The 461,373-nt window shown below is 43.1% G+C and carries 391 protein-coding genes, 19 tRNA genes, 2 rRNA genes, 2 pseudogenes, 1 riboswitch and 2 other annotated features (2 of these 417 only partly in view); of the genes and pseudogenes, 210 read left to right on the forward strand and 204 right to left on the reverse strand.

The window, feature by feature from the left end:
- From ACL6C3_RS27065 to ACL6C3_RS27080, 4 genes are all read right to left on the reverse strand, one after another.
- Nucleotides 1–553: ribosomal RNA gene (locus ACL6C3_RS27065) — 23S ribosomal RNA — on the reverse strand; it reaches 2,327 nt to the left of the window's first position.
- 185 nt (nucleotides 554–738) lie between these two features.
- Nucleotides 739–811, reverse strand: a tRNA-Ala gene (locus tag ACL6C3_RS27070).
- A gap of 24 nt (nucleotides 812–835) precedes the next feature.
- Nucleotides 836–909: transfer RNA gene (locus tag ACL6C3_RS27075), tRNA-Ile, on the reverse strand.
- Nucleotides 910–1,027: 118 nt separating this feature from the next.
- Nucleotides 1,028–2,516: ribosomal RNA gene (locus ACL6C3_RS27080) — 16S ribosomal RNA — on the reverse strand.
- Together the 16S and 23S rRNA genes with 2 tRNA genes alongside form the textbook arrangement of a ribosomal RNA operon.
- Nucleotides 2,517–3,130: 614 nt before the next feature.
- Here ACL6C3_RS27080 and ACL6C3_RS27085 point away from each other — a divergent pair.
- Both ACL6C3_RS27085 and ACL6C3_RS27090 read left to right on the forward strand, forming a co-directional pair.
- On the forward strand, nucleotides 3,131–4,981 hold the full coding sequence (locus ACL6C3_RS27085; RefSeq protein WP_413162816.1) for a caspase family protein: 1,851 nt from the start codon (nucleotides 3,131–3,133) through the stop codon (nucleotides 4,979–4,981).
- Nucleotides 4,982–5,418: 437 nt separating this feature from the next.
- The gene (locus ACL6C3_RS27090; protein WP_413162818.1) at nucleotides 5,419–7,686 is read left to right on the forward strand and encodes a glycosyltransferase; all 2,268 of its coding nucleotides are present in this window, start codon (nucleotides 5,419–5,421) and stop codon (nucleotides 7,684–7,686) included.
- A gap of 38 nt (nucleotides 7,687–7,724) precedes the next feature.
- Here ACL6C3_RS27090 and ACL6C3_RS27095 read toward each other — a convergent pair whose 3' ends face one another.
- Entirely contained in the window at nucleotides 7,725–9,359 is a 1,635-nt protein-coding gene (locus ACL6C3_RS27095; protein WP_413162819.1) for an HD domain-containing protein, read from the reverse strand.
- Nucleotides 9,360–9,661: 302 nt separating this feature from the next.
- Here ACL6C3_RS27095 and ACL6C3_RS27100 point away from each other — a divergent pair, with 302 nt between their 5' ends.
- Nucleotides 9,662–10,546 (forward strand): 4-hydroxybenzoate solanesyltransferase, encoded by an 885-nt coding sequence (locus ACL6C3_RS27100; RefSeq protein WP_413162820.1) that lies wholly within the window; start codon nucleotides 9,662–9,664, stop codon nucleotides 10,544–10,546.
- Nucleotides 10,547–10,563: 17 nt separating this feature from the next.
- Here ACL6C3_RS27100 and ACL6C3_RS27105 read toward each other — a convergent pair whose 3' ends face one another.
- Nucleotides 10,564–11,610, reverse strand: a complete 1,047-nt coding sequence (locus ACL6C3_RS27105; protein WP_413162822.1) for a DUF389 domain-containing protein — start codon at nucleotides 11,608–11,610, stop codon at nucleotides 10,564–10,566.
- Nucleotides 11,611–11,711: 101 nt separating this feature from the next.
- On the opposite strand from ACL6C3_RS27105, the gene ACL6C3_RS27110 reads away from it, so the two are divergent.
- The 3 genes from ACL6C3_RS27110 to ACL6C3_RS27120 all read left to right on the forward strand — a co-directional run bounded on the left by ACL6C3_RS27110 (nucleotide 11,712) and on the right by ACL6C3_RS27120 (nucleotide 14,060).
- Complete coding sequence (locus ACL6C3_RS27110) at nucleotides 11,712–12,194, forward strand: TIGR00725 family protein (RefSeq protein WP_413162824.1); 483 nt, start codon at nucleotides 11,712–11,714, stop codon at nucleotides 12,192–12,194.
- Between the two features lie 162 nt (nucleotides 12,195–12,356).
- The gene (locus ACL6C3_RS27115) at nucleotides 12,357–13,250 is read left to right on the forward strand and encodes a class I SAM-dependent methyltransferase (RefSeq protein WP_413162826.1); all 894 of its coding nucleotides are present in this window, start codon (nucleotides 12,357–12,359) and stop codon (nucleotides 13,248–13,250) included.
- A gap of 102 nt (nucleotides 13,251–13,352) precedes the next feature.
- On the forward strand, nucleotides 13,353–14,060 hold the full coding sequence (locus ACL6C3_RS27120) for an HAD family hydrolase (protein WP_413162828.1): 708 nt from the start codon (nucleotides 13,353–13,355) through the stop codon (nucleotides 14,058–14,060).
- 204 nt (nucleotides 14,061–14,264) lie between these two features.
- On the opposite strand, the gene ACL6C3_RS27125 is transcribed toward ACL6C3_RS27120, so the two are convergent.
- From ACL6C3_RS27125 to ACL6C3_RS27145, 5 genes are all read right to left on the reverse strand, one after another.
- Nucleotides 14,265–15,155 (reverse strand): HEAT repeat domain-containing protein, encoded by an 891-nt coding sequence (locus tag ACL6C3_RS27125; RefSeq protein WP_413162830.1) that lies wholly within the window; start codon nucleotides 15,153–15,155, stop codon nucleotides 14,265–14,267.
- A 49-nt stretch (nucleotides 15,156–15,204) separates the two neighbouring features.
- Nucleotides 15,205–15,444 (reverse strand): hypothetical protein, encoded by a 240-nt coding sequence (locus ACL6C3_RS27130; protein WP_413162832.1) that lies wholly within the window; start codon nucleotides 15,442–15,444, stop codon nucleotides 15,205–15,207.
- Between the two features lie 126 nt (nucleotides 15,445–15,570).
- Nucleotides 15,571–16,182 (reverse strand): HEAT repeat domain-containing protein, encoded by a 612-nt coding sequence (locus ACL6C3_RS27135; RefSeq protein ID WP_413162833.1) that lies wholly within the window; start codon nucleotides 16,180–16,182, stop codon nucleotides 15,571–15,573.
- Between the two features lie 150 nt (nucleotides 16,183–16,332).
- Entirely contained in the window at nucleotides 16,333–16,827 is a 495-nt protein-coding gene (locus ACL6C3_RS27140; protein ID WP_413162834.1) for a bleomycin hydrolase, read from the reverse strand.
- 54 nt (nucleotides 16,828–16,881) lie between these two features.
- Entirely contained in the window at nucleotides 16,882–17,436 is a 555-nt protein-coding gene (locus ACL6C3_RS27145; RefSeq protein WP_413162836.1) for a bleomycin hydrolase, read from the reverse strand.
- A 617-nt stretch (nucleotides 17,437–18,053) separates the two neighbouring features.
- Here ACL6C3_RS27145 and ACL6C3_RS27150 point away from each other — a divergent pair.
- The 8 genes from ACL6C3_RS27150 to ACL6C3_RS27185 all read left to right on the forward strand — a co-directional run bounded on the left by ACL6C3_RS27150 (nucleotide 18,054) and on the right by ACL6C3_RS27185 (nucleotide 24,794).
- Entirely contained in the window at nucleotides 18,054–18,788 is a 735-nt protein-coding gene (locus tag ACL6C3_RS27150; protein WP_413162838.1) for a 15,16-dihydrobiliverdin:ferredoxin oxidoreductase, read from the forward strand.
- A 39-nt stretch (nucleotides 18,789–18,827) separates the two neighbouring features.
- Nucleotides 18,828–19,571, forward strand: coding sequence for a phycoerythrobilin:ferredoxin oxidoreductase (locus ACL6C3_RS27155; protein ID WP_413162840.1), 744 nt, complete (start codon nucleotides 18,828–18,830; stop codon nucleotides 19,569–19,571).
- 10 nt (nucleotides 19,572–19,581) lie between these two features.
- A complete protein-coding gene (locus ACL6C3_RS27160) occupies nucleotides 19,582–20,850 on the forward strand; it encodes a HEAT repeat domain-containing protein (protein WP_413162841.1) in 1,269 nt (422 codons plus the stop codon).
- A gap of 464 nt (nucleotides 20,851–21,314) precedes the next feature.
- Nucleotides 21,315–22,190 carry a phycobilisome rod-core linker polypeptide gene (locus tag ACL6C3_RS27165; protein ID WP_413162843.1) on the forward strand — a complete coding sequence of 292 codons (876 nt, stop codon included), beginning with the start codon at nucleotides 21,315–21,317 and terminating at the stop codon, nucleotides 22,188–22,190.
- Between the two features lie 219 nt (nucleotides 22,191–22,409).
- On the forward strand, nucleotides 22,410–23,159 hold the full coding sequence (locus ACL6C3_RS27170) for a phycobilisome rod-core linker polypeptide (protein ID WP_413162845.1): 750 nt from the start codon (nucleotides 22,410–22,412) through the stop codon (nucleotides 23,157–23,159).
- A 119-nt stretch (nucleotides 23,160–23,278) separates the two neighbouring features.
- Nucleotides 23,279–23,806 (forward strand): phycobiliprotein lyase, encoded by a 528-nt coding sequence (locus tag ACL6C3_RS27175; protein WP_413162847.1) that lies wholly within the window; start codon nucleotides 23,279–23,281, stop codon nucleotides 23,804–23,806.
- Between the two features lie 14 nt (nucleotides 23,807–23,820).
- Nucleotides 23,821–24,432 carry a chromophore lyase CpcT/CpeT gene (locus ACL6C3_RS27180; protein ID WP_413162849.1) on the forward strand — a complete coding sequence of 204 codons (612 nt, stop codon included), beginning with the start codon at nucleotides 23,821–23,823 and terminating at the stop codon, nucleotides 24,430–24,432.
- Nucleotides 24,433–24,488: 56 nt separating this feature from the next.
- Entirely contained in the window at nucleotides 24,489–24,794 is a 306-nt protein-coding gene (locus tag ACL6C3_RS27185) for a CpeR family transcriptional regulator (RefSeq protein ID WP_413162850.1), read from the forward strand.
- A gap of 23 nt (nucleotides 24,795–24,817) precedes the next feature.
- Here ACL6C3_RS27185 and ACL6C3_RS27190 read toward each other — a convergent pair whose 3' ends face one another.
- Nucleotides 24,818–25,417 (reverse strand): phycobiliprotein lyase, encoded by a 600-nt coding sequence (locus ACL6C3_RS27190; protein WP_413162851.1) that lies wholly within the window; start codon nucleotides 25,415–25,417, stop codon nucleotides 24,818–24,820.
- Between the two features lie 53 nt (nucleotides 25,418–25,470).
- Nucleotides 25,471–26,331: a pentapeptide repeat-containing protein gene (locus ACL6C3_RS27195; protein WP_413162852.1), complete on the reverse strand. Its 861-nt coding sequence runs from the start codon at nucleotides 26,329–26,331 to the stop codon at nucleotides 25,471–25,473.
- 449 nt (nucleotides 26,332–26,780) lie between these two features.
- On the opposite strand from ACL6C3_RS27195, the gene ACL6C3_RS27200 reads away from it, so the two are divergent.
- Nucleotides 26,781–26,948, forward strand: coding sequence for a hypothetical protein (locus ACL6C3_RS27200; RefSeq protein ID WP_413162854.1), 168 nt, complete (start codon nucleotides 26,781–26,783; stop codon nucleotides 26,946–26,948).
- A gap of 41 nt (nucleotides 26,949–26,989) precedes the next feature.
- On the opposite strand, the gene ACL6C3_RS27205 is transcribed toward ACL6C3_RS27200, so the two are convergent.
- A complete protein-coding gene (locus ACL6C3_RS27205) occupies nucleotides 26,990–28,018 on the reverse strand; it encodes a Gfo/Idh/MocA family protein (RefSeq protein ID WP_413162856.1) in 1,029 nt (342 codons plus the stop codon).
- Nucleotides 28,019–28,095: 77 nt separating this feature from the next.
- Nucleotides 28,096–28,935 (reverse strand): YwiC-like family protein, encoded by an 840-nt coding sequence (locus tag ACL6C3_RS27210; RefSeq protein WP_413162858.1) that lies wholly within the window; start codon nucleotides 28,933–28,935, stop codon nucleotides 28,096–28,098.
- Nucleotides 28,936–29,461: 526 nt separating this feature from the next.
- On the opposite strand from ACL6C3_RS27210, the gene ACL6C3_RS27215 reads away from it, so the two are divergent.
- Together ACL6C3_RS27215 and ACL6C3_RS27220 are read left to right on the forward strand one after the other, a co-directional pair.
- The gene (locus tag ACL6C3_RS27215) at nucleotides 29,462–29,755 is read left to right on the forward strand and encodes a 2Fe-2S iron-sulfur cluster-binding protein (protein WP_413162860.1); all 294 of its coding nucleotides are present in this window, start codon (nucleotides 29,462–29,464) and stop codon (nucleotides 29,753–29,755) included.
- Nucleotides 29,756–29,900: 145 nt separating this feature from the next.
- The gene (locus tag ACL6C3_RS27220) at nucleotides 29,901–30,194 is read left to right on the forward strand and encodes a ferredoxin (RefSeq protein WP_413162862.1); all 294 of its coding nucleotides are present in this window, start codon (nucleotides 29,901–29,903) and stop codon (nucleotides 30,192–30,194) included.
- Between the two features lie 227 nt (nucleotides 30,195–30,421).
- On the opposite strand, the gene ACL6C3_RS27225 is transcribed toward ACL6C3_RS27220, so the two are convergent.
- Nucleotides 30,422–32,116 carry a SpoIID/LytB domain-containing protein gene (locus tag ACL6C3_RS27225; RefSeq protein WP_413162864.1) on the reverse strand — a complete coding sequence of 565 codons (1,695 nt, stop codon included), beginning with the start codon at nucleotides 32,114–32,116 and terminating at the stop codon, nucleotides 30,422–30,424.
- Nucleotides 32,117–32,291: 175 nt separating this feature from the next.
- Here ACL6C3_RS27225 and egtC point away from each other — a divergent pair, with 175 nt between their 5' ends.
- Together egtC and ACL6C3_RS27235 are read left to right on the forward strand one after the other, a co-directional pair.
- A complete protein-coding gene (gene egtC, locus ACL6C3_RS27230; protein ID WP_413162865.1) occupies nucleotides 32,292–33,083 on the forward strand; it encodes an ergothioneine biosynthesis protein EgtC in 792 nt (263 codons plus the stop codon).
- On the forward strand, nucleotides 33,055–34,317 hold the full coding sequence (locus ACL6C3_RS27235) for an SUMF1/EgtB/PvdO family nonheme iron enzyme (protein WP_413162867.1): 1,263 nt from the start codon (nucleotides 33,055–33,057) through the stop codon (nucleotides 34,315–34,317). The genes egtC and ACL6C3_RS27235 overlap by 29 nt, the downstream gene beginning before the upstream one ends.
- A gap of 156 nt (nucleotides 34,318–34,473) precedes the next feature.
- On the opposite strand, the gene ACL6C3_RS27240 is transcribed toward ACL6C3_RS27235, so the two are convergent.
- The 5 genes from ACL6C3_RS27240 to hemW form a co-directional block, all read right to left on the reverse strand.
- The gene (locus ACL6C3_RS27240) at nucleotides 34,474–35,946 is read right to left on the reverse strand and encodes an MBOAT family O-acyltransferase (protein ID WP_413162868.1); all 1,473 of its coding nucleotides are present in this window, start codon (nucleotides 35,944–35,946) and stop codon (nucleotides 34,474–34,476) included.
- A 145-nt stretch (nucleotides 35,947–36,091) separates the two neighbouring features.
- On the reverse strand, nucleotides 36,092–37,648 hold the full coding sequence (locus ACL6C3_RS27245) for a hypothetical protein (protein WP_413162870.1): 1,557 nt from the start codon (nucleotides 37,646–37,648) through the stop codon (nucleotides 36,092–36,094).
- A gap of 148 nt (nucleotides 37,649–37,796) precedes the next feature.
- A tRNA-Met gene (locus tag ACL6C3_RS27250) sits at nucleotides 37,797–37,873 on the reverse strand.
- A 259-nt stretch (nucleotides 37,874–38,132) separates the two neighbouring features.
- Entirely contained in the window at nucleotides 38,133–38,447 is a 315-nt protein-coding gene (locus ACL6C3_RS27255) for a DUF1830 domain-containing protein (RefSeq protein ID WP_413162872.1), read from the reverse strand.
- A gap of 564 nt (nucleotides 38,448–39,011) precedes the next feature.
- A complete protein-coding gene (gene hemW / locus ACL6C3_RS27260) occupies nucleotides 39,012–40,274 on the reverse strand; it encodes a radical SAM family heme chaperone HemW (RefSeq protein ID WP_413162873.1) in 1,263 nt (420 codons plus the stop codon).
- Nucleotides 40,275–40,560: 286 nt separating this feature from the next.
- Between hemW and ACL6C3_RS27265 the strand changes: the two genes are divergently transcribed.
- The 4 genes from ACL6C3_RS27265 to ACL6C3_RS27280 all read left to right on the forward strand — a co-directional run bounded on the left by ACL6C3_RS27265 (nucleotide 40,561) and on the right by ACL6C3_RS27280 (nucleotide 45,079).
- Nucleotides 40,561–41,646, forward strand: coding sequence for a PIN/TRAM domain-containing protein (locus ACL6C3_RS27265; RefSeq protein WP_413162874.1), 1,086 nt, complete (start codon nucleotides 40,561–40,563; stop codon nucleotides 41,644–41,646).
- A 191-nt stretch (nucleotides 41,647–41,837) separates the two neighbouring features.
- Nucleotides 41,838–43,244, forward strand: coding sequence for an HD domain-containing phosphohydrolase (locus tag ACL6C3_RS27270; RefSeq protein WP_413162876.1), 1,407 nt, complete (start codon nucleotides 41,838–41,840; stop codon nucleotides 43,242–43,244).
- Between the two features lie 640 nt (nucleotides 43,245–43,884).
- A complete protein-coding gene (locus ACL6C3_RS27275; protein WP_413162878.1) occupies nucleotides 43,885–44,304 on the forward strand; it encodes a DNA-binding protein in 420 nt (139 codons plus the stop codon).
- Nucleotides 44,305–44,446: 142 nt separating this feature from the next.
- A complete protein-coding gene (locus ACL6C3_RS27280) occupies nucleotides 44,447–45,079 on the forward strand; it encodes a pentapeptide repeat-containing protein (RefSeq protein WP_413168425.1) in 633 nt (210 codons plus the stop codon).
- A 39-nt stretch (nucleotides 45,080–45,118) separates the two neighbouring features.
- Here the strand turns inward: ACL6C3_RS27280 and ACL6C3_RS27285 are convergent, their stop codons facing one another.
- Nucleotides 45,119–46,093, reverse strand: coding sequence for a calcium-binding protein (locus ACL6C3_RS27285; RefSeq protein ID WP_413162879.1), 975 nt, complete (start codon nucleotides 46,091–46,093; stop codon nucleotides 45,119–45,121).
- 209 nt (nucleotides 46,094–46,302) lie between these two features.
- Here ACL6C3_RS27285 and ACL6C3_RS27290 point away from each other — a divergent pair, with 209 nt between their 5' ends.
- Nucleotides 46,303–47,325 (forward strand): calcium-binding protein, encoded by a 1,023-nt coding sequence (locus ACL6C3_RS27290; protein ID WP_413162881.1) that lies wholly within the window; start codon nucleotides 46,303–46,305, stop codon nucleotides 47,323–47,325.
- Between the two features lie 236 nt (nucleotides 47,326–47,561).
- Here ACL6C3_RS27290 and ACL6C3_RS27295 read toward each other — a convergent pair whose 3' ends face one another.
- Genes ACL6C3_RS27295 through ACL6C3_RS27305 form a run of 3 tightly spaced genes read right to left on the reverse strand, consistent with a single transcriptional unit; the run spans nucleotide 47,562 to nucleotide 49,594 of the window.
- Nucleotides 47,562–48,158: a hypothetical protein gene (locus ACL6C3_RS27295; RefSeq protein ID WP_413162882.1), complete on the reverse strand. Its 597-nt coding sequence runs from the start codon at nucleotides 48,156–48,158 to the stop codon at nucleotides 47,562–47,564.
- Entirely contained in the window at nucleotides 48,145–48,657 is a 513-nt protein-coding gene (locus ACL6C3_RS27300; RefSeq protein WP_413162883.1) for an EF-Tu/IF-2/RF-3 family GTPase, read from the reverse strand. Before ACL6C3_RS27300 ends, ACL6C3_RS27295 begins: the two co-directional genes overlap by 14 nt.
- Nucleotides 48,658–48,691: 34 nt before the next feature.
- A complete protein-coding gene (locus tag ACL6C3_RS27305) occupies nucleotides 48,692–49,594 on the reverse strand; it encodes a GTP-binding protein (protein ID WP_413162884.1) in 903 nt (300 codons plus the stop codon).
- Nucleotides 49,595–50,318: 724 nt separating this feature from the next.
- On the opposite strand from ACL6C3_RS27305, the gene ACL6C3_RS27310 reads away from it, so the two are divergent.
- The 3 genes from ACL6C3_RS27310 (at nucleotide 50,319) to ACL6C3_RS27320 (ending at nucleotide 55,300) form a co-directional block, all read left to right on the forward strand.
- On the forward strand, nucleotides 50,319–52,241 hold the full coding sequence (locus ACL6C3_RS27310; protein ID WP_413162886.1) for a S8 family serine peptidase: 1,923 nt from the start codon (nucleotides 50,319–50,321) through the stop codon (nucleotides 52,239–52,241).
- Nucleotides 52,242–52,370: 129 nt separating this feature from the next.
- Nucleotides 52,371–54,074 carry an alpha/beta hydrolase gene (locus tag ACL6C3_RS27315; RefSeq protein WP_413162887.1) on the forward strand — a complete coding sequence of 568 codons (1,704 nt, stop codon included), beginning with the start codon at nucleotides 52,371–52,373 and terminating at the stop codon, nucleotides 54,072–54,074.
- A 467-nt stretch (nucleotides 54,075–54,541) separates the two neighbouring features.
- Nucleotides 54,542–55,300 carry a DUF2993 domain-containing protein gene (locus ACL6C3_RS27320; protein ID WP_413162889.1) on the forward strand — a complete coding sequence of 253 codons (759 nt, stop codon included), beginning with the start codon at nucleotides 54,542–54,544 and terminating at the stop codon, nucleotides 55,298–55,300.
- 28 nt (nucleotides 55,301–55,328) lie between these two features.
- On the opposite strand, the gene ACL6C3_RS27325 is transcribed toward ACL6C3_RS27320, so the two are convergent.
- The 3 genes from ACL6C3_RS27325 to arsS are packed head-to-tail and all read right to left on the reverse strand — an operon-like array spanning nucleotide 55,329 to nucleotide 57,797.
- Nucleotides 55,329–56,018, reverse strand: coding sequence for a TVP38/TMEM64 family protein (locus tag ACL6C3_RS27325; RefSeq protein ID WP_413162891.1), 690 nt, complete (start codon nucleotides 56,016–56,018; stop codon nucleotides 55,329–55,331).
- Nucleotides 56,019–56,024: 6 nt separating this feature from the next.
- A complete protein-coding gene (locus ACL6C3_RS27330) occupies nucleotides 56,025–56,786 on the reverse strand; it encodes a TVP38/TMEM64 family protein (protein ID WP_413162892.1) in 762 nt (253 codons plus the stop codon).
- Nucleotides 56,787–56,810: 24 nt separating this feature from the next.
- Entirely contained in the window at nucleotides 56,811–57,797 is a 987-nt protein-coding gene (gene arsS, locus ACL6C3_RS27335) for an arsenosugar biosynthesis radical SAM (seleno)protein ArsS (RefSeq protein WP_413162893.1), read from the reverse strand.
- Nucleotides 57,798–58,195: 398 nt separating this feature from the next.
- Here arsS and ACL6C3_RS27340 point away from each other — a divergent pair, with 398 nt between their 5' ends.
- The gene (locus tag ACL6C3_RS27340) at nucleotides 58,196–59,542 is read left to right on the forward strand and encodes an ion transporter (protein ID WP_413162894.1); all 1,347 of its coding nucleotides are present in this window, start codon (nucleotides 58,196–58,198) and stop codon (nucleotides 59,540–59,542) included.
- Between the two features lie 21 nt (nucleotides 59,543–59,563).
- Here the strand turns inward: ACL6C3_RS27340 and ACL6C3_RS27345 are convergent, their stop codons facing one another.
- The gene (locus tag ACL6C3_RS27345; RefSeq protein WP_413162895.1) at nucleotides 59,564–59,848 is read right to left on the reverse strand and encodes a hypothetical protein; all 285 of its coding nucleotides are present in this window, start codon (nucleotides 59,846–59,848) and stop codon (nucleotides 59,564–59,566) included.
- 101 nt (nucleotides 59,849–59,949) lie between these two features.
- Nucleotides 59,950–61,416 (reverse strand): DUF697 domain-containing protein, encoded by a 1,467-nt coding sequence (locus tag ACL6C3_RS27350; protein ID WP_413162896.1) that lies wholly within the window; start codon nucleotides 61,414–61,416, stop codon nucleotides 59,950–59,952.
- Between the two features lie 108 nt (nucleotides 61,417–61,524).
- Here ACL6C3_RS27350 and ACL6C3_RS27355 point away from each other — a divergent pair, with 108 nt between their 5' ends.
- Nucleotides 61,525–62,610, forward strand: coding sequence for a metallophosphoesterase family protein (locus tag ACL6C3_RS27355; RefSeq protein WP_413162897.1), 1,086 nt, complete (start codon nucleotides 61,525–61,527; stop codon nucleotides 62,608–62,610).
- 329 nt (nucleotides 62,611–62,939) lie between these two features.
- The gene (locus ACL6C3_RS27360) at nucleotides 62,940–63,836 is read left to right on the forward strand and encodes an all3515 family Zur-repressed PEP-CTERM protein (RefSeq protein WP_413162899.1); all 897 of its coding nucleotides are present in this window, start codon (nucleotides 62,940–62,942) and stop codon (nucleotides 63,834–63,836) included.
- 68 nt (nucleotides 63,837–63,904) lie between these two features.
- On the opposite strand, the gene ACL6C3_RS27365 is transcribed toward ACL6C3_RS27360, so the two are convergent.
- Both ACL6C3_RS27365 and ACL6C3_RS27370 read right to left on the reverse strand, forming a co-directional pair.
- Entirely contained in the window at nucleotides 63,905–64,504 is a 600-nt protein-coding gene (locus ACL6C3_RS27365; protein WP_413162901.1) for a hypothetical protein, read from the reverse strand.
- Between the two features lie 217 nt (nucleotides 64,505–64,721).
- A complete protein-coding gene (locus ACL6C3_RS27370) occupies nucleotides 64,722–65,969 on the reverse strand; it encodes an FIST N-terminal domain-containing protein (RefSeq protein WP_413168426.1) in 1,248 nt (415 codons plus the stop codon).
- Between the two features lie 410 nt (nucleotides 65,970–66,379).
- Here ACL6C3_RS27370 and ACL6C3_RS27375 point away from each other — a divergent pair, with 410 nt between their 5' ends.
- Both ACL6C3_RS27375 and ACL6C3_RS27380 read left to right on the forward strand, forming a co-directional pair.
- The gene (locus ACL6C3_RS27375; protein ID WP_413162902.1) at nucleotides 66,380–66,607 is read left to right on the forward strand and encodes a Calvin cycle protein CP12; all 228 of its coding nucleotides are present in this window, start codon (nucleotides 66,380–66,382) and stop codon (nucleotides 66,605–66,607) included.
- Nucleotides 66,608–66,793: 186 nt separating this feature from the next.
- Nucleotides 66,794–67,360, forward strand: a complete 567-nt coding sequence (locus ACL6C3_RS27380; RefSeq protein WP_413162904.1) for a DUF3177 family protein — start codon at nucleotides 66,794–66,796, stop codon at nucleotides 67,358–67,360.
- Nucleotides 67,361–67,786: 426 nt separating this feature from the next.
- Here ACL6C3_RS27380 and ACL6C3_RS27385 read toward each other — a convergent pair whose 3' ends face one another.
- Nucleotides 67,787–68,689 carry a type II secretion system F family protein gene (locus ACL6C3_RS27385; RefSeq protein ID WP_413162906.1) on the reverse strand — a complete coding sequence of 301 codons (903 nt, stop codon included), beginning with the start codon at nucleotides 68,687–68,689 and terminating at the stop codon, nucleotides 67,787–67,789.
- Between the two features lie 74 nt (nucleotides 68,690–68,763).
- Nucleotides 68,764–70,464 carry a tetratricopeptide repeat protein gene (locus ACL6C3_RS27390; RefSeq protein WP_413162908.1) on the reverse strand — a complete coding sequence of 567 codons (1,701 nt, stop codon included), beginning with the start codon at nucleotides 70,462–70,464 and terminating at the stop codon, nucleotides 68,764–68,766.
- A gap of 498 nt (nucleotides 70,465–70,962) precedes the next feature.
- On the opposite strand from ACL6C3_RS27390, the gene ACL6C3_RS27395 reads away from it, so the two are divergent.
- The gene (locus tag ACL6C3_RS27395) at nucleotides 70,963–71,349 is read left to right on the forward strand and encodes a Mo-dependent nitrogenase C-terminal domain-containing protein (protein ID WP_413162910.1); all 387 of its coding nucleotides are present in this window, start codon (nucleotides 70,963–70,965) and stop codon (nucleotides 71,347–71,349) included.
- A gap of 189 nt (nucleotides 71,350–71,538) precedes the next feature.
- On the opposite strand, the gene ACL6C3_RS27400 is transcribed toward ACL6C3_RS27395, so the two are convergent.
- From ACL6C3_RS27400 to ACL6C3_RS27425, 6 genes are all read right to left on the reverse strand, one after another.
- Nucleotides 71,539–71,877, reverse strand: coding sequence for a Dethiobiotin synthetase (locus ACL6C3_RS27400; protein ID WP_413162912.1), 339 nt, complete (start codon nucleotides 71,875–71,877; stop codon nucleotides 71,539–71,541).
- 378 nt (nucleotides 71,878–72,255) lie between these two features.
- Nucleotides 72,256–73,875: a glutamine-hydrolyzing GMP synthase gene (guaA, locus tag ACL6C3_RS27405; protein WP_413162913.1), complete on the reverse strand. Its 1,620-nt coding sequence runs from the start codon at nucleotides 73,873–73,875 to the stop codon at nucleotides 72,256–72,258.
- A 534-nt stretch (nucleotides 73,876–74,409) separates the two neighbouring features.
- Complete coding sequence (gene cbiD / locus ACL6C3_RS27410) at nucleotides 74,410–75,603, reverse strand: cobalt-precorrin-5B (C(1))-methyltransferase CbiD (RefSeq protein WP_413162914.1); 1,194 nt, start codon at nucleotides 75,601–75,603, stop codon at nucleotides 74,410–74,412.
- A gap of 197 nt (nucleotides 75,604–75,800) precedes the next feature.
- Nucleotides 75,801–76,826, reverse strand: a complete 1,026-nt coding sequence (locus tag ACL6C3_RS27415; protein WP_413162916.1) for an ATP-binding protein — start codon at nucleotides 76,824–76,826, stop codon at nucleotides 75,801–75,803.
- Between the two features lie 25 nt (nucleotides 76,827–76,851).
- Nucleotides 76,852–77,463: a hypothetical protein gene (locus tag ACL6C3_RS27420; RefSeq protein ID WP_413162917.1), complete on the reverse strand. Its 612-nt coding sequence runs from the start codon at nucleotides 77,461–77,463 to the stop codon at nucleotides 76,852–76,854.
- A gap of 27 nt (nucleotides 77,464–77,490) precedes the next feature.
- Nucleotides 77,491–77,874: a hypothetical protein gene (locus ACL6C3_RS27425; RefSeq protein ID WP_413162919.1), complete on the reverse strand. Its 384-nt coding sequence runs from the start codon at nucleotides 77,872–77,874 to the stop codon at nucleotides 77,491–77,493.
- 466 nt (nucleotides 77,875–78,340) lie between these two features.
- Here ACL6C3_RS27425 and ACL6C3_RS27430 point away from each other — a divergent pair, with 466 nt between their 5' ends.
- Nucleotides 78,341–78,832, forward strand: coding sequence for a helix-turn-helix transcriptional regulator (locus ACL6C3_RS27430; protein WP_413162920.1), 492 nt, complete (start codon nucleotides 78,341–78,343; stop codon nucleotides 78,830–78,832).
- 251 nt (nucleotides 78,833–79,083) lie between these two features.
- Here ACL6C3_RS27430 and fghA read toward each other — a convergent pair whose 3' ends face one another.
- Nucleotides 79,084–79,941: an S-formylglutathione hydrolase gene (gene fghA / locus ACL6C3_RS27435; RefSeq protein WP_413162921.1), complete on the reverse strand. Its 858-nt coding sequence runs from the start codon at nucleotides 79,939–79,941 to the stop codon at nucleotides 79,084–79,086.
- 139 nt (nucleotides 79,942–80,080) lie between these two features.
- Between fghA and ACL6C3_RS27440 the strand changes: the two genes are divergently transcribed.
- Nucleotides 80,081–80,635 carry a ribonuclease III domain-containing protein gene (locus ACL6C3_RS27440; protein WP_413162922.1) on the forward strand — a complete coding sequence of 185 codons (555 nt, stop codon included), beginning with the start codon at nucleotides 80,081–80,083 and terminating at the stop codon, nucleotides 80,633–80,635.
- A gap of 108 nt (nucleotides 80,636–80,743) precedes the next feature.
- Here ACL6C3_RS27440 and ACL6C3_RS27445 read toward each other — a convergent pair whose 3' ends face one another.
- The 8 genes from ACL6C3_RS27445 to ACL6C3_RS27480 all read right to left on the reverse strand — a co-directional run bounded on the left by ACL6C3_RS27445 (nucleotide 80,744) and on the right by ACL6C3_RS27480 (nucleotide 86,936).
- Nucleotides 80,744–81,403 carry a Na(+)/H(+) antiporter subunit B gene (locus ACL6C3_RS27445; RefSeq protein ID WP_413162924.1) on the reverse strand — a complete coding sequence of 220 codons (660 nt, stop codon included), beginning with the start codon at nucleotides 81,401–81,403 and terminating at the stop codon, nucleotides 80,744–80,746.
- Entirely contained in the window at nucleotides 81,403–81,972 is a 570-nt protein-coding gene (locus tag ACL6C3_RS27450) for a DUF4040 domain-containing protein (protein WP_413162926.1), read from the reverse strand. The genes ACL6C3_RS27445 and ACL6C3_RS27450 overlap by 1 nt, the downstream gene beginning before the upstream one ends.
- Nucleotides 81,965–82,246, reverse strand: a complete 282-nt coding sequence (locus ACL6C3_RS27455) for a monovalent cation/H(+) antiporter subunit G (RefSeq protein ID WP_413162928.1) — start codon at nucleotides 82,244–82,246, stop codon at nucleotides 81,965–81,967. Before ACL6C3_RS27455 ends, ACL6C3_RS27450 begins: the two co-directional genes overlap by 8 nt.
- Nucleotides 82,243–82,497, reverse strand: a complete 255-nt coding sequence (locus ACL6C3_RS27460; protein ID WP_413162931.1) for a hypothetical protein — start codon at nucleotides 82,495–82,497, stop codon at nucleotides 82,243–82,245. Before ACL6C3_RS27460 ends, ACL6C3_RS27455 begins: the two co-directional genes overlap by 4 nt.
- 76 nt (nucleotides 82,498–82,573) lie before the next feature.
- Nucleotides 82,574–82,966, reverse strand: a complete 393-nt coding sequence (locus ACL6C3_RS27465) for a cation:proton antiporter (RefSeq protein WP_413162933.1) — start codon at nucleotides 82,964–82,966, stop codon at nucleotides 82,574–82,576.
- A complete protein-coding gene (locus ACL6C3_RS27470) occupies nucleotides 82,963–84,390 on the reverse strand; it encodes a cation:proton antiporter (protein ID WP_413162934.1) in 1,428 nt (475 codons plus the stop codon). Before ACL6C3_RS27470 ends, ACL6C3_RS27465 begins: the two co-directional genes overlap by 4 nt.
- Before the next feature lie 26 nt (nucleotides 84,391–84,416).
- Entirely contained in the window at nucleotides 84,417–84,761 is a 345-nt protein-coding gene (locus ACL6C3_RS27475) for an NADH-quinone oxidoreductase subunit K (protein WP_413162936.1), read from the reverse strand.
- Nucleotides 84,762–85,364: 603 nt separating this feature from the next.
- Nucleotides 85,365–86,936, reverse strand: a complete 1,572-nt coding sequence (locus ACL6C3_RS27480; protein WP_413162938.1) for a metallophosphoesterase — start codon at nucleotides 86,934–86,936, stop codon at nucleotides 85,365–85,367.
- A 339-nt stretch (nucleotides 86,937–87,275) separates the two neighbouring features.
- On the opposite strand from ACL6C3_RS27480, the gene ACL6C3_RS27485 reads away from it, so the two are divergent.
- From ACL6C3_RS27485 to topA, 7 genes are all read left to right on the forward strand, one after another.
- Nucleotides 87,276–91,352 carry a response regulator gene (locus ACL6C3_RS27485; RefSeq protein WP_413162939.1) on the forward strand — a complete coding sequence of 1,359 codons (4,077 nt, stop codon included), beginning with the start codon at nucleotides 87,276–87,278 and terminating at the stop codon, nucleotides 91,350–91,352.
- Between the two features lie 83 nt (nucleotides 91,353–91,435).
- Complete coding sequence (locus ACL6C3_RS27490) at nucleotides 91,436–92,125, forward strand: hypothetical protein (RefSeq protein WP_413162941.1); 690 nt, start codon at nucleotides 91,436–91,438, stop codon at nucleotides 92,123–92,125.
- Nucleotides 92,126–92,623: 498 nt separating this feature from the next.
- Entirely contained in the window at nucleotides 92,624–93,985 is a 1,362-nt protein-coding gene (locus ACL6C3_RS27495; protein WP_413162942.1) for a serine hydrolase, read from the forward strand.
- Nucleotides 93,986–94,605: 620 nt separating this feature from the next.
- Nucleotides 94,606–95,577, forward strand: a complete 972-nt coding sequence (locus ACL6C3_RS27500) for a metal ABC transporter solute-binding protein, Zn/Mn family (protein ID WP_413162943.1) — start codon at nucleotides 94,606–94,608, stop codon at nucleotides 95,575–95,577.
- On the forward strand, nucleotides 95,574–96,332 hold the full coding sequence (locus tag ACL6C3_RS27505; RefSeq protein ID WP_413162945.1) for a metal ABC transporter ATP-binding protein: 759 nt from the start codon (nucleotides 95,574–95,576) through the stop codon (nucleotides 96,330–96,332). Before ACL6C3_RS27500 ends, ACL6C3_RS27505 begins: the two co-directional genes overlap by 4 nt.
- A gap of 813 nt (nucleotides 96,333–97,145) precedes the next feature.
- Nucleotides 97,146–97,964 (forward strand): metal ABC transporter permease, encoded by an 819-nt coding sequence (locus ACL6C3_RS27510; RefSeq protein WP_413162946.1) that lies wholly within the window; start codon nucleotides 97,146–97,148, stop codon nucleotides 97,962–97,964.
- 564 nt (nucleotides 97,965–98,528) lie between these two features.
- Entirely contained in the window at nucleotides 98,529–101,216 is a 2,688-nt protein-coding gene (gene topA / locus ACL6C3_RS27515; RefSeq protein ID WP_413162947.1) for a type I DNA topoisomerase, read from the forward strand.
- Nucleotides 101,217–101,610: 394 nt separating this feature from the next.
- On the opposite strand, the gene ACL6C3_RS27520 is transcribed toward topA, so the two are convergent.
- The 4 genes from ACL6C3_RS27520 to ACL6C3_RS27535 all read right to left on the reverse strand — a co-directional run bounded on the left by ACL6C3_RS27520 (nucleotide 101,611) and on the right by ACL6C3_RS27535 (nucleotide 103,938).
- Complete coding sequence (locus ACL6C3_RS27520; RefSeq protein ID WP_413162949.1) at nucleotides 101,611–101,952, reverse strand: ACP S-malonyltransferase; 342 nt, start codon at nucleotides 101,950–101,952, stop codon at nucleotides 101,611–101,613.
- A gap of 2 nt (nucleotides 101,953–101,954) precedes the next feature.
- Complete coding sequence (locus ACL6C3_RS27525; RefSeq protein ID WP_413162951.1) at nucleotides 101,955–102,320, reverse strand: DUF433 domain-containing protein; 366 nt, start codon at nucleotides 102,318–102,320, stop codon at nucleotides 101,955–101,957.
- Nucleotides 102,321–102,434: 114 nt separating this feature from the next.
- The gene (tatC, locus tag ACL6C3_RS27530; RefSeq protein ID WP_413162953.1) at nucleotides 102,435–103,268 is read right to left on the reverse strand and encodes a twin-arginine translocase subunit TatC; all 834 of its coding nucleotides are present in this window, start codon (nucleotides 103,266–103,268) and stop codon (nucleotides 102,435–102,437) included.
- A 217-nt stretch (nucleotides 103,269–103,485) separates the two neighbouring features.
- Nucleotides 103,486–103,938, reverse strand: a complete 453-nt coding sequence (locus ACL6C3_RS27535; protein WP_413162955.1) for a DNA-binding protein — start codon at nucleotides 103,936–103,938, stop codon at nucleotides 103,486–103,488.
- 647 nt (nucleotides 103,939–104,585) lie between these two features.
- On the opposite strand from ACL6C3_RS27535, the gene ACL6C3_RS27540 reads away from it, so the two are divergent.
- Nucleotides 104,586–106,016, forward strand: coding sequence for a CHAT domain-containing protein (locus ACL6C3_RS27540; RefSeq protein WP_413162957.1), 1,431 nt, complete (start codon nucleotides 104,586–104,588; stop codon nucleotides 106,014–106,016).
- Between the two features lie 164 nt (nucleotides 106,017–106,180).
- Here the strand turns inward: ACL6C3_RS27540 and hpf are convergent, their stop codons facing one another.
- Complete coding sequence (gene hpf, locus ACL6C3_RS27545) at nucleotides 106,181–106,819, reverse strand: ribosome hibernation-promoting factor, HPF/YfiA family (protein ID WP_413162959.1); 639 nt, start codon at nucleotides 106,817–106,819, stop codon at nucleotides 106,181–106,183.
- A 233-nt stretch (nucleotides 106,820–107,052) separates the two neighbouring features.
- Here hpf and lipB point away from each other — a divergent pair, with 233 nt between their 5' ends.
- From lipB to ACL6C3_RS27565, 4 genes are all read left to right on the forward strand, one after another.
- The gene (gene lipB / locus ACL6C3_RS27550) at nucleotides 107,053–107,739 is read left to right on the forward strand and encodes a lipoyl(octanoyl) transferase LipB (RefSeq protein ID WP_413162960.1); all 687 of its coding nucleotides are present in this window, start codon (nucleotides 107,053–107,055) and stop codon (nucleotides 107,737–107,739) included.
- A gap of 65 nt (nucleotides 107,740–107,804) precedes the next feature.
- The gene (locus ACL6C3_RS27555; RefSeq protein ID WP_413162961.1) at nucleotides 107,805–108,593 is read left to right on the forward strand and encodes a pentapeptide repeat-containing protein; all 789 of its coding nucleotides are present in this window, start codon (nucleotides 107,805–107,807) and stop codon (nucleotides 108,591–108,593) included.
- Between the two features lie 46 nt (nucleotides 108,594–108,639).
- Nucleotides 108,640–110,379: a hypothetical protein gene (locus ACL6C3_RS27560; RefSeq protein WP_413162963.1), complete on the forward strand. Its 1,740-nt coding sequence runs from the start codon at nucleotides 108,640–108,642 to the stop codon at nucleotides 110,377–110,379.
- 107 nt (nucleotides 110,380–110,486) lie between these two features.
- A tRNA-Ser gene (locus ACL6C3_RS27565) sits at nucleotides 110,487–110,578 on the forward strand.
- A gap of 22 nt (nucleotides 110,579–110,600) precedes the next feature.
- On the opposite strand, the gene ACL6C3_RS27570 is transcribed toward ACL6C3_RS27565, so the two are convergent.
- The 3 genes from ACL6C3_RS27570 to cysH all read right to left on the reverse strand — a co-directional run bounded on the left by ACL6C3_RS27570 (nucleotide 110,601) and on the right by cysH (nucleotide 118,632).
- Nucleotides 110,601–114,275, reverse strand: coding sequence for an ATP-binding protein (locus ACL6C3_RS27570; RefSeq protein WP_413162965.1), 3,675 nt, complete (start codon nucleotides 114,273–114,275; stop codon nucleotides 110,601–110,603).
- Between the two features lie 17 nt (nucleotides 114,276–114,292).
- Nucleotides 114,293–117,337 (reverse strand): hypothetical protein, encoded by a 3,045-nt coding sequence (locus ACL6C3_RS27575; protein ID WP_413162967.1) that lies wholly within the window; start codon nucleotides 117,335–117,337, stop codon nucleotides 114,293–114,295.
- A gap of 461 nt (nucleotides 117,338–117,798) precedes the next feature.
- Nucleotides 117,799–118,632: a phosphoadenosine phosphosulfate reductase gene (gene cysH / locus ACL6C3_RS27580; protein ID WP_413162968.1), complete on the reverse strand. Its 834-nt coding sequence runs from the start codon at nucleotides 118,630–118,632 to the stop codon at nucleotides 117,799–117,801.
- A gap of 707 nt (nucleotides 118,633–119,339) precedes the next feature.
- Here cysH and ACL6C3_RS27585 point away from each other — a divergent pair.
- Nucleotides 119,340–119,732: a hypothetical protein gene (locus tag ACL6C3_RS27585; protein WP_413162970.1), complete on the forward strand. Its 393-nt coding sequence runs from the start codon at nucleotides 119,340–119,342 to the stop codon at nucleotides 119,730–119,732.
- A gap of 170 nt (nucleotides 119,733–119,902) precedes the next feature.
- Nucleotides 119,903–120,955: a YgfZ/GcvT domain-containing protein gene (locus ACL6C3_RS27590; RefSeq protein ID WP_413162971.1), complete on the forward strand. Its 1,053-nt coding sequence runs from the start codon at nucleotides 119,903–119,905 to the stop codon at nucleotides 120,953–120,955.
- A 435-nt stretch (nucleotides 120,956–121,390) separates the two neighbouring features.
- Here ACL6C3_RS27590 and ACL6C3_RS27595 read toward each other — a convergent pair whose 3' ends face one another.
- The 8 genes from ACL6C3_RS27595 to ACL6C3_RS27630 all read right to left on the reverse strand — a co-directional run bounded on the left by ACL6C3_RS27595 (nucleotide 121,391) and on the right by ACL6C3_RS27630 (nucleotide 126,644).
- On the reverse strand, nucleotides 121,391–121,684 hold the full coding sequence (locus ACL6C3_RS27595) for a (2Fe-2S) ferredoxin domain-containing protein (RefSeq protein WP_413162972.1): 294 nt from the start codon (nucleotides 121,682–121,684) through the stop codon (nucleotides 121,391–121,393).
- 296 nt (nucleotides 121,685–121,980) lie between these two features.
- Entirely contained in the window at nucleotides 121,981–122,919 is a 939-nt protein-coding gene (locus ACL6C3_RS27600; protein ID WP_413162974.1) for a succinylglutamate desuccinylase/aspartoacylase family protein, read from the reverse strand.
- A gap of 13 nt (nucleotides 122,920–122,932) precedes the next feature.
- Nucleotides 122,933–123,229, reverse strand: a complete 297-nt coding sequence (locus tag ACL6C3_RS27605) for a putative quinol monooxygenase (RefSeq protein ID WP_413162975.1) — start codon at nucleotides 123,227–123,229, stop codon at nucleotides 122,933–122,935.
- A gap of 45 nt (nucleotides 123,230–123,274) precedes the next feature.
- On the reverse strand, nucleotides 123,275–123,898 hold the full coding sequence (locus ACL6C3_RS27610; protein ID WP_413162977.1) for a ParA family protein: 624 nt from the start codon (nucleotides 123,896–123,898) through the stop codon (nucleotides 123,275–123,277).
- A 272-nt stretch (nucleotides 123,899–124,170) separates the two neighbouring features.
- Nucleotides 124,171–124,371 carry a 30S ribosomal protein S21 gene (gene rpsU, locus ACL6C3_RS27615; protein WP_413162979.1) on the reverse strand — a complete coding sequence of 67 codons (201 nt, stop codon included), beginning with the start codon at nucleotides 124,369–124,371 and terminating at the stop codon, nucleotides 124,171–124,173.
- A gap of 120 nt (nucleotides 124,372–124,491) precedes the next feature.
- Nucleotides 124,492–124,797: an RNA recognition motif domain-containing protein gene (locus ACL6C3_RS27620; RefSeq protein WP_413168427.1), complete on the reverse strand. Its 306-nt coding sequence runs from the start codon at nucleotides 124,795–124,797 to the stop codon at nucleotides 124,492–124,494.
- A gap of 208 nt (nucleotides 124,798–125,005) precedes the next feature.
- Entirely contained in the window at nucleotides 125,006–126,343 is a 1,338-nt protein-coding gene (locus ACL6C3_RS27625; protein ID WP_413162980.1) for a tetratricopeptide repeat protein, read from the reverse strand.
- Nucleotides 126,344–126,443: 100 nt separating this feature from the next.
- The gene (locus tag ACL6C3_RS27630) at nucleotides 126,444–126,644 is read right to left on the reverse strand and encodes a hypothetical protein (RefSeq protein ID WP_413162981.1); all 201 of its coding nucleotides are present in this window, start codon (nucleotides 126,642–126,644) and stop codon (nucleotides 126,444–126,446) included.
- A 558-nt stretch (nucleotides 126,645–127,202) separates the two neighbouring features.
- On the opposite strand from ACL6C3_RS27630, the gene ACL6C3_RS27635 reads away from it, so the two are divergent.
- Nucleotides 127,203–127,634: a hypothetical protein gene (locus ACL6C3_RS27635; RefSeq protein ID WP_413162982.1), complete on the forward strand. Its 432-nt coding sequence runs from the start codon at nucleotides 127,203–127,205 to the stop codon at nucleotides 127,632–127,634.
- Between the two features lie 135 nt (nucleotides 127,635–127,769).
- Here the strand turns inward: ACL6C3_RS27635 and ACL6C3_RS27640 are convergent, their stop codons facing one another.
- The gene (locus tag ACL6C3_RS27640) at nucleotides 127,770–128,414 is read right to left on the reverse strand and encodes a histidine phosphatase family protein (protein WP_413162983.1); all 645 of its coding nucleotides are present in this window, start codon (nucleotides 128,412–128,414) and stop codon (nucleotides 127,770–127,772) included.
- A 176-nt stretch (nucleotides 128,415–128,590) separates the two neighbouring features.
- On the opposite strand from ACL6C3_RS27640, the gene ACL6C3_RS27645 reads away from it, so the two are divergent.
- Entirely contained in the window at nucleotides 128,591–128,953 is a 363-nt protein-coding gene (locus ACL6C3_RS27645) for a DUF4864 domain-containing protein (protein WP_413162984.1), read from the forward strand.
- A 67-nt stretch (nucleotides 128,954–129,020) separates the two neighbouring features.
- Nucleotides 129,021–130,748, forward strand: a complete 1,728-nt coding sequence (locus ACL6C3_RS27650; RefSeq protein ID WP_413162985.1) for a mechanosensitive ion channel family protein — start codon at nucleotides 129,021–129,023, stop codon at nucleotides 130,746–130,748.
- A gap of 273 nt (nucleotides 130,749–131,021) precedes the next feature.
- On the opposite strand, the gene ACL6C3_RS27655 is transcribed toward ACL6C3_RS27650, so the two are convergent.
- Nucleotides 131,022–131,801, reverse strand: a complete 780-nt coding sequence (locus ACL6C3_RS27655; protein WP_413162986.1) for a DUF4079 domain-containing protein — start codon at nucleotides 131,799–131,801, stop codon at nucleotides 131,022–131,024.
- Between the two features lie 206 nt (nucleotides 131,802–132,007).
- Between ACL6C3_RS27655 and ACL6C3_RS27660 the strand changes: the two genes are divergently transcribed.
- Both ACL6C3_RS27660 and ACL6C3_RS27665 read left to right on the forward strand, forming a co-directional pair.
- Nucleotides 132,008–133,342 (forward strand): FAD-binding oxidoreductase, encoded by a 1,335-nt coding sequence (locus tag ACL6C3_RS27660; RefSeq protein WP_413162987.1) that lies wholly within the window; start codon nucleotides 132,008–132,010, stop codon nucleotides 133,340–133,342.
- A gap of 57 nt (nucleotides 133,343–133,399) precedes the next feature.
- Entirely contained in the window at nucleotides 133,400–134,809 is a 1,410-nt protein-coding gene (locus ACL6C3_RS27665) for a (Fe-S)-binding protein (RefSeq protein WP_413162988.1), read from the forward strand.
- 96 nt (nucleotides 134,810–134,905) lie between these two features.
- On the opposite strand, the gene ACL6C3_RS27670 is transcribed toward ACL6C3_RS27665, so the two are convergent.
- Nucleotides 134,906–135,526 carry a PEP-CTERM sorting domain-containing protein gene (locus ACL6C3_RS27670; protein ID WP_413162990.1) on the reverse strand — a complete coding sequence of 207 codons (621 nt, stop codon included), beginning with the start codon at nucleotides 135,524–135,526 and terminating at the stop codon, nucleotides 134,906–134,908.
- A 775-nt stretch (nucleotides 135,527–136,301) separates the two neighbouring features.
- Between ACL6C3_RS27670 and ACL6C3_RS27675 the strand changes: the two genes are divergently transcribed.
- Nucleotides 136,302–137,645 carry an NAD(P)/FAD-dependent oxidoreductase gene (locus tag ACL6C3_RS27675; protein ID WP_413162992.1) on the forward strand — a complete coding sequence of 448 codons (1,344 nt, stop codon included), beginning with the start codon at nucleotides 136,302–136,304 and terminating at the stop codon, nucleotides 137,643–137,645.
- A 154-nt stretch (nucleotides 137,646–137,799) separates the two neighbouring features.
- On the opposite strand, the gene ACL6C3_RS27680 is transcribed toward ACL6C3_RS27675, so the two are convergent.
- Complete coding sequence (locus ACL6C3_RS27680; RefSeq protein WP_413162994.1) at nucleotides 137,800–138,021, reverse strand: hypothetical protein; 222 nt, start codon at nucleotides 138,019–138,021, stop codon at nucleotides 137,800–137,802.
- A gap of 127 nt (nucleotides 138,022–138,148) precedes the next feature.
- On the opposite strand from ACL6C3_RS27680, the gene ACL6C3_RS27685 reads away from it, so the two are divergent.
- The 7 genes from ACL6C3_RS27685 (at nucleotide 138,149) to ACL6C3_RS27715 (ending at nucleotide 145,875) form a co-directional block, all read left to right on the forward strand.
- A complete protein-coding gene (locus tag ACL6C3_RS27685) occupies nucleotides 138,149–140,578 on the forward strand; it encodes a protein kinase domain-containing protein (protein ID WP_413162996.1) in 2,430 nt (809 codons plus the stop codon).
- Between the two features lie 310 nt (nucleotides 140,579–140,888).
- Nucleotides 140,889–141,227, forward strand: a complete 339-nt coding sequence (locus tag ACL6C3_RS27690) for a hypothetical protein (RefSeq protein ID WP_413162997.1) — start codon at nucleotides 140,889–140,891, stop codon at nucleotides 141,225–141,227.
- A 320-nt stretch (nucleotides 141,228–141,547) separates the two neighbouring features.
- Nucleotides 141,548–142,333, forward strand: coding sequence for a DUF928 domain-containing protein (locus ACL6C3_RS27695; RefSeq protein WP_413162998.1), 786 nt, complete (start codon nucleotides 141,548–141,550; stop codon nucleotides 142,331–142,333).
- 11 nt (nucleotides 142,334–142,344) lie between these two features.
- Nucleotides 142,345–144,579, forward strand: coding sequence for a CHASE2 domain-containing protein (locus tag ACL6C3_RS27700; protein WP_413163000.1), 2,235 nt, complete (start codon nucleotides 142,345–142,347; stop codon nucleotides 144,577–144,579).
- Nucleotides 144,580–144,838: 259 nt separating this feature from the next.
- Complete coding sequence (locus tag ACL6C3_RS27705; protein ID WP_413163002.1) at nucleotides 144,839–145,147, forward strand: type II toxin-antitoxin system HigB family toxin; 309 nt, start codon at nucleotides 144,839–144,841, stop codon at nucleotides 145,145–145,147.
- Nucleotides 145,122–145,337, forward strand: a complete 216-nt coding sequence (locus tag ACL6C3_RS27710) for a hypothetical protein (protein ID WP_046282417.1) — start codon at nucleotides 145,122–145,124, stop codon at nucleotides 145,335–145,337. Before ACL6C3_RS27705 ends, ACL6C3_RS27710 begins: the two co-directional genes overlap by 26 nt.
- An 88-nt stretch (nucleotides 145,338–145,425) precedes the next feature.
- Nucleotides 145,426–145,875, forward strand: coding sequence for an NUDIX hydrolase (locus ACL6C3_RS27715; RefSeq protein ID WP_413163003.1), 450 nt, complete (start codon nucleotides 145,426–145,428; stop codon nucleotides 145,873–145,875).
- Between the two features lie 204 nt (nucleotides 145,876–146,079).
- On the opposite strand, the gene ACL6C3_RS27720 is transcribed toward ACL6C3_RS27715, so the two are convergent.
- The 3 genes from ACL6C3_RS27720 to ACL6C3_RS27730 all read right to left on the reverse strand — a co-directional run bounded on the left by ACL6C3_RS27720 (nucleotide 146,080) and on the right by ACL6C3_RS27730 (nucleotide 150,126).
- Complete coding sequence (locus tag ACL6C3_RS27720) at nucleotides 146,080–147,642, reverse strand: hypothetical protein (RefSeq protein WP_413163004.1); 1,563 nt, start codon at nucleotides 147,640–147,642, stop codon at nucleotides 146,080–146,082.
- A gap of 72 nt (nucleotides 147,643–147,714) precedes the next feature.
- A complete protein-coding gene (locus ACL6C3_RS27725; RefSeq protein ID WP_413163005.1) occupies nucleotides 147,715–148,386 on the reverse strand; it encodes a nitroreductase family protein in 672 nt (223 codons plus the stop codon).
- Between the two features lie 756 nt (nucleotides 148,387–149,142).
- Complete coding sequence (locus tag ACL6C3_RS27730) at nucleotides 149,143–150,126, reverse strand: GntR family transcriptional regulator (RefSeq protein WP_413163006.1); 984 nt, start codon at nucleotides 150,124–150,126, stop codon at nucleotides 149,143–149,145.
- A 181-nt stretch (nucleotides 150,127–150,307) separates the two neighbouring features.
- Here ACL6C3_RS27730 and ACL6C3_RS27735 point away from each other — a divergent pair, with 181 nt between their 5' ends.
- The 5 genes from ACL6C3_RS27735 to ACL6C3_RS27755 all read left to right on the forward strand — a co-directional run bounded on the left by ACL6C3_RS27735 (nucleotide 150,308) and on the right by ACL6C3_RS27755 (nucleotide 156,080).
- Nucleotides 150,308–151,057, forward strand: coding sequence for a dienelactone hydrolase family protein (locus tag ACL6C3_RS27735; protein ID WP_413163007.1), 750 nt, complete (start codon nucleotides 150,308–150,310; stop codon nucleotides 151,055–151,057).
- 180 nt (nucleotides 151,058–151,237) lie between these two features.
- The gene (locus ACL6C3_RS27740) at nucleotides 151,238–152,125 is read left to right on the forward strand and encodes a S1 RNA-binding domain-containing protein (RefSeq protein WP_413163008.1); all 888 of its coding nucleotides are present in this window, start codon (nucleotides 151,238–151,240) and stop codon (nucleotides 152,123–152,125) included.
- A 530-nt stretch (nucleotides 152,126–152,655) separates the two neighbouring features.
- Entirely contained in the window at nucleotides 152,656–153,639 is a 984-nt protein-coding gene (locus ACL6C3_RS27745; RefSeq protein WP_413163009.1) for an N-acetylglucosamine kinase, read from the forward strand.
- Nucleotides 153,640–153,796: 157 nt separating this feature from the next.
- A complete protein-coding gene (locus ACL6C3_RS27750; protein WP_413163010.1) occupies nucleotides 153,797–155,131 on the forward strand; it encodes a cytochrome P450 in 1,335 nt (444 codons plus the stop codon).
- A gap of 130 nt (nucleotides 155,132–155,261) precedes the next feature.
- On the forward strand, nucleotides 155,262–156,080 hold the full coding sequence (locus tag ACL6C3_RS27755) for a nucleotidyltransferase (RefSeq protein WP_413163011.1): 819 nt from the start codon (nucleotides 155,262–155,264) through the stop codon (nucleotides 156,078–156,080).
- 41 nt (nucleotides 156,081–156,121) lie between these two features.
- Here ACL6C3_RS27755 and ACL6C3_RS27760 read toward each other — a convergent pair whose 3' ends face one another.
- The 4 genes from ACL6C3_RS27760 to ACL6C3_RS27775 all read right to left on the reverse strand — a co-directional run bounded on the left by ACL6C3_RS27760 (nucleotide 156,122) and on the right by ACL6C3_RS27775 (nucleotide 160,546).
- The gene (locus ACL6C3_RS27760) at nucleotides 156,122–157,942 is read right to left on the reverse strand and encodes an ABC transporter ATP-binding protein (protein ID WP_413163012.1); all 1,821 of its coding nucleotides are present in this window, start codon (nucleotides 157,940–157,942) and stop codon (nucleotides 156,122–156,124) included.
- A 764-nt stretch (nucleotides 157,943–158,706) separates the two neighbouring features.
- Nucleotides 158,707–159,867 (reverse strand): cupin domain-containing protein, encoded by a 1,161-nt coding sequence (locus ACL6C3_RS27765; RefSeq protein ID WP_413163014.1) that lies wholly within the window; start codon nucleotides 159,865–159,867, stop codon nucleotides 158,707–158,709.
- Nucleotides 159,868–159,885: 18 nt separating this feature from the next.
- Nucleotides 159,886–160,296, reverse strand: coding sequence for a DNA-binding protein (locus tag ACL6C3_RS27770; protein ID WP_413163016.1), 411 nt, complete (start codon nucleotides 160,294–160,296; stop codon nucleotides 159,886–159,888).
- A 31-nt stretch (nucleotides 160,297–160,327) separates the two neighbouring features.
- Nucleotides 160,328–160,546 carry a hypothetical protein gene (locus tag ACL6C3_RS27775; RefSeq protein WP_413163017.1) on the reverse strand — a complete coding sequence of 73 codons (219 nt, stop codon included), beginning with the start codon at nucleotides 160,544–160,546 and terminating at the stop codon, nucleotides 160,328–160,330.
- 155 nt (nucleotides 160,547–160,701) lie between these two features.
- Here ACL6C3_RS27775 and ACL6C3_RS27780 point away from each other — a divergent pair, with 155 nt between their 5' ends.
- Nucleotides 160,702–161,433 (forward strand): phosphatase PAP2 family protein, encoded by a 732-nt coding sequence (locus ACL6C3_RS27780; protein WP_413163018.1) that lies wholly within the window; start codon nucleotides 160,702–160,704, stop codon nucleotides 161,431–161,433.
- A 95-nt stretch (nucleotides 161,434–161,528) separates the two neighbouring features.
- Here ACL6C3_RS27780 and ACL6C3_RS27785 read toward each other — a convergent pair whose 3' ends face one another.
- Both ACL6C3_RS27785 and ACL6C3_RS27790 read right to left on the reverse strand, forming a co-directional pair.
- Nucleotides 161,529–161,855 carry an RNA recognition motif domain-containing protein gene (locus ACL6C3_RS27785; RefSeq protein ID WP_413163019.1) on the reverse strand — a complete coding sequence of 109 codons (327 nt, stop codon included), beginning with the start codon at nucleotides 161,853–161,855 and terminating at the stop codon, nucleotides 161,529–161,531.
- A 385-nt stretch (nucleotides 161,856–162,240) separates the two neighbouring features.
- Entirely contained in the window at nucleotides 162,241–162,846 is a 606-nt protein-coding gene (locus ACL6C3_RS27790) for a phosphate-starvation-inducible PsiE family protein (protein WP_413163020.1), read from the reverse strand.
- 495 nt (nucleotides 162,847–163,341) lie between these two features.
- On the opposite strand from ACL6C3_RS27790, the gene ACL6C3_RS27795 reads away from it, so the two are divergent.
- The 4 genes from ACL6C3_RS27795 to ACL6C3_RS27810 all read left to right on the forward strand — a co-directional run bounded on the left by ACL6C3_RS27795 (nucleotide 163,342) and on the right by ACL6C3_RS27810 (nucleotide 167,818).
- The gene (locus ACL6C3_RS27795; RefSeq protein WP_413163022.1) at nucleotides 163,342–163,575 is read left to right on the forward strand and encodes a hypothetical protein; all 234 of its coding nucleotides are present in this window, start codon (nucleotides 163,342–163,344) and stop codon (nucleotides 163,573–163,575) included.
- A 199-nt stretch (nucleotides 163,576–163,774) separates the two neighbouring features.
- Nucleotides 163,775–164,158 (forward strand): DUF2358 domain-containing protein, encoded by a 384-nt coding sequence (locus tag ACL6C3_RS27800; RefSeq protein ID WP_413163024.1) that lies wholly within the window; start codon nucleotides 163,775–163,777, stop codon nucleotides 164,156–164,158.
- Nucleotides 164,159–164,200: 42 nt separating this feature from the next.
- The gene (locus ACL6C3_RS27805) at nucleotides 164,201–165,388 is read left to right on the forward strand and encodes a TRC40/GET3/ArsA family transport-energizing ATPase (RefSeq protein WP_413163025.1); all 1,188 of its coding nucleotides are present in this window, start codon (nucleotides 164,201–164,203) and stop codon (nucleotides 165,386–165,388) included.
- A 174-nt stretch (nucleotides 165,389–165,562) separates the two neighbouring features.
- Nucleotides 165,563–167,818, forward strand: coding sequence for a Na-K-Cl cotransporter (locus ACL6C3_RS27810; protein ID WP_413163027.1), 2,256 nt, complete (start codon nucleotides 165,563–165,565; stop codon nucleotides 167,816–167,818).
- Nucleotides 167,819–167,963: 145 nt separating this feature from the next.
- Here ACL6C3_RS27810 and ACL6C3_RS27815 read toward each other — a convergent pair whose 3' ends face one another.
- Nucleotides 167,964–168,155 carry a hypothetical protein gene (locus ACL6C3_RS27815; protein ID WP_413163029.1) on the reverse strand — a complete coding sequence of 64 codons (192 nt, stop codon included), beginning with the start codon at nucleotides 168,153–168,155 and terminating at the stop codon, nucleotides 167,964–167,966.
- A 669-nt stretch (nucleotides 168,156–168,824) separates the two neighbouring features.
- Nucleotides 168,825–169,190: a hypothetical protein gene (locus tag ACL6C3_RS27820; RefSeq protein WP_413163031.1), complete on the reverse strand. Its 366-nt coding sequence runs from the start codon at nucleotides 169,188–169,190 to the stop codon at nucleotides 168,825–168,827.
- A 267-nt stretch (nucleotides 169,191–169,457) separates the two neighbouring features.
- On the opposite strand from ACL6C3_RS27820, the gene ACL6C3_RS27825 reads away from it, so the two are divergent.
- The gene (locus ACL6C3_RS27825; protein ID WP_413163032.1) at nucleotides 169,458–170,603 is read left to right on the forward strand and encodes a serine hydrolase; all 1,146 of its coding nucleotides are present in this window, start codon (nucleotides 169,458–169,460) and stop codon (nucleotides 170,601–170,603) included.
- Between the two features lie 43 nt (nucleotides 170,604–170,646).
- Here ACL6C3_RS27825 and ACL6C3_RS27830 read toward each other — a convergent pair whose 3' ends face one another.
- The 9 genes from ACL6C3_RS27830 to rplS form a co-directional block, all read right to left on the reverse strand.
- A complete protein-coding gene (locus ACL6C3_RS27830; protein ID WP_413163033.1) occupies nucleotides 170,647–171,099 on the reverse strand; it encodes a DNA-binding protein in 453 nt (150 codons plus the stop codon).
- A 274-nt stretch (nucleotides 171,100–171,373) separates the two neighbouring features.
- The gene (gene rplL, locus ACL6C3_RS27835) at nucleotides 171,374–171,781 is read right to left on the reverse strand and encodes a 50S ribosomal protein L7/L12 (protein ID WP_413163034.1); all 408 of its coding nucleotides are present in this window, start codon (nucleotides 171,779–171,781) and stop codon (nucleotides 171,374–171,376) included.
- 63 nt (nucleotides 171,782–171,844) lie between these two features.
- The gene (gene rplJ / locus ACL6C3_RS27840; protein WP_413163036.1) at nucleotides 171,845–172,417 is read right to left on the reverse strand and encodes a 50S ribosomal protein L10; all 573 of its coding nucleotides are present in this window, start codon (nucleotides 172,415–172,417) and stop codon (nucleotides 171,845–171,847) included.
- A gap of 94 nt (nucleotides 172,418–172,511) precedes the next feature.
- Nucleotides 172,512–172,687: a sequence feature (ribosomal protein L10 leader region), on the reverse strand.
- Between the two features lie 105 nt (nucleotides 172,688–172,792).
- Nucleotides 172,793–173,509 carry a 50S ribosomal protein L1 gene (gene rplA / locus ACL6C3_RS27845; RefSeq protein WP_413163038.1) on the reverse strand — a complete coding sequence of 239 codons (717 nt, stop codon included), beginning with the start codon at nucleotides 173,507–173,509 and terminating at the stop codon, nucleotides 172,793–172,795.
- A 97-nt stretch (nucleotides 173,510–173,606) separates the two neighbouring features.
- Nucleotides 173,607–174,035 carry a 50S ribosomal protein L11 gene (gene rplK / locus ACL6C3_RS27850; RefSeq protein ID WP_413163040.1) on the reverse strand — a complete coding sequence of 143 codons (429 nt, stop codon included), beginning with the start codon at nucleotides 174,033–174,035 and terminating at the stop codon, nucleotides 173,607–173,609.
- 3 nt (nucleotides 174,036–174,038) lie between these two features.
- Entirely contained in the window at nucleotides 174,039–174,671 is a 633-nt protein-coding gene (gene nusG / locus ACL6C3_RS27855; protein ID WP_413163041.1) for a transcription termination/antitermination protein NusG, read from the reverse strand.
- A gap of 37 nt (nucleotides 174,672–174,708) precedes the next feature.
- Nucleotides 174,709–174,969 carry a preprotein translocase subunit SecE gene (gene secE / locus ACL6C3_RS27860; RefSeq protein ID WP_413163043.1) on the reverse strand — a complete coding sequence of 87 codons (261 nt, stop codon included), beginning with the start codon at nucleotides 174,967–174,969 and terminating at the stop codon, nucleotides 174,709–174,711.
- Between the two features lie 259 nt (nucleotides 174,970–175,228).
- A tRNA-Trp gene (locus tag ACL6C3_RS27865) sits at nucleotides 175,229–175,301 on the reverse strand.
- A 118-nt stretch (nucleotides 175,302–175,419) separates the two neighbouring features.
- Nucleotides 175,420–175,803: a 50S ribosomal protein L19 gene (gene rplS, locus ACL6C3_RS27870; RefSeq protein ID WP_413163045.1), complete on the reverse strand. Its 384-nt coding sequence runs from the start codon at nucleotides 175,801–175,803 to the stop codon at nucleotides 175,420–175,422.
- A 553-nt stretch (nucleotides 175,804–176,356) separates the two neighbouring features.
- Here rplS and ACL6C3_RS27875 point away from each other — a divergent pair.
- The 6 genes from ACL6C3_RS27875 (at nucleotide 176,357) to ACL6C3_RS27900 (ending at nucleotide 185,121) form a co-directional block, all read left to right on the forward strand.
- Nucleotides 176,357–178,078: an EamA family transporter gene (locus ACL6C3_RS27875; RefSeq protein WP_413163047.1), complete on the forward strand. Its 1,722-nt coding sequence runs from the start codon at nucleotides 176,357–176,359 to the stop codon at nucleotides 178,076–178,078.
- Between the two features lie 242 nt (nucleotides 178,079–178,320).
- Nucleotides 178,321–178,557 carry a CDGSH iron-sulfur domain-containing protein gene (locus tag ACL6C3_RS27880; protein WP_413163049.1) on the forward strand — a complete coding sequence of 79 codons (237 nt, stop codon included), beginning with the start codon at nucleotides 178,321–178,323 and terminating at the stop codon, nucleotides 178,555–178,557.
- A gap of 275 nt (nucleotides 178,558–178,832) precedes the next feature.
- Nucleotides 178,833–180,425, forward strand: a complete 1,593-nt coding sequence (locus tag ACL6C3_RS27885) for a hypothetical protein (protein WP_413163051.1) — start codon at nucleotides 178,833–178,835, stop codon at nucleotides 180,423–180,425.
- A gap of 289 nt (nucleotides 180,426–180,714) precedes the next feature.
- Nucleotides 180,715–181,497 (forward strand): dienelactone hydrolase family protein, encoded by a 783-nt coding sequence (locus ACL6C3_RS27890; RefSeq protein WP_413163052.1) that lies wholly within the window; start codon nucleotides 180,715–180,717, stop codon nucleotides 181,495–181,497.
- Between the two features lie 5 nt (nucleotides 181,498–181,502).
- Nucleotides 181,503–183,221: a hypothetical protein gene (locus ACL6C3_RS27895; protein WP_413163054.1), complete on the forward strand. Its 1,719-nt coding sequence runs from the start codon at nucleotides 181,503–181,505 to the stop codon at nucleotides 183,219–183,221.
- A 550-nt stretch (nucleotides 183,222–183,771) separates the two neighbouring features.
- Nucleotides 183,772–185,121 carry a glycosyltransferase family 4 protein gene (locus ACL6C3_RS27900; RefSeq protein WP_413163056.1) on the forward strand — a complete coding sequence of 450 codons (1,350 nt, stop codon included), beginning with the start codon at nucleotides 183,772–183,774 and terminating at the stop codon, nucleotides 185,119–185,121.
- An 18-nt stretch (nucleotides 185,122–185,139) separates the two neighbouring features.
- Here the strand turns inward: ACL6C3_RS27900 and ACL6C3_RS27905 are convergent, their stop codons facing one another.
- Complete coding sequence (locus ACL6C3_RS27905) at nucleotides 185,140–186,888, reverse strand: hypothetical protein (protein ID WP_413163058.1); 1,749 nt, start codon at nucleotides 186,886–186,888, stop codon at nucleotides 185,140–185,142.
- 124 nt (nucleotides 186,889–187,012) lie between these two features.
- Between ACL6C3_RS27905 and ACL6C3_RS27910 the strand changes: the two genes are divergently transcribed.
- From ACL6C3_RS27910 to ACL6C3_RS27925, 4 genes are all read left to right on the forward strand, one after another.
- Complete coding sequence (locus tag ACL6C3_RS27910) at nucleotides 187,013–187,801, forward strand: class I SAM-dependent methyltransferase (protein WP_413163060.1); 789 nt, start codon at nucleotides 187,013–187,015, stop codon at nucleotides 187,799–187,801.
- A 10-nt stretch (nucleotides 187,802–187,811) separates the two neighbouring features.
- Nucleotides 187,812–189,563, forward strand: a complete 1,752-nt coding sequence (locus ACL6C3_RS27915; protein ID WP_413163061.1) for a hypothetical protein — start codon at nucleotides 187,812–187,814, stop codon at nucleotides 189,561–189,563.
- A 118-nt stretch (nucleotides 189,564–189,681) separates the two neighbouring features.
- Nucleotides 189,682–191,175, forward strand: coding sequence for a DUF6798 domain-containing protein (locus tag ACL6C3_RS27920; protein ID WP_413163063.1), 1,494 nt, complete (start codon nucleotides 189,682–189,684; stop codon nucleotides 191,173–191,175).
- Between the two features lie 516 nt (nucleotides 191,176–191,691).
- Nucleotides 191,692–194,400 (forward strand): MASE1 domain-containing protein, encoded by a 2,709-nt coding sequence (locus ACL6C3_RS27925; RefSeq protein ID WP_413163064.1) that lies wholly within the window; start codon nucleotides 191,692–191,694, stop codon nucleotides 194,398–194,400.
- Between the two features lie 307 nt (nucleotides 194,401–194,707).
- Here the strand turns inward: ACL6C3_RS27925 and ACL6C3_RS27930 are convergent, their stop codons facing one another.
- Nucleotides 194,708–195,166, reverse strand: a complete 459-nt coding sequence (locus ACL6C3_RS27930) for a peroxiredoxin (protein ID WP_413163065.1) — start codon at nucleotides 195,164–195,166, stop codon at nucleotides 194,708–194,710.
- 49 nt (nucleotides 195,167–195,215) lie between these two features.
- On the opposite strand from ACL6C3_RS27930, the gene ACL6C3_RS27935 reads away from it, so the two are divergent.
- From ACL6C3_RS27935 to ACL6C3_RS27950, 4 genes are all read left to right on the forward strand, one after another.
- Entirely contained in the window at nucleotides 195,216–195,353 is a 138-nt protein-coding gene (locus ACL6C3_RS27935; RefSeq protein WP_413163067.1) for a hypothetical protein, read from the forward strand.
- Between the two features lie 270 nt (nucleotides 195,354–195,623).
- The gene (deoC, locus tag ACL6C3_RS27940) at nucleotides 195,624–196,307 is read left to right on the forward strand and encodes a deoxyribose-phosphate aldolase (RefSeq protein ID WP_413163068.1); all 684 of its coding nucleotides are present in this window, start codon (nucleotides 195,624–195,626) and stop codon (nucleotides 196,305–196,307) included.
- Between the two features lie 3 nt (nucleotides 196,308–196,310).
- Nucleotides 196,311–197,222, forward strand: a complete 912-nt coding sequence (gene recO, locus ACL6C3_RS27945; RefSeq protein ID WP_413163071.1) for a DNA repair protein RecO — start codon at nucleotides 196,311–196,313, stop codon at nucleotides 197,220–197,222.
- Between the two features lie 673 nt (nucleotides 197,223–197,895).
- Nucleotides 197,896–199,395: an MFS transporter gene (locus tag ACL6C3_RS27950; RefSeq protein WP_413163072.1), complete on the forward strand. Its 1,500-nt coding sequence runs from the start codon at nucleotides 197,896–197,898 to the stop codon at nucleotides 199,393–199,395.
- Between the two features lie 113 nt (nucleotides 199,396–199,508).
- Here the strand turns inward: ACL6C3_RS27950 and ACL6C3_RS27955 are convergent, their stop codons facing one another.
- Nucleotides 199,509–199,730: a hypothetical protein gene (locus tag ACL6C3_RS27955; protein WP_413163073.1), complete on the reverse strand. Its 222-nt coding sequence runs from the start codon at nucleotides 199,728–199,730 to the stop codon at nucleotides 199,509–199,511.
- Between the two features lie 4 nt (nucleotides 199,731–199,734).
- On the opposite strand from ACL6C3_RS27955, the gene ACL6C3_RS27960 reads away from it, so the two are divergent.
- Complete coding sequence (locus tag ACL6C3_RS27960) at nucleotides 199,735–200,961, forward strand: glycosyltransferase family 4 protein (RefSeq protein WP_413163074.1); 1,227 nt, start codon at nucleotides 199,735–199,737, stop codon at nucleotides 200,959–200,961.
- 61 nt (nucleotides 200,962–201,022) lie between these two features.
- A complete protein-coding gene (locus ACL6C3_RS27965) occupies nucleotides 201,023–201,718 on the forward strand; it encodes a GUN4 domain-containing protein (protein WP_413163076.1) in 696 nt (231 codons plus the stop codon).
- A gap of 137 nt (nucleotides 201,719–201,855) precedes the next feature.
- On the opposite strand, the gene ACL6C3_RS27970 is transcribed toward ACL6C3_RS27965, so the two are convergent.
- On the reverse strand, nucleotides 201,856–202,455 hold the full coding sequence (locus ACL6C3_RS27970; protein WP_413163077.1) for a signal transduction histidine kinase (STHK), LytS: 600 nt from the start codon (nucleotides 202,453–202,455) through the stop codon (nucleotides 201,856–201,858).
- Nucleotides 202,456–203,029: 574 nt separating this feature from the next.
- On the opposite strand from ACL6C3_RS27970, the gene hemE reads away from it, so the two are divergent.
- Nucleotides 203,030–204,094, forward strand: a complete 1,065-nt coding sequence (hemE, locus tag ACL6C3_RS27975; protein WP_413163079.1) for a uroporphyrinogen decarboxylase — start codon at nucleotides 203,030–203,032, stop codon at nucleotides 204,092–204,094.
- 78 nt (nucleotides 204,095–204,172) lie between these two features.
- The gene (locus ACL6C3_RS27980; protein ID WP_413163081.1) at nucleotides 204,173–205,123 is read left to right on the forward strand and encodes an NAD-dependent epimerase/dehydratase family protein; all 951 of its coding nucleotides are present in this window, start codon (nucleotides 204,173–204,175) and stop codon (nucleotides 205,121–205,123) included.
- Nucleotides 205,124–205,176: 53 nt separating this feature from the next.
- On the opposite strand, the gene ACL6C3_RS27985 is transcribed toward ACL6C3_RS27980, so the two are convergent.
- The 5 genes from ACL6C3_RS27985 to ACL6C3_RS28005 all read right to left on the reverse strand — a co-directional run bounded on the left by ACL6C3_RS27985 (nucleotide 205,177) and on the right by ACL6C3_RS28005 (nucleotide 209,477).
- Nucleotides 205,177–206,643 carry a Fic family protein gene (locus ACL6C3_RS27985; protein WP_413163084.1) on the reverse strand — a complete coding sequence of 489 codons (1,467 nt, stop codon included), beginning with the start codon at nucleotides 206,641–206,643 and terminating at the stop codon, nucleotides 205,177–205,179.
- Nucleotides 206,585–206,911: a DUF433 domain-containing protein gene (locus ACL6C3_RS27990; protein ID WP_413163085.1), complete on the reverse strand. Its 327-nt coding sequence runs from the start codon at nucleotides 206,909–206,911 to the stop codon at nucleotides 206,585–206,587. Before ACL6C3_RS27990 ends, ACL6C3_RS27985 begins: the two co-directional genes overlap by 59 nt.
- Before the next feature lie 96 nt (nucleotides 206,912–207,007).
- Complete coding sequence (locus ACL6C3_RS27995; RefSeq protein WP_413163088.1) at nucleotides 207,008–207,565, reverse strand: peroxiredoxin; 558 nt, start codon at nucleotides 207,563–207,565, stop codon at nucleotides 207,008–207,010.
- Between the two features lie 170 nt (nucleotides 207,566–207,735).
- Nucleotides 207,736–209,001 (reverse strand): glycosyltransferase, encoded by a 1,266-nt coding sequence (locus ACL6C3_RS28000; RefSeq protein WP_413163090.1) that lies wholly within the window; start codon nucleotides 208,999–209,001, stop codon nucleotides 207,736–207,738.
- Nucleotides 209,002–209,039: 38 nt separating this feature from the next.
- Nucleotides 209,040–209,477 carry a MarR family winged helix-turn-helix transcriptional regulator gene (locus ACL6C3_RS28005; RefSeq protein ID WP_413163092.1) on the reverse strand — a complete coding sequence of 146 codons (438 nt, stop codon included), beginning with the start codon at nucleotides 209,475–209,477 and terminating at the stop codon, nucleotides 209,040–209,042.
- 243 nt (nucleotides 209,478–209,720) lie between these two features.
- On the opposite strand from ACL6C3_RS28005, the gene ACL6C3_RS28010 reads away from it, so the two are divergent.
- Together ACL6C3_RS28010 and ACL6C3_RS28015 are read left to right on the forward strand one after the other, a co-directional pair.
- Complete coding sequence (locus tag ACL6C3_RS28010; protein WP_413163095.1) at nucleotides 209,721–210,356, forward strand: hypothetical protein; 636 nt, start codon at nucleotides 209,721–209,723, stop codon at nucleotides 210,354–210,356.
- A 470-nt stretch (nucleotides 210,357–210,826) separates the two neighbouring features.
- Nucleotides 210,827–213,193, forward strand: a complete 2,367-nt coding sequence (locus tag ACL6C3_RS28015; protein WP_413163097.1) for a PhoX family protein — start codon at nucleotides 210,827–210,829, stop codon at nucleotides 213,191–213,193.
- 502 nt (nucleotides 213,194–213,695) lie between these two features.
- Here the strand turns inward: ACL6C3_RS28015 and ACL6C3_RS28020 are convergent.
- From ACL6C3_RS28020 to thrS, 3 genes are all read right to left on the reverse strand, one after another.
- Entirely contained in the window at nucleotides 213,696–213,983 is a 288-nt protein-coding gene (locus ACL6C3_RS28020) for a type II toxin-antitoxin system RelE/ParE family toxin (protein ID WP_413163100.1), read from the reverse strand.
- Nucleotides 213,968–214,156 carry a hypothetical protein gene (locus ACL6C3_RS28025; RefSeq protein ID WP_413163102.1) on the reverse strand — a complete coding sequence of 63 codons (189 nt, stop codon included), beginning with the start codon at nucleotides 214,154–214,156 and terminating at the stop codon, nucleotides 213,968–213,970. The genes ACL6C3_RS28020 and ACL6C3_RS28025 overlap by 16 nt, the downstream gene beginning before the upstream one ends.
- Nucleotides 214,157–214,514: 358 nt before the next feature.
- Nucleotides 214,515–216,341 carry a threonine--tRNA ligase gene (gene thrS, locus ACL6C3_RS28030; protein ID WP_413163106.1) on the reverse strand — a complete coding sequence of 609 codons (1,827 nt, stop codon included), beginning with the start codon at nucleotides 216,339–216,341 and terminating at the stop codon, nucleotides 214,515–214,517.
- Between the two features lie 716 nt (nucleotides 216,342–217,057).
- Between thrS and ACL6C3_RS28035 the strand changes: the two genes are divergently transcribed.
- From ACL6C3_RS28035 to ACL6C3_RS28045, 3 genes are all read left to right on the forward strand, one after another.
- Nucleotides 217,058–217,387, forward strand: coding sequence for a DUF2605 domain-containing protein (locus ACL6C3_RS28035; RefSeq protein WP_413163108.1), 330 nt, complete (start codon nucleotides 217,058–217,060; stop codon nucleotides 217,385–217,387).
- 310 nt (nucleotides 217,388–217,697) lie between these two features.
- Nucleotides 217,698–218,009, forward strand: coding sequence for a DUF2973 domain-containing protein (locus tag ACL6C3_RS28040; protein ID WP_413163110.1), 312 nt, complete (start codon nucleotides 217,698–217,700; stop codon nucleotides 218,007–218,009).
- A 471-nt stretch (nucleotides 218,010–218,480) separates the two neighbouring features.
- Entirely contained in the window at nucleotides 218,481–222,422 is a 3,942-nt protein-coding gene (locus ACL6C3_RS28045) for a DUF4912 domain-containing protein (protein ID WP_413163113.1), read from the forward strand.
- Nucleotides 222,423–222,567: 145 nt separating this feature from the next.
- Here the strand turns inward: ACL6C3_RS28045 and ACL6C3_RS28050 are convergent, their stop codons facing one another.
- The 16 genes from ACL6C3_RS28050 to ACL6C3_RS28125 all read right to left on the reverse strand — a co-directional run bounded on the left by ACL6C3_RS28050 (nucleotide 222,568) and on the right by ACL6C3_RS28125 (nucleotide 226,312).
- Nucleotides 222,568–223,014 carry an NADAR family protein gene (locus ACL6C3_RS28050; RefSeq protein WP_413163116.1) on the reverse strand — a complete coding sequence of 149 codons (447 nt, stop codon included), beginning with the start codon at nucleotides 223,012–223,014 and terminating at the stop codon, nucleotides 222,568–222,570.
- Between the two features lie 354 nt (nucleotides 223,015–223,368).
- Nucleotides 223,369–223,424, reverse strand: a sequence feature (23S ribosomal RNA rRNA prediction is too short).
- A 171-nt stretch (nucleotides 223,425–223,595) separates the two neighbouring features.
- Nucleotides 223,596–223,678, reverse strand: a tRNA-Ser gene (locus ACL6C3_RS28055).
- A 6-nt stretch (nucleotides 223,679–223,684) separates the two neighbouring features.
- Nucleotides 223,685–223,758 (reverse strand) — tRNA-His (locus tag ACL6C3_RS28060).
- Nucleotides 223,759–223,763: 5 nt separating this feature from the next.
- Nucleotides 223,764–223,836: transfer RNA gene (locus tag ACL6C3_RS28065), tRNA-Ala, on the reverse strand.
- Nucleotides 223,837–224,033: 197 nt separating this feature from the next.
- A tRNA-Asp gene (locus tag ACL6C3_RS28070) sits at nucleotides 224,034–224,104 on the reverse strand.
- A gap of 99 nt (nucleotides 224,105–224,203) precedes the next feature.
- Nucleotides 224,204–224,833 (reverse strand): hypothetical protein, encoded by a 630-nt coding sequence (locus ACL6C3_RS28075; RefSeq protein ID WP_413163117.1) that lies wholly within the window; start codon nucleotides 224,831–224,833, stop codon nucleotides 224,204–224,206.
- A 35-nt stretch (nucleotides 224,834–224,868) separates the two neighbouring features.
- Nucleotides 224,869–224,944: transfer RNA gene (locus ACL6C3_RS28080), tRNA-Met, on the reverse strand.
- A 2-nt stretch (nucleotides 224,945–224,946) separates the two neighbouring features.
- Nucleotides 224,947–225,020, reverse strand: a tRNA-Leu gene (locus ACL6C3_RS28085).
- Between the two features lie 4 nt (nucleotides 225,021–225,024).
- Nucleotides 225,025–225,124, reverse strand: a tRNA-Lys gene (locus ACL6C3_RS28090).
- 224 nt (nucleotides 225,125–225,348) lie between these two features.
- A tRNA-Leu gene (locus ACL6C3_RS28095) sits at nucleotides 225,349–225,425 on the reverse strand.
- Between the two features lie 24 nt (nucleotides 225,426–225,449).
- A tRNA-Gln gene (locus tag ACL6C3_RS28100) sits at nucleotides 225,450–225,525 on the reverse strand.
- 5 nt (nucleotides 225,526–225,530) lie between these two features.
- Nucleotides 225,531–225,634: transfer RNA gene (locus tag ACL6C3_RS28105), tRNA-Phe, on the reverse strand.
- Nucleotides 225,635–225,641: 7 nt separating this feature from the next.
- Nucleotides 225,642–225,715: transfer RNA gene (locus ACL6C3_RS28110), tRNA-Phe, on the reverse strand.
- Between the two features lie 6 nt (nucleotides 225,716–225,721).
- Nucleotides 225,722–225,821 (reverse strand) — tRNA-Arg (locus ACL6C3_RS28115).
- Nucleotides 225,822–226,121: 300 nt separating this feature from the next.
- Nucleotides 226,122–226,192: transfer RNA gene (locus tag ACL6C3_RS28120), tRNA-Trp, on the reverse strand.
- Between the two features lie 45 nt (nucleotides 226,193–226,237).
- Nucleotides 226,238–226,312 (reverse strand) — tRNA-Cys (locus tag ACL6C3_RS28125).
- A gap of 433 nt (nucleotides 226,313–226,745) precedes the next feature.
- On the opposite strand from ACL6C3_RS28125, the gene ACL6C3_RS28130 reads away from it, so the two are divergent.
- On the forward strand, nucleotides 226,746–227,462 hold the full coding sequence (locus tag ACL6C3_RS28130; protein ID WP_413163119.1) for a cytochrome b/b6 domain-containing protein: 717 nt from the start codon (nucleotides 226,746–226,748) through the stop codon (nucleotides 227,460–227,462).
- 24 nt (nucleotides 227,463–227,486) lie between these two features.
- On the opposite strand, the gene ACL6C3_RS28135 is transcribed toward ACL6C3_RS28130, so the two are convergent.
- On the reverse strand, nucleotides 227,487–228,191 hold the full coding sequence (locus tag ACL6C3_RS28135; protein WP_413163121.1) for a diacylglycerol/polyprenol kinase family protein: 705 nt from the start codon (nucleotides 228,189–228,191) through the stop codon (nucleotides 227,487–227,489).
- Nucleotides 228,192–228,429: 238 nt separating this feature from the next.
- Between ACL6C3_RS28135 and ACL6C3_RS28140 the strand changes: the two genes are divergently transcribed.
- The 3 genes from ACL6C3_RS28140 (at nucleotide 228,430) to ACL6C3_RS28150 (ending at nucleotide 232,125) form a co-directional block, all read left to right on the forward strand.
- Nucleotides 228,430–229,344, forward strand: a complete 915-nt coding sequence (locus ACL6C3_RS28140) for a radical SAM protein (protein ID WP_413163123.1) — start codon at nucleotides 228,430–228,432, stop codon at nucleotides 229,342–229,344.
- On the forward strand, nucleotides 229,337–230,677 hold the full coding sequence (locus ACL6C3_RS28145; protein ID WP_413163125.1) for a PspA/IM30 family protein: 1,341 nt from the start codon (nucleotides 229,337–229,339) through the stop codon (nucleotides 230,675–230,677). The genes ACL6C3_RS28140 and ACL6C3_RS28145 overlap by 8 nt, the downstream gene beginning before the upstream one ends.
- 86 nt (nucleotides 230,678–230,763) lie before the next feature.
- On the forward strand, nucleotides 230,764–232,125 hold the full coding sequence (locus tag ACL6C3_RS28150; protein ID WP_413163127.1) for a serine/threonine protein kinase: 1,362 nt from the start codon (nucleotides 230,764–230,766) through the stop codon (nucleotides 232,123–232,125).
- Nucleotides 232,126–232,156: 31 nt separating this feature from the next.
- Here ACL6C3_RS28150 and ACL6C3_RS28155 read toward each other — a convergent pair whose 3' ends face one another.
- Both ACL6C3_RS28155 and ACL6C3_RS28160 read right to left on the reverse strand, forming a co-directional pair.
- On the reverse strand, nucleotides 232,157–233,374 hold the full coding sequence (locus ACL6C3_RS28155; protein WP_413163129.1) for a DNA double-strand break repair nuclease NurA: 1,218 nt from the start codon (nucleotides 233,372–233,374) through the stop codon (nucleotides 232,157–232,159).
- A gap of 94 nt (nucleotides 233,375–233,468) precedes the next feature.
- Nucleotides 233,469–234,248 carry an HAD family hydrolase gene (locus tag ACL6C3_RS28160; protein WP_413163130.1) on the reverse strand — a complete coding sequence of 260 codons (780 nt, stop codon included), beginning with the start codon at nucleotides 234,246–234,248 and terminating at the stop codon, nucleotides 233,469–233,471.
- Between the two features lie 172 nt (nucleotides 234,249–234,420).
- Between ACL6C3_RS28160 and ACL6C3_RS28165 the strand changes: the two genes are divergently transcribed.
- From ACL6C3_RS28165 to ACL6C3_RS28180, 4 genes are all read left to right on the forward strand, one after another.
- Entirely contained in the window at nucleotides 234,421–234,591 is a 171-nt protein-coding gene (locus tag ACL6C3_RS28165) for a chlorophyll a/b-binding protein (protein WP_413163133.1), read from the forward strand.
- A 3-nt stretch (nucleotides 234,592–234,594) separates the two neighbouring features.
- Nucleotides 234,595–234,738 carry a hypothetical protein gene (locus ACL6C3_RS28170; RefSeq protein WP_413163135.1) on the forward strand — a complete coding sequence of 48 codons (144 nt, stop codon included), beginning with the start codon at nucleotides 234,595–234,597 and terminating at the stop codon, nucleotides 234,736–234,738.
- A 66-nt stretch (nucleotides 234,739–234,804) separates the two neighbouring features.
- Nucleotides 234,805–235,098 carry a hypothetical protein gene (locus ACL6C3_RS28175; RefSeq protein ID WP_413163137.1) on the forward strand — a complete coding sequence of 98 codons (294 nt, stop codon included), beginning with the start codon at nucleotides 234,805–234,807 and terminating at the stop codon, nucleotides 235,096–235,098.
- Between the two features lie 28 nt (nucleotides 235,099–235,126).
- The gene (locus tag ACL6C3_RS28180) at nucleotides 235,127–235,582 is read left to right on the forward strand and encodes a heavy metal-responsive transcriptional regulator (RefSeq protein ID WP_413163139.1); all 456 of its coding nucleotides are present in this window, start codon (nucleotides 235,127–235,129) and stop codon (nucleotides 235,580–235,582) included.
- 753 nt (nucleotides 235,583–236,335) lie between these two features.
- Here ACL6C3_RS28180 and ACL6C3_RS28185 read toward each other — a convergent pair.
- Complete coding sequence (locus ACL6C3_RS28185; RefSeq protein WP_413163142.1) at nucleotides 236,336–238,906, reverse strand: EAL domain-containing protein; 2,571 nt, start codon at nucleotides 238,904–238,906, stop codon at nucleotides 236,336–236,338.
- 200 nt (nucleotides 238,907–239,106) lie between these two features.
- Here ACL6C3_RS28185 and dapB point away from each other — a divergent pair, with 200 nt between their 5' ends.
- The 3 genes from dapB (at nucleotide 239,107) to ACL6C3_RS28200 (ending at nucleotide 241,038) form a co-directional block, all read left to right on the forward strand.
- A complete protein-coding gene (gene dapB / locus ACL6C3_RS28190; RefSeq protein ID WP_413163145.1) occupies nucleotides 239,107–239,934 on the forward strand; it encodes a 4-hydroxy-tetrahydrodipicolinate reductase in 828 nt (275 codons plus the stop codon).
- A 116-nt stretch (nucleotides 239,935–240,050) separates the two neighbouring features.
- A complete protein-coding gene (locus ACL6C3_RS28195) occupies nucleotides 240,051–240,734 on the forward strand; it encodes a phosphate ABC transporter permease (protein ID WP_413163146.1) in 684 nt (227 codons plus the stop codon).
- A 133-nt stretch (nucleotides 240,735–240,867) separates the two neighbouring features.
- Entirely contained in the window at nucleotides 240,868–241,038 is a 171-nt protein-coding gene (locus tag ACL6C3_RS28200; protein WP_413163149.1) for an NblA/ycf18 family protein, read from the forward strand.
- 44 nt (nucleotides 241,039–241,082) lie between these two features.
- On the opposite strand, the gene ACL6C3_RS28205 is transcribed toward ACL6C3_RS28200, so the two are convergent.
- The 4 genes from ACL6C3_RS28205 to ACL6C3_RS28220 form a co-directional block, all read right to left on the reverse strand.
- Nucleotides 241,083–241,709: a precorrin-8X methylmutase gene (locus tag ACL6C3_RS28205; protein WP_413168428.1), complete on the reverse strand. Its 627-nt coding sequence runs from the start codon at nucleotides 241,707–241,709 to the stop codon at nucleotides 241,083–241,085.
- A gap of 266 nt (nucleotides 241,710–241,975) precedes the next feature.
- The gene (locus tag ACL6C3_RS28210) at nucleotides 241,976–242,779 is read right to left on the reverse strand and encodes a TPM domain-containing protein (protein WP_413163151.1); all 804 of its coding nucleotides are present in this window, start codon (nucleotides 242,777–242,779) and stop codon (nucleotides 241,976–241,978) included.
- Between the two features lie 389 nt (nucleotides 242,780–243,168).
- Entirely contained in the window at nucleotides 243,169–248,520 is a 5,352-nt protein-coding gene (locus ACL6C3_RS28215) for an eIF2A-related protein (RefSeq protein WP_413163153.1), read from the reverse strand.
- A gap of 405 nt (nucleotides 248,521–248,925) precedes the next feature.
- Entirely contained in the window at nucleotides 248,926–250,206 is a 1,281-nt protein-coding gene (locus ACL6C3_RS28220) for an ATP-binding protein (RefSeq protein ID WP_413163154.1), read from the reverse strand.
- A 337-nt stretch (nucleotides 250,207–250,543) separates the two neighbouring features.
- Between ACL6C3_RS28220 and ACL6C3_RS28225 the strand changes: the two genes are divergently transcribed.
- From ACL6C3_RS28225 to thiD, 3 genes are all read left to right on the forward strand, one after another.
- Complete coding sequence (locus ACL6C3_RS28225) at nucleotides 250,544–251,356, forward strand: cell division protein FtsQ/DivIB (protein ID WP_413163155.1); 813 nt, start codon at nucleotides 250,544–250,546, stop codon at nucleotides 251,354–251,356.
- 205 nt (nucleotides 251,357–251,561) lie between these two features.
- Nucleotides 251,562–252,851, forward strand: a complete 1,290-nt coding sequence (ftsZ, locus tag ACL6C3_RS28230; protein ID WP_413163157.1) for a cell division protein FtsZ — start codon at nucleotides 251,562–251,564, stop codon at nucleotides 252,849–252,851.
- Between the two features lie 32 nt (nucleotides 252,852–252,883).
- Nucleotides 252,884–253,747 carry a bifunctional hydroxymethylpyrimidine kinase/phosphomethylpyrimidine kinase gene (gene thiD, locus ACL6C3_RS28235; protein ID WP_413163160.1) on the forward strand — a complete coding sequence of 288 codons (864 nt, stop codon included), beginning with the start codon at nucleotides 252,884–252,886 and terminating at the stop codon, nucleotides 253,745–253,747.
- Here the strand turns inward: thiD and ACL6C3_RS28240 are convergent.
- Together ACL6C3_RS28240 and dndE are read right to left on the reverse strand one after the other, a co-directional pair.
- Entirely contained in the window at nucleotides 253,744–254,175 is a 432-nt protein-coding gene (locus ACL6C3_RS28240) for a late competence development ComFB family protein (protein ID WP_413163162.1), read from the reverse strand. The two genes, thiD and ACL6C3_RS28240, sit on opposite strands and share 4 nt — an antisense overlap.
- A gap of 113 nt (nucleotides 254,176–254,288) precedes the next feature.
- Nucleotides 254,289–254,678 (reverse strand): DNA sulfur modification protein DndE, encoded by a 390-nt coding sequence (dndE, locus tag ACL6C3_RS28245; RefSeq protein WP_413163163.1) that lies wholly within the window; start codon nucleotides 254,676–254,678, stop codon nucleotides 254,289–254,291.
- Between the two features lie 389 nt (nucleotides 254,679–255,067).
- On the opposite strand from dndE, the gene ACL6C3_RS28250 reads away from it, so the two are divergent.
- From ACL6C3_RS28250 to rnc, 4 genes are all read left to right on the forward strand, one after another.
- Nucleotides 255,068–255,886 carry a PHP domain-containing protein gene (locus tag ACL6C3_RS28250; RefSeq protein ID WP_413163166.1) on the forward strand — a complete coding sequence of 273 codons (819 nt, stop codon included), beginning with the start codon at nucleotides 255,068–255,070 and terminating at the stop codon, nucleotides 255,884–255,886.
- Between the two features lie 97 nt (nucleotides 255,887–255,983).
- Entirely contained in the window at nucleotides 255,984–256,391 is a 408-nt protein-coding gene (locus tag ACL6C3_RS28255; RefSeq protein WP_413163169.1) for a thiol-disulfide oxidoreductase DCC family protein, read from the forward strand.
- 547 nt (nucleotides 256,392–256,938) lie between these two features.
- Nucleotides 256,939–257,706: an NYN domain-containing protein gene (locus ACL6C3_RS28260; RefSeq protein ID WP_413163170.1), complete on the forward strand. Its 768-nt coding sequence runs from the start codon at nucleotides 256,939–256,941 to the stop codon at nucleotides 257,704–257,706.
- 143 nt (nucleotides 257,707–257,849) lie between these two features.
- On the forward strand, nucleotides 257,850–258,539 hold the full coding sequence (gene rnc, locus ACL6C3_RS28265; RefSeq protein WP_413163171.1) for a ribonuclease III: 690 nt from the start codon (nucleotides 257,850–257,852) through the stop codon (nucleotides 258,537–258,539).
- A gap of 230 nt (nucleotides 258,540–258,769) precedes the next feature.
- Here rnc and ACL6C3_RS28270 read toward each other — a convergent pair whose 3' ends face one another.
- Entirely contained in the window at nucleotides 258,770–259,687 is a 918-nt protein-coding gene (locus ACL6C3_RS28270) for a LysR substrate-binding domain-containing protein (protein ID WP_413163174.1), read from the reverse strand.
- Nucleotides 259,688–259,865: 178 nt separating this feature from the next.
- On the opposite strand from ACL6C3_RS28270, the gene ACL6C3_RS28275 reads away from it, so the two are divergent.
- The 4 genes from ACL6C3_RS28275 (at nucleotide 259,866) to ACL6C3_RS28290 (ending at nucleotide 266,354) form a co-directional block, all read left to right on the forward strand.
- On the forward strand, nucleotides 259,866–261,623 hold the full coding sequence (locus ACL6C3_RS28275) for a SulP family inorganic anion transporter (protein WP_413163176.1): 1,758 nt from the start codon (nucleotides 259,866–259,868) through the stop codon (nucleotides 261,621–261,623).
- A 318-nt stretch (nucleotides 261,624–261,941) separates the two neighbouring features.
- Nucleotides 261,942–263,321 (forward strand): cation:proton antiporter, encoded by a 1,380-nt coding sequence (locus ACL6C3_RS28280; protein WP_413163179.1) that lies wholly within the window; start codon nucleotides 261,942–261,944, stop codon nucleotides 263,319–263,321.
- 243 nt (nucleotides 263,322–263,564) lie between these two features.
- Nucleotides 263,565–265,673, forward strand: a complete 2,109-nt coding sequence (locus ACL6C3_RS28285; RefSeq protein WP_413163181.1) for a cation:proton antiporter — start codon at nucleotides 263,565–263,567, stop codon at nucleotides 265,671–265,673.
- Between the two features lie 420 nt (nucleotides 265,674–266,093).
- Nucleotides 266,094–266,354, forward strand: coding sequence for a hypothetical protein (locus tag ACL6C3_RS28290; protein ID WP_413163184.1), 261 nt, complete (start codon nucleotides 266,094–266,096; stop codon nucleotides 266,352–266,354).
- Between the two features lie 234 nt (nucleotides 266,355–266,588).
- Here the strand turns inward: ACL6C3_RS28290 and ACL6C3_RS28295 are convergent, their stop codons facing one another.
- Nucleotides 266,589–269,093, reverse strand: a complete 2,505-nt coding sequence (locus ACL6C3_RS28295) for an NACHT domain-containing protein (RefSeq protein ID WP_413163187.1) — start codon at nucleotides 269,091–269,093, stop codon at nucleotides 266,589–266,591.
- 174 nt (nucleotides 269,094–269,267) lie between these two features.
- Here ACL6C3_RS28295 and ACL6C3_RS28300 point away from each other — a divergent pair, with 174 nt between their 5' ends.
- Nucleotides 269,268–269,972 carry a hypothetical protein gene (locus tag ACL6C3_RS28300; protein ID WP_413163189.1) on the forward strand — a complete coding sequence of 235 codons (705 nt, stop codon included), beginning with the start codon at nucleotides 269,268–269,270 and terminating at the stop codon, nucleotides 269,970–269,972.
- A gap of 84 nt (nucleotides 269,973–270,056) precedes the next feature.
- Here ACL6C3_RS28300 and ACL6C3_RS28305 read toward each other — a convergent pair whose 3' ends face one another.
- The gene (locus ACL6C3_RS28305; RefSeq protein WP_413163191.1) at nucleotides 270,057–271,637 is read right to left on the reverse strand and encodes a photosystem II high light acclimation radical SAM protein; all 1,581 of its coding nucleotides are present in this window, start codon (nucleotides 271,635–271,637) and stop codon (nucleotides 270,057–270,059) included.
- A gap of 379 nt (nucleotides 271,638–272,016) precedes the next feature.
- Here ACL6C3_RS28305 and ACL6C3_RS28310 point away from each other — a divergent pair, with 379 nt between their 5' ends.
- Nucleotides 272,017–272,409: a DUF1830 domain-containing protein gene (locus ACL6C3_RS28310; protein ID WP_413163193.1), complete on the forward strand. Its 393-nt coding sequence runs from the start codon at nucleotides 272,017–272,019 to the stop codon at nucleotides 272,407–272,409.
- Between the two features lie 228 nt (nucleotides 272,410–272,637).
- A complete protein-coding gene (locus tag ACL6C3_RS28315; protein ID WP_413163196.1) occupies nucleotides 272,638–273,225 on the forward strand; it encodes a hypothetical protein in 588 nt (195 codons plus the stop codon).
- Nucleotides 273,226–273,423: 198 nt separating this feature from the next.
- Here ACL6C3_RS28315 and ACL6C3_RS28320 read toward each other — a convergent pair whose 3' ends face one another.
- Nucleotides 273,424–273,612: a hypothetical protein gene (locus ACL6C3_RS28320; RefSeq protein WP_413163197.1), complete on the reverse strand. Its 189-nt coding sequence runs from the start codon at nucleotides 273,610–273,612 to the stop codon at nucleotides 273,424–273,426.
- An 84-nt stretch (nucleotides 273,613–273,696) separates the two neighbouring features.
- Complete coding sequence (locus tag ACL6C3_RS28325) at nucleotides 273,697–274,104, reverse strand: type II toxin-antitoxin system VapC family toxin (RefSeq protein WP_413163199.1); 408 nt, start codon at nucleotides 274,102–274,104, stop codon at nucleotides 273,697–273,699.
- Nucleotides 274,105–274,339: 235 nt separating this feature from the next.
- On the opposite strand from ACL6C3_RS28325, the gene ACL6C3_RS28330 reads away from it, so the two are divergent.
- From ACL6C3_RS28330 to ACL6C3_RS28340, 3 genes are all read left to right on the forward strand, one after another.
- Nucleotides 274,340–275,074, forward strand: a complete 735-nt coding sequence (locus ACL6C3_RS28330; protein WP_413163201.1) for a hypothetical protein — start codon at nucleotides 274,340–274,342, stop codon at nucleotides 275,072–275,074.
- 484 nt (nucleotides 275,075–275,558) lie between these two features.
- The gene (locus tag ACL6C3_RS28335; RefSeq protein ID WP_413163202.1) at nucleotides 275,559–276,233 is read left to right on the forward strand and encodes an ester cyclase; all 675 of its coding nucleotides are present in this window, start codon (nucleotides 275,559–275,561) and stop codon (nucleotides 276,231–276,233) included.
- Nucleotides 276,230–277,060, forward strand: coding sequence for an ABC transporter ATP-binding protein (locus tag ACL6C3_RS28340; RefSeq protein ID WP_413163204.1), 831 nt, complete (start codon nucleotides 276,230–276,232; stop codon nucleotides 277,058–277,060). The genes ACL6C3_RS28335 and ACL6C3_RS28340 overlap by 4 nt, the downstream gene beginning before the upstream one ends.
- A 224-nt stretch (nucleotides 277,061–277,284) precedes the next feature.
- Here the strand turns inward: ACL6C3_RS28340 and ACL6C3_RS28345 are convergent, their stop codons facing one another.
- A complete protein-coding gene (locus ACL6C3_RS28345) occupies nucleotides 277,285–278,034 on the reverse strand; it encodes a response regulator transcription factor (protein ID WP_413163205.1) in 750 nt (249 codons plus the stop codon).
- Between the two features lie 274 nt (nucleotides 278,035–278,308).
- Entirely contained in the window at nucleotides 278,309–278,452 is a 144-nt protein-coding gene (locus ACL6C3_RS28350) for a hypothetical protein (RefSeq protein ID WP_413163208.1), read from the reverse strand.
- Between the two features lie 236 nt (nucleotides 278,453–278,688).
- On the opposite strand from ACL6C3_RS28350, the gene ACL6C3_RS28355 reads away from it, so the two are divergent.
- Entirely contained in the window at nucleotides 278,689–278,943 is a 255-nt protein-coding gene (locus ACL6C3_RS28355) for a DUF6761 family protein (protein WP_413163210.1), read from the forward strand.
- Between the two features lie 129 nt (nucleotides 278,944–279,072).
- On the opposite strand, the gene grxD is transcribed toward ACL6C3_RS28355, so the two are convergent.
- The 3 genes from grxD to ACL6C3_RS28370 all read right to left on the reverse strand — a co-directional run bounded on the left by grxD (nucleotide 279,073) and on the right by ACL6C3_RS28370 (nucleotide 280,466).
- On the reverse strand, nucleotides 279,073–279,396 hold the full coding sequence (grxD, locus tag ACL6C3_RS28360) for a Grx4 family monothiol glutaredoxin (protein ID WP_413163213.1): 324 nt from the start codon (nucleotides 279,394–279,396) through the stop codon (nucleotides 279,073–279,075).
- Between the two features lie 95 nt (nucleotides 279,397–279,491).
- Nucleotides 279,492–279,752, reverse strand: coding sequence for a BolA family protein (locus ACL6C3_RS28365; RefSeq protein WP_413163216.1), 261 nt, complete (start codon nucleotides 279,750–279,752; stop codon nucleotides 279,492–279,494).
- Nucleotides 279,753–279,794: 42 nt separating this feature from the next.
- Nucleotides 279,795–280,466, reverse strand: coding sequence for a hypothetical protein (locus tag ACL6C3_RS28370; RefSeq protein WP_413168429.1), 672 nt, complete (start codon nucleotides 280,464–280,466; stop codon nucleotides 279,795–279,797).
- Between the two features lie 225 nt (nucleotides 280,467–280,691).
- Here ACL6C3_RS28370 and ACL6C3_RS28375 point away from each other — a divergent pair, with 225 nt between their 5' ends.
- Together ACL6C3_RS28375 and ACL6C3_RS28380 are read left to right on the forward strand one after the other, a co-directional pair.
- The gene (locus ACL6C3_RS28375; RefSeq protein ID WP_413163217.1) at nucleotides 280,692–282,815 is read left to right on the forward strand and encodes a S8 family serine peptidase; all 2,124 of its coding nucleotides are present in this window, start codon (nucleotides 280,692–280,694) and stop codon (nucleotides 282,813–282,815) included.
- 61 nt (nucleotides 282,816–282,876) lie between these two features.
- Nucleotides 282,877–283,623 carry a DUF3386 family protein gene (locus ACL6C3_RS28380; protein WP_413163219.1) on the forward strand — a complete coding sequence of 249 codons (747 nt, stop codon included), beginning with the start codon at nucleotides 282,877–282,879 and terminating at the stop codon, nucleotides 283,621–283,623.
- Between the two features lie 107 nt (nucleotides 283,624–283,730).
- Here the strand turns inward: ACL6C3_RS28380 and ACL6C3_RS28385 are convergent, their stop codons facing one another.
- Nucleotides 283,731–284,627, reverse strand: a complete 897-nt coding sequence (locus ACL6C3_RS28385; RefSeq protein WP_413163222.1) for an NAD(P)-dependent oxidoreductase — start codon at nucleotides 284,625–284,627, stop codon at nucleotides 283,731–283,733.
- 261 nt (nucleotides 284,628–284,888) lie between these two features.
- Nucleotides 284,889–285,533, reverse strand: coding sequence for a PD-(D/E)XK nuclease family protein (locus tag ACL6C3_RS28390; RefSeq protein ID WP_413163225.1), 645 nt, complete (start codon nucleotides 285,531–285,533; stop codon nucleotides 284,889–284,891).
- A gap of 230 nt (nucleotides 285,534–285,763) precedes the next feature.
- On the opposite strand from ACL6C3_RS28390, the gene ACL6C3_RS28395 reads away from it, so the two are divergent.
- Nucleotides 285,764–286,663, forward strand: coding sequence for a hypothetical protein (locus tag ACL6C3_RS28395; RefSeq protein WP_413163226.1), 900 nt, complete (start codon nucleotides 285,764–285,766; stop codon nucleotides 286,661–286,663).
- A gap of 561 nt (nucleotides 286,664–287,224) precedes the next feature.
- Here ACL6C3_RS28395 and ACL6C3_RS28400 read toward each other — a convergent pair.
- Complete coding sequence (locus ACL6C3_RS28400; RefSeq protein WP_413163229.1) at nucleotides 287,225–287,812, reverse strand: Uma2 family endonuclease; 588 nt, start codon at nucleotides 287,810–287,812, stop codon at nucleotides 287,225–287,227.
- Between the two features lie 98 nt (nucleotides 287,813–287,910).
- Here ACL6C3_RS28400 and ACL6C3_RS28405 point away from each other — a divergent pair, with 98 nt between their 5' ends.
- The 3 genes from ACL6C3_RS28405 (at nucleotide 287,911) to ACL6C3_RS28415 (ending at nucleotide 295,076) form a co-directional block, all read left to right on the forward strand.
- Nucleotides 287,911–291,072, forward strand: coding sequence for a CHAT domain-containing protein (locus ACL6C3_RS28405; RefSeq protein WP_413163232.1), 3,162 nt, complete (start codon nucleotides 287,911–287,913; stop codon nucleotides 291,070–291,072).
- 431 nt (nucleotides 291,073–291,503) lie between these two features.
- Nucleotides 291,504–294,494 carry a tetratricopeptide repeat protein gene (locus ACL6C3_RS28410; RefSeq protein WP_413163235.1) on the forward strand — a complete coding sequence of 997 codons (2,991 nt, stop codon included), beginning with the start codon at nucleotides 291,504–291,506 and terminating at the stop codon, nucleotides 294,492–294,494.
- Between the two features lie 18 nt (nucleotides 294,495–294,512).
- The gene (locus ACL6C3_RS28415) at nucleotides 294,513–295,076 is read left to right on the forward strand and encodes a 2'-5' RNA ligase family protein (RefSeq protein WP_413163237.1); all 564 of its coding nucleotides are present in this window, start codon (nucleotides 294,513–294,515) and stop codon (nucleotides 295,074–295,076) included.
- 55 nt (nucleotides 295,077–295,131) lie between these two features.
- Here the strand turns inward: ACL6C3_RS28415 and ACL6C3_RS28420 are convergent, their stop codons facing one another.
- Nucleotides 295,132–296,058, reverse strand: a complete 927-nt coding sequence (locus ACL6C3_RS28420) for an alpha/beta fold hydrolase (protein WP_413163238.1) — start codon at nucleotides 296,056–296,058, stop codon at nucleotides 295,132–295,134.
- A 160-nt stretch (nucleotides 296,059–296,218) separates the two neighbouring features.
- Here ACL6C3_RS28420 and infC point away from each other — a divergent pair, with 160 nt between their 5' ends.
- The 4 genes from infC to ACL6C3_RS28440 all read left to right on the forward strand — a co-directional run bounded on the left by infC (nucleotide 296,219) and on the right by ACL6C3_RS28440 (nucleotide 301,599).
- On the forward strand, nucleotides 296,219–296,752 hold the full coding sequence (infC, locus tag ACL6C3_RS28425) for a translation initiation factor IF-3 (RefSeq protein ID WP_413163240.1): 534 nt from the start codon (nucleotides 296,219–296,221) through the stop codon (nucleotides 296,750–296,752).
- Nucleotides 296,753–297,005: 253 nt separating this feature from the next.
- Nucleotides 297,006–300,047, forward strand: coding sequence for an MFS transporter (locus ACL6C3_RS28430; protein ID WP_413163241.1), 3,042 nt, complete (start codon nucleotides 297,006–297,008; stop codon nucleotides 300,045–300,047).
- A 56-nt stretch (nucleotides 300,048–300,103) separates the two neighbouring features.
- The gene (locus tag ACL6C3_RS28435) at nucleotides 300,104–300,589 is read left to right on the forward strand and encodes a Crp/Fnr family transcriptional regulator (RefSeq protein WP_413163244.1); all 486 of its coding nucleotides are present in this window, start codon (nucleotides 300,104–300,106) and stop codon (nucleotides 300,587–300,589) included.
- 62 nt (nucleotides 300,590–300,651) lie between these two features.
- The gene (locus tag ACL6C3_RS28440; RefSeq protein ID WP_413163245.1) at nucleotides 300,652–301,599 is read left to right on the forward strand and encodes a bestrophin family protein; all 948 of its coding nucleotides are present in this window, start codon (nucleotides 300,652–300,654) and stop codon (nucleotides 301,597–301,599) included.
- A 21-nt stretch (nucleotides 301,600–301,620) separates the two neighbouring features.
- Here the strand turns inward: ACL6C3_RS28440 and ACL6C3_RS28445 are convergent, their stop codons facing one another.
- From ACL6C3_RS28445 to ACL6C3_RS28455, 3 genes are all read right to left on the reverse strand, one after another.
- The gene (locus ACL6C3_RS28445) at nucleotides 301,621–301,959 is read right to left on the reverse strand and encodes a DUF4870 domain-containing protein (RefSeq protein WP_413163248.1); all 339 of its coding nucleotides are present in this window, start codon (nucleotides 301,957–301,959) and stop codon (nucleotides 301,621–301,623) included.
- Nucleotides 301,960–302,242: 283 nt separating this feature from the next.
- Entirely contained in the window at nucleotides 302,243–302,578 is a 336-nt protein-coding gene (locus tag ACL6C3_RS28450; RefSeq protein WP_413163249.1) for a DUF4870 domain-containing protein, read from the reverse strand.
- A gap of 47 nt (nucleotides 302,579–302,625) precedes the next feature.
- Nucleotides 302,626–305,376 (reverse strand): PAS domain S-box protein, encoded by a 2,751-nt coding sequence (locus ACL6C3_RS28455; protein WP_413163251.1) that lies wholly within the window; start codon nucleotides 305,374–305,376, stop codon nucleotides 302,626–302,628.
- 707 nt (nucleotides 305,377–306,083) lie between these two features.
- On the opposite strand from ACL6C3_RS28455, the pseudogene ACL6C3_RS28460 reads away from it, so the two are divergent.
- A pseudogene (locus tag ACL6C3_RS28460) lies at nucleotides 306,084–307,713 on the forward strand (peptide chain release factor 3).
- Nucleotides 307,714–307,928: 215 nt separating this feature from the next.
- On the opposite strand, the gene aqpZ reads toward ACL6C3_RS28460, so the two are convergent.
- From aqpZ to hisD, 3 genes are all read right to left on the reverse strand, one after another.
- The gene (gene aqpZ / locus ACL6C3_RS28465) at nucleotides 307,929–308,678 is read right to left on the reverse strand and encodes an aquaporin Z (protein ID WP_413163254.1); all 750 of its coding nucleotides are present in this window, start codon (nucleotides 308,676–308,678) and stop codon (nucleotides 307,929–307,931) included.
- Between the two features lie 241 nt (nucleotides 308,679–308,919).
- Nucleotides 308,920–309,339, reverse strand: coding sequence for a universal stress protein (locus ACL6C3_RS28470; protein ID WP_413163256.1), 420 nt, complete (start codon nucleotides 309,337–309,339; stop codon nucleotides 308,920–308,922).
- Nucleotides 309,340–309,450: 111 nt separating this feature from the next.
- Entirely contained in the window at nucleotides 309,451–310,785 is a 1,335-nt protein-coding gene (hisD, locus tag ACL6C3_RS28475; protein WP_413163259.1) for a histidinol dehydrogenase, read from the reverse strand.
- A gap of 550 nt (nucleotides 310,786–311,335) precedes the next feature.
- On the opposite strand from hisD, the gene rpsT reads away from it, so the two are divergent.
- The 11 genes from rpsT to ACL6C3_RS28530 all read left to right on the forward strand — a co-directional run bounded on the left by rpsT (nucleotide 311,336) and on the right by ACL6C3_RS28530 (nucleotide 331,469).
- Entirely contained in the window at nucleotides 311,336–311,650 is a 315-nt protein-coding gene (gene rpsT / locus ACL6C3_RS28480; RefSeq protein ID WP_413163260.1) for a 30S ribosomal protein S20, read from the forward strand.
- Between the two features lie 546 nt (nucleotides 311,651–312,196).
- Nucleotides 312,197–313,027 carry a TatD family hydrolase gene (locus ACL6C3_RS28485; protein ID WP_413163261.1) on the forward strand — a complete coding sequence of 277 codons (831 nt, stop codon included), beginning with the start codon at nucleotides 312,197–312,199 and terminating at the stop codon, nucleotides 313,025–313,027.
- Between the two features lie 292 nt (nucleotides 313,028–313,319).
- Nucleotides 313,320–316,619 carry a DNA-directed RNA polymerase subunit beta gene (gene rpoB / locus ACL6C3_RS28490; RefSeq protein ID WP_413163263.1) on the forward strand — a complete coding sequence of 1,100 codons (3,300 nt, stop codon included), beginning with the start codon at nucleotides 313,320–313,322 and terminating at the stop codon, nucleotides 316,617–316,619.
- 293 nt (nucleotides 316,620–316,912) lie between these two features.
- Nucleotides 316,913–318,799 carry a DNA-directed RNA polymerase subunit gamma gene (locus tag ACL6C3_RS28495; RefSeq protein WP_413163264.1) on the forward strand — a complete coding sequence of 629 codons (1,887 nt, stop codon included), beginning with the start codon at nucleotides 316,913–316,915 and terminating at the stop codon, nucleotides 318,797–318,799.
- A gap of 240 nt (nucleotides 318,800–319,039) precedes the next feature.
- A complete protein-coding gene (locus ACL6C3_RS28500; RefSeq protein WP_413163266.1) occupies nucleotides 319,040–323,131 on the forward strand; it encodes a DNA-directed RNA polymerase subunit beta' in 4,092 nt (1,363 codons plus the stop codon).
- A 367-nt stretch (nucleotides 323,132–323,498) separates the two neighbouring features.
- A complete protein-coding gene (locus ACL6C3_RS28505; protein WP_413163268.1) occupies nucleotides 323,499–323,855 on the forward strand; it encodes a metal-sensing transcriptional repressor in 357 nt (118 codons plus the stop codon).
- Between the two features lie 16 nt (nucleotides 323,856–323,871).
- Nucleotides 323,872–324,552 carry a DUF2834 domain-containing protein gene (locus ACL6C3_RS28510; protein ID WP_413163271.1) on the forward strand — a complete coding sequence of 227 codons (681 nt, stop codon included), beginning with the start codon at nucleotides 323,872–323,874 and terminating at the stop codon, nucleotides 324,550–324,552.
- Between the two features lie 309 nt (nucleotides 324,553–324,861).
- Nucleotides 324,862–326,493: an efflux RND transporter periplasmic adaptor subunit gene (locus tag ACL6C3_RS28515; protein ID WP_413163272.1), complete on the forward strand. Its 1,632-nt coding sequence runs from the start codon at nucleotides 324,862–324,864 to the stop codon at nucleotides 326,491–326,493.
- A 360-nt stretch (nucleotides 326,494–326,853) separates the two neighbouring features.
- A complete protein-coding gene (locus ACL6C3_RS28520) occupies nucleotides 326,854–330,207 on the forward strand; it encodes an efflux RND transporter permease subunit (RefSeq protein WP_413163275.1) in 3,354 nt (1,117 codons plus the stop codon).
- A 32-nt stretch (nucleotides 330,208–330,239) separates the two neighbouring features.
- Nucleotides 330,240–330,908, forward strand: a complete 669-nt coding sequence (locus ACL6C3_RS28525) for a GUN4 domain-containing protein (protein WP_413163278.1) — start codon at nucleotides 330,240–330,242, stop codon at nucleotides 330,906–330,908.
- A 345-nt stretch (nucleotides 330,909–331,253) separates the two neighbouring features.
- Nucleotides 331,254–331,469, forward strand: coding sequence for a hypothetical protein (locus ACL6C3_RS28530; RefSeq protein ID WP_413163280.1), 216 nt, complete (start codon nucleotides 331,254–331,256; stop codon nucleotides 331,467–331,469).
- Nucleotides 331,470–331,581: 112 nt separating this feature from the next.
- On the opposite strand, the gene pyk is transcribed toward ACL6C3_RS28530, so the two are convergent.
- From pyk to ACL6C3_RS28555, 5 genes are all read right to left on the reverse strand, one after another.
- Complete coding sequence (pyk, locus tag ACL6C3_RS28535) at nucleotides 331,582–333,006, reverse strand: pyruvate kinase (protein ID WP_413163281.1); 1,425 nt, start codon at nucleotides 333,004–333,006, stop codon at nucleotides 331,582–331,584.
- A 153-nt stretch (nucleotides 333,007–333,159) separates the two neighbouring features.
- Nucleotides 333,160–334,158 (reverse strand): L-lactate dehydrogenase, encoded by a 999-nt coding sequence (locus ACL6C3_RS28540; protein ID WP_413163283.1) that lies wholly within the window; start codon nucleotides 334,156–334,158, stop codon nucleotides 333,160–333,162.
- Nucleotides 334,159–334,538: 380 nt separating this feature from the next.
- Nucleotides 334,539–335,291, reverse strand: coding sequence for an arylamine N-acetyltransferase family protein (locus ACL6C3_RS28545; protein ID WP_413163285.1), 753 nt, complete (start codon nucleotides 335,289–335,291; stop codon nucleotides 334,539–334,541).
- Nucleotides 335,292–335,301: 10 nt separating this feature from the next.
- Nucleotides 335,302–335,463, reverse strand: a complete 162-nt coding sequence (locus tag ACL6C3_RS28550; protein WP_413163288.1) for a hypothetical protein — start codon at nucleotides 335,461–335,463, stop codon at nucleotides 335,302–335,304.
- A gap of 99 nt (nucleotides 335,464–335,562) precedes the next feature.
- On the reverse strand, nucleotides 335,563–336,192 hold the full coding sequence (locus tag ACL6C3_RS28555) for an isocitrate lyase/PEP mutase family protein (protein WP_413163290.1): 630 nt from the start codon (nucleotides 336,190–336,192) through the stop codon (nucleotides 335,563–335,565).
- Nucleotides 336,193–336,265: 73 nt separating this feature from the next.
- On the opposite strand from ACL6C3_RS28555, the gene ACL6C3_RS28560 reads away from it, so the two are divergent.
- Nucleotides 336,266–337,327 (forward strand): AbrB family transcriptional regulator, encoded by a 1,062-nt coding sequence (locus ACL6C3_RS28560; protein WP_413163292.1) that lies wholly within the window; start codon nucleotides 336,266–336,268, stop codon nucleotides 337,325–337,327.
- 88 nt (nucleotides 337,328–337,415) lie between these two features.
- On the forward strand, nucleotides 337,416–338,921 hold the full coding sequence (locus ACL6C3_RS28565) for a dihydroorotase (protein ID WP_413163294.1): 1,506 nt from the start codon (nucleotides 337,416–337,418) through the stop codon (nucleotides 338,919–338,921).
- Between the two features lie 23 nt (nucleotides 338,922–338,944).
- Here ACL6C3_RS28565 and ACL6C3_RS28570 read toward each other — a convergent pair whose 3' ends face one another.
- Nucleotides 338,945–339,952: a hypothetical protein gene (locus ACL6C3_RS28570; protein ID WP_413163297.1), complete on the reverse strand. Its 1,008-nt coding sequence runs from the start codon at nucleotides 339,950–339,952 to the stop codon at nucleotides 338,945–338,947.
- A gap of 314 nt (nucleotides 339,953–340,266) precedes the next feature.
- On the opposite strand from ACL6C3_RS28570, the gene ACL6C3_RS28575 reads away from it, so the two are divergent.
- The 8 genes from ACL6C3_RS28575 to ACL6C3_RS28610 all read left to right on the forward strand — a co-directional run bounded on the left by ACL6C3_RS28575 (nucleotide 340,267) and on the right by ACL6C3_RS28610 (nucleotide 347,294).
- Complete coding sequence (locus ACL6C3_RS28575) at nucleotides 340,267–341,061, forward strand: Uma2 family endonuclease (RefSeq protein WP_413163300.1); 795 nt, start codon at nucleotides 340,267–340,269, stop codon at nucleotides 341,059–341,061.
- A gap of 67 nt (nucleotides 341,062–341,128) precedes the next feature.
- On the forward strand, nucleotides 341,129–341,302 hold the full coding sequence (locus ACL6C3_RS28580; protein ID WP_413163302.1) for a hypothetical protein: 174 nt from the start codon (nucleotides 341,129–341,131) through the stop codon (nucleotides 341,300–341,302).
- A gap of 274 nt (nucleotides 341,303–341,576) precedes the next feature.
- A complete protein-coding gene (locus tag ACL6C3_RS28585) occupies nucleotides 341,577–342,626 on the forward strand; it encodes a nitrilase-related carbon-nitrogen hydrolase (protein WP_413163303.1) in 1,050 nt (349 codons plus the stop codon).
- Nucleotides 342,627–342,628: 2 nt separating this feature from the next.
- Nucleotides 342,629–344,035 (forward strand): aldehyde dehydrogenase family protein, encoded by a 1,407-nt coding sequence (locus ACL6C3_RS28590; protein WP_413163305.1) that lies wholly within the window; start codon nucleotides 342,629–342,631, stop codon nucleotides 344,033–344,035.
- 102 nt (nucleotides 344,036–344,137) lie between these two features.
- Nucleotides 344,138–344,584 (forward strand): DUF3598 family protein, encoded by a 447-nt coding sequence (locus tag ACL6C3_RS28595; protein ID WP_413163308.1) that lies wholly within the window; start codon nucleotides 344,138–344,140, stop codon nucleotides 344,582–344,584.
- Nucleotides 344,585–344,623: 39 nt separating this feature from the next.
- Nucleotides 344,624–345,433 (forward strand): alpha/beta fold hydrolase, encoded by an 810-nt coding sequence (locus ACL6C3_RS28600; protein ID WP_413163310.1) that lies wholly within the window; start codon nucleotides 344,624–344,626, stop codon nucleotides 345,431–345,433.
- 28 nt (nucleotides 345,434–345,461) lie between these two features.
- Nucleotides 345,462–346,274, forward strand: a complete 813-nt coding sequence (locus ACL6C3_RS28605; RefSeq protein WP_413163313.1) for an alpha/beta fold hydrolase — start codon at nucleotides 345,462–345,464, stop codon at nucleotides 346,272–346,274.
- Nucleotides 346,275–346,286: 12 nt separating this feature from the next.
- Complete coding sequence (locus ACL6C3_RS28610; protein WP_413163315.1) at nucleotides 346,287–347,294, forward strand: zinc-binding dehydrogenase; 1,008 nt, start codon at nucleotides 346,287–346,289, stop codon at nucleotides 347,292–347,294.
- 12 nt (nucleotides 347,295–347,306) lie between these two features.
- Here the strand turns inward: ACL6C3_RS28610 and ACL6C3_RS28615 are convergent, their stop codons facing one another.
- On the reverse strand, nucleotides 347,307–347,738 hold the full coding sequence (locus ACL6C3_RS28615) for a RidA family protein (protein WP_413163318.1): 432 nt from the start codon (nucleotides 347,736–347,738) through the stop codon (nucleotides 347,307–347,309).
- A 344-nt stretch (nucleotides 347,739–348,082) separates the two neighbouring features.
- Between ACL6C3_RS28615 and ACL6C3_RS28620 the strand changes: the two genes are divergently transcribed.
- The 3 genes from ACL6C3_RS28620 to ACL6C3_RS28630 are packed head-to-tail and all read left to right on the forward strand — an operon-like array spanning nucleotide 348,083 to nucleotide 349,948.
- Nucleotides 348,083–349,213 carry a methyltransferase domain-containing protein gene (locus ACL6C3_RS28620; RefSeq protein ID WP_413163321.1) on the forward strand — a complete coding sequence of 377 codons (1,131 nt, stop codon included), beginning with the start codon at nucleotides 348,083–348,085 and terminating at the stop codon, nucleotides 349,211–349,213.
- A gap of 17 nt (nucleotides 349,214–349,230) precedes the next feature.
- Nucleotides 349,231–349,509, forward strand: a complete 279-nt coding sequence (locus ACL6C3_RS28625) for a hypothetical protein (RefSeq protein ID WP_413163322.1) — start codon at nucleotides 349,231–349,233, stop codon at nucleotides 349,507–349,509.
- A gap of 46 nt (nucleotides 349,510–349,555) precedes the next feature.
- Nucleotides 349,556–349,948: a nuclear transport factor 2 family protein gene (locus ACL6C3_RS28630; RefSeq protein WP_413163325.1), complete on the forward strand. Its 393-nt coding sequence runs from the start codon at nucleotides 349,556–349,558 to the stop codon at nucleotides 349,946–349,948.
- 18 nt (nucleotides 349,949–349,966) lie between these two features.
- Here ACL6C3_RS28630 and ACL6C3_RS28635 read toward each other — a convergent pair whose 3' ends face one another.
- From ACL6C3_RS28635 to lgt, 4 genes are all read right to left on the reverse strand, one after another.
- Nucleotides 349,967–350,758 carry a DUF3598 family protein gene (locus ACL6C3_RS28635; protein ID WP_413163328.1) on the reverse strand — a complete coding sequence of 264 codons (792 nt, stop codon included), beginning with the start codon at nucleotides 350,756–350,758 and terminating at the stop codon, nucleotides 349,967–349,969.
- A 42-nt stretch (nucleotides 350,759–350,800) separates the two neighbouring features.
- Nucleotides 350,801–351,658, reverse strand: a complete 858-nt coding sequence (locus ACL6C3_RS28640; RefSeq protein ID WP_413163331.1) for an SDR family oxidoreductase — start codon at nucleotides 351,656–351,658, stop codon at nucleotides 350,801–350,803.
- 249 nt (nucleotides 351,659–351,907) lie between these two features.
- Nucleotides 351,908–352,735 carry a precorrin-4 C(11)-methyltransferase gene (gene cobM, locus ACL6C3_RS28645; RefSeq protein ID WP_413163333.1) on the reverse strand — a complete coding sequence of 276 codons (828 nt, stop codon included), beginning with the start codon at nucleotides 352,733–352,735 and terminating at the stop codon, nucleotides 351,908–351,910.
- A gap of 445 nt (nucleotides 352,736–353,180) precedes the next feature.
- Nucleotides 353,181–354,044 (reverse strand): prolipoprotein diacylglyceryl transferase, encoded by an 864-nt coding sequence (gene lgt, locus ACL6C3_RS28650; protein WP_413163336.1) that lies wholly within the window; start codon nucleotides 354,042–354,044, stop codon nucleotides 353,181–353,183.
- Nucleotides 354,045–354,177: 133 nt separating this feature from the next.
- Here lgt and ACL6C3_RS28655 point away from each other — a divergent pair, with 133 nt between their 5' ends.
- The 4 genes from ACL6C3_RS28655 to ACL6C3_RS28670 all read left to right on the forward strand — a co-directional run bounded on the left by ACL6C3_RS28655 (nucleotide 354,178) and on the right by ACL6C3_RS28670 (nucleotide 356,509).
- Complete coding sequence (locus tag ACL6C3_RS28655) at nucleotides 354,178–354,915, forward strand: Uma2 family endonuclease (RefSeq protein WP_413163338.1); 738 nt, start codon at nucleotides 354,178–354,180, stop codon at nucleotides 354,913–354,915.
- 210 nt (nucleotides 354,916–355,125) lie between these two features.
- On the forward strand, nucleotides 355,126–355,869 hold the full coding sequence (locus ACL6C3_RS28660; protein ID WP_413163339.1) for a Uma2 family endonuclease: 744 nt from the start codon (nucleotides 355,126–355,128) through the stop codon (nucleotides 355,867–355,869).
- 56 nt (nucleotides 355,870–355,925) lie between these two features.
- On the forward strand, nucleotides 355,926–356,291 hold the full coding sequence (locus ACL6C3_RS28665) for a type II toxin-antitoxin system HicB family antitoxin (RefSeq protein WP_323221296.1): 366 nt from the start codon (nucleotides 355,926–355,928) through the stop codon (nucleotides 356,289–356,291).
- Nucleotides 356,291–356,509 carry a type II toxin-antitoxin system HicA family toxin gene (locus ACL6C3_RS28670; RefSeq protein ID WP_323221294.1) on the forward strand — a complete coding sequence of 73 codons (219 nt, stop codon included), beginning with the start codon at nucleotides 356,291–356,293 and terminating at the stop codon, nucleotides 356,507–356,509. Before ACL6C3_RS28665 ends, ACL6C3_RS28670 begins: the two co-directional genes overlap by 1 nt.
- A gap of 33 nt (nucleotides 356,510–356,542) precedes the next feature.
- Here the strand turns inward: ACL6C3_RS28670 and ACL6C3_RS28675 are convergent, their stop codons facing one another.
- Both ACL6C3_RS28675 and ACL6C3_RS28680 read right to left on the reverse strand, forming a co-directional pair.
- Complete coding sequence (locus ACL6C3_RS28675) at nucleotides 356,543–356,785, reverse strand: UPF0175 family protein (protein WP_413163342.1); 243 nt, start codon at nucleotides 356,783–356,785, stop codon at nucleotides 356,543–356,545.
- A gap of 474 nt (nucleotides 356,786–357,259) precedes the next feature.
- Nucleotides 357,260–357,430, reverse strand: a complete 171-nt coding sequence (locus ACL6C3_RS28680) for a hypothetical protein (RefSeq protein WP_413163344.1) — start codon at nucleotides 357,428–357,430, stop codon at nucleotides 357,260–357,262.
- 273 nt (nucleotides 357,431–357,703) lie between these two features.
- Between ACL6C3_RS28680 and ACL6C3_RS28685 the strand changes: the two genes are divergently transcribed.
- The 3 genes from ACL6C3_RS28685 (at nucleotide 357,704) to ACL6C3_RS28695 (ending at nucleotide 363,156) form a co-directional block, all read left to right on the forward strand.
- Entirely contained in the window at nucleotides 357,704–359,266 is a 1,563-nt protein-coding gene (locus tag ACL6C3_RS28685; RefSeq protein ID WP_413163347.1) for an NB-ARC domain-containing protein, read from the forward strand.
- A 174-nt stretch (nucleotides 359,267–359,440) separates the two neighbouring features.
- Nucleotides 359,441–361,948 (forward strand): M48 family metalloprotease, encoded by a 2,508-nt coding sequence (locus tag ACL6C3_RS28690; RefSeq protein WP_413163349.1) that lies wholly within the window; start codon nucleotides 359,441–359,443, stop codon nucleotides 361,946–361,948.
- A gap of 734 nt (nucleotides 361,949–362,682) precedes the next feature.
- On the forward strand, nucleotides 362,683–363,156 hold the full coding sequence (locus ACL6C3_RS28695; protein ID WP_413163350.1) for an RNA recognition motif domain-containing protein: 474 nt from the start codon (nucleotides 362,683–362,685) through the stop codon (nucleotides 363,154–363,156).
- A 122-nt stretch (nucleotides 363,157–363,278) separates the two neighbouring features.
- Here ACL6C3_RS28695 and crtB read toward each other — a convergent pair whose 3' ends face one another.
- On the reverse strand, nucleotides 363,279–364,208 hold the full coding sequence (gene crtB / locus ACL6C3_RS28700) for a 15-cis-phytoene synthase CrtB (RefSeq protein WP_413163351.1): 930 nt from the start codon (nucleotides 364,206–364,208) through the stop codon (nucleotides 363,279–363,281).
- Nucleotides 364,209–364,252: 44 nt separating this feature from the next.
- Entirely contained in the window at nucleotides 364,253–365,707 is a 1,455-nt protein-coding gene (pds, locus tag ACL6C3_RS28705; protein ID WP_413163354.1) for a 15-cis-phytoene desaturase, read from the reverse strand.
- A 348-nt stretch (nucleotides 365,708–366,055) separates the two neighbouring features.
- Here pds and dnaK point away from each other — a divergent pair, with 348 nt between their 5' ends.
- The 5 genes from dnaK to ACL6C3_RS28730 all read left to right on the forward strand — a co-directional run bounded on the left by dnaK (nucleotide 366,056) and on the right by ACL6C3_RS28730 (nucleotide 369,891).
- A complete protein-coding gene (gene dnaK / locus ACL6C3_RS28710) occupies nucleotides 366,056–368,059 on the forward strand; it encodes a molecular chaperone DnaK (RefSeq protein WP_413163357.1) in 2,004 nt (667 codons plus the stop codon).
- 67 nt (nucleotides 368,060–368,126) lie between these two features.
- Nucleotides 368,127–369,128: a DnaJ C-terminal domain-containing protein gene (locus ACL6C3_RS28715; protein ID WP_413168430.1), complete on the forward strand. Its 1,002-nt coding sequence runs from the start codon at nucleotides 368,127–368,129 to the stop codon at nucleotides 369,126–369,128.
- A 131-nt stretch (nucleotides 369,129–369,259) separates the two neighbouring features.
- Entirely contained in the window at nucleotides 369,260–369,514 is a 255-nt protein-coding gene (locus ACL6C3_RS28720) for a hypothetical protein (RefSeq protein WP_413163359.1), read from the forward strand.
- A 3-nt stretch (nucleotides 369,515–369,517) separates the two neighbouring features.
- On the forward strand, nucleotides 369,518–369,736 hold the full coding sequence (locus tag ACL6C3_RS28725; protein ID WP_413163361.1) for a hypothetical protein: 219 nt from the start codon (nucleotides 369,518–369,520) through the stop codon (nucleotides 369,734–369,736).
- 20 nt (nucleotides 369,737–369,756) lie between these two features.
- Nucleotides 369,757–369,891: a hypothetical protein gene (locus ACL6C3_RS28730; protein ID WP_413163364.1), complete on the forward strand. Its 135-nt coding sequence runs from the start codon at nucleotides 369,757–369,759 to the stop codon at nucleotides 369,889–369,891.
- 112 nt (nucleotides 369,892–370,003) lie between these two features.
- Here the strand turns inward: ACL6C3_RS28730 and ACL6C3_RS28735 are convergent, their stop codons facing one another.
- Nucleotides 370,004–370,270 (reverse strand): hypothetical protein, encoded by a 267-nt coding sequence (locus ACL6C3_RS28735; RefSeq protein ID WP_413163366.1) that lies wholly within the window; start codon nucleotides 370,268–370,270, stop codon nucleotides 370,004–370,006.
- A gap of 293 nt (nucleotides 370,271–370,563) precedes the next feature.
- On the opposite strand from ACL6C3_RS28735, the gene ACL6C3_RS28740 reads away from it, so the two are divergent.
- The 6 genes from ACL6C3_RS28740 (at nucleotide 370,564) to ACL6C3_RS28765 (ending at nucleotide 376,502) form a co-directional block, all read left to right on the forward strand.
- Nucleotides 370,564–371,997, forward strand: coding sequence for a NupC/NupG family nucleoside CNT transporter (locus ACL6C3_RS28740; RefSeq protein ID WP_413163368.1), 1,434 nt, complete (start codon nucleotides 370,564–370,566; stop codon nucleotides 371,995–371,997).
- A gap of 27 nt (nucleotides 371,998–372,024) precedes the next feature.
- The gene (locus tag ACL6C3_RS28745) at nucleotides 372,025–372,744 is read left to right on the forward strand and encodes a hypothetical protein (protein ID WP_413163370.1); all 720 of its coding nucleotides are present in this window, start codon (nucleotides 372,025–372,027) and stop codon (nucleotides 372,742–372,744) included.
- Nucleotides 372,745–372,842: 98 nt separating this feature from the next.
- Nucleotides 372,843–373,454 carry a DUF3318 domain-containing protein gene (locus ACL6C3_RS28750; RefSeq protein WP_413163372.1) on the forward strand — a complete coding sequence of 204 codons (612 nt, stop codon included), beginning with the start codon at nucleotides 372,843–372,845 and terminating at the stop codon, nucleotides 373,452–373,454.
- A 68-nt stretch (nucleotides 373,455–373,522) separates the two neighbouring features.
- The gene (locus tag ACL6C3_RS28755; RefSeq protein WP_413163374.1) at nucleotides 373,523–374,518 is read left to right on the forward strand and encodes a YhdH/YhfP family quinone oxidoreductase; all 996 of its coding nucleotides are present in this window, start codon (nucleotides 373,523–373,525) and stop codon (nucleotides 374,516–374,518) included.
- A 69-nt stretch (nucleotides 374,519–374,587) separates the two neighbouring features.
- Nucleotides 374,588–376,081: a dolichyl-phosphate-mannose--protein mannosyltransferase gene (locus tag ACL6C3_RS28760; protein WP_413163376.1), complete on the forward strand. Its 1,494-nt coding sequence runs from the start codon at nucleotides 374,588–374,590 to the stop codon at nucleotides 376,079–376,081.
- A 265-nt stretch (nucleotides 376,082–376,346) separates the two neighbouring features.
- A complete protein-coding gene (locus tag ACL6C3_RS28765; RefSeq protein ID WP_413163378.1) occupies nucleotides 376,347–376,502 on the forward strand; it encodes a hypothetical protein in 156 nt (51 codons plus the stop codon).
- A gap of 47 nt (nucleotides 376,503–376,549) precedes the next feature.
- Here ACL6C3_RS28765 and ACL6C3_RS28770 read toward each other — a convergent pair whose 3' ends face one another.
- The 11 genes from ACL6C3_RS28770 to ACL6C3_RS28820 all read right to left on the reverse strand — a co-directional run bounded on the left by ACL6C3_RS28770 (nucleotide 376,550) and on the right by ACL6C3_RS28820 (nucleotide 388,547).
- A complete protein-coding gene (locus ACL6C3_RS28770; RefSeq protein WP_413163380.1) occupies nucleotides 376,550–377,509 on the reverse strand; it encodes an ATP-grasp domain-containing protein in 960 nt (319 codons plus the stop codon).
- 3 nt (nucleotides 377,510–377,512) lie between these two features.
- The gene (locus ACL6C3_RS28775) at nucleotides 377,513–378,208 is read right to left on the reverse strand and encodes a hypothetical protein (RefSeq protein ID WP_413163381.1); all 696 of its coding nucleotides are present in this window, start codon (nucleotides 378,206–378,208) and stop codon (nucleotides 377,513–377,515) included.
- A 14-nt stretch (nucleotides 378,209–378,222) separates the two neighbouring features.
- A complete protein-coding gene (locus tag ACL6C3_RS28780) occupies nucleotides 378,223–379,032 on the reverse strand; it encodes a hypothetical protein (RefSeq protein WP_413163383.1) in 810 nt (269 codons plus the stop codon).
- A 325-nt stretch (nucleotides 379,033–379,357) separates the two neighbouring features.
- Nucleotides 379,358–380,155 (reverse strand): hypothetical protein, encoded by a 798-nt coding sequence (locus ACL6C3_RS28785; protein WP_413163385.1) that lies wholly within the window; start codon nucleotides 380,153–380,155, stop codon nucleotides 379,358–379,360.
- A 189-nt stretch (nucleotides 380,156–380,344) separates the two neighbouring features.
- The gene (locus ACL6C3_RS28790) at nucleotides 380,345–381,616 is read right to left on the reverse strand and encodes a glycosyltransferase (protein ID WP_413163387.1); all 1,272 of its coding nucleotides are present in this window, start codon (nucleotides 381,614–381,616) and stop codon (nucleotides 380,345–380,347) included.
- A gap of 85 nt (nucleotides 381,617–381,701) precedes the next feature.
- Nucleotides 381,702–382,595: a TauD/TfdA family dioxygenase gene (locus ACL6C3_RS28795; protein WP_413163389.1), complete on the reverse strand. Its 894-nt coding sequence runs from the start codon at nucleotides 382,593–382,595 to the stop codon at nucleotides 381,702–381,704.
- Between the two features lie 126 nt (nucleotides 382,596–382,721).
- Complete coding sequence (locus ACL6C3_RS28800; RefSeq protein WP_413163390.1) at nucleotides 382,722–383,483, reverse strand: class II aldolase/adducin family protein; 762 nt, start codon at nucleotides 383,481–383,483, stop codon at nucleotides 382,722–382,724.
- A 222-nt stretch (nucleotides 383,484–383,705) separates the two neighbouring features.
- A complete protein-coding gene (locus ACL6C3_RS28805) occupies nucleotides 383,706–384,593 on the reverse strand; it encodes a GUN4 domain-containing protein (protein ID WP_413163391.1) in 888 nt (295 codons plus the stop codon).
- Between the two features lie 87 nt (nucleotides 384,594–384,680).
- Entirely contained in the window at nucleotides 384,681–385,184 is a 504-nt protein-coding gene (locus ACL6C3_RS28810; protein WP_413163392.1) for a hypothetical protein, read from the reverse strand.
- A 92-nt stretch (nucleotides 385,185–385,276) separates the two neighbouring features.
- Nucleotides 385,277–387,577: a PP2C family protein-serine/threonine phosphatase gene (locus tag ACL6C3_RS28815; RefSeq protein WP_413163393.1), complete on the reverse strand. Its 2,301-nt coding sequence runs from the start codon at nucleotides 387,575–387,577 to the stop codon at nucleotides 385,277–385,279.
- A gap of 634 nt (nucleotides 387,578–388,211) precedes the next feature.
- Entirely contained in the window at nucleotides 388,212–388,547 is a 336-nt protein-coding gene (locus tag ACL6C3_RS28820; RefSeq protein WP_413163394.1) for an NAD(P)H-quinone oxidoreductase subunit M, read from the reverse strand.
- An 83-nt stretch (nucleotides 388,548–388,630) separates the two neighbouring features.
- On the opposite strand from ACL6C3_RS28820, the gene ACL6C3_RS28825 reads away from it, so the two are divergent.
- Nucleotides 388,631–389,443, forward strand: a complete 813-nt coding sequence (locus ACL6C3_RS28825; RefSeq protein ID WP_413163396.1) for an inositol monophosphatase family protein — start codon at nucleotides 388,631–388,633, stop codon at nucleotides 389,441–389,443.
- Here the strand turns inward: ACL6C3_RS28825 and ACL6C3_RS28830 are convergent.
- Nucleotides 389,433–390,836, reverse strand: coding sequence for an amidase (locus tag ACL6C3_RS28830; RefSeq protein ID WP_413163397.1), 1,404 nt, complete (start codon nucleotides 390,834–390,836; stop codon nucleotides 389,433–389,435). The genes ACL6C3_RS28825 and ACL6C3_RS28830 overlap by 11 nt on opposite strands.
- 320 nt (nucleotides 390,837–391,156) lie before the next feature.
- Here ACL6C3_RS28830 and ACL6C3_RS28835 point away from each other — a divergent pair, with 320 nt between their 5' ends.
- Complete coding sequence (locus ACL6C3_RS28835) at nucleotides 391,157–392,437, forward strand: type IV pilus twitching motility protein PilT (RefSeq protein WP_413163398.1); 1,281 nt, start codon at nucleotides 391,157–391,159, stop codon at nucleotides 392,435–392,437.
- A gap of 168 nt (nucleotides 392,438–392,605) precedes the next feature.
- Nucleotides 392,606–393,403, forward strand: a complete 798-nt coding sequence (locus ACL6C3_RS28840; RefSeq protein ID WP_413163400.1) for a circadian clock KaiB family protein — start codon at nucleotides 392,606–392,608, stop codon at nucleotides 393,401–393,403.
- A 1-nt stretch (nucleotide 393,404) separates the two neighbouring features.
- Here the strand turns inward: ACL6C3_RS28840 and ACL6C3_RS28845 are convergent, their stop codons facing one another.
- The gene (locus tag ACL6C3_RS28845; protein WP_413163401.1) at nucleotides 393,405–394,997 is read right to left on the reverse strand and encodes an Hsp70 family protein; all 1,593 of its coding nucleotides are present in this window, start codon (nucleotides 394,995–394,997) and stop codon (nucleotides 393,405–393,407) included.
- Between the two features lie 482 nt (nucleotides 394,998–395,479).
- On the opposite strand from ACL6C3_RS28845, the gene ACL6C3_RS28850 reads away from it, so the two are divergent.
- The gene (locus ACL6C3_RS28850) at nucleotides 395,480–399,226 is read left to right on the forward strand and encodes a PAS domain S-box protein (RefSeq protein ID WP_413163403.1); all 3,747 of its coding nucleotides are present in this window, start codon (nucleotides 395,480–395,482) and stop codon (nucleotides 399,224–399,226) included.
- Nucleotides 399,227–399,407: 181 nt separating this feature from the next.
- Here the strand turns inward: ACL6C3_RS28850 and ACL6C3_RS28855 are convergent, their stop codons facing one another.
- The 3 genes from ACL6C3_RS28855 to bcp all read right to left on the reverse strand — a co-directional run bounded on the left by ACL6C3_RS28855 (nucleotide 399,408) and on the right by bcp (nucleotide 401,430).
- Nucleotides 399,408–400,235 (reverse strand): alpha/beta fold hydrolase, encoded by an 828-nt coding sequence (locus ACL6C3_RS28855; RefSeq protein WP_413163405.1) that lies wholly within the window; start codon nucleotides 400,233–400,235, stop codon nucleotides 399,408–399,410.
- 247 nt (nucleotides 400,236–400,482) lie between these two features.
- Nucleotides 400,483–400,953, reverse strand: coding sequence for an NUDIX hydrolase (locus ACL6C3_RS28860; protein ID WP_413163406.1), 471 nt, complete (start codon nucleotides 400,951–400,953; stop codon nucleotides 400,483–400,485).
- Nucleotides 400,954–400,965: 12 nt separating this feature from the next.
- Nucleotides 400,966–401,430, reverse strand: coding sequence for a thioredoxin-dependent thiol peroxidase (gene bcp, locus ACL6C3_RS28865; RefSeq protein ID WP_413163407.1), 465 nt, complete (start codon nucleotides 401,428–401,430; stop codon nucleotides 400,966–400,968).
- Between the two features lie 182 nt (nucleotides 401,431–401,612).
- On the opposite strand from bcp, the gene ACL6C3_RS28870 reads away from it, so the two are divergent.
- Entirely contained in the window at nucleotides 401,613–403,055 is a 1,443-nt protein-coding gene (locus tag ACL6C3_RS28870; RefSeq protein ID WP_413163409.1) for a sensor histidine kinase, read from the forward strand.
- Between the two features lie 169 nt (nucleotides 403,056–403,224).
- Nucleotides 403,225–404,850 carry an FG-GAP-like repeat-containing protein gene (locus ACL6C3_RS28875; RefSeq protein ID WP_413163410.1) on the forward strand — a complete coding sequence of 542 codons (1,626 nt, stop codon included), beginning with the start codon at nucleotides 403,225–403,227 and terminating at the stop codon, nucleotides 404,848–404,850.
- A 168-nt stretch (nucleotides 404,851–405,018) separates the two neighbouring features.
- Here the strand turns inward: ACL6C3_RS28875 and ACL6C3_RS28880 are convergent, their stop codons facing one another.
- Nucleotides 405,019–405,348: a hypothetical protein gene (locus ACL6C3_RS28880; RefSeq protein ID WP_413163411.1), complete on the reverse strand. Its 330-nt coding sequence runs from the start codon at nucleotides 405,346–405,348 to the stop codon at nucleotides 405,019–405,021.
- A gap of 187 nt (nucleotides 405,349–405,535) precedes the next feature.
- Between ACL6C3_RS28880 and ACL6C3_RS28885 the strand changes: the two genes are divergently transcribed.
- Nucleotides 405,536–406,144, forward strand: a complete 609-nt coding sequence (locus ACL6C3_RS28885) for a hypothetical protein (protein ID WP_413163412.1) — start codon at nucleotides 405,536–405,538, stop codon at nucleotides 406,142–406,144.
- 374 nt (nucleotides 406,145–406,518) lie between these two features.
- Nucleotides 406,519–408,234 carry a sensor histidine kinase gene (locus ACL6C3_RS28890; protein ID WP_413163413.1) on the forward strand — a complete coding sequence of 572 codons (1,716 nt, stop codon included), beginning with the start codon at nucleotides 406,519–406,521 and terminating at the stop codon, nucleotides 408,232–408,234.
- On the opposite strand, the gene ACL6C3_RS28895 is transcribed toward ACL6C3_RS28890, so the two are convergent.
- From ACL6C3_RS28895 to hisG, 3 genes are all read right to left on the reverse strand, one after another.
- Nucleotides 408,235–409,188, reverse strand: a complete 954-nt coding sequence (locus ACL6C3_RS28895) for an MDR/zinc-dependent alcohol dehydrogenase-like family protein (protein WP_413163415.1) — start codon at nucleotides 409,186–409,188, stop codon at nucleotides 408,235–408,237.
- A 62-nt stretch (nucleotides 409,189–409,250) separates the two neighbouring features.
- Nucleotides 409,251–411,077 (reverse strand): ABC transporter ATP-binding protein, encoded by a 1,827-nt coding sequence (locus ACL6C3_RS28900; protein ID WP_413163416.1) that lies wholly within the window; start codon nucleotides 411,075–411,077, stop codon nucleotides 409,251–409,253.
- Between the two features lie 468 nt (nucleotides 411,078–411,545).
- Entirely contained in the window at nucleotides 411,546–412,190 is a 645-nt protein-coding gene (hisG, locus tag ACL6C3_RS28905) for an ATP phosphoribosyltransferase (protein ID WP_413163418.1), read from the reverse strand.
- Between the two features lie 157 nt (nucleotides 412,191–412,347).
- Here hisG and ACL6C3_RS28910 point away from each other — a divergent pair, with 157 nt between their 5' ends.
- Complete coding sequence (locus ACL6C3_RS28910; RefSeq protein WP_413163420.1) at nucleotides 412,348–413,007, forward strand: glutathione S-transferase family protein; 660 nt, start codon at nucleotides 412,348–412,350, stop codon at nucleotides 413,005–413,007.
- Nucleotides 413,008–413,084: 77 nt separating this feature from the next.
- Complete coding sequence (gene rppA / locus ACL6C3_RS28915) at nucleotides 413,085–413,765, forward strand: two-component system response regulator RppA (RefSeq protein WP_413163421.1); 681 nt, start codon at nucleotides 413,085–413,087, stop codon at nucleotides 413,763–413,765.
- Between the two features lie 20 nt (nucleotides 413,766–413,785).
- Here the strand turns inward: rppA and ACL6C3_RS28920 are convergent, their stop codons facing one another.
- The 3 genes from ACL6C3_RS28920 to ACL6C3_RS28930 all read right to left on the reverse strand — a co-directional run bounded on the left by ACL6C3_RS28920 (nucleotide 413,786) and on the right by ACL6C3_RS28930 (nucleotide 415,915).
- Complete coding sequence (locus tag ACL6C3_RS28920) at nucleotides 413,786–414,523, reverse strand: class I SAM-dependent methyltransferase (protein WP_413163422.1); 738 nt, start codon at nucleotides 414,521–414,523, stop codon at nucleotides 413,786–413,788.
- Nucleotides 414,524–414,540: 17 nt separating this feature from the next.
- Nucleotides 414,541–414,972 (reverse strand): DUF29 family protein, encoded by a 432-nt coding sequence (locus tag ACL6C3_RS28925; RefSeq protein WP_413163424.1) that lies wholly within the window; start codon nucleotides 414,970–414,972, stop codon nucleotides 414,541–414,543.
- Between the two features lie 112 nt (nucleotides 414,973–415,084).
- A complete protein-coding gene (locus ACL6C3_RS28930; protein WP_413163426.1) occupies nucleotides 415,085–415,915 on the reverse strand; it encodes a metallophosphoesterase in 831 nt (276 codons plus the stop codon).
- Between the two features lie 162 nt (nucleotides 415,916–416,077).
- Between ACL6C3_RS28930 and ACL6C3_RS28935 the strand changes: the two genes are divergently transcribed.
- Nucleotides 416,078–416,659, forward strand: coding sequence for a thioredoxin family protein (locus tag ACL6C3_RS28935; protein ID WP_413163428.1), 582 nt, complete (start codon nucleotides 416,078–416,080; stop codon nucleotides 416,657–416,659).
- Between the two features lie 172 nt (nucleotides 416,660–416,831).
- Here the strand turns inward: ACL6C3_RS28935 and ACL6C3_RS28940 are convergent, their stop codons facing one another.
- From ACL6C3_RS28940 to ACL6C3_RS28950, 3 genes are all read right to left on the reverse strand, one after another.
- Nucleotides 416,832–417,209 carry a VOC family protein gene (locus ACL6C3_RS28940; protein WP_413163430.1) on the reverse strand — a complete coding sequence of 126 codons (378 nt, stop codon included), beginning with the start codon at nucleotides 417,207–417,209 and terminating at the stop codon, nucleotides 416,832–416,834.
- A 64-nt stretch (nucleotides 417,210–417,273) separates the two neighbouring features.
- A complete protein-coding gene (locus ACL6C3_RS28945) occupies nucleotides 417,274–417,687 on the reverse strand; it encodes a hypothetical protein (protein ID WP_413163432.1) in 414 nt (137 codons plus the stop codon).
- A 36-nt stretch (nucleotides 417,688–417,723) separates the two neighbouring features.
- Nucleotides 417,724–418,233 (reverse strand): DinB family protein, encoded by a 510-nt coding sequence (locus tag ACL6C3_RS28950; RefSeq protein WP_413163434.1) that lies wholly within the window; start codon nucleotides 418,231–418,233, stop codon nucleotides 417,724–417,726.
- Nucleotides 418,234–418,469: 236 nt separating this feature from the next.
- Between ACL6C3_RS28950 and ACL6C3_RS28955 the strand changes: the two genes are divergently transcribed.
- On the forward strand, nucleotides 418,470–418,688 hold the full coding sequence (locus tag ACL6C3_RS28955; RefSeq protein ID WP_413163436.1) for a hypothetical protein: 219 nt from the start codon (nucleotides 418,470–418,472) through the stop codon (nucleotides 418,686–418,688).
- Here ACL6C3_RS28955 and ACL6C3_RS28960 read toward each other — a convergent pair.
- Complete coding sequence (locus tag ACL6C3_RS28960) at nucleotides 418,685–419,167, reverse strand: pentapeptide repeat-containing protein (RefSeq protein ID WP_413163438.1); 483 nt, start codon at nucleotides 419,165–419,167, stop codon at nucleotides 418,685–418,687. The genes ACL6C3_RS28955 and ACL6C3_RS28960 overlap by 4 nt on opposite strands.
- Nucleotides 419,168–420,141: 974 nt before the next feature.
- On the opposite strand from ACL6C3_RS28960, the gene ACL6C3_RS28965 reads away from it, so the two are divergent.
- Nucleotides 420,142–421,539 (forward strand): diguanylate cyclase domain-containing protein, encoded by a 1,398-nt coding sequence (locus tag ACL6C3_RS28965; protein WP_413163439.1) that lies wholly within the window; start codon nucleotides 420,142–420,144, stop codon nucleotides 421,537–421,539.
- Here ACL6C3_RS28965 and ACL6C3_RS28970 read toward each other — a convergent pair.
- The 4 genes from ACL6C3_RS28970 to ACL6C3_RS28985 all read right to left on the reverse strand — a co-directional run bounded on the left by ACL6C3_RS28970 (nucleotide 421,525) and on the right by ACL6C3_RS28985 (nucleotide 427,773).
- Nucleotides 421,525–423,402, reverse strand: coding sequence for an ATP-binding protein (locus tag ACL6C3_RS28970; RefSeq protein ID WP_413168431.1), 1,878 nt, complete (start codon nucleotides 423,400–423,402; stop codon nucleotides 421,525–421,527). The genes ACL6C3_RS28965 and ACL6C3_RS28970 overlap by 15 nt on opposite strands.
- Nucleotides 423,403–423,405: 3 nt before the next feature.
- Nucleotides 423,406–426,330 carry a chemotaxis protein CheB gene (locus ACL6C3_RS28975; RefSeq protein WP_413163441.1) on the reverse strand — a complete coding sequence of 975 codons (2,925 nt, stop codon included), beginning with the start codon at nucleotides 426,328–426,330 and terminating at the stop codon, nucleotides 423,406–423,408.
- Nucleotides 426,331–426,778: 448 nt separating this feature from the next.
- The gene (locus tag ACL6C3_RS28980; RefSeq protein WP_413163443.1) at nucleotides 426,779–427,198 is read right to left on the reverse strand and encodes a helix-turn-helix domain-containing protein; all 420 of its coding nucleotides are present in this window, start codon (nucleotides 427,196–427,198) and stop codon (nucleotides 426,779–426,781) included.
- Between the two features lie 410 nt (nucleotides 427,199–427,608).
- A complete protein-coding gene (locus ACL6C3_RS28985) occupies nucleotides 427,609–427,773 on the reverse strand; it encodes a hypothetical protein (protein WP_413163445.1) in 165 nt (54 codons plus the stop codon).
- Nucleotides 427,774–427,996: 223 nt separating this feature from the next.
- Nucleotides 427,997–428,147: riboswitch (cyclic di-AMP (ydaO/yuaA leader) on the reverse strand.
- A 395-nt stretch (nucleotides 428,148–428,542) separates the two neighbouring features.
- On the opposite strand from ACL6C3_RS28985, the gene bchD reads away from it, so the two are divergent.
- The gene (gene bchD / locus ACL6C3_RS28990) at nucleotides 428,543–430,537 is read left to right on the forward strand and encodes a magnesium chelatase ATPase subunit D (protein WP_413163447.1); all 1,995 of its coding nucleotides are present in this window, start codon (nucleotides 428,543–428,545) and stop codon (nucleotides 430,535–430,537) included.
- A 980-nt stretch (nucleotides 430,538–431,517) separates the two neighbouring features.
- Complete coding sequence (locus ACL6C3_RS28995) at nucleotides 431,518–433,317, forward strand: response regulator (protein WP_413163448.1); 1,800 nt, start codon at nucleotides 431,518–431,520, stop codon at nucleotides 433,315–433,317.
- Here ACL6C3_RS28995 and ACL6C3_RS29000 read toward each other — a convergent pair.
- Nucleotides 433,314–434,219 (reverse strand): LysR family transcriptional regulator, encoded by a 906-nt coding sequence (locus tag ACL6C3_RS29000; protein WP_413163450.1) that lies wholly within the window; start codon nucleotides 434,217–434,219, stop codon nucleotides 433,314–433,316. The genes ACL6C3_RS28995 and ACL6C3_RS29000 overlap by 4 nt on opposite strands.
- A gap of 160 nt (nucleotides 434,220–434,379) precedes the next feature.
- Here ACL6C3_RS29000 and ACL6C3_RS29005 point away from each other — a divergent pair, with 160 nt between their 5' ends.
- From ACL6C3_RS29005 to ACL6C3_RS29025, 5 genes are all read left to right on the forward strand, one after another.
- Nucleotides 434,380–434,664 (forward strand): hypothetical protein, encoded by a 285-nt coding sequence (locus ACL6C3_RS29005; protein ID WP_413163451.1) that lies wholly within the window; start codon nucleotides 434,380–434,382, stop codon nucleotides 434,662–434,664.
- Nucleotides 434,665–434,726: 62 nt separating this feature from the next.
- Nucleotides 434,727–434,930, forward strand: a complete 204-nt coding sequence (locus ACL6C3_RS29010) for a hypothetical protein (protein ID WP_413163453.1) — start codon at nucleotides 434,727–434,729, stop codon at nucleotides 434,928–434,930.
- Nucleotides 434,931–435,649: 719 nt separating this feature from the next.
- Complete coding sequence (locus ACL6C3_RS29015) at nucleotides 435,650–436,654, forward strand: phosphoribulokinase (protein ID WP_413163455.1); 1,005 nt, start codon at nucleotides 435,650–435,652, stop codon at nucleotides 436,652–436,654.
- Between the two features lie 102 nt (nucleotides 436,655–436,756).
- On the forward strand, nucleotides 436,757–437,965 hold the full coding sequence (locus tag ACL6C3_RS29020; RefSeq protein ID WP_413163456.1) for a filamentous hemagglutinin N-terminal domain-containing protein: 1,209 nt from the start codon (nucleotides 436,757–436,759) through the stop codon (nucleotides 437,963–437,965).
- Complete coding sequence (locus tag ACL6C3_RS29025) at nucleotides 437,916–438,467, forward strand: hypothetical protein (RefSeq protein WP_413163458.1); 552 nt, start codon at nucleotides 437,916–437,918, stop codon at nucleotides 438,465–438,467. The genes ACL6C3_RS29020 and ACL6C3_RS29025 overlap by 50 nt, the downstream gene beginning before the upstream one ends.
- Here the strand turns inward: ACL6C3_RS29025 and ACL6C3_RS29030 are convergent.
- A complete protein-coding gene (locus ACL6C3_RS29030) occupies nucleotides 438,464–438,799 on the reverse strand; it encodes a LiaF transmembrane domain-containing protein (RefSeq protein ID WP_413163459.1) in 336 nt (111 codons plus the stop codon). The genes ACL6C3_RS29025 and ACL6C3_RS29030 overlap by 4 nt on opposite strands.
- A gap of 308 nt (nucleotides 438,800–439,107) precedes the next feature.
- Here ACL6C3_RS29030 and ACL6C3_RS29035 point away from each other — a divergent pair, with 308 nt between their 5' ends.
- Nucleotides 439,108–440,040, forward strand: a complete 933-nt coding sequence (locus ACL6C3_RS29035; RefSeq protein ID WP_413163460.1) for a DMT family transporter — start codon at nucleotides 439,108–439,110, stop codon at nucleotides 440,038–440,040.
- Nucleotides 440,041–440,558: 518 nt separating this feature from the next.
- Here ACL6C3_RS29035 and ACL6C3_RS29040 read toward each other — a convergent pair.
- Together ACL6C3_RS29040 and ACL6C3_RS29045 are read right to left on the reverse strand one after the other, a co-directional pair.
- A complete protein-coding gene (locus ACL6C3_RS29040) occupies nucleotides 440,559–440,699 on the reverse strand; it encodes a hypothetical protein (protein ID WP_413163461.1) in 141 nt (46 codons plus the stop codon).
- 50 nt (nucleotides 440,700–440,749) lie between these two features.
- Nucleotides 440,750–442,378 (reverse strand): transglutaminase domain-containing protein, encoded by a 1,629-nt coding sequence (locus ACL6C3_RS29045; protein ID WP_413163463.1) that lies wholly within the window; start codon nucleotides 442,376–442,378, stop codon nucleotides 440,750–440,752.
- Between the two features lie 310 nt (nucleotides 442,379–442,688).
- Between ACL6C3_RS29045 and ACL6C3_RS29050 the strand changes: the two genes are divergently transcribed.
- The 7 genes and pseudogenes from ACL6C3_RS29050 to ACL6C3_RS29080 all read left to right on the forward strand — a co-directional run.
- The gene (locus ACL6C3_RS29050) at nucleotides 442,689–443,561 is read left to right on the forward strand and encodes a DUF928 domain-containing protein (protein WP_413163464.1); all 873 of its coding nucleotides are present in this window, start codon (nucleotides 442,689–442,691) and stop codon (nucleotides 443,559–443,561) included.
- A 506-nt stretch (nucleotides 443,562–444,067) separates the two neighbouring features.
- Nucleotides 444,068–445,969: a ShlB/FhaC/HecB family hemolysin secretion/activation protein gene (locus ACL6C3_RS29055; protein WP_413163466.1), complete on the forward strand. Its 1,902-nt coding sequence runs from the start codon at nucleotides 444,068–444,070 to the stop codon at nucleotides 445,967–445,969.
- A gap of 718 nt (nucleotides 445,970–446,687) precedes the next feature.
- Nucleotides 446,688–447,554, forward strand: a complete 867-nt coding sequence (bchL, locus tag ACL6C3_RS29060) for a ferredoxin:protochlorophyllide reductase (ATP-dependent) iron-sulfur ATP-binding protein (RefSeq protein ID WP_413163468.1) — start codon at nucleotides 446,688–446,690, stop codon at nucleotides 447,552–447,554.
- Between the two features lie 34 nt (nucleotides 447,555–447,588).
- Nucleotides 447,589–448,887 (forward strand): DUF5331 domain-containing protein, encoded by a 1,299-nt coding sequence (locus ACL6C3_RS29065; protein WP_413163470.1) that lies wholly within the window; start codon nucleotides 447,589–447,591, stop codon nucleotides 448,885–448,887.
- Nucleotides 448,888–449,270: 383 nt separating this feature from the next.
- Nucleotides 449,271–450,668: a ferredoxin:protochlorophyllide reductase (ATP-dependent) subunit N gene (locus ACL6C3_RS29070; protein ID WP_413163471.1), complete on the forward strand. Its 1,398-nt coding sequence runs from the start codon at nucleotides 449,271–449,273 to the stop codon at nucleotides 450,666–450,668.
- Nucleotides 450,669–450,957: 289 nt separating this feature from the next.
- Complete coding sequence (locus ACL6C3_RS29075; RefSeq protein WP_413163473.1) at nucleotides 450,958–452,271, forward strand: GTPase family protein; 1,314 nt, start codon at nucleotides 450,958–450,960, stop codon at nucleotides 452,269–452,271.
- A 56-nt stretch (nucleotides 452,272–452,327) separates the two neighbouring features.
- Nucleotides 452,328–452,849, forward strand: a pseudogene (locus tag ACL6C3_RS29080) (Uma2 family endonuclease); the annotation flags it as partial.
- Between the two features lie 302 nt (nucleotides 452,850–453,151).
- Here the strand turns inward: ACL6C3_RS29080 and ACL6C3_RS29085 are convergent.
- Complete coding sequence (locus ACL6C3_RS29085) at nucleotides 453,152–453,781, reverse strand: CatB-related O-acetyltransferase (RefSeq protein WP_413163474.1); 630 nt, start codon at nucleotides 453,779–453,781, stop codon at nucleotides 453,152–453,154.
- A 363-nt stretch (nucleotides 453,782–454,144) separates the two neighbouring features.
- Here ACL6C3_RS29085 and ACL6C3_RS29090 point away from each other — a divergent pair, with 363 nt between their 5' ends.
- On the forward strand, nucleotides 454,145–454,756 hold the full coding sequence (locus ACL6C3_RS29090; RefSeq protein WP_413163476.1) for a fasciclin domain-containing protein: 612 nt from the start codon (nucleotides 454,145–454,147) through the stop codon (nucleotides 454,754–454,756).
- Between the two features lie 220 nt (nucleotides 454,757–454,976).
- Here ACL6C3_RS29090 and ACL6C3_RS29095 read toward each other — a convergent pair whose 3' ends face one another.
- The 3 genes from ACL6C3_RS29095 to ACL6C3_RS29105 form a co-directional block, all read right to left on the reverse strand.
- The gene (locus ACL6C3_RS29095; RefSeq protein ID WP_413163477.1) at nucleotides 454,977–455,360 is read right to left on the reverse strand and encodes a PH domain-containing protein; all 384 of its coding nucleotides are present in this window, start codon (nucleotides 455,358–455,360) and stop codon (nucleotides 454,977–454,979) included.
- Nucleotides 455,361–455,714: 354 nt separating this feature from the next.
- Nucleotides 455,715–456,695 carry an aldo/keto reductase gene (locus ACL6C3_RS29100; RefSeq protein ID WP_413163479.1) on the reverse strand — a complete coding sequence of 327 codons (981 nt, stop codon included), beginning with the start codon at nucleotides 456,693–456,695 and terminating at the stop codon, nucleotides 455,715–455,717.
- A gap of 60 nt (nucleotides 456,696–456,755) precedes the next feature.
- On the reverse strand, nucleotides 456,756–457,496 hold the full coding sequence (locus tag ACL6C3_RS29105; RefSeq protein WP_413163480.1) for a hypothetical protein: 741 nt from the start codon (nucleotides 457,494–457,496) through the stop codon (nucleotides 456,756–456,758).
- Nucleotides 457,497–457,545: 49 nt separating this feature from the next.
- On the opposite strand from ACL6C3_RS29105, the gene ACL6C3_RS29110 reads away from it, so the two are divergent.
- The 3 genes from ACL6C3_RS29110 (at nucleotide 457,546) to ACL6C3_RS29120 (ending at nucleotide 460,523) form a co-directional block, all read left to right on the forward strand.
- Nucleotides 457,546–458,148 (forward strand): 2OG-Fe(II) oxygenase family protein, encoded by a 603-nt coding sequence (locus tag ACL6C3_RS29110; protein ID WP_413163482.1) that lies wholly within the window; start codon nucleotides 457,546–457,548, stop codon nucleotides 458,146–458,148.
- 176 nt (nucleotides 458,149–458,324) lie between these two features.
- Entirely contained in the window at nucleotides 458,325–459,479 is a 1,155-nt protein-coding gene (locus tag ACL6C3_RS29115; protein ID WP_413163483.1) for a DUF262 domain-containing protein, read from the forward strand.
- Nucleotides 459,480–459,485: 6 nt separating this feature from the next.
- Entirely contained in the window at nucleotides 459,486–460,523 is a 1,038-nt protein-coding gene (locus tag ACL6C3_RS29120) for an MAE_28990/MAE_18760 family HEPN-like nuclease (RefSeq protein ID WP_413163485.1), read from the forward strand.
- Between the two features lie 61 nt (nucleotides 460,524–460,584).
- Here the strand turns inward: ACL6C3_RS29120 and ACL6C3_RS29125 are convergent, their stop codons facing one another.
- Entirely contained in the window at nucleotides 460,585–461,007 is a 423-nt protein-coding gene (locus tag ACL6C3_RS29125) for a hypothetical protein (protein ID WP_413163486.1), read from the reverse strand.
- A 77-nt stretch (nucleotides 461,008–461,084) separates the two neighbouring features.
- Nucleotides 461,085–461,373 carry the 3' portion of an HHL1-like protein gene (locus ACL6C3_RS29130; RefSeq protein ID WP_413163487.1) on the reverse strand. It continues 137 nt past the right edge of the window, so the window shows 289 of its 426 coding nt (coding positions 138–426); its start codon lies beyond the right edge, outside the window; it ends in the stop codon at nucleotides 461,085–461,087.

The following is a 461,373-nucleotide window of genomic DNA, read 5'->3' on the forward strand; positions in this document are numbered from 1 at the left end:
ACTGCTTGTAAGCTAACGGTTTCAGGTTCTATTTCACTCCCCTCCCGGGGTTCTTTTCACCTTTCCCTCACGGTACTGGTTCTCTATCGGTCACACAGGAGTATTTAGCCTTACCTCGTGGTCGAGGCAGATTCACACGGACTTTCACGGGCTCCGTGCTACTCGGGATTCAGCTCAGTTGCTTCGATTTTCAACTACAGGACTTTCACCTTCTCTGGTGCAGTTTTCAACTGCTTCGTTTAACTTCCGCAATCCTTTGATGCTGTCCCACTACCCCTTCTGTATTTACAGAAGGTTTAGGCTGTTTCCCTTTCGCTCACCACTACTTAGGAAATCGCTTTTGCTTTCTTTTCCTCCAGCTACTAAGATGTTTCAGTTCGCTGGGTTCGCTCTCACTCGCCTATGGATTCAGCGAGTAGTTTCTAGGTTGCCCTATTCGGAGACCTCCGGCTCAATGCTTGCTTCCAGCTCCCCGGAGTGTTTCGTCGGTCGCCACGTCCTTCTTCGCCTCTGTGTGCCTAGGGATCCACCGTTAGCTCTTTGTAGCTTGACCACTTTTTAATGTCGTCTGTTACGGTTCTACCTTTTTTCCTGATTCTCTATGCAGTTTTCTAGGTTCTGGCTGAACTTTCGTCCAGCATCCTAACGTCATTTCTAACTTTTAGGTGCTGTACAGTTTTGATGATTCTCTACTCGATTTTTAAGCTTTGAACTCTCTAAATTTCAACTTCTAGAGAGTGGAGGTAAGCGGACTCGAACCGCTGACTTCTGCCGTGCAAAGGCAGCGCTCTACCAACTGAGCTATACCCCCATCTTACTCTGAATAAGTAGTAGGTGGGCTATCCTGGACTTGAACCAGGGACCTCACCCTTATCAGGGGTGCGCTCTAACCACCTGAGCTAATAGCCCTTATCCGAACCAAGAGTTTGAAAGCCTGTTTAATGCTGTTGTCCTTGACCGACCTAGGATGACCTTAGCGAACCTGAATCGTTTTTGGGTTGGCTCGACTAAAGTTAGGTCTCCCTAAAAAGGAGGTGATCCAGCCACACCTTCCGGTACGGCTACCTTGTTACGACTTCACCCCAGTCATCAGCCCTGCCTTCGGCACCCTCCTCCGCGAACGGTTAGAGTAATGACTTCGGGCATGGCTAACTTCCATGGTGTGACGGGCGGTGTGTACAAGGCCCGGGAACGGATTCACCGCAGTATGCTGACCTGCGATTACTAGCGATTCCTCCTTCATGCAGGCGAGTTGCAGCCTGCAATCTGAACTGAGGCAAGGTTTTCGGGATTAGCTCCTCCTCGCGAAGTGGCTGCCCTCTGTCCTTACCATTGTAGTACGTGTGTAGCCCAGGACGTAAGGGGCATGATGACTTGACGTCATCCCCACCTTCCTCCGGTTTGTCACCGGCAGTCTCCCTAGAGTGCCCAACTTAATGATGGCAACTAAGAACGAGGGTTGCGCTCGTTGCGGGACTTAACCCAACATCTCACGACACGAGCTGACGACAGCCATGCACCACCTGTGTTCCGGCTCCCGAAGGCACCTCCGAGTTTCCCCAGAGTTCCGGACATGTCAAGCCCTGGTAAGGTTCTTCGCGTTGCATCGAATTAAACCACATACTCCACCGCTTGTGCGGGCCCCCGTCAATTCCTTTGAGTTTCACACTTGCGTGCGTACTCCCCAGGCGGGAAACTTAACGCGTTAGCTACGGCACTGCCTGGGTCGATACAGGCAACACCTAGTTTCCATCGTTTACAGCTAGGACTACTGGGGTATCTAATCCCATTCGCTCCCCTAGCTTTCGTCCCTCAGTGTCAGTTGCGGCCCAGCAGAGCGCTTTCGCCACCGGTGTTCTTCCCGATCTCTACGCATTTCACCGCTACACCGGGAATTCCCTCTGCCCCTACCGCACTCCAGCTCTTCAGTTTCCACTGCCTTTCAGGAGTTGAGCTCCCGTCTTTGACAGCAGACTTGAAGGGCCACCTACGAACGCTTTACGCCCAATCATTCCGGATAACGCTTGCCTCCTCCGTATTACCGCGGCTGCTGGCACGGAGTTAGCCGAGGCTGATTCCTCAGGTACCGTCACTTTCTTCTTCCCTGAGAAAAGGGGTTTACAACCCAAAGGCTTTCCTCCCCCACGCGGTCTTGCTCCGTCAGGCTTTCGCCCATTGCGGAAAATTCCCCACTGCTGCCTCCCGTAGGAGTCTGGGCCGTGTCTCAGTCCCAGTGTGGCTGATCATCCTCTCAGACCAGCTACTGATCGTCGCCTTGGTAAGCCTTTACCTCACCAACTAGCTAATCAGACGCGAGCTCATCTCTAGGCGATAAATCTTTGACCTTCCGGCTCATCCGGGATTAGCAGAAGTTTCCCTCTGTTGTCCCCGTCCTAGAGGCAGATTCTCACGCGTTACTCACCCGTCCGCCACTAACTCCGAAGAGTCCGTTCGACTTGCATGTGTTAAGCAGACCGCCAGCGTTCATCCTGAGCCAGGATCAAACTCTCCGTGTTGATTTCACCACTGAGTTGAGTCCGCTTTTCCATTACAATCTTAGTAATGACTTGCGCTTCCTCTTCTGGCTAGTATCTTTGATTTGTTACGATTCGATAACTCTTGGTTTCCCAAGACTCTCAAAAGAATTTCTTCAAGGACCTGTGCTTAGGCTTTCAAACTCTTATGTTTTCTAGGTTCGGGCGCTTTCGATGTCGTTTCCGTTTCTCGAGCGCATTTACTAATGTAGCGGACTCTTCTGGGATTGTCAACACTTTTTGGAAAATTTTTTTGGATTTCTTTTTTAGAGGCGGCTTTTGTGGGACTGAAATCAAGATAAAGAGGGGGTTTAAGCGATTTTGTAATTCGGGGAAAAATTAGAGATTAATCTCTTTTCCCCTAACGGTGGCCCAACAATAGAGAATCGGCGGCCCGATCCTGAAAAGACATCCTCCGATCTTTTGGGTCAACTCTTGTGTGACCTTCTCCCTGGGTCCAACAGTCCTAACACTTAAGAACAGCTACTCCAAACCCAGACCCGATATTTATATATATGAAGTTGGTGAGAGAGTCCCGCCATTGAGTGTGTTATCGTTTTTTGAGAGATTCAGACCTATACGTGAAGGTGTCAGTGATGAAACATCACGCTTGCATCGCAATCGGAATTAACCAGTATCAGTATCTACAACCCCTCAGCTACGCCCAAAAAGACGCAGAAGCTCTACATCGCTTCTTAGTAGACCGAGGGGGATTTTCACCAGACAAAAGCTTATTAATCAGCGACACCTCACCGGAAGTGTGGGGAATTGGGACTTATCCCAATCGCGATAACCTCCAGCATTGGATCGAAGCTATCTGTAAAGAACAACTGCACTCGGGCGATCAACTCTGGTGTTTCTTTAGCGGCTATGGTCTAACCCATGAAGGCCAAGATTACCTAATGCCCATTGACGGCAACCCTGCAAATCTAGAAGCCACAGCAATACCCCTAAAGCAGATCTTCGAGACACTTAAAGAAGCTCCCACATCAGAACTACTGGTTCTGCTCGATATCAACCGCAGTCAAGGCGCACGAGCCGGAAGTACAGTCGGAGCCGCGACCATGGAACTAGCCAATCAAATGGCAATACCCACCCTACTCTCCTGTCAGCCCGATCAAGTCTCTCGGGAAACCTCCGCTTTACGTCACGGATTTTTTACCGCAGCAATTTTGGAAGGACTCAACTCAGGACAATGCAAAACCATTCAACAGTTGTGTCATTACCTGAGTAACTACTTACCCCAACTCACCGATCAACACCTGCGACCCAAACAAAACCCAGTCTTCGTACTCAATCCCGCAGGTAACATCGATCAAACCCTACTCCCCGATCAACTTCCTGCCACTGCCACGATCGCCAGTCATAATGGAAGAAATCTGGTTAATTCAGTTGTAGATGAAAAAAACAATGGCACCGGTCCGAAAACCCCCAATACCCGAGTCAACTTTCCGTTAAGATTTGGTAGCAATCACACCAATCACACCAATCAAAAGTCTTCCGAGAAACCGACTCCAACGACAAGCACTCATTCATCTACTGACTCAACCCCAACTCAGATCGACCCCCCGGCTCAAAAAAATTCTACAAAAGAACCTATGTCGGACAGATCGTTTTTCCAACAACTTCTTCTCTGGAGTGGAGCCACCGCCCTCTTATTACTACTCGGTGTGTTCTATACCAATAAATCTATCTTTCTGGGTCAAAACACAACCGAAGCTATATCAACCACTCCCACAGAATTAGTCGAAGACTCATCAACCCCCGGCTCAACATCAGCGCCCTCGACCTCAGCCAACGATAGCGCCAACCCACAGCCCAACTATCAAACCGTTCTAGAACGTTCCAAAGCCTCTTTACAAAGTGCTTCTGCATCTAGCTTTAGCAATGCCATCGGTTTAGCCAGTCAAATTCCCCAACGAGATCCTCTTTATCCGGCAGCCCAAGAGAATATAGAACGTTGGAGCCAAACCATTTTAGATATCGCTGAGGGACGAGCAGAAGCGGGCAATTTTTCCGATGCCATTGCTGCTGCTAAACTTATACCTCAGACGAACCGCAAAATTTATGAACGGGCGCAAGTTGATCTCAAACAATGGCAACAAAAGCAACAAGAAATTGATCAGAGTTTTGCACCGGTGAAAGCTGCACAAGCGGCAATTAAACCCGGACAAGCTTCGTCTTATAATCAGGGGATTACCCAGTTGCGTAAAATCAAGCCAGAAGAACCCAGTTATCAGCAAGCTCAACAATTAATTACTCAATGGAGCGCTGAGATTTTGAATATTGCTCAATCTCGCGCTCAAAACAAACAGTTGAATAGTGCGATCCAAGCGGCTCAGTTAGTTCCTCAGGGGACACCTTCTTATAATGCGGCTCGAAAAGCGATCGCCAACTGGCAAACTCAACTTAAGACTAACAACAACAATAACAACAATAACAATTGATCATTGTTGACGGGGATAGGTTAATATCCACACATCGGAATAAATAAGAAAAAATATAGTATTGAGCGGGTTGATTGTTATCAAAGATTGATCGGATAGCAATCTAGAAAAATGAGGGGGAAAAAATGGGGTAGGCTGTGCCTATCCTATTTATTTGTGAACCGAGAGTCAAACTTTCAGTTAACTCTCCGTTTCAACTTGCGAATTTTTCACAAATATGAAGTTTAATTTTTAGTGTTGAAGGCGATTAATTCCTCGCCCATACTGACTTCTAGGGTTTACACAGTATTTTCATAGACATTTCTCATTCAATTTTCAGAAAAATGTTAAATAATGTAACAGAGGAATCAATCAAGTAACTTTTTTTGAAATTTTAGTCACGGTCTGATTAGATTCCTCTCTCAATCAATACAGCAAAATTCAGGAGTTTTCTGGGTATGACATCTGGCTATAATTACCAACGCTTGAGACTTGCTTTATGGCGTTTTAGTCGTCCTCACACAGCTACATTCGTCTTACTGGGTATTCTCGGCTTATTTGCTGCGATCGCCGGAGGATGGGTTTTAGGAGAACAAACCCTTAGCGAATTTTTTGCTTACATTCATCTGGCACAACAGAATCCTCCCATTTGGATACAACCCCCTGAAATTTCCCAAGAATATCTCTTGTTACCGACGATTGTATTAGTAACAACCGCTTTTGCGGCGATCAAAATCTCTCGTAAACCTAAATTATGGTCGCGGACAATTATTATAGCAATTGTCTTGGCTTTAATGATTCGCTATATTTTATGGCGATCGCTATCAAGCTTAAATTTAAGCGATCCGGTTAGTGGAACATTGAGTTTGGGATTACTCTTTTTAGAAGTTTTAATCTGGATTTCCGGCGGAATTCGACTCTGGTTGGTGTTAAGAATGAAAGATCGGACTCGGCAAGCCAATCAAATGGAAATCAATGTTGAGAAAGGAAAATTTACCCCTACAGTTGACATATTGATTCCAACCTACCAGGAACCTACCTTTATTTTAAAACGAACAATCATCGGCTGTCAAGCTCTAGACTATCCCAACAAAAAGGTTTATTTACTCGATGATAGTCGGCGTTTAGAGGTCAAAAAACTGGCTCAAGAATTAGGATGCGAGTATATAACTCGACCCGATAATCTTCATGCTAAAGCGGGCAACTTAAACCACGCACTCCCGCTAACAAACGGCGAACTGATTGTCATTTTTGATGCAGATTTTATTCCAACCCGTAACTTTTTAACTCGAACTGTTGGTTTTTTTCAAGAGGAAACAGTCGCTCTAGTTCAAACCCCCCAAACCTTTTACAACCCCGATCCAATTGCTAAAAACCTGGGTTTAGAAAAGATTTTAACCCCTGATGAAGAAGCATTTTATCGACATATTGAGTTACTGAAAGACGGAATTTACAGTACAGTTTGTGCGGGGACATCATTTGTAGTGAGGCGGAAAGCTCTCGAAAAAATAGGCGGATTTGTAACAGAATCCATGTGTGAAGATTATTTTACCGGAATTCGTTTGTCCGCCGAAGGTTATCAGTTAATTTATTTAAGAGAAAAACTCAGTTCGGGTTTGGCAGCCGAAGATACAACGAACTATTTTGTACAACGAGAACGATGGGGACGGGGAACTTTACAAGCCTTCTTTATCAATTCTAATCCTCTGACAATTCGCGGTTTAAAACTCTCTCAAAGGTTGGGGCATTTAGAAGGATTAATCCATTGGTTAAGTGTTTGGGCTTATCCCTATTTCTTGTTCATGCCCTTAGCTTTTGCTTTTTTCGGGATTCTTCCGGTGCAAGCAACAGCAGAAGAATGGCTGTATTTCTTTTTACCTTACTATTGGGTTCAAGTCGTTGTTTTTAGATGGCTAAATGAACGAAGTAGTTCGGTTGTTATTGCAGAAATTTATAAAACGGTTCTCTGTTTTCCTTTATCTGTCAGTATGTTTCTCGCCATGCTTAATCCATTTAAGCAGAAATTTCAAGTCACTGAAAAAGGACTTTCAAGCCGGCGATATTCATTCAATTGGAGTCTGGGGTGGCCGTTAATTGTGCTATTTATTGCTACATTAATCGGACTTTTAAGAATTTTAGGAGTTTGGGGAACAGTACCCCTAACTCCTGAACTTGCTGAACTTACTGAAGGTTTCAACTTGGGTTTAATCTGGAGTTTGTACAATTTATTGAGTATTGGAGTCGCAATTTTAGCTTTAATTGATGCTCCCAAATCAGAACATGATGATGGGTTTGAACTGCAAAAAATTGTGCGTTTAAAACTTGGCAATCAAACCCTTTGGGGAATCACAACCAAAATCTCTGAAGTGGGAGCAAAAATTCAGCTAACGCAAAAATTCAACAGCCAAACTCAAGGCGAAAATCGGCTAATTTCCCATGAACCTTTACCCGTTGAGTTAGACATGGTTGACGAAGAATTAACGCTAACGGGAGAAATTACCAATTACACGTTAGTCGATTCATTTCCGACTTTAGAAGTGAAATTTCAACCCGTTACCCTTTCCCAACATCGAAAGTTAGTTACAATGTTGTTTTGTTGTCCGGGTCAATGGAAAGAACGGGAAACACCCGGAGAAATTTACTCATTATTCCTGATTTTCAAGACATTTATCAATCCTCCAATTTTGCAACATTGCTATAGAAAACTAGCAAAATTGACAAAATAAAGGCGATAAAATCCCTAATTAACCCGGTCAAACTTTAATCACGAAACAACAGCTACCGATTCTAAAGATGCAATGACTTTTAACTTGTACTGGGATTCAAAAGCTTCTTTTTTGAAATCCAAACTCCATAACTCCAAAGCACAATCATCTTTAGGATCGGCAGGTTTTAGCTTTAAATGAAATTCCTGTGATTCCCAATGACACTGACAGCTAACCCGAGCAACGGCACCGATTTGACGCCGATCCAAAGCCACCGCAAACCTCAATAAAGGACTCAACTGATCGACAATTAAACGGTGAACTTTCGGAAGATTCTGATAATTTTCGTGTTTTTTCTTCGGCGAACTTTTGCGATGATAACGGGCTAAATTCGCTATCGTTTCAATTTCAGTTTCGGTATATCCGAGAAGTTCACCGTGCCGAATTAAATAATAAGAATGCTTGTGGTGAGCCGAATGACTAATATACAAACCGCAGTTATGTAAAATTCCAGCCGCCCATAACAATTCCCGTTCTTCTGGACCCCAATCGTGAAGAATAGATTTAGTTTGGTCAAATAAATTTAAAGCAAAAGCAGCAACTCGTTCACCATGATCCAAATTAACTTGATATTTTTGAGCAATTTTGAGGATACTTCGCTGACGAATTGAACTCCCATAACGCAAACGATCTTCAATTAACCCGTGAGTTAACATCCAATCAACAATTACCCCTTCTCGCAGACTCCGTTCACAAACGGTTAAAGAATCAATATTCAGCAGTGTCATTGCTTCTTGTAAAATCAAAGCACCTGCTAAAATAATCTCGGCTCGTTTATCGGAAATCCCCGGAATTGCTAACCGTTCAGAATAAGACATTTTCCGAAAACGATTTACCAAATCCTGTAAATCACTCAATGTCAACTCATAACCGGTTAAAGGAGTGGGTTCTGTTCCCAATTTTTCCCGCGCATGAATAACGGCTAAAGTTTCAATCGTTCCCGATGTTCCCACCAAACGAATCGGTTCTTTATTGCTCAGAGTAGACGCCAGTTCATCAACGGTGCGTTCCAACATTCCGCGAATATAAGCTTGTAAATATAGAAACTCATTGCGACTAATTGGATCGCTTTTAACATACTCTTGAGTCAGACGAACCGCCCCCACTTTTGTACTGCTCAAAAACGTCGGTTCTCGACCTTCTCCTAAAATTAACTCGGTCGAACCGCCCCCGATATCAATAATAACATGAGGCTGATTATTAAACTCCATTGCGGATAAAACACCCAAATAAATCCGCCGAGCTTCTTCTTGACCCGAAATCAAACTAATTTCTAAATTTAATTCATCGGAAACTTGCTTGATAAAATCTCGACCGTTGGGCGCTTCTCGAACCGCACTGGTGGCGACGGCAACAATTTGTTCGGCATTGTACGTTTTAGCAATTTCTTGAAACCGACGCAAACAGATAATTCCCCGTTCCATCACCTCGGGCTTTAAGCGACCTTTGGGGCCACAATCTCCAAGCCGAACCATTTCTTTATCTCGCGCAATAATCGTAAAACTCGGCAATGTCGGATCGATTTTTACAATCACCATGTGAAAGGAATTGGTACCCAGATCGATAGCCGCGAGAATTCGATCTTTACTGTTAGATACAGAAGAAATTTTAGCTGAAGAAACTGAATTCACCATGAAACTTAAATTTGAGCGTTCATTATAACGATCATCTCATACGATCGAGCCGGATGACTGTCCGGTTTTTTTGATCGAGAGACATTCTGACTCAAATCTACCAGAATTTTCCAGAAAATACAGCATTTTAATTCGGCACTGAGGAACTTAATTTCAACTGAAATCCTCAGAGATTGGATCTGGACACCTGAAAACAGTCAACCCATCGCCATCAAAACTCAATTGCTGATTATCGATGACAGCCTAACGCAGAAACTATAGAATAAAAGCTGAAAACTCAGTGCAAATTCCAACTTCTTGAGATGGTGATTCAATCGGAACCTCAACCGCAATCAACTTTAATTGAGATTATTCGATTATTGAGATGGGATAAACCCGCAGGACGGTTAATTTTAATGATTCCTGCACTTTGGGCGGTGTTTTTAGCCTCTCACGCCACACCCCCGACGCTTTTAGTTTTGGTGATTGTGTTTGGAAGTGTTGCCACCAGCGCCGCCGGATGCGTGGTTAACGATCTCTGGGATCGCGATATTGACCCCGAAGTTGAACGGACTCGCAGTCGTCCCCTGGCTTCCCGTGCGTTAACGGTCAAAACCGGTATTGTTGTTGCTTTTGTTGCCTTTGCTTGTGCGGCTGGATTGGCTTTTTATCTCAATTCTTTGAGTTTTTGGCTGTGCGTCGCTGCCGTCCCCGTAATCATTTGTTATCCCCTCGCCAAGCGCTTTTTTCCGGTTCCCCAATTGGTTTTATCTATTGCTTGGGGTTTTGCAGTTTTAATTAGTTGGACGGCTGCGGTGGCGCGTTTAGAACCTGCTACTTGGTTACTTTGGGGCGCGACGGTGGTGTGGACTTTGGGCTTTGATACGGTTTATGCGATGAGCGATCGCGAAGATGACAAACGCATGGGAGTTAATTCTAGTGCGTTATTTTTTGGAGATCAAGCGGCTAATGCTGTCGGGATTTTCTTCTTAGCAACGGTGGGTTTATTGGCTGCATTGGGAATTGAGATGAAATTACATTGGGAATATGGGCTGAGTTTGGCGATCGCTTTTGTATTTTGGTTTCAACACTATCGTCAATTAAAACAACCCGAAATTCCCAAACCCGTCTACGGTGAAATTTTTCGTCAGAATGTTTGGGTGGGTTTTATTTTGTTGGCGGGAATGATCTCGGGAACTTTATTTTAGGAAGAAACAACCCCCTTTTAACGCCAGAATTTCTTTTTTTTCAGATCGATTGGCTGGATTGGTGAGTTGATTTTCTTCTTGCTCATTGATTTTTTATCGAGTTCGGGTAACTCCGTTGGCAGTTGTTCGGCTTTGACTTCTGTAATTGAGTCTAACAGTACAATGAGTTCAAAATTTCGCCCCATTCTTTCCTCTAGAAATTCTTGAACTAAACGGACTTGTTTGGGAGTAATCGGATCTTTTGAGCGAACTTTTAGATAAACCGACACGGGCTGTCTTGTCCAAATCATGTCAGTATCGAGTAATTCCACTCGCTGACCGGTGAGTGTATTTCGGGTAAAAATTCGGGTAAGATTATATTCAACTTGACCTTGAATAATCAACCGAATTAAACTCAACCCCAAGGGGAAAAATAACAATCCAGTTAGTAAAATCGCCCAACCCAAAGCAATATTAACTCGGGTATACCCTGCCATGATAAACACAATCATACAGGCCAGGGTAATCCCCAAAAGGTTGGTAAAATACAATAAAAAAGCACCGTAACTCTGACTCCAAAGTCCTTGAGACAGGGTTAAACCAACGGCACACAAAGGAGGCATTAAAGCAACAGCAATAGCCGTCCCCGCGACTGCATCGCTAATTCCTTGTCTAACTTTTGAAAAACCGCTCAATCCGCCCGCAACAATTGCTACACCCAAGTCAATTAATGTCGGTTGAGTCCGGGCGATCACCTCGGTTCCAAAAAGTTGAAAACCCGTTAAACGTCCTAACAACATCGATAAACTAAGGGCGACTAAAGTCGCAGCAACTAAGGAGGTAAAACTGCGGCGAAATAACTCCGGATCGCCTTCTAAAGCCCCAAAAGCTAAACCTCGAAGCGGTAACATTAAAGGAGCAACTAACATCGCCCCAATAATCACCGCCGCACTGTTACTCAGCAACCCAAAGGTGGCAATTAAACAGGAGGTAACAACCAAAACCATGAAGTTAAAATTCAGTTCGGAGTCTGCCATTAAATCTTGGCGCATTTGAATAATGGCAGGGGCAGAGATTTTCATCATATGCTGAGGGATAAAAAGGATAAAAACAGGATAGCATTTCTGAGATTTTTTACAAAAATTTCAACAAAAATTAAGGTTTAAGCTTAACGTTTTAACTTAAAATGAAAAAAACAATCATCGGTGTAATGGGGCCAGGTGAAACGGCGACTTCTGTTGATTTAGAAAATGCTTATCAACTCGGTCAATTAATTGCTAAACAGGGATGGATTTTGTTAACCGGCGGGCGAAATATTGGCGTGATGGAAGCGGCAAGTCAGGGGGCAAAATCCGCCGAGGGTTTAACGTTGGGAATTTTACCCGGTGCCACGTCCTTGGGAATGTCTGAAGCCGTTGATATTGCCATTTTTACCAACTTAGGCAACGCTCGAAACATAATTAATGTTCTATCTAGCGATGTAATTATCGCCTGCGGAATGGGTGCGGGAACAGCTTCAGAAATTGCTTTGGGAATTAAACAACAGAAAACGGTTATTCTGCTGAATAATAATCTAGAAAGCCAAGTTTTTTTTAAAAGTCTATCTCCCGATCGCGTTTATATAGTAGAAACCCCGACTGAAGCAATTGAAACCGTTATTTATTGCTGATCTTAGCACCCAACTCCGCAGCAAGCATCCGCAGCAAAAACGGATTGATTCTCCGACAGACTTAAAAATTTCAGCCCTCCGACAACCGCCGCGATCGCGAATGATCGGTTAACTTAAATAATAAAACCCAATAGCAGTTAGCGTAACTTCCAACCCATTCCTATGTCCGTTCGTAAAGATACAATTTTCCAACAGTTTCTCGCCCCCCTGTTTGAGAACTTTCTCATCGATGGAGAAGCCCTCAAACAATTTAAACAAAGCATCAATTGGGAAAAAGAAAGCGATCGCCTCACCAACCCCAGTGTAACCTATCCCGACTATTACCAAAGTCAAAATTTTCACGGGATAAAAGGCGGATATCTCAACCCAGAAGCGCCCGTTTCCTACGACCCCATCACCCAACACGTTTTACCCCCCAACGAAACAATTGTTCGCCAAGGATTAATCGATAGAATACGAGTTAAACCCCGACGAATTTTAGACTTGGGATGCGGTACGGGTTCAACAACATTACTCTTAAAAAAAGCCTTTCCCAACGCCGAAGCGATCGCCGTAGACTTATCTCCCTATATGTTAGTCGCGGCGGAACTCAAAGCCAAAAAAGCCGGATTAGACATTCAGTTTCGCCACAGCAACGCCGAAGCGACCGGTTTCCCCGATCAGTCTTTCGATCTGGTCACTGCGTCTCTATTGTTCCACGAAACCCCCCCAGAAGTCGCCCAAACCATCCTCAACGAAAGTTTTCGTCTGCTGCGGGTGGGGGGAGAAGTTATCGTTTTGGATGGAAACCAGAAGGCGTTACGACAGACCGAATGGTTGACAGAAATCTTTGAGGAGCCTTACATTAAAGCCTATGCTGCCGCCAGTGTCGATAAATGGATGACCAAAGCCGGATTTGCTGAAGTCCAAACCGATGATTGGTGGTGGGTTCATCAAATTAGCCGGGGAATTAAACCCATTGTTAAAAATACCTCAACATCTGCGAGTTCTCAGACTCGGGTAAGTTACAATAACCCCACAAATGATCATTCTGCGGGACTACCCGCACCGGCTTAACTCCAGAGGGCGAATCATTTTTTGGTGAGAAATTGAGGAGTTTTTCCCCTTTTCTCACTTCGACTCTCAGAAGGTTTGAATGTCTAGATTTTGTGTTATTGTATGACTCTCAAAGCAGTTCTGTTTGACTTCAACGGTATAATTATTAATGATGAACCCCTTCACGAGCGACTCATTCAACAGTTGCTTATTGAAGAAAACTTACGGACTAAACCCGAAGAATTTCGAGAATTCTGTTTGGGACGTAGCGATCGCGCTTGTTTGAGAGACTTGCTCACCCATCGGGGTAGAATGGTGACAGATGAGTATCTCGAAAGGCTAATTGTTCGCAAAAGTCAAGCCTATTGTCAACAGATGGAAGCTTTAGAAGAATTACCCGTTTATCCGGGAGTTCAAGAGTTTGTTTCCCAAATTCACGCCGCCGAGTTTAAAATAGCAGTTGTTAGCGGAGCGGTGCGACCGGAAATTGAATTAATATTAAATCGGATTAATATTGCCGAATATTTTTCTGTAATTGTCGCCGGAGATGAAATTACCACCAGCAAACCCGATCCCGAAGGTTATTTATTAGCGGTTGAACGACTTAATCAAAAATATCCTCAATTGAATTTACATCCCTGTGAATGTTTGGCGATCGAGGATACATATCCCGGAATACAAGCCGCCCAAAATGCTAAAATTCCGGTTGTTGGTGTGGCTCATACCTATCCCTTGCATATGCTTCAACGTTTGGCGAATTGGGCTGTCGATCGCTTTTCTGATTTAGAATTAGAGCGAGTTCAACAAAGTTATGAGTTAGAAGTTGCTTAATTCCAATAAATTTAGAAGCGGCTATTTCGGGTTAATCCGGATGATGAATGTAAAATTATAAATTCAAAAAAAGGGAAAAAATTATGAATGATCAGTGATAAAAATGGGTTTATTCTTAGAGAACAAAGCTCTCTGTCCTCTAAGAATTAATCTTTTTTAGAATTCATAATTGATCAGTCATCATTCATCATTTTGTGATAACTTTTACAGTCGTTCCAGTTGATTAACAGCCAGTTGCATCACCGGTTGAAGATCCCCTTCCGACTCTTGAGCGAGGGCAGATTTCAACGGTTCTAAAGCAGTTTTATCGTTGATTTTCATTAAAGCTAAAGCCGCTGACTTTCGGGTTTGAGCGCTAGAATGTTGGAGTAAATCAATAAGCTGAGGAACAGCAGGTTGATAAGCTAAATTTCCCAAAACCGCAGCCGCTTCACTGCGAACATCTTCAGCCGAATCATCCAAAGCTTGTAAAAGAATTTGAAAAGACTGTTCTTCGGGTTCGTTAGCAACAATATTGGCAATTGCTCCCACGACAGCAGCCCGAACCTCATCGGAGTCGGAAGAGAAGGCTTGATACAAAGACTCTTTGGCTTCTACTCCCATAAAAGCCAACGCCCAAGCTGCGTGTCCTTTAATACTTTCTGAATGGTCGGGTGTTTGTAGAATTTCTAATAAACAAGGAATGGCCGGTTTTCCTATTCTCGCTAATGCTCCGACCGCCGATCCCTGAACGACGGTATCTTGATCGTTGAGCAGTGCGTGAACCAAGCCAGCAATTGCACTGGGATCGGCAATTAACGTTAAAGTTTTAGCACAAGCTCGACGAACAACGGGGTTGGGATGATCGGCTAAACCCTCCAATAAAACCGGAGTAGCAGGTTTACCAATCATTTCACCGAAGGTTTCCGCGATCGCCAACCGAGTCATACCCCGAGAATCGGAAAAACTGTTAACCATTTGTCTCATTAACTCTAGGTTATTGAAATCAAAGGTTTGGGCTTGGAGTTGCTCGCGAACCTCTTGAATGAGAGTATCCGTTTTTTGTTGAGCCACAGCAACGAGATCGTCTGTCAAGTCAGTTGTAGAGTGAGACATATTATTCATCTGAAAATTATTCATCTGAACATCAGCAGTTCAATCCGAACTAAGTATTAGGATTTAAACTCGCTTGACGCTGCCGCAATTGTTCCAAAACAGAATCAATTTTAGCAAGTTCGGGTTCGAGTCGAGCCATCGTTGCGGTTTGAGAAATTTTAGCTCGCTTTGCCGTTTCTAAAGTTTCGTTGAGGAGACGTTCACGATACTGTTGGTATTCTTCGAGCAACTCGGCAATGTCTTGAGCCGAGATAGTTTCGTTATTTTGGGGTTCGGATGCTTCAGTCATCTGTTTGATTTTTGAGGTTTACAAGTTAGCTTTTATCTTCTCAAATCAAGTGGACTGATGTAAATAGGTATTCCCCCAACTTCTAGCGGCTTGCGCTAACATTAAATTTGGCAGTTAGATTGGCGATTACTCGCGAGCTTGATATTGACTCATCAGATCAAATCGAGACACTGCACTGGTTGCCGATTCGCGCACGTAGGCATCCACCGATTCATCTTGAGCGATCTGATTGAGGATTTCACCGGCTCGCGGATCATTAATCGAACTAATCGCATTCACAACAGCAATTGCCAGAGCGGGGTTATCTGTCGTTTGCACCGCTGCAATTAAAGTATCGAGAGCCGGTACACCGATTTCGCCGAGCGCCATTGCTGTGGCAATATTCACCACCGGGTTAGGATCGTGAAGAACCGTTGCGAGCGCCTGTAGACCTTCTTCTGGAAAGGGGGTATCGGGATGATTAAAAGCCACCTGAGCCAGAGCCTTGACACAACTGGCGCGAATGGTCATATCCTCACTCTTGAGCAGGACACCGACGACAGGGGAAACCGAATCAATGCCAATCACTCCGAGCGCTTTGACGGCGGAGCGGCGATAGTTGACATCGGGTTCTCCCAAGATATCCAGTAAGCGGGGAATCGTCTGTTCATCGCGCACCTCTGCCAATTCTAACATCGCTCGTTCTCGCAGTCGGGGGTTAGGATGCTTTAGCTGTTCAAACAGTGAATCAGTAGCCATGAGGAAATATTTTAACCAGAGAAGTTCTGGAGTTTAGCAGGAACTAAGGGACTCTAAGTTGATTACTTAACGGGGTTAAGGCAAAGCAATCAACCCAGAATCCCCGATCACTACTCTAAAACCGAAATGAACTCAAGTTAATCCCACAGATTAGGACAAGGAGTTGATCACATAATCGAGCAGAGCATTGTACTCAACCAAAGCTTGAGCAGACATATCGCGAGGAGCGCAACCCCGGTTGCGAGCAAAGGTTAAAGCGGCAACATAGGGAGCGGTGGGCAGGTTCAGAGCGCGATAAACTTCACGCTGACCGGCAATACCCCACTCATCGAGAGGACCGGTACCACCAACAACTAAGCAGTAGTTGATTAAGCGCATATAGTGCTTGATGTCACGCAGACACTTCTGCTTGTAGGTATCGGTGGAGTTGGCTTCACCTTCGTTGTTCAGGTAAGGATACTTTTTGATGCAAGCATCGTAAGCTTCTTGAGCAACGGAATCGAGGTTAGACGCGAGTTTTTCAGCAGCTTCCATCCGAGCGGCCGCACGTTGTAAGCTACCTTGTACGGATTCTAAGTCAGATGTGGTGGGGAAACGTCCCGCTGCATCCGCAGCAGAAACAACTGTAGTAACAACTGATTTCATCTTTGTTTTCTCCAGGTTAGATTAAATCGAATATCAAAAATTGGGCTTGAGCAATTAGCTCAGAGCGGCAATTACACGGTCAAAATAGCTTGCGGCTTCAGCAGTGATCGCAGAGCAATCTCCTTGAATCATCTCCATTTTCTTGTAGCGACCGCCAGCTTGACCCGGAGTATTGGTACCATTGATATGAGCCAAAGAAGCAGCTTTCATAATCTGAACGGCACGAACGGCAGAGGTTGCGGGTACGCCCAGAGCAGTATAGGTTTCTTTTAAGCCGTTTAAGCAGCGATCGTCGAGAACCGAAGCATCACCGGCTAACAAAGCATAGGTGATGTAGCGCAGAACGATTTCACCATCACGCAAACAAGCCGCCATGCGACGGTTCGGGTAGCAGTTACCACCCGCTTGGATCAAACCTGTGTTCTCACAGATCATTCCAGCAATCGCATCAGAAACGATACAGCTTGCATTGCTAGAAACTGCGTTCACAGCGTCGAGACGCTTGTTTCCTTCACTAACAAACTTTTTGAGTTGCTCCAGTGAGCTACCGCCAATGCAGGAAGTGCTAGCATCTGCCGTTACTACGGCTCTTGAAAAAGCGTCAAGCATTTCGCTCTCCTTAGTAAAAAATTGACAAAAATAAAACTAAAGTCTTAGCTCTAGCCAGAGTCTTAACTGACTGTGCCTCAAGATAGAGGGGTTTGATTCTTCTTGTCTCGATTCTTGGAAAGAAAGTTACATTTCGTAATTTTTTAGTCTGACTTTTTCCTTCTTGGGATCGGGTCGAGAATGACTAAAAGCGTTAATTCAAAAAGGTTTCATCGGGTATTGTCTCCCCAATACCCCACAGAACTGTATAACATTCTCCTCTCCCCTGGGTTGGCCGTTGGATGAGACCCAACCGGATCTTCCCAAAGATTTTTTAAGATTTCTTAATATATCTTTACAAATTATTCATTTTTATTCGGACGGTCGATGCAGTCCAGGAACTCGCGAAAATTGGCCCGAACATTGAACGGATCGTCGCAGCCAGAGGCTTTGTTAACCAAAACTCTAGCGATCGGCCGTTCCATCATCGACTCCTCTACCGCCTGAATAGTCAAACTGACCGGAAGCAAAATGAGGCGTTATATTAAGTTTTGTTACTTTCTGGAGAAAAGATGAGACAGAGGCGATTGCTCTCCTCTATTGTAAAACAATCATCATTACTCATTTAATATTTTATTATGTTTCAACCCTTTCAAGTCTTTTTGGAACAGGAAATTTTTAAGCATTTTGACTTGCAAAGTAGTCCCATTCCTCCCGGCTTAGAGATGAAAGTCAGTGAGAAAGGGAAAAATCCAGCCACGATTAGAAGCTGGTGTTATCAGTGTTCAGAACTCCGTAAAATTCGCTATACCTACATCGATGGGGGAGAAACCTCTCAAATTTTCAACAGCGTTATTTATCCGAGCCATTGTTACGACCTCCCGCTATTAGGAATAGATTTCTTAGCCTTTGGAAAAAAGAAAATTTTAGTGGTATTAGATTTTCAACCCTTATTTCAAGACCAAGCTTATTTAAACAAATATATTGAACCGATGCGTCCCCTTCGCAACAAGTACAAGAACCTGGCGCAGAACCTAGAAATGAAATATTATGATTCCAATCAATACTTTTCCAAAAATATCCTCTTTGCCAAAACCGACATCGACACAGTTGTCACCCAATTATTTCCGGCGTATCAAGAATATATTAACTTATATTTTAAACTCTTAAAAGAAGCCCAACCTTTGACCGATCCCGAAGATATTCAGCGGATCGTTAAAGCCCAAAAAGACTACGATCAATACAGCGCCGATCGCGATCCGGCGTCCGGTCTATTTAGCAGTTATTTTGGGCATGAATGGGCCGAACGTTTCCTCTATGAATTCCTGTTTGAAGATGCTGTTTCTTTAGCGGTTCCGGCGGTCGAACGGTAAGATTTCCCCCAAGCTCAATCAGTAAATGTCAAACTTAAAATGACTCTCTATCAACCCTTTTTAGACTACGCTCTCCAACTGCTCACAGAGCAGCTAGAACTCCAGCCTTACCCAATTCCAGAAGGATTTGAACGGAAAGAAGGGGTGATGGGAAAAGGAAAAAAACAAGACGCTGTTGTGACCACGAGCTATGGGTTTAAAAGCAAGAAATTGAGACAAATTCGAGCCGCCCACGTTCAAGGGGGTGACTCACTTCAAGTCCTCAACTTCGTAATTTTTCCCGAATTAAGCTATGATTTACCCTTTTTTGGGGCTGACCTCGTAACCTTACCGGGAGGACATTTAATCGCCCTTGATATGCAGCCGTTATTTCACGATGCAGCCTATCAACAAAAATATACAGAACCCCTGTTATCAACCTTCAAAACCTATCAAACCCATTTACCTTGGGGAGGAGATTTTCCCGAAGAAGCTAAACCGTTCTTTTCCCCCTGCTTTTTATGGACTCGACCTCAAGAAACGGAAGACGTAAAAACCCACGTCTTTGCAGCGTTTAAAGACTACCTTCACGCCTATTTAAAATTTGTCGCCCAAGCCGAACCCATCCCAGCCGAACAACAACGGCAACAAATCCTCAACGCCCATCGATGCTATATTAAGTATCGGGCCGAAAAAGACCCGGCACGGGGAATGTTTACCCGTTTATATGGTTCAGAATGGACGGAAGAATATATTCACGGGTTTCTGTTTGATTTAGAAAGAAAATTAGTTGAAGTGAGTTAGAAGTAAATGAATGGATAGGCGTTTTTTTAATCTGTTTAACTTGACGGAAGAACAGGCAATTGCTCTGTTAAAAACACCCTCAGAACAATTAGAAGATCCTTCAGAACGTTATGTAGCAGCCGCTCAGTTGGCTTACTTTTCCACTGAATCTTCCGTCAATGCGCTGATCGAAGTTGCCCAAGAACAAGACACCGATCTGTATAATCGAATTACCCGACGCAAAGCATTAGAAAGTTTAGGGCGACTGAAAGCAACTCAAGCGCTTCCGGTGATTTCTTCTTGCTTGTCGGATGAGGATTGTTACACCGTAGAAAATGCGGTGTGGGCGGTTGGTGAAATCGGTATTCCCGATGATAAAATCTTAGCAGAAATTACCCAGTTACTCAACAAACCCAATCAAAATTATCGGGTGATTATTCAAACTTTGGGTAAGCTAAACTATCAACCGGCAGTTCCATCGATTGAGCAATTTTTTCAGGCAGAAAATCCCAATATTGCCAGCGTAGCGATCGCCACAGTTGCTCGATTAAATAAAGATTATCGGGCGATCAATCAAGTGGTTGAATTCCTCCAACATTCCAATGTAGAAACCCGGCGGGGCTGCATTCAAGATTTAATCGATGCTCAATATTACCCCGCCATTCCAAATATTGCTCAATGTCCGGTTTCTTTAGTCTTTCGTTTGCGAGGAATTCGCCTGTTAGCCCAATCGGGATTTTTGGAACAAAAAATTACCTTTGCAGAGGTTGAACCCCATCTTGATCGAGTCATCAACGACCATCCCAATGATTTAGAACTCGTCCATGAATACGACCAAAAGCCAAGTTTAGACTTTTTAATTCAAGAACTATACAATACCGACTTTGGACGGTGTTATTTGGGCAGCAAAACCCTTTTAGAATGCTATCCGGATGAAGCTGCATCGGCCTTATTAAAAACCTATGATGAACAAGCTCATAAAGATTACGGCGCTCATTATCATGTGATTAAACTGTTAGGTTGGTTGAACTATGCTCCCGCTTATGATTTAATAGTAGAAGCACTCTATAATTTAGCCCCTCAGTTTCAAAAATCGCGGGTAGCTGCGGTGATAGCCTTAGGTCAACTCGGCGATCAACGGGCGATTCCTCTGATTCAAGAAACCTTACAAACCCATATTTTTGAGTTAAAATATGCGGGTTTAATGGCTTTAGAAAAGTTGGGTGATTTCAGCCGGAGAGAAATTCTGGCTAAGGATTCAGATTGGTTAATTCGGGCTAAAACCGGTTGCCAAACTTGATAGACATAAAAGATCAAATCTGACCGGCTTTGTGTCGTTAAGAATACTTGTTCCAATCTGTTTTGAATTTGAGCGCTCTAGACCGGGTAAATTTTGGCGATGAGCGAGGCGACAATGCTTTCAAAAGCGCCGACAGCAAAGGTTCTGAAATCAAAAAATTTTAGAATCAAATCGCTCTGGCCCCGTCTCCCCGATTGACCTGACTCGCGTGGCTGAATTGAGGGAATATTAATTTTATATTTCTTTATATTAAGTGGGTTCAGAAAATTGTATAAATAGACGTATTGAGGAGATTTGTAACTTTTTACAGTCGAATCAAGGTTTCAGGGGCTTTTTGAAAAAAACCTTAGCTCAAAACTCCAGAAATCAAGACTTTATGGAAAACTGCACAACGGGCTGTTGACGGCAACAGCAACTCTTTTTCCAAAAACCTTTCTTGACAATATACTTAAGGAGATTCCCTAATGGCTTTTGGACCTGCGTCTCAGTTAGGCATAGAGCAGTTTGACCAAACTCCTCCTGTTAGAGTGACACCCGGGTGTTCAGCAGTCGAACTAGAAACCATCATTCGTGCTGTGTATCGACAGGTTCTAGGAAATGCTTACGTCATGGAAAGTGAGCGGGCTATAGTACCGGAATCCCAATTTAAGCGAGGAGAACTCAGTGTTCGCGAGTTTGTCCGAGCGGTTGGGAAATCAGCCCTCTACAGCACTCGCTTCTTTGATACCTGTCCCCGCTATCGGTTTATCGAACTCAATTTCAAACATTTTCTCGGTCGTACTCCCAATGGACTAGAGGAAATGAGAATGCACAGCACCATCCTCGATAATGAAGGATTTGCCGCAGAAATCGATTCTTACCTCGATAGCGACGAATATCAAAATAACTACGGCGAGGATATTGTTCCCTACTACCGGGGTTACAAAACTCAACCCGGTCAAACTATGGTTGGCTTTACTCACCTATTTGCCCTCTATCGGGGAGCTTCTAGCAGTGATTTGAAAGGCAGCCTTTCCGGTAAAACTCCCGTTCTCAATAAATACGTCATTCAAGAAACTCCGTTGGCTGTCATTCCGCCCTCTGGAGGAGTACCGGGTGACGGTTGGTCATTTCAAGATACAGCGCGTGGGTCTCGGACTCGACACGGTGCGGGTGCCGGTGATGAAGGTAAGGTCTTCCGTATCGAAGTTACAGGCTATAGCTCCCCCGGTAAAGTGAATCGAGTTTCTAAATACCGTCGCAGCAACAAGGTCTTCCTCGTACCTTATGAAAAGCTGTCTCAAGAATACCAACGGATTCACAAAGAAGGCGGCGTCATCGCCAGTATTACCCCCGTGTAGTTAATCGATTTTCATCAAATATTGGCTGAGAAATTCACTCCTCCCGCCATCCTTTTCGACTGAGGACAAGCCTGGGGAAACTCGCCTAAAAATGAGTTGCAAATTATTTCAATCCACCCATTTTTAGCAAAAAGAAAAGGGAAAACCGGAAGAGTTTACAGCTAAAACCTTTTTTGATGGGAAAGCTTAGTTAATGTTTCATTTTTAAGGAGAACTTTAATGGGCGTTGTATTAGATACACCAATCGAACTTAAAGAAACGAGCAGTGTAGAAATTCGTGAAATTGTGATTCGAGCGGTTTACAAACAAGTTTTGGGAAATCCCCACATCATGGAAAGTGAACGGTTAATCACCGCTGAATCCAAGTTGTGCAATGGGAATTTAACGGTCAGGGAGTTTGTTCGCGCTGTCGCCAAGTCCAATTTTTATCGGAGTCGCTATTTTGAATCTTGCGCTCCTTATCGCTTTATCGAACTCAATTTTAAACACCTTTTAGGTCGCGCTCCTCAAGATCAAAGCGAGATTTCTGAACATATTTATCGCTGTGTTGAGGAAGGCTATGATGCCGAAATTGATTCCTATATTGATAGCGATGAGTATCAACAAAAATTTGGCGACAACATTGTTCCTTATTATCAAGGCGCAACCAGCCAAATCGGACAAAAACAGTTAGGCTACAATCGCACACTCTCTCTCTATCAAGGCTTTGCCGGAGTAGACAGCGCCTTTAAATCTTCTCGTCTCGTGAAAACGGTGGCGGCAAATAAAGGGAACAAAATTGTTTTACCGAAAACAGGCGCTCGGGGGGCCGCGGAAAAAATGTTTAAAATTGTAGCCACAGGCTTCAAATTTGACAGTCCGCGTCGCGTCAGCACCACCGAATATACCGTTTCCGGTGCAAAAATGACCCCTCAAATTCAGCGAATTCAACGTGCTGGTGGCAAGATTGTCAGCATCACCGAAATTTGAATTTAGATGATTAAATCCAATAGAGGCGTGACGGTTTGCGTCTCTATTGGTGTTCGCACGGCTCGGGAATTTTTGAAGAATTAATTTAAAAAAAAAGTCATCTTTAAAACAGTGGATTTATGGATATTGTTGAGTTTGTTGAACGTTCTATAGGTGAATGGCGATCGCAGCGTAGCGTTCATCATTTAGCATTTAGCTATTTTGAAGAAGTTACTTCTACCATTCATATTATTCCGGTCAGCCCCGATGATCCGGAGGTGATTGCTCTCTGTAATTCCTATGAAATTGATCCCCAAACGATTACCCATCCTTTTCGTATGACTTGGGAAGGAGAATCGGATTGGGATGAAAAGGAAAAAGTCGAGGGAAAAACCCTTTTGATTCCCGTTCCTGATGCTGATAATTCCCCTCGGGGAAGGCTGCTACGAGATCAAGGCTATGCAGAAACAATTCCGGCTGTTGCTCACTATCAAATCGGAGAAGATGGGGTTTTTGTACTCCTAACCGAATACGATCGAGCCATGGCAGAGGAAAGAATTTGGTTTGCTTCTGATCATATTCGTTTTCGGGTTTCTATGATTAAAACCAGTAGCGGAACGGGTATAACGACGGCTTCTTTTTCTTCAGAAATTCGTTCTTTAAGTTAAGTTAAACTGAATCAATGGCTGAAAATTTATCTCCAACTCAAGGGACTGACACGCCTTTGATCCTCAAACTGGCTCGGTGGATTGCTGGAGATTTTAGCAATCAAAAACAAGCTTTTGAGAATCCCAAAGATTATGCACATATTCGGGTGTTTTTTCGTCCTTTACCCTTTGATTTTTTCTCGGGAATCGGCTTTTATTCGGAACAGAGTTATGATTACGATCTTTGGACTCCTTACCGCCAGGGAATTCATCGTTTTGTTGGCCAAGATGATCGGGTTTATATCGAAAATTATAGCCTGAAAGATGCTTTTCTCTATGCGGGTTCGGGACATGAACCGGAAATTCTCAAAACTATTAAACCGGATTGTATCGAACGCCGTCACAACTGTTCGATGATTTTTAAGCCGGATGGAGAGCGATTTCTAGGAGGTGTTGAAGGAAAGTGCTGTTTCATCGAAAGAAATGGGATAAAAACCTATTTAGTCAGTGAAGTTGAACTTACAGAAACAACCTTTATCAGTTGGGATAGAGGATTCGATCTCGACACCCACGAACAAGTTTGGGGTTCGGCTAAAGGGCCATTAAAGTTTGAGAAAAGGCAAAGTTTTGCTCACGAACTCAATTAATTCAATCATATTAGAAAAAAAGGGTTATGAATGAATTTAGTTCTGCTTTAACTACTATGCTACCCCCCATAGCAAATAAAAAAATGCAGGCTTGGATTAGGAGTCGTCACCTGATTTGTTCGGGAAACTTTTTTATCTTTGAAAGTTTAGAATATTCAACCATTGAGCGATTTGAGGAGTGTGTTAAAAGCTTGGGTGGCACTTTGATTTCTGTCGAACCTGCCCGACTGATTTGGAGGGGGAATCACCGCCAAGTTGTTCTTTTTCAAGCCAAAGCTAGCCTCAACACACCCCACCATAATCTCAAACAGTATTGGTTCAAATACGGTAGTTTCTACACTCGATTTGACGAAAATTGTTAAAACAGACTCTAATTTTCAAATCGCTAATGACTCGAAGAGGTTCCCACTCTCGCCCGATTTTTTTCAACAAACGCTTCTAACATCCCTTGAGTTAAGCAACGGCGTTCTGAAGAATAACTCATTAAACTCACCCCATTTGCCATCTTAACCGTACTCACTCTCACCCGAAAATCATCCGTTAAAAACCAGCACCGTTCCTGTCCCTGATTTCTTTCATATTCGGTATCAATGGTTAACACTCCGTCATCGGCAAAATGATAAATTCCCACCACTGGAATTCCCTCAACATAACCTCGGTTGCGGAGAAATTTTCCCGTTCTCGGATTGTCAGGATTCGGAACATCAACTAAAATTGCCGCATAATTGGGAGGAGGTTCGTCAGTATCTAAGTTATCTTGCCAAGAAAAACTTGCTCCACCACTCACTAAATTCGGATCGCTATTTTGCTGCTGACAAACTTCAATTACTCTCGGATCATCCTTGGCTAAAACTTTGACAATAAAATTGGATTCTCCCGACTCATTAACAACATCATCAAAATGATGAACCGCCCGTTGCGAGAACCAAACGCCCTCACTTTTGCGAAAGAAATCCATCATGGTCATCGGAACTTTAACTTGCATACATCTCTCCCAATTTTCGGCAATCTTTTTAGCTTTATTTTGTCAACCTTGACTTACAAACTGGTATTCTGTGGAGCATTCAGCTTCACGGTAGAACAGCCCAAACTTTCCGCCGTATTCGTGCGAGTAAACCTGTTCCAAGTTCCTAAATCTTTCCCCGAATGACAACAAAGCATTGCTTTGGTTTCAGCACTCAGTCCTTGAGCGAGAGTAAAATCAGCCCCCGCAATACTTTGAAGCTGTTCTAAATTAGCATCCGTTAAATCAGTTGCTCGCAAGTCAGCCCCTTGCAGTTCCGCCCCATTTAAACGCGCATTTCGCAAAGATGCTCCCGTCAAAATTGCTAACTTTAAGTTAGCCCCGCTCAAAGCCGCCCCCTCTAAATTTGCTCCCGTTAAATCCGCTCCGCTGAGGTAAGCTCCCCGCAAATTGGCTTCTTGCAGATCAACATTTTTCAGGTTAGCGGTGTTGAGAAATGCTCCACTTAAATTGGCTTTCGGGCCAATTGCACCCGATTTTCGATAGTCGTAACCCTCAGGCCAAATGGTTTGAGAATCATAAATTGCTAACTTGATTTTTGCCGATTCTAAATTAGCATTTTCCAAATTACAACCTTGCATTTGAGCGCGAAATAAATAACATTCTCGCAAAGTTGCGCCCGCTAAATTTGCACCCGCTAAATTTGCACCTCGCAAATCGGCTCCGGTAAGATTGGCATGGCTCAGATTTGCTCTCGATAAATTAACACCTATTAGGTTCGTCCGAGTCAAATCGACACCCGTTAAATTTGCTCCCTCTAGGTTAACCCCGCGAAGGTTTGCTTCAACGAGACTTTTTCCCTGTCGAACGGCATCTAAAATGTCATCAATTGTCGGTGAACTACAGTAAGGGTCGCTAGAAAAGTAGGTAGCCATTACATTTGTCAAAAGATTGATGGATTTAAGGAAAAAACAGCTTTTAGTGTTCTTTATTTTAGAACTGCTCTGAACCCAAATTTCATTTTGTTTATTTTTCTTAAAATACTGAAGCCGGATTGAGTTGGCTGTCTGCCTCTACGGACAAGAACCTTTGATAACGGTCAAAGGATGATTGAACAGCAAAAGTAGCCGCTCGCACTGGCCAGACAACAACCGCAAGATTTTTTAAGTATGACAATTTTCAGTTTGTACTCTTGAGATTGCCCATTCATGGCCTGAAAACCTGATTCCATTTAAGCCTTCATCCCTCTACTCAAGCCTTCAATCTCTTAGCGTACCCAAACAAGCCAACCAATCAATACAGTGTCATAATTTGCGATTTTCAAAGGAGTTATTTCCCCTAGATTAGATCCTAGAAACAGAATACATCGGAGAAATTAATCGTTATGCCACCGGGGAAATCTATCTTTTGTTCTACATTGTACCAGGTTGCCAAAGTACGAGCCACCAGCAATATTTTACTCGTTAAACATTACGACAAACTGACTCAACTCCTCAATAACGCCCCCAAAATCTCATTTGTCGTTAATGTAATGATCCGACTCGCTTTTTAATCGGCTGTCTGATTTCTGATGGTAAAATGATTCTGCTCACCTCAATTTGAATCCTCTAGAACAACAATTTTACCCGTTTGCGCGGACTGTTTAACCGCATCCGCAACCTTCAAAGTATAAGCACTTTCAGAAGCCGTAACGTAGAGGGGAGTCTGATGTAATAGATGCTCCAATACAATTTGAGTATCCTTAGCAAATAATCCCCGACGGCTCCCCACTTCTATCGTTTGGGAACTTTCACCTTGAATGAGTTGACCTTGTTGGGGAGTGAAAATTAACGTTCCATTCTCACCATAAAGGGTAAATGTATTTTCACTTTCCCAAAAGACTTCCCCTTTCCCATAAACCGCTTCTGCTAAAATACCATTTTGAAACTCTAGTTGAGCGGTACACAAACAAGCTTTATAATGATTTTGTTGTTGGTCGGCTTGTTCAGACCAAAAGCGGCTTTGACCGTTAACCGTTTTCACTTGACCAAATAAATCGGTTAAACGATGCAAGCGGGAAAGCGCACCCGAAAACGGAAACCCAAACAGCGACTGTTGATAAGTCCATTTCTCCGGAGCCGGATGTTTGGGGCTGATGGTAATATAACGAGCATAGAAGACTTGACCGATATCGGCGATCGCTTTTTTAATGGCAGTATGCAAGCCCCCCAACAGTTCAATATGTTCGACGTGTAGCATTTTTTGTTGCTGTTGAGCCAGTTCGATCAGTTCTTCGGCTTCGTTGGGATCTAAACTGAGGGGATATTCAACAATAACGTGTTTGCCATGTTTTAAAGCCGCTCTGACAATGGTACCATGATCGCGGTTAATGCTAGAAATCACCACCAAGTCGAGATCGTCGCGTTCAACGAGGTCTTCCCAAGACTCACAAGCTTCGACATTCAACCGTTGACAGAGGGCTTTGGTTTTATCCGAAGTATGACCGGTCAGCGCCACCAATTGCGATCGCCAATCCGATTTTAACGTTTCGGCTCGGGTTTGAGCGGCGTATCCGGTTCCAACGATACCAACTCGAATGGGTGTTGTACTGGGAGTATAAGAGAAAGGATCGTTTTGCACCATAAAAAACTGCTTTTTGGATCTTCGGCTCTCTTATTGTCGCCTGTTGTCGTGATTTGCGATAGATAACCTCAGGAAGATTAGGAAGCCGGTAAATGAGCCGGAAGAACGCTAATCGCTGCGATCGCAATATACATCAACGCCCATCGAGTTTCAAAGATAGCCACATGATGAAATCGAGTCGTGCGATACCATTCAAAGCGCCAGCAGACCAAAATAAATTTTAACACGGCGATCGCGAATGCCAAAGCAGTGACCAGAGACAGACAGTTTAACCCGTAAAGCAGGATAACGATCGCGCTGGCAATCGTATGATAAACGCTTCCGGCTTTGCGCGAACAGGCGTTTTTCTTTCGCAGTTTGAACGTAAAGACCGCACTCCCAAAAAATAAAGTATTCAGTATCCACAGTGCAACTGCATCTAAAGATAGATGTCCGGTTGTCGCAGTATAGGCTAAAGGCGCTGCTAAACAAATAGCGGCGAAGCCATTGAGTTCATTTAAAATCGATTTTTGTTTTTGGTAATAGACGTAAGTCGCATCTACCAAAAGGGCGATCGCGGCGCCGAGGTAAACCCAAAGTAACTCGGGAGTCTGGAGGTACAGCATCAACGCGATCGCCCCCGCGACAGTCCCGTAGAGTCCCGTCCAGACTACAAACCGGGGTTTCCAACTGCGCCGCTGCTTAATTTGCAAAATCAGGGGATATTCGGCTTGGAGGGCGAAGAAAGCACAGATCCCGGCTAAAGTGGTGGCTGTTGTCCAATGTTGGGCCAAGGCCGAGCCGGTAATCACCGATCCGAATAAAATTAACAAAATCCCTTGTTCTGGAGAGACCGTCGGGCGATACCAGGCTTGCAAGTTGGGTTTAACTCGTTTCTGTTGTTGAACGGGGGTGGACTCTAGGGTGGATACTGTCATGGTTCGTGGGTCTGTGAGGAGTGCAGGAGCAGCATTTATTGCAACTTATTTTCAATAATACGATAAAAATTTTTTTAAAAAAAGTATCTCAGTCTACGTAAATCCTTGTTTTTTTGAGGTTTTTTCTAAAAAAACCTGGATTTACTCAAAAAAATAAGTATATTTACTTGAATATTTTTTTCAATAAACGGGAAAGATTTTCAAAAGGGTCGGCGAGGAACGCCGGGGAGAGCGGCGGGTCGGGTCGTGGCTAAAACCCGCTCAGTGTGAAGATTTGGGCGGGGTTGGGGGAGAGTTCATCCCCGTTTTCTGGGGGTCAGGTATAAGCAATTAGGATGTAATTAGAAAAATTTATAATAAAAACCATTCAAACTATCCGCAAAATTGATTGTACAAGGTGGGTTTTTTCCCTTAATATCAAAAGATAAAGAAAGTCTGAAGTATAAGCACGAAGGCTAATCATCCCTTCGTCTTTGCATAAGCGCAGCTTATATTTCTGGACGTTCAACCTAGAGAGGAAGACAAAATGGCAAGCTATAACGTCAAACTGATCACCCCCGACAGTGAACAAACTATTGAAGTTGCAGATGACGTGTATATCTTGGATGCAGCCGAAGAACAGGGCTTGGATTTGCCTTTTTCTTGCCGTGCAGGTGCTTGCTCTACCTGTGCGGGTAAACTGGAAGAAGGTACCGTTGACCAATCGGATCAGTCTTTCTTAGACGACGATCAGATTACAGCGGGATACGTTCTAACTTGCGTTGCTTATCCGACATCGGACTGCACCATTACCACTCACAAAGAAGAAGATCTGTACTAAATTCGGTACAGACTCACCCGGCGCCGATTTTGTGAGAATATCTAGATCAAACCCAAGTCTCCAATAAAAAACCAAGACTGGTAAACACTGAGTATTGGTGGGGGACTCGATCAAACCCTAATTGAAAATTACAGAGGAAACTAACATGGCAACTTACAAAGTGACACTGAAAATGCCCGATGGAGAACAAACCATTGAGTGTCCCGATGACGTGTATATTCTCGATCACGCCGAAGAAGAAGGCTTAGACCTGCCTTATTCTTGCCGTGCGGGTGCTTGTTCGACTTGTGCGGGTAAACTCGAATCCGGTACCGTTGACCAATCCGATCAATCTTTCTTAGACGACGATCAAATTGAAGCCGGATTTGTTCTGACTTGCGTTGCTTATCCGACATCCGACTGCACGATCGCCACTCACAAAGAAGACGAAATGGGGTAATGTAATGATTCCAAGTCAGAGGGACAGAGAAATAATTGGCAAACAGGAAATAGCGACCAGTTAGGGCTATAACTGGTCACTGAGATTCCATAGATAGTGACCCAAAATCGACCCTGTGTCCCTCAACTTGGGGAGTCAAAATTGGGGACTAGGTTACGATCCGATCAACTCGTGACGGAGTTGAAAAGATCTTCAGAATCAGATCACGAACTCTGTATTATTCTAACCTAGTCCCTCTCAACTGTTGTCTGCTTCTCAATCATCTGTAACGGTTGCCAAAAAATAATCGATTCGCTCAAACGCTTAAGTTCAGTCCCCGGAAAATAGAACTTCAGAATCTGTTCGCTCGACCACCCCAACTCGGAGAGTTTGTAAGATCCGGTTTGGCTCAAGCCCACACCATGACCAAACCCGCCCCCAACAAAGACATAACCATCCAGTTTTTTATCTTTATCGTAAATCGGGTCAATATAGAATAACGTACTCACCGGCGGCCAGAAAGCATTTTGAATTTCATCCTTTTCAATTTTAAGCGTATCTTTATCGGTTTGCACTTCCATTTGCAGAACCCGTCCCGAGGGCGATCGCTGTGTCACCTTCACCTGTTTAATCGTCTTGAAATCGGGTTTAATACTATATTTGCGCTCCAAATAATACTTTAAATGAGCCGTCATCGCCTCCAAACTGGTAGCTTCCCGCCAGCGAAAATCGCCCCAACCGTCCTCATTAAAGCCCTTTTGCAAACTCATAAACCGCCGAAAATTCTGCTCGTCGGCCAAACTATTCGTTGATAAATCCCAAACCTTACCGGGTGCATCAACCACCGATCGCAGATAAGAACGTTCTGGCCCATTCCAAACATCGTGGAAATTCGCCGTTACTCCCCCGCTCGACGAGAAATAAACCGCATCGGCGAGTTCATTATTGTAGGTTAATACCAAACCCTCCGTAACCGCAACGCCGCGATCGGTAGACGGATAAACTTCCGTCAACCCCTTGTAAACCTGACAGTCGGTATTGGCGCAGAGTTGATAATTATCCGCCTCAAACCGTCGCAAATTTCTAAGAGCGTAAGTTCTCGATAAAATCGCCTGCGCCTCAATGGAAGCATCCGGAGGCCAAGCGCCCATTTCGTGGGGGACCACACCCCGCAAATAAGTTTCTAACCGAACATGGTTGACTAACGTATAAGTTCCATAAGCATCGGGTTGCAGTTCCAAACTTCCCCCGTAGGTCATCGGTTTGGGGTCTTTGCTGCTTTTGTGAACCTCAATCACATTTTGAGTCGCAGTCACTTCAAGTTCGTGGCGGTTATAACGAAAACCCCCCAACACCCAATAAGGAACCCGGCGCTGTTTGAGAACTTGAGTTTCTAAACGAACTTTGGGATATCCTTGAGCTTGAATACTTTCGAGCAACCAGCGTCGCAGTAAAGGCGTATTGTAGACGCTACGCTTGGCCCAAACTTGCCACAAGTCCGGTTGAGCTAGTTCCACCTCAACCCCCATTTGACGCCATTTTTGGGCTTGTTCCTCGGCGGTTTCATAGCTGCGATGGCTGCTGAGAACAATTCGTTCATCAACAAAAGGTTCGGGTAGGGGTTGGGTTTCGGTTTTGAGAATAACGCTGAGAGTGTGGAGAACTTTTTCACCGTCGGGAGACTGAAACCGCAAGGTGAGGTGGTCGTCGGGTTTGGCTTTGAGGATCAGGGTGTCGGTGGGTTTTTTACCAAATTGTTGAACCACTCCGACTTCTAAAATCGGGTTAAACTCCTCTTGAGTATTGGCCCGAGCGGTGTTTACTCCCAACAGAATAGACACCGAAACCAGAACTTGAGAAACAGAAATAAACGTGAACCGATAGAATTTTGGACGGGGTTGGCGGACTCGACGGGTTTTAAGGCTTCGGGTGAAAATCATCATTCAACTCAATTTTAGTTGGCTATCAACGGGAGTACCATTCGCGATCGCAGGCAACCATCCAGCATTTTGACATATTCCCAACGAATTATTCAATTCGGAATAGAAAAGTTGATCTCAAGGGAGAGATTGACTGGAGAGACTGTTAAAATAAAAGCTTTGAAGTTTTGATAACTCTATGTGTCGTTTACTTGGTTATCTTGGCTCGACCATTTCCCTAGAGCGAATTTTGTTCGATCCTCCTCATTCTCTGATCGTTCAAAGCTATCAACCTCGGGAAATGAAAGAAGCCTTACTCAACGCCGATGGCTTTGGAATTGGCTGGTATCATGCGACCCAACAAACCGATCCGTTTACCTATAAAAATATTCTTCCCGCTTGGAGCGATGTCAACCTCAATAGTCTGAGTCGCTATATTGAGTCGGGACGAATTTTGGCTTATGTTCGCAGTGCGACACCCGGTCAAGCCGTTAATTTAACCAACTGTCAACCGTTTCAATTTGAACGGATGCTGTTTATTCATAATGGCTACATCAAAGAATTTCGCACCAGTCTTTATCGACTCATTCGCAACCGTTTGCGAGATCCGGTTTATCAAGCCGTTGAAGGGACAACCGACTCGGAACATATTTTTGGGTTGCTCGTTAACGAACTAACTTCCGCCCACAAACCCACAGTCGCAGAAGCCTTACAAACCACATTAATGATTTTACAAGAACTCGCCGAATTAGCAGAGGTGAAAGCGCTGGTGAATGTGATAATCTGTGACGGAAAGCAAATGGTTGCTTCTCGGTTTGCAGTTGGGGGAATTCCACCCAGTTTATATTGGCTGCAAAACGATCCAAAATTTCCCGATTCTGTAATTATTGCCTCTGAACCGTTGTTTCCGGGGAATTGGCATTCTTGTCCAGAACAAAGCATTATTAGTGTTGGAGAAGACCTTGGTATCAACATCAAAAAACTCGCTTAAAGATAGCCTTCACTACGCCTTTCATCGCTGTCGTCTCGGGACTTTAAAACAATTTGAAGGCGTAGATGAAACCGCATTTCGCGCCCAACCTCACCCCGATTTTAGTCCGATAGGTTGGCATTTCGGACATATTGCTTACACCGAAGCCTATTGGTTGCTGGAAAATTGTGCCGGTTTTGAACCTTTATTTCGAGAATATCATCAACTCTTTCGGGCGGATGGTTTGCCGAAAAATGAGCGGATTCAATTACCTTCTATTTCGACAATTAATTGTTATTTAGAAGCGATACGGAGCGAAGTTTGGCGTTATCTTGATCTTGCACCGATTGAAGAACAAGAACGCCTGTGGCGGTTTATATTACAACACGAAAGCCAGCACAGCGAAACTATTGCTTTTGTCTTGCAGTTACAGCGTCTAAAAAGTTCAGAAAATCAACAACAAATATACCAACCTCCGGCTAGAATTTCCCACTCTCCCCAAACGTTAAAAATTCCCGCAGGAGAGTTTGAAATGGGGAATAATTCCGTCGAGGCGATGGATAATGAAAGACCTTTACACCGTCGTTATTTAGACAGTTATTGGATTGATCGTTATCCGGTGACTTGCGGTCAATATAGAATATTTATGCAAGCGAAAGGATATCAAAACCGCAAATTCTGGTCAATAGAAGGATGGAAATGGTTAGAAGAAAATCCGGTTTCTCAACCTTTGTACTGGTTGGAAGATTCGATGTTTGACGACCATCCCGTTTGCGGAGTAAGTTGGTACGAAGCTGAGGCTTATTGTAACTTTGTCGGGAAACGTTTACCCACAGAAGCCGAATGGGAAAAAGCCGCCAGTTGGGATGAAGAAAGCCAAAGTAAACGCACCTATCCTTGGGGAGAAGAATTACCCAATTCTAACCGTTGTAATTGCAATGATGGCGAAAAAATGCAACAGGGAACCACATCTGTAAATGCTTATCCGCAAGGAGAAAGCGCTTACGGCGTTAGAGATTTATTGGGGAATGTTTGGGAGTGGACAGGAAGCTGGTTTGATAAATATTCGGGATTTAGTTATTATCCTTATGTGGGATATTCTCAGAGTTATTTTGATAACCAACATCGGGTTTTAAAAGGGGGAAGTTGGGCGACTCGTCCCTGGGCGATGCGGTGTAGTTTTCGCAACTGGTATCATCCCGGAGTGCGAGAAATATTAGCCGGTTTTCGATGTGTTAGTCAGGGTGAATTTTAATCAAAAATAACTTCGTAGGGGCGCAAGGCTTGCGCCCTAATTATTGTTTATCTTGACTACTACTCCAAGATTTAGATAAACCCGCCCTTTCCTCACAACAAAAAAACCGGAAACTTCTGCGAAATCGGGTTTTTATTCACGGGGTTTTTATTAACCTTAAAAATCAAAATAAATATAAGGTAAAACCCCCTCGGGTGCCAGCAACCAAACCGCCAAAAAACAAACCGGGGCTAAAACCAATTTTATCGGCCAATTTAACTGTAACTTCAATCCCCGGTTAAACAAAGTAGAACATCCCATTAAAACAAAAACAAATAACAGTAAAAACACAACATTACTGCGTTCCAGTCCCAAAGATTCCACATAAACCTTATGAGAAAATTGAATATCAGCCGCCTTAGACCCCAAATTTTGAACCACAAACCAAGACTCTTTTAAATTCGGAAGTCGGAAAAATATCCAGGCAAAAAACACCATAAACTGAGTTAAAAACCAACCCAAAATCATCCCCGGAAACGTTTTCCAAATCCATTCTAGAGAAAACTGTTTTGAAAGTACATCTGTTAAACGATGAACAATTAAAGCCAAACCGTGTAAAATCCCCCAAACAATAAAACCCCAAGCCGCCCCGTGCCAAATTCCCGCAATTAACATTACAATAAATAAATTCAGACAAGTGCGAAATAAACCCACTCTAGACCCTCCCAACGGAAAATATAAATAATTCCGCAACCAATCCCCTAAAGTCATATGCCAACGACGCCAAAATTCAGCAATACTTGTGGTAAAATAAGGAGCATCAAAGTTTTCAGGAAGACTCAAACCGAGTAATAAAGCACTCCCCCTCGCCAAATCAATATAGCCGCTAAAATCGAGATAAAGTTGTAATCCGTAGGCAAACGTTGCCAGCCACAAATCAGCACTTCCCGCCCGTTCCAAACTGCTAAAACTCAAGTCAACTAAAATCCCAATTCTATCGGCAAATAAACCCTTTTTAACCGCCCCTCTCGCAATTAACCACAGTCCATCTGCTATCTGTTCGGGTAGGGGAAATTTGAGGTTTTTAAGTTGATTTTCCAGATGATGATAGCGAGTAATCGGTCCCGAAATCAGTTTAGGGAAAAACAGTTTATAAGAAGTAAACGTTAAAAAAGAAGTCGCTGCGGGTGCGCCCCGATAAACATCAATTAAATAAGCAATAATTTCAAAACAGAAAAAACTCAAACCCAAAGGGGCAATTAAATTATTATCTAACCAAGTCGCCCGATCCAAAAATAACGGAAGTTTTAAAGTATCGCCAACAATATTAAAAATAAACGGCAAATATTTAAAACCCAAAAGCAGAAAAACATTAACAACAATACCAATCCACAGCAAAATTAAACGCCGACTATTCCAAGCTTCGTTAGCAATCCTCCAGTCTAACGGTTCACCGATGGCTAAAGCCAAGCCAAAATTAAACAAAATGCAGAGTAAAAGTAAAGGAATGTATTGGATTTGTAAAGTCGCATAAAAAATTAGACTCGCAACTAACAACGTTAACAACCGCCAAGATTGCCAGGGAACAATCCAATAAATTCCAAACAGAATCAGTAAAAATAAAGCGTAGGTAACAGAAATAAAGGTCATCAGTTAATGGCTCACTGGAAAGCGAGAGAACTAATTATAGCTGCAAACATCCTTATCCATTATTACTTATCCATTATCCATTATTAATTATCAATTATTGAATTGACCTTTAAAGGGGTGCAACCGACCGCACCCCTGAAAAAAATCAAAACGGTTCCGGCTCGTTTCTAGACGCCATTACCGGCTCTACAGGTAAAGATTGGGGAAACTTTGGCAATTGAATTGAAGCCAGACTCCGCAATTTTTTCGGACGAGTCGGTTGAATTAACGGTGCGGGCCAATTCCCCGTTTTGGATGGGGATGAAACCGGTTGTTTTGGAGGTTGGGAACCCCGATGCAATTGATCGAGGGGTTGGTCGGGTGCGGGAATAAACCCCGATTTTCCCGTGTCTAACTCAAAACTGGGTAAAGTTGAGGAAGCGTATTCAATCCGAATTCGATCTAACTCATCTTCTACAAACCGGGGTGAAGGATGTATTTGGGGAGGTTGCTCGGCTTGAGAATCTTGAACTTCCGTTTCTTGAAAAGGATTTGATGTTAAACTAGAATCGCTCGGATTATCTTGAAACCAATAGTTTTCTAATTCCTCTAAATTTGGCAGTGGGGAAAGCTCAGAAGCCGGTAAACTCGGCTGATGATTTTGCAGATGATGAAGTTGAGATAAATCCTCAAGATCTTCATATAAATGATCGGAGATCGGTTCATCTAACTCCAACCATTCATCGACCATTTCCTCATCAAAATCATCATACTGTTGTTGTTCTTGTCGGACAATTTCATCGAGGCGTTCTACACTATTATTATCGTCGGTAAAATCGGCTGACCAAGGTTGAACCGGTTGGGATCTCGACCCGCTCATTTGATAAGGAAACTGTTCTAATACCGAAGACTCAGCAGAACTGTCTGTTGAAGTAACATTCTCAATTTTCGGTAAATTTAAACTCACCCGGTTGGGTTCGACAGCATCAAGATTTGACTGTCGCGACTGCATCTCCAAACACCGCTCCAATGCGGCTTTAAACTGAAGGGTATGACGTTGCTGACGGTGCAAACGCGATCGCAATTCTCGACAAACATTTTGAGTTTGCACCAATTCATGGAATTGTTCATTATAGCGCTGTTGAGCGAGCGCACATTCTCGTTCCATCTGAGCCATGCGAGTTTGGCTCGTTTCCCACTGTTCGGTTAAGGTTTCGACTAAAACTTGTTGGCGACGAATCACTTGATTGGAAAGTTCTAGTTTCCCAAACAGACGACTGACTTGTTCGGTTGCAAAAGCGAGTTCTTGAGTACGCCGATCTACTAAACTTTCTTTATCTTGTAAGGCTTGTCTGCATTCGTCCAGTTCAGCTTCAAGATCGGTAACACGATTCACCAAATCCCGATTACACTGGTGTAAAGCTTGAATCAGTTGTGATGGATTTTGGCTTTCAGTTTGTCTGATTTCTACTTGTCTGACTTCTAATTCTGGGGAGGTGTAGTTTTGTTCAACCGCTTCTCGGCGGCTTTCTTCGGGGGAAGTTTCGTCTACAATCGGAAGTTGATCGATGCCGATCGCATTCGGTAAATTAACAGTCTCCCATTCTTCATTTTCGGAGTTTGTCAAATGTTGTGAAGTCTGATTCAACTCTAAAGGATGAGAATCTGTTGGAGGAGTGGGATCGGATGGATTGATGTTGGGCGGAAAATCGGCTCCGGACATAGCTTTAACTTAGACAGCAACAGAATTACATCCAGTTTATCGCGATCGTTTATGAGTGCCAAAGTTTCTCGTCTGAATTCCTAACAATCCCCAACTAAAAAAGCCCCCTGTAAAACTTTACTGTAGGGCTTTCTCTCAAAACTATTGCTGGTGGCGGGGAGCGGATTTGAACCACTGACCTTCGGGTTATGAGCCCGACGAGCTACCAGACTGCTCTACCCCGCGTCGCACATCTATTAATATAACCTGCTATGCCACCAATTGACAACCCCTAGAGCAAATATTTTTTTGAATTTTCCTCAACTCTAAGCCCCGTCCGGGTTTGAGGGGCAGTCGGGGAAGGAGTGTCGGGGAAGGAGTGTCGGGGCGGGTTCCGAGTAAATTTATCCGGTCCCACTCTCAACCCGAGTAAACCCGCCCCGGAGTCAGGAGTTCAGGAGGAAAGAATTATCTATTACCTGTAGCAAGATTGCCTTTTACCTCTTCACTGGTGACAGGTGTTGCAGCGAGGGCTTGCGCTGTTGACTGGTGACTGATAATTGCCTTCTTCAACTTGCAGGCTATAACATGAATGTTTCGCCAGTAATTTCACGCCTTCGCTATCGCCCTGATAGACTTCTAATTCGGCTTCGGCAGGGGCTTCAAATAGGAAATATTCTCGGGGAAAAACAACTCGTTCTAAATACCAATTTTTAATGTTGGTAATCCGGACAACTTGCATTTTATCAGTGCTATTGGAGTAACAGCAAAGCTTTTTACTCCCGGAATTTGCCGGCAATGGATTCATGGTTAATGTCATCTCAATATCCTCATTTAAAAGGTGATTTTTACGAGTGGCAAATTCCTCATTTTACCGAGGAATAATCCCAAGTTATTCTGAAAAAATTGAGAGGTTGGAAAATTACTCAATTTCTCATCGTCTTTCGGAACAAAAAAACGGTTTAACCTTTTTTTTGATCTAACTTTTCATTCAAAAGGACAGACTCACAGCTTTTGTGCCTGTCTGTCCGTGTTCGGCTTAACCTGATCGTTTTTCTATTGACACAGGTTGGACTGAATTTTCCTTTGCCAACCCTGGGGTTGACCTGTCTCGCTGTCTTGATCCCTAGCATCTTGACTTTGTGTTTAGGTCAATCCTTTATTTAATTCTACTGCTCTTTCCAACCTTTTTGCAAGATCAGTCGATTGAATTTCTATCTGGAGTTAGAGATGAATAATTAGCCATCATTTATCTGTCTCGTCAACCCCGAAATTACGAATTGACTAATCAACAATTTTTGCCAAGATATTTTTCTTTTTATAAAGAATTTCTAAAGATGAGAAAGGGACAAAAAAAAGAAAACTGTTTTGGTTAAATCATGGGTCAACTGTACTGCAAAGAAACATCCGAATCCGTAAACTCCTTAAATAAGCTGGCTAAAATCGTATTAGAAAATAAAAACCCTTCGGGATCGGTTAATTTTAGCGTTCCCCAACTCGGAAAATCTGCAAAGCGATCGCTCCCTGGGTTTATCCCATCCACCCCTAAAACTTCCACCCATCCCCGCTGTTGATAGGGACGCAAACAGTCGAGAATCTCTTTAACGGTTTGCTGTCCAAATTCTTGACTCAAAGCGTTTAAATTGACCCCTTCACTCAACCGCAACCCCAACATTAACCTTTCCAACAAGCGATCGCCAGGGGTATCGACCCATTCCGCATCAAGCATTTGATTTTCAGATCGCACCCACTGATAATAAAGCTGAGTCTGTCGGGGACGGGTGAGTCGATATCCTTGTAAATAACTCGCCGCACCCATACCAAACCCGTAGTAAGGCAAACAATGCCAGTAAACTAAATTATGGCGGCACTCCCGACCGCTTTGAGCATAATTCGACACCTCGTAATGGGAATAACCCGCTTGAGTGAGAGTTTTTTGGGCGAAACGATACATCTCGGTTGTGGCTTCATCGGTGGGTAACGGAGACTCTCCGGGAGAATAATACCGTCCGAATACGGTTTTGGGTTCTACAATCAGGTCATAATGGGAAACATGAGGGGGATTGATCTTTAAAACCTGTTCTAGAGACTGTTGCCAAAGTTCGAGGGTTTGGTGGGGTAAACCGGAAATCAGATCCAGACTGTAGTTAGAAACTCCGACCCCATGAATTAAATCAACCGCCTTCCAAACATCGGCGACCGTATGCGATCGCCCAGAAGCTTTTAACAATTCATCTTGAAACGCTTGTACGCCCAAGCTGACCCGATTAATCCCCAAATTAACAAACCCTTGTAACAAATGGCGATCAAAGGTATCCGGGTCCATTTCAATCGAGATTTCCGCATCGGAATCAATCCCAAAGCGCTGCTCAAGTGTATCAAGAATCTGACCCAACTGACTCGCAGATAACAGCGAAGGCGTTCCCCCCCCGAAAAAAACCGTTTCCAGGGGGCGATCCCCGACATTCCCCTGAGAAATTTCCTCACACAACAGATCAACATATTGTTGTATCCAAGCCGAATTTTCGCCCCGTTTGCGATCGCCAACAACCGCAACCGCAAAATCACAGTAATAGCAGCGACGACGACAGAAGGGAATATGAATATAAGCCGATCGGGGAATAGACTCCATTGGGCGGTTTAGCATCTCAAGACTTTCTGCAATCTACGCATTAACAAAATTTCACTTAATCTATTATCCTTAATCTTTGGGGAGTCGTGGGGCGATCGCAAATCAAGCTTCGGGCTTGTGTTCGGCCTAAGTTAAAGGCTTTGCCCGTTGATCAAAAAAACGAGTAGAACGATAAGAATAATGTCGGTTTACCGAAAGATGATCAGGAAAACAGTAAAGTTTGATTGAACGATATAATAGAACGAAAACCTGCGGAAATACCCCAAAGGAAATCCTTATCCAATTCCATTAGCCTTAAACAATGCTAGATGCAATCATTATCATTCTATTCATCCTAGCGGGCGCAGGAATGGGCTTCTATGGTATTGAACTGCTTCCTTACAACGTACTGGAGCAAGTCACCAATATCGAGGGACTGAGATCGGTCACGGCTGCATTCACCGCCCTGATCGGAGGAGTGCTAGGCTTAGTGGTTCAAACCACCTATCGCCGACTCGAAGAGCAAGTCCGACAGATGCCCATTGACGTACTGCTGACTCGTGCCATTGGCTTAGTCATTGGGCTGTTAGTGGCGAACTTGATGCTAGCACCCTTATTTCTGTTGCCAATTCCGAGAGAATTTGGTTTTATCAAACCGTTAGTGGCGGTGTTGTTCAGTGTCATGTTAGGATTTACCGGCGTAAACCTGGCAGATACACACGGACGGGCGTTTTTGCGGCTGATCAACCCCAACAGTTTAGAAAGTATGCTGGTAGCCGAAGGAACACTCAAACCAGCACCCACAAAAATTCTCGACACCAGTTGTATTATTGACGGTCGAGTGGAGAAGCTGCTCGAAACCGGCTTTCTCGAAGGACAAATCTTGGTTCCCGGCTTTATTTTACAAGAGTTGCAACTGGTGGCAGATGCAGCCAACGACCAAAAGCGAGCCAGGGGACGGCGAGGATTAGAGATTTTAAATCAAATTCGAGAAAACTACCCCGATCGCATTCAAATTCATCCGGCCGACTACGAAGACGTACAAACCGTTGATGCGAAGTTAGTGCGGTTAGCCCAGGAAATTAACGCGACACTGCTCACCAACGACTATAACTTGTCTCAGGTGGCAACGGTGCAGCAAATTCCGGTATTGAACATTAACGACCTCACTCAAGCGGTACGCCCCAACTACCTACCCGGAGATAGCCTAGACTTGAAAATTCGCAAAGAAGGGAAAGAACCCTCTCAGGGAATTGGCTACCTCGAGGATGGTACGATGGTCGTTGTCGAAGCCGGAAGCGACTACGTGGGCGATCAGGTCAGAGTCGTTGTCACCAGTTCCTTGCAGACCTCGGCGGGACGGATGATTTTTGCTCGACCCGAACAATCTGTAATGGCCCAAGGTTGACTGCGATCCGAGTCCAACCATGAGCAATACCCAGCTACAACCAACAAAAGACACGGCGATCAAGTGAGGTCGCCGTGTTTTTTGGTGGGATCTGCTCAAACCACTTTAATATAAACCTTTAGTGTTCCTGAACCCCGTTAGGGGATCAAGACTAGCTAAGATTAAAAGAACTGTCGGGATTGCCTGTCGAAATGAATCCAGAATCCACATTAAACCAACTCAAAACTGCATTGCCTAACGGTCAACTGCCGAACAGCTTTGGAGTTTACTATAAAAACACCTTAGTCGCACTGTGCCACGCTTTAGAAGACCACATTTTACAAACCTCTAACCCGGACCCGAACCAACAACCTCTGGTTTTAGTCACCTTCCAAGAAGGAAAGTGGTATCTACAAGAAGCCGAACGCTATTATGATTTAGCCCAATATTGCCGTCACGTGGCGATCGCGGCTTTACCGGATAGCGGATTTATCAATCATCGTACCGGTCAGCTAGAAAACGTCTCCCTTGTTCACCTAGACACCAGTGATGATTTGATCCAGGAGTGGAATTTGATTGTTCTCGCTCCGGGTTATACGGCGATGGTTCTGTGTTACGAACTCTCCGAGGAAGAATATCTCCCCCAAGGTCTACCGAGTGTTGATACAGAACGCAAATTTTATGGGTTGTGGACGTTTGACTCGAACTTAGTTCGCAAGTCGGCGGAAATCTTAATCGAACGCATCCAACCCTACAACCCTGAGTTAGCCAACCAACTCCAACAGCAGCATCAACAGATTATCGGAACCACCAGTACAACCATTCCCGACTTGAGCGGTGTGGTTTCCCGAATTGTGACGTATTTACAAACCTCCCAACAAGAACTGATTACCATAAATCGCCAAGCCCGGGAACTGCGGGAACTTGAAGGTCAAGCCAAGCGAGTCAGCCGCAATATTAACGCCAATAAATTACAAGCGTTTCTGCGAATGGCTCAACGGGTGGATGAACGGGACCCCTATAATCCCTGTGCTTCTTTGCAGGTATCGGCTTTGTGCGAAACCATAGGTCAACTGATAGACTTACCGACGGTGAGGTTGCGGCGCTTGCGTCTGGCGGGATTACTGCATCGGATCGGTTTGGCTTCCGCTCCCCAGGAAGTGTTTACCCAAACTCCAGAGGAAATGGATGATGCGACTCGGGCTTTGTGGAAAGAACGAGCGGTAATTGGAGGTAGACTGTTAGAAGCCATGCCGGAAATTGAGATTGTCAAAAATGTGGTGACTCATCAACTCGAACATTGGGATGGTAGCGGGAAACCCGATGGTCAACAGGGCGAAGAAATTAATATTAAAGCTCGCATTTTAGGATTAGTTTCTTATTTTCAGGAATTAACTCTACCTCGGGGAAAACGTCCGGCGTTGAGTTTGTCTGAAGCGTTGGAAAAATGCCAACAATTTAGCGGAACCCGCTTTGATCCGCAGTTGGTGGAGTCGCTGAGTACGGTGGTTCGACTGACGGAAATGGGTTTAATGCAGTTACCGGACCGACCGACTCAATTACCCAACGTTTGGTTAGAGGAAAACTCGAGTGTAAATCAGATTAAATCAAATGGTTGAGGTTTGATCTCTCAAGAAGTTGGGGGGTGACGGCAATTGATTAATTCTGATGATGAATTCTGAACTTCTCGAACTCCTCGAACTTCTCAACTCCTGATTCTGAGGATTAATTCTGAACTTCTCGAACTCCTCGAACTTCTAATATCAAATCCGGTTGTATAATCAACGAATAACAGACACCTGACCAGTTATAGCGCTACGCGCAAGTCGTGATGTCAGTCGTCAGAAGCGCAAAGTGCGGTGAGCGCAGTGCGGTCTTGGGGTCTCCCCAAGTAAAGCAACTGCCGAACCCGGAGGGTAAGCGCGGGTTTGCCCCACGCAGCACCGATGCCACGAGAGTCAGAAGTAGAGGAAAAGAGGCTTTGCTGCTTCTTAAAAAGTTTGGCGGGACGGAAACCGACACCGCCACGGCAGTTGCTTTAAGTCGGGGAACCCGCCCAACGCACTGCCTCAACTTTTCGCTTTTACTAATGTCAAACACCGTGTCGGCGTAGTGCTATATCACCTGACCAGTGAAAAGATTTCCGCCGAACCCCGCTACTTCCAATACCGAATAGCCAGATCATTGATTATTGATCGGCAGATCATTTATAATTTGGTTATAGAGCTTTGAAAACTATTGCGATTCCCTTATAGTCCAATGATAGTAGGTACTACAGAAGCAGCCCGTATTCTAAAAATCTCTACCGCTCGTCTGCGAGTTCTTCTGAGCGCAGGCCGAGTCGAAGGTGCCTATAAGACCGGGAAGATGTGGCTAATTCCCCTGTTTAAGGGCAAACCGATGATTAAGCGAGGTACAAGAGGCCCGGCTCCGCGTTGGCGCAATCGAAGAAAGCCTGCAAGAACGATTATTCACGTTAATTCTCAAAGAATTCGGCAAAATCAAAAACATCAGGAACAACTTCCCGTGATTAGCGTTAAAAAAGGTCAGACCAATACTTACGGGCATATCGTAGAAATACCGGGAGGATGTCGTGTCGTCTATCGTCCCGATAAACCTCTCCCTTGTGGTGCAAGGGTTTGGATTGAAACCCTTTATGATGTTAAGGTGATCGGTTAGTAAAAATCTCCTGATCTCCCCACACTTTTATAATCGGTATTAACCGGAGTTGATATAAACTCCTGATTCTGAGGATTAATTCAGAACTTCTCGAACTCCTCGAACTTCTGAACTCCTTATAAAAACGTTAATAAAAAAAATGATGAATCTTGACTTAACCGCTATCCGACTGGGAAAACTCAAACAACTCGCAAATGACCACCTCCCTGGTGCAGACTTATCGGGGGCTGAGTTAAGCGATGCAGACTTATCCCAAGCCAACTTAACCGGTGCCAGTCTCAACGGTGCCAATTTACAACGGGCGAACCTTCGCGCTATTTTACGCGGCGCCGACTTAACGGGTGCTAACCTCGTCGGGGCGGACTTGCGAAATGCGGACCTGCGAGGTGCTATTTTGTTGGATGCGGATGTCTCGGAAGCCAGTTTTGCCGGCGCCTTTTTAACGGGGGCCAGTTGTGGGCCGTTAGATTTAACCGGGGTTGATTTGCGCGGGGCTGATTTACGCGGTGTTAACCTCTCTCAAGCGATTTTACAGCACGCAGACTTGAGAAATACCAACCTCTCGGGAGCCGATTTATCCCAAGCGGACTTGGAAGAAGCCAACCTCAGCGGTGCTATTTTACGCGGAACCAACCTACAACGGGCGAACTTACTTTGTGCCATTGTCGAACAAACTCAATTCTTGGGAACCGTTTTAGATGGGGCTTGTTTAGAAGGAACACCCATAACCGAGAATATTAATGAATTTGAGGATAACAAGCAAATTCTATTGTAAATCTTGTGTAAATCTTGCCATTTTTATGGAAATAGTCTCTTAAACAAAGTCTTCTGTGTCAATCTGATTACTTGCTAGAACGGGGATGTCTGGGTCATCCCCAATATTTGCATTCAGTACCGCCAGAAGTTGACCCGTCTGAACCAGTCGAATTCCAATGTCTGTGGGAGCGTTTATCCAACCTAGATCTGGAATCTGGTTGAGAATATCGGCATTTACTCCGAGTTCAGCGATCGCCAGATCATCAAACGAGATACCCTCCGGCAGCTTGAATTTATCAATGCCATCCTCAAAATCGGAGATCAGATCAAAGGAGATATCAGACTGAACCTCCAACACGAATTCATCGGGCGTATCATCCCCTGGGAACGACGGGGCACCCCCTTCTGGTGGGATTCCAAAATCCCCTCCAATTAGAACGTCAAACCCGTTTCCTCCGGTCAATATATCTACCCCGGCTCCAGCTTGCATATTGTCGTTTCCTCGATCTCCCCAAATCGAATCATTTCCAGCCCCAGCAGTCAGATTATCGTCGCCTTGGCCTCCATAAAGTAAATTTACTTCTAGTGGGAGACTCTGATCTCGAATGAAATCGTCTCCTTCCCCACCAAAAATAGTGTCATTTCCGACTTGACCATCGATAGAATCCCCAGCGATTTGACCAAACAGTAAATCATTTCCATCTCCGCCCCTTAATGCTTCGATGCCCACTCCGCCGTAAACGGTATCATCACCAAATCCTCCGATGAAATTATCATCTCCTGAACCTCCATAAAATAGGGTTGTACCCAAACCAAATCCAGTGAATTCGTCACTATCTTCTAAGCCAAATACAATTTTTGAGCCTTCGTCAAAGCTAAAGATAGTATCAATTGAAGCAGTTCCAATAAAGACACCAGAGCCACGAAGTTCAACAGAACGACCCACTCCTTGAACCCCATCAGGAGGAAATAACGACAATGTTCCATCGGGATTTTGAATCTCTCCGTTTGGCAATGAAATGATTGTAAGCATTTATGTTATCTATTAGATTATTAGAGTTCAAAAGATCTCTGGTATATTTTACAATCTTTATTTTAAGTTTAATAGAAAGTTAATTAAATACGATACTTTTTAAAAAATTTTTTATCTAAAAATTTTTATCTTTCGTTTATAAAACCTCTGATACAATCTAAGTAACGGAAAGAAAAATCCGCGAAAACCTTCAAATTAGGATCAATATAATGGCTACACCTTTATTTGGAACTAATAATAGTGAAAATATCCAAGGATCGGCAGGGGATGATACCATCTACGGATTAGGAGGTAACGACAGTATAAATGGCGCAGGAGGTCGTGATTTAATATTTGGAAATGGGCAAAACGACTTATTGTTCGGATCTTCCGACCGAGATACTATGTTTGGTGGGCAAGGAAATGACAACGTAGAAGGGTCAAGTGGTCGTGACAACTTGTATGGTGATAGTGACAACAACACTTTGAATGGAGGTAGTGACACAGACACTTTCACGGGTGGAAGTAGCAGTGATTTATTTATACTTAGTACAACGGAGTTTGTTAACTACACCCGAGATTTCAACAGTAGCGAAGGTGATGATGTATTTCTGACCAATAGCCCTTTTGCACTTGTGGTGCCAGAATCTGATGTGATAGGCATTGAATCGGTATCTGAATCTAGCTCGTCTGAAACCCCTTACGCAATAGAATTAATCCGTCAGGGCGATCACCTGTTCTTAACTTCTTCATGGACTGAGGATTACGGCATACTTCGTGGAGCTGGAGAAGAGATTGAAAATATTCCTCAGTTGCTTTCCTCTGTCAATTTTAATGAAGTTCCGTTAATTGATCTGGCTCCGCCTGCGGATGAAGTAATCGAAGAAGATCCTTTAACAGGATTATCTGAATCTCGTTTTTTTCTAGAACAAAAAATCTATCAGACTGCACAACAAGAGGCAAATGGAACCTTAGATGAAAATGCACCTACCGTAGAAGATTTAGAAAGTGCCCTTGTTGAAGTCAATGAACGCATTGCAGACTTTGAGAGTGGTGAATTCGACTTGTTGAAGCCTCTCCAACCTGATTTCTCTCTCCCAAGCGAACGGGTTGTTATTATAGAAATAACAGATGTAGCTGTACTGAACAACACCTCTGCAACAGTTAACCTCACCGAAGATATGGGTACAATCGAAACCGAGGTGTTCACCGTACCCGATGGATACTTCCAATTCCAAAATAACGTAATGTGATATACTCGACAGAAGCTAAAGACAGAACAATATTAAGTTTTGATATACAAGCGACTCTAAAAAAAGATAAAGTAATTGCTTCATAACTAGAAGCATTGTTGAGTCTAGCAATCACACCTCAAAAAAATTATTATCGTCTGGCTAGGAACAGTCTTGGATGGGGCTTGTTTGCAGGGAACACCCCTAGCCCTGAAACAACAGAGTTAGAGGTGTTCTTAACGGTTATTGAACCGATATTATTGAACCGGGCGATAACAAGCAAACTCCATCGTAAATGTAGCCATTCCCGAAGTCAGCGATCGCAGTGAATTAGAATAACCAAACATCTGCACTAACGGCACTTCGGCTTGAATAATCAAATCCCCAAATTGAGTTTGCGACCCCAACAACAATCCCCGACGGGCGGATAAATCGCCCTGAACCCGTCCGACAAACTCCTGGGGTGTTTCCACCTCAACCCGCATGATCGGTTCTAATAGATAGGGTTTTGCTTGGCTAATCGCCTGCTTTACAGCAAGCTGCGCCGCCGTTCGGAAGGCATATTCAGACGAATCGACCGCATGATACGATCCTCCTTCTAAAATCACTTTAATCCCCATAACCGGATATCCTTCAACCGGGCCTGTGGTGAGGGCATCTTCACAGCCTTTTTCACAGGCGGGAATAAACGCTTTCGGAATCGCACCCCCAACCACCCGATTTTCAAACACAAAGGGGCGATCGCAGGGTTCGATGTGTCCGGTAACATGGGCAAACTCTCCGGCACCGCCCGACTGTTTTTTCAGGCGATAATCAAACTCAACCGCTTGGGCGATCGCTTCACGGGTTCGCAACAGCCGGGTTTCCGACTTCTACTTCGACGCCGTATTCACTTTTCATCCGTTCGAGATAAATCTCTAGATGCAGTTCACCCATACCCGAAATTAGGGTTTCGTGGGATTCTGGGTCAACGCTAACCCGAAAGGTGGGGTCTTCTTTACCAAAACGGTTCAACGCTTTCGATAAACGGGCGATATCCTGTTGACGCCGAGGAATAATCGCCAAAGTAACCACAGGTTCCGGTACAAACATCCCCTCTAGGGAGATTAACCGATTTTCTGCACACAGCGTATCACCCGAAGCGCAGTCTACCCCAACTAAAGCAATAATATCTCCTGCGATCGCAATATAAATATCCTCCTGTTTGTTGGCGTGCATTCGTTTGAGGTGTCCGATCCGCAATCGTTCCCCGGTACGCGCATTGTAAACCTGATCTCCGGGTTTGAGCGTTCCCGAATAAATGCGGATATAGGTTAATTGACCGATGGGTTCAACGGTTAGCTTGAACGCCAAAGCCACTAACGGATCGTCGGGGTTCGCCGCAATATTAACCGCAGAAGCCGGTTTTCACCTCAACTCCCCCAATGGCTTCGCGATCGACCGGCGAGGGAAGATAGTCCGCGATCGCATCCAAAAGAGTCTGAACGCCTTTATTTTTGTACGCCGAACCCAAAAGAACCGGAGTCAGTTCTAAATTTAGGGTTGCCTGTCGGATCGTCTGTACAATTAAATCGGCGGGAATAGGTTCGCCGCCAAGCAGACATTCGGTTAGCGGTTCAGAAAATAGCGACAGCGCATCCAGCATTTTCTCCCGTGCGGTTTGGGCCGAAAGCCTGAGTTGATCGGGAATGGCTTTTACCCTGCGAAGTTCTCCGTTTTCACCTTTAAAATAATGAGCCTTCATCTCGATCAGGTCAATTACCCCTTCAAACTCCGCCTCGCAACCGATGGGATATTGTAGCAGTACCGCATTTAAACCCAAGCGCTGGCGTAACGCTTGCACCACAGAATCGGGATTTGCGCCGGCCCTATCCATTTTGTTGATAAAGGCGATGCGGGGGACCCGATAGCGTTTCATCTGGCGATCGACTGTCACTGACTGGGACTGTACTCCCGCCACCGCACACAAGACCATAACCGCCCCATCGAGTACCCGCAATGATCGCTCGACTTCGATAGTAAAGTCAACGTGTCCGGGAGTATCAATTAGGTTTATTTGAATTTTGGTTTCATTTCTGCGCCACTGACAGCTAGTCGCAGCAGAGGTGATGGTAATGCCTTTGGCTTGTTCTATGGGGTTGGAGTCCATCGTCGTTCCTCGACTGCCTTTGATTTCGCCCATCGCATGGATTTTGCCCGTGTAGTATAAAATCCGCTCTGACAGCGTGGTTTTGCCGGAATCAATGTGGGCAGAGATACCAATGTTGCGAATGTGTTTTCGAGGAATCATAGATCGGCTCCTAATTGAGCTTTAATACTACAAATATACTACATTACAAAGATCTCGATTCCAGACTGTTCCCGAAAAAGGCCTTTTTGGGGTTTGGTGGCGGGTGAGTGGGGGCGAGTGTTTTTTTAAATCAAATCTGCGTAGAAACACCGAGCCTCAACCGCCCTATTTATGGGCTTTTGCTGTAGGATTGGCGATTAATTTTTGAATTTTTCCGAGAAACTACTGAGCAATTGAGACGGACAAAGGTAGCAATTTACGAATATTGAATCAGTAATTTTACTGAAATTGAATTGAATTCAAAATAAACCCCGAGCATTTCAGGGTTTTTTCGTAGATCTTAAATTTATTTCTATTCCGATAAAACACGTAAGTTTCGGGGCAAAAACAAACTAATTATTTCCCGAACTCTATCCGTATACAAGCAAAAAAACTATTTTTTTTTACTTGAAGTTATGCCGAAATATCAGTGGTATAACCGATGACAAGACCGATAGCGGACTGCAATAATTAAATTATCAAAGGTAAAAGAAAAACAAGTTAAATCAAGGACAAATTATTTAAACAGCGTTTGATATTTCCGGAAAATCATAAAAAAACCAGTAAAAACTAAAACTTGATTTAACCCGTTAAAGCCCTCGTTTTTAGAGCCAAAATCCCCTTTATTTTTCCAAATAATTCCTCAAAAATACTCAGATTCAGCTATCCCAGGAGATCGTCTAAAATGTTTAACCCTCAAGCCATTACCCGCTCTAATTCAGTTGTTAGCCAAGGCGACATTGCTCTGAATACAGACGAAATTCGTAATACTCTAAACCTTGATGGTAGTGGGATTAAAATTGGCGTAATCTCCGATAGCTTCAACCTAGTAAACGAAGGAGTAACCGCAGCGGATGATGTTAGAAGTGGCGACCTTCCGGGCGCAGGAAATCCCGATGGTTATACCACACCCGTACAAGTCATAAAAGAAGGGCCTAAAGGTAAAGATGAAGGTCGGGCGATGTTGCAAATTATTCACGACATCGCCCCCGGTTCTGAATTAATGTTTTATGGGGTTTCCAATGAGGTTGAAATGGCACAGGCTATTGACGCCCTAGCCGCAGCCGGAGCCGATATAATTGTTGATGATATGGGCTTTACCAATCAGCCCTTTTTCCAAGATGGAATAGCAGCGCAAGCCGTTAACCGAGTAGTAGACCAAGGTGTAGTTTATTTCTCAGCCGCCGGAAACGACGGTCAACGCTCCTACGAGTCGGAATTTAGCAACTCAGCGAACACATTCACCGTCAACGGTATCACCTACGAAGCCCATGATTTTAATAGCGGAGCGGGTGTTGATGTATTTAACCAATTTAATCTCGATGCGGGAGATAAACTCGGGCCGTTAACCTTACAATGGGATGAACCCTTCGCCTCTGTGGGTAACGGTTCGGGTGCAACCAGCGATTTAGATATTTTTATTGTTAAAAAAGACTCTCTCAACCTGAGTGCGGATGATATCGTTGCTTCTAGCGCCGACAATAACGTGGGAGCGGACCCGCTAGAAACGGTTTCTTTTACGAATAATACCGACAGCGGCGAGTTTCACGTTTTGATCGGTAAACGGGTAGATTCGGCCGAACCCAATCAAATCAAATATATCAGCTTTTCCAACGGCGCAGATAACTTTGAATACGGTCACAATAGTTCGACGGTTTTCGGCCATCCCAACGCAGAAGGGGCGATCGCAATTGGGGCGACAAGCTACAATGATACTCCAGAATTTGGTACCGGTCTGCCCAAAGCCAAATCTAGTTCTTCTGTCGGTGGCACTCCGATCTTAATGGCAGAAGACGGAAAGCGCTTAGATAGTCCTCTGGTTCGTCAAAAACCCAACTTACTCGCCACAGATGGCGTCAATACCACCTTTTTCGGTTCCGATAGTTCCTCCGATAGCGATGCGTTTCCGAACTTTAGCGGGACTTCTGCGGCGGCCCCCCACGCGGCGGGTGTTGCGGCGCTGATGTTACAAGCCGGTGGGGGTGGGGAGTCTTTAACGCCGGCGGAAGTTCGCAGTATTCTGGAAGAAACCGCACTGGATGCTGATCTTCCGGGGTTAGATTTTAAAAGCGGTTCGGGTTTAATTCAGGCCGATGCTGCGGTAGAATTGATTGCGCCTGAGTCTGCGGTTGTTGCAGAAGCGGATACTGCAATTACTCGGGAATCTCGGGATGCTAACAGTAATGTTGTCGGTACTGTAGAAGATGATATTCTCACGGGTAGCGCCGCTTCGGATGTTCTTCTGGGCGCTCAAGGTGATGACCAACTGTTAGGGGAAGCGGGAGATGATGCGCTCTACGGGGGCCAAGGAAATGATATTTTACTGGGACGACAAGGCAACGATGTTTTAAGTGGAAATTTGGGCGATGATGTTTTGATTGGAGGAGAAGGAAATGATCGCTTTGATTTGGGTTTACAAGCGGGTGTGGATGTGATTAAAGATTTCACTCCCGGACAAGATTTGATCGGTTTGAGTGATGGCTTGACCTTCGCAGATTTAACGGTTAGTTTCCAAAATGGATCGACAATTCTCGCCGCTCAAAACCAAACTCTGGCCACAGTTGACGGGTTGCATTCTCTCAACGAACAGAATTTTCTCTCCATCTAAGTGATAACGAACAGCAGGATATATAATTCAAACATTGATAAAAATCAACTTTAGGGGTGTGGGGAACTGCACCCCGATTCTCTGTGTCAACGATATCATTAATTCGTAGAGGAAAATACTATTTAACAGATGATTAAACTCATCCATAAATCCATTAAGAAAGGGTATAAATCGGCTGGGAGTGTGGCTTTGCTTGTGGGTTGGTTTTCAACCGCTGTTATCGCTTTACCCGTTAAAGCCGCAGAGGAGATTGATTTTGTTTTTGCTACGGCTCGTTTGTCGGTTCCGGTGAGTTCTTTACAAACTTTTGCTGAAACCGGAAAAATTGATAAGAATCTGAGAGCTTATTTTAATTTAGCCGGGGCAACCGATGAGGAAAAAGCCAAGTTTCAAGAAGCTTTAATGAAGCCAGTTGATGTTGATGCGGTTCAGCTATCTCGCTTTTTAAATACGGCGATTGGCGAGGATATTCTCAATAATTTAGGGCGTTATATTTCGATTCAAGGTGGGGGAAACGGTCGGGCGGTTTTAAAGATAGCTTTGATCAAGTCCGCATCCCAACCGCAGGGGTTAACGGTGTTGAATTTTCTTGATAATCTCCCGACGAATATACAGATTAATCTCGATCAAATTTTAAGGTTAAGAAAGACGGTTAAATTGGTGATTGATGGAACTCGGATTTTGAATGAAGAAGTTGCGCGTTTATCGAGGGAAGCGACTCTTTTAGATGAAACAAATTTTTCGGATTTACCGGACCTGCGTCAACCGGGTCCTTATGGAGTTGATGAACCTCAACGAATTCTTCTCAATGATACTCGGCGCGATCGCGAATTTTATGTTGATCTTTATAAACCGGAAATTTGGCGATCGGGTAAAACACCGGTTGTGATTATTTCTCACGGTTTGGCTTCTCGACCCGCAGATTTTGGCAAACGCGCCAGACATTTGGCTTCTTATGGTTATTTTGTAGCGGTCCCCCAACATCCGGGTAGCGATCTTCGCCATGCGTTAGATTTGTTAGCGGGTCGAAGTCAGGAAGTTTTTGATGTGCAAGAATTTATTAATCGTCCCAAAGATATTAGCTATGTTTTAGATTGGTTAGAACGGTTGAATCGCCGGGGATTTCAAGGGCGGCTTGAACTAGATCGAGTGGGAATTTACGGTCATTCTTTTGGCGGTTATACGGCGTTGGCGGTGGCGGGGGCTGAGATTGATTTACAGAATTTAAGACAAGAATGCAGGTCGGAGTTTGGTTTTTTAAATACGTCTTTATTGTTGCAATGTCGCGCCCTTTCTTTGCCGAATTTACCGACGAATTTTCGCGATCCGAGAATACAAGCGGTGATTGCGGCTAATCCGGTGAATCGCAGTATTTTTGGCGAGAAAGGTTTGGCAAATGTGGAGATTCCGGTGTTGTTAGGTTCGGGTCTTTACGATCCGGCGACCCCGGCTATTTTTGAACAGGCGAGTTCTTTTATTTGGTTGCAGTCTCCAGAAAAATATTTGGTGGTTATTGAAGGACAAGCTCACGTGGATTTTTCTCAGTTGGATGCGGGAATAACGGAGGCGATTAATTCCATAGAAAAGTTAACGCTTCCCAGTCCCGAGTTAATTGATAGTTATGCTAACAGTGGAATTGTGGCTTTTTTTGAGGTTTATATTTCTGAAGATCCCGATTTTAAACCTTATTTATCTTCGGCTTATTTTGATTATCTGAGTCAACGACAAGTGTTCAACAGTTATTTAATTGATCGTTCGGGAGCGGAACAGTTACAAGAAAAATTGTTACCTTTAAAACAAGAATTCATAAATTTGGGAGCCGCACAAGAGTAATCCTAACTCAAAAAATAGTCACCAGTGAACAAATAGAAGTCCTGTAGGGGCGGGTTCTACGAAGATCTTTACTACTACTTCAACATTGATATAAACCCGCCCCACCCCATAACAAAATTAGTCAACCGGAGATCATATGATATAAACCCGCCCCGAACCCGTTACCTGACTCCGGGGCGAGTTTAGCTAGGTTATTTCTAGGAAAAATAGATTCATGGGGAACCCGCCCCTACAGTGCCTGGGTCTTCCGGAAGAGAGTTGAGCAGATGTCCAAGTTCTCCCACAGAAGACAGATTTTGTAAATTAGTGTAAAATACTCTAAAATTGCTGAAATGCCCTACAAATATGCAATAGACGGAAATCAAAAGTTTCTCAAAGTGCGGGTTAATCACTCCTATCAAGACAACTTATGTAACATAACTTAATAGAGCCGCTATAATAAGTCGTGTGAGCAAGCGAGCAAGGGAATGGTACAAGCTTTGTTTGGAAGCACTCCTTTTCAGACCCAAGGTGGCGATCAAGTGGTTAGCAAAGCCGCTAGCACGGCGATCGCAGCCCTATTCAAACGTTCTGAAAAAATTGAGGCCAACGTCCGGGCTGAACCCGTAGCCAAGCTGTTACAGGGCAGTGTAGATGGCTTTGACTTCATCGGCAAAGGAATGCTGATGTACAACGGGCTTCGTATTGCGGTGATGGAACTCTACCTGCAAGCGGTATCGATTGATTTTGGTGCCATTTTCGCAGGTCAGGTGAAGTTACGGCAACCGACTCAGGCGACAATGCGAGTGGTGTTAACGGAGGAGGATTTGACGTCTTCGTTCAATACTCCCTTTATCATCGATAAGCTACAGCGCCTCGAATATCAAGGACAGCCGTTAAAGTTTAGCAACACCGAGATGCGGATCACGCCCGAGAAAAAGCTGCATCTGCAATCTCAGGTGCGGGTGGGTGATTCCACTCAACCCATTTCGCTTGACTTTACGACTAATGTTGAGATTCAAGAACGTCGTCGAATTCAGTTTGTTGATGTCTCCTACGAAGGGGATGCCGAAGCGGTCAGTTTAGGTAAAGCGTTGATTGATCATGTCAACAACTTAATGGACTTAGACAAATTTGCCCTAGATGGCACACAATTGCGGATTGATCGATTGCGAATCCAAAATGAATCTTTGATCTTTTACGGAGCCGCTCAAATTAATCGATTTCCGCAGATGAAAAAGCGTTAGGGGTTAACAGGAATGAGATTTATCGCTGTTACTCGGTTTCCTCGTTCCAGTGCAATCTTTTGCGGGTTACACTGGGCAATAAACACAATAAAGTTGCTATTGCCAAAGCGAGGAATATCGAGAAGCGATCACTTCCTTCTATGGCTCGTTTTCCGCTAACCCCCAACCAAGTGTAGGTAAACGTTCCGGGAATTATTCCTAATAAAGTTCCGAAACTATAGTCTTTTAATTGAATTGGTGTCAGTCCAAATAAAAAATTGCACAGGTTAAACGGAAAAATGGGAGCCAATCGCACAAATAACACAAATTTTAAGGGGTTTTGTGTGGTGGCTCGATTAAATTTTTTGATTGCATGATGTCGGCTAAACGTTTTCAGCGCCCAATTTTGCAGTAAATATCGAGTCATCAAAAATGCCGCTATCGCTCCTAATGTAGCCGCAATTACTGACCAAAATGTTCCCCAACCCAAACCAAAAAATATCCCTCCCGCCATTGTTAACGGTATTGCTGGAACTCCGACAATAGTCAGGAGAATATAAAGTAAAATATATCCAAAAATTGCCCAATTTCCCCATTTTTCTATCGAATTTGTTAGCGAAACGGGATCGAGATTTTGCAGTTTCCAAGGACTAAAATAAACCATCCAAAAGAGGCTAACCAAGCTAACCGTTAACCAAAATCGCCGACTTTTGAGTAACTTCAAAGGGAAAAAGGACATTTTTCGTTAATTTTGTTCTTCAGAAATTTTGTTATTTAAAGCTTGACGAGCAATTTTGGTGACATAAACACTCACGGCAATTGTAGCAATTAAACCGACCCCATAAAGAATCCATTCTCCGGTGGTTTTTGAGCGTTCTTCTAATCCTAAAGTTGCTAATTCTCCGGCGAGAGAACCGAGATAAACATACATAATTGTGCCGGGAATCATGCCAATCCAAGAAGCAATTACATAATCTCGTAAGGAAACTTTAGTTAACCCAAACGAATAATTCAATAAGTTAAACGGGAAAATGGGAGACAACCGCGTTAACCCCACAATTTTCCAACCTTCTCGGGCGACGGCTTCATCAATGGCCTTAAATTTCTCATTTCCAGCGATTTTTTTGGCAACCCAACCCCTAGCTAAATATCGACCGACTAAAAAGGCACAAGTTGCACCGACAACCGAACCCATTGAAACATAAACATAACCCGCAAAAACGCCAAAAATTGCCCCGGCGCCCAACGTTAAAATCGAACCGGGAAGAAACAAAACCGTTGCCAAAATATAAACCAAAATAAAGGCAACAGGCCCCCAATACCCAAGATTTGCAATCCAGTCTAAGGTTTGTCGCAGATAATCTTGAATTGAGGAAAAAGAATCGGAGAGATTGAAAACTTGATCGGCTAAAATCATCAACGTTGCGACTCCAAAAGCTAACCCTATTAATTTTAAAGGTTTGGGGAGTTTTTTTCGCTGAATGAGAGATTTTTCTGAAGAATTCATCTAAGACATTTTCACTCGGTAATTTTAAACTAAAGCGCCCCCACAGCTTGAACCACAGCCTGCGGTACAGCCATAACAAAAGGGAGCGGTTTGTATCTCTCGAATGACATCTAAACTGTCAAATTCGAGCAGTGTTTCAACGGTGAGAAGTTCACCGGTTGAGGTCTGAGCGGGAATATTTTCCATTTGATTAAAATCGCAATCATAAATATTGCCTTGATAATCGATAGAAAGCTGATTTCGACACATCAAATGTTCGACGGTATTTGAATTGTAATTTTCTTCGAGAAATTGTAGATAAGGTTGGTGGAGATTTTGATTTTTCAAATAGAACTTTGTTCTGCCAATGGGTAAATTTGTGATGGTGAAAAGTTGATTAAAATCGAGGTCAAAATGTTGTTTGAGATAGTGTTTATAAGCTTGTTCGAGTTGCTGTTGTTGCGGGGGTAAAGAAAAAGATTCCTTTTTGGGCAAGGCGGGATTATACACCAAATCCAACACCAAATTTTGTTGTCTACCATACCCAAGCCGATTCAGCCATTGAATCGCCGCTATCGAATCTTGATAAACACCTTTCCCTCTCATTTTGTCAACGTTATCTTCCAAATAGCAGGGCAAAGATGCTATAATTCTGACCTGATGTCGAGCGCAATACTCGGGGATCTCTTGAAATCCATCTACAAAATAAATGGTGAGATTGGAGCGTACAATGACTTCTTTTTCAAGTAAACGAGCGGCTTCTACGAGCGGTTTAAACCCATAGTTCATCTCGGGCGCTCCTCCAGTCAAATCAACAGTTTTAATCTGGGGAAAACGATGAATAAGTTCGATCAATTGATCGCAGATTTGTGGAGAGAGTTCTTCTGTTCGTTTGGGGCTAGCTTCGACATGACAGTGGGTACAAGCAAGATTGCACCGCTTACCCAAATTAATCTGTAAAACTGAGATGGGTTGCTTAGTTAGAGGAGAACCTAATTTATGTTCAAAGGGGGTCAGGGTTGTTTTCAGCATAATTTATCCCGGTTGGGAGTGACAACTTATGAATGATGGTAACAGCAAACTTCCATCAGCTTCAATCTGAATATTTTAATCTCGATTGCTTTTCAGGTGATGATCGAGCATCTCGGTGTTTCCAGTTGCTATTGATCTTGTTGATAATCCGATTGAGTTTATTCTCTTTCTATTCAAAGCAAGTGAACTGAATTTATCCTGAGAACAAGCTGAGGATTAGATAATATTATGGTCTGGTCAGATGTCCGAACTAAAAATGATCGTTTCCCCCGATAGTCTTGAATTTTTATAACCTTAAGCAAATGGGGATTGCCGTTATCTGGGTTTCTAAGCTATGTTTTTTTAAGATAATAAAACTGTCTTCCCTTTGAAGTGCCATTTTTTTGTTAACTTTAAATATGCAAACCATCCATCCCGAATCAAAATTTGTCATCGTTTGGGAATCTCTAATTGTCTTAGTCACCCTCTACAATTATATAGCGGTTCCCTTTCGGATTGCATTTAAAACGAGTAGCGATGGCATCTGGCTCATTTTAGATATTATCAGCGATTCTGTATTAATTGCGGATATTTTTCTCCGGTTTCATATTGGATATATCGATCAGGGGGCGTTTATTGATGACAAACATAAAATTCATCAAAATTACTGCTCGAAAGATTTTAAAATCAATTTAATTGCGAGTTTACCGATAGATATCATTATTAGAATTATATTTTATACGACTCCGGGCTATGTGATTAGTATTTTAAGACTTCCTCGACTTTTACGGGGGTTTCAATGTTTGGGAATTTTCCGAAGATGGGAAAACAACGTTAATGTGAACCCGGTTGTTATTCGGATGATCAACTTAGTTGTTATTATTTTTCTCATCGATCATTGCGTAGCTTGCTTGTGGTTTTTTATTGGCAATGTTGCGACGATTTCAAATCAATCTTGGTTAACCCGTGCTTCTTTGCAAGATGCGAGTACCACCACCCAATACATGAAAGCCCTCTACTGGTCAATTACCACTTTAACGACGGTTGGCTACGGAGATATTACCCCAACCAACGATTTAGAAATAGCCTTTACTTTAGTGATTATGTTTTTGGGGGTGTCGATGTATGCGTTTATTATTGGTAATGTCGCCTCTTTAATTGCCAATTTAGACGCAAATCAAGGACGATTTCGAGAAAAACTCGATCAAATTCAAGCCTATATGCGCGAACGTCGTATTCCCTCATACTTACAGCAACAAGTTCGAGATTATTATCAATATATGTGGGAATACAGCCACGATGCTTCGATGGAATTAGACTTTTTAGATGAACTTCCCCACTCGATAAAAACTCGAATTTACCTCCACCTTCACCAAGAACTCTTGGAAAAAGTTCCCCTGTTCAAAGACGCCGATAAAGGCTTTATTGAAGACTTGGTAATCAAACTCAAACCCCGAATTCTACCCCCCAATGATTACATTATTCGAGAAGAACAATTAGGTCACGAAATGTATTTTATCAAGCGAGGAGAAGTGATCGCTTTTTCTGAAAAAACCGGTCGAATTTACCGCACCATGACAGCGGGTATGTTTTTTGGTGAAATTGCGCTGTTATACTCCAGCAGACGAACGGCGTCGGTGAAAACGCAAACCTACTGCGAACTTTTTGTATTATACAAAGATGACTTCGACCAGGTTTTAGAAAACTATCCTCGATTTTGGGAAAAAGTCAAAGAAATTGCCGAACAACGCTTTCAAACGAAGTAATTTTTAGTCGAACTTTTAACGTTATTGAACTTGTTCTATCGGAGGTTCGGGAGGTTGACCGGTAACATCAAATCGATTGAGAATATAAATAATTCCTGTCGCAACGAGCGCCCCCAATACCAACCCAATAACGACTAAAAAAATAAAAGAACGGCGAAGAACTTTAATGGTTTCTGGATGGGGTTCTCTAACTTCTACATCATCAATCGAATCCGAGTTTGGGTGATGATTATTGAGTGTATTTAAAGGATCGGCGCCACGATGACCGTTATCGGAATCGGAATTTTGATCGGAAAATAAATTCATGGTAATTTACCTATTTGGATTAAAATGAAAAAAAACAATCGATTAATCGGAATTTCTAAATTAATCAATTGTTTTTAGTTCTAGAAACATCGAGTAACACTTTAAGAAGCCGGTGACTGACTGGCTTGTTTTTGTTGAATTTGGGGAGACAGACGGTTAACCGCTTGTTTCACAAAAGATTGCAATAACGAAAGCTGTTGATTTTGTTGGAACACGGTTTTTAACGTTTGATTGAGCGCGTTAATATTGAGCGAAAACTGACCGGATTCTTTCTCGTCTATCTCCAAGCTTTGGAAATATTCAACCAAACTCAAACCCGCAATTCGAGTTAAATAAGCCGCACTCACACCCTGAACAACTCCCCCCGCGACAAACGTTACCGTATGACTTTTTAACAACGAGGTTAACGTTTGACTGGTCAACTCCACAAAACCCAACTTTAACATCTGAGTTCCGATAGTTTTCGCGACTTCTTGAGCCTGTTCGACGGAAAATTTCTGTTGATAAATTCCGCCCAAATCTATCACCAATTGAGCATTAATCGCCGCAGTTGCTAACACGTCCAACGCCGGAACCGGATTCGCAAACGCCGTCGCCGCCGCGATCCATTGGTACTGTTCAATAATCGGTAAAGCCCGCTCCCGTCTAACTTGATTTAAACCGGTTTTGACTTGGGCTTGTAACGCTTTTGCTTGTCGGTAAGTGGTTGCCCAAACTAAAGATTGTTGTTCTTGTTTTAAAATTTGACTCAGGCGTTCAGTCAGGGGTAAAATATTCGGTTGTTGGGTTTCCATCCATTCTTTGACCGAACCATCAGCTTGATGCTGGCGAACTTTCACCGGACTGGGAGAAGCGGCGATCGCCACCACATCTTCGCCTTCTAGCAACCCTGCCATCGTCTCTCGCAGACGTTGGAGGATAACGGGTTGTTCTTCCTGGGAATGCTGGTCTTGCTTGTTCCAGACCAATATAACCCGGTGACTTTGCAACAACAGTTGAGAAATGGTTTGATACTGCGGATCGGTGACGTCCCCGCCCGTGAGAAACAGGACCGCATCGCAGTCGGTTAGTGGCTTTTGCTGGCCCTCGGGAATTTCCACAAATGTTAACGGTTTGCTGTATTGGCCGATACCATTTGCCGATAATCCCTGCATTAACTGGGTTTTCCCGACGGACTTTCCGCCCATCACCCCGACAGACAGGGTTTGACGTTCGAGTTGGGAAGTCAGTTGGGTTAGCTGCTGTTGGAATTGGCCGATATTGGCGGTAAAATTCTCGGCTAAACGGCTTTGTTGGGCTTCTGCGGTCAGCTTTTCGATGGTGCTTCCCGTGTACGCGATCGCGTGATCGACGGTTTGGCGATCGATAATTTTGGGAGTCAGGGCGGGGGTCGTTTTCGGGAATTGTCGCTGTATCCACCACAGACCCGCCCCGAGGGCGATCGTTCCTACCAAGGCGGTTTCGCCAAATTCGGCGGCAGAATGGGCCATACTGTTAACTAACCAAAGTAAAAACGAGAGTCCGATTCCCCCAACTAAGATGGGGCGTTGTATTTTAGCGGTCATCATAAAAAATTGTGATAATCCATTGAAATTAGGTGATTTTTCCAGCTTAAATCAAAACTGGACCTGTGCCGGCTTTTGTACAGGGATCAACATAATACGGGCTATAAGACTATGAACTTGAATTTTCGATTTGCCATTGCTAGCGATCTGCACATTGCCCTTTCTCACACGATTTGGGATCAGCCTCGGCGGTTTCATCTGGTCGAAGCCAGTATTCCGGCTTTAGAATTGGTTTTGGAACATTTAGCAAAATGTGATTTAGACTTTTTGCTGTTACCGGGCGATTTAACTCAAGATGGGGAAATTGATAATCACGTTTGGTTAACTGAACGTTTGGCTAAACTTCCCTATCCGGTTTATGTTGTTCCGGGAAACCACGATGTACCGCAGGCGGTCGGGAATGAATTGGTAACAGGTTTAAGTGATTTTCCGGCTTTTTATCATGGGTTTGGCTATGACAATGTTAATCAGTTGTATTATACCCATGAGATTTTACCAGGGGTGCGGTTAATTGGGTTAAATTCTAACCATTTTGATCAAAGCGGGAAACAGATTGGTTGTCTTGATCAACAACAATTAGACTGGTTACAAGAGGTGTTGGCGACGGCTGAGGATGAGTTGGTGATGGTGATGTTGCATCATAATGTGATCGAACATCTTCCCGGTCAAGCTACAAATCCTTTGGGGCGTCGCTATATGTTGCAAAATGCACCGCAATTGTTAGAAATTTTATCTCAAGCCGGTGTACAGCTTTTGTTTACGGGTCATCTGCACGTTCAAGATATTGCTCAATGGCAAAATATCTATGAGATTACAACCGGTTCTTTGGTGAGTTATCCTCATCCTTATCGCATTTTAAATATGCGATCCAAACCGAATGGAAAACAGGTGTTAGAGGTTGATTCTCATCGTATCACTTCTGTTGCCGGTTGGCCGGATTTACCCGAACAGTCACGGGAGCGGATTGCCGATCACTCGTTTCCATTTATGACCAAATTGTTGACCAGTCCTCCTTTAAGTTTACCACAGGAAGAAGCGGTTCAGTTTGCCCCGGATTTGCGCTATTTTTGGGCTGATGTGGCGGGGGGAGACGCGGAGTTACGTTTTCCCGAGTTTCCGACTCCGGTCCGGCGTTATTTTGAAGCGTTTAGCAGTGATTCGGGAAGTGATAATCAGGCGACGTTATTGTTGAGTTAATTGTTGAGTTAATTGTTGAGTTAAAAAGGTTGAAAACGGGGAAATTTATCTTTTTTGGGCTTGGGAATTCAACGGTTTAAAAAACTCGATCAACTTTTTTGGATATTCCTTTGATTAATTGGTTTTCATCAAACTTTGACAATTTTGACAACGATGGGGGGAGACGGCTGTAGCCGTCTTCTCTTTTATTTAGTTTTTAGGTTTAAGAATTTCATCGGATTTTGGGCTAATTTGATGATGCAAAGATTTGTAAAACTTTGACAAGCTGTCTTTTTACAACCCCGGTTGAGTCTGTTAGAGTTAGCCATCATTCATCCAAGGAATTGTTTATGTTTATTGGTAAATCTAACTGGACGACTCGGTTGATTTTTGGGTCTGCTGTAGCGGTATTTACAGTTATAAATTCGAGTCAAATTACCCAAGCACAAATCTCTGGAGGACACGCAGATCACCATCACTTAATGGTGGGAGTGGACGGCTTAGAAACTTTAGATAGAGATCCATTTATTGGCTTACCCAACCCCAATTATAACCGTCTTTCGCTGCTGTTTCCCCATCAACATGACCCCATAGAAGTTAGTCATTTTCACGCAATTGGTGTTTATAGTTATACCAGTCCTGAAGATTTAACCGTTATTCCAACCAGTAGTAATAATCACGTTCCCGAAGCCCGGTATAACTTACCCCCACTCCCTCTTTTTCCGGGTTCAGAAGCTTTTACAGGTCAGTATATCTCGATGAAAACCGATGAACATATGTATTCTGATCTCAAAACTAAACCTGTTGCTCATCTAACAGATGATCTCGACGATGCCTATGTTAATGCGATCTATAATACCGGAAATGGTCGCTGGCAAGGTTTACTCGGAGAAAATACAACCATTGCTTTAGAATTAGTTGATCTTACACCCGGTTTGGGAATTGCCAACTCTGAAGGTGAAGATTTATTTGATGCTGTGGGAGATAACTATATCATTATCATTGGAACCGGAGATTATTTTTCTTTTACACCGACGTTTTATGTTGCAGAAGATGCGGCGAAAATGGTTTACTCAGCCACATTTCGTTTATTAGATGTGACTACAGATAGCAGTTCTACTCCTTTTCTCCCTTCGGGAACGTTTACGCTAAATTTTCAGCCAGTTCCTGAACCTTCAACTTTATTTGCTTTAGGAACGTTAAGCTTAATGATATTCGCCCGTCGGGGGAAAAATAGCTCAAATTAATTGAACTAAAGAAGCTAAAGATGCGTTACGGTTTGCTAACGCATCCTATGTTTATTTTGGGGATTGGGTTAAATTTCAAAGTAATCCGAGAGTTTTTGACTTTGTTCTAACAGGGGTTCTAAAGTATTAAACTGAAACCAAAACCAGACTTCTCTTTGACTGGCAAATTCAACGCTACCGTAGAGGGCTGTCGAGTATTTTTTTGACCAACTCGATAACAGAAGCTGTCCGATGTTGCCAACTTTATATCTGGGAATCATGTAAGTAATTCCGTAGTTACTCAACGTACTCATTACCCCCATAACCCCATTAAAAAAAAGATTACCCACTTCACTTAAAATGGCTTGATCTAGCTGATCTTTATCAATTTTTCGTCGTTCTTCTGTGGCAATAAAATCAATCAATAATTTGGCGCTCTCAACGGGAAAAACCAATTGAGTCATGCCGTTATATTCTCCTGAAAACACCAGTTCCATTGCGCTAATTTTTTCCAAACCCAAAGGAGACTTGAGTTGAGAAAGTAATTCTTCGCTGGGAATAACCTCCAAATGATTGAGTTTTAATTTCATCGGAGACTTGGCTATGGTTTGTAACATGATTTCTGCTCTTTCCAAGCCGACTTGAAAAATCGGCTGAAGGTGAGCAAGTAACTGTGGGTTTTCATTCATAAGGTATGACGTTGAAGCTTTAGCTTAGATAAATCCTTCGATTTATCTTCAAACTCATTTTAAAACAATTGACACCTTTGATCGCCAAAACTGCACCCCAAAAACCCGGTTCCTACAAGAAACCAGGTTTTCAATCCTCACTGTGCTATAACTGCTAGAAACGATCTGGCAGATCACTGAAAAAACAGCACAAAACCCTTTAAAGGCGAAGTAACCTTTAAGGTTGGCGGACAATTCCAAAAACCGAGGTGTAGCCGTGCAGAAACGTCCCATCTCCCACCGGGCCAATTTCTCCATTGCAGAATAACCCACTCAGAGGTATATTGATATAGCGTTGAAATTGGCTAGAGTCGAAGTTCGGTTCCCCGTAGAGTCCTTCACCCCGTCCCAAACAGGAAAACATCAAAGCACCCGCATTGCTTCCGCTCAGTTGAGAAGAATTCGGATGTTGTAGTTGATAACGAGTCAGTAACGCTTGCAAATCTTCTTTGGAGGTTTCCGCATCCCGCAAGTGAAATTGTATCCGCTGTCCGGGACGAACGCGATCGCCAATTGCAATCGCCCCCACGCGAGGATCGACACCCAACAAATTGCGAATCAGGAAATCTCCGGGTTCTAATTGTTGTTTAAATTCATCTCGAACCACCCCGATAAACAATGAATTTTGAGCCAGTTGTCGGTCGGCTTCGCTAAGATATTGTATTAATTCCTGCAAAGCTTCTAGAGGTGAAAGTGATTTTCCAGACGGACTCAAGGAGAATTCCGAACTGCTGGACTCTTCCTCAAGTTGGAGAATAATGTTACGCTCACCTTTGGTGACTCGATAGGGTTCTCCAATCGGACGACACCCCTGAGCGACGATGGTTTCCAAGACGAGATTACCCGATAAAGCCACACCAACGACTTGGGCTTGATAATGTTCCCTAGCGTAAAAAACCCCGGTGATATTGCTCAAACCTCCGCTCGCCAAACCCCCAACCTTAACCGAACCCGGATAAGCATAGTCGAGTCCTTGCAGCAGGTCGTTAATGCGGTTGTAGAAGGGGTCAACCAGTAAAATAAACTGGGGCTGTTCGGCGGGATCGACTCCGATCAAATCCACCCACTGTTGAGGGGGACTATCGAGGTCCGGTAAGCCTTCAGAAGACAGATGAAAGGGGTGTACTTTCACTCCCGGTAAATGTGCCAAACTGAGGCTTAAAGCGGGTTCTCCTTCGATTTCTTCGGCTTGACTGTTAGCATTCATGCCGACAATGCCACCCCCACCGCAACCGATAATAGCGTTGAGGTTGAGTCGCTCTTGCAATAGGGGCATTAATCGAGAATACTCGCTAGCAAAGGCAGAGGAGATAAAGACTAAGCCGAAATTGGGCGAGGCGGGTAATGCTTTTGTTGTCTGTTCCACCACTTCGTCAATTGCGGCTTCTAAAGAGGGGCGTTTGGAAAGGGCGTTAACCCATAGCATTTGATTTTCTGTTGATTCTACCATCGATTCTCTCCCATGTTGATCAGTTGCTCACGATTGCCCCATCTTATCTAGAAATCTACTTCTGCCTCTATAGCTGCTGGTTTTCCTTCTGCGGTGAGTGATTTGTCCTATACGGTCAACTGGCTTTGAGTTGATCTACAATATAAAAATATAGACGATCCGTATCTAAAGCTGCATTTGTGCGGAATCTCAATCGGCAAACCTTAAAAAATCAAAAGGAATACCTAGCTGTAGCTTGAGGTTGCGTTATCACTGATCAGTAGTTGTAAAGCTTAATTCGGTGTATTCACCAAGGCAGTCTAGTGAAATAGCCGAACTTGATGAAGCATTCATTTTCAGTTAGGCTGATTCAGTGTAGGGAAAGATGTAGTTGAGGCGAACTAACCATGACCAATAACAATATTGATGAAATGATTGAGCAGGAGCGCCAACAGGCTCGCAATGCTTGCGATACTCAAGGGCCTACTTCTGCCGAATGTGCCGCCGCTTGGGATGCTGTAGAGGAGTTACAAGCAGAAGCCGCCCATCAAAAACAGAAGAAGCCTAAGACTTCTTTTGAGGTCTACTGTGATGATAATCCTGATGCAGCCGAATGTCGCGTTTATGAAGACTAGGGGCTTGTAGTCTCAGCAATCTTCAAGTTAACTCAAGGCTGTAGCATATGCGAGCAACTGGGACTTGACGAGTGTCGAGCCAGTTGCTTACCTTTTGATTTAAGTTTAATTTGTTGCTTTAAATGTTAGGAAATGTTGAATATATTACCATTCGCTAACGTTCCCCTGTTGGAATCTTTTGTTTGGATGGATTATAGATTGGCTGTTTTATTTACAGTTATTGTTCCGTTGATTTTGCTAATCTGGGCTTTTATTCAAAAGATTGATGCTATTCAACGTTTACTGGTAATTTATTGGCGGGTGTCTAGTTTATTGGCAATTACAGTTTATCTGATGATCGCCGCTTTTCCAATGAGTTTTATTACTTCGATCCTCGCCCGAATTTTGATGATCATCAGTCTATGGTTTTGGGTGGATCTCAACGAAGAACTGGAGGATATGCAAAGTTCTATCTTGAAGTTCAGCTTTATATCTTGGCGGTGGGCTGTATCTATTTATAGTGGTCTGGGCGCTTTACTTTTTATTCCCTTTTTACGCTGTGCTTTTTTAGATACTAAAGGGTTAATCGCCGATCAAACTTGTCGGGTTTGGTTAGATCCGCCTTGGATGTTCAAAGAGATTTTTCATCCCGGTTGGACACCGGGATTTTTGGGCTTTTTAGGGTTATCCGGTTTGGTATTTTATCTCATTTGTTTTGGCTATTTTATAGTTGTAAAATTGGGCAGACAAGGACGTTCGGCAACGGGACATTAACAGTCACCAGTCACCCTTCGGGAACGTCCGTTGCGGAAGATCGCAAACTTTGCTCTATGCGCGGAGCGCGTAGCCTGCCGCGAAGCGGCTTACTTCGCTCGCGACCATTCCGCGCCCGTCGCAAGGAGCGCGCTCTCGACTATTGGGCGCCCGTCGCAAGGAGCGCGCTTCGCGACTATTCCGCCAAGTCAGCAAGCAGCGAACCCGTCACCAGTGTTTTCAGTGAACAGTGACCAGTGAAAACAGGTGTCAGGTTTCACGTCTGTAGGGGCGGGTTCTGCATTGATCGAGGGCGACCACTCCCAGATTGAATTAAACCCGCCCCACCTGCATAACTCCGGGGCGGGTTTAGAACAGTTGTTGGCAAGGACATGATAAATCGATTCGGAACCCGCCCCTACAAACCGAACTTCTGCCTGTCTAAAATTAATAATCGGGGAGTAAAATAAACAAAGATCTGAGGGCTTCTGCGGCTAACAATGCCACCAAACCGCCGGCCGCTAATAAACTAACCGGAATTAAAATCGCTTGTAATAAATGCAGAGTTTGTTCAAGTTGTTTGTTATAATAATCGGCGAGTTTGTGCAGGGCAATATTGAGATGACCCGTTTCTTCTCCGGTCCGCAGAATTTGAATGGCGATCGGCGGTAAACGACCTTCTACACTTTGACTAAACGTATAACCTGCGGGAATTTGACCCAACGCAATGGTGAGAGTTCCCGACATTTTAGAGGTTCTGGGAATGCGATCGCGAACTAATTCAATAGCAGTTAAAACCGGAATCCCGCAATTGAGAGGAAGTTCAAGTTGAGCCAGATCGAGCATCGAACGAGCGGTAAAAATGCGGCGAACCAAAGGTAAACGGGGCGCAAATTTCGGGGCGATATAACCCAAAATCGCGAGAAAAATCATCACCACAACCCAAAGCCAAATCGGACTTTCAGAAGTATAAAGTAGAGTAATAATCAACCCCGAAACACTAACTAAACTCGCGATCGCCGCCAATTTGACCGAACGATAAAGACTCTGGCGATCGACCTCCTGTTGAGCCATTTGGGACAAACGGTAGCACATTTCCGGCAAGGCACCGCTATAGTCGGCAATTTGAATTAAACTAATCGTCCAGCGATCAAAGTATCGGGGTGCATGGGCCAGCGCAGAGGCGAGATCCTCCCCCAAAGCAACGGCTGTACTGACTTTGTTGAGATAACGAGCAAAGCGATCATCACTTTGTTGAACCAATAGGTCGATGATCTCCTGGATACTAAAGCCAGAGTTGAGCAAAGTCGCGAACTTCGAGAAGAATCGGGCCTTCTGTTGCGGAGTCATGCGCTAAAAATACTAACCCCCTATTTTTGCATAAAGGGGCATCACAACCGGGCGATCAAAAAGTTATTCATCCCTTAGGCGCCGTTACCGGGTTGGAGTTTAACCATCAGTCGATTTCGATAGGCGATCGCTTCGGAATGGTTGGGTTGCAACTCCAGGGCGACTCCGTAGGAAGCATAGGCTTCTGGGTAGCGCTGCAACTGTTCAAAAGTCTGTCCGCGTCTGATCCAGGCTTCACAATAGTCCGGCTGACGTTGGATAATGCGATCGTAGGTATTGATCGCCTGTTGATATTGATGAGTTGCTTCTAACACTCTCCCCAACATCAAATGCACAGTGTAGTTATCCGGCCAGATTTGAATGGCTTGGCTGTAGGCTTCAAAGGCGTTAGAATACTGCTGCACCCGCTCACAAATTTGTCCCAACTTCACCCAGGCTTCAAAATTATCGGGTCGTAGCCGAACCACTTTTTTATAAGCGACGATCGCCTCTGAATATCGCTCGAGTTTTTCTAAGGCTTCACCCCGCTGTAGTCCGGCTTTTGTGGCTAGGGTTTGATTGTCAGATGTCAGGGATAACACTTTATCGTAGGCGATCACTGCTTCTTCGTAGCGATCCAACTGTTCTAGGGTTTCACCCCGACAATTCCAGGCTTCGAGGAAATCGGGTTCAATTTGTAAGGCGTTATCGTAGGCGATAATTGCCTCTTGATATTGTCCCAACTCGCACAGGGCTATTCCCCGACCCAACCAAGCTTCGGGAAAGTTGGTGTGAATTTGGGTGGCTTTATCGAAGGCGGCGATCGCAGAATGGTATTGTCCGAGATCGAGAAGAATCTGACCGCGACTGATCCACACCGCCGGCGAGTCGGGATTCATTTGTAAGGCTTGATCGATGCTGCTTAACGCGGCTTCGGGCCATTGAGACTTCAAGGCCATTCCTTTATAAAACCAAGCTTCGTAGTCTTGGGGTTGTAACTGAATGACTTGATCGTAGGAGGCGACGGCTTCGGCGTATTTGTGTTGTTTTTGTAGGGCGATCCCCCGGTTAAACCAAGCCTGGTAACTTTTGGGTCGCAGTTTCAAGGCGCGATCGTAAGATCCCACCGCTTCTGAATATTTGTACTGATTCATCAGCATTTCGCCCCGATTAAACCACGCTTCAAAGTTGTCGGGTTGCAACTGTACGGCGCGATCGTAGGATTCGACCGCCGACTCGTAACGTTCTTCATTCATCAGCGCATTGCCCTGATGATACCAAATCGCCGACATATCGGGTTTAATCTCTATTGCCCGTTTGTAAGAAGCTGCTGCGGCTTGAAATTGAAAGGTTGATTCTAGGGCGAGTCCTCTTTCGTACCACGCTTCAAAGTTATTGGGTTCGATTTTTATGGCTTTATCAAAGGAGGCGATCGCTTCTGAGTATCGTTCTAATTTGGCCAGAGTAATTCCGCGAAATGTCCATCCCCAATAATCTTTGGGTTTAATTTTTATGGCGCGATCGTAGGATGCCAAAGCTTCTTTATAGCGTTGTAACTTTCTGAGGGAATTTCCCCGACGCAACCACCCCGCATACCAATCCGACTTATATTGAATGGCTTGGTCATAATGATAAAATGCGGCTTCAAAGCGTTCGAGGGCGTATAACCGATTTCCCCGTCTAAATTCCGGGTAGGCTTTAAATATACCCAACAGTCCTAACTGGGGTTTTGCAGTTGGTTTGGCGGGGGATGAAGATTCTACAGGGAAGGCTAGGGAGGTCAATTCTTCTGGCATTTGCCACCTCGGACTTCTGAGTGCTGACTTTTAATTGAATTTCTCTATTTTAATTGTGGACTGAACAAAGATTCATTGTTTCTAGGATCTCGTCTTTGGTCTATGTAGCCCTGCGATCGCATACCCTCGTCCTGGTTTTCTATGAGTTTGGATTTGTCAGTTTCGAGGTTTTTTGTGTTTCTTGATACAATATATGCCGATCTCTATTTTGTCAACCCCCTAACAATACAAATATTTTATGAAACATATATATTTTATTTATACTTTTGATTCTAATTTCGACATAAATACTCCCAAATAGGGCAATATAGTTCATGGGAGTTTTTATGCTGCTGCTTCACCACCGAACTTTTCCCTGATGAACTTCAGCATCTCCGAGAATTAAGTGATTCACTCCTCATTTAATCTCACGTAGCTATTCGGATCTGATCGACTAACTGCTGTAGACCCTAATAGTAGGAGTAGCTGGCATTTGGTCGGCCTAAAATGAGTTAACTAATGAATATCGCATATTATACAATGCCCCATCTGGCCCTTGCCAGTTGGGTGAAATCTCACGGACAAAATGCCTCTGAAGGCATCTCTAACCGGGTAAAGCAGTTCTTGGGTTCTAAACCTCAATTGGCCCCTCTCAAACCGCTCCGACAGTGGCTAGAGGCTTTAGAAATTAAAGACCCGAAGCTGGCTAAATTTTTATGTCAACTGATTCCCGCCCAATGCCCTTTTGAGCGTACCATTGAGTTCAGAGGTCGGGTTATCATCCATATTCCGCCCTTGTGTAAACTCAATCCCGTCTACGAAGAAGTAGTCGGACTGCGGTTTAAAGCGTTGTGTTACCTGGCCGATGAATGTGGGGAAGATATTACCCCCTACTGTACTAACTGAAAGCCAGGAATGAGAGCCATTCAACCCAATTGAGGACTGAATCCAATCTATTATCTCAGATTCAGTCCTCAATTTTTCCATAATTTTATAAAACGATACATTTCAGTCACCAGTCACCAGTCACCAGTCACCAGTTTTTTCAGTTGTCAGTTAATAATTTTTCCTGACTCGGTGTCTGCTGACTTCTAGCTATTGACCGGAAAAAATACTTCCCACCGCCCGACGAACCCGACCGAGATCTTCTTTCAACAGTGGGGGCCATTCAACGCCGCGATCGCGACCCGCTTCAAACAGAAGGTGACTTTCGAGTGCTAATTGATACAAAGCAGAAACCAATTCTCGTTCTAGGGTAGAACTCTCTTTAGCCGCATCAAAGACAATTTTCAAAGCCAACAAAATAGAGGTAAGTTGACCGGGTATCGGTGGCTGACCCTGCTTGAGGCGGATCAGAAAAGCATCGGGGTTTTTTTGGGCTTCTAGAGCTTTTCCTTGAGCTATTAAGAAGTTACGGGCGGTTTTATAATCCATAGAACATTCTACAGGCGATCGCGAATCACTCAGTGATTGGTTGGTTTGTTTTTGTGACTAGACATTAGTTTTCCACAAAACTTTTCCACTTTTCCACAAACTTTTTGAGGTTTTCCACAAAGTATAACCCGTTCTTAAGGTCTAGGAGAACTTTCCTTAACATTTTCCGGAAAATTGAGATCGGTCTAGAAATTAGAAAGCCTTTTCAGATGAACCGATAAGCAGCTTTTAGAGTGATCAGTTATCAATATTCTCTATCGACTGTCTACTGTTGACGGGTTACTGTGAGTAAGGGGCGGGTTTATTGAGGTTATTGATCACAGATATACATTTGTTCCGAACCCGCCCCTACAAAACCGATCGCCCGTCAGGTGATATCTATTCCCATTCGATGGTTCCGGGCGGCTTAGAAGTAATATCATAAACCACCCGATTAACCCCTTTGACCTCATTGACAATGCGGTTAGAGATAGTTTCTAATAAATCGTAGGGAACCCGCGACCAGTCGGCCGTCATCCCGTCTTCGCTCGAGACAAACCGGAGAACCACCGGATGAGCGTAGGTGCGCTGATCGCCCATTACCCCAACACTACGAACCGGAAGCAACACCGCAAAGGCTTGCCAAAAATCGTGATAAATTCCCTGTTTGTTGATTTCATCGCGAACAACAAAATCGGCATCCCGGAGAATTCGCAGGCGTTCGGACGTCACCTCGCCAATAATCCGAATCGCCAATCCCGGACCCGGGAAAGGATGGCGGCGAACAATTTCTTCCGGTAAACCGATAGAACGTCCGACTTTGCGAACTTCATCTTTAAACAGTTTCCGCAGGGGTTCAACCAGTTTAAACCGTAAATCTTTGGGTAAACCGCCCACATTATGATGACTCTTGATCTTAACGGCGACTCGTTCCCCGGTTTGCGGATCGACGTTGGTATCGGCGGACTCAATTACATCGGGATAAAGGGTGCCTTGGGCGAGATAATCAAAGGGTCCGAGTCGGTTTGATTCTTCTTCAAAGACTTGGATAAATTCGTGACCGATAATTTTCCGTTTTTCTTCGGGATCGGTGATGCCCTCAAGTTTGGCAAGAAACCGTTCGCGAGCGTTAACATATTGAACGGGAATGTGGAACTGTTCCTCAAACAGCTTAACCAAGCGTTCGGGTTCGTATTTCCGCATGAAGCCTTGATCGATAAACATACAGGTGAGATTATCTCCAATGGCTCGGTGCATCAAAAACGCCAGGGTTGAGGAGTCCACCCCACCGGAAAGCGCCAGTAAAACCCGTTTATCGCCCACTTTCCCCCGCAGTTCCCGAATGGCTTCTTCGACAAAGGCTTCGGTTGTCCAAGTGGGTTGACATTTGCAGATGTGATAGACGAAATTTCTAATCAGGGCTAAACCGCCAACGGAGTGAACGACTTCGGGATGGAACTGAACCCCATAAAGTTTCCGTTCGTGTTCGGCGATCGCCGCACAGGGTGTATTCTCAGTATGGGCGAGAATTTCAAAGCCGGAAGGTAATTGAGTACAGGAGTCGCCGTGACTCATCCACATGGTTGAGCCATTTTCGACGTTGGTGAGTAAATCTGTCGGATCGTCGATCACTAAAGAGGCTTTTCCGTATTCAGCCCGTTGAGCGCGTTCGACTTGACCACCCAGTTGTTGTACCATCAATTGCATCCCGTAACAGACGCCCAGAATGGGTATACCCAAGTTCCAGATGTTAGGATCGCAATGGGGCGCACCTCGATCGTAGACGGAATTGGGGCCGCCTGATAGTATAATACCTTGGGGGTTTAAGGTTGCCAGTTGTTCGGCAGTCGTGCGATAAGAGATAACTTCTGAATAAACTTCCGTTTCTCGAATCCGGCGAGCAATTAACTCTGAGTATTGAGAGCCAAAATCCAGAATGACAATCATTTGTCGGTTTACTTCCCCAACAATAGGGGTGTTTGACTGGGGTTGAGTTAGCGTGTCGGTCTGGGGAGCCATATCGAGGTTGAGAGTAGTGAATAAGTAAGAACTTGGAATGGTTAGTGAACTACCTACAGCAAATCAATAGATTATGCGGTAGGCTTCCCGCCCAAAGAATAGCTTTCTATTACAAGCAATAGCTAGTCTTACATTCTGGCGACAGGCTTTGCCCCGCGTCCCGCAGGTCAAAATACACGGTTTTCATCAATTATGTTTATGAGTCTAGCTTGGTTATCGCTATACTTCTCGCCGTGTCGAGTTGTGTGTCATTCAATCACGACGCTGGCAATTGATCTCAACATCTAATCACAGATTACGATGTGAGGTTTCTTGCCATTGATGCTAAAACCATACCCCCTCTATGTCCGCCTGATTTAGCATATAGAGAGGGTGTTTTCTGTTACCTACTTCGGGAACAGATTCGCGCACCGTTGTCTGGGAAGTCCCAGAAGCTCAGTTGAGAGTTGATCTTTCATCGGGGTTTGGGGAATTGGAATCAAAACTATTTTGTGAGTGATTCGAGTTAGAGGGATCACTCGCTTTCCCGATTGATTAGAGCAACTGATTATTGTGACTAGAATAGCAAATTTTCGCTAAAAGTGTATCGCCTGCTGCACTTTTTATAACAATTTTGCGCTTGCGATCGAATAAGACCGAACCCACTGTAACCCGACGCTGGCTGTGATCCCAGATGTAGGCTTGCGATCTTTGATCTATTTTAGATGCGATCGATCCATAAACTTGTTTGACCCAATGAGAATTTTGTGTCTCTGAACTTCCGTCGAGGGTTCGCAGGTGGTTTAATGCGGCTTCTGCGGTTTCGGCGTGAAAAATGGTTTGTAAATTTTCGCTTGATAAGCCTAAGTTAGCACAGTGAGCGGTTAAGATTTCTAAACGTCCATCGGCCAGATGGTGATGGGTGTGAAAGATTCCCCCCGCTAACTTGATTAATTTTCCATGATAGCCAAATAATAGAATAGACTCGATTCCCGCAAGTCCGGCTGCGGCTAACATTGGCCCCAACCAATTGGCGGTTTTAACGGTTTGTTCCGGGGGAACTCCGAGTTTTTGGGCCAGATCTAAGCCATTTTCTCCCACACAAAATACTAGGGATTTATACTGGGTGGCTTTTTGTTGAAGTTCTTCGCAGTAGGCTTCGAGTTGTCCGGGTGCGGTTAGGGGTTGGGAGATGCCCGTTGTGCCTAAAAGCGATAATCCTTCTACGACTCCAAAGGCTTCGTTTGAGGTTCGTTTTGCCAGTTGACGACCTTCTGGTAATATTATTGTAATCTGTATTCTGTCTGTTGGTTTGAGCAATCGTTCTAAGTTTTCTTGAAATAACTGTTTTGCATATCGATAAATTGCCGGATTTCCACTATTTTTATCGTAACCTATTCCCTCGCCGCCGATTAAGGTAATTTGTTCGTTTTGTTTTGGGATAATATTGGTTTTATCGGTAATTTTAACAGCATTTTCGATGAGTTCTACCATCGCCCAAATTGGTGTATTTCGGGTTAGATCTAAGTTATCTCCGGGATCGGAACGAGTAATGGCTAAGGCGGTGTTAGGTTTTATTTTAGCAACCTGTTCGATGGGAATTTCAACGGTTTGTTTGGGTTCAATTAAATCAAGGTTAACAGTATTTAGAGATTGATTATTTTTAAATAAATGCTTTAATGCTGCAATAGCTGCTGCACAAGCAAACACGGGTAAAGTATATCCTGAACGGGGTTGAGAAGGGTTCATCTATTTGATTTTAGCGTGTATGAATATTGTTAAGTTTAACAGTTGCAAGCCGAAAAGCGAGTTCAAGCAAAAAAGCGATCGCACTTAACTTTGAAAGGGAAAGAGTATGCGATCGCCTTATTTAAGAAACAGTAAATTTAACTGTTAGATGCTGTATCTAGTTGTTCTGGGGGTAAGTCTTCCTTACCATTTACAGGTTAAGATGCTGTTGTATCCGGTTGTTCTCGCGGTAACTCTACCTCCTCATTTACAGGGACTAACTGAGGTTGAGGTTTTTCCGCTGCTTTATTCGCCTCAATAATCTCAGTAATTGCTTTAACAAAATGAGACTGAGTAACCTTTTTTTCAGACTCAAGTTTATCTTCATGCGCCGCAGCTACAACGGCTTGAAAAACAGCATTTTTGATATCTCGTCCTGAAATTTTATCGAACTGTTTTGCAAGTTCTTTAAAATCTACTGAGCTGTCTAATGGAAGTTTTGTAGGGATTTGAGCTTCCCAAATTTTCACACGTCCTTCTTCATCCGGTAACTCAAACTTAATTGTTCGTCGAATTCGACTCACAAAAGCGGGATCGTAGTTACTGTATAAATTGGTTGCAAAAATGACAACTCCTTCGTATTTAGAAAGCTCAGTCAGCATGACACTACGAGTTAAGTTCACTGCTGTATCAACAGCTTGAGTCACATTCTCTAAACGCTTACCTAAAAAAGAATCGGCTTCGTCAAAGAACAAGATAGCTTTCTTTTCAGTGGCAAACTTGAACACATCTGAAATATTCTTGGGAGTTTCACCGACATATTTTGATTCAAGTTGCTGATAAGGAACAACGAGAATATTTAGATCTAGTGCATGAGCTATTACTTCTGCTGTGAGCGTTTTTCCGGTTCCGGGAGGGCCATAAAAGTTGATAGAAAGAGCCTTATCAAGTTTATGCTTTTCTCCCATTCCCCATGTCTCGTAGATTAATTCCTGATGCTCAAGTTCCGCCATCATTAAATCTACCTGATGTCGAGTTGCTGCGGGTAGAATAACATCCTCAAGTGTGTACTTCGGCTCTCGGAGATAGAGGCTAAAGTCTATCTTTGACTCTTGTTCTTTATTATAATTTTCAGTTTCTGGTTTGCTGTTGTTTTCTGTTTGAGCATCATCTTTCGGATAGCTAGAAATTCCATTTTTTCCTGTCCGTTCCCTAGATACTCCTACTCGATCAAGTCTTGGCATTAATCTTTCCTCTAAATATTGGATATTAATCAATCTGGATAATTAAAGCATCAAAAAATAATTTTTGCTTTATTTCTAAATAGGGATCTATCTCTTTGCTTTTTGATTCTAAAGTCTTTACTAAAGAACTCAAAAATTTAGTGAATGAGTTGTCAGACTCCATTGCATTTGCAACAATCTCTGGTTTTTCTAGTGGCGCGATAAAATTGCCAAATAAAGGACTAAAGAGTTTTTCAGCATTTTCCTTCCAATACTCATATTCTTTACCCTCCAGCTCATTATCCAATACATAAATTTTTTTTAACTTGGAAATTGGATTGTTAGACGGAAGCAAAAAATCATGGTCGTCAATCATTGGAATTTCATATTCAATTTTTTCGTATTTCCCCTTTTCGTCATCAAGCCAAATTTTGAGACGTGCAAAATCACAGTTTGGTAAATTAAGACTTCCCTGAAATAAATCTCGGAGAATTAAATCCTTGAAAAATTGCTGGATATTCTTATTGACTGTGTATTTACCATCTTTAAATTGAGCAGGAACTCCATACAATTCAATGGTTCTTAATTTACTTTCAGGTTCGGGGGATGAAAAGTTTATTTGTACCAAAACTGTACTCTGCTTTAAATCTTTTTTCATTTTTTACCTCTTTCCTAATTTTAAATACTAAGATCTAGAATTTTGCAACACAACAAATTGTGGTGCAACTTCTCTCTCTGTTGGTAATTGAGCTTTCACAGATGCTGGCACTATAACAGTGCCATCTTCTATAGGAGCTATAGTACCTCTTATATGAGGATTTTGGGCATCCCAAAATTCCGCGACAATTTGACCAAGAAGTTCTTTGCTCCTGTAAAAGATTACATATAGTCCTTCTATGAAACCATAAGCAGTGATTAAAGCAGCTTCTAAAAATTGTTTCCAAATCTTTTTAAAAGATTTGAACATTTTATCAAGAATTGGTTTAACATTTCGTCCGAACCAATCAGCTAGCTTATCGACTACACGATCAAGCCAACGACCGATACGTGAGAAAAAATTGCTTTGCATTAATATTTCCTCCAATTTGAATGATTACAAAGTAAGTTCAGCAACAATTACTTACTTGATTGGCAATTGAATCTATTTCAGGTCTAATGAAAACATGACTGGTGATTGATTCTACTGTTGTGAATCAGCAAATGATTGCAGCTACACCATAGCCAGCAGCAGCACCAACAAAGACACCCGCGATCGCTGAAACAGCAACTTGCAGTACAATATCCAACATGAGTTTTATTAAGTTCTTTAAGTTCGCGGGTCAAGGTTGATGTGATGCTGATAGAGTCTTCACCCTGTGACAACTGTAGGAGGAACTGAAGCTGTTATAACCCCATAAACTCTCTACAGCCTGACTACTTCCTAACCTTAGTTAGCTCGCTATATTTCTACGATAGTTTAAATTTTTTTAAACTTAATCTGATAAAAATCAGGAATTACGGTAGAATTACATCAGGAATTTTTGAGGACTCTATCTATGACCTCTCCTCACAAGCAGTTTAAGGAAGCTGCTCAACACTGGGACTTGGAGACACTCTACACTGACCTAGCTTCGGCTAAGGGTAAGCGTTTGACTCCTGTTGAGAAGCTGCATCTGCGAGGGTTGCTGTGTGGCTACAGTCCGACTGAAATAGCGGAGAAGTTGGGTAAGAACCCCAAGGGTGTTGAGACTGACCTGTGTGCGACCTTATATAGATACGTGAAGAGTTTACTGGATAAGTGTGATGAGCGGATCGAAAACTGGAGAAATATTTCTGAATGGTTGGATGTAGCCGGATATAAATGTCAATCTATTTCTGAAGTTCCTCTGGAGAGTTTATTACCTGAGAAAAGTATTGTTAATGTTAATAATATTCATATTGAAAATCATCAGTTAGTTGTTGTTTTTAGTTTAAAGATTCCCACTTCTAAGGGGGCAGAACTCTCAATTTCAAATTTAGATTTAGGGGATGAAGGTTTTAAGGCTTAATAAAAGTAGGTTGGGTTAAACGAAGTGCAACCCAACTCTAGCCAGAATATCTGTTGGGTTTCGTTACCTCAACCCAACCTACAATATTGATTTCGTTAGTTGGGTTTCGTTACCTCAACCCAACCTACAATAAAGTAGTTGGGTTAAACGAAGTGCAACCCAACTCTAGCCAGAATATCTGTTGGGTTTCGTTACCTCAACCCAACCTACAAATACTATTCTACAAGTTTATTGATAAATTAGAATTAAAGTTAGGGGAGTTCATCGCACAAAACCATCGCATGATGACGAATATGATCTTCGATAAATGTCGAAACAAAATAATAGCTGTGATCATATCCCTGTTGCATTCGCAGGGTTAATAATTGTCCGACTTCTACACAGGACTGTTCAAAAACTTCGGGTAATAATTGACCTTGGGCGAGGTAAGGATCGGCTGTTCCGATATCAATTAATATCGGACGGTTAAAGTCTCCTCGCAACACCAACTGACTCGCATCATAACTGCGCCATTTTTCGCGATCGCCGCCGAGATATTGACTAAAAACTTTTTCTCCCCAAGGCGATCGCATGGGTGCGGCGATGGGTGAAAAAGCGGATACAGATTGATATTTTTGAGGGTTTTTTAACGCACAAATTAGCGCCCCGTGACCCCCCATTGAATGACCAAAAATACTTTGTTTGTCGGGGAGAACGGAAAAATTTTTATTAATCAGTTGGGGAAGTTCTTCGACAACATAACTATACATTTGATAATGATTTTTCCAGGGGTCTTCCGTTGCATCGATATAAAACCCCGCTCCGGTGCCGATATCCCAGTCGTCATCTTCTCCGGGAGTTCCGGTTTCACGGGGACTGGTATCGGGTACAACCAACATTAAACCATATTTGGCGGCTAACCGTTGAGCGCCCGCTTTGGCCATAAAATTTTCTTCGGTACAGGTTAAACCGGAGAGAAAATAAAGCACCGGAACGGGGTTTAACTGGGCTTGTGGGGGCTGATAAACCGAAAACCGCATGGTGCTATTAATGGTTGAGGAGTGATGGCTGTAATAGCCAACAACACCCCCGAAACAAGTGCTTTCACGAATTAAACTTGGGGCAGACATAACGATAAAATATAAACAGTGGATGGTCTAGATGCCGTGCGATCGCGAGCTTAGTTGATTTTATTACAGTTTTGTATCCGTAAACCGTCTGTTGTTGTCTGTAGTCTGGGTTTAGTTCAACGCTCGGTTTATTTAATCTATGCTGACGAACCTCGAAACAGTGGGAGATTTAGTTAATCTTAATCAGTTTCATCGGCGAGAAATTCTAGAGATTGCGCTAACTGATCCTGATTATATTGCAGAAGATCCTTTACTGACAGCCCCTCAAAAAAAATTAAGAACCCTAGAACATATTGGCTTAGTTCATGTGGGTTCTATGGTGTTGAGTGCGTTGGTCAGTAACTATCTTTGCGATCGCTGTTTTGAGTTAGGTTTGGCAACATTAAGCTTAATCAAAAGCGATCTGATTGCCACCGAGACGTTATCAAAGTTCGCGATTAAAATGAATTTTCAAGAGTTTTGTTGGTTGGGAACAACCTACACCCACAAACCCAAATCCGAACAACAGAAAATCCTGGCGAATAACTTAGAAGCGCTGGTCGGTGCGGTTTATCTGGAGTTGAATCGAGACATTTTAAAAACCCAGAATTGGTTAAGAGACTTTTTTTTAAAAGCGGCAGTTGACGAATTGTTAGAGCAAGCTTCCCCAAACAGTTATCAGTATTTGTCCTTGACAGACCCGGTTTCTCAGTGAGCAGTCAGCGATGTCAGAAACCGGGTTTGTAGCGAGTATTTTCAGCTTGCCGATATTTTTCCTTGACAAACCCGGTTTCTCAGCTACTCCGCACCTCTATATCAATTTTTACAACAATCCTCGGTGATGAATAAAAACCAAAATAACCGCCCAAGACCCCAACGCCACTTTAATCGCAACCAGGATATTGAGTAAGGGAATCACCCCGCCGCTGACGAGCGCCCCCAACTGTCCGTGCGGTAATTCTCCGCCGCCGAGGGTGATCGCGGACAGAACAATAAAAATGAGAACCGAAACCTTTTCCCAGGTTGCAGCATTCCAGCGCTTGTAAATCCCCTGCATCCACTCCGTTGATGAAGTAATCGCCACCAGACCGATAGCGGTTCCCCCCGCCACCCCGGCGGCAAACCCGCCACCGGGACTGAGATGGCCGCGAATTGCCAATTCAATCCCCACCAGTGCGGCGATCGTGGCTCCCAAACGGGCTAAGATAATTGAGGGTCCATCTGTAAACTGATAGATGGCACAAAACGGCTGTTCATTGGCGAGCATAAATTTAGCGCCCATAACGGCGATCGTAAAGACCACCACTTCAAAGATCGTGTCGTAGAGTCGATTTCTGAGAATAACCGCCGTCACCGCATTGGGAACCCCACTTTCTGCTACAAGGGTTTCAACGATCGACACCGGAAAGTCCGGCTCGGGATTGCCTATAATGAGGAATTTGACGTAAAGGGCGATTCCTGCGGCAATGTAGACCCATTTCATTAGTGTTTCTCCTGTAAGTCTGGTGTTTGTACATAGCTCAAAAGGGTTGCGGGTGACGACAGTTCGCTTTGCATGATCTCATAAATGCGTCGAACCCGAATTTCGGTCTGATAAAGTTGCTTTTCGTGGGGTTCTTCTCCTAATTTTTGGGTACAGGTGGCGTGTACTTCCTTATCCATCAAAGCTCGATGCAAAGCTTGCTCGTTGGTGTAGGGGACTAGCTCCAGACGCATATAATGTTTGCGAACAATGGTTCGGAAATCATCGATCAGTTGCTCAAAATCGGAATCGGTGGCTGTTTTGATTAACCCGTCTTCGAGTATGCCCAGACGCAGAACTAACGACGAACGCACGGCGATGGCATAAAGGGTAATCGCCAGCAAGGTCCCCATCAAAGCTTGGGTTAAAGCCACATCAGCCGCCCCCAAAACGGCATAAACTAATGCGGCTACTGCTCCTAAAATCCCCTGAACAACCAGAGCGTGATAGGGGTTGACCTGAACAACCAGCATAACCGCCGACAGGGGAAGCAGAGCGGTGAGAACATAAATATAAATGTCGTTATTCATCGTAATCCTCCCGAGGGGTGGAACAGTAAGCCAAAACATACCCCAAGACGGTATTCCAAATGGCTAAAGTGAGGATGGCGAGAATGAGTAAGGGCCATTCACTGGGGATCTGGAGGAGCAGCCCGACGACGATGATCATCGAGCCGAGGGTATCGGCAACGGAAAGGGTATGTAGCTTGAATAAAACGGAGCGGTTGCCCACCAGGGGAAAGGTTCCCCAAAACCAGAAGACGATGCCGATCGTGATACAGATATAACTGAAGATGTCAATCATCGTTCACCCAACCGTTTGAGAATATGTGCTAACAACATTAATCCGGCATTACCCACACTGAGGATAATTACGCCGACAACGCCGAGCATCCAATCATCCCGCAAGATTGACACGACTAAAAGGATGATCGAAGTCTTGGAGGCGACGCTGGAAAAAGCGAGCATTTTTTGCCAGGTATTATCATCTTGCCAAGCTTCGTAGATGGGGATGAGCAGGGCTACAATCATTGCAATCAGTAAACTGTTGAGCATTTAATTAGAGTCGGAGGAGTTATGGGAGGATCAAAAAAAGTTTTTATAGCCGTTCTGTGATCAAAGGATGACACCGTTAACGTTTTCGACTTGGTCGCAGCCAGTGAACTTCATACAAGCCTCTTTGGTGATATTTCAATACAATGCTTTTGGGGGTAAAGGTGATGAGAAAGATATCGAGAAAAATCAGTCCGGGTGTCCGTCCGGCTTTGACTTGTTCCATCTTCACTTCTTCGTGATTATGGGGACGGACGAGCATTTCAAAGGCTTCTAGATAGGCTTGGGGAATGGCAACCAGGACTTCACCGAGCGCCCGCAACCAATCTCTTAAGGCTCCGGGTGCTTTCGGACGTCCGCCCGGTAAGATCAGGGCGATACTCACACCGATGATGATATTTGCCACACTGAAATTTGCGGTGAGCAGAAACCAGATCGTCAGTCGCAGTATTAGATTGAGATAGCTAATCATGCCAATACCATCCAAAATAGTGCAATTAACATCAGACTCATTACCCCGATCAGATGCTCAAATTGTTCGAGTAAACGGGGCAGTTTGGTTGTAATTTGTTGAAAAATCAGAAAATAGGCTAACCATCCAAAGCTGATTTTGGTCAGGGCTTTTCCCAGATTTTCCAGGGTATAAACTTCTAAAGATTGGGCATCTGCTACGATCAATCCCGCTATTAATACGATTAGCCCGGGCCACAAACTCCCTTGAATATTTTCTTGGTTTTTGTGGGGGAGAAAGATGAATTTAGCAAATACGATAACGGTCCCGACCGCGGCCAGGTTCATCAGGGTGGCTTGCCAGGGGACTAGAGTTTTGAGGACTAAGGTTTTGGCGGTATAGCCGGATATTAATGGAAAGCCGGAAATGGAAAGACTCGCGATCGTCATCGCGATCCAGATGGGGGTATTGAGGGGCTGGTGTTGGAGTTCTCTGAGGTTGCGACTGGGTAAGTTTCCGGCGATTAAAAATAGGGTTGATTTGGCCAAGCCGTGAGTGAGGGCATAATAGCCGCTCAAAGCGGGATTGATCAGGACAAAGCCCAACTGAGAAACGGTACTTAAGGCCAGTACCCGTTTTGTATCTTCTTCAAAAACGGCATAGGTGACACCTAAAATCGCGGTGGCGACGGCAAAAATGGCGATCACGGGGGCAACTTCTTCTACCATCAGCGCACAACGTATCAGGGGAAAGACTCCGGCTTTGATCGCGATTCCCGACAGCAGGGCGGAGACTGGGGTTTCTGCTTCTGAGTGGGTCATCGGAAGCCACAGTCCCGAAACAAACACTCCGCCTTTGCTTAACAGTCCCAGGAAGATTAAGGCGATGGCTTCGGGGGGGGCATTTCCCAATCCCGCAAAGGCAAAGGAATGATTGGCTTGATAGACTAACACCGCACCGATTAAGTAAAACAGCATGGCGGTGTTGCTAACAAACATATAGCGCAAACCCACCCATATGGAGCGATCGCTGCGGGTATAGCTGATCAGCAGAAAGGCGGCGATGCCGCTGACTTCTAAGGCGACGTATAAACTGATGAAATCGGCGCAGGCAAAGGCGGCGTTGAGACTCCCATGCAGAATGATGGCTTGTGTATAAAAAAAGGCTGATTTATTTCGACCCCAACAGTACAGAATGACTGCTGCTGTGACCTGTGCGTTGGTGAGGATAAAGTACCCGCTCAGTTGGTCTGCAACTAAGGTGACGCCAAAACTATCCAGTAAGTTCAGGGTTACGGGCGAGCCTTGAACAAACAGCCAGGTGGCATAGGCCGCCGAAATGAAGGTAGCGCACAGGGCAAGGTATCGGTCAAATTTGGGGAGCAGATAAATCGTGAACCCTAAAAAAAAGGGGAGCGCGATCCAGGCGATCGTGATATTGTTCATGGGTGTGTCGTTTACGAGTAGGTCGTTTACGGCGTGTTGTTTTTTTCGATTTCGTCGGTTTCTAAGGTGGGATTATCCCGTGCCAGCTTCATTACACCAACCAGCATTAAGGATTGAATCGAGAAGCCAATCACAATCCCGGTCAAGATGACCGCCTGGGGAACCGGATCGGCGTAAGCATCATTGGCCTTCTCGGAAATAATGGGAGTGAACAAGCCATTTCTTGAGGCAACCAGCACGTAATAGGCGATTACCCCCGTACTCATCACATCCATAGAGATGATTTTCATCACTAGGTTCTTTTTCAGGATTATACCGAAAAAGCCACATAAGACTGTGGCGAATACGAATGCTTCTAAGGGTTCTAACACGGGAGTTGTCTATGGGGTAAGGGTTGGTTGTAATCTGCTTTTTAATAATATTAATACATTATTAATAGATTATATAATGATCTTTAAAAAAATACATTTTGTTTCCCCGGTCTACCCAGAGGTTAATCACTTCCACAAGCGGGCGATCGCCATCTTAAACATTCTACCTCAATGACCGGAAAATTTAGATTTGAAATTATCATCGAGTTATGATATGATTATGAACTGCAATTTTTTAAGCTGATTTGTTTGACGAAACTGCAAAGGTTAAACCGGTTGCAAATTAACAAAGTCAGGTTTGTCAACTTGAACGCTAGCGCATAGGAATCAAGACTTTAAGGGTAGCATCAATCCTCATAAGCTGTTACCCATTTAGATTGCAGATGTCCAGCAAGCATCTCGCTTGCACTGATGAAGGTTTTAAACTTCGGGTTGATGTTATTTAAGTGATTAACAGCTTACCGATCCGTCCAAAGCGATCGCCACAGAGCGGTAATATGAAATCCTTCAATATGGGTTACAGATGATCAGCGGAGGAGGCGGGGAAGTGGGTTGATCCCAGGAAATGATCTATAAAATTTTGTTTTGGATTTCATAAAAATTTTATAGGGTAAATCCTTCTATTTTCGGATAATCCCATTGAGAATGAACCCGTTCGGCGACTAAAGGTTGTACAAAAAACTGGGGGGGTTGACCGTCGCGAACATCAATCCTTAAACCCGAATAAGGTCGTCGTTTACTTTTTCCGTGACCGTGACGACCAACAAATAACTTGGACTTGGCGACTGGACGGCTATTTTGTTCGCCCTCAAATTCCTCATAAAGTTCTGGCCCATCTGGTTTTTGGCGGCGCAAACTATATCCACTTCCTCCGCAAACAATCCAATTCATATTAGAATCTGCGTGTCCGGTATCTGCGGTAGATAAATGTTCTAAACAATGAGCATGACCGTTAATCACCAGATCGACAATTGGCCGATTATTAGCCCGTTCACCAACATCTTGAGCAACAGAATTGAGAACTTGACGCAGATGATAACGAATGGCTAAAGTTTGAGCTTGGTCCCATTTTGTGGCTTCGGTAACGTAGGGGGGATGATGAAAAAATAACACCCGTCCGCGTATTTCTGGGGTTTGCCAAGAGTCAATTAATCCCTGTTGTAACCAGCGCAATTGTTCGACATCAACATCGCCATCCGATCCGGCTTTGAGTCTTTTTTCGATATCAAACTGCATTTCGTCTATTTGCTCAATTTTAGCTTGATTATCATCAACTTGTTCGGACTGTTCGGGGTTGTCGGGATCGAGTTGACTCAATTCGGTGAGTAATTTTTGTTTTTCTTGTTCGAGATCTCGTAAACGTTGGAGGAGTTGACGGCGTTTTTCTTCTCCGGCTTGAGTTTCAGGAATCGGTATCGGAGCATTAAACGTATTAGAATCGAGGGCAAAAAAATCAATTCCGCCATAAGAAAACCGATAATAACGGTTGGGTAAACGGGTAAACTTTCCGGGTTGATAACGCAAGCACCGACCCGTTGATGTTTCTGCGGTGTAGTATTGATCGAGATGACGTTCTAAATCTGGGTTAGTATAAAACTTTTGAAGATAATCTAAAAAAGCCTTTGCATAAGCATCTCCCGTCTCGGAACCCCGCCAACTCACATCAAAATCTATTCTTGATTTCAATAAATGACGAACAGGCCAACTCAGTTGAGCCATTACACCGTAAAAAAGCGGTAAATTGTAATAGTCGTGATTTCCGGGTATGGGGAGAAAAGGCAACTTAAACACCATTTGATCGTAGGCGATTTTTTTGTAATTCTCGCCACCGACAATAAATTCCCGATAAGGTTTAATAAAATTCTGAGGATAATAGCCAGCAGAACCGGTCAGATAAACAACATCGCCAGTATGCAGAATGAAGCGAGGGTGATAGTCGCTCTGTTTGAGTAGTAATTCGGCAACCTCTCGCTGGGGGCTGTGTCGGCGATGGCGTCCGGTACCGCTATCTCCAACGACTAAAAAGGAAAATTCGGGGTTGTCTACTTGTTCATCATCTATAACCAAACGAGTTTGATCGATGTTACGACCAGCAATTGAAGATTCTTGCCAACGAACCCGTTGCTTCATTTGATCGATTTTACTGGTAATAGAAGGATCTGAGATAAATTGCATAAAAATTTTTACCAGGTTCTTGGGTGCGAGGAATTTGAGAATTAGTCCAGTTGGATTTTAACGCAAGTTGTACTTTGATGCAGATTTGATAGTGAGCGGTTTGGGAGTCCCCGAGTTTGGGCTATTATTATTTTTGAAGTTGTCCGTATTTTAGGAGCAACTCTGTGTTTAGTATAAATAAAAAAGGTCATTTGACTCAATGGTTTTTCTATAAAATCAGATAGACTTGATCAGTCAATCGTTCTTATGGTGGTGTTTTTCTCTGTTGTGAGCCGCTTTGATTTAACTCAAAGTACCAACTCTAAACTAACATTTTACTAGACTGGGGGTTTTTTGTGAATGCTGATACAATCTTTGAACCGTCTAGTTTCTCCGCTCACTCGTCGGGTTCGGTTACGAACGGTTTTCATTGTTCCTTTTATGATCCAACTGTTGGCGACGGTGGGATTAACCGGTTATCTGTCTTGGAGATACGGACAACGAGCGGTTAATGATGTCGCTTCTCAACTGCGAAATGAAGTCACAAAACGGGTTGAACTTCGCCTCAGGGAATATTTAGAAAAACCCTATTTAATTACTCAAATTAATCAACGTTCGGCTAAATTAGGAATTCTTTCTTTTGAGGATAAACAATTTTCTGAATATCTGCTTTGGGAACAAATTCAGCTTTTTAATTCGGTTTATGCGATTTATTTTGGCAGCGAAGAAGGGGAATTTGTTTATGTAAAAAGAGAAGCCGATGGCGCTTCGACTGCCAAGCGAGTTGAACTTTCACCCTACCGTTATTCCTATCGTTTGGATGAAGGGGGAAACCGCAGCGAATTTTTAGGCGTTGATGAATACGACCCGAGAGTTCGACCTTGGTATTTAAACACATTACTAACCGAAAAACCGAATTGGAGTAAAATCTACACGTTCACAGGCGGAGAGTTAGGAATTACCGCTTCAAATTTATTTTATGATAGTCAAGGCAATTTTCGCGGCGTGATTGGAGTTGATATTATTCTCAGTTTGGTGAGCGATTATTTAAAAAATACGAATATTAGTGAAAATGGTCAGGTTTTTATTGTGGAACGTTCGGGTTTATTAGTCGCAACTTCTACGGGTGAAGAACCCTTTACGCCGGGAAAAAATGACAATCAAGACCAACGTTTAGCCGCCATTAATAGTCAAAATCCGTTGACCGCAGAAACCGCAAAATATTTGCTGAAACGCTACGAACATTTGAGCCAAATTCAACAGCCTCAACAGTTAGATTTTCAGCTAAATGGCAAACGGCAATTTATACAAGTCGTTCCCTATCAAGATCAATTAGGATTGGATTGGTTGATAGTCGTCGTTGTTCCTGAAAATGACTTTATGGGAACCATTCAGGAAAATACACGGACAACAATTGTACTTTGTATTGTTGCTTTTCTCGTCGCCATTGGGATCGGTATTTTAACCGCTCAATGGGTGACCAAACCCATTTTATCATTGAACCGGGCGGCGAAAGCAATTAGTCAGGGAAAATGGAATTATCAAGTCAATTTTTCTCGCTGTGATGAAGTCCGAGAATTGGCGGAATCTTTTCAGTGTATGGGGGAACAGCTTCAAGAATCTTTCAGCACCTTAGAAGCTAAAAATCTCGCCATGCAGCAGTTAAATGAGCGTTTAATTCACAGTGAAAATCGCCTCTATCAATTTTTAGAAAGTTTACCCGTTGGGGTGTTAGTTTACGATCAAATTCAAGATAAGCTAACGTTTATGAATAAAACGGCAAAAAAGTTATTTAAAAAAGGAATTCTCCCCGATACATCCTTAGACAAATTTTGTGAAACTTATCAACTTTATTTGGCGGGAACAGAGCAAATTTATCCGACCAAAGCACTCCCCTTAATTCGAGCGTTAAAAGGAAAAAGTCTAAAAACAGAAAATCTAGAAATTCGTCATCGAGAGCGGATAATTCCCTGTGAAGTTTTAGCCAAACCGATTTATGATAATCAGGGTAATATTATGTATGCTGTTGTGGTTTTTGAGGATATTACTGAACGCAAACAAGCCGAAGCCGAACGTCAAAATTTTACCGCCCAATTAAAACTCAAAAATGAAGCGCTCGAACGTTTGGATCAACTCAAAGATGAATTCCTCGCCAACACGTCTCACGAACTGCGGACACCGTTAAATGGAATGATAGGAATTGCCGAGTCAATGTTAGAAGGGGCGACGGGAACGTTATCAGAATTACAGCGAAAAAATCTAATGATGATTGCTCATAGCGGACATAGACTTTCGACCTTAGTTAATGATATTCTCGACTTTTCTAAACTGCGACACAATACGATTAAATTGCAACTTAAACCCGTTGGTTTAAGAGAAATAACCGAAATTGTCTTGACGCTCAATCGGGCGTTAGTTAGAAATAAAAAATTACAACTCATTAATGATATTCCTGCGGATTTTCCGGATGTAAAAGCAGACGAAAACCGCTTACAACAAATCCTTCATAATTTAGTTGGCAATGCAATTAAGTTTACAGAAAGCGGTTCAGTCCGGGTTTTTGCCGAAATCATTAATTGCGATAAACCCAGTAATGAAATTGAACAAACCGGAGATAAAAAAGCGAAAAATCATCAAATTGCCGTAACAGTTTCCGATACCGGAATTGGCATAGCAGCAGATAAAATAGATCGGATTTTTGAATCCTTTGAACAAGCCGATGGTTCAACCGCCCGGGAATATGGCGGTACGGGTTTAGGATTAGCCGTCACCAAACAATTAGTCGAATTACATGAAGGCAAAATCTGGGTAAATTCAACGGTAAATGTTGGGTCAAATTTTACCTTTAGTTTACCGATTGCCGAAGAAAAAACCGATGTCAAAATCGATCATTCTTCGGTTTTAATTCATCGCTCTGCTGTGGTTCCTCTAGAAGAATTTGTCGAAGATGAAAATCAAACTGAATCCAATCTTATTTTACCCCATTCCCCTCAAAATTTAACATCGAATAATCAATTTAAAATCTTAATCGTTGACGATGACCCAATTAATTTACAAGTTTTGGTGAACTATTTATGTTTACAAAATTATGCGGTCACTCAAGCCAACAGCGGTTTAGAAGCCATTGAAATTTTAAAAGCGGGATATATCCCCGATTTAATTTTATTAGACGAAATGATGCCGCGAATGACGGGTTATGAAGTCACGCGACGAATACGGGAAACTTGGCCGCCCCATCAACTCCCCATTATGATATTAACGGCTAAAAATAAAGTCTCAGATTTAGTTGCGGGTTTGGAAGTCGGGGCGAATGATTATTTGTCTAAACCCTTAAATAAAGATGAACTTATCGCCCGAATTAAAACCCATATCCGCATCAAACAACTGCGAACCGAAAAAGCCCATATTCGCAAAACCTTTGGGCGGTATGTGACCGATGAAGTGGTGAATAAACTGTTAGGAAGTGCGGAAGGGTTAAAACTCGGAGGTGAACGGAGAAAAATCACAATGTTAACCTCAGACGTGCGGGGATTTACCGCAATTTCCGAACGGTTAAACCCGGAAGAAGTGGTCAAAGTTCTGAATTTTTATCTGTCTAAAATGGCGGATGTAATTACCCATTATCAAGGAACAATTGACGAATTTATGGGGGATGGAATTTTAGTGTTATTTGGCGCACCCCAACTCAGAGAGAATGACCCCGAAAGAGCGGTGGCTTGTGCGCTGGCGATGCAATTAGAAATGGAGTCGGTTAATCAACAACTCCATCAATGGGGTTTACCGCCTTTAGAGATGGGAATTGGGATTAATACGGGTGAAGTTGTTGTCGGAAATATTGGTTCAGAGAAACGGACAAAATATGGTGTTGTTGGAAATCAAGTTAATCTCACCTATCGGATTGAATCTTATAGTCTTGGCGATCAAATTTTAATTTCAGAATCGACGTTTAATGAAGTGAATTCGATGGTTTTAGTGCGGGGAGAAAACCAAGTTCAACCCAAAGGCGTTAAACACCCGATTACTATCTATGAAGTGGGCGGAATTTGGGGTCAATACAATTTATTTTTACAGCAGGAAGAAGAAGTCTTTCTCCCGCTTTTACACCCGATTTCCCTACAGTATACAATTTTGGAAGGAAAACACGTCGGCGAAAATGTGTTTCAAGGTTTTCTGGTTGAACTCTCTGCAAAAGGCGCTAAAATTCGTTCTTGTCAAGCCGAACAAAACTGTGTTCCTGTCTCTCTAACGAATATTAAGCTGAATCTAATTTGGGGAGATTCTAACTTTGCAAGTGAAGATCTTTATGCTAAAGTTTTAGAAGAACCCGCAGACGTGGGAAATTTCTATATTGGCTTTACCTCCGAACCTCCTGAGGTGAAAGCAAGGCTTCAAAAGCTTTATGAACATCTGTTCAAACAAGCCAAATCCAATTCGTGAAAATTTTTGAATGGGGTCTTTACAAAACCATCCCCCGTGCTGTTAAGATATGTAAATAGGATTTACTTTTTTAGCCATCTAGCATGACTATTTTCAACTCTACTGAGCCGATTGTTCGTATCAAACAACAGCATCTAGATGTTCAAGATCTCAAAGGTTTACTCAAATTTAATGTAAAAATTGGCAACTACACACTGTATTCTGGTTCATATACTCGCATCGACCAAGTTTTTTTACTCTGGGGTTTAATTTCGCTGATTATCTTCATTACCGCTCAATTTTTCCCGATGAGTTGGATCGATCAAGCTTATTATTGGTCGGGACTCACACTTTTTGCCACAATTGGAATGATTATGTTAACCTATTGTTGGGTTCGGATTGAACAAGTAACGTGGCTTGTCTACTGTTGGGCGTTACTGATGTTTGTCGGCGTTGGACTCACAAATTTAGGGATTTTTTGGGGATGGTCGCACATTTTAGCCAATTTATGTCCCCTGTGGTTAATTGTTTGTGGTTTGGGTTATCTGGCGACCGGTATTGCTTTACAATCACGCTCTTTTACACTCGCCGGGTTGTTGCATTTTTTGACAATTCCACTGTTATGTTATGTGAGCAGTTGGCAATTTTTAGCAACCGGGATAATTTTAGCAGGTACTTTACTCTTTTTTGCTGAAGTTCAGTGGGATATGCGTCCCCCCATTGAGTCGCCATTTTTAACGGTTGAACAGTTAGCTTTTAACCGCCAGCAACACCTTAAACGTCAAATGGAGTGATCGGATATTTATACGATTGATACCAAAATCAAATTTTTGTAAAGAAAGATACCTTTTTTTGAACGCTCAAGGCATAATGAACAGTAAGCCACCCCAAGAGATTTCTTTTTCTCTTAGAGATGGCTCGACGATAGCAAGTGTTTTGCTGTTTGACTTGTGAATTGCCCCCCAGGAGAACGGCGTCAGGGGAGCAAGTCGTCAAAAAACTCTAACAGCCCAACTCTTAATATACCATAGCATCGGTCAAGGAGTATTTCTGTTTGTAAGGTTTTTGCCGTTGTCCTTACTTTATGGTACTTGCGGAACCCAGACGTTAAACCGTCTATTCATAACAGCCCAAAAGTACCAGCAGATCGGTTTTTTGATCTACTCCTTGTCCGACGTTTTTATTGGCTTTGAAAACACAGACTCAAAAAACAATAGTACAATTTCGCAACTTTAAAATAAATCTTCTCTAAACTAGAATATTGAGCGAAGTTGAACTAAACAACCGAACCCGTGAGTCAAAAACAACCTTTATCTTCTCAACCCGATCCAAAAATTGTAGAACTCGAAACCAAGTTAGAGCGATCCTACAAAACGATTAAAAAGCTGCGAACCCGAGTGGCTAAACTCGATAGCCAACTCAACGCATCCCCTCCAGTTCGTTCGCCCTCAAAACCGCCTAAAACCGCCTCGAAACGTCGTTCTCGAAAGAGTTTTCAACCCTCAGTTTCTTTGTTGGGTTCTCTTTCCTTGCTGACTCTAACTTTGGGAGGATTGGGTGCGATCGCGAAGTTTTTCTTTCCCGATCTCTTGGCTGAAAAAATAGACTTCAACTCTTTTCTTTCCCCTTTTGTTACTTCTTCATCCGTTACAATTACCCCACCTAAAACCGTTCCTTCACCCCAACCTTTACCCCCCAAACCTACATTTTTAGATCTGGTTTATAACATAAAAGAAGAACCGAATCTCAATTATAGTTTACCCCTTCAAAACATTATCGATCAAGTCGTTAATCAAGTTTCTCAACAAAATTTATCAACTTCTTCTTTATCAATTCACCTGATTGATGTTCAAAATCAAACCTTCGCCGAATACCGCAGCCAAACCCCAAGATTTCCCGCCAGTATTACCAAACTGTTTTGGATGGTGGCGGTATTTTCTCAGGTTGAAGCCGGAATTTTACCCCCGGAAACGATTAATTTCACAGCCGAATGTCAAACGGATATTTGTAAATTAGTTAAAAATTCAGACAATGAAGCCGCCAGTCATATTTTAGACGAACTCACCCAAACTTCCTCCCAAAACAATCCCGCCACAGAAACCTATGAAAACTGGCTAAAAAAACGTTATTCAATCAACCAATTTTTTCAAAAAGCGGCTTATAATAATATTGATATCAGCCAAAAAAATTATCCCATTCCCGAACTAAAATTGGAATCACCCCAAGCCTGGGAACTGAAAATGAGAGGCAACCCCAAACAACCGATTAGAAATCAAATTACAGCCGAACAAACTGGGCGATTAATGTATGAAATTGTTACTCAAAAAGCCGTTTCTCAAACCGCCAGTTCCGAGATGCTGAACCTACTCGAACGAAATCTCGATCCCAACGTTTGGAAACAACAAGTCTCCAACCCCATTCAAGGTTTTTTAGGAGAATCTTTGGCAGGATTAGATATTCGCTTTTTTTCCAAAGTGGGTTGGACTTCAGAAACCCGTTTTGAGGTGGCATTTATTGAGTCAAAATCCGGCGAACTTGCCTATATTTTAACGGTATTTGGAGACGGCAAAGAATACGGAGAAAATTGGGAAATCTTTCCCGCTATTTCTCGTTTAGTTTACAATGAAATGAAAGCATTAAATTCTCAATCTTAATTCTGTCTAATTCTGGCATCGATGTAAGGGCGGGTTCTGCAAAAATTGATGTTTTTTAGAAACAACTTATATAAACCCGACCCGTTGCAATTTTTCAGTATTGTAGGGGCGGGTTCTGCAAAAATTGATGTTTTTTAGAAACAACTTATATAAACCCGCCCCGTTGCACTGACTGAAAGGGGGCGGGTTTACTGAGGTTGAGAGTGATAAATGATACATCTAGGCGGAACCCGCCCCTACAAATTAACGGGTGAGGTGGTGGCAAGGGGACGGGTTTACTGAGGTTGAGAGTGATAAATGATACATCTAGGCGGAACCCGCCCCTACAAATTAACGGGTGAGGTGGTGGCAAGGGGACGGGTTTAGTGAGGTTGAGAGTGTTAAATGATACATCTAAGCGGAACCCGCCCCTACAAATTAACGGGTGAGGTGGTGGCAAGGGGACGGGTTTAGTGAGGTTGAGAGTGATAAATGATACATCTAGGATGAACCCGCCCTTACAATATTGGTGAGCGATGGATATTGCCAAAACGGACTAAAATGATTATCATTTTACTAAAAATCTCCATTTTGATACAATGGAGAAGCCTACCACCATCAATTTTGGTGTATCTCGCCCTATGTCACCTTCAGAATTTTTGCGGATGTTGAGCCATCCTCGCGGTTGGAAACGTCGCCCTCTGTTGGCGGTCTTGGCCGTTTCAGCGATCGCCGTAACCGTCGGAAGTTTAACCACAGTCGCCCAAAACCCCCGCTCTACAAAGGTTGTCGCCACATTTTTACCGATGTACCTGTTTACAAAAGCGGTATCGGGTTCGAGTCGGGAAGTTGAAATATTGGTTCCTCCGAACGTTACCGCCCACGAATATCAAGCCTCCCCCAGTGAAGCCCGTAAACTTGCTCAAGCTCAAATTTTAGTTAAAAATGGCTTGGGAATGGAAACATTTCTCAGCGGGTTGGTGGCGAATGCGGGAAACTCTCAACTGAAACAAATTGATGCGAGTCAAGGCATTGAACCGTTAAAAGAAGATCACGATCACGGTCATTCTCACGATCACGATCACGATCACGGTCATGCTCACGCCGAGGGAAATCCTCATGTTTGGCTCGATCCGATTTTAGCACAAAAACAAGTGGCAAATATTCGGGAAGGTTTAATCGCCGCAGACCCAACAAATGCCCAAACTTACCGAGCCAATGCTGACGCTTATATTAAACAATTACAACAACTCGACCAAGAATTTAAAAGCCGTTTGGGTTCGGTACAAAACTGTAAATTTATTGCATTACATAATGCTTATCCCTACTTAGCCAGACGCTACGGCATCCAACAAATGGCAGTGGTTGAACTTCCCGATGATAGTATTTCGCCCCGGGATATTCAGCGTGTGATTTCTGCGGTTAAAGAATACAATGTGCAAGCGTTATTGAGCGAACCGGGAAACAATGACAGCCGGCTACAACAAATTTCTAATGATGTTGGGTTGCCTGTAAAAACTTTAGATCCGATTGAAACAGGTTCGCCCGATCCTCAATATTATTTTACCGCAATGCGGAAGAATTTAAACACCCTAGAGGATATTTGTAAATGATTGATGGAAAAGTGGGAAGCCCATGTGTTTTAGAGATAGAAAATTTAACCGTTCGACGGGGAAACTATGTGGCTGTCGAACAGGTTTCTTTTGAAATTTTCTCGGGAACAAATACGGCAATTGTTGGGCCAAACGGTGCGGGAAAAAGTACGTTAATTCGTGCGGCTTTAGGATTAATTCCTTACGAGTCGGGTCAGGTAAAAATATTGGGACGCTCTTTAAATAAACTGGGGAAACGTTGGGAAAAAATAGGTTATATTCCCCAAAAGTTTTCTTTTGATCGCTATTTTCCATTAACTGTAGAAGAATTAGTGGCTTTAGCGTTACCAAAATCGGCTTTTTGGAAATCCAGAGAACGAAAAATTTGGGTTCAACAAGCTTTAGTTAAAGTTAACCTAGAAAATCAATCTCACCAACGAATTGGAACCCTAAGCGGAGGGGAACTCAAACGGGTTTTATTAGCGTATTGTGCGGCGGTTCCCCGTAAATTAATTATCTTAGATGAAGCTTTATCAGAAGTCGATGCTAAAGGAGAAGTTGAGTTTGCAGAATTACTCAATAAACTCCAAAGAGAACAGGGGTTTGCTATTCTACAAATTTCTCACGATTTAGATTTAGTTAGTCGATATTGCGATCGCGTTTTGTGTCTCAACCGGCAAATTCTTTGTCAAGGAAGTCCGCGAGAAACGTTATCAATGGAAAATATACAGGCGGTTTATGGTTCAACTCTCATTCGTTATTTTCACTCTCATTAAGTTATCGGTTGGATGGGTTAAATTAATGATAGTTGTTGTTAAATCTAATAGTAGGGTGGGTCAAATTAATCATGGTTGTTGTCACATCTGATAGATTAAAAAATTGACCCACCCTACAAGTGTCGGTCAAATTAATGATAATTGTTGTTAAATCTGATAGATTAAAAAATTCTTCAAGGTAGGGTGGGTCAAATTAATCATGGTTGTTGTCACATCTGATAGATTAAAAAATTGACCCACCCTACAAGTGTCGGTCAAATTAATGATAATTGTTGTTAAATCTGATAGATTAAACAATTCTTCAAGGTAGGGTGGGTCAAATTAATCATGGTTGTTGTCACATCTGATAGATTAAACAATTCTTCAAGGTAGGGTGGGTCAAATTAATGATAATTGTTGTTAAATCTGATAGATTAAAAAATTGACCCACCCTACAAGTGTCGGTCAAATTAATGATAATTGTTGTTAAATCTGATAGATTAAAAAATTCTTCAAGGTAGGGTGGGTCAAATTAATAATGATTGTTGTTAAATCTGATAGATTAAAAAATTCTTCAAGGTAGGGTGGGTCAAATTAATCATGGTTGTTGTCACATCTGATAGATTAAACAATTCTTCAAGGTAGGGTGGGTCAAATTAATAATGATTGTTGTCACATCTGATAGATTAAAAAATTGACCCACCCTACAAGTGTCGGTCAAATTAATGATAATTGTTGTTAAATCTGATAGATTAAAAAATTGACCCACCCTACAAATATGATCAATTCAGTTTTAAAATATAATAGATTAAACAATTGACCCAGCCTACAAGTATGATCAATTCAGAGTGGATAGAACTATTTAGCTTACCCTTTATGCAAAGGGCGGTTTTGGGCGGCGTTTTACTGGGAACCTTGGGGGGAGTTTTAGGAAGTTTTGTGGTATTGAGACAGCTTTCGATGTACGGAAATGCTTTGGGTCATGCGTCATTTTTAGCTGTGGTGATCGGTGCATTTTTACAACTTCCTTCCACATTATCCCTAACCCTATTTTTGGTTATTTTTGGTTTGGGAGTGCTGTATTTAATCGATACAACAAATCTAGGTAGCGATACAATCTTAGCAATTATTGTGGCGGGTTCTGTTGCGTTAGGAATGATTGGATTTTCATTTTTAGAAGGTTATCGGGGAAATTTATCCTCTATTTTATTTGGGGATATTTTGGCAATTGGCAATCTGGATATTATTTTATTATCCCTACTTTTAATCGTTACAATTATCTGTTTAGCCATTACCCTACCCCAACAAATCCTCATAACGTTTAGCCCGGATATGGCTCAACTCAAAGGCATTCCTGTACAGTTTTATCGCTATGGTTTTATAATCTTATTATCTCTAACATTAGCCCTATCAATTCGGGCGGTGGGGATTTTATTAGTGAATGCGTTTTTAATCATTCCGGCTGCAACGGCTAAAATAATATGCGATCAATTTGTACCCTTTTTAGGACTAGCCGCTGCGATCGGGGGACTCAGTGGTATTATCGGAATGGTAATTTCTGGAATTTGGGATTTACCCTCGGGGCCAAGTATCGTTTTAGTTCAGCTTGTGGTATTTTTAATAGGAGTAGGATTGAGTCGGTCGAGTCATTAACCCCACCGACCCCAGTTGAAAGTAAATTTTTAGGCAGGTTTTTGAGCAAATCTTTCAATCAAAATCAACAATAAATAAACACTCGCAAGATAAATCCCTGCGGGAAGAAGAACGCGCAGCAAGTCCAAGAACATTGTAAGCTCACCTCCAGTCAAAAAATCGGCGTACAGTTCTTAATTATTTTTTTATAATCTCTATCTTTAGAATAACACAAACGTCAGTGAAAACACGATAGATCTAGATCTAAAGACAATATCGGAAACTATTCGGCTTCCCGAAAAAAAGGTCAAGCGATGGGCGATCGAATTCTAAAAATTGTTCGGAGGGACGTTGACAAAAAAAATAAAATGTGCTACCAATAGCCAAAGTGTCGCCTCGATACGCCAAACTAGAACAGTAGGCCTAAAGAGATCGTCTATGAATTTTGGCATAAACTCAAAATTAAGATAGTTTTGAAAGTAAGCCCTACTCAAAAAGAGCAGAAGACAGTTCTTTCTGGTCAAACTGCTCTGCATCTCCCAATCACCCATTCCAGTTCGCTGCTGCTATCTCCGAAAAGACGCCATGTCAACCCTAGTGATCGTCGAATCTCCAACGAAAGCTCGCACCATCAGCAACTTCCTTCCCCGTGACTATCGGGTGGAAGCGTCGATGGGTCATGTGCGCGACCTACCGCCCTCGGCCGAAGAAATCCCCGAAAAGTACAAAGGCCAGAAGTGGGCGCAGCTTGGTGTGAACGTCGAAGCCAACTTCGAGCCAATTTATGTCGTACCGAAAGATAAGAAAAAAGTAGTCAAAGAACTCAAAGACGCGCTCAAAGCAGCCGATGAACTCGTTCTGGCGACTGACGAAGATCGCGAAGGAGAAAGTATCAGTTGGCATTTGCTGCAACTGCTGCAACCGAAGATCCCAACCAAACGAATGGTCTTCCACGAAATCACCCAAGAAGCCATTCAAAGCGCCCTGAATAACTGCCGCGATCTCGACGAACAACTGGTACACGCCCAAGAAACCCGACGCATTCTCGATCGCCTCTACGGTTACACCCTGTCGCCGCTACTGTGGAAAAAAATCGCCCGAGGCTTATCCGCCGGACGAGTTCAGTCCGTCGCCGTGCGCCTACTGGTGAACCGAGAACGGGAACGTCGAGCCTTCCGTCAGGGAGACTATTGGGACCTAAAAGCCCGACTCGAAAAAGACAAAACCCCCTTTGACGCCAAACTCACCACCCTTGGCGGCGTGAAAGTTGCCACCGGGAGCGACTTCGACGAAACCACCGGTAAAATCGCCCAAGGTCGAAACGTCGTTCTCCTCGATGAAGCCCAGGCGATGGCCCTCAAAGAACGCCTCACCGGTAAACCCTGGACCGTCAGCAACATCGAAGAACGGCCCACGACCCGCAAACCCGCCCCGCCCTTTACCACCTCCACCCTGCAACAGGAAGCCAACCGCAAACTGCGGCTGAGTGCGCGTCAAACCATGCAAATTGCTCAAGGGCTGTACGAACGGGGCTTTATCACCTATATGCGAACCGACTCCGTACACCTATCCGAACAGGCGATAGAAGCGGCTCGGGCTTGCGTTGAGGAAAAATATGGGAAAAACTACCTCAGCCCCAAACCCCGCCAGTACACGACCAAAAGCAAGGGCGCTCAAGAAGCCCACGAAGCCATCCGTCCGGCGGGGAACCGTTTCCGCACCCCCCAACAAACCGATCTCGGCGGCAACGACCTCAAACTCTACGATCTAATTTGGAAGCGAACCGTCGCCTCTCAGATGGCCGACTCCCGCCAAACCAATATTGCGGTTGAGTTGCAAGTCGAAAATGCGGGTTTTCGGTCCTCCGGGAAACGCATCGACTTTCCCGGCTTCTTACGGGCCTACGTCGAGGGTTCTGACGATCCCGATGCGGCCCTCGAAGACCAAGAAGTGCTGCTTCCGGCGTTGAAAGTTGGCGACCATCCCAAATGTCAACAACTGGACGCCGTTAGCCACGAAACCCAACCCCCGGCTCGGTTTACAGAAGCCTCTCTGGTGAAAACTCTCGAAAGCGAGGGCGTTGGCCGGCCGAGTACCTACGCCAGCGTTATCGGTACCATTATCGATCGCGGCTACGCCCAGTTGAAAGGAAACGCCCTGACTCCGACGTTTACGGCCTTTGCCGTTACCAGTTTGCTGGAAAAACATTTTCCCGACTTGGTGGATATTGGCTTTACCGCCCGGATGGAAAATACCCTCGATGACATCGCCGAGGGACAGGCGGACTGGCTCCCCTATTTGCAGAAGTTTTACTCGGGAGATGCGGGGTTAGAGACGCAGGTTCGCGAACAGGAGAGTCAAATTGATGCCAAAGTCGCCCGGACAGTTGAACTGGAAAAACTCGGGGGCGAAACCGACGGGATTACCTACAAGGTCTGTATCGGCAAGTTTGGGCCGTATGTTGAGGCGGAAAAAGACGGCGAAACGGTGACGGCTTCTATTCCCCAAGACTTGACGCCGGCCGATCTGACGCCCGAGTTGGTTCAAGAACTGCTTCAGCAAAAAACCGAAGGCCCCGAAAAGTTGGGCCTGCATCCCGAAACCGGCGAAGCGATTTTTATGTTGATCGGCCCCTACGGTCCCTATGTACAGTTGGGCGAGGAGTCCGAGGAGAATAAAAAACCGAAGCGGGTGTCTTTGCCCAAAGGCGTCGAAAAGGATAGCGTTACCCTCGATATGGCGGTGGGCTTGCTGTCCCTTCCCCGACTGTTGGGGGTTCATCCCGAAACCGGGGCGAAGGTGAAAGCAGCGATCGGTCGGTTCGGCCCTTATGTTGTCCACGATCAGGGGAAAGAGGGGAAAGACTATCGTTCGATTAAAGCGCCCGATGATGTGTTGACGATTACTTTGGATCGGGCTTTGGAAATGTTGGCTCAACCGAAAGCAACTCGGGGAAGTCGGCGATCGGCGACTCCGCTGCGGGAGTTGGGCGCTCACCCCGAAGATGGCGAACCGGTGAACGTTTATAATGGCCCCTACGGTCCCTATGTTAAACATGGGAAAACGAATGCGTCTGTTCCCAAAGAGGTGACGGTTGAGGATGTGACGTTGGAGAAGGCGCTGGAATGGTTGGCGGCGAAGGCGAGTTCCGGTTCTAAGTCTCGTAAAAAATCAACAAAGAGTACCGGAACGACTAAAAAGAGTACCGGAACCACTAAAAAGACTGGCGGAACGACGAAAAGTTCAAGTTCTCGCAAGAAAACCACCAAATAAGCCCTGAAAATTTACTTTCAAATCTTCCAAAGGCGTTCTTATCGAACGTCTTTATTTGTTAGAAACGACAACTCATTAAACGGGCTAAAAAATACAGCAGTTCGCGCTCTTGCAAGAGGCGCTATAACTCCTCTAAATGGTTGTGATATGATGTCCGGTTGATTAATACGTGTTATGGGGGCGGGGCGGGTTTACCTTAATCTCGGAGTTGTAGTAAAGATCTTAGCTGAGGCGCGCCCCTACAGAAAGAATGATGATTGATTAGCCGGACATGATATGACCTGCGATCGCCATAATTAAATTAATCGTCTCGATATCCGCATCGAATAGCCCGAAAAAATCATGGGATAAAAATGCGCCTTGCACCTCGATAATCTTCGATATCAACTACAATTTAAACTAAGCGGTTAACACAGCGTTCTCGATAAACGGGTTCAGTCAACAGGCGATCAATATTTCCAATTGTGACCACAGGAAGGGATGTAGAGGTATTTTCTTCGCGTATTACTTGCTCTAAGGAATTTTTCCCTTTCATGCTGCGGTTAGCAGTCAACAAAATCATCTGATTCGATTGAGCAAACTGCCAAACTATACGATCGTTGCTGTCTATTGGTAGCCCAACTTCTTCAAAGAGAACAAAGCGTATCGAGATCAAATCAAGCCAACCACCGGCTTCGAGACTGCCTAGTAAAATAACAGCGTGTCCTCTCAAATTGTGATCAATCAGGAAGTTCATATTTACAATGAGAGTTTCGCTTTTGCTGCTTGAAGTTTAGCTCGAATTGCCTCAGTCCCAGGTTTTTGAGGTTGTGCTGCAATTTTAGCAAATAATTCTCGGTTCTTATCCTCCCAATAACGTCGTAATTCCTCGGCTTCTTGTAACACAGTTTGATACTCAGTTTCTACTGCTACACGATGCGTTTGAATGTAGGACAAAGCAGCATCTATTTGTTCATCTGTAAGACTGAGCATAGCACGAATAAACTTGGGCGGATACTGAGCCTTCACATAGTCCATCACATCATAGAGAGTAATGCGAGTACCTGCAATTGTCAGTCCTCGCTCGGTACGAATGATCGCTGCATCATTGTTTGTTCGAGTCATGCTTATTGTCTCCTCAATCTATTTTGATAGAACTGATTACCCGTGTTAAAAATCATGCAGCTATATAATTCTGTCTGACTCATCATCAGACTTTTATGGGTTGAGTTCAAACTGTTATTTTCCCAACACCTTAACCACTCCAATACCGCCAAAATACAATAGAACAACCGAACCCCCCAACAAACTTTGGGTTAAAGGATCGGTAGAAGGCGTTAACACGGCACCGATAACAAAAGCGCCCAAAACCACGTATTTCCAACCGGAAAACATCTTTTCAGAAGAAACAATTCCGAGCAAACCTAACAAAATTTGAATCACGGGAACTTGGAAGGATAACGCCGTGACAAACAGCAATTTTAACACAAAGGAAAAATACTTTTCAATCGACCACAACTGTTCAACAACATCGCCGCCATAACCGATAAAAAACTTAAGTGCAGCCGGAACAATTGCCAGATAAGCAAACACCAAACCCACCCCAAACAAAATCGTTGAACCGAAGAATATCGGCCCCAAAAATCGACGTTCTTGAACGCTAATTCCCGGCAAAACAAACTTGACAATTTGATAGAGAACAAACGGACTCGCCAACAATAACCCACTGTAACCGGCCACTTGAATAGAGACGAAAAAATATTCTCCCGGCGCCAGTTGCAAAAACTTCACCCCTTGGGCGGGTTTTTCTAAAAGTTCTACAATAGAATTGGCAAAAATAAAACAACCCACCGCACCAATAACCACCGCTATTAACGAGTAGAAAATACGCTGTCGCAATTCTTCTAAATGGTCGAATAACGACATTTCCACTTCGTCGGGAAATTCATCGCCCGAATTTATCTCCTGTTCTTCGGGATTCATCGAGACTTCGGAGGGGGTAGTTTCTTCGACGACGGTAACGCCGTTGTTGTTGTTATTTGAACCGGATTCGGGAGTTTCTAAAGATGCCATATCGAGTTAAGATTTAAAATTCAATAAAGATTGGTTTTGAGATTCAAAATTAGAAATACAGATGGCGAAATCAAGATTTCCGCAGATTATTAACTATTGTATCGTCTCTCGGGCAGAAACTCGATCAAATGTACAGTGCATCATCGGGGCTGCATCAAGGCTTAGACATCTTTGCTGAATGATATGAGATCTGATATCAAGTCCGGTTGAATACCGATTATAAAAGTGTGGGGAGATCAAGAGATTTTGACTGACCGATGACATTAACATCATAAAAGGTTTCAATCCAAACCCTGGCACCACAAGGGAGAGGTTTATCGGGACAATAGACGACACGACATCCTCCCGGTATTTCGACGATATGCCCGTAAGTATTGGTGTTGCGCGTTTTGACGGTAATCACGGGAAGTTGTTGCTGTTGTTTTTGATTTTGGCGAATTCTGTGAGAATTAACGTGAACAATCGTTTTTGCACGCTTTTTGAGATTACACCAACGCGGAGCCGGGCCTCTTGTACCTCGCTTAATAGTGGGTTCGCCCTTAAACAGGGGAATGAGCCACATTTTCCCGGTCTTATAGGCACCTTCGACTCGGCCTGCGCTTAGGAGAACTCGCAGTCGAGCGGTGGAGATTTTTAAAATACGGGCTGCTTCTGTAGTACCGACGACCATTGAACTATAAGGGTATCGCAATAGTTTTAAAAGCTCTATAACCCAATTATAAATGATCTGCGGATCAATGGTCAAGGATCTGGCTATTCGGTGTTCGCAGTAGCGCGGTTGAACCGAAACCTGTTCACTGGTCAGGTGATAACGGGTTCGCGACTCGCGGTCTTGGGGTCCCCCCAAGTGGAGCACTTGCCTCGCGACTTGCGGTCGGACTCCCTTCGGGTTCACCAGTTGCTTTAAGTCGGGGAACCCGCCCAACGCACTGGTTCACCGCGCCACCTGCGGGCGAATCGCGAATGCCGACCAAGAGAGGCTGAATGGTCGCGAAGGCAAGTAAGCCGCTTCGCGGCAGGCTACGCCAACGCGATCTTCCGCGACAGGCTTTCCCGTAAGGGTCAGGTGTCTGTTATTCGTTGATTATACAACCGGATTTGATATGACTAATCAATGAGCGTCATGTAGGGGCGCGCCTCAGCATTGAACGAGGGCGATCACTCCGAGATTGAGTGAGTTAAACCCGCCCCGCACCCATAAGACCCATTAATCAAGCGGATATCATATGATTCGATATGGACGGTTTGATAAACCTGACTGCGAGAGTTGCAGAGGAATTAGTTATTATCAAGTCAAACCGTTCTCATCTGAGTGCAATGATCAAACTCATAAGACACCAGATACGGGTGTTTCTCGCATCAATTCTAGCCGTAATTCGTATCCAACGCTTTCGGTATCTCAGTCGGCTAGCCGTTTTGTGTTTGATGTTTTTTGGTGTGTTGCTAACCGTTGTCTCTCAACCGGCTGTTTCTCAAGACATTCCTGAAAATCTGAATTGGTCCGATCAGGTGACTCTCCTTGAGAACAACTGGGAGAAACAGTACGAAGATTATTTTAACCGGGATTTGGGAGAAGTCAGGCTAACCGCAGAGGATATTGCTCAAATTCTCTCCCGCATCGCCGACCAAACGGGAACCAAACCGGCGGTGTTGTGGGTGGCGCCCCAACCGGAATATCTGAAATTGGTGTTGTTGACTCCGGGCGATCAAGCTACCGGTAATATTATCGCCGAACTAGACCAAGAGACTGTAATGAAACAGGTTCACCGACTGTATCTAGAAGTCACGAACCCGAGAAGAATCGATACCACTTCCTATCTTAAACCCGCTCAACAATTGTATCAATGGATCGTTCAACCGTTTGAGGCCACACTCAAAGAAAAAGGGATTGATACCCTGCTATTCTGTACGGGACCGGGTTTGCGAACTTTACCCCTTGGCGTTTTGCATGACGGACAACAGTTTTTAGTCGAAAAGTACAGTTTAAGCCGCATTCCGGCGTTTAATTTGTTGGTAGATACCAATTACGACAATCTCCAACGGGGACAGGTTTTGGCGATGGGGGTGTCGGAATTTCCCGAAAAAAATCCCCTTCCTGCGGTACCTGTAGAATTATCAAATATTGTTAAGCCCCAACCGGGGGAGGAAGCGTCTTTTTCCAGTTTCTTGGGACAATGGCCGGGAAAATCTTTTCTCAACCAAGTCTCTACTTTGCAGAATTTAGAGACGGAGTTGGCTTTTAATCGCTTTGAGATTGTTCATTTGGCGACTCACGCGGAGTTTCAAGCGGGAAAGCCGAACAATTCCTATATTCAATTGTGGGATACTCAACTGCGCTTAAGTGATATGAAAGAAATGCGCTGGAATAGTCCGCCTGCGGAGTTGTTGGTGTTGAGCGCTTGTCAAACTGCGGTGGGAAATCACGAGGTAGAATTGGGCTTTGCGGGGTTGGCCCTTCAGTCGGGGGTGAAGTCGGCTTTGGCGAGTTTGTGGTACGTTAGCGATCGCGGTACCCTGGCTTTAATGAGTGAATTTTATCAACAGTTAAAAGGGGCAAACACGAAAGCTGAAGCGCTCAAACAGGCTCAAATTGGGATGATTCGGGGTAAAGTTCGTTTGCAAGAGGGTGAACTTTTGATTTCTCGGGGTGAGGTGGCTTTACCGCCGACTTTGGCTTCTAATCGAGAAGAAGAATTATCTCATCCTTACTATTGGTCTGGGTTTACCTTAATTGGAAATCCTTGGTAGGGTGCATCAAGTTCGAGATTTTCTCAAGAATTGACATTGATTCACTGTTTGATGCACCCGAGTTATTTGCCTTGAAAATCGTTGGTTGGGTGCATCAAAGCCTGAAATTATTAATGAATAATCACCAAATCCAGACTTTGATACACCCCAAACAATATCAATCGCTATACTGAGGACTCCTGCGGAATAACCTCGTTGGTATGAATTGCTTTTCCGTTTGTATGACCGTTATTATTGCGGGGTTGAATTAACCCATATCCTCCATGATGAACACGTTTATAAATGACGTTCAGTTCTCCGGTTTTGTCATTGCAAAACACATAAAAATCGTGATCGATTAGTTGCAATTGTTCCAGGGCTTCTTGAACGCTCATTGGCGGCATTGCAAAGTATTTGGTGCGTACTACCTCCTCTGGAAGTTCCGGTTGGCGATCGCCAATCAAATCTTCGACTACCGGTTGATGTTCCACCACTTCTCCCAATTTTCCGGGATACTGATGCTTCCCTTGCCGTTTTTCTTTAAACTTGCGAAGTTGGCGAGCAATCTTATCGGCTACAAGATCGACACTTGCGTACAGATTCTCACTACTTTCTTGGGCGCGAATCACAGTTCCATTTGCATAAATTGTGACTTCGGCTGTTTGCTTTGGATTGATTCGAGGGTTACGAGCAACTGATAGGTGTACATCCACTTCATTGGTAAGTTGCTGATAGTGGCTGACCGCCTTGGTAATTTTTTGATGCACGTACTCGCGAATTGCTTCGGTTATTTCAAGATTTTTACCCTGGACCACAAGCTTCATAAAGCTTCCTCCCGCTCATAATGTGGGCATAAACTCACCTTAACACTTTGGATTTGGGATGGATAACCCCTTTAAAATCTTTTGCATCCCTTGACAATTCTTGATATTTTTAGGGTAAAGTTCTGTTAACTTTAGCTTGATTTTTTTGGGGATTTCTAGTACCATCCCAACTTTTTTATCCTCTATGTATTGAGCATCTATACCCACAATCTTAACACACCCATTCTTTGCAAATGCCTGTTTTTGCTGATTCTGTCCGCCGACAATGTAAAATTTATAACTTAGGATTGGTCCCTTATCCAGTCGCCTGGGAGTGGCAGCGATCGCTCGTAAAACAGCATCAACAGCACCCCGAGTCCGATGATGTTCTGTTGCTATTGGAGCATCCCCCGGTCTACACTCTGGGCCAGGGAGCCGATCCCAAGTTCATAAAATTTAACCCAAATTCTCACAATGTCCCCGTCCACCGAGTTGAACGGGGGGGCGAAGTCACCTATCACTGTCCGGGTCAATTGGTCGGCTACCCCATTGTTAACCTGCGACGACATCAACAAGATTTACACTGGTATCTGCGACAACTCGAAGAAGTGATTATTCGAGTTTTGGCCGCTTACGGGATTGAAGGATCGCGCATTGCCGGCTTAACGGGCGTTTGGGTCGCCGAAAAAAAAGTCGCCGCCATCGGGATTAAAGTCAGCCGGTGGATCACCATGCACGGTTTTGCAATTAATGTCTGTCCCGACTTGCGGGGATTTCAACAAATAGTCCCTTGCGGAATTAGCGATCGCCCGGTGGGGAGTTTAATCGAATTTGTGCCAACTGTTAACCTAGAACTTGTGCGATCGCAGGTAAAAATCGCTTTTGCAGAAGTTTTTGATCTCGAACCCGTTAATATTGAGGGTGAACCCAATTCGAGCTAAAAATTCGCCCAATTTTCTCCACAATAATTTAAGATAACGACAGTAGCTTTTAATTGTTCTGTGCTATGAACTTCAGAATTCTTGCTACCGTGGTGGTTTTGAGTGCGGTGACTCTCGTTCAACCGAGCCAAGCGGGGAACCTAGAAACAATTCGTCAGCTTTTGTCGAGCAAAGAATGTGCAAACTGTAATCTTGCCGGTGCGGGTTTGGTTTTAGCCGATTTAGCCGGGGCGAATTTAGCCGGGGCGAACCTCGTGGGGGCTAATCTCAGCCGTGCGAATTTGACCGGCGCCAATCTCAAAGGGGCGAACTTGACCGGAGCGAGTTTACACGGAGCGAATTTAACCGGTGCGAATTTAGCCGGTGCCAATCTCAACGGTACCGATTTGCGGGGCGCTTATTTGATGAATGCGGTTCTCACCGAAAGTAATATTAAAGATGCTCAATTGGTGGGTGTTATCGGAATGCCAACCAATACCGGAAATGCGGAAGATTATTATTATTGGGGAGTGCAAGAAGCGAAAGAAAAAAATTACGTGAATGCTATTGATTTTTATACTCAAGCGATTCGTTTAAAGCCCGATTTAGCGGCCGCTTATTTTGGTCGAAGTATGGCAAGAGCCGATTTGGGAGATTTAGCTGGTGCGATCGAAGATGCTCGCTATGCTCAACAATTGTATAAAACTTTGGGTTCGGAAGAAGGAGAAAAAATTTCTACTCAGCTTGTTCAGGTTTTAGAATATCAGCAAAATCCAGAAGAACCGGAGTATAAAGGTGGGTTTTTAGGGGTTTTACAACAGGGTTTAGGGACGTTACAGCAAGCGACTCCTTTGCTGTTGAGATTGCTGTTTTAGGTTGGGGTATCAATTTATTTATTGCGCGATTGTGGGAGGTAAAATTATGAGCGATCAACAGAAATCTTTCTGGAATTCGGTGGGCAAAAAAGCATCAGGTTTGGGGAAGTCTATCGGTCATAAAGCCTCGGAAGTTAGTCAAAATGTGACTAAAAAAGCCACCGATGCCGCCAAACAAAAAGCCACAGAAATGGGCGAAACGATCAGTCAAAATGCCTCGGAAGCCGGAAAAAAGGTGATGGAAAAGGCGACAAATTCGGTGGATTCGGCGAAAAAACAAACTCAAAATTGGGTGGAAAATATTTATTCTGAATCCGAAGAAAGTCCGGAAGCCACACAATTACATGATTGGAGTTTAGATGAGTTATATCATGTTTTTGTTCGTACTCAAACGGCAAGTTATGGCGGCACTCAAACGGTAACGCTGAAAACCGGTAAAAGCTACAGCGTTAAAATTCCTCCCAACCCGACAGAGGGTTCAAATTTGCGTTTAAAAGGCTGCGGTTTGGGGGGTGAAGATGCGTTTTTGGTGCTGCACACGTTGTTGAATCCGCTTTTTAATATTGACCGCAAAATTAATAGTTTAATTGTTCAAGCTCCGGTTTATGATCGGACAAAAGTTCGGTGTTTAGAAGCTTATAATCGTTTGAGTGGTGCTTTGCCAACCGAAGATTTTGCCGCTTTGAATTTGTTGGATTATTTGGTTTTTTCCTCAAAAATTTATTCAGAAATCGGTCAGCGTTATACGATTGCGAGTCAAAATTCTCGGCTGTTGGGATTAGAAGATTGTTTGCAAAAATGCTTAAATGCGTCTCACTTGGAGACGGAAGAACAAAAGGGAATTCGTGCGGCTTATCAATATTTAAGGAACGGCGAAGCGGTTCCCGATTTAAAGACTTTGGATCGGCTGGATGCGATCGTTTTGTATTCTAATTTGAAAGCGGAATTTAAAAAGTATTATCTCAGGGCAAGTGCGGCAACGCGGATGATGACGATTGACTGGATTCTGGTGAATGAGATTGATGTCAATCAACAGATTATTCAGTCGGATCGACCCCGATTTTTGGCGGTGTATCAGCCATTGAGAGAAGGTGAAGAAATTGTTGATTTGAGAACGTTAGAGGCGTTTGATACTTGGGTTGAAAAAGCGAATTTACCTCTGGTTTGTTCGCTAACTTATAAATTGGTACGCCAGCGAGAATTTGAACTGAACGATGAGTTTGAATTGGATGATTTTAGCGAATCATTTCAGGCAATAGAGCGGGTGAGTCAAGCCATAAAAGCTTCTGAAACTTATCGGAGTTCTAACGATAATTATACGGTCAATGTGATGGAGATTAAGCCGGGAATGTTGATAGAAACGGCTTATAATTCGGTGTCAAGAGGCGGTTTGGGATTGTTGAGCGGAATGCCGATTATTAAAAACTCAAAAACTTTTATCGAAACAGTGGCTAGAATCGCGATCGCTCGTGCGAGTGAAATGACCAGTTCAGAAAAAATTAAACTGGGGATTTCCGCAGTTGCAGACCCAGGAACAACTAACACGACAGCCGGCGGAAATTGGCAAGCGGTAAGCCAATTAGGAAGACAAGAACAAAGCCTGAGTCAGTTGTCAGGTTTGGATGCTTATCGAGCGATATTGATGGAAATAGAGGGGGTAATGGATTTAAGTGAAGATAGCGATCGGGTATCTTTTAATTCTAAATTAAATGTTTGGAAGCTGTTGCGCGGAAATGGCGATCGCCAGCGGACCCTGGATCAATTAGAGCGCCAGTTGTACAGTTGAATCGCTCAACCCCCGACTCGGAAAGCTTTTGGGAGTTGCCTAAAAATCTTTTTCTCAGATCTAGACACGCTCTAAAATATTTGCTATGATACGAAGATGTCACACCTGGAGAGGTGGCTGAGTGGTCGAAAGCGGCAGATTGCTAATCTGTTGATAGGTTCGTAAGGCCTATCCGAGGGTTCGAATCCCTCCCTCTCCGTTCCCGAAGCGGTTTCTAGCTTTTACTCGTTTTCAGATTCGATCAAATTGATCGCGTTTAACTCGTTGGAAGTGAGAAGTTGATGATCTGAAAAAATCTTATTGCGAATTTCTCTCAAACTGTAACTTCTGAAAACCACAAACGGAAATTCTCCATACTGATTACCAATGGGTAAAATATTATTTGCGGGATAAAGTAAGCGAATATAGACAGCGAGTAAGTCTCGAAAGGTATCCTCCTCAGTGTCTTCGGGAGTTTTTTCAAAATAGTTTTTCAAGGCTTCTTTACACACAAAAATAAATAAAGGAACCGCATAATATTGATCGCAACGTTGACTATTTTGTTCAAACCATTGAGTTTGTTGGGATTGATCTTTAAGCTGATGAATCAACTCAATGGCTGATTTTGTAGCTGAAGATAGACTTTCGGGATAAATTTCGCGGTTATATAAAATAGTATACAGCTTCTTTAACAAATCGGTCATCGCTTGAGATTTGAGTAAATTTTCTAAATCAAACTCATAGTTTTCTTGTACTTGTTTGGAAGCCAAGGGGACAACTAATAAACTCCCGCTAATTTGTCCGGGTTCCAATAAACGCCAAGTTAATAATTCATCTAATCCCCGACTCATTAACCGGATAAAGTCATCGGGAAAACATTCACGAATCGCCAAATAAGAATCAGTTTTTTGGGGGTTTGAGGGGGATAAATCGTTCAGAACAATTCTGACATTACCCAGTAAATTTTCCAGACTGGTAGACACCTCCAGCAATAATTTATCGCTGCGGCGTCGGTGATGTTCTTTGCGAAGTTCTCGAATAAAAGAAGCCATTCGACCCGAGAAAGTGTCACCCGCAGCATACACGGATTTTCCCCCAATAGGAATCATCATAAAATCATCCTTACCAATTTTACCCGATCCTTTAATTCGAGTCATTATAGCAGTTTTTAAAATCATCAAGAGATTGACCAAATTTAAAACACTTTCTTTTAAACTCAATTCCCGATCATTTCTGTCGGGGATATTTCCATAGTAAATGGCTTGTTCAAAACCATAAAAAATTAAACTTTTTTCGGCGTTATCGAAAGTCTGAGTTATACCATTTTCAACATAATATCCTCGACCTCGATAGATGACTTGAATAATTTCCATCAGGTTTTGTTCGATTTCAAAGCGGGGGATATCTATTAAAATATGTTGGGTTTTGGGAAAAGATAAACCCCGACTCGCGGAAGCGGTCATAAAAATAACTTTGACCCGATCTTTTGACTGCTGTATTTGTGGTTTTTCGGATTCTGAAATATTGGCGTGAATTTCGATATAATCTGTAAACGCTTCAAACTGTTCTAAATGTTGTTGTAAAAACTCAATCAGCAGTTGTAACCGTTGTTTGTCTTGAATATAAACAATAATTTGTGTTGTATTTGCTTGTGATAATAACTCTAAAATATCAAGACCGATTTGATTTTGAACGGGATTTAACAACTGGTTTTGTTGTTCTCGCAAAAGGTTCGGGTTAAACTGGGTTGAGTGAATTAACAGTTTGTAAGTAATATTTAAACAGTTTGCGGGATAAGAATTAGCATTAATTAGAGTCGCTGATTTTTTATTAAAAATAAAATCTTGTTTTGATAGGGGAGTTGCGGAAGCGGTTGAGCGTCTAAAAAATATCTTGTCGGGTTGAACTTTAGAATTTGAAAGATGTTGATTAATGACATCTTTGTCAACAATGGAAGCATCAGCAACAATAATTTTAGTATTGAAACCGTGTTGGGGTTCGGTTAGCTGATACTCATTCACTAAGCTACTAATTCGACCGAGAAATTCTGCTCCGCTATCATCTCCGGTAATTTCATCAATCATTATAAATAAGTGTTTAATCCGACCCGAAATTTCTCGCATTTTCGAGGGGATAACTTGTCCCTCTCGACGGTTATACACGCCTTTAAAAATATTGGCAAAATGACGCAGAGTATCTGTATTGTTGTCGGTTTTCTTTAAAGATTGAATCGAAACCGTTGCGACAATGGCGTTGGATAAGTTGCGATCAATAATCGTATATACACCTTCACAAAGACTATATAAAACACCCCGACTTTTTTGACCCGCATCTTGAATTACATCTTCGGTAATTCGTTGTAAACGCCGAGAATAATGTTGATACTGTTGGGGTTCGGTGTTTTGAGCGTCAACAAACTGAACCGCATTTTCTTGAAAGTTTCCTTGATAATGATTGGAATAATATTGAACCGTACATCGACCGCCATTTTCTTCAATTAAGTTAGAATTGGTATTGAGACAAAGTAAGCGATCATCACACAAGGATTCGTTATTTTTAAACTTTTCGATAATATCAATATTCACCTGTTTTCGGGGACTAATATAGAAAAATAAAAATCCTTCATCTAGATGCTGTTTGAGAAAGTCTACCAGAGCGGTTGTTTTTCCGATTCCAGGATTTCCGGTTAAAAATAGATAAGTTCCTGAACCCGTTAAAGCTTGTTGAATTAAGCGAGAATGAGCTTGACGAAGGTTCATTGTTCCCGTCAATCCTAACGAGTTCATTAGTTCGGGAGGAACCTCCGCAATAATATTAAAAAAGTCATCAATTTTTTCATTATGAATTACCCAGTTACTTTCATCGGGAATAACCTTTAATAAGGATTTAATAAACTTTTTACCGTTAACAAAACTGCTCGCTGCTTTGCGTTGAATCACGTCAATAACTTTACCACGAGCTTCGGTAATTTCGAGATTGCTAGAGTGTTCTTGATAGATCTCAGCACAAGTTTTTAGAAAACCCAAGTTATCGGGTTGAACAGACATCGCACTCACCCCCCGATCCGTATAACCAAACACGTTAAACATCAGAGAATAGGACTCATTTAATAGCTGATTTTCTTGTAAAAATTCATAGAAACTGTATGCGTAACTCGCAGCTTGAATAAGTTTAGAACTTTCTTTATCGTTTCGTTTAAAAGCGGTAAAATAGTCCTTGAGTTCAGGAGAAAATTTAACACCCAGTTCCTCACAGTTATCTCCCGTATCAATACTGAGTCCAGAAAAAACACTTTTTGAACGTAAATAAGCAATTTCACTCTTTAACAAACTTGTCTGAACTTCAATTAAATCTAAATTTTTAATATCTTCAGCAGACCGAACCGAAAAAACAGAAAGATCCACGCAGAGGATACGGTAACGCTTGCGATAGTTCAATAACATCAAAGTATCCGCTCTTAAAAATTCTCCCCGTTCCTGATAACGACTGAAATTCAGTTTTTGATTGGGATTTTGAGGATTAAATTGAGATAAAAGCTCAAGATATGTTTTTTGTTCTCCTTTGGGATTGGTACCCAAGCTGTTGTTATCGGAAAAATTACACTGATAGTAAAGAATTTCCAGTTTAGACAGCTTCCATTCCGTTGACTCCAGATATTCCCGAAAAAAGTTAAACCCCGAAAAAAAGCCTTTTTGTAGAAAGTATGCTGTCCATTTAGCGATAATTTCTGTATCTTGAGAATTGATAATATTCGCTTTGGTTTCAATGGCTTTGCAAAGTTTAGGAAAACGCAAAGACTGAAGATCGGTTTGATACAAATCACCAAAATGATGGGTGATATTATGTTGTTGAATATAGGCTAAAATCCCGATATTAAAACCCATCTCAAATAAATAGCCTAAATCTTCTGCAATCATGGTTGATAACCTCCTATTTATACGTTTAATGCGCGTCTAACTTCCGTGAGAAATGCTAACAAATTGAACCGTGTCTTTTTGCTGATATGCGTAAAAATTGACAGCGCACTAACGGAATCATCACCAATAACATTTTCGTAGGGATCAAGCTTTAAACTGATGGTCGTTTTGTTTTGTTCATAGCGGGAAAAATGCAACAGGGTTAAAAACTGCAAAATCTCATTTTTGAGCGGATTATTATTTTGATCGGAAGTTTGATCATAAATCAAACCCAGACGAATATCTTGATCGTCTAAAATTCCCTCATTGTAAATATTGAGCAAGGTAGAATAAGAAATTACACCATTATAAAAGCGTTCATCTTTACCGACTTTTTTACCGTTAAACAGATTGAAGAAAACCACCGTTTTTTTGCTCGGATCATCAACTAAGTTAGTGAGTTCAGTCGTATCCTGGATATACAGCGAACTTTCTTTTCCTCCCCAATTAACCACATAATACTTATCAAAAAATACGGGATAAATTTTCAAATCTGTTTTATTTCCTTTTAAAGATTTTATCACGTTACTCGACATGAAAAATAGGGAGTCATTTTCTAAACTTTGAGTCAGGTTTAACGTGCTGGTGTAGGGAGTTTTCGCAATATACATAAAGTGTCGATATCCCTCAATATACAGTTTACTGACTTGATCGATAACAACTTGGGGAGATTGAAACATCTGTTGATGTTCGTAGTTTGCTGAAAATGTGTTGTGAGTTTCTAAATGAACTTTACCATTTTCTAGACGTTGAATGGTAATCACTTCACCGAGTAAATTAGAGATTTTTTGATCGCTGCGAAAACTGGCGTCACTTTCCCGACTTGAAACAATGATAATTGCGAGTTTATCAATTGCAGAAATACTTGGTGTTTTTAACTCAGTGTTCCCCGTCTCAAACTGAAAATTTTTTGGAATAACTGAATAGAGAGAACTCAAAGCATTTTTAACTCTATAACTTTCATATTTGAGATTGCTGATTTTAATTCCCTGGGAGTTAGAGAGATGATTCTCACTGAGTAAATGAGCGATAATTTTGGATAAGGATCTCAAAAATTCTTCGTCAAGACAAGAATTAGAGTGATTTTTCAGGTGAAGTCGCAAAATCGGAAGAAACAGGCGTTCTGAAGTTGCTTTTAGTAACGTTTTCAGAGCAATATAGGTGAGTAAAGAAAATGCGACTCGATAGAAAAAAGCTTCGGGAGAATCGGGATTTTTGAAAATATTATTTTGGAGATTATTGTGATTGTAAGTCAGGAGGATTAAATTTCGTTTCTTGATAAAGTCTTCGTAAGTCTTTTTGGCGTTATCATTATTTAAGGATGCGATAACAATGGGTAAAGTTTTGAGGTTGGAAATGTCATACTCCATGCTAAAAGATTGACGATCTTCAGTGGGATAATAGCGAATATCTTCAAAGGATATTTTTACAGGTAAAGTACAGAGATAGTTGCTATCAACATGGGGTTCTTGAATGGTAATGTATTTTAACGCTTTTCTCCCTCTCTCGCTAAAAACCGAGTCAAAAAAGCTCTGATTCTTGAAAACTGTTTCACAATCTAACGCCAGCAAACCCCTTTTTACTCCGATTTGCAGTTGATAGTCTTGTTTGTTTAAAATCTTTTTTTGTTTTAAAAAGTTTTGCAAAACTTGCTTTAAGCGTTCGACTTTGTTCTCTACTTTCAGATTTAAGAAACCAGTTTTAATCGCCTTTAAAAGTTTGGCTTTTTGAGCTTCGTCAGAGCTTTTAAAGACGGGTAAGACTTTGTTTTCAAAAAACTCTGTTGGATTATAGTCAAGCTCAGATTGAAGATTGTATTTAGAATCTGCTATAGTTTTTGAACCAAAAATAAAACAATAAAGAAAGACTATTTTTAAAACTTTTTCTTTAAAATAATTCCCCCGCAAGGGATCGGCTATTCCTTGTTTGTGTTCTTCGCTATCGGGATCGAGTAAATTCAGATAATAATCTAAAACCGGAAGTTTTTGTTCTCCGTAAGCTTGAACGGTTCCCCCAAATTTTAACTTTAAACCCCAAATAAATTGACGTTCTCCACTGTCAATATCGGTGGTTTCTCCCAAGTTCCCTTCTATTATCGGAATTATCGGTAAAATATCTAAAGCTTCCGCTCGCGCAAATAAATCTCTGTAATTTACGGTTGTACCTTCGTAATTTAGTTGATAATATCCATCATCTTTTTCCGGATCGTTCAGAAAATCTTCCATCAACCGCAACCGTCGAATTAAATCATCGAGTAAGTAAACCCCATGATTTTGATTGGGGTTTAGATGGCTGCGAATAAACTCCAGATATTTAATTTTTGCTTCTCGCTTCAGTTTTCCGACTGCTTCTGTATCCATCACTTGTCTGAGGTTGTGAAAGTCGGATTTTTGGTCTTTAATCTGATCTTCAAGGATTTCGTTCAACTCCTCTAAATCATCTTCATCCGCGTTTTGAAATTGAGTATTAATATAGTTTTCTAGGCTCTTTTGTAATTGAGGTGAAAATTTGTGAATCTCTTCAACGGTAAGGGTTAATTTATGACATTTCAGCAAAGAATCGCTTCCATTTCGATGACGTTGCAAACTTAATCGTTCTTTTTGTAAACCCTCACGGGAAGTAAAAGGATAGGTAAAACCGACTGTTTCTCTTTGTTTAAATGTGGATAAATTGCTGATTAATTTGCTAATTGCTGTTTCTACGGTTTGATGTTCTCCCACAGCAATTTTTAAGGATTCCTCCAAACGTTTGGCGATCTGACGAATTTGTTGTGCAAATTGTTCGGTTGAGTTAAAATTAATACTGGCGGATCGCACTCCCGAAGTTGATGTTAGTGGACTTGAAAGCTTTTTGGAGGTAGCCACTTGGTATGCAATTTGATCGAGATCAATTCGCAAGCGATCGCCTTTTTCAGAGAATTTAAACGGATTATCTTTTTCTAACTGCTTCAGAATGTTTTTTAGGATGCTCTCATAGTCTAGGGGAGACAGTTTATTTTGATGTTCTTCGATAATATTTGCCACGTTTTTTTCTCACAACTAAATTTCTAAACAGAACCGCCAAGGAGTCGCTGAAAAGTAACTCCCAATCAAGGTTTTTTTGAATTGTTGTGAAGCTCTGAAATTAATTTAGCATAAGAAATAGGGGTTGACAAGCAACTCAAATTAATCTACTCTGGTCACTTATGTTGTTGTATAATTGGAGAAATTTAGAGAGTAATCTTATCAACAAAAATTGAAATATTGAGATCAAAAAATTATAGTTCAATTTCACGATTTAGAAAAAAATTAAAAAATCAGAATAACTAAACCGAATAATAATTGATAATTTAGATTGATAATTTAGAATTGAATAAAAACCTGTTTCTAGCGGGGTGGGGTGCGTCAAACCCGCTCCTGTAAAAGTTGAGAACGCTTGGACGATCAAACGCACCCGATGATGAGATTTCCCTTGAATTTGTGGGTTTTTTTTGGCTTGTTTTCGACTACAATGAACTCGAATCCAAACTCTTAGCTTCATCCTCAGTTTTGGGCAAATGTAAGCCGCATTCTTGTTTTAAACCTCGGAAACGGGTATCGCGTTCGTTCGTATCGCTTGCGGTTATAGGACGGCTAGAATGCCAGTCTCCAACGGTAGCATAACCGAGATCAAAATAAGGATGATAGGGTAAATCATGGGCTTCAAGATATTTGTAGACATCCTTAGAACTCCAAGATAAAATCGGATAAATCTTGTAGTGATTGGACTGCATTTCAACTCGACGTAAAGTTTTGCGGTGTTCCGTTTGATTGGATCGCAGTCCCGCTAACCAAGCCGTTGCATTAAGTTCTTGCAAAGCCCGTTGCATCGGTTCAACTTTGCGGATATAATCGTAACGATTGAAAGCTTCGATGTCTTCTTTTTCCCAAAGGCGACCGTACAAAGCCTCCATTCTCGCCGGACTAATAACAGACTGATAAACTTTCAGATTGAGATTTAAGCGTTGAGTTAATTGTTCGGCAAAAATATAAGTCTCCGCAGGTAAATAGCCCGTATCGATCCAAATAATTGGAATATCTGGTAAAATTTGAGTGACCAGATGTAGCATGACGGCAGACTGAATTCCAAAACTGGTACTCATCACCAAACCATCCCCAAAGGTATCACCCGCCCACTGTACGATCTGACTGGCTTCGGCTTCCTCAAGCTGTTGGTTAACGGTGTCGAGGTTGAGGTTTGGGGTCGGGGAAATGGCTTTTCCTTCTCCATTGGTTTTTGGGGGAAGTGAAGATCCAGTTCGTCCGTTAAGATGAGTATCAACTAAATTCAGGTTTGGCATGGTTCTCCTGGTTCGCTTCGCTCTAAATATTGTCTGAAATTTTACGGACTTTTGGATCATCCTCAATAGGGAGTTAACTCCAGATGCCGATCGGTCCGTTTGTGTGACAGCATTACAACTGCGGAGAACTGTGACTGTTCTCCAGAGTAGCCGGAACAATTTCAGATGGTTGTACAAGCATATCAATATACTTCCTAATTTTACAGCAAATATTACAGTCTTTTTCAAGAGAGTTTTCAACACTTGATCGGGGTAAATTAACCGAAAATCCCCCAAGAATATGATTTTCAAGAGTTCCTCTGCGATCGCGGTTGTTGGCGGAACTGACCGACAAGAATGGAGGTAAAATCAGCTTCACTTATTGATGTCAAAGGACGATCGCGTGAAATTCAGAAGTTTAAGAGTCGGGACGAGGGGGGAATATTTGATTCTTAAGACTTTTTAGAGATTTGAAAAGGGCCGAGGTAAAAATTTATGATTTGGGGAATCAGCGCTGTTTTTATTAGAGCAAAATTCGCCAAAACTTGCAAGTTCATTCTGAACAAAATTTAAGATTTAGGAGTGATGCTATCTAAAAATTGACAGTCAGCATTTGTGAGTTCCCCGAGAGAAGTTAACCAAAAATTACAATTTTAAAAATAATTTCAAACAAAGGAAGCCAACAAGATAGACTAACGAATAGAGAAAATTAGTTTAATATCCCTTCTATGAGACCCAAAATTAAAGATCAAGTCGCTTGGCAACAGGCAGAATTACTCATGCAACCCGTTTTAATCCGACTCCTCGACAACATCCGAAAAAAGCTAGAAGAATCAGTCTGGAAAGGAACCTACCACAATACACAAACTCCCTATCCGGGATATCGACTCGATCTTCAACACAACGATCAACAAGTAAGTTTAGATGTCTGGGAATTATGTTATCAAGTTTGTTTCAAAAATTATCAACCCACCCACGCTCCCCAAGAAAGTCTAGAGGTGGAAATTGATACCAGTTTAATCGATGAAACCGGAGATGTAGACTGGAATCGGGTTGATGAAAAAGCCCGGATGATAATTGACCAATCTTTTGATAACCTCTCCAACGAAGTCGGCGAATAACAATAAAGGCGGGTTCACCTCAATTTTCAATTTTCCGAAAAAATATTAATAAACCCGCCCTCAACAATTGAGGGAAACAACCAATCGTTATACACTAGAAATGATCGCTTAAAACGATCGCCTGTTAACACCATTTGCTCAACTCAACCTCGATCCTCAAAAACTCAACCATGACCATTCAAACTTTACGTGAAATTCAAGCCGTCCAAGGGGCTAAACTCGAAGAATCTACAAGCATTCCCCTCAGTTTTGGCAACGATACAGAAGCGATCGCCGCCACTCAAACGGGCGTTGCTTTATGCGATCGTTCCCACTGGGGACTGCTGCAAATTTCCGATGAAGATCGGCTGCGATTTTTACACAACCAAAGTACAAATAACATTCAATCTTTGCAACCCGGACAGGGATGCGATAGCGTGTTTGTCAGTTCTACAGCCCGTACCATTGATTTAACCACGCTTTATGTTACCGAAGACGGGGTTTTAGTGTTAGTTTCGCCGAACCGTCGTCAGATGTTAATCGACTGGTTAGATCGGTATATTTTCCCAATGGATCGGGTAGAATTAAAAGATATTAGCGCTCAAAATGTTATTTTCAGTTTACTCGGTCCCGAAAGCGATCAACTGTTAGAAAAATTAGGAATAACGCCCCTAACAGATAAACCTTACGCCAGCCATAAACAAGTTGAAATAGACAATATCCCGGTAAGAATAGCGGTTGGAAGCGGCTTAGTTACACCCGGATATACATTAATTGTATCGGTTGATCGTGCCGTTTCTTTGTGGAAAACTTTAATCGAAGCGGGAGTTATTCCGATGGGAAATCGCGTCTGGGAACAGCTTCGCATCAAAGAAGGAAGACCCGTTCCCGATTTTGAACTGACCGATGATTATAATCCTTTAGAAGCGGGATTATGGAAAACCATTTCTTTTGAAAAAGGATGTTATATTGGTCAAGAAACTATCGCCCGTTTAAACACTTATAAAGGAGTAAAACAGCGACTTTGGGGACTGAAGTTAAATGCACCCGTCGCCGTCGGAACCGAAATCAAAGTTGAGGATCAAAAAGTCGGTAAACTCACCAGTTTGATCGAAACAGAAGAAGGATTTTTCGGGTTGGGTTATATTCGCAGCAAAGCCGGCGGAAAGGGTTTAAAAGTAAAAGTCGCAGAGGTAGAAGCGGAAGTGGTAGAAGTTCCCTTTTTAACCCATCCGGCGGAGTAGAATAGGGGGAGGAGAAAGAAGGCGAAAAAATCACTTCTTTCTCTTTCGATTTAATAGAAGATCTGGTTGCTTAATGGGTGTTATGGGGCGGGTTTAAACAGTAAACAAGTACAGTGCAGTAAAGAGTTAATAGTTAACAGTAACATAAAAAAGATGATACCTGAAAACTTTAATAGGGGCGGATTTATATCAGTTGTCTGTGTTTGAACATAAATAATTGCTGAACCCGCCCCTACGCTTTAAATTATTGATGAGTTGGATATCAGTTCAATAATTGATAATTAATAATGGATAATGGATAATTAACTCGACCATTATGAAGAGGATTGATAGAGAGGAAATAATTTTTCTTTTTTCTCCTTGAAAGGAGAGGTCTTAAACCTCATTAATTAATGATCAATTATCAATTGTCAATTATCGATTCATAAATAACCGCTAATTTCGTTGAGCAAATTTTGCATAAAGCAAAGCTTTAACCGGTTCTCCCCCATACAAATGATATTCAATAATAGTCGGAACTTCATCCGGTTGAACGCGATCATACCAGATTTCTTCCGGTAAAATAATGACCATCGGCCCATTGCCACATTGTCCCAAACATCCTGTCGCTTCGATAGTAACATCGAGAATCGATTCGGCTTTAAATGCAGCTAAAACTTGAACAGAACCTTGTTTTCGACAAGTGCGATTTTGACAAACCAGAACTTTTTTAGAAGATAAACGTGCCATAATTAATAATTTTAATCCAAATTTTTTGACTCTTTGCAGTTAATGAATTCTGGGGGTGTATTGATCCAGTGAACAGTCAATCGTGAACAGTGTAATCGAGGCGGGTTTAACTCAATCTTGGAGTAGTCCTCAAAATCTGGGTAGAACCCGCCCCTACAACAAGGATAACTATTCCGAACCCGCCCTTACCCATCATTATAAACGATGAATCTAACCGAATAGATTTAATGAGTATTAAGACTAAAACTGATGATTTATACTCAATGAAATCGAGCAAAAACGGCAGTTGAAATTTTTTAAAATACCGCCAAATGAACGATCGCATCCCCTTGATTCACCAAAGGATTTTGTTGAGTACAAATCACCAACCCATCAACAGGTGCGCGTATCCGAACACTCGCATCACCAAACGCATCAGAAATCACCCCGAGGATTTGTTTTTCATAGACTCTTTCCCCCAGTTTGACACTCAACAGTAAAATCCCACTGCTCGAAGCCCGTATCCATCGAGTCTTGCGAACTTCTACCGCAGTCATGGGGCGACTGTGAACCTTTGGTTCGTACATATCCAAAGCCGTCATCACCCGCAACACCCCTTCTACCCCGATACCAATGGCATGAGGATCGAAGCGTAACGCCTCTCCAGCCTCGTAGAGTAACACGGGAATCCCCTGTTGAGTAGCAGCCTGTCGGAGGGAACCATCACGGGTTTGAGAGTGAATAATCACCGGCGCCCCGAAAGCCTTCGCGCACTTGTAAGTTTGAGGATCGTCAAGATTAGCGCGAATTTGAGGTAAATTATTGCGGTGATCCGAAGCCGTATGTAAATCAATCCCATGAGTACAACGATTGACAATTTCCTCCATAAATAACATTGCCAAACGTCCCCCCAAAGATCCCCGTTTAGAACCCGGAAAAGCCCGATTGAGATCGCGACGGTCGGGAAGATAGCGGGATTGATCGATAAAACCAAACACATTAACAATCGGAACAGCGATCAGAGTTCCTCGCAACTGTCGGGGTGAAATTTGTTGTAAAACTCGGTGAATAATTTCCACGCCATTGAGTTCGTCCCCATGAATAGCCGCACTCAGCCACAGTCTCGGCCCTTCAGTAATCCCGTTAATCACAATTACAGGTAAGGACAACATCGTTTGTGTGGGTAGACGGGCCACCGGAATTTCAATACGCCGTTTGTGTGCAGGGGGAACAGAAAACCCACCAATTTGTATCATGCTCGTCAATTGACTACAACACTAAATCGTAACGTCGAATATCGGGGGGCGTGGCGATTAAACCCTGAAGTTTTTCCGTTGCAACTTGAAGATGAGCGCTCGCCAGATGAGTTTCTAAAGCCGCTTCGCTTTCCCAAGTTTCAACAAAAGTAAAATCGGTGGGAGCGGCGCGATTTTGCAGGAGTTCGTATTGAATACAGCCCGGTTCTTGGCGAGTGGGTTCGATCAGTTCAGACAAAACCGCTTTCACGGGTTCGACTTGATCGGGTAGGGCGATTATTCGGGCAACAACACGCAAGGTTTGCTTCATGGGTGAAAAGAGAAAAGGCGCAGAATCAATGGTTTTATTCGTTTTCTAGTTTAGATGACTTAACAGTTCAGAGGCGACTCGACGATAATCGGAAGCCGCTTCTCTGGCGTTTTTGCTTTTGGCTTGGGTAATGGGTACGCCTTCGAGGGGACAGCGTTCGTGGGCTTTGTAGGAGCGAATGAAGTTTCTAAAAACGGGGATACCGGTTTCTTGCAGGGATTTTTGGGCTTCGAGGGCATCCCCCAAACTGCGGGGATCGACTTTAGTGAGGAGAACGCGATGGGCGACGTTGGCGGGGATGATGGTTTTTTTGATGGTTTCAATTAAAGCCACCAAATCGATTGGGGCGGCTTGACTGGGGACAACCAGAAAATCAGCAATGGCGATCGCACTGAGGAGAGAAGTTGATTCTAAAGCCGGTGGGGTATCGATCACAATTAAGTCAACGTTTTTAGTCTGTTTGAGTTGTTGTAGCAGTTGAGGGTTGGTTTGACAAGACAACTCAAAAGGCATCTGACTGCGTTCAACCCACCAACCCGCAGAATTTTGCGGATCGGCATCGACTAATAGAGTTGAGAAGCGTTTGGAAAGGATGGCGGCTAAGTTGACTGCGGTTGTCGTTTTACCGACGCCACCTTTACCGTTAGTAATGACGAGGATTTTTGGCATAGTCTATCTGTCAGATGACGGGGAAAAACAGACCCAAGATTGTGTTCTTTTCAAGCATAGTGCAGAAGTCGGTTAACCCGTGAACAGATTTTAATATATATTGATTTGCAATCTTTGTCTGCTCTTTTTCCAAAAACAAACTCCCCAAGAAATCAATGATTGAAGTCTTCGGGAGTTTGAGGTTTGAGAAGTGTTAAAGTGATTGATTCGGCGATAACCCTTCTGTGCTAAACGCTTGGGGACATTCCACATAAAGGAAAATCGGGGTTAATCTAGAACCTTTTACGAGAGTTGCGGAGACGCCGGCGTTCCCGGTGTCTGGCAATTTCTTTGCGCTTGTGTTTTTCAGCCAGGGTTTCAAAGTGACGATTCTTTTTCATGTCTGCAAAAATACCCGCCCGAGATACTTTTTGCTTGAACCGACGTAAAGCTGATTCTAATTGTTCGCTTTCACCAATGATAACTTGAGCCATTCGATCTCCTCTGATATAAATTTTTACCGATCTCGCTCAACAGATCGTCTTTGACTCGATAGCAGCGAGACGGGGTTCCCCCCGTCGCTGACTTTTTCTATTCGATCTCGATCTCTGAACTTAATAGCGGTTAGAGAAACGATCTCTTCTGTTTTTTTGACCGAAGGATGAACCTCCTCGGTTTTCGCGAGGTCTTGCTTTGTTGACTTTGAGATCGCGTCCCATCCATTCGGCACCATCGAGTTGCTCGATCGCGGCATCTTCTTCGGTTTCGGCACCCATTTCTACGAATGCAAAGCCCCGAGGACGACCTGTTTCGCGATCTGTGGGGATGCTCACTTGCTTCACAGTGCCATATTCTGCAAACACCGACCTTAAATCTTCCTCAGTGACCTGATAGGAAAGATTACCCACATAAACTGACATACAATTGACCTCCCAAATCGGATGAATGTAGAGACAGAGATTTCGGAAGGTGAGCAATGCCAAGTAAAACAGACTGACTGTCAGCACTGAAAGCAACAACTGCAACCGATATCCAATTCTCAGCCTTAATTGTAGCACGGCTCCTTGAGGCATCAACGGCATCCCCCAAAATCCAGTACAGATCTCATCTACCCCCCCCCGACAAAGGTTAAGGTTGTTTTTCGCTCATAATTGATGTTGTATCCACTTGTTCTGCTAAATTTTCTTGTCCGTTTTCAATCAGCCATTTGTATTCATCTACTGTTTCTGGACGAGCATATTTTTGACAAAGTTGAAATTGCTGTTGGGCGGCTTGCTGATTATTTTGAACGGTGAAAGCTTTTCCCAACAAACAATAAGCCATTCCGCCGCCGATTTGTTGTTGGGTAATTTGTTTATCTAACTGAATTGCCGCCTTGAGTTTTTGTTCGGCTTCGGTGTATTTTTCCTGCTGCAAAAATGCCCATCCCAAATTTTTGTTGAGTTGATATTCTAGATCCGGATTGGGAATAGATAGGTTTTTAACCTGCTGCAAACCAATCTGTAAGAAAGCTTCTGCTGTTACCAACTCGTTTTCATAAATGGCAATTCTTCCCAGGTTATTTAAAGCTTCAACCGATCCTTTGCGGATAGCTTTCTCATACTGTTCTTTGGCTTCTTCTAGATCTCCAGTGGATTCGTAGACTTCTCCGAGAGCCACATTAATTTCTGGATGTTCCGGAGCAAGATTTAGAGCTTGTTGATATTTGGTTTGCGCCTGGATTAACAGACCTTTTTCATAGGCTTGTTTGCCTTCTTCAAAATAGATATTTCCCAGTTTCGGTAAAGAACCGTAAATGGATAGGGAAATTAAAAATAGTAAAGAGGAAACTCCAAAAGTGACTTCGCTATGAAACCGACGGGGAACTCCTTTTTTTTCCAGGAAGTTTTGAATCATTTCTTTGCCCTGTCCTTTTAAACTGCCAATTGCAGCTATCAGTAATCCGCCTTGACCCATCAACCCAAAGCTTTCAAATACTGATAATCCTCCGGTGGCAAATAAATTCAAAAATGTAATTAAAAAGGAAGTAGTCCCGGTTAAAGTTACCAGGGTTAGAATATCAAAAACTACATCATTTGGCTCGTCTCCCTCTGAGGATTCAGGCAGTTCTAAAAACCACCACCAAGCTTCTTTTGAGGGATTATAACTGGTTTGCCACTCGTTTAATTTTCCAATTTTTACTATCACTTCTGTCTGTTCTCTCAAGCGATGATCTAATTGAATAATCTGCATCAACTCTTGAGTCGAAACCAAAGTTTTCTCGGATAAAATTTTAGCCAAACTGTCCCGGGCGACCAACAAATCTAAAATCATTGATTCGGTTGATTTTTCCCGTTCTTCTTCCAAAATTTCTAAAGCGACATTGTAGACTTGAATCGCCGAAATTAATTGAGTATCTTTGTCTAAATTTAGAGTTGATTTGATTTGATTAACTGCGGAGTTGGTTTTGGATGTATCGAAAGTCATCTTGCAAGAATTCTCCCAAAGTCAAGGTCAATAGAAAGTTTTGTTGAGGAAATGTCAAAAATTGAGCGATCGAGAGTTAGATCGTGTCGGATTGATCAATTCAAATTATGTAGGAGCGCTCCTGATTACAGTTATTAGTTATCAGTTCTACTTTGACGCCCCGACCGGTGTAGATTGGCCAGAGGGGAACGTTCAGGTCAATGTCTGGAGTTCCCGGTTCAACTCGGTTATTGGTAACGCCTTGGCTTGCATTATATAGCCACCATTGGTCTTGGAAAAGCGGATCGGTTGGTAATGACATTAGGCACCTCTGATCGTTCGTAGGGTTTTAGTTAAATAAGTTGATGCGTCGAATTGCGATCGCCAGAGTATTCAGAACTTTAAATCTGATGCTCTTAGTTGTCCATTTGGACTGTAGATGTATTGAAATAAAAAGAAAAATCAGAATACATCTGTTATCGGTCTGAATTCAATTCTTTGGATTCCAGGCTGTTTTCAGTACCTCTTTCATCAATATAGAGCTTTTCTGAAAAAGCCACATCCGGGAGAATACGGATTTATAAAAGTTTATATGAACCCGAACCCCTCCCCGGAAAAAAAGCCCTAAAAGCCCGTTATTTCAGGAAAAAAACCGACCAAGCCCTTGATACTACTCCGTAATATTACGGAGATTTTTATTTAATCAAATTCCGTATGATCACTGTAGCTTTTGAACTCGAATCCAGCTAAGATCATGTCATATCAACTAGCAACGGGAAAATATCCGAACTCACAAACCCAATGATTACGGCTTATCTAGTCTTGGATCTCTCCCATAAAAATCAAAAAACTACCCTCAAATTTTTCTGAGTATAGACCTATGATTAGATGGAATAAGAACCTCTGTAATTTGCTTCTTTTATTGCTAACTTTCGGTATTCAAGCCAATACTTGGCAAAAACCGGTGGGGCGAATTAACAATCCCAAATTTCCGATGACCGTGCAGGTTGTTAATCAAACTGAGTTCGAGCTAGACTGTGATTTAACAGACCTTTCACCCGATACAATGCCTCGCCAATTACCCGCCAATGAAAAATTAAGTTTAGTCTTGGAAAATTCAGAAGTTAATATTTCAGTTAGCTATACTCAGCAAAATCTACAAACGCCACCCCATTTTAAGTTTGAGTTTATTCCAAATTCGAGTAACTCGCTGACTGTTTTGGTCAAGCCAACACAGGAACCGGACAAGTTAGGAGATGAGATTGGGGAGGTATTTGACATCCAAAATACCGGGGCAATTTTCGTCTACTAATTCTGTCAAAAAACCCCAAAACTCAATAGAGAATCGGGGTAATATTTTTAGATTAAATTATTCAATCGCAACAAACAATAAGTTAATTGTGTTGTTGTCCGAGCGATCGCGAACTCGATGAAATCGGGGGAGATATTAGTTAAATCGAACCACTTTTTCAGTCTGTTCGAGATGGGAAACATCCCCATAAAGTTCAACGATCCATTCGGTGTCGTGGCGAACTAATTTCACCAAACAACAAAGAGAAGCGTGAATGTCTGTTTCTGTTAAAGTGGGAACCAGACCCATAGCCGTACCGACAACAGAAGCGCCATGACCGACAAACAACAAATCATCATCACCAAAAGCAGCAACTAGACTTTGAGCGGTTTTAGCGGTACGATGAAGACAATCTTCCCAAGTTTCGGGATAACGAGCTTCACCGATGGGAAAAGACAGGTCTATTCTCGGAAACTTTTGTGCTAAGATTTCCGGGGCTAGGGTTTCTGGATAGGCGGACATCCACTCAGAATTTAACCATTCACCCAAACCCCAATTTAGTTTCAAAGGGAGATCGAGAGTTTCGGCGATCGCATTGGCGGTTTGTACGGTTCGCAGGAAAGGAGAGGAGAAAATATGAGTAATCCCTTCTCCGACTAAGCGGTTCGCCAATTGTTGGGCTTGAACAAAACCATCATCGGAGAGATGGGGGTCATAGGGTCGTTGTGCGGTGTTAAACCATTCGGGGTTAACAAAATCGATCCGATTTCCGTGTCTGGCTATCCAAACCGTTTGAGTCATGGGTGAGCGCTATGATTAAAATTTCCCTTAATAAGATAAATGGTTTTTGTCTGAAGCGATCGGGTAAGATCGGCAATATTATCTTTATAATTTGATTGAAGGGAAATCCTTTCTAACTGGGGTTATTCCCTTTTGGGCTTCGTTGTTCATTAGCTGTATAAATTAACACGTAAGTTATGAAAATTACCGATCGCGATCGCCATGAGATCCGTTCTGTGATTGAGCGTCAACTTGAAGCTTTTCAGCGAGATGATGCGGTAGGCGCGTTTGCGTTTGCGAGTCCAGAGATTCAAGCAAAATTCGGCACACCGGAGCAATTTCTGCAAATGGTTAAAACAGGATATCTGGCGGTTTATCGTCCTCGCTCTGTGGTTTTTGAAGATACGGTTGTTTTACAAGGTATTCCAACTCAACCTGTGCTGTTACTGGCGCCAGATGGAAATCCGGTTAGAGCCGTTTATATGATGGAACAGTACAAGAATGGAAGTTGGCGAATTGATGGCTGTTATCTGGTTTCTGTAGAAAGTAAACTGATATAAATTCATTGTTAAAATTGAAATAACCTCTAAAAACCAGGTTAATTTATTGCCGATACTTAGTAAAAAAATGATGAAAATCTTTAACAAAGCTTGGAAAAACATTCAATCCCTAAATCCAAGTTTACCCGTTCACTTGCGCGAATTCAAAAAAGTTTTTTTCCTCGGATTTGTTTTCATTTTTATTTTCATTGTCAGCAGCTTCTTGTTTTTGCATCCCGTATCGGCTCAAGACAATATAGCACAAGATTTCAAGCAAAATACGGCGCCCGTTACCCTCGATGGTAGACGATTATTTAAGGTCAGTAATTCGGGGGATTATACGGCTCAAGATCGGGCTGATATTATTAATTCCAAATTACAGGGAGTCGTTTCTTCATCCGAACCCATTAAAGTAGAAATAAAAGGAAGTAATGATTTACCGACAATTTGGCTGAATGATAACTATTTACTAACCGTAACCGAACGAGATTCCCAAACCGGAAATACTCAGCAAGAACAAGCCCAGATTTGGGTACAGGAACTAGAAAATTCCCTATCTCAAGCCCAGAAAGAACGCAGCCTGATGTTTTTACAATCTGCTTTTATTCGCTCGTGTTTTATTCTAGCTTTGGCTGTTTTTTGTCACTGGAGTTTAGGTAAATTTTGGAATAATTCTCTGCGAAAATTTTTAAAAAGATTTATCCCCGAACAACAAAATGAAGAAGCGCAAAAAATTAAATATCATCACAGCCTCGAACTGTTATTTTCTTTGACCCTAACCAGTGTGAGAGTTGGAATTTGGACAGCTACAATTTTATATGTTGCCAATCAATTTCCCTTTACTCGACGTCTGAGTTTTGAGGTAACAAGAACATTATTTTCGACCTTAACCGCAGATATAATAACCCTAGCAGATCAAGCCTATTCTATTCCCGATATTTTATTCTTATTGGGTTTATTGTGGGCTTTAATTGTTTTAGCAAAAATCGTTAGTGATCTATTACAAACGCGGATTTTAAATGTAACCGGAATTAATCGAGGCGCTCAAGAAGTTATTGCGATCATTATCCGGTATTGTTTAATATTTATAGGGGGAATTGTTCTGCTACAAGTGTGGGGATTGGATTTAAGTTCGTTAACCATTCTCGCCAGTGCGTTGGGTGTTGGGATTGGCTTTGGTTTTCAAGATATTGCCAAAAACTTCGGGAGCGGAATTGTACTCTTATTTGAACGTCCAATTCAAGTCGGAGACTTTGTTGAAATTGGAGAATATCAAGGAATTGTTGAACGAGTTGGCGCCCGCAGTACCGTGATTAAAACCTTGGATATGATTTCTATTATTGTTCCCAATTCCCGCTTTTTAGAAATGGAATTAATTAACTGGGATCACGATCATCCGGTTTCCGGTTTAAGGCTTCCTGTAGGTGTCGCTTACGGTTCTAATATTGAGATGGTACGACAATCTTTATTAGATGTTGCTAAAGCAAATCCTGATATTTTAGCCATGCCTTCCCCGCAAGTTTTATTTAAAGGATTTGGGGAAAGTTCTCTCGATTTTGAACTGAGAATTTGGATTTCTCAACCGAGTCGAAATGTGATTATTAAGAGCAATTTGTATTATCAAATTGAGGCGATATTTCGACTCCGAAATATTGAAATTCCGTTTCCTCAACGGGATTTACACGTTCGGGGAAGTCTTCCTATCGAGCTATCTTCCGAATTAAAAGACTTGTTGATGCAGCTTTATAAACAACAAAATAATGGCAGCAACAACGGTGATTCTCATAAAACTGATCTCGATTCTGAAAAGATTTAATGTATTAAATGATATGATATCCGGTTGATTAATTTTCTTAGGGTTGCGGGGCGGGTTTAATTCAATCTCGGAGTAGTCATCAATATCCCAGATGAACCCGCCCCATCTCCGCTAATATTTGACAACATTTAGAAATGTAAGGACGGGTTCCGCGCCGATATCGAATACTCGTAAAAAATTGAACTAAACCCGCCCCATCTCCACTAATATTTGACAACATTTAGAATAACATCGATCCATTTCTAGGGGCGCAAACAACAGCGCCCCTAGAACTTACTGCGGACGAATATTTACTTCATCTTGGCTCAAATTAACCGCTTGAGTCGGAAAAAGTTGCAAACGACGGGACGTTTCAAACGGACAAGTTTGGTTATTCCAGTCGCACTGATAAAGATAGGGTTTTTGCCAAGTTAACGGAATTTCTAATAAATCTCGCGCCCCTGTCATTCCCTGAGCAAAAAACAACAACACAGCAATACAATTTAACGCCGTGTGTGCAACCCGCCATTTTTTATCTTTATAAATCTCCGGCACAATTGCCAAAGAAATCACCATTAATAAAGCCGCAGCTATGCCAAAATAGTAGTGCGAAACATACCATTCATAGCCCCGTCTAAAAACGCCCTCCTGACAGCCTAAAAGCACCAATCCCATCCCCGTTAAGGTGGCAAAAACTCCCCGCCATAATCGCTGACTGGGTTTGGCTTTGTACAGAAAAACTAAAGAAGCAATAGTCGCGGCAAAAATCAACACAATAAAAATCGCCTGCGGGGTTTTTTCCGGGGTTAATTCCTGAAAAACACCCTTAAAATAAATCGAATAGGCAAGGGCAATTAACGTAATTCCCACCACAGTCCCGGTTAACCAGTAGCCAACTTCTAAATGTTCCCGTCCCACAATGGGAGGAATTTTACTTTTTTCCTTCTTTTCTTGAGTTTCGATGCGTCGCTGACGAGTTTGCCAAGCCCGACTAACGGCCATTCCAATAATCGGAAAAACAACGCCAACCGCAAGCGCCGGATGCACTAATGCCAGAGTATCGACTAGGTTCATCAAGATCTCCCCAACATGATGTTTACTCAATAGTTTAAATAAAATCGCTCAACTTTAAATGATTTTTTCCTGAGAAAGCCTAGCCCCAGATGGTTTATCGTTAAAAAGTCGATCCGGATTTCCTCAACTTTGTTTCGATGCGATCGCAGTCGTTCTAAAATAGAAATATCTCAATTTCCGATCGCCGTGATAGATTACCTCTCTAAATGAACCTAATTTCAACTGCTAATCACAACCCAACCTCACCTTTGAGTCGCGAACATTATCGGCAATTAGAAGCAATTGTCGGCGAGTCAGGAATTTCTGACTGTAGTGAAATTGATCCGAACGATCAAAACCGGATTTTCCGCAGTATTGCACCCGAAACAACCGTCAATTCTATCATTTATCCCAACACTCAAGCCGAACTTGCAGAGGTTATTACTTATGCAAAACAGCATCAACTCGGTATTCTTCCCTGTGGAAAAGGGAGTAAATTGCATTGGGGAGGATTGGTAAAAAACGTTAACTTAATCATCAGTACCGAACGTTTAAATCAACTGATTGAACACGCCGTTGGTGACTTAACCGTTACCGTTGAAGCGGGGATGCCTTTTGCTCAATTACAACAAATTCTAGCAGAAAAAGGTCAATTTCTCGCCCTCGATCCGACCTATTCCGAAACCGCAACTGTGGGCGGAATTGTAGCAACCGGCGATACAGGTTCACTCCGACAGCGTTATCGAGGAGTCCGCGATCAAATACTCGGAATTTCTTTCGTTCGTTGCGATGGTAAAATCGCCAAAGCGGGGGGGCGTGTGGTTAAAAATGTCGCCGGATATGATTTAATGAAATTATTCACCGGTTCTTACGGAACGTTGGGAATTATTTCTCAGGTAACATGGCGAGTTTATCCCGTTTCTCAGGCTTCCCAAACCGTACTTTTAACCGGAGAAAAACAAGCGATAGCGACAGCAACCCAAACCTTATTATCCTCAGCGTTAACGCCCGTCGCCGTTGATTTACTCTCATCTCAACTGTTAGAAAAACTCAACAAAAACGCCGAAATGGGGCTAATCGTTTGCTTTCAAAGTTTGCCCGAAAGTGTCAACCAACAAGCAACCCGTTTATTAGAAGTTGGCGAAAAATTGGGCTTAAACGGTGAAATTCACAGCCAAAATGATGATAACTTATGGCACCAATTAAAACAATTCATTTGGCAACCGGGCGAAGAAACAAAAATGATTTGTAAAATCGGAGTAACCCCCACCGAAGCCGTTGCTACCCTGAGTCAATGTCAAGGATTAGGCGTAATTCATGCCGGAGTCGGTTTGGGTGTGTTACGCTGGGAAAGCGTTAATTCCGAACACCTGTTAAAACTGCGAAACTGGTGCAATACCAAAGGCGGTTTTCTGTCAATTTTAGACGCACCCACCCCAGTCAAACAACAATTAGACGTTTGGGGATACAACGGAAACGCGCTAGAATTAATGCGTCGAATAAAAAAGCAGTTTGACCCCGAAAATTTATTCAGTCCTCATCGTTTTGTAGGGGAAATTTAGAACCGTTTTAGATTTCCAATTTTTTTAAATTCAGTTCAAAAAACCTTCAAATAAACCATGCAAACCTCCGAACAGCCGAGAGAACAAACCCCGGACAAAATACCCGCCAAAGAAAGCAACTTTCTCGCCCAAAATCCCCACCTCAACTCAACCGCAGAACTTCCCGGTTTTGACTCCAAAAATCCCCCCGATCCCAACTTAATTAATACCTGCGTTCACTGCGGATTTTGTTTGGCAACTTGTCCGAGTTATCGCGTCATTGGAAAAGAAATGGACTCTCCCCGAGGGCGAATTTATTTAATGGATGCGATCAACAATTCCGACGCCCCTCTGACGCCTTCAACCGCAGAACATTTTGATACCTGTTTGGGATGTTTAGCCTGCGTTTCGACTTGCCCTTCTGGGGTGCAATATGATAAACTAATCGCATCAACCCGGCCGCAAGTAGAGCGAAATGTACCCCGAAATTTGGGCGATCGCTTACTGCGTTTGTTAATCTTTAATCTCTTTCCCTATCCCAACCGTTTGCGGGTATTTTTAGCGCCATTATTTCTCTATCAAAAACTGGGCGTTCAAAAGTTAGTCCGTGCAACCGGTTTACTCCCGAAAATATTGCCCCGTTTGGGAGCGATGGAATCAATTTTACCGGAAATTACCGTTAAATCTTTTCAAGACAATTTCCCCACCGTTATCCCCGCAAAAGGCGAAAAACGCTATCGAGTCGGAGTCATTTTAGGTTGCGTCCAACGGTTATTTTTCTCCGGCGTTAATGAAGCCACCGTGCGCGTTTTAACCGCCAACGGTTGCGAAGTGGTTATTCCTCAAAGTCAGGGCTGTTGTGCGGCGTTACCCGAACATCAAGGTCAAACAAATCAAGCCCACAGTTTGGCAAAACAAATGATCGATAGTTTTGAACAAACGGGCGTTGATGCTGTTATAATAAATGCGGCAGGTTGCGGTCATACCTTAAAAGAATACGGTCATATGTTGCAAGATGACCCCGAATATGCGGAAAAAGCAAAAGCATTTTCGGCGAAAGTCAAAGACGTGCAGGAATTTTTAGCAGAAGTCGGTTTAACGGCTTCATTATCTCCCCTAACCGATGGAGAATTAACCCTCGTTTATCAGGATGCTTGTCACCTGTTACACGGACAAAAAATCAGCCAACAACCCCGCCAACTGTTGCAACAAATTCCGGGTGTAAAATTGCGGGAACCCATCGATGCGGCGTTGTGTTGTGGAAGTGCGGGGGTTTATAATATGTTGCAACCGGAAATCGCCGACGAACTCGGACAGCAAAAAGCCGAGAATTTATTGAATACCGGGGCGCAACTTATTGCTTCAGCAAACCCCGGTTGTTCCCTGCAAATTCTCAAGCATTTACAATTAAAAGGAGAATCAATACCGTTAAAACATCCGATGGAATTATTAGATTATTCCATTCGGGGCGAAAAGATTAACAGTTAACTTTTAACTCCGATTAAAAAACCCGGTTTTTCTAAGTAACCGGGTTTTGGTGAAACTTCACCGAAAAAAATCACGGATTAAATTTTGACCGACGACTTAAGACTTGCGTTTGAGACCAACAGAAGCCAAAGCGCCAACAGCCATTAAACCGAAGATTGTTGTCGGTTCGGGAACTGCTGCAACCGTGATACTTTGCAGAGAATAACTGCTTCCGGCGTTGGCGGTGAAACTGAAGGTTTTAGCGGTAGTTTGAGTTAAGTCTAAGCTGGTGAAATCAAAAATATTGCTGTCGGGAATATCCTCGCCGTTAAACAGAGAATTATCGCCGACAGAGAGATTAAACGCATCGTCGCCATCAACGTAGCCGAAAGTCGCAGAAACCAGACTAACTTTCTTACCGAAGTTTAAAAATAGAGTTTCTAAAAGACCTCCTGCGGCGTCAATTTCCCGTCCGCGACCCAGACCATCAAAAACACCCAATCCTCCAACGGTTCTTCGGACTTGACCCAGACCATCTTCTGAGGTCGCGGTAACGTTCAAACTGAGGTCATCAATGGTAAAATCGAAAGAAGGAACAGTGGTATATTCTCCGTCAAATCCGTTAAAGTTGAAGGTTTTGAAGCTGGCGGCTTGAGCGGGGTTAACATCAACGAGACTGCAAGTAAAAACAGCACCAACAGCGGCGACAGCGAAACGTGAAATTAAGTGAATGTTCATCTTTTTATCTTATCTATAGAGAGTAAAACTGTACGGAATATATTGTTTCTGCACCTCTGGTTTTATCCGAACGTTCTCGGAAACTGACGTAGAGTGGTAGGATTTCAATTTAAACCGGACTTGCGTATAAACTCGGTTTCTCAACGCAGATGTCATGGGATAGATCCCTTGAGGTCAACAGTATTTTCGCTTCGCCTGTGACCTCCGACCTGACACCCAACACCTTTTATCTCAAACCGGCTTGTGAACCAACGAGTGCCGAGTCTTCAGCAGACCTACTTACAAGCTTGTCTCATCTGGGATCGCTTCGTCTAGGGGTTTTACAGAGTCTTTACTGACAGCTTTACAAAAGGGGGGCCAATTCTACCGAGTTTTCCCGGAGACCGACAGGAAACTGATACATCGTGAAAAAAATTGTTTTTTCCCCAGACTTGGAAAAATTTTTTAGGTATTTTCGCTCAAAATATTAAGTTTTTCAGGTCGAATTCAAGCCCAATAAAATTCTTTATTAAAATAAAAAAAATCGGTTAATTCATCAATTCAATTGCAATTCAAGGCTTCTAGCATTTGGCGAATTTATCCCTACAAGAAAACCACATTTTGTCAATCAAATCTGTATTTAAAATCACCTAAAAAATAAGTATCCTAGACTACTAGAAATAAATGAATTGAATTCTAAAATAAACGTAAACGCAAGCAAAACCCATTGCTGTAACTTCCAACCCAACCCATTTCCCAAACAATTTACCTTGTCAACCCATAGGAGAGGATTTTCATGTCTTTAGACAGTATTACCACCCAGTCTCCTCATCATGTTGTCATTATTGGTGGAGGCTTTGGCGGACTACACGCCGCCCGTGAACTTGGACGTGCTTCCTCAATCAAAGTCACACTGATTGATAAGCGCAATTATCACTTATTCCAACCCTTGCTTTATCAAGTCGCAACCGGAAATTTATCTCCTGGTGATATCGCTTCTCCCATCCGGAGTGTCATCGGTCAAAACAAAAATACTCAGGTCTTAATGGGGGAAGTTGTCGATCTCGATCCGGCTGAAAATAAGCTGTATCTTAAAGACGGTGAACTCAGCTACGATACCCTCGTTGTCGCCACGGGAGTGACACACCACTACTTTGGAAACGACAATTGGGCGCCGGTCGCCCCCGGACTCAAAACCGTTGAAGAAGCTCTAGAAATTCGCAGAAGAATCTTCTCAGCCTTTGAAAAAGCCGAGAAAGAACCCGATCTCGAAAAACGCAAAGCCTTGTTAACCTTTATCGTGATCGGTGCGGGGCCAACGGGAGTAGAATTGGCCGGAGCGTTGGCAGAAATGGCCCATCACGGCTTAAAAGATTGCTTCCACAACATCGATCCGTCTGAAGCCACCGTACTGCTGTTACAAGGCGCCGATCGCATTCTCCCGGCTTTCCCGGAAGATCTCTCCAAAAAAGCCAAAGAAGAACTAGAAGGCTTGGGCGTTACCGTGCGAACCAACGCACGCGCCATGAACATCGATGATCATGGGGTTACAGTCAAATGTAAGGTAGATAATCACATTGAATACATTGGTGCAACTACCATCCTTTGGGCCGCTGGCGTCAAAGCCTCGCCGATGGCGGAAGTTCTAGCCAACCGTACCGGCGCTCCTTTAGACCGTTCTGGACGAGTTCTGGTAGAACCGAACCTCACCGTTCGGGATCATCCCAATATCTTTGTCATTGGAGATGTGGCGAACTTCTCCCATCAAGGGGATGAATCTTTACCGGGGTTGGCTCCTGTCGCCCAACAGGAAGGGGTTTATGTGGCTAAACTCGTTCAGCAACGCTTACAAGCCCGCACATTGGCACCTTTCCGCTACTCCGATCACGGTACCTTAGCCATGATTGGCCGAAATCAAGCCGTTGCTAACTTGACTTTTGGTAAGTTCTCCGGTTTTACCGCCTGGATGATGTGGGTGTTTGTCCACATTCTGTTCTTGATTGAATTTGATAACCAATTGCTGGTATTGATTCAGTGGGCATGGAGTTACTTTACTCGCCAAGGTGGAGCGCGACTGATTACCGATCGCAATTCCCCAGAAGAAACGTCCATTGAACGTGAATCTGCCGTACAAGCTTAAAAGCCAACTCACCTATTCACGCAGTTTCTCAACGAAATTTTAAGATTTCCCCGAGAAGACTGACAACAAACCCGGGTTTGCAACTGCTGACAACCAACAAGGCGTGCTGTGTTCACATCGATCATGGCACGTCTTTACAGTCACCAGTCACCAGTCACCAGTCACCAGCGCGAACTCGCGACTTGGCGGCTTCCGTCGAGAGCGCGTTCCTTGCGACTTGGCGGCTTCCGTCGAGAGCGCGTTCCTTGCGACTTGGCGGCTTCCGTCGAGAGCGAAGTTCGTGCATAGAGCGAAGTTCGTGCATAGAGCGAAGTTCGCAAGAGAGTGGTAACAGTTTACAGTAAACAGTTTCTCCCCCTGCACCCCACCTCCCCACCTCCCCATCTCCCTATCTCCCTATCTCCCCCTGCACCCCATCTATAATGAAAGATTGATTTTTCAGTTGACCGGGTGAGTTTTCTCCCTCACGGTATAATCAATCAGTACAGGGTCAAGGACTTGCTATGATTGGCCAGCTTGTAGACGGGCGTTATCAAATTCTCAAAGTTATCGAGTCAACGGAGTTAGGAAAAACCTATCTCGCCAAAGATACTCGGCGTCCGGGTGAGTCGCTGTGCTTTGTCAAGCATTTGCATTTGGTGGCTGAAGATCCTGAGTTTGTAAACATCGCCCGTCGCCGCTTTCAACAAGAAGCACAAACCCTAGAAAAGCTTTCCCAACACGATCGCATTCCTCAGCTTTTAGCTTATTTTGAAGAAAGCAAAGAATTCTATCTGGTTGAGTCTTATGTTTCCGGTCAATCTCTCGCCCATGAGATTATACCCGGTCATCCTTTACCTGAAGACTCGGTTATTAAAATTTTAATTGAAGTTTTAGAAATTTTACTCTTTGTTCACGGACACGGGGTGATTCATCGAGATCTCAAACCCACGAATTTAATTCGCCGCAACTCCGATGGAAAAATTGTCTTAATTGATTTTGGGGCGGTTAAAGAAATTAACATGAATCAACATCATAATCCCCCCACCGCTCGCATTGGTACAATTGAATATATGCCCGTTGAACAGTTTGATGGCAATCCTCATTTCAACAGCGATATTTACGCTTTGGGAATGATTGGGATTCAAGCGTTAACGGGAATTCCCATTTTTGAACTGCGGAAACTGCGGGAAAATAACCAATCCAATACCAATGAATTGGCCTGGAGACATCTGGCAATTGTCAGCCAGGAACTCGGGGATATTCTTGATAAAATGGTACGCTACGATTACCAGAAACGTTATCAGTCCGCCGGGGAAACGTTAGCCGCTTTAAGACGCTTAGATGAAGACTCTCAAACTCTACTGGCTAGACAGAATCTTTACCGAGAAGAAGTTAAACAACGTTCCAACCATCGGGGCGATATTTCTATTGTTGGACGGAAAATTTTAGATGAACTTCGCCTCAGTTTAGAATTGAGCAAAGATGAAGCTGAAAGTATTGAGGATGAGATTTTAAACCCCTATCGAAAATACCGGGAAAAAGGCGAACGTTACGAACAAGCCTTAATTGAATCCATGCAGCAAGAATATCCCTTTACCCCGGAAACTCGCTTAGAACTACAACGCTTACAACAAGTTTTAGGGTTGAGCGATGAAGATGTTGCTTTCATTGAAAAACAGATTCTTCCCCTATCCCTTCGAGAGCAAATTTTGAGCCTGTTTTCAAGGGTAAAATCTCCAAAAACTACGGCTAAACCTTCTAGAAATCGTCGCAGAAATCGCCAGGGAATTTCTAGAAATTTGTCGAGTTTATGGATATTAATCGGGGCAATAATTGCGGCAATTATTGCGATTATTTTTGCAATTATTGAATATCAAAGATGGCAACAAACTAAAGAAATGCAAGCCCAACAGCGGGTTTTAGATCGACAACAATTAACGCGAGTTGAAAATATTTTAGACCGGGGAAACTATGAACTTTGTGTTAATGAAGCCGCCAAAATACCCGAAAGTTCAACCCAGTATACCGCAGTTCAAAAAATCCTCCAACAGTGCAACGATGCCTTAAACTGGAGACAGGTAAAAGTTCGAGACTTTGCTCAACATTTGGGGTCTGTTAGTGCGCTGGCTTTTCGTCCCGATGGTCGGACAATTGTCAGCGGAAGTCGCGATCAAACCGTGAAAGTTTGGGATGTGAGAACCGGCGCTTTATTACAAAATTTTGCCGGGGATTTATCTCCCATTACTTCGGTTGATTTTAGCCCCAATGGAGATGCGATCGCCGCAGGAAGTTTTTATTGGCGAGTCCTAGAATGGAGTTTAGAAACGGGCGAACTTTTTGTTCCCCTCGAACATCTCGGTACGGTTTGGTCTGTTGCTTTTAGTCCCGATGAACGTACAATAGCCAGCGGAAGTGGCGATCGCAGTGTGCGAGTTTGGGACAGACAAACCGGATATATTTTGTACGATTTTATCGATCATACCGATATTGTTTATTCTGTCGCTTTCAATACCGGGGGGACAAAATTAGTTAGCGGTTCCAAAGATAGTACAATTAATATTATGGACTTACAAACTGGAATCGTTGAAAACACTTTACGAGGACATACCGATGAAGTGCGATCGGTTGCGTTTACTCCCGATAGTACAAAAGTTGTCAGCGGGGGTTATGATGATACGGTGAGAATTTGGGATGTAAATACCGGAAGATTATTAAATACATTAACCGGTCATACGGGCGATATTTTATCGGTTGCGGTTAGTCCTGACGGTCAACTGGTGGCGAGTGCGAGTAAAGATCGGACGATAAAAATATGGAATATAGAAACGGGTGAATTACTCAATACTTTAAGCGGACATACCAACGAAGTTTATACTGTTACCTTTAGTCCGGATGGGAAAACAATCGCCAGCGGAAGTAAAGATCGGACGATTAAACTCTGGATTAAATAATTTTAATTAAAATCATCAAAAAAAACTGCTATAAAAACAAATTAAATTCAATCCACATTCACCCGAAAAATTTTTAAAAACTTGGGAAAAATCTCCCCAGAAGTGGATTATAAAAACATTAGCTAGAACCCATAAAAATCAGCGATTGAATAAATTGAGGAGGAGTTATATACTAGATATGCTAGCTCATAAACTCCTGTATAAACTATCCTATCGGAGTTGATTGAGAACGATCGGCAATAGCGACATCTTTCTCTGTAACTGCTATAAATAGGGGAATAACTCTACTCAAGTCTGGATAATAACATCGATGAATAGCTACGAAGAACGTTTTGAACAACTCAATCATAAAATAGATGCCCTCAGCGAATTGTTTGATGTAGAAGTCAAGCAAATTAAACAACAACAAAACGATCATGTTAATGCGATCGCCACGTTACAACAGATCGTTCAATCCTTAGTTGAAGTCGCCCGCTTAGATCGAGAAACCACAAAAATGGATGTGATCAATACCCTAACCACAATGCAAAAAATGCAAAGTGATATGTTACGGATGCAAACAGAAATCCATGAAAATCGAGTGGAATGCCGACGAATTTGGGAATATTTAATGAGACAATTTAGGAACGGGGGAGAGCCAAGTTTATAGCGCGACTAACCATAACGTAACCGATCGCAATCAAGCCTTAACAGTGGGGCGCACCCCTCAACCCATCTGAGTTGATATCTGTTTTTGATCGACCTCGATCAACTCACCCTCAATAAACCAAGTCACGGCGAAGATGAAAAAAGATTAATCTCGGTCTACAATCAAATCAATGCAAGCATTTGCGGGAGATATTGATACAAGGCTTTTCCCAAAGATGCAACTTTCGTCCGTCAATATTAATCTACATAACAAAACAATCCGTAATCTAGATGAAACCGATTGAAATCAGTAAAAGGTGAAACAGAGGAGAAATGATGATTATGACGATGAAAGCACTTCCCTTATTCGGTCTGGTTGCGGGACTGTTATCCCCCACCGTCGCGAGTGTAGCGAATATTCCCCCGCAAAACTCCCCCAAGATACAACCCCAGATGCAAATTAGCCTAGAATTTCCACCCGCACCCACACGCGCAGGGGCGCAAGACTCAGCCGGTGGGGGTACACGGGGAAACGATGACGGTTCAATCTGTACAAAAGGGGAGATACCTTTAACCGCTTTAATCCCCAACGAAACTGAAACCGAAACCGTTTCCCCCCATCCCGACTTGTTTGTATTTGTTCCTGAAAATACAGCCCAACAAGGACAATTTACAATGGTTGATGAAGCCGGAAACGATGTCTATATCGAAACCTTCGACCTACCGGAAAAAGCAGGAATTGTACAAATTAGCCTACCCGAAACCGTATCCTTAGAAGTCGGTCAAACCTACGAATGGATATTTACCTTATTGTGTAGTACAAGCGACCCCAACAAAGTAGAATTCGTAAAAGGAAAAATCAAACGAACCGAACTCAGCGAAGATTTAAAAACCAAAATAGAAGCCGCCAAAGAACCCCTCGAACAAGCCAAACTTTATGCTCAAGAACGAATTTGGCAAGATACACTAATGATAGTAGCTCAGTTGCGCGAATCACACAGCGCCGAATTGCAACAACTGTTAGAATCGGTAGGACTCAATGGAATGATTGCTTCGCTACCTCTGACACCTTGTTGTGTCGAAGAAGTTGAAGAAAAACCGAGTTCCAGCCAACCCGAAAATAATTGAGGTTTTAGCGAATGTGGGCGGCTTGTAAACGGCTTTTATGGGATTGGCGGGGGGTTTGGATCGCAACCCCGTCTATGGCGGTTGTCGTCATTCTCCTGCGGTTTACGGGCATTTTAGAACCGTTAGAATGGTCGGTTTATGACCAGTATATGCGTCTGCGTCCGGTTGAACCCAGCGATGAACGAATTGTCATTGTTGGCTTAGATGAAGCTGACATGAAATATATCGGTCAGGGATACGTTCCCGATGGGGTTTATGCGGATTTATTGCAAAAATTGATCGCCATGCAACCGAGGGCGATTGGATTAGATATTTATCGGGATTTACCTTTTGAACCGGGTCACGAAGAATTAGTCGAAATTTTTCAATCTACCCCGAATATTGTCGGTGTAGAAAAGGTAATTGGCGATAAAATTCGCCAGCGCGTTTCGCCGCCACCGGAATTAAAAGCCAAAGGACAAACGGGGGCGAATGATTTGATTGTCGATCGCGATAATACCGTTCGACGAGCGCTATTAGTTCAAAATAATCCGGATGGAAATACTTATTATAGTTTTGCCTTGTACGTGGCAATGCTGTATTTACAAGCGGAAGGAATTTCTCCTCAAGTAATAGAAGGAACCGATAATTGGTGGAAATTTGGCAATATTATTTTTAAGCCTTTTGAAGCCAATGATGGCGGTTATATCCGGGCGGATGCGGGAGGATATCAGGTTTTTATCAACTATCGGGGACCTGTACGCAGCTTTGAAACCGTTCCCTATCGTGATATTTTAGAAGGAAAAGTTCCCGCAGATTGGGGACGGGATCGGATTATTTTAATCGGATCGGTTGGTGAAAGTTTTCAAGATTTATTCGCAACTCCCCATACTTTAGCCGCCCGTCAACGTCTTCCCGGTGTTGAAATTCATGCGAATATTGCCAGTCAAATTATTAGCGCAGCTTTAGACAATCGCCCGTTAATTAAAACTTGGTCGGAACTGATAGAATGGCAGTGGATTTTGATCTGGTCAGCGATTGGCGCGAGTTTAACCTGGAAATTGCGTTCATCCCGCAATGTTAAGCGGTTTTTGTTGCGAGAAATTGGATTTTTTATTTTGGCGACCGGAGTCTTATTTTCAAGCACTTATCTCGGCTTTTTAATGGGGTGGTGGATTCCGGTTGTTCCGCCTTTTTTAGCGTTGTCGGGTTCGGCAATGGCTATTACCGCTTATGTCGCCCGCAGTGCGGCGGAAATTCGCAAAACCTTTGGACGTTATCTCACCGATGAAATTGTTTCCACGCTGTTAGAAAGTCCGGCGGGTTTGCGGTTGGGCGGTGAACGTCGCAGCATCACGATTTTAACCTCTGATTTGAGAGGATTTACCGCCCTTTCTGAACGGTTATCGCCGGAAGAAGTTATTAAAGTTCTCAATTTTTATCTGTCAAAAATGGCGGATGTAATTACCGAGTATCGGGGGACGATTGATGAATTTATGGGCGATGGAATTTTGGTGTTATTTGGCGCCCCGACTAAACGCCCCGACGATGCAAAACGGGCGATTGCTTGTGCGGTGGCGATGCAATTGGCAATGGTTGAAGTCAATAAACAAATCGAAGCCTGGGATTTGAATGCGTTGGAAATGGGAATTGGGATTAATACCGGGGAAGTCGTTGTTGGGAATTTGGGTTCGGAAAAACGCACAAAATACGGGGTTGTGGGAAGTCAAGTTAATCTGACTTATCGCATCGAATCTTATACCACCGGCGGACAAATTATTATTTCGGAAACCACGTTAAAAGAAGCGGGAGAAAATATTATCGAAATCGACAATCATAAATTAGTTCAACCGAAAGGCGTTAAACGTCCAATTACCATTTATGAAGTCAGCGGAATTCGCGATAAATATAATCTATTTGTTCACAAAGAAGAAGAAATCTTTTATCCTCTGTCTGAATCTATTCCGCTACAATATACAATTTTAGAAGGAAAACACGTCGGCGAAAATTTATTTCCCGGTGAAATTTTAGAACTTTCCAATAAAGGCGCGTTAATTTTGGCTGTAGAAGGGAGTGATGCCTTACCCACGATGTTAACCAATATTAAATTAAACTTGAAATCAGAATTGCCAGAACTCCGCGAAGATATTTATGCTAAAGTGTTAGAAAAACCGATAGAAAATGGAAAGTTTTATATTCGTTTTACCTCCAAACCTCCCGCAGTTGAAGCAAAACTCGATGAAGTTTATAAGTCAATTAAAGTTTAGAGTCTGTAGATAAAAATCACCAACAAATGCTAAAGCAGTTATTTGTTATCAGGGGGTAATTTTACAAAGTGTTAAATTTTGATCTTTCTGCCCGATAAACAGATAAAATGAAAAGAAGGTTAGGAAGGTTTTAGTCAGTTTATCACCGGGGATTTATACAAAAAAGATGAAAGGGGGTTAATTCTGGCAGAGCAGAAATCTTTTAAATAATGGTGAGCAAGGTGGTAGCTGGAAGATTTGAGAAATCGTGGTTTAATCAATGAGAGTCATTAGTCGTAAAGCATTGCGGAAATTCTGGGAAAAACACGCTGATGCCCAGTCTCCTCTGTTGCTTTGGTATCAACGTATTACCGCCAGTCAATTTGCCTCATTGAATGAACTACAGCAAATTTTTCCCTCCGCAGATATTGTTGAGAACTTTACAGTCTTCAATATAGCTGGCAACCGCTATCGTCTCATCGCATACATTGATTATGAGTATAGAATGGTGTTTATTCGCTCAGTTCTGACCCACGCAGAATATAGCAAGGAGAAATGGAAAAATGACGAGTGGTTTAAAGACTCCTAGCCCTTATTATTTAGAACTCATTACCGCATTTCCCCCTCGCCCGATAACCAATGAACTTGAATACCAAGCCACGCAAGCACAAATTAACAAAATTTTAGACAAGCCCCAATTAAACTCCGATGATCGCGCCTATCTAAAAATTCTCGGTCTGACCATCTACGACTATGAAGAACAAACCGAATCCTTTTGAAATTACTATCAGTAAGCCTACTTTAAGTCAACTCATTCTTGAATTAAGCGAATAAGAAATAGTATAATGTTTTGAGGTAAAATCTTAAATGGCTCGTCAAAAACCCTTTTCTTACGAAGAATTTAAAGCGATTTATTCGCAAGTTCCGCGACTGGTTGTTGAAGTGGTTGTACAAACGGAAAACGGAATTGTTCTGATTTTGAGAAAAGATGCGTCTTGGAATAATCTTTGGCATCTTCCGGGGGGTACGGTTTTTTATAAAGAATATATTGAGGATGCTATTCAACGCATCGCTAGAGAAGAATTGAGTATTGAAGTCACAAAACAAAAATTTATTGATTATCTAGAATATGCGAGTGAAGAAAAAGAACGGGGTTTTGGTTGGTCAGTGGGATTGGTGTTTTTATGTACGCCCAATTCTCCCCTCCCTGATTATAACGAAGAAGGGGAAAAAATACAAGTTTTTGATACCATTCCCGACAATATTGTTGAGGAACATAAAAGACTTTTAACCCGAATTTTATCTCACAATTATTGATCTCCCATTATTTTCTTTATCCCCCCAAGCAAGCCTTGATCCCGACCCCTGCGGCACCTCCCTATGATCCCCCCTTGTCCCCCCTTAAAAAGGGGGGTGGGGAGGTTGGGGGGAAGAAGAAGGGGGGAAAAGAAGGCGCAATAATAAGTTTAAAGTCTCCCTTTTTAAGGGGGATTTAGGGGGATAAAAGAGAATTTTATAGGGTTAACTATTGGGGATGTGAACGCCGATTTTTTCCCCGTTGGGTTTGTAAACTTCTAGGGGAATTTGAGCGTTATCACTAATGGATTCTAGGGCAATTTTCAACGTTTGAACGTGTTTTTCCGCCTCATTGCGTTTTTCCGGGTTCCCACTGCGATCGCCGGTCAGTGCAGTTTCTTCGATTTTCTCGACATAGTTGGGCGCCAGACGAATTGTAATTAAATCTCGACTGACACTATAACTACAAATAGTCGGAGAACCGGTACAAGCAGTTTTCAAATCTTGACGGGCGGTATTCACCCGAGTCGCCACCTTATTTTCGGCTTCCGCTTGCTTCCAAGACTCGGTATAAGACGTCATCAAAGGCTGCATTTCCACATGATAAGAACTGCTCATGGGAACCCGTTTACCAAAAGTTACCGCCTGAGACCAATATTTTACCGCATCGGACCAGGCGCCGCGTTCGGCGAAAATTTTGGCTTGATCGGCGTTGCTAACCGCCCGGTTGTAAGCATCAAGCCCTACCTGTTCGATGGTTTTGCGATCGCGAGCGTCTTCCAACTGGGGCTGATATCGAGCGAGTAACAGTTGGGCTTCTTGATAAGCCGTTGTTCCGGGTGCAACCGACGCCAAGGTATTGGTTGCATTTTGCCAGGTATCATACACCAATTGCCAACTTTCCACCCCTCTGGCGACTCCCTGACGGGCTTGAGCGACTTGGGCGGCTTTTTTGGCATCCGCGAGGGTGCGGCCCGCTTGACGTTCGAGAGCGAGGCGTCCTCTAACTTCTGTTAAATTAGCCCGATATTGTTCGAGTCGAGCCTGAGCAAAAGGATAAATGATATTTTCTGGGGGAACCTGTTGCAGTTGAGCGATCGCTTCTTCCCAACGGGTTTTAATCTTATCCCATTCCTCAACTTCATAGGGCGGGTTTTGGGCTTCTTCTGAGGCTAACCCGGCTATCCACAGGGCTTTGACAACGAATTCTAACTCTTTAGATTCTTGATTATAAACCGATAAAAGCGCTCTTGATTGGCGATGATAGGGCGACCAAAATGGAATTCTTTTCAGTTGTTTTATCGCACTATCTAACTCTTCTTTGGCGATTCCGGGGGCTTGAGAAGTGGTTACATTTTGAATAGTTTCTTGGGATTTTTGAGCCTGTTCTTTGGCGATATCAATTACCTGACATTCCCCAATTACACAGGGGCGAGTTATTACATATACACTCCCAAAAATTGCCAATAAACTGAGCGCAACTTGGGGCGTAAATAAGTAATTTTTTTTCGGCTTTTCAACCTCAACCTCGGGCTGTTCGTCGAGGTGTTCTTCGAGGGGTTTCTGTTTGGTTTTCGCAGATTTTTCCTGAGGATAAACCTCACCGAGATCCTCTAAATCGTCTGGATCGAAAGGATTATCATCCCAATCTGAAAAAGGATTAACAGTTTCTAAATCCTCTCGTTTGTCTTGGATTTCAACAGATGAATCCAAACTTTCCTCGGGATGAGTTGATGTATTTTGATTGTTTAGTTTTCCGGGTTTTTCTTGAATAAGAGCAGTTTTCATCGGTTATCCTCAGATGATCTAAAAGAGTCTAATCGGGTCAGATAAAAGTGTTTGATACTGAATCAACTTTATTCAAAATTCATCTTGGTGAAGTTCTAACGCTCCGCCATAGGTTTCTCCATAACAGACTTTTTCCAACTCAAATCGGCCACCGTACTGTTTAAACGGTTCATCCGCATATCCCAACGCTAGGATACAACAAACATCGACCTCCTCGGGAATTTTAAAGGCTTCTTTAACTTGATTGGTAACAAATCCTTCCATCGGACAACTGTCAACCCCGTAACTGCGAGCGACAATCATAAAATAAGCGACTGCTAACATGGTGTGGCGGTTTGTCCAGGCTTCGAGGGATTCAAAACAAGGCCGATTTTCAAACAAGGCCGGAATACTTTTTCGGATAAAATCAGCATAGGCGTCATTCATCGCCCCCTCTTTTTTGCCCAGTTCAATCACCGATTCGATATAATCAGATTGATTCACCCGGCGATCGCCACAACAAATTAAGACCACCGGTGCTTCTTCAACTTGACGCTGATCAAACGCACAGGCTTTGAGCTTTTGTTTATTTTCCAGACTGCGAACCACCACAAACCGCCAGGGTTGAAGGTTATATCCAGAGGGCGCTCGTACACCGAGTTCGAGAATTTCCTGTAAGATGACACTGGGAATCGGATTGGTTCTAAAAGCCCGAGCCGCCCGTCGCCCTTTGATCGCTTCTGTGAGATTAACTGAAGGTTGCATAACAGTAATTTGAGTTTAATACAGGAAGTTTAGCAGTTTGGTGTTAGGTTTTAGGTGTTAGGTTTGTAGGGGCGGGTTCTGTCAAAATTTCTGTTACCCACAGATAACTAATATAAACCCGCCCCCCGTCGCTGAAGTGGCGGGTTCTGTCAAAATTTCTGTTACCCACAGATAACTAATATAAACCCGCCCCCCGTCGCTGAAGTGGCGGGTTCTGTCAAAATTTCTGTTACCCACAGATAACTAATATAAACCCGCCCCTTTTCACCTCACCACCGAACCCGTCACCTCCGAACCCGTCAGGGCGGGTTTATCTAAATTTTGGAGTAGTCATTAAAGATATTGTAGAACCCGCCCCTACGAAGTCAATTTTGTTATGGGGTGGGGCGGGTTTATCTAAATTTTGGAGTAGTCATTAAAGATATTGTAGAACCCGCCCCTACAAACCTGACACTCCTTCCCCGACACCCAATACCAGTCCCCTGTCCCCTATTCACTGGTATCGGAGTGACGGGTTCGGAGGTGACTGTTTAAACCCGCCCCTACGCTTGGGATTAATGATCTCCGGTTGATCAATTTTGTTATGGGGTGGGGCGGGTTTATATAAGCTTTGGCCAGAGACGATCAATTTAGACCGAACCCGCCCCTACAACCTCTGGTGACTGAAAAACTGGTATCGGAGTGACGGGTTCGGAGGTGACTGTTTAAACCCGCCCCTACAACCCCTGGTAAAAAGGAAAAAGCTGTCAATTTGGGTTATTTCAAGCCCAACTCCCGTTTGAGTAAATTAATCGACTCGGCCCCGATATAATTTTCACAGCAGAGCAGTTGGGGGGGACGGATAATTTCATCCCGGTTGGCTTGTACCGTTGCTTTCACCGTCTCAAAACTGGCCTGATCGCAAATAATCACCCGAGCGCTGCGAACGATCGCGTTAATCTTGTAAGTATCGGTCAGTTGAGCGGTCATTACCAACACTTGTTCGCCCCGCAGACTGTGAATAATCACCTCAGTCGCCCGTAGCAAACCCGAACTGAGACTAACAATTCCCAAATAAGTTCCTTTGGGTAAATCTTGTACCATTTCAATTTCTCGGGCATAGTCATAAATATCGATGGGAATCACCCGAACTGATTTTGGTGCGGCGATCGCTTCGGCTTGGCCGATAAAATAGCGACTGGTGACAATAGTCCCCGATGGTACCTGCTGAATGGTTTCAGCCAATTGTTCAATCGGGACTAATTGTACCGGAATCCGCAGAGATTGTTCAAGTTCCTGAGCCATCAACTGACCGATGCCAATATCCTGCATGGGGGCCGTTACCAAAACTCTAGCACTACAGCGCAGACGCCAGTCTATCTCGGCTAAAAACAGTTCTCTGGCTTCGTTGAGGGTACATCCTTGGGAGAGAAGTTCATCCAAACCCCGTTGAATGATCTTGTTCGCTTCTGGATAATGTTCTAAAATCGGCGAATTCAGCCGAGAACCCCCTTCGTGACCCAAAGCCCGCACATAAATTCCCGAACCCGCCTGGGCTTCAACCAAACCGCTATCTTCGAGTTGACGGTAAACCTTGCTAATGGTGTTGCGATGCAGTCCGGTTTGCATCGCAAGCTGACGGGTACTCGGTAAACGATGTCCCGGTGGAAACTGCCGAGAGGCGATCGCGAACCGAATTTGGTTAAATAACTGATTAGAAGCAGGAATGTCACTATCTGGCTGAATATAGAATTGAACCATAACAAATCTCCTAAAGTCAGCCCCAGAGGTCAAAAACTGAACATCTGTGCTGTCATGGGTCTGTATCGGAATATTAGTAACTTGTCGATTAGGGGGCAATGACTTGTACTATAGAGTAGTTTACTCAAGATACACGTTAGGCAAAAAGATTTTCGTATAGAAGCTCCACCGATTGAGAATTATGTCAGATTTAGAAATACGCACAGGCTATGTTACAGTGGCTAACGGGGACTTGGAGATCGCCGCTTATCTAGCTCAACCTGTTGGCGAGGGAGCATTTCCGGGAGTTGTCGTTATTCAAGAAATCTTCGGAGTTAACGATCACATTCGCGATGTTACCCGAAGAATAGCCCAACAAGGTTATGTGGCGATCGCTCCGGCCATTTATCAGCGTCAGGCGCCCGGTTTTGAGGTCGGTTATAGCGACGAAGATTTAAAGTTGGGTCGAAAATACAAAGAACAAACCAAAGCATCGGAACTCCTCAGCGATGTACAAGCTACCATTGACTATCTGAAAAGTTTAGACGCGGTAAACTCAAAGGGGTTCGGTACCATCGGATTTTGTTTTGGGGGTCATGTGGTTTATCTGGCGGCGACCTTACCCGAAATTAAGGCTACAGCGTCGTTTTACGGGGCGGGAATTGTTACCGGAACCCCGGGCGGAGGAGAACCGACGGTTAGCCGCACACCCGACATTAACGGGGTATTGTACGGCTTTTTTGGGACCGAAGATCCGTTAATTCCCAACGAACAGGTCGATGAAATTGAAGCGGCGTTGAAACAGCATCAAATTCGCCATAAAATTTTCCGCTATCGGGCGACTCACGGGTTTTTCTGCGATCAACGCGACAGTTACGATCAAAACGCCGCAGAAGACGCCTGGAAGCACGTTAAACAGCTTTTTAGCCAGGAACTCAAAGCCACCGAGTAAACTAGGACATAGGGGCTTTACTCTCATTCAACCTGAGCGACCATCGCTCCCTAATGGTGTTGGAATTGGTTATATTGGAAGATCAAGGCACATTAGTCGCAGGAATTGGGCAGTTGCAAAGGGGGCCGGAATAAAAAAAGTCGCCCAATTGATAGATTCTTTGTTTTGTTGTGAACTCCTATGAATACGAAAAATACATCTTTTTCACTTGATGATTTTGCGAGAGCATTAGAAGAGCATGATTACGATCTGCAAAAAGGCCAGGTTGTACGAGGTCAGGTATTTGAATATGCAAGTGATGGCGTCTATATTGACATCATTGGGGGAAAATCTCCCGGTTTTTTACCCCGTAAAGAAGCCTCTTTAGCCGATGTTGAAGATTTGTCCGAGATTTTACCCAAAGAAGAAGAACGAGAGTTTTTAGTGATTCGCGAACAAAATGCTGAGGGTCAAGTTCTCCTGTCTATTCGACAGCTTGAACTCGATAAAGTTTGGGATCAATTAAGTGAATCTCAAAAGCAAAATCAAAGCTTTCAAGTTCGAGTAACCGGGATGAACCGGGGCGGAGTAACGGTAGATTTTGACTCTTTACGCGGATTTATTCCCCGCTCCCATTTGATTGAAAAAGAAAACTTGAATGGTTTGATGGATCAGTTGCTCACGGTTAATATTTTAGAGCTAGATCGCGATCGCAATAAACTGGTTTTCTCTCAACGTTTGGCGACGGAATCTGTTAGTTTTGGTCAGCTAGAAGTCGGTCAGTTAATTGAAGGAAAAGTCAGCAGCGTTAAACCTTTTGGCGTGTTTGTTGATTTAGATGGGGTAACAGGATTGATTCATATTAAAGAAGTCAGCCAAAAATATATCGAGTCCCTTCCGAATTTATTCCCCGTTGGTTTGGCGGTTAAAGCGATGGTTATTGACCTCGAAGAAGGGCGGCGTCGGGTTTCTTTATCCACTCGATTGTTAGAAAACTATCCCGGAGAAATAGTTGATAAATTCCCCGAAGTGATGGATTCAGCCGAAGCCAGAGCGGAACGGGCGAAAAAACTGATTTCCGCCTCATAAATTAACCCGTTGGGGTGCAAATATTGCGCCCCAAAATTGATTTTATAAACCAATTTTTGCCGTAATTAATAACAGAATATTTGTCATACATTATGTTTAGAAATGGGGTAAAGTATTAACTTTGAAATTCCGGTTTTCAGTTGAATGAAGGAGACCAAAAAACCCGGTTTATTCTACCACTTCCTCAAATAGATAATATGTATTGTTCAAGAAACCGGGTTTTTGACTTTTACCTCATCCGAACCCAAACCACTATAAATTCTGGGGCGGGTTTATCTAGGTTGAAAGTGAGTAAACACATATTTTTGCGGAATATAAATTCCGGGGCGGGTTTATCTAGGTTGAAAGTGAGTAAACACATATTTTTGCGGAATATAAATTCCGGGGCGGGTTTATCTAGGTTGAAAGTGAGTAAACACATATTTTTGCGGAATATAAATTCCGGGGCGGGTTTATCTAGGTTGAAAGTGGGAAGACACATATTTTTGCGGAACCCGCCCCTACCTGAACTTTTAAATTCTTAATTTCAAATGGTTTATGTACTTGGTATTGATGGCGGTGGTACGAAAACGGTTTGTTTATTAATGGATGAAAGCGGAAACGTTCTCAGTCGGGGAAATGGGGGAGCATCCAATTATCAAACTATTGGAATAGATGCCGCACAAATTGCTATTAAAACCGCCATAGATAAAGCAATTTCTAGTTTTTTAGATGACAAAAATTATAACAAAATTTCAATTCAAGGATTGGGAATTGGACTGGCGGGAGTTGGTCGAGAAGAAGATTTTAACGTTATTCAAAACTTACTTGAACAGGTAATAAAAACTTCAAAAGCATCAATAAATTGGGAATTAGAACCAAACTCTACTGTGATTAAAAGTGATAGTGTTATTGCTTTAGTTGGCGGTTTGGGTCATTCCGTTGGAATTGTCGTTATCGCCGGAACCGGTTCGCAAATATTCGGACAAAACAGCCAAGGACAAACCAAACGAGTCGGGGGTTGGGGTTATTTGTTGGGCGATGAAGGAAGCGGGTATTTTATCGCAATTTCCGGGTTAAAAGCGGCGTTAAAATCCCACGATGGGCGGTTGGGTTCAACTGAATTAATCCCCGCATTCAAACAACATTTAAACCTCGATAATATTGAATCTTTAATCGAAGTCGTTTACAGACGGGGGTGGACGGTTCCACAAATTGCAAGTTTAGCTAAAATTGTCGATAAAGTTGCCAGAAATGGAGATGAAATCGCCAATAAAATTATTAATACAGCCATAGAAGAATTAGTATTCGCGACAAAAATAGTCATAGAAAGTTTATTTGAACCCAATGAAACTGTTGAAATCGTTACTATAGGCGGAGTCTTTCAAGGAATCAACAATTTTCATTCAAAATACATTCAATCTTTAAAAGCAGTCGTTCCTAATGCTAACGTGATTTTACCCCGTTATGAACCCGCTTATGGGGCGGGAATATTAGCGTTAAATGGGTTGGGATATTTTCCAAAAAATTTATAACATTCCGGTGGGTGTCATCAAAATATTGCCAATTTCACCAGTAGGGTGGGTGACATCAAAAAGTTATCAAATCCAACAGTTAACTTATCAGTTGTCACCCACCCTACTATAATTTATAGTAGAACTAACTTACAGTAGAACTTAACACTCAAGCACAATGACAACCACAGAAACAAAACAAACTCATCCTACTCCCCCCGGAAATTTTGGTTTACCCTTAATTGGCGAAACCATTAGTTTTCTGCGGGATGGAGATTTTGCAGATAAGCGACATAAAAAATATGGGCCGGTTTTCAAAACAAACATCTTTGGTCGCCCCACAATAATGATGATTGGAAGTGAGGCGAATCGGTTTATTTTTAGCAACGAAAAGAAATATTTTGAAAGTAATTGGCCCTCCAGTACAAAAACACTTTTAGGACCAGCTACTCTGTCAATTCAAAGCGGAGATATTCATAAATCTCGCCGCAAATTATTAGCCCAAGCCTTCCAACCGAGGGCGTTGGCGGGGTACGTTCCGACAATGGAAAAAATGACTCGCCGTTACTTGCAAAACTGGGAACAACAGAAAACTTTTGCTTGGTGTCCCCAACTGAGAAAATATACCTTTGATGTCGCCTGTAAGCTATTTGTTGGGGATGAAACCGCTTCCGAAACGGAAATGGGCGACTGGTTTGAGACCTATTGTGATGGATTATTTACGATTCCCTTACGTTTACCGGGAACTAAATTTAATCGGGCGTTAAATTGTCGGAAAAAATTGCTGAATAAAATTGAAACAATTATTCGCAAACGCCAACAACAAGCCGAACCCGGAGAAGATGCGTTGGGTTTGTTATTGCAAGCCAAAGACGAAGACGGAAACAGTCTCAGCGTCGAAGAACTGAAAGAACAAATTTTATTGTTGTTATTTGCGGGACACGAAACCCTAACTTCTAGCGTCACCGCTTTTTGTTTGCTTCTCGCCCAACATCGGGATGTTTTGGAAAAAGCAAGATTAGAACAAAAACAAATTCAACTCACAGAACCCCTCAGTTTTGAACAGTTAAAATCGATGCCATATTTGGATCAAGTTTTAAAAGAAGTGTTGCGGTTTGTTCCGCCTGTTGGGGGTGGGTTTCGACAAGTTGTAGAAACTTGTGAATTTAACGGTTATACCCTTCCAAAAGGTTGGACGGTTCTCTACCAAATCGGGCAAACCCATCAAGAACATAGCATATACAACGAACCCGAAAAGTTCTATCCGGAACGATTTTCTCTCGAAAAAACCGAAGAAAAACCCTATGGTTATATTCCGTTTGGTGGCGGAATGCGAGAATGTCTGGGGAAAGAATTTGCAAAATTAGAGATGAAAATATTGGCGTTAATGTTGTTGCGTGAATACGACTGGGAACTGCTTCCCAACCAAAATTTAGAGATGACTGTTACTCCGACTCCCCATCCGAAAGATAATCTTTTAGTGAATTTTAAACGTTTAACTGAGGGAGTTTAATTTCACCCCCAATCTAGAAAAACCCGGTTTCTCTAAGAAACCGGGTTTTTGAGAAAGGAGGGGGAAGTTTGAAACAGGCTTTTTGAGAAATTAATAATAAAATTAACAGGCGGATAGAATGGGGGAAATTTTGGCAATAGGTAAAGTTTTGGCTGTTGATCAAGCGGGGTTTATTATCCGCGAAGCGAGTCTAGAAAAAATTACTCCCGAGTGGCGATCGCTTATCGATGAGGTAATATTAGGATATCGCAAATATTGGCTTGATGCGGTTGATAGTATTTATGTTCGGGGTTCGGTTGCGGTTGGAAAAGCTATTCCTGGTGTTTCCGATCTCGATAGTTTTGCTGTTGTTAATACGGAAAAAGATAGACTGGATTATTCTTGGTTTGATAGCTTTAAAACACCCCTAAAATTACAGTATCCTTTTTGTACCGGGATAGAATTAAGGGCGTTGGAGTCGGAACGTTTGTTAGACCTAAATTTAGATGATTATAACCCCCTCAGAATGTTGCTTAAAACTCAAGCGGTTTGTGTTTGGGGCGAAGATATCAGTTTACAATTTCCCCCCTGTAAACCGGATATAAACGCCGTTAGTCATGCGTTTAGTTTGGCGGAAGATTTGCAACAAGTAATGATAGACTTACAAGAGTTAGATGAAAGCGAATCTTTAAAGGTTAAAAAAGCTTGTCAGTGGATAATGAAGCGTATTGTCCGATCTGGGTTTGAGATTATCATGGAAACCGCCCAATGTTATACTCGGGATTTGTATCCTTGTTATCAACTTTTTTCCCGCTATTTTCCCCAACAGCAACCCCAAATGTATCAAGCGTTAAATTGGGCGATCAACCCCGTTGATGATCCGGTGAAAATTAGGGAATTTCTCAACAGTTTCGGGAGTTGGTTGGTTGATCAGATTGATTTGTGTTATCCTCCTTTAGATGACTCGTAGGATTGAAAAAAAACCGCTTTCTCAAAGAAACAGGATTTTTATTATTGGTTAGTATCTGTTTGTTCTTGGTAGAAATGGCTGTAATATCCTTGTTTTAAGATTAGCTGCGAATGGGTTCCGCATTCGACTATTTTACCTTCTTTTAAGACGGCTATTTGATCGGCATTTTGAATGGTAGAAAGGCGATGAGCGATAATAAACCGAGTGCAAGATAAACGGTTGAAAGCTTGCTGTACTTGTTGTTCGCTGAGACTATCTAACGCACTTGTAGCTTCATCTAAAATCAGAATATCCGGCTTTTGTAACAACGCCCTGGCGATCGCCAACCGCTGTCTTTGTCCCCCCGAAAGCCTGATCCCTCTATCGCCAATTCTAGTGTCTAGTTGTTCGGGTAATTGGGTGATAAATTCTTCCGCATAAGCCTGTTTAACCCCTTCCCAAATTTCCGTTTCTGTTGTATAATTAGAAGCGTAGGTGAGATTATAACGAATCGTTTTATTAAATAAAAATACATCCTGACTCACAACCGCGATCGCCGAACGCAAAGCGCTTAAATCGAAGTTTCTCAAGTCTTCCCCGTCGAGTGTAATCGTTCCGCGATCGGGATCGTAAAGGCGACACAATAAATCCGCCAAAGTCGATTTTCCCGCACCAGAAGTGCCCACAACCGCCAAAGTGCTACCTTGAGGAATTGAGAGGTTAATCTCAGTTAAAATCGGTTTAGACTCGTCAAATGAGTCCTTCTCGGTTTCCGATAATTTCGGATAGGAAAAACTAACATTATTAAACCGAATTTCCTTTTCTAACCGACTGTAGGGTAAACTCCCATTCACCATAAACGGTTTGTTATCTCGCCGTAGAAAATTCTGCACAATTTCCACACTCGCGGAACGATGAGCCAAACGCGATCGGTAAGTATCCAAAGCCGAAAGTTGGGGAAGAAGGCGAAATAAGACCACAATATAAGTTAAAATTAAAGCCGATCCTTGAGGCGTATTTAACCCCAAAAAATGCGCCGCAAAAACGAGCAATAACACCCCAAAAACGCCGAGCAACTGTCCGAGGGGCGCGATCGCTTCTGTCATAGCCTGCGCCGCAAAATCAGCCGTCTCGCAGTCCAACATCAACCGTTGCAAACGCCCATATTCTCGAGGTTCGTTGGCGGTGGTTTTTACTAACCGAATCCCCGATAACAATTCTAACAGACTAACCGCATAATCCTTTGATAAATTTGATATTTTTTTACCATAATTTCGGGACTGGGCGATCGCCATTTGGTTAATTTTTACAACTCCCAACAAAAACAGACTTGTTATCAGCGTTAACCGCCAGGATAACAGAATTAAAATTCCCACAAAGACGGTAATTGTAATCGAAAGAATAGCAATTCTAAGTAAATTTCTAATCGAACTAACCGCCCGTTGAGTTTCCGTTTCTAAAATATGTTTAAGATCGCCCAACTGTCGGTGAGTATAAAAAGCAATATCAACCGCCAATAATAACTGAAGTTCCGCATCCCGCAGATGAGTTATTAACCGTCGCGTTAGGTGTCCCGACACTAAAACATTCAGATAACTCACGCCACTTTGCAAAACGATCGCCCCAACTGTTACTATTGCTAAAAGCGGTAAATGTAGCGAGGTTGGAACATTTTCAAACACAGTTAAAACCGGATTTAAAATCGACGGAAACTCCTCAGGCGCGAGTCTTAACCCGAGAAATTCCATCGCCACAGGCACAACCAATGTTAACCCAATTCCGCCCAAAAGTCCATCGATCAACCCCAACGTTAAACTCAACCCCATCCACACCCGATAAGGACGGATAAAACTCCACAATAATTCCCATTCTTTACGTTTCATAGTTATAGAAAATACTTCAATGTGGGCTATATATAAAGAATACTGTATGGGCGGGTTCCGAATTAATTTCTATTACCCAGAAATAACCGTGCATATTCCCGCCCCCTCTTGCGAATTAATTTCTATTACCCAGAAATAACCGTGCATATTCCCGCCCCCTCTTGCGAATTAATTTATATCACCCAGAAATAACCTTTATAAACCCGCCCCCTCTTGCTATCATATTATTATGCTGTAGGGGCGGGTTCCGAATTAATTTCTATTACCCAGAAATAACCTTTATAAACCCGCCCCCTCTTGCTATCATATTATTATGCTGTAGGGGCGGGTTCCGAATTAATTTCTATCACCCAGAAATAACCTTTATAAACCCGCCCCCTCTTGCTATCATATTATTATGCTGTAGGGGCGGGTTCCGAATTAATTTCTATCACCCAGAAATAACCTTTATAAACCCGCCCCCTCTTGCTATCATATTATTATGCTGTAGGGGCGGGTTCCGAATTAATTTCTATTACCCAGAAATAACCTTTATAAACCCGCCCCCTCTTGCGAATTAATTGGTAAAGTTATTGTCAATATTAGTTAACGGGTTGAGGGCGGGTTTATCTAAATTCTTGATAAGAAATATAGATTTTTTCGGAACCCGCCCCTACAGAATTTTGGGTTTTGGGGTTGAGGGCGGGTTTATCTAAATTCTTGATAAAAAATATAGATTTTTTCGGAACCCGCCCCTACAAAACAAATTATTTTTCGATTTTATATTATAATTTTGGTTGCTCAACCCTGACAATCCCAGATAAAATTAACTGTGTCATCATCGGGCTAATATCGGCTTCCCAATCAAAATCAGGTAGCCATTTACAAAGGTCTAAACCCGAAAAATTTGTTCTTTTAAATAAATGTTCTAAAACGTCTCTGTCAACTCCTTTGAGAGTAATTTTTTTGTTAGCGGTACAAATTTCGACCGTATCTTCGGGCAAATTATTAATCTGTACGGGTTGGGGAGGACGATAAAATTTAGTGTGTCTTCCTTCGGGAAATAAATCATAGCCAACCTGTGCGGGAAAACCAAATTGAGTCGAAGGTTGTCCCCCCATAAATTGTTCATCGAGATAACGATCAATTAACTCATCGGTTTCTAACTGTTTAACCCATTCTTTGATTAAATCACGAAGATGTTGGCGACAAACTTGACGATAATTAGGAGTTAACGGGGGTAAACTTTCTCGCCACAAAGGGTTTTGATGGAATTCTTCACTCAGCCATTCTGCAAAGTCTATCCCGGTTTGACAGTCTATTCCTAATGTTAAATGTAGAGAAGGTTGATCAACTGCTACTGCATAATGCCAATGTCCGCGAGGAATGTATAATAAATCCCCAGGTTTTAACTGTTGATTAATATAGGGATCGGTAGTTGGGGGATCGAGTAAATTTGAACGATGTTTGGAGAGGGGGAACTCAAACGTTGGGGAAAATACCCGCCAGTTTTTGTAACCGGAAATTTGCAGAATAAACACTTCGTGGGCATCGTAATGACAGCCAAAACCTTGATGTCCGGGAAACGAACAATAAGTGTTAACTTGGGTGCGGTGTCCGATTTCCGTGCGTAATTTTGCGGTAAATTCTGCTATCGCCGGAAGTCGAGATTGGAGGCGATCAATAATTAAAGTTGCCCCCTCTTGGCAGTTTTTTGTCAAATCATTGCAGGCATTTTCCGGCAAGGTTTGACCGCCTTTTGCCAACCGGATTTCGGGATAAGTCAGATTGTGGAAATTGAGTAAACTATTGAGGTCTTCCCAGGAAAATAAGTGATTGAATTTGTTGGGGTGGTTTGCGGGTACGATAACAGCTTTTTTTAGCCAATAATCTTGAAAAAATGACTCCAGAAAATCGGGAGTCAGGAGATAGGAAAAGGTTTGCATGAGGAAGATTTTAAAACGCTATTGAATGGGCGGAAAATTTGCCCGACGATCGCTTTGACGCTTGGGGCCACCCGCCCAAGGTGGAGGGCCAGAAGCCGGACGAATATTCAACACGGTTCCGTCTTGGCGGGTAATGGTGAAAGCGTCAAAATCGTCATCGTCGTATTCTCCGACCACCGTGACCGCTTCTCCCTGGTTGATCCGAATTTGATGATACCAGGGCGGGCCTGCTTCTACGAGTATTTGTCCGGTCCCATCATCAACTACAAATTCATTCCCGAAGACTGCGGTCACAACTCCGGTAATGGTTAAACCTTGGGTTCGTTGCAGATCGCGAATGGGGACTTGCGAAAAACTGGGCTTGATCGGAGTGATCGCCGAAGCGAGAATAACGGTTAAAGCGGTTGCAAGTTTTAAGGAAAGTTTCATGGTAAATGCTTTTTATGATCGGCAATTTATCTTAGTGAATTTGGCGGAAAATGGGTCGATATTGACCGCGACGGCGACTTTGAGGCTGACCTTGATCGACATCGTAGGTATAGTCTTGGTCGTTGTCAGCATCGGCGCTGGTGGGGAGGCGTCTAAATTTTACGGGCGCTGCAACTTTTGTCGGAAGATCTTCGATGGAAATTTGAATGCGGCTGGGGGTTGAGGGTTTTTTTAAAGTGGTTGTAGACATTGGATAATCTCCCTTTGATTGCTTAAACTGTTTTCTATATTTCTAGATTAGCGACCAAAGATGACAAGAAAATGACAAACCCAAAAATCAGCTTTTTGTGAATTTTCAACGTTTCGCAGTAGAATAATAGATTGACTCAAAAAACCAGTGGGGTGATGTCTCGAACACGTTGGATTGCTTGGATTCTTCTGCGAAATAGTTGGTTTCGCTTTTGGGAAGATGCCCGCCAACTCCCGAGATCGGTTTGGAAAGGTTGGGCGAAAATATTGGGAATTGGGTTTATTGTTACGACTGTTGTTGCTTTTGCGGTCACGTTTTGGGCGAAGTCTGCGGTTAATACTGGCACTTTGCAGGCGATGGATGAACGAATGCTGATGCTAATTTCGGAAAATGTTCCTTTAACTTTTGCCAGAAGTATAACTTGGGAATCTCCCGGCAATTTAGTTTATATGTTACCCTTAATTACGGCTGTGGTGTTAACAGCAATTTGGCGATCGCATCCGGTGATCGCCGCAACAGTTTTATCGGCTTATATCTTACAGTTTGCCTTTGCTTGGACGGGTTGGCTGTATTGGAATCGTCAGCGTCCCGATCTGATTGCGTCCGGGTTGGCGGCGCCGAGTTTGCATTCCTATCCGTCCGGCCACACGTTGATTGTGACGAGCGTTTACGGATTTTTGTTTTATTTGTGGTATCGCTCGGCTAGAGGGGGTTTAGAGCGCAGTGTAGCGGTGTTGGCGGGAATGTTTTGGGTGGGGATGGTGTGCATTGCTCGCCTGATTTTGGGGGCGCACTGGCCTAGTGATATTATTGCGGGTTTGGCGATCGGGGTCTGTTGGCTAACGACGTTGATTGTGGCGTTTCATCGAGCGAATCGGGCGTTTTGATGGAAAAGCTGAGTTTTGAGAAAACAAATCAATCTCCCTCTACCCTGAGAAGAAGATTGATGGCCAATTTGTTCAAAATAACGAGGGGAAACTTCCTAAACTTGGTAGCCGCCACCACCGAAACGATTTCGGCGATCGCCTCCTCCCCGACCCCCACGACCTCCGGAAGGTCCCCGGTTTTCACGGGGCTTGGCTTTGTTCACTTTGAGATCGCGACCCATCCACTCCGCGCCATCAAGGGCTTCAATGGCCGCTTGTTCTTCAGAGTCGTTGTCCATTTCTACAAATGCAAAACCCCGAGAACGACCTGTTTCTCGATCGGTGGGGATTTGTACCCGGCAAACCTTACCGTATTCTTCAAAAACAGACTTTAAATCATCCTCCGTGACATCGTAGGATAAATTGCCAATATATACAGACATGAGTAACCTCCCAAATCAATTAGATGTGGAGAGAGATTTCGGAAGGCGAGCCATGCCTGATGAAACAGAACACAGTAGCTCAACACTTGACGCAAAAACTGCAACCGAACCTATTCTCGCGTTTTATTGTATCACAGCTACCACGACTATCAAATCCGGTCGCGATTCCCTTGCTCACACGCAGGCGCGAATGCAATTGATCGAACGACTCGAAAGCCTAGTAAGCTGTTATCTAATATCATCTCATACTTAATCCAAAAAGTACAGTCTCAAGTTAAGATTCAACTAAATAAGGGGCTGTACAATTCAACTAGATGACTGTTGATCGATCTCAGGCCTCAGGTGTCAGGTGGAGGCTGATTTGCCATCGGGCAATTGACGACGGCTAACGGGGTAAGGTTTCGTGATTGCTAACAAAATGGCTTCGGGGTTCGATGGAAGTGAACTGTTCGGAACTGTCCTGAGGTTTGGAGAGATTGACTTGACTCTCTGTGTTGTCTTGAGCGATGCGATTTTTGTGTCGCTTGGAGATTTTTTGTTCGGGGTCAATCCCATCAAAGGTAGGAGGTAGCCAGACTCGAACCACCAGTAAAACAGACAGTACCAACAAAAAAGCACAGGTTGCTAAGATTTGAGTCCAAGGGGTTTCTAGGACTCCGCGAACAATAATTTCTCGCAAAACCGAGACTATCGAAACTTCCACCGCCACACCAATTGAAACCCGATGTTCTTGCAAGTAAATAATCAGCAGGCGAAATAATTCAACCAGAATCAACAAAAATAAGATATCGGAGGTAACTCGTTGAAAATCTAAGGGCGGCAACAATGAGAGTACCATTTCTCGAAGCTGCATCACCATAAACGAAAATAAACCAATACATAACGAAATAATAATCAAATCTTGAACCGTTTCCAGAATCCGAAGAATCGGACCGCTATTCAGCCAGCTTGATGAGCCATTTTGGGATGAAGGTTTAAGAGTGTTAGACATCTGTTTCTTACCGCTTTTCAACAAAATTTTATTGTTTTTAGTAATTTAACGCACCGCACACTATAAATTTATACAATTCTTTTGTAGCCTCCATAGAATATACTTAACAGTAATTCAGTAAATCTACTCATTCCTCGAATTTAAGATGAACTCGCCGATATTTTCGCGGCAATCCGGCTGAAATTTGCAAAAGAGAATCCCCCTAAAACTCATAAAAATTAAACCCCAATTTTTATTGAAACCCGGATAAAAATTATCCCAAAAATTTAGATTTATAGCTTCCGTTCAAAACTTTACTAAACTGTAACGAAAAAATGCGACTTGACAAGGTAAAATTAAAAGAGTGAGGTACTCCGACCCCATTTTAATGGTTCTGTCCGGTGAGCTTTTGATTAAAGCACCTCAGATTTTTAATGCTGTAGGTCTGTTGTTTTAGAAAACATAACGTTTTCATTGTCCGGTGCGAGAATCTTATTAAGAAAAGGAGTATTACAAATGTCAATTCGCATAAAATTCTCAGACTATCAACGTTTAGCTCAAAACCAACCCACCGTAATTATTTACAACGATCTCGAAGGAATAGAACCGGGTCAAGAAGTAGACGTCAACTTCAGAGGTTCTATCATCGGAGTCAGAATTGTAGATTTGTGGAGACATTCTCAAATGTCGATGTGGTGTTTAAAACTCATCCCCACCTTTCACTTTAGCGGAAAATTATCGGACTGTTAATCGAATTTAACCGCCAACAACAGGAGCCAATCCGATCAACCGTCTCTCCCGAAGGAGAAAACGTGATGATCAAGGCTCCTAATCCCATAAAAAGCCATTTAAACAAATCCAAATCGCAACCCGACTATCCTAAATTTTCCCAAACCAATAAAAGCGAAATATAAACTCAGAACCCAAGACTTTTATTCATTTTAAAGACATGGAAACTATCGACATTATCAAACAAGATTACCAACAATTTCCCGAAAATCAAACCTACAGCCTGTACACCGAAAACGTTTATTTCAAAGACCCCTTAAACGAATTTAACGGAGTCCAACGCTACAAACAAATGATCGGATTTATCGGCCAATGGTTTATCGATATCCAACTCGACCTACACGATATCAGCCAAACCGATAACATCATCAAAACCCGTTGGACACTCAGTTGGACAACACCGCTCCCCTGGAAACCCCGAATTTCCATCCCCGGATGGAGCGAACTGAAACTCAACTCCGAAGGACTCATTAGCAGCCATATCGACTATTGGGACTGTTCTCGCTTAGATGTTCTCAAGCAACTCATACCAAAAACCCGCTAAAGTTAAAATAATATGAACAAATTTTAAGCAGGACTTGACGAAATGCGAGTAATTCTAATGACGGGTAAGGGTGGCGTCGGGAAAACCTCAGTCGCCGCAGCAACAGGTTTAAGATGTGCAGAATTGGGCTATAAGACCCTGGTACTGAGTACAGACCCCGCTCATTCCCTAGCAGATAGCTTTGATACCGAACTGGGTCACGAACCCCAAAAAGTCCAACCCAACCTCTGGGGCGCCGAATTAGATGCGTTAATGGAACTCGAAGGGAACTGGGGCGCCGTGAAACGATATATCACCCAAGTCTTGCAAGCGCGAGGTTTAGACGGAATACAAGCCGAAGAATTAGCCATTTTACCGGGAATGGATGAAATTTTTGGTTTGGTGCGGATGAAGCGCCACTACGACGAGGGCGAATATGACGTGTTAATCATCGACTCGGCGCCAACGGGAACCGCCCTAAGACTGTTAAGTTTACCGGAAGTGGGGGGTTGGTACATGAGAAAATTTTACAAACCGTTTCAAGGAATGTCAGCCGCCTTGCGTCCCATCGTCGAACCGATTTTTCGACCCATTGCGGGATTTTCCTTACCCGATAAAGAAGTCATGGATGCGCCCTACGAATTTTACGAACAAATTGAAGCCTTAGAAAAAGTATTAACCGACAATCAACAAACGTCCGTGCGGTTAGTGACCAACCCCGAAAAAATGGTCATTAAAGAATCTCTGCGCGCCCATGCTTATTTAAGCTTGTACAATGTCGCCACCGATTTAGTCGTAGCAAATCGTATCATTCCCGCAGAAGTAACCGATCCCTTTTTCCAACGCTGGAAAGAAAATCAACAACAGTACCGCCAAGAAATTCACGATAACTTTAAACCCTTACCCGTGAAAGAAGTCCCGCTTTATACCGAAGAAATGTGCGGATTGCAAGCCTTAAATCGGTTAAAAGACACTTTGTATAAAGACGAAGATCCCACCCAAGTTTACTACGCAGAAAGCACCGTTAAAATTCTTCAGGAGAAAAATTATTACAGTTTAGAACTCTATTTACCGGGAATTCCCAAAGAACAAATTCAACTCAATAAAAGCGGAGATGAATTAAATATTCGGATAGGAAATCACCGCCGAAATTTAGTTTTACCCCAAGCCCTCGCCGCCTTACAACCCTCCGGCGCGAAAATGGAGGAAGACTATCTAAAAATTCGCTTTGCAGAAGCAGCAAAAGTCTAGAATTGAACAAGCTAAGTTAGGATGTGCGCTCAGATGCTATCAGTAGGGATGTAGAAGTTCTTACTGATAGCCAAATTAATATAGAGGTTCAAACCGGATGAGTTAAGCTGCACTATAAGATAGACAAGGATTCTAGTTAATCTTTGTTGTTTGGATTAGAACTTAACTACAAACGTGAAATTCCTCGTGTTTCGTCGTTCGGAACCATCAAACCCTAAACCTCCCCAACAACCCGGATCGGGTTTAGGAACCTTTGGTGGTGTTTACACGCCCTCGATTTTAACAATCTTGGGGGTGATCATGTATCTGAGGTTTGGCTGGGTGGTCGGACAAGTCGGCTTGGGCGGCACTTTGTTGATCGTTACCCTCTCAACCTCCATTACCTTTTTAACCTCCCTCTCCATTTGTGCGATCGCCACAGATCGTGTGGTTCGCACCGGAGGCGCCTATTACATGATTAGTCGCTCCTTGGGGATAGAATCGGGGGGTGCGGTTGGCATTCCGCTTTACTTTGCTCAAGCCATCTCAGTGGCATTGTACACGATCGGTTTTGCAGAAAGTCTTCAGATTACATTTCCGCAGCTAGATGTCCGGGTTGTGGCGTTAATTACCACAATTCTAGTCACCATTGTCGCGATCAAATCGGCAGAACTCGCCATCAAAGCCCAGTATTTTATTATGGCAGCGATCGCGCTATCTTTAGTCTGTTTCGTGATCGGATCGATATTACTCCCGGAACCCTTAGCAGTGTCAGACATCGACCTAGAAATCGCCCGCAGCACCGTTAAAGTCGGATTTTGGCAAGTCTTTGCGGTGTTCTTTCCGGCTGTTACCGGAATTATGGCCGGGGTGAATATGTCGGGAGATCTGCGAGATCCGATCAAATCCATCCCCGTTGGGACTTTAGCGGCGGTGATCACGGGTTACATCATTTATATGGTGATTCCGATCTTTTTGTGGAAAGGCGCCCAAACCGAAGCGTTACTCGCCGATCGCTTAATTATGCAGCGGATTGCCATCTGGGGTCCATCGATTTTACTCGGTGTTTGGGGAGCAACATTATCGAGCGCTTTGGGGAGTATTTTAGGGGCGCCGCGGGTGTTGCAAGCTTTAGCGCGAGATGGGATTTTACCCCCTTGGATGCGCTTTCTCGGCACCGGAAACGGAGAACAAGATGAACCCCGCATCGCAACGGTGGTGACTTTATTATTTGTTTTGATCGCCGTCGGGGTGGGAGATTTGAACTTGATTGCTCCGGTTCTCAGTATGTTCTTTCTCACCACCTATTTGGTTTTAAATTTAGCCGCCGGATTGGAAAGTTTCCTGAGAAGTCCTTCGTTTCGTCCGTCGTTCAAGGTTCACTGGCTGTTTTCCCTGTTGGGTGTCGTTGGCTGTTTAGGCGTGATGTTTTTAATTGATGCTGTCGCCACAGTCATGGCTGCGATTATTGTCTTCGGGATTTATATTTGGTTGGAACGCCGAGAACTCGAAGCCGCTTGGGGAGATGTTCGCCAGGGAATTTGGATGGCGTTGGTGAGAATGGGAATTCTGCAACTGAGTTATACTCCCGATACCAAGAATTGGCGCCCCCACATTTTAACGTTCTCCGGCGCTCCCACGAAACGTTGGCATTTGGTGGAACTGGCTTCTACTTTTACTCACAATCGCAGTTTATTTACCCTCTGTACCGTTTTACCGAGCGGTTCTCGCGATCCCGTTCAATGTAGTGAAATGGAGGCCACTCTGCGCGAATATTTAGACCGTCGGGGGATTCAGGGGTTGGTGCGGGTGATTACGGCGCCCGATCCGTTTGTTGGCGCTCAACAGTTGGTGGATACTTACGGCATTGGGCCGTTGGTTCCGAATACGGTTTTGTTGGGAGATAGTCAATCTTCTCAGCGTCGGGATTCTTATTGTCAGATGATCGCCGAACTCAATAAGCGAGAGCGGAGTGTGATTATTTACCGTTCTAATCAGTCTGGGTTTGAACGTCGCAAACAAATTGATGTTTGGTGGGGGGGGTTGAATGCTAATGGCGGCTTGATGTTAATTTTGGCCTATTTGTTACGAACCAGTATTGATTGGCGGGGTGCGGAGATTTATTTAAAGTTAGTGGTTCCTGATGAAACGGCGGCTCAAGCGGCTCGTTTGAATTTGGCAGAACTTGTTGAACAGTTACGCATTGGAGCGACTCCCAATGTGATTGTTTCTGAGGGAAAACCTTTCCCTGAAATTTTGCATGATTCTTCGGCAAATGCGGATTTGGTTTTCTTGGGTATGGCTCAACCTTCTCCCGAGTTGAATTATCCTGAATATTACGAAGGTTTGCAACGCATGGCTGAGGGTTTACCCCCGACTATTTTTGTTTTGGCCGCTCCCAATTTTGCCTTTGCTGAAATTTTACAAGAAACAACTCCCGCCAAATCATAAATGATCTGATTGCCGGATAAATTGAGGCTGTTTCTATTGAGAATCCGACGGTTGAGAGCCGAGATTTACTCTCAAGTTTCGTCGGATTTTATCTGAGATGAAATACTTCAATTACAGTCAATTTGACTTTTTAGAAACTCCCGGGTTAGATGAGTTTGAGTAAACCCATCTGTAGCCGATCTCGCAATTTCTGGATTTTATGATTTTCTTCATGGCTAATTGAAGGCTGCATTCGACTTAAGTTATGCAGTAATTTTTGATCGCTACGAGTTAGCCGCCCTGTGGCGATAATGCGATCGATTACTTTTCCAATTGTCGGAGGGTTTAAAGGAGACATAGCTTGAGAATTCCTACTCAATTTCTGTGAATTAAGCTTGGTTTCTGTAGGGAGGCACAACAAAATTTAAAATCTTTTCGTTCCGCACATTCTGTCACCCTGTCAATCCCTGCCTTTTTGATAGCTTAGAGTTTTAAATTTAGTTCTGCCTTCTACTGAGCTTACTTTTTAGGTTAAGTCAATCTAAAGTCTTCTGTCAGTAAGGATTAAGTGATTAATATCACAACTGTCTAGAGAGAAAAGTAAGCAAAAAGTGAGTAAAAAGTTATAGATTTGTTAGCATTTTGACAAAAAAACGACCCCGGATTAATCCCCGACAAAATCAATAGGTAATTATCCCCAATATTTAACTCAAATTATTCTTGATTTAAACTCGGTTGATTTTGAAAATTTATTTTTTCATCTCATCTCCGACTAATCAATCATCCTACTGTAAGGGCGGGTTTATTCCGGATTTTGATGACCACTCCCAGATTGAATTAAACCCGTCGCGATCGCACGCATTAATTAACCGCATATCATATCACTCCGTTTAATCAAGGTAAAATTCAAATATCTTTCACTGAAAAAGCCGGAGATGCAGCGATTAAACTACAACTCCGTTTGAGGATTTAAAACTTTTCAGCAACTTAAAAAAATGCTTCAAAATTTAATTCAAATCCGCTTATTTTACTTATTTTGTACCGCGTCGTCTTCAAACGTACTATCAGCAACATCGGGATACAACGAACCCCAATCTTTTAAGGCTTCTGCTGATTCTCCGGCGATTCTTTGAATCCGTTGACCGGGAGCGCCTTCAGTTTCAACTGCTTCGGCTTGCCATTCTCCGGTTGTTTTCGGGCGATCAGAATTGCCTTGATGGATAGCGCGATCAACTTGGTTGGTCAGATTAGTGTTATTATTATTTTCGGCTTGAGAAAGACCTGTTGTCAACAGTAAAGAACCGACGAGGACAACGGTTAAAAAACGTTTAACTTGAAATTGATCAAGCCACGCACTCAGACGAGTGTAGAGTCCAGAAATGAAATTGATCATGAGAAAACTCCTGTAGTTTTTTCCATACTTGATGTTTTGGTTTCGCGATCGCATTGATAGACTGACCGAATAAACGGTTCCTATAATAGTCATTCAATTACTCTATGCAAAACCTAACTTTATGTTACTGATGGACTCCCAAACAGGCCTCTAACAAAAGTGAGAGATTTTTAATTTTTTCAACAAGAGGCTAGTATATGGTAATATATTCTCGCTTTCTGTCGAGTGTATTTCCTTATTCCTATTTTGGTGTGACAACACCAGTCTATGATTCACCGCAAACGCCGTACTTCTCCGTCTCGAATTCACTATCCTCGGATTTTCTTACTGACGATGGCGATCGCATTTATCGGTACAACGACGATTATGCTTGCTAGAATGGTTCTGTCATCGTCGCCGAAACCAACTCCTGCGACTCCCAAAGTTGTATCCAATGTTAATGGCAGTTTAGTTTACAATATTCAGAAACCTCCGAAACTGGTTTACAGCGAAGACCTTCAGAAGATTGTCGATGAAACGCTTAAACTCGCCGCAGACAAACAATTTCCCACCGATGATTCTATCTCGATTACTTTAATCGATGTCAGCGATCCCAAAACCCATACCTATGCCGGTTACAATAATACAATGCTGAGATTTCCCGCCAGCGTTTCTAAGTTATTCTGGTTGGTGGCTTTTTTGGGTTATTCGGAAGCGGGTTTGATTAAAGACGAATCTGCTTATTATGTGGATTTATCGAATATGATGCGAATTTCAGATAATGATTCAGCCAGTCGCATTGTAGATAGTATTAGCGGGACAAAATCGGGAAAAGAGTTAGAAGGAAAAGCCTTAGAAACTTGGATTAATAAACGCCATCAAGTGAATATTTTTTTCCGAGAAGCGGGTTACACCGGAATCAAACTATCGGTTAAAAATTATCCCCTCTCTGACGGTTCACAACAGCCCACCGGACGGGATTTTCAACTCTGGAAAGATTCATCTTTGGCGGGTGGAAATCGCATCAGCACCGATCAGGCAGCCCGTCTCATGTATGAAATATACACCAAACGAGCCATCTCGGAAACCGCCTCAACAAAAATCGCCTATCTCCTCACCCGAGACTTAAACCCCGAAGCTTGGAAAGATGAACAACCCAACTCAATTGAAGGGTTTTTAGGGGAATCTTTACCGACCGATATTTATTTTGGTTCAAAAGTTGGTTACACCAGCCATTCCCGCCAAGAAGTCGCTTTTGTCAGAACAATGGATGACAAAGCTATTTACATTCTAGCTATTTTTGCCAATCATTCTGCATACGCCGAAGATGAAGATATTTTCCCCGAAATGTCCCGTTATATTTTTGATCGCCTCAACGGTTCACCTCCGCCCTCAACTTCCAATAAAAAACATAGCGCTACCCGCAAGCAATAAAGACTTTAAAAACCCTTTCATATCAAGTCCGGTTGAATACCGATTATAAAAGTGTGGGGAGATCAAGAGATTTTGACTGACCGATGACATTAACATCATAAAAGGTTTCAATCCAAACCCTCGCACCACAAGAGATGGGATCATCGGGACGATAGACAACACGACATCCTCCGGGTATTTCGACAATATGCCCATAAGTATTGGTGTTGCGCGTTTTGACGGTAATCACCGGAAGTTGTTGCTGTTGTTTTTGATTTTGCCGAATTCTGTGAGAATTAACGTGAATAATCGTTGTTGCAGGCGTTCTTGGATTGCGCCAACGGGGAGCCGGACCTCTTGTCCCTCGCTCAATTATGGGTTTGCCCTTAAACAGGGGAATGAGCCACATTTTCCCGGTCTTATAGGCACCTTCGACTCGGCCAGCGCTTAGGAGAACTCGCAGTCGAGCGGTAGAGATTTTTAAAATATGGGCTGCTTCTGTAGTACCGACGATCATTGAACTATAAGGGGAACGCAATAGTTTTCAAAGCTCTATAACTCAATTATAAATGATCTGCGGATCAATAATCAATGATCTGGCTATTCGGTGTTGGGAGTAGCGCGGTTGAACCGAAGCCTGTTCACTGTCGGTGGTACGGGTCAGGTATCTGTTATTCGTTGATTATACAACCGGATTTGATATCAATTGTTGATTGGAGAGTGTCTAAAAACTTAGGGTAGGCATTGCCTACCCCAAAGTGATTTCAGCATCAAAACCAAGTCTTGATGTCCTACTTAACGGTTACTTTAGCGCCCGCTTCTTCAAGCTGCTTCTTGACGCTTTCTGCATCTTCTTTGCTGGTTGCTTCTTTGAGCGGTTTGGGTACGCTTTCAACCAAGTCTTTTGCTTCTTTCAAGCCTAAGCCGGTAATGGTACGAACCACTTTAAGAATTGCAATTTTCTTATCGGCGGGGAATTCTTCGAGGATAACGTCGAATTCGGTTTTTTCCTCGACTTCTTCTGCGGCAGCACCACCACCCCCAGCAGCGACGCCGGGAGCCATCATCATCATTCCGCCGCCACCGACAGCAGAAGCATCAACGCCGAAAGCTTCTTCAATTTGTTTAACTAACTCAGAAGCTTCAAGCAGAGACAGGGATTTTAACTGTTCTAAAATTTGATCGGTTTTTTCAGACATGGATTAACTCCTGAGAAATAATTGACAAACAATAAACGATCGACAACTAAACCGCTAAAAGCGTTAAGCGGCATCGGCAGAATCTTCTTTCTCGGAAACGGCTTTGATCGCCCGGACCAAAGAAGCGGGTACTTCTTTGATGCCAACCGCCAGTTGGGTGGGTACGGCTTTGACTCCCACAGCCACTCGGGTCGGGATGGCATTGATGACCCCGGCAATTTTGGCCATCAGTTCTTCCCTCGTCGGAAGTTCGGTGATCGCCTTGACTTCATCGATACTTAAAGCCCGACCTTCCATGACTCCACCGCGAAGTTCGGTTTTTTTGGAGTCTTTTTGGAACGCTTGATAGGCTTTAATGGCGGCGCCGAGATCGTCTTGAGCAAAGATAAATGCAGAGCTTCCGCTCAAAAACTCCTGCATTGCTTCCCAATTTTCATCCCCTTCGATCGCTTTACGCATGAAGGTGTTTTTGGTAACTTTGCAGGTACTTCCGCTTTCCCGCAGACGATTTCGTAAGTCGGTAATTTGAGCAACAGACAGACCTTTATAGTCAATGATTAAGGCCAGTTGAGCCTCGCTCAATATCTGTTTGAGATCGGCTACAATCTCTTGTTTTTCAGTTACGGTTCTCCCCATTGGTCTTTCATCTCCATTTGTGGATAACAAATCCACTCACATCGGGTAGAATCAATTGACAGCTTTTAATATCAATCTCGAATCGGAGTTTTAATTCGCCATAAAAAATCCCCGGCTCGATCTGCCGAGGCTGAAGACTAAAAATCTAATCAATAAAAATACAAGCAGTATTCTGCCTTATTTTTTATCCTAAATTTTAGACCTTCTAACCTCGGCAGGATATTAAGCAATTTCTGCACCTGCTGTCTTCGGTTAATCTGCGATTTTGAGTTTGTGGATCTCGATTAAACTTTTGACAGTAGACTATTATCCGATAATAATCTACTTTTGTCAACCCCAACGGGTGTTTTGCTGTCGGAGTTGACAGGCCTAAGATTAAGCCGCTTCGGTGATTTTAGTTTCCCGCAGGGTATAAATATCGACCGGAATAGCCGGTCCCATTGTGGCTGAAATGTAGACGCTCCGCCAGTAACGGCCTTTCGCTCCCGAAGGACGGTTGCGATCGATACACTCTTGCAGCGCACACAAATTGACCAGCAAATCTTCGGCGGGGAAGGCCGCTTTGCCAAACATCACGTGAACAATTCCCGTGCGATCGGCGCGAAATTCGAGTTTCCCGGCTTTAAATTCTTGGATAGCTTGGGCAACATCCGTCGTCACCGTACCCCCTTTGGGAGAAGGCATCAATCCCTTCGGACCCAACAAACGACCCAATTTGGCGACTTGGGGCATCATATCGGGGGTTGCAATTAAGCAATCAAAATCCAGCATCCCCTGCTGAATATCATTAATCAAATCTTCCGAACCGACAATATCGGCACCGGCGTTTTGGGCTTCATTGACCTGTTCACCCTTGGCTAACACGGCGACCCGAATCGTTTGACCGGTTCCTTTGGGTAGGGTGACGGTGGTTCGCAGTTGTTGGTCGGTGTATTTGGGGTCAATTCCCAAACGAATATGAGCTTCTGCTGATTCGGGAAATTTTGCTGTCGCCGTTTCCTTGAGCAAGTTAATCGCTTCTAAGGGTTCATAAGCTCGGTCTTCAACCTTTTTCAGCAGTTCGTTTAATCGACGTGAGACTTTTTTGGCCATGATTTTCTCCTTGGGGTGACTAACGAATTCGGACTTCTCCCCCGATAATTTCTACCAATAACCAACTGTAGAATCTGCAAATAGCCGACTTCGGGCGTTATTCGGCGCTGACGTCCACGCCCATATTGCGGGCGGTGCCGGCGATAATTTTCATCGCGGCTTCGATATCGTTGGCGTTCAAGTCGGGCATTTTAGTTTCGGCAATTTCTCGCAGTTGGGCTTGAGAAAGTTTACCGACTTTGCGACTGTGGGGTTCGCCTGAACCTCTTTCAATGCCGAGCGCTTTTTTGATCAAAACAGAAGCGGGTGGGGTTTTGAGAATAAAGGTGAAACTGCGGTCTTCATAAACCGAAATTTCTACCGGGATCACTAAACCCGCTTTATCTGCTGTTTTGGCGTTGTATTCTTTGCAAAACGCCATGATGTTTACCCCATGTTGACCCAGGGCCGGGCCTATCGGTGGGGCCGGGTTGGCTTTCCCCGCAGTGATTGCCAACTTAATGACTGCTACTACTTTTTTTGCCATTCCTTAGCCTTGTTTTTCAACCTGATTAAACTCAAGTTCGACCGGGGTATCCCGTCCGAAAATCGAGAGTAATGCTTTGAGTTTATTACGCTCTGGACTCACTTCTATCACATCTCCTTCAAAGTCTTTGAAAGGACCTGAAAGAACGACGATGTGATCTCCTGCTGTCATTGCCACTTGTACGACAGGTTCAGCTTGCTGGCTCTGTCTGAATATGCGTTCTACCTCCGCCGAACTGAGGGGCAAAGGTTTAACGTGGCCGCGTCCTCGGCTGCTGCTGCGCTTCTGTTCTGCTCCGACAAAGTTGATCACATGAGGGGTGTTTTTGACGACCTGCCAGGCTTCATCATCGATATCCCAGTGGCTAAAATCACCGTTCCACTTCAACTTCATTTGCACCAACACATAGCCCGGAAAGACTTTTTCCTCGCTCTGTTGGCGAGATCCATCTTTGCGGAGCTTAATGGTTGGGGTATGGGGAATCTGAACTTTTAGAATGCGATCGCCAACATCCAACGTTTTGATTCGCTGTTCTAAGTTGACTTTAACTCGTTTTTCACAGCCAGACGCCACCTGAACAGCATACCAGCGCACTTCGCCTGCTGCATATTCTTGTGTGTCTTCTAGATCTGTCATGGGTCTCGACTACTTTGATTGGAAGAATTGCATTCGGTCATCCAAACACTTGCCCCGATGCCCAACGAAAGATGTTATCCACCAGGTAGATCAGGGTCGCTGACAGCATTACCATCAGCAATACGCCCGCCGATTCGCTAAAAAGTTGCTGACGACTCGGCCAGACCACTTTATCGAGTTCTTCTTTTGTCTCTTTAAAAAAACCAACGGCGTTAAACCCTGCCAGCGATTGATTCGTCTTGGCTTCGTCTTTTTTGGCTAGGGATTGATTTGTCCCTGCTTCATCTTTTTTTGCCACGGTAACTTCCCCTTGCAATACTCGAATGTGACCGCTTCTCGGTTTGGCTGAACAAACTCAAATAGCTTATCATAACACTATTAAGGTGGGAGTTCAATCTTTCGGACAAGCGTACCGTCTCAAGTCTTGGGCGGAAGTCAACGGAACCAACTCGATTGCTGTCTGATCGGATGGGGCTGCTGCGGCTTTTTGCAAAAAGCGATTTCCGAACAAGTACCCAGACGAATCTTTACTTCGCCTGGGTCTTGAGATTGTTCAGCGCGCCCTGAAGGACTCGAACCCTCGACATCAGGTTTTGGAGACCTGCGTTCTACCAACTGAACTAAGGACGCATCGCTGCCGCTTATTTACTGACGCTTTTTCAAGTATAACATACTTCAGCCGAGTGTACTGCAAAAATTGTTAAAAATTTTCGCGCCAGTTCGCCGCCCACCCCGACCGGCTACAGCTTTAAACCGGACGGTCAAAACGTTGCTTAACTCGGGTTGCCTTACCAACGCGATCGCGAAGATAGTACAACTTCGCCCGTTTGACTCGACCCCGACGAACGATAGTAATGCTGGCAATGCGAGGAGAATGAAGCAGAAAAACCCGTTCAACTCCTACGCCTTGGAAGATCTTACGAACGGTAATCGTTTCGTTAATTCCCCCATTTCGCATCGCAATTACAGTCCCCTCATAGGGCTGAATCCGCTCTTTTCCACCTTCTCGAATCCGAACCGCGACTTTAACCGTATCCCCGACATAAATCTGGGGAAGTTCATCGGTCTTCTGACTTTTGAGATTTTCGATCTCTTCCGCTTCAAGAGTGCGGATCATCTCTTTCGTGTGCATGATCACATACAAAACTCACGATCCATTATTATACTCATGCTTTCAATTGTCGGTCAATCCCAAGATGGGGAGACAGGAGTCAGGAGTCAGGAGTCAGGAGTCAGGAGTCAGAAGTTCACAATTGCCTTTCCCCTTTCCCCTTTTCCCTTTCCTATTAACAGTACCTTAAGGGTTATTATAGGTTGCAAGTCCGCCCTCGAACGCGATCGGTCTCCCGGTGGAGATCGAGTCAGCAGGCATGAGGCACGACTGGGTGCAACAGTTAGCCGACGATACTCTGCGGCACAATCAAAAACATCCTGGAGTAAGTGGGGAAGTATCAAGCACATCGCAGCCGGTGGAGGCATGAGGGTATTCTAAAGATTAGCCGGTGAAGTTTTCACCCCGAGTTTGAAGTGAGAACCACCGAAACACCAATCCCGTCCCGCCATTGTTACCCGTCGTTGTGCCTTTCTTGCACCCCCTGTGTGAAAATAGTCGCAGTTTATTGGCGTAAAGCTGCTTGGCGGCGGTAAGACTCCAACTCACAAATCAATTGAGAGGTTAATCGCTAATGGGCATACAAGATAATCAACCGCCACCTTCTCGATCGGGGGAAACACGATCGTCCGAAGCCATTTTGAGTTCCTTAATTGAGCAAGTCGAAAGCTTCCATCAACGGTTCAGACAGGAATTGTCTGGAGATATTGAACGGCTTCAGAAGGATAAAAACCGCCTGATCGAGAATATCGAACAACTCCAAAACCAGTACGAAAACTTACAAAACCAACACCAACAAGCTGTTTCTGAACGGCAATTTGCCCAACAACAGGTTTGGCTCAAACAACTGGCTCAAGTCCTAGCCAGCAACCTACAACGGGAGCTAGTCGCCCGAATTAATCGCCTGAGGAGTTCTTCTGAAGAACCTCTACTAACAACCGATCCTTCCGGGCTGCAATTACCGTCTTCTTTACAGTCGGATCTCAGCGCCACTGAGTTGGAAGCGGTACTAGATACCAGTCTCAACGATACGTTTCGCGAACTGCAACAGGAGTTGAGCAGTTACCAAAGCGACTTATCCCAGCGCTTATCTCATATGCAAAGTCTCGAACAACAAGTCGAGATGTTGCTGGAAACGGTTGTCAGTCGCCTCAAAGATCAAATTGATCGGACTGCGATCCCCAACGGCGAAAACACCCCATCGGGAACAAGCCAACCGGTTGTAGAACCTGTGCGTCCTCAACCGACGGCGATGGAAGGCTCGAAAAAGCCAACTCCATCGAGTCGTGGGGGTTCTCCAGTCCAGTTGGGTTTGTTCCTGGCGTTAATGTCGGCGGTGGCGCTGTCTTTATTTAACGTTTGTTTGAAAATCCTGCTTCAAGGCCCTCAACCCCGCCAGGTTTTTGGGTTATTTGAAATTGAGGGAATTATCTCACCGGGAATTGGGAATTCGCTGTTAATTTTATTGCTGCGAATGATTGTGGTTATGGCTTTAATGCCTGTGGTTGCTACTTTTCTTTATCCGGCTGTTTGGAGCGATATGAAACGCTTTATTCAGTCCCGTGATACTCCGTTAATCTTAACAGTAATCGGTAGCGGCTTCTTTTTGTTTTTGTCTCAAGTGTGCATCTATATCGCCATTGGAGAAATTCCCACCGGTATTGCGATTACTATTTTCTTTATCTATCCTATTGTCACGGTTTTAGCTTCTTGGGGGCTGTTTGGCGATCGCCCAACGTTAATTCGCGTGATTGCGATGGTGGTGATTTTAGGCGGAGGTATTCTCTGTCTTCCCAATTTCTTCGGGGGTGCGGCTGGAAATACTCAAGTTGGGATTATTGCGGCTATTAGTGCTGGTGTGGCTTTTGCCGGATATGTTTTGCTCACACAAATAGCGGCCGGAAAATTGCATCCAATTCCGTTTAGTTTGGTCAATTTTGCTTCTATTTTTGTCTTCTGCTGTGTGAGTTTAATGATCTTGCCGGATAACTTGGGCATGGATGTTGATCTCGGGGTTTGGCAAGGTTTAATTATTGGTGGGGTTGTTCTCGGTGTTCTTACGCTTTGTAGCTATCTGTTGAATAACTTTGCGATTCGTTCGGCGGGTGCTGCATTGGCTTCTATTATTGGAACGTCGGGTCCTGCTTTAACGGCTTTGTTTGCCTTTTTTATTATTGGCGAAGCTTTAACTCTTAAGCAAATTGGAGGGATGGCTTTGGTTATTTTAGGTGTCGGTGCGATGAGTGTTGAACGTTTAATGGCTTCCAATAAAAAGGCTGATTCATCTAAAAAATAACAGCTTTTTAACTTAATATTTCTAAATTTTAGTGCGTCTTATTTTTTAAAAGGCGCGTTTTTTTTCGGCGACATTCCAAAAAATCGGTTCATCAAATAAAGCGAGTTTTTAATCAAACTATTTCTCTTAGTATCCTCAAGGATACTAACTGACTTTCAAGTGCCTACTTTTCACTCAAAAAATCTTACTTTACACTAAAAACTAGATGGAACAATCCTTCAAATAAGGAGAACACAACAATAATGAGCGAACCTAAAATTTTTGACAAAAAACCAACGGTAATCGAACTAGAACCCGGTACTTACTATTGGTGTAGCTGTGGTCATTCGGGCAAACAACCCTTCTGTGATGGTTCTCACAAAGGTACGGAGTTTACCCCGGTTCCCTTGGAAATTACGGAGAAAAAATCTGTGGCTTTGTGTCTGTGCAAATATACAAAGAATCCCCCCTATTGTGATGGTTCTCATACTCGCCTGTAGACTCAACTGTTAAATTCTCAGCCCACAGAGTCTCTATTCTCAAATTGGGGGATAGAGACTTTGTTGCTGAATACGGTCAAATGAGATGCTATATTTTATATACGATTAAACTTGTATAGCAATACGCACGTCGGTTAGTACAAATTGAACGGAGGAGAAGATTTCGCGCAACCTATACCGAAATTAATTTTTTCTCTCCTGTTCCCTCTTACCTCTTGCCTATTACCTGTGTGTAGCGCCATACTCTGTGCATCCGCTAACCTCTGTTTAAAATCGTGAGTAAAGACCGATTCGCCCGTGAAGCCCTAGCGCAAATTCCTAAAATTCTAACTCTGTTAGACCGAAATCCCCACAGCCCAACCTATGGCTGTTTTGACCGCAATTTTTGGCATTATAAAATTATTGATTTCCCCAGTGGAATGGCGCAGGAATTCGTCTGGCCGTTAGCGTTGGCTTACGAGACGAATATTCCAGATAACCCCTATTACAAACAACCCATGCTGAAAGAATGGGTAGAAGCGGGTATTCTTTACGCGGCACGTACCGCCCATCCTGATGGGTCTTGTGATGATTATTTTCCTTTTGAACGGGCGGCAGGTGCGGCGGCTTTTTCGTTGCTGGCGGGTCTGGAAAGTTATATCTTATTAGGATTAATGGATTATGAGGCTTTGCAGTTTTTTGAACGGCGGGCAAATTGGCTGGCGAATCACTACGAAAGCGGTCAATTATCGAACCACGAAGCGTTAATTATTCTGTGTTTGGAACGTTTGGGGCAACTGTTACAAACCTCTAAATGGCGGCGGACTATTGCCACCCGTTTAGACCGGTTGTTATCCTGGCAAAGTTCGGAAGGATGGTTTAAAGAATACGAAGGTTGCGACCCCGGCTATCATACTTTAACTATTTCTATTTTAGCACAAGTTGACCGTCTTAAACCGGATAGTCGCCTCAAATATTCTCTGTCTAAAGCGGTTGAATTGGCGGCTCATTTTATTCATCCTGACGGCAGTTATGGCGGCGAATATGCCAGCCGCAATACTTATAATTTCTTTCCTCACGGGTTTGAATTGGTCGGGCTTTGGTTGCCGGATGCGCTGCGAATTAATGACCAATTTTTGCAGGGTTTAGAAAACGGTTTGGCGCCTTGTTATGGAGACGATCATATTATCGGTCATCATACTTGGAATTATTTGTTAGCATGGCGAGATTTTATTCCCGACCGTCCTCAACCGATGCCTCGCGATGTGGCGAGTATTTGGTTACAAGAAGCGCAAATTTTGATTAAGCGGCGGCCGGGAGTAGAATTATATATTGCTTTGAATAAAGGCGGTGTTTTTAAACTTTTTCGCGATCAAAAGTTGGTGGCTTCTGACACGCATTTGTCTTTGCAAGTTCGTCAGGGGAGAAAGTTAAAAAATGCGGTGAGTCATTTAATTGATTCTTATCAGGTGAAAGTGGAACAAGATGAAATTACTATCGCCGGACAACTCGGTTGGGCGAAACAAACCCAAATGTCTCCGATGAAGTTAATTATTTTACGAATTGTTATGCTGACGTTTGGGCGGTTTTTCCCCAATTTAATTCGGAAGTTGTTGCAAAAAATTTTAATTACCGGAAAGGAACCCGCACCTTTTAGTTTTAAACGTCATTTTACTTGGGAAAACAATCAATGGAAAATTACTGATGAATTATCGGCTTCGAGTTGGAAAGGGGTAACTCGTGCGGGAATTGGCAGCGATCAAACTTCGATTTATGTGGTAATGAGTCGAACGTTTCAACAAGGTCAATTGCAGCCCTGGTTGGATTTAACTGCGGATATGAAAAAGTTGTCTTTGGGTCAATCTTTGAAAATTGAACGAACGTTTTAATCGTTTGGTTTATTAATTTATTGTTGTTGTTAACTCTATCCAAATACTAACAAATCAGGATAGTTTTGTAAAAAAAGGAAAGGATTGTTGATGGGTTCGGGGCGGGTTTATATCAGTTATGGCTGAGAAATCAAGATGTATTCTGAACCCGCCCCTACGGATTTTTGATGAACAATTAGGGAAAAATAGAACTAGGGGCGACAGAAGTGCATAAGTGTATGTTACCCAGAAATATGTTATTGTAAATCCGCCCGTTTAACGAATCAATTTAACAAAAATAGGATTATTTATGAGTGGGTTAGAAGGATTTTCGGAATTTAATTTTACCGCAGAAAACGCGACTCGCCCGGTTTATGTTCGCGGAGAGGGACCGGCGGTTGTGATTTTACACGAATTACCGGGGATGATTCCGGAATGTGTCGAATTTGCCAGAAGAATTAGTCACGAAGGCTTTACTGTTTTTATGCCTTTATTGTTTGGGAAACCCAACCAACCTTTATCGATTCCCCAAACTTTGGCTTTTGCGGTTCAAATTTGTATTAGCCGCGAATTTTATTGTTTTGCTAAACACGAATCTAGTCCGATTACCAACTGGTTAAGAGCGCTATGTCGAGAAGCGAAACAGCGGTGTAATGGAAAAGGAGTCGGAGTGATTGGAATGTGTTTAACGGGAGGTTTTGTCTTTTCTTTGATGGCGGATGATGCCGTCTTAGCGCCGGTGGCGAGTCAACCTTCTTTACCCTTTCCGATAACAACAGAACATAAACAAGCTTTGGGAATTTCTCATCAAGAACTTGCTGAAATTCAAGCTAAATTAACGCCCGGGGTGAATTTATTGGCCTTGCGATTTAGTGAAGATGGGACTTGTCCGAGAGAACGTTTTGTTCGCTTGCGCGAGGCGTTTGGTGATAAAGTAGAAACAATAGAAATAGATTCCTCTCCCGGCAACCCTCACCAAATTTCATCAATGGCTCATGCGGTCTTAACGGTTCATTTTGTCGATAGTCCCGAACATCCTACCCGTCAAGCTTTGACGCGAATTTTGGCGTTTCTTAACCAAAAGCTGACGTGAAGCTTATGACGCAGTTGACATCCACAAACCCGGTTGAAAATAAAAGTTTCGCAACTCAGCGCATCCACTGGCTATTGCTGTTGGGGTGGTTTGTTTTGGCTTTGGTCTTGCGGTTGACGCTGTTGGCTTCTAAACCGATTTGGAGCGATGAATTTGCTACATTAGTCTTTAGTTTGAGCCAGAGTTTCCGCAGTTTGCCCTTTGATGTCCCGATGTCGCTGGAAACGTTGCTTTCTCCCCTGCGACTGGACTCAAGTTTATCTATTACTTCGATACCGCAAAATTTACTCCGGGAGAGCAACCATCCCCCCGTGTATTTTATGCTCACCCATGCTTGGGTGTGGCTGTTTGGTGGCGATGGGGATATGGTTTCAATTTGGGCGGCGCGATCGCTGAGTGCTATACTGGGAGCGGCTAGCGTTCCGGCTATGTTTGCACTGGCTTGGGTGGCGTTTCGTTCCCGTCTGGTCGGACAAATAGCTGCGGCTTTGATGGCGGTTTCCCCCTACGGCGTGTATTTGGCACAGGAAGCCCGACATTACACCTTAGCGGTCATTTTGATTATAGCATCATTCGCCTGCTTAATTACAACAATTTCTAAAATTAAACAAAAAAATTCTCTACCCGTTTGGATAGCGTTTTCGTGGGTTCTCATCAATACTCTCGGGATAGCTGTTCATTTCTTTTTTGTTTTGACTCTGGGTGCCGAAGGTCTGGTGATGTTGGTTTTTTGGTTGAGAAATTGCCAATTTAAACCGTTGAAACTTCCCGATTGGAAAGTTTGGAAAAATATTTATATGGCGGCGCTGGGGACGGCAATGGGCGGGTTGGTTTGGTTGCCGATTTTTCTGGATATTTCCAATCCCGATAGCGAGTTAATTCGCTGGACGTTTCACGGCGATCCGGGGAGCGATTTTATTGAACCGATTGGCCGATTAATTGCCTGGATTAGTACCATGATTGTCATGTTGCCGGTCGAAAATCAACCGTTATTTGTTTCGGTGGTTTCGGGTTGCATCATGTTGGGTGTGATTGCAGCAACGGGTAAATTAATCTGCGACAGTTGGCGCTTGCAACCGACAAATTGGGGAGAGTCTCAACGGATTTTAGCGGGATCAATTGTCAGTTCTATTTTTATTGTTCTTGCGATTACCTACGGGTTGAGCATCGACTTAACTTTAGTTGCCCGCTATCATTTTACTTATTTTCCGGCAATTATACTTTTGGTTGCGGCCGGCTTTGCGGCTTGTTGGCAACATCCAGGACAATATCATTGGCGACGAAAAGTTATTTTATCGATTGGATGTTTGGGGTTCATCGGAGCGCTGACGGTGGCGGCTCATCTGGCCTATCAAAAACCCGACCGCTCGGATTTGGCCGCTCGTTATATCGCCGAACGTTTAACGCCCAATATTGGGACGTTAATCGCTACAGTTCATAAAAGTCACGAACAGACCGGAGAAATAATGAGTATTGCTTGGCAGTTGAAACAACAGGGGACTTTAACAAATCTTCCCCAGGTTTTGCTCGCCCAAAAGTTAGGTCATCCGGAGATTCCCATGAACACACTCAGCCAAACGGTAGATCGTTCTAGCCGACCTTTGAATTTATGGTTAATTAATTTTTCCGCCCCCTTTGAACCGGAAATGCACAACTGTAGCCACGATCCGGATTTTAAATCGGAAGTTCCTGGCTACCATTTACGAATGTATCATTGTCGGTAAAGCCAATTAAAATAAAGTTAATGTAAAAAATTGACGGAAATTGAAAAGATATTGTACAATCCTCAACTAAGTTCAACTTGAAGAAAACTAGAACGGGGAGAAATCTCTGATTCCACACTGTTTTTGATTTGATTTTTATTGAGGAGGATAAAGGCTTAGAGTTCTGTTGGCGTGACTGTTTTCATCTACTATTCGGCTGAATTTGGTACGACTTTAGACTGATTTTTTTTGTTTAATGAACAATCTGGGGAGGATTACGAACAAATGTATAGCTCTAATGTAAAAATTGATAGACTGACTATATCTATTGTTATAATAGAGATCAAAAGCAGGTGACGAGAGGTGCATTCAAGTTGAACATTAGCTTAGATAGACAAAACTTTGGTTCAGCCCTGCTAATGTGACCCGGACGGACTGTTCACATTAGAAAAATCTTTTTTGAGATATAACAAAAGTTTTATCTGTCTTTTCCTGTATTTTGATCGGAACAGGCTTGTCTTGTCATGTAATCAGGGTTGAAGAATAAACCAGTCATCAGTGAGACAGAAAAATGCAACCATTAAACAATCGAAAACTCAAGGTTTTACTTATCGCAGAGCAGTGCAATCCTGAATGGCCCTCTGTACCTTTAGTAGTCTACAACTTTTTCAAGGAAATCAATCAAATCGCAGAAGTTACCTTAGTAACCCACGACAGAAATCAACCTGCTTTGGAAAAGAAAGGGTATGAAAATATTGCTTATATTTCCGAAAGTGCTGCGATCAAACACTACTATAAAACCGTTCCCAGTTTAGCCATGAAAGGGCGGGTGAACTGGCCTTTATATCACTTACTCAGCTATCCGGTTTATGCTGAGTTCGATCACTCGGTTTATCAGGCTTTTAAAGATCAAGTTATCCGAGGCGAATATGATGTAGTTCACGCCATTAGCCCGATCATGCCGCGATATCCTTATAAGATTATCAAAGCTTGTCAAAAAAGAAATATTCCCTTTTTATTGGGTCCGGTCAATGGAGGTATTCCCTTCCCTCCAGGCTTCCGAGAAACAGCCAAACAAGAAAACGCCAGTCTGAATTTTTTAAGAGCATTAGGTCGATATCTAATTCCCGGTTATGTAGAGACGTACAAAAAAAGCACGCGCATTTTATCGGGTTCCAGCTACACATTAAACCTACTGCAAAAACTCTTTGCTTTACCGGACGATCGCATTTCTCTTTTATTTGAAAATGGCATTGATCGAGATGCTTTAATGGAAGTGAAACGATCTTACACCCCTGATCGTCCGATTAACCTCCTATTTGTCGGACGCCTGGTTCCTTATAAATGTGCGGATGTGGTGATCGAAGCCATCGGTAAATTACAGTCTTCCGTACAAAATAGAGTCAATTTAACCATAGTCGGAGATGGTTCAGAAAAAGCCTCTTTAGAACAAATGGTTCAGAAGTTGAACTTGGGGGATCGGGTGAACTTTACAGGTTGGGTTCCCCAGGAGGAAACGGTTAATTATTACCGAAAAGCAGATGTTTTTTGCTTCCCATCCATTCGAGAATTTGGGGGTGCGGTTGTCATAGAAGCAATGGCTTGCGGACTTCCCTCCATTGTAGTTGATTACGGTGGAATTGGCGAATATGTCACCAACAAAGCGGGATTCAAAATAGAACCTCGTTCCCGTGAATATCTGGTTGAACAGATGACAGAAAAGATCAAAATTTTGGTTGAAAATCCACAGTTGCGATCCCAAATGTCCGTTCACGCGATCGCCAGAGCTAAAGAATTTATTTGGAGTAACAAGGCTTTAAAGATTCACGAAATTTATCAGTCGATGTTAGTCAGTTCCGAGTCGGTTTCTGAAGCCAATGAATCCAGTAAATTAACCTCAAAAGTGTTTCATACCGCTTGAAAAACAACGGAGTGAGATTTACTGAACTTCGAGAATACAGTTGGCATTCACGACGATAAAAGTATCTGTTCGATACGCCGAACAAAGATCGACTAACGTCGCAATCACAGCAGGGGGAGTGTCCGGTTTCAGCGTCGGTTTAACTTCCTCTGCTTTGAATTCCCACTGTCTAAACCAATTGTTATCGGTCAAATAGTAGGGTAGAAAAGCATTACCATCCAGCAAAATTAAATCAACATTATAGGTTTGAATAAAATTCTGTAAAACTTGTAAATTTTGAGTATATTGAGCGTCAATTAAATCCATTGCTCTTTGACGAATTTCACGGTGATAACCCACTTGATAGGGAATAGAATACTCCCAAGCGACTAAAACAGAACGTTGAGCAAAGGAGGGAATATTATCCGCTTCTGGAGAAAGTGAAGCAATGACTGTATCTTTCGGTTGTTGCGAGAGAAACTTATAGAGACTCGCTTCTTTTGGTTGTTTATAGCTAGGAGAGGTAAATGTTTCCAGAAAACTCGGATAAAAAATCACCGCAATGGCTATTAGAGTTGTGACCCCTAAAGCGAGTATATTATGAAATATTTTAGCATTTTTAGGTCGAGAAATTGAAGATTTTTCTCCCCACCTCAGTACACCATCTATAATAACAGTTAGGGTAATTCCGGTAGAAACTGCAATTAAAATATAAAAACTGTGGTTGGTATACCGACTGGGTAAAAAGAGATAAAACAGCAGAAGATGAGCGAGGAAAAACAAACTTAAAGATACAAATAAAAGTTGCAGAAAAAAAACAGAGTTTTTCATCTGCTTAAGGAAGGGAAACCGACGCGAAAATTTAACTAAAATCGGTAAAAATAACCCGAAACACAGCGTCACAGGTGAAAGTAATTCTCGGGGTATCATACCGCTACGGAGTCCTAAAAACCAATATTGAATGGGGTCATCGGTGAAAAAGCTTCCCCGTCCTTTTTCTTGAAACTCAGCTAACGTTTTGGCTTCAGCAACGTTAATAATTGGCCCGTATTCCGAGGAACTGATTAAATAGGAAATCAGCATTAAGCCAGCAATGATTAAGCCAATTATACAGAATTTTAACTGTGTTTTGTCGAAAATAAAACCAATTTTTCTATCTTTGATTTGAAACAAATTTAAAAATAAAATTCCGGCGGAAAAGAGAACGGTTGGGGGATAAAATAACCCTTCTAGAATTAGAAATATTACGCAGGGAATGAAGGATCTTTTTAGAAAATAGTAGAGAAAACCCAAAAATAAAGGATAAGAAAAAGAAGAAGCGATCGCCGCCACAAAAATATCTTTCATCCAAATACTTTGATTAAACAAAGTTGAGGCGACAAATGCAGCCATTGGTATAGGAAACAGTTCCAAACAGATTCCAAAAACATACCCGGTCATTATTATTCCTAAAACCAATGGCAAACATTTATTAATCACCATCGGATCGAAACCAAAGCTAATAAAAAAGCGATAAATTGCAATCAGTCCGAACGGTTCAACCGAAGCAAAAAAATCCGCAATCAAATCATTGGGAAATAATTCCGGGTCTAAAAAACGACGCATCCAAAAAATATGCTTTCGAGCATCATCTTGAACCACATACTCCCCATCAAAAGCCTGTTGTAAAACTAGAATACTATAAATAACGCTAAAACTCAGACTCAGAGACAGCCAAAAAACCGTTCGCCAACGGGATGATCGCTGTTGAGGAGTAATTAGAAATTGACGCAAGTCTTGCAGAAACATAGCACCTAGATTTAAAATAACTTCATTCCTGAGATTTGGATAATTTTTGGGAAATCCCGAAGATTACCACTCAACCCAATTCATCCGATTTTTGGAATGAAAAACATCAATTTTAGCCAAAATTATGACTGAAATCAAGTCAGATAGTCTACCGCTTTACCAGAAGAACCCTTTGACTCGGTTCTCCAGTCGAGCTACAGAATATGCTCAGTACAGACCCACTTATCCCCCAGAAGTGATCGCTCAGATTCTCGAAGGATGGAGTAATATTAGCACAATTGTGGCGGCAGATCTTGGCGCCGGAACCGGAATTTCTTCCCGTTTATTGGCGGATAGGGGTGTTCGTGTTTTGGCGGTTGAACCGAACGAAGCGATGAGACAGGAGGCGACTCCCCATCCCCGAATTGAGTGGCGAAACGGGACAGCAGAAGCGACTAAATTAGCGAATCAATCGGTTGATTTGGTGACAGCTTTTCAAGCGTTTCATTGGTTTAATCCCTCACCCACACTTGAAGAATTTTGTCGGATTTTAAAACCCGATGGACGAGTTGCAATTGTCTGGAATCATCGAAATCGAAAAGATGAATTTACCCAAGAATTTAGTCAGGTTTTAAAGCAAGCTTCCAAATCTAGAAGTTGGGAATATGAAAAGCGACATACCCTAACAACCCTTCAAGAAAGTTGTCGGTTTCAAAATATTCGTCACTTTGTCAGTTTTCACCAACAACCTTTGGATTTAACGGGATTAATTGGACGAACGCAAAGTTCATCTTATATCCCCACCGAAGGAACTGAAGCCGAAGAAGTTATCGCTCAATTAGAGAAATTATACCAAAAATGGAAAGATGAGCAACAATTAGTTTATATTGGATATCGCACGGATGTTTATCTCGCTGAAGTCAAACAGCAATGATCTTACAGCAATGATCTTAACAACTTTGAAAATACCGATTTTGCACCTACAAAATTTGTTAATTTGTTCGTCGGGAAAAACCCAGGGTCAATCTACAAAATTTTGGTTGAGTTTAAGCTTGACTTTTGCGACTATTTATAGTTTATTAGCCATCCAAGAAGCATTTAGCCATCCCTATGTGATTCAAGATGATGCGAGACAACATATATTTTGGATGCAAAGATTTTTAGATTCTGAATTATTCCCCAATGATTTAATTGCGGACTATTTTCAATCCGTCGCACCCGCAGGTTATCAGAGTTTATATTGGATATTTTCTCGGTTCGGAATTAACCCGATTGTTTTGAGCAAAATTATTCCTTGGGGATTGGATATCCTGACCACATTCTACTGTTTTTGGGTAACGTTAGAATTTTTACCGATTCCGTTAGCGGGGTTTATTTCATCGGTTTTACTCAATCAACAACTGTGGCTAAATGATGGCTTGGTTTCCGCGACTCCGCGAGCGTTTGTCTATGCGTTATTTTTAGGTTTTGTCTATTATTTGCTGAAAAAATCTATTTTAAAAACGGCGATTTTTATCGCTTTATTGGGGTTATTTTATCCCCAAGCGGTGTTAATGAGTTCGGGTGTTTTAATTTTAAAACTGTTTGACTGGAATAAACGTTCGCTTGGTTTAACTCGGGATATCAAAACCCGTTGGGTTAGTTTTGTTGGACTGGGAGTGACTGCTATTGTTATCTTATATTATGGGATGAGTTCGAGCGAATTTTCCCCGGTTATTACCGTCGCAGAAGCTAAAACCATGTCCGAGTTTGGAGGTGCGGGAAATAGTGCTTTTTTTCAAGATAATCTCTGGGATTATTGGATAACGGGTCAGCGGAGCGGTTTGCTTCCCAAGTATTTATTTAGACCCACTTTAATCATAACAGGTTTATTACTCCCGTTTCTGTTTTTGTTCAAAAATAAACTTCCCCTACTGGAAAAAATTACGCCAAAACTCAAAATATTACCGATTATTTTAATATCTTCTCTAACTTGGTTTATCGCCGCTCATTTGATGTTGTTTAAACTTCATCTTCCCAGTCGTTACACCAGTTATACTTTCCGAATGTGTTTGGCGTTATCCGCAGGAATAACCCTCTGTATCTTCCTAGATAAAGTCTTAACCTCTGCGAGTTTATCTCCCCGTTATCAATGGAAACAGATAACCGCTTTGAGTTTAACACTATTTCTCGGACTGGGAATTATTTTAGGGTCTTGTTTCTGGGGAAAGTTTCCAAAAACCAGCTATGTTGTTGGGAAAGAACCGGAAATTTACCGTTTCTTTTCTAAACAACCCAAAGAGAGTTTAATTGCTTCAATTTCCGACGTCGCCAACAATATCCCTAGTTTTTCTCAACGTTCGGTTTGGGTGGCTTGGGAATATGCAATTCCCTATCATTTGGGATATTATCATCAAATTGAACGGCGAGCAACCGCACTGATTAAAGCTCAGTATAGTTCCGATCTCAGTTTACTCCAAAATTTGATTCAAACGCACGGATTTGATTTTATAATTTTAGATCGAGGTGCTTTTACTCCCGAATATATGCTCGAAAATCGCTGGTTGAGACAGTGGTATCATTCTTTAAGCAAAGATATTTTAGCAGATTTTGACCGGGGAAAAACCCCCGCTATTCTGCAAGCGCTTTCCCAATGTTCGAGTTTAGAAACCGAAAAAGTTATCATTTTAAACGCTAACTGTTTGGTGAAATTGTAACGCTGAAAACCCCGTGAGGAGATGTTCAACTGTGTTTTATTTTGATTTATTTTTTTTAAGATCTAAACTATTAAAATCTAAACTTTTAAAGTCTCGGCTATCTGTCGGCTTGGAAATCTTGATTTTTGGTCTAATTCTCGGCGTTTCCTACGTTCAAGAACCGCTTTATACCTCAAACCAAAATACTAAGTTTTTACAAGGACTCGCAAAAGCCGGCTTGGGATATCTGGATCGAGACTGGTTAGCAAATACCTTAGATCCGTTACCCGTGTTTACGGAGTTAGTCTGGTTTACCTCGGCTTTTTTACATCCGTATTTTTTCTACTTGTATTATATCATTTTATTCGGGGTTTATGTCTACAGTTTGCTCGGAATTGCCGAAACGGTTTTTAAATTTAACACCCCGGTCAAAAAAATCGTTTATTTAGTGTTTATTGTCACGCTTCACTGTCTACAAATTAGAATTTTTGACTTTAAAACCCACGTTTACCTACACTATGGAGTCGCCGAACAATACATTTTAGGAGACTACTTTCAAACGAGCAATTTTGGGGTTTTGATTCTGTTATCCATTCATTTATTTTTGCGAGAAAAAATTGTTTTATCAGTATTCGCTTTGGCGGGAGCGGCGACGGTTCATCCGGCTTATCTTCCCAGTGCGGCTTTACTCACCTTATCCTATCTGATTATTTTATACACAAAAAAACGCCGTTTTCAACCTATTTTTTTAGTCGGTGGCTTGTCGTTTCTATTGGCATTACCCGTAACGCTGTATATGTTTTTTGTTTTTCAACCAACGACTCCCGAAATTGCCGAACTTGCCAAAAGTTTAATTGTCAATAGAATTCCCCATCACTCCTTTCCAACCGCTTGGTTTAATAGCATTGCCTTCGTGCAAATTTTAGTAATTATTTTGGCAATATATTTAGTTAGAAAAACCCGATTATTTGTCATCTTAGGCGTTCCCTTTGCCTTCGCAACCGTCGCCACAGTCTTACAACTTTTAATCAAAAACAATACCTTGGGATTTATTACCCCCTGGCGAGTTTCTGCCTTTTTAGTTCCCCTGTCAAGCTGTCTAATTTGGGCGGCAATTCTGGGGAATATTTTTGATAAAAATTATCCGGTTTTACAGAAACACCAAAAATCAATTCTATTCGTCAGTTTAATCATTCTTTCAATCTACGTTTTTGTGGGAGCAGAAGACCAAATCCGAGAACTAGAAAACCGTCCAGACTATGCAAATGTAATGGATTTTGTCAAGACCAATCGCCAACCCGAAGATTTATATTTAGTGCCTCACACTTCCGGGAACTTTATCGAATTTCGACTGTATACAGGCGTGCCAATTTTAGCAAATTATAAATCCCACCCCTACAAAGATATTGAAGTGATCGAGTGGCATAATCGGCTAATGATGGCACAAAGATTTTATTCTCCCGATTTTCGAGAAACCCGATGTCAAGCCTTAGAAGAAGCCGTAAAAGCCTATCCGATCACTCATGTAATTACCGAACTCGGAGATATCAACCCCTGTCCTGGTTGGACTCAAATTTACGACGATCAACGCTACAAAGTTTATAAACCTTTACCGATCGCTCCGGGAAATTAAAAGAATTGTAAAGTAAACATTCAATGGAAATTCTCAACCGGATCTAGAAAGACAGTTGCCAACAGACAATGGCAACACCCCTGATATTAATCGCACCAAGATTTGGTACAATTTGTAACAGGACACCGGCCGGGAAGGTTCCGAATCAATTTGTCAATCTAAGAATATAGCTAAAACAATAGTTAGAATAAACTTGGGAGGTCTGTTGGAGTGTGTTGGTATCAGCCTGTGAATTGCTAAAAATCCGGAAGACTGAAGGCAACAACCCGTTCTCACCCCCGAACCGACTAGAATTAACTAGCCCAACGGGGAATAAGTGGGAAAAACGTGGAGCGCAGTCCAGTGTCTTTCTCGAAATCAATCCCTGATTGATCGTCAACAAAACCCGTCGTGCATTGCCCATTGCTCTAGAGCAAACACTCCATAAACCTCGTCGGCGAAGACTCCTTTGCAGTTTTGGTGGGTTCGCCAATTTCTTCAAATCTACCAACCACCCCAGTAGGGAAGGGAGCCTAGTTGTCTCGGTGTCATCAGTCGCCATATCTCAACCCGCCCCTACAGCAGATTAACCCAGAAACTCGGGGCAAGCACAACCCCGAACACCAAACCATTCAAATGCAGATTCAGTTTGATAACACTGTGAAGGGTAAAGCAGGACAATACCTGATTATAGTTTGGCTCATTGCTGCTGTTTATTTGGCAACGGCAAAGCTGACCATTGAAACCCTGATGCTTAGTCCAACCGATGTCATATTTCTGCCCAACGCAGGAATTGCTCAGGCGGTGCTGTTGCTGTTAGGGGGTCAATACTGGCCGGGAATTACATTGGGAGCAATTTTGGCTAACCTGTGGTCGCCTGGGGGATCGATGACCAGCGCCATCATCTACAGTCTGGGGGCGACTCTACAAGTGACCTTGGCAACTTGGCTGCTGAAACAAATTAAGTTTTCCTACCGACTCCAACGCCTCCAAGATGTCTTGGGAATTATTATTTTAGCGGGGGGAATTTCCAGCCTCATCGGTGCGACCTTTTCAACGGTAAATTTGTCCCTTTCCCTATCCGAGTGGAAAAATTTTGATGAACTGTGGACCGGGTATTGGTTAGCCAACGGGATTGGTATTTTGGTCGTGACTCCGTTAATTTTAACTTGGGGGGTCCGGCTGATCGATCGATACAAACGACAAGACACAACAGAACATTCTATCCTGGCGATCGCCCGTCAAATTTTCCCCGGTCAACGCTCAGAACTTTCCCTCAGCCAACAAGCCGCCTACCTCGTCTACTCTCTGGAGGCTGTGGGCTGGTTGCTGCTGATGTTGGCGTTAAATTGGTTTGTCTTCTGTTCGCGCACCCGCACCGTTTCGATCCGTTATCCGCTAGAATATTTACCCTATCCGCTGATTGTGTGGGCTTCTCTGCGCTTTGGTCAACGCGGCGCCACCATTGCTCACGCTTTAACCGCCAGTTTTGCCGTTTGGGGATTAATGCGCGACAGCGGACCGTTTATTGATCGCGCCACCGACGTTCCTCAAATCTTCTCCCTACAGGCGTTTATTGGCGTCATGGTGATCACCGGTTTGGTTCTCGCCTCGACGGTCGCCGAACGCAAACAGGCTGAAGCCTCGCTGCGAGACAGCCAAGCGAGTTTGGCTCACGCTCAAGGTATTGCTAAAATCGGTCATTGGGACTTGCTGATTCGCGGTTCCCATCTCTACTGGTCTGATGAACTCTATCGTATTTTAGGCTTAAAACCTCAATCGGTTCCTCCTTCTTTAGAGCTATTTCTTGATTATGTACATCGCGAAGATCGGGAGTTAGTTCGCCAGTCCGTCGAGCAAGTGCTTTCCCAACAGCGTTCCTATACTATTGATTATCGCTTAGTTTTGTCCGATGGTCGCGAGCGTTTTGTGTGCGAACAAGCTGTAATTTCACCCACTCGCATTACCGGAACCGTACAGGATATTACCGAACGCAAACGTTCAGAAATGGCGTTAAGAGCCAGTGAAGAACGGTTTTCTAAGACCTTCGCCGCCAGTCCCATCGGGATTGGAATTTGCACGTTTACCGATGAATGTTTTCTCGATGTTAATGAAAGTTTTCTTCGTCAGCTAGGTTGGAAGCGCGACCAAGTAATTAACGCCACCACCCAAGAGTTAAAACTGTGGGTTAATTCCGAAGAACATTTACAACTGCGAGCGGTTCTTCAACAGCAGTATCAAGTCAGTAATCTCGAAATTCAAGTTTACAATCAACTCGGTGAAATTCGCTCTTGGTTGATTTCTATAGAATTAATTGACTTGGCGGGAATCGAATGTTTATTAATGATGGGAAATGATATTACCGAAATCAAGCAAGCTTCTTTACTTCGCAACGCCAAAGAAGCCGCAGAAGCCGCCAACCGTGCAAAAAGTTTATTTTTAGCGAATATGAGCCACGAACTTCGCACCCCGCTGAATGCGATTTTGGGTTACAGTGAATTGCTCAGAGAAGATGCTCAAGATTTGGGGTTGGAAGAATTTGTCGGAGATTTGAAAAATATTCATGTTGCCGGTCATCATTTGTTAGATTTAATTAACGATATTCTCGACTTTTCCAAAATAGAAGCCGGTCGGATGAATTTTCATTTGGAAACCTACAAAGTCACCACTTTACTTTGGGAAGTCGAAACGACAATTGCTCCTTTAGCCGAGAAAAATACTAATACTTTTAAAATAGAGATTTCCGATCAGATCGACATCATTCACACCGATATTACCAAAGTTCGACAGTCGTTATTAAATCTATTAAGTAATGCTTGTAAATTTACCGAACAGGGTTTAGTTCTGTTAAAAGTTTGGACCGAAGAAAGCGAAGACCCGACGGCTGAACTCCCCACCGTACCCCCTCCCGACTTCTCTACTCCTCGCTCAGAAAGAGATTCACTCATAACTGATGTGAGTTCTTTATCCGAAACCCCTTTACAACCAATCACTTATGTGGTCTTTGAAGTCATCGATACCGGAATTGGTATGAGTCCCAAACAAATTTCCACCGTGTTTAACCCCTTTACCCAAGCCGATGAAAGCACCACCCGCAAGTATGGCGGTACGGGTTTGGGTTTAACCATTACTCGCAAACTCTGCGAACTCATGGGCGGACAACTCACCGTTACCAGCGAATTGGGTCACGGGTCCACCTTTACCATGCGACTCCCCAAATTCCTCTATTATGCACCCGAGGAGTAGACAGGGAATAGGGAACAGGCAACAGGCAAAAGGCAACAGGCAATAGGCAAAAGGCAATAGGTAATAGGCAACAGGCAACAGGCAGAAGTCGTGATGTCAGTCGTCGTGATGTCAGGAGTCAGGAGACCGGAGTAAGCGCGTTCCGTAGTCAGCTTCGCCTACAGAATTGCCTCTTACCCCTTACCCCTTACCCTTTACCCCTTACCCTATTCACTAATAACTGGTGAGGCAGTGCTGACTTGGCGGTTTCCGTCGAGAAGCAACTGCCGAACCCGGAGGGTCACTGTTAACTGGTCACTGTTAACTGTCAAGCGGGAATACCTTTGAGGGTGCGAAGGGCTTCATCGACATGAGCTTTGAAATCAAGCATAGAATCAAAGATATGCCGTACAACGCCTTCTTTGTCAATCACATAAGTGACTCGCCCCGGAAGAACCCACAAGGTAGCGGGAACGCCGTAAAGTTTGCGAACTTGATTGCTAGAATCACTCAGTAAAACAAACGGTAAATTGTATTTTTTGGCAAATTGTTCGTGAGAATTGGCCGAGTCGGAACTAACACCAATCACCTCAGCACCGGCGTCTTTAAACACTTGATAACTATCGCGAAACGCACAGGCTTCGGACGTACATCCCGGCGTATCGTCTTTGGGGTAAAAATACAGAACAACCGCCGTTTTTCCGCGAAAATCTCCTAAGCTAACCGATTCCCCCGTTTGAGAAGTTAAAGTGAAATTCGGTGCAGTGTCTCCTACTTTAACAGCCATATCTGTTTTACCCTGTTACTATAATCTGAAAAATTTATTAACTTTCGTTATGATAGCGCGAACTGCAAACAGTCAACAAGGCAACAGGCAGAAGGCAATAGGCAATAGGGAATGGGGAATGGGGAATGGGGAATGGGGAATGGGGAATGAGGAATGGGGAATGGGGAATAGTCGGGAGTTGGTGTAGGGGCGGGTTCGGTCTTAATTTATAACCTCCCACAGACAACTGATATAAACCCGCCCAGTCGTCACCGAAAAAACTGTTCACTGTCAACTGTCATTACTGGTGACTGGTGACTGTAAACTGGTCACTGTAAACTGGTGACTGGTCACTGTAAACTGGTAACTGTAAACTGGTAACTGTAAACTGTAAAAAGCCGCCCCTACAACGCCGGTGATGGGTTCGCAGGTACCGGAGTGACTGAAAAAGACTGTCAGATAAAAAGGAGTTTGAACGATGGGAACTCAATCCCATGTCGATATCGATATCGCCCCCTTTATCGATCATACGCTACTTAACCCCCTGGCTACTCGCGACCAAATCGAACAATACTGCGAAGAAGCTTTAAGATATAAATTTGCCTCGGTTTGTGTTTATCCGAGTCATGTCCGTCAAGTTAGAGAATTACTGCATGGAAAACCCCCAAAAGTCTGTACTGTAATTAGTTATCCCAGCGGGTCCAGCACTTCAACCGTCAAACTCTACGAAAGTCTAGAAGCCGTTGAAAATGGCGCCACCGAGTTAGATGTCGTGATTAACTTAAGTTGGGTCAAAAGCGGAAAAACTGACGAACTGCATCGAGAAATTGCCGAAATTTGCGAACAAACAGGCCAAACGGTCAAAGCAATTATCGAAACAACCGTTCTCAGCAACGCCGAAAAACAACTGGTCGCCGAAGTGTTAATGGATGCCGGTGTTGCGTATTTACAAACCAGTACCGGCTGGTACGGAGGCGCGACTGTTGAGGATGTGGGTCTGCTCAAACAGTTTACCAGAGGACGGATAGGGATTAAAGCTTCCGGTGGAATTACAACCTACGAACAAGCGATCGATTTAATCATAGCCGGTGCCACCAATTTGGGTACTTCTCGGGGTGTTTACTTGCTCCGTCAGCGGGATGAAACCGATGAGAATCAATAACCGATGAATCGAACCTACACCGTCACCGGAATTAATTTAAAGGGAATCCCATTGGGAGAATCCGATCGCATTTTAACGATTTTAACACCCGAACAGGGTTTAATTCGGGCTGTTGCTCCGGGTGCGAGAAAACCGCGATCAAAACTGGGAGGACGCAGCGAGTTATTTATCGTTAATCAACTCTTTCTCTCTAAGGGGCGATCGCTTGATAGAATTAGCCAAGCCGAAATGATCAAATCCTACGGCGGTTTGAGTCAAAATCTGGGGAAACTAGCAGCCAGTCAATATTTAGCCGAAGTCGTGTTATCCGTCGCCCTCAGCGAACATCCCCAGGAAGAACTGTTTCTGCTGTTAAACGAACATTTAGATCGCTTAGAACATTTACCCAATACCCCCAATATTGAAACCTTCACCGCCATTGTTGCTTATCTGACTCACGGGATGTTTCACCTGCTGGCTTGGACGGGACTGGCGCCCCAAGTCCAACACTGCTGTATTAGCCAACGTCCCCTGATCCCCAATTTTAACGATCCCCGTTGGCGTGTCGGTTTCAACTCAGAAGCGGGGGGAGTTATCAGTCTAGAAACCCCAGAAAAACCCACTCTCGACAAAAGATTTCCCCAATCTACACAGCCAATACCCGCCTCTGGGGGGAGAAGCCATGTTAAACTAAGTGCAGTTCAGTTAGCTATTTTGCAAAGATTGGCTCATCCTCGTTTGAGCGATGAGTTTGAGTCGGGGCTGAAGTTTCAACAAACTGCGGCTATACCAATTGTCCATCCTATTCCTCTGTCTGATTGGGTATCGGTTGAACGCCTTTTACGGCGATATGCTGAATATCAATTCGGACGTGCTATCCGCTCGGCGACGTTGATTGACACCTATGTTGAGCAATTTCAACCGAGGGATTTCTGATTGAAATTTTGGCTAAAGTTTGACTCCAGATTTCAACAGAAATATTCAACAATAAAACGGTTAGCCGCCATTAATCGCGCTCAAAAACTTATAAAGAACAGAGGAATAAGTGAGTCGAGTAGAAGGGTTTAGTGCAGTCAATACCCGAGTCTTCAGCCCGAACAAATGCTTTCTGAAGCGAATAGAAAAACAGATAGACATCCGAAGTACGGATTAACTCAATACGCTCGTCGAATAAATCTATGCTTCAAGCGAGTTAACTTAATCCGTTTTTCGAGGACGGGATCTGTTATATAATCCGTTTGGGTGTCGAACAGTTCGCTTAACCTCAGAAAGAAAATTTAATTCTCCAAAGGAGAGTGATTAATTTTAGAGCGGGTGAACTGGACAGGGGTTAAATCAACCGGAGAAAATAGAGATTCAAGTTGAAAAACAGATAAAGTTATCTGTAGGATGCCAAAATTTATTCGAGGATCAGACTACAAAGATAACCCGTTTTTTGACTGCCCATCTATTTTCACAGGATTAACGGCAGAGTTGCCATTTTCCCAAAATAGAAGGAACAGTTTCCTGACCTTAAATACAATCAAAAATATTAAGTAAATCCTCGTGTTCCCCTGTCCGAAACTCAAATCAACCTAATTTGCTGAGTCGGCTAAATCTAAAAAATATAATGCGATCGCTAAATTCAGAAAAACAGTCCGCTTTAAACACATCCAAATCCACCCTAAAAAAAGAGGCAAAAAACGGTTATTTAGAACCGTCTTTTACACCTGAAGAATCCCTAAAATCTAAAAATAATGGCAATGGAAATTATGGAAAACAAACCGATCAAACTCCCCCAAACAATGCGCCATCTTCCCCCTCAAATATGCAGTTAGAAGAAGAGGAAGAACGGGGATTTCTACCCGTATTTAGAAATCAAAACTTCTTGGTTCTCTGGAGCGGTCAAGTCTTCTCCCAACTGGCGGATAAAGTTTATCTGGTGTTGATGATTGCCTTGATTTCTACGCGCTTTCAACAACCCGATCAAAGCATAAGCGGTTGGGTGTCAGCGGTGATGATTGCCTTTACAATTCCGGCAGTTTTATTCGGAGCGGGAGCGGGAGTTTATGTAGATCGGTGGCCGAAAAAAATCGTTTTAGTCCTGACAAATCTGCTTCGAGGCGGGTTTGTTTTAGCCGTTCCTCTGATCTTATGGTTTTCAGACGGAATCAGCTTAGGTAGTCTACCGTTGGGTTTTTGCCTGTTACTAACGATTACCTTTTTAGTCTCAACATTAACTCAATTTTTTGCCCCCGCCGAACAGACGGTAATTCCTCTAATTGTAGAACGAAATCATTTACTTTCTGCCAATTCCCTCTACACAACCACAATGATGGCATCGGTGATTATTGGCTTTGCAGTAGGAGAACCCCTGTTAGCCATTGCCGATAAATTCTTTGAAAATATGGGTTGGGGACTCGATATCGGTAAAGAGTTAATCGTTGGCGGTGCTTATGCGATCGCCGGCTTGCTATTATTGGGGATAAAAGTCAAAGAAAAAAGAAACTTTCAAGCAGAAAGTCCCCACATTTTAGACGATTTGCGCGAGGGAATTCAATATCTCAACGACCATCACAAAGTTCGCAATGCCCTAATTCAACTAATTATTTTATTTAGCATCTTCGCCGCTTTAGCGGTTCTAGCGGTTCGTTTGGCGGAAATCATCCCCTCCCTCAAATCTTCCCAATTTGGCTTTTTATTAGCAGCCGCAGGCGTAGGTATGGGCATCGGTGCGGCTTTATTGGGTCAACTCGGACATCGATTATCTCACAGCCAACTGGCCCTAGTCGGTTCGATTGGGTTGGCCAGTTGCTTAATGGGTTTGGCCCTCTTTGGCCAACAGTTAGTTTCGGCTTTAATTTTAATTATCGTTCTGGGCTTGTGTGCGGCTGTGGTGGGTATTCCCATGCAAACCACCATCCAAGCCGAAACACCCGAACAAATGCGAGGAAAAGTCTTTGGCTTGCAGAATAACGCCGTTAATATAGCCCTAAGTTTACCCTTAGCCTTAGCCGGTGTTGCCGAAACCTATGTGGGTATATCCGCAGTCTTTGTTGGTTTGGCGGCGATGGCTAGTTTAGGAGGGGTTTTAACCTGGTACATCACCAGACGAGAGTTTAAACAGTAAGCAATTTACAGTCACCAGTCACCAGTCACCAGTCACCAGTGTTTTCACTTTTCAGTGACCAGTTTTTACAGCTTACAGTCATCATTTTGCCTGTTGACTTTTGCTAGAAGCGCCTATTGCCTCTTAACTGGTGACTGAGTGAGCGACAGCGAACGTGTGACGGGTTCGGCAGTGCGGTCTTGGGGTCCCCCCAAGTAGAGCAACGGACGTTCCCGAAGGGTGACTGGTGACTGTTCATTGGCTTGTCCGAAAGACATAGAATCGGTAAATTTAGATGCGTAATAGCTTATTCGTGGTAAATTCATCCAAAACCAACGAATGAAACTCTTATTCATCTGAATGCATATTGCTTGGCTTGGAAAAAAATCACCCTTCTGTGGGAATGTCACCTATTCGAGAGAAGTCACCAACACTCTACTAGATAGAGGATATCAGGTCAGCTTCCTCCATTTTGCCTCGGAAAACTCCCACGCCGAACGTCGAGATGAGTGGCCGGTTAGCAATGGCCAAGCCCCAACCCCGACTCGGGATTGGTCCTTAAGCTGCCAGACTCAAACCTCTCCGGTAATGACTCAGGAAGTACCGCTTCCCTGTCTGTATAAATCTCAAATTTATACAATTCCCACGTTTAAATCGAGTAAAGTCTTGATGAAGTCATTACGACAATTAAAACCCGATTTGGTTCATGCGTCGTTAACCCTATCTCCCCTCGATTTTGTCCTCCCGGAGATTTGTGAGGAACTCAATTTACCTTTGGTCGCCACGTTTCATCCCCCATTTGACCGCAAACTGCGGAATTTGACATCCGGTACCCAACACCTGATGTATCAGATTTACGCTCCTTTTCTGGCGAACTACGATAGCGTTATCGTATTTTCTCAAATTCAGCGGGATTTGTTAGTGCGCTTGGGCGTACCGGAAACCAAAGTCGCCGTTATTCCCAATGGAGTTGATGAACTCAAATATTCACCCGGACCCTCTCGACTGAAAGCCGAGTTGGGCGCCGAACGTGTGTTTGTTTATCAAGGTCGGGTCGCCCCCGAAAAAAATGTTGAGTCCCTTCTCAAAGCCTGGAAAAAGTCGGAAATGGGACAAGATTCCCATTTAGTGATTGTCGGAGATGGGCCGCTAGCCGATTCATTGCAAATGTATTATGGTTTTGAAGATGGAGTTGTTTGGCTCGGTTTTGTGGCTGATGAAGATAAACGGATTGAAATTTTGCGGGGGGCGGATGTGTTTATTTTGCCTTCTCTGGTGGAGGGATTATCGCTATCATTACTCGAAGCAATGGCTTGTGGGGTCGCTTGCATTGCTACAGATGCGGGTGCCGATGGAGAAGTTTTAGAAGGAGGTGCGGGGATTGTTTTGGAAACTCAAGGGGTGGCGACTCAGTTGAGAACTTTATTACCCCTATTTCGGGATCATCGCGAGTTAAGTACACTTTTAGGGTACAAAGCTCGAACTCGGGTATTAGATCGCTATACGCTGAGTCGAAATATTACTCAAATGGAACAGTTGTACGCTGAGATTGTTGAACAAAAACAACTTTTTATTCCCCGTCGATAAACTTTTGGGAATGGGGATGGGTTAACTCACTTTGATGAATATTTAATCACGACCGCTCCCGATGGTGAACCGAGAACGAACCATTATTGTATTAGGAATTGTCAGTGCGATCGCCTCTGTTGTGATTGGAGTGGCGAGAACAGCAACCGTCTCTGAACTCCCAGAGAAAAAACCTGACTACGAACGACTTTCAAAAATGTTAGCGGCTCGAGCGTTTGAAAAAGCGGATAGACAAACCTATCGAATCATGTTGATGGTCTTGCGGAAGTATCCGGATCGGCTTTCAAAATCGGTTTATTTGACAGAAGATGATATTGCCAATTTTCCCTGTGAAGATTTACTCAGGATCGATGAAGTTTGGCATCAATATACTCGGGGAAAGTTTAGTTTTAGAACTCAGCAGCAAATTTGGATGAATCTTCAACAGAGTCAGGTTTCTAAAACTTTGAATTTTTCAAAATTCTTTGAGGATTTTGCCCAACAGGTCAATTGGAAAGTTGCTCAAGGTTGGAAATCTTATGAGGAATTAACTTTTGATTTACAAGCCAAACCCGGACATTTACCCGCTTTGGCTTCCGGGGGTTCGGTGACAACAACGGTTCAAAACAATGATTTAAACCAGAAAACAGATACACCGCTTTGGGGATTTAATGTCAACTGTATTCGGGAAAACCAGGAAGGTCAGTTGATTCGTTGCACGCCGAATCTTAGTCCGGCTATTTTTTCTCGGTTGGCTAGTTGTCAACTCAAAATGTAATTAAATTTCTTCACGAAAAGGGAAACCCCGAAGAATGAATTTTCAATTGAAAACAGGTACTAAAATTTAGACCTGAATGTTTCAACCGATCATTCAACGGGGTTCCCTTCTAGATGTCGGATTATGTTATTGAATTATTAATCTAAGCGGGGATGGCGGTTACTTGTTTCGCCTTCATTGAGATCGGGCGCATCGTAGATACCAAACTCGTTAATACCACAATCGCGCATAATAGATTCAGCTTGATCTAATTGATCGCCCCTCCCACTGACCATTAACAAATAATCACCGGCTTTAACACGATTTTCATAAACTTTCGCCTGCTCTTCGGGAATTCCCATTCCGGTTAATGCTCCCACCAGTCCACCGGTTAAAGCACCAATACCTGCACCGGCTGCGGTGGTTCCTAATGCGGACAATTCTCCGGCGATCAGTGCAGGACCTACTCCCGGAATAGCCAATGTACCCAAACCAACCAGTAAACCTGTAATACCACCTAAAACGGTACCTGTTACCGCACCAATTCCCGCACCTTCAGATGCTTCGTTTCCTTCTCCATGATCTTTAATTTCGTCGGCGCCTTCAACGTCATCAATATTGCGAGCAATCAAAGAAACTCGATCCATATCGTAGTTAGAATCTTTAAATCTGCGAATTGCTCTTTCAATATCATGGCGATCGTGGAAAACACCTACGGCGCGTCTATAAAGACCAGTACGTTCTCTTGTAACTGTCATTAGTTAACCTCATAAATTTACATTCTTTCTTTTACGATGCCTCAATTTAATAACTTTTACATCCCCCCTGAGTCACAGTTGATTAAAACATTAATCTATAAAAAGGAATAAATTGATCTCAATCTTTTTTTCCTAAATCAGTTAAATTTCGCTGAAGTTATTGTCAATTAAGCCGAATCTATTTTTTCAGCAAATTGTAAAGTTTTTTTGAGCCGATGTCTAAATTGAAACTCCGATCAACTTTTTCTAATATTTCCTGCTGTCGATCGCGGCTTAACTTCCCCCACCCGGTCTGTCTATCCCCGGGAAAACTGGGGAGTCTTTCACAAAAAAAGATTCCCCAACTCAACACCCTCAGGCGACCGGTACGATCGCATCCGACAGAATGTTAAGATTGAAATAAAATGTTACTTTTAGGAGCTTGGGGGATAAACGCCGTTGCTGAGTGCAATTTGTCTATCTTCGCCTCATTTTTACTCCAGGCGGTCGTCTCAAATCGGATAAGATGCGATCGCACAGTGATACTCTAGATAGAAGCATTCAAAACATTAATATAAAGTAAAGTGAAGTTGCAATGAGTGAATCGACCCAAATTCCCTATCTGTTGCGGGCTGCGCGTGGAGAAGTATTAGACCGTCCTCCCGTGTGGATGATGCGACAGGCGGGTCGCTATATGAAAGCCTATCGGGACTTGCGCGACCAATACCCCTCTTTTCGCGATCGCTCTGAAAAAACGGATATCGCTGTTGAAATTTCCCTTCAACCCTATCGCGCTTTTCAACCCGATGGTGTGATTCTGTTTTCCGATATTCTCACTCCTTTACCGGGAATGGGGATTAATTTCGATATCATTGAAAGCAAGGGGCCGATTATCGATCCGCCCATTCGCAGTTTATCTCAAATCGAACAACTTTATCCCCTCCAACCGGAAGAATCTCTGCCGTTTATTCGAGAAATTTTACAAACTTTACGCCAAGAAGTCGGAAATAACGCCGCAGTTTTAGGATTTGTTGGCGCTCCCTGGACTTTGGCGGCTTATGCGATCGAAGGGAAAAGTTCCAAGGATTACACTGTTATCAAAAGTATGGCATTTTCTGAGCCGGAAATGCTCCATCAATTCCTCGGAAAATTAGCCGATTCGATCGCGACTTATGTTCGCTATCAAATTGATTCCGGCGCTCAAATTGTACAGATGTTTGATTCTTGGGCGGGTCAATTAACGCCTCAAGATTACGAAACGTTTGCTTTACCTTATCAAAAACGAGTTGTCGATCAGGTCAAGCAAACTCACCCCGATACGCCGATGATTCTTTATATTAACGGAAGTTCGGGAATATTAGAACGGATGTCAAAATCCGGCGTTGATATGATTAGTGTAGACTGGACTGTAGATATGGCTGAAGCAAGAACTCGCATCGGTCATCATCTGGGAGTTCAAGGAAATATCGATCCCTGCGTTTTATTTGGTTCAAAACAGCTAATTCGCGATCGCATTTTAGAAACGATTCAAAAAGCCGGAAAACGGGGTCATATCCTCAATCTCGGACATGGCGTTTTGCAAAAAACACCGGAAGAAAATGTTGCTTATTTCTTTGAAACTGCAAAACAAGCCGATCAATTGTTAGCGGTTCCCGTTTAAATTTCAAAGGCTGAAGAATGACGGATAGCATTTTCGAGTTTGGCTTAAAATCTATCCGTTAGTTCTTTTATTTTGTTTATGACCAAACGAATTTTAATCACCGGCGCGAGTGGCTGTATCGGTCACTATATTGCTGAAATTCTGATTCAACAAACGGATTATGAACTGTATTTTTTGGTTCGCAACCCAGATAAGTTGGGGTTTGATTATACAGCCCGTCCGGGTATTTTTATTATTCAAGCCGATCTGCGAGATATTCAACAATATAGCGAACTTTTACCCACAATTAATATTGCAATTTTAGCCGCGACTTCTTGGGGAGGACTTGAGGAAGTTTTTGAGGTAAATGTTAACAGTACATTGAACTTAATTAAACATCTAAACCCCGAAACTTGCGAACAAATTCTCTACTTTTCAACGGCGAGTGTTTTGGGTCGGGATAATCAAATGTTAAAAGAAGCGGGGGAAATTGGAACGGATTATATTCGTTCAAAATACGAATGTTTGCGTCAATTATTAGACCTTCAACAAACCTTACCGCCTTTGAAAATATTATTTCCAACGTTCGTCTTGGGAGGAGATTCAAATAAACCCTATTCTCATCTATCTTCGGGTTTACCGGATGTGGTCAAATGGCTGGATTTAATTCGTTGGTTAAAAGCGGATGGGGGTTTTCATTTTATCCACGCCGAAGACATCGCCAAAGTTGTATTTTATCTCGTTAACCATCCCCCAAATTCATCGGAAACCGAACAAATTATTTTAGGAAATTCAGCAATTACTGTTAACGAAACCGTCGAAGAAATTTGTAAGTTTTATCATAAAAACATCTATTTTCGCTTTAATTTATCTCCCGGACTCACCAATATTGTTATTAAAGTCTTTAAAATTCAAATGGCAGACTGGGATAGATTTTGTTTAAATTATCGTTATTTTACCTACCAAAACCCTGTTAATCCTTCTGTTTTTAACGTTCAACCCTCTTATCCAACACTCACAGATATTTTAAAACAGAGTTCAAAGAAATAACTAATATTTTTAAATCTAGCAGCTTTTGCCTATCGACTGTTCCAAACTTTCCCTCAAATACTTTTATTCCAATACTCTAAACCAGTTACTATTATGTCTTCTAACCACTGCTTGAAACGTTCTACTAAATTATCTTCTTCATCTGCATAAGAAAACTGAAACGGAGAATCTGTTAAAGACTGAATCTCACTAATATTCCGCTCACCTTCTTCAGAATCATCCCTATGATAGGCACAGGCAGTACAAACAAGTAGTCCCCGGTATTCATGTCCAAGAACATGAAATGAGAGAAGAAGCGTAGTTGATGTTTCTACATTAATAACTAATTGAATCCAAGTATGGTAGTTCCGAATATTGGCAAAGTACCCCAACTGTTTAGCTGTTTCCACAACTTGGTAACGATGGTAATATGAGCGAGAATCGCCAAGAGGGGAAGAAATCGTAAAAACCTGTGCGTCATCTATAAAATTCTGAACAGATAGCTTAATTTCATCAGCAACATCTTCTAGGCGATTAACAGCTATATCAAACAAATTTGTAGCAAAGCTTTCTGCTTTCTTACACCTTTCCTGAATAGATGCTGACTGATTTCGCTTTAATTTTTCAGCAATAGAAGAAATGATAACTTGAGTTCGTCGTGCCTTTGATAAAACTTGTTCTGACAGCCCTAGACTTCTTAAAAAAGCTTGCTTTTGACTTTTGGCAAATAGATTAATGAGACTGGATAGATTACCTTGATCCGCTTCTTCTAAAGCCGTGATGTAAACTGCTCGATCATCACGAGTAAGAACCAAAGGAAACCAACTGGCTTGGATAAATACTAAACTAGCTAAACACCGAGCTACACGACCATTTCCATCCTGAAAGGGATGAATTTGAGTAAATCGATGATGTAACCATGCCGCTTCAATCTCAGGAGGAACTTTTTGATCGCGATGTTGATGATGTAATTCAATTAGTCTATCCATCTCAGATGCAACCTGTTCAGGAGGACAATACTCATGAACAGAACCATCTGGTCGCAGAGGGTTATTAGGTTGACGTTTCCAGTCACCTTTTATTAAAGAAACACGAAATATATTTCCTGTAAATGAGTCTAAAGCTTCTGTACTATCCTGACTCTGAGTTAAAAGTTGATGTAACTGCTTGATATAGAAAGTTGATAGTGTCCTTTGTCCACCGACAAAATCAAACAATCCTTCAATTGCAGCCTCTTGATCTTTAATAAGAGAAACCACCTGTTTAACTGGACGATCTGTAGCTCCATGAGGAATTAATGCCTCATTAATTCCCTGCTCAATCAACAAACGAGTGATGCCGCGATCTATTGTATATAAACGCTCAATTATTCCAGTTTCAATTGCTATTTCTCTACGCAGCTTCTCGTTGAAAGCTTGGAACTCTCCTGATTGACGAAGACGATCAGCTTGCTCATTCCAAACAGTCACTAGGGGTGGTAACTCAGAACTTGCTAAATTTTTCCAGGTAGAGGGTAAATCTTCTATTTGTTGCCACAGCATAAATGTTTGTTTGGAAAAGTATTTCCGAATATTGTAACATCTTGTTTTTAAAATATCTTAAAACTCTCAAAATTTCCTTGACGAATTCAAGGGCTGCGATCGCTTGAGAGCGCTTAACACTGGGAAAATGATCTAAGAATTCATCGAGTGAATCACCTGCTTGGAGATAATCAAGCAGAGTTTTCATGGGTACACGAGTTCCAACAAAAACAGGAGTTCCACCTAAGATGTCAGGGTCACTATGAATAACACGCGCTGCGGTTGCCATGTCAGTTATCCGGTAGTAGGAATTACTCTGATTTTAGCCTATCTTCAAACACAAAACTAACTAAGCTTATTGTTATTGATGTGTTTCCATTCTGCTTTAAACAGTATTCTGCACGAGCCATTCTATAACTTCTTGTGCATTTTTGTCGGGTGGGAAAACGGGATAAAAGACTTTAACAATTTTTCCATTATCTGCAATTAGGGTGAGTCGCTTAATTAATCGTTTTCCCTTGACTTCAAAGGTGGGTAATTTTAATGAGGTTGTCAGTAGAAAATCTGCATCACTGAGAAGTCCAAAAGGCAAGTGCAGTCGTTCAACTGCTTCTTGTTGGGATGATGAATCTTGTGTACTCAGTCCGTATACCTGAACACCCAGAGTTTGTAATTCAGCATGATAATCCCGAAAAGCACAAGATTGCCAAGTACAACCCGCAGCGCCCGGTATCTGTTCCCATCCATCCGGTATGGGTACGTTAGGTTGCTTCGTCATGGGATAACAGTAAAGAACAACCTTTCCCAAAAGAGTTGATAAGTCTAATTGATTACCGCCAGTAGAAGTAAGTGTTAATTGAGGTAATCTCTCACCCAAAAGGTGATTACACGCCCCGTCATCCTGGGGAATTGGTAATTTTGATAAATCAGGTAAATATTCCATCTACAACTCCCTAATCTAACCAATAACTTAAGCGGTCTAACTTAGAATTTTAGATGAATATCGGATATTGTATAGTGCTACTTAAATGCAGAGGCAACAGCAAGCTGTGAATAGGTTTAAATCTTTAAAATGTCCTAACCTTAAGGTGTAGCACTATCAACTTGATCGCCTTATCGTTGTTCAAGACAGCGAGTAATCACTTGAACAGCTACCTCAACTCCATTTTCGCTCTGAATTTTTTTCCCCAATATTTTAGCTTCCTGTTGTATTTCTGTTGTCAAAACAGAAGTAATAGCCGCAGATAATTTTTCTGAAGTCAGCTTTTTTCTGGGAATGGGTTTGGCACCAACACCGAGTTCATAAACACGTCGTCCCCAAGCAAATTGATCGTTGGCGTGGGGAATTAAAATACTTGGTACACCAGCCCTTAAACCAGCAGCCGTTGTTCCTGCACCCCCATGATGAACAACTGCGGACATCCTCGGAAATAACCAAGCATGAGGCGCACTTTCTAGCATAAATATGTTGTCAGGAATTCTATCAAGCTTTGTCATTCCACTCCATTGAGTGGCTAAAACACCCCGTTGGCCAGAACGTTGAAGCGCATCAATGACTAATTCTGTGGTTTCAGCGGCTTGAGTGGGATCGCCTACACTCCCGAAGCCAACGTAAACAGGGGGTTTTCCGCTTTGCAGAAAGTCCTGTAGCTGATTTGTCGGCTGCCAATTATCCCCTTCGTCTAAAAACCAATAGCCTGTGTTATAGACCGATTCAGGCCAGTCCTGCGGCTTTGGAAACACATGATTACTGCAAGAAACAATCGTCGGATAGTGTTTCGTTTGTTGTTGTCGAAACGGATTGCTAAAATTTGGGGGAATACAACCAAATTTCTGTTTCCACAATTCTTTGATAGGCGATCTCGACATCCCCCACATCGTTTGTTCAAACAGGAGATGGGTGAGATAATTGAACCTTTTTCCGAGGTGTACTGAGTCGTAAAAAATTAGTGCCGGGTAGTCCTGTGTGGGTGTCATCGGAAATGGCGACGCGAGAATACTGGGAATATTGAGATCCTGAGCGACAAAATACCCGATAGCAGCCCCCGGATGATAAATGATCGCGTCTGAACCTTGACAAGCATCATAAAGATCCTTCTGCCCGTCAAAAACAAGGGATTTCAGCGTGTTGAAACTGAGGATGATTTTGAGCGGGTTGTCGGCTTGCATCGCCTTTTGGACACGACTATCGGAACCTATTTTGGATACATCACCTTTAAGGGGGTAAAACTCTAATCCATACCCCTTTACAAGGCTCTCGAAGCTTTCAGACGCGGCAATCCGAATCGTGTAGTCTCCTGCCCTCTTTAGTGCTACCCCGAGAGCAATGTAAGGTTGTACATCTCCCCTGGTACCTACTGCTAGCATCGTGATCAACATCGGTTTTTGTGTAATTAGTTAGACTAACTAATTATAGATCAGGAAGACTCGGTTTGTCGAAAGAGTTTGACTAACTTAGTGATGGTGGCTTGGAATTGTCTGGCTTCGTCTTCACTGAGCGCGGCACTGATAAAATCTCCATAGTCCTTCAACGCTTGATATTTGGCGTTAACTAGCTGCATACCTTTTTCTGTCAAACTGACCCGAAAAACCCGTTTATCCTCACGGGACTGGGTTTTCGTGACATATCCCCTTTGAGTCAGCTTGTTAATCCCTGCGGTGACTGAAGCTTTGGTAATTGCCAGCTTTTCTGCAACTTCTGTAATGGTGGGTTCTCCAAGCTGATGAATTGCATCAATATATTGAAATTGGCTGATAGTTAACTGCGAAATACCAGCACTGTTTCCTGCTTCCTCTTGCAGTTTTTTAAATAACGAATCAAGTGTGTTAACAAATTCAATTAAAATTTCTTCCATTTTCAGCAGTTAGTGTGGATGGGTATTGTTATGGCGTTAGCGATTCAATATTGGAGTGATGAAAGACAACTTCGTAATGTTCAACCGTTCCGTTATAATTCTATTCACCTTTCAAACCTCTATTTAATCCATCTATTACCCAAGTCATCGGTTACAAGATTAACTTAACCGTATTTTAACAAGAATTTAATGTTGAGTTGCTATTGTCATTTTGTTTGATATTGTAAAAATCTAAGCGATTCCATGTGGGTTTTCAATCAATTCTTAAAAATTACTATTCTCACTCTGAGTACCTTTTGGATGTGGAGTTCTATTGCTCTTACAGAAGTTAATGAACGTAATCTCACGATAGATGCTAACAGTCAATCTTATAACGCACTCATTAAAAAAGCAGAAACCCTAGCCAAACAATCTATCGAACAAGCCTTTAAAGAAAACTCGACTTTGGAATCAATGACAATAATGATTCTTGGCGAACGAGGTAGCCAAGTTGTTCCCATTTTAAGAACCAGAGTCACTCGCAGTCAATGGCAAACCAACAGCGAAGTTTCAGAGTGGACAAGATACTTCCCCCCTTCAGAATCTTTACTCGGTTACAACCAACCGAAACCCACCGAGTCCGCCTCCGGTTCCGGTTCAAGTCGGAGAACCCGACCTCAGAGTACCACACAACAGACTCGCCCTCAACCGTCAACCTCGCCGGTACCGCCACCACCACCGACAACCGCCCAAACTCCAGCGACCGAGACAACCCCTGAACCCACCTCTCCCCAGACTCGACCCGATCCCACCAACTCTCCAAACATTATTCGACTCGAACCCAGTCGAAGCGGGGGTCGTAGCAGGATAGAAAACGATCCCGGTTTTCGAGACGACTAAAGGAGCCGCCAAACTATATCATATGATATCCCCCTGATCAATAATCCCAAGTGTAGGGGTGGGTTCGATTGCGATCTTTACCACTACTCAAAGATTAAGATAAACCCACCCCGAGCGCGATCGCAACATTAATCAATCGGATCTCAGATCGGATCAATTAACTTATTTTTAACTGTAATTTAATTTCTTCTTAGTTAACGTATTTATTAACGGACCTTAAAGATTAAAGAATAAGCTACAAAAGGCTAACGTGTTAGTTGAAAAAGTTAATAAAACTCTGTAAGCGATATCAAATCTGGGATTTCAGCCAAGCAATTCATACAGCAGTATCTATCTGTATATATCTTTCAAATCCAGAGGAATCACTTCCGGAGACTAAAATTTTTTTGACTCTTTTCAACTAGCCGAGAGAGTGGGAAACGGTCATCTACCCTCTCTACAGCATCAGAGAGAAAAAACAGTTAAAATTCATGTCTAAATACACTCGTCGGCAATTCCTAATCTTCTTTGGTAGTAGTGCAGTCGCAACTACACTCACCCCCAAAATAGAATCTCGCTTATTCGGCACAAACGGCAGTATTGCTCAAGCCCAAACCATCCCGTTCACACCCGTCAAACTGCCTCATCCTCTAGAAACATACACTGAGATGGCGAGCGCAGTTCCGACAGCAGGAAATGGGGGTACAACTCCAACGGGAATGGGAATGCTTGCACCCGGAGAAAACCTCAACTTGTCGTTTTACGAATGTTTTGATGATGTTGTCGTTCCTCCCGAATACGAACGCTATGAAATCATCAGTTGGGGCGATCGCGTTTTCCCGAATTCTAGCGACTACTTCGGTTACAACAACGACTACACCAGCTTCATTCCCACCAGTTCCGACTTTTCCGAAGGCTTCCTGTGGGTAAACCACGAATATGTCTCCTACCCCATCTCACCCGTTGCACCGGGAACCCCCGAAGACCTGGCGGGAGCGCCTTCAACCGCACCGGCTGTGATTGGCATCGATTTATCCAACAAAAACCGGGCGACTTTGGGCGAATTTCTTTACAACTTGGGCGGATCAATTGTCCGGTTGGCAAAAGGGCCGGATGGTCGTTTTGAGGTTGTTTCGGGAGATCCTTTAAACCGACGGATTCACGGTTTATCGGGTTTGGGAATTAACGCCGAACGCAGCGACGGCTATCAAAACGTTACTTCTTGGGGAAATCGCCAAGGAGACAACAACTTCTTAATCGGGACCGGACCCGCTGCAACCGAAGTTTTCTCTTTAAGTTCCGATGGCTTGGGAAATCGGATTATCGGAACCGCTTACAACTGTTCGGGTGGAACAACCCCTTGGGGAACCATTCTCACCGCAGAAGAAAACTTCCAGGGTTCAGAAGAATTCTTTGTGGGAGTACAAGAAGATGTTCTCCCCGACGGCACCCAAACCGGATACATCGAAGGCACCACTGGGGCTGAATTTGGCTTAGTCGGTGAGAAGTATGGCTGGATGGTGGAAGTGTCGCCGGCCGACCCCAACTTCCGCCCCCGTAAACATACCAGTTTGGGGCGTTTCCGTCACGAAAATATCGGATTTCGCGTTGAACCGGGCCGTCCTGTGGTGGGATATATGGGAGATGACCGTCGGGGCGGCCACACTTGGAAATATGTTAGTGCGGGTGTAGTCGAGGCGCCGACGGCGGCCGTCAACAGTTCTTTATTTGAGTTGGGAACGCTGTATGTTGCCAAGTTTAACCCGGATGGTACGGGGGAATGGATTGCGTTAACGTTACAAACGCCTACAAATCCTAACGTTCCCAGTGAAATTGCATCGGTTGAGTTGCAGTTCCGAGGAGAAGCCCTCCGAGATGGTCGGGTTCGTTTGCCCAAACGGGCGGGAATTGCCGGAGAAACCGAAGATGGCGGGACTTTGGTGGTTGACCTCAACAACGAAGCGACGGCGATACCGGATTATCGAGGCAAGACTTTAGCGGATTTCTACACTTCTCAAGGGGCGGTTTTGGCGGATGCTTTCCCGGCGGCGAATTTAATCGGAGGTACGCCTACTGCCCGTCCAGAGGATTTGGATGTTAATCCGATGACTGGGGAAGTGTTTATTGCTTATACCGATGCCGAACCGGGTGGGGATGGTTATCCCGATTCTCGGATTTTTGTGGTGAGTAAGTATACGCCTGATGTTAACGCACCTCAACCCTCTGGGGATTTGATTAAACTGACTGAAACCAATAATGATCCGGCTGCTTTAACGTTTACCTGGACAAGCGTTGCTAAAGGGGGAGAAACGGGGGCATTGACTGGGGCCGGTTTTGCCAATGTGGATAACTTGGAGTTTGACAGCAAGGGGAATGTCTGGGGCGTTACGGATATGTCTACCAGTAACCACAATGGGTTTACAACTGGGGCGAATCCCGAGGCGCGAGAGATAGATCATACCACAACCGGGTCTGCAAGTAATCTGGTTGGGGTATTTGGCAATAACTGGTTATTCTACATCCCGATGAGTGGTGCAATGGCGGGTCAGTGTGTTCCCTTTGCTTACGGCCCACCTCGCTGTGAAATGACTGGGCCTTATTTTATTAAGAATGCTAGCGGACAAGATGATACTCTGATTATCGCCGTACAGCATCCGGGTGAGGATGTCCCCATCGGTAATGGTGTGAAACTCAGCCGTTCAATTGAGATGTTGAGTTTGGATGGAACTCTGTTCGCCCAAGAGCGTTTGGTGCCTCTGGGTAGTAACTGGCCGAGTAATATTGAGGGCGACCCCAACGGCCCACCTAAGCCGGCGGTGATAGGAATTCGTCGTTTAGATGGTGGGGCGTTTATTTAATTCTTATAAAAACCGGGTTTTTGAGTCTATAGCGCTTCGCGCTAGGCAACAGGCAACAGCGCAAACTCGCGACTTGGCGGTTTCCGTCGAGAGCGCGAAGTCCGTTGCGCGGGTTCCCCGCGTTGTAGGAACTTCGCAAGAGAGCGAAGTTTGCAAGAGAGGCAACAGGCAACAGGGAAAAAAAGCTTTATATAGTCGGGCTTTTGGCAATTTTTAGTTCCGTGCATTTGTCAATAAACCAGCGCGAACTGCTATATATTCGGCTTGATTCAACTGAAATTTGATGAAAAACCCGGTTTATTTCACCGTAAAAGAAACAAGAGTTTTTGAGTCTATACTCGGCTTGATTCAACTGAAATTTGATGAAAAACCCGGCTTCTTGTAGAAACCGGGTCTTTGTAAATCGCTATCTATACTGAACGGTTATAGCATTCAAAACTCAGTTCAAGAATGAGAAATCCCTCTCGTTGATTTAGAATTAGAGAGGTTTTTTTTGCTGTAACTATAACTTTAATAATCGTTTTCCATGCACGACGGCAGCCACCGTCACAGTCTCATCCTTAACTTGATATAAAATTCGATAGGTATAAGCAAATTGTTCTCGAATAGTTTCATCCCCAAACTCTTGAACGACGTTACCCGATAGCGGATTGTCATTCAACTTACGAGTTGCCTCAATGATCCGCTGCACCACTGCTGCCGCGTAAGAGACAGAATCTCGGGCAATATAGGCAGCAATCGCATCAATATCATCCAAGGCTTTGGGCGACCAAACTACTTGATAATCCATTTACTCAGTAAACCTTCTGCTTCATCTTGTGTCATTTTTCGGGCTGTATCTAAAACAGCAATCCCATGCCGAAACTTTTCAATTACATACAGGTGATATTGGACATCTTCGAGAGAACAATCATCGGGTAAATGCTTCAACAAAGACTCTATTTCCTTTTTGGTTGGACTCATATTAATTTGTTTTAGTTGAATTCGTCTAGGTCTATTATACCCGATCCCCCTCATTTCAGAATGCACAATACTGCCCTAATAATCCAATCTTCTAGAGATTGTTATCCCAAAAGAGAGTAATATTACCTGACAAACTTTTAGTTATAGGGAATTTCCAGCCCCTCAGATCAGATGACACCCAAATTAACCAGACAGCCTAGCAACCATTTCCGTTGAGAAGCTAGTCCATTGAGGAGGCAGTTGACTCGGTAATTGTACCGGGAATCTACCCCTGTCTGAAACTGACCAATAGACGCAAATCGATGATATCAAATTTATCGCCATTGGTCAGCTATTTGTTTGGGTGTTTTTTCGCCGTTTAGAAGTCTTCAAAATTGGCGATCGCGTTTTGCATCCGTTGACAGACCTCATCGACCGCAATTGTCCCCAACTCCCCAGAAGCGCGTGTCCGAATACTCAGACTGTTGGCTTCTACTTCTTTGGCGCCCACAACCGCCATCACGGGTACTTTTTCCTTTTCGGCGTTGCGAATTTGCTTTCCTAAACGTTCGCGACTCGTATCAACTTCGGCGCGAATTTCCAGCGATCGCATTTTCTGCACCACTTCTTGAGTGTAAGGTAAAAACTCATCACTAACCGATAATAAACGAATTTGTTCCGGCGCCAACCACAGGGGAAAATCTCCCGCATATTGTTCGATCAAAATCCCGATCAACCGTTCGAGGGAACCAAAGGGCGCCCGGTGAATCATCACGGGTCGTTTGCGATTGCCATCTTCTGCAACATACTCCAAATCGAACCGTTCAGGCAAATTATAATCGACTTGTACGGTTCCGAGTTGCCATTCTCGATCTAAAACATCTTGAAATATAAAGTCGAGTTTCGGGCCATAAAATGCTGCTTCTCCAATTCCGAGAAAATGATCCATTCCCAGAGTTTCTACCGCCCGTTGAATGGCTGATTCTGCTTTATTCCACACTTCATCGGAACCGATATATTTATCCGAATCCGGATCGCGGAAACTCAGTCGGGCTTTAAAGTTTTTGAGTTGTAATTTCCCAAAAACCGACAAAATCAAATCTACAACATTTAAGAACTCACTATCAAGCTGTTCGGGAGTCACAAACAAATGAGAATCATCGACGGTAAACCCTCGAACCCGAGTTAACCCCCCCAATTCTCCCGACTGTTCATAACGGTATACGGTCCCAAATTCTGCCAGTCGGATGGGAAGTTCTCGGTAAGACCGCAAGTCACTCTTGTAGATTTGGATATGAAAGGGACAGTTCATCGGTTTGAGAACAAACCCCTGTTCTAGCTTGGCCGCATCTTCATCTTCTGCCATCATCGGAAACATATCTTCACGATACTGTTGCCAATGTCCAGAGGTTTTAAACAAATCAATCCGGCCAATATGGGGCGTCACGACGGGTAAATATCCCCGTTTTAGCTGTTCTTTTCTCAAGAAATCTTCTAAAACGGTTCGTAGGATTGTTCCTTTCGGGGTCCACAGCGGTAAACCGGGTCCGACGACATCGGCAAAAATAAACAGTCCCAACTCTTTACCGAGTTTCCGGTGATCCCGTTTTAAAGCTTCTTCTTTGCGCCGTTTGTATTCGGTCAGTTGTTCGGGAGTTTCCCAAGCGGTACCGTAAATGCGCTGAAGTTGGGCTTTGGTTTCATCCCCTCGCCAGTAGGCTCCGGCCAAATTTTCGAGTTCAATGGCTTTATGATTGATATCGCCGGTATTTTCCACGTGGGGACCCGCACACAAATCCCACCATTGGTCCCCGAGATGGTAAAGGGTGATCGGATCTTGTAAATCCTCTAAAATCTCAAGTTTGTAGGGTTCTCCGAGTTCTTCTATTCGGCGCTTGGCTTCTTCGCGAGAAACTTCTTCGCGGATGACTGGGAGTTTGCGCTTGATGATTTTGGCCATTTCTTTTTGAATGGCTTTGAGATCTTTTTCGGTAAATGGCTCTGGACTGTCAAAATCGTAGTAGAAGCCGTTTTCTATCCAAGGGCCGATTGTTACCTGAGCCTTGGGAAATAGCTTCTGAACTGCCATCGCCATGATATGAGACGTTGTGTGGCGAATCTTTTTGAGGGTTTCCGATTCGCTGGTTTTCGGTAAATAGATTTTTTCGGGCTGTTCGGGAGAAGCGTTTGACTCTACGGTAGCCATCGATCACTGGAGAATGGTGTTTACAAATTTGACCAGGGGAGTTATTCGGCTTCGGTCTCGATGACACTGACCGAATTTTTCCATTGGCTCAATTTTGATTGGTACAGTTTTTCTCTATCCTACCATTATTGGTTGCGATCGACAGCAGTCTTTACAGTCACCAGTCACCCTTCGGGTTCAGCAGTCGCTCTATGAGCGAACTTCGCTCTCGGCGGAAACCGCCGGGCCGCAAGGAACGCGCTCATGGGGGAAACCCGCGCAAGCCCTCGCTGCAACACCTGTCACCAGTCACCAGTTTTACAGTTACCAGTCACCCTCCGGGTTCCGCAGTTGCTTCGCGACTATTCCGCCAAGTCAGCACTGCCTCACCAGTCACCAGCGCAAACTTGCGACCCGGCGGTTTCCGTCGGTAGCAAAGTTTGTAAGAGAGTCACCAGTTATTAGGTTACAGCGCTTGCCTTGCGGCGGGCGCGGTTTCCGTCAGAAGCACAGTTTGCAAGAGAGGGGACAGGGAAGCAAAAAGGCAAAAAGGCAGTAGCTAACGCCAGTAGGGGCGCATGGCCATGCGCCCCTACTGTTGTCTGTCCCCTGCGAACTGTCTTCACTGGTGACTGGTGACTGAAAAACTCTGCATTGTGAAAGATTTCTTAAAAAGAATGTTACAAAACTTAAAGAGTGTTAAGATGAGATATTAGTAAGTCGCAGAATAACGATTCATGCTCAGTCCCAACCTACCTGAACCCGAACTGCTCAAAACTATACTGCAACCCTTGTTAGAAGACTTTCAATACTGGTTTGAGCGATCGCAGAACCTGCTGGAAACCGAAGAAATCTCATTTTTGAGTTCCGAAGAGCAAATCGATTTGCTGGAGCGGGTGAAGCAAGCTCAGAAAGAAGTAACGACGGCTAAAACCCTGTTTCAGGCCACCGATGGCCGAGTCGGCGTTGAAATGACCGTATTAATGCCCTGGCACAAGCTGCTCACCGAATGTTGGCAAATTGCTACACGCTTTCGTTTAGAGCAGTCTAAAGGCGTGGAAAGTTAATTAGGAGTCGCAAACCAGCTAGAAGGCGAGGGTATTTCGGACAAAAGATTCTCTGGAGATCGTTGAGGCTGAAGTTGTCAATTGGAAAAGGTTGGGAGTTGTGAGAAATTTATCTAATAGTCTGCTGACTGGATCTGTCGAGATAGATATGATTACTCAATTCCGTTATCTGAGGGTAAGATTATGTCAAAATCTATTTAGTGCAGATTTCAGTTGATGACAACAAGCCCAACTGTGATTTGCTGATTATTCATTTTAAAAAATCTTTGTTACTGTCACGAGTAGACTCATAAATTACAAGGAGAAAAAGATGTTACATTTGATTTACATTCTGGCTTTTACTATTCTTGCGTTTTTGGCCGTGCGAAATTTAATTCACAGTTTAATTGTGGTGGGTATGGAGTCTCAACGTTCCCCAATGCCCCGGAATGCCTATCGTAGCTCGTCGGGAGCGTTTAGAAATGTTCCTCATCCTGAACTTTTAGATGATTCGGGTAATGTGGTCAAAGAACCTTTACTGGTGATGCGTTCTTTGTCTATGCAAGAGGCTCGCAATCAATTGGATAGTTTGTATTTATCTTCTCCCAGTTCTTCTGAAGAAACACCCGAGGAAAAGTCATAAAATTCGATAACCTGAAGTCTCTCGGATGTTAGTTTGCGATCGCTCTCATCGGACAGTTTTAGGTATTTAGACGGTTGTTTTTTGTTTCGTTTACACTCAATTGAATTACTTGGGTGACATTGTTAAAAAATTGTAAAAATTAGTTCCTGACGAGAATCAACGAACTAGAGACACACCTCAATCTTGATCGACCCCCTCATCCGAAAAAAACTTATTGAACGCACACCCCAGATCGACGGATCGGGGTGTATAATTATGTCGCGTCTTCCTGAAGATTCAACAAAGATCTATGGTCTTGTCGGCTGGATAGGGGCGTTGCTCTCGATCGACAAAAGACCTCTGTTGTGACTCTCTGGCTCGGGTGGAACGACCTTTACTGCAATTTCAACTTTGCGGGAAGCGACGGTCTCCTCCCTAGATCGAAGATGATCCCAGGAGTTGCAGTCGCTCGATTTTCAGACAGACAAGACGATGCGACCTTTAAGTGGTAAGATAAGCAGTGCGATCGCTTCGGAAGTGCTAAACCCAGATCTTATTAATCTTCCCGTGATGCCACAAACCCCTATCTACTCTCTAATCGCTGTTCTACTGCTTCCTCAATCTACTCAGTGGGGGGATCAAACTCACCTGGTCAAACCCCCAAGTTTTTCGGGGTTGACTGGCTTTACCCCCGTTACCGCAGTTGAGACTTCAAAACCTGTTTTCGAGATCGGACAATTCTCGTTAAATAGAGCGATCGCAACGGACATCAAGATAATGACGAGTCCGACTGTTCCTCCTGTTAGAATAGCGGAGGCGAACCCCACGTCGAAACTGATTATTTCTCAAGAGTCTACTTCCCCAACAGAAGAATCTCCCCAACCCCTAGAAGAATATCCGGATACTCAACAAATACCTGTCAACTCGGAAGTTAGCTACATACCTATATGGTTATGGGGATTGTTACCCCTGTTAATTATGTTGAGCCTGTTGTCAACGTGGATACTGAGAAATTTTTCTTCAAAGTCTAAGTCAACACCCGAAACTCAGAGCGGTTCTTTGATGAATTCAGACGGGGAAAAACAAGCGTCTTTAACTTCTAATTATACTCCACAAACAACCACCGAGGCTGATTCTGTTGCGGAAATTTCCTCGCCGACTCAAACGGTTTCTTTAGAAGAAGAAGTTGCTCAATTTACTGCGACATCTTTAGAACAACCCACAAATATAGAAGAAACAAATAGTTCAGATGTTCGGGCTAAAGCTGTAGTTGATCCTGAAGTAGTTGATCCTGAAAGTGAACGGGAAGACATTACCGAAGAAAATGAGTTAGAAGTTGAAACGGTTAATGGAAATCAACAGACAACAAACGAATTAGTTGAAGAAGTCGAAGAACCGGAATTAACCGTTACAGAATCCGAAGAAAACGAATCAGAACTGTTAATTGTTAATGGAAATCAACAGAAAAATGAGTTAGAAGAAGTTGAAGAAGAAGCGGAATTAACTGTTACCGAAACAGAAGAAAATGAATCGGAACTGTTAATTGTTAATGGAAATCAACAGAAAAACGAATTAGTTGAATCAGTCGAAGAAGCGGAATTAGAAGAAGCGGAATTAACGGTTGCAGAAACAGAAGAAAATGAATCGGAACTGTTAATAGTTAATGGAAATCAACAGAAAAACGAATTAGTTGAATCAGTCGAAGAAGCGGAATTAACTGTTACCGAATCGGAAGAAAATGAATCAGAACTGTTAATAGTTAATGGAAATCAACAGAAAAACGAATCAGTTGAATCAGTTGAATTAGTTGAATCAGTCGAAGAAGCGGAATTAACGGTTGCAGAAACAGAAGAAAATGAATCAGAACTGTTAATAGTTAATGGAAATCAACAGAAAAACGAATTAGTTGAATCAGTTGAATTAGTTGAATCAGTCGAAGAAGCGGAATTAACGGTTGCAGAAACAGAAGAAAATGAATCGGAATTGTTAATTGTTAATGGAAATCAACAGATAACAAACGAATTAGTTGAAGAAGTAGAAGAACCCGAGTTAACCGTTACAGAATCAGAATCCGAAGAAAATGAAGCCTTGATTTTGGAAGAAGAAGAAAACGAAGAAAACTATCAACTGACAGAATCAGAAAGATCAGAAATACTCGAAAAAACCTTTTTAAACTTATCGGTTCGAGAAGAAGAAGAAAGTCAAGCGGAAACAGTTTCATCTGAGGAAGTAAGCAATAACTCAGTCAATTCTGCGATCGCCGAAACAGCAAACAAGGAAGCAGATGAAATAGAACCTTCCGAAGAAAAACCCACCGATGAAGAAACAATCACAAATATTTCCGAAGCAGAAGAAATAGCAACTCAAAGTTTCACAGAAATTAAAAGTGTAGCTTTAACCGGAGGAGTCGTTTCGAGTCTGAGTGAAGACTCTCTAGAAAATAGCAGCCAAGCCAAAGAGATCGATCATTTAGAAACCGCAGTAGAAACGACGGAAGCCATTGTCGATGAGAGTTTAGAAGCAGAACCGCTAGAAATAGAAAACATCAGTGCAGCAACATCTGATACTCTAGACTCAGGAGCAGATAGTTCGACGCGAGTTGTTGGAGCAACAGCAGGAATGGCTTTTCCAGAAATAGACAACGGTTCAGATTCGGTCTCGGATTCTATCTCAGACAACGCACAAGACATCAAGCAGACGACAGATACAATTAGTTCAATGGCGGATATTCCTCAAAAACAGACAGAGAAATCTCAGCCAGAAACAGCAACAGTTTCCGATACTTCCAAGCAAGCCGAAAATTTGGAAGTTGCTTCTAGTAGTGTGGTAGAGTCTTCCTCTGAAGAATCTTTTTCGGATAATCAAAGCTGGATTATTCTTGAACTTCATGATCCGGAGAATGTATACGCTTATTGGAATGTTCTCAGCGAAGATAAACAGAAACTTCGTCAAAAAGGAGGACAACAATTTGCACTCCGTTTCTATGATGTAACCTTTATCGATATGGATGTTCAAAAGCCTCACAGCTTGCAAGAATATGAATGTGAGGAATCGGCTAAAGAGTTATACATTCATGTTCCGATGAAAGAGCGAGATTATATTGTAGAAATCGGCTACGTTACCGAAGAAGGTCGTTGGTTAAAATTAGTTCGTTCCTCTTATATTCACTTCCCCTGGGATTTTCCTTGGCCAGAACAACCCCCAGAACCTACTGATGAAACGGAGGATTCTGCGGAAGAAGAACAAGAGGAAACAACAACTGAACCGACGGATGAGATTGAACCTTCTGTAGAAAATGAAGCGGAAGAAACCGACACAATTACTGAGGTTAAACAACCGCCAATTCAATCCGATTTAGAAGCGATTTCAACAGAAGAAGTTGAGACGATAGAAGCGTCATCTACATCGGTTGAAAATCAAACAGTCGATGAAAATATTATCTTAACAGAAACCGTTGAAACGAAAAGTCAACCGGGTAAAGTTTCTGCGAAAGTAGAAGCAACTGAGACGGTTAACAAGATTGAAACATCGGTTGAAAACAAAGTCGCAGAAAATCAAACAGTAGACGAAAATATCACCTTAACAGAAGCCGTTGAAAGGACAACTGAATTTGAGACAGCTTCTCCGAAAGTAGAAGCAACTGAGACGGATAACCCGTTAGTTGAGAATTTAGTTGATAACGTTGATGATGTCGATCAAATTAAGACATCCCCAATAAAAACCCCTCAGTTAGAAGCACCTGCAACAACAACTTCAGCCTCAATTTATGAAGCGTTAACCCCTGCAATCGAGACCTTTTCAACGGCGAATAATACCGAAGAAGAAGCGTTTTTAGATGAGAAAACTCAATCGGATATTGCTGCAACTAAATTTAATCTCGGACAGTCCGATACAGCCGAAAAATTAGCAGCAGTCGATGAAGGGTTGCCAAGTTTACCGGGAGGTTACGGGGAAACAAAAATCGTTCTTTTACCGATAGATCCCAACTGGGTTTATGTGTATTGGGATATTCCCAACGAAGATCGCGAAAAGTTACGCCAACAGGGAGGAAAACAACTCGGTTTGCGGGTGTGCGATGTAACTGAAATTGATTTGGAGACTCAACATCCGCACAGTGTAGAATATTATGAGTGTGATGAATTAGCCCGTGAGTGGCATATTCCGGTACCCATGAGCGATCGCGATTATTTGGTCGAAATTGGTTATATTACCAATAATAAGCGTTGGTTAATGTTAGCGCGATCGCTTCATGTTCGTATACCGCCTATTTATCCTTCCGATCGCGAAGACTACGAACAAAGAACAGTAACATGGGAGCAGAATTTGCGAGGAAACTTTTTTTTTAACCTGAGATCCGATCGCTCTCCTTTATCTTTTTTAGAGACAACAATGCAGATGTTTAACAACCCTTTCTCAAACCCAATGCCGAGTTAAACAATAGGATTGAAAAATACTGTAGGGGCGGGTGTTAAGAAGTTAGAAGTCTTTTAGGGGCGGGTTCCGAATAAATTTCTATTTCCCATAGATAACCTATATAAACCCGCCCTTTATTGATTGTATGAACTTCATATAAAATCGGTTAGGATTGACGTAAAATTTCCCGAACATTCATTAAAATCTCACCGAGTTTATTCTTTCCAGTACCATCTTGACCACAACCCCAATAATAATCAATGGGTGAATTTTCAACAATTAATTCATCACCTGTTGAAAGTAACATTTCGCGAATATCTGCATAAGTTTGAAACTTACACAAAACCACCTTTTGCATAATATCATCTTTGACTTGTTCCCAGTCCGAACGTAAAGGATGTTCGCGACTGCGGCCCATTCTCGCTGATTTTGCAGGGGTTTTTGCATTGCGGATTTTTTCAAACCATTCGGGGTCTGTAGACACAAACTTTTGGGCTTGAAAATAATGTTCGTTCGTCGGCCACCACAATTCCTCTAATACAACGCCGTGATAGGAAAAGTTAGAAAAACAACCGTAGGGGTTTTCTCGACTGCTATAAAAGTAAACCGTCATTTGAGTTGAAAATAAAACGATTTATTGAATTGGTATTTGATTTAATTTTATCTTTAATTAAATGCTAAAATTGTATCAGAACTTACGCAAAATAATTCAGAAGTCAGATGTAGGGGCGGGTTCTACAAAAATCTGTGTCTTCCCAGAAACAATTTACATAAACCCGTCCCGGAGTTCAAGAATTATCTGGAAAATGGCACTCCGGGGCGGGTTAATATAGGCTGTCTGTGGGAAAACATGGATTAATTCGGAACCCGCCCCTACAGAATGATATTGATTAGTCGGACATGATATAACTTAGCGTGAAAGTCATTAGAGCGTTAATGCGCCTTCTTAGTTACTAGAGGGACTCCGCCAGTGAGTTTGTACACACTCTTTAAAGGATAGCTACTTCTAAGCTAACCTCCTGGGTTCTTCGCACTCCCCGTTCACAAACGCCCACCGCATTTGAGCGGCGTTACCGTTCCTCTCGTACTCAGTATGTATGCTCTAAAAGTTGGGTCACGCCAAGTTAATTTGGGTTGCTAATTCAAGTAAATTCACAGAAAATAAACCTCCTTGTTTTTCACGCTAAACAACAACGGAAGATAGAGGAATCGAACCCCCAGGTTTTACCCTGCTCCCGTTTTCAAGACGGGTTGCCATCCATTTAGCAGTATCTTCCAAAAAGGGAGTCTGATGGGACTTGAACCCATTATTACTGGTGTCACAAACCAGCGTCTCGACCGCTTTGACTTCAGACTCCGCAGTGGAACTGGTCGGACTTGAACCGACATCTACCAAGTTGCAAGCTTGGTGCTTTCCCAATTAAGCTACAGACCCTTATTTTTGAATTTTTAAAAGGTGTTAAAGTGCTGACCACTCAGCCGGGTGGAAACCTCAAGGTTTTATGGAACCTACAACCAAAACCCCCGGATTTTATCGAATGCTAATCTTTGGGATTTAAGGGTTGATAGTCTAAGGTTTGAGGTTTGAGATTTAAGCGTTAAACGTTGAACGTTAAGCTTTAAGATTCATGCCTGATGGAGTTGGAATCGAACCAACAACTCATGATTGATAGTCATGCGCTCTTCCATTGAGCTATCCATCAAATCCATAAATTTAGAGGTTTTCAAGTGACCAGCACAGATTTTTTTTGTTGAAGACTGTCAAAAATTAAGTGATTTAATTTCCGACAATCTTAGATCAATTAATCAGGAACTTCAATCATTGTTCGAGCATTACTAATCGATAATACTCGGTCAACCGTTGACTTGAATTCTTCCACAAAAGTTTGCCGTTGTTCAATATTTGCAGCCAACTCAATGGGGTCAAGCAGTTCAACGCCTTCTCGCGCTAAGAAACTATCGGCTAAAGATTGATATTTTTCAGAAGCCGCATTTTTTCCTAACACTTCCATTGCCAATTTATCGAGACGTTCTTTAACCCGTGCTTGGGCGACATCAAAATCTTTTCGGGCGCGGTTATAAGACAATAACATCGTATTGAGAACCGCTTCCGAATACATGATGAAATTCTTCATTTCAATCGCTTCTGCAACGGTCATTTCTTGACCTGCCACCGACACCATTGTAGACGCATTTGATAATACAATCGCTCGTTTAATGGTTCGACGTCGGGCAATTAACGCATCAACTTTTTGAACGGCAGCACGGGCTTGAGTGGTATAATCTTGGCGGGATTTGTAACCCGTTGGAACTTTACCAATTTCAACGACAGTAATTAATGTATTTCCGTCTAAACCGACTCGGCCTGATTCAATACGTTTTTCTAATAAAGTTAATTCTGCTAACGCATCGGTTACGGTCATTTGAGTCATGTTATTCACCTCCTCTTATAAAAATTTTTGTATTTTGGTGGCGGGGGCGAGAATTGCACTCACTGATTTTAGGCTTATGAGACCTACGAGCCACTCTTGCTCCATCCCCGCTATACCCCTGACAGGATTTGAACCTGCATCAACCTCGTTCTAAGCAAGGCACGTCTACCAGTTGCGTCACAGGGGTTTGTTGGTGGGTTGCCAGGGATTTGTTGGCGAAGCCTGCGCGAAGCGCATACCCTGAACCTCTCGCTTAAAAGGCGATTACTCTGACCATTGAGTTAGCGACCCCGGATTTTTTAGGGCTGAATATTCCAACTCAGCCGTCGGTTATTTTTTGAGAATTTTCCGGTTAAAAACTAAAAACCCGGTTTCTTGAACAATACACATGGTTGATTTGAGGAAGCAGTAGAAGAAACCGGGTTTTTTAGTCTATACTGTATTTCATTCAACTGAAAACGGCTATGATTTGATGTTCGATAAATTCACCCCCATAAAAACTCCATATTTTTTAATACTCCTGGTGGGATTTGAACCCACAAAATAAAACAGATTTTAAGTCTGCCGCGTCTTCCAATTCCGCCACAGGAGCATTAAGAATCAAACATTAATAATTTGGTTGCCCTGCCAGGGATCGAACCTGGACTCTTCGCATTCAAAGTGCGGGATGTTACCAATTACACCACAGGGCAATGAATGGCTGCCCCAGTAGGACTTGTAGACGCGAAGCGGCTTCTCGCAGAGTACCTACAACCTCAAGGGTTTTCAGCCGGAGCGCTCTGCCATCGAAGCTCTGGGGCAGTGACAGCCCCCCAGGTCGGTTTCGAGCCGACGACCTCCTGTTCTTCAAACAGGCGCTACTACCAACTGAGCTACCGGGGGAAAAGGCGAGAACCGAGGGACTTGTAGACGCGAAGCGGCTTCTCGCAGAGTACCCCCACTCTCCAGATTCGTAGTCTGAGATGTTATCCAGTTACACCACGTTCTCAGAGGCGGAGAGCAGTGGACTCGAACCACAAGCGGTTTACACTCTATCTGTTTAGCAAACAGCACCCATCCCCTGACAGGTTTACTCTCCTTGTGTAGTACAATGACGTAATACTACAGAGTCGTGTTAGTATGAGCCAAAGACAGCGATCGCACCCCAAGCCGTTAAAATCAGCGCCGTGTAAGTTTAAAAAGCTTTTCAACCTCCAGGTTTGGCGGAGGCTGTGGGATTTGAACCCACTCTGACGGTTAAATCAGATGACCAGTTTGTAAGCTTCTTGGGTGAGGACACGGCACTGAACGCAGAGACTAGGATTTGAACCTAGATCGTCGGTTTTGGAGACCGAAATGTTACCATTACACCATCCCTACAAGTGGCAGCACAGGGGCTTTACCGTTAAGCTACGCTGCACCGTTTGGAGTCCAGGAGGAGAATCGAACTCCTATTGATTGGTTTTGCAGACCAACGCCTTACCATTTGGCAACCTGGACTCGGTAAGCAGCCTTGACGGGAGTTGCACCCGCTTCTCTATGCTTGAAAGGCACAGCGACTTTTCTAATCGTCCACAAGGCTTTGAGCGAGGGTGATGAAATCCGTTAGTGTAGTCTGCGCGTAACACATACCTACGACTTCGGTGTTCTATATCGGGAAAATGTAGTATAATATTCAGTTGTCAAGGTGCGGATGGCTTGCTCAATCAAGCTTTATCGCTTTCCTTTGCTTGCCACATTTACATACTACAAACATACTACACACTTTGTCAAGGGGTGTGGCAAAAATTTTTAGACCCCGATCTTGTACCTGGGGAACAAATACGGGGAAAATCCTTTAATTCTGGGGTTTGTAGAGGAATTAGCTATAGATAAAAGTCAATAGTTAATTGATTTACTATAGATAAAAATCAAATAAAACGGAGTGTGACAGATGCCTGGTAAACTTTCTCAACCCTATCAACCCCTGCTGCTGCGTATTTTGCATGGAGTGACGGGGATATGTGCGATCGCGGCAATTTTTACCGCAGCTTGGACCTATGACACCTATGATGGACGGTTTGGGCGATTTTTTTTACCGAAGTTAGAAGCGATCGAGGGGATTCACGGTACTTTTGGGCTGTGGACGCTGCTGATTTTTCCCATCTTTGTAGTATACGCTTTTCGTCGGGGTCAAAAACGCCTGATTCAACCCGACTCTCTGCAAAAGCTGAGTCAACCGGGAAAACCGATTTTTGGGTACACACTACACCGGATTACAAATACCTTGGGGATTTTTGCGCTTACTTTTGCGCTGTTCTCGGGTAAGATGATGAGTGAGAAATGGTTACCCCAAGGAGAACTTAATCATATTTGGTATTATCTTCATCTGATTTCTTGGGTGATTTTGGTGTTGGCGATCGCGTTTCATATCTTAATGGCGGCGAAAGTTGGGGGAACTCCGTTGCTGTTATCTATTATAAATTGGAAATTTCGCACTCAGGATAGTCCGAAAGTATGGCGAAAAAATATTTCCGAATGGAAAGCCAATTTTCAGATCGGTTCAATTCTGAATAATCACTCAGCGAGAATTTTTCAAATTTTAGAAGCCGTTGTTTTGATCACAATTATTTTGGCTTGGGTGATTTCCCTATCTAAAGAGTTGGGTTAGAGTTTTTTGAGTTAAAATTATAGCTTATCCCTGCCAGTATTGATTCAGAAAAAAAGCTAACGCAGCGCTACTGAGAGGAACCGTTAGATTATCGATTCCTAATTTTGAAAACGCTTCCATTGCAGTCGCTACCACCGCAACAATCCCCGAAATTACCCAAGTTTGCCAAATATTTCCTTGAACTGTCAACAAAATTAAGCAAGCAATAATAAAACTAACCAAACACATCGTTAACGAACCTTCCCAACTTTTTTGAATCCCCCCAATTTGATAGCGATGTCGTCCAAAATTCTGACCAATGACTGCTGCAAGTCCATCACCCCAGGTCATTATTAACACCCCTAAAACCGCATATTGGGGTTGATTTATTGTCCAAAAACAACCAATTAAAACCCCAATACTCACCGCATAAAAAAACGTTCCTAAGCTTTTGCGTCCAACACTATTAATACTCGGTAAAATCGGAAGCTTATAAGAAATTAGAGCGATAATACCCGAGATAACACCCGCAGAAATTCCAATCCAAGCGGGAATATTTAGCCACCATGCCAGTAGAATAACATTTCCCGTGCCAATATGAACAACCTTTCGAGAAACCTCCGCCTCAACAAAAACTAGACGATTTAAGCCTTCAGCAATCACCAAAACAACACCCAACCATACCGCAACTAAAGCGATTTGTTGCCATATATTCCAGCTTTCTGTAAAACTTTCAGTAAAAATAGACATCACAATTTGACAGATTTATTTACAAATTTACAAAATCAGTCGATTGAACTTTGAACAGAGAGGCTTGGATTGACTCAATGTGTTTTTTAGTATATCATAAAGATATCTACAAGTGATTAAAAAAAATAAAATAGAACTTTTATCTACTAAAATACTTATAAAAATTGATTTAATCTCAAACTAAAAACCTTGTGATATTATCAGAGAGAATAGAAACATTTACTCTCCCATCAAGGTAGTGAAGTCTCAAGAAAATTTGGTTCAAAAATCTACTCCGGCTGATACAGAAAAGTTTGGAAATACAAATGTATATAATTTAGATTCTAAAACAATACTCAATAAGGCAACAGGATATATTGGTTCTTATGACTTTACCCTGAATCCCTATCGAGGTTGTCAATATGGATGTAGTTACTGTTATGCGGCTGCATTTAGTCCAAATAATCAGATGCGTCAGGATTGGGGAAACTGGGTAATTGTCAAACAAAATGCGATTGAATTGATAGAAAAAGAGCTAAAAAAATGGTATAAGCGTTATCCCAATAAACCTCCGACTATCTACATGAGTAGTGTAACCGATCCCTATCAACCTTTAGAATCTAAAACTCAATTGACTAGGGGTTTATTATCGGTGATGGTTCAATATCAACCGATTTTAGTGATTCAAACTCGCAGTCCAATTATTGTTAGAGATATTGATTTACTCAAACAGTTTAAACGCTTGCGAGTAAACATGAGTATTCCCACAGGAAGCGAGTCCGTTCGCAAAGATTTTGAACCGCGTTCGCCGAGTATTCAAGCCAGACTTAATGCGGTGGGAAAACTCCGACATAATATTCCAGATAATCAAGGTCATCAAATTAGATTTTCCGTAACTATAACACCTTTACTCCCCATTTTACCAGAGGATGAAACTCAGTTTATTTGTAAATTAGAAGTTATTGATCGCGTGGTAATTCAAGCCTTTCATTCGCCGAGTCAAAAATCAGTTTTAGCAGCAACGACTCGGAAAGAAGCTGTCAATCTTAAGGATAAATATCAATGGTGGTATGACAACGAATCCGAAAAATATAACCACTTTCTTGAAAAGTTAAAAGATTTACTTAGTGATGTAGAAGTTTTTGAAGGAAAAGCAGGATTTGGCTATGATTAATATGATTAATTTTTTCAAAAATTGGTGGAGAATCCGAAAGTTTTGTGCAGCTTTAAAACAAGGCAATGAAGATTTAGCTCGAAAAATTATTCGAGACGCTAAACTTTCCGAAAGTCAACTTTCTTTAACGGAAAAGCTGTATAGAGACAAGTTGAAGTTAACCTATAATCTCAATCAAAAAAATAAAACGATAAAGCAATTAAAAGAAGAATTAGAAACAACTGTTCGGGAGTTAGATCAATTGAACTCTCTTACAGAAGTTTCAACGAATAACCAATTTTGTTTGTTACCCGAAAAACAGTTGATTGATTTTATCTGGGAGCAATTTAAACTCATTGAATGCGATACAGGATTACTGCAATGTACGGGAATTCATCAAGAAATATTTGAGGATATTGAACGGAGTCTAGCCGACTTTATTGAAGGGGAGTTTAAAAACCAGCGTAGTCGTTCAAAAAATAATTTTGAGTCAATGCTAGCGGAAGCTATAGAAGATTTGAATAGTTTAAAAGAGGGAAAAGATCCAAGTTACAGTTATTTTTTCAGTCCTCATGTTTACTTGATTCGTTATTTTTTAGAAAATGTATACTGTGCTTATCTGGCTTGGTTTTTAATCTATCAATCTGGATTTTTACCGACACATCTCAACATTCTTGATATTGCAGCAGGTCCGGGAACTGTTGCTTACGGCTTAGATTTATTCTTACAAAGTAGTCATCTTTTAATTCAGTTACCTCCAGTTCAGGTTGCTTACTATTCCCTCGAAAAACGAGATACATTTCAATACAGAGGTTTGCAGTTTTGGCGGAAATATAGCGAACAAAAAGTAAATGCAACCAATGCTTATTTTCGCTTTGATACAGCGGATTTATTCGACGAAAAAGCTGATTTTCAAAAAATACCCAAAGACTTTTTTGATTTTATTGTGATTTCTCATTGCTGGTTTTATGACGTTAAAACTCGCAATTCTGCTTATCTCAAATACAAACAAATATTCAAATCGAGTTTAAAACCCGGAGGTTACGTTTTACTGATCATTCAAGATAAAAAACTGTGGAAAATTAACAACTTAAAATGCTGTGAAGATGCCGTTCAAGAACAAGAGTTAGTGGAAGAAATGCTTCTGGAAATGGATTTGAATTTAGTTTGGTACAAATATTTGAATTCTACCCCTCAAAGAGCTACAATGAAAGGGAGTGAGTTTGCAAGATTTGCTAAATCAAACCTATTTACTCAAAAATACTTAGGCAAATTAATGAAAGAGTATTTAGGAGTTAAGTATAATTCTCACTATACGCTGGATGATTATGTTATCCTGGCATCACCAAACTAAAATTATTACAAATAAATAACTAAATTTGACTCGGATAAACCTATGCTAAGTTAGAAACAGTACAACCTCCTCACAACATTTTCGCTATGTTAACCTCAGAAAACATTTTACAGGAACGTTACCAACTCCAAAAACAATTGGGACGAACGGCTGCGGGACATCAAACCTGGTTATCAACAGACTTACACACCCAGGAACAAGTCACCGTCAAGTTACTGGCGTTTAGTCCCCAGATGGAATGGGAGGAATTAAAATTATTTGAACGAGAAGCAGAAGTCTTACAATCCCTCGATCACCGTTATATTCCCCGATATCGAGACTATTTTTCCATCGATAGAGAAACGGGATCGGGTTTACCTTGGTTTGGGTTAGTTCAAGATTATATTCCCGGATCTTCGCTACAAGAACTCATTGAAAACGGAAAACGATTTACCGAGTCTGAGGTCAAAAAAATTGCCAAAAGTGTTTTAGAAATTCTGATTTATTTACATCAACTTAGTCCTCCGGTTTTGCATCGAGATATCAAACCCAGTAACTTAATTTACGGAGAAGATAAACAGATTTATTTAATTGATTTTGGCTCGGTACAAGCTCAAGCTCATGTGACGGGAGTGACGTTTACTGTAGTTGGAACTAGCGGTTATGCACCCTTAGAACAGTTTTGGGGACGAGCGGTTCCGGCGTCTGATTTGTATGGGTTGGGAGCGACATTAATTCATATTTTAACTGGAATTCCTCCCGCAGATTTACCTCAAAAAGAGTCTCGGATTCAATTTAGCGATCGCGTTACTATCAACCCTCATTTTATCAGTTGGTTGGAGGCGATGACAGAAATTGCATTGGAGAAACGCTTTCCTACTTCAACGGTAGCATTGGAATGTCTTGTTTCTAATCAAGAGCAAGATTTAATTCCCTCCCAACCCGGACAAATTAAAAAAATTTCTAAACCTAAATATAGCCGAATACATTTAACTAAATCCTATCGGGAGTTAAATATTTATTTTGGATTAAAAGGATTTACAGCAGTCCTCGATCAAAAAATTACAGGTACTAATATTGTGATTAATTATTTTTTCCTAACTCTGTTTTTTTTATACATTTTAGCCAGCCTGATATTTGTTTATCTATCATTTGTATTGCTAAAATGCGCCATTTTGATTACAATCTTATTGGCGATCATAACTTTTTTCACGAATGAGGAAACTTATGTGAAATTACAGCGAAATAATAAAATTAAAATTCATCGCCAGTCATTTGGATTAGTTTATGGGGTACAAGTTGAGAATCTTTCTAACATTTTAGGCGTGTTTATAAGAGAAATAGACTCTGATCACTGTGCGGTTATCATTCGTTCAGAAACTCGCACTCATCAAATTCTTAGAGGATTAAAGGAAAGAGAATCTCTTTGGCTGGTCCAAGAAATCCAAGATTGGATAAACTATAGATAAGTTGGTCAAAAATAGGATTTTTTTAACAGTTTTACGCAATACTTCCCCGTTTTCGGGCTTCTTTATAAGAAGTACCGATATTTTTCATTCCCGCTTTAATCATTTCTTGTTCTAACATCGCAAAAAAACGAGTGCGATCGCCTCCCCTAACAACAGCTTGGTTGTGGGCTTCTGCTAACGCGACCGGATAACCGTAGCCTTTTTTAACTTGGGCGATCATCATTCCCAAAGCCAATTCTAACTGTTCGGAATTTTCCGCCACCCAAGCCGGAACTTCTATTCTAGCAATTTCTGTCCCCACATTGACATAACAAAAATAAACTTGATGACAATCATATAAATCTAATATTCTAGCTTGACTTCGCCATAGCGGACTGCGTTGACCCGGTTGTAATTTAGACGCCCAAATGACCGTATCTCGCAAAGGTTCAACGGTTTGACAGGGTGCTTTTTTAGAAAAGCCTTGGCTGTCAATAATTCCCACCGTCGGACAATATTTAATACAGTTGGGTTGGTCGTGGGGACAGGCTTCTAAACGCAAAAAAGACACCGTTTCGCTGCTGCGAGAAGCGCTGACATATCCGAGTAATGGAATACCCGCCAACCGCAAAGTATCCCAAGCTTCTAATATCGGTTGTAAGATTAAATTTCGGGCTTCACTTGGGAGTTGTTCGAGAAACCAATAAGTTAAACTGCCATCCACCATTGCTAAAGTTGGAATGGATAATAGATTTCCCGGAATCATCGATAAATACTCGCCAATTTCTGCTAGAATAACTGCCTCAGAAACCGTGCGTCGATATCCCATCCATTCTTCGGTTCTAATTCCCCACTGACGAGAAATATACAAATCTTCCGGTTGATAATAAATTTCGGGTATACTATCTAAAACCGGATGGCGACTTTGACCGTAATACAAAATAATCCGACCCACATTTAACAAATAACAATAGGCGATTTCGTGGGCGCTGGGTGAAATTTGAGAACCATCTGTCGCGAAGACCGTATGAACTTTTGGGGGGGCGGCAATATAGCAACAAGCATCTATGGGTTCAACCGGTTTGGCGGGGTTAAACAGAATACGATTCGCCAAATTTTCCTGATGTTGAACCAACTGATCTTGATGAAGTTTAGCCGTTTGTAACAAGCTTTCAGCCACCTCTAACCGTTTGCGGGCGGCTTCCACTTCCCGACTCATATGTTGACTCATTCCCTGCATTTGTTGGGCGAGTTTGGTTAGATCAAGCATGGGTTTTCAGATGACATGAAAACAGGTAATGAGTTTAATCATAAAACAAAATTGACCTTTCAGCCAACACCCGTTTAAACTTTTCAATCTTTCATTACCCCCAAGCGGAAAAATCATCTGTAAACTGAGACAAAGATAAAAGCTGAATACCCGGATACTCAGCAACAGAATTGCGTTCACTTTCAGTATTATAACCCCAGTCCGCCAAAAATAGACGCACATCTCCTAAATCGGGTTGTTGTTGAACGGTTAGCAACGTTTTCAGACGATCTTCAACAAACCAAATGTCAGGAGTCGGTTGAACTCCTGCCAATAACTCCCGCAAAATTTCATATTTGGGGCGTTTTTCACCCTTGCCAAAAATCCTCCCTTTTTCGAGATGAACCCCTTCTTTTTCCAGAAGCGATCGCACAAACCGTTCCTCTTTAGTTGTGATAATATAAAGTTGTAAACCCATCTCTAAAAACCCTTTAACCCGTTCGATCACACCCGGATAAAACCGATGCAAAGACAACCAACTGGGCAAATCTTCAGAAATCCACCGATCGCGAATGCCATCGAGTTGAGTCGATAACATTTTGGGGTCAAGATTTTCTTCAGTAATCGTTTGTTTGGCGATCGTTTGCCAATCGTTCAAAATCTCGGTTTCCGAAGTTCCTTTGACCAATTCTCGCACCAAAACAGGCATTTCCCAACCCGTTTCGATCACCGGTCGAGTTCGATAAAATTTGGGGGCAAGATCATCAGCAGGAATAGAATTATCAGGCGACCAAATGCGACAATAAGTTCGCCATGCCGTCTGAAAATACTCAATCATACCATCGCAGACAACCCCATCAAAATCAAGGGCAAGCGTCGGTTGGTTGGCGCTCATTAATCAAAACCTCCAATGGGATCATCAATTTGGGTCAAAAAGGGGGATAATCGCGATCGCCCGCTTCAATGTATACTATGCAGATGTCTCTGGCGACAAGTCAACTGAGAACGTTTTCGCTGAGAAAGATTAAAATAGAACTAACATAGCCGTACAGAACACTCAAACCTCTATGACACAAATACAACCGACCGTCACACCCAACTTAGAAGAACCGAAATTTGGATTTAATCGCTATGCCGAACGTTTAAATGGCCGTGCGGCGATGGTGGGTTTTGTGATCACCCTAGCTATTGAATATTTTACCGGACAGGGGTTGCTATCCTGGCTCGGCTTGAGTTAACCTATGGGCAACTTCCTCGCTTCCGAAACGGTTGATATCCCTTTCGCCGTTGAGGAAGTTCGAGGAAATTGCTCCAATCACCCGTTCAAATTTGTTAAGGTTGATGTAAGCCAAGGCGATCGTTCAACGGAGCGAGCAAGCGAGTAAATTTCATTACGGACACGCACCAAAAGTTAAAGAAAATAACAGTAATAGAGAGTAGAGTCAACACAGATGAACGCATTATGGCTGCGGATGTTTAAGTCTGCTTATCGTAGAGAGCCAGTTGTCAGTTTTATTATAACCGTCGGAGCGGTTGATGCTGTGATTGGCGGGGTCGGCGCCAGTTGGTCGCTGTTGAGTTTTGGACTGGGAACCGTTGGTGTTGCGGTTGCGCTGCGATGGTGGCAAAGTCAGGGGTCACAGGGAGAGTCCCCCGAAGCCGCACCCGAATATTATCTCCCTCCGAGTCCTTCTCGACCTCCCCTTCCGATATTAAACCCTAAACAAAAACGTCCTCCTTATTAATTGTTAAGTCACAAAAAGATTGATTCTGATGGTTTCTGTAACGCAGGATAAGCCGCTTAAAATTGGAGAAATTGCCAGTCTGAGTGGAATATCAGTCAAAACCATTCGCTACTATGAGGAAATTGGTTTATTGACTCCCACCGTTGAGCGCTCGCCGTCGGGATATCGTCTGTTTAATCCTTCTGTTTTGACCCGGTTGAGTTTTGTCAAACGCGCCCAATCTTTGGGGTTGAGTTTAAGTGAAATTCGAGAAATTTTAGAAATTCGCGATCGCGGTCATTTGCCTTGTGGCGAGGTCAAGCACTGCTTGGAGGTTAAAGTTGAAGCGATTAACCAACAAATAGCAGCGTTAGAAGTCCTCAGAGGCGAGTTACAGGGGTTGCTTGCTCAATGGGAGGATCAACCAACCTCAACCCAAGCGGCGCACACCATCTGTCCGAATCTTCAAGCCGAGTCCCAAACACAAAGGGAAGGGATTTTCTGATTTTCCCTTCCCTCGCCGTTCTGACTGGTTTTGGTTGCTTTGGTTGTTTTGACCGCCCGATTCGGGCTTCAGTTTGTTTCGCAGAACTTGTTGCCGTTTCTTCAGTTGTCTGGCTCGCGCCGAACCGCCTTTTCCTTTATCGTTTCTCCCCTGGCGGCGTGGGGATTCCCATCGCTTCATGTATTGAGCCATAGCTTTCCCTTACATTACCATACTCTAGAGTATAAATCTAAATTTTTGAATGGTCAACCCCTAAACCCAAAAATTTTCGTGATTTTGACGAATAATCTAAAATCGCGAAATTGCCATTTAAACTGAATCAATTTAACTTTTATTTTTGAGTCTAAAGTCGGTCGGATAAGCGGACGGATTTTTCAGAATTTGTCTAAGTTTTCAAAATATAGACTTGAGAAATTTCCGGAAATTTCAAACGTTAATTCTCGCGGAGCTTCGATCATAAATCAGTATTTTTCCGGTTGTATTTTCGTAAAGTTGTGTAACAATAAGAGTAGAACTTACAGTAATCAATCTTATGCTGCATTTAGGAGCCAATTTCAATCAAATCCACAAAACCTTATGGAAGATGGTTAATCAAGGGTTAAGAAGTGCGATTTTTTTAATCCTATTGGTTTTGGGGGCAATTCCCTTAACCTTATTCGCTCTATTAACCTGGAAAGTGGAAATGAAAACAACGGGAGAAAACCGAAAATCAACACCAAGCCAACAACCCCATTTAAGCAATAACTTATCACCCTACCAACGGGGGTCAGACTCAATAAACGCCAGAGCCACATCAACCGGAACCGGTCTAAGAAAATAAAATCCTTGAGCAAACTCGCAACCGAGCAAACGTAACTGTTCGACTTGCTTTAACGTCTCAACTCCTTCGGCAATGACCGCCAATTTTAAAACATGAGCCAGGGTAATAATAGTCTCGACAATTACAAAATTTTCTCCTTCTCCATTCGCTTCCATTTGGGAAATAAAACTGCGGTCAATTTTCAGGGTATCTACCGGGAAGCGGTTGAGAGAACTTAAAGAAGAAAATCCCGTACCAAAATCATCAATACTCAGACGAATATTGAATGCTTTTAACTGAAGTAACAAGCTAATCGTCTCATCCACATCTTGCATCAATACACTTTCGCTAATTTCCAAGCGCAAATTCCGGGGATTAATACCAGATTCTAGAATAATATCTTGAATTTCCTCAACTAAATCCGGCTGCGAAAATTGTCGGCTAGATAAATTGACTCCCATAATAAACTCAAAGTTTCTTCCGTACCGATCTTCAATTCTTTTTAACTGATGACAAGCCTCTTTAATCGCCCATTGACCCATCGGAATAATTAAGCCCGTTTCCTTGGCGACCGACATAAATTCATCGGGAAATAGTAAATCTCTTTCTGGATGTTGCCAACGAATTAGGGCTTCTAAACCGATAATTTGACCGGTTGTTAATGAAATTAAAGGTTGATAATGCAAGACAAACTCTTGACGTTCTAAAGCCAGTCGCAAATCAGTTTCTAACTGGAGATGCTGTTTCCCATCAACGATCATTTTCGGTTCAAATACTTGATAGTTACCCGTTCCTTGACTTCGGGCTTGATACATCGCTGTATTCGCATTTCGCAATAATTCTTCAGCAGTTCCCTTTCTAGAGTCATTTAAAGCAATACCAATACTAAGGGTTCTAAAAACTTCTTGTTCTTGTAAATAAAAGGGTGAAATTAAAGCTTGATGAATGCGTTCAGCCACACAAATCCCATTTTCAGGCTGTCTAAGATTTTCAATTAAAATTGCAAACTCATCCGAACCCAAGCGAGCAATAATATCGCTAGTTCGCAGGCAAGTTTTTAACCGTTTAACCAACTCAATTAACAGTTGATCGCCCGCTTGATGACCCAAACTATCATTGATCATTTTAAAGCGATCAACATTTAAAAATAAGATGCCACAAAATATATTTTTCTTTCTTCTAGAGTTAATTTTACCTTCAATTTTATTTAAAAATGAAATCCGGTTCGGTAAACCCGTTAACGGATCGTGAGAAAGATAATAAACCTGTTTATAAGCAATCACACTAATACTGGTTAACACGAACGCTAAAGCGGGGGAAATCAAAGGAAGCCATCCTTTCCACACAAAGAATACATAGCCAGTTCCTAACAAAAATAACAGCCCCAGACTGATGGCAATTCCTTGTTTAAACGGATGTCGAATTGCCCAGGTAACACAACCCCCAATCATCGCCCAAATTCCGATCCAAATCGGTTCTAATCCGGGAGGTAAAAACCAAAATAATCGCGGAGATTGGTTCAACGTTTGCGGTGTATTGATACCCCAATTTTGAGAAGCTACACTAATAATATTACTCACCATCTGAGCATGAACAAAAACCCCCGGCATCATCGCTTCATTCAACGCCGTCGCACTGTAGGGTGTCAAAAAAACATCTTTTAAACTCGGGGCTGTGGCACCAATTAACACAATTTTATTTTCAACTAAACTTGGCTTTAACTTTCCCGCTAAAATCTCGCTAATCGAAATACTTTTGGCAATTTGAGAGCCGCGATAATTTAACAAAATTTGATAACCTTGATCGTCAAGACTCGCATAGCCCCCGCTCCAGGCTTTTAACGGAACAAAAACCCCTTGACCCAACTGCATATAATTGGGATTCTGAGAATAATTTTTGGGTTCAATTCCTTGAGATTTTAGATAAAATAATGCCAGTTGTAGGGAAAACGAAAATAAAGTTTCCTCCTCGGTACCCGCAAACAAAAGCTGACGGCGAATTACCCCATCCGGATCGACCGGAACATCATTAAACCCAATGCGAACGGGGGGAATACTGGGCGGAGGAGGAATGCGAGGAATGCCCAAATTTGTAATTGCAATAATATTATCCGCTTGCAGTTGAGAGAGAAGTTTTTCCGTTCCGGGCGGTTGCGATAAATCTCGATAAATATCAATTCCAATCACCAGGGGTTGATACTGTTGCAGTTGAGCCAAAGTTTCGGCTAAAACCTCGTCGGATAACGGCCAACCTTGGGTTTTTAAATCCGCTTCTGTAATGGTTACAACTAACAGCCGAGAATCCGGTTTTTTTTTCGGTTGGAGTCGCACCAACAAATCGAACATTCTCAATTCTAAAGGTTGTAAACTGCCGGATTGTTGTACAATAATAACAATCAAGGCGATCGCCAAACTGGCAACTAACCCCGGATAAAAGAGAATCTTTACCGCCGTAAGTAAACCGTTTTGATCGCCAGTCAGCCCAGATATTCGCGATAAAATAGAACGCAGTTTAGAAGAGAACATAGAATCGAGGTAGATTTCAAAAATCGTCAAATCCAATCCAATCGCGGGATTAAGAGTCTTAAACCGTCACCCTCAAAGGGAAAATTAACCCCCCGAGAAATAATTGAGCAGACGGAAATAATTTGATCCTACCTATTAATGATAGTCTGAGTTTTGAGTCTTAAAATATCGTTATCGAATTGCAGGATAGATTACAGTCCATGACCAATCAACATCCAATTCCCGTCATTGTTAATGGTGCAGGTGGTAAAATGGGGCGCGAGGTGATCAAAGCCGTCGCCAATGCCTCCGATATGAACCTGATCGGCGCTATCGATCGCAACCCGGAAATCTTAAACCAAGATGCCGGTGAACTCGCCGGAATAGAGCCTCTAGAAATTCCTCTGACCAACGATCGCGAAGCGACCTTAGTGATGGCAGCCCAGGAAAAACAACCCGGTGTCATGGTCGATTTTACCCATCCCGACTCAGTTTATGATAACGTTAGAGCAGCGATCGCCTATGGAATTCGTCCGGTTGTGGGAACGACGGGATTAAGCCCCGAACAAATTCAAGACTTGGCGGAATTTGCGGATAAAGCTAGTATTGGCTGTTTAATTATCCCCAATTTTTGTATTGGAATGGTCTTACTTCAACAAGCCGCAGTCACCGCTTCTCAATACTTCGATCACGTCGAAATTCTCGAACTTCACCACAATCAAAAAGCCGACGCCCCGAGCGGAACCGCCATCAAAACCGCTCAAATGTTAGGAGAATTGGGGAAAACTTACAACCCCCCCAGTGTCAGCGAAAGCGAGAAATTAGCCGGAGCAAGAGGCGCCGTTGGGGCGGAAAATATACGCATCCACAGCGTGCGACTTCCCGGATTAATCGCCCATCAAGAAGTCATTTTTGGGTCGTCGGGCGAAATCTATACCTTACGCCATGATACCACAGATCGGGTTTGCTATATGCCCGGAGTGTTACTCGCAATTCGGAAAGTTCTGCAACTCAAAACCCTCGTTTATGGGTTAGAAAAGATATTATAGAAGTGCGGGGATTGGGGTAGATTGGGGTAAAAAATTATCGCAACTTGACCCATTTAATGGGTCATTTCCTCCCCGACTGCATCACAAAAGCACTGAAAAAATAGCACTGACGCTCTATGTTGATTCCCTTAACTCGCCAAACCTTTGAGGAATTAATTCCCGCCGTCGCCACCAGCGATCAATATCGTTATTGTTGGGGAAAACTCTCAGATTTTTTAAAGCGACTGTTAATTTCTGCCGTTTGTGGATCGGTTTGGATTATTATAGAGATCGCCGTCGAAGGCGATAGCATCAAATCCATTTTATTAGTCTTAGGATTAATTACCATTCTCTACTGGTTTTGGGGACCCGTTGTTGATGCCAGTTTGCGAAATCTTAAATGTCGCAAATATCCCTACTGCGGATTTTGGCAGGGAAAAATCCTCGATTATTATATTACCGAAGAAGTCACCAGCGAACAGGAATCGGTCAACCAACGAGGAGACCTAATTATTATCGAAAATTTAGAGCGTCGAATCAATGTAGAAGTCGGAGACTCAAAAGGCTTTACCACCCGCATACAAGCGCCCTTAAACCGCTCTCATAAAAAGCTGCATCGGGGTCAAGTTGCTCAATTAATCGTTATGTCTTACCTCGAAGATTTAAGCCGAATTAGCGAAGTTTCCGACCTGTATATTCCCAGTCAAAACTTGTGGGTGAGCGATTATCCGTATTTGCGCCGAGATGCCTTTGTCGATTTAAGCCGGTGGGTGCGTTCTCAGCGAGACAGTCGCAAGCGATCGCGAACCCCTGTAGAATAATAGAATCAAAATAAAATCAAGGTGTCGTTCATCCGAGTTTCATGTAAAAAAACGACTGATGGCTTGATCAATTGCTCGTATAAATTAGAAATATCTGGGGTGGTCAACTCCCTATAAATCGGAGGAACACACAATGGAAACACCTGCAAATCTAAGTTTAGAGCAACAATTCAAGTTAGAAGTTCTACAAAAAGAAGTTAAACGCCTAAGCCAAGAAGAAGCGCAAGCTTATCTGATTGAACTTATGCGTCAAAATATGGTCAAGGATAACCTACTCAAACACTGGATCAAAAATCCACAATAGCAAGAAATTGGGCGCAAGTTTTGCGCCCCCATCCGAAACCAAAACTAATTAACATTAACTTCGCGACCGTAGGCTTGCCAAGCCAAATCGACCAAACCATTAACAATAGCAACCGATACCACCGCACTTCCTTTGCGGCCATCAATGCGAATATGAGGCACCATCGAGTCATGTAAACGAGACTTGGCAACATCCGCCCCCACAAAACCCGAAGGCGTGGCAATTACCAAAGCCGGCTTAATTTCCTCGGCTTCAATTAAATCCACCAAAGCCGAAAGAGCCGTTTGTTCTTGACCGATGACAAAAATCGCCTCGGGATAGCGTCGGGCCAAAGTTTGAATCCCCCAAGCCGTGCGGGTTTTTTCCCGTTGGGGTCGAGTCACCGCTTCGAGAGAACAATATACAGGATTAGCAAAAGTCGCTAAAATTTGAGGACTAATCCCCACCTGCACCATCGGTACATCGACAACAATCGTTGTGCGAGCGGCGAGGGCGGCCGCACCCGCTTGTAAAGCTTGATCGGAAAAGCGAACGAGGGACTTATACTCAAAGTCCGCAGTCGTATAAATGACCCGACGGACAATTTCATACTCGGCAGGAGAAAAGACGTGATCGCCAATTTCGTGATCGATAATTCCTAGACTTTGGGCATCGGTAATGTGCCATTCCATCATGATCTTTTGCTGTTATCCGTCTGCGAGTCCGTGCAGTACCCCCGAACCAAAAACAATCTAAGCCAGATATTTTCTGCTGACCGCAGTTCAGGATGGGAATTGAGTGCAGCACGGATCTGTATAATAGACAAGTGTATCAGGCAAGATGTGGAGTGGATAACCTTTAATCAATTGAATTTAAACTTCTCCAAAATCAAACAGGATCGAGAGTTTCGTCAATTCCCAATCCTGTGGTTAAACGGGTTAGATTGTTGAATCGAAACTTAGCTTTCTGAAGTCGAAGGCTGGTTAAATGCAGGGGTCAAATAAGCCGCCAAAACACCAATTAGAAATGCGGCAATATTACGAACTAATGGCACCCAGTCGGAAGTCCGAGAAACCACCGGGCCGATACCGAAAGCAATAAACAAAATTCCCCACAACGGAGAGAAAATTAAAGCCCACTGCCAAGCCACAATTTGTCCGGGTTTGCGAGGAATAGCGGCAATTCCACAAATCACACCGCCCAAAGCCGAGGTGATCAGCGTTAAAATCCACTGTTCCCGGGGAAGTCCCGGTACAACCCGACAACCACCTTGACTTAAGCAAGATTTAATCGCACCGAGAGATTGAAGAATTGATTGATCTTCGCCGTTATCTCGCACAAAATATTGGTTGCCATAACGGGTTTGCAGTTCCACCCAAAACGTGCGGGAAAGCAAGGCGTAAAGGTCGCGACCGACATTAAAATTGAGGATATTACCGCCCCGTTGGTCGGCAACCAGCAAAACACTTTTATTATCGAGTCCCCAGTAGTCTTTGACTGCACGACCCGGAGTCTGATCGAATTGGGTGAGAACTCTCAGTTTCCAGCCCGTATCCGCCTCAAATTGCTCAATCTCGGAAACCAGTAATTCTTCTTGAGTATCGGTGAGAACTTCTGCCAAGTCAATCACGGGCGTTTGAATATCGGGAAGTAACTCGGGGTTGTCATAGGCTTGAGCAACCGGAGCCAACATCCAAGTTGATAAGCTTAAACAACAGGCCGCTAAAGATACCACGAGTCTACGAAGCCATCTCTGTTTCATGGGATTGTCTGTAATGGTCTAAATCGTCAACGATAAAGGATGTTATTAACCCAAGGATAATCGAAATCTTATATTTCTTTACAATTGTTAACTTTAACATAGAATTTTCTCACAGAACAGATCTCACCCGTTAACAGTCACCAGTCACCATATGCGGGAACGTCCGTTGCTCCGATACGGAAACCGCCAAGTCCGCACTGCCTCACCAGTCACCCTCCGGGTTCGCAGTCGCTCCTTGATGGAAGCCACCAAGACCGCGCTGCGAACCCGTCACCAGTGATAAGTACCATGCGACTGATAACTGCCTTTTACCTTTCCCCTTTTACCTTTCCCCTTTTACCTTTCCCCTTCCCCCTTTCCCCTTTCCCCTTCCCCCTTTCCCCTTCCCCCTATTCCCTACTTCCTGTCAACGGACACAAACGGCGATCTTCATTGCTAACGTAGGGATTGTACTTGAGATAATTACCCACCCATTGACAGGCCCGTTGGGTGAGATCATCAAGATCCAAATTCCACAAAATCACCTTGCGATCGCGACTCGCCGAAGCTAAAACCTTACTATCGGGACTAAAACTAATACTCATTACACTATCGTGATGACCCAGTAACGTTTTTAGCAAAGTCCCATTGTGACGACTCCACAACCTCACATAACCGTCATAACTCGCCGAAGCGATCAACTGACCATCGGGACTAAAAACCACACTCGTCACACTATCACTCGAACCCTTTAACAGCGTTTCCAACAACACCCCCTCCCGACTCCACAGTTTAACCGTATTGTCGTACCCCGCAGAAGCGATCATTCGACCATCCGGACTAAAACTCACCCCCAACACATAAGCTTCGTGGGCTGAAATCGTTTTTAACAGCTTTCCCCGTAAATTCCACAGTTTAACCGTACCATCATCACTCGCCGAAACTATCATTCGACCATCGGGACTAAAACTAACACTATTCACCCATCCCTGATGACCCTTGAAAGTCCGCAACAAACGACCTTTTGAAGTCCAAAGCTTAATCGTTTTATCCTTACTCCCCGTAACCATCAACTCACTATCTGGACTAAAACTCACACTCATCACACTCTCATTATGAGCCGTCCAAGTTTCCACCTCCGAAACCAAAGATGGGGAGATAGGGAGATGGGGAGGTGGGGAGATGGGGAGATAGGGAGATAGGGAGATGGGGAGAAACTGTTTACTGACAACTCTAATAACTGGTGACGGGTTCGCAGCGCGGTCTTGGTGGCTTCCATCAAGGAGCGACTGCGAACCCGGAGGGTGACTGGTTCGCAGCGCGGTCTTGGTGGCTTCCATCAAGGAGCGACTGCGAACCCGGAGGGTGACTGGTGACTGATAACTGCCTGTTCCCTCAAAAAACGGATGACTGTTAATACCATCTAGGCGCCACAACTTCACAGTATTGTCATAACTCGCCGTTGCTAACAGTTGACCATCGGGACTAAAACTAATCGCAGAAACCCGATCTTTATAACCAGTTAATGTCTGTAACCAACTCCCATCACGACTCCACAATCTTACCGTTTGATCTTGAGATGCCGAAGCAAGAATTTGACCATCGGGACTAAAACCAACCGCTAAAACGCGATCGCGATGTCCTTGTAATATTTTTAAAGGAATATCATCAATGTGCCACAATTTTACCTTTTTGTCATAACTCGAAGATGCCAAAATCTTACCATCGGGTGAAAAACTCACATTTGTAACTTGATCTCCGTGTCCTTGAAACGTTTTTAAAAGTTCTCCGTCTCGACTCCAAAGTTTAACCGTTTTATCCGCACTGGCTGTGGCGATCTTTTGACTGTCGGGAGAAAACTCAACCCCATAAATTAGCTGTTCGTGTCCGCGTAAAATTTTTAATAAACGACCTTGACGGCTCCATAATTTTAGCGTCCGATCTGAACCGACTGTTGCGATCAATTCTCCATCGGGTGAAAAGCTAACCGTATAAACTTTTGACGGATTAGAACTACTATGACGCAGGGTAGCAATGCGTTGACCGGTCAGGGTAAATATTCGGGCGGTTCCGTCGTTTCCTGCGGTGGCGATCGCCTCACCTTCCGGACTAAAACTCACCCAATTTAAAGAGGAATGATGAGTTGTTATTGTTCGGATTAACTCCCCGTTTCCATTCCACAATTTTACCGTTTTGTCTTCGGACGCAGAAGCGATTATTTCACCATCGGGCGAGAAGGAAACGCTCGAAACCATATCAGTATGACCGCTTAATGTTATCGGATTTTCTACAATTTTGCTCTCGTTTGCCAACTTCCATAGTTTAACGGTTTTATCCTGAGAAGAAGAAGCGATTGTTTGACCGTCGGGACTAAAACTAACGGAGGTAATACTTTTTTGATGACCTTTTAAAGTCTGTAAAAGTCGGCCCTCGGGAGTCCAAACTTTAATCATTTTATCGACACTTCCCGAAGCAATCATTTTCCCATTTGGACTAAAACTAACATCCCAAACAACTTCGTTGTGTCCTTCTAAACGGTTGAGTTCGTGAATCCCATAAACCGCTTGTTGTAGGGTGGCTGCTATTTGAATTTCAATATTTTCTAGGTCAAAATTCAATCGGCTCAGTTGTTTAAGTTGACTCAGGCGTTTGGCTGCTCTTAGACTTTCCATAATTGCATCAAATTTTTGATGGGAAAAATACAAAGCATCGGAAGCTGCGGTTAATGTGGCAATGTTGGCAAGTTGTTTTTGTTTGTAGGCTATTTTGGCGGTGAAACCGAGTCCAATGGCGGTAATAATTGCCAATCCTAATAATTGTTTTAACAGGCGGTTGCGATCCATGAGTTGCTTTTGACTCATTTTTTGTAATGCGGCTTCTGCTTCTTTTTTTGCGGCTTGGGCTTGGCGGAGTCGTTGATGAATTTCTGTGCGGCGTTGTTGTTCTTTGATGGCGTAGCGTTGACGAATGGGTAAGACTAAATAATCGTGCAAAAGTTGATAGCGATTTTCGGGTATTGAGGTAATACGAACACAGGGTTTTTCTCGTTGGCGCAATAATAAACCGGATTCTAAAATAACATCAATAAAGGATGCCGGTTCTTCGGAATTTTCTAAGGGATCGAGCTTATAATTGGAACGAATAGCGGCGACTAATTCCCGACGAGTTTTGATAGGTCGAGTAAATTTTTCATCGGTTAGCGCGAATAAAACATCCCAGGCTGCATCTTCGTTTTCTTTTCCACAATCTTGAATTACTTGTTCAATTGAATGTTTAATTAGTTCGGCTTTGGGATTTTTTCCCAGTTGTTTATACTGGGCGAGTGTGGTAATTCCTTGTTCGCCTTCTTCTTGTAATTGCGCCCCAACCACTTGTAATTCTATCGGTCTAACTTCCCCTTGTTCGTCGGTTAAATCTTCAACTAAAGTCTCAATTAAAGCCGGTTCTAGTTCAAATTTAGCCCGTTGAGTTAAACGTTCAATTACAGCTTTTGCTTCGGTTTTAGAAAAATCTCTTAAGTGATAACGATTTTTTTTATCGAGAATATTATTATTAATTGCATCCATTTTGACCAAGTTTTCGCATTCTAAAAGGTAGTGAAGATAATCTTCTCTGAGCGATAAAATAATTTTGACAAAGGGCAAATCCAAACAAATTCTGATAAACTGAGAGAATGCACAAACTTCCGATCTAGAATTCACAAAAAAGAATTCTTCAAATTGGTCGAAGATTAAAACAGTTATTAAATTTTTATCAGTATTTCTAGAAAGACTTTTCAAAACAAAACAATCGGGATTTAATATAAATGTAAATGCCTGTTCTTTAGCCATTTTCCAAGGTCGATTTGCGGCTTGAGCTAACACTTTATGCCAATTTTTCTTCAAATCAATCTGTTGCTTGGAACGAAAATTTTCTTGGGCTAAAATCGCTTTTGCTAAACCCTGTTCTATCTCTTTAGACCAGTGAGTATAACTGCGAACAACCACAGGTAAAACATGACGGGCGCTCAAACTCATATTTCTTAAAGCCGGAACTAACCCCGCATTTACCAAAGAACTTTTTCCCACTCCCGATCGCCCGTGAATTACAATTAACTTATGATCGTCCCTCCCCAGTCGTTGCAGCAGTTCATTAATATCTTTTCGCCGACAAGAAGCCATAATTTCCTCCGCCATCATCATCGGCGTTTCCACCTTTAAACTCGACGGATTAATCACCTGTTTCGTCGGCTGAAGTTGATCGGCACCAATAAACGCTCTAAATCCGTATTGATGCTCAGTTTCTCGCTGTTTTTTCTTAATTCTAAATGCTTGCAAATATTGACCTTGTTCATAGTAAATCGAGCGCAACTCTGCTAAAATACTAATATACAATTGAGGATCGTATTCAACCTCAGTCCCCGTTTGAGCCTGTTCTAAAACCTCGATCGCCCGTTCCCACTCTCCCAAATGTTTGCTACTGCGAGCCAACAATAACAGATACACACTCCGACTCGAAACCGGTTCGGATTTCGGTAAAATGGTTAAAGCCAATCGAGCCAATCTATGCGCTTTTGACCACTGAGAATGTTGTAGCGCAACCTCAGCCAAAAAGCCATAATCTTTCGCCAATTGACGGGGTGTACCATAACTCAGGTGCATTTTTAGCATTCGTTGGACAAAGGTTTGTAACTCATCCCATTTGTGCAAACGTTGCAACAATTCTCCCCGATAAGACATCACACCCGCCACCAAATCAGAACGTTTGGCTTGTTCAAAAACCTGCTGACATTGTTCTAAACTCACTTGAGCTTTCCCCAACAAACTTTCACTCAAACTCGGATTTCGAGCCGCTTGTAAACGGTAAGTTAGAGCAATATAAAACAGCACAATTCCCCGATATTTAATAATAGATTTTTCCCCGTTTTTAATATTTCCCTCGGGTTCGCTCAATTCCTCCCCACTCCCCCTCGTTTTTTCCCCTCCCTCATCCCTATCATCATGCAGCAAAGCCAGAAAACTTTTTTGGTAATGAATTCGAGCCAAATCGCTTTGATCGTTGCGATCGCGATCCAAACCCCAAATAAACTCCCGACAAGCTTCTAACGTCGGTTCCAACTGATAACCCCGATTTTTTAAATCCCGCCAAGCAGACTCCAGTTCACCCCGACGCCGCGAACCCGGAGAAAAATCATAATTATCTTGGCAAAATTGCAGCGAAGAAAGCGAATATTGACTCACAAGTTCTCCTTCTTTTATCTTCAATTCTGCAAAAGAAAATAGAATATTTGCTTGCTGTTTAAGATATTCAATTAGTTCGCAGGTTGCCAACTCAAATTTCAACGTCGCCGCAGCCCAACTTTTAAAATCGGGAGCCAATCGAATTAATTTAGTTGCAACTTCATCGGTGATCCACAAAATCAAAGGGAAAGGAAAATGTTTGCGAAATTCATCTCGAACTTGATTCGTAGAATTGAGTAAATGATCCAAAGAAGTCACACTTTCTAACCCCAAAACCATTAAAGCCGCAGGCGGTTGATTTTCAATCGCTAAAGATATCGTTGTATAAAGGGTTTCAACGGATTCGGGTAAAATTAATTTTTGAATGGGAATAGGCGACTTTTGTTCCAATTCTCCGATCAGTTTGAGTTGGAGGCGAGCATAGTTACAGCGAACTAATATCAAAGAAAATTGTTCTTGAGATAGAGCAATTGACCGCACTAAGCGACTCATAAAATGTTCGTTGTGACTGGTGATGTCTTGAGAGGTAGAGAGATTATCCATTAGATCAGCAGTTTAGATGCACACTGCAATAAAATTTTCTTTTTTTCTTCAGTTTATTTGAATTGGTAATCTAAAGAAAGGGGGGAATTAGGAAGAAGAGGTTAAACTTCTTCGGAGCGCTCCCCCCTGAGAAAAGACACAATCTAGTTCCGATATTCTCCTATTAGTGTCTCATCTTTCTTTGCAAATTAGCCAAACAAATTTATCCTAAGCCCGAATAGACCGACAATTCTACTCAGGCTTAAGATCGCATACATCAAATTTTATTGAAATGTTAGCCACTTTGTCAACTAACGGCAATAGTGGGGGTTTTTTTCCCATTTATACCTAGTTTATCCGGCGATCGCACAAACTACAGAATGGTTATAAAGTCAACTAATCACCTATCCAAAACAATTTAAAAGACTATCTAACCAAAGATTGATTTAACTCTAAAGTCCCCTGTTTAAATTGTCGGGTTTCCTCCAAAGCCGGATTGATTCCAAACCAGCGCCCCTCACGATCGCGATATTCAAAAACAAACATACTTCTGAGCAAAGTTTGACATTCTTCCTCACCGCGAACGTGTTGATGATTAACCACTTGCACCAACAGTTTCCATTCATCTTCGGTAATGGCTCCGAGGAGATCATCTCGATATTCGCGAATCACATTTTCCAAACAATCGCGAGTAAAAGGAGGATCGGCTTGTTGCAAGCAGCTATACATCAACATTAATAACCGTCGCATATGACCCCCACTGATGCGACACAGGCGATCGAGAGTTTCGGGAGTATCAAATAACGTGGGAATTAATTCAGCCCGTTGTTCGCTCGCAATTTTAGGAAAAGCCCGAGCCAAAACCATTTCTCGCAACATCGCCATTCCCTGAGGATTATCTTCGCCTTGACGGGTTCTCACCGGAATCATGGGAAGCACTTTCGGTTTGACGCCAAATCGACTGGACAACCGGCCATAATCGTTAGAAAACATTAAAGTTAGGGGAATGGTATAAACCACATGACAATCGAGGCGTTTAAGTTGTTCGCCGCGATCGACAAACAGATATTCTGGCTGAGTTCGCCCCCAAGGTTTTGGGGAATTATCCACCCGATCGAGGTTATCAATAATGACAACCAAGCCTTTTTTTCCTTTGGCTTTTAACGCCGTATTCGCCCGATCCAGGAGTTCTTTATTAATAGCATCGAGAATACTGCTGACTCGCGGTTCGAGATATTGTCTGAGTTGAGAGCGGAGTTTGGGGGCGTCTTTGGTACGAGCGGTTAATTTGGCGAATCCGACGGAAAGTTCTGCTTCTCCAGACAATTCTAGGGGAGTTTGTAAAAAGTCAGAAATTTCGGTAAATAGGTTGGCAAAGTATCCGGCTTTGATGCGAATTTGAGCGGCTTCGAGATTTTCACTGACTTGATGGGCGATCGCGAGTAAAATATCACTGATATCGACATCTGCCATATCTAAATCTTGGGAAGACTCAAAATAGACGACATGGTATCCAAGTTGTTCTAAAGTATCCTTGAGTCGAAACAGTTCAGTCGATTTGCCACAACCGATGTGTCCGGAAAACAGTTGGCAAGTGGGTTCATCCCCAGACAGAAGCGTAATGGTGCGGCACAGTTCTCGAACCAGATCGCTACCCCGAACCGAAGAAAAATCGATATAATACTCCCGATCCTCAGGATTTGCCATGTCAATAGTTTTACTCGGATTGCAGGCTTTGTAAAATTGGATCAAATCTAAGCTCACCACAGCGGACTCTCTTTTGTGACAATTCTTTACTCAAAGTATAGAATGACACTTGGCTCCTGGGGTGTAGACTTACAGCAAACAGGAGAGTCCGACAGACTGAATGATAACAGTCAAGGGATTAACCCATCGGTACTCTTAGCCATTCGCCTATCCTCAGTCGTGTGCAATCTCAGTGTCAATCGGGATCGAGCTTAACCGATAACAATTGATCCCCAATTTTTTTTCAAGCAAAACCCATGATTTTGATCGGTCACAACAGTAGCGACAAGAGGGACTTATGACAAATATTGTATCTGTTTCTTCTCACGAACTCGGATCTCGGCGCCAACAACTGCGCCGTCAACGCCGTTTGCGCCTGGTACAAGTCCTGTGGCAAGCTTTAGCCGTTAGCGGTTTAACCGGGGGAGTCTTTTGGGTAATTAACCAACCCATCTGGTTGATTAATCAACCGGAACAAGTTACAGTCGAAGGAAATCAATTACTTTCAGACCGACGCATTCGCGCCCTACTGCCATTATCCTATCCTCAATCGCTGTGGGAAATTCAACCCCAAGACTTGGCAGAAACCTTAGAATCCCAAGGTCAAATAGCCGAGGCGAGCGTCAGCCGACAGTTGTTTCCCCCCCGCTTAACCATTAAAATCCAAGAGCGTCGTCCGGTGGCGATCGCCCAACCGAGTCCGACCTTAACCCGACGTTCCGATGCGGCGCAAGTGGGGTGGCTCGACGCCAACGGGGGTTGGATTCCCCTAGAAAGCTATGCTAAATTAGAAAGATCTCGACAGTTGCCGAGCCTAAAAGTGATTGGCAATCCCGAGCAGTATCGTCCCCATTGGACGCAAATGTACGAAGTCTTAAGTCGATCTCCAGTGGTGGTTTATGAGATCAACTGGCAAAATCCGGCAAATTTGATGATTACCACCGAAATCGGAGTGGTGCATCTCGGCGCCTTTAGTCCCCAATTTGCTCAACAGCTTCGCGTGTTAGATCAAATGAGAAACTTACCCGAACAAGTGGATTTAGCCTTGGTGGACTACATTGATTTACAGAACCCCGCCAATCCTGTGATTCAGATGTTGCCAGAACCTTAAAACTTTGCTATTGTTGCCACGATCGCGACTCAACCGGGTTAAGCTCCTCGATCGATCTGTTGTACTTGCCATCTGTGCCGTGAAAGTCCGTTGGGTCAAGCCATTGCTTTCAAAATTACTCTTGGTTTAGATCGCAACTTACCCTATAGTTGAATTTGAGTTTCGTCCTTTATGGAAACGTTATTCATTACCCCTATCGATTAAAATGAATCCTAAGATTAACCTGGGGTCTACCCAAAGAAATAATAATAATGAGCCTTCCGATCAGAAGGGAAATCTCTGGTTAGCCGCAGAAGCAGCCAATCCATTCCGCAAAAACGAGCGTATGGTAAACCCCAATAGCGAAACTAATAATTCTATGCCTCACGAAGAGTCCTGGAATACCGATATTATACCAAGTAACGCGGCGAAGATTAAAGTCATTGGAGTCGGGGGCAGTGGAGGAAATGCGATCAATCGCATGATTGAGAGCGAAGTATCGGGTGTAGAATTTTGGGCTGTCAATACAGATGCCCAAGCCTTAGCTCAGTCGAAAGCCCTGAAACGTTTACAAGTCGGACAAAAGCTAACCCGAGGACTGGGAGCGGGTGGAAATCCGGCGATCGGACAAAAAGCCGCAGAAGAATCGAGAGACGAGATCGCCCACGCTTTAGAAGGGGCGGATTTGGTGTTTATTACCGCAGGTTTGGGAGGCGGAACCGGAACCGGCGGCGCTCCGGTGGTGGCGGAAGTGGCCAAAGAAGTCGGTGCCTTAACAGTGGGCGTAGTGACCCGGCCATTTACTTTTGAAGGACGACGGCGCATTTCTCAAGCCGATGAAGGGGTAGCGGCTTTACAAAGTCGGGTAGATACGTTGATTATTATCCCCAATAATAAACTGTTATCGGTGATTAACGAACAAACCCCCGTTCAAGAAGCCTTTCGCTATGCCGATGATGTGTTGCGCCAGGGTGTACAGGGGATCTCCGATATTATTACGATTCCCGGCTTGGTGAATGTGGACTTTGCAGACGTCCGGGCGGTGATGGCCGATGCGGGTTCGGCGCTGCTCGGAATTGGCCTGGGATCGGGCAAATCGAGGGCCCGTGAAGCCGCGATCGCCGCGATTTCCTCTCCATTACTGGAATCATCGATTGATGGGGCGAAAGGGGTTGTCTTTAATATTACCGGCGGAACGGACTTGACCCTGCACGAAGTGAACGCGGCGGCGGAAACGATTTATGAAGTGGTCGATCCCAATGCCAATATTATCTTTGGGGCGGTGATTGACGAGCGCTTGCAGGGAGAAGTGAAAATTACCGTGATCGCCACCGGATTTTCGAGCGAAAAACAGCAAAGCGTTCCGAGCAACCGAGAAGCGGCGCCGTTACCCCGAAATGCTCCCCCGCCGCCGACCCGCACTCAGGAGCAGCCAAAACCCCCCGCAGAACAGCAGCCCCAACAGCCCGGGCTGGATATTCCCGATTTTCTCCGCCAGCGCCGTCCTCGACGTTAGAGTAAACAAAGGTTGAGGTGGAAGTTGGGAGTATGGTTGATTCAAAACCTTTGATTCCGGTGGCTCTGACAATAGCCGGATCGGACAGCGGCGGGGGAGCCGGCATTCAGGCCGATTTACGAACCTTTGCCTTTCACTGCGTTCACGGAACCAGCGCTTTAACTTGCGTTACGGCTCAAAATACTTTGGGCGTGAACCGAGTCGATGCCCTCTCACCCGAAGCCGTGGGCGAGCAAATTTCAGCGGTGGTTGAAGATATTGGGGTACAAGCCACCAAAACCGGAATGTTGCTCAATGCTGAGATTATTGAGCAGGTGGCGCGTGAGGTGGAACGATGGGATTTGCAACCGTTGGTGGTCGATCCGGTGATGGTTTCCCGGACGGGAGCGCAATTGATTGACGATCGGGCGATTATGACTTTACGATCGCGTTTATTTCCCCGTGCTACTGTGATTACACCGAATCGCTACGAGGCGGAGATTCTGAGCGGGCTAAAAATAGAGACGGTCGATCAGATGTGTAGCGCCGCTCAACAAATTTACGATCAACTTGGAATAAAAGCCGTTTTGGTCAAAGGGGGAGGTTTGCAACCGTCTTGTCGGGGAACAGATGTCTGGTTTGATGGCCACGAGGTTCAAACCTTGCACAGTGAAATGATCGATACACCCCATACTCACGGTACCGGCTGCACGCTTTCGGCGGCGATCGCCGCTAATTTGGCTCGGGGAGAAGACTTGTTGAGCGCCATTCAACAGGCTAAGGCTTATGTAACTCAAGCCCTCCAGTTTTCCCTGGCGATTGGTCGGGGTCAAGGGCCTGTCGGACATTTTTTTCCGCTTCTGTCCCCAACAAGCCCCTGTTTGTCCCGTTCCGTTTCTCAAACGGAGTCCATTTAGCGAGTGGCTCTGCGGCTAGAGCGAGATAGTTTTTGTTGCCAGTAAAATGGATGCTGAGGTAACTCCTTTGAGGTTTCTACTTCAGGGGGGTTCGTGCGAGTAGAAGCCTCTGAGAGAGCTTCTTCTTTGTCGGGAAACAGAGGAGTTGAACTTCGTAAAGGATCGCGTTGTACCGCAGCTAGGGCTTGACGAACTGCCGTTTTGATCTTAACCTGATATTCGTCGCGGGCGCGTTTGACCTGATGTAGCCAACCTTCCTGGCTGGAGGCGTATAACGTGGGTAGGCGGTTGAGGGCGAAGGTTTCTACCTCTGTTCGCTGGATATACTGGGTTAAGCGAGGAGAAAGAAGAGCCATTTGAGTTCTAACTTCCTCAGCCACCAAGTCTTCCATGATATTGTGGTACTTTCTGCGTTGCTTCCCTGACATAGTTGTCACCGAAAACCTTTGTGTATTAAGTGAATAGATCGAATTTGTGGGTAGTTAGAAATTACAAACCAATTAACTGTAGAGCCTCTAATAATTTAGAAACGACACAATAGCTACATTGACGAGAGACTGATGTTGATCAAATCCTCTATGTTATCCACCTGGTGATCTCCGGCTAAATAACCAATTCCTCGATGCAGATGAAGGCGAAGTTGCTCGGCTAGGGTTTGTCTATCTGTTGCCAATCCTTCCCGCCAACATCTGTGCTTCAAAGCGATCAGAAATAAGCCAGACAATTCGCCGCTAAACACCCGCCAAGTCATTTCAATGCCACTTTCTGCGGACAACGGAACAGCCGACGGTGCTGTTAACTCAGCCAGTGAAAGGCAAAAAGCCCAGCGACACAAAATGTTCCATTGCTCTATCCCCGTTGTTCGCTTTAGCTGCACAAGCTGCTCTTTAGCCAAAGGAGATAGACGAATTCGATCAACGGGCGGCTCCATAGTTGATTACAACCAGTCACAATCCGAACAGTTCAAAGAATGAATTTAGCCTGTTCCATCCCCATTATACAACTATAAGTGTTTTCTCGGTATTTTGAGGCATCATTTTTGACTTGATCGGTAATACAGAACCATTAAACCTTGACTGCTTTCACCAGAATTGTGAAAAAACCGTGAAAAGTTATACCGACCCCCTGATGGTTTTCAATGGTGAACACCCAGATGGTAGAAACAAAGTTGATTCAACTCCGAAAAATTACGGAGTTCTTCATGTAGCTCAACTGAAGCTATCATAAAACAAAGCCATCAAAGGGTCAAGTTCGCCCATCGGATTTTTTCTCTAAACTAAGAAAAATCAGTGTATTAAAAATCTTCGCTCTCCCAAATTCATGTTAGAACTCCATTGTCATACTACCTACTCCGATGGTACACTGGCTCCCAGCCAACTGATCGCTTTGGCGATTCAAACTGGTGTTAAAGCGATCGCCATCACCGATCACGATACCCTTTCTGGTTGGGAAGAAGCTTTTAGTGCCGCAGCCGACCTGGATCTCGAAATTGTTCCCGGAGTAGAATTGTCTACGGTTTATAACGAACGTTCTTTACATATTTTGGGATTTTACCCCAATAAAAATAAACTCTATTATCCCCTCAATGAACGTTTAGAAGGACGCAAAAGACGCGCCCAACAAATTGTTAATAAACTCGCCGAGTTGGGTTATCCGGTTGAACTTCCTCAAATGGGTGAAGGAATAGCAGCTTCTCGCCCTCATATTGCTAGGGCTTTGGTGAAAGCTGGTTACGTTCAATCTTCTCAAGAAGCCTTTGAAAAATGGTTGGGAGATGATCAACCTGCTTTTGTTCAATATGAAAAATTTTCCGCAGAAGAAGGGATTCAACTCTTACTTAATTGTGATGGAATTCCCGTTTGGGCGCATCCTTATTTGTTTCGAGGGGGCGAAGTGGAAGCGGTGTTAAAAGATCTGGTTTCTGCCGGTTTATTGGGTGTTGAAGTTTATCATCCCAGTCATACATCAAAACAAATTAAGCACTTAGAATCTTTGTGCGATCATTATGGGTTATTAAAAACCGGAGGAAGTGATTTTCACAGCCCAAATTCTGATATTAGTCTCAATCAACTTCATTTACCGCTGGAGTTATTGGAGTCTATAAAACAAGTTAAATCGAAAAGAGAACGAACTCGCTGATTTTGAGAGTTTTAATCATTGTTTCTCGGGAACTCAACTCAACCTCTCCGAAAAATATGTAAAAATAAAAACGTTAACTTGAAAAAACCTTTCGACCATGACTTATCATGTAATTTATGACGGAAACTGTAATTTGTGTGTGACCTTAGTACAGCTTCTAGAAAACTTAGATCAAGGTCAGCAGTTTCAATATATCCCCATGCAAAACCAAACTGAACTAAACCGCTTTGGCGTTACATCAACCGACTGCGAACAGGGGATGATTTTAATCGATGGTAACAACCCTCAGCGTCGTTGGCAAGGGAGCGATGCAGCCGAAGAAATTGGGAATTTATTACCGGCCGGCGATCTATTTGTGGGCGCCTATCGCGCTTTACCGGGGTTAAAATGGGCGGGAGATCGCATTTATGAACAAGTCCGCGATAACCGTTATCAGTGGTTTGGTCAGCGTTCTAGCACCTACAATTCAGCTTACTCCAGTTGTGAGAGTTGTCAACAAAATTAGGGCTTGCGCGATCGCTAATTTCCGAGTATAGTAATATTCAACAGCACCTAACACTAATTGTGGGCTGCTGTCTCACCATTCGCATATACATCTGTACAAGTGTATCTGTGTATTTAGGTGGTTGCGTCAGCTAAGAATATCTCAAGTTCTTATTTGGCGTTATTACCTCTGTGTATATATCCACTTACACAGATAGATATGCGGGTTGTGAGACATTGGCTTACTCCAGGGCTGAATTAGCAACTTGGTGTGAAGTGTTCTCGCTGTGAACTTCTCAAAACAAAGTGATAGCATTTTCAGAGGAGTTTTTAAAAACCACAAATTGAAAGAGATAGCTAGTAACTATCTTGGTAATACTATCGCGATCAATTTCTCGTATAAATGCTGTATCTGAATGTAGATAACGTTAGTTTAGACTAATGTTGATAATTGCTTCTATTTTGTTTTTTAGGTGCAAAGAAGTAATTAAGATTCGAGAAGTTCATAACAGAATACTCCGTTAGTGCGAGGTGAGTTAACAAAAAAATATCACCGGAGTTCACAAATAATGAAAACTCAAAAAAGTCAATCTAAACAATTACAGAATTTGGTCGCTATTTTTTGGGATTACGAAAATGTATCTCAATTTGAAATAGCATCTGATTTGTTGAAAATTGCTAGCTTTATAGGAAATATTTTTACTTTGAAAGCTTACAGTTGTAACTGGAATGAAAGTCATAAAAGTTATCTCGAACAGAAAGGCTTTGAGTGTATCCAGATCAAAAATAAAAGTAAAATCAAAAATGCGGTTGATTTTCAAATTGTAATAGACTGTTTTCAGCCCACAAAAACTAATACTTACCCAGATATAATCATATTAGTAACGGGAGATAGTTACAGTCAGATTGTACAGCAAAACCTCAGACAAGAAAACCGAAAATTAATTGTATTTGCACGAAAGGGAAGTCATTGTAAGACTTTAAACCCGAAAGCATTTGATGAATTTCATTATATAGATGAACTTCCTAAGCTGGTGAAAAAATTGGATTCTCAAACGCTGCAAACAGAAGGTTACATTTGTTATGAAGAAGCGGTAAAATGTTTAATGCAAGCAATCAAAACTGCTGTCAAGAGCCAAAAATCTGCTACAATAGGTTATCTGGGAAAATTAATGCACGATAATCCCAATTTTCCGAACTATAAAAATGTTGCATCGATCCGCAAACCAGATGGAACAAGTTTTTCCAAGTTTAATAAATTCCTGGAAACACTGATTCAAAAAGGAATTATTAAAAAAGTCAACCAGGAGATCATTTTGATTCGGGATATGAAATAGAATTAATCCTCTCAACGCATTAGTTGTGTTAATAATCCTCACCGGGTTGCAGAGAATCATCATCTGATGATAAACTAACCAAAGTGAGGATAGACAAAAATTATTTTTGATTTAAACTCTTTAGATATAAGAAGATCTAAAAAATGGATAAACTTCCAAGAATTCAAGATGAAAAACTGAGGTTGAGGGCGTTAACCCATCGTTCCTACGTTAACGAACATCCAGGAGAAGGAAAAGATAACGAGCGCTTAGAATTTTTAGGAGATGCAGTCTTAGGGTTTTTAGTAGGTGAATTACTGTATAATTATAATGGGGAAGAACTAAGCGAAGCCCAAATGACCCGTTTAAGAGCCGCATTAGTCGATGAAAAACAACTGGGAAAATTTGCGGCAAAATTGGGAATGGGTGAAATCATGCGACTGGGAAAAGGAGCAATAAGAGATGCAGGATACCAAAACCCGGCATTACTGAGCGATACATTTGAAGCCTATATTGGAGCGTACTATTTGGAAGCGGGAATAGAAAAAGTTAGAGAATTTATTATCCCTCTGTTTACTCAAGTAGCAATGGAAATTGTCGGGCTGCATTCCCAAGAAAAAAACACCGAACATTTAATCGACTCAAAAAATCGATTTCAGCAGTGGGCGTTAGCAGAAGTGGGAGAAAACCCGAAATACTTTATTATCGATCAATCCGGCCCCGATCATGCCAAAGAATTTGTTGCGGAAGTGCGGGTTAAAGATCAAGTCTATGGTATCGGAAAAGGGCGCCGCAAACAAGACGCTCAAAAAAAAGCCGCAGAAGCAGCCTTAAAAAAATTGGGAATTGTGTGAAAAGGGAATAGGGAATAGGCGCTTCTTGCAAGAGGCAAGGGGAAGGGGAAAAGGGGAAAGAGGCAGTGTACAGTTATCAGTTATCAGTTATCAGTAGCATGGTACTCTTGACTGGTCACTGTTAACTGTAAACTGTTAACTGAAAAGGAACGGGTTTATAAAAGTTTTGCATGGGAAAATCTAAATTTGGACCGAACCCGCCCCTACAATACTGTTCCCTGTAAACTGAATTAAGCTCGCAAAGCTAACTCGGCGGTAGGTTGAGACTCTCGGATGAGATATTCTAGGAAGGTCTGAGCGACGACAGAGAGATGTTTTCCGCCGAGATAAACAACATACCAGCGCCGCTGAATGGGAAAATGTTGGATATCCAAAATCGTCAATTCTCTCGATAAACTCTCTAAAACTAGAGTATGTTTGGAAAGAACCGAAATACCTAAGCCACCTGCGATCGCGTGTTTGATGGCTTCATTGCTACCAAGTTCCAAACGAACCTTAACCTTAACCTTGTGTTTTTCAAGCAACTGCTGAACAGCTTGTCGAGTTCCAGAACCCGGTTCTCGCATGATAAAAGCTTCACCTTGAAGTTGTTTGATGGAAATATTTTTCTGTTTAGCGAGGGGATGATCTTGTCGAGCAACAACAACGAGAGGATTATCAAGAAAAGGTTCTGCACAGAGATCGAGATCCTCAGGAGGTTGACTGAGAATATAAAGATCATCTTGATTCTCTTGCATTCGCCGAATGAGTTCCTGATGGTTGTTCACCTGAAGCGAGACATCAATACCGGGATACTTTTGGCAAAACGAACCCAGAAGCCGAGGAACGAAATATTTAGCCGTTGTCACCACAGCGAGGCGAAGTTGTCCTTGCTTCATCCCTTTCAAGTCAGCAACTTTCATCTGAAAATTTTCGAGTTGCTCGAAGATGTAGTGACAAGTATCGGACAGTTCCCGACCCGCCTCCGTGAGATAGAGTTGCTTGCCAATTTGTTCAAACAAAGGAAGACCAACCGCCTGAGTTAGTTGCTTGACTTGGCTGGAAACTGTTGGCTGAGTGATATACAACTCCTCAGCCGCTTTAGTAAAACTACCGTGACGAGCCACAGCTTCAAAGACTCGTAACTGATGTAGGGTTGCCTGGATCAAGAACTCCTCCTTTCTATGAGATATGGGTTGGGGTGCTAGCTATAAGTAAATGCAATATGAAAAGGGTTGCGTTCTATTTCGATTTTAATGGTATGCTAACCATAGACATTAGTCAATCAATGATAGTATTTCGATAGACCTGTATCTATTTTAGCGTTCACTCAGATTTCACAAACCCATGCAAGTAACCAGGATTACGAATAAAATACATTTTAGAAATCTACAAGGAGACATATTTGGGGGAGTCACCGCCGCTGTTATCGCCTTACCAATGGCATTAGCCTTCGGGGTCGCTTCCGGTGCGGGAGCCGCCGCAGGCCTTTGGGGGGCTGTTTTGGTGGGTTTCTTTGCCGCATTGTTTGGAGGTACGCCAACTTTAATTTCCGAACCTACAGGCCCGATGACCGTTGTGTTTACGGCGGTTGTGGCTAAATCTCTGGCTGCGGCACCCGACGAACAAACCGGGATGGCAATGGCTTTCACCGTTGTGATGCTGGCGGGGGTTTTTCAATTCGTGTTTGGGGTGTTGAAATTGGGTAAATACATTACCCTGATGCCCTACACCGTAATTTCAGGGTTTATGTCCGGTATCGGGATCATCCTGATCATTCTTCAGATCGGTCCAATGCTCGGACAAGCCAGCCCGAAAGGTGGAGTCGTGGGAACGTTGCAAAATATTCCCAACTTGATAGCCGGTATCAATCCGCTAGAAACTGTCTTGGGTGTGATTGCCATTGCAATTATCTTCTTCACTCCCAACAAATTGAAGAAGGTAGTTCCGCCTCAACTCAGTGCTTTAGTGATCGGAACCCTGATTTCTCTATTCTTCTTCGGTGATGCAGATATTCGTCGCATCGGTGCAATTCCGATGGGCTTACCTCAATTACATATGCCGGTATTTAGCCTGGGACAAATCAACACCATGTTAATTGATGGTTTGGTTCTGGGAATGCTCGGTTGTATTGACTCTCTGCTGACTTCTGTAATTGCCGATAGCTTAACTCAAACTCAACATAATTCTGATAAAGAACTTCTCGGTCAAGGACTTGGAAACCTGATTTCTGGAATTTGTGGCGGTCTTCCCGGTGCGGGTGCAACAATGGGAACCGTTGTTAATATCCAAAGCGGTGCTACAACAGCCGTTTCCGGTTTAACTCGCGCTCTGATTTTATTAGTGATCGTCTTAGTAGCCGCTCCCCTCACCCAAAGCATTCCGATGGCGGTTCTTGCAGGTATTGCGCTGAAAGTCGGTATCGATATTATTGACTGGAAATTCCTCAAACGCGCTCACAAACTTTCTTGGAAAGCTGCCGCCATCATGTATGGTGTGGTCTTGCTCACTGTTTTCTATGACTTAATTATAGCAGTTGGTGTTGGGGTATTTGTGGCGAATATGCTCACGATTAAACGTCTAGCCGATATCCAAGCCGAACAGGTTAAAGCCATTGACACCCCCAACGATGAGGTGCTTGTCAATGAAGAAGCCAAAGAGTTGATGAAACAAGCCAACGGTCGTATCCTCTTACTCGACCTCGGCGGCCCGATGAGCTTTGGTGCATCAAAAGCAATTACTCAACGTCAAGCGATTTTAGATAACTATCAAGCGATCATTATCGACTTAAACCACGTTCCTCTGTTGGGTGTTACCGCAACCCTGGCGTTGGAAAAAATGATCGATACTGCTTACAATAAATCCATTGATGTTTACATTGTCGGCGCTGAAAATAGCCAACATCAAATTAAAACTCGTCTACAACGCTTCAATATTTTGGACCGTTTACCCAAAGAAAATCGAGTCGCAACCCGTGTTGTTGCTCTGCGGCGTGCTTTAGCGAGTATCAACGGTGAAGTCATCCAACCTGAAAGCTATGACACCGAAGAAGTCAATAGCTATCCGGTCAGTCCTAGTGATGCTCCTAGACTGCAAAAATCTTGATTGTCTAGCCCCGGTTCGTAACTCCTAATATTCTCCCTCTTATCGGGGCTATTTCCTAATTATCTTGAGACCGATCTCAAATCAGGGAAAGGCAGAACTCTCTTCAAAACCTTAAAACGGTTAAGCTGCTTCTGCCTCCCCAACTTTTTAAAATTTTTTGATCTACAATCATCTCCACAACTAACAAGTGAGAAGCTATTTTAACGGCGGGTCGATCAATATTTGCTTCTAATAAATTCTAAATAAAGATCAATTCGCTTTGCACTGAAAACCAATTTGTGATTCAATTAAATTAGATTGCCACTGTCTTGAAAACCCATGTTATACCTCTTGAATATTCCCCTGTCTTCTCCTATTTTTGCAGCGGCTACGGAAGCCGAAAATGGTCCGGTTGTCTTAACTGCCGTTCTCCTCAGTTTAGTTGTGGTTTATATTGCCAGTAAACTCGGCGGAGAATTATCAAAACGTCTCGATTTACCCCCAGTTTTAGGCGAATTAATTGGCGGGGTTGTTGTTGGAACTTCCGCTTTGCACCTGTTAGTTTTTCCTGAAAGTGGTGCAACCGCTTCTGACTCTTTATTGATGACTTTTTTACAATCCATTAGCGATTTGAGTCCAGAGTCAGTTACTTCTATTTTTGCCAGCCAAAGTGAAGTGGTTTCTGTTTTGGCAGAATTAGGGGTAATTATTCTCCTGTTTGAAATCGGTTTGGAATCGGAGCTTAGAGAATTACAAAAAGTCGGTTATCAAGCCGCAGTTGTCGCGGTTGTCGGTGTGGTTGCTCCCTTTGCAGCCGGTACTTTAGGGCTGATGTATTTCTTCGCAGTTCCCGCAATTCCTGCTATTTTTGCCGGGGCTGCATTAACAGCGACCAGCATCGGAATTACCTCAAAAGTTCTCTCAGAAATCGGACGCCTCAAATCAAAAGAAGGTCAAATTATTGTCGGGGCGGCCGTTATTGATGACGTTCTCGGTATCATTGTTTTAGCCGTTGTTGCCAGTTTAGCCAAAACCGGCGAAGTAGACATCATCAATGTTGTTTATCTAATTATTAGCGCCACAGCATTTCTTCTCGGTTCTATCTTACTCGGGAAATTCTTCAACACCTCTTTTGTCGCGATCGCCGATCTTTTACAAACTCGAGGACAGTTGGTCATTCCCGCTTTTACCTTTGCTTTCTTGATGGCATTTTTAGCCAATGCAATTCATTTAGAAGCAATTTTAGGGGCGTTTGCAGCCGGTTTAGTTCTTGATGAAACTGACAAACGCAAAGAACTTGATAAACAAGTTGTTCCCATTGCTGACATTTTAGTTCCCATTTTCTTCGTTACCGTCGGGGCGAAAGCGGACTTGGGCGTATTAAATCCCGCAGTCCCCGCCAACCGCGAAGGACTAATTATCGCCACTTTCTTAATTGTGGTTGCCATTATCGGTAAAGTGATTACAGGTTGGGCGGTTATCGGTCAGCCTCAAATTAACCGCTTGGCCATTGGCGTCGGAATGATTCCCCGGGGCGAAGTTGGTTTGGTGTTTGCGGGAATTGGTTCGGCCAGCGGCGTACTCAGCAAACCCCTCGAAGCCGCTATCATTATCATGGTGATTCTCACCACATTCCTCGCGCCTCCTTTCCTCCGTTTTGCTTTTAAACAGTCTCCAGAAACCCCCGAAACGGATGTCGAGTACAAAGGAAATGCCTAAACTGCTTTCCTCCCTCAACCTCAGAGGAAATCAATCCATCATCTAGATTCGCTTATTTGTGTTAACTTTAATTCAGCGATCGCAGAACAGTTCATTTGATCTCAAACTGTTCTGGTGATTACTGAATTTTTTCCTTTATATAGTAATTACCATAATGATTGATAACAAAGAGCAAAAAAGATCAAAATAGATTTTGTATAAACCCGTCCCAAGATCTTTGTTCCTTCCAATTTTACAGTTAGCATGGAAAATATTATCCAAAGCCTTCCCAATAGCCCAATTGTAACTTTTACAATTCTAATTCTCGTTAGTTTAACCATTCCTCCAATATTTGAAAAGTTAAAACTACCGGGATTAGTCGGATTATTAGTTGCCGGAGTCATATTAGGAAGCAACGGTTTACAACTGCTTGAAGCCGATTCCGAAACCATGAAACTGTTTGCAGACATCGGTAAAATTTATCTGATGTTTGTGGCGGGTTTGGAAATCGATCTCGCCGAATTTAGACGCACAAAAGATCGTTCTTTGGGCTTTGGTTTTGCAACTTTTGCCATACCGTTAATAACGGGAACTGCTGTAGGCTTAGTCTTTGGTTTCGGGTTAAACGCTGCGATTTTAATCGGTTCCCTTCTCGCCTCTCATACCCTCCTCGGATATCCCATCGTTAACCGTTTGGGTGTTGTTAAAAACGAAGCCGTAACCGTAACCATCGGCGCAACAATTTTCACCGATATCGCCGCCCTTTTGGTTTTAGCCATTTGTATTTCTATTTATGGCGGAGAATTTTCACCCGCAACTTTAATTATTCAACTCGGCGCTTTAGCGCTCTATTCTGCTATCGTTTTAGTGGGATTAGATTGGGCGGGAAAAGAGTATTTTCGCCGCACCGGAGACGAAGAAGGCAATCAGTTTTTGTTTGTATTATTGGCGGTTTTTCTCGCTTCTGTCGGCGCCCAAGTTATCAATATTGACAAAATTGTGGGGGCGTTTCTAACCGGACTCGCCGTTAACGATGTTTTGGGTCACAGTCCCGTAGAAGAAAAAGTAGAATTTGTTGGGAGTACCTTATTTATTCCTTTTTTCTTTATTCAAATGGGATTGTTGATTGATATTCCCGCCTTTGTGAGCAGTTTAACGACTGAATTGGGATTAACTTTAGCAATTGTTGGGGGATTACTTGGGAGCAAATTTTTAGCCGCTTTTACCGCCAAACTTCTCTACAAATACAAGTGGAATGAAACCCTAACCATGTGGTCGCTTTCCCTTCCCCAAGTGGCGGCGACTTTAGCAGCAGCTTTAGTCGGAGTTGATGCAGGTCTTTTGAGTCAAGAAGTCTTTAACAGCGTGATTGTTTTGATGTTAGTTACTTCAATTCTTGGCTCAGTTTTAACCGCTCGTGTGGCGCGAGATTTAACCATACCCAAAGCCGATTTAGAACCTCAAAGCGAAGAATGGACGTTAGGAATAGAACCGCTTGAAACGTCGGAAATACAACAGTCAGCCAGTAAATTTACCGTATGCAAACTGAAAAATCGCTTTACCGTTTTGGTTCCAATTTATAATCCCCTCTCACAACGTTATCTCATCGAAATGGGAGCGTTATTGGCGCGTCACGAGTCGGGAATGATCGTGCCTGTATCCATTACTCAAGCTCACGTTCACATGGACGAACCGCAGTTGGGTATCGCCCTAGAACAAAGCGATAGGCTGTTAGAAAGAGCGGTCGAAGTTGCCAAAGAATTTAAAGTCGAAGCCAAACCAAAAGTTAGAATAGATGATGATATTGCCGAAGGAATTAGTCGGACGGCTCGCGAACAAAATGCCAATTTAATTGTTATGGGTTGGAGCGATTCTACAACCAGTTTAAGAGCGCGATTATTTGGCAGTTTGGTTGATAATGTATTTTGGGCTTCTCATTGTCCGGTGGCGATGGTTAAACTGTTGGATGAACCGATTAATATTCGTCGGATTTTAGTTCCCGTTAAAAATATTACGCCCCAAGCCATTAGAACCGTTCGTTTTGCTCAACTCTTTGCGGATACAAATCAGGCGAAAATAGCCCTTTTACACGTTTGCGATCGCGGAACTTCTTCAGAACAAATCGCTAAATTTGAGGCGGAAATGGCGGATGTTCTAACTCAAGGTGGCCCCCAAGTTCAGGCAAGAATTAAAACCGTTGCTTATGATGATGTTTCCAAAGTCATTGTCAGAGCCGCCCAATCTTTTGATCTGGTCGTTTTGCGTTCAATGCGGCGTCGGACTGCGGGAGGTTTGGGGGTAAGTAATGTAACCTCTGAAGTGATCAAACAGCTAACCTGTTCTATTGTTTTGTTTGGAGAACCCCACACTTAAAAACATATTAGGAGGAGGGTGCATCAGATAATCAACTTAAAAATTAAACCCAAGCGCTTGCAGTCTGATGCATCATCAAACTACAAGTAGGGTGCATCAGATAATCAACTTAAAAATTAAACCCAAGTGCTTGCAGTCTGATGCACCATCAAACTAAAAGTAGGGTGCATCAGATAATCAACTTAAAAATTAAACCCAAGTGCTTGCAGTCTGATGCACCCTACAATTGAAACGACTTCTTCAGGAGTTTGATATTTCCCTGATTTCAGCTTGCTTTGAATAAATTGTTCTTGGTCAGAGGTGAGATTGATACTCATGGTATGATTAAATTAGAGTTCATCCTAATCATAGCTAATCTAGTTTATGATCAGTTTTGAGAGTAGAATTAACTTAAATCATCTAGGAGTAAGATAAATAACGATGAATACAGTTCAATTACGACAAAAAATCGAAAGCCAACTCAATCAACTCTCACCCGAAAGACTTGCCCTGGTGAGTGACTTTCTTGACTCCATCGAATCGACAGAACCCACTGATTCATCTTCTTTGCGTAAACTTCCCCCCATTAAAAGAGGAAAAACCGCCAAAGATTTACTAAAATATGCTGGAACTTGGCAGGGAGATGATCTGGAAGACTGCCTAAATATCGTTCATAAAACTCGCTCAGAAACGCAGTTTTAGCCCCATGCCTTATCTACTCGATACCAACCACTGTAGCTATATTCTTAATGGCAACTCTCAAGTAATTAGTGCCTTAAATACTCATATGAATGATACTCTAGGTATTAATTCCTGAACCCCGAACACTTCAAGTTGTTTGATGATTATATAGCGATCGCAACAGGATAATAACTCCTATCTATGGCTTCTCATATTTTACCTTCAGTTTTCCAGATTCTAAGTGTAGAATCAGACTTAGTTACCAGACATACTATCATTTGTTACCTGTAATTTTTCAAGTTCTACTTTAGGAAGTAATAGCGTTGATTCTATCCCATTTTTAAGTTCTTTCCATTTTATTTTATTAGCATCTTCTGGATAAATCTTACTTTCTTCAGGATCAAGTGAAACATCTGGATATCCGCGTTGAAGACAATCCAGCAGTAATTGATTGGCATCATAATATAACTTCAGTGCTTCTCTTTGCTGGACACTAAACTTATAGTTTCCTATGTGACTTTGACACATTACTCGATATCTATCCAAAATTTCTTTAAGCTGTTTATGCAATTGATCTCCTTCACGCTGCCACCATTCTTTAAGACTTTCATTTTCCGTTGGCTTAATCTCTTGCTTTAATAACTTTAAAGATTCTTGTAGATGCTGGAAAATATCAAAATTCATCTTCTGAGAAATACTAAGCGTCCATTGAGGATTACGGAAAGAAGATTGAATATAATTAAATACCTCAAAAATTGATCCATTAAATCCATATTCAGACTGAAACCAGAGGCTACCTAAACTATACAAATCATTAATATATCTCAAAGTTCCATTGTGAGGATCGATTTCATATCCTATATCAAGCTGATGTATATACCACTTAGCATCATCTCTGCTTAAATCTAGATCTAAAAAACTCGCCAAGTAAAATGCTCTAGATCGAGCGCACACAAAAGGTGTAGAAGAAATTTTAGATTTTTCATTCAATTGACCTAGAAAAGACTGAATATAACTATCTTCTGATATTTCCGGCATTTCATCAATTCTGTTTTTCATTGCTATAATCAAATTATCTACAGGTTGTAGCATTTCAGACAGTAGCAAAAATACCTCACGCCATCTAGAATCACTAAGATATTGAGTGAGGTTTTCAAAAGCTCTATTGCTATAATCAGACTCATCTATCTTGTTTAAAAAGTGTCTTGCTGTAAAATACTCTTGAAATGTAGAATGATAGAAACTATATTTTTCCCCTTGACCGATTAATAATCTAGAATCAACTTCTATATCATTCAACAATTTTTTTAACTTGGCTCTACACTGATCGAGATCTCTAATGTTAGAGAAAGATGGTACACAACGCTTAATTAACTGGTGAATATTTCTATCTTCTACGGAAAAACTAGAATTTCCTTGTTTAAAAGCTGTAGCAGCTATTTCTCTTAGCAAAATTTCAAAATTTATATCGCCCTCAAGATTGTCACGATCAGATAAGTAATTCCAACTGTCTTTATCTGACCCTACTAAACAGTCTATTGCTTTTCGATATAAGTCACTTTTTTTAGATGGAAGTTCACCTTTTTCTACAAAAATAATTAATATGAGATTGAGTAAGAGTGGTATTCCAACTATTTCTTGAATACGTTCATTTTCTGGATATTCTATGTAACGGAGCAGATCTTCTACATAATGTCTGGCAACTTCTTCAGGACGGTTATCAATCTTAGTTAACCAATTGTAAGCATAGTTTTGAATTTGAAATCCTTGCTTATAATCATTATTGAAAGGGCTTAAATGTACAATTTTAAATTCTTTATCATATAATTTCTTGCTTGGTAAACCGTATCCGCTTCTACAAGATAAAATTACCCTATTTCTTAAAATATCAAAATCTAAGACTACATTAAAAAAATGATATAATTCTTGTCTACTTAACTCATCTAACTGATCTAATAGGATTAAAGCTTTACCCTGTTTAATCGTTTGAACAACAGAGTTATCTTCATTTATATTAAAATATTTATAACTAATAAAATATTCCAGTGTAAAGCTTTGATCTTGATTTTTAAGTTTGTTCTTGAGATTGTAAAACTCTTTGAGTTCAATCAAAATTGGTATCAGGGATTGGTTAGGGTCAAGTTGATTGATATGAGTTACTATAAATTTGAGTAACATACTTTTTCCTGAACCTGGTTCACCTCGTATGAGGAGTTTTGACTCTTGTAAAACTATCTCTTGCCATTTGATTAATTTTACTTCCTCAATTTCCCGATCTTTAGAATTTTCCCGATCTTGAAAATAAATATCAACGAAAAAATCATCAATTGGCACTATTTTAAAAACATCTGCTTTAAAGCGACGTAGAGCAGACACCTTTTCACATTGTTGATATTGTTCTCTTAACAATTTATCATAATCATTTTCTTCATTATTAGTTAGATTGTTAACTGATTTAGAGTGTTGGTTCTCTGTTTGCTCCTCTTGAAAACCTAATGGAGCTTCTACTTTTTCTCTTTCTCTATTCCATCTGTTTTCTAGAATTTCTTTAACGTTTATTTTCTTAACTTTTTCACCTAAAACATCAGTAATATCTTTCCATAGCTGAGAAGCTGGTTTATTTACACTCTTTTTTGAATAATTGTTTATTTCACTTAACTTTTGCTGATTCCATGTAATTTCTAGTATATTTTTTTCTATGTCTTTTAATTCTCTATTAAGCAATTTCTCAACAAAACAAATTACATCCTTTATTTCCATTAGAGTCACTTTTAGTATCTATTTAGAACTCAGATTAACTTACAAATCCAACTTTTCCAACTTTTAATTTTTATTTTAGCTAGTAAAACTTCCAACTTTTCCAATCTCAATTAACCTTTCATGTGGGTTATTGTGAATATGTAATGAAATCAACCTGAAAACGGAGGTAATAAAATGTCCATAGATCACTTTTCATTTAATGAAATTCGGACAGAACTGCAAGCTAACATAATCCCTGTTATGCAACAGCTAAACGACATTCGACAGCGTACAGAACAAACTATGATGTCGGTTGCAGCACTTTATAACCATGTAGACCATGCAGTTGCTTCAGTCTATCAACGCCTCCTATTAAGTAATCAACCCCATGATTCCAAGCTCGTTATTGGTCGCTTTGAACATCGAATCAAACTGCTCAAAATACTTGAGGAAGCACAAGAGAAGGTATGGATTATTAGCCCTTGGACTTCTAAAAATGGCTTTGATGAGCCGATTATTGAAGGCATGAATAACTGTCTCCAGCGAAGAATTCCAATTAGTATTGGTTGGGGATTTCAAGGAGATATTGGGACTTTAATTAAACCCCAAAATAGTAGTTGGACATTTACTGGGCTTCCTTGGCAGTACAGCGCCATGCCCGAGTTGAGGAAATTGAAGTGCGTTTACCCGGATGAATTTCAACTTAAACTGATTGGTACTCATGCTAAAGTGTTTATGAATGAACAATTTGCGGTTGTCGGCAGCTATAACATTCTCTGCTCTAAGCCCAAAAGTGAAAAGGATTTGTATGAAGAACTAGGACTCATTACTACAAGCCCGTGCGATCTTCAAACTTTGAGAGATTGGTTTGACAATGCTCCCAATTATACCGCAGGCTAGATAAAGGACACAATATAGATTTACTGAAAAAACCCGGTTTACTAAGAAAATCCGGGTTTTTTTGCTTTTCTAAATTTGCTTAAATTACTGAGTAGCTACAAGCTGTTTTTTGTTCGTTTTTTCCGGTTCAATAGGCGCACTCAACGCTTCTTCTAACGGCGCACAACCCAACCTTTCTTCGAGAATATTCATCACTTCCCGACCAAAATCATAGGGGTTTCTTTGCCAAGCTTCCAGACAAACTTCTCCAAAAAACGACCCCAACGGTTCGGGATTCCATAACAATTTTCTCGCCGTCCAAGGCATCAAACTCATGGGATTATAATCCGGTTTTAGCATATCCTTTTCAAAGGCATATTCTTCTAAATGGGTGTGGGGTTGCAACCCGATAAAGAAAATCGCAGGTTCGACTTTATCCGCCCCGAAAATCTTTTCAAGTTCCCGGTGATAGGCTAACGTTTGACGAATGGTTTCAAAAGTTTCATCAATCACATTAAACGAATAATTCACCGAAACCAAATCGTTAAACCCTGCGGCTTTTAAATCGCGGCAATTTTCCAAAACCACCCGCAAATTATATCCCATTCGCATTTTCCGAACCAATTCTTGAGAACCGCTCGTAATGCCTATTTCAAAATAATTCATCCCGGTTTTGACCATCAAATCGCACAACTCAGGAGTTAAATTATCCGCCCGAATATAAGCCGCCCAGTGAATATCATCCATCCCCGCATCGAGAACTTTTTGTAACAGTTCTACCGCATCATTAATAAACCGACGAGCCGGGATAAATTGAGCATCCGTAAACCAAAAATTGCGAATTCCGCGATTATAAAGTTGCTTCATTTCCGCGACAACTTCATCTGCGGGATTAATTCGGACTTGTTTCCCTTCAATCACCGTATAAACACAATAGCAGCAATTGTGAGGACAGCCCCGCTTGGTTTGCACTCCAATGTAAAAATCTTGGTCTTGGAAATAATATTCAAACTCGGGCCAAATCCTTTCAATGTAATTGTAATTGCAGGCCGTTTTTTCTAGCGGAGTCGGCTTTTCGTGTATCATGCGATCGCGAGGCGTTGTTTGTCCAACCACATAACAGCGTTCATCGCTAAAATCTTGACCCCGCAGCAGCTTTTCAAGCAACGTTTCGCCCTCTCCCACCGAAACAACAGTCCCTTTGGGAAGACTCCGCCCCAACTGTTCGTAAAAAACGCTAACCGCTCCCCCACCAACCACAGAATAAGCTTGGGGGTTGTACTGACGGGCGCGTTTGAGTCCCCGTTTAATTAATCCGAGGTTGCGCCAGAGTTCAGTATAGTAAGAAGCGGCCAGTCTCAGCCCGCCCAAGGCGCCTCTAAGCTTAATTACAGGATTTTTAGCGTAATAGAATTCAAAGGCGTTTTGCAGGGGATTTCCGCCCCGTCCGCCAACGGGTGCATAAATTTGAATATCTCGCCAAGAATAGACCAATAATGTGGGTTTAAACTCGTCTACACAAGCATCCAAAGCCGAACTGTAGTCCAAAGGAGGAACGGCACCCAAATCAAAAATTCGCTGTTCAACCTCGGGAAACAGTTTGTGAACATGATCGGCCAGATAAACCACGCCAATGGGGAAAATGGGATTACAAGGAAGGCGGACGTAAAGGATTTTATTTTCCATGATGAATGAGAAGGGGTCTGTACTTCAGAGACAGTCTAATGACAAGCTTTTATTCGGGTTTATTTATATAACTTAACAATATACTGTAGTTTTTTCATTTTCGGAGCCATGTTTCTGAAAAACTTTAAAAATTTCTAAACACGAGTCACAGCGATGTGGAGAAGGGATTTACTCGTATCTGTCTTGATTTTAAAGCATTGGGGAAAGGATTGGGTAATTTCCCCCATTCAAGGGTCAAACCCTTGAATTTTAGCAGAAAACGGCGATCTACGAATGAGTACGAAAACGGATTGGTAGTCGCGTTTACAACTATTCGGGATCAGGTAATGTTAGGTTGGCAATATATCCTAAACTTGTACCCCAAAGCTTTTTAGCAGTTATGGCTCAAATTCTTGATCCCCTACCATCAAACGTCTCTAACCGGATTCTCTGCTGCTACGTGAACGCAACCAGCCAGATCCAAATCGCTCGCATTAGCAACATTGCCAATTGGTACTTTGAGCGAGTGGTGTTTCCGGGACAGCGTTTGTTATTTGAGGCTTTATCGGAGGCGTTGTTAGAAATTCATACCGGTAACATGGCGAGCGCTATCCTTTCCGATAAGATTCCTTGCACTCGTCTTCAGATCGATCAAAATGCTCCGACCATTCCCACAGAAGATACTCATCCCTCTCAAGCCGCGCAAGCTTATCATCAACGGGTGATGTCTCAAAAACCGCGTCAAGCTGTTCCCGAATCTTTAACAACACCCGCTTTAAGTGCTGTTGATTAAACTCGGAACGAAAATCTTTTTTTAAAATCTCCTATCTAGCTGAAAGGTTCCACTTTTAAGACAATAACCTTGAAATCATCTTTGACACTCCTTGCACTTCCAACGGACTAACTTATATTTTTCCTTTAGAAGTGCGGAGTGTCATAAATTATGCAACTAGGAGATTGGGGGAGTGAAGCAACAAAAAATCGATTATCGTGTAGAACGAAGGATTAAATCTAATGACACATGGAATCTAACGCTGCTGTTTCATCAGATAGCCATTCATCCCCATCTCTGAATGCCATTTTTCGGATTTCTCCGATTATTCGCATCACACTGTTAGGATTGTATGCGGCTTTAATGTTGCCTTTACCGTTCTTATCCCAAGCCGTAGATGCGCCAGTCTCTCCTAATTTATTATGGATCGGAATTGGTTTGGGCGCGATCGCCGTTTATGCGGCTTTAACCGAACGAGTTCTTGTTGATGACCAACAAATTCAGGTAACATATCCCGGTTGGGTGAAGCCCATTTTTCGCAAAGGTTGGTCTTTACCCTGGAATGAAGTTAAAGCGCTCAAACCCCGCACCACCGGACAAGGCGGACTGGTTTATTATTTTCTCTCTCAGTCGGGAAAAGGCTATTTACTCCCGATGCGAATTGCTGGTTTTGCTCAACTGGTCAGAATTGTTCAGCAAAAAACGGGAATTGATACCACCGACGTTCGCCCTTTAGCTCAACCCTGGATGTATTTTATCCTATTTGGGTTTACGTTGCTGCTGTTTTTGGTGGATATTTGGACTGTTACAACTGCCTTTTCTGTTGGTCTTCCTTAACAGTTAACAGTGATTTGAGTTTTGGCGATCGCGCTTTTTGAGTTGTGCGATCGCCATTCGTTTAATCATTGTGTAAAAATTAGAAAAATCTATTGGGTTTCCTAGTGACAACCTCACCGACAAAAAAATGCGATCGTTACACTTTTGACTAACAGTACAATTGAACAGTAGCCAATCTATATCTAGACTCATAACTCACTATTGCTGCCCTATTTGCTCCAATGATTTGTTAGACTTTCGTTTAATTGGAAGTGTTACAACTCTTTGCTTATGAGCATTCTGCTTATTTCGCAAATCCCTAAATATTGCATCTAAATCGTAATCAAAGGAGCGAGCATATTCTTCTCTGTAGCTGTAAATTTCTTCTAGAATTTCGTCTTTCCACATTGCTTATTCTCCTTTAAATTCATATCCGATCAACTGATATGGCGTACAGATAACTGGTAACTCGTAACCCAAGCCAGAACTAATTTATGATAGCTTTTTCTGGATGAGGGCGTTTGCCATATGCTTACAATTCCATGTTAGCAGGTAGTCTAAACCATAAACTGTTGCCAGTGCCATATGCAAGGCATCGTTAGAGGCTTTCGATGGTAGGTTACTTTGCTTCAAAAATTCTTTAGCCAGTTCTATAGCCTCCTCTGTCAGATCAAGAAGCATTAACGGCTGTAACAAACTTAGTCTTCGATCCGCGATCTCTGTATCACCTTTGGCAGCTTCATCCAATACAATTTCAGAAGCATACAGCACAAATGAAGTTCTACAATTATCCCACCAGTCCTGCGTAACTTTGATGTTTGCAGCAAGAATTAAGTTGTCGGTTGATCGGGCAGTCAAGTAACCTAAAATACTGGTTTCGATATAGATAGTTTCACTCATGTTAGATGAAATCTAGATGTTCTCATTCTAACCAGCTTACTATATGAGTGTATGTCCTCAGCGAGCGCCATTGTTTAATTATTGTGTAAAAATTAGAAAAATCTCTTGGGTTTCCTGGCGTCAACCCGGCTGACAAGGAAATGCGATCGCTACAGTTCGCCGATCGCTCAAAGTGTATAATTGAGGGAGTTCTGTAACTGACAAAAAAAATCTAACACTTTTTCAAGAGAAGATTATGTCAGAAATGCCATCAATTCAGGAGAAGCTGAAAAGGGTTTGGGAAAATGTCGATCAGATATTTCTACCGAATGACTCTTGGTGGAATGATGATGATAAATGTCATAAAATTCAAGAAAAGTTGTCGAACTTAAACCCCGATCACGAAAAAACGTCTGAACATATTGATCGGATCTATAAAGTTCTCAGTCGGGGTGTAAATCTTACCCAAGCCGCAATTGATTGGGAACATCCAGGCATTGGTTCGGAGAGAAATTTAACAGGTAAGGCAAGAGGAATTCAATGGCGATTGGTAATCGCTTACAGTGGATTTGAGATTACAACCAAAGGGTTAATTAATAAATTAGAAGGTCAACCCAACAAAGATGACTTTAAATCGCTAATTAAGAAATGTCAATCTCATCTTCCCAATTATCCCCCATTAAATCCCCCCGCTTCTGATAGTAGTAAAAGTTTGGAAAAGTGGTTAACTCAAGAAGAAAAATCTATCGGAAAATTTTTGGGTTTGAGAAACAACGATATAAAGGTGATTGAAAATTGGATAGTTGAGTCTCATCCCGTTCAGACCTGGGAAGATGCAGTGCTTCTCGCTAGAGCTTTTAGAAATTGTACAACTCATGGATTTCTGGTTCCTCGTAAAGTCCAAGATTGGAAGCTGAAGCCAATTTTCAAGGTGTTAACGGAGAATTTAGCAGAAATTTTGATTGCAGCCTTAGAAACAATAGAGTCTTGAGTACATCTAAAAATAGATATTGACAACCTTTGGCTTGATCGTCTATAGTAAAAATGTAAATTTTACACTCCGCTATCCGTAAGGGTTGTAACTCAGAAAGTTAAGTCTAGGTCGGTAGACCGATAACTAGGTTTTACATTCTTCGTGACAACGACAGCATGGATATCCGAGTGTAAAATTTTCCCCACTTCATGCGTTCAAAAGGCTGTAGATGAACTGAAGACAGCCCTAGTAAAGTTTAAAACAACGATATACAGATTATTAAGTGTTGTTGGGTTTTATGTGTTAACCCGATTTACACTGATATCAGCCTGATATAATAACTGTTCTGTATTGTGCGAAAAGGTTTCGCCTTTACAGCGAAAATTATGTTTGAGTAAAATCTTATTTTAACCTAAAATTGTGATAATTTTAACGAAAACTTTTGGAGAGTATTGAGCAAAATAAGAAAGACATTTTGACCAAAAAGAATCTAACTATATTTATGAGTCCTAACCAATCTTCCGATCTTCCCCTGTGGGTTCAGGATCGAGAAACTGTCATCGCTAACGATAGCGGAGTTGAATGGCGGGGCGGAGAACGTCCCGACTATTCCTATACCAATCAATCTCTTTACAAAGAAAGTCAATACAATCACCCACAGGGTTCTTTAGAAGCCATTGCGGAAAATTTAGTCCGAACTTTTGAGTTAGAAGCAACTAATAAAGTTAACCCGCAACAGTGGTTATCTATCGTTCAGGATAAGTTTAGAATGAAAGCCAATGGCGGCCCGGAATACACCGCCGAAGATGTCGCCAAAGCCGGAACTTATAATTTATTTATGGGGGAAACCGAACACTACAGTTCTTCGGGAGAAAGCTTTGAATCTTCTTTTCAAGTGTTTCATAAAGCCTTCCCGAAAGGTTTTCTTTGGGAGGTGATCAAAGTCTTAGCGGGGCCTCCGAATGTTACGTTTAAGTGGCGCCATTGGGGAACGTTTAACGGCCCGTTCAAAGACCACGCACCCACCGGAGAAATGCTAGAAATTGTCGGGATGAGTATTGCTCGGGTGACGGAAGATTTAAAAATCATCTCCTTAGAACATTTTTTTGATAACAGCGCCTTTCTCGAAAAACTAACAAGCGGTTGTCCGTTCCACGCTCAAAAATCTTCCGATTGAACTCGACAAAATCTCCCCAATTTGCGATAATTGAAAATGGAAAAGTCAACGAATCCATTGCAATCAATTTGAGTTCTAACGCTCCCGTAAATCCCCAACTCCGCTTAAATCACGTCTCCCTGCAATCAAAAATCGGTTTTCAGCCCATTTTGCAGGATATTTCTGTTGAGGTAGAACCAGGCGATCGCATTGCTTTAGTGGGAATTTCGGGGGCGGGAAAAACTTCGCTTCTGAGGCTATTAAACCGTTTAGATAGTCCGTCAACTGGGGAGATTTTTTTTGAGGGTGAAAATTATAATAAAATACCGGTGGTCGAACTGAGAAAACAAATTACTCTCGTTTTTTCAACACCGAAACTGTTGGGAATGACGGTCAAAGATGCGATCGGTTATCCTCTGAAGTTGCGGGGTTTATCAAAGGATGAAATTAATCAACGGTTAACGCAGTGGACGGAACGCTTAGAGATTCCCAACGAATGGTTAAACCGGACAGAAGTACAACTCTCAAGCGGACAACTGCAAAAAATTGCGATCGCCAGAGCGTTAGTTATCCAACCGAAAATTTTACTTCTCGATGAGGCAATAACAGGCTTAGATGTTGGAAATCAGACAAAGATACTCAATATTTTACAAACACTTGCCGAGGATAAAATCACCCTAATTTTCGCCACTCATCACCTTGATTTAATTCAAGACTGGGCAAATCAACTCTGGTATTTATCGCCAGGAAAAATAGTTCAAAATACCCCAACTCGACAGGTAGACTGGCAAGCATTAAAACAGCAATTTATTGACGCCCAAAAACAGGAAGCCCAAGACTGGGAATAAGGAGTTCAGAAGTCAGAAGTCAGAAGTCAGAAGTTCAGGAGTTGCTGTGTTCAGGAGAAAGTGTTTACTGACAACTGAAAAAACTGGTGACTGGTGAGCAGCGCGGTCTTGGTGGCTTCCATCAAGGAGCGACTGCGAACCCGGAGGGTGACTGGTGAGCAGCGCGGTCTTGGTGGCTTCCATCAAGGAGCGACTGCGAACCCGGAGGGTGACTGGTGACTGTTTTAACTGCTCGCTCTGACGGGTATGGGAGGATGTGTACCGTTCATCCGGGGATTCCAAGAATCAGGCTTTAGCATTTCCAAATTGAGTCGATAACCGACATTTCGCACGGTTTGAATCAAAATAGGTTGGCGAGGATCGGTTTCTACTTTTTTCCGCAAAGAGAGAACGTGAGTATCAATCGTGCGGGGATTATCAATCGAGTCTGGCCAAGCCCGTCGGAGCAGTTCAGAACGACTCAGAGGTTCGCCATCGGCTTGAGCCAAAACATAAAGTAAACTGTATTCTTGAGGAGTTAATTCTATTAATTGTCCCCGCAACCGAATCCGACGTTGAACCAAATCTATTTTAAGAATACCATAGTCTAAACTTGCAGGAGGAGCAACCGTGCGGTTACGTCGCATCAACGCTTCCGTGCGGGCTAAAAACTCTTGCATTCCAAAAGGTTTTGTTAGATAATCATCCGCCCCCGCTTTTAAACCTCGAACAATATCAGCTTCAGTTTTACGAGAAGACAGCATTAAAATGAGGGATTGTTGCTGTCGGAGCCAGCGACAAAATTCTAAACTATTTCCCCCTGGTAATTCAGCATCGAGAATGACCAAATTGGGTTGATGAGTATAGAAGACCTCTCTAGCATTATGAAAATCGGCTGACTGCCAAACCGAGTAGCCAACTTGCTGCAAATGCCAACCCAAAAGCGATCGTAAATGAGGATTTCCTTCAATGATAGAAATGCAAGCAGATCCCACGAGTGTTAGTTATCCTGATTATTATAGGATTACAGGTTAACAGAGCCAATCGGATTGATTTTGTAACCGATGCTACCCTCAATCAAGTTCTCCCCCTTTTCAGTCACAGGTAACAGGTAACAGGTGACTGTTCCGGTGTTCCGGTGTTCCCTATTCCCTATTCCCTATTCCCTATTCCCTATTCCCTCTTACCTCTTACCTATTCCCAGAGTAGCTTGTATGTTGAAACACAATCGGACTCTTGACAGGCACGTTATGATCGAAATAGGAAGACTCAATCAACCGGAGTAAATACATCTCCGAGTGAATAGTCAAATTGTTCATCCCATTCAACATTAGCTGTTATTTTGGGAATGTTTTGCAGACTTTCGCGATCGCTGAAGTAAAAACTAAACTTTAATCCTATAGGTGATGGCACAGCTATCCTATCGAGATTGAGGCTCAAGGTTGATAATTTGGTGTCGAGGAGATCAATCAATTAAAGAACTGCACATCTGTAGGTAATCCCCCCGACACTGGGAAGATTGAGCTAAAATCTAAAATCTAAACGGCTTGGATGGAGGAAATTGGCCCAATACGCGGAAAATCTCCTGTAAAATTGTCCATTCCGACCGTTGATTCCCTGCCCAAACTCTATATACAAGGTTGATAACTATGCTACAAGACGCACCTACTATCCGCCACTATCAAAAACTCACCGATTCTCTCGTCGAAATGTGGAACCGGGGTTATCGCTATGATGATTTGAGAATGTATATTGATGGTTATTTAGCCGCTCTCAGACATTCCAACGCCATCGAACCCTATTTAGTCCATCGGTTAGAAGAAGAAACCTTTCGATATCTCAACGATCCCTCGAACTTCGAGATGGCCATGCCAATGCCTCAGCCCGAAGTAGACTACTATTAGGTAGGCTAAAAGAGTCTGAGCGGGTTTGAGTTTAACTTAGACTCAAAATAAAGAGCCGACTCTTGAAGGGTGGGAGTCGGCAAAACTAGGCGGTAAAAGTACCTTCGGGCAACTTTATAGCCGTTGGGTTTAGGAAGCTAGAGCGACCTCAACCATCTGTTGCAGTTCATTATTTTGGTAGAGTTCGATCATCACATCCGATCCGCCAATAAATTCACCCTTAATGTAAACTTGGGGAATCGTTGGCCAGCTTGAGTATTCTTTAATGCCTTGACGAATTTCAGGATCTTCTAAGACATCAAAGGTTTCAAAGGGAACACCTAAGCTATTAAAAATCTGGACAACATTGTTAGAAAACCCACACATGGGCATCAACTTCGTGCCTTTCATAAACACGAAAATTTTGTTGTTGTTCACCATGTTGTCAATTCTAGCTTGCACTTCTGGAGTCATAGTTTTTCCTGAATTAGCTGAGAGCAATTATTTTTGAGAAAGAAAATAAAACGGTCGGGGTTAGGGCTTCTTTCTCGGATTAACCTAACCTTAAATTAAGCGACTTGATTGGCTTTTTCCCACTCCGAGGGAGTGTAAGTTTTCAAAGCCAGAGCATGGATCGCTTCACTATCCATCGCCTCTTTCACCGCACTATAAACCATCTGATGCTGTTTAACCAGGGTTTTTCCCTCAAACTCAGAAGAAACCACAACAGCCTGAAGGTGATCGCCACCTCCGGTCAAATCCTGAACCTGAACCTTAGCATCTGGCAACTTTGACTTAATCATTGCCTCGACCTGCTGTAAAGCGACCATAAACTCTCTCAATAAACGACCCTATGCTTTATTTTATCGAAATTACTCAGCAGAAGATCGAGATTGTTCAGTTGCTTCACTTCCGGGCAGAGGAGAATCCACAAATCCCAACTCTAACAACTGCTGATAAGCCTTCTTACCCAAATCCCGAGTTGGCGCTTGAGAACGAATAATTTGAATTAACAGGGGAACAGCCAGTTCCGGTTGATTTTGGGCGCGATGCACCAAAGCGAGTTGATAAGTAGCATCATCCCGCATTTGAGCCGTCTGACGGGCATTATTGCGATGTTGATCCGCGACTCGGTTATCAATACCCGAAAAACTCGTCGCCAACTGCTGATAAAAATTAGATAACTGATTAAAAACCTGGCGAGCTTCTTGCAGCTTGCTTGCGGCTTCGGTGTAATTTTCCTGGGCAACCGCAAGACTAGCTTCTTCCAGTAAACGCTTACCGCCCTGTATACTGAGAAAACTATCTTCTAAAGCCAGAGGACGCATCTGAGAAGGATCAACAGGCTGAACCCCTTCTTCACCCGAAAGCGGATCGGAAAATTCGACCGATTCATCCATCGCCGAATTCTCACTGAGAGTTTCTGGCATCGACTCCTGAGCCAGAACACTCGTTGGCATCAACCAGATCCCGACGACAGCCAAAGCCCAAACAGGCCGGCGGACTAGAACGCGGAGAGGGTAGACAGTTGCGGAAGATTGCATGGCTGACAAAGCGCGATCGCGCAACGGCAAGTGAATAAGTTTCAAGAATTCTATCATCGATTTTAGCTTCCTATTTAAAGATTGTTTGAAGTTGTCTACGCTCAACCCGCACGGGTTATAGTTTTTAGGGGCCGGGGAATTTCTCCCGAGCCAACAACCAACCATCCAGATTTAATCAGTCTAGGTCGTGAAAGAGAATTTAGATAAAAAAAAGGTTACTTCATTATGACATCACCCGAGAACTCATCAAGCCTTAACACCCGAGAATACCGGGGGATAGGGGTTTCAGAAGAAAAGATCGGTACCATTTTACAGCGGGGCGGCGAAGAACTAAACGTTGAAAAACTGCCCAATCGCTTCACCGTCCAACTGTCAAGAGACGGACAAGCTTTAGACGATTTATCGCGATCGCCAATTCCGATGGTTTACACCGGGAGCGCCCCTCCCGAGTTAGAAGAAATCCAGGTCGCTCCCGATCAACTCGATCGGGCGATGGAATTGGCCCGACAGTCCGATCGAGTCGCTTTTGCCAGTCATGTTTACCGAGTCGAAAACGATCCGGGGATGGTCTTTTACCTCAGCGATCAAGTCACGATACAATTTGATGAGTCTGTAGAGGAGGCGAAGCGCAACCAAATCGCCTCGGAAGTCGGCTTAGAATACCTCAAACCCATAGACGGAGTAGACAACGCCTTCGTCTATCAAGTCACATCCAAAGCCAGTGAAAATCCAATCAAGATCTCTAACTATCTCAAGCGAAATCCGGAAGTTTTAGTCGCCGAACCCAATATCATCGTTCGCTCTCAATCCTACTACCGCCCAAGCGATCACCTCTACACCAAACAGTGGTATCTCAACCACAATGGCGGATCGTCCCAACTCGGTGTAAACTCTCACATCGGCATCGAACAAGCTTGGGATATCACCCGAGGCGTGCGATCGGTGACAATCGCCATTGCCGATGACTCCGTAGACCTCAACCATCCCGACTTTCAAGGCATGGGTAAAATCGTCGCCCCCCTGGATTTAAAAGGCCGCGATCAGCTTCCCATGCCAGAAGCCGCCTCCGACAATCACGGGACCGCCTGTGCGGGAGTGGCCCTCGCCGAAGAAAATGGTCGGGGAATTGTCGGGGTTGCCCCCGGCTGTGCTTTAATGGCAATTCGGACAACCGGCTACCTCGATGATGAATCCGTCGAACAAATTTTCAATTGGGCGATCCAAAAAGGCGCCTCGGTGATTTCCTGTAGTTGGGGGGCGAGTGCGGTTTATTTCCCCCTGTCGCTGCGACAAAGCGCCGCCATCACCAAGGCTGCCAAACAGGGACGCAAGGGCAAAGGCTGTGTGATTATTTTTGCCGCCGGAAACGCCAACCGTCCCATTAACGGCATTCTCAACGAACAAGGTTGGCCGAATAATGTGATTCAAGGTCAGGTGAAATGGTTGGCCGGGTTTGCGGTTCATCCCGATGTGATCGCCGTTTCTGCCTGTAACAGTCTCAATCAAAAATCGGCCTATAGCAACTGGGGAACCGGAATTAGTCTCTGTGCGCCCAGTAATAACGCCCCTCCGGGAATGTGGCTCCCCGAAACCGGCTATATTGGCACTCCCCCGACCATTCGCAGCGCTTTGCAGGGGTTGGGCGTGTTTACGACCGATCGCATGGGTGCGGCCGGTTACGACCAATCCGATTTTACCCCCTATTTTGGCGGAACTTCCAGCGCCACACCGGTTGTAGCGGGAGTTGCGGGTTTAATTTTATCCGCCAACCCCGATCTCACCGCCCGAGAGGTCCGGCGAATTTTAGAGCAAACGGCCGATAAAATTGTCGATCCGGACCCCGATCCTCAGTTGGGAGTTCGTATGGGAACCTACGATCGCAACGGTTACTCCCAATGGTTCGGCTACGGTAAAGTTAATGCTTATAAAGCCGTAAAAATGGCTTACAGTCAACGGGTGACTTTCCAAAAACCCACCCGTCGCTTAGTTGAAACCAACAGTCAAACGATAGAAATTCCTGATGACAAGCCCGAAGGAATTAAAAGTGCGATCGTGATTTCTGAAACCGCACCCCCGCAAGATATTCAGGTTAGCGTAGAGATCGAACACAGCTTTTTGAGCGATATTGAAGTCTGGTTAATTGCACCGAACGGCGAGAAAGTGTTATTACAAAATCGGATGCTAGGTTGTCAAACTCAGCTTCAGAAAACCTATTCGCTGGCTACAACCCCTTATTTAAGGGAGTGTCTTAATCTTTCACCTCAGGGGAGTTGGCAACTTTGGGTGATTGATTTTGCTCCGGGAAATACCGGAAAATTGAAACAGTGGAAGCTGGACTTAGGGCTTTAGCGGTTTTGTTGACCTCAAATCCAAATTTGTCACAATATAACAATTGCGTGAATTTTTTTGTATGATAAACAAACAAAATCATCAACAGTTTTGGATTTGGGGTCTACTCCTGGCGGTTTTGAGTTGGAGTTGGGGACAAGGGGCGATCGCGGCACCTTCGTTGAATCTTTCTGCACAGGATCTCTTTCGTCAAGCCTATGAAAACCGTTATACTTGGGATGATAATTTTCCCGGTTATACGGCAGAAGTTTCGGTAAATTATCGCGGAAATTTGGATCAAGGGCTGATTCGAGTTGAACCGGATTTAACCGTTTCGGTGAGCAATCTCGAAGATGCAGAAGTCGCGGAAATGATTCAAAGTCAGTTGCAAATGGAAGCCATTCACCGTCGATCTGTTCCCTTCGATCAATTGCATGGAAAACATCAATTTGCACTGGACGGACAAGAAGAAACCGGCGTGATTAATATTGAAGAAATTGCAGGCGATCGCCCCGAATCTTATTATCAAGTTAAAGACAACCAAATTACTCAAGTTAATCGGGTTTTTGGGCAAATTGCAGTTAAAGTTGATACTTTAGGCACAACAAACACCCCCGAAGGTTATTTGGTCAGTCACTTTCAAACCTTTTTTTATAATGCCAATACGGGAGATCTTTTAGAACGCCAAGACGTGCGAGATTTTCACGAAAAAATCGGCAATTATTACCTATTAACCAATCGTACCATTCGCTACGCTGAAGATGAAAATCCCGAAGATAAACTCACCCCAGATATTTTCATTCGATTCAACGATATTCAGCCGTTGTAATTGAAAAAACTCCGAGTTTAAATCTACTCAATTCAACTAGAAAATTTGGGGCAAAGCGAACAATTAACTTTGCTTCGCTCACCCCTTAATTCCCGAATAAAAATCGATTACTGTGGGTTGTTTTCAACTGCCGATTCCAAATAAGCTCGAATCATTGCTTGAGTCCCTTGAGAAGCTCCCTCGGTATCGAGATGACTGACAATTTTAAACAGTTCATCCGCCAATTGTACACCCGGTAAAGGATTTTCAGACGGTAAAACCTCGTGAACCAATCGCAAATCCTTGAGAATATGTTTGATCATAAATCCCGGTGCAAAATCAGAATTGGCGACTTTTTCCCCCAAGTTTGTTAACGCCCAAGAACCCGCAGCCCCGGTACTGCACACCTCAATCACTAACTGGGGGTCTATTCCCTGACGTTTCGCCAACAACATCGCTTCGCACAACCCCACCATATGCAAAGAGCATAGCACCTGATTGCACAGTTTAACAGCTTGACCGCTCCCGCTAGGACCACAATAAAAAATTTGTTTTCCCATCATTTCTAAAATGGGTTTGCAGGTTTCAAACGCTTCGCGATCGCCGCCCACCATAATCGTTAATGTACCATTTTTCGCGCCAATATCTCCGCCAGAAATGGGCGCATCGAGAAAAGAAAGTTGGCGAGACTGCGCTTGAGAAGCAATTCGACGCACCGCTTCCGGCCCGATTGTACTAAAGTCTACAATAATTGCTCCCGGTTTGGCCGATCGCACCACACCATTTTTCCCCAAAACCACTTCTTCAACATCGGGAACATCCCCCACGCAAATACAAATGATATCTGCTGACTCGATGGCTTCGTTAATGGATGAGACGATATTAGCACCTCCAGAGGCGGCTATTTGGGTTCCTGGACGGTTTGGGGTGCGGTTCCAAGCTTTAACATCATAACCACTCTTGGCGAGGTTCGCCGCCATATAACCGCCCATTACCCCTAAACCAAGAAATGCAGTTTTCATCATCGATTCTATTCCTTTTCCCGTTAGTTTACTCTCATAGGTAGGGTAACATTTCAGTGAACAGTGACCAGTCACCAGTCACCAGTTATTAGAGTTTTCAGTTTTCAGTTTTTCCGCGACTCCCAACTCCGAACTTTTTTTGTGTCACCCTGAGTGAAAGGAAGGGTCTATCAAAGATTCTTCGCGTTCGCTGAGAATGACTTGAATGTTTCCGCGTCTTTACAGTCAACAGTGACCAGTTTTTACAGGCTGATTTTTACTCAATTAATGAATTCGTTGGGAACAGTTTTGATCGGAAATCCGACAATAACGGCATTCTTCTAAAGTCGGACAGGGTTGGAATGTTTTTGATGTACAAAGAATAGCGATCACATCCCGCAAACGTCGCTTCAAGTTGCGGTCAATTTTCCAAGCGGGAATCTCGACAATTTCATTATTATAAATAATCCGTCCGTGAGGAACTTGGTATTGACAAGTTTGTTGAGTTTCTAGTGCTAAAGGCAAAAGCAACATATACAATTTTACCTGCATTTCGTGAGATAATTTTGGTTTACCTGTTTTGATATCTTCGACGATAACCCAATCATTTTTAACGGCAATAATATCGGGTCTACCCGCCACACAAATATTAAAATTTTTACCCTGAACTTTAAACGAGTTGGCATTTTCTACATAAACGGTAAACCCTTCGGCTTGCAATTTTGCCGCCCGTTTGATCACTTTTTCATCGTGTTCGGTGGCATCGTAATCGCTTGAATTTCGTTCAAACTGATGATGAATTTGTTGTTGAATGGCATAGGTACAGTTCTTTTCTCCCGCCAACAATTGAGCCAACCAAGTTACCCAAGCGTAGGGCTGTTTTCTGGGTTTGGGGAGGTTTGATTTTTGATAAAACTTTGGAGAAGTCATGTTTTCTTGTATTGAAACAACTGAACTCTATCCTATTGATTAAATTCCGGGTTGTAAATGAATTCAGGTGACATTTTTTCAGGGGTAAATCAAGATAAATGACCGCAAATTACACGAAATAACGTTAAATACAATCAAATGACAGCAAATGACAAACTTGTTTAACTCACTCACATTTCCTAAAGTTGGGGTTATGATAAAAAATAATTGAATGAGTTTTAGTGAGCAACATGGGCGAACAGCAATCAATCCAACAGCAGTTTATCAGTGAAATTGCGGATTCTATCTTTGAACAATCAGTTAACGGAAAAGATACGGAAGAACAATGCTTTTTTAAGCTGCGCTTTGACCCCGAGAATGAACAACTAGATAACCAAAATAAGAATAATAACGATATTGTTAGTTTAATGAATCAAAAGTTGGGCTGTTCTCCGAGTGCTATTCAGAGGCTTCAGAAAAAGGTAATTGAAGCACTTGTTAACCAATACGAACAAGAAATGAAAGCCGATGAATTAGACATTGAGAGTATTCTGAATGCCAAACGAGGAGAGAAAGATATTTGGAAGCGGGTTTATAGCTGGCTGTGGGATAAGCAATTTCCCCGCTATCTCTGGGAAACGTTGAGAAAAAAATCGGACAAAAATCAAGATTGGATTCGTTTTGTTGATGATAGCTTGGTATCCAGCGAACGGGGATCTATTTTACCCAAAAAACCTAACCCCGAACCTAAAATTATCCCGAACAATCAATCATTAAACTTGGTAATTAATATTGATGGTGATTGCTGTAACCATCATTTATTACTGTTTAACCGGAGTTTAACAGATTTTCATTTAGTTTGTCCGTCTGGGGAGTTTTCACCGAATAGCAAAATTGAACAAATTCCCTGGTTGATGCCAACTCAAGGATCTATCGCCGAAGAAGTGGACATGAAGTTTCAATTTGCAACTGTCGGAACAGAAGAATTTTTGGCTATTGTAATCGAACAGCCTTTGGAGTTAGAATGGTTTAACGTTCGAGAAGGTGAAGAAACTGCCGAATGTTCTCCTCAACGCTTGGTAGAATTGTGGGAACAGTTGGAAAAAAATAAGAACTGGCGATCATTTTATCAATCGTTTGAGGTGATATAAAAAAGTTTGTAGTTGGGCTTCAGCCCGAAAAAAATACGCTAAAGCACAACAACGGAGTTATTAAAATAGTTTGTAGTTGGGCTTCAGCCCGAAAAAAATACGCTAAAGCACAACAACGGAGTTATTAAAAAAGTTTGTAGTTGGGCTTCAGCCCGAAAAAAGTGCGCTAAAGCGCAACAACGGAGTTATTAAAAAAGTTTGTAGTTGGGCTTCAGCCCGAAAAAAGTGCGCTAAAGCGCAACAACGGAGTTATTAAAAAAGTTTGTAGTTGGGCTTCAGCCCGAAAAAAGTGCGCTAAAGCACAACAACGGAGTTATTAAAAAAGTTTGTAGTTGGGCTTCAGCCCGAAAAAAGTGCGCTAAAGCACAACAACGGAGTTATTAAAAAAGTTTGTAGTTGGGCTTCAGCCCGAAAAAAGTGCGCTAAAGCGCAACAACGGAGTTATTAAAAAAGTTTGTAGTTGGGCTTCAGCCCGAAAAAAGTGCGCTAAAGCGCAACAACGGAGTTATTAAAAAAGTTTGTAGTTGGGCTTCAGCCCGAAAAAAGTGCGCTAAAGCGCAACTACGAACTTGAGGATAAAATTGCTTTGAGGTTTAATACAAATCCTGGCAAAATGTCTTCACCGGATAACGTTTCTGGGGCGTTTAAGACTTCGACGGCTTTTTCGGGGCGATAAATTTCGACTTGGCGATCTTGACGGTTAATTAACCATCCAAGCCGCACACCATTCTCAATGTATTCTTGCATTTTTTCTCGGAAATCTTCTAAGCGATCGCTGGGAGACATCAACTCTAATACAAAGTCGGGCGCAATGGGTGGAAATTTTTCTTTTTGTTCGGGGGTAAGTGCATCCCAACGTTCTTGTTTGATCCAAGCGACATCGGGCGATCGCTGGGCGCTATTGGACAACTTAAAACAGGTGGAAGAATCAAAACAAACTCCGAGTTTAGTTTGGCGGTTCCAAATGGCAAAATCGGCAGCAATTTCACAGTTATAATTTCCTGTTGTGCCTCCAGTCGGTGACAGAATTGTGATTTCTCCTTTGGCGTTGCGTTCAAACTTGACATCGGGGTTGTCCCGGCAGAGTTGATAAAACTGTTCGTCTGTAAACCGAATAATTGAGTTGAAATTAACCGTGACATTAACCATAATTATTTTTACCGCTCTAAATTTATGCTACACCAGAAATAGCTGAGTGTTTGGGTCTGTTGAAAAATTGTTAAAAGATTAGTTTTAGAGAACCTAAAATGAACGAAGAACAAATCAAAGCTTATTATAATTTTCTGATGCAGGTATTACAAGCTGTTGCAGATAGTAATGGCGATCCTGATGTTGTTTATCCTTTGCTACAACAAAATCTAGACAAACTCGATGAAAATCTAAAATCCATTTTGGGAGCTTGGGCTATTAAAATTCTACTTTTACCTACTCTTACCAAAGAAGAAGCTTATCAAGTGGCTGCGACTCTTTTTAAATTTAGTGTTTTTATTGCACAGTTTTCTTTAGGCAATCCATCACATAACTTAGAAATTGCAATTATTGGGTATAAAAGTATTTTTGGGGTGTGCAACCGTGAAGCTTTTCCCTATGAATGGGCAACGACACAAAACAACTTGGGTAATGCCTACAGTGAACGCATCCAAGGAGACAGGGCAGACAACCTCGAACAAGCTATAGATGCTTATACCCAAGCCTTGCAAGTCTATACCCGTGAAGCTTTTCCCCAAAAATGGGCAACGACACAAAACAACTTGGGTAATGCCTACAGTGACTACAGTGAACGCATCGAAAAAGATAAGGCAGATAACCTCGAACAAGCTATCACTGCCTATACCAAAGCCTTAAAAGTCAGAACCCGTAAAGCTTTTCCCTATGAATGGGCAACGACACAAAACAACTTGGGTAACGCCTACTGTGAACGCATCAAAGAAGACAAAGCAGACAACCTTGAACTCGCTATTGATGCCTACACTCAAGCCTTGCAAATCTACACCCGTGAAGCTTTTCCTGAAGACTGGGCAATAACTCAAAACAACTTGGGTACTGCCTACAGAGAACGCATCAAAGGAGACAAGGCAGACAACCTCGAACAAGCTATTGATGCCTACACTCAAGCCTTGCAAGTCTATACCCGTGAAGCTTTTCCACAATATTGGGCAGGAATTCAAAACAACTTGGGTAATGCCTACAGTGAACGCATCAAAGGAGACAAGGCAGACAACCTCGAACAAGCTATTGATGCCTACACTCAAGCCTTGAAAGTCTATACCCGTGAAGCTTTTCCACAATATTGGGCAATGACTCAATACAACTTGGGTAATGCCTACAGTGAACGCATCAAAGAAAACAAGGCAGACAACCTCAAACTCGCTATTGATGCCTATATTCAAGCCTTGCAAGTCTATACCCTTGAAGCTTTTCCCTATCAATGGGCAGGAACTCAAAACAACTTGGGTCTTGCTTATCAAAAACGGGGCGAAGTCGATAAAGCTAATAATATTGAACTTGCCATTATTGCTTTCCAAAATGCTCTACAAGTTTACACTGCGAAAACTTTACCTATAGAATGTCTCAGAACCAGTGGTAACTTAGGAAACTTAGCATTTAAACAGGAGAACTGGCTACTGGCTATCGAAGCCTATGATTTGGCTATTGAATCGATTGAAATCACTCGAAATTGGGCAAGAACAGACGAACGCCGTCAGGAAATTTTAGCAGAATCAATGGGTGTCTATGGGAACATGATTCAGGCTTGTATTAATCAGAGTCACATCGAACAAAAACGGGGCAAACTTCAGCAAGCCCAAGACTTATTAGAGAAAGCCTTAGAAACTTCCGAACGTTCTCGCTGTCGTCAACTGGCGGATTTATTTGCGGTTCGGGATCTCTATCCCGGTGGAAATATTCCCCCGGAAATTGAAGAATACAATCAACTCCAGCAGCAAATTTCTAATCTTCGATATCGTAATTCATCAGATAATACCCGACAACTCGCCGAAGCGGGAACCCATTCCCAAACTCGCGCCCAATTTGAAGCGGAAACCGAGGAAATCAAACAGCTAGAAGATGAAAAGAAAAAAATCTGGGAAAAAATTCGCAGTTACGATCCGGTTTTGGCGGGACAGCTTCAGGTTGATCCGCTCAAAATTAAAGACATCCAAGCTTTAATTCCCGATGAAAAAACCGCCCTTTTAAGTTTCTACAGTACCGACAACGATACTTATATTTTTATTCTGCGAAATGTCGGGGAGAAATTAGAGAAAAGATTGGTTAATCTCCACATCTGCAAAAATCAAGGTATTGAAACGCTGCAAGATTGGGTATTTTATAACTGGTTTATTCCCTATCTTGACAATAAGCAACTCTGGCGGGATAACATGGCGGAATTTCTGGCCGAACTTTCCGAACGTTTACAACTCAAGTCGTTGGTTGATGAACATTTAACGGGAATAGAAGAATTAATTATAGTTCCTCATTTGTCTTTGCATCAAATACCGTTTGCAGCTTTACCCATTGAACCCAAACCAACAACCTCCGAATTGAGCGATGAAATTAACTCCCCATCGGGCGAATTTTACCAAGAAGAAACAACCAGAGGGCCAACCCTTCCTCGCCGAAATGTTCAGCCCAAAACTTCCGTAAAAGTTTCCCCAAAACCAAGCGAATATTTGGGCGAGCGCTTTCGGTTGCGTGTGGTTCCAAGCTGTCAAATATTGAACTTTTGTTATCGGCGAGATCCAATTTCATCCGCCAAAATGGGAATCGTTGAAAATGCGACGGGCGATTTAGTATTTACCGAATACGAGTGTAAAATATTGAGTCAATTGTATCAAGTTCCCGACAGTCAACGTTTATATTTTCAAAATGCAACCTTTGAAAATTATCAAAATCTGATTAAAAATGTACAGTTTATTCACTCCAGCCATCACGCGAGTTCTCGCCTCGATAACCCCCTCGACTCAAAACTTATGCTGTATGAAGGAGAAGTCACACTCAGCCATCTGTTAACTTGGCGTTTACCGGAACTTTCGGACGTGTTTCTTTCCTGCTGTGAAACACATTTTACAATGACACAAATTACCGATGATACCTTAACTTTGGCGGCGGGTTTTCTGTGTGCGGGCGCGAGAAGTGTGGTGAGTACGTTATGGTCGGTTAGTGATTTGTCAACGGCGTTATTTTGTTTATTTTATTATCAAAATATTCGGCAAAATTTCACCCGTTCGGAAGCGTTGCAGAAAGCACAGTTTCAACTCAGAACTCTAACGGGTAAACAGTTGGAAGAAAAATATAAAGCCGAACTGGATAACTATCTATCGAAAGAAAAAAGTAAGAAATTATTTAAGCAAGAGTTACCCTTTGAGAGTCCTTACTATTGGGCGGGTTTTGTGTCTCAGGGGTTGTCCTAGAATTCTCTAAATTGTAAATAAAAACTTAATTCATTTGATAGACACTTGAAAATCTATTTTTTTCTCTCCCGAGTTGTTTTGCTTTTCGATTGACTTGTGTTATTATAGAGTAACTTTTAGAGTCACTGAGATTATAAATAAGAACGGTCAGCCGTTCGGCCATCCGGGGAACATTGACAGAGAATAAGTCTAGACTCAATGGAATTCAAGCAAGTTTACTCAAATCTTGCGGATATTCTAACGACAAGATTGAGGTATTATATATCAGATATGATTGCCAAGCATAACTCAAATTCGCGATCGCGGGCATCGGTTCGCCGGACAAAATTTTGACGGAGTGCGGTTCCGGTGAAAAAGCGATGAAAGAATTAAAGAATTCAGTTGCTTTCAGGGTGAAATCGATTAAACTGATGAAAAAGTGAGTCGAAAACATGGATGAACTGCTTAACCAAGTCTATCACGAAATAATCTATAACCTGCTCATTCATCCCCCCAATCAAGCTCTGAATGTGCTGAAAACTCATGCTCAGGTGGTTGATGATGATTTTTTGCAAGTTCTCCGACAAACCGTAACGACGCTCAAAGAACGAAACTGTGAAGAAGATGCTAGTTTTTTAAATAATCTCGTTCAAAAAGTTGAGGAGTCTGGGGGGTTTTCGACTCTATTCGCCAAAATTTCACCGCCTCAAAAAGCCGAAACTCCAGAGAAAAAAGCAGCTTCTCAACAGCAAAAACCGGCGACAACACAAACGCCTTCCCCAGAAAAACAGTCAGCCGCAGAACAACTTTATAATCAAGGAACCCAACAGTTTCAAGCCAATCAATATACAGCCGCTTTTCAAAGTTGGCAACAGGCGTTACAACTGTATAGAGAGGTGGAAAATAGGCGGGGAGAAGTCAATTGTTTGGGGAAATTGGGGAATGTTTATCAGTCTTTAGGACAGTACCAACAAGCCATCGCTTGTCACCAACAAGCTTTGGGAATTGCTCGTAATATTAAATACCGTCAAGCCGAAGCCAACGCACTGAGTAGTTTGGGTCACGTTTGCTATTCTATCGGACAATATGACCAAGCCATTAGCGGATATCAACAAGCATTATCGATAGCTCAAACAATTAAATATCGAGTCGGAGAAGCCAATACACTGGGCAATTTAGGCAACGTTTATTATGTTCTCGGACAGCTAGAAGATGCGGTAAAAAACTATCAGCAAGCTTTGGTAATTGCTCAAGAATTAAATTACCGATTTGGGGCGGTTAATTTCCTGAATAATTTGGGAAATGTTTACGCTTCTCTCGAACAATACGAACAGGCGATCGCTTACGTCGATCAGGCGTTAACCTTAGCCAGAACTTTAAACTATCGGTTTGGAGAAGCTTATTTTTTAAGCAATATTGGTAAAATTTATCTCGCCAAAAAAGAACCCGAACAAGCCCGAGTTTACTTTGAACAATATTTAGAGTTAATTGCAAATATTGAATCTCCCCAAATGGAGGCGAATGCTTTACATCATTTGGGTAATACCTATCAAATTATGGGGGATTCTAAATTGGCGATCGCGAACTATCAAAAATCCTTAGAACTTCATCGACAGACCCAAAATCCCCAAGGGGAAGCGATGACTCTTAACCGTTTGGGACAAATTTATCAAGAGTGCAAACAAACCGATACCGCCATTCAAGCCTTACTTGATTGTCTAAAAATTGCCACACCAAAAGCCTTACCAACCGAATGTTTAAACGCAGGACATCATTTAGGAGATTTGGGTTTAAGCACTTACAATTGGCAACTTTCCCGACAGGGATATGAGCAAGCAATTGAAGCGATAGAACATATTTGTACGGGTATTAGTCCCCTAGAAATTCGTTCAAAAATCGCCAAAGAATCCGAGACAATTTATCCCAAACTGGTACAAGCTTGTATAAATCTCGAAGACAAAGAAAAGGCTTTTGAGTTTGTGGAAAGATGGCGTTGTCAGCAGCGATTAGAATTGACGGATTCTTCTCGATTTCCCTCGGGAGAAATTCAACAACATCTGAAAAAATACGAGCGTTTCCAACAGCAAATTCATGCTTTACACCTGCGGCGTGAATCCGATGAAATGAAACAGTTAACAACAGCAGGTGTTCGACTCAATAGTTCCGCAACGTTTAAAACCGAATCGGAAATTTTGGAAACTCTCGAAACCGAAAGACAAAAAGTTTGGGAGGAGATCTACAGTTTAGATCCGGTTGTCGCCGAACAATTGCAAATTAATCCCTTGGGTTTAGAACAAATTCAAGGGTTAATTTACGATGAGAAAACCGCCATTTTAAGCTTTTACAGTAGCGAAGAAAATACTTATATTTTTGGAATCGGAAAAGATAAAATTTGGCTGCATTGCTGCGAGGGAGAAAGCCGAGAAACGTTGCAGAATTGGATCGGAGACTCTTGGATCAAAACACATCAAAAGAGTCTGCGAGAATGGCGAAATCAGATGATTCAGTTTTTGTCTGAGTTATCACGCAGACTAAAATTCAGTCAATTGATTTCAGACCATTTACTCGACTGTAACGAACTGATTATTATTCCCCATTTAAACTTATATCATATTCCCTTTGCGGCGCTTCCCATTCAGATCGAAGACAAAGTAAGCTATTTGTGCGATCGCTTTAGCATCCGCGTGATTTCGAGTTGTCAAATATTGAATTATAATCAACAACAAAAATCCGAGATTTCCTCCTATTCAATGGGGATTTTAGAAGATACAACCGGAGATATTGTTTTAAGCCATTATGAAGGTCAAAAACTAGCCGAAGTTTATCAGGTTTCAGAAGAACGTTACTTGGCGGGTGAAACGGCTATGGTTAGTCAATTTGAAGGCTTAATTAAAGAAATTCAGCTTCTTTATTTGGGTTCTTCGCTGAGTTTTACCTCTGAAGTTGAAGCCGAGGAACAATTACAATTTGTCGATGGTAAACTGTCAATCGTTCAACTGTTAAAAACGGGTTTATTTAAAGCTTTAGAACTCTGTCTTCCCTATTTAAAAATAGAGGATAAAAGTTTAAGTTTTTCCGAGTTTAATCTGAGGGTTTTTAACCTGTTTTTAGAGAGGGATACCCAACGAATTATTTACCCGTTATGGTCTTTAGAAGATATTGCAACCTCGCTATTGATGTGGTTTTATTATCAGAATTTACAGCAACAAAACTCTAGCGGTGAAGCCTTGCGTCTCGCTCAAATTCAACTTAGAAGTTTGACGGGTCAAGAATTGGAACAAAAGTATAAACCCGAATTACAAGCTTATCTCAAAGCACAACAGGAGAGTAAAAATCAACAAAAAATCAACGATCAGCGAACATTGTTAGCCTGGAAATGTCAGCAAGACTATCCCTTTGAAAGTCCCTATTATTGGGCTAATTTTATTGTTTATGGTGGTTAATTTTATCGGGGTTTGTTTATGACTACATCCGAACAGTTGTTTTTCATTGCTTTACTTCCTCCGACGGACATTCAAAATCAAGTCACGGAAATCAAACAATACTTTGTGGAAAATTACAACAGTCGTCATGCGTTAAAATCTCCCCCCCACGTCACCTTACAACCTCCGTTTAAATGGTCAACTGAAAAGGTCGATCTTTTAGAAGAATGTCTGACCGAGTTTTCTCAAATCTTTCTTGAAATTCCGATTATTTTATCGGGTTTTGGTGCATTTCCGCCTCGGGTTATTTATGTTAACGTGATTAAAACTCCCGAATTACTCGGCATTCAAAAAGCGTTAATGTACCACTTAGAAAGCTCTTTAAATATTGTTGATGAAGTGTCTAAACGCCGTCCGTTTTCTCCTCACATGACCGTTGCATTTAAAGACTTATCCCGCCAAAATTTTAAAGCCGCATGGCTAGAATTTGAACATAAACCCCTAGAATTTAAGTTTACCGTTCCCCAGTTAACGTTGCTGGTTCATAAGGATCAAAAATGGAATATTAAAGCCGAGTTTCCTTTTCCGTCTGCGGCGAATTGATTCCCAGCGAAAATCTAAAAAACCCGGTTTCTCAAAGAAACCGGGTTTTTATTGTTTACCCAGAAAAACTGGCGATCCAATCCAAAATTTCTCGGTGAACTAACTCCGGACATTCATCTTGGGGACAGTGACCGCCCCGTTCCAATTGCACAAATTTAATGTTAGAATTGTATTGAAGATATTTACTCGGATTCGCAAAACTAATCGGAATTAATCGATCTTGTTTACCCCAAAGCAATAAAATCGGAACATTCACCCGAGGAAGAAGGCTCTTGACTCCCGGACCCAAACGAGAACTACCCATCACTTTAAACAAGATAGAAAAAGCCCTCGCCGCTCCGCGATCGGTTGCAGGAGTTGCTAAAATATCAACCAGTTCATCGTTAACCTTCTCTCGATTTTCGTAAGCCAATTTAGCCCAAAAACGGACCAGCGACCGATGGCGAACAATATAGAAAAGACTTCTCAAAACCGGAGGTGAAGCAACAGTATTTTGAATGGCTTCGACAACGGGGAGCATCCATCCGGGAACCGCTTCCGTTTGTGCGACCGGATCGGGTAAACTAATAGCAACTACTCCTTTAGTCATTTCGGGGTATTGCGCCGCAGCCACCAAAGCAACGAGTGAGCCGACGGAATTGCCCACCAAAATTGTAGGTTCGCCGATGAAGGTCAACCAAAAGTCGTGAACTAAATCAGCCCAAAGAGAGGTATCGTAAGAAGCGATCGCTTTTTGGGAGGCTCCAAACCCCAAAAGGTCAAGAGCGTAAACCGTATGAGACTGACTCAATTCCTGTAAACTGTATCGCCAATGGCCAATAGAAGCCCCAAACCCATGTAAAAAAATCATCGGTGAGGGAGAGTTCTCAGAAGGCGTTGTCGGGTTAGACTTGGATCTGAGATAGGTGTAGCGAATTCGCCAACCCCGCCAAATCCAATCCCGTTGAAAACCCAGTTGGGAAGTCAAACTTTTTGCAGTCAATTTCACACGCCGATCAAAACATAACTTTACATTTGTACCCTTTTATCTTAGCGTTCCTAGAATTTAGATTAAATCTTCACCGAAATTTAATCGGACTGAGTAAAATATCACTATGTATGGACACGCTCATTTATTTACTAACCGCTTCTAAACTTTGCCAATGCCTGTGATCGATAAAAAAAGAAATCGCAATCTGCCCCAAATCAACGAAAATATCCGATTTCCAAAAATCCGGGTGATCGATACTGATGGTGGCCAACTGGGTATTCTCGCCCCTCGGGAAGCCCAACGGCTCGCCGAAGAAAAAGAACTCGATCTCGTTTTAGTTAGCGACAAAGCTGACCCTCCCGTGTGTCGGATTATGGACTATGGGAAATACAAGTTTGAGCAGGAGAAAAGGGCCAGAGAAGCCAAGAAGAAGCAGCACACCGCTGATGTCAAGGAAGTGAAAATGCGCTACAAAATTGATGACCACGACTACCAAGTGCGGGTCAATCAGGCGAAACGCTTCCTCAAGTCCGGCGACAAAGTAAAAGCAACAATCATGTTTCGAGGTCGGGAAATTCAACATAGCAACTTGGCTAAAGACCTGCTGAACCGCATGGCAACCGACTTAGAAGAATTAGCCGAAGTGCAACAATATCCCAAACAAGAAGGGCGAACCATGATGATGTTGTTGTCTCCGAAAAAATAGCAACCGACAACAGTTTACAGTTAACAGTTTGCAGTGACCAGTCTACAGTAGATAGCCAATCAGTGGACAGGTCAGAGGTGATCGGAAAAACAACTGTAAACTGAAAACAGCGATCGCTGAGAACGGGTTACTGTATTAGACGGGATCGGATGATTGATAAACGATCCCTTCAATTGCCCTGTTTGAATCAAAACGATTATTATTTAGAATAAAGGGTTTTAAAAACATCTACGTCAAGGGGTCTCAACACTGAATGGAAAAGCAAATCAGTGGCTCTACAGTTATGGGACAAGGGCTGCTGCGGGGTCTGAACCTACGTCCAGAAGAAGTAGATCGCACCGGGTTGATGTTCTTGGTTTACACCATGACATCAATCGGCCTAATCTGGCTAGAACTCAGCACAGTCGGCCTGTTCCTCGATCAGTACGGTGCCGATAAATTACCTTGGATTTATATAGCCAGCGCCGCCATCGGTTCGAGTTTGGGCGTCGTTTACTCCTGGCTGCAAAAAATTCTCCCCCTGCGACGGGTGATCGTCGTCATTCTGCTGCTGATGGCCGTTCCCCTGTTTCTATTCCGGGTGGGACTCGGTATCGAAAACTTACAGATAGCCGGACTCAGTGTTGAGTTTATCACCCTGTTTCTGATGTGGTTGTGGGTAGAAGCCTGTTACCTCCTCAACGACCTCAACACCTCCATTACCGCCAACCAACTCTTTAACATCCGCGAAATCAAACGCACCTATCCCCTGATCAGTAGCGGGTTTTTGGTCGCCGGAGTCGTCAGCGGCTTTTCTCTGCCCCTAATCTTAAGAATCGTCGGCCTCAAAAACGTGACCATCGTTTCCGGGACAATGGTACTGGTCGGGGCGGCGATCCTATTTTACCTGGCTCAACGCCACCAACAATCCTTTCCCGACTCCTCCCGGTGGACCCCCGAAGACGAACAGCCCGAATTTAGCAGCCGCAACCTCAAAGGCCCCCTGCAAGGCTACGTCATCCCGTTAATTGCCTTTTTTGTCATGGCAGAAGTCCTTTACGTTCTCGTAGACTTCCAATTTTTCAGCCAGCTAGAATTCCAAAACCAAGCCGCCGGCGCCAGCGGCATCGTCAGCTTCCTGGGCATCTTTGAAGGCATCCTCAGCACCTTTCAAGTCGGCACTCAATGGTTCGCCTCCAGCCGCCTCGTCGAACGAACCGGAGTCTTTGCCACCGCCAGCATCCTCCCCGTCGGCATTGCCGCCTTGGGAGCCTTCTCCTTGATCGGGGGCATCACAGGCCTATTTACCGTCTTCCTGGGCTTTGTCATCCTGCGATTTTTAGACGAACTGTTCCACTACACCCTGATCGAAACCACCGGCGCCGTCCTGTTTCAACCCCTCCCCGACAATACCCGCAGCGACATTCAAACCCTGGTGAACGGCGTTTTTGAACCCCTATCTACCGGAGTCTCGGGGTTCCTGATTTTACTGATTTTGGGACTCACCCACTGGTTGCTTCCCAACCAAACCTTCGAGCAATTTGAAAGGGAACAGAGTCTCGTCTTTGTCGCCGTTATTATTGGTCTGGCCGTACTCTGGTTATTGGTCGTTTTGGCCATCCGCAGCCAATACGTTAGCCTGTTAGTTCGCAGCGCCGAACGGGGACGGTTGGGCGTCACAGACGTCAATATGCGCGCCTTAAAGCGATCGGTCGCCGAAACCCTCTCCCAACCCAAACCCGACGCCGACAAGCGCTCCTGTATCGAACTCCTCAGCCAACTCGATCCCAAAAATGTCGGGGAAACCCTCGTTCCCCTGCTCGAAGACCTCTCCCCCGCCCTCCAGCGTCAAAGTCTGGAAATCATGCTTCATCACCCCAACCCCAACTATTTGGGTGAAATTCGCGCTTTATCCCGTCGCGCCCTTCCCCCGGAAGTCCTCGCCTTGACCCTGCGTTATATCTGGCTGACCGAAACCGAACCGGACATCGAACAACTGCGACCCTACCTTCAGCCCCAAGTCGATCCGGTAGTCCGGGGAACCGCTGCGGCCTTAATTATGCGACGGGGCGATCGCGAACAAAAAGCGGTGGCCACAAATACCATTCGCCGCATGATTACATCCAGCCAAGAGCGAGAACGGGTGATGGGGGCGCGAGCTTTGGGAGAAGCCGATTATTTGCAGGGGTTGCGCCTCTACCTCGATGATTTGTTGCAGGATGAATCTTTGCGGGTGCGCTGCGCCCTGCTTGATGTCATTGCCGCCACTCACATGGAGGAATATTATCCCTCTTTGGTCAAAGCGCTCGCCTACCGTTCCACCCGAGAAGCCGCCCGACAAGCCCTGGTTCGACTCGATAACGAAGCGATTCCGTTATTGGTGAGTGTGGCCGAAGATATTCATCGAAGCGATTTAGTTCGACTCCAAGCTTGGAATGCCATCGGCGATATCGGCACCATCGAGGCGATTGATACCCTCGTCAATCACCTGATTACCGCTTGGGGAACGCCCCGACGGAATATTCTGCGAATCCTCCTCAAAATTGGCGAAGATGCCGGCATTGAAGGGGTACTCGATCGCATTGGTCGCAGCGGGGTAGAAACGTTAATTGAGCAAGAATTAATGTTTATCGGTCAGATTTATGCCGCCCTGATTGATTTATCTTTGCTTCGGGCCGGCACGATTAATGGTGAGAGTATTAGCGGGGATTTGCACGAATCTCAATCTCCCGAACAGCTACTCGGACGAGCTTTGCGGGGATTGGAATCCGACGCGATCGAGCGAGTCTTTTTGTTGATGAAGTTGCTCTATCCTTTAGGATCAATTCAGGCGGCCGCTTTTAATATTCGCTCCGATCAGGTGGGAAATGTGGCTCGGGGTTTGGAAATTTTGGATAATACTGTTGATATTGCCAGCAAGCGATCGCTGATTAATATTTTGGATCGCCATTCGGAACTCGAAAAGTTGGAATATCTCGCCCCGTTATTTCCCTACCGACCCCTCAAACCTAGCGCTCGTCTCCGTCGTTTGTTAGAATTGCGTCACTTCCTCTCGGATTGGACCCTCGCTTGCTGTTTTCATTTAGCTCGTTCGGCTCACTGGAGTCTGACCGCAGAACAAACCCTCATGTGCCTGCGCCACCCCACAGGCTTTGTTCGAGAAGCCGTTTTAGCTTATTTGAGAATTGCTTCCCGACGCGCTTTGATAGAATTGTTGCCAATGCTGCAAAATGATCCCGATCCTTTGGTTGCGGCTCAAGTGGCGCAAATGATCGACGAACTCGGAGTTAATGGATCAAGATCCCGTTTCTCTTAAACCTCAAAGCCGCTAATTGTAGATGGCTGTTGATTTGCAATTCATACTTTAAAATTATGTTAACCAGTGTTGAACGCCTATTGTTTGTCAGGGGAGTCCCGATTTTTCAGGAGCTACGGGACGATTTTTTAGTGCGTTTGGCTTCTGTGATGGATGAGCTTTCTTTTCCCCCCCATCACAATATCTTTACCGAAGGACAAGAAGGGCGATCGCTCTATATTGTCGTTTCGGGGCGGGTTAGAGTTCACATTGGCGATCGCGAACTCACTCAAATGGGAAAAGGCGCCTGTTTTGGGGAAATGTCTCTGTTTGATGCTGAACCCCGTTCGGCTTCGGTGAGTACCCTAGAATCTTGTGACTGTTTGATGTTGACTCAAATGCAGCTTTATGATGCCATTGATGAAACACCCGGAATTGCGATTAATATTATCCGAATGTTATCCCGACGGGTGAGAGAATTGAACCTCAAATCAAGCGCTCAAGCGTCTTCGGTTCCTGAAACGGCGAAATTGGCTCAAGTTCGTTCGTCTCAAAGTTCATAAAACCCATCTCCCGAAGGGAATTTTCTTTTGTTGAGTCATCAATTCTTTTCTAAATTTATTCTATGGTTGGTGACAACAAAAACTGGTTTCAACTTGCCTTTCGAGTCAGCGGTTCCGTTATTCCTGCTATTTTGCCTCGGGTGGTTTTTTGTACTCTGTTTGGAGTCGTTTTATCGATTCTCTACGACTTCGGGCTTTCCCTACCCACCCGAATTTTAGATAGCTTTTTAATTCCCGATTTGGTGTTGGGGCTGTTGTTAGTCTTTCGGACGAATACAGCCTATGATCGCTTTTGGGAAGGTCGAAAAATGTGGGGAACTTTGGTGAATACCGTTCGGAATTTTTCCCGCCAAATTTGGGTAACAATTCGTGAAAATGAACCCAAAGATACCGAAGAAAAAATCGCAACACTTAAATTATTAGTGGCTTTTGCTTTTGCAACCAAGCTGCATTTACGGGGCGAAAAAATTAATCAAGAAATAGAAGTTCTGGTCACACCCGAACAGTATTCTATGCTAAAACAGATGAATCATCCGCCCCTAGAAATTGCCCTCTGGATCGGAGATTATCTTCAGCGTCAACACAATCGAAATTGTCTCAACACCTATCAACTCACCGCCATGTTTAAATTACTCGATACAATGGTTGATGTGTTGGGGGCCTGCGAACGGATTCTAAAAACGCCCATTCCCCTGGCTTATAACATCCATTTAAAGCAAATTCTATTAATTTACTGTTTGGTTTTATCCCTGCAATTAGCCGATGATTTACTCTGGTATAATGGAATTGTCGTCGGAATGATCAGCTTTACGTTGTTCGGTATCGAAGAAATTGGTCGAGAGATTGAAAATCCCTTCGGTTACGATCCCAACGATTTACAGTTGGATGCCATTTGTCAAACCATGCAACGAAATATTGCCGATATTATCTGCATAAAACCGAGCGTTCACTGTCCAGAAAATCCGTTAAATTCTCGACTTATGAATTCGAGAAATTCATCCTGTGATTAATATCTTATCCTTCTTATAATTTTACCTCACAAAGAGAATGATACACGGATATCGATAGGGTTTGTTAGGATTGCTAAAAACAGCAGCAATTCCAAAGATAGGCAGAATCATACTCATCAGCAAAAGTAAAATCAAAAGCGGAATTCCAATCAAAAAAACAGTCAAAATGGTGAAGATGATACCGTAAATATAAAGATTCATATGAAAATTCAACGCTTCTTTCGCATTCTTCCTGATTACTTTATCTTGGGTAGCAAAAAAAATAATCAGTGGAATTGCCACCGAAACGATAAAACAACTAAAAAAAATCGAACCATGACACAAAGCTGATAACAGCCTACGTTTATCTTCTAGGTTCATCAGTCACTCTCCCGATTCTCGGTTTACTCTTAAGTTGTGGATGAATCTTAAAGGCTTGAGGAAGTGTTCCCGTGTTGAATGGGAATCTGAATAATAAACTCCGATGTCTCTCACACCTGTTAAGTAACATTCTAACAGCTTATAAGGAAACTGTGGGGGGGGGTTCCAGGCCATTATCCGCAATACCGAGTCTGATTATCCTGAGAATCCATTAAATTATCGAAGTAGCAATTAGGAAAAATAATCGCTTGATTCACCCCCTCTTTTTCCTCCAATTTTACCCTTAAAAAAAGCGGAAAATATAGGGATAGCGATAGGGTTTACTGGGATTATTAATCACAGAAACAATCCCAATAATTGGCATCACAAAACTAATTAACCCGACTAAAAATAAAAGCGGAATTCCAATTAAAACGGAAATTAAAATCACACAGATAAAAGCCGCAATATAGAGATTGATATGAAAATTTAAAGCTTCTTTCGCATTTTCCTTAACGACCGAATCCTCAGCAGCAAAGAAAATCGCAAACGGAATCCCCACCGAAACAAAAAGACTGCTAAAAAAAATCGAACCGTGACACAAAGCCGATAACAGTCTGCGCTTGTCTTCTCCGTTCATCAGTCGCCCTCCTAATTCTCAAATGATTCTTCACCTTTAAACAGATTTTACCGCTTTCGAGAAGCAGTTGCTTGTCGAATCGGAATCTGAATAATAAACTCCGATCCCTCTCCCACCTCAGAGTAACATTCTAATTGACCCTGATGTTTTTCAACCACAATTTGATAACTGATCGATAGTCCCAAACCCGTACCTCGACCAATCGGTTTTGTGGTAAAAAAGGGATCGAACAGTTTATTACGAACCTGTTGGGGAATTCCCGGGCCATTATCGGCAATTCGGATCATCACCCAATTAGAGTTTACAACTTCTGTTTGAATTTCGATCCTTGGTTTTTTTGAACAGACATCATCTTGACAGTCAAGATCGGATGACCTACAATTTATCCTCTGTATATTCTCTTCATTTAAAGCGTCAATTGCATTCACCAAAATATTCATAAAAACCTGATTCATCTGACCGGCATAACACTCGACGAGAGGAAGATTACCATAGTTTTTAATCACCTCAATTCCCACCTGTCCGGCGTGATCTTTTAAGCGATTTTGCAAGATTAACAGTGTACTCTCAATTCCCTGGTGCAAATCAACCGCTTTAAATTCCGCTTCATCCAGCCGAGAAAAACTCCGCAGCGACACCACAATCTGACGAATTCTATCCGCTCCGATTCTCATCGAATTGAGAAGTTTGGGTAAATCTTCCTGAATAAAATCTAACTCAATTTCCTCAATCTGTTGCTGAATTTCTGGGACGGGCTCGGGATAATATTCTTGATAGAGACTAAGTAAATTTAACAAATCATTTGTATACTCAATTGCCGGAATTACATTGCTATAAACAAACGTTACCGGGTTATTAATTTCGTGGGCAATTCCCGCTACCATTTGACCCAAACTTGACATTTTTTCGGTTTGAATCAGTTGGGTTTGAGTTTGTTGTAGCTGTTGTAATGCCACTTCGAGTTGTTGCGCTTGCGCCTGTGCTTGGGTTGCATTGGCTTGGGTTTGGGCGTAAAGTTGAGCTTGATTAATCGCGATCGCCAATTGATCGGTAACGGCTTTTAATAATTCGATTTCATTCTCATGCCAGCGATGAGTCTTTTGATGATGAATGCAACAAATAATCCCAATTTCTCCCAATTGAGTTTGAATTGGGATTGATAAAAACGAGAGACAATTCAATTGCATTAAAAATTGACGCATCTCCGTTTCTGAAACCAGAGAAACATCATAAAGTTCAATCATCTCTAACTGCAAATACCGCATCGCCCAACTTCCCACCTGTTCCACCGAATAACAACCCAGTAAACTCGGAAGTTCTAAATTTTTAGCCTCATAAACGACCTCCCAATAATCCAAGAAAGATGTATTTTTTTGAAAATTTAAGTTAGAATTGGCTTCCAGTTTGGCTTGATTAGATGTATTATGTTGAGAACGATACCAAACAAAATGACACCGATCAAGTTGCAATAAATGTTTAATCTGAGCAACCGTTGTCTGTAAAATAGTCTCTAAATTTAGAGAATTGCGAATTTGACTGGCGATACGATTAATTAATTCTTCTTGTTGAGCCAGTTGGCGGAATTTTGCTTCCGAATTTTTTAACGCTTCTTCCGCTTGTTTACGAGCCGTAATATCTGTTACGGTACCAACATAACCGATAATTTCTCCTTTGTCATTTTTTTGAGCGATCGCCTGACCCAACACCCAACAGACTTTACCTCTCAAATATTCCATCCGATATTCAGAACGGAATATTTTTCCCTGTTGAACGGTGTTATACCATTCTTGAACTACTCTTTCTCGATCTTCCCAGTAAATGGTTTTTATCCATCCTCTTCCTAAAGACGTTGATGGATCAGTTCCCGAAATTTCACAGCAGCGTTTGTTCACATACAAACAATTTCCTTGATTATCTGTATGAAAAATTCCCACTGGAGAAGTTTCCGCCAAAGTTTGATAACGTTGTTCGCTCTCCCGCAACGCTTTTTGAGCTTCAATTTCATCGGTTACATCCTGAGCCAACGACAAAATAGAAACCAGTTGACCGGACTCATCAAACAAAGCTGAATTGTACCAATCACAATAAACAATTGAGCCGTTTTTTGTATAATTGCGGTTGCGAATTAAATTCCGGGGTTGAGTTTTATCGATTAAAGAAACCATGATTTTATGAACTTCTTCCATATCTTCCGGGACTACAAAATTCCACTGACTCGGATGTAAATTTATCACTTCTTCTGCCTTCCATCCGAAGATCGTTTCTGCTTGTCGTGACCATCGCTGCACCCGAAAATCACTATCCCATTCAATCACCGCTAAAGGTGTATTTTCAATATGAAAACTAAGCTGTTGATGGGCGCGTTCAAGAGCTTTATTGATCCGTTGAAGTTCCGTAGGACTTTTTAAAGCCAAAGCTTGGGGAACTAAAGGAATAATTGCCGTAGCCGTCACCACCGAAATAAAAGCGGTAATTGCTTTGATCGTTCCCGAAACCCAATAGATCGGATACCAAAGGGTGACTATCGCCATTAAATGCGTTAAACCACAGGCAATAATAAACGCACCAAACAACAGAAAAACATTCACATAGGGTAAATCTTTCCGCTTTCTTACAAAATAAAATAACGTTGCTGGAATCGATAAATAAGCTAAAACAATTAAGCTATCAGAAATAACGTGTAATCCGACTAATGGAGTACGCCAGAGGTAACAATGACCGTGAGGAATAAAAGAAGTTGAGCTTAAAATATCCGGTAAAATAGTCATACTAAACCCATTAATTTTCGTGCAATTCATTAACCCCACTGCCCCAATATAACACCCTAAATACAGGACAAAATAACAAACTTATTTGTAAAAAGGACGCCAATATTAACGAAAGCATATAAATTGAATTAATAAAATTAATTGGATTGTATCCAGCGAAGAACTTACCTTGAAATTGTAACCGCATAAAAGCTTATTCCAATCTTTTGTAATCTTGAGTATGCCCGGAGATTTTTTTCTTTATTACAACAATAAAAAATTGATGAAAGGACGGGAGGGTAAAAAACTGTAATTTATTTTCAAAAAGAATCTCTCACTCATCAGTTAAGATAAATCTATATTAACCTCGAAAACGGAATTCATCCATAGACGGAGATGAATGCTTTCAACTCAACATTAACTTCGACTCGAAAACAGCCAATCCCTGACAGCAGCATCACTGGGCTGAACCCCACAGCCAAAGGAACTTTTGATCAAACCGATCTTGAGAGTAGGGAGATCCTGACCCGATCCGTACTCACCTAAGACTTGAGAAAAAGATTAAATTTAATTAAACTTCAAATAAAAGCAACTAATTTTTTTTATATCTATCCGCACTAAAAGACCCTCAACCGATTCAACGCTCAAACAACAGTTTCAGTGGTATCCTAAAATAAGCATATACCCGTGAACCGATTAACTTCAAAACCCAACTCACCCAAATCAATAACTCTTTCTGTTTTCAACAAGGCTTTGTAATGTCCACAGAAACTCAAACCGAACTCCAAGTCGAAGTAGAACGAAGACGCAACTTTGCGATTATCTCTCACCCCGACGCCGGGAAAACCACCCTGACCGAAAAACTCCTCCTCTACGGAGGCGCCATCCACGAAGCCGGGGCCGTCAAAGTTCGCAAAGCCCAACGTCATGCAACTTCCGACTGGATGGCAATGGAACAGCAGCGGGGAATTTCCATCACCTCCACCGTCCTCCAGTTTGAGTACAGTGGGTATCAAATCAACCTCCTCGACACCCCCGGACACCAAGACTTTAGCGAAGACACCTATCGCACCCTAGCCGCCGCCGACAACGCCGTAATGCTCGAAGATGCGGCTAAAGGTTTGGAACCCCAAACCCGCAAGCTGTTTGAAGTTTGCAAAATGCGGAGCCTTCCCATTTTTACCTTTATCAACAAAATGGACCGGCCCCGGACGCGATCCCCTAGAACTCCTCGATGAAATCGAACAAGAATTGGGCTTAAAACCCTACGCCGTTAACTGGCCGATCGGCATGGGAGACAGCTTTAAAGGCGTATTTGACCGCCGTACCCAAAAAATCTATCTATTTCAGCGATCGCATCACGGAAGCCGAGAAGCCGTAGAAACCGCCATTTCTCTCGGCGATCCCCGCATCGAAGACCTCTTAGAGCAAGATCTCTACTACCAACTCAAAGAAGACCTCGAACTCCTCCAAGAACTCGGATCGGATCTCGACCTAGAACAAGTCCACCAAGGCAAAATGACCCCCGTGTTTTTCGGAAGCGCCATGACCAACTTCGGGGTGAAACTCTTTCTCGAAGCCTTTCTCGAATATGGCTTAAAACCGGGCGTTCATCGCAGCACCCAGGGCGACATTCCCCCCGAATATCCCGATTTTACCGGGTTTGTGTTTAAACTCCAAGCCAACATGGACCCCAAACACCGCGATCGCATTGCCTTCGTGCGGGTTTGTACGGGAAAATTTGAAAAAGATATGACCGTCAACCACGCCCGTACCGGAAAAACCGTCCGTCTGTCTCGCCCTCAAAAACTGTTTGCTCAAGATCGAGAATCGATCGAAAACGCCTATCCGGGCGATGTCATCGGTTTAAATAATCCCGGAGTCTTTGCCATTGGAGACACGATATACAACGGTCAAAGACTCGAATATGAAGGGATTCCCTGCTTTTCACCCGAACTATTTGCCTATCTGAGAAATCCCAACCCCTCCAAGTTTAAACAGTTCCGCAAAGGCGTCTCCGAGTTGCGCGAAGAAGGTGCTGTACAAATTATGTACTCCGTCGATGATGCCAAACGCGATCCCATTTTAGCCGCAGTCGGCCAACTGCAATTTGAAGTGGTACAGTTCCGTTTGGAGCAGGAATACGGCGTCGAAACTCGTGTGGAAATGCTCCCCTACAGCGTGGCGCGTTGGGTTCATGGCGGTTGGGAAGCCTTAGAAAAAGTCGGGCGGTTATTTAATACTGTTACCGTTAAAGATAGTTGGGGGCGACCGGTTTTGCTGTTTAAAAATGAATGGAATTATCAACAGGTTCAAGCCGATCATCGAGAATTACAACTTAACAGTGTCGCGCCTGTTGTTTCCGGTCAAGAACCCGAATCAATCTAATATTGGGTTCTGTAGGGGCGGGTTCTGTAGGGGCGGGTTCCGAGCCAATCTCTGTTTTCCCTGCAAATAAGTTACATAAACCCGCCCCAAAAATTGTTGGGTTCTGTAGGGGCGGGTTCCGAGCCAATCTCTGTTTTCCCTGCAAATAAGTTACATAAACCCGCCCCGCTCATCACCTAACTGTTAACTGTTTGAAGGAGCTAATTTGTTTAAATTTAGCCCTCAAAATCAGGCTTGAGTTGTTGTTCCCGTGCGGAAGGTTCAAACATAAAATAATAGGCAAAACCCGCCGCAACTCCCCCTAAAATGGGAGCAAGCCAAAACATCCACAGTTGAGCAACCGCCCATCCTCCCACAAACAAAGCGGGGGCGGTACTGCGGGCGGGATTGACAGAAGTATTTGTGACTGGAATACTGATTAAATGAATTAGAGTTAAAGCCAAACCAATGGCTACCGGTGCTAAACCTTGGGGCGCACGGCGATCGGTTGCACCCAAAATTACCATCAAAAACATGAATGTTAAAACGAACTCGGCCACAAAAGCCGCTATCATCGAATAGCCGCCCGGAGAATGTTCGCCAAAGCCATTAGAAGCAAAGCCTCCACTCAAGCTAAAATTCGGGCTACCACTGGCAATTAAAAAAAGCACAGCAGCCCCGAAAATTGCCCCCAGAACTTGAGCTACAATATAGGGGAGGAGTTCGGAACTCGGAAACCGTTTGCACGCCCACAGTCCAAAAGAAACAGCCGGATTGAGATGACAGCCGGAAATATGGCCAATGGCATAAGCCATCGTTAAAACCGTTAATCCAAACGCTAAAGAAACCCCCACTAATCCAATTCCGAGAGGATTCGCAACATCACCATTGGGAAATGAAGCCGCCAAAACTGCACTTCCACAACCCCCGAAAACCAACCAAAAAGTCCCGATCAATTCTGCTAAACACCGTTTTGTAATTGGCATTTTAACTAACTCCTAAAAGAGTAGTAAATTTACCTCAAATAAATAAACCGAAATTGATTAATAGCAGATTTTCTTAAGATAAAATACAGATTTTATTTTAGATTTGTTAAATTTGTTTGAATTCCCCGTAAACAACGAACAGTTTTTTGGGTTAACAATTCTTCTGACCCGACCCACCGGACAGTCCTTGACCGACACCAAACTCCAGGCTTGAAACCGGGCTGATGGGTCAGTTTTATTGTTATTGTCCGTTATCTTTAACTACTAGCACCGAACAGTGAGCCTCCGCCACCACTTGAGCGCTAACAGACCCCTGTAAAATGCGATTTAATCCCGTTAAACCCCGACTGCCGATGATAATTAAATCTGCTTTGTAGATGTTCGCCAGGCGAATAATTTCTTCGGCCGGATCGCCATGAACGATTTCCAGTTCACTGCGAAGATCTAACTTGTCTTGATAGAGGCGGAGTTTCTCTTGGAGATATTCTCCCGAGTCCAGATGAGGGCGATCGGCGAGGGTTTCACTATCCGACTCCTGGGCAGAAATGACATGGGAAAAGATAATATTTGTGGTCGGTTGTAATTGAAATTGTTCTAGAGCTTGAATCACTAACTCCATCGATGGTGAACCATCAACAGCAACCAAAATTGTTTTCAGCACAGAAGAATTATCCTCCCAGACGACAAGTCACGATTGTTCGTGACTTTCAATCATACCAAGATCTGCCCCTTAAACCCCTCGAATTGAGAACAGTTTCCCGCAAATCTTCCGCTACAACTGACCATCGCGATCGAGATCCGCTTCACCCTGGGGATTTTCGGTTCGCAAACGCACAGAATCCGCGTGAGAGGGTAAACCTTCAGCCAAGGCCAGCACGTTAACCGCATCCGAAACTTTTTGCAAAGCCGTGGGAGAATATTGGATCAAACTGGAGTGCTTTAAGAAAGTTTCCACTCCCAAAGCCGAAGCATAGCGAGCCGCCCCCGAAGTGGGTAAAGTATGATTGGGGCCTGCCAGATAATCCCCCACCGCCTCAGGAGTCGAACAGCCGAGAAAAATAGCCCCCGCATGGCGAATTTTTTCCACCAACGCCCAAGGATCTTCGACTTCGAGTTCTAAATGTTCCGGAGCAAATTCGTTCGAGAGTTTAGCCGCAGCCTCCAACGAGTCAACCACGACCACCAAACCGTAATGGGCGATCGCTTTTTCCGTTAAGGTGCGCCGGGGATGATCGGCCAGTTGACGTTCTACCTCGGCCACCACCCGACGGGCTAAAGCCGAGTCCGTTGTCAGTAAAATCGCCGCCGCAATCGGATCGTGTTCGGCTTGGGCCAACAGATCAACCGCCACATGAACCGGGTTCGCCTTACTATCAGCAATCACCAAAACTTCTGAGGGTCCGGCGAGGGAGTCAATGCCGACCGTTCCATAGACTAACTTTTTGGCTAGGGTAACATAAATATTTCCAGGTCCGGTGATCACATCAACCGCCGGGACCGTTTCCGTACCGTAAGCCAGAGCCGCCACCGCCTGCGCTCCACCGACCCGATAAATTTCTTGAACTCCCGCCTCTTGAGCGGCAACCAAGACCGCCGGATTCACCTTACCTTCCGGCCCGGGAGGGGTAATCATCACAATCCGAGGGACTTTCGCCACTTTAGCCGGAATCGCATTCATTAATACCGTACTCGGGTAAGCGGCTCGACCTCCGGGGACATACAAACCCGCCCGATCGACCGGAGTGTAGCGTTTACCTAAAACGACATCATCGTCTTGAAACTGTACCCAAGATTTGGGAACCCGCTGTCGGTGAAAGGCTTCGATTTGTTTGGCCGCAAACCGGATCGCATCGAGAAGTTCTTTAGAGACTTGCTGGTAGGCCGCATCCAACTCCGAACCACTGACCCGCAACTGTTCCGGCGTTAACGTCTGGTGGTCAAATTCTTGAGTATAGTGCAGTAGAGCTTTGTCGCCTTGTCGTTTGACGGTTTGCAGCACTTCCCGCACCGTTGCCTCTTTGTGAAGGATCATGTCATCATGGGTACGACTGGCGATCCGTCGTAGTTCTGATTGTGCTTCAACCCACTGAGTGATAATTCGCAGCATGGTGATTAGAAGTGCCAACCTGAAGAGTTATCGGCTAGAAGACGGAATTGGGAATTCGCAGCAAAATTGAGCCGACAGTACAGACAGTGAGCCACTCCGAATGAGCGATCCGAAATTTCCCTTTTGCCCTTGTCTATCTCGATTTCCGCGTTTTCCATAACCTTTCATCCATTACAAACGTAATAGTGTTCCCGAACTTCTTGTAATAGTTTAACGTATCCTACCCTTGCCCGTCCCAGATTGAGGAAAGAAGTCACCAACTCACCAACTCACCAACTCACCAACTCACCAACTCACCGAGGACCGAGGAAAGAATTCCCTATTACCCATTCCCTCTTGCAAGATTGCCTTTCCCCTGTTGCCTGTTGCCCTTTGCCTATTGCCTCTTCACTGGTGACTGGTGACTGGTGACTGGTGACTGAAAATTGCCTATTCCCTAAAATCCGATCAAGTTTGTTACTATTTTTGCAGAAAAGATGTTATAGTAGTATTTCTGTAACTTGTGTATCTAGAAGTTCTAAAGACCCGCATCTGGTAAAAACGCGAACCTATGGCTAATATTAAGTCTGCCATCAAACGAATTGAAATTGCAGAACGCAATCGGCTCCGAAACAAATCCTATAAGTCCGCAGTGAAAACCCTAATGAAAAACTATTTCGCTGCGGTTGACAAATATGCCTCCGATCCCAGTCCGGAAAACTTAACAGAAGTCCAGACTCGGATGTCATCAGCTTACAGCAAAATTGACAAAGCGGTGAAAAACAACGTCCTGCATCCCAACAATGGCGCTCGCAAGAAAGCTCGACTCGCGAAAGCACTCAAACCTTACGTTTCCGCTCCCACCGCTCAGGAGTCCGCGTCCTAAGGAATTCTGAATGGCACTCGACAAACAGAGGTAAGGCTGATTTGTTATCATTAACAAGGGAGGGGAGATGAGTTAGCTCTTCTCCCAATTGACATTGAAAGGATTCGGACTCGAAAACTCGAAAATTCAATTCCCGACAGTTGGGTAAACAATCTCCTCTGTATTGTATTCTAGAGTTCTAAACAATTAGATATAAAAGTGATTCTTAGATTAAGTCAAAAGTTGCAAGTGGGTTAATAACCCGTGACCGATTGCCAAGCAGACACAAAGGCGATTTTTACCAGGCGGTAAACAGTCTCAACTCCCCCGTCAAGCGCAGACCAAGGGAATCAAAACCCGGACCCCCTGCATTTGAGGAAAATCAAGACAGGCGATCAGACTCAACGGGAATGTTTATCACCCCAAAGGTTGAAAAAAGTCGTCGGTCAGTTGAGTGGGTCTCGATGGCAGACCCGAGCCGCCCAAGATCCCCGCGAGAAACGTTAAAATGCAGTTGCAACTGGTGTTTCCCAAGGCTCTCCCGAAACGCGAATCTACTCAATTCTAATGCAGCTTGTTGATACTCACGTTCATCTTAACTTTGATGTCCTCTCATCAGACTTAGAAGCGATTCAAGACCGATGGAAAGCTTCAGGAGTGGTGCGTTTGGTTCATTCCTGCGTCCATCCTGGGGAATTTACTCAAATCCAAGCGATCGCCAATCGAGTCGAAAACCTCTATTTTTCAGTCGGGTTGCATCCATTAGATACCGAAAAATGGACAAGCGCCACCTCAGAACAAATCATCAAACTGGCGCAATCCGATCCCCGTGTGGTTGCTTTAGGTGAAATGGGATTGGACTTTTACAAAGCCGATAACCCCGACTTCCAAAAGCAAGTTTTTGAGGAGCAACTCGAAATCGCTTACCACCTAAACAAACCCGTTATTATCCATTGTCGGGATGCAGCCGAAGCGATGATTAAAGTGTTGCGAAACTTCTGGCAGCGAGTCGGCCCGGTGCGAGGGGTAATGCACTGTTGGGGAGGAACACCCGAAGAAACCCAATCATTCCTCGATCTCGGATTTTACATCAGCTTCAGCGGAACTGTCACCTTTAAAAACGCCACTCAAATCCAAGAATCAGCCCGCCAAGTCGATAGTAAACACCTGCTGATCGAAACCGACTGTCCCTTTCTCGCCCCGGTTCCCCGTCGGGGAAAACGAAACGAACCCGCCTATGTTCGTTATGTCGCCGAAAAAGTGGCTCAACTGCGAGACATTCCCCTAGAAATACTCGCCCAACAAACCACCGAAAACGCCTGTCAGTTATTCGGCTTACCCAGACCCGAGGAAGTCGAAGACAACAACCAATTAGTAAGAAGTCAACATCAAACCTGATCTATTCAAGCGCGATCGGGCCTCCGTTGGCAATCAAAAATCTATAACTTGTGAGGAAAAAACAATCATGCAGCCGATCATCACCCATTCAGTTCATCCGACCAAGCCCATCGTTCAACACCCATCGGCATCCAAAAACCCGTTAAACTCTTTTTAACTAAAAATCAAGCGCGATCAAGTTCCCCAACTTCCGAGCAACAAACAAAATAAACGCTGAAAACCCATCGGAAAATAGAACTCAATCGACCCCAAACCCTTAACCCAAAACTCACTAATTACCACAAACCAACCCATGACGAATCCCACCCCAGAAGAATCGATGTTTCTACTCCCCGACTTGATCGACATCCAGCGTTCAAGCTTTCGGTGGTTCTTAGAAACCGGACTCATCGAAGAACTAGAAAGCTTCTCGCCGATCACCGACTACACCGGAAAACTAGAACTGCACTTCCTGGCTCAAAACTATAGACTCAAACAGCCCAAATACGACGTAGAAGAAGCCAAACGGCGGGACAGCACCTACGCCGTCCAAATGTACGTTCCCACCCGTTTAATCAACAAAGAAACCGGGGAAATCAAAGAACAAGAAGTCTTCATCGGCGATTTACCGTTAATGACCGAACGGGGTACATTCATCATCAACGGTGCCGAACGGGTAATCGTGAACCAAATCGTTCGCAGTCCCGGCGTCTACTATAAATCAGAAATCGATAAAAACCAACGCCGAACCTACAGCGCCTCCCTCATTCCCAACCGAGGCGCCTGGTTAAAATTTGAAACCGACAAAAACGATTTAGTTTGGGTCAGAATCGATAAAACCCGGAAACTCTCCGCCCAAGTGCTGTTAAAAGCCCTGGGACTGTCCAACAACGAAATCTTCGACGCCCTGCGTCACCCCGACTACTTCCAAAAAACCATCGACCGAGAAGGGGAATTTTCCGAAGAAGACGCCCTGATGGAACTCTACCGGAAACTGCGCCCCGGAGAACCCCCCACCGTCGCCGGAGGAGAACAACTCCTCAACAACCGCTTCTTCGATGCCAAACGCTACGATTTGGGTCGAGTCGGACGGTACAAACTCAACCGCAAACTGCGCCTGAGCATACCCGACACCGTGCGAGTCCTAACCCCCAACGATATCTTAGCCGCCATCGATTACCTGATTAACCTCGAATACGACATCGGCGAAACCGACGACATCGACCACTTGGGGAACCGTCGGGTGCGTTCAGTCGGGGAACTGCTGCAAAACCAGGTCCGCGTGGGTTTAAACCGCCTAGAACGGATTATCCGCGAACGGATGACCGTCAGCGACTCCGACTCCTTGACCCCCGCTTCCTTGGTCAACCCCAAACCCCTAGTCGCCGCGATTAAAGAATTCTTCGGAAGTTCTCAATTGTCGCAATTTATGGATCAAACCAATCCCCTGGCGGAATTGACCCATAAACGGCGTCTGTCCGCATTGGGTCCCGGCGGTCTAACCCGAGAGCGGGCCGGATTTGCCGTCCGAGATATCCACCCCTCCCACTACGGGCGAATTTGTCCGATTGAAACCCCAGAAGGTCCCAACGCCGGTTTGATCGGCTCTTTGGCCACCCATGCGCGAGTCAATCCCTACGGATTTATTGCCACCCCCTACTATCCCGCCGAAAACGGTCGGGTGCGCCGGGATGCGCCTCCGGTCTACATGACCGCCGACGAAGAAGACGATTTGCGGGTTGCACCGGGAGACGTTCCCACCGATGCCGAAGGCAACATTTTAGGGGAAGTCGTACCCGTCCGTTATCGTCAGGACTTCACCGAAACCACCCCCGACCAAGTGGACTATGTGGCCGTTTCTCCGGTTCAAATCATCTCGGTTGCCACCTCATTGATTCCCTTCCTCGAACACGATGACGCCAACCGAGCCTTGATGGGGTCCAATATGCAGCGCCAAGCCGTTCCTCTGCTGCGACCCGAACGGCCCCTTGTGGGTACGGGTTTGGAAGCCCAGGCAGCCCGAGATTCGGGGATGGTGATTGTTTCTCAAATCGATGGAGAAGTTTCCTACGTCGATGGGGCGCGAATTCGGGTCGCATCACCCGACGGCTTAGAAGTCGAATACGAGTTACAAAAATACAACCGTTCCAACCAAGACACCTGCTTAAATCAACGTCCCCTCGTCTACGAAGGCGACCAAGTGGTTGTCGGACAAGTGTTGGCCGATGGTTCCTCCACCGAAGGGGCAGAACTGGCTTTGGGTCACAACGTCGTCGTCACCTATATGCCCTGGGAAGGTTACAACTACGAAGACGCGATTCTTATTAGCGAACGTCTGGTTTATGAGGATATTTACACCTCCATTCACATTGAAAAATACGAAATTGAAGCTAGACAGACGAAGCTGGGACCCGAAGAAATTACCCGAGAAATTCCCAACGTCGGGGAAGACTCTCTGCGACAACTCGACGCCAATGGCATTATTCGAGTTGGGGCTTGGGTAGAAGCCGGAGATATCCTCGTCGGTAAAGTCACCCCCAAAGGAGAATCAGACCAACCTCCCGAAGAAAAATTACTGCGGGCGATTTTTGGAGAAAAAGCCCGGGATGTTCGGGATAACTCCCTGCGGGTACCCAACGGCGAAAAAGGGCGGGTTGTCGATGTACGGGTCTTTACACGGGAACAAGGCGACGAACTCCCCCCCGGTGCCAATATGGTTGTGCGGGTCTATGTGGCTCAAAAACGGAAAATCCAAGTGGGCGACAAAATGGCCGGACGGCACGGAAATAAAGGGATTGTTTCCCGCATTCTCCCCATCGAGGATATGCCCTATTTACCCGATGGACGACCGGTGGATATTGTTTTAAATCCCTTGGGTGTACCGTCCCGGATGAATGTAGGTCAAATCTTTGAATGTTTGCTCGGATGGGCGGGGGAAAACCTGAAAATGCGGTATAAAGTGATTCCCTTTGACGAAATGCACGGACTGGAGAAGTCGCGGGAAACCGTTCACGGAGAATTGCAACTCGCCCGAGAAAAACAGAACAAAGATTGGCTGTTTAACCCGGATAACCCCGGTAAAGTGATGCTCTACGATGGTCGCACAGGCGAACCTTTCGATCAACCCGTTACCGTCGGTGTGGCTTATATGCTGAAACTGGTTCACTTGGTTGATGATAAAATTCACGCCCGTTCAACCGGCCCCTACTCCCTCGTTACCCAACAGCCCCTCGGCGGGAAAGCCCAACAAGGCGGACAGCGGTTTGGAGAAATGGAAGTTTGGGCGCTCGAAGCCTTCGGTGCCGCTTATACCTTACAGGAATTGCTCACCGTCAAGTCCGATGATATGCAAGGCCGTAACGAAGCCCTCAACGCCATTGTTAAGGGTAAGGCAATCCCCCGGCCCGGAACGCCAGAATCCTTTAAAGTGTTGATGCGGGAATTACAGTCTTTGTGTTTGGATATTGCCGTTCACAAAGTCGAAACCGGCGATGATGGGGTCGGCCGAGATTTAGAAGTGGACCTGATGGCAGACGAACCCAGTCGGGGACGCACTCCTTCTAAACCCACCTACGAGTTTGCCTCCGTTGATGAAGACGATAGCGACTCGTAAACAGTCACCAGTCACCCTTCGGGTTCGCCAGTCGCTCATGGGGGAAACCCCCAAGACCGCGCTGGCTCACCAGTCACTCATGGGGGAAACCCCCAAGACCGCGCTGGCTCACCAGTCACCAGTTACCAGTGAAGAGTTTTCACGCCCGCCAGTTCTCAGTTCCATCAAAACTTTTCAACTTGGTGTCTGGTGAATCTACAACCGAAACTCATCCGTTAACCTATCCGTTTCCATAGCGTTAACCCCGATATTCCACCGTTAACTCATCCGTTGACAATTGCGTTACCATTACTATGCCTAAATTAGAACAGCGTTTTGATTACGTTAAAATTGGGTTAGCGTCCCCCGAACGAATTCGGACTTGGGGAGAACGAACTTTACCCAACGGCCAAGTTGTTGGAGAAGTCACCAAACCCGAAACCATCAACTATCGCACCCTGAAGCCAGAAATGGATGGCTTATTCTGCGAGCGAATTTTTGGGCCGGCCAAAGATTGGGAATGTCATTGTGGTAAATACAAGCGCGTCAGACACCGGGGTATTGTCTGCGAACGCTGCGGCGTCGAAGTTACCGAGTCCAGAGTCCGCCGCCACCGCATGGGTTACATCAAACTGGCCGCCCCCGTCACCCACGTTTGGTATCTCAAAGGAATTCCCAGCTACATGGCGATTTTGCTGGATATGCCTTTGCGGGATGTCGAACAAGTCGTTTACTTCAACGCCTACGTCGTTCTTAACCCTGGTAACGCCGAAAACCTCTCCTACAAACAGCTATTGATGGAAGAACAATGGCTGGAAATCGAAGATCAAATGTATAGTGAGGATACCACCCTCACCGGCGTTGAAGTCGGCATCGGGGCCGAGGCGATCGCCCAACTGTTGGCCGATATTCCCCTCGAAGAAGCAGCAGAAGGACTGCGAGAAGAAATTGCCCAAGCCAAAGGACAAAAACGCGCCAAACTGATTAAACGCCTGCGGGTGATTGATAACTTCATCGCCACCGGTTCCAAACCCGAGTGGATGGTGTTAAATGTCATTCCCGTCATTCCGCCCGACCTGCGTCCAATGGTGCAGTTAGACGGGGGACGTTTTGCTACCAGTGACTTAAACGATCTCTACCGTCGGGTGATTAACCGCAATAACAGGCTAGCCCGTTTACAGGAAATTCTCGCTCCGGAAATCATTATCCGCAACGAAAAACGGATGTTACAAGAAGCCGTCGATGCGTTAATTGATAACGGTCGGCGGGGACGAACCGTGGTCGGCGCGAATAACCGTCCGTTAAAATCCCTCTCCGATATTATCGAAGGAAAACAAGGCCGTTTTCGTCAAAACTTACTCGGAAAACGGGTAGACTACTCGGGACGTTCGGTGATTGTGGTCGGTCCCAAACTGAAAATGCACCAGTGCGGCTTACCCCGAGAAATGGCAATAGAACTGTTTCAACCCTTTGTCATTCACCGGTTAATTCGTCAGGGATTAGTCAACAATATCAAAGCCGCCAAGAAATTAATTCAGCGCAACGATGCCAGCGTTTGGGATGTCTTAGAAGAAGTCATTTCCGGTCATCCCGTCCTACTCAACCGGGCGCCAACATTGCACCGCTTGGGGATACAAGCCTTTGAACCGATGCTGGTCGAAGGACGAGCCATTCAATTACATCCCCTCGTCTGTCCGGCCTTTAACGCCGACTTTGACGGCGACCAAATGGCCGTTCACGTTCCCCTATCGATCGAATCCCAAGCCGAAGCGCGACTGTTGATGCTGGCTTCTAACAATATTCTCTCCCCGGCTACCGGTTCTCCGATTGTAACGCCTAGCCAAGATATGGTTTTGGGCTGTTACTACCTGACCGCAGAAAACCCCGCCGCCACCAAAGGAGCGAATCGCTATTTTGCCAGTTTAACCGACGTGATTACCGCCTACGAACAAAAACTCGTAGACTTGCACGCTTACATCTGGGTGCGTTTTGAAGGCGAAGTGATGCAGGGCGAAGGTGAGCGACTGGACTCCGAAGAAAGTAACGATGGAGTCGTGACCAAAATCTATGTCGGAGCAAAAAGCGGACAACCCACCCGTCGGGTGCGCGAGGATAAAGATGGAAATATTTTATCCCAATATGTACGCACCACTCCCGGACGGGTGATCTTCAATAAAACCGTTCAAGACGTTTTAGTGTAATCGCCGCGAGTTAACGGGTGGGGCGGGTTTACAGACTGAAGGCGGGAAGCGTTTTGTTACCTTTTCGCCACGCACCCGCCCCGGAGAGTCCTGATACTCGTTTGGTGAGACCTCAAACCTGAAACCCGACACCTGTTGGCTGTTCTTGATCCGTTTTGATCGCGTTAACGTCGATCGCCCGACCCTTAACTCCTCCGTTGACAACACTGATAACTGATAACTGATAACTCTTAAAACCCCATGACTGACAACAAAAAAATCTTCCGCAATCAAATTATTGATAAAAAACAACTCAAGAAACTGATTTCTTGGGCATTTACCCATCACGGTACCGCCCGTACCGCTCAAATTGCCGACGAATTAAAAGATATGGGATTCCATTATGCCACACGCGCCGGAGTCTCTATCAGTGTCGAAGACTTGCAAGTTCCTCCTTCTAAACGGGGTCTTCTCGATGAAGCCCAAGAAGAAATTCGTCGGACAGAACGCCGCTATACCAAAGGGGAAATCACCGAAGTAGAGCGCTTTCAGAAGGTGGTTGATACCTGGAACGGCACCTCAGAAGCCCTCAAAGATGAAGTGGTTCGCAACTTTAAATCCACCAATCCCCTCAACTCCGTTTACATGATGGCATTTAGCGGCGCAAGAGGCAACATCTCTCAGGTGCGCCAGCTAGTCGGAATGCGGGGACTGATGGCAAACCCCCAAGGGGAAATTATCGACTTGCCGATTAAAACCAACTTCCGCGAAGGATTAACCGTTACCGAATATATTATCTCCTCCTACGGGGCGCGTAAAGGTCTGGTTGATACGGCGCTGCGGACGGCTGACTCGGGATATTTAACCCGCCGTCTGGTAGACGTCGCCCAAGATGTGATTTTGCGGGAATTTGACTGCGGAACCGAACAGGGGATTGTCCTGCGAAGCATGACCGATGGGGAACGCACCCTGATTCCTTTGCAAGATCGGTTATTCGGACGGGTGCTGGCGACCGATGTCACCCATCCCGAAACCGGGGAAATCGTCAGCTTTGAAGGGAAACAAGCCGTTCGCAACCAACCCATTTGTGCCGATTTAGCGATTGCGATCGCCGAATCTGGGGTCAAAGAAGTCAATGTCCGCAGTCCGCTCACCTGCGAAGCCACCCGCTCGGTTTGTCAGCATTGCTACGGCTGGAGTTTGGCTCACGGGTCGATGGTAGACTTGGGAGAGGCGATCGGGATTATTGCCGCACAATCGATTGGTGAACCCGGAACCCAGCTTACCATGCGGACGTTCCACACGGGAGGGGTTTTCACCGCAGAAGCGGCCGAAATTATTAAAGCGCCCTTTGATGGGGTGGTTCGTTTTCCGAAGAAGCTGCGTTTGCGGGCTTTCCGCACCCGTCACGGGGATGATGCTTTCTACATTGAAAATAACGGTCAAATAAGTATCGAAAATGGCGATCGCACCCAATCGTTAAACGTCTCTCAAGGAAGCACCCTGATTGTTCAAAATGGACAATCTGTTGTTGCCGAACAGGTGTTAGTGGAGATTCCCGCAGGCGGTCGTACAGCCCGGAAAACCACCGAAAAAGCCACCAAAGACGTGGCTACAGACTTGGCGGGTGAGGTGAAATTTGCCGATGTCATCGCCGAAGAAAAAACGGACCGTCAGGGGAATATGACCCGCATCGCCGCCCGGGGCGGTTTGATTTGGATTTTGTCTGGTGAAGTGTACAACTTACCTCCGGGGGCTGAACCGATTGTTAAAAATGGCGATCGCGTGGAACATGGCAGTGTACTCGCTCAAACCCGCTTAGTCTCCGAACATGGGGGAATTGTTCGGATCGCGAGTTCGGAAAATCGGCTTTCACAGCCTACCGATAGTATTGACACCGCTTTGAGTGAACCGACGATGACGGCTGTTACTCCCACAACCGCCCCGTTATCGGAACTTCCCCGTGAGATTGAAATTATCACCGCTTCGGTGTTGTTGGATCAGGCGTTGGTGCGGATACAGCAACTCCAGGGTCGGGAACAATATGTTATCGAAACCACGAATAACAATCGCTTCTTGCTGAAAGTTACGCCTGGAAGCAAGGTGGAAAACCACGAAGTGATCGCCGAGTTGATGGATGATAGCTACCGGACGGCGACCGGAGGTATTATCAAATATGCCGGGGTTGAAGTTGCCAAACGCAGTAAAGCCAAACTCGGCTACGAGGTGATCAAAGGCGGTACTCTGCTCTGGATACCCGAAGAATGTCACGAAGTCAATAAAGATATTTCGCTGTTGTTGGTCGAAGATGGTCAATATGTCGAAGCCGGTACCGAAGTGGTGAAAGACATTTTCTGTCAGTCCAACGGCGTGATTGAAGTGACTCAGAAAAATGACATTTTGCGGGAGATTGTGATCAAACCGGGTGAACTGCATTTGGTTGATGACCCGGAAATGGTCATGGCGATTGATGGTCAGATTGTCAACCCCGGACAGGAAGTAATTCCCGGTATCGTCGCTCAAGAATTACACTACGTTGAGTATGTGGAAACACCCGAAGGTCCGGCTTTATTGCTGCGACCGGTGACTGAGTTTGCGGTACCGGAAACTCCCCCGATTCCGTCTCAAGAGTCTTTAAACGAATCGATTTCGCTGCAAGCGGTACAACGCTTAACTTACAAAGACGGTGAACGGGTGCGTTCGGTCGAGGGCGTCGAACTGTTGCGGACTCAACTGGTGATTAATATCGGCACCGAAGCCCCCCAATTGGCGGCCGATATTGAGTTGATTCCCCACGAAGAAGACCCGGAATTGATGCGCCTGCAATTGGTGATTTTAGAGTCTTTGGTCATCCGCCGGGATATCGTCGCCGATACGACTCAAGGTAGCACCCGCACCCGTTTGTTGGTTAAAGATGGGGACGAAATTGAACCCGGCGCCGTCGTCAGCCGTACCGAAATTCTCTGTAAAGAAGGCGGTATTGTTCGCGGGATTCGTTCCGGGGCGGAAATTCTCCGACGGATTTTGGTGGTGCGCGATGCCGACCAAATGAAAATTGACCTTCCCGCAGGGGTGACGCCGAGTGTGAAATCGGGTCAGTTGGTGGTTGAAGGTAGCGCTCTTGCGCCTGAAGTCACTTTACCGGATTCTGGCGAAATTATCGCGATTCACAAACCCAAAGCGAAATCTGCCCAGACGGAAGCCGAACCTGCTGCTGATGGGGAATCTCAATTGGCGACAACGGTTGGCGAGTCAACACAAGTCGTCCTGCGTCTGGGTCGTCCTTATCGCGTGTCTTCCGGGGCGATTCTACACCTGAGCGATGGAGATTTGGTACAACGGGGCGATAACTTGGTGTTGTTGGTGTTTGAACGGGCGAAAACTGGGGATATTATTCAGGGTTTACCTCGGATTGAGGAACTTCTAGAAGCCCGCAAACCGAAAGAAGCTTGTATTCTTGCCAAACATCCGGGAACTGCTCAAGTAACTGTTACCGATGAAATTGTCGAATTGCGGGTGATCGAAAATGATGGCACGATTACCGATTATCCCTTGTTACCGGGACAAACGGTGATAGTTTCCGACGGACAAACCGTTGAAGTGGGTCAACCGTTAACCGATGGGCCTGCCAATCCTCACGAAATCTTGGAAGTCTTCTTTAATTATCATCAAGCCCGAGATGGGATTTATGAGGCGGCGTTGCTTTCGTTCCAAAAGTGCCAAACTTTCTTGGTGAATGAAGTTCAGTCGGTTTATCAGTCTCAGGGGATTGATATTTCTGACAAACACATTGAGGTGATTGTTCGCCAAATGACCTCGAAGGTGCGGATTGATGATGGGGGCGATACGACGATGTTACCGGGTGAGTTGGTTGAACTGCGCCAGGTTGAACAGGTCAATGAAGCGATGTCCATTACCGGGGGCGCTCCCGCTCGTTATACTCCGGTGTTGTTGGGGATTACCAAGGCATCCTTGAATACCGATAGTTTCATCTCGGCGGCGAGTTTCCAAGAAACGACTCGCGTGTTAACAGAAGCGGCGATTGAAGGAAAATCAGACTGGTTGCGCGGTTTGAAAGAAAACGTGATTATCGGTCGTTTGATTCCCGCAGGTAGTGGATTTAATGCCTATGAAGAACTCGGTGTTGGTGATTTTAGCCTGACCGATAATGGCATGAATTACCTCGAAGATGAGGAAATGGAATTGCAGGATGTTGTTCTTGACGATCGCACCGCCCGCAAGATGGATCGCGGCGATCTCGACAACGATCAAGATTCCGATGAGTTCCTCAAGGATAATAATTCTCTGTTTCTTGATGATGAACTCATCGATGATGGCTATGAGGAAGATTAGTTAATTGTATTTGGGGCGGGTTCAAGACAGTTTACAGTTTATAGTAACCAGTTTTTACTGTCGCCCACCCGCCCAATTTTCAGATTAATTAATCACAATTCTCTAGGGGCGGATTCTGTCCAAATCGATGTTTTCTTTGCCAAAATTTAGATTAACCCGCCCCCTCCCCACAATTGCATTAAAATTGAAAACAATTTGTAGGGACACCTTCAACCCAAATCTATAGCGCTTTTCAATTTTTAGTGATTAAAAACCCGGTTTCTATTTAGGAATCGGGTTTTTCGATCTTTTCTCAAACCTGTTCGAGCGATCGCGGAATGTAACGCTATAAGTTAAAATCAAGATTAAGAATAACTCAAAATAACGCATGATCGGATCAGACCCCCAGTTAGAAGAACACACTCCAAAACCCGAACACATTCACAACGACCATGAACATCACGCACATCCTCATGTTCATAGTGAAGAATCGCTGCGGCGCATTGTGAACCGCTTGTCTCGGATTGAGGGGCATATTCGGGGGGTGAAAAGAATGGTCGCCGAAAGTGAGCCTTGTCCCGATGTTTTAGTCCAGATTGCGGCAATTCGGGGGGCTTTGGACCGGGTGGCCCGGATTATTCTAGACGAACACTTAAGCGAATGTGTGGCAAGAGCGGCAAAAGAAGGTAACATCGAAGATGAAATTGAGCAGTTAAAATCTGCTTTGGATCGATTTATCCCTTAAGCTTAGTGCTAGATTTATGCTTAGGAAAATTTTCTTTGGATTGTTATGGATTGGGTTCGTCGTTTACGCCTTTGTCTTGGCACCTCCCGATCGGCCTGATACCTTAATTTTGATTAAAGATTTATCAACGGGCAACTGGCAGGGAATTAATCCTCTGATCGTTGCCCTTTTTAATATAATGGGAGTCTGGCCGCTAATTTACAGCAGTTTATTGTTTTTTGATGGCCGGGGTCAAAATATACCCGCTTGGCCGTTTGCGATCGCTTCTTTCGGAGTCGGTGCGTTTGCTTTATTACCTTATCTGGCTTTACGTCAACCCAACCCTAATTATTCCGGTTCTCCCAATTTATTTTTAAAAATTCTCGATTCTCGAATTACGGGCATTGCTTTAACTCTCGGTGCCGTTACCCTGATCGCTTACGGTTTAAATGGCGGAGATTGGTCGGATTTTGCTCAACAATGGCAAACCAGTCGCTTTATTCATGTGATGAGTTTGGATTTTTGTCTGCTGTGTCTGCTGTTTCCGGCTTTACTCGGCGACGATCTCGCACGGCGGGGAATGAATCAGAATTCTATTTTATTTTGGGTTGTGGCTTTACTTCCCCTAGTCGGACCTTTATTCTATCTCTGCGTGCGATCGCCTTTAACTCCAGCCCCCGATGAAAGCGAAGCCACACCGCAACAGCCCCAAACTTGATCGGGCCTATCGATCTGACAGCAATTTTTGATGGATTTCACTATACTAGACTATGTAGTTTGATTGAAAAGGCGATCGACAAAATTAATAAAATTGGGAGTCGGCGAGCAAGATCGCTCTGTTTGAGATCAACGTCTTGCTAAGAATTGAAATTTTAATTTAAAAGTAGAAGTTTATGAGACAGTTCATTTATCAATTTAGAGCAGATCGGGCCGATTGAATCACCAACTAGCCGGCTGTGAATTTGACGGGTGAGTTGGATGATCCTTTAACTAAAAATCGATTAATCTCAGTGGGAAACAATCAGATATGGATAGCAAAAGACAGTGGAATCAAACCTTTTTGTTAGTGGGAACTTTACTGATCGGTTCCTGTGCGGCTCAACCCCAAGCCGCCTCTCCACCGCCGGTTGTCGTCGGAATTGATCGGGTGGAGTCAACTCAAGTCCAAGAAAGTACAGAATTTGTAGCGCGAGTGGAAGGGGTGGAAAATGCGACCATTCGACCCCGGGCGAGCGGGTGGATTAAACAGGTGTATGTGAGATTGGGCGATCGCGTTTCGGCCGGCGATCGACTGATGTTGATTGATTCATCCCAACAGCAAGCGAATCTAGAAAGCCGACTCGCCGCAGTCGAATCAAGACGCGCTCAACTCGAAAGTGCGAAGGCAAATTTAGACTCTCAACGGGCAGAATTAAGGAGATTACAAGCGGAGTTAAGTTATCAATCCCAAGAAGCCAATTTAAGAGATGCTCAACAAACTTTAGAAGCAGAAATCCAAGAAAAACAGCGCATTCAATATGAACTTGAGTTTCTTTCGGAAGGGGCGAATTTGAGAGATGCTCAAGAACAATTAGAAGCGGCTCGTCGGGAGCGGGAACGGCGGGCGGTGGTCAAAGAAGAACGGGAAAGGGCTTTTGAGAGATATGAAAAGCTGTGGGAAGAAGGGGTAGTTTCTTCGGAAGCTTACGATCAGCGTTTGCGGGAAATTCGAGAAGCAGAAGCGAGTCTGGCTCAACAAGAAGATGCGGTGCGATCGGCAAAAGCCCAGGTGGTCGCCGCCCAACAGGATCTCGAACGTCGGACAAGCACGCTACAAGCTCAGATTAAAACTCAACAGAACCGAATCGAAGCCGCCCGGGCCAGGGTTGACAGTGCAGGACAGGCGTTTGAACGCCAAGTCGAAACTCTCAAGGCTCAAATTGCCAGCCAGGAAAAGGTAATTGATGCTCAACAAGCGGAGGTTAATCGTTTAGAACGGGAAATTCAACAAGCTCAAGCCGAAGCGACAGCCGAACAAGTTGAGCTTGAATATTACGATGTCGAAGCTCCGATTTCGGGAGTGGTGGGTAATTTGCCGGTAAAAGTGGGAGACTTTGTTGATAGTCAAACGACTTTAACCAGTATTCGACAAAATGATCGCTTAGAAGTGAATATCGATATTCCGGTTCAACGATTATCTGAGATTCGAGTCGGGACACCTGTGGAAGTGATTAGTCAAGAAACCGGTGAAGTGATTGGTACCAGTCGAGTTTCTTATATTTCTCCGAGTGCGGGAACGGACACTCAAACGATTTTAGTCAAAGCAATTTATAACAATCAAGAAAATCAATTGCGAACTGACCAAATAATTCGCGCCCGAGTGATTTGGGAACAACAACCGGGAATTACAGTACCCACAACGGCGATCAACCGCATTGGCGCTCAAAGCTTTGTGTTTGTGGTCGAGGAGCAAAATCAAGACGGTCAGCAAATGCTAATTGCCAAACAAAAACCTGTGGAGTTAGGAAGCATTCAAGGTCAAAGTTATGAGGTGATTTCTGGACTAAAAGCGGGCGATCGCATTGTGACCGAAGGGGTAGTAAAACTGCGGGATGGTACACCGGTGACGGAGCCAAATCAACAACAAGATCAAACATCCGGTTCTCCTTCGGCGATGTGAGTCTTGGAGATCGGCGGCGGGGTATTCCCAACCCAACCTCTGTGGGAGATAATGGCTTCAAACCCCAGAAATTGAATAACTTTAGAGAAGGCTTTTTATGCACGTCAGACAATTTTAGTCAAGACTCCGTTAACAAAATTCATCTATCAAAAGATAGAGATTCGGATCGAGTTGAATGGGACTTGAATGTTGCAATTGGGAGGTAAAAAAGATTAAATTTTTTAACAGAAGTGGTATTTTCAAAGATTAATAGGTTAAAACCCATACATTCTACTAGAAAGACAAGGAAAAAATCGAGTCCGAGTTTAGCTAACAATCGGTACTGATACCCGAAACTCATCTACCCCATTTTTTTTATATATGCTGTTATTCGTTAGCACCTTTATTAAAAGACCCGTTCTAACAACGGTTTGCACGATTATTGTGATTTTGGTTGGGGCGGTTTGTATTCCCCTGTTACCCATTACCCAATTACCCCAACTGGCGAACACTCAAATTAACGTAACGGCGGTCAATATTGGTGCCGATGCTAATACAACAGAAACCACCGTTACCACCCTGTTAGAGCGCGAAATTAACGGGGTAGAGGATATGAGATATATTTCCTCAAATACCGGAAATAACGGCGTTTCTAATATTTCCGTTGCTTTCCCCACGGATGTGGATCGAGACATCGCTCAGGTGAACGTTCAAAACCGAGTCTCCCAAGCCGAACCCACGTTACCGGATACGGTGCGCCAAACGGGAATATCGGTAACGGCGTCTTCCCCGAGCATTCTGTTGGTGATCGCCTTTTACTCCGACACGAACGATAACGGCAGATATCTCTACGATGATATCTTTATGAGTAATTACCTCGATCTCAACGTGATCGACCAGATCAGGCGAGTTCAAGGGGTAGGTCAGGCGACGATTTTCGGGGAACGACAGTATGCGATGCGAATTTGGCTCGATCCCCAACGGATGGCGGCTCGGGGACTGACGACTCAAGACGTGACGAATGCGCTACAGCAACAAAATATTCAAGTCGGTGCGGGAAAACTGGGTCAGAGTCCCACTCCCGAGGATCAACGGTTTGAAATTCCCCTACAAGCAACCAGTCGTTTACAAGGGGTTGAAGAATTTGAAGAATTGGTGCTGAAAGTTGGGGAAGATGGAACGCTTGTTCAACTGCGAGATGTGGGTCGAGCCGAACTGGGGGCGGAAAGTTATGATACCGTAGCCACCTTCCGAGGTCAACCCACCGTCGGAATTGGGATTTATCAACTTCCCGGAAGTAATGCGTTAGAAGTTGCCAACAAAGTCAAAGCAACAATGGCTGAGTTGAGCAAGAGTTTTCCACCGGGAATTAATTATGAAATTCCCTACGACACCACATTATTTATTTCGGCTTCTTTAAATGAAGTGGTGGTCACTTTAACTCAAGCCATTGGTTTGGTGATCTTAGTGATCTTTATTTTCCTACAAGATTGGCGAACGACTTTAATTCCTGCGGTTGCCATTCCGGTGGCGTTAATTGGGGCGATGGCGGGGTTAAAAGTGATGGGATTTGAACTCAATACCCTAACCCTATTTGCTTGTACTCTGGCAACTGGTTTAGTTGTAGATGATGCGATTGTAATTGTTGAGGCGGTTTCTCTGAAAATTGAACAGGGAATGAAACCCCGTCAAGCCGCTCTCGATGCGATGCAAGAACTCACCGGTGCCACGATTGCCACGTCTTTGGTGTTGATGGCGGTGTTTATTCCGGTATCTTTCTTTCCAGGAACGACAGGAATTATCTTTAAACAATTTGCCTTAACGATTGCCTTTGCGGTTGCCTGTTCGACCTTTAACGCCCTGACGTTTTCGCCCAGTATGTCCGGGGTATTGTTGCGTCCAAAAGAGCCAACGAAAGGGCCTTTGGGATGGTTGTTTAGAGAGTTTAATCAGGGGTTTGGTTGGGTTCAAAATCAGTATGCCAAACTGATTCATTTTTTGGTTCGGATTAATACTCTGGTGATGGGAATTTTTGCCGGGGGTTTGGTTTTGACCTTTTTTATGTATCAATGGGTGCCTTCGGGATTTGTACCGGAAGAAGACCAGGGCTATTTTATTATTCTGTTTCAAGCGCCAGAAGGGGTTTCTCTCAACTATACGGCAGAAGCAACCCAAGAAATTACCGATCGGGTGTTAGAAATTCCAGAAGTTCGAGGGACTTTTGGCATTGCTGGATTTAGTTTTAACGGAACAAATCCCAGTCAAGGGATTATGTTTGTTCCGCTTAAACCCTGGTCAGAACGTCCCAACCCCGACCAATCGGTTTATAGTATTTTAGGCCGGATTAACGGTTCTTTGCAGAGTATTACCCAAGTGCGAGCCTTTGCGGTGAATGCGCCGCCCGTCCAGGGGTTGAGCAGTACGGGGGGGTTTGAATTTCAACTTCAAGATCGCACCGGAACTTTGCCGATTTCGGCTTTGCTGGAAAATGGATATCGCTTAATTGGGGCGGTGAATTCCGATCAATATCCGGCGGTGGGGGCGGCTTTTAGTCAATTTACGGCGAATAAGGCTCAGAAAGAAATTGAAGTGATTCGCGATCGCGCCAACGCTCTCAATGTCAATATTAGCGAGATTTTTAGAACTTTACAAACTTATTTTGGTTCGGCTTACGTGAGCGATTTTGTTCTCGGACAGCGACAATATCGCGTTTACATTCAAGCCGAAGCCGACGCCCGCACCGACCCCCAGGATATTGAAAAACTCTACGTGCGATCGGCTAATAATGAGATGATTCCGTTGAGCAGTTTGATTAAAGTGACCGATTTTGTCGGCCCGGAAACGATTACTCACTTTAATATTTTCCGCTCGATGTTGATTCAAGGAAATCCCGCCCCCGGCTACAGTAGCGGACAGGCGATCGCCGCGATGGAACAGGCTGCCGCCCAGGTGCTTGACCCCGGTTTTGGCTTTGCTTGGCAGGGAAGCGCCCTGGAAGAAAAATCTTCGGGGGGTGCGGCGCCGATTATTTTTGGTTTGGGGTTTGTGATGGTGTTTTTGGTGCTGTCGGCGCAGTACGAAAGTTATATTGATCCTTTGATTATTATGTTATCGGTACCGCTGGCGGTTTTGGGGGCGCTGTCGGCGATTTGGTTCCGCTCTAATGTGTTGATGGCGGGGGGTCTTTGGCCGGTGGTGACCAATGATGTTTACTGTCAGGTGGCGCTGGTGATGTTGATTGGTTTGGCGTCTAAAAACTCGATTTTAATTGTGGAGTTTGCTAACCAATTGCGCGATAAAGGATTGAGTATTAAAAAGGCGGCGGTACAAGCGGCCGAACAACGGTTTAGACCGATTCAAATGACGGCGATTTCTTCTTTAATTGGCTTTTGGCCGTTGGTGGTGGCGTCGGGTGCGGGTGCTTCGAGTCGTTGGTCTTTGGGAACGGCAATTTTTGGCGGGATGTTGGTGGGTACGGTGTTAAGTTTGTTGATTACGCCGAATCTTTTTATTGCGGTGAAAACTTTGGAGGCTCGTGTGTTGAAAGGGGAAAAATTGGATAAAAGCGATGGGGATGATGATTCTAATGGGGATGGGGGTTTATTAAGAAGAAATGGTCGCAATGGTAGCGCAGAGTCTGAGTCTAATGGTAGTTCTCAACCGGCAGAGGCGGCTCCCAATCAAGCGTTACGGATAAATCATCAACCTTCCGATCCGACTGGGGAAGGGGTTTAGGTTTGCTGTTTATTGAATGATGAATTGATGCTATGACTGAGGAAGAAAAACAGCCGAAAAGTCCCGATGTTGAGGGAGATAAAGCGGATATGCTTTCGGGGTCAAATGAGTCTTCAACGACCGAGTTAGCACTGTCTAAGTTGTCTCAGCGGGTTGAACAGTTAGAGCAACAGTTGAGTAATGCGCTGTTGTTGTTGAGTGATATTTATCGCTATGAAAAGTTGCGGGATTTGTTGGCAGCGCAGCAGTGGAAAGAAGCGGATCTGGAAACGACAAAGGTGATGTTGGAAATTGCCGGACAGAGTAATCACGATAATATTACTCCCGATGATTTGATGTTGTTTCCTTGTAGTGGTTTGCGCTTGATCGATAGACTTTGGTGCAAGTACAGCAACGATCATTTTGGGTTTAGCCGACAACAACAGATTTATGTGAGTGAAGGGGGAACCGATGATATTTCTAATATTGATTTGAAGGTTTTAGAAAAGGTTGGCGATCGCCTGGGATGGCGGGATAATAATAAATGGTTAGCTTACGATCAGTTAGATTTTAGTTTATCGGCGCCGTTGGGTTGTCATCCGTCTAACTGGTGGCGTTCGGCTTATGGTGCGAAGATGGCGGTTTATTTTCTAGCGCGACTGATGCGCTGTGATGTCACGTCTAATGTATCGCTTGTAGCAGAGGACACAGAAAATGTTTAAAGATTGGTCTGCGGATGATTGGATTAATCATATTTTATTTGGCGTGACCGTTTTACTGTTGCTGGCTTCTTTCTTTTTCGCTTAAGTGGGTTGAAATTTGGCTTGAAATTTATATAAATTATCCTTGATTTCCGCCCCCGACCGTTAAATCACAGTCTCTTAAGTTTTGGTTAAAAAGCGTTTATGAGATTTTATCCTACTGTTTGAATTTTCGTAAAATTGACTTTGTAATTTCTCAAACCTTTGCTAAAACGGAAATAGGGATTTAACAAAAAATCTCAATAGAAGTGAGATCGGGGGGAAAATCCAATGAATACAAGGCTGATTTTGTTTTCGGGGATAGTTATGGCTGTTCTGGGTTCTGTGTTTGGCTTGGCGGTTTCTAAACTGCACCAGGACCGATATCAGTGCTGCGATTATATTATTGGCAGCAGTGATGTGGGTTATTCTCAGTTAAAAGAGCCAGGTAAATACGCAATGGCGGGAGCGGCGATGGGGTTTGCAGTGGGTTCGGTTTTGGAGACGGTACGGCAGCTTAAGCCGGAAGAAAACGAAGAATAAGTATTTCAATCAATAGTCTATCACAAAATTTATAGAAAAACCAGAAAAAGATAGAAATAGATAGAGGAGCGGAAGAATTTCCAAAGTTGACGAATTCCTCCGCTTTGAAATTCTACTTTTCGATGCGGTGAATTTTCAAGAAATTGGTTCCTCGTGCGTGTTTTGTGGGAATGCCGGCAACAATCAAAATTTGATCATCGATATTAACTAATTTGCGGTCTAAAAGCAAGGTTTGGGCTTGGTCAATTAACCCTTCAAAAGAAGCAACTTCGTGAGCGAGCAAAATCGGTTGTACACCCCAAACTAAGTTTAAACGGTGGTAAGTAATCTCATCGGGTGTAAAGGCAATAACAGGCGCTTTCGGGCGTTCGGCGGCGGCTAATTCAGCAGTATAACCCGTGCTGGTATAAGCGACAATACACTTGAGGGGGAGAATTTTATCGATGGTATTTAAGGCTTCACTCAACGCATGAGTTTCGTCAGATTCGGCGGGAGGATAGTTAATAAATTTCAATTCCGGTTCGACATCGGAGGCAATTTTGCAAAGCATTTCTACCGCTTTAACCGGAAAATGACCAACGGCTGATTCTCCCGACAACATCACCGCATCCGTACCATCAATAATTGCATTGGCAACATCGGAAGCTTCTGCACGAGTTGGACGGGGATTGTTAATCATACTTTCCAACATTTGGGTTGCAGTAATCACCGGAATTCCTTTTTGATTGCAGAGTTTAATAATTTGTTTTTGCAACAAAGGCACTCTTTCGGGACTCATTTCTACTCCCAAATCCCCTCGGGCGACCATCAAACCATCGCACTCATTCATAATAGCTTCGAGGTTGGCAACGGCTTGCGGTTTCTCAATTTTTGCCATCACGGGAATATGTTCAGACCCGTGTTTTTTGAGAAATGCTTTTAAATTTTGAACGTCTTCAGCCCGACGAACAAAACTGAGAGAAACCCAATCAATTCCTTGAGATAAACCAAATTCTAAATCTTGCATATCCTTTTCCGTCATCGAAGGCAGTTGCAAAATTAAACTGGGTAAATTTACACCTTTGCGACTTTTTAATAAGCCCCCTTCAATCACTTTACATTTTACCGCTTTGCCGGAAATGTCTTCAATTTTTAATTCTAACAGTCCATCATCCAGTAAAATTTGCGCTCCCAATTCGGCTTCTTCTGCTAAATAGGGATAATCAATAGAAACAGTATTGGGTTGATTGTCATACTCATCAACCGGAACTAAAGTCAGGTATTCACCCGTGATTAATTCTACCGCACCATCGGGTAATTGACCCACACGAATTTTCGGCCCTTGTAAATCTTGTAATAGGGTAATTGGAGTCTCTAATTCTAGAGAAACATCCCGTAACATTTTAACGGTTTTGGCATGATCTTCGTAGCTACCATGAGAAAAATTCAATCGGGCGACATTCATACCCGCTAACGCCATTTGTTTGAGGATGTTGGGGTCTTGACTAGCAGGACCAATCGTGGCTACAATTTTGGTTCGGTGAGTTAGCGTTTGCATAAGTTGAATCTGTTAGCACTTAGAGGTTGATTAAAAGTTCCCGGTTTGGGAAGATTTGATTTTCTTTTCAGTCGATAAAGAACAAAATCAGATAAATCCGTAAAAAACAACAGATTTTCTAATGATTTGGGAAAAGGGGAAAATTTGCCGTTTCTAGAGTTCGAGTTTATCGATATATTCTCTTAAAGTTTGAGCGGACTTCTGTAGGAGTTTTTCTTCATTTTCAGCCAGGGAAAAATTCATCACTTTCATAACGCCTTCCCGGTTGACAATGGAAGGTAAACTAATACAAATTTCGGGGAGTCCGTACATTCCATCCACATAGGTACTGACGGTCATAATTCGGTTTTGATTCCGAAGAATAGCTTTCACAATATCGGTGACGGCTAAACCAATAGCATAAGAAGTATATCCTTTGCGTTTGATAATCTCATAGGCGGCGTTTTTGACCTGTTCAAAAATATCATTTAATTCGGCAATATTACAGGCTGGACTTCCTTCCCAGTCTCCATCACAGATTTTCATTCCCGCCACATTTGCTTTACTCCAAACGGGAACTTCACTATCACCATGTTCTCCGATAATATAAGCGTGAACGCTGCGGGGGTCAATATCGAGTCGGTGAGAAAGTAAAGCCCGAAAACGAGCGGTATCTAATATAGTTCCTGACCCAAAAACTCGGGAACTGGGAAAACCTGAAAGCTTCAAACTAACATAGGTCATAATGTCAACCGGGTTGGCGACAATAAGTAAAATTGCATTCGGACAATGTTTGGCTATATCTCCAATTAAACCCCGAAAAATTTTGACATTGCGGTGCAATAAATCCAGACGAGTTTCGCCTTCTTTTTGACTAGAACCTGCTGTTACAATGACAACATCTGCATCTTTTCCAACATCTGCAACCGTTCCCGCTTTGATGCGAGTTGGAGAGATAAAAGGAACGCCATGTAACAAGTCCATGACTTCCCCTTCGACTTTTTCGGCGGCGATATCTTGTAAGATGAGTTCATCAAAACAATCTTGAATTAAGATAGAATAGGCGCAAGCCATTCCCACTTGACCCGCTCCCAAAATCACACCTTTACGGGGTTTAATTTTACTTTTTAAGTTTTCTACATCAGGATGTACATTAAACAATCCCTCAAACATAAATCCTCCTGTAAATTGATGGGTTTTGGGTCTAATCAATTCCCAATAAATGGTACACAGTGATACAATTTAGTGAGCTTGAGTTTTTATACAACAGTTAAAACGCTTCTAACTGAATCACACCCGATTTTAACACTATATTTTTCAGATTACACAAGTAGGATGGGATGGATCACCTATTCTTAACCCCAATTCTAAATCTTCTTAACCCCGAGTGAGTCTCATCTCAACAAAAATAAATTATTCATCTACCTTTTGAAATAAAATGAGTAAAGAAACATCTCACATTTTAAGGTTTGACATCTATAAACAGATATATTTTGAGAAATTTTATGGCTTTTTAACTTAAAGAAAACTTATGTTTAAATGAAAAGACTAGATCAATATCCCAGATTAATATTAAAATAATCTTGTAAAGTTTTGTTATACTCCGCTTCTGTGTTAAGAGTATGTTCCTCTCGTTGACCGTTTTGGGTGATAATTAATCGATTATCGCTTAATGTGACTCGACCTGTCGGCGTGGCTTTGGTACAGATACGACTCCGAGTAAATATTGATTGGGGAGAGGTTTGATTGTATTCGCAGGTTGTTTGAAAATCGGTTAAATTTCTCGGGGTTAATGTAAAACAATATTGAGGTTTATAATCTCCCTCTTTTTTATAGTAAAATATCCAAGTCTCATCATTATTTATCAGTTTGTAATGTTCTCTCTTTTGGATTTGTTCTGTTGAATTTTCCAGTTTTAAAGGATAAAGAAAAGAATCTCCAAAACCCACATCAACCAACCAAGACTCTGTATCTTTTACCAATAGGGTTAAATGACCAAATTCTCGCCCAAAATTACCATCTTCTCGCGCCACTTGAGCGGAAAGTAGAGTCACCTTAAAACCCAGTTGTTGAAGCAGCCAAGAAAATAAAGAATTGAGTTCATAACAGAATCCCCCTCGATGCTGTCGAACAATTTTATGGTATAACGCTTCTAAATTGAGATGAATGGGTTGGTTGAGATGGATGCTGAGATTTTCAAAGGGAACCGCAAGTAAGTGACAGTAATGCAGTTGATGAAGCGTCTCAAGATTAGGTTCAAGAGAACGTGAATAGTTAATTCGATTTAAGTATGTGGTCACATCCATAATAAACTGGCTATTTGTTGTCTATTCCATTAGAGGTTTTATTATAAAATTGCTGTTCAATCTGACGATATTTCGGAACATCAATTAATTGTTCAAATTCCTGAAAACTGACCAAATTTTCTAGATTTGCTGTACTTCCGGTTTCTTTTAATTGACGCAAACAATCCGTCATCGCTTTAGTCACTGTAAATAAACCCGATAACGGAAAAAAGACGATTTTAAAACCCAACTGTTGCAATTCTTGCGCCGATAACTGGGGCGTTTTTCCCCCTTATATGATATTCGCAACTAAAGGAATATTCGGCAAAGCCTCAGCAATTTTAACCAGTTCTTCTTGAGACTGGGGCGCTTCGATAAAAATCGCATCCGCCCCCGCTTCAAAATAAGCATTTCCCCGGTTAATCGCTTCATCTAAACCCAAAGAAGCGCGAGCATCTGTCCGCCCAATAATCACTAAATTACTCTCGCCTCTCGCCTCAACTGCGGCTTTAATTTTAGCAATGTGTTCGCTCGTGGAAATCACCCGTTTTCCTTCAAAGTGACCGCATTTTTTCGGCCATTCTTGGTCTTCCAAAAGAATTCCAGAAACCCCCAAATTCACCGCATCTTTCACCGTGCGAATTACATTTAAAACGTTACCATAACCCGTATCCAAATCTGCAATTAACGGAATATTAATCGACCGAACAATTCGACCAATACTATAAAACATTTCTGTCGCCGTGAGAAAGCCGTAGTCGGGTAAACCAAGGCTGGATGCGGCGATACCAAACCCGCTGGTGGCGACGACTTCAAAGCCTAACTGTTCGGCAATTTTAGCGCTCAAACAGTCATAAATACCGGGAATGACCAAAATTTCTGATTGTTCGAGTCGGGTTCTGAGTTGATTTCCAAAAGACATAGGGCAATGTTAAACCTCTATAATTTAGGATACACCGATTTCTGTCGTTAATCCTATAAATTTTTACAAGCCGATGACACCTCAAAAAATCATTCAGCAGTTTATCTTTGCAATAGCAGTCGGCTTTTTATTCTACTGGCTGAATATTCCGGTCGGTTGGCTACTCGGGCCAATGATTGTTGGAATTTTGTCTGCTACAGTTTTAGGTTATCCTCAACCCTTACCTAGCATTTTTATGACATTGGGGAAGGCTTTTTTGGGGTTGGCAACAGCAGTGCGTTTTTCTCCAGATACTCTAATTCTTGCTGCTAATTATGCCATTCCTCTCTTACTTTGTATTGCAGTTACGGGAATTATGAGCTTATTTCACGGTTATTTATTAGCTCGTTTTTCAGGAATTGATCGCGTTACAGGATTGTTAGCTTTTATTCCCGGTTTGGCGTCGAGTATTGTGGCAATTGGCGAAGAAATGGGAGCGGATGCGGTGGCAATTGCTTTGTTTCAATACTTGCGTTTATTGTTAGTTATTCTCATTGTTCCGACTTTGGCAACTTTCTTGTTTCCAGCCAATCCTGAGAGTGTAAATACAGTTCCAAGTTTGACAACAGAGGAATCTTCAATTCCTTTAGTTTCTAATTTGTTTATCTTGGGAATTTGTTCGGGTTTGGGGATTTGGTTAGGACAGAAATTTAATTTACCTGCGTCTGGATTTCTCGGCACATTTATTGTCGGTTTAGTTTTATTTTGGACGTTTCCCGAGTACATCCAAGTTCCTCAATGGCTCTTTCAAACGGGATTATTATTTGTCGGACTTTCTATCGGATTAAAATTTAATGTTCAAACCGTTCGCCAACTGTTTAAAGCGGTGTTAATTGAGGCGGGATTAGTCATTTCTCTGATTTTTTGTTGTTTGGCAATTGGATATGGATTTCATCAAATTGCAGAAGTTGATATTGTCACCGCTATTTTAGGATTAACACCCGGAGGATTTGAAGCGATGATAGCAACAGTTGTGCAGCTTGGCGGCGATACAAGTTTGGTTTTAGCAATGCAATTAACCCGAATGTTAATGATTCTTTTGTTGGCTCCCTGGTTAACGGCTTTTGTCAGGAAACAGGACGAAAAAGATGTATAACTCCTAACAATGTTTAAAAAGATAAACTCGGATTGATTTGTGAAAATAATTCAGCTATCATGGGTTTAAACTTGTGTAATTTACAACGATGTCTGAAGCATTTCTCTTTGATAGACTCATTAAAAATGTTCGGGTTGTTCGTCCTCATCAGCCTACTGTAGAAACGTTAGATATTGGGATTAAGGATGGAAAATTCGTTCAAATAGAACCCAATCTCAACCCCGAACAGGCTCAACAAACCTTCGATGGAAATCAGCTTTTAGCCTTTCCGGGTGTGGTGGATGCTCATATGCACGTTGGAATTTATCAACCGCTAAACCAAGATGCTGTTACCGAGAGTAAAGCCGCAGCAATGGGAGGTGTAACGACCAGTTTAAACTATATTCGCACGGGTCAATATTATCTCAATCAAGGCGGAAGTTACCATCAGTTTTTTCCGAAAGTGTTAGCACTGTCTGAGGGTAATTTTTATGTTGATTACGGTTATCATGTCGCCCCAATAGCCGCCGAACATCTCCAAGAAATGCCCCAACTTTTTGAGGAATTTGGAGTATCTTCGTTTAAAATTTTTATGTTTTATGGCGGTTATGGGTTGCACGGACTCTCCGACCAGCAAAATTTATTTTTAATGATAAATAAAGAAGAACGCTACGACGTGGCTCACTTTGAGTTTATCATGCGAAGTTTAACTCAAATGCGCGAAAAATATCCCGATTATCAAGATTATCTCAGCCTGAGTTTACACTGTGAAATTGCGGAAATATTGAGCGCCTATACCAAAATTGTTCAACAGGATAATACCCTAACCGGACTGAAAGCTTATAGTGCGGCTCGTCCTCCCCATTCGGAAGGTTTGGCGATTTGTATTGCGTCCTATCTCGCCCATGAAACCAACTGTATTAATATCAATTTACTCCACTTAAGTTCCCGCAAAGCCATTGAAGCCGCTTTGATGATGCAAGCCACATTTCCTCATATTAATTTCCGTCGAGAAGTCACCGTCGGACATTTGCTTTTAGATGTGGATGCACCGACAGGAAAATGGGCAAAAGTTAATCCTCCCATTCGTCCGCGAGAGGATGTAGAATTTTTATGGCAAGCGGTTTTAAACGGTCAAATTGATTGGGTTGTTAGCGATCACGCTTGTTGTTCAGCCGAACAAAAAGTTTCTCAACAAAACCCCGAAAATATTTGGTTAGCGAAGTCGGGTTTTGGCGGGACTGAATATTTATTATCCGGGGTTTTTAGCGAAGGAAATAAACGGGGAATGACTTATAATCAAATGTCTAAATTATTATCTTGGAATCCTGCACAGCGATTTGGGCTGTTAGAAAAAGGGGATATTGCTGTTGGTTACGATGCGGATTTGGTGTTAGTTGATCCCAATGAAACGTTTACCGTTCGGGCGGATAAATCACCCTCTCAGCAAGGTTATACTCCCTTTGAAGGTATGGAATTAACCGGACGAGTTAAAAGTACATTTCTTCGCGGAAATTTAATTTATCACAACGGAGAAATTCTCGGTTCGCCTCAAGGACGTTATTTAAAACGACCCTATGGAAACCATAAAATATCTATCATTAAACCTATGTAAAATTATTTTGAAATTTTACGTTATTACTCACCATATTCATCCTTACACCATATCTCGGCATCAAGATCTTGGGCTAGAAAATCAAAACTATCGGGAAAAATATATTGATCTTCTAGTTCAATTAGAATTTTTTTTAGTTTTCTTAAATGACGATCAATTTGCCGTTTCAATTTCTTATTTTCAGAGAATTCTCTCTCTCTAGTTGGTTGTAATGGTTGTGATTTTTCTTTAGCTATATGAACCGAAAGAATAGGTTTTATTTGTTCTCGATTTTTTGAATCACTAAGCTGTTTTTCTATTTCCTCTCTTTCTCTATTAAGAGTTTGAATTAATTTTTCTTTTGCTTCAATCTCTTTGTCTTTATCTACGTTCTCTGCTTTTAAATTTTTAATATGTTGTTCTAAATTTTCTATTTCTTCAAATAATTTTTGAAGTTCTTGTTCTAAACGAGAATTGTTATCTTTTAAATTAGAGATAATCTTTCTCTGTGTTTCTATTTCTCTCTCAAGTTCCTTGTGTTTAAGCTGATCATTTTTTCCTGAATTTTCAAAGTTTTCGTTTTTCTTGTGTAACGACTTAATCTCGTTTTTTAGCCTTGTTTCTTGTTGATGATGTTCTTGATTTTTTTTATCTAAATCACTATTTAATTTTGATAATCTACTTATTTCTTTTTCCAAACTTGGCAAGGAACTGTTTTCATAAATGTTTATAATATGTTTGATTTTAATTACGATAAATTGCCATGAACACGTCATAAAAGTATTGTTAACCATAGAGCTATTTTGGATCATATCAAAAAGTTCATTTCTACAGCTTTCATATTCTTCTAATTGTTTTTTTAGGTCGGTTAGTTTGATATTTAAATTTGATTTTTCTGTTTCCAAATTTGATTTTTCTTTTTTTATATTATGTATGTATCTAAGTAATATGACAATTAAAGCAATAATGATAATTAAAGCAATAATGATAATTAAGTTATTCGATAAACTAGAGGCAAAACCAAGACAATTAAGTTTTTCAACTTTAGACATCTTATTAGTCTCCAAGTAAATTACTAAATATCGTTTTTTCGGAAAATCTATTGAATTTCGCGATGAACCTTGTCAAATACTAAATAGACCTCTATCAAAATTTTAGCGATGTTTTATCGTAGTTAATGCTTGTGAGTGACTGTTTCTAATTTAAACCTGTAATTGATAATCGTCAATTAGAGAAATTACTGATATTGATAATTCGCCTTATTTCTCAAGTCTCCGTAATTTTACGGAAGTTATACGTTCTTTGATGAAAAAATAAATTTTTATGCTAAAATAGAGCCAAGTTTAATTTGTTCAGTCGCATTTCTATGACTGAGATAACCTCAAAAATCGAACTTCCACCCCCTTTCCCAGACCATACTCAACTCCCCGAGTCGGATGGTACATTTGTGAAAAATTTTCAGGAGCATCCCCAGAGTATTTTACTCACAGATTCTATCGGCCCAATCTTACAAAAAATTCATCCAGACGGACAATATGCCATCGGTCAAGATTGCGGGATTTATTGGCGAGAAACTGACCCGCCCGAAAAAGGAGCGGAAGCACCGGACTGGTTTTATGTTCCGAATGTTCCGCCCAAACTTGACGGTCAAATTCGTCGTTCTTATGTTTTGTGGCGGGAATTTATGGCTCCTTTAATTGCCTTAGAATTTGCTAGCGGAAACGGTGACGAAGAACGGGATAATACACCGTTATCTCGAATGGGAGAAAAGACCAAACCGGGTAAATTCTGGGTCTATGAGCAAATTATTCGCATTCCCTATTACGGCATTTATGAAATCAATAGTAGCAAGTTAGAAGTTTACACTCATCAAAACGGCTATTATCAAAAAATGTCTCCCAATGAGCGCGAACATTATCCGATTTCACCTTTAGGAATAGAGTTGGGATTGTGGCAAGGTCGCTATCAAAATCAAGACCAATTGTGGTTAAGATGGTGGGATAATGAAGGCAATTTGTTGTTAATAGGAGATGAACGCGCCGAACGAGCCGAACAAGAGCGCAAAAATGCCATTCCTCGGTTGTTGGGAATGGGTTTAAGCGTTGAACAGGTGGCGGAAGCGCTCAACCTCAGCGTCGAACAAGTTCAACAACAAATTTAAACTTCTGACAACCCATTATTTGATTTTTGCTTCAAAATATAGAAGGAGTCATTTAAGAGGTATCTCTATGTTTCCTTTTTTCAATCCCTGCTGGAATTGGGACAGCCCATCGAATTCTCGCAAAGCCTATCAAGAGCGCAAACTGCAATTTTTGAAGTGGATGCGAGATGACCTTGAAACTCGACTGGCTGGACTGAATGCGGCGATAGAAACTGTTGAACGCCAACTTAATCAAGAGTAAGCGCGATCAACTTTAAAGTTTAAAACTTGACATTTAAAATAGGGTTGGATTTATAAGTCTATCATCCCAACCTTATTGATAATATTTTACCACAAGTTAGCGATTAACGCTAACTTTTTTATTGATTACTTTGGGAAAGATTTTAAATAATATTATGAGTAGTATTTACATAAATTACTTGACATGAATATATTCAGATAGCAAAATAGTAAAAATAGTTCAGTTGGATCAAAATGATGTAATATTTTCTCACAAGGAACATTAGTAAAGCGTTATGTCGATGACAGCAAACTCAGAGCCAATTCAATCCTTCCGAGCGCTAGCACTTCAGTTAACTTGTCAGGCGGTTAATTGTGCGAGTAGCCCTTCTGAAGCCCGAAGTATAATGACAAAAGCTGTCGAGAGTTTGGAGGGAAAAATTGCCACAAGTTTAGCATTTATTGGTTCGGATTGTCGTTTGGTGGTACTTCCCGAATACTGGTTAACAGGTTTTCCGATGGGCGAACCCTTGGGAATTTGGGCAAAAAAAGCCTGTTTAGAAATGGACGATTCTATTTATGAAATCTTAGCAGAAATCGCCCAAAAGTTTAAAATATTTTTAGCGGGAAACGCCTATGAAATCGACCCCCATTTTCCGAATTTATATTTTCAAAACTGTTTTATTTTTAATCCGTCTGGCTCGATGATTTTGCGATATAGACGGTTAAATTCGATGTACACACCCACCCCTCACGATGTTTGGGATAAATATCTAGATTGTTATGGTTTAGAAGGAATTTTTCCGGTGGCAAAAACCGAAATTGGCAATTTAGCAACTATCGCCTCAGATGAGATATTATTCCCCGAATTAGCGCGAACCTTTGCCACCCGAGGTGCCGAAATTTTCTTACATCCAACTTCAGAAATTTATGGTCATGCGAGACTGCCAAAAGAAGCCGCAAAAGTTTCTCGGGCTGTGGAAAATATGGCTTATGTTATCTCTGCAAATACCGCCGGAATTGTTAACACTCCGCTTCCCAGTTCTTCGGTTGATGGCGGTTCAAAAATTATCGATTATCGGGGAATTCTTTTGGCAGAAACGGGCGCCGGAGAAAGCATGGCTGCTTTTGCAGAAATTGATTTAACGGCACTCCGACGCAACCGCAAACGCCCCGGAATTCAAAATTTATTGGCACGTCATCGTTCGGGGTTGTATACTGAAACCTATCAACAACCTCATTTTTATCCAGCAAACACTATGTTAGAAGGAGAGATAGAACGGCAACATTTTATTAAAACTCAGCAAGAAACGATTAATAACTTAATTGAAAAGGAAATTATTTAAACATGGAAAATAAAATTAAAGTTCGCAATTCCAGAACTGGAGCCATTGATTATTTTATTACTCCTCCCACCGGGGCAGAAATTACCGAACGCTGTCAGAATTTACGACAAGCTCAAATTAACTGGCAGGTAGATATTAATCATAGAATAGAAGTTATACAGCAGTGGAAACAAAAGATTATTTCTGAAAAGGATTCTTTGATTCAAGCTTTAGTTGAAGATACGGGAAGAATTCGAGAGTCAGTGATGGAAATTGATGGGGTTATTTCCAGTTTAGAACGATGGTGTAAACTCGCGCCCGAACTCTGTTTAACCGAAGAAAAAAATACAGCTATTCCTTTTATTCAAATTAAATCTCAACGGGTTCCCTATTCATTAGTTGGGGTAATTAGTCCTTGGAATTTTCCCCTGTTACTTTCTCTAATTGATGCAATTCCGGCGTTATTGGCTGGCTGTGCAGTTATCATTAAACCCAGTGAAATTACTCCCCGATTTATTCAGCCTTTGGCTAAAACCATTGAATCTGTTCCCGAGTTAAATCGGGTTTTATCTTTTATTCAAGGGGCGGGTGAAACCGGAGAAACTATTATTAAAAACGTTGATGCTGTTTGTTTTACCGGAAGTGTCTCAACGGGTAAAAAAGTTGCAGAATTAGCCGCAAAAATGTTAATTCCAGCTTTTTTAGAATTGGGAGGTAAAGACCCGGTTATTGTCTTAGAATCAGCAGATTTAGAACAAGCAACCTCGGGGATTTTATGGGGTTCTGTGATTAACGCCGGACAGTCTTGTTTATCCATAGAACGGATTTATGTAGCCGAATCAATTCACAATAATTTTGTTAATAAACTCGTTGACAAAGCCAGTCAGTTATCTCTCAATGATACCGATATCAAACAAGGTGAAATTGGGCCGATTATTTCCGCCAAACAAGCAACTATTATTGCCGAACATTTGTTAGATGCGACCGAAAAAGGAGCAATTATTAATTGTGGAGGTCGAGTCGAAGAATTAAACGGAGGATTTTGGTGTCGTCCAACAGTATTAACTGAGGTCAATCATCACATGAAAATAATGACCGAAGAAACTTTTGGTCCCGTGATGCCGGTAATGAAATTTTCCTATAAACAAGAAGCAATTAAACTCGCCAATGATAGCGTTTATGGGTTGAGTGCGGCCGTTTTTGCGGGTTCACAAACAGAAGCTTTAGAAGTCGCTCAACAGATAGAAGCCGGGGCAATTAGTATTAATGATGCAGCCTTAACCGCTTTAATTAATGAAGGTGAAAAAAATTCGTTTAAATGTTCGGGCTTGGGAGGTTCGCGAATGGGGGCGGCTTCAATAGGCCGATTTTTCCGCAAAAAAGCCCTGTTAACCAAAACACAACCCGTTGTAGACCCCTGGTGGTATTGACAAAACTAAAAAGTTCATAAACAATGAAAAAAAATCTTATTCTTCTGTTAAAATCAGATATCCTCAAAGTACAATTATCAATTTAAAAGAGGAGTATTAATTATGTCTAATCTGCGCGAACAAATGCCCGTTTTAGCCCGCCATGAAGGAGACTGGACGGGAACCTATACCCTCGTTAATACGGAAGGTAAAATTATTGATCAACATCAATCTCATTTAACCTGTCAATTTCCAGAAACGGGGGATTATCCCTATTTTCAAATCAACCGTTATCATTGGGAAAATGGGAAACAAGAAGAACATCAATTCCCCGCTACCTATCAGGATAACAAACTGATTTTCGATACCGAACGCATTACCGGAAAAGCTTGGGAAGCCGATGAATCTACACTCATTTTATGGTTGGCTTACAAAGGCGTACCGGATGCTTATATTTATGAGATGATTCAAATTAGCCCCTGCAACAATTATCGCGCCCGCACTTGGCAATGGTTCAAAAATAATCAAATTTTTCAACGCACGTTAATTCAAGAAGAACGAATGCAATAAAATTGGTAATTTAATTTTTGTTAAAGACAAATTAAGATAATGAAACAGCAAGTTAAAAGAGCATATTTAGACACAGAAGACGGACAAATTCTTTACCGTATTGCTGGCGAAGGAGAACCGATTTTACTGTTACATATGGTTCCTCGAAGTAGCGATGAATTTAGAGAAATTATCCCGATTTTAGCCGAAAGTAAACAAGTGATTGCAATGGATTTAATGGGGTTGGGAGATTCGGACAAACCGCCCAGAGAATATTCTGTTGCTGATTATGTTCAAAATATTATTACACTTTGGGATAAGTTGGGGATAGAAAAAAGCAGCGTTCTTGGAAGTGTAACGGGCGGTTATATTGCGGGAGAACTTGCGGCGAGTTATCCCGAAAGAGTCAATAAATTAATTCTCTGTAATGTGCATGGATTTGATGCTGAAGAACAGGAAAAAATTGTGCAGAGATATTCAATAGGATTTAACATAAAAGAAGATGGCTCTCATTTAAGGGAACGCTGGCTTTCTCGTCTTAATTATGTGGGAAATGGAGAGTTAAATCATCGCTGTGTAATTGATGATTTAAAATGTTTTGGTTCTCCCGTTTATCCGGGTGTTGCTGTCGGAAAATATTGTCTTACCGCAAAAGAAAGATTTAAACAGATTCAATCTCCAACTCTAGTTTTAACCGGATATAAAGCGTTAGAACCGTTAGAAAAAGCGGGTTTAGCAAAGGCAGAAAATCAAACTTGGCTATATAAGTCTATTCCTCAAAGTCAAGAGATTATGATCAAAAATGGTACGCTTTGGATGATGAATCAACAGTATGAAGCCATCGCAAACTTGATTGATAAATTCTTGTAAAATACCTAGATTTAGTTTATAAAAAAACATGAATATTAAAGTAAAACGAGCTTTTTTAGACACGGAAGACGGTCAAATCCATTACCGAATTGCGGGAGAGGGAGAACCTTTACTGTTGTTACACATGAATCCTCGCAGTGGTGACGAATATCGGGAATTAATGCCGATTTTAGCCCAAAAAAGACAAGTCATTGCAATGGATTTCATTGGGTTTGGAGACTCCGATAAACCCCCGAGAATGTACACAATTTCTGACTATGCTAAAACAGCAATTGCTCTTTTAGATGAACTCAAAATCGAAACAGCTTGCATTTTAGGAAATCATACCGGGGCTTTTGTCTCGGGAGAAATTGCAGCCACTTATCCCAACAGAGTCAAGAAATTAATCTTAGGAAATGTCGCGGGTTTTGGAGAAGCAGGACAAGCAAAACTCTCTGAACTTTATGACGTGGGATTTCAAATTCAAGCCGATGGTTCACATTTAATGAAACGTTGGTTAGCCCGTTCTCGTTACGTGGGTTCTGCCGAACTAAATCATCGTTGGGTATTGGATGATTTAAAATGTTTTGGTCATCCTTTGTATGCAGTTTGGGCGGTTCAAAATTATTGTTTAGAAGCGGAAGAACGATTTCGTTTAATTCAATGTCCAACCCTGATTTTATGGGGTTTAGATGATGTTTATGAATTTGAACGTTTGGGTTTAGCCGCAGCCGAAAATCGTCATTTTGTTTCTCAAGTTATCCCGAATAACACAGTTGTTGAAATTGCTAGCGGTACAATTTGTATGATGAATCAAGTTTATCAAGAAGTTGCTGAAGCCGTAATTAACTTTTTAGATTAGATGCCCAATTAAATGAACCCAAAAACGTACAAAAAATTAGTTGCAAATCAAATTAGTAGCGACTTTAAATCAGCTATTGAAATCATTACAGTTCCCTTACCTGAACCCAGAGATAGTGAAATTATCATTCAAAATAAATTTGCTGGAGTTAATGCCGGTTTTGATACTTTATTATCTCAAGGAAAGATTCCTTATTTTAAACCCACTCCGCCCTTTGAATTGGGCGTTGAAGCGGTGGGGGAAGTCGTAGCGGTTGGTCAAAATATCACCACCTTTAAAATAGGGGATGCTGTCGCCACAACAATTCGAGGAGGTGGCTATAGCGAATATCAGGTAATTGATGCAAACCTCGCCATCAAAGTTCCCCAAGCAACCCCAGAAATTTTAACATTAATTCCCACCGGAATTTCTGCTTTAGTCGCCTTAGAACAGGTGGGAGAAATGACAACTCAAGAGACAATATTAGTCACCGCAGCAGCAGGAGGAACCGGACACATAGCCGTTCAACTGGCAAAATTGGCGGGAAATCATGTAATCGGAACTTGCGGTTCAGAAGCCAAAGCAAACCTACTCAAAAAATTGGGTTGTGACCGGGTAATTAACTATCGAACAGAAGATATTAACGAGGTGCTTCAGCGAGAATATCCTCAAGGAATTAACTTAATTTTTGAATGTATTGGTCGCAAAATGTTTGATAATTGTGTCAATAATTTAGCGGTTCGAGGTCGCTTAATTGTCGTTGGTTTTATCTCGGAATATGCGGAACAATTAGAAGTGGTAAATCAACCCAGAATTTATGAAAAAATATTTTGGAAAGGGGCTTCAATTAGGGGTTTTTTAATGCCACTGTATCAAGAATACAGTTTAGAAGCCAGACATCGTTTATTTGATTTACTCGAATCCGGTCAAATTCAAGTTGCAATTGATTCAGCCGAATTTAAAGGAATTGAATCTATTCCCTCTGCGGTTGATTACTTACTCGGAGGGAAAAACTGTGGAAAAGTTGTCGTTCAATTTTAGTTGAGATTTGGCTTATCCTAAAATAGCAGTACACTTAATTTCAACTAACAAACCCGGTGTAGATAATGCTGTGATTCCTACCCCTGTCCAAGTTGGATACTGGTTAACAAAATAGCGGTCTTTCACCTGTATAAAAAGTTGTAAATTCGGAATTTTAAACTGTTTTTGTTCTTCGGGAGTCGTTGGCGGAGTTCCGGTTACATGATAAGTAATCATCTCGAAAACATCATCAAAACTTCCTCCAGCAGCATTAAGAACAGCCTTAACATTTTCAAAGGCTTGAATAAATTGGGCTTCTATTTCTTCAACAACTTGTAAGTTTTTATCGCGGCCCACTTGACCGGAAATATATAATGTGTTTCCGACTTTTATTCCGGGACAGTAGTGAAATTTTTCATAGAGAATTTCCATTCCTTGGGGGATAATAACTTCGCGTTTTGTCATTTTTCAAAAAAACTCTACTTGTTTCATCTGATTAATCACAACCCCAACAGTAAATTTTCCAGTTATTCTGAATTTAACCTTGAAAAAGAATTTGGGAATATCTAAATTTTACCGAATTCCCTACAAAAATACAGTATCAATCCATACAGCAAACCATAGCCAATCTTTAAGAAGATCTAAATAGCCAATCAATCTCAATTAGAGTTCGAGACAGCATGAGTCTCAATACCCAATTTTAACCTCAAACTTTTCTAACTGTCAGCCTTTGATCGAACTCACAAACTCCCAATATTGGGGGAATTATGACCATAGAACCTTGTTTTTTTCTTGACACCACCTAAACCATGAATGCACAATTTCAACACGCAATGCTTCCCCAAACAACGCATGATGAGTTAGCCCGTCAAAACTTCATGCAAAGCCTATCTCTTTATGTTAATCGTCAAATGGGATCGGGAATTAAGACAGTTTATGAAAAAAATGTCAAGCCAAAATTTGAAGAAAAACATCAACGTGTTCCCGAAAATCGCCATGAAATTTTACAAGAAATGCAAACTCAATCCTATTATCATTGGTGGAGTATTTTAAAGCGATTTCAACAGGAAATGATGTGGGAGTCAGTGGGTTCAAGTGTTGAACGTCAACTTCCCGATCTAATTAAAAAAGCTAAAAACATACAAAATCAACTCGGGTCTTTAATTCTCGATCCAAACTTTCAAACCCCCGGTTATATGACCGAAGTTGATATTCACTGTATGCCCGGAGGATATCATACTGAAAATAAAGAACAGGATCTCGCAGCCGGCGCCATTTATGATCGGGGTGTTTATGTTTATGGTTTGGGTTGGTTGGGAACACTCAATGATAACATGGGTCATTCCATTATTCAAAATTATCTCCAACCAAATTATCCTCATTTTCAACCTAAAAAAATTCTTGATATGGGATGTGCAGTCGGACACAGTACCCTTCCCTATGTTGATGCTTATCCCCAAGCAGAAATTCATGGAATCGATATTGGTTCACCGATGTTACACTACGGTCACGCCCGGGCAGAAGCCTTAAAGAAACGAGTTCATTTATCTCAACAAAATGCCGAAAAAACAAACTTCCCAGACGGAACATTTGATTTAATTGTCTCTCATATTTTGTTGCATGAAATACCCGCTTCTGCCATTAAAAACGTCATGCGAGAATGCTATCGGTTGCTATCGCCCGGTGGGATTATGGTTCATCTGGATGCGCCTTTATACCGCCATATGGATGCTTATACCGCCTTTATTTCCGACTGGCAAACCATTAACAATAACGAACCGTTTTGGGGGGAAATGCGAGAGTTAGATTTAACTGCTATTGTTAAAACAGCGGGTTTTAACTCTGAAAAAGTGAGTGAAAACTTTATTCGCAAATATAACTCTAAAACACCCCCCGTTAGCACCCGTCCGACTTGGTTTGCGATCACTGCCCAAAAATAAGTATTAAAAAAAATCCAATGGTACAAACAGCAAAAGGACAACGCCCCGTTTACCTCAACGATCCTCAACAGGATAAATTGTTAGGAATAATTCTCGCCTTGGCGGGTGAAGTTTCTGTACTCCGCGAACGTCTTGATACCCTAGAAAAACTGTTAGAAACAAAAGGAATTTTATCACCTGCGGAAATAGAAACCTATCAACCCGATGAAAAAACGTCCGAACAGCGAGAACAGTGGCGAACAGAATACATTTCTCGACTCTTGCGAATACTGGAAGAAGAAATTGATGGACTCTAGTAATAAAGGAGGGTATAATTACAGCAATTCTCTCTAGTTTTTATCGATGACCGGAACACAACAAACGCTCGAAACTGCCCAACAAGCCTTTGAACATTTTCGTCATGGTTTGGCGACGGGGAAATGGGAAAATTTCATCGCTATGTTGAGTGATGACTTTACATTCTCATTTCCCGCAGGCCCCTATCAAGGGTTAAATGAAGGAAAAGAACGCATGGCTGAATTTTTAGCTTATGTGTCTGAAAAAGTGTTTAGTCAGGGCTTATTTTTCACTCTCGAACGAACAACATTTAATGAAAATACCGTTGTTTTTGAGGGAACGTCAGAAGGCTTAATGTTCGGAAACCCTTATAAAAATCAAGTCGCCATTTCCTTTGATGTTCGAGACGATAAAATTTGCAGTTACCGAGAATATTTAAGCCTTGTTTATAAACCCTAACTCCTGCAAAAATATTAATTAATTTTGGCGATGTAAAACTTCAAAGCTCAAAGCCACAAAATTTCCCGAACTATCGTATTCAACGGTAATTTGTCTGTATTCCCGTTCGGATACAAGTTGACCCGCTTTAATTTGAAATGCTTCTCCCAGTTTTATCGATTTTTGAGGATAACAAAAGAAACCATCGGGTAGTGACACTAATTGATTTTTATCTGAAGTTTTATCGAAGCTAAAATCTTCTATTTTCTCCGGTTCAGAGGATTTTAAATCAGGTGTGATTGTTCGCTTTTCTCCTTTCCAATTTCCTGACAGTTGAGTGAGGGGTTCTGTCGGTTTATCTTCGGGAAACTGACCCCATTTTTCACTGATTTGAACAATCTTTTCCAGTTGACCTTGTTCATTGTAAAGCTGAACGATACTGGTACGCCGATCTTCGTAATAAAAAAAGAGTTCAGTCCCTAAAGATTGATCGCTTTCTCGTTTTTGACTGACAACAGCCGTTGCATCTGGACTTAAATAAATCGCTCTCATGCTTGGAAGTGCGGGATGTATTAACCCATCCGGTTGACTGCAAGATTCTTTTTCTAGCGTCCAACTTTTTGAGGAAGTGCTACCATCAGAAAATGTATAATTATTGCTATGAGTCACAACGGTTTTATCGGAATTTGCTTGAAAACAACGCACCCCTTGAAACGTTTTTAAAACCTCTTTTTCCGGTGAATAAGTTGTCCAAGTTCCAAACCAACCCGGACTATCTGACTCATACTTTCCAAAGAGATTAATCCAATTTTGTTCTTGAAGATCAACCATAATCAAGAAACTCTCTAAACTGCAAGGTTTATTCGCATTATATCATATTTCGGTTCGAGTTTGAGTAACAATTCTATCAAAATACCAATTTAGTCCCGGAGCCAACAAACTATGCAACCGACTCAACAATGTCATTTCAATTCCCGGTGTAATGGCAAATTTATTATTTTTAATTCCGCCAATAATTTCTTGAGCAATATCTTCAGGTTGCCACATTTTAGCCGTTTCGGTAATCTGTTTTGTTTCTAACGGTTTGGTCTTATTTTCTGTTTCTAATTGGGGTGTATCCGTATCGGGCGGATAAACAATTGACACGCGAATTCCCAACGGTTTCAACTCTCCCCGCAAAGATTCCGCCAACCCTCGCAAAGCAAATTTTGACGGACAGTAGGGCGTATAACCGTAAATTCCAATCAATCCCGCCCCCGAAGAAATCAGCACAATATTACCCTTTTTTTGCCGTTCGATATAAGGCAAAACCGCCCGAACCGCATACAAAGAACCAAAATAATTAATCGCCATTGTTTCTTCAAAAACTTCGATGGGCAAGTCTTGAAAATAACCCGGAACCGAAATTCCTGCCGATGTTATTAAAATATCGGGATCGCCCAATTCCTCAACAGAATTTTCGATAACATTTTCTAGAATTAGGCGATCAGAAACATCGGCAACTGCGGTAAAAACTCGCTGTTCAGACTGCAATTTAACCGCTTCAATTTCCGCTTTTGCCGTTTCTAATTTCTCCGCAGAACGGGCAATAATTGTTATATTCGCCCCCGATGCGGCCAACAACTTTGCCGTTGCTTTACCAATACCACTCGAACCGCCCGTAATAATTGCGTGTTTTTGATTAAAATTCATCTTTTGTAATTCACCCCTAAAATTAAAAGTAGGGTGCATCAAATCATCCCCATTTGACTCAATTTAACCCGAGCAATCATTTTGATGCACCAACTCAATCAAATTGGGGTGCATCAAATCATCCCCATTTGACTCAATTTAACCCGAGCAATCATTTTGATGCACCAACTCAATCAAATTGGGGTGCATCAAATCATCCCCATTTGACTCAATTTAACCCGAGCAATCATTTTGATGCACCAACTCAATCAAATTGGGGTGCATCAAATCATCCCCATTTGACTCAATTTAACCCGAGCAATCATTTTGATGCACCCTACCTGTGTGAGAATTTGGGCGAAACAAATGGGAATGCTGAGGGTGATATAATTGCGATCGCGCAGTTGTTTTCTGATTTCCCAACGCCGGACTAATCACATAAAGCGTTGTTCTAATCAACTTTTCTTCTTCAGTCACTTTTGCCATTTCCGTCAACGGCACAATTCTAATTTTTTCATCCGGCCATCCCAAACGATAACAAATTGCCACAGAAGTTGAAGGCGGATAATGTTCCAATAATTCTTGCTGGGCTTGTTCGACATGACGCGCACTCAAATACAAACACAAACTCGCCCGGTGCGCCGCCAAACCCGCCAACGCCTCGCGAGGGGGAACGGAAGTCGCCCGCCCACTAAATCGAGTTAATATAATCGTCTGCACCAACTCCGGTACCGTCAACTCAACCTGCAATTTCGCGGCGGCGTCCTGATAAGCACTAATTCCGGGAACCACCTCAACCGCAATTTCCGCCTCGGCTAACTGATGAATTTGTTCGTGGATGGCACTATACAAACTTGGATCGCCCGAATGCAAACGCACGACAGAACGCCCTTGTCGCACCCGTTCGATCATCATCGGAATGATATCTTCTAGGGTTTTATTGGCTGTGGCGATTAATTCTGCATCAGAACGCACATCCTGTAAAATTTGTTTGGGTACCAACGAATCCGCATACAAAATCGTATCAGCTTGGGCGAGTAGGCGTTGAGCTTTTATCGTCAGCAATTCAGGATCGCCAGGTCCCGCCCCCACAATGTAAACCGCAGGTTGTAGTGAGTTTGTCGCTTGTCTGTTCATATTTAAAACTGCTCAAAAATTAATCAATTTCCCGAACTGTTCCGGATGTTACCAAGCTCATCTAGATAAAGAGAATGGTAGATGCACCCTGGTTGAAGCTCCGGACTAAACATCCGGGGCATTTTTTTTGTCTGCTTTTTTATTGTTCCGGATCTTGGCAAAGTTATCTAGATAGAAATAATGGTAGATGCACCCTGGTTGAAGCTCCGGACTAAACATCCGGGGCATTTTTTTTGTCAAAATTACCTGTTAATTCCGGATAGAACCACAATTATCTAGATAGTAATAATGGTAGATGCACCCTGGTTGAGGCTCCAGATTTCCAAATCTGGGGCATTTTTTAATCTATGTTTTTATTCCGGATATTAGCCAAGTTTTCTAGATAAAAGCAATAGTAGATGCACCCTGGTTGGAACCCTAGATCATCCGATCTAGGGATTTTTCTTTAAGATTCATTGCGTTTTGGCTTCGTTGAAACTACATCGGGTAAAGAACGATTCAGCAAATAAAGCCACGCTAAACCTGCTAATCCGAATATAATACCACTCAAACTCACCAGTTGAGCAACTCGCAACGGCCCGAACATTAAACTGTCTGTTCTTAACCCTTCTATCCAAATTCGACCCGAACTATAAGCGGCAAAATACACTAAAAATATCGTTCCCAATTTTAACGGAGGTTTTCCTTTTAACCCTCTAAAAAATAACACCATTAGCAAGATAAAAACTAAAAGGTTCCACAGCGACTCGTAGAGAAAAGTCGGATGAAAATATTCTGAGTTTGCATAGGCAATCGGACGATTTTCGGGAGGAATATAAAGTTTCCAGGGTAAATCCGTTGGACCGCCAAAAGCTTCGGAATTAAAGAAATTTCCCCAGCGTCCGATCGCCTGACCTAAAATTAGTGAAGGGGCGACTAAATCCGCCAATTGCCAAAACGGAACTCGCTGGATTTTAGCAAAGATTAAAGCCGCAATAATTCCCCCAATAATTGCCCCGTGAATGGCAATTCCTCCCCGCCAGATCGCGATGATACTTCCCGGATCGTTAGCATAATTTTCCCACTCAAAGGCAACATAGTAAAGTCTGGCACAGGGGATGGCCCCAATCACCAACCATATGGCTAAATCTCCGATCAAATCCGGATCAACCTGACGACGTTTGGCGAGGTACTGAGAAAGGGTTACGCCAATTAACACCGCAGATGCTATTAAAAAACCATACCAGCGAATCGCGATCGGTCCCAACCGCAACATGATCGGGCCGGGGGACGTAAATTGAAACGCTAGCAGCAAATCAGAACTGTGCATGATGAATGTGAAGCCGTTGCATTGGCAACCTATATTTTACAACTAAAGGTTACACTGTTGTTAACCCATGTATTTTTTAACCCAAAAAACAGCTATAAAAAACATCAGTTAGGTTCGGCAAACAGGAGCGATTATGGTACAACAATTTACACCGGAAACTGAAACTCCCATTATCTACCCGGAAAGTGACGGTCAACCGATGGCAGACAATACCCAACAATTTCGCTGGATTGTTACGATTAAAGAAAATCTAGAAATTCTATTTTCATCCGTTGCAGATGTGTTTGTTGCGGGTGATTTGCTTTGGTATCCGGTTGAAGGAAACAACAAAATTCGTCAAGCCCCCGATGTTATGGTTGTTTTTGGTCGCCCCAAAGGTGACAGGGGTTCTTATCAACAATGGGAAGAAAACAATATTGCACCCCAGGTTGTATTTGAGATTATTTCTCCCGGAAATCGAGCCAAACAAATGGCAGAAAAGTTGTTATTTTATCAACGATATGGCGTTGAAGAATATTATCTTTACGATCCAAAGCGACAAGAATTAACCGGATTACAACGCCCAGATAATTGGTTAGAACCCATCGAACAAATGAACGGTTGGGTGAGTCCTCGCTTAGAAATTCGGTTTGAATTAACAGAAACCGGACTGGAAATTTATCGACCGGATGGACAAAAGTTTTTAACTCCAGTAGAACTCGATCAATTGCGACAACAAGAATATCAACGGGCTGAAAATGAACGACAACGCGCTGAAAATGAACGACAACGCGCTGAACGCGCAGAACTTGAATTAGAACAACAACGCCAACGGGCTGAACGATTAGCAGAAATATTGCGATCGCAAGGCATTAATCCAGACGAGTTGTAAAATTATTAGTTCAAGGATAAGATGGGTTATATAGCAATTCTTTAATTATTGGAAAATTGTTTAGCCCCCAAACCCCCAATAATGGGGGCTGTAAACAGGTAGGATTTTTCCGAATGATTTCACACTGCTATATTATTGTTAACCTATCAATTTTTTCACTGATAAAAGACCAATACAAAATACAAACAAGTTGAGCCAATAGGAGCTATTATGGTACAATCTGAACTCGGTATTACCTCACTTCCGGATCACACTCAACTTCCCGAATCCGATGGTACATTTGTGAAAAACTTTCAAGAACATCCTCAAAGTATTCTACTGACCGATTCTATTAAATCCACCCTCGATAAACTACATCCAGACGGACGATATGCCATCGGTCAAGACTGCGGAATTTATTGGCGTCTAACAGAACCCCCCGAACGAGGTGCAGAAGCCCCCGACTGGTTTTATGTTCCCAATGTTAAGCCGTTAGTCAATGGAGAGGTCAGACGTTCCTATGTGTTGTGGCAAGAATATATTGCCCCTTTAATTGTATTAGAATTTGTTTCGGGTTCTGGTTCAGAAGAACGAGATCAAACCCCACCCGCATCTTCAGTTAATGGCGATGGAAAAGTGGGTAAATTTTGGGTCTATGAACAGGCGATTAGAGTTCCCTATTATGGAATTTATGAAGTCAAAAAAGCCTCGGTTGAATTGTATCATTTAGTAGACAATTGCTATCAACCTGTCCCGGCAAACGAACGAGGACATTATCCAATTTCACCTTTAAACGTTGAGTTGGGAATTTGGCAAGGACGCTATGGGAATATGGAATTACCCTGGTTGCGTTGGTGGGATAGCGAAGGGAATTTGTTGTTAACCGGAGAAGAACGTGCTGAAATCGAACGACAACGTGCGGAAAAATTCGCAGAACGGTTGCGGGAATTGGGAGTAAATCCCGACGAATTGTAAAAAAAATAGTTTAAGTATAAGATGGGTTATATAGCAATTCTTTAATCATTTGAAAATTGTTTAGCCCCCAAACCCCCAATAATGGGGGCTGTAAACGGGTAGGATTTTTCCGAATTATTTCACACTGCTATATTGTCGTTAACCCATCAATTGTTCAACCGAGACATGAAACTGGAAAAATGATTCAAGAATATATTCAAAAAGCAATGCAGACAGCGCAGTATGAAATACTCGAAGATAATGAAGGTTTTTACGGTTCAATTCCGGGCGCTACAGGAGTCTGGGCAACTGGAAACACTTTAGAAGAATGCCGTAATGAACTATTAGAAGTTCTAGAAGAATGGATATTAATTGGTGTTGCTCAGGGTCACAAATTGCCAGAGTTTGATGGAGTCAGTTTGAAAGTGGAGCCTATTGCTTAATGCCACCTTTCGGTCCTATATCCCGTCGTCAGTTAATTTTAGCATTAAAAGCTGCGGGTTTTTCAGGCCCCTATTCGGGTGGAAAACATCAGTTTATGGTGCGGGATAGTTTACGACTGCGGATTCCAAATCCCCATCAAGGAGATATTAGCAAAGGTTTACTCAAACGAATTTTAATGCAAGCAGGGATTTCACAAGATGAGTGGGAAAATTTGTAATTAGACGAAGAGAAGTGTTACTAACAATGATCATTACCGATCCGTTTCCTCTAGAATTTTGAGGTCTTCTTGAAATTCAGCTACATCATAGTGAACGCAAATATCTCGATCTGCAAGTAGGTTTTGAAACTGCATCCGATGCACTCCCATCAACTCGCTTGCTTTCCCCAAACTAATTTTCTCCTGTTGGAAAAGCATGAGTACGATTTCCAATAATAATTCGGATTCTGATAAACCGCTTGCTTTGATAATCTCATCTGAAATGACCAAGCTCATCGCTGTTTCTTTAACTTTTGACTTTACTTTTAAATTATAGCAGCCCAGACAACGATAAGTTCAAGTTCTATCCGTCAGCTTGGTAAAGGTAAGTAACGAACACCTGGCGATCGCATTTTTAACTGTATAAAATTAAAGATTGAGTTTGACTGCGGTTCAATCCAACCCACTTTGAACAACAAAAAAGGATAGAGACTATCTCTACCCTTTGCTTTTAGATTTTAGGTGTTATGCGATCGCGAGGTGTAATATAACGTTAAAGGGAAGCGTAACTCAAAGCTATCTTCTTTTTTCATAACATTTCAAGTTGGTGATATACCACTGACAAAAGTCACACCATTCTAGGCGTCCGTTAGTATAAAAACGCCAAGTCCCTGCTTGTTGACCTTTATTGGTCGTGAAACTGGTAGCATATTCGTATCCTTGAGATTGACAAGCCAAGTCAGCCCCTTGTTGTTTTGCTTCTCTTTCAGATCAATTAATGCCATCCCACTCCCAAGGGGTGCCATCTATTTCAGTTCCTCGATGTAGAGGAGTACCTAGATTTATAATGCCTGCAATCGCTGGTAAAGCTAAAACACTGCCCAAGCAACCGACAAGTAATAGACTAGAACTCATTAATCCTACAAATTTTTTGGATTTCATGTTTTTTTCCATTAATAGTGAGTGTTGAATACTTAACTCGGAATTGGTGAAGCTTGAGAGGTTATGCGATCGCAAAGCGTAACGTTAGCGGTGTTGCATCTATGGCTAATATCGTTACGCCTTACAAACTGACTACTAAAGATTTAAAGCTTTACTTTTTGCTAGCGAACACTTATAATCCAATTGAAATAAGTTAAATGGATTAACAGAGTTCTGAGAAGAATACAAATAAGCTTTACAGGGCGATCAGAACCCTTTATCCTAGAAAATGTAATGGCAACTTCAACCAGTCAATCAAACCATTCACTGGGCCAGAAGTTTCTTGAAGCGGAGGACAACTGGAACCTTGAACAACTCTACTCAGACCTCACCACCGCCAAACAATTCCATAAAAATAGTGAGAAACAAAAACTAACCAAAACAGAAAAGATTATCCTGCGGGGACTTCTGTGTGGTTTGAGTCCCTCGGAAATTGCAACAGAACTTCATCGAAATTGTTCTGGTTTAAGGGTGGATTTATCGAGGGGATTGTATCGCTATGTGGAAGTTATCACGAAAAAATCCCTACATCATTGGAAAGATGTTTCTGTATTTCTCGAAGCGGCAGGATATCAACTAGAAATCCATCTTAATAACGAAGAAATTCTGACATCTGAAGCCGTAAATATCGCCAAAAAAATAGCCGAAAATCATCCCGAACAACCCATCTCAACTTCAACTCCCCTCACAACTCCTTCACCTGCTAAACCCAAAAAAATTGACTCGATAGAAGCGATAGATGTCTCGACATTTTACGGACGGGAAACTGAACTAACGGCACTCAAACATTGGATAATAGAAGATCGCTGTCGGGTTGTAGCAATTTCGGGAATACAAGGGGTGGGAAAAACTTCACTTGCTTCTAAATTGGCGGGACAAGTACAAGAAGATTTTGAATATATTATCTGGCGAAATCTCGATCATACTCCGCCCTTTACTCATCTTCTCACGGATTTTATTCAATTTTTTAGTGAATCTTCTACTCCAGATCAGCCAGAGGAATATTTAATCAGTCAATTATTTAAGAAATTAGTTCAATCTAGAGTCTCGACCTCAAACTTTAACCAATCTGTTATTATTGCTGACGGGATACGAACTCTAATCACGTTTCTCCAAAAACATCGCTGCTTAATCATTTTAGATCATTGGGAATCCCTATTTCAACCCAAGACTTTAGTCGGTCACTACAAAGAAGGATATCAACCCTACGGAGAGTTTCTCAACAAAATAGGTCAACTTCTCCACCAAAGCTGTTTGCTGATGACCAGCAGTGAAACCCCGAGAAATATTGACAGATTCACGGGTAAAAATCAAGCCGTTCGTTGCTTCAAACTTAAGGGTTTAAAACCCCAAAATGCACAAAAAATCCTCAAACATGAAGGAATAGTCGAGGAAGAAAATCTGGAACAGCTAGTCAGTGAATATAAAGGAAATCCCCTGGCTTTACAAACCGTTGGAAAAACGATTCAAACCGTATTTGCAGGTGATACAACCGGGTTTATCAACTATCCCGCCTTTTTTGGGGAGTTTGGCGATCGCCTAGACCGTCAGTTTCGGCGACTTTCTAAAACCGAAAAAATGGTTCTCTACAAGATCGCCAATTCAAAAACTGCCCTGACTTTAACTCAAATTTCTGACGATTTTCAACCCTGCGACTGTTCGGAACTCATTAATATTTTAAGTTCGTTAGAAAAGCGATCGCTGATTGAAAATACATTGGAAGCAGATCAACGTTACTACCGGATCGACCCTTTAATTAATTACTATCTGCACGAGGTTTTACCGTCTATTTCTTAATTTATTAATCCACGACAATTAATTCTAATCCCTAACACTTCTGCACCAGCCCTCTGATTAAAAAATCTCCACAAATCCGCCAGAAGTTAGAAAAATTTTGTAACAATCTGATAAAATATTCACAATACCCCAACCCTGGGCTATCTTAAAAAAAGTCCCAGTGGAGGAACCGCCATGTCATCTACTCCTCGTCCTCCGGCGTCGGGTTCGGAAAACTTCCCGGAAGAAAACCCCTCTCTGGAAACGGGGTTAGCGGCGCTGAAACAAAAACAATATCAAACCGCGATCGCCCATCTCGAAGCGATCGCCGAGTCTCAAAGCCACCGAAGCGCCGGAATTAAAGCACAAATGGGGTTAGTTGTCGCCTGCGAACGAACTGGCAACCCTCAAAAAGCGATCGCCATCTGTCAAAGCCTAACACAACATCCGAAAGCAAAAGTTCAAACTTGGGCGAAAAACACCTTAGAAGACTTAAAAAACCGTTATCCGTTAGAAACCGAAGCCGAAGCCAACCCTAAAAATACCACATCCCCATCAAAAGAACCGGGTTTTGTTCCCTTTGAACCCACCTTACAACCGCCAAACGTTCAACCTTCACAACCTTCAAAAGATGCGGGTTTTGTCGCTTTTGAACCCCCACAAAAAAAGCCATCCGTTGATGCCGAACTTAATTATTACCGTTTAGAAAAACCCCAAAATCATCTAAGTTCCGTTCAACAACAAAAGGAAAATCAACAACAACCTCAACCAGAAAAAATATCAAATTTACCAATAAATTCCAGTCCGTTTTCAACAGAAAACAGCGTCCAAACAGAAGAAATACTCGAAAATCCACAGCCAACAGAAGTTCATCCCTTCGCCTGGAAACAAGCCGAGAGAGCGACCCAATGGCGGCGTTTAAAAGCTTTAAAATTAAATCGATTTTATCTCGAACAAGCCCTAACCGTTTTTGCACTTCTTTGGTTTCTTCCCCGGTTGATCGAGTTTTTGATGGAAACCGCCAATAAACTGTTATTGTGGTTGCCGTTGGTTGATACCTTACAACTGTTTTATCGCGATCCGACAGAATTTGTTTATATCAGTTTGGCGGGATTATTTATTCTATCCCCTTGGCTGTTGGATGGGTTGCTCAAACTCGCTTATGGAATGCAACCTTTAGCCATGACAACATTATTTAACCACAGTCCGGAAGCCAACCGAATCTTAAGAAATTATTGTCAACAACGCAATTGGAAAATCCCCGCCTTGAGAATATTACCAACAAATGCACCCATCGCGATGACCTACGGTTGTTGGCCGAGATTTGCTAGAATTGTCGTTAGTCAGGGATTACTCGATCAACTCTCGGAAGATGAAATTGCCGTTATATATGCCCGAGAAATTGCTTCAGTGGGTCAGTGGGATTTTTTAGTCATGTCTTGGCTGATAATGATTGTACAAATTCCCTATCAAATTTATTGGCAATCTGCACAATGGGTTGAACAATCTTTAGATTTGATGAACAGACTCCCCGAGTTTATCCCGAATTTTGTCCGGTCAATTTTATTATTGACGATCAGACTTCTCAACATAATTTTCACAATTGTTTCACCTTTGAGTTATGGGTTGTATCGAATTTTGCGTTTACCGACCTATTGGGTGTCTCGCCGACGGGTGTATTATCATGATCGCACCGCTTGCAACCTGACGGGAAATCCTAACGGGCTGACTCGGGCGCTGGTGAAAATCGCGATGGGAATGGCAAGCGAAATCCAGCAACGGGGGACAAGCAGCTTGTTAGAAGGGTTTGATCTGTTGATGCCCGTCAGTTACAAACAGGCGACGATCTTTAGCGGTGTAGCAGATTGTGGTAAGATAGAATTTCGGCTAAGTTGGGATTTAACCAATCAGGATCGCAAGTGGTTAGAAATTAATAACACGCATCCAGTCCTTGGCGATCGCTTGTCGATCTTATCTCATTATGCAAGTTTCTGGAAATTGAACACCGAGTTAGATTTATCTCAGGAAAATACCCGATCACCATCACCTCTGTTTAAGCAATCCCGCCGTTTGCTTCTTCAGGGGGCGCCTTATTTTGGATTTCCTGCCGGGTTGATGCTGGGAAGTCTAATTTGGTTATTGGGCGGAATTTTGGCAACTGTGGGGATTTGGCAGTTAGAATGGCTGTTTGGGGATTTTTGGATTTTAGCCGGTTGTATTCCCCTGGCTTGCAGTGTCGGGATATTTATTCGCATCAACTCATTTTTTCCAGATTTTCAACCCGCCAAGGCCTTGCAAAATCCGAATTTGGTGAATTTGTTAGCCAACCCTAACGCTTTGCCAATTGACAGTCAACCGCTACGTCTGGAGGGGAAACTCTTGGGTAGACAGGGGTTGAGTAATTTAATGGGACAGGATTTAATTTTACAAACCGCCACCGGAGCGATCAAACTGCATTATATTCCGGTGTTGACTCCATTAGCAAATTTTAGACCGTCAACTCATCCAGTTGATTTAATTGGCAAGTCTATCACCGTAACCGGATGGTATCGGCGGGGGGCGACAACCTGGATCGATGTAGAAACGATTGCGACTCAAGATCGTCAAGTGAATTTGACAGCAGGGCATCCAATTTGGTCTACAATCTTAGCTTGTGCGCTTGCCGTTTGGGGAGCTTACATGATTTCTCAAGGAGGATTTTAAGTTTTTGTGAGTTTTAAGAAGATGGGATTTGCATTTTGCAGCAGTCAATGTTACATTTGTTTACAAACCTTTAATACTTGTCTAACCTGTCGGGTAGATCGGAGGAAGACGGAAATCAATTAAATCAAAGATTGCCGAAGACAATCCTGTTGCAGTCAAAAAAAATTTGAACAAATTGCTAGAATTCTGCTGACAGCTATGATATCTTAGAAAATGGCTTTAAATTATCCGTTAGGAATAATAGAGAGCAGAGTTTTATTAAGTGTTGCTGTTTTTGACCGAACAGGTATTCTGATCGAGCGACTTTTTCTCCAAATGTTCCATTTTGTACCCGAGGGTGTACTAAACTTGAGTAGGCGTTACATCGACAGGAAGCTGACATCCATTGATATTTGTTTTATAGTCTGGGTTACAAGTGTTTCAAATGACACCCAAAGGAATTAAAAGCGTATACGGCAGTAAGTAATTGAGAGATGACCGCAAGTTTACAAAACAGGCAAACAAATTATAGGTTTCTGCATCAGCAAATACAGGTGGAGAAGGAATATCCAAGTCACCCGTTGGCTTGGGATAGACAGAGAAAAAGTCGTCAATTTTTTGTCTACCGAAAGCAAAAAGACTCTTCAAAAGGAGAGTATTTTTGAACAGCAGAGGTTTTTTATTCAGAGGATAGCAGTCCATGTCGTCGGGTTGTTTAGCTAGCTCATTTTAGTTGATATTTGGAGGTTTAACCCATGCCAGTTCGTCTTTATGTTGGAAATCTTCCCAAAGAACTAGATCGCAAAGAATTGCAGGACGTGTTTGCAGAGGAAGGAGATAATGTCTCCGCCAAAGTGATCACCGATCGCAAGACGGGAAAATGTCGGGGTTTTGGTTTTGTGACCGTACAAACCGATGAAATAGCCGATCAAATTGTTGAAAAATACAATGGCTTCATGTTCAAGGAAAACCCCTTAAAAATCGAAAAAGCCTTACCCCGCAAAAAAGGTAAGAGCGAAAAAGGAGAGGGTGGATCGGAAGAAGAATCTCGTCCGACCGCCAAAAGTGCCGGTGGGGCCAAGAAGAAGAAATCAAAAGGTGGCGGTGGCTCCTCTTCGAGTTCTTCGAGCAGTTCATCAAGTTCTAGCGACTCCGTTCAACCCGATCCCCGTTGGGCCGATCAGCTAGAGAAACTCAAAGAAATGCTTTCGGCTCAAACCACCAATTAAGACCCCGAAATCAACATCAGCAGCAAAATTAAAATTTCATCGGCTGCGACAATAAAACCCGCCTGAGTTGATTCAGGGCGGGTTTTTGAATGGAATCAGGAGTTGGATCAACAGGTGGTCAACTACAACACCTTTGATCTCAAAAGGGCCACAGGTAAACAAACTAACTTGCGCCGTGTCGGAACATAGGCTCGTTTGCTAAAAACATCGTACTGGTTGCGCTCAATTTCATCGAGAATCTTGCTGTACAGCAGCAACGCCGACCAAACCGGCCAGCGAATATCAGGACTCAAAGCGCGAATTCCTCGCTCGGCGAGAGTGTAATACTTACGCGCCCGCTGAATTTGAAAGCGCATCAGTTCTCGCCAGCGATCGTCAACAACTCCATTCAACAAATCCGCTTGCGTATAATTGAACAAGGCCAACTCTTCTAGGGGAAGATAAATGCGACCTCGGCGAGCATCCTCACCGACATCTCGGAGAATGTTCGTTAATTGATTGGCAATTCCGAGGGCGATCGCTTCTTCGGTCGGGATATAAGAGCCTTGTTGTTGATCCCAGGGAGCCTTTTGGTCAGATTGGGCAACACCCATCACCGCCATAGACATCAACCCAACTGTACCCGCCACCCGATAGCAGTACAGTTTCAACTCATCAAACGTTTCATATCGACTGCGGTACAGATCCATCCGTTGACCCGCAATCATATCTCGAAACGGCTGAATATCGAGAGGATACTGCTTGAGAGTATCCACTAACGCCACATCTTCATCATCAATGGGATCTCCTGCGAAAATCGATTCGAGGTGTTGTTCCCAATGATCCAAAGTTTCAGCCGTTGTTGAACTCGCCATTGGCCCATCAACCAGTTCATCGGTACGGCGACACCAGACATAAATCGCCCAGATCGCCCGACGCTTGGCGAATGGCATAAGCTGAGTTCCCATATAGAAAGTTTTGGAATACTCCGCAGTAATCTGACGACAGAGTTCGTAGGAGTCTTCCAAGGAAGCCAGAGTTCTCATCCGGGGGGACTTAGACAGTTGTAGCATTCGTCGTTTTTCTGCTCTGTCGCTATCAGCCGTAAATCGGTTGGTTATTGTGTAACAGGGGTGCGGGTGGGAGAATTGACACCGGCCGAATTGCCATTAAAGGCAGAATCAACCTGAGCCGCCTGGGCGTGCTTGTCAATTGAGGCTGAGTGCTGACTAATAGCTTGCGCTGTTAGTTTACCAGAAAGTACAGCACCTTCCATACTACCCAGGTATCGTTGCATCGTATAATCCCCAGTTAAAAAGAAATTGGGAATCGGTGTAACTTGAGAAGGACGACAAGCCTGAGCGCCCGGAACCGCCTTATAAACCGAACAAGGCGTTTTCACCACATGAGACTTCAACAACTTCGCCTGATGGGGAATTTGTTGGGGAAATAATTTTTCCAATTCGGCCATTGTAGCGGCAACAATTTCCTCATCGGACTTGCCGATCCAGTCTTTGGCCGGCGCTAAAACCAACTCTAACATCGAACGATCCGGGTTAGAATAAGCCTCACAGGTGTTGCTCATGTCCGCATACACGCTCAAAAGCGGCGATCGCGAAAATAACAGATGATCGATATCGGTCAGCTTGCGATCGAACCACAAATGCACGTTAATCACCGGAACGCCCTGTAAACCGTCTAGCTTTTTAAAATAATCCAATTTTTGCCAGGGTTCGGGTAACATCAATTTCAAAGGATCGACAGGCATCGCCGAAACATAAGCATCAGCCGTTAACGCTTCATCCGATCCGCCCACCTGAAAGCCATTGACACTGCCATCGGCATTCAATAAAAACTTTCTAATCGGTGAGTTGAGTCGAACTTCGCCCCCTCGCTCGGTGATATAATCGACCATCGGCTGACAAAGACGTTCTGTCGGCGAACCGTCCAAAAACGCCATCTTCGAGCCATTTTTCTCTTGTAGAAAGCGGTTGAGCGCCGTCAAAATAATCGTTGCCGAAATCTCATCTGGGTCAATAAAGTTGAGCGCTTTTGACATGGCAATAAACACTTCCTTTTCCACCCGAGGCGGAACATTTTGCCGTTTTAGCCACTCGGAAAAGGAGTATTGATCCATCTCCTCAACGTACTTCTGCCCCTGAACCATCGCCGGAATTAACCCCAAACCAAATCGGATCTTTTCCGGCCAAGTCAGCATATCATTATTACGCAGGATCGCTATCACTCCATTAACTGGAGCGGGCAGGTCGGGAAAATCAAACCGAGAATAGGTACCCGGCTTTTCCGGCTGGTTAAAAATCATCGTGTGTTCTTTCCATTGCAGCCGTTCCTCGATCCCGAGTTCTTTAAAAAGCTGCAACATATTCGGGTAAGCACCGAAAAAAATGTGCAAACCGGTTTCGTACCAGTCCCCGTCTTCGTCTTTCCATGCGGCCACCTTGCCTCCCAATACATCTCGGCGTTCTAAAACGATGGGCGTATGACCCAAATCCGTGAGATATTTGGCACAAGATAAACCTGCTAAACCTGCTCCGGCGATCGCAACTCGCATTGATAACCTTTAGTCTACTTGTTTGGATTTCGTTCTCATTATACTTTACATCTTGTTACATACAAGTCCAAGATTTGTTAAAGAAGGATGGAGAGAAGTCAGAAGTCGTGATGTCAGTCGTCAGAAGTCAGTTAGAACTGGTTACTGAAAACTGGCTACTCATAACTGGTGACTGGTGACTGGTGAGGCAGTGCTGACTTGGCGGAATAGTCGAGAAGCAACGGACGTTCCCGAAGGGTAATGAGTGACTGTAAAGACTGGTGAGGTGATAATTGCCTGACTTGACACGATAAAATAGATAATCGGAGAATCAAGCCAAATCGAAGCACATAAGGAGAAAACCAACGCATGGGTAGAGTAGTCGGCATTGACCTGGGGACAACTAACTCTGTGGTCGCTGTCATGGAGGGCGGAAAGCCTGTCGTGATCGCCAATTCTGAAGGAATGCGGACAACCCCCTCCGTCGTTGGTTTTACCCGAGAAGGGGAACGCATCGTCGGACAGATGGCCAGACGACAGGCAATTTTAGATCCACAAAATACCTATTTTGGAGTCAAGCGGTTAATAGGCAATAAATACGCTGACCTCACTCCCGCCTCAAAACGAGTCCCCTACACCATTCGCCGGGATGATGTCGGAAACGTCAAAATACGCTGTCCCCGCTTGAAAAAAGACTTCGCCCCGGAAGAAATCTCAGCAATGGTCTTGCGGAAATTGGCCGATGAAGCCGGCCGTTTTCTCGGCGAAGAAGTCACCGGCGCCGTGATTACCGTTCCCGCCTATTTTAACGACTCCCAACGCCAAGCCACCCGCGACGCCGGACGCATCGCCGGACTCGATGTCAAACGCATCCTCAACGAACCCACCGCCGCGTCTCTGGCTTACGGACTGGAAAAACGCGAATATGAAACCATTCTGGTGTTTGACTTGGGCGGTGGCACCTTTGACGTTTCCATTCTCGAAGTCGGAGATGGTGTGTTTGAAGTCAAAGCGACTAGCGGCGATACTCAACTGGGGGGGAATGATTTTGATCAAAAAATCGTTGATTGGTTGGCCGATCAATTTCTTGAACAGGAAGGAGTCGATCTTCGACGCAACCGCCAATCCCTACAACGGTTGACTGAGGCCGCCGAAAAAGCCAAAATTGAACTGTCTGGCCTGGGGGTAACAGAAATTAACCTGCCGTTTATTACCGCCACCGAAGAAGGGCCGAAACACCTCGATTATCGACTCACCCGAGGCGAATTTGAAGGACTGTGTGCCGATTTGGTTCAACGCTTGCGTCGGCCGATCAAACAGGCTTTAATTGATGCCAATCTTCGTCCCGATCAAATAGATGAAGTGGTCTTAGTCGGCGGTTCAACCCGAATGCCGATGGTGCAACAGGTGGTTTATAGCCTGATTGACCGCGAACCCAATCAAGGCGTTAACCCCGATGAAGTTGTGGCGGTGGGGGCGGCGATTCAAGCGGGGATTTTAGCCGGAGAAGTGCGAGATATTTTGTTATTAGATGTCACGCCTCTGTCTATCGGTTTGGAAACCATTGGCGGGGTAATGAAAAAACTCATCCCTCGCAATACGACTATTCCCGTGCGACGTTCCGATATTTTCTCGACTTCCGAAAATAATCAAACTTTGGTGGAAATTCACATCTTACAAGGGGAACGAGAATTAGTCAGCGATAACAAATCTTTGGGTAAATTTAAACTAACGGGAATTCCGCCGGCGCCTCGGGGTGTTCCTCAGGTGCAGGTTTCTTTTGATATCGACGCCAACGGGATCTTACTCGTGACCGCCCTCGATAAAACCACCGGACGGGAACAAAGCGTCACCATTCAGGGCGCATCTACCCTCTCTCAAGAAGAAGTCAACCGCATGATCCAAGACGCCGAACGATTTGCCGATCAAGACCGTTTACAGCGTGAACGGGTCGAAAAACGCAATCGCGCCCAAGCTTTAACCTATCAGGCGGAACGACAACTGCGAGAAGTCGCCCTCGACTACGGGATGCAATTTGCCCAACGTCAGCGAGGACGGATTGAAACCCTAATTCGGGCTTTGCGTGATAGCCTGGAACGAGACGACGATCGCGGAATCGATCAAATTGGGGCCGATTTACAAGATGCCCTCTACGAACTTAACCGAGAAGTGTCTGCTTTGGGTGCTGAGGACGAAGATGATTTGTTTGGTTCGATCCGTCGTACCTTTTCGGCTACGAACGAGCGCCGTCGGGAAGAACGTTATGACTATCGCGACTATCCCCCTCGTTCAGAACCTTTAGACACGGGACGGACTACCAGACGCTATTACCAAAGTGATGACTGGGATGAACAAGATGATGATTGGCTCTAAACAGTTTTCACAGCAATAAATTCGGTCGATACTCTCAACTTAAAATTCACCACTCCTAAACCCAATGATGCAAAACTTTCGGAATTATTATCAAATTTTAGGCGTTCCTAAAGACGCAACTTTAGAAGAAATCAAAAGAGTTTATCGCCGACTAGCCAGACAATATCACCCCGATCTCAATCCCGGCGATAAAGAGGCCGAAGAAAAGTTTAAAGATATTGGGGAAGCCTATCACATTCTTTCGGACCCGGAAAAACGGGCGCAATACGACGAATACAGTCAATTCTGGAAACAAAAAGGCTTTCAAGGTCGCAAAAGTTCTCCTTTTTCGGGCTTGAAAACTTGGGCGAGCAAATCAACCAATGGTCGCACCCAAACTCAAGAGGTTGATTTTGGAGAATATGCCGATTTTAATACGTTTGTCGATCAATTGTTGGGGCGACGGCGAGAAGTGAGAACGGTTCGGGCTGACGCGCCCCGAGTGGAGTCTTCCGATCCCTACCGTTCTCCCCGCACAAAAGCGGTTTATAAAGCCGATTCTCGCGAAGCCAAACGGGATATTGAAGCGCGATTAACTTTACCGTTAGAAAAGGCTTATACGGGCGGAATGGAACGCATTCGTTTAGAGGATGGGCGCAGTTTAGAAGTGAATATGCCGGCGGCGATGATCACGGGTCAGCGTATTCGTTTGAGAAATCAAGGCATAGGAGGCGGGGATTTATATCTGAAAATTAATGTTGTACCTCATCCCTATTTTACACTAGAACGCTCGGATATTTTTTGTGAGGTTCCGATTACGCCGAGTGAAGCGGTGTTGGGTGGTGAAATCGAAGTTCCGACGTTAGATGGTTGGGTGAAAATGAAGATTCCGCCCGGTGTAACCTCGGGTAAACGGTTGCGTTTGGCGAATAAAGGTTATCCGACGGGAACGGGAAAACGGGGCGATCAATTGGTGGAATTAAAAATAGTTGTTCCTCAAGATCCGAGTCCTCAAGAGCGAGAACTCTATGAAAAATTGCGCCAAGTTGAAGCGTTTAAACCCCGCAAAGATTTGCCCGTCGATATTTAAAACGTTGTTGTGATGCACGCGCATTGTAACAGTCTAAAAATTAGCATGGGGAGAATCTAGATCGGAGTTAAAGAAGTGATTGTATCAAATCAATCTTGCGCTCGAGTTGCCGAAGATTAGCGGAGATAACAATGCTAAAAACCTACAGGGCTTGGTTAAAAGGATGCCGTTTAGAGTGGATTGACGATGAGCCGGATTTGGGAGAAAAAATGCTCCAGGTTCACGTCACATTCCTTGATGAAAAACAGGTAACAGACTCGAAAACACGCGGACAAAAAATGGCTGAAATCTTAGCAAAGCTTGCCGCAACTCAAGTATTAGATGATGTTGATCCGGTGCTGTGGCAACAAGAAACTCGGCAAGACCGTTCATTACCGGGACGATAAAACGTGCTTCTTGACAGCAATATCATTATTTATTCTGCACGGCCGGAATATTCTCAGTTGAGAGAATTAATTGCCGAGTATTCGCCTGCGGTATCCGCCCTCAGTTATCTGGAGGTCTTGGGCTATCACCAACTAACTGAACCGCAGCGTCAATATTTTGAGGAGTTTTTTCAGGTTGCTGAAGTTTTAGCGATATCGGAAGATGTTTTGACTCAACTGTAGCTCTGCGACAACAGAGACGAATGACTTTGGGAGATGCGATTATCGCGGGGACTGCATTAATGTACGAGTTAACATTAATTACCAGAAATGTAGATGATTTTCGTTGGATTCCTCAACTGAATTTGCTCAATCCGTTTGATATTGATACGGGGTAAACTACCCAAACCGAATTTCTCTCAATTTTAGAATAATAACAGACGATAAACTCGGGCTTCTGTTGGTCAAACCGGAATTTTATCGCCTCTTATAGATAAATTTTTGTAAATCTTAATCTTCCATCGGCAAATCCTCATCGCGAGGTTTAAGATTAGAAGGCGGGCGATCGCTGCTCCAAGCCCACCAAACACAACCGCATTGACACTTATAAAATTCTTGCCATTTCCGACGATGATTGTCACCATAGACAGGAGAACGACGATTAATCCAGACCTGCTGCGCTTCTAAAGAACTTGCAGAACAATTGGGACAGCAAAATTCAAAAGCATGAATGGCGTTAGCAGTCCAGTCAGGCGGAGTCGGCTGAAAAGCATCCATTAGTCAAAAATTAGCTCACGGAAGAAACACTGTTTCTATTGTGTGCCTATTTGAGAAAATTGGGAATAAATCAATAGAATTTTGCATTTTTGACCCAAGAACCGAGGATTTGGAATTTTCGATTTTCTTCTATCTGCTGCTTGGAAAGTCGGTTCCTCCGCCTTCCTGGGGTTTAGCCGACAACCCGACTCAAACTGGACAATCGTGATCCATTGCTGTCCATTTATCGCTAAGATGCTTGTCATTGGAGCATTTATAAGGCAATATGCCCCTAGCGGGAGAGGTTGTAGGATATGAACCCACTGTTGAACTTGATATCTCTGTTAGGAATTGCAGGCTTATGTACAATTGCCTGGCTCGGCTCGGAAAATAGACAAGTCATTCGCTGGCAAGTCATCACTTGGGGAATTGGCTTGCAATTGGCTGTGGGGCTGGTGGTTTTTGTGTTTGGTCCCCAACTCGTCGAAGGACTCAGCAGCCTACTCAACGCCGTTTTAGATGCGTCTGAGGCGGGGGCGAGGTTTCTGTTTGGCGGTCCGAGTTCGATGTTGGTGAGCGATCCCAATTTTGCCGCCGGCCCAGGGCCTGCCGGTCGCTGGATTGCTCGGGCTGTGGGTACGCCCTATGTTGCGGTTCCCGGCGATCGCATTGGCCCGGACAATATTAACCCCGGATTTACCTATGTTTTGGCTTTTCGGGCTTTACCGCAGGTGATTTTCTTTGCGGGTTTGATCAGCTTGCTTTATCGGTTAAATATTATCCAGCCGGTTGTGCAGGTTTTTGCCCGAATTTTTCAGAAAACAATGGGAATTAGTGGAGCAGAATCTTTAGCGGGTGCGGCTAATATTTTTGTGGGGATTGAATCAGCAATTGCAGTCAAACCTTACCTGCTCGATATGACCCGCAGCGAACTTTGTGCAATTTTAACCAGTTGTTTTGGTTCGATTGCCTCATCGGTTTTAGCACTGTATGCGGGGTTTTTACGCCCAACTTTTCCAACGATTACCGGACATTTAGTTTCCGCTTCTATTCTCACAATTCCCGCCTGTTTTGTCTTATCAAAACTGTTGGTTCCCGAAACCGGAGATCCGAAAACAATGGGCGGAGTTCCCAAAGATCCAGAAGAAGATTTAGAAAAGCGTCCGAACCCGATGGATAGTTTAATTGGAGGGGCGTTAGATGGGGTCAAAATGGCGGTGGGAATTGCTGCTGCATTAATTGCTATTTTGGGAATGGTTGCTTTGATTAATTTGCTCTTTTCTTCTTTAGCAAGCCTTTCTAATAGTGAATGGGTCATTTTGCAACCCCTGGGCAGTGTTTTTCAGGTGATTACGCTACAAAATATTCTGGGTGCTTTATTTTTACCGTTAACTTTTATGACGGGCGTTTCTCTTGAATGGTCGGAATTATGGCAAGCTTCGGTATTAATTGGTAGACGTTTACTCGAAACCAATATTCCCCCTTATCAAGCTTTAGCCCAACTGAATACAACAGGAGAAATTAGTGATCGCGCTATGCTAATTGTTAGTTATGCCCTGTGCGGTTTTACCCATTTTGCCTCCTACGGTATCTTTGTTGGGGGTTTATCTTCTTTGATTCCTTCCCGGAGTTCAGAAGTTTCTGCTTTGGGTTTAAAAGCGCTTTGGGCGGGAACGTTAGCAACATTAATGACCGGGTGTATTGCGGGTGTTTTTGACTTTGGAAATCCGATGATTTTTGGCAAGTAAACTCACAATTTCCTCAAAAATTCAACCATGAAAAAAAACAAGCTCAGGTGGATCGCGATCGCCGCAATTACCACTATAATTTTAATCATCATCGGTCAACCGTCAACGATGATTAATCCTTCCCTTTCCGGGGTAAAAATCGGTTTGCCGACTCAAGCCCAACAAGCCACGCCCACCCCCAAACCAACGCCAACTCCTGCGGCTTCTCCGGCACCCCAACCGAGTCCTTCTCCCCAACCGACGCCGACTCCTCCTCCGACTCCCCAAGTCGAACCGTTACCCTTGAGTAACAATAATTATAAAGATCCTCAAGGTCGATTTCAGGTGGGGATTTTGGACGGATATAATGTTGGGTTTGTGGGGAATTTTCCCTTAATTGAATCTCCTGAAGGGAATTTAGCCTATACTGTTGTTGTCAAACCCCGAGAAAGTAGCCGACAAATTCCCAATGCGAGTTTAGCACAAATTGCCATTGAAACCTTTGAACGGGGCGAAGGATTTACACCGGGTTCCTATCAAGAATTGGGAACAGCTTCGGTGAGAGTTCCTTGGACGGGAACTGTGAGAATCGGTTCAAAAGTTCAACCGATTCAAGGCTCAATTTTAGCCCGTCAGATTAACAATAATATTTTTCTATTGTTAGTCTCGGCTACCGAAGAAAAAACCTCAGAAATTGATGCGGCAATTGCGGCTTTATCCGACAACTTAAAACCGATTGAACCGTCCTCAACTCAACCCGAAAGTTAGGCAAAAGTTCAAAAAACGTTTAGAATTTAGTACAGATAAATATGGGAACAAACTCGCCCCTTTCTTTCCAAACTTCAAACTAAAAATTGAGATGAGCCATGAATCAAGATGCTGAAATTTATCACTTGTTAGACTTGATGCCCGCTTCCGGTCGTATGATGACTCAGTTGGTGAGTAAACCCCAACAAAAAACAGTGATTGACTGCCCTTTTCCGCTTCCCTGGAAACCCATGCGGAAAATTTCTATCAATTTTGAACTGTGGCAAAATTTAGCCCGACCGCAGCGAGATTTGTTGCTGTTGAGAACGGTGAGTTGGGTGTGTAATATTCGCTGGATTAAAGTGAATATTAATCAGGGTGTAGCTTTGGCGGGAGTGGTCGGAACGGCGATTGAAATTGCTAATCAAGACCCGGTTGGAGTCATGTTAGCGGGGAGTTTAGCCGGTCTGGGTTTAACTCAAATTTGGAAATCAAACCGCAGTTCTCAAGTGGAATTAGAAGCCGATGAAATGGCTATTCGCGTCGCCCAACGTCGGGGTTATACTGAAGCGGAAGCGGCTCGGGCTTTGTTACAAACTATCGAACGAGTTGCCGAAATAGAAGGGCGTACCAGTTTGACTTTTTTAGAGTTAGTTCGCTCTCAAAATTTGCGGGTAATTGCCAAACTTTCTCCGGTGAAAATCCCAGATAATATTCGACAAGAAAGTTAATGGATAAATTCTTATTTTATTCGATTTGGGTGAGAATCCATCGGATGGTGATTTAGGGGAATAAAATTATGTCGGCAACCTTTAAAGCCTTACAGGTTACTCAAACCCCAGAACAACAATTTACCCAAGAAGTTGTTAACATCGGCTTGGATAAATTGCCCCCCGGAGATGTTTTGATTCGGGTGCATTATTCCAGTTTAAATTACAAAGATGCTCTTTCCGCAACCGGAAACCGGGGCGTTACTCGTCAATTTCCTCATATTCCTGGAATTGACGCCGCAGGAATTGTTGTTAATAGCAACGTACCCCAATTTAAACCGAATGATTTAGTGATGGTTACGGGTTATGATTTGGGGATGAATACTTGGGGCGGTTTTGCCGAATATATTCGGGTTCCGGCTGAGTGGGTTGTACCGCTTCCGTCAGATTTAACCTTACAAGAAAGCATGATTTTAGGAACTGCGGGGTTAACTGCGGCTTTGAGTGTTAACGGGTTAATTCAACAGGAAATAACACCGAGTTTGGGTGAGGTTTTAGTCACGGGTTCAACGGGTGGTGTGGGGAGTTTGGCGGTTTCAATTTTAGCAAAATTGGGCTATTCTGTTGTCGCCGTAACGGGGAAATCAAAAAGCCATGATTTTCTGAAAAAATTGGGTGCAAAATTGATTATTAATCGCTCGGAAATAGACGAACAAACGGGTAAACCGCTGTTAAAAGAACGTTGGGCGGGGGTGATTGATACGGTGGGCGGAAATCTATTAGCAACGGCGATTAAATCAACTCAATATGGCGGTTGTGTAACGGCTTGTGGGTTGGTTGCGGGGGCGAATTTAACAACAACAGTTTATCCGTTTATTTTGCGGGGTGTGCGTTTAATTGGAATAGATTCGGTACAATGTTCGATGGATAAACGCTTGTTAATTTGGTCAAAACTGGCTGCGGCTTGGAAACCGACTTATTTAGATGAATTGGTAACAACAATTTCCCTCGAACAGTTACCCGAAAAAATATCAGAAATTTTGCAAGGTAACATTCAAGGTCGGATTTTAGTTGACTTGCGTTAAAGCTTGAATCGGATTTGGGATTTCAAGGACTTTTAAAAACTCACTTGTCTTCGGACACGGCGAATTGATATGATCACCGAGTATCAAAAACGTTTTAACTCCTCAAAGTTCGGGTTTAGACTGGGAATGACCGCGATTTTCCTCGTCTCCTTGCTGTTGCGATTTTGGGGATTAAGCCGATTTAATACGTTAGTTTTTGATGAAGTTTATTACGCTCAATTCGCGAATAATTACCTGACGAAGACTCCTTTTTTTAACGCTCATCCGCCTTTAAGCCAATATATTATCGCCGTTGGAATTTGGATCGGTTCTCATTTACCTTTTGGTCAAGATACTGTTAATGATCTGGCGGGTTCAACCCTGTCAACTTGGAGTTATCGCTGGATGAACGCCCTCACCGGTGCATTTATTCCGATGGTTTGTGGGGCGATTATTTATCAACTCACTTCTCGGCGAACTTACACCTTACTCGCCACCCTGTTAATCGCAACCGATGGCTTTTTTTTAGTTGAATCTCGCTACGCACTCAATAATATTTATATTGTCATTTTTGGTTTATTGGGTCAACTGCTGTTTATTCTTGCTCTGAAAAGCCAAAAAAGAAAGCAATGGCTAATGTTAGTCGGTTCGGGGATTGGTTTAGGTGCAAGTGTAGCGGTTAAATGGAATGGTTTGGGATTTATTTTAGGACTGTTTATCCTTTTAATTTTAGCTTGGATTTTTAAATTTGTCAACAATTATAATCAAAATCTTAGCCCCATCCCCTCCCGTCAATCTCCCCTGGAAAACTTAACTGAATTATCAATCCTAAAACTGGCTTTAAGTTTAATCGTAATTCCGATTTTATTTTACTTTATTGCTTGGATTCCCCACTTACAAATTAGTCCCGAACCCGGACTTTGGGAACTGCAAACGACGATTCTCAACTATCACAAAACCTTGGGGAGCGGGCCAGATATTCATCCCTATTGTGCGCCCTGGTATACTTGGCCGTTAACGCTGCGACCTTTAGCTTATTTTTATACAAAAATTGATCGGTTAACCGAACTCGATCCGTCCGTTCCTCCCCCTAATTTTACCCCCGTTATTTATGATGTTCATGCAATGGGAAATCCTCCCCTGTGGTGGTTTTCTGTTCTGGCCATTATTTTAACAATTTGGGTATTATGGGAACGGATGATGACTTGGGTTAAAATAAAGAACAACCGATCAATTTTACCTACAACTTCAGTTCATGCTTATACCCATTTTCCCCCAAAAATCGAGTTATGGCTATTACTCTATTTACTCGTTAATTGGTTGGCAAATTGGACACCTTGGATAACTGTCACACGCTGCGTTTTCCTTTATCATTATATGAGTGCATTTGTTTTCGCCGCACTAATACTCGCCTGGTGGGTGGATCGGTGGCTGCAAAGTAATCTGTTTCATTTACGCTTAATTGGGGCGACCACAGTCAGTTTAATTTTACTTGGTTTTGTCTTTTGGATGCCGATTTTTTTGGGCCTTCCCCTTTCTCCCGAACAATGGCAAATCAGAATGTGGTTTCCAAGCTGGATCTAGGAAAAATGAGACATTTCTCATGTTTTAAAAAGGGTTGATCGTCGGACTTGAATTAGGCTAAAATGGACAAAGATCGGAAAACCGAACCGCCTCAACTCCTGAAAAAACTCACCGCATTTCCGGAATCAAAGTAAAATTGATTGAAGGGTTATAAAGTGATATCAATCACGAAAACTAACAGTGCTTATCACGGCAAAGTTAGCGATTGTAATTGATAATACTAAATAAAGATAAACATCGAGTTCAAAGCTGAGAGAGTTCAATTATGCAAGATAAAGAAAACAAAAAAGAGACATCTAAACCCAAAGAAAACTTAAATGAGGAAACCCAAGATATCAATGCAATAGCAAAAGGATTGATGGTCTACCTCTCCTGGTCAATGGCGGGTTTAACAACACCCAAGAAACCTCCTCAACCCTAACAAGATGCACCCCAATAAAAAGTTCTGTTGCCTAAAACGGGGTGAGGTTAACCGATTATACTGTTTACCTTTCCTAACGTTTTTAGCTGTTGTTGAGTGAGTAACTGTGCGATCGCTAAACTGATCGGTTGATGAGTTTCTTGCTGATAAAATGTATATCCCGGCGACGGATTAACCTCAAAACAATACCATTCGCCATCATCAGTTTGTCTCAAATCAATACCCGCTAGAGGAAGTTTCAGGGTGGCAGCGAGTTGTCGGCATCGCTGTTCAATTTCTAGGGGTAAAATATCACTTTTTAATTGAGGATAATCCGTTGTCTCACCGGGGTAGCGATAATCATCCGCAGTTGATGCGATCGCACAGGCAAAAACCGCCTCACCCACCACATGAACCCGATAATCTTGTCCGGGAATATATTGTTGAAATTGAGTCGGACACCAAGCAACATTTGCCAGACGTTTGTGATGTTCAGGACTCAAACGAGACACTTTACTCCGAGTCGAACTAATCGACTTATAAATAACATTTTCATGCCGTTCCCAAAACCCATAAACCGCATCCGGATCGGTGGAAATTAAAGTATCGGGAACGAGAAAACCGGCTTGCCGAATTTTCTGCAATTGGTAGGGTTTAGAATTATTAGAAGCCATTGCACTCGGACGGTTTAAAACCAACGCCGACGTCATTTCTACCCAAGACAATAACGCCTCATCAACTGCTGCGGCGTGTTGCCAAATTCGACTGTTAGAACCGGCTTTTGCCACGATTGGAAGGCGGCGAGAGTCGTAGGGACGCAAATAAACACCTGTAACGGTATTGAGATCAATTTTAAACTTCGGCGTGCAAATTTCCCCCGCAATTGCGCGACCAACAGACAGAGAAATTTCAATCTCTGAAATCTCACGTTGGTCTAAAAAAACCGTTGGAAAACCCAGATTATTCAACTCTTGATAAACCGTATATAAGGGTGAATCTCCGGGTAATCCCCACAGTAGAGTTAACATGAATTACTTCCCGCTAAAGTATTCTAAAATGGCTGTTGTAATCTCTAAACTTTTCAGATCCAGCCATAAATCTGCACCGATAAAGTAGGCGCCGGCTTCTGGGCGATTATAATGAACAACTAACAACTCAACACCTGCAAGTTTAGCAAGTTTTTTCGCTTGATGTCCTAAAATTGGATCGACTTCACCAATATAGCGATCGCCAATTACCGTTACACTAACTCGCTCGGAGGGAATTTTTACAGGTTCAGGTTCGGCTTTTAAACTAATCAATTGGTGGTGAGTTTCTACAGACATTCCCGCTTGAGAAGCTGCATAAATCCACTGTTGAGGTCGCCAATTCGTACCCATTAAACAAATTGGTGTTGGTCGGTTCAATATTGGACAGGAAAGATGAGTTAACCAAGACCCTAAAAAAGCGGTCATTTCCGCCGCCACATAGGGGCGATCTTTCTCAACAATACTCAGAAGTTCTTGTTCAAATACACAAGGTAAACGAGTTAAAACCCCGGTTATTTTTTCAACCGAAATCACTTCATCTTTGATGACTGCGGTTGAGTCTTCAAGGCTTCCGAGATAGTGACGCCACCCAATTTTTGATAAGTCTTTTGGAGTGAGTAGCGCCACATCCCCATCGGTCCAATTTTCCACCCAAAAGCGAGCAGCCTCATCGTAAGAACTTGCTAATACGATCAGCACTACTCGCCTCCTTTTTAGCCTTCGTTTAACGCTTGTTCGCCGACCGCCGGACGTTCCTCAGAGGAGATAAAAGCTTCCCCATTTTGTTCGAGGCGCTGTTGAATATTGTCAATGGTTTGAGCCATTAAACCGAGCGCCTGTTGAATGTCGGGATTCGGAATCATAATATTATCGGGATTGGGTTTGTTAATGTCTGGAATTTCCCGAACTTTGATGTCATCGGGAATTTCTTTAAATTCCTTAAATTCTTTGATTTCTTTGATTTCAGGTTTGATTTCTTTTAGATCTTTCGGAGGGCTAACTAGCTGAAACAAGCTGCTTCCGGTTGCTGTCGGAAGGCTATAAACCAATTGATCGAACTCCGATAAATTCATTATACCTTTGTTGACAAAGGTACCCCGATGTTCGGGAGTGAGCAATACATTAATAGGTCGCAAACCTCGTTGTTCTAAAAAGATTTCGACATAGCCACGAATTTCTAATTGATCGCTGTTGGGGTTGAGTCGGGTAATGTCGGGTTGTAAAATGACTAAAGCGGTATCGTGAGCGGGAAGTGACAAATTATAGTTAAATTTGCGCGGATCGCTAGTGGGAACTAAATCACCAAAAATATTATTACCGACGACATCTCGAATGGTAATTGTATCCGCTACATTCAGGTTAGGTGTTGTCGCAGAAAATTGCAGTCTCAACCGCAAAGGAGTATCATTCGGGTTCGCAATGGTTAGAAAATAACCTTGTAAAACTGTACGGGCTGATCCGGGAACATTTCCCTCAACAGGCGTGATGGGTTTTAACAACAACTCAAAGGTTGAAACGAGCATATAATTCCTTAAAACTTTGTGTTGGATGAGCTAAACTAAGATATTTTTATCTGCCAATTAAAATTGAACAGTGATAATATCTTGTTCTTGGTTCCCACTTTAACGAGTTTGCAGAAAGAATGAAAAGTCGCTTTTTTAGGTTTCACCAATTTGTGTTACTTCATTTGAGCTACATTAAACTTTCCGGAACATTATCCTCAATAAAGTGAAGGATTTACAAATGTCATCCTCAACTAAGTTAAGTATCTCTTGTTTTTTATTAAACCCGTCTCAAACTAAGAAAATACAACAATTCGGGGCGCAAACAAGAGCGCCCCTACAAAGTCTACTCATTTTGTCCCAATACCACACCCCAAAAATGGGTTTTAAACGTCAATTCATCCACCTGAACTTGCATGGTTTTCGCCCAAGTGTAAACCTCAAATTGTACGGATTTAGAGTTGAGCGAAATCTTCCCTAAAATTGATACCCAATGACTCGGATAAGGAATCCGGGGCGGTTGATTTCTGAGTAATCCTCCGTCGTTAATCAAAGCCAAAGCAACACCACCTTGATTTAAGACATCAGAAACCTCTTTCATCGCTTGCAAATCACCAAACAAGTAAGTATTTTTATATTGAACTTTCTGATAACCTAAAATTTCTTGAACCCATCCCGCTATTTCCCAGGATTTTGTCATTCCGCCAATATTGCGAACAATATCCGATGAATTCGGATGAATCGGAACAATTAAATTTGCAGACTCTCTTAAGGTAGATAAAATCATCCAATCCACCTGAGGCATTCTATAATTACCCTCGGCATTTCGCAGGTTTTCCGACGCAGAAATCCACCGCTGAGTCTGACTATGAAATCCGCCGATTTGAAACAGATTTCGACAGATTCTTACATAAGATAAAGGATTGTGGCGAATCAGTTCAAAAATAATCGTCGCGGGGCCACAAAAGGGTTGACTTCCTTGATTTAATGTGAGAGGATTATTAATACGCGATCGCAATTGTGCAATCAGTTGATTTTTATCCAGCCCAGGCCAAACACCCGGAACTTTCGACTGTTCAAAGGCGGTAATTTCTGCTAAAGCTTGGCCAACTTGTTCGGACTTGGGTAGTTGTGAAACGATCATGGAAAAAGCCAATAAAATCTATTTACTGGCTACTGTGGCATAAAATTAGTTCTTTTCTCTGATGTTAGGGGACAGAAAATCAACTGGTAGAGTCTCCAAATAAGTTCTTGCGGATCAAGGGAGTTATTCAAACCGCAGTGAAAGTATTATTTGTAAAGTGCATATTTCCTCTTTACCGGATTGATTTATTTAAGCTAAAACCGGCTTACCCGTAGAAACCGCCTGTTCAATAATATCGGCCGCCCGTTGAACGCCTCCCGCCCGTTTAATTGCCTCTTGTAGCCTCAAAGCATTTTGTTTGTAGGAATCTTCTTTGAACACCTTCTCAACCGCCACCCGCAGTTTAGAAACATTTAACTTTTTCAACGGGACGGCTTCCCCCGCTCCCGTCCAAGCGATTCTTGCGGCGACTCCCGGCTGATCATTTGCAACCGGAATGGCAACCATTGGAACCCCATTATTTAACGATTCCAAAGTCGTATTTAGACCGGCGTGAGTAATAGTTAAACTGGCTTTTTGCAGCAGTTCTAACTGGGGTGCATACTCAACAACGAGGGGATTTCCGGGCAACTTTGGCAGAGACTCTGGCGACGCCGAACCCCCCAAAGAAATCACCAGTTGAGCCTCTAATCCTTCACAAGCGGAAGCAATAGTTTGAAAAACCTCAACCAGGCGATTTTGCAACGTTCCCATCGACGCATAAATCAGCGGTTTATCAGTTAATTTTTCCCAAGGAAAAGCAATCGGTTCTCGGCGACTCGAATAGTGATAGGGACCTGTAAAATGAAAGCACTCGGGCAATTCTTCTCGGGGAAATTCTAATTCGGCCGGCTGTTGGCTAATTTGAGCCAGTTGAGAATAACGTTGATTGGGATTAGATTGGGCGGGTAATTTCCACTCCTGGCGATAGTCATTAATTACTTTTGTGACCGGTTTTGTGACCCGTTTCAACACCTGATAACCCAATCGATTTCGCAGGCGACCCAACAGATTTGGATTGTAGTTCCAGTTTGTAGAAAAAGGGGGAACACTCTCTTCTCGGTTGAGAACTACCGCACTGCAAATCGTAACAAAAGGAATGCCTAAATAATCCGCAACGGCGCCTCCTTCCGGCGAAACTTGATCGACCAGCAAAGCCTCTACACCCGCTTCTTTCATTAACTTGGGAGCATCGCGCAACAACACCTCTGCATTCTTTCTGACGAGGTTGACGGTATAACTCAAGGCTTCGCGACCGCTGAGTTTCCCCAACTCGCCAAACGACTTGGCTACCGATCCTCGGGGAAATTCCGATTCTCCAATTGCTCTGAATTCCAATCCCGCCGCTATTACTTTGGCTTCTATATCCAACTTCCCAAATAAGGTAACACGATGACCCCGACGTTGAAGTTCTTGACCCAAGGGAAACATCGTATTCAGATGACCTGTGGAATTCGGACAAACTATACCAAAATGAGTCATAGTAAATGCTCCTACTTACTCAAGATTCAAAACCTGATCCAAAACAAACGCCCCACCCGAAATTAACAGCTTGCAGCCTTTTTAACTAATCAGAAAATGCCGGAGAACACAGACGGATATAGATCTCGCGTTCTTCGTCCGCAAAGGCCCTTCGACCGTGCAGAATTCGGGTATTATCTACCATTAATATATCGCCTTTTTGCCACTTAATTTCTGCCGTTATTTTGTCGGCAATTTCGTTAAGCTCGGATAGGATATCGGCATCAATCTTTGTCCCATCATCGAAGCAGACGACATCCGGACTAATAGCCATCGCCGGCAGTAAACTACTAATAAATACCTTAAATTCACCCGTTCGACTGGGATAGATAGCCGGACAAATATAAGAGAGATTAATTGACTCATCAACGTTTACTTCCACTTCAGTATCGTTGCTCTTACAGATCTCTTTCACCTCATTTAAGTCATCAGTTTTGTAGCGCTTTTTCCAGCCCTCCTTATTTAAGTAACCCCGATATTTTAGCCGTTTTCGGCCGAACAAATCTTTGAGGGAATCACTAAGCTCATCAAAAAAACGCTTCCCATCGCAGAGAATAGTTTCCCTATCTTGTAACGGGGGTTCGGCACAGAAAAACCACAGCATCAAAGGAATGTTTTTCTGATAATACATTTCCCCGTGCAATTTAATTTCATTTTTGAAATCGTTGACAGTCAAAACCGTTGAATCGCCGTTAATAACCTGACGGTTGAACACCCCTCCGGTATAGTCGATGAAATCGGTACTCAACCCGTTGCTAAATTGGGTAAACGTCTCCACATCGGCTTCAAACCCCCGAAATAACAGCGCTCCCTGATGCCGATACCAATTAATAATTGATTCTTTATCCAAATCGAAAATACTGCCGTTGTTGGCATTAATAATGATTGAGCCAACATTTTCGGGCAGGGGTTCTGTACGAAGTTCTGTAATAGTTTTCATCTTGAGATTTCCCCGAGTTTTTGACTAGAAAACAGGCTCAAATTACCCTTCAGAAAAGATTGATATCCCGTTTTAAAATATCCGGGTTTTCTTGCGTTTTGTGCAGAATTTCTAGTAACAGAAACCTCAGTCCAGTAAATCCGGTTCCTGGCGGACAATCATATCATATAAAGGCTGAAAAATAAACCACCCGGCCAGGTGAGAGCCGATCTGACCGTAGGTTAAACGGGCCGTTTCCGGATCGACCAGCCTCGGTTTTCCCGCCGCTTCCGCCAAAAGCTGGGCGTGACAGGAACGATCCATCGTGACAAACCACCACGCCGCCTCATCCACCGAATGACCGACGGTTAGCAAACCGTGATTCCGCAGGATAACCGCCTTTTTTTCCCCGAGAGTGGCCGCAATGCGATCGCCTTCTTCGGTGGTCAGAACCACGCCTGTGTAGTCGTCAAATAAAGCGTGATCTTCGTAAAACGCACAAGCATCTTGAGTTAGGGGGTCAAGCAGGCGTCCGAGAGTTGACCAAGCTTTGCCATAAAGCGAGTGAGCGTGGGCGGCGGCCTTGACGTCGGGGCGGGCCTGGTGAATGCGGGAATGGATGGCAAAAGCGGCCCCATTCACGGGTCTGTTGCCTTGGACCACTTCGCCTTTGCTGTTGACCAGCAACAGGTCTGAGACTCGAATGTGACCGAAATACATCCCAAAGGGGTTAACCCAAAAACAATCGGGAAATTCCGGGTCGCGAACGGTAATGTGTCCGGCGACGCCTTCATCAAACCCGTACCGAGCGAATAGGCGAAATGCCGCCGCCAAACGCTGTTTGTAGTGAAGACGTTCTTCTTCTACGCTCTCAAATTTGGGCGGTGTCTGTAAGTTTAGGTTTGCCATGAAATTAATTCGATGAAAAACTCGGGTTTGAATTGCTTGATTTGTATATTTATCGATATTGCCGGGGATCTCAGCCCGATTCAACAAACAATTATCGCAGACTCCAACGCAGTCTAATCGCCCTCGATTATTGATTGTTTATGTATTTTTATTGTACCGTTAACTTGGTATTTACAGACAAAATTTACATCAAATAGACCGTACAACAAATTATAAAATTCGTCAACTATTCTGACAAGAAATAAAACGATTCAAAAATAAAGAAATATTTTCCGCCGCCGTCCCCGAACCCATCCCGTAACAGGCCCGTTTTCGCCAAACAATCACCGGGAGATGTCCGGGGGGCGCTTTGGGGTTGAATATGAGTTCATCGTAATATCTCCAATTTTCCCCTTCTCGCCATCCCACCGCATCGCAAAAGGCCGGATAATCCCCCGCCAAACCGTCGAAAATTTGCTGTTGAACGCCCAAACCAAACAAACCATTGCTATAATAATTCCAGAGATAATCTATCGTTTTTAAGTCCGCACCGGGAAAATTTTCAATATCTTCTATTCTCAGCCATCCTTCGGCTTCTCGTCCGGCCAAATACAGCAAAATTTGCCAAGTATATTGATCGGAAGTTTTCCAATCTCCCGCCGCCAACAACTCGCTGAGGGGTTGATAATCCATCCCAACTTCAGACATCAAAGGCGTTTCTTCTACGCCACCTTCCAGCCAATTTTCTAGGCGAGAAATAGTATTAGAAACACGTTCGGGGTCGAGCAATTCCAGATAATGTAAAACCCATTCCAGTTGATTGTTGAGGTTGGTTCGTTCTACGGTTGCTTGTTGAAGTTGGGCTTCTATTGTTTCCAATCGTCGGGATAAATCGCTGAAAGAATTTAAAGAATTTAAAGAAGAATTTTGACCCGGAAAACGCATTCTTTCAAGCTCTTGTTTGAGAACATTTAACTCTTGCCATTTTTCTCGCGCCCATTGAAGCCTAACCGATTCCAGATCGACTTCGATTTCCTCCGATAATCCCGATTGTAAATTCCAGTGACAAACCGAACAAAACTCAGGAACAGACTCCAAATATTCCTGTTGACAGACCGGGCATTTAAACATAATCAAGCCATCAGAGCGGTAAAAAATCCGGCGTTCTCTGGGGTAAAACTTCCCAAAATTCTAGAAAAATTTTACGAGACATCACGATTATTTGGAATCTTTTTTTCCCCCTGGAAAACGGAATCCAAACCACAATAAAATTACCACAAATAAAGCCAAAGCATTTTCTCCACCCATCGTATCGCTACCCGAATATCGACTAGAACCAGTAACATCCGAGTAACCGTCCCTCGAAGCAATTAAATCCTCTCTGATGTTTGCGTCCCAGTCTCCGGCTGTTTCTTTTGAGTAAGAATGCTTTAAACTTTCCTCTGAATGATAATTATCGCTCCAATGACGGGAGTGATAACGATGTTTCCGCAAATAACCACAATAGGGTCTGTGTTTGGAATAAATTTCGTCATATAATGATCCCGGCTGAGAAGATTTGCAGTCATTAGTCACTTCGCAGGAAGGTTTCGGATGAGGTTGACGGTTGATCTGACAGTCGCCAACACAACCATCGGCTTTCGCGGGGTTGGGGAAAACACCGATCGCGATGGCGGCGATCGAAACAGCCACCGCCCAAACTTTACGTTGATTTTTGATCATCCTCACAGTCCTCAAATTTTGACGATTATAGTAACAGATTAACACCCAATTTTAAAGAAAAAAACGATTAATATTTGTTTTGGGCAAGTCCATCAGGGAACCTCTTGACAAACCCCTTTTTCTTGGGGCTTAAAGAAAGAAGTATTGACCCTCAACACAGAAACATCATCCGATCGCATCCACCCCGTATCGCCCGGTTGTAAAGGTAAAATCAATGGCGAGTCTTCTTCTAAATTTTCTTGTAGTTGAATTTGAGAATCTCCGACTTGATCTTCCCCGATTTCTTCCGTGAGATCCGGGGTGTCTAATCGCTCAAAAAACTCGGGATTTTCTGAAACCAAATCCTCATCCTTCGGAGCCTTTTTCAACACTAAACTCCCCTCGGAATTTGGCAAATAACAGACTTTCAACTCCAACCAAGTCCCCGCTTGAGGAGTGGATTGTTTTTCGATCACCTGCACGACCGTTCCTTCGGGAACTTCCCCCTTAATCCAAGGTTTACCAAATTCTTTTAATAACGCAATAGAAGCGGGCGAAACTTCACCTTCAACAGCGTTATTTTCCCCCAATTGAATCAGAGATTTTAAACTGATTGTGGGATTGGGAGTTACCGGCAATTCAGGAACAGTTGTCGGGGTGGGTGTGTCGGTCTGCGAAGCAGTGGGGAAGTTGCCCTGATTGGGTTCTTCTGGATTAAAAACACCCGAAAACAGATAAACTAAGACACCCGCCAAACCCAATAAAAAGGCAATCCCCAGAGATAACAGCCAAATTTGAGGAAGTTTCGTTGAAGGGGGGGTTTCAACAATATCGGTATTAAACGGTTCGGAATCATCCGCCTGAGAAAAATCAGAATCCCCCTCCGAATCGCCGTTGAAATTCGGAATAACAGGCGAAACTTTAATCTCCGGTAGAGAGTGAATTCCCGACTTACTAGAGACCCGAAAATGCAGGAGCGAAATCGTTACATTATCGTGACCATTGAGAGTATTTGCAATTTCAATTAATCGATTTTTGGCAGAGATCAGATCCGTTTCCCCGTCGAGAATTGGCAAAATTTCGCTTTTCCAATAAGACTCGATGCGATCTTTATCGCTCAAACCATCCGAACACAACAGAAAGATACAATCTTCATCAATCGGGAAACGCTGCACCGTCGGATAAAGGGTCGTCGAAGACGTAATTCCCAAAGCCTGAATCAAAGCGCCCGAAGAAGGGGGTCCAATCGCATCTCGATAAAACGCATAACCCAGACGAACCTCCCGAGAAGCAACATCATCATCGAGAGTCACCTGATGACAACCGCTGCGAGTAATCCAATAGGCGCGACTATCTCCGACATGGGTAATATAAACTTCATGTTCGCGAGTCAGGGCCATCACCACCGTTGTTCCCATGCGTTCGCGTCCCTGACGACGTTCGCTATCGTTGCGCTGACAGATGACATCATTAGCAAGATTTGTCGCCCGTTTTAACTGATTCATCAGCGAAGCCGAATCCCAATTCGCCGGATGAGACCCCATATTTTCCAGTTGTTGGCGTAAAACCCCAATCGCCAATTGTGAGGCGACTTCCCCCCCTTCTTGTCCGCCAATTCCATCGCAAACAATACTCAAAGCCTGAGAATTCCCCGGCACTTGAATCAAGGTATCGCGATCGGGATAGCAAGCATCTTCATTTTGAGAACGACTCGGCCCGGTATCGGTTCCCGTAATCATTTCAATCCGACGGGTCAGCGATCGCCCGCCGAGGGCCATTGCTTGATCCAATTGATAGATCAATTGTTCCGGCTTGCGGATTTCTTTGGCGATCATTTGGTCCGTTAGCTGAACCAGAAATGAACGAATTTTGGGGTTAGCCTCCTGAATCCACTGTTGCCAAAGCTGGCCCAATTGAGCCAGAGTTGACTTTTTCCAGTCAAGCTGCAACCGGGCCAATCGCACCAACGGCCCTTGGATGCGTAACAATTGGGGATTCAACAAACTAGACGCCACCTGTTGATGTTGGAAGGGTTTCCACAGTTGAGCAATTTGCCATAACCAGTTCAACTGGCGTAAAGCCGATGTACCCGCCCACAAGTCCAATAAATCGGGCATTAAAGCTTCCCGGCCCGGGTCAATTGGCCCCTGTTCAAAAAGCCAAATCGTCCTCCCCAGTGGATTTTGATCGGGTCGGATCGATCCATAAACCAGGGGAACATGGAGTCGATAAGGAAATAGCCGCAGATAGGGAGCAATTTCATCGCAAATGTCTTCCGGAATTTCAGGAAACTGTTCCGGTCGAGTATCGATGACAATGGAATTTTGTCTCAATAAATAGCGATCCGCTATTAGCGTTCCCGCAGGTAAAGTATCAATCCCTTCACCTACCGCCAACAAATAGTGTTTTGGCATATGATTTTGCATAGAGGTTCCTCACGCCTCTGTTGCCGCTCAATTTTTAAGTTGAGAATTGAGATGGTTTTCTTGAGTGCTGATTGACTTCAGGTCAGGTTGGGCTGAGATCCTCCCTACCGATCCGGCACGAAGTTTCCTTTCCATGCTACAGGATAAACGATCGAGATTTCCGCTTTCAGCTATCTTGATCTATCATTGGGCTTACCCCCAAATTTAGATCCGCAAGTCAGCAGATATAAACATTTAGAAGCGAAGGGTTTCCGAAAATCAGTTGATCGGCAAGAGTCGATCTGAATCATTGTAGCGTTTCCTGTTGAGTTGGCATCCGTGAGCAACGACCGCCTCACTCGGGACAAACCCAACTCCCTCGGGTCAATCTTGAAATCAATTTCCTCACACAATCACCTACAATCACGCACTCGCTTTTTCCTCTATTCCCACTTGCACTTTTGATTTATCTGTTTTTTGTGAGTTTTCCGTTGGCTTCGATCGGGTTTAAATCATCGATCGCTCAATTGCCAACCTCAAACCCCAGCACCAAGCCAGCCAAGCAGCCCCATAGCCAAAAGGGGGAGACCCAGAGCGTTTTTGATCGGGCTGCTCGTTGTCAAAAGCCAATCAATCCCTCAACTTATTCTGCGGCAACGCGAGGCAATCCCATACTGTAATTGAGAACTCGACTGTTGAGATTGTAGCTAATCTCTCCTGATTGTAAAAGGCTTCGCAGAAAGTGTTCAAGATCCGAGCCAATGCGACGCAGGTTATACTCGGTCAAGTCTTCTCCGTTGGCGGCTTCGACCAATTCATCGAATTTCTGATAAACCTTTTTCAGCGCCGCCTCAGTCCAGTTAAACTCGTTATCCGGATCGACATCTATCGTTAAAAGCTGGTCGTTTTCAACCAGTTCATCGTTTTGAATTTCAGCGGTGTAAATCTGAATATGTCGAGTTGTTGATTTGAGCAACATAGCGTCTGCAATTCATTAATGGTGATCTTTGCACTTTAATTGTAAACGAGGTTATTGTCAGCTACTTAGATTATCCCGATCCAATGACTAACTTTTGGGAAACCGTCCTTAATTTTGCCCAAACCACGACAACTGAAGTCGGACAACAGTTAATGATCAATTGGGGTTCAGTCCAAGCCTCGGAAAAGTCCGATGGAAGCTTAGTTACCCAGTCCGATCATTGGGCTGACCAAGAAATTCGCACCCGCATCGGTCGCACCTTTGGCGATCACGGTATCCTTTCCGAAGAAGGAGACCATCTTTTCCCCGAGACCGACTGGTGTTGGATTATCGATCCGGTCGATGGTACGACCAACTACACTCGGGGGTTGCCCATTTGGGGGATTCTCATGGGGTTGCTGTACCGAGGAAGCCCGGTGTTTGGATACGTTTATCTCCCCCCCCTCAATCAATCTTTTCATGGCTTCTGGCTGCAAAATTCGGGTTTAACCGGTCCGAACGGTGCCTTTAGCAACCAGCACCCGATTCGCGCCAGTTTAGACGATCCGAGTTCCCATCATTTTTTTAACGTTTGCTCTCGCAGTACCCCGATTATTCCCGATATTCCCTGCAAAATTCGACTTTTGGGAATGGCGGCCTATAACTTCCTGATGGTGGCTTCGGGTGTTGCCATTGGCGGAGTAGAAGCCACACCCAAAGTTTGGGATCTCGCTGCGGTTTGGCCGATTATTCAGGCCGCAGGTGCCGTCTGGACCCCATTAAACCCCGACCCGATTTTTCCCCTCGAACCGGGCAAAAACTACGGCGATCGCTCAATTCCGATGCTGGTCGTCAGTCAAAAAAAGTGGGTTTCCCTGTTTCAACCCTTAGTGCAGCCCCTCGCTTCTAAGCGTTAATCTCCGGGGGACGAAAAGACCTGGGTCTGGCGGCTTCCAATTGGGCGGCTAATGCGATCAGTGTGGTTTCGCCGGCCGGTTTGCCGACCAATTGCACCCCGACGGGTAATCCTTCTGGGGTTAAACCGGTGGGGATGGCGATCGCGGGTTGACCGGTGGCATTAAACGGCGGACAGGGTGCAATCCACTTAATAATCTGTTCGAGAGTTTCTTCACCCGAGAGATTTTCATATTCTCCCACGCGAATCGCCGAGTGCATATAAGTCGGAGTCAGCAAGACATCAAACTGATCGAAAAAGCCGACAATCCGACGGGCCACCACTTGTAATTGACTGACCGCCTGCAAATAATCTCCGGCCGATCCGCTTTGTTCTAATAACCATTGGTTCATGGGAGTGAGCAAATCTTTGGGAATACCGGATGCGCCCACTCCCGCTCGCCAAACGACTTTAAACGGTTCGATCAAATCGGTAAAATCAGGTATTCCCCGTTCGACATGATGCCCCATGTCTTCTAACAGTTGCACGGTTTCCTTCACCGCGTCTTGGCAGGCTTCCGATGCTTCACCGACGGGAGAAATTTTGGTGGAAAAAGCAATTCGCAAAGATCCGATGGGTTGTTGAGTCGCCTGGAAAAATGAGATTTCCGGATCGCTCAACCAATAGGGATCTCCGGTCACATAACCGGACATGACATCCAGCAAAGCCGCCGCATCTGCCACTGTCCGCGCGATCGCCCCGTTGGTGGAAATGCCATTTTGATAGTCGCCGACCGGCGCATTAGACACCCGACCCCGAGAGGGTTTGAGTCCGACCAACCCACAACAAAAAGCAGGCCCCCGCACAGAACCCCCGCCATCGGAACCGTGAGCGATCGCGCAGAGTCCGGCCGCCACAGAAGCCGCAGCGCCCCCGGAAGACCCTCCCGGAGTATATTCTAAATTCCAAGGATTGCGAGCGGGCGGAAAGCCTTCCGGTTCGGTATAGGGCAAGGAACCCACTTCTGAGGTTGCGGTTTTGCCGATAATAATAAATCCGGCTTGACGAATGCGGGTGACAACGGCATCATCGTAAGTAGCTTCTTGGTTCATTAACACGCGAGAACCATAAGTACAGCGAACTCCGGCGACCGGATTGAGATCTTTGACCGAGATCGGAACTCCAAAAAAGGGCGGTAATTCTCCCCGATCTGCGGTTGCCAGTTGTTCGGTTTGGCTTTGAGCGATCGCCAGGGCGCTGTCGGCCATGACGGTAAAATAGCAGCCGAGTTGAGGATTTAATAATTCAATCCGTTTGAGATAAGCTTCAACTAATTCCACCGGTGAGAGTTGTTGGTCGCGGATGAGTTGAGCTTGCTCCAATGCTGAACTAAAGACGAGATCATCTAAATTCATGTTAGATCTAGAACAGTTTACGGGTCCAACCTGATTGTCCTCAATCTTGAGGATTTTTCCTCAAAAAGTTTATTTTCTTCTCTGATTTGGGAATACTTGAGTATAGGGAAGGTCTTGTCGGTCAAATCGGTAATTTTAGAGTTTGACAAATGGACAAATTACCCCGGTACGATAGACTTACACCCTGAGCTTTTACATCTATTCAAACAAGACCAATACTTTCTTGAGTCTCTTTGCGATCTCAAAGAATTCAAGGCTAGACTGAAATTAAATTTCTACCTCGGTTCATCCTCTCATCACTAAAGTAAGGTCGTGTAATTATGACACAAGCATCCCGTCCTCCCGTTCCCCCGCCGCCCAAAGTTCCCCCCCGTCCGCCCGCACCGCCAAAAGTTGGCCGTCCTCCCGGGGTTTCCGGTGAAGTCGCCGTTCCCACCGCCTCCCCAACCGTCCCCCAAACCGCACCTGTTGTTCCTCAAATGGCTCAACCGATCGCTTCGGGTGCGGCCGGTTCTCCGCGAGGTGCAGGCCCGACAGAGGGACATCCCACCCTCAGAGAAATTGTTATACGGGCCAACGAAGAGGGCATTTCTGATATTCACTTGGGGGTCAATGAAGAACCTCGCTTCCGCAAACGGGGCGATATCACCGCCGCCGGCTATCCCGTCACCGACTTGAACACGTTTATGAGTTGGTTGCGCGAATGTATGAGCGATGATGAAATCGAATATTTTCAACAAAATTTGGACTTTGACGGGGCTTTTGACTTTGGGTTTGTCCGGGTGCGGATCAGCGCTTTTGATACGTTAAGAGGCCCTTCGATGGTGTTGCGGTTGATTGCTGCTAAAATTCTGACGATGGAGCAGCTTAATCTGCCGGAAGTCTTTAAGAAAATTTGTCACTATCATAAAGGACTAATGTTAATCACAGGCCCGACGGGTTCCGGTAAATCTACCACCCTGGCGGCGATGATTGACTACATGAACAAGAGTTTTCCTTATCATATTATTACCATTGAAGACCCGGTAGAATTTGTTCACGAAAGTAGAAAAGCTTTGATTAAACACCGGGAAGTCGGACGTCATACTTTGAAGTTTTTTAACGCCTTAAAAGGGGCTTTGCGTCAAGACCCGGATATGATGCTGGTCGGGGAAATTCGGGATAAAGAAACCATGCAAATCGCCCTAAAAGCCGCATCAACGGGTCACTTGGTCGCCGGAACGTTACACACCAATAGCGCCATTAAAACTTTAACTCGGATTTTGGATATGTTCTCGGCCGAAGAACAGCAGTCAATTAAAGTCTCGATTTCTGAAACTTTGGTGGCGATTATTGCTCAGTTATTGTGCAAAACGACCGATGGCAAGCGAGCCGCCTTTCACGATATCTTGATTAATACCGATGTTATTAAAGAATACATCGTCAAGGATCAGTACGAAGAAATTAACCAAATCATGCTCAAAGATACTTACGAAGGCATGACCACGATGAACAAATCTCTTTACACACTTTATCAAGAAGGTCGAATTACCGAAGAAACCTGTCTGGAAATGTCGCCCTATCCAAACGAGATGGGTCAAATGCTCCGAGGTCGCGTTTAACCTTAAGTCTTAGAAAAGTCTGAAGTTTTAACCTCTCGATCTCAACTTTGAGGTACAGTGTGAATTGTGAGGGATTCTACTCGCTAAATGGGGCGATCGCAGTTCACACTTCTACATAAAATAGATTTGTGAAAATATACAATTTCTTTGGTTCCTAAATTAGTATCCTTGAACTTTGCTGAACCTAACACACCCCCGTTGTTCAAAGGAATTGCTCTTTTTACACCAGGGGGAGATTTAATTTACTGTATCGACCCCACAAAACGGCGTCGGTGGCATCTACATTTGTGTTCGGCTTTACAAGAAATTCTGGGACTCTCAGAACCGCCTCACTTTTTGGTTCCTTGTTATACGGCGACTCTTGACCAATGGCTTGATCCCAATACCCAAGCCGTCAAACAGTCCGCCGAAGCCTATCCTCCGGTCTTGCGTTATCAAACTTTACTCAATGCCGTTTTTGGGACCGATAATTTAGTTTGGCAACCCACCCGAGAACCGGAAGAATTATGCAATCCCCTCGTTATTTCTACTTATTATCCACAATTTCCGCAACTGTGGGAAAATCACGACCTGGTTGTACAGTTTCAACAAATGGATACTCAACTTGATGCTGATAGACGACAAGTCACTTCGACATTGCGATCGCAAAGTTTAGGTTTCGATCAGTCTCTAGAACCGAACTCGCCGGAAACCGCCGGATATGTTCTGCGTTTGTTTGTTTCCGGTCACAGTTTGGCGACGGAACGAACCCTCGCCACCCTTCATCAACTGTTAGAGCGATCGGTTAATCATCCTTACACGCTGAAAGTGATTGATGTTTTAAAACATCCCGAACAGGCTGAAGCGGATCAAATTTCTGCGACTCCCACTTTAATTAAAGTCTGGCCGAAACCGATCCGGCGTATTGTCGGAGAATTAAACGATGTTGAAATGATTTTACGGTTGCTCGGAACCCTCGAAGATTAACCTAACTTAATTGTACCACCGCCTGATTATTCAGTAAAGTTTCATTGGTGAGTAAATCTTCAACGGTGATTCGCAAAAAGCGCTTTTCATCGACTTGAAATAACACTTTAATTCGATCATTTCCCGGATATCCGGGGGGATTTAATCGGGCAATACTCCGACCTTCAGAGGTATCATTTAAGGGCTGTACGGCGGTTTTTCCGGCCGCTAAACTGCGGGTAACTAAGCGATCGCCATCAAAAAAGACTTCCGTCCCTCCCGTATCGGCGCCCAATTCTCCGATGACCAATTCAATACTGGGCTGATTTTCCAAAGAAGCGCCCAAAACCAATTCTATAGGTTCGCTCATCGGATAAGGTTGACCGGACTTAATAATCGAATGCCAAGCGTGACAACTTTCCCGACGATTCCAATAGCGAACGCCATAACTATGGTAGAGGAAATCTTCAATTTTTGTTCCCAGACTCAACTGTAAAGCCCCCTGAGAAATCGCTTCAAACGGCTTATTCGAGCGAATCTTTGCGGGTTCAAAATATTGTTGAATCCAGGTTTGAACGGCGGGAATTTGTGTGGTTCCCCCGACTAATAAAACCCCGCTAATATTATCTTTTTCAACCCCCTGACGTCGGGCTTGCTGTAAGACTTGGTTGAGGGAGCGATCTAGACTTTCAAAAAACTGATGTTGACTGAGAATTTCCTCAAAGCGATCGCGGGTCAAGTCTAATTCATAACTGTCGAAGGTTTCATCATTAAAATACACTTCGCTCGCTTGAGTTTGTAAGGAAAGCTGAATTTTCAACCGTTCAACCAAACGGGCGGTCAGAGGATTTTTAACCAATCCCTGAGTTTCGGCGAAATAATCCATCAACCAATTATCAATATCTGAACCGCCCAAATTTTGACCCGCTTTTGCCAAAACTCGCGCCGTTTTTGGCTTTTGTCCGGAAGATTCGGCAAAGGATTTTTGCCCCCATTTGAGAACAAATCCGAGGGGTTTTTTTTGTACCGTATTATCGAGTCGAACCAAAGATAAATCCAGAGTTCCGCCGCCAAAATCAATCACCAATAACAGATCTTGTTCCGTCAGTCCGTAGCCCAAAGCCGCAGCCGTCGGTTCATCCAACATTCGCACCTGTTCGACATTGAGAGACTGACACACCGACCCCAACCAGTGGCGGTAAGCTTCAAAACTGTCCACCGGCACCGTAAACACCAGAGAGTCCACCGGAAGGGGAACCTCTCGCACCGCTTCGACGACTTGGGTGAGAAACCATTCTCCGACCCGTTCAAAGGTGATCGCTTGACCATCAAGTTCGGGGAGAAACCCCTGAATGTCGCTACCAATTCCCCGTTTAAAATTGCGAAAAAAGCGGCGATCGCTACTTACATCATAGCCTTGATCGCGTACTTGCTGACCCAAAACGACTCGATCGGTGGTGGCGTCTTGGACATAGACTAAACTGGGAATGAGCGGAGGGTTTTGAGGGGAGATCCAGCTAAGTCCCGGAAGTTTTAGGGTTTCGGGCTGTTGTGTGGCCGGATTCCAACGGGATACAACGGTATTGCTTGTACCAAAATCAATCGCGATTGTCATTCAGTCTGATTCTAAAACAAGTCTAAATTTTATGATACTTGCTCAAGGGTCATGTTGAACTGCCGACATCGGAGGCTGAAAGTTAACATCTCTAAGCTAGTCGTGATCGGTTTATATGATAACTGTTACGCATCTAGGTTATATTATCACAAATTTCTCACAGCGGACACCGATCGCCGGACGGCCCCCGACCGAATCGAGTTGAAATCTCCAACGGCTTATCCTGACTTTTTCTGAACTTTTTCTGACATAACTTGACTATAATTTAGGATTAAAATCGCTTATTTCTTCTTTTAAAAAAGGATCGCCTGACTTTTTTGAGCTTTTTAAAACTCAAGGTTGGAGAGCCGGAAAAACAATGATTTCTGGCAGATTAACTCTAGCTTGTGTGAAAGTTTGTTAAAATTGGTATAATTTGATTTTTTTTTTAATATCTTTGAATAAGAGAATTTAGATAAAAAAATTTTAAAAGAGAGGATACGATGTATTCAGGGAATCAAACAAAAAAATTGGAAAATCAGGTCTCTAAGCTGAGTGACGAGGTAGAAAAGCTACGATCTGAGAAAGAAAAACTTCTGGATTGTTTGGCCTTAAATCTAGAACGGCAACTGCAAGAATATATGGTGACACTTCAGTTACAATCTCAGCGGAATCATCTATTATCTTCCGTATCTTTACGGATTCGTCAATCATTAAATCTCCGTGAAAACTTGCAGACAACCGTGGATGAAGTGCGACATTTTTTCAAAAACGAACGGGTGATCATCTACCATTTTCAAGGGGAGAGCGGGGGAGAAGTGTGGGTAGAATCCGTAGAAACACGGAGATGGTCGTTACAGGGGAAACCGGTACAAGATCCCTGCTTTGCGAATCGAAAAGAACTATTTGAGCGTCCCGAGAGTTTTCATGTATTTGAAGATCGAGAAAAAGCCAATTTAATCCCCTGCTACGCCGAATTTTTAGCCCAGTTAGAAGTGCGGGCGAATTTAGTTGTACCGATTTTACTGACCGACAGATCCGTAACCGGTTCTCGCGCTCCATCGCCCAATAAATTGTGGGGATTATTAATCGCTCAAAACTGCTCAAAACCGAGACATTGGTACAATTGGGAAATCGAATTTTTACAACAATTGGCGATTCAAATTTCGATTGCAATTCAACAAAGTTATTTGGGAAATCGCCTACAAAACGAATTAGTTGAACGAGAAAAAGCCGAACTCGATCTGCGAACGGCTAAAATAAATTTAGAAGTGAAAGTTCGAGAGCGAACCCTCGCTTTAGAACAGACAAACTTGCGTTTACAGCGAGAAATTTGGGAGCGACAACAGCGAGAAATTCGACTCAGATTGTTAGAACGTGCGATCGCATCTAGCCCCAATGGAATTATGATGAGCGATCCGACCCAAACCGAAAACCCAATTATTTATGTAAATTCTGGCTTTGAAGAGATGACCGGTTATTGCGCGGCGGAAGTGATTGGAAAAAATCACCGTTTTTTGTATCGGGATGATATTAATCAACCGGGTTTACAAGAAATAGAAACCGCATTAAGAGAAGAAAGAAGTTGTTCCGTGATTGTCCGAAATTATCGCAAAGACGGAACGTTATTTTGGAAAGAAGTCACAATTTCCCCGGTGCGAGATTCCGAAGGGCGACTGACCCATTATGTGAGTATTCAAACCGATATTAGCGAACGAATTCAAGCCCAACAAGAGCGAGACTGTTTTTTTAATTTATCTTGTGATTTGCTCTGCGTTGCCAATTTTGAGGGGTATTTTGTGCGGGTAAATCCCGCTTGGAAACTCGCGCTCGGTTATACAGAAGAACACCTAAAAAAACAAGCTTTTATTGAGTTTGTTCACCCCGAAGATCGCGATCGCACGAAAGCGGAACTGGAACGATTAAAAACGGGAATTAACTCCTTAGAATTTGAAAATCGTTATCGGTGTAAAGACGGTACTTATCGCTGGTTGTTGTGGACGGCGACGCCGGTTGTCGAACAAAATCGGATTTATGCTGTGGCGCGAGATATTACCCAACGCAAACAAGCAGAAGTAGAAATTCGCGAGAGTGAAGAACGGTTTCGCACGGTTGCTAACTTCACCTATGATTGGGAATATTGGATCGATCCTCTGGGAAACTTTTTGTATGTTTCTCCTTCTTGCGAACGAATTACCGGATATTCTCCCGAAGAATTTATCCGCAACCCGCAATTATTAATCGCCATTGCTCATCTTGAAGATCGACCAAGAATTTTAGAATATTTGCAGGAGGGTTTACAGGAGAATAAACCTTATTTTATAGATTTTCGGATTATTACCCGTACAGGAGAAACACGCTGGATTTCTCATCAATGTCAATCGGTTTATAGTAGTGATGGACGTTGCTTAGGACGACGGGTGAGCAATCGTGATATTAGCGAACAAAAACGGATAGAACAAGCTTTACGGGAAAGTGAAGAACGCTATCGTCGTTTCATTGAAACGACAATTGATGGCGTTTGGGTGATTGATGCGGCGAATAAAACCACCTTTGTTAATGAACAAATGGCGGGGATGCTTGGCTGTCGGGTAGAAGAAATGATGGGAAAATCGATGTTTGAATTTATCGATCCCGAACACTGGCAAATTGCGGCGGCTAGTTTTGAACGTCGGCGTTTGGGAATTTGTGAACAACATGATTTTAAGTTTCACCGTAAAACCGGGGAAATTGTTTGGACATCTGTTTCTACCGCACCGATTTTTGATAGTTTTGATCAATATATTGGTGCTTTTGCGATGGTTACTAATATTACCAAACGCAAAGAAATAGAGGAAGCATTGCGGGAGAGTGAAGAACGATTTCGATTGATGGCTGATTATGCTCCGGTGTTAATTTGGATTGCGGGAAATGATGGGCTGCGTTACTTTTTTAATCAAAGTTGGTTATCTTTTACCGGAGGAACTTTAGAAGAAGAAGTGGGGAATGGTTGGATTGAAAATATTCATCCCGAAGATCAAGAAGGGTTTTTACAAGTTTATCGGCGGAAATTTCAAATTCGGGAACAGTTTTCGATAGAATATCGCTTAAAACGTGCCGATGGGGAATATCGGTGGTTGTTAGATACGGGAATACCGCAATGGACGAAAAATCGTGAATTTTCAGGTTATATTGGTTCCTGCGTTGATATTACCGATAGTAAAAAAACCCGCGAACAGTTGCGCCAAATTAACGAGCAGTTAAGGGATGGTATTAATGCTTTAGAACAGCGCCATCAAGAGATGGTTTTGTTGGGCGAGATGAATAGTTTTTTGCAAGCTTCTAGTTCCTTACAAGAAGCTTATCAGATGTTGGCGGATTTGCTCAAACCTTTATTTCCTCACTGTGGGGGAGGGGTTTTTCTGTTAACGGAGTCGGAAAATTCTCTGACGGCGATCGCCACTTGGGGGGAAGATTTGAAGACAAAAACTGTCTTTCGACTCGATGAATGTTGGGCGTTGCGACGGGGAAGTATTCATTGGGTAGATGCTAATTCTCCCCATTTATTTTGTCAACATACTTCTTCGGAGAATGGTTTACCCGCAGAGTCATTATGTGTACCGATGATGGCTCAAGGAAATACGTTAGGACTGCTTCATATTGCGGCTTTAACTTCGGGACAATTGACCCCGGCTAAACGACAACTGGCCCGTACTGTTGCCGAACATTTAGCGGTTGCTTTGGCGAATGTTAAACTACAAGAAACCTTGAAAACCCAAAGTATACAAGATTCGCTCACGGGACTGTTCAACCGTCGTTATTTAGAAGAATCTTTAGAGCGAGAAATTCACCGGGCCAGACGAAAAAACTATTCTGTAGGAATTATTATGCTGGATATCGATCATTTTAAACAGTTTAACGATGATTTCGGACATGATGCGGGTGATGAAGTTCTCAAAACCGTTGCTCAGTTACTTAAAAATAATATAAGGGGTTCTGATGTTGCTTGTCGTTACGGAGGGGAAGAATTAACGTTGATTTTACCGGAGGCTTCTCTGGATGATACCCAAACCAGAGCCGAAGAAATTCGTCATAGTATTGAGCGTTTAAAATTAAATCATGGCGATCAATCTTTAGGCTCAATTACTGCTTCTTTTGGTGTGGCTTGTTTCCCCCAACATGGAAAAACGTTAGAAGCGGTTCTACGGATAGCAGATACGGCTCTTTACCAAGCAAAAGCTTTGGGGCGAAACCGAGTTTTTTCGGCTTGAGACGCAACCGGAAATTTACACCTCAATTTTGACCAGTCTTTACAGTTTACAGGGAACAATAAACAGTTTATTCCCAACTCTCAACTCCGGGGCGAGTTTATATCAGTTTTCGGCAAGGAGTTGATCAATTAATTTAGAACCCGCCCCTACAAATTAACCCTCTGACTAGCGAATTTGTTGATTAAACTAATTTCAGATAACCGGCTATAAATTCTCGGATATATTGAGCGACGACATCGGGAAGTTCTTCGGGTAAATTCTCGCCACCGGGTTTAACAAATTGTAAATCAGCCATCGGTGCGAGAACCGAATAAGATTCACTCATTGATAAGGCGATGGGTTGGTCGTGAGTTCCTTGTAAAATCAGTACAGGCGCTCTGAGAACCGATAAACGTTCATCTAATAATTCCGAACGATATTCTGCCCACCGCCGTTTAAACAGCAGTCGAGAAGCGCCGATATAATTGAGCATTTGTTGTCTGTGTTGTAGCGTTTGTTTGACTTTTTTTCGTTGTCGAAATAAAGGGGAAAAGGGATAAAAGAGCTTTAAAATTAAATGTAATGGGGCGGGCGGATGAGCTAACCACCGTCGCCAACGCCAACGTCCTTCTTGGTGGCTCGCCTTGACACCTTCTGGAGAAATTAAAACTAAACGTCGCACTCGTTCGGGATATTTTAGGGCAAAACTTGCGGCGATCCATCCTCCTAAAGAATGACCCACCAAACAAACTTCTTCTAACTTTAATAGGTTCAGATATTCTGCTAAAAGATCGACCATTAAATCAATCGAGTAATGAATGTTGGGAGAGTCGGATTCTCCACATCCTAATAAATCCGGCGCAAAGCAACGATATTCCCCACACAAATGCTGAAAAATAGGCAACCACTGACTGCTACTGTGCCAATCTCCATGTAAGAAGACGAGATTGAGGTCGGATTGACCGACTTCACGCCAGAAAATTTGACCCTGAGACAATTTGACGCGAGAATGATGAATCTGTTCAAACATCGTTACAATTTTATTTAAGGGGTTGAATAAGTTAAGACTGAAAATCAGTCTGGGGGGTGTTTATAACAGAAAAAATCTTAAGATGCTAGAGCGGTTAAACACCCAGAAGAACATGAGCAAAACGGGTCTGTGACGTCTAACTGTTGTTCATGGCTAACCTGTGAAAGTGGTTTGTTCCTTTTTAGCCAATTTTAAAATTGATGTCAATTCAGCTAATATTAACTGAATTTAAGCTGTTATCGGGTTTTTAAGCTAATGTAGTGCGACCTTCTAAATAATCTTGAATTTGGCGGGCGTAGTCATGGCTGAGGTTATCTTTACTGGGAATGGACTCCCGACTAAACGCTTTAACTTCGCTAATTTCCAGTTCATCCTGAATTTTAACCGTGCCTTGAACCTCGGCTTCGACTAAAATACAAATCGAATGAATTCTCGAATCGCGATCGGGTGCCGAATAAACCCCAACTAAACGACCCATCTTAACCAATTCCAGTCCGGTTTCTTCTAAAAGTTCCCGTCGCATGGCGGTTGGTATATCTTCGCCCCAATCTACCATACCTCCGGGTAAAGCCCATTTGCCATTATCGCGACGTCGAACTAAAATAATTTGACCGTCCGGTAAAATGGGGACAACACTAACGCCTGTAACGGGATGACGGAAGATAATTCCCAACACCGTTTGAGCGAACTGCCATAACCGTTTGACAGATTTTAGCAATGTTTTAAACCTCTATTGTTCGGTAAACAGTTTGAGAACTTCAGCCCCATGATCGGCGGGCTTGACTTTACGATAGATCTTAACAATTTTACCCTCTCCATCAATGATAAACGTATGACGGTAAACTCCCATAAACTCTCGACCCATAAATTTTTTTAACCCATAACTGCCATAAAGACTGGCAATTTTTCCGCCTTCGTCACACAATAAGGGAAAGGGAAGCTGATATTTACTGACAAATTTTGTATGAGATTTGGCATCATCTGTACTGACACCCAACACCGCAATATTTTCAGCGAGGTATTGTGCGTAGAGATCCCGAAACCCACAAGCTTCTTTTGTACAGCCAGGAGTGTTATCGCGTGGGTAAAAATACAACACCACAGGTTGTCCGCGAAAATCACTCAAACTCACCGAATTTCCTTCGGTATCGCTTAACGTAAACTCAGGAGCCAGATCGCCAGGGTTCAGAGTCATTGGAGGTGAGAGTTTTAGGATAAGATGATCGATCGAGCATTCATATTATGTCTGATCGTGGCTTTTTTTGCCAAATCCGGAAATATTAGTTCAACGTTGCCTTAAAACGTCTGTAAAATCTTATTTCCTCTGTGATTATCTGTCAATCATTCGGGCATATTCCAAGAGATTAGCGGAGATAAATGTTTCAAGCAACTCGTCGGCGTTTGGCAATTTGGTACACCAGTGTTACCGCTGTTTTGTTAGTATTATTTGTTTGTGCGTTTTTTCTCTATTTTCGCAATACTCTGATTGAACGAATTGATGATACACTCAATCATGTGGTGGAAGTGGTCGAACGAAGTTTGGTGATCGAGTCGGTATTCTCCAAAGAGGGGACGATTTCAGTAAACGGCCAGTTTCAGGTGAATGTAGAAGCGAGTTTTCGCAACAACACCAACGCCACAGATGACGATCGCATTGAGATCGAATGGTTTAGTCCGACGGGGGAGTTGTTGTGGTCTACTTTTTCCGAACCGTTGAATATTCCTTTTCATCTCAACCGCAACGGGGAAACGGTTCGCATTTCCAAGTCGAATCAAACTGAGACTATTCTACTCCGACAAGTCAGCGATCGCATTCAAGTTGGCCGTCAAGTCTTGGGCTATCTTCGTATTTCTCACCCCTGGTTTGAAGTCACAAAACCGACCCGTCAGTTGATGATCGATCTCACTTTGGGGGCGACTGCGGCGGTGATTTCGGTGGGGGCGATCGGTTGGTTTCTCTCGGGTTTGGCGATCGCTCCGGTACGGGAATCCTATCAACGCTTAAAACAGTTTACCGCAGATGCGTCCCACGAATTGCGGAGTCCGGTCGCGACCATTCAAACCAACGTTCAGGTTGCTTTAGCCGAACCGGATCTCAATCCCTGCGAACGCCAACAACTGCAAGTGATCGAACGTTTAACCCGCCGTTTGGGGCGTTTAGTCGATGATTTGCTGTTTCTCGCCCGCAATGATAGCGGAATTGTGCAGTTTCAGTTTGTTTTGGTTCCTTTGGATGCGGTATTAATGGAAGTGGTCGAAGAACAAAATGCGATCGCCGCATCCAAAGGAATTCGCCTAAATCTCGATATTATCGATCCTCAGGTTGTACAAACGGAAACCCCAACGGAAGAAACTGCAAATGCCCAAATCGCTTTGGAAGATTATTTTACCCTAACAGGCGATTGGGATCAATTGGTGCGTTTGTTTACGAATTTAGTCGATAATGCGGTACAACACACTCCAACGGGCGGCGAAGTAACGGTACAATTGCAGTGGATACCGAAAGGAAAACGCCTCTGGTTAACCAAAGGAAGCGATTCTGGAGACAAACAGAATTTTCAATTTGAACAACTGCAAGTTTTAGTGAAAGATACCGGAATTGGAATTCCGACCGAAGCTTTACCGCAAATTTTCGATCGCTTTTATCGGGTCGATCCGTCTCGATCTCATCGGCGTCGGGAAGGAACCGGACTGGGACTGGCGATCGCCCAAGCCATTGTTCAAAACCATCAAGGTCAAATTCGAGTTGAGAGTCAACTGAATAAAGGAACAACGATTACCGTTATTTTACCCGTTCATCGGGGAGAATCAGGAAAATAACCCCGATTCCACTAAAGTTTTCCATAGTAGGTCGTGTGAAACAAGCGAAATACAGCCACGATCTTTTGATTGGATGAAAGCTCACATTTGACGGACTGTCGTTTGAAGTCTGGACTTGAGGGTGATAATATCGCTTCGCCGTCTTGAGCTTGTGTAAAAAATCACACCTATGGATAACACTTTTCTCCATGATGTCTTTACCCCATTTGAGGAAACCCTGACCCCATCAACCATCGCGTTCGCTGTCGAATTTGTAGGCGTTGGTAGCAGTCCTCTTTTTATCGATTCGGGAGACATCAATGGTGATGGTGCTTTAGATCTCGCTGTTGCTAATATCGATAGTGAATTCATTAGCGTACTGTTTGGCGATGGTCAGGGTAGATTTGATAATCGCAATGACATGATTGTTGGTAGTAATACCTCATCAGTGGCAATTGAGGATTTTAACAGTGATGGAGTGCTAGATATTGCTGCTCTTGCTCTTGCTGATGCGAATAGCCTTCTGATCATGTTGGGTGATGGTTTGGGAGACTTTGGAGACCCCCTGGTTGCTGAGGTCGGTGCATTTCCCATCGCAATGACAGTGGGCGACTTTAATGGAGATGGTAGCCTCGATTTAGCAACGGCTAACTTTGGGGACAATACGGCTTCTGTATCGTTAAATGATGGCAACGGTAACTTTGGGAATCGTTTGGATTTGGGCGTTCAAGAAGGTCCTTTTGCGATTGCTGCGGCTGACTTTAATCTTGATGGGTTCTCGGACTTAGCCGTTGCTAATGCTCTAAGCGACACGGTTTCCATATTCTTAGCCGATGGAGTAGGTGGGTTTGGGGAACGTACCGATTTAGTAGTTGGCGATCGCCCTGATACAATGACAACGGGAGATTTTGATCAAAATGGTACGATTGATTTGGCGGTCGGCAATGCTGACAATAAGTCCATTTCAATTCTGTTAGGAACGGGAACAGGAAGCTTTGGTGAACGTAGCGATTTTGCGGTCGGTGATCTCCCTGCTGGCTTAGTCGCAACAGATTTGAATGGGGACGGCATCTTAGATCTAGCATCAGCGAACTTCCTGAGTGAGGATGTTAGCGTTTTACTCGGAGAAGGCAATGGTCGCTTTGGGAATCGTTTGGATATTTCGACGGGTTTTGCTCCTAGAGCGATTACTGCGGGTGATTTTGATGGCAACGGCTTGATTGATTTAGCATCAGTCAACTTCGACGGAGATGACTTCTCCTTGTTATTCAATACCCCTCCTCAATCGTTGATGGGTGGGGACGATCAAGATGTACTGATTGGAAATGTAAATAGCGACACGATCGCAGGTGGCTTGGAAGATGATACTATCTTGGGGAATCAAGGTGATGATGCCTTGGCAGGTGAGGATGGCAATGATTTTCTATTTGGGGGCAAAGGTGCGGATAATTTAATTGGAGGAGCAGGTGGTGATAACATTCGTGGAGATCTGGGTAACGACCAACTAGACGGTGGAGATGGTGAGGACTCATTATCAGGTGGCGATGGTAATGATAATTTAATTGGAGGAGCAGGTGACGATTTTTTGATAGGAGGAGAGGGAAATGATACGTTTGTGATTGGTGTAGGAACGGGAAATGATTTTATTCGAGATTTTCGGATTGAAGAAGATGTGATTGGATTAGCAAACGGTTTGCAATTCAGTGAGTTGACCCTCAATACGGGTAATATTTCCGTAGGTGATGAGATTCTAACCCGCTTTGTGAATTTTGATGCCACGACGTTAAGTGCGGTTAACTTTATAGCGATTCAATAGGGTTCAAAACGGTAAGGGGAAGTTTCCTCACCTCCTGGGGTTGGTGATGGAAACTCCGTCTATCTTGGTAGAAGCCGGATTTATTCATCCTCAGCTACGAATCAATCAAAACCCGCTTCAGATTTGATGATTGCTGATTGGCTTCGGGGAAATTTCTGTTAAAAGAAATCAAACGCTAACGCCTTGACACTGAGGACAGTTACAACCCGAGTAGGTATTGTTGTGTTGAGAGGAGTCCGTTTGAGCGACTAAGGGGTTGTTTGTCGAAGCTGTAGAGGCGATCCACTGTTGACTCAACTCAGCAGACATTTGGTTGAGACTGACAACCGGGGTGGTGTTTTGCTGTTCAACCGGGTTGGAGTGAGAAGTCGGGAGGAGTTGAGCGATTAAACGGGGAGTCTGTTGTAAACCTAGCACCATCTGGGCGATCGCCACAACAGAAGTCAAAATTACCGTTAATGTCAAAGCCAAGATGCGGGGGAGTTTTAGGAGTTTCATAAACCAGATAAGAGTCTGATGTGTTTATTAATTGGTTTTCTTTTCCCAGGATAGCTTCTCAGGAGCCTGAGTAGAACAAACTCAAAAAATGAATTTGAACCGCTCGGTTGAAGCTACGTCCATTACACTGGATAACATCTGATCGAGAAATGTTTCTTGATTCCAATGAGTAGGGGAGTAGATCTAGATGATTCGATTCAATCTATTGTCTCAAAGTTCCGTCCGATTGTGGGGTTTGCTCTGTGGTAGTCTTTTGATGGGGTTCAGTGCGATCGCGATCGCAGGAGGTCCGCCACCTCAACAGGGAAAACCGGCTATTGTTGAACCGCAGGAGGAAGAAGAAACCGACGAGGAAACCGACGACGAGGAAATGGAGGAACAAGCGACTCCACAGGCGCCGACGACCACTCCGGTACAACGTCTGCGCGATGATCAACAACGACCCCAAAGTTCCGAACCCCCCCCTCGCTTTCCCGAACCGAGTGCTATTCTTTCATTGAATGGTCGTCAGTCGGTGAATATCAGGTTGGTGAATACGACCAATGGGGAGATCACTTATCAAGTCATCGAAGGAACCGGAGAACGAACTTTAGGGGCGAATTCTCAGGTAGAATTGCAAGGATTACCGATTCCGCTCAATTTAACTTATCGGCGTCAGGATGGCGGATTGTTATTGGTTGTTCCCGAAGCCGTTGAACCGGGGGTTTTAGAAGTTCGTTTTCAACCGACGGGAAGTTTCTTTCTCGATACCAAATCCCTGAATATTACGGGAACGGGTTCGGTTTTCTTGAACTAAGATTTCAAGTTCTGCTCTATCGTTTTCGTCCATATTGTTAGAGATTTTTTCTCGTTTTCATTCGCTCCTCACCTTTCTTTTTCTTTTAACCTCACGGTTTAAGAAACCCTCCAATCTCAATAGACCATCATCTTGACATGACAACCGAGCATCTGTTCTTAGGGTCAGGGTTCGCCAAAGAAGCATCTCCGCAATTCTTGCTCGGGGTTGAACTTGACACGCATAGGAGTTCTGTAGGCGCATAAATTAACAACAAAATTTGAAATATAGCACCGATTTTTCCAAGCTTGAAACTCGGGTAAATTGGCTGTTAATTAATTATAATAGATCCAAAATCGACCGTCTTCCCAGCCGAATATAAAGTGTTGTAATCTATGAATAAGATAGCGTTTTCAGAAGGGGATCACAGCAAAGGATTTTTTTGTCAATTTAAACAAACCAGTATTGTTCATAAAATTTACGGGGGATATACGATTTCTCTCGGTATTGCTGTTTTCGGAGTATTGATGGGTTTGGTGTTTGGAAATCACTATCATCAAACCGCCAAAGAACAACTCAAACTCGCTCGCACTCAAGGTTCACTCTTGGGGAAATTGCAATTGGTAGCGGTTAATTTTCGACCCGAGCAAGAATTTATTCCCGTGTTAAAAGATAAGGTTTTATTTCGTCAAGCTGAAGTCGATTTTGAAGATAGAGTTGTGGAAATGAAAGAGATACTGAATGAACTACAAGCCACAACATCTTTAAATAAGCTCACTCCAATGCAACCTTTTTTAGAAGTTTATGAACAGGTGTTAGAGGACTATGCTCAACGTCAGCGAATGATTTTGAAGTTACTCCCCAAAGACCGGGAAGAAGAAGCGTATTTATTGCGTACAGAAAGACAAATTAACCGATTTTTAAATAGTTCTCCTGCGGTGAATTTTAACCGTTATACCGACGAACTTAAGATTTTAATTGAATCTTCAGAAAAGCAAATTGAACAGGCTGAAAAAGACTTAGTAAAAGCAGAAAAGTTTAGAACGGGGGTAATTTTAGGAAGTTTATTACTGTCAATTCTAATTGCAACAATTTTAGCCTATTATACCGCTCGAAGTATTGCTCGTCCCATTCAAAAAGTGACCGAAGTCGCCCAAACGGTAACGGGTACTGAAGATTTTGATTTACGAGTTCCGGTGAACAGTACCGACGAGGTGGGTGTATTGGCGATTTCAATTAATCAATTAATCGAATGGGTTGAACAATATACTTGCGAATTAAATGAAACTCAAACCCAACTGATTCAAACTGAAAAAATGTCGAGTTTGGGTCAAATGGTGGCGGGAATCGCCCACGAAATTAACAATCCAATTAGTTTTATTCACGGGAACTTGAATCATCTGGAATCCTACGCAAAAGAACTTTTAAATTTGGTTGCATTTTTTCAAAAAAATGGTGAAAAATTATCGCCAGAAATGATTGAAATTATTGAAGAAAGCGACATCGATTTTATTAGCAAAGATTTTCCCAAAATCTTACAATCAATGCAAATGGGAACCGACCGAATTTGTGAGATTGTTCTGTCGTTGCGAAATTTTTCCCGTTTGGATGAAGCCCAGGTCAAAGCTTGTGATTTACACGAAGGAATAGAAAGTACATTGTTGCTGTTAAATCACCGCCTCCAGTCTAAAGTTCACGTCATTAAAAACTATGGTAATATTCCGCCGGTTGACTGTCATCCCGCTCAAATTAACCAAGTGTTTATGAATATTCTCAGCAATGCAATTGATGCGTTACTGGAACAAGAAAACCAATCCCTGCAAAAAATTATAATTACCACAGAAACTCAAGATGAACAAGTTAATATTCGTATCAAAGATAATGCGGGAGGAATTCCCCCAGAACTTTTAGGGAAACTGTTCGACCCATTTTTTACCACTAAACCCGTCGGGAAAGGTACCGGACTCGGTTTGGCGATATCTTACAAAATTATTGAAAAACATCAAGGTAATATTCAGGTGAATTCATCTCAAGGCGAAGGAACCGAATTTATCATTACTCTACCGATTCAAAGTTCAATTGAGAGCGAAATACAAGATTCACTGATTTGATTAACTCATCTCTAATAATACCTTCATTACGCCTTTTTGTTGAGCGTGTTTAAACGCTTGTAAACCTTCACTCAGGGGATAACGGGCTTGAATGAGCGACCCGACATCTATTTTATTTTCAGCTAATAATTCCAAAGCCGGCGCAAAGGGGCCACAACGGGAACCAATTAAGGTAATTTCATCAACAACCAACGCCGACGCATCAAAGGTTAATTTTCCCGCGTAGGTACTTTTTAACACCAAAATTCCCCGAGGACGCAAAGCTTGATGGGCGAGTTCAAAGCCGCTTGGGTTTCCCGTACATTCAACCGCCACATCGAAACTTTTGAGTTTAACTGCGTCTGCAAAACCCGTTTTTATTCCCCGTTTTTCTAAGTTTTCTAACTTCTCCCGATGACGACCGACCGCCAATAAATCGCACCCGGTTAATGCCAAAGTTTGGGCAATTAATTGACCGAGTTTACCATCTCCAACTACTAAAACTTTTTGAGTGGGTTGGATAGAAATTTGTTGCTGAATTTCCAACGCTGCGGCGATAGGTTCGGTAAAAGTCGCCGCATCTGTGGGAACATTTTCGGGGACTAAATGCAGGTTTTTTAAGGGTAAGGTGAGATAGTCCGCAAAGGCACCATTGCGGTTAACAATTCCTAAAACCGTGCGATTTTCACAGTGGGTTGGTTGTCCGGTGCGACAAAACCAACATTCTCCACAACTGGCGTTAATTTCGCCGACGACTCGTTGATTGATGAATTCTTCAGGCCCCCGTTCAATTATCCCCACAAATTCGTGACCCAAAATTCCCGTGTAAGGGTAGTATCCGCGAATTAATTCTAAGTCTGTATTGCAAATTCCCGCTTGTAAAACCCGCACTCTCACCTCACCGTTTGGAGGTTCGGGAACGGGAAGATTATCGCGAAATTGGAGTTGCTGATTTTCGAGCCAAAGTCCTCTCATGGGATTTTTTGAAGTCAACACTATTATTATCAGGCATGGGGGAAATTATAGCAAGTTTACTCTTAACTTCCTAACATTTGTAACTTGTACAAACGAGCATAAACCCCCTGACGTTCGATTAATTCTTCGTGACTGCCAAATTCGACCAATTCGCCCCCTTTTAACACCAAAATTTTATCTACATTTTTAATGGTTGAAAGGCGGTGAGCGATAATAATAGCGGTGCGTTCTTCTAAAAGCCGTTCTAATGCTTCTTGAATTAACGCTTCGGTAATTACGTCTAAATTGGCTGTGGCTTCATCGAGAACCAATATTTTCGGGTTGCGAATGGCGACTCTAGCAAAGGCGAGTAACTGTTTTTGACCACTCGAAAGGTTGGTTCCTCGTTCTCGGAGTTCGGTGTCATAACCTTGGGGTAATTTTTCAATGAAAGATGCAATATTGGTTTTTTCTGCGACGATTCTAATTTCATCCATTGTGTAGGTTTCACCCAAAGAAATGTTACTTTTAACATCTCCGGCGAAGATAAAACCGTCTTGCAAAATCACTCCAATATGACGGCGAAGTTCGGCTTGGGCTAAATCTCGAATATCAATTCCATCGACTAAAATTCGGCCTTGGTTGGGTTCGTACAAGCGACAAAGTAAACGAATCACCGAACTTTTTCCGGCACCCGTCGGCCCAACTAAGGCAACTTTTTCTCCGGGATGAATCGTAAAATTGAGATCTTTTAAAACATTCTCACCTTGTTTGTAGGCAAAATAAATATTTTCAAATCTAATTTCTCCGGTTGATTGAGTTTTCTGGGGGGTAAAATATTGACGGTGATGTTCTTCGGGGTCGCGAATTTCTACGGATTCACTGAGGAGATTATTGATCCGTTCAATTGCAGTTAATCCGGCTTGAATGGCTGTAAATTTATCAGCAAATTGTCGCAGCGGATCGAACAAACGTTGAGCAAAAAGGATAAACGAAGAAAGCACCCCAAAGCTGAGAGTTCCTCCCACAACTTGCTGACCTCCAAACCATAAAACCGCACCAATAGCCACCAAAGCAATCCATTCTAAGGTCGCAGATACGGCCGAGTCATAAAAGATAGTTTTATCGACGGCTTTGATATAACGATTGTTGTTGGAACGAAACAAATCGGCATTAAATTCTTCCCGACGAAAGAGTTGAACGACGTTAATTCCGGTGAGGTTTTCTTGCAGTTTTGAGTTCAGATTTGAGAGTTCTTCTCGGGCTTTGTAGTTGGCGACTCGATATTGTTGTTGAAAATAAACAATCACCGCCGTCACCGGGAAAATAGATAAAACCAGCATTAAAGCGAGTTTCCATTGCAGGGTAAACATGGTCACGGCGATGACTCCAATGGAAAATAAATCGCTAATAATACCAATCGCGCCCGTTGAAAACACATCCCCCAACGCATCAATATCGCTGGTCAGACGAGTAATTAATTTTCCAACAGGAGTTCGGTCAAAAAAACGGACGGCTAATGAGGTCACATGATGGAATAAATCATTGCGAATATCTGCGGTAATTTTTTGCCCGACTTTTTGAACTAAAAACCCCTGTCCGGCTTGTACAATAAAGCGTATAATGATAGTTAGTAACAACAACCAAGCCAGAAGATTTAACCCCTCAGACTGCGACATTCCCCCCAAAAATTCATAAGTGGGTTCACCTCGAATTAGGGAAATTGTCTGTCCGATCAGAATCGGTTGAATCGCTCCAGAGAGAGACAGAGGAATTAATAGTATCATGGAAATCACGAGGATTCCCCGGCTGCGTTTGGCGTATCCTCCTAAACGGGCTATGAGTTTCCAGTCGGTTTCACGACCGGGTTGATTTTGGCGAGTTTTGCGTTGAGAAAATAGGCTAGTCATTCAAAGATATCGGATCTGTGCTGAGTGTGGAACAGGTTAAACGTTCTTAATGTAGCATTTTTAGCTGAAAATTTCTCTGTAAAGGGAGAGATGTTTGTTAAATTTATAGGTTTGAGGTTGATTTTTAGCGAGAATGGATGATAAGATAATAAGTGATTTGTAAAATTTTAAAAATAATTTTGTTGTTTGATCCGGATGAAAATTAAATTCAAACTAAAAGTTGAGGAAATGGGTTTGTGAAATGATATGATATCCGGTTGATTAATGCGTGTTATGGGGTGGGGCGGGTTTATCTCAATCTCAGAGTAGTCATCAACATCAATGCAGAACCCGCCCCTACGTTTAGGATTATTAATTAGTCGGACATGATCTGATTTTATAAAAAATATCTCAACTCGTTAATAATTAATGAGTTGAGCCTCAACCAAAGTATTAATTGACAAGCAAAAAAAATGGTAAAGTGAGATATTAAACGGCTGCTAAAATTTGCGATCGCACTTTTTCAACGACCGTTTTTAACCCTCCCGTATTGACGCGATAACTCAAGGGATGAACAATTAACTGGGCGGTACTTTCAAACAAAACCTCAATTTCAATTAAACCATTTTGCTTTAACGTGCGACCCGTTGAAACCAAATCAACAATAGCTTCCGACATTCCCGTAATCGGCCCGAGTTCAACTGAACCATAAAGCGGTATAATCTCTACAGGAAGGTCTAAACTCTCAAAATATTCACTCGCACAATGAACAAACTTAGACGCAACTCGACTATGAAGCGGTAACTCAACCGGACTGCGAAAAGGACTCGATTCTTTGACAGCAACCGACATCCGACACTTGCCAAATTTGAGGTCAACTAAACAAGCAACTTGCGGTTTTTTCTCCCGCAAAACATCATAACCAACAATTCCCAACTGGGCTTGACCATATTCGACATAAACGGGAACATCCTGCGCCCGTACCAACAAACCTTTGGCGGTGTGTGTGGGGTCATCAATTTGTAATTGTCGGTTACTTGAATCGAGAAAGGCGCTAAAATCTAATCCAACTTCTTGTAAAAGTTGAATACTGTCTTCTAACAAGGCGCCTTTGGGAAGTGCTACGGTAATCATATCAGTTTGGGTGTAATTTACAGGTGATCGATGGATGTTTTTCCAGAATTCGCAAGATAGAGATATCAAAGCTGAATATCTGTGTTATCAACCATTAGAGTCCGATCAAACATGACGAACAACAACTCACAACCACCTACATAATATGTACCAGATTATGAGCAAACTTACTCTGGTTATCGGGAACAAAAATTATTCTTCTTGGTCGTTGCGGGCTTGGTTAACGATGAAACAAGCCGGACTAGAATTTGCGGAAATTCGGATTCCTCTCGATACGCCAAACTCTCACCGAGATATTCGCCGATATTCTCCATCAGGACAAGTTCCGGTATTGCTGGATGATGATTTAACAGTTTGGGAATCCCTGTCAATTTGTGAATATATTGCGGATAATTTTGCCCCCTATTTGTGGCCGGAAGATAAAAAAGCGAGGGCTGTTGCTCGTTCAGTCAGTCACGAAATGCACGCTAACTTTTTCAATTTACGCTATCAAATGCCGATGGATTGTCGGGGTCGTTATCCCGGCGAGGGAATGAAGCCAGAAGTGCAAGGCGATATTGATCGCGTCTGTACAATTTGGCGAGAATGTCGTCAGAAATACGGTCAAAATGGCGATCTTCTTTTTGGGGAATTTAGCATTGCCGATGCGATGTTTGCTCCGGTGGTTTCTCGGTTTATTACTTATGATGTAAAATTGGGAGCAGTCGAACAAGCTTATGCTGATGCAATCTGGTCTTTACCTGCGATGAATGAATGGGTAAATTCGGCGGCGTTAGAGTCTGAATATTTATATCGACTTCCCCATTCACAAAATTAATTTGAAAACAACATTTCAAATTAACATTTTAAAATATAATTTGAGTGGGAGTTAGCCAGGAATTACTAATCAGAAAGATGCGAATTCTTCTTGTTGATGATGAAGTTGAACTCACCCTTCCTTTGAGTCGGGCTTTAACCCGAGAAGGGTATGCGGTTGATGTGGCTGATGACGGGGCGACCGGGTATGATTTAGCCGCTCAATCTCAGTATGATTTATTAATTTTGGATTGGATGTTACCCCATCATTCGGGGATTGAAATGTGTCAACAATTGCGCTCCCAAAACAACCAAATTCCGATTTTATTTCTAACTGCAAAAGACACATTAAATGACCGTGTAGAAGGACTCGACGCCGGGGCGGATGATTATCTGATCAAACCTTTTGAACTGCGGGAATTATTAGCAAGAGTCCGGGCTTTATTGCGCCGCCCTCCGACTTTAGAATCTCCGGCGTCTACTTCTCGACTGCAAGTTTTTGATTTAGAATTAGATATTGAAAATCAACTGGCTTATCGCAACGGACGCATTATTGAGTTGTCGGAAAAAGAAAGTAAACTGCTGGAATATTTTATGCGCCATTCCGGTCAGTTACTCACCCACCAACAAATTTATCAACATTTGTGGGCGGATTCCGATCAACCCAGTAGTAACGTTTTGGCGGCTCAAATTCGACTCCTCAGGCGCAAAATTGAAGACCCTAACGAGCGACAATTGATTCATTCTGTTTACCGAAAAGGTTATCGGTTTGGAGAATAGAAAATCGGAGATTCAGTTATCTATTCTGCGGGTTTTATCCCTCCAAATAACGCCAATTCTAACACTTTCAAAAAACAATCAACATCAAGAAAACCGATGTCTGTTAACCACTGACATTGCAGTTCAACGGGCGCTAAAATATTCGCGGCTTTATCGGGTCTGTTATAATACTGTTGGGCGATTTCTTCTCTAGATTGAGAATTTCCCCGTTGATGATGATAACGGTAAAGTGAATCAATAAACATCTCATTAAAAACAGATTCACCCAAATTAGAAGCAGATTGAACGTGTTCTAAATTCAGAAAAACCCCTGCGGGTGTTAATAAATTATAAATCTCTTGATAAATTTCTTTTTTCCGAGAATCCGGTTGGTGATGAATGGCAAAACCCGAAACAATTACATCAAATTTACCGAAATCTTGAACGGAATTCACCCAACTTTTTTGACCAAAATCTTCCAAGACAAACTCAATGTTATTTTCGGGGGTTTGCAGCTTATCTTTAACCGCAGAAATCATGGACTCTGAGAAGTCTAAAAACACAATTTTTGCATTCGGATACTGAGTTAAAATCGTCCGCCCGAGTATACCATCGCCACAGCCCAAGTCTAACACGCTGTTAACTTCAGACCGAGCCATTTGAACAATTCTTAATATCATTTGTAACTGTTCATTCGCGAGGGGAATGGCACCCCGAACCCCTTCTAAAAAGGTTTGGGCGAGTTGGGCGGTTTTCCAAACTTCATCGGTTCTTTTCATATTTAGTCCTACAAGTTCTATATTTCTCGTTCCCAGATTAAATTCATTGCCTTTTTTATTATCTCCTCCCGTTGGACAAATTGACTTAATTCTTCAGCTTCATATTTTCCTTCAAAAGCTTCTATCGCCGCTTTTTCCAATGCTAAATCATAAGCATCCTCTAGGGTTGCTGCTAATTCTTCTTCGGTCATATAAGTTCCTTTTGCTTTTTGGCGAGAATTAATGCGTTGAATTTGCTTAACCCAATTGCGAATCGAAAGATTCCAAGACCTGGTGGTGCGGCTTTCAGCAGATTGCTTAATCAGGTGCAAAAGCAAAATAATACCATAACTAAATATTTTATTCAGTTTATCTGATTTGCTCATTTCTTCTAATTCTTCTACAATTAACAGGGCTTCTGTTATATTGCCTTGATGTAGGAGTTCTTTAAGAGTAAGTAGTTCTTCCATTGTGTTAAGTAATTTTCAAATTGACCTAATTTAACTGAGAGTTCGTTGTTGCGCTTTAGCGCAGAAAATTAGGGCTGTAGGCGCTTCGCCTTCTCGTAGAGTAGCCCAACAACTAAGAGCTTTTTAAAGTTATAATAGTAACTTCGGGCGGACAGTTGAATCTTCCCGGTGGATAGGTTCCTAAACCTCTATTCACATACAACAAATTTGACCCCACCTGATGCAAACCTGAAGCCCATTCCCAATGTTTAAACATCTTCTTGCAATTCGATTTTAACGGCACTAAAAACCGCAAACTGGGGGGGAGTTGAGATTGAACTTCTCGCATCCAACCCGGTAACGGCCCGACTCCGGGTAACACAATTTGACCGCCGTGAGTGTGACCAGATAATTGTAAATCAACCCGCCATTTTTTCAACAATTCGGCGGTATCTGGGCTGTGAGATAATACAATTCTGGGTATCATTTGAGCGACCGAATCCATTACCGAATTTGGGTTAAAGTGACCCGAATAAATATCCGGTAATCCAACGATTGCCAACTCCGTTCCTAAGGGATAAACAACTTGATTCGATAAGACTTGAATGCCTATTTTTGTCAATGCTTCTGTAACGATTCCTTGGGAGTAAGGATAATAGTAATCATGGTTTCCCAACACCGCATAAATTCCCGCCCGACTCCGCAACAGTTTTAGATGCCAAACGAGGCGATGAATGGGTTTGGGGTCATCGGTAACGTAGTCGCCTGTCAGCAAAATTAAATGCGGATCGGCTTGATTGGTTTCGGCGATCGCCTCTGCTAATAAGCGATCAGATAGTTTAAACCCATCATAATGCAAATCGCTCAACTGAACCAGTCGAATTCCGTCTAGTGAAGCGGGAAGATTGGCAATTGCCAAAGTCAAGTATTCTACCTGAAGTGAACCTGTAAACAGCCTGTCCATGAATGTTGATATTAACTGAAATAAGGCAAATTCTAGTGTAGCAGTCCGTTTGGCTACCCCTCCAACCCCATAATTATTTTATCGGTTTGAAAGTTTTTCCCTCCTACCTGATAATAACAATAAGTCTGTTTGTTGTAGATTGTAATTAAGGAAAGTTTAACAATGGCTTTAACGGCTTCTACCATGTTGGCGCTGTCCACCCCCGCACCGGATTTTCAACTTCCGGATGTGACCACCGGCGAAACCATCTCTTTAGAAACTTTTGCGGATAAAAAAGCTTTGTTGGTGATGTTTATTTGTCGTCACTGTCCCTTTGTCAAACACGTTCAAAATGAACTGGCAAAAATTGGCAAAGATTACGTTCCCAAAGGTTTGGGAATTGTGGCGATCAGTTCTAATTCTGTACAAACTCACCCCGACGATGCGCCGGATCAATTAAAGGAAATGGCGCAAGAATTGGGCTTTAATTTTCCCTATTGCTACGATGAAACTCAGGAGGTAGCGAAGAAATATACAGCCGCTTGTACGCCCGATTTTTTTGTATTTAATGGCGGTCGCCAATTGGTTTATCGGGGTCAACTTGATGAGAGTCGTCCGAGTAATGATAAACCCGTAACGGGTGAAGATTTACGGGCGGCGTTGGATGCGGTTTTAGATCATCAACCTGTTAGTATGGAGCAGAAACCGAGTATAGGATGTAATATTAAATGGCATCCGGGTTCCGAACCGGAATATTTCGGTTAGATTAAACTCATATGATATCGGGTTGATTAATGGCTTTTATGGGGTGCGGGACGGGTTTAACTCAATCTCGGAGTGGTCGTCAAAATCAATGCTGAACCCGCCCCTACAACGATCATTGATTGGTCGGATATCATATCAATTAAAGGTTTTGGGTGGATTAATTCATTTTAATTCATCCAAAATCAAAGCGTTGAATTTCTATTAAATAGCCGTTGGGGTCGCGTAGAAAACAGTGATAAATTTTATATTTTTCATTGTAGGTCGGGGGTTTATCAAATTCTACACCTTGTTTTTGAAGATACAGATACCATTCATCAACCTGTTGAGTCACCAGGGTAAAAATAACATTGGGTTGCTGGCCTTGAACCTTCTGGGTTTGACTGGTTTGACACAGACCGACATAGGCTTCTCCGCAAACGTGATAAATGCGACAAGTTCCCTGATCCAGCCACAATTTTAAGTTTAACTGACTTTCGTAAAACTGCGCCGATTTTTCTAAATTTTCGGTATAGAGAAAGGTAATTTGTTGACTGAGAGGGGGCGGAGACATTTTTTTAATTGAATTATTGAATTGCTTTTAGACTGAACTTTGTTCTAATATCATATCCGTTTGATTAATGCCTGTTATGGGGCGGGTTTATGTCAATCTCGGAGTGGTCGTAAACATCGCGGTCGAACCCGCCCCTACGTTTGGGATTATTAATTAGTCGGACATGATATAATTGTAGCAAAATTTCTTGGGTTAGTCCTTTGTCTCCCGACTCCCAATTAATTTCTATAATTTTGTTATTTGAACAGATAACCAAAACGGGTAAACCGGAATTCAGGGGATAATAAACCGTTGCCAATTTTTTAGACGCTGAAGTTGAGTTTTGACGGTCAATATACATCCAAAAGGTATAATTTTCGGAGATTTCTGGGGGATAATCCACCGGAGAAATTAACTCAACACTTCCCAAGCCTTTGGGAGAAAATTCGGCGTGTTCTCGGGCGACTCGATAGGAATAACTCGATGGAATAGAACTCATGTTAATGCTGAGTTGAGGTCAACTTAACGGGGGTTTTTAAAGCGGATCGGGTCTTAAAATTCGGTGCATATCCAGACTCGGAGGTTTAACGGAAGTTTGAGTCAGCATATCATGGATTTGTCCTCGGTGGTGGGTTTGATGATTAAAAAAATGAGTGATTAAAAGTTCAACGGGATCGTTATGAATATTTCCCGCATTATTACGATATTGAAGGGTTTGGGTAAGAAAATTCTCATCTAAATTGGCAAAAAAAGCTTTGATTTTTCGATCTTCTGCTTCTCGAACTTGACGCAATTCTAAGAAGTTCTCATACAGAATTGCATTCAACCCCGATGAGGGAATTTCTAAACCTTGAAAGCGGGTCATCCAAATGCGATCGCCAACCATAATATGATTGAGAGTGGCGTGAATACTTTTAAAAAAAGCAGGTCTAATCTGTTGGCGTTCATCTTCGCTTAAAAGAGCGCAAGCCGCATACAATTTCTGATTAGCCAGGAAGTTGTACTCAGCAAGCATTTGAAAGTGGGAAATTAGAGGATGAGTCATGGGATTAATTTTTTGACTGTATATTATAACATATTTTGTATCAATTGATGAGAAAGCTTTTATCCCCGCTGGGTGTGACCCATCTAACACATTACCCCTGTTTGAGATCACGAGTTCCCTTTGCTAGAAATCACTGATTTTAGTTAAGAAAATCACGACAATCAACCCTGTATCATCACGGGTTATACTGAATAAATGTTTCAGAATACATTTATAGAGAGTAGGTTTTAAGTCCTATGCAACCTCCTGTTCAACTCCTTCAATCTGCATTAGGCGATCTGTTTGCAGAAGCCAATGCTACAGGTTGCCTGACTCTTGCAGATCGCTACGGTTTGATGGCTGCAATCCTCGATGATTCCCTCACCGAAGAAGAAAGACGCTGTGTAGATAGATTGTTACGGGCGGTCTGTCGAGGTCGAATTAAAGTGGTTGATGAACTGTCTAGAATGCACTAACAAGGGCCTTTTGTACCGTCCGGCATGATTGCACCACAAAAGTTTGTTCCTTCCAATTTGGCATCATTAAGGTTGGCATTTTCTAGATTCGCATCATTAAATTTTGCCTCCTCTAAAAAGGCTCGATACAAATCTGCCCAGGTGAGATTAGCAGCGCTTAAATTAGCTTTTCTTAAAGTGGTACTGTGTAACTTGGCATCTCGCAAATCCGCCCCGGAAAGATCGGCTTCAATTAAATTCGCGGAACTGAGATCAGCACCTCTTAATTTGGCGTTTCTGAGGATGGTTTTTTGTAAATTCGCCCCCAATAAATCGGCGCCGCTGAGTTCGGCTTCGCTGAGATCGGCTTCGCTGAGATCGCATTGCTGACAACGTTTGGTGTCGAGTAGTCGCCTCATATCCGCTTGCAATTCCGCACTCGCCGGAACGGTTAATCCGGTAAAAACCAGTAAACCTATCAAAATTTCAACCGATTTCATTTCGTTCTCCTGTTGAATTGTTTGGGGAAATTATGATGATTTATCTTATCAGATCAAACTGAGCGATCTGTTGACCGAATCAGCCAAAATCGGAAAAAATCGCCATCGCCACCTCTCCTGTCGCCCATTTTTCCTTCTCCAGATGCGATCGCACTTGCCATTGCTCTTATCCCCTAAACAGACGAGAAACCATGACGAAATTGACAGCCAATTTGCTCCCCATACACTCAAATCTATTTTATGGCTCTACCTCTTTTGATAGAAAAACTTGATCTAAAAATCTAATTTTAGATTGATTATATTTGGAAAACATCTCAATTACAATCTTAAATAACTAATCCGATCAAATTTAACTCAACTGTCAAGTTAGACAATAGAGCAATGTACAGCTTATTGATGCTGGATTTAACCCCTTTGGAGTGATAGGCTTCACCCGGAGAACAGAGCGAACACCGGAACGATAAATCGGCGAACAGAAAAAGCTTTCAGTCCTTGGTCATCGTTCTTAACACCAGGCGATTTCTTGATGTCTTGGTCATCACTTAAGGAGAAACAACTATCTTAAGATAGACTTTAATCGATGAGAATAATCAATCAACTTTTGAGTCAGAAAAGGTTAACTTTGATACTTTTTCGGAGAAATTTGTTTTAACATTGGATAGAATCGCACTGTCTGTTTATTGGTCATCGATATGCTACTATCATCAATATTGGCATCTATCTATTTTTAAAGGTTTTCTCTAAGGGTTATAATTTTGAGCAAAGTATATAATATATTTTTGGAGAGATGGCAACGAGCATTGTACAAATAATACAAAATATTAATTTTTGTTAAATTGGCGATTCCGTTTTGTTGTTTGTGATGAGATTGTTATTGAAATTGATTCGGTCCGATAAAGGATCTGGCTCTTGGCTAAACTGTAATTGAATTACAATTCTCCGAATGTTTACTAAACCGTTAGAACAGAAAAGATATGGATGTTTTCAAAAAAAAGCCTGAAACCAAGATATTAATCGTTGATGATTGCTTGGATAATCTGCTACTCTTGCAAATCATTTTAAACGATTTAGGATATCAGGTTCAACAAGCTAATAGCGGAGAAGAAGCTTTGACAGCCTTAGATGGAACCCTACCCGATTTGATTTTACTGGATATTCAAATGCCGGGAATTGATGGGTATGATGTTTGTAAACGGCTTAAAGCCAATCCCAAAACCCAAGAGATACCCATAATTTTTATCAGTGCTTTTAGCGACCCGATGGAGAAAGTTAAAGCGTTTAAACTGGGCGGAGAAGATTATATTACCAAGCCATTTTTTATCGAAGAAGTTGTGGCTCGGGTTGAAAAACACCTAATTTTAACCTGGCAAAAAAAGAAGCTCAAACAAGAACTGAAACATCGCCAAGAAATAGAAAAAAAGTTGGTAGAATCCCATCAAATTCTAGCCCATATTCTTGAGAGTTGCCCGGATGGGATCGCCGTTTTAAAATACAAACCGAGTCGCAAAAAAAAACCCGCCTATTTTCACTGTACTTTTGTCAATGCGGTGATGGCGGATTTTCTCGGTCTAACCCCAGAAGATTTTATCAATCAAAAAATATTCAACAGTTCTTTAGATCGTTTTGCTCCAAGTTTATTTCATCAGTTTAGGGAAGTGATCGACAACCAACTTTCTTTTGAACGAGACTTTTACTACGAAACATTAGAAAAAAAGGCTTGGTATTCAGTTCGAGCCATTCCCTACAACGAAGGAATACTGATCATCGTGCGGGATATTACCGAACGTAAAGAATGCGAACTCATCCTCCATCAAACCAATAACGTTTTATATCAACAAGCCGTCACCGATAACTTAACCAAAATTTCCAATAGACGGGCTTTTGATGTCTATCTTGAACAGGAATGGAAACGGGCCAGACGGGAAGAACTTCCCCTGGCTTTAATTATGATTGATATTGACTACTTTAAGCGCTATAATGACCATTACGGACACGAAGCCGGCGATCGCTGTTTGTATACCGTCGCCCAAACCATTCGCCAAGCGGTGAAACGTCCGTCGGATTTTGTCGCCCGTTATGGCGGCGAAGAATTTGCGGTGATTCTTCCCAACACCGAAACCGAAGGGGCGCAAACCGTCGCCAATACCATTCAAAACGCCATTCACGATCTCAAACTTCCTCACGATCAATCCCCGATCAGTTCCTGGATCACCCTGAGTATCGGAATTAGCGTTAAAATTCCCACCTCCGAGAATTTTACCCAACTCATTCAAACCGCAGATCACGCTCTTTATCAAGCCAAAAACCAAGGAAGGGATCGCATTCGGGTTTTTTTTAACTGCTTATCCGGTGTGAGTTCAACTCTGGGATAAATCAGGATTAACGAATTCGGCGATCGCATCATACTGATACTCATTAGCCAATTGATTTAACGATTCTTTGATTTGTAATCTTTCTTCGGGAATCTCCTCCAACAATTGTAAAACCCGTTGTAAATCACAAGCAATTGCGGCATCATAAAGTTGCGATCGCCATTCATCCGACATCTGATTAAGCTCTTGTACAATTCTCAACCTTTGTTCGGCATTATCCTCTGGAAATTCTGTAGACTCCTCGGAAGCATAAACATAGCGAACCCCCAAACATTGAGCAATTTTATCGAGCAAAATATCTTGTGCGATCGGTTTAGAAATGATATCATCGCAGTAACGGTGAATCGTTTCTGTTTGCTCGTCGTTCAAACTGTAAGCCGATATCGCCAAAATCACCGTCGCCTCACCTTGAGGGGTAGTTTTAATGCGTTCTATCGCTTCTAACCCATTCATAATCGGCATTTGAATATCCATTAAAATTAATTGGGGTTGATACTGTTCAAACTGAGTAATTGCATCCGAACCATTCTCCGCTTCGCAGATTTCAAACCCCAAAGATGTCAACATAAACCTCAAAAGTTGACGATTATCAACCAGATCGTCAACAATCAAAATTCTATACTGAGGGCTGTCGGGAGCCAAACCGATAATTTGTTGGTCCGGTTGAGTGCTAGAAACAACTTCAACGGGGAAATCAATCGGGATAGTGAAATCAAACGTCGTTCCCGAGCCAACCGTACTGTCAACCCCAATGTCACCGCCCATAATCTTAACAAAATACCTCGCGATCGCCAAACCCAAACCCGTCCCCTGACGGGAATTGCGTCCGGCTTCTCCCTGAACAAACGCCTCAAAAAGATCTTCTAATTCATCGGGTGAAATTCCCCGACCCGTATCTTCGACTTCAAACCTCAAAGTCTGAGTTTGTGCGGTATCACTCGATGAAGTTGACTCCACATTTACCCGGACCTTAATCCCACCCGTATCGGTAAATTTAATCGCATTGGTAATCAAATTCACCAAAACCTGACGCAGTTTTTGTTCATCGGTTTTAATCTGTTGGGGAACTCCCGGATCGATCTCCACCGACAACTCTAAAGCTTTGCGTTGAGTCTCCAGTTGAAACATTTCCTCAACGGAATTCATCAAGTGATAAAGGTCGAACCAATCCGAATGCAACTCCATCCGATTTGACTCTATTTTTCCGAGATCCAACAGATCATTAATCAGTCGCAGGAGTTGCTGACCGTTAGTCAAAATCAGATTAAGATGTTGCTGTTGCTGAGAGTTTAAATTTTCAGATCGTCCCAACAGTTGAGCAAAGCCCAAAATCACATTCAGGGGCGATCGCAATTCGTGAGTTACCCGGTTGAGAAACTGGCTTTTGGAGGCGTTAGCTTCTTCGGCTTCTTGCTTGGCTTCTTCGAGTTCTTGTGTACGATCGCTTACCCTTTGTTCTAAAGTTTCATTAAGCTGTTCGAGTTCCAACTCCGCCTGTTTTCGGGCGGTAATATCGGTGTTGATTCCCAATACATCCTTCGCTTGACCCGCTTCGGTGCGCCGAAAAACCACCTCCCGAGACAGAAACCAGCGCCAACTTCCATCTTGGTGTCGCATCCGATATTCTAATTCTATCAGTTGGCGATCGCCAAGATTTTCGTCGATATTTTCAAAGTCCCGATAATGCTGTTTCACCCTTTCTATATCCTCCGGGTGAACGACCTCCTCGAAGAACTCAATCCCTTGATCTTTCACCTCGTCGGGATGGTAGCCCAAAAGTTCCAGCACGCAATGGTTCACATAAGAAATCGTTTCCGTTTCCAGATCGAAAATAAAAATAATTCCCGGACTCGATTCGGTAATTTGTTAGACCAAATTGCGGCTTTCTTCCAGTTCTTTTTGCGCTTGTTTTAAGTCGCTAATATCAACAATAATCCCGCCCAAGGCTTGCTTATTCTCGCCTCTTTGTATCGGATAAAACGTTCCGATCCAGTTGCCGGTGGACTCGGGATCGGAGGGTTTTCGCCCCTCAATTTCCACATTTTTAACCGGGGTTTCCGTCTCCAGAACTTGCCGATAAATCGGCATCAACTGTTCGGCAAAATCGGGAACCACCTCCGAAACCGTTTTCCCCAAATGTTCCTCAACGGGCAAATTATTAATCGCCGCCATCACCGAATTGACCCGCAGAAATCGGAACTCTTCATCGATGAGAAACAAACCCACCGGACTGCTATCGTAGAGCCGTTCTAGGAGAGTATTCGTATTTTCCAGGCGGCGCTGAATCGTTTTGAGATCGCTAACATTAACAAACGTCACCACCACCCCGTCGCAGCTTCCGTCCTCCCGCAGGTAGCGGTTAATTCGCATTAATAAATGCTCCCCGCTGGTCAACAGGGTAACTTCCCGTTCTATGGATTCTTCGCTGATCAGAACCCCCCGCAACAGTTCGATCAAATTCGGACAGTCGAGATTATTGGTTAAATCCGAAAGCTGGCGATTCATATCGGTGGGTTTAATATTAATCGCTGCGGTGGCTGCGGGAGTAAAGCGGCGAATATTGAGATCCAAATCCAGAAATAAAACCCCAATATCCGTACTTCTCAACAAATTATCAACATCATCCGTCAGGCGGGTTAACTGCTCAATTTTTGACTGATATTCGGCATTAACCGTGTAGAGTTCTTCATTGGCCGATTGTAATTCTTCGTTGGTACTTTGCAGTTCTTCGTTGGAGGCTAAAAGTTCTTCGTTGGTCGCCTGTTGTTCTTCATTAAACGTTTCCAATTCTTCAACCACCGCCTGCAAATTTTCTCGGGTTTGTTGCAGTTCGTGTTCCAACTCCACAATTCGTTGAGCCGCTTCCGATTCGATTTCGTAGTTGGTCGCAATCGGCGTCAGGATATTGCTCGGATTATCGACTTCGATAATCACAACAAAATAATCTTCCAAACTCTTGGTATTGGGATTATAACCCACCTTCAATGTTAGGCTTTCTTCCCGACCGTTGCGACTAATTTTCACCCCCGCATACATCACCGATTCTTGGGTGCGCTTCGCCCGGTTCAACGCCGTCGCCAGGGGCAATTTTAACTCGGGCAATATATTTTGAGTCACATCCAAATTCACCTCGCCCAGGGGAAAATCGAGGAGTTGTGCGGTATTGTATAAAACGTTGACCAGCCGATTTTCCCGGTTGACAATTAAACAGGTTAACTCGCGGGAATTAAAACTCTGTTTAAAAATTTCGGCGATCAATTCGCTAAACTGGGATAGATTGACATTCGTCGAGGAGAGCAGCGAACCGACGGGGGCGGAAATCACCGCAGGTTGATTGGTGACGGCGCTGGCGATCGAAACTTTCGCATCCCGGCGCTTGCTGTAGATTTTCCACTGGTTATTGATGGTCAAAAATTCTGAGGATAATTCTCCGAGGGATTCGGTATCCCCGAGAAATAAAACCCCCTGGGGTATCAACGAAAAATGCAGCAACCGCAACACTCGCTGCTGCAACTGGGGCTGCATATATATCAACACGTTGCGACAGGTAACTAAGGTCATCCGAGAAAAGCCGGGATTGTTGGTTAAATCGTGGGGGGCGAAAATCAACATTTCCCGCAGCGCCCGCTTCACCCGATAACAGCCGTTATCGTAGACAAAATAACGATCCAAACGTTCGGGAGATACATCGTTGGCGATAGTTTCCGGGTAGACTCCGTTGGAGGCGACTTCCAAAGCTTCGCTATCGAGATCGGTGGCAAAGATTTTGTAGTTGACGGTTTTGGTTCGGTGGCGGATCGCTTCATCGACCAACATTGCCATCGTGTAGGCTTCTTCCCCCGTCGCGCAGGCGGAAATCCAAATTCTTAGCTGATCTTCCTCGCCGAGTCGGTTGATCAGTCGGGGTAGAACGTCTCCGCCGATCACTTCCCAAGCCTGGTGATCTCGAAAAAAGCGGGTCGCCCCGATCAGAATATCCTGACAGAGTTTTTTCTGTTCTTCGGAATTATTTTTTAAATACCGAATATAACTTTCTATGCTTCCCAGGCGGGTGAGGGCGAACCGGTGGCCGATGCGACGGTTGAGGGTGGTGGTTTTGTACTGAGAAAAATTGGTTTGCTGTTTTTTGGCAAGGATGTCCAAAATCTGCCCCAACTGTTCCGGGCTGATCACGTTTGCGGGTTGGGGATAAATTCGCCGCTGTCCCGCCAGGTGAATAATATCGTAAACCACCTGAGCCAACTCAACGGGCGAGAGGATTTCATCGACCAAACCCGAGGGAATGGCGCTACTCGGCATCCCCTGAAATTGGGCGGTTTCGGGAGATTGCACCAGGGCGATCCCTCCCGCCCGACTGATGTTTCTCAGGCCTTCGGTGCCGTCGCTTCCCGCACCCGACAGGACGATCGCGATCGCCTTTTCGTTGCATTCTCGGGCGAGGGACTGAAAAAAGTGGGTGATCGGATGGGCGAGGCTACTTTCGGGATAATCGTTCAGGTGGAAATGATAATTTTGGATATCGAGGTAGGTATGGGGCGGCTGTATATATATAGTATCGTTGCTGACTTCCATGCCGTCCCGGATCACCGCCGCGTCCAGGGAGGTTTGGCGCTGCAAGATTTCCGCCAGTCGGTGTCCGGTGTCGGGGGATTGGTGCAAAATAACGACAAAGGCGGCATTAGGGTTGTTGGGCAGGTTGGCGAAAAACGTCTCCAGCGCTTGAATTCCCCCCGCGGAGGCGCCGATAGCGACGATATAAAACCTTTCGTCTTGATCGGATGAATTGGACATGGGATTTTATCGGGTCAGGGTTACTTTTCCATTACTTTTATTTAATGGGAAGCTTTCCGACCATCTTACAGGTTAATTTAAAAAACATCAACTGTTTAAGAAGACTATTTTTTGACCTCTATTGAGGCGGCATTTTGAAATTATTCTTCCCTGATTTTATTAAGACAATAATCTTACTTAATAGATCCCTAATTCCGCTTATACCGGAGGTTTAGGCGAATAGTTTTTTTGTTGGGGGGGGGGAGAAAAAAACCGATAAATTTATTTCTAAAGGGGGTTGTATTTGACGCAGGGGCGCTCTTGCTTTGCGGCTCGAAAATTTCGACCAACTACAATTTCGACCAACTACAATTTCGATGACCAACCCAAAAACAAACCCAAAAACCCGGTAATCTCAAGTCCGGTTGAATACCCATCATAAAAGTGTGGGGAGATCAAGAGATTTTGACTAACCGACGATCATCACTTTATTTAGGGTTTCAATCCAAACCCTCGCACCACAACCGAGAGGTTTATCGGGACGATAGACAACACGACATCCTCCCGGTATTTCTATAGTATCCCCATAAGTATTGGTCTTTCCCTTCTTAACCGTAATTACTGGAAGTTGTTCCTGGTGTTTTTGATTTTGTCGAATTCTATGAGAATTAACGTGAATAATCGTTGTTGCAGGCAATCTTGGATTGCACCAACGGGGAGCCGGCCCTCTTGTGCCTCGCTCAATGAAGGGTTTGCCGTTAAAGAGGGGAATTAGCCACATTTTCCCGCTCTTATAAGCACCTCGGACTCGGCCTTCGCTCAGGAGAACTCGCAGTCGAGCGGTAGAGATTTCTAAAATTTGGGCTGCTTCTGTAGTACCTAAAACCATTGGAATTTTTGGGGACTATTTGGGAATCGCAATAGTTTAAAAACTATATAATAATATTATAAATGATCGGCTGATCAATAGTCAATGCTCTGGCTATTCGGTGTTCGCAGTAGCGCGGTTGAACCGAAGCCATATCACCGGTCAGGTGATAGCTGATATGGTCGAAAAACTGATAACTGATTCTGGTCAGGTGATAACTGGTCAGGTGATAACTGATTACGGGTCAGGTGTCTGTTATTGGTTGAATATACAACCGGATTTGATAGAACTCTTAGGCGCACTGGTTTTTTTAATCGACTGTGCCTCAAAAATTATCTTTTATATTAGCCCCGACAAACCAACCCAAAAACCCGGTAACTTTAAGAAACCGGGTTTTTTAATCGACTGTGCTTCAAAAATCATGTGTCAAATTAGCCGACAGCAACGTTAATCGATTTTCCAACTAAGGTCATCACCTCCAAATAGTTCTTAAAAAGTTTGGCAAACGTTAAACTGGAGTTAACCAGCATGGGTAATGTTGGAGTTGGCATGGTCGTCACCAAAAAAGAATGGATGACCGACCAAATTATTAGCATTCCTACACTTCCAAGAACGGGAATTAGGATAATATCGCTCGTCTTTAGGCACAGGAAAGGAACCCACGCGGCTTTCTCTGAAAGCGCGATCAATGATAATGGAATTCGGGGTGTCATGGTAAACCGTTCAGGTTCTAGGGTGGGTACTACAAATCAGACCTATACCAACCAAGGAAACTGAATTGACAATCTATCTAATTGTATTTATTAGAAGGTTGACGCTTCAGCCTCCTCTCAATGCCTACGAAGTTAGCTGACGGGCGAGATCTGAGAGATGATCTTCTCTTCGTCTTCGGTCACTCTGTGTCCAGAGACGATCTTTGCGAGATTAGCCCCAAAATTTGGTTCCTCCGTTCCAGCAGCACTTAAATATTCTTGATTTCACTAATTTAAAAAAATTAGGAGTCCCAACGAGTGCTTTGTTTCTGCCGGATTAGGCTGACTGTTTGTTTTGTTTTTCTGTATCCATTCTATCTTTCTAATTTTTAATTTGTCAACAATTTTTCAAAATTTTTTGCTCGAAAAAATACCCTGCGATCGCCTGGGGGATTTTCCTCAGAAAAACTAATTGATCCAATAGTCTTTCACTATCAACTATTCAATCCTCCGGAAAATCTCGGAAGTGATATTCGTCACTTTTTTAACCCAACTTTGGTATCAGGAATCACTAAAAACCCCCAGACAATCCCAAAGCTGTCAGCAGAAAACGGGTGAAAAGACCCCTTTATTGGTAAAATGAAAGGCTGTACCTAAAAAAAATACTAAAGTCATGCCTGCGGCAACCGCCCCCACACCGATCAGCTTTCCGTTGAGTGCCGTCGTTGCACAAGAAGCGATCAAACTCGCCCTGCTTCTGGCCGCCGTCGATCCGGGACTCGGAGGCGTGGCGATCGCCGGACGTCGGGGAACGGCAAAATCAGTGATGGCCCGCGCCCTTCACGCCCTGTTACCGCCCATCGAAGTCGTCAAAGGCGAAATAGCCAACCTCGAACCACGACCCGACAACCCCAGCCAAGAAACCCAAGTTATCCCCGCACCCTTTGTACAAATACCCCTCGGCGTCACCGAAGATCGGTTATTGGGTTCTGTTGATGTCGAAAAATCCGTTAAACAGGGAGAAACCGTCTTTCAACCCGGACTGTTAGCCGCCGCTCATCGGGGTGTACTTTATGTTGATGAAATAAATTTACTTGATGATAATATTAGCAACCTTTTATTAACCGTTCTCACTGAAGGTTGCAACCGGATCGAACGGGAAGGGTTGAGTATTGAGCATCCCTGTAGACCGCTATTTATTGCCACATATAACCCCGAAGAAGGACCGTTAAGAGAACATTTACTCGATCGAATTGCCATTTCCCTATCGGCAGACGGCGCCCTAAGTTTAGATCAGCGGGTTGCAGCCGTAGATCGAGTAACAAGTTATGCCAGTTCTCCCGAAGCTTTTTTAAACCAATATAGCGAAGACATTGATAACTTAAAAACTCAAATTCTTTTAGCCCGAGAATGGTTAAAAGACGTTAGTATTAAACCCGAACAAATCCTTTATCTGGTCGAAGAAGCGCTCAGGGGCGGAGTACAGGGACATCGGGCCGAACTGTTTGCCGTGCGGGTTGCCCAAGCCTCAGCCGCCTTTGAAGGTCAAACCGAAGTCTTTGCCGATGACTTGCGACGGGCGGTAGAATTGGTGATCGTTCCCCGTGCAACCGTTATCCAAACCCCACCGGAAGAACAACAGCAGCAACCGCCGCCCCCTCCGCCCCCTCAACAGCAGTCCGAACAAGAGCAAGATCAAGACGAAGCCGAAGCCGAAGACAACGACGAAGACCAAGAAAACCCCGAACCCCCCGAAGAAGAACCGAACAGCATCCCGGAAGAATTTATTTTCGATCCCGAGGGTGTGATTATGGACCCAACTGTGTTATCCTTTGCAAATACCGCAAACCGTCAGGGTCAATCGGGCAGTCGCAGCTTAATCTTTTCCGACGATCGCGGACGCTACATTAAACCGATTTTACCCAGAGGAAAAGTTCAGCGCATCGCCGTAGATGCCACATTGCGATCGGCGGCTCCTTACCAAAAAGCCCGGCGTCTGCGCCAACCGGATCGGCGAGTTATTGTTGAGTCTGGGGATATTCGCGCTAAACTCTTAGCCCGGAAGTCCGGGGCGTTGGTGGTGTTTTTGGTGGATGCTTCGGGTTCGATGGCGCTCAACCGGATGCAGTCGGCAAAGGGTGCCGTGATGCAATTGTTGACGGAAGCTTATCAAGGTCGCGATCAGGTGGCGCTGATTCCCTTTCGCGGAGAACAGGCGGAGGTGCTGTTACCGCCCACGCGATCGATTTCTGCGGCGCGACGCCGGTTGGAACGTTTACCCTGTGGGGGCGGTTCGCCGTTGGCGCACGGGTTAACCCAAGCGGTCAGGGTGGGGATGAATGCCAAGCAGTCGGGCGATATCGGTCAGGTGGTGATTGTGGCGATAACCGACGGGCGGGGAAATGTACCCTTAGCGCGATCGTTGGGTGAACCGATTTTAGACGGAGAAAAGCCCAATATTAAGCAGGAATTGTTGGAAATTGCCGCAAAAATTCGGGCGTTGGGAATTCAACTTTTAGTCGTAGATACCGAGAATAAGTTTGTTTCGACCGGGTTTGCTAAAGAGTTGGCAAAAACCGCAGGTGGGAAATATTATCATTTACCCAAAGCTACCGAACAGGCGATCGCGGCGATGACTCAAAATGCAATTAAAGATGCGATCGGTTAAAAACACTTCGTAGGTTGGGTTAAGCAACGCGAAACCCAACAAATAGTTCGTAGTTCGTAGGTTGGGTTAAGCAACGCGAAACCCAACAAATAGTTCGTAGTTCGTAGGTTGGGTTAAGCAACGCGAAACCCAACAAATAGCGGTTTCTGTTGAGAAATGCACCCGGAAATCAATTTCAAGGCTGATAACCCCAGTCGGTTTAAACCCAAAAACCCGCCCGGAAATTCATTTCCGGTCTAATAACAAAAGTCCGTTAAAACGGACTGAAAATCACCTCTAAAACCCAGTCCTCGCGCATAGGACTTTGATTATTTATTAGACGGGGATTTTAATCCCTGGACCCAATCATGCCGGAATTGTTGTCTGTAAAGATGATTCAGATCGGGAGGGTTTTGCAACCCGAATTCATCGAACTATTTCTCAATTTGAAATCTTATCAAATCAGTTAATTCGAGTTAATCGTTCATCCCCCTAACTGAAAAACCGATCAAAGTCCCCCAGAATTGACGAGCGACCCCGCGCCACCTGCGGGCGCTAGGGAACGCGCGAGGAGGGGATTTAGGGGGCGAATAGGAAGATTGAGGGGGCGGGAATTTGGGGGGCGTGCGATCGCATTATTTTTGACTCGGAATAGATTTTAGGCGGAATTTGGGGGGATTTGAGAGCAATTCTGGGCGCAATTCTGGACACCTTGCCATGCGCCCCGACGGGGGAAATTTTGTAGATTTTTCATCGAACAAATTTTATAGTTTTTCAACATAACTAAAAAAAATGTATGGATAGATTGCTGTAACAAAAATATGGATTTAGTATTAAAAAATATCTCAATGACTTTAAAAAAGTATTAAATTCGTTTTGCAGATAAAAATACAGAATCTCTTAACCATTGAAAGCTTAAAACACCATCAAGAAGGCGGAAAAAGCGCGATCGCTAACGTTAAGATTATAAGAATAGTTGTCAAAACAGTCAAATCGGGAAAATGTACCGTGAACCTCTTGAGTCCGATGTGATTTTAATTGTAGATGACACCCCAAGCGACCTACAGGTGTTGTGGACGACTTTAGAAAAAGTCGGTTTCAGTGTTGTAATTGCTCAAAATGGAGAAAAAGCACTCCAGATTGCAGAGTGTATTCATCCTCATCTGATCTTAATGGACGTTTTCATGCCTGTGATGAATGGGTTTGAAACCTGTTATCATCTCAAAGCTAAACCCTCGCTCCGAGAGATTCCGGTGATTTTCTTGACATCTCTTTCTGAAAGGATTAATAAAGCGGAAGGGTTTCAAGTGGGTGGCGTTGATTACCTCAACAAACCCATTGATGAACATGAACTTTTAACTCGGGTTCGCACCCATCTGACGCTTCAGCAAATGCACCAGAATCTAGCCATCGGGAACCGCAGCCTACAACGAGAAATTAAATCTCGTCTGCAAGTCGAACATCAGCTTGAACAGCGCACCTATGAGTTAGAACAAGCCCTCAACTTCAAAGCGGTGGTTGAAGAAATTACCGAAAAAATTCGCGATAGCTTGGATGAAGAAGAAATTCTACAAACCGTTACCGCAGAATTAGCCAAAGTGTTGGGAATAAATCGCTGTCAAATCGAACTGTACAACCCCACTCAAAGCCAAGCGACTATCGCCTACGAATATAGCGACGCCTTACCCAAATATGAGGGGATGACGCGACGGGTTGATGAGTTTCCCGAACTGTATCAACAATTACAGCAAAATATTTCTTTGCAGTTTGTCGAGGAAATTTCGTTATCAAATGCTCAACAATCTCCCCAGACTTGTTTGGCTTGTCCGATTTTTGAAAATCAAAAAGTGATCGGTACAATTGGTAATTTACGGTTACTCAAACCCTGTCACGAAATCTTTGAAGATTTGGAAGTTGATCTCGCCCAAAAGGTGGCGAGTCAGTGCGCGATTACCCTTCGTCAAGCCAGACTTTATAAAGCCGCCCAAAAGCAAGTTCAAGAGTTGGAGAAACTGAACCGAATTAAAGATGAATTTCTCAAAACCATTTCTCACGAACTGCGAACCCCGATGAGCAGTATTAAACTCGCCACTCAAACCCTAGAAAAGTTTCTCGAAGGCGAGTCAGTTGCTCAAAAATCGTCTACCTTTAGCAAAGTTTTAGATATTTTTCGGCAAGCCTGCAAACGACACAATCAACTGGTTGATGATTTAATTAGTTTGTGTTACTTAGAAGCCAAAGCGGAAACGTTGGTGTTTGAATGGGTGGATTTAAACAGTTGGCTACCAGAAATCGTTCAGCCCTTTATAGAACGAGTTGAGCCTCAAAACCAACAGTTAAATGTGGAAATCTGCCCTCAACTTCCCTTGCTGAAATCCGATGTTTCCATGCTGGAGCGGATCGTCCGAGAATTGCTCGATAATGCTTGTAAATATACCCCATCAGGCGAACAAATTACCGTGTCCGTGCAGGGAACAGATGAAACTATTGTCTTGAGTGTCAGCAATTCAGGAATTGAAATTCCTCCCGAAGAACAACCGCGAGTTTTTGACCAATTTTACCGCATTCCCCATCACGATCCTTGGCAACATGGCGGCACGGGATTGGGATTAACACTGGTGCAGAAATTGGTAGAACTTTTAGACGCTTCTATTGAACTCGAAAGTTTTACAAATCACACTACATTCTTGATTAAATTTCCTCAAGAGCGTCTGGAAAATTCTCCCTCTTTTTACCTGAACAATTCTAATTTTACTCGGCATCGAAAGCCAAGCCATCCCTGTGCAGAATGTAAATGTTAAACGGCAGTTTTTTCGACGAACTGCCCTTGGTGTCTGAGTGCATCTAAAAAAGCATAAATTGCGGGAGAATGTAAGGCATTTTTTAAAACGGCTACCCCAATAATTCGTTCTAAAGAAGAAGGTAACTCACAGACTTGGATTTGATGGGGAAGGGGTTCGGCAGCCAGACGGGGCAGAATTCCCACAGCCAAACCTTGCATCACCATACTGACAATTGTTGAATCTTCCCGAACTTCATAAGCAATATTCATCGGATATTTTGACTTTTTCAGATAAGCCGAAATTAACTGAGCGCAACAGGTAATTCCTGTCATAATTAACGGATAGGATGCCAACTGTTCCCAAGTCAATTTCGAGGTTTTTAGGGGATAGTTGGGCGGGACTAAAGCAATATATTGATCGCGAATAATTTCCCAGGTTTCAAACTCATCACTCGCCGGCAGATAGGTAAACCCAATATCCGCCCGCCCTTCTCGCACGGCTTGTTCCATATTAACAGTATCGTCCATTTCGGTTAATGTTACGGTAATTTCTGGGAAATGACGGCGAAATTCTGCAATCACTGTCGGTAAAATATGAGTGGCAATACTGCGAAAACAAGCGATGCGAACTTTTCCGCCTTTGAGTCCTTTTTCTCGGTTGGCTTCGGTAACAATATTGTCTAATAAATGTTGAATTTGACGGGCTTGGGAAACAATTCGTTCGCCGACGGGAGTTAAAGAGGCGCCGTATCTTCCCCGTTGCAGGAGAATTACCCCCAATTCTTCTTCTAGGGTGGCGATCGCGTGGCTGACGGTAGACTGAGATAGATTTAACTCAAGTGCTGCCTCGCTAAAGTTTTTGGTGTCGGCGATCGCGACTAAAGCCCGAAGTTGGGAGAGTTTTAACCGTTGAGAATTCATAGCAGTAGCTCCCGATGTTCAAAAATTTGATGGGTATCTATCGATTTTATCGATAAATGTCATAGATAACATCCGTTGATGATCAATCCGGCTGAAAGATACAGTAAATATATCAGCAAAAGTCCAGACAAAAAAGGCGATTTGAGGGGGAGGATTGATTATGGCCAGTGTAAATCTTTCGGATCGAGAACGTTTAGAAAACCTCTGGCATCAACCGCCCAAATCCTTAAAAATTTCCGATAACGTTATCAAACGAATTCGCCAAGCTTTTTCTTGGTTAATCACAAGTTTAACCGCAGAAGATCGGATTAAAATTTGGAGTTGTTCGGATCATCGCTTAGGTAATACTTACTGGAACGCTTACGATCCCATTTCCAATCATGTTCTCGAACAAGCCACCGAGTCGGAATTGCGAGTCTGGTTAGAGCAACGTTACCGCCGATAATTTCTAAGAATTTCTATTGTTTGACTTGATTAACTTTACTTGATTAACTTCGAGGTTTAGCTATGCGGACAACATCTAATTTCAATTCCCCAAACCCAACCCAGTCTGTTGATTCTCGGCACCGCAGTCAAGCGACTAAAATATCTGAGAAGTTGAGAGGATTTTTCGGTCAATTTTGGCAGTTTAGCCTGTATTACGGAGAGTTCATAGCGGCTCGTTCCCAGTCTCCGACTTCAGGACAACCCCAACGCACTCCCGCTAAGTAGGCAACCCATCCAGAAAGCCATAGTTATCCTTGCGGGGCGGTTTAAACAGTAACCAAGTACCGTGCAGGTTACAAGCGATTACTGAAAACACTGATCATTAATAACTGTATTCACGGGTTCGGTGGTGACTGTAAAGACTGGTGACTGATAACTGTATTCACGGGTTCGGTGGTGACGGGTTCGGTGGTGACTGTAAAGACTGGTGACTGATAACTGTATTCACTGGTTCGGTGGTGACTGTAAAGACTGGTGACTGATAACTGTATTCACTGGTGACTGGTGACTGGTGACTGGTGACTGTAAATCCCACCTCCCTCAGACGAGCCGGCGATGAATTTTCCGCTCTATCTTGAGGGAGGTGTTGTGTTAATGCTAAAATGTTACACTACCGAAAAATAAATGTATAGTTCGATGCGGTTGCATCGCTGCCGGAGTACAATCATCCGTTTTTCATTTTTTTCTGTGAAACTTGGCACGATTAAGTCTTGTGGGGATGATCCCCTTCTGGTAAAATCTAAAGCAAAAGTTAGTATAAAATACCTAGCTTGCTACTTCTTGAGGCCATCTGTCAGTCAGGAGTCAGCCAACAGCCTTGTGTTGCTTTTTGCTCCACTTTCGGCCCAGGCGAAGAATCAACTGTCCTGACGTTGGTCCGATTTCATATGCTCATAATTGAGCGGTTGAGTTTGTAAACAGTTTTTGATGCTTAGAGGGAACCTATGGTAAGTAAGCCGGATCGTGTAGTAATGATTGGCGTTGCAGGAGATTCCGGATGCGGAAAATCTACATTTTTGCGTCGTATAACAGATATCTTTGGAGAAGATTTTGTCACCGTCATCTGTTTGGATGACTATCACAGTTTAGATCGCAAACAGCGTAAAGAAACTGGAATTACAGCCCTTGACCCCAGAGCCAACAACTTTGATCTGATGGCTGAACAGATGAAGGCGCTCAAAAGCGGTCAGTCAATTATGAAGCCAATTTATAACCACGAAACTGGCGAGATTGACCCTCCCGAGCGCATTGACCCCAATCATATTGTTGTAATTGAAGGGTTGCACCCCCTGTTTGACGAGCGGGTTCGCGAACTCCTCGATTTTAGCGTCTATCTAGACATTAGCGATGAGGTGAAAATCGCTTGGAAGATCCAGCGCGATATGGCTGAACGGGGCCATCGTTATGAAGACGTGTTAGCTTCAATTAACGCCCGTCGCCCTGACTTTGAAGCCTACATCGATCCTCAAAAACAATACGCCAACGTTGTTATCCAAATTCTACCCACTCAACTGATTCCCGATGATAAAGAGCGGAAAGTCTTAAGAATTCGCTTAGTTCAGCGTGAGGGAATTGAAGGATTTGAACCCGCCTATCTGTTTGATGAAGGGTCAACCATTTACTGGACTCCCTGCGGACGTAAACTCACCTGTTCCTATCCCGGTATCAAAATGTACTACGGACCGGATGCTTACTACGGAAACGAAGTCTCGATTCTAGAAGTTGATGGTAAGTTTGATAACTTGGATGAGATGATCTACGTTGAGGGACACCTGAGCAATATTTCAACCAAGTATTACGGTGAATTGACTCACATGATGCGCGAACATCAGGATTATCCCGGTTCTAACGATGGTAGCGGATTATTCCAAGTGTTGGTGGGCTTGAAAATGCGAGCCACCTACGAGCGCTTGGTCGGAAGCGGAGAAAAAGTCGCGGCGGCTGTATAAACCCCTAAAGCTGCTATTTTTTAATCTAAAACTGACGCGAGAGACACTGTTCATCTCGCGTTATTTTTAAATGTTTCCTCAAAGGATAACCGCTCAAAATTTATGCCGATTTCCCTCTCGACTTTACTACCCATTACGATTAGTATTGTTACCGTTTGGACAATTATAACTCCTGCGGTTATCGCTCAAATTATACCCGATAGCAGCTTGGGAAATGAAAGTTCTGTTGTTAGTCCTAACGTTAATATTCGAGGGCTAAATAGCGACCAAATTGACGGGGGAGCGGTGCGAGGAAATAACTTATTTCATAGTTTTCAAGAATTTAATGTTGAAGTTGAACGGGGTGTTTACTTTTCTAATCCCGATGGAATTGTAAATATTCTGACTCGGGTAACGGGTGAAAATCTCTCTCAAATTTTGGGAACCTTAGGCGTTTTAGGAAATGCTAACTTATTTTTAATTAATCCCAACGGTATTGTTTTCGGGGCGAATGCGAGGTTGGATGTAGGGGGTTCTTTTTTTGCCACCACTGCTGAGAGTTTGCGGTTTGAAAATGGGTTTAACTACAGTTCAACGAATCCCCAAACTCCGCCTTTGTTAACTATTAATATTCCCATTGGTTTAAACTTTAGAAATAATTCCGGTGCAATTATTAATCAATCTGTTGCGGTTGATGGGGAAGAAAATCCCGTCGGATTACAAATTCAACCGGGGAATACTTTGGCTTTTATTGGAAATAAAATAAACCTAGAAGGCGGAATCATTACCGCACCCGGAGGACGGGTTGAACTGGGGGCGATATCCGGCGAGGGAACCGTTGAAATTAATCCTAATTTTCCGTTAAATTTAATCTATCCAAACAATACAATTAGAGGCGATATTACTTTCAGCAACGCTGCAAAAGTTGATGTTGTTACTACAGATGGTCGCGGAACTATTGCCGTTAACGCTAACAATATCAGTTTGTTTCAAGACAGTATTTTAGAAGCGGGAATTGCCCCCGACTCGGACGCAGTTAATCCCCAGGGCGGCAATATTGAACTCGACGCCACAGGTACTATTATTCTAGCAGAAAATAGCCAAATAAACAATAGATTGGGGATTCGTTCGCGGGGAACTGCGGGAGATATTGTTATCACTACGCGATCGCTAAATCTGAGCAACGGAGGTCGGTTAAATAGCAGCAAACAGGGGATAGGAACGGGAGGTAATATTATTGTTAATGCGAGGGATAATATTAGTTTGGGAGGCGCAGGAAGCGATGGAAGTTTTAGCGGTATTTTCAGCGAATGGCGGACGAGTTATAATTAATGCTAACGCCGTTTTTGGGACTCAATTTCGCACTGTTCAAACCTCAGCCAGCGATATCACAGCCACATCCGAATTAGGTCCCCAATTTAGCGGTACTGTTGAGCTTAACAGTGAAATTGATCCGAGTCAAGGGTTGGTGGAATTTCCCCAAACTGTTGTAGATCCGGCGGCTTTAATTGCTCAAGATCCCTGTCTAAAAGGTCGAGAAAGCCAGTTTATTCTCACCGGACGCGGGGGGATTGCCGCAACTCCAAACGACCCGTTAAACGCCTATAAAATTGAGGTCGAATTAATTAATCCTGCGGTAACTTCTAGTCAAAATCATTCGGGTGGGAGAAATAGTTCCACACAACTCGAGCAACCCGTTTCTAGCCTTAATATTGTACCCGCAAGAGGATGGATCAGAACCGAAAATGGTGATGTGATGCTCGTCGGTTATGACCCCACAAAAACGGGCGTTCAACGTTTACAAACTGCTGCTAAAAACTGTAATTCTGATTAAATTCGACCTGTACGAATGAGTTTAAACCCCGCTGTCATTGATGCAAAAGCTACGAAAAAAGACCACAAACTGGTGGGTCGAAGTAAAACCCGGCTGTTGATAAAAACCAAAGCCACTCCCGCCACAACAAACACCCAACCGAAGTTACCCGTTTCGCGAGGAAAGAAGACCAAAGAAACAATTCCCAAAATCAGTAAAATTACCGAACTTGCAGCCGAAATATCTTGCCACCAATAGCGTAAAATACGACTGGTAAAGACAATATTTTGACCGAGAAAATACACCCCGAGAAGCACCAAAACCACTCCCGCCAGTGAAATGAGTATTCGCATAATTTTTTAGCTCGAAGGTTAATGAGGATTGATGTTATTATTTTACTCGCATTTATCCGAAAATAGCAGAAAATTTAAAAAAGATAAGTTAAAGCTAAAAAAATTAATATGTTCTGTTATATGATGTCCGGTTGATTAATGCCTGTTATGGGTGCGGGGCGGGTTTATCTCAATCTCTGAGTAGTAGTAAAGATATTGCACCAAGCCGCCCCTACAGAATGATTATTGATTGGTCGGATATTATATTATAATAAGGTTGAGATTATTATACTACATCTGCAACTAATCCTACTCAAAATTTACTCAAAATGCAACTACATTCGGTTTCTGGAAAATGGCGTGTAGGGTTAGCCCTCTCCCTAACAACCTGTTTGCTTTGGGGTATTCTTCCCCTGGCTTTAAGTGTCACTTTAAACGTTCTAGATGTCTATACATTAACAGGATTTCGTTTTTTGATTGCTTTTACTGCATTGGGAAGTTATTTGACTTATAAACGTCAACTTCCCTCCTGGCAAAAGTTAAAACAAGTCTCTTGGAAACTTTGGGGAATTGCGACTTTATTTTTAGCGGCTAATTATCTATTATTTGTTTCCGGTTTGGCGAATACCTCGGCGACAACAGCAGAAGTGTTAATTCAAATTGCACCCGTATTTATGGGTTTGGGTGCGATGGTGATTTTTAAAGAGCGTTATACCCGTCGCCAGTGGTTCGGTTTAAGCATTTTAATCTTGGGTTTTGTTTTGTTTTTTAATGAACAACTCAAAATGTTGATCGCTTCCCCCAATCAATATTTATTTGGGAGTTTTTTACTTTTCTGGGCTGCGGTGTGTTGGGCAATTTATGCTTTGGCACAAAAGCAACTTTTATTGCAACTTTCCTCGGCTCATATTATGCTCGGAATCTATGCGGGTTCAACCCTATTATTTGCCCCCATTTCTACCCCTAAAACCGTTTTAACTCTTAATCCGTTAGAATTGGTAATTTTACTCTTTTGTGGCTTAAATACTTTAATTGCTTACGGGGCTTTTGCAGAGGCGTTAGAACATTGGGAAGCGTCAAAAGTTAGTGCGGTTTTAGCGATTACTCCAATTGTAACGCTGGTTTGTGTAGATGTATTTTCTGTTATGTTTCCGGCGTTAGTTGCACCCGAACATCATACTTTTGTGGCGATTTTTGGGGCTTTTTTAGTCGTTGCGGGTTCGGCTACCATTGCATTAGGACAATATCGGAAAAGAGGATAGAAACCCGGTTTCTGATAGCGCTTATTTCTAAGTCATCCCAAAAACCCGGTTTCTTTGAGAAACCGGGTTTTTCTAGTGAATAATCATTCTGTAGGGGCGGGTTCACTGAAAATCTATACTACCACTGCAACATTTAGCTAAACCCGCCCCATCTCATCACAGAATTATTAATCAACCCGAGATTATATAAAAACCCGAAAAAATTAGAATAAAAACCGAGGTGGGGACGGGTTTATTAAAGTTATTTCTAAGAAACATACATCTCGACGGAACCCGCCCCTACAGTTTTTTTGGGAATCATATTATCAATAATCATTCGGTTCACAAAAATTTTGAATAAAAACCGAGGTGGGGGCGGGTTTATTAAGATTATTTCTAAGAAACATACATTTTGGCGGAACCCGCCCCTACAGTTTTTTGGGAATAAAAATCTAGGTGGGGGCGGGTTTATTAAAGTTATTTCTAAGAAACATACATCTCGACGGAACCCGCCCCTACAGTTTTTGGGGTGTACCTTGTTAACGCTGTTGTTTTTTTTCTCGATCTTGTCGTCTGCGATCGCGCCATTCCATCGCGGTTAGATAAAGAATTCCGCCGGTGACAACTAAGATGAGAACCGATGCAGTAACAGCCAAAACATTAATGAGGGAAAATTCCATTATTTCCTCCGATTTAGAACAATGAAACCCAAGCCATCATTTATTTTAATCTAATCTGCGGGTAATTCTTCTCGAATGATAAACCGCACGTGGTTAATGGCTAAATTTCCGACAGAAACCTCCTCCTTATTCACGGGTAAACCTTTGTTTCTAAGCTGTTGAAACTTAATCCCTTTTCCAATTTCAATATGATACCAAGCCAAACCCATAAAAAACCGCAAGGGATAGGGGCCATAATCTTGAATATCATCGGGATTAGATTCCATCGGCACCCAACCAAAGCCGGGAATATAAAACTCTAACCAAACATGATTATACTCGGCTTGTAGGGGAATATTTTTCTGTTCGGGAAAAGCCGGACATTTGTAACGTCCAACGGTACGACAAGCAATTCCATTCAGTCGCCCTAACGCCAGTAAAGCCCCAACATATTCTCCACAAGAACCAATTCCCCGTTGTAAAACAATATCGGGAGTTTCTATTTTTGAGGTGAGACTGTAGGAGAGTTGATCGTAAACATAATTCCGAATATTGAGTAATTTTCGCAGAATATTTGTTTCCGTTCCTACCGCAGCTTCCGCCGCATCTTTCACCACTCCTGACTCCATCGCCAAGTTATCATTATCAACCAAATATTTAGCTCTAAAATCGGGAGAAAGCGGTTGAACATTTTCCACATCTAAAGGATGAAGCTGGTATTTAATAGCCCGCACTTCTAACAACGCTTTCCAGCCAAAAATACGCCGTTCTTTGGAATTAAACGGCTTAAACTTAAAAACCGCAACCCGTTCTCCGTCTTGAGTTTCTATGGTAAACGGCATTCCTATCGCCGTAATTTCTCTGATTTTTTGTCGCTTGGTTTCCGAAGGTAAAGCAATTCGCCATTCCACATCTTCGAGGAACACTTCATCTAAAGGTTCAAGTTCTTCGACATAGGACATCTCAATCAAAAAACCATTAGAAGTCGCATAGCGTTCCTGTTCGTTATAGTGATAATAGAGCGGATGAATAAACGTGCGATCGCGCCGAGCTAGTTCATACTGATCCTCAGAATTGGGATTATCCAAAATATACAATTCATCTCCGGCGTAGGCAACATAAAGCACTTTTTCGCCCGTTTCGGGGTCGGGATAAAAAGCCAATCCGCTCGGGGATTGAAAGGGCGTTAAAACACTAAAAATAGTCTTTCCCGTACCCCGTTCTAAACAGTAAACCGTCTGTTCTGTTTTATCACAAACCCAAAGTTCTTCATCTTGAACCGTAATATTTTCAAAGCCAATACCGGGGGCGGGAAAGCGAGTAATTTCTCGACCGGTTTCGCGGCTAAAAACGAAAATATATCCCGTTCTTTCACAAGTGACATAAACCGTAGATTCCCAAACCGCCACGCCATTCGCCTCATAAGGAAGCGTTGCAAACAGTTCGGGAGCCAGATTAACAATTGTGTCACCTTGGAGAGCATTTTGACAAAAATAAACCCGATTATCGCGGGTATACCAGAGGGTATTTTCCCAAATGGCTAAACCCGTAACATCGGTAAACTCAGAAACCAAATAAGGATTAACAACCGTTGTATTATCGGTTTTGGGGTCAATTTTGAGCAAAAATCCCCGCAAACTATCAATAGCAAACAGAGTATTTCCTAAAAACGCCAGACCATGTAGTGCAGAGACTCCCATCGGTCGGATTGTTCGGCTGATAGAACGAGGGTTTTTGATTTGAGCAGGTGAATCGAGATTAGGGCTAACTGTCATAAGCTTAAGAACAAGATTAAGTGAATTTTCACATGAAAAATCAACCAAGGATTAAACAATTGCGATCGCACGCGGTGAGAACAATCCACCGAAATCCGGTCTGTTAATCCCATTGACGTGCAGCAGATTTCTCTTAAGATAAATTAAGAGCAGATTTTAGGAGGTTTTACAGAAACATTAGATACAATAGAAGTGTTATTCATCTTAGCTAGGTTTACCTGCAAGTAAGTTCATCATGGTAGGATCGGCTTCTCCCCAACATATTATTACAACGTTTTCCCTAGCTTTGTTCTTGGAAATCGTGACCCATAGCTTCACGCTACCAGCACAAGCCCGTTCCATTCATCCGGTTCGATTAGATCCTGCGAATTTTCAGATACAATCAACGGATTTTCTGTTGGCGGGTGAATGGCTTCAAGCCGATAATGGGAAAACTTCAGAAAATCAGTTTTCGCAAACCGAGTGGAATAATTTTACACCACCGACCGGTCGAGGTGTTCCCGGAAGACGAGAAGGAGCAGGAACAAGGGGAAGATGTCCGGGAGGGATAACAGCTTTGATCCCCGCCTCAACCTTGGGTCGTACCGCATCGGAACAACCCACAATTTACTATTACATTCCCACATCCTTACAGGCTGTTTCCTTAAAGTTTGAACTGTTAGATGAACAAGATCGCACCCTTTATGAAAAAGTCTTAGAAAATCAAGATACAGAAGCCGGAGTCATTGGTCTAGATTTGTCAGAATTCCAGGACGCCCCCAGTTTAGAAGTTGATAAGAACTATCATTGGTATTTGACGATTCGTTGTGAACCTGATACTTTTGACCCATCGGGTGATATTGTCATTGATGGATGGATCAATCGAGTTGCTCTCAGTCCGACTCAGCTTCAACAGTTAGAAAGCCAACCCCCCAGTGAACGCCTCAACCTCTACGCCTCTGAAGCGCTCTGGTATGAAACCGTCAACACTTTAGCTCAGTTGCGTCTGTCTAACCCCGATGATGCAGTCATCCAGCAACGTTGGGCGGAACTGTTGAACTCTGTCGGTTTAGGCAATATTGCTCCTCAACCCCTGCTTTCGAGCGAGTTGGGGAAGACTCAACAATAAATAGGTGTCCGGTGTCTGGCGTCACCGAAGAAACTCGACTTCCGACTCCCAACTCCTGACTTGTGCATAAGCGCCTTCTGCCTGTTCCCTATTGCTAATTAAGGTGTTCCGTGACTCCGCCTTCAGGAACTCTCTAATCAACTTGTAGATTGGGGTAACTTGTGGGCTAGACTAGCTTAGTCAGTAAGCAAAGTAATTCCACGCGCTTGATTGGCTGTGTTTACTAAAGGGTTTGAGGAATAGAGAGGGTGCGGGCTTAATCTATTCTGACGGGAATAATGGCCCAGAACGTTAAGTGCTTTCTCTGGGAGTTCCGTAATCCCTCATTCCACAGATTAACCTGACTCTCAACCCAAAAGCTTCTTCTGGGTGGCGTTTGAGGGAGTCAATTTCCTCAAAACTCCAAGTTAACAAGGTTGAATCGTCCAATAGGTTCGGAATCCTTCTGGTGTTCTAGGAAATTCCTCTCCCTCTAGAAACAGGAGTACCCAGTCGGAGGTTTTTTGATGACCCGGTGTGTGTCCGTTGAATTTTTGCGGTGTGGGGTGATTCTAACAAATACAACCCTTCTGGTACTTTCCCTCCTTTCTAGGGCTGCGAGTACCGAACTTGAACCTTTCCAATTCCATCAAAAAAATTCAAAATTTTCCACACCCCAACAGCCCGTTCTCGGGGATTTCCGTTTTCCCACAGACGCCTTTGACCAACACATCCCAAGCCCTTCTGTCCTCTCACAAACCGTTGATACCCCCAACGAAAATTTACCTTCAGGTCCCCTCAATCCCCGTCCCGATCCCAATCGCGATCGCTTTTTACAGCCCTCTCCCGAATCCCCTCAACCGGAACAACCCGAACAACCGGAGATCGAACCGGAAACCCCAACCGATACGCAACCGACTCCCGAAACGCCTCCGATTCCCCTGACCCGCATCGAAGTCACCGGAAGCACGATTTTAACCCCAGAGGAAATTAACGCCCTTGTCGCCCCTCTCGAAGGGCGTTCTGTCACCCTGGCTCAACTGCAAGATACCGCAGACAAAATTACCGAAATCTATCTCGAACGCGGCTATATCACTTCTCGGGCGATCGTTCCCGAACAAACCATTAGTGAAGGTGTGGTACAAATTCAGGTGATTGAAGGCACTTTAGAACGGATTGACATCGAAGGCACCGAACGCCTCAATCCTGACTACATTCGCGATCGCGTAGAATTGGGCGCCGAAAAACCCCTCAGCACCGCCCGTTTAGAAGATCAACTGCGTTTATTACGGGCAAATCCTCTATTTGAAACCGTTGAAGCCAGTTTACGCGCCGGCACCCAAGAAGGTCAAAGTATTTTAATTGTTCGGGTCACAGAAGCAAATCCCTTTCAAGTCGGGGTCAGCGCCGATAACTATTCTCCCCCGAGTATTGGTTCCGAACGCTTGGGTTTGAATTTACGCCATCTCAATCTGACCGGACAGGGAGATTTAATCTTTGTCTCCTACAACACGACTCGCCTCATTACCGAGGGAGAATCGGATATTTTGGATTTTCTCTACAGCTTTCCCATTAATGCCATGAATGGGACGATCCAAGTCAGAATTCCGCCCTACTGGAATACTATCATTCAAGAACCTTTTGATGAGTTGAATATTGATGGCTTTTCTCAGCGCTACGAAATTAGCTACCGTCAACCGTTAATTCGCACGCCGATCCAAGAATTTGCCCTCTCGGTGGGTTACGCCTATCAACGCAGCCAAACCTTTCAGGATGGCGAAGGGATCGCTTTTGGTTTTGGCCCGGAAGAGGATGGGGTGACTCGGACCAGTGTGTTTAAGTTGGGACAAGACTATATTCGCCGCGATCGCCAGGGGGCTTGGGCAATGCGATCGCAGTTTAGCATCGGTACGGAGTTATTTGGGGCGACCAATACCGACAGTTTACCCAATTCTAATTTTCTCAGTTGGTTGGGTCAGGTGCAACGGGTACAGCGTGTGGGGGAGGATCATTTATTGATTTTTCAGGGAGATGTTCAACTTTCGGCTGATGCGTTGTTTCCCGCCCAACAGTTTGTGATCGGGGGCGGTTTGTCGGTCCGGGGTTATCGTCAAAATGTGCGATCGGGGGATAATGGTTTTCGGTTTTCGGTTGAAGATCGCTTTACTTTAATTCGCGATCAAGCCGAACAACCGAAGTTGCAACTGGCGCCGTTTGTGGATGTGGGAACGGTTTGGAATAATGATGAAAACCCCAACCGCTTGTTTGGGAGGACGTTTCTAGTGGGAGTTGGGATGGGGGTGTTGTGGGAACCTTTACCGGGTTTGAATTTACGTTTGGATTATGGGGTGCCTTTGGTTGAGTTACAAGATCGCGGCAATAATATCCAAGATGATGGGTTTTATTTTAGCGTTACCTATACACCTTAAACAGTCACCAGTCACCAGTCACCAGTCACCAGTGATAACAGTTTTTCAATTATCAGTTTTGTAGGGGCGCATGGCAATGCGCCCTAACGCAGCGCCCGAAACATAACCTTCCGGGCGGGTTTATATCAGTTATTGGTGGGAAACATAGATTAATTCCGAACCCAATCCTAGAGGAGGGGGCGGGTTTATATCAGTTATTGGTGGGAAACATAGATTAATTCCGAACCCGCCCCTACAGACCTGACGCCTGGGATAGAAATCTGAAAATTCATTAAAGTTAACAAAATTGTCCGAGATGTTGATTTGGGGAGGCTAAGAATCCTCAATACTTGATTTTCCGGGAGTTTAACAACCTGCGATCGCATTGTTATCACTGACAAACCGGTGGGTCTGTTGGTTGGCTTATCGGTTCGGATCGAGTGAAAATCCCTATTTTTGTTTATTGTAACTCTTTTTATTATAAAAAGACATAAATTTTTTAAAAAAGTGGAATAGAAGATTAGGAATCGAGGAGAGGCGAGGGGAAAGGTTTGGGGAGTTTATAAAAGCGGTGAGATGAAATTACAGCCGAATTCATCCTTGCCCGCCCTTTCTTTTGTGTAAGAGTTAGACAATAATGATTGCAATCACGGAAAAGAACTCAAGGGAACTTATCCCCCATCGCCGCCAAAAGCGATCGCCATTATTTTTGATAAACACTTGATAAAGGAGAACCAGCGTGAAACTGTCAGTATATGGAAAAGGTGGAATTGGAAAATCAACAACAAGCTGTAATATTTCAGTAGCGCTTGCCAAACGGGGAAAAAAAGTATTGCAAATTGGTTGTGATCCCAAACACGACAGCACCTTTACCCTGACCGGATTTTTAATTCCGACCATTATTGATACCCTGCAAGAAAAGGACTATCATTATGAAGACATCTGGCCAGAAGATGTAATCTACAAAGGCTATGGCGGAGTGGACTGCGTAGAAGCAGGAGGCCCACCGGCCGGGGCAGGCTGTGGCGGTTACGTGGTGGGAGAAACTGTTAAACTTCTTAAAGAACTGAACGCCTTCGACGAATACGACGTAATTCTGTTTGACGTACTGGGTGACGTGGTTTGTGGCGGTTTTGCAGCCCCATTGAACTATTCAGATTATTGTATGATAGTGACAGATAACGGCTTTGATGCCTTATTTGCAGCGAACCGCATTGCGGCTTCTGTACGGGAAAAAGCACGGACTCACCCTCTGCGTCTAGCCGGATTAATCGGTAATCGCACCTCGAAACGGGATCTCATTGATAAGTACATTGACTCGGTTCCCATGCCTGTATTAGAAATTTTGCCTTTAATAGAAGATATTCGAGTGTCTCGGGTTAAAGGAAAAACCCTATTTGAAATGGCCGAAACCGATCCCTCCCTAAACTACGTGTGCGATTATTACCTCAACATAGCCGATCAGATTCTTTCCCAACCTGAAGGCGTTGTTCCGCAAGACGCACCCGATCGGGAATTATTTTCATTACTTTCTGATTTTTACCTGAATCCGAGCCAACCCGCAGTGCAAAATAAGGAATTAGAGCTAGACCTGATGATGGTTTAATATGTCTAGCGGCTCAGGATGAGGAATAGAGGTTATGGCTTTCTTTAAAGATTTTACTGCTAATCTCCGAGATAAATGGTTGCATTATTATCAAGCCAATAGAGAGTGGCTCCTATTACAAATGCAACTGAGTTCAGTGAAAACTCCAGATGGCGGTCGAAGACCTCCCTCTAGCCTCATCTTAGGAGTAATTAACGCCCTCGATCCCGAAGCATCTCAGTTGATGCTACCCTTTTCGACACTCAATCCCGATCCGGAAAAGTTAATTCAAGTTTTGGGGTTAAATTTCGATCCCGATATGGCTTTGGGTTTGAGTGACCAACCCGCAGGGGAACCTTCGCCCGTAACCGCAGCACCGAGTTATCAACAACCTCCGGTAGAATCTGCGCCGGGATACTATCCACCGCCCGAGGTCGAACCGCCAACGAGCGCCCCGACCACGCCCCCAGAAATGGTTTCTCCTCCCCCGACAGAAGAAGAGTCTAAACCCAATCTTGGGGGAATGGCTGCCGCCGCAGCAGGTACAGCCGCCGCGATGGGTGCGGGAATGGCGATCGCATCCGCTTGGGATGATAACGAAGAAGCCGTTGCAGAGGATCTCGATCTCGATCTCGACTCCGCTGAGGATCTCGGTTCTTCCGAAGCACTCAATTTGGATATGGGAACCGATGAAGATATTAGTCTGGATCTGGAGACGGATGAAGATTTGGGGTTAGATGACGAGATGGATGTCAGTCTCGACGTCGAAGACGACATGGACATGGGAGACATGGACTTGGATCTGGAGTCGGATAATGAATTGGCAACCGATGAAGGACTCGGTTTAGAGGAGGAGGTCGATATTAGTCTAGACTCAGACGAAGAACTCGGTATGGGAGATATGGACTTGGATCTCGACTCCAATAACGAATTGTCCACCGATGAGGATCTGGGTTTGGATATGGATATGGATGCCGGACTCGGTTTAGATGAAGAAGTTTCCCTAGAGTCAAACGACGATATGGGCGATCTCGGACTTGATCTCGAAGAAGATAATCTGGGTATCGATACTTCTAACGACATGGGAGATCTCGATCTCGGGGATCTCGGAACGGATAATGAGTTAGAAGAGGGTGACTTTTCTGTTGATGATGACATCGATGATCTCGGACTTGACGATCTCGGCGATGATGATGAGTTTGCCAGTTTGTCCGACTCCGATGATTTGGATGATTTGAGTTTGGATGAGTTGGGAGAAGTGACTTCTGGCGAGGGAGATTTTGACGATCTCGATCTCGAAGGGTTAACAGAGTCCGATGAGGATGATGATATTGCTCTATCTGATTTCAAATAATCCCTAAAGTCTAAATGTAGGGATGTACTGCGGGTGCGTCTCTACGAGAAACCCAATTCTTCGATTGAAATAAAATTTGAGATTTTGGATCGAGTCTGTCCAAAATTGAGGGGTTATTTTTGCCAAATTACCTCCAGCCAAACTGAGAGTAATATCATGTTCGATGAATGGATTATGATTCTGTAGGGGCGGGTTCTAAACCATCTATGACACCCATTACTAAATTAAAAAAACCCGCCCCGCCCCCAGAACAAAATCAACCGGAGATGGTATAAAGGGCAGGTTTATGTAAGTTATTGCTCGGAAAACATAAACTTAGCCATAACCCGCCCCTACACTGATGACTATTCCCTACAAATAATAAGAATTGAGAGGAGAAAATTATGACTGCGACTCAACAACCGGAAGGGTTAACGTTTGAATGCGAAACTGGAAATTATCACACCTTTTGTCCGATCAGTTGTGTGGCTTGGTTGTACCAAAAAATCGAAGATAGTTTCTTTTTAGTGATTGGTACAAAAACCTGCGGTTATTTTCTGCAAAATGCGATGGGAGTAATGATTTTTGCAGAACCCCGTTATGCAATGGCAGAATTGGAAGAAGGGGATATTTCCGCCCAACTGAATGACTATGAAGAATTAAAGCGGTTATGCTTACAAATTAAACGCGATCGCAACCCGAGTGTTATCGTTTGGATCGGCACCTGTACCACCGAAATTATTAAAATGGATTTGGAAGGGTTGGCACCAAAATTAGAATCAGAAATCGGTATTCCGATTGTTGTAGCCCGGGCGAATGGCTTAGATTATGCGTTTACTCAAGGGGAAGATACGGTACTGGCTGCGATGGCGGCTCGCTGTCCTGATAAAGTTATTGAAGCTGAAAAAAACGAACGCAATGCTATTCAAAAACTGCTCAGTTTTGGTCATAAAAAAGAGGAAACGGTTGAAACAAAATCGGAATTTGTCGATCATCCGCCTTTAGTTTTATTTGGTTCTCTCCCCGATCCGGTGGTGACTAATTTAACCCTAGAATTGAAAAAACAAGGGATTCAAGTATCGGGTTGGCTACCGGCTAAACGCTATACCGAACTTCCGATTTTAGAAGAAGGATATTATGTCAGTGGGGTTAATCCTTTTCTGTCTCGTACCGCGACTACTTTAATGCGACGTCGCAAGTGTAAATTAATTGGCGCCCCGTTCCCCATTGGTCCCGATGGAACTCGCGCTTGGATTGAAAAAATTTGCTCGGTATTTGGAATTGAACCGAAAGGTTTAGACGAACGGGAAGCCCAAATTTGGCAAAATCTCGAAGATTATATTCAGCTTATTCGGGGTAAGTCTGTCTTCTTTATGGGAGATAATTTGTTAGAAATTTCTCTGGCTCGTTTCCTCATTCGTTGCGGAATGACCTGTCCTGAAATTGGCATTCCTTACATGGATAAACGCTATCAAAAAGCGGAGTTGGATTTCTTAGAAAAAACTTGCCATGAAATGGGGGTTTCGGTTCCGAGAATTATTGAAAAACCGGATAATTACAACCAACTGCAACGCATCCATGAAATTAAACCGGATTTAGTGATTACCGGAATGGCTCATGCGAACCCGTTAGAAGCGCGAGGAATTAATACAAAATGGTCGGTTGAGTTTACTTTTGCTCAAATTCACGGCTTTACCAATGCGCGAGATATTCTGGAGTTAGTAACTCGTCCTTTACGCCGCAATAATAACCTAAAAGATTTGGGTTGGGATAAGTTAGTCAAAGAAGAAGCGCAGGTTTAAAGTTTTTCAAAAGTTTGTCTCTATGAGTCAAAATTAGGCTTGGTGGGGCGATCAAATGCGATCGCCTTTTTCTTAGGATTAAAAACCCGTTTTCTGATAGAAACCGGGTTTTTTAGGCTTAGTTTCTACTATTAATATACAAAAACAACGATAAATTAAACGGGTTGTTAACCGAATTGCAGTTTCCAGTCAAGTTAAACTGCTGTATAATAAATCAGTCTCCTAAATCTCACTTTCTGAATGCGATCTGTGTATTGTAAATTTTAACGGTTTACCGATTTTGCTGCCCATGACTGAGCCACAGGATACTAACACCCCATCTCCCAATTCTCAGCAGTCTAGTGAATCCCCCAAAGGAAAGATGACTGAGGCGGAAAAGAATGTTAAAAAAAATCCGATTGCGGATATTTGGAATAATGCAACAATAGGACTAGAACAACTTAGAAAAACGGCGATTGGTTGGTTGACGGTTCCCGAAGAAGAAGTTGCTAAAATTTTAGAACAAGTTCGCGCCGAACTTCCCACAACTGAAGCATTATTAATTGGAAAGCCGCAAGCCGGAAAAAGTTCAATTGTTCGGGGATTAACCGGCGTTTCAGCAGAGATTATTGGGCAGGGATTTCGCCCCCATACGCAACACACCGAACGTTACGCCTATCCCTCGGAGGATTTACCGTTATTGATTTTTACCGATACGGTGGGTTTGGGAGATGTTAACCAGGAAACCGAGAAAATTATTGAAGAATTAGCCGGGGATTTAAAACAAGATAATAATCGGGCGAGGGTGATAATTTGGACAGTGAAAATTAATGATTTTGCCACAGATACCCTCAAAGAAATTGCAACTAAACTTCGTCAAGAATATCCGAATCTTCCCTGTTTGTTAGTGGTAACTTGTCTGCATGAAGTTTACCCAAGCGATGTAGAAGATCATCCAGACTATCCCCCCGATTTTGAGGCGGTTAACCGGGCTTTTGCAGCGATTAAAGAGGGGTTTAAAGGGTTGTACAATCGGGCTGTGATGATTGATTTTACCCTAGAAGAAGATGGTTATAATCCCGTATTTTATGGCTTAGAAGCGTTTAGGGATACTTTGGCGGATTTACTTCCCGAAGCCGAAGCCCGCACCATTCATCAGTTACTCGATGAACAAGCCAGTCAACAGCTTGGAAACCTCTATCGGGATGTCGGGCGGCGCTATATTTTGGCGTTTACGGTGATGGCGGCGACGGCGGCTGCGGTTCCCCTCCCCTTTGCCACGATGCCGGTGTTAACGACGTTACAAGTGTCGATGGTGGGGTTGTTGGGGCAGTTATACGGGCAAACCCTCAACCCTTCCCAGGCGGGGGGCGTTGTCAGTGCGATCGCAGGCGGTTTTCTCGCCCAAGCGGTGGGGCGGGAGTTGGTGAAATTTATACCCGGTTTTGGGAGTGTAATTGCGGCGTCTTGGGCTGCGGCTTATACTTGGGCGTTGGGCGAAGGGGCTTGCGTTTATTTTGGGGATTTAATGGGTGGAAAAAAACCCGATCCCCAGAAGATTCAGTCGGTGATGAATGAGGCGTTTAAGGAAGCGAAAGAGCGGTTTAAAGGGATTCAGCGTTAACGGTATTTGTTATGAATTTTAGCCAATCTCATCCCTAGTTTTCACCCGAAGAATACTTAGAAACTGAAAAAAGTAGCCCGATCAAACATGAATATATCCAAGGAAAAATTTATGCAATGGCGGGGGCGAGTGATGCCCACGTTACGATTATTGCAAATTTACTGACTTTATTAAGAAATCATGTTCGCGGAAGTGGATGTCGGGTTTATATTGCGGATATGAAAGCCCGCATTGAAACGCTAAATATTTTCTACTATCCCGATCTGATGGTGACTTGCGATCCTAGAGATGCAAGTTTTGATTATTTTAAACGTTATCCTTGTTTAATTATTGAAGTTCTTTCTGCTTCTACAGAAGGCTTTGATAGAGGTGATAAATTTATTGATTATCAAGAATTGGAAACTTTACAAGAATATGTCTTAATTAGTCAAAACCGTCAGCGTGTTGATTGTTTTCGACGCAATACAGAAGGGAGATGGGAACTTTATAGTTATCGAGGCGATCAAGAATTGGAGTTAACGAGCATTAATTTCTCTTGTTCTCTTGCTGCTGTTTATGAAGATGTTTCTTTACCTTAAATTTTTCAAGCAGTATAATTTTTTCCAGACTTTATGCTTAGACTTGATAATAAAAACTACTGAGATAATGTCCGACTAATCAATCATCATTCTGTAGGATTCTGTAGGGGCGTGTTCTACAAAATCTTTACTACTACTCCAACATTTAGATAAACCCGCCCCGCACCCATAACAGAATTAATCAACCAGACATAATATGATTTTAATGGATTGAAATTAAAGTTGTTGCGATGCACGCGCACTAGATTTCGGGCTAAAGCCCAACAACAAACTTTTTAGTATTTAACTATAATTAAATCAAACTACTTGGCGTTTCGTAAAGCATCAAGATTTGAACCACAAATCGCTTGAACATTGCGAGTAATTTTATCAATTTCCCAATCCCACCAGCGAATATCTAACAATTCTCGAATGATAGAATTTTCAAAGCGTTTTCTAATTTCTTTAGCGGGATTTCCGCCAACAACAGCATAGGGTTCAACGTGGCGAGTGACAACAGATAGACTGGCAATAATCGCACCATCGCCGATATGAACACCGGGCATAATTGTCGCACCATAACCAATCCAAACATCATTACCGATAATTGTATCCCCTTTATTCGGCCAAGAATCCGGCATTGCAACTTCCCAACCCGATCCAAAAATTGGAAAGGGATAATTTGTAAACCAATCTGTGCGGTGATTTCCTCCATTCATAATAAATTTGACATCAGAAGCGATAGAACAAAATTTACCGATAATCAGTTTATCGCCTTCAAAATCGAAGTGATAGAGAACGTTTTTTTCAAAGTTTTCGGGATTCTCAAAATCATCGTAGTAAGTATAATCTCCGACAATAATGTGAGGATTTTTGATGATATTCTTCAAATAGACGAGTCTGGTTTGATCGGGAAGTGGGTATTTTTGATCGGGAGAGGGGCCGTTACTCATGGATTTATCCGTAAAATTTGAGAAAGGGTTAGATTGCTCTAACTATTGATTATATCTGCTTCAATCATAAAGGATCGGTGTATCATTGACCGGATTTTTAACTAAACTTATCTGTTCAAACGGATACAGGGGGTGAGTTTGAGCCAACGCAGTTTTTCTCAAATTACGCTGTATTGAGATATTAACTTAAAAAGTTACTTTCAGCTTGCGATCGCTCTTTTGATAGAGATTTTGTAGATATTTTTAACTCTATTCTCAAAAATTAAAAAGCATAAAATTTTCAATCTCCCTCATCCGAAGGATAGCGAACCAAGCCGTTAGGATCTAAATTAGAGTTGTAAACAAATGTAAATAACAGCAATTATGAAATCTTTAAACATCAAATTACCCAAAGCTTTACTCGCAACTATCGTTAGTTTAGGAGGTTTGGCGACTGTTTCTGCTTTTGGTAACGTTAATAGAGCCGTTGCTAATGAATATATGGGCGAAAGTGGCTCAATGAGCCAAGAAATGATGTCTTCTAATTATGAAACCATTGTTGGCGAACTTTCTGATAGAGAATCTTTTAATACCCTCGCCCGTGCAGTTGAAGCTGCGGGTTTAGCAGATACGTTACAAAATACAGGTGAATACACCGTATTTGCACCCACCGATCAAGCTTTTGAAGCTTTACCTCCCGGAACTTTAGAAGCACTATTACAACCTGAAAACCAAGAAACATTGCGTCGAATTCTACTCTATCACGTTGTTTTAGGTGAAGCCGACTCCAGCGTAATTAGTTCAGGGTTTTTTGAAACCGCCGAAGGAAGTGGAGTTGATATTGACGTCGCTAGGGGTATGGTTGAAGTAGAAGGTGCTACAGTAGTAGAGGCAGATATTCAGGCTAGCAACGGTGTAATTCATGGTATTGATGAAGTGATTTTACCGCCCGATATTTCTGCGGCTGAGTTGCAACAGTTAACAGCAGCCCAATAGAATTTCTGAAAAAGAAATTAATGGGTAGTTTCCAACGGCTACCCATTGGAATTCTATCTCGTTTTCAGCAATAATGGTTGTTATACCATGTCCTGCGGTTGATTAATTTTTTCTGGGGGCGGGTTTTTTAAATTCAGTAATGGGTGTCTGAGATGGTCTAGAACCCGCCCCTACATAATCATAATTGATTAATCGGACATGATATTAATGGCTTAATCTTTTAATTCAAAACGTACTTGCTCAAAACTGCATAGACTTCGTTGATATTCACCGAACGATTAAACTCTTTAGAAATGGGAACTGATTCACTTCCCACCCAAATTTTCAACTCGGCATCAAGGTCAAAATGACCTGCACTTTCTTTAGAAAATTTCGTAATCTTTGAGTAAGGAATTGAGAGGAATTCGATTTTTTTCCCCGTCATACCTTGTTTATCCACCAGAATTAAACGTTTGTTAGTAAAGACAAACAAATCCCGAATCAGTTGATAGGCTTTTTCGATTCTTTCTCCCTCGACTAAAACCTCACCAAACAGTTTATCGAGTCTAGCTGCATCTGCTTTCACTTCAGAGGCGTTTCCGAGAAGACCACTAATTAAACCCATGTTATTATCCTTCTGCTTGTCTAACAATTGTTGAGGTTATGATGTCTAACAAAAAACGGTTAGTTGCATCTATCTCTATGTTAGCAAATGCTTTTGAAAACGGGGTTGATGTCAGTTATTATGCTCAAAAATAAAGTTTTATTTTGTTTTGCGGAATTGACCGGATCGGAGTTGAAAGAAATTGAAGAGGGGTAAGTTGTATCTTAAATTAAGTTGTCTTTCCCCATCCTCAAAATTAAAAACCCGGTTTCTCAATATAAACCGGGTTTTTGGGATGTACCTCCGAAGCAACGCCGCTATATATTTTGAATTAAGTTGTTTTTCCCCATCCTCAATAGATAACTGGGTTTTAGATTACTTCGTTTGAAAAATATTCTGCACCATTTTTTTATCAACGCTAGCTGCGGCTTTGTCGAGTTCTTCAACTTCACCGGAATCGAGTTTCCAACCCAACGCCCCAATATTTTGTTTAGCTTGTTCGGAATTTTTCGCCCCAGGAATGGGAATGGTTCCTTTACAAATACACCAATTAATTGCGACTTGTGACATCGTTTTATTTCGAGATTCTGAGATCTCTTTTAAACAGGATAAAAGCGGTTTCACTCCCGGTAAAATTTGCCGAAAGACTAAACCTCGAATTCCTTTGGGAAAAGGGCCTTTTTCTGAATATTTTCCGGTTAAAATTCCCAAGGCGAGGGGACTGTAAGCAATGATTTTAATTCCGAGTTCATCACAAACGTCTTTTAAGCCTAATTCTGTGATAGGATAGGTGGAAAGGAGAGAATATTGAACTTGTAAAGTGGTAATGGGAACTCCGCGATCGCGAAATTTTTGATCAACTTTTTTCAGTCGTTTCGGCCCATAATTTGACAAACCAACCCCTTTAACTTCTCCCTGCTGATAAAGGTCAGCCAAACCGTCCAATAACGGCCACTCTTGCCAGGGGAAATAGTTCGCCGTTGACCAGTGCATCTGCACTAAATCTACATTTCTTCCTAACCGTTTGGCGGAGGCTTTACAGGCGGAAATCATGGCATTTCGCGTTAATCGACCGGGGTAAGCAGCCAGTTTGGTGGCGATACAAATTTGATCGGAATTTAAACCCGAATATTGACTTGAAAATTGTCCTAAAAGACTCTCGCTGCGTCCGTTTAATTTTCCGGTTCCGTAAGAATCCCCCGTATCAAATAAAGTCACTCCATTGCTAACACACAGGTTAAAAACCTCCTGAAGTTCTTTATCCATACTTTCATCATAACCCCACAGCAGTCGGTTTCCCCACGCCCATGTTCCGCAACCCATTTCGGGTAAAGAAAGTGTTTGATTTGTTTGCATTTTAACTCGATGTAGATGTCTTTCTAACAGTGTATAATTAATTGGTTCATCCGTAAAATTTTACAAAATCAACCACACCGCCAAACCCCAAAAGGGAATAAATCTTAACCGTCGTTTTTTACTTCCAACAACTTCAAGACTTCCCATCAGTATGATTTGAAAAAGATAAAATAAAACCACATCAACACAAAACGCAATTGTTACCCGGTTACTAATAAAATTCTCCACAAAAAATGTACTTCTCGCCGCCATATCTCCAAATTCTGGACGACCAACCACCGCCCAAACCATAGAAAATGTTCCGATAATTAAACCGATAAAACCGAATATTTTCGACAATAAACCCTTGGTTGGTTTGTCTTCGGTTTCCCCATCGGGAACGGTAAACCACCAAGCCATATAAGGAAGTAAGAACGTATTAGTGAGAAACATTGCCAAACTCCAGATAATAATTTTCGGGAATTCTCGACCTTTGGAATCAAGCAGCAATAAAGGTAAAAACATAAAAATCCAAGCTTCGGCGAAGTTGAACAAACTCTCGATCCAAGGGTGAACAATTGGGGCTTGCATAGATTCAATGCCCACCGCATTTAAAAAGGGTAAAATAAAGAAGAAATTAATCGATTCGTTGACAATTTCTTTTAATGTTTCCGGTTGAACCGCCCAAATGGGTTCGCCGGGAAGGAGTTGTTGGGGCGGGGAAAGGAGTAAAATATAGATGTAGATAGCTGATAGCAACCAAAATAATGCAGAAATCAAAGGCTTAGACTGTTGGAATTTGCTAAAATTTGACAGTGCCATAGAGTCACCTAATTTGACTATCATAAATTCTAAACGATTCGCTCTAAAAATGAACTATTATTCTCAACGCCGAGATGTTTTCTCTCTCGCCTATCTTAACTCTCTACGGGGAGAAATTATGGCTTGTCCTTATCTGGCGATTAACAACCTTAACCGCGATTTTATCGATACAAAAGGCTTTTCTGTGGTGTTTAAACGCTCGAAACAGGCGGAAGTTGAACGGCGTTTTCCTTTTTTTAAAAGCTATCTAGAACAGGCGTTAGATCCTTCTTGTAATGCGTTTTATCTTAACCCTCTGGTATTAAAAGCCGGTTCGCGAGTTGATCCGCATATTGATCGATCTTTACGCTCTTATTGTAAAACCGTTGAACCTCCTGTCGTTGTCAGCGTTTTGTACGTTCAAGTTCCGGTTAATTTAGAAGGGGGAGAACTGGTTTTACGTTCTGACAAAAAACAAGTTGGACAGGTGAAACCCCAAGTTAATACTTTACTCTTTTTTCAGGGCAATCTCACCCATTCTGTTAATGCAGTTAGAACCACTGGAACCCGTTTAAGTTTAGTTTGCGAGCAGTATAATTTGAGTGAAATTGAATTGCAGGAGATTCCAGAATTTACGATAGAATCAAGGGCGGCGAAGAAAAAGCGGAAGTAATTTTGAGGTCGAGTTGATTTGGCGATCGGATATTCAAACCAATGTTGTTGTTTGCGTTAACCCTATTTATAATAATAGAGATGAGACAACCAAGCCAGAGTATAAGTAGATTTTGCTTTGAAGATTAAGATGGCTACAATTCTTGTATAAAAGTAGACTCACGGAGGATTGACAGAATGCCTTTTGCACCAGTTGAAGAAAAAATGTGGGAGAAATCTCTTGGAAAATTGGGAACTGAAAAAGCTGATGGTGATATAAATGATAAAAGGATATTAACCGAAATTAATAGAGAAAAGCTTCCAAGTTTTGCTGAGTCACTAAAAAAACCTGGGTATATAAATGTACGACCCTTTTTTCAAAGAAGACCTCGTTGGGATGAAAAGAAGCAATCGCGATTAATTGAGTCATTCTTGATTAATATTCCGATTCCGCCGATTATTCTTTTTGAAATAGACTATAACTCTTATGAAGTAATGGATGGTCAACAAAGAATTACTGCGATTCAAAATTTTTATGAAGATAAACTCAAACTAACTGGACTAGAAATCTGGAAAGACCTTGATGGACACACCTATAGTCAACTACCTGTAAAAGTTCGTGCAGGAATTGATAGGCGCTCGATATCATCTATCGTTATCATCGCCGAATCAACTTCCAATCCTGAAGAGGCTTTATTTCTAAAACAAAAAACCTTTGAACGTCTAAATACTGGGGGAGTGGATTTAAGCAATCAGGAAATTAGACATTGCTTGTATTATGGAGAATTGGATAAATTATTGCTAGAGTTATCGCGTAATCCTATCTTCACTCAAGCCTGGGAAATTCCGATAGACGAAGATGACCCAAATCTTAACAAAAATAATCTTTATAAAAAAATGGAAGATACCGAGTTAATTCTTCGCTTTTTTGCTCTCAGAAATGTAGAACATTTTACTGGAGGAATGAAGAATTTTTTAGACCTCTATATGATGAAAAGCTTTACTTTTACAGATGAAGATATAGAAATTCTGAAAACTATTTTTTTAGAGACGATTCGGCTGGGTTATGAGATTTATGGAGAGTATTTATTTAAACCTTTTGATCCCAAAAAAGATACTTGGAAAGATAAATCTTACAAAGCCTATTACGATGCTGTGATGGTTGGGTTTAGTCGGCATTTGGAAAAATCAGAAATTATTATTAAAAAGAAATCAATAGTTATTGAAGAAACGAAGAAGCTATTTAGCAAGCCAGAATCACGTCTCTTAACTGGATTGGGAAAAACAAAAGCGGAAATTAAACAAAGAATCGAACTATTTGACAATATGCTTTTGCAAGTTATAGGAGAATAGCTTGCAATGTTTGACGACTTAATAAACAGGGCAAGTCAAGAAATTTCTACGGTGCGTGCAATCATCAAAAGTAATGATATACTGAGAGGTATCCTTTTTGTAGAAGAAAATGAAATTAGAAAACTATTGGAGGATAAAACAGATTTAATTGACGCTGTTCCTAGCGAAACTGAATGGCAAATTTATGATCATTGTGCTGTAGTTACACGATTGTATGCTATTTATGAACGATTTGTTGAGGATTTAATTACTGATTGGCTGCGAGTTTTACCTGAGATAGTGTCAAGTTATTCACAGTTAAGTGAAAAAATCCAGAATACTCATAGAGAAGGGATAGGACGTTTACTACTGGATATCAATAAAAATAGATTTCAGCATCTTTCGGTGGAAACAGTCGTTCAAGGCTTATTTTCTGGAATTACGGCTACTGGAAAGTATGAACTTCTCCCGGAAGCCTTTTTATTACATGAGCAAAACTTACGCAAGGATATACTAGAAAAATTATTTTCAGATGCGGGTATAGAAAATACCTGGAGATGGGTAATTAAGCATAGAGAAATTAAGTATTTTGTAGAAGAAATTAGAGGAAATCAAAATACACCCGAAGGAGAACTAAAACAACTGATTGACTATCGAAATGAAGCAGCGCACGGAACGATTGATGAGATTTTAGGAACTGATGAACTTCTCAATTTAGGTGATTTTGTCGAAGCCTTGTGTAAAGCTTTAGCTGAGTTAGTGACCTATCAAGTCATTCAGGAAAAAAGTAAGGTAGGACAGATCAAAGAAGTCGGAAAAATCACAGAATGGTTTAAAAAGCCAAGAGCAGCAGTTGCAAAAGTTAAAGATATTAGTTTGACAGTAGGAGATAATATTTTTCTAGTCAATGAGGTATCTTCATGCTGTAAATTAGCAAAAATTGAGAGCATTAAAATTAATGATGTTTCTACAGATGAAGCGCAAATCACCTCGGAAACAGAGGTCGGATTAAAATTTGATACCGATATCAAAATAAGCAAAGGATTCAGTCTTTATAAAATTTAATAGCCTAAAAGATCTCATTTACTATAGACTGGGTTAACACTTGCCAACCCAATCCTTTGTTTTAAGCCGAAGTGGTTTCGGGGGAAGCGGGTTTTTGAATGTCCTGTTCAATGGCTTCTAAGGTTTGAATCACTAACCGTTTGGCTTGCAATTTCCAGCCAATTTGTTGAATTTTTATCGCCGCATAACCCCCGACAACGGTTGCAATTAAATCCAACGGTTGCATAAAAGAAATACCAAATAATAAGCCAAGTCCCGCAATTCCCCAAAAGGGTAACGCAACGGTTTGACGCTGTTCTTCAATTAACTTACTAATCCAATCTGTTGGCATTTCTTCTAACAGTGCAGCCTTCACTTTTTGTTGTTCTGCTAGGGAAACAGATATCCCAATTTTGCGGCGCAGTCTTTGAATTTTACGACCATCTGTGCTATACTGAGTTAATTCATCCTCAGCCATTAATACAAGCCGTTCTAACTGTCCCATTCTTAAATTCCTATTCTTTTATTTCTTATTTTTTAGGTCAAAAAAGAGGTGGGAACTGACCCACCCCTACAGAAAATTTAACCTTTTTTCAACAGCGAAGAAACCCGATTTTTCAGGGATGCGATCGCAGTTTGTAAACCATTAGATCCAGATTGAGGCGGAACGGCGACTTGGATGGGTTCATCTTTAAATTCTTTGAGACGATAGCCAAATTCGAGTTGATTTTGGTGTTTCCGCAAACGGGGGAACAGTCGAAACGCACCTTGTAACAAGTCTTCTTGACTTCCGAAAATGGCTTGATTGATTTGATTTGAGCGTTGTACGGCGACTACACCGACGGGATACCAGTTTTTCTGTCCCTGAACC

Source organism: Capilliphycus salinus ALCB114379 (assembly GCF_047276495.1).
Taxonomy (GTDB): Bacteria; Cyanobacteriota; Cyanobacteriia; order Cyanobacteriales; family Microcoleaceae; genus Capilliphycus; species Capilliphycus salinus.

Excerpts from the sequence above, each read along its gene's own strand:
- ACL6C3_RS27085 (WP_413162816.1), top strand. The coding sequence starts at position 3,131 with ATGAAACATCACGCTTGCATCGCAATCGGAATTAACCAGTATCAGTAT.
- ACL6C3_RS27090 (WP_413162818.1), top strand. The coding sequence starts at position 5,419 with ATGACATCTGGCTATAATTACCAACGCTTGAGACTTGCTTTATGGCGT.
- ACL6C3_RS27095 (WP_413162819.1), bottom strand. The coding sequence starts at position 9,359 with ATGGTGAATTCAGTTTCTTCAGCTAAAATTTCTTCTGTATCTAACAGT.
- ACL6C3_RS27100 (WP_413162820.1), top strand. The coding sequence starts at position 9,662 with ATGGTGATTCAATCGGAACCTCAACCGCAATCAACTTTAATTGAGATT.
- ACL6C3_RS27105 (WP_413162822.1), bottom strand. The coding sequence starts at position 11,610 with ATGATGAAAATCTCTGCCCCTGCCATTATTCAAATGCGCCAAGATTTA.
- ACL6C3_RS27110 (WP_413162824.1), top strand. The coding sequence starts at position 11,712 with ATGAAAAAAACAATCATCGGTGTAATGGGGCCAGGTGAAACGGCGACT.
- ACL6C3_RS27115 (WP_413162826.1), top strand. The coding sequence starts at position 12,357 with ATGTCCGTTCGTAAAGATACAATTTTCCAACAGTTTCTCGCCCCCCTG.
- ACL6C3_RS27120 (WP_413162828.1), top strand. The coding sequence starts at position 13,353 with ATGACTCTCAAAGCAGTTCTGTTTGACTTCAACGGTATAATTATTAAT.
- ACL6C3_RS27125 (WP_413162830.1), bottom strand. The coding sequence starts at position 15,155 with ATGTCTCACTCTACAACTGACTTGACAGACGATCTCGTTGCTGTGGCT.
- ACL6C3_RS27130 (WP_413162832.1), bottom strand. The coding sequence starts at position 15,444 with ATGACTGAAGCATCCGAACCCCAAAATAACGAAACTATCTCGGCTCAA.
- ACL6C3_RS27135 (WP_413162833.1), bottom strand. The coding sequence starts at position 16,182 with ATGGCTACTGATTCACTGTTTGAACAGCTAAAGCATCCTAACCCCCGA.
- ACL6C3_RS27140 (WP_413162834.1), bottom strand. The coding sequence starts at position 16,827 with ATGAAATCAGTTGTTACTACAGTTGTTTCTGCTGCGGATGCAGCGGGA.
- ACL6C3_RS27145 (WP_413162836.1), bottom strand. The coding sequence starts at position 17,436 with ATGCTTGACGCTTTTTCAAGAGCCGTAGTAACGGCAGATGCTAGCACT.
- ACL6C3_RS27150 (WP_413162838.1), top strand. The coding sequence starts at position 18,054 with ATGTTTCAACCCTTTCAAGTCTTTTTGGAACAGGAAATTTTTAAGCAT.
- ACL6C3_RS27155 (WP_413162840.1), top strand. The coding sequence starts at position 18,828 with ATGACTCTCTATCAACCCTTTTTAGACTACGCTCTCCAACTGCTCACA.
- ACL6C3_RS27160 (WP_413162841.1), top strand. The coding sequence starts at position 19,582 with ATGGATAGGCGTTTTTTTAATCTGTTTAACTTGACGGAAGAACAGGCA.
- ACL6C3_RS27165 (WP_413162843.1), top strand. The coding sequence starts at position 21,315 with ATGGCTTTTGGACCTGCGTCTCAGTTAGGCATAGAGCAGTTTGACCAA.
- ACL6C3_RS27170 (WP_413162845.1), top strand. The coding sequence starts at position 22,410 with ATGGGCGTTGTATTAGATACACCAATCGAACTTAAAGAAACGAGCAGT.
- ACL6C3_RS27175 (WP_413162847.1), top strand. The coding sequence starts at position 23,279 with ATGGATATTGTTGAGTTTGTTGAACGTTCTATAGGTGAATGGCGATCG.
- ACL6C3_RS27180 (WP_413162849.1), top strand. The coding sequence starts at position 23,821 with ATGGCTGAAAATTTATCTCCAACTCAAGGGACTGACACGCCTTTGATC.
- ACL6C3_RS27185 (WP_413162850.1), top strand. The coding sequence starts at position 24,489 with ATGCTACCCCCCATAGCAAATAAAAAAATGCAGGCTTGGATTAGGAGT.
- ACL6C3_RS27190 (WP_413162851.1), bottom strand. The coding sequence starts at position 25,417 with ATGCAAGTTAAAGTTCCGATGACCATGATGGATTTCTTTCGCAAAAGT.
- ACL6C3_RS27195 (WP_413162852.1), bottom strand. The coding sequence starts at position 26,331 with ATGGCTACCTACTTTTCTAGCGACCCTTACTGTAGTTCACCGACAATT.
- ACL6C3_RS27200 (WP_413162854.1), top strand. The coding sequence starts at position 26,781 with ATGCCACCGGGGAAATCTATCTTTTGTTCTACATTGTACCAGGTTGCC.
- ACL6C3_RS27205 (WP_413162856.1), bottom strand. The coding sequence starts at position 28,018 with ATGGTGCAAAACGATCCTTTCTCTTATACTCCCAGTACAACACCCATT.
- ACL6C3_RS27210 (WP_413162858.1), bottom strand. The coding sequence starts at position 28,935 with ATGACAGTATCCACCCTAGAGTCCACCCCCGTTCAACAACAGAAACGA.
- ACL6C3_RS27215 (WP_413162860.1), top strand. The coding sequence starts at position 29,462 with ATGGCAAGCTATAACGTCAAACTGATCACCCCCGACAGTGAACAAACT.
- ACL6C3_RS27220 (WP_413162862.1), top strand. The coding sequence starts at position 29,901 with ATGGCAACTTACAAAGTGACACTGAAAATGCCCGATGGAGAACAAACC.
- ACL6C3_RS27225 (WP_413162864.1), bottom strand. The coding sequence starts at position 32,116 with ATGATGATTTTCACCCGAAGCCTTAAAACCCGTCGAGTCCGCCAACCC.
- egtC (WP_413162865.1), top strand. The coding sequence starts at position 32,292 with ATGTGTCGTTTACTTGGTTATCTTGGCTCGACCATTTCCCTAGAGCGA.
- ACL6C3_RS27240 (WP_413162868.1), bottom strand. The coding sequence starts at position 35,946 with ATGACCTTTATTTCTGTTACCTACGCTTTATTTTTACTGATTCTGTTT.
- ACL6C3_RS27245 (WP_413162870.1), bottom strand. The coding sequence starts at position 37,648 with ATGTCCGGAGCCGATTTTCCGCCCAACATCAATCCATCCGATCCCACT.
- ACL6C3_RS27255 (WP_413162872.1), bottom strand. The coding sequence starts at position 38,447 with ATGACATTAACCATGAATCCATTGCCGGCAAATTCCGGGAGTAAAAAG.
- hemW (WP_413162873.1), bottom strand. The coding sequence starts at position 40,274 with ATGCTAAACCGCCCAATGGAGTCTATTCCCCGATCGGCTTATATTCAT.
- ACL6C3_RS27265 (WP_413162874.1), top strand. The coding sequence starts at position 40,561 with ATGCTAGATGCAATCATTATCATTCTATTCATCCTAGCGGGCGCAGGA.
- ACL6C3_RS27270 (WP_413162876.1), top strand. The coding sequence starts at position 41,838 with ATGAATCCAGAATCCACATTAAACCAACTCAAAACTGCATTGCCTAAC.
- ACL6C3_RS27275 (WP_413162878.1), top strand. The coding sequence starts at position 43,885 with ATGATAGTAGGTACTACAGAAGCAGCCCGTATTCTAAAAATCTCTACC.
- ACL6C3_RS27280 (WP_413168425.1), top strand. The coding sequence starts at position 44,447 with ATGAATCTTGACTTAACCGCTATCCGACTGGGAAAACTCAAACAACTC.
- ACL6C3_RS27285 (WP_413162879.1), bottom strand. The coding sequence starts at position 46,093 with ATGCTTACAATCATTTCATTGCCAAACGGAGAGATTCAAAATCCCGAT.
- ACL6C3_RS27290 (WP_413162881.1), top strand. The coding sequence starts at position 46,303 with ATGGCTACACCTTTATTTGGAACTAATAATAGTGAAAATATCCAAGGA.
- ACL6C3_RS27305 (WP_413162884.1), bottom strand. The coding sequence starts at position 49,594 with ATGATTCCTCGAAAACACATTCGCAACATTGGTATCTCTGCCCACATT.
- ACL6C3_RS27310 (WP_413162886.1), top strand. The coding sequence starts at position 50,319 with ATGTTTAACCCTCAAGCCATTACCCGCTCTAATTCAGTTGTTAGCCAA.
- ACL6C3_RS27315 (WP_413162887.1), top strand. The coding sequence starts at position 52,371 with ATGATTAAACTCATCCATAAATCCATTAAGAAAGGGTATAAATCGGCT.
- ACL6C3_RS27320 (WP_413162889.1), top strand. The coding sequence starts at position 54,542 with ATGGTACAAGCTTTGTTTGGAAGCACTCCTTTTCAGACCCAAGGTGGC.
- ACL6C3_RS27325 (WP_413162891.1), bottom strand. The coding sequence starts at position 56,018 with ATGTCCTTTTTCCCTTTGAAGTTACTCAAAAGTCGGCGATTTTGGTTA.
- ACL6C3_RS27330 (WP_413162892.1), bottom strand. The coding sequence starts at position 56,786 with ATGAATTCTTCAGAAAAATCTCTCATTCAGCGAAAAAAACTCCCCAAA.
- arsS (WP_413162893.1), bottom strand. The coding sequence starts at position 57,797 with ATGCTGAAAACAACCCTGACCCCCTTTGAACATAAATTAGGTTCTCCT.
- ACL6C3_RS27340 (WP_413162894.1), top strand. The coding sequence starts at position 58,196 with ATGCAAACCATCCATCCCGAATCAAAATTTGTCATCGTTTGGGAATCT.
- ACL6C3_RS27345 (WP_413162895.1), bottom strand. The coding sequence starts at position 59,848 with ATGAATTTATTTTCCGATCAAAATTCCGATTCCGATAACGGTCATCGT.
- ACL6C3_RS27350 (WP_413162896.1), bottom strand. The coding sequence starts at position 61,416 with ATGATGACCGCTAAAATACAACGCCCCATCTTAGTTGGGGGAATCGGA.
- ACL6C3_RS27355 (WP_413162897.1), top strand. The coding sequence starts at position 61,525 with ATGAACTTGAATTTTCGATTTGCCATTGCTAGCGATCTGCACATTGCC.
- ACL6C3_RS27360 (WP_413162899.1), top strand. The coding sequence starts at position 62,940 with ATGTTTATTGGTAAATCTAACTGGACGACTCGGTTGATTTTTGGGTCT.
- ACL6C3_RS27365 (WP_413162901.1), bottom strand. The coding sequence starts at position 64,504 with ATGAATGAAAACCCACAGTTACTTGCTCACCTTCAGCCGATTTTTCAA.
- ACL6C3_RS27370 (WP_413168426.1), bottom strand. The coding sequence starts at position 65,969 with ATGCTATGGGTTAACGCCCTTTCCAAACGCCCCTCTTTAGAAGCCGCA.
- ACL6C3_RS27375 (WP_413162902.1), top strand. The coding sequence starts at position 66,380 with ATGACCAATAACAATATTGATGAAATGATTGAGCAGGAGCGCCAACAG.
- ACL6C3_RS27380 (WP_413162904.1), top strand. The coding sequence starts at position 66,794 with ATGGATTATAGATTGGCTGTTTTATTTACAGTTATTGTTCCGTTGATT.
- ACL6C3_RS27385 (WP_413162906.1), bottom strand. The coding sequence starts at position 68,689 with ATGACTCCGCAACAGAAGGCCCGATTCTTCTCGAAGTTCGCGACTTTG.
- ACL6C3_RS27390 (WP_413162908.1), bottom strand. The coding sequence starts at position 70,464 with ATGCCAGAAGAATTGACCTCCCTAGCCTTCCCTGTAGAATCTTCATCC.
- ACL6C3_RS27395 (WP_413162910.1), top strand. The coding sequence starts at position 70,963 with ATGAATATCGCATATTATACAATGCCCCATCTGGCCCTTGCCAGTTGG.
- ACL6C3_RS27400 (WP_413162912.1), bottom strand. The coding sequence starts at position 71,877 with ATGGATTATAAAACCGCCCGTAACTTCTTAATAGCTCAAGGAAAAGCT.
- guaA (WP_413162913.1), bottom strand. The coding sequence starts at position 73,875 with ATGGCTCCCCAGACCGACACGCTAACTCAACCCCAGTCAAACACCCCT.
- cbiD (WP_413162914.1), bottom strand. The coding sequence starts at position 75,603 with ATGAACCCTTCTCAACCCCGTTCAGGATATACTTTACCCGTGTTTGCT.
- ACL6C3_RS27415 (WP_413162916.1), bottom strand. The coding sequence starts at position 76,826 with ATGCCAAGACTTGATCGAGTAGGAGTATCTAGGGAACGGACAGGAAAA.
- ACL6C3_RS27420 (WP_413162917.1), bottom strand. The coding sequence starts at position 77,463 with ATGAAAAAAGATTTAAAGCAGAGTACAGTTTTGGTACAAATAAACTTT.
- ACL6C3_RS27425 (WP_413162919.1), bottom strand. The coding sequence starts at position 77,874 with ATGCAAAGCAATTTTTTCTCACGTATCGGTCGTTGGCTTGATCGTGTA.
- ACL6C3_RS27430 (WP_413162920.1), top strand. The coding sequence starts at position 78,341 with ATGACCTCTCCTCACAAGCAGTTTAAGGAAGCTGCTCAACACTGGGAC.
- fghA (WP_413162921.1), bottom strand. The coding sequence starts at position 79,941 with ATGTCTGCCCCAAGTTTAATTCGTGAAAGCACTTGTTTCGGGGGTGTT.
- ACL6C3_RS27440 (WP_413162922.1), top strand. The coding sequence starts at position 80,081 with ATGCTGACGAACCTCGAAACAGTGGGAGATTTAGTTAATCTTAATCAG.
- ACL6C3_RS27445 (WP_413162924.1), bottom strand. The coding sequence starts at position 81,403 with ATGAAATGGGTCTACATTGCCGCAGGAATCGCCCTTTACGTCAAATTC.
- ACL6C3_RS27450 (WP_413162926.1), bottom strand. The coding sequence starts at position 81,972 with ATGAATAACGACATTTATATTTATGTTCTCACCGCTCTGCTTCCCCTG.
- ACL6C3_RS27455 (WP_413162928.1), bottom strand. The coding sequence starts at position 82,246 with ATGATTGACATCTTCAGTTATATCTGTATCACGATCGGCATCGTCTTC.
- ACL6C3_RS27460 (WP_413162931.1), bottom strand. The coding sequence starts at position 82,497 with ATGCTCAACAGTTTACTGATTGCAATGATTGTAGCCCTGCTCATCCCC.
- ACL6C3_RS27465 (WP_413162933.1), bottom strand. The coding sequence starts at position 82,966 with ATGATTAGCTATCTCAATCTAATACTGCGACTGACGATCTGGTTTCTG.
- ACL6C3_RS27470 (WP_413162934.1), bottom strand. The coding sequence starts at position 84,390 with ATGAACAATATCACGATCGCCTGGATCGCGCTCCCCTTTTTTTTAGGG.
- ACL6C3_RS27480 (WP_413162938.1), bottom strand. The coding sequence starts at position 86,936 with ATGCAATTTATCTCAGATCCTTCTATTACCAGTAAAATCGATCAAATG.
- ACL6C3_RS27485 (WP_413162939.1), top strand. The coding sequence starts at position 87,276 with ATGCTGATACAATCTTTGAACCGTCTAGTTTCTCCGCTCACTCGTCGG.
- ACL6C3_RS27490 (WP_413162941.1), top strand. The coding sequence starts at position 91,436 with ATGACTATTTTCAACTCTACTGAGCCGATTGTTCGTATCAAACAACAG.
- ACL6C3_RS27500 (WP_413162943.1), top strand. The coding sequence starts at position 94,606 with ATGTCACCTTCAGAATTTTTGCGGATGTTGAGCCATCCTCGCGGTTGG.
- ACL6C3_RS27505 (WP_413162945.1), top strand. The coding sequence starts at position 95,574 with ATGATTGATGGAAAAGTGGGAAGCCCATGTGTTTTAGAGATAGAAAAT.
- ACL6C3_RS27510 (WP_413162946.1), top strand. The coding sequence starts at position 97,146 with ATGATCAATTCAGAGTGGATAGAACTATTTAGCTTACCCTTTATGCAA.
- topA (WP_413162947.1), top strand. The coding sequence starts at position 98,529 with ATGTCAACCCTAGTGATCGTCGAATCTCCAACGAAAGCTCGCACCATC.
- ACL6C3_RS27520 (WP_413162949.1), bottom strand. The coding sequence starts at position 101,952 with ATGAACTTCCTGATTGATCACAATTTGAGAGGACACGCTGTTATTTTA.
- ACL6C3_RS27525 (WP_413162951.1), bottom strand. The coding sequence starts at position 102,320 with ATGACTCGAACAAACAATGATGCAGCGATCATTCGTACCGAGCGAGGA.
- tatC (WP_413162953.1), bottom strand. The coding sequence starts at position 103,268 with ATGGCATCTTTAGAAACTCCCGAATCCGGTTCAAATAACAACAACAAC.
- ACL6C3_RS27535 (WP_413162955.1), bottom strand. The coding sequence starts at position 103,938 with ATGGTCGTCGGTACTACAGAAGCAGCCCGTATTTTAAAAATCTCCACC.
- ACL6C3_RS27540 (WP_413162957.1), top strand. The coding sequence starts at position 104,586 with ATGATCAAACTCATAAGACACCAGATACGGGTGTTTCTCGCATCAATT.
- hpf (WP_413162959.1), bottom strand. The coding sequence starts at position 106,819 with ATGAAGCTTGTGGTCCAGGGTAAAAATCTTGAAATAACCGAAGCAATT.
- lipB (WP_413162960.1), top strand. The coding sequence starts at position 107,053 with ATGCCTGTTTTTGCTGATTCTGTCCGCCGACAATGTAAAATTTATAAC.
- ACL6C3_RS27555 (WP_413162961.1), top strand. The coding sequence starts at position 107,805 with ATGAACTTCAGAATTCTTGCTACCGTGGTGGTTTTGAGTGCGGTGACT.
- ACL6C3_RS27560 (WP_413162963.1), top strand. The coding sequence starts at position 108,640 with ATGAGCGATCAACAGAAATCTTTCTGGAATTCGGTGGGCAAAAAAGCA.
- ACL6C3_RS27570 (WP_413162965.1), bottom strand. The coding sequence starts at position 114,275 with ATGATTGCAGAAGATTTAGGCTATTTATTTGAGATGGGTTTTAATATC.
- cysH (WP_413162968.1), bottom strand. The coding sequence starts at position 118,632 with ATGCCAAACCTGAATTTAGTTGATACTCATCTTAACGGACGAACTGGA.
- ACL6C3_RS27585 (WP_413162970.1), top strand. The coding sequence starts at position 119,340 with ATGAGACCCAAAATTAAAGATCAAGTCGCTTGGCAACAGGCAGAATTA.
- ACL6C3_RS27590 (WP_413162971.1), top strand. The coding sequence starts at position 119,903 with ATGACCATTCAAACTTTACGTGAAATTCAAGCCGTCCAAGGGGCTAAA.
- ACL6C3_RS27595 (WP_413162972.1), bottom strand. The coding sequence starts at position 121,684 with ATGGCACGTTTATCTTCTAAAAAAGTTCTGGTTTGTCAAAATCGCACT.
- ACL6C3_RS27600 (WP_413162974.1), bottom strand. The coding sequence starts at position 122,919 with ATGATACAAATTGGTGGGTTTTCTGTTCCCCCTGCACACAAACGGCGT.
- ACL6C3_RS27605 (WP_413162975.1), bottom strand. The coding sequence starts at position 123,229 with ATGAAGCAAACCTTGCGTGTTGTTGCCCGAATAATCGCCCTACCCGAT.
- ACL6C3_RS27610 (WP_413162977.1), bottom strand. The coding sequence starts at position 123,898 with ATGCCAAAAATCCTCGTCATTACTAACGGTAAAGGTGGCGTCGGTAAA.
- rpsU (WP_413162979.1), bottom strand. The coding sequence starts at position 124,371 with ATGGCTCAAGTTATCATTGGTGAAAGCGAACAATTAGAATCAGCTTTA.
- ACL6C3_RS27620 (WP_413168427.1), bottom strand. The coding sequence starts at position 124,797 with ATGTCAGTTTATGTGGGTAATCTTTCCTATCAGGTCACTGAGGAAGAT.
- ACL6C3_RS27625 (WP_413162980.1), bottom strand. The coding sequence starts at position 126,343 with ATGACTTTCGATACATCCAAAACCAACTCCGCAGTTAATCAAATCAAA.
- ACL6C3_RS27630 (WP_413162981.1), bottom strand. The coding sequence starts at position 126,644 with ATGTCATTACCAACCGATCCGCTTTTCCAAGACCAATGGTGGCTATAT.
- ACL6C3_RS27635 (WP_413162982.1), top strand. The coding sequence starts at position 127,203 with ATGATTAGATGGAATAAGAACCTCTGTAATTTGCTTCTTTTATTGCTA.
- ACL6C3_RS27640 (WP_413162983.1), bottom strand. The coding sequence starts at position 128,414 with ATGACTCAAACGGTTTGGATAGCCAGACACGGAAATCGGATCGATTTT.
- ACL6C3_RS27645 (WP_413162984.1), top strand. The coding sequence starts at position 128,591 with ATGAAAATTACCGATCGCGATCGCCATGAGATCCGTTCTGTGATTGAG.
- ACL6C3_RS27650 (WP_413162985.1), top strand. The coding sequence starts at position 129,021 with ATGATGAAAATCTTTAACAAAGCTTGGAAAAACATTCAATCCCTAAAT.
- ACL6C3_RS27655 (WP_413162986.1), bottom strand. The coding sequence starts at position 131,801 with ATGAACCTAGTCGATACTCTGGCATTAGTGCATCCGGCGCTTGCGGTT.
- ACL6C3_RS27660 (WP_413162987.1), top strand. The coding sequence starts at position 132,008 with ATGAACCTAATTTCAACTGCTAATCACAACCCAACCTCACCTTTGAGT.
- ACL6C3_RS27665 (WP_413162988.1), top strand. The coding sequence starts at position 133,400 with ATGCAAACCTCCGAACAGCCGAGAGAACAAACCCCGGACAAAATACCC.
- ACL6C3_RS27670 (WP_413162990.1), bottom strand. The coding sequence starts at position 135,526 with ATGAACATTCACTTAATTTCACGTTTCGCTGTCGCCGCTGTTGGTGCT.
- ACL6C3_RS27675 (WP_413162992.1), top strand. The coding sequence starts at position 136,302 with ATGTCTTTAGACAGTATTACCACCCAGTCTCCTCATCATGTTGTCATT.
- ACL6C3_RS27685 (WP_413162996.1), top strand. The coding sequence starts at position 138,149 with ATGATTGGCCAGCTTGTAGACGGGCGTTATCAAATTCTCAAAGTTATC.
- ACL6C3_RS27690 (WP_413162997.1), top strand. The coding sequence starts at position 140,889 with ATGAATAGCTACGAAGAACGTTTTGAACAACTCAATCATAAAATAGAT.
- ACL6C3_RS27695 (WP_413162998.1), top strand. The coding sequence starts at position 141,548 with ATGACGATGAAAGCACTTCCCTTATTCGGTCTGGTTGCGGGACTGTTA.
- ACL6C3_RS27700 (WP_413163000.1), top strand. The coding sequence starts at position 142,345 with ATGTGGGCGGCTTGTAAACGGCTTTTATGGGATTGGCGGGGGGTTTGG.
- ACL6C3_RS27705 (WP_413163002.1), top strand. The coding sequence starts at position 144,839 with ATGAGAGTCATTAGTCGTAAAGCATTGCGGAAATTCTGGGAAAAACAC.
- ACL6C3_RS27710 (WP_046282417.1), top strand. The coding sequence starts at position 145,122 with ATGACGAGTGGTTTAAAGACTCCTAGCCCTTATTATTTAGAACTCATT.
- ACL6C3_RS27715 (WP_413163003.1), top strand. The coding sequence starts at position 145,426 with ATGGCTCGTCAAAAACCCTTTTCTTACGAAGAATTTAAAGCGATTTAT.
- ACL6C3_RS27720 (WP_413163004.1), bottom strand. The coding sequence starts at position 147,642 with ATGAAAACTGCTCTTATTCAAGAAAAACCCGGAAAACTAAACAATCAA.
- ACL6C3_RS27725 (WP_413163005.1), bottom strand. The coding sequence starts at position 148,386 with ATGCAACCTTCAGTTAATCTCACAGAAGCGATCAAAGGGCGACGGGCG.
- ACL6C3_RS27730 (WP_413163006.1), bottom strand. The coding sequence starts at position 150,126 with ATGGTTCAATTCTATATTCAGCCAGATAGTGACATTCCTGCTTCTAAT.
- ACL6C3_RS27735 (WP_413163007.1), top strand. The coding sequence starts at position 150,308 with ATGTCAGATTTAGAAATACGCACAGGCTATGTTACAGTGGCTAACGGG.
- ACL6C3_RS27740 (WP_413163008.1), top strand. The coding sequence starts at position 151,238 with ATGAATACGAAAAATACATCTTTTTCACTTGATGATTTTGCGAGAGCA.
- ACL6C3_RS27745 (WP_413163009.1), top strand. The coding sequence starts at position 152,656 with ATGGTTTATGTACTTGGTATTGATGGCGGTGGTACGAAAACGGTTTGT.
- ACL6C3_RS27750 (WP_413163010.1), top strand. The coding sequence starts at position 153,797 with ATGACAACCACAGAAACAAAACAAACTCATCCTACTCCCCCCGGAAAT.
- ACL6C3_RS27760 (WP_413163012.1), bottom strand. The coding sequence starts at position 157,942 with ATGAAACGTAAAGAATGGGAATTATTGTGGAGTTTTATCCGTCCTTAT.
- ACL6C3_RS27765 (WP_413163014.1), bottom strand. The coding sequence starts at position 159,867 with ATGCAAACCTTTTCCTATCTCCTGACTCCCGATTTTCTGGAGTCATTT.
- ACL6C3_RS27770 (WP_413163016.1), bottom strand. The coding sequence starts at position 160,296 with ATGAAACTTTCCTTAAAACTTGCAACCGCTTTAACCGTTATTCTCGCT.
- ACL6C3_RS27775 (WP_413163017.1), bottom strand. The coding sequence starts at position 160,546 with ATGTCTACAACCACTTTAAAAAAACCCTCAACCCCCAGCCGCATTCAA.
- ACL6C3_RS27780 (WP_413163018.1), top strand. The coding sequence starts at position 160,702 with ATGTCTCGAACACGTTGGATTGCTTGGATTCTTCTGCGAAATAGTTGG.
- ACL6C3_RS27785 (WP_413163019.1), bottom strand. The coding sequence starts at position 161,855 with ATGTCTGTATATATTGGCAATTTATCCTACGATGTCACGGAGGATGAT.
- ACL6C3_RS27790 (WP_413163020.1), bottom strand. The coding sequence starts at position 162,846 with ATGTCTAACACTCTTAAACCTTCATCCCAAAATGGCTCATCAAGCTGG.
- ACL6C3_RS27795 (WP_413163022.1), top strand. The coding sequence starts at position 163,342 with ATGTCAATTCGCATAAAATTCTCAGACTATCAACGTTTAGCTCAAAAC.
- ACL6C3_RS27800 (WP_413163024.1), top strand. The coding sequence starts at position 163,775 with ATGGAAACTATCGACATTATCAAACAAGATTACCAACAATTTCCCGAA.
- ACL6C3_RS27805 (WP_413163025.1), top strand. The coding sequence starts at position 164,201 with ATGCGAGTAATTCTAATGACGGGTAAGGGTGGCGTCGGGAAAACCTCA.
- ACL6C3_RS27815 (WP_413163029.1), bottom strand. The coding sequence starts at position 168,155 with ATGTCTCCTTTAAACCCTCCGACAATTGGAAAAGTAATCGATCGCATT.
- ACL6C3_RS27820 (WP_413163031.1), bottom strand. The coding sequence starts at position 169,190 with ATGATCAATTTCATTTCTGGACTCTACACTCGTCTGAGTGCGTGGCTT.
- ACL6C3_RS27825 (WP_413163032.1), top strand. The coding sequence starts at position 169,458 with ATGATTCACCGCAAACGCCGTACTTCTCCGTCTCGAATTCACTATCCT.
- ACL6C3_RS27830 (WP_413163033.1), bottom strand. The coding sequence starts at position 171,099 with ATGATCGTCGGTACTACAGAAGCAGCCCATATTTTAAAAATCTCTACC.
- rplL (WP_413163034.1), bottom strand. The coding sequence starts at position 171,781 with ATGTCTGAAAAAACCGATCAAATTTTAGAACAGTTAAAATCCCTGTCT.
- rplJ (WP_413163036.1), bottom strand. The coding sequence starts at position 172,417 with ATGGGGAGAACCGTAACTGAAAAACAAGAGATTGTAGCCGATCTCAAA.
- rplA (WP_413163038.1), bottom strand. The coding sequence starts at position 173,509 with ATGGCCAAAAAAGTCTCACGTCGATTAAACGAACTGCTGAAAAAGGTT.
- rplK (WP_413163040.1), bottom strand. The coding sequence starts at position 174,035 with ATGGCAAAAAAAGTAGTAGCAGTCATTAAGTTGGCAATCACTGCGGGG.
- nusG (WP_413163041.1), bottom strand. The coding sequence starts at position 174,671 with ATGACAGATCTAGAAGACACACAAGAATATGCAGCAGGCGAAGTGCGC.
- rplS (WP_413163045.1), bottom strand. The coding sequence starts at position 175,803 with ATGCACACGAAAGAGATGATCCGCACTCTTGAAGCGGAAGAGATCGAA.
- ACL6C3_RS27875 (WP_413163047.1), top strand. The coding sequence starts at position 176,357 with ATGGGCATACAAGATAATCAACCGCCACCTTCTCGATCGGGGGAAACA.
- ACL6C3_RS27880 (WP_413163049.1), top strand. The coding sequence starts at position 178,321 with ATGAGCGAACCTAAAATTTTTGACAAAAAACCAACGGTAATCGAACTA.
- ACL6C3_RS27890 (WP_413163052.1), top strand. The coding sequence starts at position 180,715 with ATGAGTGGGTTAGAAGGATTTTCGGAATTTAATTTTACCGCAGAAAAC.
- ACL6C3_RS27895 (WP_413163054.1), top strand. The coding sequence starts at position 181,503 with ATGACGCAGTTGACATCCACAAACCCGGTTGAAAATAAAAGTTTCGCA.
- ACL6C3_RS27900 (WP_413163056.1), top strand. The coding sequence starts at position 183,772 with ATGCAACCATTAAACAATCGAAAACTCAAGGTTTTACTTATCGCAGAG.
- ACL6C3_RS27905 (WP_413163058.1), bottom strand. The coding sequence starts at position 186,888 with ATGTTTCTGCAAGACTTGCGTCAATTTCTAATTACTCCTCAACAGCGA.
- ACL6C3_RS27910 (WP_413163060.1), top strand. The coding sequence starts at position 187,013 with ATGACTGAAATCAAGTCAGATAGTCTACCGCTTTACCAGAAGAACCCT.
- ACL6C3_RS27915 (WP_413163061.1), top strand. The coding sequence starts at position 187,812 with ATGATCTTAACAACTTTGAAAATACCGATTTTGCACCTACAAAATTTG.
- ACL6C3_RS27930 (WP_413163065.1), bottom strand. The coding sequence starts at position 195,166 with ATGGCTGTTAAAGTAGGAGACACTGCACCGAATTTCACTTTAACTTCT.
- ACL6C3_RS27935 (WP_413163067.1), top strand. The coding sequence starts at position 195,216 with ATGATAGCGCGAACTGCAAACAGTCAACAAGGCAACAGGCAGAAGGCA.
- deoC (WP_413163068.1), top strand. The coding sequence starts at position 195,624 with ATGGGAACTCAATCCCATGTCGATATCGATATCGCCCCCTTTATCGAT.
- recO (WP_413163071.1), top strand. The coding sequence starts at position 196,311 with ATGAATCGAACCTACACCGTCACCGGAATTAATTTAAAGGGAATCCCA.
- ACL6C3_RS27950 (WP_413163072.1), top strand. The coding sequence starts at position 197,896 with ATGCGATCGCTAAATTCAGAAAAACAGTCCGCTTTAAACACATCCAAA.
- ACL6C3_RS27955 (WP_413163073.1), bottom strand. The coding sequence starts at position 199,730 with ATGAATAAGAGTTTCATTCGTTGGTTTTGGATGAATTTACCACGAATA.
- ACL6C3_RS27960 (WP_413163074.1), top strand. The coding sequence starts at position 199,735 with ATGCATATTGCTTGGCTTGGAAAAAAATCACCCTTCTGTGGGAATGTC.
- ACL6C3_RS27965 (WP_413163076.1), top strand. The coding sequence starts at position 201,023 with ATGGTGAACCGAGAACGAACCATTATTGTATTAGGAATTGTCAGTGCG.
- ACL6C3_RS27970 (WP_413163077.1), bottom strand. The coding sequence starts at position 202,455 with ATGACAGTTACAAGAGAACGTACTGGTCTTTATAGACGCGCCGTAGGT.
- hemE (WP_413163079.1), top strand. The coding sequence starts at position 203,030 with ATGAGTGAATCGACCCAAATTCCCTATCTGTTGCGGGCTGCGCGTGGA.
- ACL6C3_RS27980 (WP_413163081.1), top strand. The coding sequence starts at position 204,173 with ATGACCAAACGAATTTTAATCACCGGCGCGAGTGGCTGTATCGGTCAC.
- ACL6C3_RS27985 (WP_413163084.1), bottom strand. The coding sequence starts at position 206,643 with ATGCTGTGGCAACAAATAGAAGATTTACCCTCTACCTGGAAAAATTTA.
- ACL6C3_RS27990 (WP_413163085.1), bottom strand. The coding sequence starts at position 206,911 with ATGGCAACCGCAGCGCGTGTTATTCATAGTGACCCTGACATCTTAGGT.
- ACL6C3_RS27995 (WP_413163088.1), bottom strand. The coding sequence starts at position 207,565 with ATGGAATATTTACCTGATTTATCAAAATTACCAATTCCCCAGGATGAC.
- ACL6C3_RS28000 (WP_413163090.1), bottom strand. The coding sequence starts at position 209,001 with ATGTTGATCACGATGCTAGCAGTAGGTACCAGGGGAGATGTACAACCT.
- ACL6C3_RS28005 (WP_413163092.1), bottom strand. The coding sequence starts at position 209,477 with ATGGAAGAAATTTTAATTGAATTTGTTAACACACTTGATTCGTTATTT.
- ACL6C3_RS28010 (WP_413163095.1), top strand. The coding sequence starts at position 209,721 with ATGTGGGTTTTCAATCAATTCTTAAAAATTACTATTCTCACTCTGAGT.
- ACL6C3_RS28015 (WP_413163097.1), top strand. The coding sequence starts at position 210,827 with ATGTCTAAATACACTCGTCGGCAATTCCTAATCTTCTTTGGTAGTAGT.
- ACL6C3_RS28020 (WP_413163100.1), bottom strand. The coding sequence starts at position 213,983 with ATGGATTATCAAGTAGTTTGGTCGCCCAAAGCCTTGGATGATATTGAT.
- ACL6C3_RS28025 (WP_413163102.1), bottom strand. The coding sequence starts at position 214,156 with ATGAGTCCAACCAAAAAGGAAATAGAGTCTTTGTTGAAGCATTTACCC.
- thrS (WP_413163106.1), bottom strand. The coding sequence starts at position 216,341 with ATGGCTACCGTAGAGTCAAACGCTTCTCCCGAACAGCCCGAAAAAATC.
- ACL6C3_RS28035 (WP_413163108.1), top strand. The coding sequence starts at position 217,058 with ATGCTCAGTCCCAACCTACCTGAACCCGAACTGCTCAAAACTATACTG.
- ACL6C3_RS28040 (WP_413163110.1), top strand. The coding sequence starts at position 217,698 with ATGTTACATTTGATTTACATTCTGGCTTTTACTATTCTTGCGTTTTTG.
- ACL6C3_RS28045 (WP_413163113.1), top strand. The coding sequence starts at position 218,481 with ATGCGACCTTTAAGTGGTAAGATAAGCAGTGCGATCGCTTCGGAAGTG.
- ACL6C3_RS28050 (WP_413163116.1), bottom strand. The coding sequence starts at position 223,014 with ATGACGGTTTACTTTTATAGCAGTCGAGAAAACCCCTACGGTTGTTTT.
- ACL6C3_RS28075 (WP_413163117.1), bottom strand. The coding sequence starts at position 224,833 with ATGACTCAAATGACCGTAACCGATGCGTTAGCAGAATTAACTTTATTA.
- ACL6C3_RS28130 (WP_413163119.1), top strand. The coding sequence starts at position 226,746 with ATGCCTGGTAAACTTTCTCAACCCTATCAACCCCTGCTGCTGCGTATT.
- ACL6C3_RS28135 (WP_413163121.1), bottom strand. The coding sequence starts at position 228,191 with ATGTCTATTTTTACTGAAAGTTTTACAGAAAGCTGGAATATATGGCAA.
- ACL6C3_RS28145 (WP_413163125.1), top strand. The coding sequence starts at position 229,337 with ATGATTAATATGATTAATTTTTTCAAAAATTGGTGGAGAATCCGAAAG.
- ACL6C3_RS28150 (WP_413163127.1), top strand. The coding sequence starts at position 230,764 with ATGTTAACCTCAGAAAACATTTTACAGGAACGTTACCAACTCCAAAAA.
- ACL6C3_RS28155 (WP_413163129.1), bottom strand. The coding sequence starts at position 233,374 with ATGCTTGATCTAACCAAACTCGCCCAACAAATGCAGGGAATGAGTCAA.
- ACL6C3_RS28160 (WP_413163130.1), bottom strand. The coding sequence starts at position 234,248 with ATGAGCGCCAACCAACCGACGCTTGCCCTTGATTTTGATGGGGTTGTC.
- ACL6C3_RS28165 (WP_413163133.1), top strand. The coding sequence starts at position 234,421 with ATGACACAAATACAACCGACCGTCACACCCAACTTAGAAGAACCGAAA.
- ACL6C3_RS28170 (WP_413163135.1), top strand. The coding sequence starts at position 234,595 with ATGGGCAACTTCCTCGCTTCCGAAACGGTTGATATCCCTTTCGCCGTT.
- ACL6C3_RS28175 (WP_413163137.1), top strand. The coding sequence starts at position 234,805 with ATGAACGCATTATGGCTGCGGATGTTTAAGTCTGCTTATCGTAGAGAG.
- ACL6C3_RS28180 (WP_413163139.1), top strand. The coding sequence starts at position 235,127 with ATGGTTTCTGTAACGCAGGATAAGCCGCTTAAAATTGGAGAAATTGCC.
- ACL6C3_RS28185 (WP_413163142.1), bottom strand. The coding sequence starts at position 238,906 with ATGTTCTCTTCTAAACTGCGTTCTATTTTATCGCGAATATCTGGGCTG.
- dapB (WP_413163145.1), top strand. The coding sequence starts at position 239,107 with ATGACCAATCAACATCCAATTCCCGTCATTGTTAATGGTGCAGGTGGT.
- ACL6C3_RS28195 (WP_413163146.1), top strand. The coding sequence starts at position 240,051 with ATGTTGATTCCCTTAACTCGCCAAACCTTTGAGGAATTAATTCCCGCC.
- ACL6C3_RS28200 (WP_413163149.1), top strand. The coding sequence starts at position 240,868 with ATGGAAACACCTGCAAATCTAAGTTTAGAGCAACAATTCAAGTTAGAA.
- ACL6C3_RS28205 (WP_413168428.1), bottom strand. The coding sequence starts at position 241,709 with ATGGAATGGCACATTACCGATGCCCAAAGTCTAGGAATTATCGATCAC.
- ACL6C3_RS28210 (WP_413163151.1), bottom strand. The coding sequence starts at position 242,779 with ATGAAACAGAGATGGCTTCGTAGACTCGTGGTATCTTTAGCGGCCTGT.
- ACL6C3_RS28215 (WP_413163153.1), bottom strand. The coding sequence starts at position 248,520 with ATGGATAATCTCTCTACCTCTCAAGACATCACCAGTCACAACGAACAT.
- ACL6C3_RS28220 (WP_413163154.1), bottom strand. The coding sequence starts at position 250,206 with ATGGCAAATCCTGAGGATCGGGAGTATTATATCGATTTTTCTTCGGTT.
- ACL6C3_RS28225 (WP_413163155.1), top strand. The coding sequence starts at position 250,544 with ATGACAAATATTGTATCTGTTTCTTCTCACGAACTCGGATCTCGGCGC.
- ftsZ (WP_413163157.1), top strand. The coding sequence starts at position 251,562 with ATGAATCCTAAGATTAACCTGGGGTCTACCCAAAGAAATAATAATAAT.
- thiD (WP_413163160.1), top strand. The coding sequence starts at position 252,884 with ATGGTTGATTCAAAACCTTTGATTCCGGTGGCTCTGACAATAGCCGGA.
- ACL6C3_RS28240 (WP_413163162.1), bottom strand. The coding sequence starts at position 254,175 with ATGTCAGGGAAGCAACGCAGAAAGTACCACAATATCATGGAAGACTTG.
- dndE (WP_413163163.1), bottom strand. The coding sequence starts at position 254,678 with ATGGAGCCGCCCGTTGATCGAATTCGTCTATCTCCTTTGGCTAAAGAG.
- ACL6C3_RS28250 (WP_413163166.1), top strand. The coding sequence starts at position 255,068 with ATGTTAGAACTCCATTGTCATACTACCTACTCCGATGGTACACTGGCT.
- ACL6C3_RS28255 (WP_413163169.1), top strand. The coding sequence starts at position 255,984 with ATGACTTATCATGTAATTTATGACGGAAACTGTAATTTGTGTGTGACC.
- ACL6C3_RS28260 (WP_413163170.1), top strand. The coding sequence starts at position 256,939 with ATGAAAACTCAAAAAAGTCAATCTAAACAATTACAGAATTTGGTCGCT.
- rnc (WP_413163171.1), top strand. The coding sequence starts at position 257,850 with ATGGATAAACTTCCAAGAATTCAAGATGAAAAACTGAGGTTGAGGGCG.
- ACL6C3_RS28275 (WP_413163176.1), top strand. The coding sequence starts at position 259,866 with ATGCAAGTAACCAGGATTACGAATAAAATACATTTTAGAAATCTACAA.
- ACL6C3_RS28280 (WP_413163179.1), top strand. The coding sequence starts at position 261,942 with ATGTTATACCTCTTGAATATTCCCCTGTCTTCTCCTATTTTTGCAGCG.
- ACL6C3_RS28285 (WP_413163181.1), top strand. The coding sequence starts at position 263,565 with ATGGAAAATATTATCCAAAGCCTTCCCAATAGCCCAATTGTAACTTTT.
- ACL6C3_RS28290 (WP_413163184.1), top strand. The coding sequence starts at position 266,094 with ATGAATACAGTTCAATTACGACAAAAAATCGAAAGCCAACTCAATCAA.
- ACL6C3_RS28295 (WP_413163187.1), bottom strand. The coding sequence starts at position 269,093 with ATGGAAATAAAGGATGTAATTTGTTTTGTTGAGAAATTGCTTAATAGA.
- ACL6C3_RS28300 (WP_413163189.1), top strand. The coding sequence starts at position 269,268 with ATGTCCATAGATCACTTTTCATTTAATGAAATTCGGACAGAACTGCAA.
- ACL6C3_RS28305 (WP_413163191.1), bottom strand. The coding sequence starts at position 271,637 with ATGGAAAATAAAATCCTTTACGTCCGCCTTCCTTGTAATCCCATTTTC.
- ACL6C3_RS28310 (WP_413163193.1), top strand. The coding sequence starts at position 272,017 with ATGGCTCAAATTCTTGATCCCCTACCATCAAACGTCTCTAACCGGATT.
- ACL6C3_RS28315 (WP_413163196.1), top strand. The coding sequence starts at position 272,638 with ATGGAATCTAACGCTGCTGTTTCATCAGATAGCCATTCATCCCCATCT.
- ACL6C3_RS28320 (WP_413163197.1), bottom strand. The coding sequence starts at position 273,612 with ATGTGGAAAGACGAAATTCTAGAAGAAATTTACAGCTACAGAGAAGAA.
- ACL6C3_RS28325 (WP_413163199.1), bottom strand. The coding sequence starts at position 274,104 with ATGAGTGAAACTATCTATATCGAAACCAGTATTTTAGGTTACTTGACT.
- ACL6C3_RS28330 (WP_413163201.1), top strand. The coding sequence starts at position 274,340 with ATGTCAGAAATGCCATCAATTCAGGAGAAGCTGAAAAGGGTTTGGGAA.
- ACL6C3_RS28335 (WP_413163202.1), top strand. The coding sequence starts at position 275,559 with ATGAGTCCTAACCAATCTTCCGATCTTCCCCTGTGGGTTCAGGATCGA.
- ACL6C3_RS28355 (WP_413163210.1), top strand. The coding sequence starts at position 278,689 with ATGCTACAAGACGCACCTACTATCCGCCACTATCAAAAACTCACCGAT.
- grxD (WP_413163213.1), bottom strand. The coding sequence starts at position 279,396 with ATGACTCCAGAAGTGCAAGCTAGAATTGACAACATGGTGAACAACAAC.
- ACL6C3_RS28365 (WP_413163216.1), bottom strand. The coding sequence starts at position 279,752 with ATGGTCGCTTTACAGCAGGTCGAGGCAATGATTAAGTCAAAGTTGCCA.
- ACL6C3_RS28370 (WP_413168429.1), bottom strand. The coding sequence starts at position 280,466 with ATGCAATCTTCCGCAACTGTCTACCCTCTCCGCGTTCTAGTCCGCCGG.
- ACL6C3_RS28375 (WP_413163217.1), top strand. The coding sequence starts at position 280,692 with ATGACATCACCCGAGAACTCATCAAGCCTTAACACCCGAGAATACCGG.
- ACL6C3_RS28380 (WP_413163219.1), top strand. The coding sequence starts at position 282,877 with ATGATAAACAAACAAAATCATCAACAGTTTTGGATTTGGGGTCTACTC.
- ACL6C3_RS28385 (WP_413163222.1), bottom strand. The coding sequence starts at position 284,627 with ATGATGAAAACTGCATTTCTTGGTTTAGGGGTAATGGGCGGTTATATG.
- ACL6C3_RS28390 (WP_413163225.1), bottom strand. The coding sequence starts at position 285,533 with ATGACTTCTCCAAAGTTTTATCAAAAATCAAACCTCCCCAAACCCAGA.
- ACL6C3_RS28395 (WP_413163226.1), top strand. The coding sequence starts at position 285,764 with ATGGGCGAACAGCAATCAATCCAACAGCAGTTTATCAGTGAAATTGCG.
- ACL6C3_RS28400 (WP_413163229.1), bottom strand. The coding sequence starts at position 287,812 with ATGGTTAATGTCACGGTTAATTTCAACTCAATTATTCGGTTTACAGAC.
- ACL6C3_RS28405 (WP_413163232.1), top strand. The coding sequence starts at position 287,911 with ATGAACGAAGAACAAATCAAAGCTTATTATAATTTTCTGATGCAGGTA.
- ACL6C3_RS28410 (WP_413163235.1), top strand. The coding sequence starts at position 291,504 with ATGGATGAACTGCTTAACCAAGTCTATCACGAAATAATCTATAACCTG.
- ACL6C3_RS28415 (WP_413163237.1), top strand. The coding sequence starts at position 294,513 with ATGACTACATCCGAACAGTTGTTTTTCATTGCTTTACTTCCTCCGACG.
- infC (WP_413163240.1), top strand. The coding sequence starts at position 296,219 with ATGCCTGTGATCGATAAAAAAAGAAATCGCAATCTGCCCCAAATCAAC.
- ACL6C3_RS28430 (WP_413163241.1), top strand. The coding sequence starts at position 297,006 with ATGGAAAAGCAAATCAGTGGCTCTACAGTTATGGGACAAGGGCTGCTG.
- ACL6C3_RS28435 (WP_413163244.1), top strand. The coding sequence starts at position 300,104 with ATGTTAACCAGTGTTGAACGCCTATTGTTTGTCAGGGGAGTCCCGATT.
- ACL6C3_RS28440 (WP_413163245.1), top strand. The coding sequence starts at position 300,652 with ATGGTTGGTGACAACAAAAACTGGTTTCAACTTGCCTTTCGAGTCAGC.
- ACL6C3_RS28445 (WP_413163248.1), bottom strand. The coding sequence starts at position 301,959 with ATGAACCTAGAAGATAAACGTAGGCTGTTATCAGCTTTGTGTCATGGT.
- ACL6C3_RS28450 (WP_413163249.1), bottom strand. The coding sequence starts at position 302,578 with ATGAACGGAGAAGACAAGCGCAGACTGTTATCGGCTTTGTGTCACGGT.
- ACL6C3_RS28455 (WP_413163251.1), bottom strand. The coding sequence starts at position 305,376 with ATGAATTGCACGAAAATTAATGGGTTTAGTATGACTATTTTACCGGAT.
- aqpZ (WP_413163254.1), bottom strand. The coding sequence starts at position 308,678 with ATGCCAATTACAAAACGGTGTTTAGCAGAATTGATCGGGACTTTTTGG.
- hisD (WP_413163259.1), bottom strand. The coding sequence starts at position 310,785 with ATGCTGCGAATTATCACTCAGTGGGTTGAAGCACAATCAGAACTACGA.
- rpsT (WP_413163260.1), top strand. The coding sequence starts at position 311,336 with ATGGCTAATATTAAGTCTGCCATCAAACGAATTGAAATTGCAGAACGC.
- ACL6C3_RS28485 (WP_413163261.1), top strand. The coding sequence starts at position 312,197 with ATGCAGCTTGTTGATACTCACGTTCATCTTAACTTTGATGTCCTCTCA.
- rpoB (WP_413163263.1), top strand. The coding sequence starts at position 313,320 with ATGACGAATCCCACCCCAGAAGAATCGATGTTTCTACTCCCCGACTTG.
- ACL6C3_RS28495 (WP_413163264.1), top strand. The coding sequence starts at position 316,913 with ATGCCTAAATTAGAACAGCGTTTTGATTACGTTAAAATTGGGTTAGCG.
- ACL6C3_RS28500 (WP_413163266.1), top strand. The coding sequence starts at position 319,040 with ATGACTGACAACAAAAAAATCTTCCGCAATCAAATTATTGATAAAAAA.
- ACL6C3_RS28505 (WP_413163268.1), top strand. The coding sequence starts at position 323,499 with ATGATCGGATCAGACCCCCAGTTAGAAGAACACACTCCAAAACCCGAA.
- ACL6C3_RS28510 (WP_413163271.1), top strand. The coding sequence starts at position 323,872 with ATGCTTAGGAAAATTTTCTTTGGATTGTTATGGATTGGGTTCGTCGTT.
- ACL6C3_RS28515 (WP_413163272.1), top strand. The coding sequence starts at position 324,862 with ATGGATAGCAAAAGACAGTGGAATCAAACCTTTTTGTTAGTGGGAACT.
- ACL6C3_RS28520 (WP_413163275.1), top strand. The coding sequence starts at position 326,854 with ATGCTGTTATTCGTTAGCACCTTTATTAAAAGACCCGTTCTAACAACG.
- ACL6C3_RS28525 (WP_413163278.1), top strand. The coding sequence starts at position 330,240 with ATGACTGAGGAAGAAAAACAGCCGAAAAGTCCCGATGTTGAGGGAGAT.
- ACL6C3_RS28530 (WP_413163280.1), top strand. The coding sequence starts at position 331,254 with ATGGCTGTTCTGGGTTCTGTGTTTGGCTTGGCGGTTTCTAAACTGCAC.
- pyk (WP_413163281.1), bottom strand. The coding sequence starts at position 333,006 with ATGCAAACGCTAACTCACCGAACCAAAATTGTAGCCACGATTGGTCCT.
- ACL6C3_RS28540 (WP_413163283.1), bottom strand. The coding sequence starts at position 334,158 with ATGTTTGAGGGATTGTTTAATGTACATCCTGATGTAGAAAACTTAAAA.
- ACL6C3_RS28545 (WP_413163285.1), bottom strand. The coding sequence starts at position 335,291 with ATGGATGTGACCACATACTTAAATCGAATTAACTATTCACGTTCTCTT.
- ACL6C3_RS28550 (WP_413163288.1), bottom strand. The coding sequence starts at position 335,463 with ATGACGGATTGTTTGCGTCAATTAAAAGAAACCGGAAGTACAGCAAAT.
- ACL6C3_RS28555 (WP_413163290.1), bottom strand. The coding sequence starts at position 336,192 with ATGTCTTTTGGAAATCAACTCAGAACCCGACTCGAACAATCAGAAATT.
- ACL6C3_RS28560 (WP_413163292.1), top strand. The coding sequence starts at position 336,266 with ATGACACCTCAAAAAATCATTCAGCAGTTTATCTTTGCAATAGCAGTC.
- ACL6C3_RS28565 (WP_413163294.1), top strand. The coding sequence starts at position 337,416 with ATGTCTGAAGCATTTCTCTTTGATAGACTCATTAAAAATGTTCGGGTT.
- ACL6C3_RS28570 (WP_413163297.1), bottom strand. The coding sequence starts at position 339,952 with ATGTCTAAAGTTGAAAAACTTAATTGTCTTGGTTTTGCCTCTAGTTTA.
- ACL6C3_RS28575 (WP_413163300.1), top strand. The coding sequence starts at position 340,267 with ATGACTGAGATAACCTCAAAAATCGAACTTCCACCCCCTTTCCCAGAC.
- ACL6C3_RS28580 (WP_413163302.1), top strand. The coding sequence starts at position 341,129 with ATGTTTCCTTTTTTCAATCCCTGCTGGAATTGGGACAGCCCATCGAAT.
- ACL6C3_RS28585 (WP_413163303.1), top strand. The coding sequence starts at position 341,577 with ATGTCGATGACAGCAAACTCAGAGCCAATTCAATCCTTCCGAGCGCTA.
- ACL6C3_RS28590 (WP_413163305.1), top strand. The coding sequence starts at position 342,629 with ATGGAAAATAAAATTAAAGTTCGCAATTCCAGAACTGGAGCCATTGAT.
- ACL6C3_RS28595 (WP_413163308.1), top strand. The coding sequence starts at position 344,138 with ATGTCTAATCTGCGCGAACAAATGCCCGTTTTAGCCCGCCATGAAGGA.
- ACL6C3_RS28600 (WP_413163310.1), top strand. The coding sequence starts at position 344,624 with ATGAAACAGCAAGTTAAAAGAGCATATTTAGACACAGAAGACGGACAA.
- ACL6C3_RS28605 (WP_413163313.1), top strand. The coding sequence starts at position 345,462 with ATGAATATTAAAGTAAAACGAGCTTTTTTAGACACGGAAGACGGTCAA.
- ACL6C3_RS28610 (WP_413163315.1), top strand. The coding sequence starts at position 346,287 with ATGAACCCAAAAACGTACAAAAAATTAGTTGCAAATCAAATTAGTAGC.
- ACL6C3_RS28615 (WP_413163318.1), bottom strand. The coding sequence starts at position 347,738 with ATGACAAAACGCGAAGTTATTATCCCCCAAGGAATGGAAATTCTCTAT.
- ACL6C3_RS28620 (WP_413163321.1), top strand. The coding sequence starts at position 348,083 with ATGAATGCACAATTTCAACACGCAATGCTTCCCCAAACAACGCATGAT.
- ACL6C3_RS28625 (WP_413163322.1), top strand. The coding sequence starts at position 349,231 with ATGGTACAAACAGCAAAAGGACAACGCCCCGTTTACCTCAACGATCCT.
- ACL6C3_RS28630 (WP_413163325.1), top strand. The coding sequence starts at position 349,556 with ATGACCGGAACACAACAAACGCTCGAAACTGCCCAACAAGCCTTTGAA.
- ACL6C3_RS28635 (WP_413163328.1), bottom strand. The coding sequence starts at position 350,758 with ATGGTTGATCTTCAAGAACAAAATTGGATTAATCTCTTTGGAAAGTAT.
- ACL6C3_RS28640 (WP_413163331.1), bottom strand. The coding sequence starts at position 351,658 with ATGCACCCTACTTTTAATTTTAGGGGTGAATTACAAAAGATGAATTTT.
- cobM (WP_413163333.1), bottom strand. The coding sequence starts at position 352,735 with ATGAACAGACAAGCGACAAACTCACTACAACCTGCGGTTTACATTGTG.
- lgt (WP_413163336.1), bottom strand. The coding sequence starts at position 354,044 with ATGCACAGTTCTGATTTGCTGCTAGCGTTTCAATTTACGTCCCCCGGC.
- ACL6C3_RS28655 (WP_413163338.1), top strand. The coding sequence starts at position 354,178 with ATGGTACAACAATTTACACCGGAAACTGAAACTCCCATTATCTACCCG.
- ACL6C3_RS28660 (WP_413163339.1), top strand. The coding sequence starts at position 355,126 with ATGGTACAATCTGAACTCGGTATTACCTCACTTCCGGATCACACTCAA.
- ACL6C3_RS28670 (WP_323221294.1), top strand. The coding sequence starts at position 356,291 with ATGCCACCTTTCGGTCCTATATCCCGTCGTCAGTTAATTTTAGCATTA.
- ACL6C3_RS28675 (WP_413163342.1), bottom strand. The coding sequence starts at position 356,785 with ATGAGCTTGGTCATTTCAGATGAGATTATCAAAGCAAGCGGTTTATCA.
- ACL6C3_RS28680 (WP_413163344.1), bottom strand. The coding sequence starts at position 357,430 with ATGAAATCCAAAAAATTTGTAGGATTAATGAGTTCTAGTCTATTACTT.
- ACL6C3_RS28685 (WP_413163347.1), top strand. The coding sequence starts at position 357,704 with ATGGCAACTTCAACCAGTCAATCAAACCATTCACTGGGCCAGAAGTTT.
- ACL6C3_RS28690 (WP_413163349.1), top strand. The coding sequence starts at position 359,441 with ATGTCATCTACTCCTCGTCCTCCGGCGTCGGGTTCGGAAAACTTCCCG.
- ACL6C3_RS28695 (WP_413163350.1), top strand. The coding sequence starts at position 362,683 with ATGCCAGTTCGTCTTTATGTTGGAAATCTTCCCAAAGAACTAGATCGC.
- crtB (WP_413163351.1), bottom strand. The coding sequence starts at position 364,208 with ATGCTACAACTGTCTAAGTCCCCCCGGATGAGAACTCTGGCTTCCTTG.
- pds (WP_413163354.1), bottom strand. The coding sequence starts at position 365,707 with ATGCGAGTTGCGATCGCCGGAGCAGGTTTAGCAGGTTTATCTTGTGCC.
- dnaK (WP_413163357.1), top strand. The coding sequence starts at position 366,056 with ATGGGTAGAGTAGTCGGCATTGACCTGGGGACAACTAACTCTGTGGTC.
- ACL6C3_RS28715 (WP_413168430.1), top strand. The coding sequence starts at position 368,127 with ATGCAAAACTTTCGGAATTATTATCAAATTTTAGGCGTTCCTAAAGAC.
- ACL6C3_RS28720 (WP_413163359.1), top strand. The coding sequence starts at position 369,260 with ATGCTAAAAACCTACAGGGCTTGGTTAAAAGGATGCCGTTTAGAGTGG.
- ACL6C3_RS28730 (WP_413163364.1), top strand. The coding sequence starts at position 369,757 with ATGACTTTGGGAGATGCGATTATCGCGGGGACTGCATTAATGTACGAG.
- ACL6C3_RS28735 (WP_413163366.1), bottom strand. The coding sequence starts at position 370,270 with ATGGATGCTTTTCAGCCGACTCCGCCTGACTGGACTGCTAACGCCATT.
- ACL6C3_RS28740 (WP_413163368.1), top strand. The coding sequence starts at position 370,564 with ATGAACCCACTGTTGAACTTGATATCTCTGTTAGGAATTGCAGGCTTA.
- ACL6C3_RS28745 (WP_413163370.1), top strand. The coding sequence starts at position 372,025 with ATGAAAAAAAACAAGCTCAGGTGGATCGCGATCGCCGCAATTACCACT.
- ACL6C3_RS28750 (WP_413163372.1), top strand. The coding sequence starts at position 372,843 with ATGAATCAAGATGCTGAAATTTATCACTTGTTAGACTTGATGCCCGCT.
- ACL6C3_RS28755 (WP_413163374.1), top strand. The coding sequence starts at position 373,523 with ATGTCGGCAACCTTTAAAGCCTTACAGGTTACTCAAACCCCAGAACAA.
- ACL6C3_RS28760 (WP_413163376.1), top strand. The coding sequence starts at position 374,588 with ATGATCACCGAGTATCAAAAACGTTTTAACTCCTCAAAGTTCGGGTTT.
- ACL6C3_RS28765 (WP_413163378.1), top strand. The coding sequence starts at position 376,347 with ATGCAAGATAAAGAAAACAAAAAAGAGACATCTAAACCCAAAGAAAAC.
- ACL6C3_RS28770 (WP_413163380.1), bottom strand. The coding sequence starts at position 377,509 with ATGTTAACTCTACTGTGGGGATTACCCGGAGATTCACCCTTATATACG.
- ACL6C3_RS28780 (WP_413163383.1), bottom strand. The coding sequence starts at position 379,032 with ATGCTCGTTTCAACCTTTGAGTTGTTGTTAAAACCCATCACGCCTGTT.
- ACL6C3_RS28785 (WP_413163385.1), bottom strand. The coding sequence starts at position 380,155 with ATGATCGTTTCACAACTACCCAAGTCCGAACAAGTTGGCCAAGCTTTA.
- ACL6C3_RS28790 (WP_413163387.1), bottom strand. The coding sequence starts at position 381,616 with ATGACTCATTTTGGTATAGTTTGTCCGAATTCCACAGGTCATCTGAAT.
- ACL6C3_RS28795 (WP_413163389.1), bottom strand. The coding sequence starts at position 382,595 with ATGAAAACTATTACAGAACTTCGTACAGAACCCCTGCCCGAAAATGTT.
- ACL6C3_RS28800 (WP_413163390.1), bottom strand. The coding sequence starts at position 383,483 with ATGGCAAACCTAAACTTACAGACACCGCCCAAATTTGAGAGCGTAGAA.
- ACL6C3_RS28805 (WP_413163391.1), bottom strand. The coding sequence starts at position 384,593 with ATGTTTAAATGCCCGGTCTGTCAACAGGAATATTTGGAGTCTGTTCCT.
- ACL6C3_RS28810 (WP_413163392.1), bottom strand. The coding sequence starts at position 385,184 with ATGATCAAAAATCAACGTAAAGTTTGGGCGGTGGCTGTTTCGATCGCC.
- ACL6C3_RS28815 (WP_413163393.1), bottom strand. The coding sequence starts at position 387,577 with ATGCCAAAACACTATTTGTTGGCGGTAGGTGAAGGGATTGATACTTTA.
- ACL6C3_RS28820 (WP_413163394.1), bottom strand. The coding sequence starts at position 388,547 with ATGTTGCTCAAATCAACAACTCGACATATTCAGATTTACACCGCTGAA.
- ACL6C3_RS28825 (WP_413163396.1), top strand. The coding sequence starts at position 388,631 with ATGACTAACTTTTGGGAAACCGTCCTTAATTTTGCCCAAACCACGACA.
- ACL6C3_RS28830 (WP_413163397.1), bottom strand. The coding sequence starts at position 390,836 with ATGAATTTAGATGATCTCGTCTTTAGTTCAGCATTGGAGCAAGCTCAA.
- ACL6C3_RS28835 (WP_413163398.1), top strand. The coding sequence starts at position 391,157 with ATGACACAAGCATCCCGTCCTCCCGTTCCCCCGCCGCCCAAAGTTCCC.
- ACL6C3_RS28845 (WP_413163401.1), bottom strand. The coding sequence starts at position 394,997 with ATGACAATCGCGATTGATTTTGGTACAAGCAATACCGTTGTATCCCGT.
- ACL6C3_RS28850 (WP_413163403.1), top strand. The coding sequence starts at position 395,480 with ATGTATTCAGGGAATCAAACAAAAAAATTGGAAAATCAGGTCTCTAAG.
- ACL6C3_RS28855 (WP_413163405.1), bottom strand. The coding sequence starts at position 400,235 with ATGTTTGAACAGATTCATCATTCTCGCGTCAAATTGTCTCAGGGTCAA.
- bcp (WP_413163407.1), bottom strand. The coding sequence starts at position 401,430 with ATGACTCTGAACCCTGGCGATCTGGCTCCTGAGTTTACGTTAAGCGAT.
- ACL6C3_RS28870 (WP_413163409.1), top strand. The coding sequence starts at position 401,613 with ATGTTTCAAGCAACTCGTCGGCGTTTGGCAATTTGGTACACCAGTGTT.
- ACL6C3_RS28875 (WP_413163410.1), top strand. The coding sequence starts at position 403,225 with ATGGATAACACTTTTCTCCATGATGTCTTTACCCCATTTGAGGAAACC.
- ACL6C3_RS28880 (WP_413163411.1), bottom strand. The coding sequence starts at position 405,348 with ATGAAACTCCTAAAACTCCCCCGCATCTTGGCTTTGACATTAACGGTA.
- ACL6C3_RS28885 (WP_413163412.1), top strand. The coding sequence starts at position 405,536 with ATGATTCGATTCAATCTATTGTCTCAAAGTTCCGTCCGATTGTGGGGT.
- ACL6C3_RS28890 (WP_413163413.1), top strand. The coding sequence starts at position 406,519 with ATGAATAAGATAGCGTTTTCAGAAGGGGATCACAGCAAAGGATTTTTT.
- ACL6C3_RS28895 (WP_413163415.1), bottom strand. The coding sequence starts at position 409,188 with ATGAGAGGACTTTGGCTCGAAAATCAGCAACTCCAATTTCGCGATAAT.
- ACL6C3_RS28900 (WP_413163416.1), bottom strand. The coding sequence starts at position 411,077 with ATGACTAGCCTATTTTCTCAACGCAAAACTCGCCAAAATCAACCCGGT.
- hisG (WP_413163418.1), bottom strand. The coding sequence starts at position 412,190 with ATGATTACCGTAGCACTTCCCAAAGGCGCCTTGTTAGAAGACAGTATT.
- ACL6C3_RS28910 (WP_413163420.1), top strand. The coding sequence starts at position 412,348 with ATGAGCAAACTTACTCTGGTTATCGGGAACAAAAATTATTCTTCTTGG.
- rppA (WP_413163421.1), top strand. The coding sequence starts at position 413,085 with ATGCGAATTCTTCTTGTTGATGATGAAGTTGAACTCACCCTTCCTTTG.
- ACL6C3_RS28920 (WP_413163422.1), bottom strand. The coding sequence starts at position 414,523 with ATGAAAAGAACCGATGAAGTTTGGAAAACCGCCCAACTCGCCCAAACC.
- ACL6C3_RS28925 (WP_413163424.1), bottom strand. The coding sequence starts at position 414,972 with ATGGAAGAACTACTTACTCTTAAAGAACTCCTACATCAAGGCAATATA.
- ACL6C3_RS28930 (WP_413163426.1), bottom strand. The coding sequence starts at position 415,915 with ATGGACAGGCTGTTTACAGGTTCACTTCAGGTAGAATACTTGACTTTG.
- ACL6C3_RS28935 (WP_413163428.1), top strand. The coding sequence starts at position 416,078 with ATGGCTTTAACGGCTTCTACCATGTTGGCGCTGTCCACCCCCGCACCG.
- ACL6C3_RS28940 (WP_413163430.1), bottom strand. The coding sequence starts at position 417,209 with ATGTCTCCGCCCCCTCTCAGTCAACAAATTACCTTTCTCTATACCGAA.
- ACL6C3_RS28945 (WP_413163432.1), bottom strand. The coding sequence starts at position 417,687 with ATGAGTTCTATTCCATCGAGTTATTCCTATCGAGTCGCCCGAGAACAC.
- ACL6C3_RS28950 (WP_413163434.1), bottom strand. The coding sequence starts at position 418,233 with ATGACTCATCCTCTAATTTCCCACTTTCAAATGCTTGCTGAGTACAAC.
- ACL6C3_RS28955 (WP_413163436.1), top strand. The coding sequence starts at position 418,470 with ATGCAACCTCCTGTTCAACTCCTTCAATCTGCATTAGGCGATCTGTTT.
- ACL6C3_RS28960 (WP_413163438.1), bottom strand. The coding sequence starts at position 419,167 with ATGAAATCGGTTGAAATTTTGATAGGTTTACTGGTTTTTACCGGATTA.
- ACL6C3_RS28965 (WP_413163439.1), top strand. The coding sequence starts at position 420,142 with ATGGATGTTTTCAAAAAAAAGCCTGAAACCAAGATATTAATCGTTGAT.
- ACL6C3_RS28975 (WP_413163441.1), bottom strand. The coding sequence starts at position 426,330 with ATGTCCAATTCATCCGATCAAGACGAAAGGTTTTATATCGTCGCTATC.
- ACL6C3_RS28980 (WP_413163443.1), bottom strand. The coding sequence starts at position 427,198 with ATGGTTTTAGGTACTACAGAAGCAGCCCAAATTTTAGAAATCTCTACC.
- ACL6C3_RS28985 (WP_413163445.1), bottom strand. The coding sequence starts at position 427,773 with ATGCTAATAATTTGGTCGGTCATCCATTCTTTTTTGGTGACGACCATG.
- bchD (WP_413163447.1), top strand. The coding sequence starts at position 428,543 with ATGCCTGCGGCAACCGCCCCCACACCGATCAGCTTTCCGTTGAGTGCC.
- ACL6C3_RS28995 (WP_413163448.1), top strand. The coding sequence starts at position 431,518 with ATGTACCGTGAACCTCTTGAGTCCGATGTGATTTTAATTGTAGATGAC.
- ACL6C3_RS29000 (WP_413163450.1), bottom strand. The coding sequence starts at position 434,219 with ATGAATTCTCAACGGTTAAAACTCTCCCAACTTCGGGCTTTAGTCGCG.
- ACL6C3_RS29005 (WP_413163451.1), top strand. The coding sequence starts at position 434,380 with ATGGCCAGTGTAAATCTTTCGGATCGAGAACGTTTAGAAAACCTCTGG.
- ACL6C3_RS29010 (WP_413163453.1), top strand. The coding sequence starts at position 434,727 with ATGCGGACAACATCTAATTTCAATTCCCCAAACCCAACCCAGTCTGTT.
- ACL6C3_RS29015 (WP_413163455.1), top strand. The coding sequence starts at position 435,650 with ATGGTAAGTAAGCCGGATCGTGTAGTAATGATTGGCGTTGCAGGAGAT.
- ACL6C3_RS29020 (WP_413163456.1), top strand. The coding sequence starts at position 436,757 with ATGCCGATTTCCCTCTCGACTTTACTACCCATTACGATTAGTATTGTT.
- ACL6C3_RS29025 (WP_413163458.1), top strand. The coding sequence starts at position 437,916 with ATGGAAGTTTTAGCGGTATTTTCAGCGAATGGCGGACGAGTTATAATT.
- ACL6C3_RS29030 (WP_413163459.1), bottom strand. The coding sequence starts at position 438,799 with ATGCGAATACTCATTTCACTGGCGGGAGTGGTTTTGGTGCTTCTCGGG.
- ACL6C3_RS29035 (WP_413163460.1), top strand. The coding sequence starts at position 439,108 with ATGCAACTACATTCGGTTTCTGGAAAATGGCGTGTAGGGTTAGCCCTC.
- ACL6C3_RS29040 (WP_413163461.1), bottom strand. The coding sequence starts at position 440,699 with ATGGAATTTTCCCTCATTAATGTTTTGGCTGTTACTGCATCGGTTCTC.
- ACL6C3_RS29045 (WP_413163463.1), bottom strand. The coding sequence starts at position 442,378 with ATGGGAGTCTCTGCACTACATGGTCTGGCGTTTTTAGGAAATACTCTG.
- ACL6C3_RS29050 (WP_413163464.1), top strand. The coding sequence starts at position 442,689 with ATGGTAGGATCGGCTTCTCCCCAACATATTATTACAACGTTTTCCCTA.
- ACL6C3_RS29055 (WP_413163466.1), top strand. The coding sequence starts at position 444,068 with ATGACCCGGTGTGTGTCCGTTGAATTTTTGCGGTGTGGGGTGATTCTA.
- ACL6C3_RS29065 (WP_413163470.1), top strand. The coding sequence starts at position 447,589 with ATGGCTTTCTTTAAAGATTTTACTGCTAATCTCCGAGATAAATGGTTG.
- ACL6C3_RS29070 (WP_413163471.1), top strand. The coding sequence starts at position 449,271 with ATGACTGCGACTCAACAACCGGAAGGGTTAACGTTTGAATGCGAAACT.
- ACL6C3_RS29075 (WP_413163473.1), top strand. The coding sequence starts at position 450,958 with ATGACTGAGCCACAGGATACTAACACCCCATCTCCCAATTCTCAGCAG.
- ACL6C3_RS29085 (WP_413163474.1), bottom strand. The coding sequence starts at position 453,781 with ATGAGTAACGGCCCCTCTCCCGATCAAAAATACCCACTTCCCGATCAA.
- ACL6C3_RS29090 (WP_413163476.1), top strand. The coding sequence starts at position 454,145 with ATGAAATCTTTAAACATCAAATTACCCAAAGCTTTACTCGCAACTATC.
- ACL6C3_RS29095 (WP_413163477.1), bottom strand. The coding sequence starts at position 455,360 with ATGGGTTTAATTAGTGGTCTTCTCGGAAACGCCTCTGAAGTGAAAGCA.
- ACL6C3_RS29100 (WP_413163479.1), bottom strand. The coding sequence starts at position 456,695 with ATGCAAACAAATCAAACACTTTCTTTACCCGAAATGGGTTGCGGAACA.
- ACL6C3_RS29105 (WP_413163480.1), bottom strand. The coding sequence starts at position 457,496 with ATGGCACTGTCAAATTTTAGCAAATTCCAACAGTCTAAGCCTTTGATT.
- ACL6C3_RS29110 (WP_413163482.1), top strand. The coding sequence starts at position 457,546 with ATGAACTATTATTCTCAACGCCGAGATGTTTTCTCTCTCGCCTATCTT.
- ACL6C3_RS29115 (WP_413163483.1), top strand. The coding sequence starts at position 458,325 with ATGCCTTTTGCACCAGTTGAAGAAAAAATGTGGGAGAAATCTCTTGGA.
- ACL6C3_RS29120 (WP_413163485.1), top strand. The coding sequence starts at position 459,486 with ATGTTTGACGACTTAATAAACAGGGCAAGTCAAGAAATTTCTACGGTG.
- ACL6C3_RS29125 (WP_413163486.1), bottom strand. The coding sequence starts at position 461,007 with ATGGGACAGTTAGAACGGCTTGTATTAATGGCTGAGGATGAATTAACT.